Raw genomic sequence first — 445865 nt, forward strand, 5'->3', positions numbered from 1 at the left:
GCCGAAGCCGACGTAGCCCCGCTCCTCCAGCGTCGTCACGAGCTGGTCGGCGTACCGGCGGGTCAGGTCGCCCGGCCAGTGGAAGGGTGCCCGGTGGAGGTTCGGCACCGGCGCGAGCACGTAGTAGGTGTGTCTGCCGGCCGGGGCCACCGACGGGTCGGTCCGGCTCGGGTTGGTCACCAGCAGCGACGGGTCGGTCATCAGCTCGCCGCGCCGGATCACCTCGTCGAACGTGCCCTTCCAGGACCGCCCGAAGTGGATGTTGTGGTGGGCGATCCGGCGGTAGCCCTGCGTCGAACCGACGTGCAGCACCACGCAGGAGGGCGAGTAGGTGAGCTTGCGCTGCCGGCCGGCGGGCAGCAGGTCCCGGTAGGCGACCGGCAGGTCCGGGTTGAGCACCACGACGTCCGCGGGGACGAACTCGCCGTCGGCGGTGACCACGCCGGTGGCCCGGCCGTGCGCCGTCTCGACCCGGGTCACCGTGGTGCCGTAGCGGATCTGGACGCCGTGCTTCTCCGCCGCGCCGGCCATCCCCCGGGAGACCGCGTGGATGCCGCCGCGCGGGAAGCACACCCCGGCCACCGAGTCGAGGTACGCGATGACCGCGTAGATGGCCAGCGCGTCGTGCGGCGCGAGGCCCGCGTACATGGCCTGGAAGGAGAAGATCCGCTGGGTACGCGGGTCGCGGAAGAACTGGCTGATCTTCGTCTGGAGCCGCCGGAAGGCGCCGTTCGCCAGCAGCCTGAGCAGGTTGCCGGTGAGCAGGTCGGTCGGCGCGTCCAGGTTGCGCTCGATGAAGTCCGCCCGCTCCCAGCGCCACAGGTCGCGCGCGTAGTCGACGAAGCGCAGGTAGCCGTCCGCCTCCCGGGGCCCGCAGACCCGGGCGATCTCGGCGGCCATCCGGGTGGTGTCGGTGATGACGTCCAGCGTCGACCCGTCCGGGTAGTACGCCCGGTAGGCCGGGTCGAGCGGGGTCAGGTCGAGCCAGTCGCCCAGCTCCTCCCCGACCGCGCCGAGCGCCTCGGCGATCAGGTCGGGCATGGTGAGCACCGTCGGTCCGGTGTCGAACTCGTACCCGTCGACGCCGAGCCGGCCGGCGCGCCCGCCGGGCACCGGCTCCCGTTCCAGCACGGTCACCTGCCGGCCGCTGCCGGCCAGGTGCAGCGCGCAGGCCAGTCCGCCCAGCCCCGCGCCGACGACCACCACCCGGTCGGTACGCCCGCTCACGGTGCGCATTCCGGCTCCCTTGTTCGTGAAGTTGCCCATCATGCCCGCCGCGTGGTGGCGGCGGTGGCGAGGCCGGTCAACGCGGTCCGCGCGGTGCCGTCGATCGGCGCGCCGTCGAGCACCACCTGCGCCTCGGTCACCCGGTCGGCGATCATCCGTTCCACCCGGGCCACCGCCCCGGTGTCGCGCACCAGGTCGGCCAGCCGGGCCACCTCGCCCGTCCCGGTGACCGTGCCGGCCCGCTCCAGCGCGCGGCGCTGGGCCGGTGTGGCGAGCTGCCGGGCGAGCATCAGCAGCACGGTCGGCTTGCCGGTCCGCAGGTCGTCCCCGGCCGGCTTGCCGGTGGCGGCCGGATCGCCGTAGACCCCGAGCAGGTCGTCGCGGAGTTGGAACGCCTCCCCGACGGCCAGCCCGTAGCGGGTGTAGGCGGCGATCAGCCGGGGGTCGGCCTCGGTGCCGGCCAGGGCGGCGCCGAAGAGCAGCGGTCGCTGGACGGTGTAGCCGGCGGTCTTGTAGCGGGCCACCCGCAGCGCCCGGTCGACCGACCAGTTCGCCGCGTCGTGCTCGCCGAGCACGTCGAGGAACTGCCCGGCGACGGTTTCCACCCGCATCTGGTCGTAGCAGCGGCGCACGTCGAGCAGTTGGGCCGGCGGCACGGCGGCCTGTGTCATGAGCCGGTCGGCCCAGACCAGGCAGAGGTCGCCGATGAGCACGGCGACGGCCTCGCCGTAGCGCTCCGGGTCACCGGTGTGCCCGGCGGCCCGATGCCGCAGGGCGGCGGCCCGGTGCGCGGTGGGCCGGCCGCGTCGGGTGTCGGAGGCGTCCATCACGTCGTCGTGCACCAGCGCGAAGGTGTGCAGCAGTTCGAGCGCGGCGAGCGCCGGCAGCACCGAGGGCAGCGGCGCGTCGCCGCCCACCACGCCGCGCCAGCCCCAGTACGCGAAGGTCGGCCGGACCCGCTTGCCGGCGGCCAGCACGCAGTCGCGGGCCGTCGCAGCGAACCCGCCCATCGCCACGTCGATGTCGGCGAGCGCGTCGACCTCGGCGGACAGGAACGCCGTGAGGGTCTCGTCGACGGCCGTCACCAGGTCCTGTGTGAACGCGGCCAGGACGCCGCGGACCGGATCGTCGGTCGCGCCGGACTGTGCCGGCGCGACGAAGCGGGGCGGAGTGCCGGCAACTGCGTCGTTGGCCATGTGGGGGAGCGTACCCTAGGGTTACGAGTTGCGTCGATTGCTGCGTCGAATCTGAGGAGGGCCGGTGGACACGGATCTCACCGCTGCCTACGAACGCTGCCGCGAGCTGCACCGGCGTCACGGCCGTACCTACTATCTCGCCACCCGGCTGCTGCCCGCCTGGAAACGGCGGCATGTGCACGCCTTGTACGGCTTCACGCGCTACGCCGACGAGATCGTCGACCGCACCGAGGACCTTCCGCCGGCCGAGCGCGCGGCCCGGCTCGCGGAGTGGTCCGCCCGGTTCGTCGCCGGCCTGCACGGCGAGCCGGTCGACGACCCGCTGCTCCCCGCCGTGCTGCACACCATCGCCGTCTTCGACCTGGACCGCGACGACTTCGCGTCGTTCCTGCGCAGCATGACGATGGACCTCACGGTCCTGTCGTACCCGACCTACGACGACGTGCTCGACTACATGGAGGGGTCGGCGGCGGTCATCGGCACCATGATGCTGCCGATCCTGGGCAGCTCCGACCCGGCCGCCGCCCGGGAGCCGGCCCGCCAGCTCGGCTTCGCCTTCCAACTCACCAACTTCATCCGGGACGTCGCCGAGGACCTGGACCGGGGGCGCACCTACCTGCCCGACGAGGACCTGGCCGCGTTCGACGTCACCCGGGCGGACCTGCTCGCCGCCCGGGCCGCGGGCCGCAGCACCCCGCGACTGCGGGAGCTGATCGCGTACGAGGTGACCCGCGCCCAGGCCCACTACGAGGCCGCCGCGCCCGGCATCCCGCTGCTCGCCCCGGCCTCGCAGGCCTGCATGCGCACCGCGTACGCGCTCTACGGCGGCATCCTCGACGAGGTGGCCGCGCAGGACTTCGACGTGTTCGCCCGGCGGGCCCGCGTACCCCGGCGCCGGCGGATGGCGGTGGCCGCGCAGGCGCTGGTCACCCCGGCCGGCGCCCCGGTGCGGATCCCCGGCCCGGCGCTCCGGCCGGCCCTGGTGGCGTGAGCGGAGCCGTGGCGGCTGCCCGAGCGGGCGCGCGCCGCCGACCCGGTGTGGCTGCGGTGCCGGCTCACTCCCGCCAGACGGTCAGTTTGATCACGGCGCCGCCGTCGCCCGCCTGGTTGACCACCTGCAACCAGCCGGGGTGCCCGTCCGACGTGGTGAAGCAGAACTGCTGGCCGCTGCCGACGTAGTGGTGCGGCGCGCTCGTCCGGCGCGCCTCGCGGTAGGTCGCGCAGCGGGTCTCGGCGCCCTCCTCCGGGCCGGCGTAGGTGTCGTCGTACATGGCGCTGTGCCGGGCGCTGGAATAGAGGATGTAGCCCCAGTCCAGGTAGAGGTCGACCGTCGCGTCCTGGGTGTGCCGCCGCACGGCGCGGCCCTCGTCCACGTCCACCCCGGTCTTCTGGTCGAGCTGCACCACGTCGCTGAAGACCACGACCGCGGTCCGGCCGGCGACCGTGCCGCCGCCGTCCGGGGCGCCGGTCGCGCCGGCCGGCGTGGCGGCGGCGCTCGTGGCCGGCGCGGGAAGCGTCGTCGTCGTGCCGGCCGGTGTGGTGGTGGCGGCGGTCGGCGGGGCCTCCCGCCCGTCCTGGTGGAGCCCCCAGCCCGCGGCGCCGAGTACCAGCAGCGCCACCGCGGCGAGCCCGGCCGTCCGCCAGCGCCGCCGCCAGATCTGGTACGCCACCAGCGCGGCCAGCGCGACCAGGCCCAGCACGATCCACAGGGGATCGGAGCGGATGGCCTGCACCAGGGCGACCAGCCCGGCCACGGCGGAGACCACGTTGGCCGCCACCCCGGAGTGCTCCGTCAGCCGGGTGGCCGGCACGGGTGCTTCGTTCTCCACGAGGACCGGAGCGTAGCGGCGCCCCACGCAGCGTGACAGGCCCATGACGCGTGTCGGTCAGTCCGCTTCCCGTCAGAGGCAGGAGTGCAACGCCTCGACCAGATCCTCCACCCGGTCGTGGTCGGCCAGCCGCCCGGTCGCGTACGCGAAGGTGTAGCCGCGCTCCGGGTCGGCCCAGGCGCTGCTGCCCCCGATCCCGCCCATGCCCCAGCTGCCGTCCGGCTCCCACTGCATGCCCAAGGTCCAGGACGCCGGCCGGTCCAGCACCAGGTCCGGCCCGTCGTACTGCACCCGGGTCGCCTCGGCGACCAGCTCCGGGCTGAACCGGCGTACCCCGTCGAGGGTGCCGCCGGCGAGCAGGCCGGCGTAGAGGCGGGCCAGGGCGGACGCGGTGGCGTGCAGGTTCACCGCGGGGAACTCGGTGCCGCGCCAGAGCGGGTCGTTCACCACCGCCACGTCCAGGCCGCCGGCCGGGTTGCCCACCGCGCGGGCGCGCAGCGACCCCGGCTCGCCCCGCATCCGCACCGGCCAGTCCGGGTCGGCGTACGACACGTCGGCGCAGCGCCGCTGGTCCGCCGCGTCCAGGCCGAAGGCCAGGTCGAGGCGCCACGGCCCGGCGATCTCCTCGGCCAGGAACCGCCCCACCGGCCGCCCGTCCACCCGGCGGACCAGCTCACCGACCAGGTGCCCGTACGTCCAGGCGTGCTCGCCCGCGACGCTGCCCGGCGCCCACTCCGGGTCGGCGGCGGCCAGGTCGGCGCAGAGCAGCCCCCAGTCGGTGATCGCCGCGGCGGGCCGGGGCACCGGGAACGCGGGCAGCCCGGCGGTGTGGGCGAGCACCTGCCGGACGGTGGCCGGTGCGCGGAACCCCGGCCAGTACGCCGACACCGGCGCGTCGAGGTCGACGCGGCCCCGGTCGACGAGGAGCAGGAGGCAGAGCGCGACCACCGGCTTGCCCACCGAGTAGACGTTCACCAGGGTGTCCGGCCGCCACGGCGCCTCGGCCCCGACGGCCGGTACGGCCACGCCGGGCGGGACGGCGGCGCGGGTGCCGCCGACCAGGTCGAGCACCGGCGCGCCGTCGTACCAGACGGCCAGCGCCGCGCCGGTCTCCCGGCCGGCGGCGAACAGGTCGTGGAAGCAGTCCCGGACCGGGGCGAAGCGTGCGTGCATCCCGCCACCGTAGGCCGTGGTGATGATCACCGGCGCGGCCATTCCGGCCCGACGCGGTGGCCGGTGGCCCGTCGGTGCGGAATGCTGGCGGGGTGGCGGAGTCGGAACTGGTGGATGTGGTCGTGGTCGGGCTGGGCGTCGGCGGCGAGGAGGTGGCCGGGCGGCTCGCCGAGGCCGGCCTCACCGTGGTCGGGATCGAGCGCGACCTGGTCGGCGGCGAGTGCCCCTACTGGGGCTGCATCCCGAGCAAGATGATGATCCGGGCGGCCAACGCCCTCGCCGAGGCGCGCCGGGTCAATGAGCTGGCCGGCAGCGCCGAGGTGCGGCCCGACTGGGCGCCGGTGGCGAAGCGGATCCGCGAGGAGGCCACCGACACCTGGGACGACCGGGTGGCCGTGGACCGGTTCACCGGCAAGGGCGGCCGGTTCGTCCGGGGCAGCGGCCGGCTCGACGGCCCGAACCGGGTCCGCGTCGGCGACCAGGTGTTCGAGGCCCGGTACGGCGTCGTCCTCGGCACCGGCACCCGCCCCTCGGTGCCGCCGATCGACGGCCTGGCCGACACCCCGTACTGGACGAACCACCAGGCCATCGAGGTCGAGGAGCTGCCGGAGTCGCTGCTGGTGCTGGGCGGTGGCGCGATCGGGCTGGAGCTGGCCCAGGTCTTCGCCCGGTTCGGGGTCCGGGTGACCGTGGTCGAGGCGGCCGACCGGGTGCTCGCCGTCGAGGAGCCGGAGGCCTCCGAGATCGTCGCCGGGGCGCTGCGCGCCGACGGGGTGGAGATCCACACCGGGGTCAAGGCCGAGAGGGTCGCCCACGACGGCACGAGCTTCACCGTCCACGCCGGCGACCGTGCGTTCAGCGGCGAGAAACTGCTGGTGGTGACCGGCCGCCGGGCGCACCTGGAGGAGCTGGGCCTGGATTCGGTCGGCATCGACTGCACCCAGCGCTACCTGCCGGTGAACGAGCGGATGCACGCCGCCGACGGGATCTGGGCGGTCGGCGACCTCACCGGCGAGGGCGCCTTCACCCACATCGCCATGTACCAGGCGGGGATCGTCGTCGCCGACGTGCTCGACCGCATGCGGCGTACGAAGGGCGGGCCGGACGCCAGTGGCACGGCGAGCGTGGTGGGCGGCGCGGCCGGCGTGGTCAGCGCGGTCGGCGGGGCGATGACCACGGGCGGCTCGACCGTCGCGCCGGGCAGCGTGCCGGTCGCCGACTACCGCGCGCTGCCCCGGGTCACCTTCACCGATCCGGAGGTCGGCGCGGTCGGCCTCACCGAGCAGCAGGCCCGCGCCCGCGGCATCAACGTCCAGGTCGGCCGCACCGACCTCACCTCGTCCACCCGCGGGTGGATCCACAAGGCCGGCAACGCCGGCCTGATCAAGCTGGTCGCCGACGCCGACCAGGGCGTGCTGATCGGCGCCACCTCGGTCGGCCCGGCCGGCGGTGAGGTGCTGTCCGCGCTGGTCGTGGCCGTGCACGCGGCCGTTCCGGTCAGCCAGCTCCGGCACATGATCTACGCGTACCCGACCTTCCACCGCGCCATCGAGGACGCCCTGCGCAACCTGAGGTAGCCGTCAGTCCACCGGCGTGCCGTGCCGGCCGGCACCGGCGGTGAACCGGTTCGCGCCGTGCATCCCGTCGGTGACCAGGGACTCCATCCCGAAGGCGAGCTCGGTGGCCAGCGCCTCCGGCTCGGGCAGGCCGGCGCCCGACAGCACCGCGGCCCGGTCGTTCCGCAGGCAGGTCTGCGGGTGCGCGGCGATCTCGGCGGCCAGCCGCTCGGCCTCCGCCCGGGCCGCACCCGGCGCGACCAGCCGGTTCACCAGGCCCATCGCGTACGCCTCGTCGGCGGGCACCGGACGGCCGGTGAGGATCAGGTCCATGGCCCGGCTCTCGCCGATGAGCCGGGGCAGCCGCACCGTCCCGCCGTCGATCAGCGGCACGCCCCAGCGCCGGCAGAACACCCCGAGCGTGGCGTCCGACTCGGCGATCCGCAGGTCGCACCAGAGCGCAAGCTCCAGGCCGCCGGCCACCGCGTAGCCGGAGATCGCGGCGAGCACCGGCTTGGACAGCCGCATCCGGGTCGGGCCCATCGGGCCGTCGCCCTCGGGTTCGACCCGGTTGCCGCGCGGCGTCCCGATGGCCTTCAGGTCGGCGCCGGCGCAGAACGTGCCGCCCGCACCCCAGAGCACGGCGACCGACGCGTCCGGGTCCGCCTCGAAGGCGCGGAAGGCGTCGGCCAGGGCCCGGGCGGTCGGGCCGTCGACGGCGTTGCGGGCCTCCGGCCGGTCCAGGATCACCGTGGTCACCGGTCCGGCGTGCTCGACGCGTACCCCCATCGGGTCAGCATGCCCTCGACGGCGCCCGCCGCGCCAGCTCCCCGCTATTCCGCCCGGCGGCGGGCCAGGGTGGCGCCGAGGGCCGCGCCCACCACGCACGCCACGCCGGCCAGCTGCGGCCAGGCCAGCAGCTCACCGAGGAGCAGCGCGCCGACCAGCGCGGCCACCGCCGGCTCCAGGCTGAGCAGCACCGCGAAGACCCGCGCCGGCATCCGGCGCAGCGCGGCCAGCTCCGCCGAGTACGGCAGCACCGACGACAGCAGCGCCACCCCCAGCCCGAGCGCCACGATGCGCGGGTCGAGCAGCTCGGCGCCACCCGACGCCATCCCGAAGGGGAGTACGCAGACCGCGCCGACCGCCATCCCCAGGGCGAGCCCCCGGGTGCCCGGCAGATGGCCGCTCATCGCCTTGCCGAGCAGCACGTAACCGGCCCAGCCGACCGCGATGAGTCCGCAGAGCAGCACTCCGAGCGGGTCGACGCCGGTGCCGCCGAGCCCGGCCAGGAGCAGCACCCCGGTGCCGGCCAGCAGCGCCCAGAGCACGTCGACCACCCGGCGGCTGCCCAGCAGCGAGACGACGAGCGGGCCGGCGAAGCCGACGGTGACGGCCACCCCGAGCGGCACCCGCTGGAGCGCGGCGTAGAAGGCGAGGTTCATGACGGCCATGGCCATCCCGAACGCCACAACCACGCCGGCCGCCCGCCAGCCCGGCCAGCGGGTCGGGCGGGTGACCGCCAGCAGCACCAGCGCGCCGAGGCCGAGCCGGAGGGTGGTCGTACCCCCGGCGCTGGTGGCGACGAAGAGCTGCTTGGCCACCGCCGCGCCGACCTGCGTGGAGACCATGCCGAGCAGCATCAGCAGCGGCGGGGGCACGGCCTCGGGCCGGCCCAGCGCCGCGACGAGCCGGGCCGCCGGTACGCCCGAGGGGGTGCGGGAGGTGTGCGCGTACATCCGAAACACGATGAGCGGCGACGGCACCCACCGCCAGGCATTTTCGGACGTGCCGCAGGGCCGGTCAGGCGAAGTCGGCCGCGTGGTCGGCGGCCCAGTCGGCGAACGTCCGGGCGGGGCGGCCCAGCACCGCCGCCACGTCGCCGGTCACCGGCTCCGGAGTCTCCGCCATGGCGGCCCAGCCGGTCAGCGCCGCGTCCGCGAACGCGGCGCTGCCCATCGCCGCGACCAGCATCGGGCGTACCGCCTCGGCGGGCACGTCCTGCCATCGCACGTCGCGGCCGATCGCCGCGCCGATGATGCGCACCTGCTCGGCCTGGGTGACCGCCTCCGGTCCGGTGAGCACGTAGGTGCGCCGGTCGTGCCGGTCGGTGGTCAGCGCCTCGACCGCCACCGCCGCGATGTCGTCCTCGTGGACCATCGAGCGGGCCGCCGCGCCGTACGGCCAGCGCACCACTCCCTCGGCGCGGATCGCCTCGGCCCAGCCCAGCGTGTTGGTGGCGATTCCGGTGGGGCGCAGCATCGTCCAGGGCAGGCCGGCCGCGACGACGGCGCGTTCCACCACGGCCCAGAACGAGCCGGGGTCGGCCTCGGCGGTGGCGGCCGACACGTACACGACCCGGGGTGACCCGGCGCTCGCGAGCACGGCGGCGACGCGCGGAGCGAGCCGCGCCGTCGGTGCCGAATCGACGAACGGCCAGATCAGGAACACGGCCTCGACGTCGGCCAGGTGCGGGCGCAGCGTCTCCGGGTCGGCCAGGTCGGCGGCCACCACCTCCACACCGGCCGGCAGCCTCACCCGGCCCGGGTCGCGGGTGACGGCCCGTACGCCGTGGCCCGCGGCAGCCAGCCGCTCGACCACGCGCCGCCCGACGTTGCCGGTCGCACCGGTCACCAGGATCATCGTCTCCTCCAGGGAATTCTCGTGAACTCGATGGAGCCGACCGTAGAACCTCAACAATTGTTGAGGTCAATGCTCGGTGGGCATACTCGGGGCGTGAAGCAGGACACGTCCTTCGACTGGCACGAGCCCGGCCTGACGATCGGTCAGGTCGCGCGGCGCAGCGGGGTCTCCGCGTCGGCGATCCGGTTCTACGAGGCGCAGGGCCTGATCAGCAGCGACCGCACGGCCGGCAACCAGCGCCGCTACCACGGCGACGTGATGTGCCGCCTGGCGATGATCGAGGCGTGCCAGCGGGTCGGCCTCACCCTGGCCGAGGTGGGCCGGGCGCTCGCGGCGCTGCCACCGGGGCAGCCGCCGACCTCCCAGGACTGGGACGCGCTCGCCGAGCGGCTGCGCACCGAGGCCCAGTCCCGCATCGACCGGCTCAGCGAGGTGCTGCGCGAGCTCGCCCCACCCGCCTGACCTCGGCGCGGAGCCACGCTCACGGCGACGGCGCTGGCGTCGGTAGCATCGGCGGCGGCAATGATCATGCGAGGTGTCCCGCGTGCGCGGGGAGACCCGGGAAGCCGGCCGAGCGCAGCGGGAGCCTGCCTGTGGACCTGTACGACGCCATCCACCGCCGCCGCGACGTGCGCGCCGAGTTCACCGGTGAGCCGGTGCCGGACGAGGTCCTGGACCGGATCCTCAACGCCGCGCACGCCGCGCCGAGCGTCGGGAACTCGCAGCCCTGGGACTTCGTCCTGGTGCGCGACCCGGAGACCCGGCGCCGGTTCCACGCGCACGTCCAGGTCGAGCGGGACACCTTCGCCGTCACGCTGGACGGTGCCGCGGCCGACCGGTTCGCCCGCATCAAGATCGACGGTGTGCTGGAGTCGACGCTGTCGGTCGTGGTCACGTACGACCCGCGGCGGGGTGGACCGGCCGTGCTCGGCCGGCACGCCATCGCCGACGCCGGCCTCTACTCGGTCTGCCTGGCCATCCAGAACCTCTGGCTGGCCGCCACCGCCGAGGGGCTCGGCGTCGGCTGGGTCTCCTTCTACCGGGAGCCGTTCCTGGCCGACCTGCTCGGCATCCCGCCCGGCATCCGGCCGGTGGCGTGGCTCTGCGTGGGCCCGGTGAGCCACCTCCAGACCGTCCCCGACCTGGTCCGGCACGGCTGGCGTACGCCCCGGCCGCTCGCCGCCGCCGTGCACACCGACCGCTGGCGGGCGGACGAGTACCACCCGATGGGGTGATCCGTCGTCGCCGCCCGGTTTGGGACCTCTCCTGCCGGGAAGTCGGACCACGTGCGCGAACTATTGACGAAGATCGAGCAGAACACCCGACTCGACCGGGTGGGTGACCGGTTGCAGCGCGCCGTCCAAGGCACCCTGCGGCCGCAGCGGGTCCGGGACTTCCTGCACGGCGTCTGGCTGGGGCATCCGCTGCACCCGGCGATGGTGCAGGTGCCGGTCGGCGCCTGGATCTCGGCAGCCGTCGTGGACCTGATGCCCGGCCAGCGCCGTGCCGCGACCGCGCTGATCGGGGTCGGTACGGTCAGCGCGCTGCCCGCCGCGGTGGCCGGGCTCAACGACTGGGCCGCCCTCTCCCGCGACCAGCGCCGGATCGGCCTCGTGCACGCCGCCGCGAACAGCGTCGCGCTGTCGCTCTACGCCGGCTCGCTGGCGGCCCGGCTGAACGGGCGGCACAACATGGGCCGGGCGCTGGCCTACCTGGGGCTGTCGGCGGCGAGCGCCGGGGCGTACCTGGGTGGGCACCTCGCGTACAAGCAGGGCGCGCAGGTCAGCCAGAGCATCTCGGAGCTGCACCTGGTGAGCGAGGGCTGGCACGCGCTCGGCGACATGTCGAGCCTGCCGCAGCGGCAGCTCCTCACCCGGGAGATCGACAACGTCTCGGTGATCCTCTACCGGCACGGCGACGACGTCACCGTGATGCTGGAGCGCTGCCCGCACCAGAGCGGCCCGCTCGGCGAGGGCGAGGTGCAGGAGATCGACGGCCACGCCTGCGTGGTCTGCCCCTGGCACGGCAGCACCTTCCGCCTCAACGGGGGTGAGGTCGTGCACGGCCCGTCCGGCAACGACCAGGTGGTCCTCCCCACCCGCGTGGTCAACGGCCGCCTGGAGGCCCGCCTCCCCTGACCACCGGTGGAATCTTCGACGGCAGCGGCCCCACCCGGGGCCGCTGCCGTCCACGATGGACCCGCGGGTCAGTCCCTGCGGTGGCGGCCGCTCACGAGGGTTCGCACGCCGGAGACCGGCCGGCGCCGCAGGCCGAGGACCGCGCCGATCTGCGCGCCCACGATGGCCGCCACGGCCAGCACCGCCGAGATGGCGAGCGGGCGGTTGATCCCGTCCTCGGGGGTGGCCCGGGAGGCCCCCGCCGACATCGCCGGCTGCTGTCCGGCCGGCGCCTCCACCGTGGGCGTGGTGTCGCGGCCGGCCGGATGCGGGGAGGGCTTGCCCTTCGGCGTGGCCGACGAGCCCCCGCCGCCCGGCGTCGCCGCCGCGCCGGGCGCCGTCCGGGACGGGCCCGTCGAGGGGACCACGAGCCGTCCGGTCGCGTGCCGGCGGGCCCCCGCGTCCACCGAGCCCTCGGGCAGTCTGAGCAGCTGCCCCGGGCGGATCCGGTCCGGGTCGGCGAGCCGGTTCAGCCGGGCCACCTCGCGATAGCGGTCGAAGTCGTCCAGGTACCGCTCGGCCACCTCGCCCAGGTAGTCGCCCTTCGCCACCCGGTACACCGCCGGGTCGGTGGTCACCGAGGCAGCGCGGACGGGCGAATCGGCGAGCGCGGAGCCGGCCTGCGGCGTGACGACCGCCGGCGCGGCGGCGACCGGCTGCGGCGCGGCCAGGGCGGCGGCGCTCGCCGCGGCCGGGCTGGCCGCCAGGATCAGCGCCACCGAGCCGACCAGCGCGGCGGCGGCCCGCTGCTGGCGGCGCATCCCGGGCAACCGGGGCGCCGGCCGGCGCAGCGTCGCCGCGAAGAGTTCCACGAGTACGGAGAAGGCGAACGTGGCCCAGCCGAACCACCCCACCACGGCCAGCGCCCGCAGGAACAACTGCCCGTCGTCGCGGCTGGTCAACGCCGTGCCCACCTCGGCCAGGGTGGGCAGGTGGTCGGGGAGGGGGTTGCCGGCGAAGGCCAGCAGGGCGACCGGCCCACCGGCCAGCACCGCGCAGAGGACGACGAGGGCGCCGAACCCGGTGAGGACCTGGCCGGTCCGCCGGACGGCCGAGCGTTGCGAGGCACCCATGGCTGCCTTCCCTTCCCTAGGGGGCTCCGGTGAGCGCCCGCGCGGTCGCCTCACCGGTGACGGTGGCGGTGTTCGGGAAACCGAAGAGACCGAGCAGGTCCCGCCGGTAGGTGATGCGGACGCGTACCTGGATCTGCCGCTCGCCGGCGACCTCCGGGAAGCTGACGTCGTGGTCGCGGACCCCGCCGGCGGCACTCAGGTAGGCCGCGACGGCCTGCCGGGCGGCCACCTCGTCGATCTGCTTGGGGCCGCCCTCGATGGCGCTGGCCCGGTCGATCATCTGGCCGCCGCTGCGGGCCGCCTCGGCGGCCAGGTTGTCCGCCCGCTGCAACGAGCGGAGCTGCCCGGCGCCGTCGTACGCCAGGCTGATGATCACGAGTACGCCGATCATCGCCACGGCCAGGAAGAGGCTCACCCGGCCGCTCTCCGCCGCGCGCCGCCCGGTCATCCGCGGCTCCGGTAGGTGTCCAGGGGCGAGGTGAAGCTCGCAGAGACGGTCTTGCCGTCCAGCGCCAGGGGCAGCCCGGGTGCCCGCAGGTCGTCGAAGGAGACCGTGCAGGTCACGGTGACCGTGACCGTCGCCGGCACCCCCGGCGCGCCGCGGTACGCGGCCGCGAAGCTGGTTCTGGTGCCGCCCACCGAGCCCCGGAAGTCCAGTGCCGGTGGTGCCGTGCAGCGCAGCCCCGCCCAGTCGAGCTGGCGCCGCGCGGCGTCCGTGGCGTCGGATTCGCCGGTGCGCGCGTCCCGGGCGATCGAGGCGGCGCGGGCCGCGTCGTGCGCGGCCGACTCCACCGCCTCGTCGGCGACGGCCGTCCGGCCGGCCACCCCGGCCAGCACCATCAACCCGATGAAGGCGGGGGCGAGCACCGCCACCTCGATCGAGACGGCACCCCGGTCCCGCGCCACCGGCCTCACCCCGTCGTCCAGCGTTCGGCGGTGCCGTGCGCGGTCTGCCGGACCGGGAAGTCCACCCCCGGGATCACCGACAGGGAGCGTCCGCCGACCGTGCAGGTGACCTCGGTGGGTGTGCCCCCGGCGGCGACGACCTCGCAGGTGGGGCCCGGGTCCTGCCAGTCGACGAGCCAGTCGCCGGCGGCCCGCAGGAAGGTGGTGGCCCGGTCCCGGCCCGCGCCCGGCGGGGCCTCGAGCCCCCGCTGGGCGTTCACGCCGGTCTGCGCCGCGTTGAGGGCGGTGGAGCGGGCGACGAACCAGACGGCGAGCTGGATCGAGGCGAAGAGCAGCACCAGGATCGCCGGCATCACCACCGCCAGCTCGACCGGGTTGGCGCCCCGCTCGGACCCGCCCGCGGCGAGGCGTCCCCGCAGGACCGTGGTGATGCGCCCCGGGCCGCACCGGCCGGTGGGCCGGCCGGCGGGTGCCGGCCGGCTCCGGTCCGTACGGGCGGGGCGAGGCATCACGGGGCCTGCGGCGCCGTGTTGTTCGGGATGGCGTTCATCCAGTTGTTGGCCTTGGCCAGGGCGAGCGCGGTGACCGCCATGGCCACCGCGACCAGCCCGAAGATGATCACCGCGGTCGGCACCGGGCTGTCGCCCCGCTCGCCGTCCCGCCGCAGCTCCGCCAGGCGGCTGCTCACCGCGGCGTAGAGGTAGGTGTAGAGGTGCATGGGCTTCTCCTTCTCGGGGTGGGTTCACAGGCGGGCGAGGAACGGATAGACGGCGAAGCCGAGCAGGACGAAGACCAGCAGCGAGCCGGGGATGTCGAGCTTGCTGGTCACCCCCTCGGCCCGGGCCAGGTTGTCGGTCCGGATCTGGTCGCGCAGCGAGTCGGCGCGGCTGCGCAGGGTCTCGTGGACCTGGGCGCCCTCGCTGCCCGAGGAGCGCATGATGGCCCCCACGTCGCCCAGCTCCGGGATGCCGATCCGCTCGGCCAGCTCCTGGAGCTCGTCCCACGGGGAGTGCATCTGGAGCTGGGCGATCCGCAGCGCCTCCCGGATGCGCTCGAAGACCCAGCCGTCGCAGACCGCCGCCGCGCGCTCCAGCGACTGCACTGGCCCGTGCGCGGCGGAGAGCTGCAGGGCCACCAGGTCCAGGTAGGTGCAGACGGCCTGGCGGAACTCGTCCCGCGCGGCGTCCGCCTTGGCCAGCACCGCGCGGTGCGCGAGCAGGCCGGCGACCAGCGCCAGCCCCAGGCTCCCGAGCACCGGTACGGCAAGCGGCAGCGCCACCCCGCCCAGGAAGAGCACGGCCGAGGCGACCGCCGGGGTGGCGAACCCGACCAGCGCGGAGAGCACCACGGACAGGGCGTACTGCTCCGGGGTCCGGTCGAGCAGGGCGAGCTGCCGGTGCGGGGGCCGCAGCCAGCGGGAGACGCCGCCGAGCCAGTCCGGCCCGCGCCCGGCCACCGGGGCCTGGCCGGGCGGCTGGTGCAGCCGGCGCAGCGCCGGGCCGAGCGCCGGGGTCGCCGGCAGCGCCTCGCGGACCACCAGGAACAGGCCGAGCCCGACGGCCGCCCCGCCCAGCACCGCCACGGCCAGCTGCCAGTTGAGGATCACCGTGCACGCCTTCCGTTCGCGACTGCGGGGCTCGCAAGCTCACTCCTCGCGCTCACGCGATCGCCTCCTCCGGGTCGGGCGCCGGCAGGAAGCGCGCCGGGCGGGGCGGCTGGCTCATCGACCGCACCCAGACCAGCAGCCCCACGAAGGCCGCACCGAGCACCGCCATGACGAGCTGACCGAAGACCGTCCCGTACGGCCGGACGTAGTCGCTGTTGACCAGCCCGTACGCCAGCGTCGCCAGGGTCATCCCGGTGAGGAAGCGGACCGCGAACCGGGGCTGCGTCCGCTTGGCCTCGACCTCCCGCCGGGTGGCCACCTCGGCCGAGGCGGCGGTGGCGATCGAGCCGAGCACGTCGCCGAGGCGTTCACCCCGGTCGGTGAGGTGCAGGATCAGCGCCGCCACCACCTGGTCGCAGACCGGGTCGGCGATCTCGTCGGCGAAGGCGAGCAGGGCGGACCTCGCCAGCCAGCCGGCCTGGAGGCGGGCCGCCAGGGTGCGTACCTCCTCCTGGATCTCCTCCGGCGCGGTGGCGATGGTGCCGATGATGGCCTGCTGGAGGCCCTGCCCGGTGCCGGAGATGTCCTTGAGCCGCCGGGTCCACTCGCCGACCGCCTCGATCCGGGCGATGGCCCGCTGCTCGGCCCGGCCCACCGCGAACAGCCACGGCACCCCGGGCACCGCCAGCGCCACCAGGAGGCCGACCACCGGCAGCCCGGTGAGCAGGAAGGCCAGCGCGCCGACCACCACCGCCGCGCCGAGCAGCAACTGGTAGCGGTGCTGCTCCCGGCGGCTGGCCCCGGAGCCGGTCCAGAGCCGGCTCAGCCCGCGCCCGGCGCCCGGCGTCGACCCGGGCGGCCGGCGGGTGCCGACCAGCGCGACCACCGCGAGCACCAGCCCGGCCACGCACGCCGCCCCGGAGACCAGTGCGATCAGCTCGATCGTCGCCATGGGCTCACCGCCGCCCGAGCCGGGTGTGCCGGGGACGCCGCCAGGCGCCCGTGCCGGCCTCGATGAACCGGGTGAGCAGCCGGGCGTCGTAGCCGACCCGCAGCAGCTGGTCGCGGATCCGTTCGGGGAGGTGGCGGGGCACCGCCCGGCCGTCCGGCCCGGGGCCGAAGACGCTGGTGGTGGTGATCCGGTTGCCCTCGCCGACGCCGATGACCTCCTCGACGTGCGACACGAAGCGGTGCTTGCGGCCGCCGATGGCGGTCTCGTCCTCGACGGTGACGTAGACGATCAGGTCCAGCGCGTTGCCGGCCATCCGCCGGGCCTGGTCGACAGTCATCTCCCGGCCGTGGGCCAGCGCCAGCTCGATGATCCGCTCGCCCACCCCGGCCGGGGTGCGCGCGTGGATCGTGCACATCGACCCGCGGCTGGTCGTCATCGCCTGGAGCATCGGCACGATCTCCCGGGACCGCACCTCGCCGACGATGATCCGCAGCACGCCCATCCGCAGGGACACCGGGATCAGGTCGGCGATGCTGACCTCACCGGCCGGCCGGCCGTCCAGCCCGCGTTCGCCGTGCCCCTCCCGGGACTCGAAGCTCATCACCGCCCGGTGCTTGTGCCCCTGGCGGGCCGGCAGCAGCTCCCGGCTCTCCTCCAGCAGCACGTACGGCTCGTCCGCCGGGATCTCGTCCATGAGCGCCCGGATGACCGTGGTCTTCCCGGCCCCGGCGAGCCCGGCCACCATGATGTTCAGCCCGGCCCGCATGGCGGCGCGGAGGAAGTCGCGCAGCAGCGGGTCGATCATCTCGTCCAGGTCGGGCCGGCCGCCGGCGATGTCCTCCAGGCTCACCGCGAGGGTGTTGTGCTTGCGGATCACCGCGTACGGGCGGTGGCTGACCAGGAAGACCGCGGCGAGTCGGCTGCCGTCGGGCAGTTGCAGGTCGAGCGTCGGCTTCGAGGTGGACAGCGAGCGTTCGGTCGCCCCGGCCCGCCGGGCCGCCGCCTGGAGGATCTCCACCAGCTCGTCGTCGCTGTCGGCGATCGGCTCGGCCCAGTCGACGCCGCCGCCGTGCCGGGTGATGCGCACCTGGTCGCAGCCGAGGATGTGCACCTCCTCGATGGTGTCGTCGACCAGCAGCGTCTGGAGCCGGCCCAGGCCGACCAGCTCGGCGGTCACCTGGTCGAGCAGCAGCCGCTCCTCGTCGGCGGCCATCGGTGTGCCGGCCCGGCGCACCGAGTCCGCGTACGCGGAGACCACCGCGACGGCCAGCCGGGCCCGCTCGACCTCCTCGGCGTCCGCGTCGAACTCCCGGCCGCGCTGCCAGAGGGTGAGCCGCTCGCTGAGTTCCCGGCGCAGCTCGCGGACCACCGCGAAGTCGACCCGTGGGCGGGGCGGCGGGGTCGCCGGCGCGACCGGGGCGGCGGGCGGCGGGGGCACGTGGTGCCGCCCGTTCGGCGGGACCAGCGGCGGCACCGTCGACGTGGCGCCGGGCTGCGGCACCCGGGGGTCGTGCGAGACCGGCTCAAACCGCACCGGACACCCCCGGCGTGCTCGGCGCGGTCACCGCGCGCGGGGCCGGGACGCCCGGCCAGGCCAGCCGGGCCCGTCGCCGGTCCAGCAGCGCCCGCACCGGCACCTCCAACTGGCCGGCCGCGCGCAGGAGGGGCCGGTTGGCGCGTACGGTGCCGCCGTGCGCGAGCACCGCGGCGGACCGCGGGTCGTGCGGCAGCCGGGCGATCACCGGCAGCCGCAGCGCCTTGCTGATCTCGCTGCTGCCGTGCCCGTCGCCGACCACCAGCAGGCGCAGGGTGCCCGGGGGGACCCGGTGGTCGGCGAAATCCCGCTCGATCGCCTTGATCGTGGCCCGGGTGGCGGACAGGTCGGGCAGGTGCGCCCGGGTGACCAGCAGCACCACGGCCGCGGCCCGCAGCACCGGCCACGGTGGACCGCCGACCTGCAACCGGCCACAGTCGACAAGCACGTCGTACGGCGGGACACCCTTCTCCAGGCTGGTGAAGAAGTCGGCGAAGCGCTGCCAGAGCGGGGTGACGCTGCCGGCCTGGGCCGGGTCGACGACGCCGGGCAGCAGCAGCCGTTCCCGTTTCGGCGCGTCCAGGTCGACGAGCTGGGACCAGAATGCGCTCTCCAGGTTGCCGTCGCGCAGCTCCCCGACGGCCAGCTCGCCGAGGCCGCGCGGGCCGTCGAGCGCCCCGCCCAGGTAGCCGGCCAGGACCGAGCCGCCCGCCGGGTCGCACTCGGCCAGCACGAGCCGCCGGTGCCAGCTCAGCGCGGCGGCCAGCGCGGCCGTGGTGACGCCCGGCGAACCCTTCGCCGAGACCAGGGCGATGACCGCCATCAGGCCGCCCCGGTGAGCACGAGCGCGATCCGGTCGTCGGCGGCCAGCGCCACCACGGCCGGCACGTCCCGGACGGCCAGCGCCAGGTAGACCACCACGTCGTTGCTCTCCGGCGCGGCGGTGTCGATCACCGTGGCCTCGAACCGGGTGCCGCCGCCGCGCGTGCCGCCGCCGCTGCCGGCGCTGTTGTCCGGCGTGCTGACCAGGAGCACCCGGTCGCCGGGGTGCAGTTTGCGGGCGGGCACCTGGCTCGGCTCCAGCCCCAGCGCGATCTGCTGCTGCCCGGGGCCGAGCAGCGGCGCGTCGGTGAGCTGGGCCGGCGTCAGCAGCGTGCCCGGGGTGAGCCGGACGGCGGCCCGCAGGCCCAGCACCTCCCGGATCCGGTCGGCCCGCACCGGCTGGAGTTCCCGCCCGCCCGACACCCGCACCGACACCAGGTCGTCGCCGGTGAGCTGCCGGCCGACCTCGACCGGCCGGGCCACCGCCAGGTAGCTGCCGGTGGAGCGGACCGAGGTGACCGCGAACGCCGCACCCAGGCCGCCGAGGGCGATGAGCAGCACGGCCAGGCCGAGCAGGCCGGGCCGGATCCGCCGCTGCCGGACCACCTTGGGCGGCGCCACCGGCGCGTCCACCGGAGTGCCGTTCCGGGTCGCCACACTCACCGCGTCACCACCTGAAGTTCGTTGATCTGGACCGGAACAGTCCCGCTGACCCGGCTCTGGGCGATCTCGCCGCTCTCGCCGCCGCCGGACCACTCGACGGTCCAGAACGTCGTGGCACTGACCTGGTAGGTGCCGGCCTTCGCGTAGCCGAGGTCGTCGCCGCAGTCGGGGGAGGTCAGCCCGGCCCGCGGGCCGGCGGCGGTGTAGGGCGTGCCGGGTCCCGTGCAGGTGACCTCGGTGCCGTCGCCCATGTCCCAGACGATCCGGGTCACCCGGGCGGTGATCTCGACGGTCACCCCGCGGTCCGAGGCGGAGGCGTGCAGCGGCCCGAAGTAGGACGCCCCGTCGCTCGCCCACATCCAGACGGGCAGCCCCACCAGACCGGGACCCTTGCTGCGCCGGGGCGCCACCGCGACGCGGGGCGGCAACAGCGAGATGGACGCGAGCGCGCGGCGGGCCAGTTCCTCCGGGTCGGGCGGCGCGCCGTAGCCGGGTGGCGGCTCGTCGCGCAGCACCACGGTCTGCGCGCCCAGGTCGCCGCCGTTGCAGGTCTGCACGTACCACTGCTGGCCCTCGGGCGCTTCGGGCTGGGGCTCGGCCAGCTTGTAGTAGCAGCCGTCGCCGTTGTTGAACCAGCCGAGCACGTTGTCGTAGCAGGGGATGGCCCGGCCGTTCCACTGGCACTTCGCGGCGGCGCCGCCCCCGTCCCCGCCGCCACCGCCGGGGTTGCCGCCGCCGCCCGGCCCGCCCGGGGTGCCGGGCTCGTCGTCCCAGACGTTGCAGTCGTTCTGCCCGGGAGGGCACTCGCCGCCGGGTTCGCCGGCCCGGGCCGGCGCGCCGGTGAACAGCAGGGCGGGCGCGCCGGTCAGCGCGAGCAGCAGCGCCAGGCCGGCGGTGAGCAGCAGCCGCCGGGGCGTCCCGGCCCGGGTCGGACGGGCCGGGACACCCCTTCCTCCCCAGGTCAACACGGCTGGTCCTGGTGTCCGGCGCCGGCGCTGATCAGCCAGCGGCCGTCGGGGTAGCGGGTGGCGGTGGCGGTCGCCAGGTAGCGCCCGCCGCGCGTGCCGGGGACGACCCGGCGGTCCTTGGCGTAGACGAGGCGGTAGCCGGTGGCGTCCAGGCAGTCCTGGATCTCCACGGTGGGCGGTTCGGCCGCCAGGTCGACCGACACCACGGTGGGGTCGGACACGAGTTTCCCGGTACGCATCGCGCCGTGCTCCTTCGCGTCACGAATTGCGACCCGCACCCGAGTAAGCAGCGGATCCGCTACGAATCGGGCGAGTGCGGGATGCCCGGGATCGCTGCGTGCGCTCGCCGCCCGGGACGCGTCGAGATAGCCGGAATAGGCGGTGAGGGCGGCCTTTCCGGCCGCCTCCTCCTCAGCGGTGGAATGCGCCGCGGGTGCCGCCGCGCCCGCGGTCAGCGGGCGCGCCGCCGCCTCGGGCTCGCCGCCGCAACCGGCGGTCGCGGCCAGCAGAGCAAGGCTGAGCAGGCAGATTTCCCATCGGCGGGATTGCCGTGTGCGCAACGCCGGGCCCTCCTCGGTGGCGGCCCGGAGTGGTCGCGTCAACGCACTCCGGGCATGCGGAAGCGCGCCCGGATGTGTGCGACCGGGCCGCAACTGCTGCCGCTGCATTTACCTGTACTGATCTTTAACGAATTCGAATCCCTATGTCTCCGGTCGGCCTCCGACGCCAATTGCTCGGGGGTTGCGTCGTACCCAAGGGGCGAGCATAGGCTGACGTCCGCCGATGCAACAGAGGCAATTCATTCGAACACCGTGAGTGATGACAGGTGGTGGCGGCCGGTGGGTGTCCGGACGACGACGAACGGCCCGCGGGCGGGTCGGCCGGTGGCAGGAGTGCGGGCACCCGCACGCGACAACCGGTGTCCCGGGCGCGGGTCACCGGGCGGTGGAATGGGGGGCAAGCGTCCCTCTGGTCCGATCCGTCCCGCCGGCCTCCGGAGCGCCCGCCGGCCGCCGCTCGTCGCCCGCCCCGACCCGCCCGCCCCTGCGCGCGACGCCGTTTTCCGCGCCATCCGTGACACGGCGAGCGGGCCGGATTCACTCTGCGTGCTCCAGAGTGGAAGCCGGCGTGACCGATCGGGGGAGCCGGCGTGACCGCCGAACGGGTCCGTGGGTCCGCACCGGCGGCCCTCGACCGCCGTCCGGCCGCCCGGCTGCTGGCCACCCTGGCGGTCGTGCCGCTGCTGCGGCTGGCGGTCGCGCGGTACGCCGTACCCCTCGGAGTGCCCGACCGGACGGGGTGTGACCGGTGCGGCGCACCCATCGGCCTGGACCGGCCGCTGCCGGCGCTCGGCCCGGTGGCCCGCTGCGGATCCTGCCGGGCGCGGGTCGGCGCGGCACCGCTCGTGGTGGAGGTGGCCCTGGTCGCGGCGGTGGCGGCCGTCGCGCTCACCGGCGGGCCGGCCGGCACGCGGGCGGCGGTCGCCTGGTGGCTCGCCTGGGCGGTGCCGATGGCCCTGGTCGACGCGGCGGCGCACCGGCTCCCGGACCGGCTCACCTGGCCGGCGGCGGCCGGGGTGTGGGCGCTGCTCGGGGTGGCGGCGCTGGCCGGGCCCGGCCCGGCGCCCTGGCTGCGGGCCACCGCGGCCGGGCTCGCCCTCGGCGCGGGATTCGCGGCGACCACCCTGCTGCTCGGCCAACGCGGGTTCGGCTTCGGCGACGCCAAGCTGGCGCTCGGCGCCGGGACGCTGCTCGGCTGGTACGGCTGGCCGGTCCTGGTGGCGGGCCTGGTGCTCGCGGTCACGCTCTCCGCGGTGGCCGGTCTCGCACTGCTGGCGGCCCGCCGGGTCCGCTGGTCCAGTCACCTGCCCTTCGGCCCGTTCCTCATCCTCGGCACCGCCGCCATCCTCGTCCTGACGACGTGAGCCCCGGCGGCGGCGAGCGGGTCAGCGGCGGGCGGGTCGGACGGCCGGCCGGGCCGCGGCCCGGCGGACCCGCCGGCGCAGGACGTCGGCCACCGGGCGGGCCAGCACCGGGGTGAGCACGGTGCCGACCAGCGCGCCGAGCAGCAGGCCGGCGGCCACGTCGTGCGGGTAGTGCACGCCCACGAAGGTGCGGGAGAACGCGGCCAGCACGGCGAGCGGGACGGCGACCAGGCCGATCCGGCGGTGCAGCAGCAGCGCGGTGGCGGCCAGCGCGCCCGCGATGGTGGCGTGGTTGCTCGGGAACGACCAGTCGCCGGCCGGCGGGCAGTGCCCGGCCACGATGACCAGGCCGGCCGGGCTGCGGCAGGGCCGGTCCTCGGCGATGAGGGTCTTCAACCCCTCGCTGGAGGCGTACGCGCAGACCACCGCGACCGGGGCGGCCAGGGCCAGCGCCCGGCCCCGGAGGTCGCCGCCGACCAGCCGGGTCAGCGCGGCCAGCACCAGCAGGATCCCGAGCAGGACGATCGCCCCCTCGGTGAAGTGCAGCGCGAACCAGTGCACCGGTTCCGGTGTGCCGTCGGCGAACTCGACGATGTCGTGGTACCAGTCGGTACTGACATCCGGGACGTCTGTCACCAGGGCGTCGGTCATGAATCACCTCACCAACTGTTCATACTCCGTTCACCTTGAGGGTGGTGGGGGAATGACTGTCGGGGCACCGAAGTCTCAGGCGCCTCTCAGCCGGGTCTGATTCGGTGGCCGCCGACGTACCGACCTCGGGAGGACCCGTGCCGCACAGCCCTCAGGGCGACGAGAGTTGGCGGATCCGCCGCACCGGGGCGGACCTGCACCGGCTCGGCGAGACCGAGTCGATCTTCGCGCTGGGCAACGGCTGGGTGGGCTGGCGCGGCACCCTCGACGAGGGCGAGCCGTACGAGATGCCGGGCACCTACCTCAACGGGTTCCACGAGCAGCGCGAGGTGCGCTACCCGGAGCGCGGGTACGCCTTTCCCGAGCACAGCGACACCGTGATCAGCGCGCCGAACGCCGCGGTGGTCCGGCTCTGGGTCGGCGGCGAGCCGCTGGACCTGCGCACCGGGACCCTCCGGCGGCACGAGCGGGTCCTCGACCTGCGCGCCGGGGTGCTCCGCCGGGAGACCGAGTGGATCTCACCGGGCGGGCGGGGCGTGCGGGTACGCAGCACCCGGCTCGTCTCGCTGCCCCGCCGGCCGGTCGCCGCGGTCGACTGGTCGGTCGAGCCGCTGGACGGCCCGGTCGAGGTGCGGGTCTGCGCCGACCTGCTCGCCAACGAGCGGGTGCCGGAGCGCGCCGACGACCCGCGCGCCGCCTCGGTGATCCACGACCCGCTCATCGCCGAGACCGGCCGGCACGACGGCACCGACGGCGTCCTGGTGCACCGGACCGGGCGCAGCGCCCAGCGGGTCGCCGTCGCGGTCGCCCACCGGGTCGACGCGCCGGGCACCGCCGCCACCGACACCGAGCTGACCCCCGACCGGTTCCGGCTGGCGGTCACCGGCCCGCTGCACCCCGGCGAGCGGATCCGGGTCACGAAGTTCGCCGCGTACGAGTGCGCGCACGTCGACGGCACCCCGGCCGGCGAGCTGGCCGACCTGGTCGTCGCGGAGGCGGACGTCGCCCGGGCCGAGGGCTTCCCGGCCCTGCTCGACGCGCAGCGGGCCACCCTCGACGCCGCCTGGGCCACCGCCGACGTCGAGCTGGACGGCGACCCGGACCTCCAGCAGGCCGTCCGGTTCGCGGTGTTCCACCTGCTCCAGTCCGGCCGGTCCGACGGCGACCGGACCATCCCCGCCAAGGGGCTGACCGGCAACGGCTACGACGGCCACGTGCTCTGGGACACCGAGGGCTACGTGCTGCCGGTGCTGACGTACCTGGCACCGGGGCTGGCCCGGTCGGCGCTGCGCTGGCGGCACGCCCACCTGCCCGAGGCCCGGGACCGCGCCGCCGAGCTGCGTCTGGTCGGCGCCACCTTCCCGTGGCGGACCCTCGGCGGCCGGGAGTGCTCCGGCTACTGGCCGGCCGGCACGGCCGGGCTGCACGTCAACGCCGACATCGCCGACGCGGTGCTGCGCTACGTGGCGGCCACCGGCGACACCGGGTTCCTCGGCGAGTGCGGCGTCGAGCTGCTGGTGGAGACCGCGCGGCTCTGGCACCGGTACGGCAACTGGTCCGACACCGGCGTGTTCCACCTGACCGGGCTCACCGGCCCCGACGAGTACTCCGCGCTGGTCGACGACAACCTCTTCACCAACCTGATGGCCCGGCGCAACCTGCGCGGCGCGGCCGACGCCGCCGAGCGCTTCCCGCAGGCGGCCGCCCGGCTCGGCGTCGACCCGGCCGAGGTCGCCGGCTGGCGGGCCGCCGCCGACGCGGTGCACGTGCCCTACGACGGCAAGCGCGGCGTGCACCAGCAGTCGGCCGGCTTCACCGAGCAGCCCGAGTGGGACTTCGCGAACACCCGGGCGGACGACTACCCGCTGCTGCTGCACTTCCCCTACCTGGAGCTGTACCGCCGGCAGGTAATCAAGCAGGCCGACCTCGTGCTGGCCATGCTGCGCTGCCCCGGCGAGTTCACCGCCGAGGAGAAGGCCCGGAACTTCGCCTACTACGAGGCCCGGACCGTCCGGGACTCGTCGCTGTCGGCGTCCGTGCAGGCGATCCTCGCCGCCGAGGTCGGCCACCTGGACCTGGCGTACGACCTGTTCGCCGAGACGGCGTTGCAGGACCTGGAGGACCTCGGCGACAAAACGGCCGACGGCCTGCACCTGGCCTCGCTGGCCGGCGCCTGGCTGGTTGTGGCGCAGGGCTTCGGCGGCCTGCGCGACGACCGGGGCGTGCTCTCCTTCGACCCGCGGCTGCCCCGCCGGATCACCCGGCTCGCCTTCCACCTGCGCTGGCACGGGCACCGGCTGCGGGTCACGCTGACCCCGGACACGGCCCGCTACGAGCTGCCCGACACCGGCCCGGCCGACGCGGTCGAGCTGTGGCACCACGGCGAACGGCTCCGGGTGACCGGTGCGGCGCCGGTCACCCGGCCCATGCCGCCGGTGCCGGACCCGGGGCCTGAGCCGCCGTCACCACCCGGCCGCCGGCCGGCCCGGCGCGCTCAGGCGGAGGCGGGCGGCGCCGGCTGACTCGGCACGCCCGACATCCGCCCGACGATCTCCTCCAGTTCCTCGAAGGCGTACGCCCAGTTGTGGCACTTGAAGCTGCGCAGCCCCTCGATCGGCGTGCGGCAGTCGGCGCAGTGCACGCCGGGGATGGCGTCCGGCACCTCGGTGTTGACGTACTTGCGCTCGCCCAGGATCACCCGCGCGATCATCCCCCGGTCGTGCACCCCGTGCAGGGCGGAGGAGACGATGTCGTACCAGTTCACCCGGCGACCGCACTTCGGACAGTCCGGCTCGTCGCCGCTCACCCACAGCGGTGCGCCGATGCTCCGCGCCGGCATGTTCAGCAGCTTCTCCAACCGGCGCACGTCCGACTCCGGCGTGGTCCAGCGGTGCCGGCCCGGCAGCGAGGCGGGCGAGTCGTAGACGGCGCGGAACACCACCGGGTCGACCTCCACGGTCTCCCGTCCACCGGTCATCGGTACCTCCTCGGCTCGGCTGGTCCCACCGTCGTACCAGGTGAACGGCCTCGCGTCAGCTCACCGCGCCCCGGCGGACCGCCTCGGCGGCCAGTCGCGACCGGCGGCGGTCGTCGTTGCTGACCAGGCCGAACTTGTCGTACAGCCGGGTCAGGTGCTTCTTGACCGCGCTCTCGCTCACGCCCAGCGTGCCGGCCAGCGCCCGCACGGCCGGCGGCTCCGGGAAGGTGTCGCCCCCGGCCAGGTACGGGCGGCACAGCGCGTCGAGCAGCTCACCCTCCCGGCGGGTCAGCGCCGGCGGGGCGGGCGGCGCCTCGACCCCGACGGTCCGCGTGCCGGTGTGCTGCCCGGGGGCCCGGAACACCAGCCGCGCCGGCCCGACCTCCACCCGGTCGCCGTCGTGCAGGGTGCGGGCCTCGCGCAACGGCGCGCCGTTGACCGTGGTGCCGTTGGTGCTGCCCAGGTCGCGGATGATCCAGCCGGACGGGAAGCGCTCCACCAGCGCGTGCAGCCGGGAGACCAGCCGGCTGTCGATGGGCAGCTCGTTGCCGGGGGCCCGGCCGATGGTCACGGTGTTCACGCTGAGCGGGACGAGGCGCACCGGCCCGGTGCCGTGCACCTCGAACCAGCCGCCGGTCACCTGTCGCACCACGGCTCGGTGGTCGCCGAGGTCACCGCGCCGGAGCGGGTGACGGTCACCGCCGCCGTGGCGGTGACGCACCGCCCCGCCGACGGCCACGGCTCGGTCCACAGCTCGTACGGCTGGCCGGTGGCGCGCTGCCGCGCCCGCGGTCCGTCCGCCCGCACCGCCAGGTCGACGGTCCAGGTCCCGCCGCCCGCCGACACGTTGTCCCGGTACTGCTTCCACACCCAGACGTACGCCATCGCCGCCCGGCAGCTCGGCGACCAGTACTGCTTCACCGAGATGGCGCGCAGCCCGCCCGCGTAGCCGTAGGCGGACGCGCCGACCTGGTAGGCGTCGGCGTAGCACCGGCCGGGCGGCGCGTCGTCCTGGGCCGCCCGGCGGGGTCCCGCCGTGCCGGCCAGCGTCGTGCTCACCGGCCGGCCGGCCACGGTCAACTCCAGCACCGCCCGGACCGGCCCGGCCACCCGGGGCACCACGACAAGCCCCACGTCGCAGCCGGCCCCCGGGGCGAGCCGCCGCGACCCGCACCCGTCCTCGACGATCCGCAGCTCACCCCGGGACGGGCCGCCCACCGTCACCTCGCCGAGGGTCACCGGGTGGTCGGCGCGGTTGCGCACCCGCACCAGCCGCTCCGCCGACTCGGCGTGCAGGGTCAGCTCGCCCAGCTCCACCCGCTCGGGCAGCGTCACCGGGGCGGGCGGGGGCGGCGCCTGCGCGTACCCGGTCACCAGCACGGCCGCCACCGCCACCACCAGGCCGACGGTGCGGCGCAGCGCGTGCCGGCGTACCCCGGAAGGTCGCGCCACCGTGGCGGAGAGGGCGAGGGCCGCGCGGCGGCGGGCCGACAGCGACGGCGCCGGGCCGGCCGGCCGGGCCGGCCGCACCCCGGCGTCCGCGGCCACCTCGCCCGGGACGAACGGGGTCACCGGCAGCCCGGCCGCGGCCTGGGCGGCCCGCAGCTCGGCCGCGAACTCCGCGACCGACGCCGGCCGCCGCGCCGGATCCTTGGCCAGCGCGCGCTCCAGCGCCGCGCACACCCCGTCGGGTACGCCGACCGGGCGCAGGTCCGGCACCGGGTCGGCGGCGATCCGGCGCAGCAGGGCGTCGGTGGACTCCCCGGCGGCGGGCGCGAAGGCGGGCGTGCCCCGGATCCAGTGCAGCACGGTCGAGGCCAGCGCGTAGACGTCGGCGGCCACCGAGGCCGGCTCGCCGCGCAGCACCTCCGGGGCGGCGTGCAGCACGCTCGCGGTGACCGTGCCCCGCGTGCCGGGACGTTCCGCGCCGGCCCGGGCCTGGCCGAAGTCGGCAAGCTTCGGCTCCCCGTACCCGGAGATCAGGATGTTCTCCGGCTTCACGTCGCGGTGCAGGACCCCGGCCCGGTGCGCGGTCTCCAGCGCGCCGGCCACCGCGATCCCGCCGGCGACGGCCGCCCGCCAGTCACCCGCCGTGCCGAGGCGCAGCCGGTCGCCCAGCGAGCCGCCCTCCTCGTACGCCATGAGCAGGTACGGGTTTCCGGCGGCGGTCCGGCCGGCCTGGTGCAGGGTGACGATGTGCGGATGGTCGGACAGCCGGCCCAGGGCGCGCAGTTCGCGCTCGAAGCGGGCCCGCGACGGCCCGGCCCAGTCGGCGGCGAGCACCTTCACCGCCACCCAGCGGGAGTAGTCGGCCTGCCAGGCCCGGTAGACCACGCCGAAGCCGCCCCGCCCGACCTCGACGGCGTCCGTGCACCCGGCGATCCCCAGGTCGACGCCGGCGCCCGGCGCGGGGCCGTGCGTCACCGCCTGCTCGCTGTGGACCATCGCCGCTGAATGCTACCGACGGGTCGGAACGGCCTCGGACGCTCGGGTGCGCCCGCCGGCACCGACGCCGACGGTCCGTGCCCCGAGCAGGGCACGGACCGTCGAGTGTCGCCATCGGGGCCGGACGGGTGACCGGCCGGCCCCGCCCCCCTTCGGCGGATCGGTGGTCGTGGTGGAACCGGGGGTGTCCCGGGCCGCCCCCAGGCGCGGCCCGGGACGCGGGCGGCGGTCAGCAGACGGTGCTGGTCGAACCGCCCGTCGAGTTCAGGTAGCCGGTGACGTGGGTGCAGTGCGCCGCCGTGTTCGCCGGCTTGCCCCACAGCTCCGCCCGGGTGGTGTTGGTCAGCTCGCCCACCCCGTAGTCGGTGCCGCTGTCCGACTCGTCGACGACGTGGACGTACAGGTCCCAGTTCGAGTGGGTGGCCCGGTACTGCTCCCACACGTAGATGTAGGCGTAGTTGTAGCCACAGCCGTAGTACTGCTTCACCGACGCGGCCTGCACACCGCCGACGGTGAGCACGCGGGTGGTGCCGATCTGGCGGACGCTGGAGCAGCTCGCCGGCGTGCTGGCCAGCGCCGGGGAGGCGTCGACCACGGCGACGGCGCCGGCGGCGAGGGCCACGGCCGCGGTGGCGAGGGTACGGCGGAGCAACGACATGGAGACCCTGCTTTCTCTCGAGATCCCGTCGGCAGAGAGACAACCAGGGACGGTGCCGGGGCGACAGGTGACGAAGCGGGGAGGGTTTGCTCCCCATCGCGCGGCCCCCCTGGTTGCCGGTCCTGATTGCTAGGCTGCGCGCCATGTTTTCGGGCGACGCGGATGCAGACCTGCGGCAGATGGCTGACGACGCCACCTTCCCGCACCGGGCCGCGGCGCGGCACGCGGTGCGGTTCCGGGACTCCGGCGACGTGGGGGACCTGGTCGCCGTCCACGACGATCCGCATCCGTGCGGGATGACCGATGTGGTGTTCGCCATGGCGGGATCGAAGCGGCCCTGGCTCAACTGGGTGCCGATGCCGAGCGAGGCGATCAGCAACGTTGCCAACGAGATCGGTGGCCGCCGGGCGCGCGGCGAGCAGGTTGAGGTCTCCGGCCTCGGACTGTCCGCGGCGGAGCCGGCCAGCGCCATGACCGCCTGCCGCCGGATCGCCGGCCCGGTCGACATCGGTATCGCCGAGTTCCCGCCCCCCGACATCCGGACGCCCGTACGGCCCGGCCGGTACGCGGTGTGGCGGTACGACGGCACCGAGCCGCTGCCCGCCGGGCCGGAGCCGTCGGCCGCCGCGGTCGGACTGGTGCAGGAGGTCGCCGGGGAGCCGTGGCAGTCGCCGCTCTCGGGGTACGTGAAGGCCGGCCCGCTCGGCGAGCTGCCGCTGAACGACCTGCTCGGGCTGCTCGCGCACCTGCCCGGTCCGCCGGACACCGCGCGCTGGCAGCACCTCGCCAGGTCGACGCCGACGTACTGGTATCGGCTCATGCAGCCGTGGGTGTGCCTCGGCATCCTGCATCATGCCAAGGACGAGCCGTGGCCGACCTCGACCCGACGCGAGGTGCTGGTGGACCTCGCCTTCGGCGTCGAGGACTGGGTCGCCGACGCCGCAATGTTCGCACTCGTTACCGCCGCCTACCGGGAGCCGGACCTACGGCCGGAGGTACGCCAGCTCGTCCGGGCCCGGCTCGACGCGGCGGTGGCGGCGAACCGGCTGGTCACCATCGAGGAATCACTGGCCCAGCTGATGCTCGTCACGCCGGGGTGCCGTCCCGACGACCGGGCACTGGCAACGGCCGTGCTGGCTCGTGCGGAGCAGGACGACGAAGGGGACGAGGAGCCGGCGGCAGCGCCGGTGGTAAAACGACGCTGGTGGCAGCCGGGCGCTGGTCGTCGGTGAACCGCGCCGCGTCCTGACCTGGCCTGGCGTCGGCGGAAAGCCGTGTCAGTGGTCGTGTCAGGGGCGCGTCAGGCACGTGACAGGCCGGGCGCTGATCGTGGCTGCATGACAAGTTCAGCGATTGAGGTTTCAGGCCTGCGAAAAGCCTTCGGGGACAAGATCGTGCTCGATGGCATCGATCTGGGTGTGCAAGCCGGCACCATCTTCTCCCTGCTCGGTCCGAACGGGGCGGGCAAGACGACGACGGTGAACGTGCTGACCACGTTGATGGAGGCCGACGGCGGGACGGTCCGCGTCGCCGGGCACGATGTCGCCACCGAGCCGAAGGCGGTGCGCGCGGCGATCGGGGTCACCGGTCAGTTCGCGGCGGTGGACGACCTGCTGACGGGGCAGGAGAACCTGCAGCTGATGGTGGATTTGAACCGGGCCACCTCCGGGGACGGCAAGCGGATCGTCACCGAACTGCTGGAGCGCTTCGATCTGGTGGAATCGGCGCAGAAGCCGGTGTCGACCTATTCCGGGGGCATGCGCCGGAAGCTCGACCTGGCGATGACCCTCGTCGGCAACCCGCGGATCATCTTCCTGGACGAGCCGACGACGGGACTCGACCCGCGCAGCCGTCGGACGATGTGGTCGATCACCCGTGATCTGGTGGCCGATGGGGTGACGATCTTCCTCACCACCCAGTACCTCGAGGAAGCCGACCAGCTCGCCGACCGGATCGCGGTACTCGACCAGGGCCGCCTGGTCGCCCAGGGCACTCCCGACGAGCTGAAGCGCCAGATCCCCGGGACCCACGTCCGGCTCCGGTTCACCAGCGTCTGCGAACTCGACGCGGCCGCGCGGGTCCTCACCGGCTCCACGCAGGACGCCGAGGCGCTGACCCTGCGGGTTCCCGGTGATGGCGACACGAAGTCGCTGCGGGTGCTGCTGGACCGGCTCGACGAGTACTCACTCAGTGCCGAGGAGTGCTCCGTGCACAGACCCGACCTCGACGACGTTTTCCTCGCCCTGACGGGCCACACCACGGAGGTGGACGCGAAATGAGCACCAAGTCCCACTCGATGGTCATGTTGCGTCGCAACTTCCAACACATCGCCCGGAATCCGACTTCGGTGTTCAACGCGGTCCTGATGCCGCTCATACTCATGCTGATGTTCGTGTACGTGTTCGGAGACGCCTTCAACGTGGGTGTCGACTACATCGACTACGCGACGCCGGGACTGATGCTGTTGGCCGTCTGTTACGGGCTGGGGTCCACCGCGACGGCGGTGAACTCCGACATGACGAAGGGCATCATCAACCGCTTCAAAGTCATGGACGTCTCCCGCGGTGCGGTGTTGACCGGTCACGTCGTCGCCAGTGTGCTGACCAACCTGGTCGCCTCCGGGGCTCTCGTCGGGGTGGCCTTCCTGCTGGGCTTCAGCCCATCGGCGGGTGTCCGAGGTTGGCTCGGCGTGGTCGGCGTCGTCGTGCTGCTCGGCTTCGCGGCCGGCTGGCTCACGGTCGCCCTGGGCCTGTCGGCGAAGTCTCCGGAAACGGCGGGTATGGCCGCCGTGCCGCTGGTCATGCTGCCGTTCTTCAGCAGCGCGATCGTTCCGGCGGAGAAGATGGGGCCGGGCGTCCGGCAGTTCGCGGAGTACCAGCCCTTCACGCCGATCATCGAAACCCTGCGCGGGTTCCTCAACGGCTCACCGGAGACCGGCGACGTGATCGCCGCCCTCGCCTGGTGCGTCGGGATCGCTCTTGTCGGGTACCTGTGGGCGTCCTCCACGTTCACGAAGCGAGCGTGACGGCGGCCACCTGACTCCAGCTCGTCCCGGTGCCTTCCAGCGCCGCCTCGGCGAACGTCGCTTCGCCGAGGCGGCGCCGCACCGTCTGCTCGATCCGGGCCACGTCCGGGTGGGAACGATCCGGCAGCCCGCGCACGCCGGTGCTCGCCCCGAGCAGCCGTGCGGCCTGCTCGGGCTGGTCGCGGCGCAGTGCGAGGTCCGCGACCCCGACGAGCACCTGGGCGATCAGGGGAGCATGCCCCGTCTCGGTCGCCGTCAGGAAGGCTGCGGCCCGGTGTTCGCGAGCCTCGTCGAGATCCTCGGCAAGGTAGCCGAGCAGGTCATGTGCCACCGCGCGGACATACGCCCGCTTGGCGTGGCCGCCCAGCATCGCTGTGGCGACGTCGAGCTGCCGGTGTGCCTGCTCGGCGTCGCCGCTCCAGCGCGCGAGCTCCGCCTTCGCCAGCGCCAGCTCGGCCAGCGCATTCGGCCAGGAGACTCGCTCCGCGTACCGCTGTGCCTCCGCCATGGCGGCCGCGCTCGCCTCCGCATCGCCCGACAGCCAGTACAACTGGGCCTGCCGCGACCGCATCGGCACGACATCCTCGTTGGCGCCGAACTCGGTGACGACCCCGATCGCCTGGTCGTAGTACTCGCAGGCATGGGCGAACTCGCCGCGCATCGCGATCCGATTCGCCAGCTCGGTCAAGGCGAACGACGTCCCCCACCGGTCGCCGAGCGCGCGAAACTCGGCGAGCGCCGTCTCGAGATACGCGTCCGCATCCCAGCTGTCGTGGCCCAGCACGATCCGCAACCTGCCGAGGTGCAGCCGGGCAAGGGCGCGTAGCCAGGGGTCCTCGTCGGTGAGCAGCTGTTCGAACGCGGGCGCGGCCGCGTCCGGCGCGCGCAACAGGCGTTCCAGTGCGGCGACGAACCTCAGCGCCCGGTGATGCCGGGGAACACGCTGGCTGATCTCGTAGGCCTTGCGGATCCACTCCTCCGCCTGGTGCTGATCACCCGGCCCCCAGATCCCGAGATCACGAACCGAACGACCAGCGTGCACGCCGGCGTGTACCGCACGCGCGTACACCACGGCCCGGCTCTCGTCGGCCACCTCGCCGGGCAGGGCGGTGGCCGCCATGATCAGCTCGTTGCCCTCGGCTTTGTACCCACCGAGCCACCAGTACCAGCCGGCGGCAGCGGCGAGTCGCATCGCCCCGTCCGCTTCGCCGGCCGCGATTGCACCGCGCATCGCAGCACCGATGTTGTCATGCTCGACCTCGAGCCTGGCCAGCCATTCCAACTGCTCAGCGCGATAGAGATGCGGCTCCGCGGTCTCGACGAGTTCGGTGAAATACGCGAGGTGCGCCCGGCGGGCAAGCACCGATTCCCCCGCCTCCGCGAGACGCTGCTCGGCGTACTCCTTGATCGTGCCCAGCATCCGGTAGCGCGGCGCCCGCTCGCCCTCGGCGAGCACCAGCGACTTCTCGGTCAGCGCGGTCAGCAGTTCGAACACGTGACCCGTCTCGACCGTGTCGCCCACGCAGACCCGCTCGGCCGCTTCCAGGCTCGCGCCACCGGAGAACACCGAGAGCCTGTGCAGGACCACCCGTTCGGCGTCGGTGAGCAGCTCCCAGCTCCAGTCGATCACCGCACGCAGCGTCCGGTGCCGCGGCAGCGCGGTACGGCTACCGCCGGTCAGCAGGCGGAACCGGTCATCGAGCCGATTGGCGAGCTGATCGAGCGACATGGTGCGCAACCTGGCCGCGGCGAGTTCGATCGCCAGTGGCATCCCGTCCAGCGCCCGGCAGACCCGCGCCATGGCCGCCAACCCGTCGGCGTCGATCGCGAGGTCCTTGCGCACTGCGCCGGCTCGGTCCCGCAGCAGCCGGACGGCCGGAGCCGACTCGATCTCGCCGGGGTCCGCGCCCTCCACGGGCAGGTCCAACGGTGCGACCGGCCACAGTGACTCACCGGTGATGCCGAGTGGTTCCCTGCTTGTCGCGAGGATCCGCAGCCGCTGGCACTCTCCGAGCACCCGGTGGGCGAAGGTCGCCGCCGACTCGATCACGTGCTCGCAGTTGTCCAGGATCAGCAGCATCGCCCGGTCACGGATCGCGGCGATGAGGCGGTCCGTCGGCTCCGCGCCCGATGCCTCGCCGAACAGGGCATCCCGGAGGCCGAGCGCGGTGAGCGTCGCCTGCGCCACGTCACCGTCCGCGCCGATGGCTGCGAGCTCCACCAGCCAGGCCCCGTCCGGCAGGTCCCCGAGCAGCGTGTGCGCGGTTTCCGTGGCCAGCCTCGTCTTCCCCGACCCGCCCGGTCCGATCAGGGTGGTGAGCCGATGTCCGCTGATGAGTTCGCCGACCGCGGCGACATCGACGTCCCTGCCGACGAAGCTGGTCAGCTCGGCACGCAGGTTGGTCTTCCGTTGCTCCTCCCGCCGTCCCACATCGCCTCGCAGCAGCGCGACGTGCAGCGCGGATAGCTCCGATGAGGGGTCGACGCCCAGCGCGTCGGCCAGGGCTTCTCTCGTGCGCTGGTACACGAGCAGCGCCTCGCTGTCGCGACCGGCCGCGACAAGGGCCCGCATCAGCGCGGCGACAAGCCGTTCCCGCACCGGGTGTGCGGCCACCAGGTCGGTCAGTTCGGTGACCAGCTCCGCACCACGGCCGAGGCTGATCTCCGCGTCGAACCGATCCTCCATGGCCGCCAGGCGTAACCGCTCGAGCCGGGTGACCGCCGCGTCGAACGCCGCGCTGTCCGGTAGATCGACATCCTGCATGGCGGCGCCGCGCCACAGGGCGAGGGCCTCGCGCAGCAGTCGTACGCGCTGTGGATCGTCGTCATTGCGGATCTGGCTCGCCGTGACGAGGCGTTCGAACCGCACGGCGTCTACGGCGTCGGGTTTCACCGCCAACCGGTAGCCGTCTGTGTGCCCCTCGACCGATCCCTCCGGCAGCGCCTTCCGGAGCCGGGAAACCAAGCGGTGCAGGGCATTCGTCGCGTCGGCGGGCGGGTTTTCACCCCAGATCCAGTCGACGAGCGTCGCCTTGGGGACCACGCGACCGGGTTCGAGCGCGAGGGCGATCAGAAGGCCGCGCAGGCGCGCCCCCGGCACGTCGGCGAAGGCTTCGTCGTCCGCACGAACTTCGAACGATCCGAGCATCCCGATCTGCACGGAGCTGATCTTGCCATGGAACGCGAGCATAATTTCAATTGCTGACGTCTGCACCGCAGCTAGGCGGCGCTGCCTGATTGGCACCGTGGCTTGGCCGGCGCGTGAGCCGGGTTGAGCGGGCTGGGCACCACGAGGTCGACGAGCAGGACGGGCTGTGTCTTCACGTCGCCGGTGACGGCCCGACCGGACGGCGGACCGTGGCGATCAACTTCCTTCGGCCATCCGGCGTCATCGATTCGCCTGACGTTGCAGGCGACAGCGGAAGGTGTTCGCGGGGCAGCGGGGAGTGGCCGGACCTGCGACCATCGACGCCGCTGCCCGCTGGAGTTCATGGAGGGTGAGGCGCGGATGTTCGACCTGTACTTTCGTGTCGGCGGACACGCCGGTCGGCGACCTGGGGCGGGCCGGCGTCGAGGTGAGCGCCGCGCGGTGGGGGGGTACCCGGACTCCGACCCGGCCGACAACGTCGCCACCTTCTCCATCACCACCACCGAGACCAATGCGCGTCAGAGTGGGTCGAGACGGGCCTTGAGCAGGCAGAACTCGTTGCCCTCGGGGTCGGCCAGGACATGCCACTGCTCCTGCCCCGTCTGGCCGATGTCGGCCCGGCGCGCACCGAGCTTGAGAAGGCGTTCGAGCTCGGCATCCTGATCGCGGTCGGTGGCGTTCACGTCGATGTGCAGCCGGGACTTCCCCTTCTCCGGCTCATCCCGACTCAGGATGATCGTCGGCTGCGGACCACCGAACCCCTCGCGCGGCCCGATCTCCAGCGTGCCGTCGTCCTCGCGATCGAGCACGACGAAGTCCAGGCCCGCCGGGCAAGGGTCGAGGCCCCAGCCAGGAACGCTGTCTTGAGAGTGCCCGCGAGCACGGCGGCCTGCAATCACCCGTCGAGAGAGTGGGCTCCCGGGCTGTTGCCCCTTGAAACGCTGGCCCGCGGCGATCTCGTCGCCGACCACCGACCAGACGGCTTCGCCGTCCTGGAAGGGAAGCCGGCGGCTCCGATACTGCCCCGCCCGCTGACCCGCGTCCTCAACCGGAGCGTCGCCAGGGGGCGGCAAGCGGGCTCAGGACGTGTGGCGCAGGAGTGCGTCCACCGCCACCGGCCAGGCCGCCCGCGGCAGGCCCTGGCCGATACCGCGCAACGGGAGCAGTGTCGCGCCGGGGATCTCCTCGGCCAGCGCCACGCCGTTCCCGTACGGGAAGAACCGATCCTCGTCGCCATGCATGACAAGCGTCGGCAGGGCAATGTCGCCCAACCGCTCACGCCACCGGGGCCGGCAGTCGATGGCGGCGAACATGGTGCCCAGGTGGCTGGCACGCTGCGCCTCCGGCGTCCGTGCCGCCCGGTCGAAGACGAGCCCGGCAGTGGTACGTGCGTCCGCCTCGTCGAATCCTCGCGTGCCGGACATCGCCCTTGCGGCCCCGACCATGTAATCGATGACGCTGTCACGATCGGTCCAGTCCGGCTGCGGCCGGCCGAACAGCTCCGCCATTAGCTCCGGCGCGTGGTCGGGCAGGTCCGGATCCACCGGGCCGGGAGCGACCGGCCGGGTGGAGATCAGCGTCAGCGACGCGACCCGGTCAGGATGGTCCAGCGCAAGCAACTGCGCGACGAAGCCGCCGACGCCGAGCCCGACCACGTGCGCACTCCGCAACTCCAGCGCCGCCAGCAGCTCGGCCGCATCGGTCACCAGATCACGCAGGTCGTACGCGGGAGCGTCCGGATCGACGAACGTCGACCGGCCGGCGTCTCGCAGGTCATAGCGCACCACGTAGCGCCCGGTCAGCTTCGTACACAGCTCGTCCGGCCAGCTCATCATGGTCACGCCGATGAGCAGCACCGGCGGGTCCCCCGGGTCACCGAAGGTCTCGACGCACAGCTCAACGCCGTTGACGTTGATCCGCATGGAGGCCGCTTTCGCGATCATCAGTTGAATCCTTCCGGTAGCGAGTTCGCCGATGGTGAGTGGCCGACGTCCGTCACGCCGCCTTCTCCTCGGCTCGCTGGAGACAGGAGGTAGACGGGCCAGACCGCGCGATCTCATCGGTCCCGGCCCCGCGCTCGACGGTCCCGCCTTGCTGTGGTGTGTTACTAGGTGGAGGCACATCCGTGACCTGGTGGTGATCGCGTGGGCGCTGGCGCACAACCTCGACCCCGACGTCAGTTGCGACGACGGGCGACCGCCGCACCCGAACCGGAAGCGGTTCCGATCCCCGGCACAGGCCAGGACGGCGATCTCGATTACTTCATACCGATCAGCGATGACGAGTTCGCCGACGATGGGCTGGACGTCGGCGATCCGCTGACCGCCGATGACGTCGCCGACGCGCTGGACGGACCGCCGTGGTGGATCGTCGCCGGCGAGCGGATCGAAGCGACTGCCGTGTCCAACCGCACGAGGCGGCGCGAAAAGGAGAGACGAGACGACTTTTTCGATCCGCTCTACGAGAACTTCTGGGCTCACGTCGACATCGACCCGGTGTCGGTGTTGCCCACGGTGCGGGCCGCCACCACCGCACGGGAATGGCGGGACTCCGAGCTGCGGCGATTCAGCATTCCACGACCACTGGCGCTCAAGGTCAACGTGGTGGTGGCCGCCGCGGCCGCACTCGTGATGGTCGACGGGCCGGTGACCCACCGGCTGGTGGCCATCGCCACCTGTCTGGTATTCGGCTTCTGGATCGGGGCGATGGTCTCCATCTTCGCCATCTCGTCCCGCCTGTCGGCCGCCTGCGCCGCAGCCGTCACCGTGGCGTGCGTCGTGCTGTCGGCCGTGCCCAGAATCGACGCAACACGGTGGCACGACATCCTGCTGGGGCTGGCGTTCGCCGCTGCTGGCCTGTTCGTCGCCGCGATGTGGCCGATCGTGATGTCCTGGCGCCTCGAGCGGATCCACTGGGCACGTCCTGACGTGGCAATGGTCGCTGCTCTCCTGGAGTTCAGCGACTATGTGGAGTCCGCGCCGCAGGTCCGGCGCCATGCCGTGACGGAGCTGGACCGCGCCGCTACACGATTCGAACTCGCGTGGCATCGCGTGCATCGGACCGGTATCGACGTCACCGATCGGCAGTTGCGCGGGTGGGCCGGCAGGATCCGCGCGGAGACGCGGGAGTTGCAGCGCTGGTGCGCGTTCGACGCCCCGTCGACCTTCGCCCTGCTCATGCACACCTACAAGCTGATACTGGCGATCGTCAACCGCGACCCCCTGGCCGAGCAGGAGGACGTCTGGGTCCGCCATGGCAGCTGGCGCAGGCCACCGACTTCGGCCCTTGGCCGGCTGTGGGCACGCAGCAAGCGGTCCGGCAGGTACATGCGTCAATGCCTGCTCGCCGGCTTCATAGCGATCACCGCGCTGCTCCTGCTCGCAGACACGGTATGGAGCGCGGTGCCGACCTTCATCGCCACGCATGTTTCCCGCGACCTCGGCTCGGCCCTGAACTTCGACCCCACGGTGCGCGTGTTCGTCGCCACGATCAGCCTGTCGTTGTTCGCGATCGCCGGACGCGCGTTCGCCCGCCGGCATTGAATCGGTGAGCTGTGTCGGTGGCAGATCAGTGCGCGGCGCGTACCGCCGAGACGAGTCCGCCCCCGCCCTCGTCCTGCTGCGGCGGGGTGAGCACCGGACGCCCGTAGGCCTCGGCGCGCTCACGCAGGGTAAAGGTCTCCGCCTCCCAGCCGAGGCCGTCCAGCCAACCGACCGGGTCCTCCGGCATCTCCCAGACCCACATCGACGCTGCCGATCCCGGAGCGGCATCCCCGCGGAAGCGTTCGACCACCCCGGGCGAGCCCAGGGTGAGGCCCATCCTGCTGCCTGCAGCGGACAGCGCGCCGACCCGTTCGAGCAGCGACTCCACTGCGTCCTCGGGCAGATAGATCAGCAGTCCCTCGGCGATCCACACCGTCGGCTGCGCCGGATCGTGCCCGGCCGCGGCAAGGGCGCCGGGCCAGTCCTCGCGTAGGTCGACCGGAACGGTGATCCGCTCGCAGCGCGGAATGGCGCGCTCCTGACGCAGCACCGAGGCCTTGAAGCCCAGCGGTTCGGCCGTGTCGACCTCGAACAGCCGCGTTCCCGCGGGCCAGTCCATCCGGAAGGCCCTGCTGTCCATCCCGGCTCCGAGCAGCACGACCTGCCGGACGCCGGACGCGACCGCCCGATCCAGCAGGTCGTCCAGGAACTTCGTCCGGATGACGATCGAGAAGGCCACACCGAGCCAGCGGCGCCGCGCCGCCTCGTCCGCGCGCGGGGGCGGCGGCGTCCCGGGGCCTCTCCCGCCGGCCGTGGCGAAGGCCAGCGCCAGCGGGTCCCGGAACAGCGGCTGCTCGCGTGCCGTCTCCATTGCCCTCACCCGGGCCACGCCCACGGCTGTGGCCCACACCCCGGACGGCTGGATCGGTCCCGCCGCATCAGTCATGCGTTCAGCCTAGTTAGGCGGCGTGTCACCCAACCTCGTGAACGTTCGTGGTCACAGCATGGTGGGCCGCCAGGGACTCGAACCCTGAACCTATGGATTAAAAGTCCACAGCTCTGCCATTGAGCTAGCGGCCCGTCCGACCAGGCTACCGGAACCCGCCCGCGCGGGGCTTCCGGCTTCCGCCACCTGTCGATCTTCAGACTCCGCGCCGGCGACCGCCGGGCATGAGGACGCCCCGGTGGGGAACCGGGATACGCATGAGGGTGAGCAGCACCGCCGCGGTGGCGGCGTCCAGCGAGGTGGCCGGGGATGACGGGGCGCGCCGTCCCGGCGGCGAGGTCCATGCCTGGCTGCCGGGCCAGAACCAGACGGTCTGCGGGCTCCAGCTCAGCCGTACCCGGCTGCGTCGCTTTCCCCACGTGCCCTTCGACTACTCGGACACCGACGTGCTCACCGAGGCCGACCCGGAGGGTTACGTCTGCCCGCGCTGCCTGGCCGCCACGCAGGGGCGGCGTGAGGGCGAGAAGAGCTGGGCGCGGACGAACCCCCGTCCGTGAGCGGTTGCTGTCCGCTTCAACGGGTACGGCACCGGTATGCGCATCGTGATCGTGGGGGCCACCGGCAACGTGGGGACGGCGCTGCTGCGCCGGCTGCGGCGGGAGCCCGGGGCGGAGCTGGTCGGGGTGGCGCGCCGGTTGCCCGGGCCGGACGCCGGTGAGCCGTACGACGGGGTGGAGTGGCACTCCTGCGACGTGGGGGCGCCGGACGCGGTGGAGAAACTGGCCGCGGCCTTCGCCGGGGCGCGGGCCGTGGTGCACCTGGCGTGGCAGATCCAGCCCAGCCACGACCAGCGCACCCTGCACCGGACCAACGTGGGCGGCAGCCGGGCGGTGGTCGAGGCGGCCGTCCGGGCCGGTGTTCCCGCCCTGGTGCACGCCTCGTCGGTCGGCACCTACGCGCCCGGCCCGAAGGACCACCCGGTGAGTGAGAACTGGCCGGCGACCGGGGTGGAGACGTCGTCGTACAGCCGGGACAAGGCCGAGGTGGAGGCGCTGCTGGACGGTGTGCAGCGGGAGCGCCCGGAGCTGCGGGTGGTCCGGCTGCGGCCGGGGCTGACCTTCCAGCGGGACGCGGGTACGGAGATCCGGCGTTACTTCATCGGGCCGCTGGCGCCGGTGCGGCTGCTCCGGTACGGCCGGATCCCGCTGGTCCCGACGAACCGGCGGCTGCGCATGCAGGCGGTGCACGCCGACGATGTGGCCGACGCGTACGCCCGGGCGGTGCTGGGTGACGCGCGCGGCGCCTTCAACGTGGCCGCGGATCCGGTGCTGACCCCGGAGCTGCTGGCCCGGCACTTCCACGGCTGGACGGTGCCGGTGGCCGTCCCGGTGCTCCGCGCGGCGGCGGCGCTGACCTGGCGGGCGCGGTTGCAGCCGGTCGACACCGGTTGGGTGGACCTGGCGTTGAACGTCCCGCTCATGTCGAGTGAGCGCGCCGAGCGCGAACTGGGCTGGACCCCGAAGGTCGACAGCGTCACGGCGCTCCGGGAGCTGTTCGAGGGCATGTCCGACCGCGCGGGCGCCACCTCCCCGCCGATGTCCCCGGACCCGACCCTCCCCGGCCGTCCGACGGCCCTCCTGAAGGCCCGGCTCCCCGGCCACAGCAACCCCTACTGAGGTTGCTGCCGCGACGCGCCGACGGCGGTCGCGACAGCCTCAGGATCACCGCGTGAGGCGGGAGCCGGACACCGTGGGTGGGCGGGCGCCCAGGAAGAAGATGCCGGGGTAGCCCTGCGTCTCGAAGCCCTTGCTGGGGTTGTGGCGGAGGGTGGAGGCTTCGATCTTCATGGTGCCGGTGCGGTTGTTGCTGACGAAGAAGACGGCGCCGCCGCCCTCGTTCGCCGTGTTGTCCTCGATGATCGTGCCGGCGATCCGGACGGTGAACTCGTTGCCGTCGCAGTAGATCGCGCCGCCGCTGCCGCCGCCGGGGGTGCCGGACCGGGACGGGTTCGCCCCGGTGCCGACCGCCCGGTTGTCGCGGATCACGCTGTTCAGCACGGTCCAGGAGACGCCGATGCTGCTGGTCGCCGCGCCGTTCGCGCAGACGCCGCCGGTGAAGGTGCTGTTCACGACGTACACCGGCTTGTTGTCGTGCTGGCTGAGCACGCGCAGCGCGGCGCCGCCGAGGTCCGGGCCGGTCCGGTCGCAACGGTTGTTCACGAAGCGCGTGTTGACCACCTTGAGCCGGCCACCGCGTACGAAGATCGCGCCGCCCCCGCCGCCCTCGGTCCGGTCGCCCGTGGAGTTGCCGTCGGCGAAGGTCAGGTTCTGCACGGTGAGCTGCGGGTGGTCCTGGTTCTGGCAGTGCGAGGTGGTCCAGCCCTGCGCCTGGTCGCAGGTGTTCTGGTAGAGGATGCGGCGCTGGCCGCCGCCGCTCAGCGTGACCTTGCCGCCGCCGTCCAGCACGACCCGCGGGCCGTGCGAGTTGACCACCTTCGCGGTCGCCTTCATCGTGATGGTCACCGGGGCCGGGCCGCAGTCGAAGGTGATGATCCCGCCGGCCGCCACGGCCTTCACCACCGCGGCCGAGGTGCAGCTCGCCGGGGTGCCGGTGCCGACCGTACGGGTGGGTCGCGACGTGTCCACGGCCCGCGCCTCGGCGGGGACGCTGGCGTGCCCGTCGGGGTTGCCGGCCCGGAACGCGACAGCTGCGGGGGTCGCGCTGGGCCTGGCGGTGCCCAGACCGGCCCGGGCGCTCGGCGCGCCGGTCGGGGGCGGCGTCGCACCGGCGGCGGCGCCGGTGGTGGTGGCGACCGGCGCGGGCGAGCCTGCCGGCTGGTCGCCTCCGCAGGCGGGCAGCGTCGCGGTGGCGAGACCGAGGACGAGGAGGGTGGCAGCGGACTTCACACGCACCGCCCGATGCTAGGAGGACCGCCCGCCGCCGCACGACTCCGGACCGGATCCTTAACCCGCCGCTAAGCCAACCGGCGGCCACCGGGCCGGGGCCGGGCCGGCGTCAGGCGTGGGACAGCGCGAACGCGACCAGGAAGCCGAGGACGGTGATCAGGCCGACGAGCAGGTGGGCGTCCTCGTACGCCTCCGGAACCATGGTGTCGGTGATCATCGCGAGGATCGCACCGGCCGCCAGCGCGGTGATGCCGGCCAGCAGCGCGGGCGGGGCGCCGCCGAGCAGCGCGTACCCGGCCAGGGACGACACGCCGGAGAGCACGGCGATGCCCGTCCAGAGCAGGAAGACGTAGCGGCGGGTCCGGCCCGCCCGGCGCATGCCGGCGGCGCTGGACAGGCCCTCGGGCACGTTGCTGAGGAAGACCGCGAGCACCGTGACCAGGCTGACCGGGCCGCCGGCCAGCAGGCTCGCGCCGATCACCACCGATTCGGGTACGCCGTCCAGCAGCGCGCCGACCGCGATGGCCGTGCCCGAGCCGGGCTGCTCCTGCTCGGAGGGCTGCACGTCACCGGAGCGCTTGCGGTGCCGCGCCCCGCGCCGGGCCAGCAGGATGTTCGCCCCCGTGTAGGCGAGCGCCCCGAACGTCGACCCGATCACCACCGGCTTCAGCCCGCCCTGCTCGTGGGCCTCGGCGATCAGCTCGAACGAGACCGCGGAGAGCAGCACGCCCGCGCCGAACGCCATGACGGAGGCGATGGCTCGGCGCGGCACCCGCGCGAAGAACCCGACGGCCGCCCCGATCAGCAGGGCCGATCCGGCCAGCAGCCCCCAGAATCCCGCTTCCCACCACTCCGGCACCCGCAGGACCCTACCCCCGGCCCGGAACCGGAAACGGGCTCAGAAGTCGGCGAACAGGTACGGCAGCTCCCGCGGGAAGATCCGGCGCAGCTCGGCGGCCGCGTCGACGGGCACCTCGCCGAGACCGCGCACGGCCACCTCGGCCGGGTCGAGCACCCCGTACGCCAGGGCGGAGAGCCCCGCGGCGGTGAGCCGCGCGGCCGGCACGGTGCCCGCCGCGGCGACGTCCGCCGGAAGCACCTCCAGCGTGCCGGTGGTGCCGTCGAGCAGGTGGGTGCCGGCCAGCCAGCGGTCGCCGACCAGTTCGACGGTGACCCGGCCGGTCCCGACCGGCTGGTCGGCGAGGGCGTCCAGGCTGAGCAGCCGGGCCATCGGTGCGGGTGAGCCGGGCCGGGACACCCGCGCCTCGACGTGCACGGCGAGGTCGGTGAGCCACAGCTCGGGCAGCTCGTCGGCGGGAAGGTCGACGCTGATCCGCTCGACCTGGTCGACGTGGCGGGCGAAGAACTGGAGCAGCGACGCCCGGGCGTACGGGTCGCCGGCCAGCAGGTCGTCGGCGATCAGCGTGCCGCCGTGGTCATCGATCCGGTAGGTGACCGCGCCGACCGTCTCGCCGTCCCGGACGGCGGTGAGCAGCCAGCGGTCGTCCCGGTCGCGCAGCCCGACGGCCCGGAAGTCCGGGAAGCACGCGAACCCGTGCCGCTCGCGCAGGCAGCGTTCGGTGTACGCCCGCCACCGCTCGTAGCCGGCGCCGACCCGCTCCCACACCACCTCGCCGGGCAGCTCGGCCCGGAGCAGCGGGGCCAGGTCCGCGGGGGAGAAGACCGCGGTACGCCGCCGGGGAAGCCCGACGTAGCCGAAGCGCTCGTAGAAGGAGGCGCGGAACGGGTAGAGCGCGGTCAGCGGGTGCCCCTCGTCCCGCATCTCGTCGAGGAGTTGGTGCAGCAGCGTGCGGACGTGCCCGCGCCGGCGGGCCAGCGGGTGGGTGGCCACCCCGGCGACGCCGGCCATCGGCAGCACGGCCCCGCGCAGGTTCTGCCGCATGGGGACCGCCGAGACGGCGGCCGTGGTGATCCCGTCCTCCTCGACGATCAGTGTCCGGTTGCCCGCGTTGTACGGGAGGTACTGGCGGAACTCCTCGGTCCGCGACGTGGCCATCGGCGATGTCTCGAAGGCGTACGCCTGGAGCGGGAAGCTGGTGGTCAGGCGTTCCTCGGCGGCCAAGCGGCGAATGCGCATCCGCCCATCCCAACCCGACCCACGCGGCGGCGCAACCGGAATCGGGCGGGCTCAGGCCTCGGTGACGTCCGAGACCACCACTGTGACGTTGTCCGGCGCGCCGGCCTGGTGGGCGAGCTTCACGAGCTGCTCGCCGCACTGCTGGCGGTCACCGTAGGTGACCAGTGCCGAGGTGATGGCGGCGTCCTCCACGTAGTCGGAGAGGCCGTCGCTGCACAGCAGCAGCCGGTCGCCGGCGAACACGGTGAGCACCCCGACGGCCGGTGGCGCGTCCGAGCCCTGCACCGCCCGGGTGACGAGCGAGCGCTGCGGGTGGTGGCGGGCCTGGTCGGGGGAGAGCGCACCCTGGTCGACCAGGGCCTGCACGAACGTGTCGTCCCGGGTGAGCTGGGTCAGCTCGGTGTCCCGCAGCAGGTAGCAGCGGGAGTCGCCGACCTGGGCGAGGACCAGGGAGTCGCCGGCGAGCAGGGCGGCGGTCAGCGTCGTACCCATGCCGTCGCGCGCCGGGTCGACCGTGATGGCCGCGCGGATCCGCTGGTTGGCCGTGCTCACCACGGCGCGCAGGGCGTCGGCCGCCTCGTCGGGAGCGGTCGGCGGGGTCAGCTCGTCCAGGATGCGGATGACGATCTCGCTGGCCACCTCGCCGGCGGGGAGGCCGCCCATGCCGTCGGCCACCGCCACGAGGCGGTCACCGGCGAGGGCGGAGTCCTCGTTGTTGGTCCGGACGAGGCCGACGTCGTTGAGGATGGCCGAGCGGAGGATCAGCGTCATGGAGACAAGCTTGCCAAGAACATCGGCTCCGCGTCTCTACGCATTGCTGGGTCTGCTGGAAGAAATGTCGCCGGCTTGCACACGCGGTATGTATCAGTCATCCACTGTGGTCGTTCGCGGGTAGCGCAGCAGCAGGCTCGCCCGCACCTCCTCGTCGCCGACGGCGGCGTAGCTGTGCGGCACGTCGGAGGTCCAGCGCAGGTATTCCCCGGGGCCGGCGGTCCCCGGTGCGTCCACCGGGCCGGCGCGGAGCACGCCGGCGAAGACCGTGACGTGCTCGGTGACGCCGGCCTGGTGCGCGGGGGAGAGCTGCGCCGGGCCCGGGGTGACCCGCATCCGGTAGAGCTCGTAGGTCGCGTCGGTGTCGCGGAAGACCTCCAGCAGGGTGGCTCCCACGGCGGCGCCGCGGACGGTCGGCGTCTCCGCTGGGCCGGACAGCACGGCGGTGAGCGGCACGCCGAGCTGGGCGGTGATCGCGTACAGGGTCTCCAGGGTGGGGTTGCGGGTGCCGTTCTCCAGCCCGGAGAGGGTGGCCTTCCCGACGCCGGCCAGCCGGGCGAGCGTGGACAGGGACATCTGCCGCTCCTCCCGGAGGGCGCGGATGCGCCGGCCGACGGCTTCGGCGGTCCGGTCACCGGCTGGTGGGGCAGCTGCCATGGGGGCTATCGTGCTACATCGGTCCGTTCCGTAAACGGAACGGTGGTGAGGGGAGTGCAATGGCCGGTCGACTGCAACCCGTCCTGGCCGGCGTGGTGACCGCCCTGGTCGGCTTCGCCAGCTCGTTCACGGTCGTGCTGGCCGGGCTGCGCGCGGTGGGCGCGGACCGGGCGCAGGCCGCCTCCGGACTGCTCGCCCTCTGTGTCGCCTGCGGCTGCTGCGCGGTCTGGCTCGGCCTGCGGCACCGGCTGCCGCTGGCCATCGCCTGGTCCACCCCGGGCGCCGCGCTGCTCGTCGCCACCGGACCGGTGCCCGGCGGGTGGCCGGCGGCGGTCGGCGCCTTCCTGCTCACCGGCCTGCTGATCGTCGCGGCCGGGCTGGTTCCCGCGCTCGGCCGGGCCGTCGCCGCCATCCCCGCGCCGATCGCCAGCGCCATGCTCGCCGGGGTGCTGCTGCCGCTCTGCACCGCGCCGGTCCGGGCCCTGGTCGAGGTGCCCCGGCTGGCCGGGCCGGTGGTGCTCGCCTGGCTCCTGCTGCACCGGTTCGCCCGCCGCTGGGCGGTGCCCGGCGCGCTCGCCGTGGCGGTGGTGGCCATCGCGCTGACCGCGTCCGGGCCGGCCCGGATCGACGCCGCCCCGGCCGTCGTGCTGACCGCGCCCGCCTGGACCCTGCCCGCGATCGTCGGGCTGGCGCTGCCGCTGTTCCTGGTCACCATGGCCGCGCAGAACGTGCCGGGGACGGCCGTGCTGGCCGGCTACGGCTACCGCGCCCCGCTGGGCTCGGCGCTCCGCGTGACCGGGCTCGCCACCGCGCTCGGCGCGCCGGCCGGCGGGCACGCGGTGAACCTGGCCGCGATCACCGCCGCGCTGGCGGCCGGCCCGGACGCCCACCCCGACCCGGAGCGGCGCTGGATCGCCTCGGTCACCGCGGGGATCGGCCTGGCGCTGCTCGGCCTGGGCGCCGGGGTGGCCACCGCCCTGGTGCTGCTCTCCCCGCCGGTCCTGGTCGAGGCGGTGGCCGGGCTCGCGCTGCTCGGCGCGCTGGCCGGCGCGGTCGCGGCGGCGGTCGCCGAGCCGGACGCCCGGGAGGCCGCCGTGGTCACCCTCGTGGTCACCGCCTCCGGGGTGAGCCTGCTCGGCGTGGGCGGCGCGTTCTGGGGGCTGGTCGCCGGCTGGCTGATGCTCCTGCTGTTCCGCCGCCGGCGCCCGGCCGCGCCACCGGTGGCCGAGCCGGCACCGGAGCCGGCCGCCCCGGCCCGGGCCGGCTGATCAGGCGGGCCCCGTCCACGATCCACCGGCGCACACCGGCAACGGTCTCCTCGACCGTCCGCGGGCTCATTCCTCCGGGGGAAGCTCGCCGGCGGGGACGGTGAGGCGTACGCCGTCGTCGGTGACCGCCGCGATCCGGTCGGCCAGCACGTAGACCGCACCGGTGCGGGCCAGCTCGGTGGAGACCTTGAGGTAGCCCTCGCGCAGCAGCCGGGCGGCCAGGTCGGCGGGCACGTCCGGCTCCTCGGCGGCCGCCGACCCGATCAGCTCGTCCAGGCTGCTGCCGGGGTCCACCGGGGCGGATGCCTGCACGGTCACGGCGGCCGGGTCGCCGCGCTGGACGAGATCCACGGTGCCCACCTCCACGCCGGTGGAGTCGACCACCCGCATGCCTGTGGTGACCCGGGAGACGGTGTCCTGCTGCTGGCTCATACAGGCGCGGTTCCCGAGGCGCGCGGGCGCTAAACGGGCGGGGCCCAGCCGCTCGGCGGGCGGGGGGACAGCTCGCGCCACGTGTCCGGCCCCTCGAGCAGCGCCCGGACCGTCTCCTCGGCCTCGTCGACGCTGGCGTACTCGTAGAACTGGGAGACCCCCTCGGCGCCGCCGGCCCGCTGCTCGACGTGCCAGCGGTCGCCGTCGACCCGGAGGAAGACGTCCCGCCGGGCCAGCCGCCCCCATTTCCCGTTCCACCAGTGCCTGCGCTGCTCCATGCCCGGACTCTATCGAACATGTGTTCGACATGCGTCGGCCCCCGCGGGATTCCCACGGGGGCCGATCGGCTATGGGGTCAGCGCGCGGCCGGGGGCTCCTGCCGGCGGCCGAGCACGTCGTCCAGCGCGCCCCGCTGGGCCGGGGTGCCGTGGTTGCCGGCGAGCAGCGCGTCCCGGATCTCGGTGAGCAGCTTGACCTCTTCGCTGGGCGCCGAAGGCGGGGGCTCCTCGCCGCGCTTGCGCCGCTCGGCGAGCCGGTTCATCGGGTAGACGACCAGGAAGTACAGCGCCGCCGCGGTGAGCAGGAAGGTGATCGCGGCGTTCACGAAGGCCACCCAGTCGAACGGGATGCCCCGGAACTTCGGGGTGGACCCGCTGAGGCCGTTCTTGCTGCCGGTGATCAGCGCGATGAGCACCCGGACCAGCGGTTCCAGGAACGACTTGGTGAGCTGGGTGACCACCCCGGTGAAGGCGGCACCGATGACGACACCGACCGCCAGGTCGACGACGTTGCCGCGCATGATGAAGTCTTTGAAGCCCTTGAGCATCCGCACTCCCGTGCTGTCCGAATTTCCGTCCGGCACAACCTATGCCCGGGAGGGGGCCTCGAGGAAAGCACCGGCCTCGATCGCCGCCCGGGCCGGGTCGCCGTCCCGGATGGCCTCGACCAACCGGCCGTGGTCCACGTACCGCTCGGGCTCCAGGGTCTCGCCCATGGCCTGGGCGACGGTGCTGCGCAGCGCGGTGCCGACCGAGGCGTAGAGCTCGGCCAGCATGGCGTTGTGCGCGGCGGCCACCACGGCGGTGTGCAGCGCGGCGTCCGCCTCGACGAACTCGCCGACCCGGCCGGAGCGCCAGGCGGCCTCCCGGGCGGCGAGCGCGCCGTCGAGCGCCGCCAGGTCCTCGGGGGTACGCCGCAGCGCGGCGAGCCGGGCCGCCTCCACCTCGAAGGCGCGCCGAACCTCGATGACCTCGGCCATCCGGTCGTCGGTGAGCCGGCGGGCCACCACGGGGGCCAGCTCGTCGGTCGACACCACGTAGGTCCCGGAGCCCTGCCGGCACTCCAGCACCCCGGCGTGCACCAGCGCCCGGACCGCCTCGCGGACCGTGTTCCGCCCGACGCCCAGGGCGGCGACGAGCTGGGGCTCGGTGGGGATCTTCGCGCCCACCGGCCACTCGCCGCCGAGGATCCGGCCCCGGAGCTGCTCGATGGTCTGGCGCACCCGGTGGCCGCGCGGCGGCACGGCGACGGAATCGACGGCGGGTGTCAACGGTTACACCTCCTGCCGAAATTCATCCCATGATTGTAGGTTCGAGGTCATGACCCCGCCACCCCCGCCCACCGGAGCTCCCGTCACCGACGCGCCGACCACCGACGTGACCCCCGGGCCGGCCCCGGCCGCCGCCCCCGCGCCGGCGGTCACCCCGGCGCGCGGCGGCCTGCTGGTCCTGGTCGGCATGCTGCTGGTCGCGGTGAACCTGCGCGCCGCGGTGACCAGCCTGGGCGCCCTGCTCGACGAGATCCGCGACGGGCTGGGCCTCTCCGGCGCGACGGCCGGCCTGGTCACCACGCTGCCCACCATCGCCTTCGCCGGTCTCGGCGCGCTCACCCCGTGGCTGGTCCGCCGCTGGCCCGCCGCGCGGGTGCTGGTCGTGGCCATGGTCGCGCTGACCGTCGGGCAGGTGCTCCGCGTGGTCACCGACTCGGCGGCGGTCTTCGTGCTCACCAGCGCGCTCGCGCTGGCCGGCATCGCGGTCGCCAACATCCTGCTGCCGATGCTGGTCAAGCAGCACTTCCCGCACCGCACGGGGCTGGTCACCGGGGCGTACACGATGGCGCTGACCGTGGGCACGACGGTGGCCGCCGCCTCGGCGGTGCCGGTCGCCCACGCCTTCGGCTCGTGGCGGGCCGGTCTCGGCGTGTGGGCCGGGCTGGCCGCGGTGGCCGTACTCCCGTGGGTGCCGCTGGCGCTGCGGACCAGGGCCGCGCGCCGGACGGCGACCCCGGCGGTGGCCGCCGCCGCGCCGGCTCGGGTGCGGCCGGCGCGCACGCGGCTCGGCTGGGCCATGGCGGTGTACTTCGGGGCCCAGTCGCTCAGCGGGTACGCGATCATGGGCTGGCTGGCCCAGCTCTTCCGGGACGCCGGCTACGCGCCGGAGGCGGCCGGCCTGCTGCTCGCCGGGGTGACCGCGCTCGGCGTGCCGGTGGCCCTGGCGATGCCGGCCCTGGCCGGCCGGCTGCCCACGCTGCGCCCGCTGGTGCTGTCGCTGACCGTGTTCTCCACGGCCGCGTACGTCGGCCTGGCGCTCGCGCCGCACGGCCTCGCGCCGCTCTGGGTTCTGCTGCTGGCCTTCGGCCAGGGCGCGTTCCCGCTGATCCTGACCACGATCGGGCTGCGCGCCCGGACCGCCGAGGGCACGGTCGCCCTCTCCGCCTTCGCGCAGAGCACCGGCTACCTGATCGCCGCGCTCGGTCCGCTGCTGGTCGGCATCCTCTACGAGGCGACCGGGGGCTGGACCGCGCCGATCGGCTTCCTGCTGGTGGCGCTCGCCGTGCAGACGGCGGCAGGCATGGTGATCGCCCGCCCCCGGCACATCGAGGACGAGCGCTGAGGGGAGACGGTCAGGAGGAGGCCGGCGTCGGGTCGCCCGCCACGGCCTGCTCCACCGTCGGGTAGGTGTGCAGCACCTCGACCAGGCCGCTGACCTCGAGGATGCGGAGCACGCCGCGCTGCGGGGCGGCCAGCCGGACCACACCGCCGGCCTCGTCGCAGCTGTTCTTGGCGCGCACGAACACCGACAGCCCGGTGGAGTCGCAGAACGACACCTCGGCCAGGTCGAACACGAGGCGGTTGCGCCCCTTGTCCAGCAGGTCCGTGATCTGGTCCTGGAGCTGCGGTGCCGTCGCCATGTCCAGCTCGCCCGCGACCGACACGACGACCACGTCGTCGCGCTGTTCCGTGTGCACCGTCAGGGACATTCGCCGACCTCCTGTGTTCGGTGGAACGGTATCCCACGAAGCTGGCAGCGTGCAGAACGGGAGCCGAGAAGGGTGCCGTCGATCATGTCGTTGCTATGCGACAACTAGTGCCGCAGATGCCGGTGATAGAGTCCGCCAGTCCGGAGTCCAGGAGGTCAAGATGGCATTGAGCGCCGAACAGAGTGGCCGGCTCGCCCGCCTGCTGACCGAGCACGCCGACCGGTTGACCGAGCGCTGGACGGAGATCGTCGTCGGCTCGCTGCGCGGTCGCCTCAGCCAGGCCGAGCTGAGCCGGCAGGTGCGGGAGCTGCACCGGAGCCTGGCCGACGCGGCGGGGAACGGGCTCGCCGACCTGGCCGACGAGCACGGCGGCGAGCTGCGCGCGGTGCTGGCCGAGCTGTCCACGAGCCGGGCGCGGCAGGGCTTCAGCGCCACCGAGACCGCGATCAGCGTGTTCGCCATCAAGGACGTGCTGCTGGAGCTCATGGAGCGGGACCCGGGCGCGGACACCCTGCGCGACTTCGTCGCCTTCTCCGCCCTGATCGACCAGATGGGGCTGTTCACCTTCGAGAGCTTCGTCCGGACCCGCGAGGGCCTGATCGCCGACCAGGCGGAACAACTGCTGGAGCTCTCCACGCCGGTGGTGAAGCTCTGGGAGGGCGTGGTCGCCGTCCCGCTGGTCGGCACCCTCGACTCGGCCCGCGCCCAGGTGGTGATGGAGCGGCTGCTCCAGACCCTGGTCGACACCAGCTCGCCGTACGCGATCATCGACATCACCGGCGTGCCGGCCGTGGACACCCAGGTCGCCCAGCACATCCTCAAGACCGTGGTGGCCGCCCGGCTGATGGGCGCCGACTGCATCATCTCCGGCATCCGGCCGCAGATCGCCCAGACGATCGTCGCCCTCGGCATCGAGTTCGGCGACATCGCCACCAAGGCGAGCCTGGCCGACGCGCTGCGCCACGTGCTGCGCCTGACCGGCGTCGAGACCACCGCCCGCCGCGTACGCCGGGAGTCCTGATGGACCGGGTGCCGATCCTCAAGATCGGCGACATCCTGCTCGTCTCCATCCAGGTCGACATGTCCGACCAGACGGCGATCCAGCTCCAGGAGGACCTGGCCGAGCGGATCGTCGCCACCGGCTCCCACGGCGTGATCATCGACATCACGGCGCTGGACATCGTCGACTCCTTCGTCGGCCGGATGCTCTCCACCATCGCGTCGATCTCCAAGGTGCTCGACGCCGAGACGGTGGTGGTCGGTATGCGTCCCGCCGTCGCCATCACCCTGGTCGAGCTCGGGCTGTCGCTCAACGGCATCCGTACCGCGCTGAACGTCGAGCGGGGCATGGAGCTGATCGCGGCGAACCGCGGCGACGAGTGGGACGAGGCGGACGGCGACGAGGACGTCGAGACGACGGCCACGTCATGACCGCCGGCGTCGACCTGGGCGTGCCGGCGACCCAGGCGATCCGCAGCGACGAGGACGTGGTCCGGGTGCGGCAGCTGGTGCGTACCACCGCCGTCGCGGTCCGGCTGTCCCTGGTCGACCAGACCAAGCTGGTCACCGCCGCCAGCGAGCTGGCCCGCAACACGCTGATCTACGGCGGCGGGGGCACCGCCGAGGTGACCACCGTCGAGGACGGCCGCCGGCGCGGGGTCCGGATCGTCTTCGCCGACGAGGGGCCGGGCATCCCGGACCTCGACGCGGCCCTGACCGACGGCTTCACCACCGGCGGCGGGCTGGGCCTGGGGCTCAGTGGCGCCCGCCGGCTGGTCGACGACTTCGACATCTGGACCGCCGTGGACGAGGGCACCCGGATCACCGTCACCAAGTGGTCCCGATGAACGCCGACGTGGTCACCGACCACGGTCTCTGGTTCCGCATCGAGAGCGGCGCCACGGCGAGCAGCGTGCGGCGGGCCGCGGAGCGGCTCGGCCGGCAGCTGGAACTCGGCGAGCAGTGCGTCGCCGACCTGGCCATCGTCGCCGCCGAGATCACCAGCAACCTGGCCAAGCACGCCCAGCTGGGCACCCTGCTGCTCCGGCCGGTACGCCGGATGGGGCGGGCCGGGGTGGAGCTGGTGGCGATCGACTCCGGCCCCGGCATGGCCGACCTCGCCCTCTCCTCCGCGGACGGGCACTCCACCACCGGCACGCTCGGCATCGGCCTGGGCGCGATCGTCCGGCAGGCGAGCCGGTTCGACGGCTACTCCCTGCCCGGCCGGGGCACGGTGCTGGCCGTCCAGGTCTGGGACGGTCCGGCCCCCGAGCCGGACTGGGCCGGTGCGCTGGTCCGGCCGATCACCGGCGAGCAGGTCAGCGGCGACGGCTACGCGGTGCGGGTGGTCGACGGCCGGCGGCAGGTGCTGGTCTGCGACGGCCTGGGACACGGCCCGCTGGCGGCCGCGGCCACCGGGGCCGCGGTGGCCGCGTTCCGGGCCGCGCCGGCCGGGTCGCCGGGCACCGTGGTGCAGCACCTGCACCGGTCCATCGGGCACACCCGCGGCGCCGCGCTGGCGGTGGCCGAACCGGACCTCGTGTCGGGCTTGCTGCGGTACGCCGGGCTGGGCAACATCGCAGCCATGATCGTGGCGGCGGGTGAGCGGCGGCGGGGCCTCGTCTCGCTGCCCGGCATCGCCGGACACCAGCGCCCCTCGGTGCGCGAGTACGACTACCCGTTCCCGGCCGGCGCGACCCTGGTCATGCACAGCGACGGCGTGGTGGACCGCTGGGACCTGGCCGACTACCCCGGCCTGGCCGGCCGCCCGCCGCTGCTGGTCGCCGCCACCCTGCTCCGCGACGCCGGGATCCGCCGCGACGACGCCTGCGTCCTGGTCGCTCGGGCGGAGCCGTGACCCGAGCGGGCGCCGCGGAACCGCTGCTGCACATGGCGCTCCGGGTGGAGCACGACATCTTCCTGGTCCGGCAGCGCGGCCGGGAGGTGGCCGCCGCCGTCGGGTTGGAGCACCAGGACCAGGTACGCCTGGCCACCGCGCTCAGCGAGGTGGCCCGGGACCTGCTGCGTGCGGTCGGCGGCGCGGACGTCACCTTCGCGGTCGCCGGCGACGCCCACACCGGCCGGCCGATGCTCCGGCTCGACCTGGCGCCGGCCCGCCCCCTGCCCGGCGGCCGGTACGAGCCGCAGTCCGGTTCGGTGGCGCGTCTGGTGGACATGCTGGGCGTGGTGACCGACGGGGGCGATACGGTCGTGAGGATGTCCCGACGAGTCCCGCCCCACGCGCCGCCGCTGACGCCGGAGCGTCTCGACCAGCTCCGGACCGAGCTGGCCGCCAGCGCTCCGGGCACTGCCCTGGACGAGCTGGCCGCGCAGAACGCCCAGCTCATCGCCGCCCTCGACGAGGTGCGCAGCCAGCGCGACGAGCTGGAGGTGCTCAACTCCGAGCTCCAGGAGACCAACCGGGGTGTGATGGCGCTCTACAACCAGCTCACCGAGGAGCTGGAGGCGACCAACCGCGGCGTGGTGGCGCTCTACGCCGAGCTGGACGAGAAGTCCGCGCAGCTCCGGGCGGCCAGCGAGTCGAAGAGCCGGTTCCTGGCCAACGTGAGCCACGAGTTGCGCGCCCCGGTCACCGCGATCATCGGGCTGGGCCGCCTGCTCGCCGACTCCGCCTCCGACCCGCTCACCGCCGAACAGGCCCGGCAGGTGGGGCTGATCCGGTCCTCCGCGGCCGACCTGCTCGGCCTGGTCAACGAGCTGCTCGACCTGGCCAAGGCCGAGTCGGGCCGGCTCGAGCCGAACTGGGTCGAGGTGGACCTGCGGGCGATCTTCGGGCAGCTCCGCGGCACCCTGCGGGCGCTGGCCACCCGGCCGGCCGTGGAGCTGGTGGTGGAGGAGCCGCCCGCCCCGGCGACGCTCCGCTCGGACGAGGTGCTGCTCGCCCAGGTGCTGCGCAACCTGCTGCACAACGGCCTGAAGTTCACCGAGCGGGGTGAGGTGCGGCTGCGGGCGGAACGCCGGGACGACCGCTGGTCGCTGTCGGTCAGCGACACCGGCGTGGGAATCCCGCCGGAGCTGCACGAGCGGATCTTCGAGGAGTTCTACCAGGTGCCGGGCACGACCCGGGTCGGCGGCACCGGCCTCGGCCTGCCGTACGCGCGCCGGCTGGTCACGCTGCTCGGCGGGACGCTGGAGCTGGCCAGCGAACCCGGCCGGGGCAGCACCTTCACCGTGCACCTTCCCGCGGGCGGAGCCTGACGGTGGAGGGCGGCCCGGCGACCGTGCTGGTGGTCGACGACAGCAGTCCGAAGCGGTACCTGCTGGTGAGCTGGTTGACCCGGGCCGGCTTCGCGACCATCGAGGCGGAGAACGGCGCCGAGGCGCTGGACCGGGTCCGCAAGGACCGGGTCGACCTCGTGGTGCTCGACGTCCGGCTGCCGGACATGAGCGGCTTCGAGGTCTGCGAGCTGATCAAGGAATTCAGCACGTCGATCCCGGTCATCCACGTCTCCGCGCACGCGGTGGACGTGGTGGACCGGGCGCAGGGGCTGACCCGGGGCGCGGACGCCTACCTGGCCGAGCCGATCGAGCCGGAGGAACTGGTCGCCACCGCGCACGCGGTGCTCCGCTACTACCAGGCCCGGCAGCGGGCCGAGCTGCTGGCCGAGCGGCTGGCCGCGCTGGCCGACGCGACAGTGGAGATGCACGCCGCGTCGGGCTTCGTCCGGCTGCTGGAGGCGGCGGCCGCCGGAGCGGCACGGATCTTCAAGAGCCCCGCGGCGGTGATCGCGGAGACGTTCGACGGCGACTGCCTGGCCGGGGTGGCCGCCGGCCCGGGGGCGCCGGCGGTGATCCTGCCGTGGACGGTGGACGGCACCGGGCTCCCGATCGGCACCCGGGTGCGGATCGACGAACCGGGCGCCTGGGACCTGACCGCCTGGCCCGCCGGCGACACGGTGACCGTGGCCGCCGCCCGGCTGCGGGAGGACCGGGCTCCGCTCTACGTGGTGGTGCCGACCGCCACCCAGACCGTACGGACCCCGGTGCTGGTGCAGCTCGCCCAGGCAATCGCCTCGGCGGTCGAGGCCCAGCGCTCCTTCGACCAGGAGCACCGCATCGCGGTGACCCTCCAGCGCAGCCTGCTGCCGCGCCGGCTGCCCGAGATCGCCGGCCTCGACCTGGCCGTCCGCTACGAGCCGGCGAGCGCCCACACCGAGGTGGGCGGGGACTTCTACGAGCTGGTGATGCTCGACGGGCACCTGCTCATGGCGATCGGCGACGTGGCCGGGCACTCGCTGCACGCCGCCACGGTGATGGCCGAGCTGCGGCACGCGGTGCGCGCGTACGCGGTCGAGGGGCATCCGCCGGGCGTGATCCTGGACCGGGTCAACGAGCTGATGCGCACCCTGCTGCCGGCCGAGCTGGCCACCATCTGCGTGTTGCTGCTCGACCCGGGCAGCGGCCTGATCCGGCTGGCCAGCGCCGGGCACCTGCCGGCCCTGGTCAGCGGCGACGGGCGGACCGAGTTCGTGCAGCAGTCGGCACCGCTGCTCGGGGTGCGCGCGCCCCGCCCGCCGGACCTGGAGTTCGTGCTGCCGGCCGGATCCACGCTGGTCCTCTACACCGACGGGCTGATCGAGCGGCGGGACGCCACCATCGACGAGGGCATGGCCGCGCTCGCCGCGGTGGCCGCCCGGGTCGACGACGACCTCGACCAGTTCTGCCAGCGGCTGCTGGTCGAGCTGGCGCCGCCGGAGATCCACGACGACGTCGCGGTGGTCGCCGTCCGCCGCCGCTGAACCTTTCCGGGTCACCGGCCGCGCGAGGCCGCCAGCGAGCGGGCGTACGCGGCCGGCGACACCCCGGCCACGGCGGTGAACTCGCGGACCAGGTGGGCCTGGTCGGCGTACCCCAGGTCGGCGGCGACCCGCGACCAGTCCAGCGGCCCGGCGGCGGCCTGCTCGATGGCCTCCTGGAGCCGGTAGCGGCGGATCACCCACTTCGGACCGACGCCGACGTGGTCGAGGAACAGCCGCTGGAGCCGCCGGGTGGAGATGCCGTGCCGCCGGGCGAAGTCGTCCACGCGCAGGACGCTCCGGTCGGCGCGGATCTCCTCCACCAGGGCGGTGGCCTCGGCGGTGAGCGGGTCCGGCGCCGGCTGCCAGGCGGTGAGCAGGTCGTCCAGCCGGCGGCACCGCTGCGCGTCGGTGCCCGGGCAGACCGGCCCGGCGGCGAACGGCGCGGCGGGGGCCGGGCCGGCCGGCGGTGGACCGGCGGGCAGCGGGAGGCGCCGGCCGGTCAGCTCGGAGACCGGGCGGCGCCAGAAGGGGCGGAAGCCGCCCGGGCGGAACTGCACGCCGGTGACCCGGCCGGTGCCGTGCAGGGTGGCCGTGAACAGGCCGGTGTCCACGCCGGCGATCTCGCCGTGCTCCGCCTCGCCGGCCTGGGCCTGGAACACCACGTTGACGGCGGGGTGCGGGACGAGCCGCTGCTCGAACGGCGCGGTGAGGTCCCAGTCGATCAGCCAGTAGTGCTCGACCCACGGGCGCAGCGCCGGGGCGGGCAGCCGGCGCCGGAAGTGGACCCGCCGCCGCAGCCGGCCGGGGTCGAGGATGCCCCGGGTGTCCCGCCGCGGTTCGTGTCGCATTTCTTCAAGACCGCCCTCATACGCTGGTCCCTATGACCACGAAGACTAGTGAGCTGCTGGCCGCCGCCGCGCCCCGGACGGTGGCGGTGGTCCAGGGCATCTCCGACGACCAGCTCGGCCTGCCCACCCCGTGCCCGGACTACACGGTGCGTGACCTGCTCAACCACCTCTTCGACGTGGTGGTCAACTTCCAGGACCTGGCCCGCCGGCGGGAGGTCGACTGGGCGGCCAAGACCGACCACCTCACCGAGGGCTGGCGGGACCGGTTCGCGACCGAGGTCGAGCGACTGACGCGGGCGTGGTCGGATCCGGCGGCGCTGGAGGGCGTCTCGCAGGGCATGGGGCTGCCGCAGGAGACCGTCGGCGACATGGCCCTCATCGACCTCACCGTGCACGGTTGGGATCTCGCCCGGGCGACCGGCCAGCGGCTGGAGGTCGACCCGGCGGTCCTCGCGGCGGGGCACGGCTTCATGGACCGGATGGGCGACACCGGGCAGAAGATGGGCGCCTTCGGGGAGCCGGTCCCGACCAGCGCCGAGCCGACCACCCTGGACGCCCTGCTCGGGCGGACCGGCCGCGACCCCTCCTGGACCCCCTGACCCGACCGGCCCGTGCGGCGACCCGCCGTACGGGCCGCTCTTGACACCACTATTCGCTCAATGAATAGTGTGGGCGTGTCCACTCAGCACGTACTGCTCGGGCTGCTCGCGCGCGGCCCCCGCCACGGCTACGAGCTGAAGCACGCCCACGACGAGCGGCTGCCGCGGGCCCGGCCGCTCGCCTTCGGGCAGGTCTACGCCACCCTGGCCCGGCTTCAGCGGGACGGCCTGGTCGCCCCGGCCGGGCAGGCCCGCGAGGGCGGGCCCGACCGCACGTCCTACGCGCTCACCGTGGCGGGGCGCGCCGCCCTCGACCGGTGGCTGGCCACCGTCGAGCCGCCGATGCCGTATGTGGCGAGCACCCTCTTCGCCAAGGTGGTGGTCGCGCTCATGGTGGCCGACGTCGAGCGGGCCCGCGCCTACCTGATCGCCCAGCGCCGGGCGCACACCGAGCGGCTGCGCGAGCTGACCGCCGTGAAGACGGCCCCGGCGGCCGGCCTCGACGACGTGATCGCGGCCGACTTCGCCATCGCCCACCTCGACGCCGACCTGCGGTGGCTGCACACCACCCTCGAACGGGTCGCCGACTGGCACCGGGAGGTGCACTCGTGAGTTTCCTGGAGGCGCGCGGCGTGGTCCGGGCGTACGGGCCGACGCCGGCCCTGCGCGGCGTGACGCTCGACGTTGCGGAGGGCGAGATCGTCGCCGTCACCGGCCCGAGCGGCTGCGGCAAGTCCACCCTGCTGCACTGCCTCGCCGGCATCCTGCGTCCGGACGCCGGGCAGGTCACCTGGCACGGGGAGCGGATCGACGAGTGGTCCGAGTCGGCCCGGTCCCGGCTGCGGCGCACCGAGTTCGGGGTGCTCTTCCAGTTCGGCCAGCTCGTCGCCGAGCTGACCGCGGCGGAGAACGTCGCCCTTCCGCTGCTTCTCGCCGGCACGGGGCGGCGAGAGGCGCGGACGGCGGCGGTCACCTGGCTGGAGCGGCTCGGCGTGGCCGAGGTCGCCGACGCCCGGCCGGGCGAGATGTCCGGCGGCCAGCAGCAGCGGTGTGCCCTGGCCCGGGCCCTGGTCACCGAGCCGCGGGTGCTCTTCGCCGACGAGCCCACCGGCGCGCTGGACACGCTCAGCGGCGAGCAGGTGCTCACCCAGCTCGTCCGGCTCGCCCGGGAGCAGCGCACCGCCGTCGTGCTGGTCACCCACGAGCCGCGGATCGCCGCGTACGCCGACCGCGAGGTGACCCTGCGCGACGGGGTGGTCGACCCGTCGGGCCTCGGTCTCGACGCGCCGGTGTCCGGCGGGCACCGGTGAGCCCGGGCACCCTGTTCCGGCTCGCCCGGGCCGGCACCCGGACCGACACCGCCCGGGTCGCGCTGACCGCGCTGAGCGCCGCCCTGGCCACGCTGGTCGGGCTGGCCGCACTCACCGTGCTGGCCATACCCACCCCACCGGCCAGCGACGGCAACTCCGTCCGCTGGTCCCTCCAGTACACCAACGGGCTGCTCCGGGAGCCGGGCCTGCGCGGCGGCCTGGCCTTCGGCCTGCTGCTGCTCGTGGTGCCGGTGCTCGGGCTGGCCGGGCAGTGCGCCCGGCTCGGCGCGCCGGCCCGGGACCGCCGCCTGGCCGCGTTCCGGCTGGCCGGGGCCACGCCGCACCAGGTCACCCGGATCGCGGCCGCGGAGACCGGGCTGGCCAGCCTGCTGGGCACGGTCGGCGGCCTCGCCGCCTTCCTGGCCGGCCACCGGCTGCTGCACCGGCCCGGCGCCGACGGTCGGCTGCCGCTGCCCACCGACGTCCAACCGGCCCCGGCGGCCGTGCTGGCCGTGGTGCTCGGCCTGCCGCTGCTCACCGCCCTGGTCAGCGCGGTGCTGCTGCGCCGGGTCACCACCACCCCGTTCGGCGTGGTCCGCCGGGTCCGCACCCGGGCGCCCTGGCCCTGGCCCGGTCTGCTGATCCTGGTGGGGCTGGCCCTGTTCGCCGCCTTCCGGCCGGTCGGCCTCTGGTACGAGCGGCGGCACGCCCTGCCGCCGCCCTGGCTGCTGCCGACGCTGCTGATCCTCGGCGCGCTGGCCGCCATGGTCGGGGTGGTCGCCGGCACCGGCTGGCTCTCCCACGTCGCCGGCCGCCTGCTGCACCGCTACGGCCGCCGCCCGGCCGCGCTGCTCGCCGCCCGCCGGTTGACCGCCGACCCGTGGGCGGGCAGCCGCACCTTCGCGGCGTTGCTGGCGGCGCTGATCTTCGGCGCGGGCGCCGCGGGCGTCCGGGCCGACTTCCTGGCCACCATGGAGCTGAACCGCCGGACCGGGTCCGGGCTCGCCGGCTCGGACTCCTTCTATCTCGGCGCGATGGATCTCGTCGACCTGGCCGTCGCCGTCTCCGTGGCGATCGCGGGTGGCGGGCTGCTGGTGGCGGTCGTCGAGGGCATCGCCACCCGGCGCCGGGCGTTCGCGGCGCTGGTGGCGACCGGGGTGCCCCGCGCCACCATCGGCCGCTCACTGCTCTGGCAGTCGCTCGCCCCGGCGGTGCCCGCGATCGGTCTCGCGCTGGCCGTCGGCTACCTGCTGGTCCGGGGCGTCTTCCCCGCGCCGAGGGGCGGGGGCTACGCGCAGGAGGTCTGCGACGCGGGCGAGCGGCTCTGCGGGGACCCGGCCACCCGGGCCCGCTACACCCGCACCGAGTGGGTGCCCGAGGCGATCGTCCCGCCGCACGTGCCGTGGGAGCAGCTGACCTGGTTCGCGGCCGGCGGGCTGGCCGCGGTGCTGCTCACCGTCGGCGTCGGCCTGCTCTTCCTGCGTGCCAGCACGACGGTCGAGGAGCTGCGCACGACCTGACGTGACGCGACGGGTGCGCTGCGCGAGCCGGGCGCCGGCGGGAAGCTGGGCCGGCGCGGCCTGCCTACCTGGCCGTGTTCCTGGTCGGCGGGGCCCCGGTCCGCTGAGTCAGCGCGGGTCGAACAGCCCGGCGGACCAGGCGACGGCCACGCCGATCAGCGCCGAGCAGCAGCAGACCACCAGGGCGGAGGCGACCACACCGAGGATCAGCCAGACCGGTGCGCGCCGGGCCGGCCCCGGCCCGCCCTCCGCCCGCTGCTCGTCCTCGCCCACCCGGGCAGTCTAGGCGGCCGGCGCGGGGCGGCGCCCGGTCCCGCGGCGCGGCAGGATGGTGCGATGGAGCTGGTCTCGATCGCCGACGTCCGGGCCGCCGCCGAGGACGTCGCGGGCACCGTGGTGCGCACCCCCCTGCTGCCGACGCTCTGGGACGACGAGCTGTGGCTCAAGCCGGAGAGCCTGCAACCGGTCGGCTCGTTCAAGCTGCGGGGGGCGAGCCACGCGGTGGCCCGGCTGGACACGGCCGTCCGGTCCCGGGGCGTGGTGACCCACTCCTCGGGCAACCACGGGCAGGCCCTCGCGTACGCGGCCCGGGCGTTCGGCGTGCCGTGCACCGTGGTCGTGCCGGAGGGCGCGCCGCGGGTCAAGGTGGACCGGATGCGCGCGCTCGGCGCGGACGTGCGGCTCGTGCCGCCGGCCCACCGGGTCGCCGAGGCCGAGCGGATCGTCGCCGACACCGGGGCCGCGCTCGTGCCGCCGTTCGACCATCCGTGGATCATCGCCGGGCAGGGCACCGTCGGCCTGGAGATCGTCGCCGACCTGCCCGACGTGGACGTGGTGCTCGTGCCGGTGGGTGGCGGCGGGCTCTCCTCGGGCGTGGCCACCGCGGTCAAGGCGCTGCGCCCGTCGGCCGCCGTGATCGGGGTGGAGCCGCTGCTCGCCGCCGACGCCCGCGACTCCCTGGCGGCCGGGGAGGTGGTGGTCTGGGAGGTCGAACGCACCTACCGGACCTGCGCGGACGGGCTGCGCACCAACCTGTCCGAGCTGACCCTGGCCCACCTGCGGGACCGGCTCGACGGCATCGTCACGGTCACCGAGGACGAGATCCTCGCGGCGACCGGGCGGCTGCTCCGGGAGGCCCGGCTGGTGGCCGAGCCGAGCGGCGCGGTCGCGCTGGCCGCCCGGCTCTTCCACCGGGACGAGCTGCCGCCGGGGCGTACGGTCGCGGTGGTCACCGGCGGCAACGCCGACCCGCACGTGCTGGCCCCGCTGCTGGGCTGAGGGGCGGGCGCCGCCCCCCAGCCCGGCGGGTCAGGCGCGGCCCAGCCGGTCGAGGGTCCAGGCGTTGACGAACGCCTCCTCGCGCCAGGCGTCGTACCGGCCGCTGGGGCCGCCGTGGCCCGCGCCCATCTCGGTCTTCAGCAGGTAGTCGCCCTGCGGGGCGACCGCCCGCAGCCGCGCGATCCACTTGGCCGGCTCGTGGTAGAGCACGCGGGTGTCGTTGAGGCTCGTCACCGCGAGGATCGCCGGGTAGTCCACGGCGGCCACGTTCTCGTACGGCGTGTACGACTTCATGTACTCGTAGACCTCGGGGTCGTCGAGCGGGTTGCCCCACTCCTCCCACTCGGTGACCGTCAGCGGCAGCGACGGGTCGAGGATCGAGGTGAGCGCGTCCACGAACGGCACCTGCGCGACGATGCCGGCGAACGCGTCCGGGGCCAGGTTGGCCACCGCGCCCATGAGCAGGCCGCCGGCCGAGGCGCCCCGGGCGACCAGCCGGTCGCTGGCCGTCCAGCCGGCCTTGACCAGGTGCCGGGCGCAGGCCACGAAGTCGGTGAAGGTGTTCTTCTTGGCCAGCAGCTTGCCCTCGTCGTACCAGCGCCGGCCCAGCTCACCCCCGCCGCGGATGTGCGCCACCGCGAAGATCACGCCCCGGTCGAGCAGGCTGAGCCGGGCGATCGAGAACCAGGGATCCATGCTCGCCTCGTAGGACCCGTAGCCGTAGATGACGGCCGGGGCGGAACCGTCGCGCGGGGTGCCCGCGCGGCACACCAGCGAGATCGGCACCCGGGTGCCGTCGTCGGCGAGCGCCCAGTCCCGGTGCTGCTCGTAGTCGGCCGGGTCGTACTCGCGCCCGTCCGGGCCGGGCCGGACCGGCTTCCGCCGGCGCAGCACCATCTGCCGGGTGACCAGGTCGTAGTCGTAGACCGAGTCCGGGGTGACCAGCGAGGTGTAGCGCAGCCGCACCTCGGCCGTGCGGTATTCCGGGTTGGCGTCGAGGCCGACGCTGTAGATCGGCTCGGGGAAGTCGATGTCGAAGCTGTCGCCGCCGCCGACCGGCAGCACGCGCAGCCCGGTCAGCCCGTTGGTGCGCAGCGAGACGACCAGGTGGTTCTCGAACGCGTCGACGGCCTCCAGCCGGGTGCCGGGGGTGTGCGGGATCAGCGGCGTCCAGTCACCCGGCGCGTCCGCCGAGGTGTACGCCAGCGCGAAGTCCTCGGCGCCGTCGTTGTGCAGGATCAGGAAGCGGTGGCCGTGGTGCTCGACCGCGTACTCGACGCCCTGCCGTCGGGGCGCGACGACGGCCGGCTCGCCGGTGGGGTTGCCGGCCGGGATGACCCGTACCTCGCTGGTGATCTTGCTGTGGATGTCGATGAGCACGAAGCGCTCGGAGCGGGTCAGCTCGACACCCACCCAGAACCGCTCGTCGTCCTCCTGGTGCACCACCACGTCCTCGGTCGACGGGGTGCCCACAGTGTGCCGCCAGACCCGGTTCGGCCGCCAGGCGTCGTCGACGGTGACGTAGAACAGCGTCGAGGCGTCGCTGGACCAGGCCGTGCCGTAGAAGGTGTCCGGGATCTCGTCGGGACGCACCTCGCCGGTCTGCAGGTCCTTGATCCGCAGGGTGAAGCGCTCGTCGCCGGAGAAGTCGGTGGAGTAGGCCAGCCAGCGCCCGTCCGGGCTGACGTCGAACGCGCCGAGGGCGAAGAAGTCGTGCCCCTCGGCGAGCTGGTTGCCGTCGAGCAGCACCTCCTCGCCGTCGAGCGGGGCGCCGTCCGCGCTGACCGGCGGGGCGGTCTCGCCGTCGCGGACGGCCCGGCGGCAGTGCACGCCGTACTGCTGGCCCTCGACCGTGCGGGTGTAGTACCAGTAGCCGTCCTTGCGGGTGGGCACCGACAGGTCGGTCTCCTGGGTGCGCCGGCGGGTCTCCTCGAACAGCTCCGCGCGCAGCCCGGCCAGGTGGGCGGTGCGCGCCTCGGTGTACGCGTTCTCCGCGGTCAGGTAGGCGATCGTCTCCGGGTCGTCCTTGGCGGCGAGCCAGGCGTACTCGTCGACGACGGTGTCGCCGTGGTGGGTCCGCTCGGCCGGAACGCGCTTGGCGACGGGGGCAGGCGACGGCTCCAGGTCGCGGCGCGGCGATCGACGCGCCGAGCTGGAGTTGTCGAAAGTCTCGGTGGTCACGGGCGCCACGTTACCGGCGGTGGGCCGCCCTCAGGTCCGCGCGCCGCCGAAGTGCGGCGACTCGCCGGCACGGCGTTCGAACATGTGTACGATAACCGCCATGGCGGCTGCAGCGCGTTCCACCGACCGACCCGGAGCCCTCGAGATCACCCGGAAGCTGGTGGAGATCTGCGGCCCGCCGTTCGCCCGTTTCGCCGGCCCGGCCGACGAGGTGGCCGGCCGGACGGCCCGCTGGGTGGCGGTGCCGGGTGGCCCGCACGCCGCGGCCGAGGTGCTCCGGCTGGCCGCGGCGCACGAGCTGACCGTGGTGCCCCGCGGCGCCGGCACGAAGATCGACTGGGGTGCCGCCCCGGCGCAGGTCGACATCATGCTCGACACCGGCCGGCTGGCCGGGGTGTGGCACGAGCCGCAGGCCTCCGCGGTGGCCGAGATCGGCGCCGGCACGCCGCTGCGGGCCGTCCAGGCCACTCTGGAGCGCAGCGGCCGGCGCCTCCCGGTCGACGCGCCCTCCCCCGGGGCGACCCTCGGCGGGGTGCTGGCCGCCGACGAGTCCGGCCCGCTGCGCCACCGGCACGGCAGCCCGTGTGCCCAGCTCGTCGGGGTGCGCTACCTCGACGCCGACGGCGAGCTGGTGAGCGTGGGGGAGCCGGGCACCGCGCTGCTCGGCCGGGCCGGGCCCGCGCGGGGTGGCGCGGCGGCGCTGTTCGGGGCGGCCGAGGTGCCGGGGCTCGACGTGGCCCGGCTGCTCTGCGGCTCGCAGGGCGGCCTCGGGGTGCTGGTCTCGGCCACCATGCGGGTGCAGGCCGTGCCGGCCGGCCGGGTCTGGGTGTCCCGTCCCGTGTGGACCCCGCTGGAGGTGCACGACCTGGTCCGGGCGGTGCTCGCGGCCCGGCTCGACCCGGCGGCCGTCGAGCTGGACCTGCCGGTGCCGGTGTCGCTGCCGCGCCGGCGGATCCCCGCCTCCCACCCGTCCGTGGCCAGCCGGCCCGACCACCCGGCGGTGACCGGGCGTCCGGGGCGGCCGGCCGCCGCGGGCAGCCTCGTGGTGCTCCTGGAAGGCGGCCCGGCCGACGTGGCGGAACGCGCCGACCGGCTCGCCGCGCTGCTCGGCCCCGAGGCTGTGGTCAACCACGCTGCCCCCGAGTGGTGGGGCCGCTACCCGTTCGCCCCCGGCGACACCGCCCTGCGGATCGACGTGCCGATCAACGATCTGCACGCCGCCGTCTACGCGCTGCGGGACGCGGCCGGCACCCCGGTGCCGGTCCGCGGCTCGGCCGGGATCGGCGCCGTGCACGCCGCGCTGCCCGGCTCGCTGCCGCCCGAGCGGGTGGCCTCGATCCTCGCCGCCGTCCGGGGCGTGCTCCTCGCCCGCCAGGGCCGCTGCGTGGTGGTCTCCGCTCCCGCGCCGGTCCGCCGCGCCGTCGACCTCTGGGGCGAGCTGCCCACCCTGCCCCGCCTCCGCACGGCGAAGGCCCACCTGGACCCCCACCACCGCCTGTCCCCCGGCCGCCTCCCGGGCGGCCTGTAACCCGCCCCCGCGCGCAAGCCCTCCCTCCCCGCCCCAGCCCTCGCCGCGGCGATCATGAAGTTGGCGGCGCCAAAACGGGCACGAACTGCCGCCAACTTCATGATCAACGGGGTGCGGGAGAGGGGAGAGGGAGGGGACCGTCAGAGGGCGTCGTTGCGGAGGACCAGGACGGCTATGTCGTCGCGTGGGGGTTCCACCGAGAAGGCGATCGTGGTGGCGCGGAGGCGGGCGGCGACCACGTCGGCCGAGTAGCCGGCCAGGGGTGCGGCGGCCTCGCGCAGGCGGTCGGTGCCGAACAGTTCCCGGCCGCGCCGGCGCTCGGTGACCCCGTCGGTGTAGAAGATCAGCGCGTCGCCCGGCTTGAGGGCGATCTCGGCGGTCGGGGTGGCGATCGCGTCGAGCAGCCCGAGCGCCGTCCCACCGGTGCCGACGAAGCCCGCACCGCCACCGCCGTGCAGCAGGACCGGCCGGTCGTGCCCGGCCAGGTGCAGCGAGACGTCGAGCTGATCGCCGTCGCCGGGGCCGACCGCCGCCAGCGCCAGCGTGCAGTAGCGGCCGCCACCCCGCTCGACGAGCGTCTCGTTGAGCCGGCCGAGCACCTCCGGCAGCGGCTTGCCGTCGCCGACCAGCACCCGGATCACGTCCCGGACCAGCCCGGTCACGGCCGCCGCCTGGACGCCCTTCCCGGAGACGTCGCCGATCACCACGAGCCACCGGCCGTCCGGCAGCGGCACCACGTCGTAGAAGTCGCCGCCGACCTCGGCGTCGTCCCCGGTCGGGACGTACTCGGCGGCGAAGCCGATGCCCTCGACCACCGGGAGCACGGGTGGCAGCAGCGACTGCTGGAGGGTCTGCGCGACGCGCCGGCGCTCGGCGTGGATCCGGGCGTTCTCGATGGCCAGGGCGGCCCGCCGGGCCACGTCCTCCAGCACCGAGACCTCGTCGGGGTCGTGCCGGTGCCGCTGGTGGCGGCCCACGGCCAGGGTGCCGAGCCGCTGCCCGCGGGCGATCAGGGGTACGGCGAAACCCTCCATCGGCCCGCTCAGCGGCACCTGCGCGGCGCTGCGGGACGCCTCCCGCAGCCGGGCCTGGATCGAGTCGGGGCCGGTCTCCTGGAGCACCCGGTGCAGCTGCGGCAGCACCGACTCGTCGGCGTGGCTGGCCGCGGCGAGCCGCAGCCGCCCCCACTCGTCGCTGGTGTGCACCGCGCACCACTGGCCGAGCCGGGGCACCACGAGCTGGGGGACGAGCGCCATGGTCAGCTCGACGTCGAGCGACTGGGCGAGCAGCTCGCTCGCCTCGGCCAGGAAGGTCAGCCAGGCCGACCGGCGGACGTCGGCGCGGCGCAGCCGGTCGTTCTCCAGGTGCAGGGAGAGCCGTTCGGCGGCGAGCACCGCGAGGGGCCGGGCGTACGCCGACGGCGCCGCGTCCAGCTCCAGCTCCCCGGCGTACGGGCGGTGCACGGCGAGCGGGACGCGCAGCAGCTCGTTGCCCTCCCGGGGCTGCCGGCCGTAGCGGGCGAGCACCTGGCGGCCCTGCCCGTCGCCGCGGTCCAGCCGCACCACCCCACCGGCCGCGCCGACCATCTCGGCGACCCGGGTGAGCAGCCCGGCGGCGAATTCCGGCAGCGGGTCGTCCGCGTACGGGTCGGGGATGGTCTGCATCAGCTCGCTCATCGCGGCGGCGCTCGGGGTGCCCCCGTCGGCCGGCGCGGTGGCGGCGAGTGTGGCGCGGGTCTCGGCCGGCCGGCCGGCCGCCTCGAGGCCGGGCCGGTCGAGCCGGAACCAGACGCCCTTCCCGGTGGGCAGGTAGGTGGTGCCCCACCGGCTGGCGAAGTGGTCGACCAGCAGCAGCCCGCGCCCGCGCTCGGCCACCTCGGTGATGTCGGAGGTGGTGTTCCGGACGCCGATCATCAGCTCGTCGACCGGGCCGGAGGCGAAGTCGGTGACCGTGACGGTGAGCCCCGCTGGGTCGGCTTCGACCTCGATGTCCAGTTCGGTGCGCGCGTGCTCCACCGCGTTGGTGGTGAGTTCGGTGGTCAGCAGCAGCGCCTCGTTGAGCAGCTCGTGCAGGTCCGCCTCCCCGAGCACGGACCGCACCAGCGCCCGGGCCGCCGCGGGCGTGCGCCGGTCCGCGGGGAGGCGGACCCGACGGACGTGTTCGTCCGAGCCGCCGTTCGTCGCCGGCCCCGTCTCCGCTGGCACCTCCGTATCCTCCACCGCGGCCACCCCGGGTGCCAAGCCGGTCGGCCGATCCGGTCGGCGGGGGACAGATCGGGCGTGGCGGGCGGTCGGAGCCCGTGCCCTCGACGCGACACGCGGCAGAATGGTGGGATGGCCGCGTGTCGGCACGAGCCTGATGGCCCCCGAGCTGAGCGAGGAACTGATGACCACGGCGAAACAACCGGTGGCCGGGGACGACCACGAGGTGCTCCTCGGTGAGCTGGTGGAGGCGCTGCGACGGGTCCGTCGCGGTGACCTCCGGGTCCGGCTGCCGCGGCGGGCCGGTCTGGCCGGCGAGGTGGCGGACTCCTTCAACGACGTGGTGTCGATGCAGGAGCGGCAGCACCTGGACCTGCGTCGGATCAGTCGGGTGGTCGGTCGCGACGGCCGGCTCACCGAGCGGCTCGACGACGAGGGCCTGGACGGCTCGTGGGCGGAGGGGCAGCGGGCGGTCAACTCGCTGATCGACGACCTGGGCCGCCCGACCACGGAGATCGCCCGGGTGATCGTGGCGGTGGCCGACGGCGACCTGTCGCAGCACATGGCGCTGGAGATCGACGGCCGGCCGCTGCGCGGTGAGTACCTGCGCATCGGCCGGACCGTGAACACGATGGTGGACCAGCTCTCGTCGTTCGCCGACGAGGTGACCCGGGTGGCCCGCGAGGTGGGCACCGAGGGCAAGCTGGGCGGCCAGGCGGACGTCCGGGGCGTGGCCGGCACCTGGAAGGACCTCACCGACTCGGTGAACACCATGGCGTCGAACCTCACCGGTCAGGTGCGGTCGATCTCCCAGGTGGCCACGGCGGTGGCGAAGGGCGACCTGTCGCAGAAGATCACGGTGGGCGCGCGCGGCGAGGTGGCCGAGCTGGCCGACACGATGAACTACCTCACCGACACGCTGCGGCTCTTCGCCGAGCAGGTGACCCGGGTGGCCCGCGAGGTGGGCACCGAGGGCAAGCTCGGCGGCCAGGCGGACGTGCCCAACGTGGCCGGCACCTGGAAGGACCTGACCGACAGCGTCAACTCGATGGCGTCGAACCTGACCAGCCAGGTCCGCAACATCGCCCAGGTCTCCACGGCGGTGGCCCGCGGCGACCTCTCCCAGAAGATCACGGTGGCCGCACAGGGCGAGATCCTGGAGCTGAAGGACACCGTGAACACCATGGTGGACCAGCTGTCGTCGTTCGCCGACGAGGTGACCCGGGTGGCCCGCGAGGTGGGCATCGAGGGCAAGCTGGGCGGCCAGGCCCAGGTGCGCGGGGTCTCCGGCACCTGGCGCGACCTGACCGAGAACGTGAATCAGCTCGCCGGCAACCTGACCAGCCAGGTGCGGAACATCTCGCAGGTGTCCACGGCGGTGGCCAAGGGTGACCTGTCGCAGAAGATCACGGTGGACGCGCAGGGCGAGATCCTGGAGCTGAAGAACACCGTCAACACGATGGTCGACCAGCTCTCGTCGTTCGCTGACGAGGTGACCCGGGTGGCCCGCGAGGTGGGCACCGAGGGCAAGCTGGGCGGTCAGGCGCAGGTGAAGGGGGTCTCCGGCACCTGGCGGGACCTGACCGACAACGTGAACTCGATGGCGTCGAACCTGACCAGCCAGGTGCGGAACATCGCCTCGGTCACCACGGCCGTGGCCAAGGGCGACCTGAGCCAGAAGATCACCGTGGACGCCCGGGGCGAGATCCTGGAGCTGAAGTCGACGGTCAACACGATGGTCGACCAGCTGTCGTCGTTCGCCGACGAGGTGACCCGCGTGGCCCGCGAGGTGGGCACCGAGGGCAAGCTCGGCGGCCAGGCCCAGGTGCGCGGCGTGGCCGGCACCTGGCGGGACCTGACCGACAACGTGAACTCGATGGCGTCGAACCTCACCGCGCAGGTGCGGAACATCGCCCAGGTGTCGACGGCGGTGGCCAAGGGTGACCTGTCGCAGAAGATCACGGTGGACGCGCAGGGCGAGATCCTGGAGCTGAAGTCGACGGTCAACACGATGGTCGACCAGCTGTCGTCGTTCGCCGACGAGGTGACCCGGGTGGCCCGTGAGGTGGGCACCGAGGGCAAGCTCGGCGGCCAGGCCCAGGTGAAGGGCGTGAGCGGCACCTGGCGGGACCTGACCGACAACGTGAACTCGATGGCGTCGAACCTGACCAGCCAGGTGCGGAACATTGCCTCGGTCACCACGGCGGTGGCCAAGGGCGACCTGGGTCAGAAGATCACGGTGGACGCGCAGGGCGAGATCCTGGAGCTGAAGAACACCGTCAACACGATGGTCGACCAGCTCTCCTCGTTCGCCGACGAGGTCACGCGGGTGGCCCGCGAGGTCGGCATCGAGGGCAAGCTGGGCGGTCAGGCCCAGGTGAAGGGGGTCAGCGGCACCTGGCGCGACCTCACCGAGAACGTCAACCAGCTCGCCTCGACCCTGACCACCCAGCTCCGCGCGATCTCCCAGGTCTCCACCTCGGTGACCCGCGGCGACCTGACCCAGCGGATCAACGTGAAGGCGCAGGGCGAGGTCGCCGAGCTGAAGGACAACATCAACCAGATGATCGTCACCCTCCGGGAGACGACCAAGAAGAACGCCGAGCAGGGCTGGCTCGACTCGAACCTGGCCCGCATCGGCGGCCTGCTCCAGGGCCAGCGGGACCTGGGCGAGGTCTGCCGCATGATCATGATGGAGGTGACCCCGCTGGTCGACGCGCAGCTCGGCGCGTTCTTCCTGGCGGACAGCTCGGACGGCAGCGTGCGGCTGCGGCTCACCGCCTCCTACGGCTACGTCGCCCGCGGGCACGACGTGACCTTCGGGCCCGGCGAGGGCCTGGTCGGGCAGGCCGCCCTGTCCCGGCGGACCATCCGGGTCAACACCCAGCCCGACGGGCGCCTGGTGCTCCGGTCCGGTCTGGCCGAGACGCCGCCGGCCGACCTCGTGGTGCTGCCGGTCCTCTTCGAGGGCGAGCTGCTCGGCGTGATCGAGTTCGCCGGCGTGACCACCTTCTCCGAGCTGCACCTGGCGTTCCTGGAGCGGCTGGTGCTGACCATCGGCGTCGCGGTCAACACCATCCAGGCCAACCGGCGTACGGAGGAACTGCTCGCGCAGTCGCAGCGGCTGGCGCACGAGATGCAGGAGCAGTCGGCGGAGCTCCAGCGCACCAATGCCGAGCTGGAGGACAAGGCGAAGCTGCTCTCCGAGCAGAAGACCAACATCGAGACGCAGAACCGGGAGATCGAGCTGGCCCGCCTCGGCCTGGAGGAGAAGGCCCAGCAGCTCACCCGGGCGTCGGCGTACAAGTCGGAGTTCCTGGCCAACATGAGCCACGAGCTGCGTACGCCGCTGAACTCGCTGCTCCTGCTGGCCCGGCTGCTCGCCGAGAACCCGGAGCAGAACCTGAGCGCCAAGCAGATCGAGTTCGCGCGGACCATCCACAGCGCCGGGTCGGACCTGCTCTCGCTGATCGACGACATCCTCGACCTGTCCAAGATCGAGGCGGGCCGGATGGACGTGGAGCCGACCGAGATCCACTTCTCGGAGATCCGCGGCTACGTCGAGCAGGCGTTCGCGCCGCAGGCCGAGGAGAAGGGCCTCGACTTCCAGGTGCGGATCAGCAAGGACCTGTCGCCGGCGCTGGTCACCGACGCCCAGCGGCTGCAGCAGATCCTGCGCAACCTGCTCTCCAACGCCGTGAAGTTCACCGACAACGGCGCGGTCACCCTGCGCATCGCGCCGGCCGCCGACAACGCCGTCTTCGACGTGCCGGCGCTGACCAACGCCCGGCAGGTCATCGCGTTCACGGTGATCGACACCGGCATCGGCATCTCGGACGACAAGCTCTCGCTGATCTTCGAGGCGTTCCAGCAGGCCGACGGCACCACGAGCCGGCGCTACGGCGGCACCGGTCTGGGCCTGTCGATCAGCCGGGACCTGGCCCGCCTGCTCGGCGGCACGATCACCGTGTCCTCCGCGCCCGGGCAGGGGTCGACGTTCACTCTCTTCGTACCCGATGTGCTGGCGCCGGACGCGGTGGTGGCGCCGGCGCCACCCTCGCCGCAGCGCGCGGGCCTGCCGTCGTCCCTGCTCATGCCCATGGAGCTGCCGCAGCCGCAGGAGACTCCGGCCACCCGCCGGCTGGAGGGCGTGACCGTCCTGATCGTCGACGACGACGTCCGCAACGTGTTCGCGCTGACCTCCGCGTTGGAACTCCACGGCATGACCGTGTTGTACTCGGACAACGGGGCGGACGGCGTCCGCCAACTGGCCGAGCATCCGGAGGTGGACATCGTGCTGATGGACGCGATGATGCCGGACCAGGACGGCTACGAGACGACCGCGCAGATCCGGCGCAACCATCGTTTCGCGGACCTGCCGATCGTGTTCCTGACCGCGAAGGCGATGCCGGGTGACCGGGAGTCGGCGATCGCGGCCGGGGGCAGCGACTACATCACCAAGCCGGTGGACCTGGACGAGCTGATCGAGCTGATGGCGTCCTGGATCGGCCGGAGCCGAGGCGAGGAGACTCCGTGACCCAGATGGCCAAGGCGCTGCTGGTGGACGACCGGCGGGAGAACCTGATGGCCCTGGAGGCGATCCTCCAGGGGCTTCCGGTGCAGTCGGTCGCCGTGGAGAGCGGCGAGGCGGCGCTCAAGCAGCTTCTGGTGGACGACTTCGCGGTGATCCTGCTGGACGCGCAGATGCCGGACATGGACGGCTTCGAGACCGCCACCCACATCAAGCGGCGGGAGCGCACCCGGCACGTGCCGATCATCTTCCTCACCGCCGCGGACAAGGACGCCCAGCTCGCCCTGCGGGGCTACGCGGTCGGGGCGGTCGACTACCTCACCAAGCCCTTCGACCCGTGGGTGCTGCGGGCGAAGGTGTCGGTCTTCGTCGAGCTGTGGGTGAAGACCCGGCAGCTCGCCGCGCAGTCGGATCTGGTGCGGGAGCGCGACGCCCAGTGGCGGGTGCTCACCGACGCGGTGGACGAGGCGACCGCGCTGCTGCGCGCCGACGACGACGCGGAGTCCCGGGAGCGTGCGGTGGACCTGCTGGAGCAGGCCCGCTGGGGCAACAACGCCTGAGCGCTCAGGCGTCCGCCCGGTCGCCGTGTCCCGTCGCGGCACGCCGGGCCCGCCACCGTTCGCCGAGGGCGTCGATCTCCTCCTGGACGAAGAGGAAGAAGTCCCGCATCTCGGCCACGCGCTCGCCGGCCGGGGTGTCCCGCCCCAGCAGCGCGTCCACCCCGCCGTTGGCGATGTCGATGAAGTTCTTGTAGAGGCCGGTCTTGGTGATGGTGGCCTCGTACCAGGGGTTGGCCGGCATCCGGTAGCGGTCCCGGCGGGAGCCCTTGACGGGCTCGCGGACCAGCATGGCGAACTGGGTGAGGTAGCGGACGGCGCCGGACACGGCCGCCGCGCTCACCCCCAGCCGCTCGCCGATCTCGGCGGCGGTCAGCGGCTCGTCCGCGCTCATCACGGTGAAGAGGACCCGGCCGGCCATCCGGGGGAAGCCGACCTCCGCGAAGGCCATCGCCATCCGTTCGACGAAGAGGTGGACCTCTTCCTCGTCCCGGTGAGGCGGCTGGGTCATCGGTGTCGTCTCGTTCATCACACCTGATCGTCTCCCAGATCTCACTGTCTTCACAAGTTTGTGAAACGAGCGTAGCTTCCGAAGTATGGAAACTCCCATTGAGGTGTCCGGCCTGGTGAAGACCTTCGGCCGGACCCGAGCGCTCGACGGACTCGACCTGACCGTCCGCGCCGGCGAGGTGCACGGCTTCCTGGGCCCCAACGGCTCCGGCAAGTCGACCACCATCCGGGTGCTGCTCGGACTGCTGCGGGCGGACGCGGGGGCTGTTCGCCTGCTCGGCGGCGATCCCTGGCGGGACGCCGTCGCCCTGCACCGCCGGCTCGCGTACGTGCCCGGCGACGTCACCCTCTGGCCCAACCTGAGCGGCGGCGAGGTGATCGACCTGCTGGGCCGGCTGCGCGGCGGGCTCGACCCGAAGCGCCGCGCCGAGCTGCTGGAGTCCTTCGAGCTGGACCCGCGCAAGAAGGGCCGCGCCTACTCCAAGGGCAACCGGCAGAAGGTCGGCCTGGTGGCCGCGCTCGCCTCCGACGTCGAGCTGCTCATCCTCGACGAGCCCACCTCCGGGCTCGACCCCCTCATGGAGGAGGTCTTCCAGCACTGGGTGCGCCGGGCCAAGCAGGACGGCCGCACCGTGCTGCTCTCCAGCCACATCCTGGCCGAGGTGGAGGCGCTCTGCGACCGGGTGACGATCATCCGGAACGGCCGGGCCGTCGAGTCCGGCACCCTCACCGAGCTGCGCCACCTGCACCGCACCTCGATCGACGCCGAGGTGACCGCCCCGCTGAACGGGCTGGCCGACCTGCCGGGCGTGCACGACCTGCGGGTGGACGGCAACCGCGTCCGCTTCGACGTGGACACCGCCGCGCTGGACGTCGCACTGCGTCGCCTCACCGAGCTGGGCGTCCGCAGCCTGGTCAGCACGCCGCCGACGCTGGAGGAGCTGTTCCTGCGGCACTACGAGGCGGTCCCCGAGGAGCTGGCCCGATGAGCACCCTCACCGGAACCTGGCAGCTGGCCCGGCTCGTGCTGCGCCGGGACCGTCTCGTGCTCCCGCTCTGGGTGCTGTTCCTCGCCGTGCTGCCGACGACCTACGCGACCAGCTTCTTCGAGCTGTTCCCGACCGACGCCGACCGGGCCGCGTACGTCACCGGGACCGCCCGCAACCCGTCGATCATCGCGCTGCTCGGCCCGGTCTACGGGGACAGCGTCGGCGCGCTGACCGCCCAGCGGGGCGGCTTCCTGCTGGTCATCGTGGCGCTGGCCAGCCTGCTCACCGTCGTGCGGCACACCCGCGTCGAGGAGGAGGCCGGCCGGCGGGAGCTGCTCGGCGGCGGGGTGCTGGGCCGGCACGCCGGGCTGACCGCCGCGCTGCTCGTCACGTACGCGGCCGACGTGCTGCTGGGCCTGCTCACCGCGGCCGGGCTGGCGTCCACCGGGCTCTCCGCCACCGGCTCGTACGCGTACGGCCTCGGCACGGCGCTCACCGGCGTGGTCTTCGCCACCCTCGGCGGCCTGACCGCCCAGCTCACCGAGACGGCGGGTGGGGCCCGGGGCATCGGGATCGCCGTCCTCGGCGCCTCCTTCGCGCTGCGGATGGTGGGGGACACCGCCGCCAACGACTGGCCGAGCTGGCTCTCCCCGCTGGGCTGGGCGCCCCGGATCCGGCCGTTCGAGGGGGAACGCTGGTGGGTGCCGGTGCTGCCGCTGGTCGTGTCGGTGCTGCTCGCCGTGGTCGCGTACCCGGTCTCGGTGCGCCGCGACCTGGGCGCGGGGGTGCTGCCGCCCCGGCTCGGGCCGGCCACCGCCGGCCGGGGGCTCGCCGGCCCGTTCGGGCTGGCCTGGCGGCTGCACCGGGGTCAGATCCTCTGGTGGTCGGTCGGCTTCGGCCTCCTCGGGCTGATCCTCGGCGGCGCCGCAGAGGCGGCCGGCCGTTCGGTCGAGGGAAACCGGGAGCTGGAGCAGATCATGGCCCGGATCGGCGGGGCCTCCGGCCTGGCCGACGCCTACCTGGGTGCCACGCTCAGCCTGGCCGGTCTGGCTGCCGCGGGCTACGGCATCCAGGCCGCGCTGCGGATGCGCGCCGAGGAGTCCGCCGGGCACGCCGAACCGGTGCTCGCCACCGGCGCGCACCGCTCCACCTGGCTGCTGTCGCACGTGGTGTTCGCGCTGGTCGGCCCGGCCGTGGTGCTCGCCGTCACCGGCCTGGCCACCGGGCTGACGTACGGGTTGAGCGTGCACGACGTGCCGCGGGAGCTGCCGCGGATGCTCGGTGCCGCGCTGGCCCACGTGCCCGCCGCCTGGGTGCTGGCCGGGCTCGCCGTGCTGCTCTACGGCCTGCTGCCCCGGCTCGCTTCGGTGGCCTGGGCGGGTCTGGCGGTCTGCGTGCTGCTCGGCCAGCTCGGCGCGGTGCTCGAACTCGACCAGTGGCTGCTGGACCTGTCCCCGTTCACGCACACTCCCCAGGTCCTCCGCGACACCTGGAGCGCCACCCCGCTCTGGACGCTGGCCGCCGTGGCGCTGGCCCTGACGGCGGCCGGCCTGACCGCCTTCCGCCGCCGCGACGTACCGGTCATCTGACCCTCGACCTGTCGATCATGAGGTTGGCGGCACCTGTGGAGATCCACATCGCCGCCAACTTCATGATCGACGCGAGAGGTGGCGCCTCAGGGGGCGGTTTCGTTGCGGATCATCAGGGCCGAGCGGAGGCCGGTGATGTCCAGGACGCGGAGGAGGAAGTCGCCGACGTTGCTCAGGACCAGCAGGCTCTGGGCGTGGCTGGCCTTGCGGCTCAGCACCACGAGCGTCCCGAGGCCCTGCGAGTCGCAGAAGGTGACCCCGCCCAGGTCGAGCACGATGCGCGGCGGGGGGTCGGCCAGCACCTCGTTGACGACTGTCGACAGCTGGGCGGCCGTGAGCATGTCGATCTCACCGGCGAGGCGAAGCACCGCTTCGTCACCCGTCCGGTGTAGCGTGATGGACAGTTCGGCACGATCCACCCGGTCACCCTATCGCGATCTCGACCCACGGGCCCGTCGAGCGACCCGGCGGTCGCTGGCCCGCGCCGCAGCCGCAGGGCGTGAGCCCGGTAACCCTCGGTGCGGGGTGCCTGCCGATCAGCCGCCCGGCGCTGACACAATGGCGGCATCGTGACCGATACCTTTTCCGCCGGATCCGGCCGCTACCCGGCCGACGCACCGGCCTCCGAGGCCCTGTTCGACCGCGCCAAGGCCATCGTGCCCGGCGGGGTCAACTCCCCTGTGCGCGCGTTCCGTGCCGTCGGCGGCACCCCGCGCTTCATGGTCCGGGGGGAGGGTCCCTGGCTCTTCGACGCCGACGGTCGCCGCTACGTCGACCTGGTCTGCTCCTGGGGCCCGCTGATCCTCGGTCACGCCCACCCCGCCGTGGTCGAGGCGCTGCGCGAGGCCGCCGGGCTCGGCACCAGCTTCGGCACCCCCACCCCGGGCGAGGTCGAGCTGGCCGCGGAGATCGTCGCGCGGACCCCGGTGGAGCAGGTCCGCCTGGTCAACTCGGGCACCGAGGCGACCATGTCGGCGATCCGGCTGGCCCGCGGGTTCACCGGCCGGGCCAAGATCGTCAAGTTCTCCGGCTGCTACCACGGCCACTCCGACGCGCTGCTCGCCGCCGCCGGCTCCGGCGTGGCCACCCTCGGCCTGCCCGACTCGCCCGGCGTCACCGGGGCGGCCGCCGGCGACACCATCGTGCTGCCGTACAACGACCTGCGCGCGGTCGAGGAGGCCTTCGCCGCCGAAGGCCCGCACATCGCGGCGATCATCACCGAGGCGGCGGCCGGCAACATGGGTGTGGTCGCCCCGCGCGGCGACTTCAACCAGCAGCTCGCCCGGATCGCCCACGCACACGGCGCGCTGCTCATCGTCGACGAGGTGATGACCGGGTTCCGGGTCTCCCGCGGCGGCTGGCACGGCCTCGACCCGTCCGACGCCGACCTGTGGACGTACGGGAAGGTCATGGGGGGTGGCCTGCCCGCCGCGGCGTTCGGCGGGCGCACCGAGATCATGGCGAAGCTCGCCCCGGCCGGCCCGGTCTACCAGGCCGGCACCCTCTCCGGTAACCCCCTCGCGTGCGCCGCCGGCCTGGCCACGCTGCGGCTGGCCGACGACGCGCTCTACCGCCGCCTCGACGAGACGGCCGCCGCGGTGGGCAAGCTCGCCACCGAGGCGCTGGCCGCCGCCGGGGTCCCGCACCGCCTGTCGTACGCGGGCAACATGTTCTCGATCTTCTTCACCGACGCCGACGTGACCGACTACGACAGCGCCCGCACCCAGCAGGTGCCCGCGTTCAAGGCGTTCTTCCACGCCATGCTCGCCGCCGGCGTCTACCTGCCGCCGAGCGCGTTCGAGTCCTGGTTCGTGTCGGCGGCGATCGACGACGCCGCCCTGGAGCAGATCGCCGCGGCCCTGCCGACGGCGGCGAACGCGGCAGCGGCGGCAGGACACGGGGGGTAACGGTGAGCGCGAGGAGTGAGCCGGTTCTGCGAGCCCCGCAGTCGCGAACGAAGGGGGCTCAAGCGTGAGCGAGACGGTGGTCCACGTGCTGCGGCACGGCGAGGTGTACAACCCGGACGGCATCCTCTACGGCCGGCTGCCCGGGTTCCGCCTCTCCGAGCTGGGCGTCCAGATGGCCAAGGCGGCGGCCCAGGCGCTCGCCGAGCGCACCGTGGTGCACGTGGTGGCCAGCCCGCTCGAGCGTGCCCAGCAGACCGCCGAGCCGATCGCCGCCCAGTTCGGGCTGCCGGTCGGGGTGGATGAGCGGCTGATCGAGAGCGCGAACTGGTTCGAGGGCAAGAAGGTGTCCCCGGGCGACGGCTCCTTCCGCGACCCGCGCAACTGGTGGGTGCTGCGCGACCCGGTCACCCCGTCGTGGGGCGAGGCCTACCGGGTGATCGCCGAGCGGATGTTCGGCGCGCTGCACGCCGCCCGGATCGCCGCAGAGGGGCGGGAGGCGGTGCTCGTCTCGCACCAGCTGCCCATCTGGACCCTGCGCCGCTACGTCGAGCGGAAGCGGCTCTGGCACGACCCGCGCAAGCGGCAGTGCGGCCTGGCCAGCCTCACCTCGTTCCACTTCGACGGTGCCAAGATCGTCGGCATCGGCTACTCCGAGCCCGCGGCCCACCTGGTCTCGATCTCGCCGACCGCCCGGACGGCCAAGGGAGCCTGATGCCCAGCCGGAGGCTCGTCGCCGCCCTGCTCGCCGCCGTCACCGCCGGGACGGCGCTGGTCGGCTGCACCTCCGGCAGCGAGGAGAGCCGCTGCGCGAGCGACGGCGTCACCATCACCTGCGCCCCCGACCAGCGGTCGAAGACGCCGAAGGTGAGCGGTGAGCTGCTCACCGGCGGCAGCTACGACATCGCCGAGGCTCGCGGCCAGGTGGTCGTGGTCAACTTCTGGGGTTCCTGGTGCGCGCCCTGCCGGGCGGAGGCGGACGACCTGGAGGCCGTGCACCAGGCCACCAAGGCGTCCGGTGTCGCCTTCCTCGGCATCAACGTGCAGGACAGCAAGGACAAGGCGGTCGCCTTCGAGGAGGGCCGGGTCACCTATCCGAGCCTCTTCGACCCGGCCAGCCGGCAGGCGCTCAACTTCGACATCCCGCCCAACACCACCCCGGCGACCGTCGTCCTGGACCGCGACGGCCGGGTCGCCGTGGTGATCCGCCGGGCGATCACCCGGGACGAGCTCCAGCCCGTCGTCGAGCGGATCGCGGCCGAGCAGCCGGCGTCCGGATCCCGCTGATGGGCGAGACCTTCCGCCAGCTCGCCGAGTCCGGCCCGCTGCTGCTGGCCGTCGGTGCCGCGGCGCTCGCCGGGCTGGTCAGCTTCCTCTCCCCGTGCGTCCTGCCGCTGATGCCCGGCTACCTGTCGTACGTCACCGGGCTGGCCGGGGCGGACCTGGAGGGCCGGGCCCGGCCGGCGGCCCCCGCACCCGTCGCGGACGAGCCGGGCGGCGGCGTGGCGGTCGCGGCGCCTCCGGCGGCACGGCCGGCCGTCGCCGTGAAGGGGCGGGTGCTGGCCGGCACCATGCTCTTCATCGCCGGCTTCACCGCGGTGTTCACCGCCACCGCGATCCTCTTCTCCGGCGTCGGCAAGCTCCTCTTCCAGTACGAGCGCACGTTGGAGATCGGCATCGGCGCCCTCGTCGTGGTGCTCGGCCTCGGGTACCTGGGCGTGGTCCCCGGCATGCAGCGCGAGTTCCGCATCCGACGGCTCCCGGCCGCCGGCCTGCTCGGCGCCCCGGTCCTGGGCGCCGTCTTCGCGCTGAGCTGGCTGCCGTGCACCGGCCCGACCCTCGGCGCGGTGCTCGGCATGGCCACCGTCGACGGGCGGACCGACCGGGCCGTGCTGCTCGCCGTGGCGTACTGCCTCGGGCTGGGGGTACCGTTCGTCGTCTTCGGGCTGGGCTTCCACCGCCTCCTCGGGGTGTTCCGCGCCGTCCGGCGCAACAGCCGCTGGGTCACCCGGATCGGCGGCGCGCTGCTGATCCTGATCGGCGTGGCGCTGGTCACCGGCGGCTGGCAGGACTTCGTGATCTGGTTGCAGACGCACGTGGGCGTGGGCGAGGTGAGCATCTGATGACGACCGTGGACGACCGCCCGGACGCGCCGCCCGCCGGCGCCCCCCGGCGACGGGCCAACCCGGTGCTGGCCCTGCTGCGCAACTCGTGGCGGCAGCTCACCAGCATGCGCACCGCGCTGATCCTGCTCTTCCTGCTGGCGATCGCCGCCATCCCCGGCTCGGTGCTGCCACAGCGGGGGGTCAGCCCGGAGAAGGTCAACGAGTACTTCGTCGACCACCCCGACCTGGCGCCCCGGCTCGACCAGCTCGGCATGTTCGAGGTCTTCGGCTCGGTCTGGTTCTCCGCCGTCTACCTGCTGCTGTTCACCTCGCTCGTCGGCTGCATCCTGCCCCGCGCCCGCGACCACGTCCGCGCGCTGCGGATGCGGCCGCCCGCCGCGCCGAAGCGCCTGGAGCGGTTGCCCCAGCACGCCGTGCTGGAGGCCCCGGCCGCCGCCGACCCCGAGGCGATCGCGGCGGTGCTGCGCCGCCGCCGCTGGCGGGTCACCGTCCGCGGCAACGAGGTCTCCGCCGAGAAGGGCTACCTCAAGGAGACCGGCAACCTGCTCTTCCACGTCTCGCTGGTCGCCGTCCTGCTCGGGGTCGCGCTCGGCTCCTGGTACGGCTGGCACGGCAACCGGATCCTGGTCTCCGGAGCGGACAACGCCTTCTGCAACACCCGCCAGCAGTACGCCGAGGCGTCGCTCGGGCCGCGCGTCGACAGCGCCGACCTGCCGCCGTTCTGCCTCACTCTGGACCGGTTCGAGGCGGAGTACCTGGCGTCCGGGCAGGCCTCCCGTTACTGGGCCACGGTGACCGTGGACCACCGGGACGACGAGTCCACGCGGACCGCCGGCTTCTCGGTCAACTCGCCGCTGCGGCTCGGCCCGGCCAACGTCTACCTGCTCGGCAACGGGTACGCGCCGATCCTCAGGTACACCGACAAGTACGGCCGCACCCAGACCAGCACGGCGCCGTTCCTGCGCAGCGGCGACCAGAACGCCACCGAGGAGGGCGTGGCCGCCTTCCCGGACGCGAACGTCGACCCGAAGACCGGTAAGCGCGCCCCCGATCAGCAGGTCGCCTTCGACGGGCTCTACCTGCCCACCGCCCCCGACCGCGCGCCGTTCGTCGCGTCCCAGTTCCCCGCCGAGCGGAACCCCGCCGTGGTGCTGGCCGCGTACCGGGGCAACCTGGGGCTGGACGCCGGCATCCCCGGCTCGGTCTACAAGCTCGACCAGGAGCAGGTCGCCAACGGCAAGCTCAAGCAGATCGGCGAGAAGGTGCTGCGCCCCGGCGAGAAGTGGACGCTGGACGACGGCAGCACGCTGGAGTTCGTCGGCACGAAGCCGTACATCACCATCTCGGTCCGGCACGCCCCCGGCCAGACTCTGATGCTGGTCGCCTGCGCGACGCTGCTCCTCGGGCTGATGGGCTCGCTGTTCGCCCGGCGGCGCCGGGTCTGGTTCCGGGTGACGCCCCCGGCGGATGGATCTCCGACGAGCGGTAGTAGCTTGGTGGAGGCCGGTGGGCTGCCGCGCACCGAGCATCCAGGGTTCGCCGACGAGTTCGCACAGCTCGTCGCCGCGGTCAGCGACGACGGGCGGGACGACCCGCGGGCGCGAGAAGGAGACGAGTGATGTCCGCACTCTCCGACCAGCTGGTCACGTTCGCGATCCTGGCGTACCTGGTCGCGATGATCAGCCACGCCGTCGAGTACGCCCTGGGCAACGCCCGGAAGGTGCCGGCGGCGGCCCCGGCCCGGGAGCTGGTCGGCGCCGGCGTCGGCGGCCCCGGCGGGACGGTCGAGGAGCCGGCCCGTCCGGTCGCCCCGGACGCGGCCCGAGCCGGCCGCTCCGCCGCCCGGGCCGCGCTGGCCGGGCGGATCGCCGCCTGGATCACCGTGCTCGCCGCCGCGCTGCACCTGGGCGCGGTGGTCACCCGGGGCATCGCCGCCGAGCGGATGCCCTGGGGCAACATGTACGAGTTCGTGCTGACCGTCACCTGGATCGGGGCGGCCGCCTGGCTCGCGGTGCTCTGGAAGCAGCCGTCGCTGCGCCGGCTCGGGCTGTTCCTCACCCTGGTCATGGTGCTGCTGCTGGCGTTCGCCGAGCTGAAGCTCTATGTGCAGGTCGTGCCGCTGATGCCGGCGCTGCAGTCCTACTGGTTCGTCATCCACGTGTCGACGATCATCTTCGCCTCCGGCATCTTCCTGCTGGGCGTGGTGCCGGCCGTGGCCTACCTGATGCGGGCCGGCTGGGAGCAGGGGAAGCGGAGCTTCCCGTACACCCTGGCCCGGCGGCTGCCGGCGGCGGCCGGCCTGGAGCGGCTGACCTTCACGCTGCACGCCTTCGCCTTCCCGGTCTTCACCTTCGCGGTGATCGCTGGTGCGATCTGGGCCGAGGCGGCCTGGGGCCGCGCCTGGGGTTGGGACCCGAAGGAGACGTGGGCGTTCATCTCCTGGGTGGTCTACGCGGGCTACCTGCACGCCCGGGCCACCCCGAGCGTCAAGCGCAACGTGGCCACCTGGATCTCGGTCGTGGGCTTCCTGACCATGCTGATGAACCTGTTCGGGGTCAACTTCTTCTTCACCGGCCTGCACTCCTACGCCGGCGTCTGACCCGCGCGCTTCCGGCCGGTCAGCACCCCGTCGACGCGCAGGGTGACCTGGTAGGCCACCTCGGGGAGGTCGGCCAGGTCGAGGCGGTCGTCCATGCCCAGATCGTGGCGCCAGCGCAGGGCGGTGGGTCAAGGCGCGACGATGTTTGTCACGCGCCGAACCAGCCGGGGACGTCGAGGCGGAAGACGTCGGCCGGCACCATCCGGCGCAGGTCGTCCTCGATGGCGGCGACCCGGTCGGCGCCGAGGGCCGCCGCCCAGCGGTCGCGCAGTTCGTCGAAGACGACCGCCGAGCGGCGCAGCCCGTCGCGGCCCTTCGCCGTCATCCGGACCAGCTTGCGGCGGGCGTCGGCCGGGTCGTCGGCGCGTTCCAGGTAGCCGAGCGCGACCAGCCGGTCGACGGTCTTGCCGGCCGCCTGCTTCGAGACGCCGAGGCGTTGCCCGAGGTCGGACGCCGTGGTGCCGGCGGCGCCGACGGCCTGGAGCACGAAGCCGTGGGCCGGGCGCAGCTCGGGGTGCCCCTGCCGGGCCAGTTCGGCGTGCAGGTCGTCGATGAGCGTGCGGAAGCCGGCGAGCAGCAGCAGCGGGAGTACGAAGCCCGGGCGGTCAGGCGTTGCCATGTTCGACAACCTCGTTTACTATTCCGTCAACCACGTTGACTATCTTACGCGAGGGGTGCCCGTCATGTCCCGTCCGGTCTTCACCGCCCACACCCCCGACACCGCGCCCGCCGCCGCCCGTCCCACGATGACCACCATCCACCGCACGTTCGGCCACCTCCCCGGCGCGGTGGCTCTCATGGCCGAGTCGCCCGAGCTGCTCAAGGGCTTCCTCGCCGCCAACGCGGTCTTCGAGTCCACCGACCTCGACCCGGTCGCCCGCGAGGTGGTCGTGCTGACCGTGGCCACCCGCAACGAGTGCCACCTCTGCGTGGCCATGCACACCGCGACGCTCACCCGTCAGGGCGCGGCGCCCGCGCTGATCGAGGCGCTCCGGGCCGGCGCCGCGCTGCCCGACCCGCGTCTGGAGGCGCTGCGCCGGTTCACCGTCGCCGTGCTCGACCACCGGGGCGCCGTGCCGGACGGCGACCTCGACGCCTTTCTGGCCGCCGGCTGGCAGCCCCGGCACGCCCTCGACGTGGTGCTCGGCGTCGGCACGTACACGATCTCGACCTTCGCCAACCGGCTCACCGACGCGCCCCTCGACCCGCCCCTGGCCGCGTACGCCTGGCAGCCGGCCGCCTGAGCCGGCTCAGCCCCTCAGGAACGACAGCAGCAGGGCGGTCAGCTCGGCCGGCCGCTCCTCGAAGAGCCAGTGGCCGCAGTCCTCCACCACCTCGCCGGTGACCGTCTCGGCGTACCCGCGGACCTGGGCGGCGACCTGCTCGCCCAGGCTCGCCCGGGCACCCACGGCGAGGACCGGCATGGGCAGCTTCGTCTTGCGGTACGCCGCGTTGTCGGCCACGTCCCGGTCCAACGCCCGGAAGTACTCGAAGCTGGCCCGCAGATGGTCGGGATCGCGCAGGTGCCGGGCGTACTCCGCCACGTCGTCCGGGCCGATGCTGCCCTTGTTCACCATGATCGAATCGGTGAAACGGTCGACCCAGACCGCCTCCCGGCCGGTGACGAGCTGCTCGGGCAGGCCGTTGGTGAGGCTGAAGAAGCCGAAGTTCCACACGGCCGGGCCGGCGGCGGTCAGGGCCGGCAGGGCGTAGATGCTCTCGTCGGGGATGGGCGCCTCGGTGAGCACCAGCCGGGCGACCTGCTCTGGATGGGCGGCCGCGTACGCGTAGGCGACCATCGTGCCCAGGTCGTGGCCGACCAGCCGGATGTCGCCGGCCAGGCCGAGGCCGGTGAGCAGGCCGTGCACGTCGGCGGCGAGGGTCTTCTTGTCGTACCCGCCGGCCGGGGCGTCGCTGTCGCCGAAGCCGCGCAGGTCCGGCGCGACCACCTCGAACGTTCGACCCAGCTCCGGTAGGAGGTGCCGCCACATGTGCCAGCACTGGGGATAGCCGTGCAGCAGCACCAGCGGGGGACCGCTGCCGCCGCGGAGGACGTTCATCGTGATCTCGCCGACCCGCGTCCGCTGCTCCGCGAATCCCGCCGGAACCCGTCCGTCTCCCATGCGTCGCCCTCCGCCCCCGGTCGGCCGCCCGTCTACCCCACCGGCTCCCTTCCATGCCGCTGGCTGTCAAGAGGGGACCCCTGCACTACCGGAGGCGTTAACAGGGGGCCCCTCCTTACATCACAGCCCCCGGCGTGGGCGATGGGGGAGGGTGTGCGGGAGACTGGCGGGCATGGCGGCTCGTGGCTTCCCGTACACCGATCTCAAGGATTTCCTCGCGGCCCTGGAGGCCGCGGGCGAGCTGCGGCGGGTGAGCGTCCCGGTCGACCCCACGCTGGAGATCAGCGAGGTGGTCACGCGGACCGTCCGCGACGGCGGCCCGGCGCTGCTCTTCGAGCGGCCCACCCGGGGTGAGATGCCGGTGGCGATCAACCTGTTCGGCACCGAGAAGCGCATGGCCATGGCGCTCGGCGTCGACACGCTGGACGAGATCGGCGAGCGGATCGGCGCGATGATCAAGCCGGAGCTGCCCGTGGGCTGGTCCGGCATCCGCGAGGGCCTCGGCAAGGTCATGCAGCTCAAGTCGCTGCCGCCGCGGAAGGTCAAGACCGCCCCCTGCCAGCAGGTGGTCTACCGCGGTGACGACGTCGACCTAAACCGGCTGCCCGGCCTCCAGGTCTGGCCCGGCGACGGCGGGATCTTCCACAACTTCGGGCTGACCCACACCAAGCACCCGGAGACCGGCAAGCGCAACCTCGGCCTCTACCGGCTCCAGCAGCACGGCCGGAACACCCTCGGCATGCACTGGCAGATCCACAAGGACTCCACCGCCCACCACGCCGTCGCCGAGCGGCTCGGCCAGCGGCTCCCGGTCGCCATCGCGATCGGCTGCGACCCGGTCGTCTCGTACGCCGCCACCGCGCCGCTGCCCAGCGACATCGACGAGTACCTGTTCGCCGGCTTCCTGCGCGGTGAACGGGTCGAGATGGTCGACTGCCTGACCGTGCCGCTGCAGGTGCCGGCGAACGCGCAGATCGTGCTGGAGGGCTACCTGGAGCCCGGCGAGCGGCTGCCCGAGGGCCCCTTCGGCGACCACACCGGCTTCTACACGCCGGTCGAGCCGTTCCCGGTGCTGCACGTCGAGACGATGACCATGCAGCGCGACCCGGTCTACCACTCGATCATCACCTCGAAGCCGCCGCAGGAGGACCACGGCCTCGGCAAGGCCACCGAGCGGATCTTCCTGCCGCTGCTCAAGCTGATGATCCCGGACATCGTCGACTACGACCTGCCGGCCGCCGGCGTCTTCCACAACTGCGCGATCGTCTCCATCCGCAAGCGCTACCCGAAGCACGCGCAGAAGGTGATGAACGCGATCTGGGGCGCGCACCTCATGTCGCTGACCAAGCTCATCGTGATCGTGGACGAGGACTGCGACGTGCACGACTACAACGAGGTCGCCTTCCGCGCCTTCGGCAACGTCGACTACGCCCGGGACCTGCTCGTCACCGAGGGCCCGGTGGACCACCTGGACCACGCCTCGTACCAGCAGTTCTGGGGCGGCAAGGCGGGCCTCGACGCGACCCGCAAGCTGCCCACCGAGGGCTACACCCGGGGTTGGCCCGAGGAGATGACCATGTCGCCCGAGGTGGTCTCGCTGGTCGACAAGCGCTGGAAGGAGTACGGCATCTGATGGCCACCGTCACCGAGGTCCCCGTGGAGCGCCCGGGCCGGGTCAAGTCCTTCCTCAAGCTGGTCACGATCGAGCACTCGGTCTTCGCGCTGCCGTTCGCGTACCTGTCGGCGCTGACCGCCATGCAGGTCGACGGCGGGCGGGTGCGCTGGCTCGACCTGCTGCTGATCACCGTGGCGATGGTCGGCGCGCGGACGTTCGCCATGGCCGCCAACCGGATCCTCGACCGGCGGATCGACGCGCGGAACCCGCGTACCGCCAACCGGGAGCTGGTGACCGGGGCGGTGAGCGTGCGGACGGCCTGGACCGGCGCGGCCGTCGCGCTGGTGGTCTTCCTGGCCGCCGCCGCCCTGCTCAACCCGCTCTGCCTGGCGCTCGCCCCGCTCGCCGTGGTGCCGCTGGTCGTCTACCCCTACGGCAAGCGGTTCACCAACTGGCCGCACGCCATCCTGGCGATCGCCCAGGCGGTCGGCCCGGTCGGTGCCTGGCTCGCCGTCACCGGAACCCTCGCCGGCTCCGGGCCGGCCTGGCTGCTCGGCGCGGCCGTCGGCCTCTGGATCGGCGGCTTCGACCTCATCTACGCGTGCCAGGACTCCGAGATCGACCGGGAGATCGGGGTGCACAGCGTTCCCGCCCGCTACGGCCGGCGTTTCGCGCTGCACGCCTCCACCGTCGCGCACGTGGTCACCTTCGCGCTGTTCATCTGGTTCGGCGCGCTGGTCGGCTTCGGCTGGCTCTGGTGGATCGGGCTCGCGCTCACCGCGGTCGCCTTCGGCTACCAGCACCTGGTGGTCAGCCCGACCGACCTGAGCAAGGTCAACCGGGCGTTCTTCACCGCCAACGGCTTCGTCGGCATCGCGCTGTTCGTCTTCGCCCTGCTGGACCTGGTGGTCCGCCTGGACCTGCGCCCCTGACCGGGCGTCACCCGGCCACCGGGTAGCGGGCGCTCTCCATCGTCCAGTCGATCGTGCCGCGGACCGCGTTGGCGAGCCCGTCGAGGTGGGCGGTGACCGCCTCGTCCAGCGCCGGCCCGAACGACGGCACCGCGGCGCGCAGCGCCACGAAGCGGGCCATCTCCGCGCGCCAGCGCTCGGCGACCACGTCCACCGCGGCCGGCACCGGCACGCCCCGCTCGGCGGCCACCGCCAGCACCAGGTTGTGTCCGCCGGCGCCGGCCCGGTCGCGCTCCAGCGAGGCCAGGTCGTTGTACCAGGACAGCAGGTCGTTGGCCAGGTCGCCGAGCCGGCGCAACGCGGGATGGTAATAGGCCGCGTCGGGCAGCGGCCGCCCGGCGGCGAACTCGATCAGGGGGTACGACACGTACGCCGCCGAGGTGGCCCGGCGCAGCTGCACGTACTCGGCGACGCCCGGCGGTCGCCCGGCGACGGTGGCGACCGCCTCCCGCCAGGCCCCGTCGAGGTGGTCGGCCACCGCGTCGGCGAAGCGCAGCCGCCAGCGGGCCGGCATCCGGCGCCGCGGCTCCCGCCACGCCTGGACCAGCAGCCGGCGCAGCGGGCCGGAGAAGCCGGGATGGCGGGCCCGGGGACCCTCCCGGAGCAGGGCCAGCGCGCCGTCGCGCAGCGCCCGGATCTGCGCCGGAGCGAGCCGGTCCGGCCCCTCGCAGGCGTCGTCCACCAGGAAGAACCACGTGAACAGGGCGGCCAGTGCCCGCAGGTCGGGCTCGCTGGCCTCCGGGTAGAGGCGGCCGGCGTAGCGCGCGAAGCCGGCCCGGGCCAGCCGCTCCCGCATGGCCGGATCCAGCGGCAGGCCGAGCCGGTCGAGCTGGCCGACGAGCCACTCCTGCACCGCGTCGGCGTGCGGGGAGAGCCGGGGCGCGATCGGACAGTCGGAGCGCAACGCCCGCAGCACCGCCGCCGTCATCACCGGTCCCTTCCATGGACGTGGATCTCCGGGGAAGAATCCCACGTTCCCGGTGGGCCCGCCGACCCGCCGGACAACGCCGCTGGTCGCGGACAAGCGGGACACACCGCCGGGGTGGGCGCCCGCGCTCCGGGTCGACCAGGCAGGCTGGACGGCATGCGCGAACCATGGGTGGTCGGCGTCTCCGGCGCCTCCGGCACGCCGTACGCCGCCGCGGTCGTCCGCGGCCTGCTCGACGCCGGCCAGGCGGTGGACCTCATCGTCTCCCGGGCCGCCCGGCTGACCATCCTCGACGAGACCGGCCGGGCGTTCCGCGACGGTCACTGGGCCGAGGACCTGGCCGCCTGGCTGGGCCGCGATCTCGCCGACGCGGACCTGCGGCACTGGCCGGCCGGTGACCTGGCCGCCGGCCCGAGCAGCGGCTCCTACCGGGTACGCGGCATGGCTGTCGTCCCGGCCAGCACGGCGGCCTGCGCCGGCATCGCCATCGGGCTGTCCAAGGACCTGTTGCAGCGCGCCGCCGAGGTGAACCTCAAGGAGCGGAGGCCGGTGGTGGTGGTCCCCCGGGAGACGCCGGTGACCCGCAGCCACCTGGAACACCTCATCGCGCTGCACGACGCCGGGGCGGTGGTCCTGCCGGCGAGCCCCGGCTTCTACGGCGCCGGGGCGGCGGCCTCCGCACAGCAACTTGTCGACTTCGTGGCCGGGAAGGTGCTGGACGCGCTCGGCGTGCCGCACACGCTGTTCCGCCGCTGGTCCGGTGAGCTGGCCGCCGCCCGCCGGAACGTGGACCCGGCCTGACGGCGCGGATCGGGACGCGGACCGAGCCGGACCGCGCCCCGATCGGTGTCGCCTCAGTACATTCCGGCGTTCGCCGGCCCTGGGCCGGTCGAGGCGGTCGGACCCATGTTCCGTGCCTTGCCCATGTCCTCCGCCTCGTCCAGCATGCCCTCCCCCTCAAGCAGGGCCCGCACCTCGGATTCCCGAAACCGGCGATGCCCGCCTGGAGTCCGGATGCTGCCGATCCGGCCGGCCGCTGCCCATCTGGTGACGGTCTTCGGGTCAACCCGAAACAGCGCGGCGACCTCACCCGGTGTCAGCAGGCGATCTCCAGTGTCCACAGCCCCCTCCTCGCGTCGACGAAGCCCCCGGCTGAACACACTGCCCCCGGCCGGTGCGAGCCCAGAGCCGTCATGAGGGACGTATGGCAATTACAGCACCAGCGACCTGGCCTGTCCGCCAAACGCGAAAAACGCACACAGTGAGAAGTTAGTAAATGCTACCGGTGTAGAACCCCCGTGACTGCACGTTTGTGAACGGCAACGTGACGTCATGTTCAACTGATGCCCGGTGTCGGGCGTTACGCCCGAAAGGATAGGGTCACTCTCCGTGGACGCGATCGATCTGAGCCTCGTGGAGCTGTTGCGGGGCAACGCCCGCCTGTCGTACGCCGAGCTGGCCCGCCAGGTCGGCCTCTCCGCCCCGGCCGTGCACGAGCGGGTCGGGAAGCTGGAGTCGAGCGGCGTCATCCGCGCGTACCGGGCCGAGGTGGAGCCGGAGGCGATCGGGCTCGGCGTCACGGCGCTGATCGGCATCGTGGAGGACTCGAACGCGGACACCGACGACGTGCTGGAGGCGTTCCGCCAGATCCCGGAGATCGAGTCCTGCTACTTCATGGCGGGCGTCGAATCGTTCCTGCTGAAGGCCCGGGTGGGCACCATCGCCGAGCTGGAACAGCTGATCGTCCGCCTGAACCGGACCGCCGGGGTGGCCTCCACCCGCACCGGCATCGCCCTGTCGACCAAGTGGGAGAACCGGCCCCAGCCGCTCGAACCCGCCGCCTCCTGACCGCTCGCTCTGGTCCCGGCCGCCCCGGGGGCGCTACCGTGCGCCGATGACGACTCCGGAGCGGGGCGCCGCCGTGGTGACCGGGGCGGCCGGCGGCCTCGGCCGGGCCATCGCCGCCGCGCTGCACGCCGACGGCTGGCGGGTGCTGCTCACCGATCTGGACGCCGGAGCCGTGTCCACCGCGGCGGCACCCCTCGGTGGCTGGTCCCGCCCGCTCGACGTCCGCGACGAGGCGGCCTGCGCGACCGTGGCCGGCGAGGCGGCCGGGGCGCCGGGCGGGCTCGCGCTCTGGGTCAACAACGCCGGCATCCTGGCCACCGGGCCGTCCTGGACGCACGACGCGGCGACCCGGCGCCGGCTCGTCGAGGTGAACGCGCTGGGTGCGATGAACGGCACCCACGCGGCCCTGACGGTGATGCGGGCGCAGGGCCACGGCCACGTGCTCAACGTCGTCTCCCTGGCCGGGCTGGTCGCCGCACCCGGCGAGACCGTCTACGCGGCCAGCAAGCACGCCCTGCTGGCGTTCAGCCTCGGCACCCTCGCCGACCTGCGGATGGCCGGCGTCCGGCGCGTACACGTGTCGTGCCTCTGCCCGGACGGGATCTGGACGCCGATGCTCCACGACAAGCTCGACGACCCGGGGGCCCTGGCGTCGTTCACCGGGTCGCTGCTCACCCCGGAGCGGGTCGCCGCGCGGGCCGCGCGGCTGGCCCGGCGGCCCCGGCCGGTGGTCAGCCTGCCGCGCTGGCGCGGCGCCCAGGTGCGGCTCCTGGACGCCTTCCCCCGGCTCGCCCTGGCCCTCACCCCGGTGGTCCGGGCCGCCGGCCGGGCCGGCCAGCGCCGGCAGGCGCGCCGGGCGGGTCCGGAGGCGAGCGGGCCTCGCTTGTAACGTTGGCGGCGTGACTCATCTCGACCGGTGTGACGAGGCCAGCCGGAGCTGGGTGACCGAGGCCATCGCCGCGGTCGAGGCGGACGCCAACCGCTCCGCCGACACCCACCTCCTGCCCTTCCCGCTGCCCCGGGAGTGGGGCATCGACCTCTATCTCAAGGACGAGTCGGTGCACCCCACCGGCTCGCTCAAGCACCGGCTGGCCCGCTCGCTGTTCCTGTACGGGCTCTGCAACGGGTGGATCGGCCCGGAGACCACAGTCGTCGAGGCGTCGTCCGGGTCGACCGCGGTCTCCGAGGCGTACTTCGCGCGGATGCTCGGGCTGCCGTTCATCGCGGTCATGCCCGCCACCACCTCGCCCGAGAAGATCGCCCAGATCGAGTTCCAGGGCGGCCGCTGCCACCTGGTGCGGGACCCGGCCAAGGTGGTCATCGAGGCGCGCTGGCTCGCCGAGGACAGCGGCGGGCACTACATGGACCAGTTCACCTACGCCGAACGGGCCACCGACTGGCGGGGCAACAACAACATCGCCGAGTCGATCTACGCGCAGCTCGCCCTGGAACGGCACCCCGTGCCGGCCTGGATCGTGGTGGGCGCCGGCACCGGCGGCACCAGCGCGACCATCGGCCGGTACGCCCGCTACCGCCGGCTGCCCACCAAGCTCTGCGTGGTCGACCCGGAGAACTCCGCGTTCTACCCGGCGTGGCAGGCCGGCGACTGGTCGGTCCGCACCGACAAGGGCTCCCGGATCGAGGGCATCGGCCGGCCCTGCGTCGAGGCGTCCTTCCTGCCCAGCGTGGTGGACCGGATGATGCAGGTGCCGGACGCCGCCTCGCTGGCCGCCATGCGGGCCGGCTCGGCGGTGCTCGGCCGCCGGGTGGGCGGCTCCACCGGCACCAACCTCTGGGGGGCCTTCGCGCTGATCGCGGAGCTGCTGGCCGCCGGCCGGACCGGCTCGGTGGTCACCCTGATCTGCGACCCGGGCGACCGCTACGCGCACACCTACTACGACGACGGGTGGGTGGCCGCGCAGGGCCTCGACCTCGCCCCGCACCTGGCCACCATCGACCGTTTCCTGGCCACCGGCGCCTGGCCGGCCTGAGCCGTCAGCGCGGGTCGATCCGCTCCGCCAGCCCCGGGTAGCGCACCACGTAACCCTCCTGGTCCACGTCCAGGTCGGCGGTGAAGGAGTCGCTGGCGTAGCGGACCCGGCCCGGGCCGAGCGAGCTGTAGACCTGCTCGGCGGGAAGGACCGCCAGGCCGGGCAGCAGCACCCACGCGACGGTCACCGTGCGCGGCTGGTCGGCCGGGGCCCGACCCAGGTCGAGCCGGCGGACCGGCAGGGTGTTGGTCAGCGGCGAGCCGCCCAGATCGACGTCGAGCGCCTCGTCCAGCCGGCCCGGGTCGTCGGTGCCCGGCAACCCGGCCGGCGGATGCCCGGCCGCGCGCAACGCCGCGTCCAGGTCACCCTCCTCGCCGGTGCGCACCCGCCACCCGTCCCGGCTCCGTTCCAGGCGTACGCTCCGCGACCAACCGGCGCCCTCCGCGGTGACCTCCAGCCGGCTCGTCGACCAGTCCGCGCCCACGGTGAGCTGGTAGCGGCAGGTGTACGGGATGGGATCGACGGCCAGCGCCACGCCCTGCGCGGTCAGCCCCTGCCGGTCGTCGAGCAGCACGTGCTCCGAGCCGGCGGTGTCGGTCCGGGTCCAGAACAGCGACTTCGGCATGGTCGACATGAACCGGACGTTACGCGACCGGGCGGACACCGGCAGCGGATGCGCGAACGCCGCCGCCGAGCGGTGGCTCGACGGCGGCGGTCGCGTGAGTGGGGCGGTGGCCCCGGTCAGTGGGTGCGGGCCGGCGTACGGCCGCCGAAGCCGCGCCGGTCGTCGCGCGGCCGGTCGTCCCGGCCCCGGGCCTCCGGCCGGAAGCCGCCCCGGCGCTCGGCCGGGCGGAACTCGCCCCGCTCGCCGAAGCGCCGCTCGCCCTGCGGGCGGTCCTCGTAGCGGCGGCCGTGGTCGCCGTGCCCGCGCGCGCCGGTGGGCCGGTCGCCGTGGCTCCGCGCGCCGTCCCGGTCGCCGTAACCACTGCCCGTGGGCCGGTCGCCGTAACCGCCGCCGGTCGGCCGGTCGCCGTAGCGGCGTGCGCCGTCCCGGTCGCCGTAGCCGCCGCCGCTGGGCCGGTCGCCGTAGGCGCGCCCGCCGGTGGGTCGGTCGTCGTGCCGCCGGTCGCCGCGCGCGTCCCGGTCGTAGCCGCGACCGGCGCCGGTCGGCCGGTGCTGGTCGCGCCCGGCCCGCTCGGCGAAGTGGCGGTCGCCCGAGGGCCGGCCGGAGCCGCGCTCGTCGCGGTCGCCGAAGCGCCGGTCGCCGCGCGCGTCCCGGTCGAATCCGCCCCGGTCGGCCTGGCGCCGCTCGCCGAAGCCCCGGTCGTCGCGGTCGAATCGCCGCTCGCCGGAGGGCCGGTCGTAGCCGCGGCCGCCGGCCGGGCGGTCGTCGTGGCGGCGCTCGCCCCGGTCGAAACCGCGGCCGGTCGGCCGGTCGCCGAAGCGCCGGTCGCCGCGCCCGTCCCGGTCGCCGAAGCGGCGCGGGCCGCCCCGGCGGGGTTCCGGCTCCTCGCGGACCGGCACGCCGCTGGGCTCGCGGGCGCCCGTCAACTCGGCCAGCGCCGCATCACCGGCGCGGACCCGGGCTTCGGCCGGCTCGACGCCCGCCTTCTCCAGCATGGCGAGCGTGGTCCGGCGCTGCTTGGGCAGCACCAGCGTCGCCACCGCGCCGGACTCACCGGCCCGCGCGGTGCGACCCGCCCGGTGCAGGTAGTCCTTCGGGTCCTTGGGCGGGTCCACGTGCAGCACCAGCGTCACGCCGTCGACGTGGATGCCCCGGGCCGCCACGTCGGTGGCGACCAGCACGTTCATCCGCCCCTCGCGGAACTCGGCCAGCGTGCGGGTGCGCATCCGCTGGGTCTTGCCGCCGTGCAGGCCGCCGGCCCGCACGCCGACGGCGGCGAGCTGCTCGACCAGCCGGTCGACGCCGAGCTGGGTACGCGCGAAGAGCATGGTGCGACCCTCGCGGGCCGCGATGGACGCCGCCACGGCGAACTTGTCGTGCGGCGGGATCAGCAGCAGGTGGTGGTCCATGGTGGACACGGCCGCGGTCGCCGGCGCGGTCGAGTGGGTGACCGGATCGGTCATGAACCGCTTGACCAGGCTGTCGACGTCGTTGTCCAGGGTGGCCGAGAAGAGCAGCCGCTGGGCGTCCGCCGGGGTCTTCGCCAGCAGTTGGGTGACCTCGGGCAGGAAGCCCATGTCGGCCATCTGGTCGGCCTCGTCCAGCACGGTGATCTCGACGTCGTCGAGTTTGCAGACGCCCCGCTCGATCAGGTCGCCGAGCCGCCCGGGGGTGGCCACGACGATCTCCACGCCGCGGCGCAGCGCGTCGATCTGCCGGTCGTACGGGACGCCGCCGACGGCGGTCTTGAGGAAGATGCCGACCGCCTTGCCGAGCGGCACCAGCGCGTCGTTGACCTGCATGGCCAGCTCGCGGGTCGGCACCAGGACCAGGGCGCGCGGGTGCAGCGGCCGGGCCCGGTTCCGCTCCGCGAGGCGGGCGATCACCGGCAGGCCGAAGGCGAGGGTCTTGCCCGAGCCGGTCTGGCCGCGGCCGAGCACGTCACGCCCGGCGAGGGCGTCCGGCACGGTGGCCCGCTGGATCTCGAACGGGGTGGTGATGCCCTGCCGGGCGAGCGCCTCGACAAGCGGGCGGGGCAGGCCGAGGGCGGCGAAGTCAGGGGTGTCGACGGTGGGGTCGGCGGACGGGGACGTGCCGGTGGCAGCGAACGTGGTCAAGAAATGCCTTTCGAGCGGGGCGCATCTTCGCGATGGCCCGCCGCGGCTTCATGACGCCGCCGATTCGCCCGCAAGATCGCCCATGGGCGCGCAACAGGCGCGCCAGGTCAGTGATCTCCACAAGTGTACGGCGGTGTGGCGAACCCGCCACCGCACCGCGAGGACGTAGTGGGCGGGCTCACCCCGATCACCTGGTCAGCGCGGCGCCGGTGATCCCGCTGAGCGCGTCGTTGGCCAGGAAGACCACCACGAGGCTGATCGCGACCAGCAGCGCCAGCGCGCCGGCCATGACGATCACGACCTTGGTGTTGCTCGACCGGGTCGCCGGGGCGTCCTCGGTCCAGCCCTGGGCCAGGATGTGCCCGGTCAGCGAGCCGGAGTTCTCCAGCGGGTTGCCCTGCGGGAAGGACACCGTGGCGAAGCCGGGCCCCTCGGTGCCGCCGCCGTACACGCTGCCGGCGGGACCGCCCGACGGGGCGGCCGGCCCCGGGGTGTGGCCGGCGGACCCGTACCCGGTGGCTCTGGTCGACGGCGGCCAGGTCGGCAGGGCCGGGGCGGGCACCACCGGTGGCGCGCTGGGCGGCGGTGGCGCGGCGGACGGCCCGGCGGCCCACGGCGCGGCGGGCGCCTCCGACTGCCCGGCGCCCGCGAGCGGCGTCGACCCCGGTGCGCCGGCCATGGCGGGCGGCGGCGGGAACGGCGGCGCGGGCATCGGGCCGGGTGGCGACGGAGGCGACGGCACCGGCGGTCCCGGCGGCGGCACCGGTGGCCCCGGCACCGGGGGCACCGGTCCCGGCGGGGTCGGGCCCGGCGGCGGTGCGGGCACCGGCGGCGCCGGCCGGAACGGGGGCTCCGGCGCCGGCCCGGGCGGCGCCGGGGAGGGCGGGTTCGGACCCGGTACGGGCGTCGGCGCCGGCTCGGGCTCCGGCACGGGCGGTGTCGGTGGCTGGGCCGGCTCCGGTGGCTGGGCCGGCTCCGGCGGTTCGGGGTTGACCGGGCCGGCCCGGTAGACCTTGGCGCTGCCGGACGTCCCAGCGACCGCGGCGGCGACCTCGTCGGCCGAGGCCCGGGTCAGCCCGGGGACCGACGCGCTGGCCCGGGCCTGCGCCTGAGCGGGGACGGCAGCATTCGCGGCCTGCGGCTGGGCGGGCACGGACGCCTGCGCGCCGGGGCGTTCGGCGGCGGCGAAGGCGGACCAGCTCGACGGCGGCGGCACGGAGGCACCGGGCTGGCGCCGGTCGAGCGCCGGGACCGACTCCGCCGGGCCGCCCGCCCGGTACGTGGTGGCGCCGGCCGGCGCGCTCGGCCGCTCCTCGGCCTGCGGTGGCACCGCGGCGCCGGCGACGCTCACCCGGGCCCGGGCGACGGCGACCGGGGCGTCCTGGTTCGGCCGGTCCTCCACGGGGTCGGCCGGCCGGTCGTCGGTGGCCTGGGGCGCGGATCCGGGGTGGACCGTCTCCGCCGGAACGTCCTGCTCGCCCATCTCGCCCCTCCGCGCCCACGCTCGCCCCCGACCGTGGCGCCGGCCGGGCGTGCCTGGATCTCACCGTGCCACATTCCGGCCCGGGAGCACAGCCGGAGCGGACGGTTGGGTCAGTCGGTGGCGCTCGCGCTCGCCGAGGTGCTCCCGGCCGCGCTGCCGGTCGGGTCCGCGGCGCCGTCGGTCGGACCCGCGCTCCCGGTGCTGGTCGGCGACGGGCTGGACGTGTCGGACGGGCTCGGCGAGGGCGACGGCGAGGTGCTCGGCGAGGTCGACGGGGTGGGCGTCGGGCTCGACGTGCTCGGCGTCGGCTTTGGCGTGGCCGTCTTCGTCGGCTTGGGCGTCGTCGGCTTCGGCGTGGGCGTCCTGGTCGGCGTGGGCGTCGCGCTGGGTTTCGGTGGGGTCGTCGGCGGCGTCGGGACCGGCGCCGGGGTGGCCGGGGCGGGGACCGCGCCGATCACCCGGGTGGCCGCGTAGAGCCGGGACCACCGGACGACGGAGATCTTGACGACGTCGCCGGTCCGCGGCGCCTCGACCATCTTGCCGTTGCCGATGTACATGGTGACGTGATGGATGCTCGTCCAGCTGCTGCCCGAGGCGAAGAAGAGCAGGTCACCGGGGAGGAGCGCGTTGGGGTCGACCGTGCGGGACCGGGTGGCGTAGTACTGGTCCCGGGAGACGCGGGGCAGCCCGTGGTAACCGGCCGCCTGGTAGGAGGCGAGCACCAGCCCGGAGCAGTCGAACCGGTCCGGCCCCTCGGCCGCCCAGAGGTAGGGGTCGCCGAGCTGGGCGAGGGCGTAGCGCACCGCGGCCAGCGCCCGCGGGTCGGCGACCCGCCCGCTGACGCTCTGGTTGACGACGTACGAGCTGCCGATCTGCTGCTCGGCGGCGTCCTCGCGGCGCTCGATCTCCCGCAGCTTGGCGGCGTTGTCCCGGCGGAGCTTGAGCAGCGTGGCTTCCTGCCTGTGCAGGTCGGTCTCGACCCGGGCGTACTCCGCGGACTTCTCGGCGGCACGCCGCTCGGCCGAGGCGTGCGCCTGGCGGGCGACCTGTTCGGCGGTGGTGGCCCGGGTCAGCTCGCCGGTGACCGCGGTGGTGGCGCCCTCGGCCTTGTCGCCCCGGGTGATCCGCTGGAGGTTGGCGAGGTCGCGCAGGCTGGCCCCGAACTCGCCGGGCGGCAGCGCGGCGTCGGCCTTGACCGCGTCGGCGGCGGCGGTCTTCGCGTTCTCCTGGGCCCGGACGAGCGCTTCCTGGGCCTCCTTCAACCGGGCGGCGGCCAGCGCCAGGTCGGCCTGCGCGGTGTCCCGCTCGCCCTTGATGGTGAGCAGGGTGTCGCCGAGCTGGGCGACCTGCGCGTCGACCTGGTTGATCTGGGCGATCAACGGGCCGTCGGCGGGGCTGGTGACGCCGGCGGGGAAGCCCGGAGTGGTGCCGGGGCGGCCGGGCGCCGTGCCGGGCACGCCGGTCACCGTGCCGGGCAGGCCCGGGACGGCGCCGGGCACGGTGGGAAGTTGGAGGGTGCCGGCGGCCCGGGGACGGGAGCCGGTGTCGGGGACGGTGTCGGGCAGCGGGTCGGCCCAGGCCGGGGTGGCCAGCGCCGCGGCGGCGACCGCCCCGAGCAGGGCGGACCAGAGCGCCGGGCGCAGCACCGGCGAGATCACCGGAATCCGGTTTCGTCGGTATCGGCCCTGGGTGCTCTCGACCATTCCGCTCCCCGTCTTCTGGTGCCTTCCGCGCGAGGTGGGCGCGCTGGGCCAGGACGGTACCGGTGTGTGTGTTCCGCCCCATCCTGTCTTACCTCACCAACGCAGCTATGTCGATGTGCGGAGGGTGACGGCCAGCCGGGAGTCCGGTGAAGTCGGTCGCTGCGGTTGACCGGGTCGCCGGGTCGTCGGTCGCGCGACGTACGCTCGACCGGGACCGCAGGTGGAAGGGACGTGGCTTTCGATGGACGCCGGACTCAAGCGCGAGCTCGAAGCGAAGGTCTACGCGGGGGAGCGGCTCACCCGCGCGGACGGCATCGCCCTCTACGAGAGCGACGACCTCGCCTGGCTGGGGCGACTGGCCCACCACAAGCGCACCGAGATGAACGGTGACCGGGTGATGTTCAACGTCAACCGGCACCTCAACCTCACGAACGTCTGCTCCGCCTCGTGCGCGTACTGCTCGTTCCAGCGCAAGCCGGGCGAGAAGGACGCCTACACGATGCGCATCGACGAGGCGGTCCGCAAGGCCAAGGAGATGGAGGACGAGCAGCTCACCGAGCTGCACATCGTCAACGGCCTGCACCCGACCCTGCCCTGGCGCTACTACCCGAAGGTGCTGCGCGAGCTGAAGGCGGCGCTGCCGAACGTCAAGCTCAAGTGCTTCACCGCGACCGAGGTGCAGTGGTTCGAGAAGATCAGCGGCCTGAGCGCCGACGAGATCCTCGACGAGCTGATGGACGCCGGTCTGGAGTCGCTGACCGGCGGCGGCGCGGAGATCTTCGACTGGGAGGTCCGGCAGCACATCGTCGACCACGCCTGCCACTGGGAGGACTGGTCGCGGATCCACGCCCTGGCGCACCGCAAGGGCATGCAGACCCCGGCGACGATGCTGTACGGCCACATCGAGGAGCCCCGGCACCGGGTCGACCACGTGCTGCGGCTGCGCGAGCTGCAGGACGAGACCGGCGGCTTCGCGGTCTTCATCCCGCTGCGCTACCAGCACGACTTCGTGGACTCGGCGGACGGCAAGATCCGTAACAGGATCCAGGCACGCACCACGATGGCCTCCCCGGCCGAGTCGCTGAAGACGTTCGCCGTCTCCCGGCTGCTCTTCGACAACGTGCCGCACCTGAAGAACTTCTGGGTGATGCACGGCCTCTCGGTGGCGCAGCTCTCGCTGAACTTCGGTGTCGACGACCTGGACGGCTCCGTCGTGGAATACAAGATCACGCACGACGCCGACTCGTACGGCACGCCGAACACGATGCACCGCGAGGACCTGCTGAACCTGATCTGGGACGCGGGCTTCCGCCCGGTCGAGCGGAACACCCGCTACGAGGTCGTCCGTGAGTACGACCCGGCCCCGTCGCTGGCCGAGCGCCGCGCCGAGCCGCAGCAGGTCTGGGCCTGACCGCACGCCGATGAGCACCGAGGAGCAGCAGCGCACCTTCCCCCGGCGGGACGCCGAGGGGCGCATCCTCACCCTGGGTGACCTGCTCGGGGTGAGCCTCGCCGGGCTGGTCATCGGGGTGCTGGCGCTGGTGCTCTTCGAGTGGGCCTTCGCCACCATGGGCGCGGGCCGGTTCGGGCGGACCAACGGCTGGCTGGCGGTGATCCTGCCGCTGTGGCTGTTCTGGGACGACTTCCGGGCCTGGGAGTTCGGCGCGTCCCGGGTGCTCGCGGCGCTGGCCGGGATCGCGCTCGGCGTCTTCGCCGGGCTGCTGGCGGCCGGCCTCGCCGCCGGGCTGCCGGCGCTGTTCTCCGGCGCGCTGGCTGCGGCGGTGTTCACCGTGGTCTACGCGGTGGTCTGGTTTCATGGCGTGCACTGGCTGGCCCGGCGGACGGGTTGAGGCGTGAGAGAGAAGGAAGTACGGGCGTGAGCGCGAGGAGTGAGCCGGGTCTGCGAGCCCCGCAGTCGCGAACCGGGGCGTCGCGGTGAGCGCGGCGGTCAAGTACACGCTGGGCCGGATCGGGCTGTTCGTCGGCGTGCTGGCGGCCCTCTGGTTCGTCGAGATGAACATGTTCCTGCGGCTGATGCTGGCCCTGGTGTTCTCCGCCGCGCTGTCGTTCTTCCTGCTCCGCGGCTGGCGGGACGAGATGGCCGGCGAGATGTCCGAGGCGGCGGAGCGGCGCCGCGCCGAGAAGGAGCGGCTGCGCTCCGCACTGGCCGGCGACGACCAGGGCGAGCGCACCGACGAGCGCCGCGAGAGCTGACCTCGCGAGACGGGGCAGCGGGGGACGGCGCCGGCCGCTAGGGTCGGCGGCCGTGAGTTTCCTGAACACGATCAACGGGTGGCGGACGAAGGTCTTCGTCTGGATCGGCCTGCCGGTCATCGCCGCCATCGGACTGATGTTGAGCGTCACCGACCTCGCCCCGGCCTGGGAGGCGAAGAACGGTGGCGGAACGCCGGGCACCTTCACCGCGGTGAACGAGGAATGCGGCCGGCGCAACTGCGAGTGGCACGGGACCTTCGTCGCCACCGAGGGCGGCGCCCGGCGTGCCGATGTGATCCTCTACGACGCGCCGGACGAGCTGACCGCGGGCGCGACCGCCCCGGCGCTCGACTCCGGTGCCCGGAAGGGCGTCTTCTCCACCGCGGGCGGCTCGACCTACCTGCTGGTCACCGGGCTCACCCTGGCCGGCGTGGCCGCCCTGGTGGCCTGGGTCTGGATCATCGTGCGGGCGATCCGGAACCGCCGCCGGGCGAAGGAGCCCACCGCCCCGCCGGCCTCGTTCGCCCCGTCCGTCTGACCAGACCCGGGCCCGGCGCGCTCTCCAGAACGGGGAGCGCACCGGGCCCGGGGTGTTTCACCAGTTGGTCGAGCCCGGCACCACCGGCCAGGCCTGGTTGGTGGGCTTGATCAGGTACGCGACGCCGCCGGAGCCGGAGGCCACGGTGCCGTTCGCCCGGTAGCGCTTGGTACGCAGCCAGATCTGCTCGAACTGCTCCCGCTTGTAGACGTTGCGCACCACCTCGTCGGACGACGAGGCGGGGTCGTTGACGATCACGTCACCGTCGGCCGTGAAGCCGACGATCACGAACAGGTGCCCGGAGGTGCCGTAGTTCGCCCCGTCCAGTTCCTCGGCGAGGAAGGACTGCGATGTGATCACCGGGATGCCGGCCTTGATGAAGCGTTCCACCTCGTCCAGCGAGTGCATCCGGGTGACCCGGGCGTCGAGGCCGGGGAAGCTGGCCGCGTACGCGGTGTTGAACGGCCAGTTGCCGGCGCCCTCGTACTCGTAGTCGTAGGTCATCCGGGCGGCGTGGTCGACGGTCGGGTCGGCGTAGCTCGGGTCGACCCAGGCGATGTCCGCGGCCGAGGGCTTGCGGCCCCAGTACTCGACCACCATCTCGGTGGAGGTGGGGGAGCACCAGGCTTCCCCGCCGCCGTCGTACTCGGGGTACTCCCCGACGTGGATGTTCTGCGAGTAGCGCGGCACCGCCAGCTCCCGGCCCCAGGCGATCCCGCCCTTGCTCGGGGCGACGGTGAACCGGTCCGGCACGTTGGAGCTCATGGCGCCGAGCATCCAGACCCGCGGCGAGGCGGCCTGGCCCGGCGCGCGGTAGAGGGTCAGCCGGAGCTGGTAGGACCGCAGCAGCACGCCGGCCTTGGCGTCGTCGATGGAGAAGGTGTCGGTCCAGATGGTCGACCAGGGGTCGCCCTGGCCGTCCAGGGTGGACCGCTTGATGTCCTGGTCGCCGGAGGCCCAGCGGCCCATGACGTACCAGGGGGTCTGCTGCCCGGTGTTGTACGTGCCGTGCAGCTCGACCTGGATCCAGGTGCCGGCCGGTGTCGCGGCGTTCCACGAGGCGACCAGTTCGCTGGCGTCGAAGCCGACCTGCCGCTCCGGCGAGGTCCAGGTTGCGTACTCCCAGGTCCGGGTGGTGCCGGTGTGCTCGTCGGTGAACTCGGTGGTGCCGGCCGGGCGGCCGATGGTGATCCCGGTCCGGTGTCCCGGGATGGCGTGCGTGCCCTGGTGGGTGCCGCCGCGCCAGTCGGGGTACTTGGACCACTCCTGGAAGGTGATCTGCTCGTCGTGCGCGACGGCCGGCAGGTTGTTGTCGGCGTGGGCGGGCGCCGTCACACCGACGAGGGCGAGCGCCGCGGCGCCGACGAGGGCGACCGCGCGCAGGGCTGGTCTGACCATGTGCACTCCGTTGGGTGGGAAGGGATGGATCACCAGTTGGTGGAACCGGCCACGGAGGGCCAGGCCACCTCGGTCGGTTTGATCAGGTAGACGACGCCGCCGGAACCGCTGCCGGTGCCGCCGCCCGCGGTGGTGCGCCGGGTACGCAGCCAGATCTGCTCGAACTGGTCACGCCGGTAGACGTGCCGGACCGCGGCGTCGCTGGGCGAGGCCGGGTCGTTGGCGATGACGTCGCCGGTGGCGGTGAAGCCGACCACCACCATGAGGTGCCCCGCCGTGCCGTAGCCCGCCCCGTCCAGCTCGCTGGCGAGGAAGGACTGGCTGGTCACCACGGGGATGCCGGCGGCGATGAAGTGCTCCAGCTCGTCCAGCGAGTGCAGCCGGGTCACCTTGGCCTCCAGGCCGGGGAAGCCGGCCGCGTACGCGGTGTTGAACGGCCAGTTGCCGGTGCCGCCGTACTGCCAGTCGTAGGCCATCCGGGCGGCGTGGTCGACGGTCGGATCGGCGTAGCCGGGGTCCACCCAGGACGTGTCGGCCGGGGAGGGCTTGCGGCCCCAGTACTCGACCACCATCTCGGTGGAGGTGGGCGAGCACCACGCCTCGCCGCCGCCGCCGTACTCCGGGTACTGGCCGGCGTGGATGTTCTGGGAGTAGCGCGGCACGGCCAGCTCGGTGCCCCAGGCGATGTGCCCGGCGCTCGGCGTGACGGTGGACCGGTCGGGCACGTTCGAGCTCATGGCGCCGACGGACCGCAGCACCGGCGTGGCGGTCGACGCCGGGTCCCGGTAGAGGGTCACCCGCAGCTGGTACGCCCGCAGCAGCACCCCGGCAGCCGGATTGGTGACGCTGAACGTGTCGGTGAGGACGCTGGAGGTCTTGTCGCCCTGCCGGTCGACGCTGGTCCGCCGGATGTCACCGTCGCCGGAGGCCCAGCGGCCCATGACGTACCAGGGGGTGCGGGTGCCGCTCGTGTAGGTGCCCTGGAGTTCGACCTGGAGCCAGGTGCCGGCCGGCGTGTCGGCGTTCCACGAGGTCACCAGTTCGGTGGCGGAGAAGCCGACCTGGGTGAGCGGCGAGGTCCACGTCCCGTACGCCCAGGTGCGGCGGGTGCTGCTGTGCGGGTCCTTGTAGAGGATGGTGCCGACCGGGCTGGTCAGGGTCAGGCCGGCGGCGGTGCCGGTCGTGCCGGCCGCGGTCCCGGTCGACCAGGTCGGGCCGGCCCAGCCCTGCCAGGTGATCTGTTCGTCGTGTGCGGCGGTCGTGGTCGCGCCGGCCGGCGCGGTGGTGCCGAGGAGGGCGAGTGTGGTGGCGCCGGCCACGGCGGCCGTGCGCAGGGATGTCCGGTCCATGGCAGCTCCTCCAGGTGAACCGCATCGTTGCCGTTCACTGTCGCGCCTGGAGGGAAGTTTCGCCAGAGGTTGAGGGATGGAAAATCATTGCCGGCATGAGGATGCGGTCGGGATGGAAGCACATAGTGATGAATGTTGATATGACCATGTGACTCCTGGTGAAGTGTGCGGACAACGGGATCGCCCGTACCCCGAGGAGGTTGTCCATGGCCCTCCGCACGTCCCCGCTCCGCCGCCGGCTGGCCCTCGCCGCCGCCGTCGGCCTGACCCTCGTGGCCGCGGTCAGCGGCCCGGCCGCCGCCCGGCCCGCACCGGACGGCGAACCGGCCGCCGTCGCCTACCGGGTGCTCGGCCCGCGCACGCTCGCCGACCGGAGCGCCGTCGCCCGCACCGGCGCGGCGATCGACCACTCCGAACACGGGGTGCTGCACGTCACGGCCACCACCGCCGAGGCCGCCGCCATCACCCGGCTCGGCTTCCGGCTGGAGAAGGATGTCGCCCCGGCCCCGGCCGCCGGCGCCGTCGCGTACGCCTTCCCACCCGCCGACTCCAACTACCACGACTACGCCGAGTTGACCGCGGTGGTGAACACGGTGGTCGCCGACCACCCGGCCATCGCCCGCAAGCTCAGCATCGGGCGGTCCTACCAGGGCCGGGACCTCATGGCCGTGAAGATCTCCGACAACGTCGGCACCGACGAGAGCGAACCGGAGATCCTCTTCAACGCCCAGCAGCACGCCCGCGAGCACCTGACCGTCGAGATGGCGATCTACCTGCTCAACCTCTTCACCGACAACTACGGCAGCGACTCCCGGATCACCAACCTCGTCAACTCCCGCGAGATCTGGATCGTCCCCACGGTCAACCCGGACGGCAGCGAGTACGACATCGCCACCGGCTCGTACCGCTCCTGGCGGAAGAACCGGCAGCCGAACAGCGGCTCGACGGCCGTCGGCACGGACCTGAACCGGAACTGGTCCTACCAGTGGGGCTGCTGCGGCGGCTCGTCCGGCTCGACCTCGTCGGAGACCTACCGCGGCCCGTCCGCCTTCTCCGCCCCGGAGACCGCGGCGCTGCGGAACTTCGTCAACAGCCGGGTCGTCGGCGGGGTGCAGCAGATCGAAGCCAACATCGACTTCCACACCTACTCGCAGCTGGTGCTCTGGCCGTACGGCTACACGTACAGCAACACCGCCACCGGGATGAACGCCGACCAGTACAACACCTTCGCCACCATCGGGCGGCAGATGGCGTCCAGCAACGGCTACACCCCGGAACAGTCCAGCGACCTCTACATCGCCGACGGCACCAGCATCGACTGGATGTGGGGCACCCACAAGATCTGGGCGTACACCTTCGAGATGTATCCCGGGTCCGCCTCCGGGGGCGGCTTCTACCCGCCCGACGAGGTGATCCCCGCCCAGACGTCGCGCAACCGGGAGGCCGTGCTGCTGCTCTCCGAGTACGCCGACTGCCCGTACCGGGCGATCGGGAAGCAGAGCCAGTACTGCTGACCACGAGGCGTGGTGGGGCCCCGGTTGCCGGGGTCCCACCGCGCCTCCCGTCCGGACGATCTCCGCTGGTCATGCGCTACGGTGGCACCGACCACCCCGCAGCGAAGTCGGTGCGAAACCGGCGCTGTCCCGCAACTGTGATGCCCCGCACACGGCGTCGGCCCCGGCCGGCGCCGACACCTGTGGGGGGACGAGCCAGGTCGCCTGCGGCACGGTCGCGACACGCGCTCTCGAGGAAGGGCGCCTCGCGGACGGGCCCGCTCAGGTCCCTGTCGGCGAAGCACCACACTCCTCGACCGACAGGAGGACCGATGTCCAGACGTACCCCCCGGCTCTTCGCCGCCGCCCTCGCGGTCGGCGCGCTGCTCCTCGGCGGCTGCGCCGAGAAGACCTCGAACGACACCCCCGCGGCCGGCGGCGGCTCGGCGGCGGCCGCCTTCCCGGTCACCGTCGGCAAGCTGACCCTGGAGAAGCGTCCCGAGAAGATCGTCTCGCTGTCGCCCTCGGCGACCGAGATGCTGTTCGCCGTCGGCGCCGGCAAGCAGGTCACCGCCGTCGACGACCAGTCGAACTACCCGCCGGAGGCGCCGAAGAGCGACCTCTCCGGCTACCAGCCGAACGCCGAGGCGATCGCCGGCCGGAGCCCCGACCTGGTGGTGCTCGCCAACGACACCAACAAGATCGTCGACCAGCTCACCGCGCTGAAGATCCCGGTGCTGCTCACCCCGGCCGCGACCACCCTGGACGACAGCTACCAGCAGATCACCGACCTGGGGAAGCTCACCGGCCACCCGGCCGAGGCGGACGCCGTCACGAAGAAGATGAAGGACGACGTCGCCGCCATCACCAAGGACCTGCCGCAGCGGGCCAAGAAGCTCACCTACTACCACGAGCTGGGCCCGGAGCTGTACAGCGCGACCAGCAAGACCTTCATCGGTTCGATCTACGCCCTCGCCGGCCTGCAGAACATCGCCGACCCGGCGGACGCCGACGGGAAGAACGGCGGCTACCCGCAGCTCTCCCAGGAGGTCATCGTCAAGGCGAACCCCGACTTCGTCTTCCTGGCCGACACCAAGTGCTGCAAGCAGACCCCGGAGACCGTCAAGACCCGCAGCGGCTGGGCCGGCGTCACCGCGGTGAAGAACAACCAGGTCGTGGCGCTGGACGACGACATCGCCTCCCGGTGGGGCCCGCGCGTGGTCGACCTGCTCAAGGTGATCGTCGACGCCACCGCCAAGGTCCCGGCCTGACGGTGACCGTGCGACCGGCGGACAACGCTCCCCGGCCGGCCGGGACGCCCGACGCGTCCCGGCCCGCCGGGGCGCCTGGCACGGACGACCCGGGTACGCCCGTGACCCGTGACGGGAAGCGGGCGGCAGCGCCGGGTGCGACCGTCCGGCCGGCCGGGCTGCGCACCCGCTGGCTGCTCGTCGGCATCGGCGCGGTGCTGGTGGCGCTGGTGGCCGGCGTCTCGCTCGGCCCGGTCAGCCTGCCGCCGGGCAGCGTCGCCGCCGAACTGCTCAACCTGCTGCCCGGTGTGCACCTGGACAGCGGGCTCAGCGAGCGGGAGATCGCCATCATCACCGAGCTGCGGCTGCCGCGGGTCGTGCTCGGCCTGCTCGTCGGCGCCCTGCTCGCCCTGGCCGGCGGCTGCTACCAGGGCGTCTTCCGCAACCCCCTCGCGGACCCGTACCTGCTGGGCGTGGCGGCCGGCGCCGGGCTCGCGGTCACCGCGGTCATCACGCTGGGCGCCGGAGCGGGCGGGGCGATCACCGGGATGCCGGTCACCATCCCGCTCGCCGCGTTCGTCGGTTCGCTCGGCGCGGTCGCCATGACGTACGGGCTCGGCGCGGCCGGCGGCCGGTCCCGGTCACCGGCCACACTGATCCTGGCCGGGGTGGCGGTCTCGGCGTTCCTCTCCGCCGGGCAGACGTACCTGCTGCAACGGCACTCCGACAGCATCCAGCAGGTCTACTCCTGGCTGCTCGGCCGGCTGGCCACCGCCGGCTGGCACGACGTCCGGCTGGTCCTGCCCTACTTCGTGCTCACCGCCGTCGTGGTGCTGCTGCACCGCCGCGAGCTGGACGTGCTCTCCGTCGGCGACGACGAGGCCGCCAGCCTCGGTCTGCACCCGCAGCGCTCCCGCTACCTGCTGATCGCCGCCGCCTCGCTGGGCACCGCCGCCGCGGTGTCCGCCTCCGGCCTGATCGGCTTCGTCGGCATCATCGTGCCGCACACCGTACGGCTGCTCGCCGGGTCGAGCTACCGGGTGATCCTGCCCCTGTCGATGCTGTTCGGCGGGGCGTTCCTGGCGCTGACCGACGTGGTCGCCCGCACCGCGGCCGCCCCCGCCGAGGTCCCGATCGGCGTGGTCACCGCGCTGCTCGGCGGCCCGTTCTTCGTGCTCGTCCTGCGCACCGCCCGCCGGGTGCTGACGTGAGCGCGAGGAGTGAGCCGGGGTTGCGAGCCCCGCAGTCGCGAGCCAAGGGTGCTGACATGAGCGCGCCCGCCGTGGAGCTGCGCGACCTGCGGGTCGACCTGGGGGGTACGCCGATCCTGGCCGGCGTCGACCTCACGGTCGCGGTGGGCGAGTGGGTCACCGTGATCGGCCCGAACGGCGCCGGGAAGTCGACCCTGCTGCGCGCCGTCGGCGGCCTGCTGCCCGCGCCGGGCGCGGTCTCCCTCTTCGGTACGCCGATCAACTCCCTCCGCCGCCGCGACCGGGCCCGGGTGGTGGCCACCGTGGCGCAGTCCCCGGTGGTGCCGGCCGGCATGTCGGTGCTCGACTACGTGCTGCTGGGGCGCACCCCGTACATCCCGGCGCTGGGCCGGGAGTCCGCCGCCGACCTGGCGGCCGTGCACGACGTGCTGGACCGGCTCGACCTGGGCGCGTTCGGACGCCGCGAGCTGGCCACCCTCTCCGGCGGCGAGCGGCAGCGGGTCTTCCTGGCCCGGGCGCTGGCCCAGGGTGCCACCCTGCTGCTGCTCGACGAGCCGACCAGCGCCCTGGACATCGGCCACCAGCAGGAGGTGCTGGAACTGGTGGACCAGCTCCGCCGCGAGCACGACCTGACCGTGCTCGCCACCATGCACGACCTCTCCATCGCCGGCGAGTACGCCGACCGCCTGGTCCTGCTCGCCGACGGCCGGGTCGCCGCCGCGGGGCCGCCGCAGGAGGTCCTCACCGAGGCCCTGCTTGCCCGCCACTACCGCGCCAACATCCGGGTCATCCCCGGCGAGCACGGCCCCCTGGTGGTCCCGGTCCGCCCTCGCTGACCGGGCCGCTCAGCGGAGGGCCGTGACGGAGAACAGGGCGCCCTGGGGGTCGCGGAGCGCGGCGCCGCGACCGGCCGGATTGTCCCGGGGCGGGACCAGGATGGTGCCGCCCAGCTCGGCGGCGCGGGCCGCGGTGGCGTCCGCGTCCTCGACCGCGAAGTAGACCGTCCAGTACGCCGGCAGGTCCTCGGGCAGCGGCTCCAGCTGCGGCATCATGCCGGCGACGATCCGCGCGCCGCACCGCCACCCCGTGTAGGTGACCGGGCCGGACGCCTGCTCCTCGGGGTGCCAGCCGAAGACCAGCGCGTAGAAGTCCTTCGCCCGCTCGGGGTCGGGCGTGACCAGCTCGTTCCAGCACATCGAGCCGGGGGCGTTGAACAACTCCGCCCCGCGCATCGCCATGGGCTGCCAGACGCTGAACACCGCACCGGCGGGGTCGGCGAGAACCGCCATCCGGCCCTGCCCGAAGACGTCGAACGGGGAGACCACCACCTGGCCGCCGGCCGCCTCCACCCGGGTGGCGACCAGGTCCGCGTCGTCGGTGGCCACGTACGTCGACCAGACCGGCACCTGGTCCGGCGCGGCGGGCGGCCCGGCCCCGGCGACGGCCCGGCCGTCCTTGAGGAACGTGGTGTAGCCGCCGGCGCCCGGCTCGGTCGACACGCGGCCGGTCCAGCCGAACAGCTCCGGGTAGAACCGCTTCGCGTCGTCCAACCCGGGCGTGGCCAGGTCGGCCCAGCAGGGCGTCCCGGGCTCCACGCCGTCCACGCTGACCCCTCTCGCCGGGAGCGGCCCCGCTGGCACGCCCTGCCGGCATCGTGGCACCGTCCCACCGGCCACCGGGCCGGATTGGGACAAAAGGTCAGGTGAAGCGGCGTCCCTCGTCCCGCCGGTAGGCCCACCCGCCGACCGCCGCGAGCGCCACCACCCAGACGACGAGCATCACCAGGGCCCGGGTGTCGGGCCGCCAGTCGGTGACCGCCGCCCACATCAGCTCGACCGCACCCCGGGTCGGCAGGTAGGGGGCGATCGCCTGGATGAAGCCGGGCGCGTCGTCCGGGCCGGAGAGGAGACCGCCGCCGAAGGCCAGCGGGAAGAACACCACCTGGGCCACCACGACGGCCGCCTTGCTCGGCAGCGAGTAGCCGATGGCCATGCCGAGCAGGGTGAACGGCACCGAGATCACCGCCACGGCGGCGAGGCCGAGCAGGAACTGCGCCGGCGTCACCCGCGCCGCGGTGGCGACCGCGGCGATCACCACCACCGGGATCATCGACAGGTAGGTCAGCACCAGACCGGCCAGGATCCGCCCGGCCAGGCGCGGCCCGGGCCCGGCCGGCAGGGTCCGGGTGTACGGGTTCCAGGGCTGGTCGCGGTCCTCGGCCACGCCCACGCCGTACTGGAAGATGTTGGCGCTCATCACCGCGAAGGTGACCATGGCGGCGGTGGCGTAGGTGGCGCCGGCGGCGTCGTCACCGGCGAACGGCACCACGAAGAAGAGCATGGCGGCGGCGGGGAAGAAGGCGCTGCCGACCACCGCCACCGGAATCCGGATGATCTCCAGGAGCTGGTAGCGGGCGTGGACCAGGGCGAGCGGCACGGGGGTCTCCTAGGCGGGGGTGGGTGCGGGCCGGTCGTCGGCGGTCAGGGTGAGGAACGCCTCCTCCAGCGAGGTGGGCCGGACCTCCAGGTCGTGGAACGCCACGCCGGCGGTGACCAGGTCCCGGACGAGCTGGTCGGCGTCGGTGGTGAGCAGGTGGGTGCGCCCCTCGGCGTGCTCGCTGGCCACCACGCCGGGCAGCGGCGGCAGGTCGTCGGCGACCAGGCTGACCCGGCGTACGCCGACGATGTCGCGGATCGCCGCCACCGAGTCGTCGGCGAGGACGCGACCGTGCCCGATCACCACCACCCGCTCCGCCAGCGCCTCCACCTCCTCCAGGTAGTGGCTGCTCAGCAGGACCGTGCCGCCCTCGGCGTGGAAGGCCCGGACCGCCTCCCACAGGGTGCGCCGGGCCTCCACGTCCAGCCCGGTGGTGGGCTCGTCGAGGACCACGAGGCGGGGCCGGCCGACGAAGGCGAGCGCCACGGCCAGCCGGCGGCGCTGCCCGCCCGACAGGCCGCCGGTCTGCCGGCGCACCTGGTCGCTGAGGCCGAACCGGTCGAGCAGCTCGCCCCGGGGCACCGGGTCGGGGAAGTGCGCGGAGACGAAGTCGACCACCTCGCCGACCCGCAGCGTGCCGGGCAGGCCGGTCTCCTGCGGGGTCACCCCGAGCTGCCGCCGGCTCGCCGGGTCGCGCGGGTCGCCGCCGAGCAGCTCGACCCGACCGGAGGTGGGGCGGCGCAGCCCGGCCAGCAGGTTGAGCAGCGTGCTCTTGCCGGCCCCGTTCGGCCCGAGCAGGCCCACGAGCTCCCCGGCGCGGACGGTCAGGTCGACCCGGTCCAGTGCCAGCACGTCGCCGTAGCGGCGGCTGACCTGGTCGGCGCGGGCCAGGATCATGGGGGTGCTCCTTCGGGGGTTGCGGCCCCGGGCGGGGGCGTGCCTACTTCTGTGTACCGCGCCGGCGCGAATCGCACTGCCCCGCGCGGAGGGGCGCCGATCGCCTACTGTGGTAATCCCGTTGCGCGGCCGTGCCGGCGACGGGTGACTGTCGACTGGACACTGGGGAGGGTCCGTGACGAGTCCGAGCAGGAACCTCGAGGTCCAGCCGGAGGCGCTGACCGCCTTCGCCGCCGCGTCCCGGGACCGGGCCGGCCGCTTCCGCGAGCTGCGCCGGGTCTTCCACGACGGGCACGTGCCCCGCCACGCCTTCGGCATCATGCCCGCGTCGTTCGGCCTCGCCGCCGCGTACGCCGAGCAGTTCGAGGCGTGCCTGCAGGGTCTGGAGGACGGCGCCGAGGTGATGGCCGACATCGCCGAGGGGATCAGCGACACCGCCGACGCCTACACCGGCACCGACGTGGCGAACACCGACATGTTCACCCCGGGCGCGTGAGGGCCGACCGATGAGCACCGAGGCGTTGCAGCGCAACAAGACCTACTTCGAGCAGATCGTGTCGGGCACGCCCGACCCGTTCAAGCCGCTCTCCAACGCGGTGCTCTGGCCGTTCGAGCAGCTGCTGGAGCTGGTCGCCGGCGAACCCGACGACCTCATGAAGGCGGCCCAGCTCGCCCTCACCACCGGCGAGGCGGTGCGGCAGATCGCCGGTGACCAGATCGCCGACCGGGCCCGGTTGCGCGGCGCCTGGGACGGCGACGCGGCGGAGAAGTTCCACGCCTCGATGGAATCCGTCGAGGAGGCGATCGAGGAGCTGGCCAAGGGGCTGGACGGCACCAAGGAGGTGCTGGTCGACGCGGCGAACGCGGCGGTCGACGCGTTCAACCTGCTGGTCGAGCTGATCCTGGAGTTCCTGCTCTGGTTCCTGACCGAGGTGATCATCGCCGCGGTGGCCGCCGTGCTGAGCGCGGGCGTGACGCTGGCCGCCACGGTGGTCCGGGTGCTCGCCCGGCTGGCCACCACGGTCGGCCGCATGGTGAAGATCGTGGCCCGGTTCGCGGAGATCCTCACCAAGCTGGTCACCAAGCTGGAGAAGGTCGCCGAGCTGCTGACCCGCTACCGCAAGGTCGTGATGGAGCTGCGCAAGGCCAAGAAGGCGTACCGGGCGTGGAACAAGTCCGGCTACACCAAGGAGGCGTTCGCGTTCAAGATCCAGCGGGCCGCCATCCTGTTCCCCGGCAAGTTCGCCATCAACCACACGTCTCCGGTGAACATCCCCGGCATCGGCGGCGCCCTGCTCGACACCGGGGTCGGCCTGCACGACGTCTCCGACGGCCACAAGGACCGCAACTACCTGGTGGACGGCACCTACTCGGAGGACCTGGGGCCGTACACCAAGGGCGTGCAGAACGTCTTCGACTCGATCGTGAACTGAGAGGCAGCCATGACCTTCCCGGCCCTGGACCGGATCGAGGCGCTGGCCCGCAACCTGGACGGGTGGCAGCGCGAACTCGGCGCGCGGATGGCCGAGCTGGAGCAGAGCAGCGCCGCCGGGGTGAGCGACTCCGGCCTGGTCACCGTCACGGCGGCCGCCGACGGCAGGATCCTCTCCACCGAGATCAACGCCCGGGCCATGCGGTTCGACTCCTACACCCTCGCCGAGGAGTTCACCGCCGCGGCGAACCGGGCCCAGGAGGCCGCCGCCGCCCGGGTCCGGGAGATCGTCGGCGAGGTGATGGGCAACGCGCCGGCCGCGGAGCGCCGCACCGACGACGGCTACGGCCACGACCGATACTGAGCCGATGGACCAGACCGCATACCGGGACCGGATCGGCCAGCTCGTCGAGCCGGGCGAGCGGGTGCTGGCGTACGCGAAGGCCGAGGCGGCGAACGGGGCGACGCCACCTGCGCCGCCCGACGCGGCCGAGCCGGAGGCGCCCGCCGGCCGGGTGAGCGCCGGGGCCGTGCTGCTCAACCTGATCTCGCCGCTGGTCAGTTGGGCGTGGGGCGACCGGCTGGTGGACCGGGTGGTCTGGGGCGTCGCCGGGCGCGGCGCCCCCGGCTCCGCGGCCTCCCGCCTGCGCCACGCGCTGCACCCGCCCGGGCCGGACCTGGCGGTGCGGGACACCCTGCTGGTGGCCACCGACCGGCGGCTGCTGGTCTGTCTGAGTGGGCCGACGAAGGTGCTGTCCAGCCGGGCGGACGACGAGCGGTCCGTGGCGGAGACCGGGATCGCCTGGTCGGCCTCGCGGGCGGAGGTGGCGTCGGCCCGGGTGGGCTGGCACCGGCTCAACCCGAAGCGCCTGCGCCTCGACTTCGCCGACGGCTCCTGGCTCGCGTTCACCGTGCCGATCGCCGAGTCCGGCCGCTCGCTGCGGGACGTCGCCGCCGCCCTGTCCGCCTGAGCCGCCGCCGGTTGGTCGCCGGCGACATCGCACGAACGGCCGGCGGCCGCCGGTCAGCCGGCCAGCGGGGCGGGCAGCGGCTCGCGGTGCAGCACCGCCAGGCGGGACACCGCCCGGGTCAGCACCACGTAGAGGCGGTGCAGGCCGCGCGGCTCGGCGGCCACGATCGCGGCCGGCTCGACGACCACCACGTGGTCGTACTCCAGGCCCTTGACCAGGGTCGCCGGGACGACGGTGACCCGCGCCGCGGCCTCCACGTCGTCGGCGGTCGCGGTCTCGACGCCCGCGTCGGCGAGGGCCGCGCGGAGCCGGTCCACCGTGTCGTCGGCGGCGATCACGCCGACCGAGCCGTCGTGCGCCAGCGCCGCCCGCACCTCGGCCACCGTCGCGGCCGTGAGGTCCCCGACGGTACGCACGTCGAGCGACCCGTCGCGGCGCAGCGACTCCGCCGGGGGCACGTCGACGGCGAGCGCCGGCAGCAGCCGGTTGGCGAAGGCGACCACGGCGGCCGGCACCCGGAAACCGATGCTGAGCGGCACCACGGCCGCGTCCGGCTTGCCCAGGTGGGCCAGGGACTCCCGCCAGTCGGTGGCCGCCCAGGGCGCGGTGCCCTGGGCCAGATCGCCGAGGAGCGTGATGGAGCCGTGCTCGCTGCGCCGGGCGATGGCCCGGCACTGCATCGGAGAGAGGTCCTGCGCCTCGTCGACCACCACGTGCCCGAAGCCGGCGGGCCGTTCCAGCAGCCCGGCGGCCTCGTCGATGAGCACCGCGTCGGCGGCGGTCCACCGGGTCGCCTTCGGGGTGCGACCGACCGGGCCCGACCGGAACAGCTCCTGCTCCTCGGCCGTGAGCAGGCCGTCGGCGGCGGCGGCGAGCGCGTCGGGGTCGGTCCGCAGCCGGTGCAGCAGCCCGTCGGGGGTGAGCGCCGGCCAGACCGCGTCGAGGAACTCGGTGACCGGCTTCGCCCTGCTCATCCGACGCAGCCAGGCGTCGCTGGGCGACTCGGCCCGGCGGGCCTCGGACTGGCGTTGCAGCAGGCCCACCACGCGGGCGCGTACCCGGTCCCGGCCGGTCGCGTACGGCAGGCCCTCGCGGCGGGTCTCCTCGACCAGCCGGTGCAGCGGGTCGAGGCCGATGCGCCACCGGAACGAGCCGTCCGAGACCATGATCGGCTCGGTGGGCGTGCCGATGTGCGCGTCGACCGCGCGGCGCAGCACCTCCGCCATCCGGACGTCGTGCTTGAGGGCGGCCACGGCGGGGTCGTCGACCGCGCGGACCGGCACCCGGGCGACCAGGTCCTCCACCGTGGCCTGCTCGACCTCGACCTCGCCGAGCGCCGGCAGCACCGCCGCGATGTAGGACAGGAACGCCCGGTTCGGCCCGACGATCAGCACGCCCGACCGGCGCAGCCGTTCGCGGTGCAGGTAGAGCAGGTACGCGGCCCGGTGCAGCCCGACCGCCGTCTTACCGGTGCCCGGCGCGCCCTGGACGCAGATCGAGTCGGCGAGGTCGGCCCGGACCAGCTCGTCCTGCTCGGGCTGGATGGTGGCGACGATGTCGCGCATCGGGCCCACGCGGGGGCGCTCGATCTCGGCGGTGAGGATGCGGCTGGCGGTGCCCAGTTCCTCGCCGCGGTCGAGGCGCTCGTCCTCGAAGCTGGTCAGCACCCCGGAGCTGAACCCGAACCGGCGCCGGATCGCGACGCCCTGCGGGTCGCGGGCGCTGGCCCGGTAGAACGACCGGGAGACCGGCGCCCGCCAGTCGAGCACGAGCGGCTCGCCCAGCTCGTCGGTGACGTGCCGGCGCCCGACGTGGTATTCGCGGCCGGCATGGTCCGGATCGGCGTCACCGAAGTCGAGCCGGCCGAAGAAGAGCGGCGTCGTCGGGTCGTCGGCGAGTTCCTTGACCCGCCGGGCCATGTGCCGGCCGAGCTGCTCGGCGGTGTACGCGTCCCCGGCCACCTTGTCGCCGGTGGCGAAGAGGGACTCGGCGCGCTCGCGCATCCGGCGCAGCGCCGCGCGGGAGGTGTCCAGGTGGGCGCGCTCGGCGGCGAGCTCGGCGTCCAGGGTCTGTTCTTGGGCGTGCAGGGTCATCCACGTACTCCTCGTCACGGGGAACAACGCTGCCGCTCGCGTTTCCGACCTCGGGTCGGCGCGGGGACGTCCTGTGCGGTGCTACTCACCACGGCCGTCAGGCGGGACAGAACAGCCTACTCCGCCCGGATCGCCGGGCAACCGAATTTCCCGGGCACCGGCCGAGGCGGGATCATGGGTGGCATGACCGAGGCGCGTCCGGAGCAGCGCCGGGTGACGATCAGCGACCCGCAGGTGATGCGGGCGCTGGCCCACCCGGCCCGTATGGCGATCATGGAGCATCTCAGCACGGTCGAGGGCGGTGCGACCGCCACGGAGTGTGCCGAGATCGCCGGGCTGTCGCCGAGCGCGACGAGCTACCACCTCCGGGAGCTCGCGAAGTTCGGCCTGATCGAGGAGGCCCCGAGCCGGGGGGACGCCCGGGAGCGGGTCTGGCGGTCGTTCAGCCCCTCCTACCAGTTCGAGTCCGGGCAGGACGCCGACTCCGAGGCCCGCGCCGCCGAGCTGGCCCTGGTCGACGCGCACCTGGCCCGTGACAGCCAGCGCGCCCGGGACTGGATCCTGCGCGCGCCCGGCGAGCCGAGCGACTGGTACCGGGCGGCCTGGTTCAGTGACAGCCTGCTCCAGGTCACCGCCGAGGAACTGGTCGAGCTGAATCAGGCGATCCAGTCGCTTCTGGACCCCTACCGGCGCCGGCTGCGGAAGGAGCCGCCGGAGGGTTCCCGCACGGTCGCCGTGCAGTACCGGGCGCTGCCCATCGACTGACCGGAGGTTGCGCCGACAGGTGTGAAGGATTATTTTCGAAATATGTCCTTCGCATCTGGTCCCTCGCGCTGGCCCGACGTCTGGCTCGCCACCGCCGCCCGGGGCGTCTCCAGCTGCGGGGACTTCCTCGCCGCGAGCGCACTGACGCTGGCGCTCCAGTCCGCCGGGGCCGGCGGTCTCGCCGTCTCCGGGCTGCTGCTCGCCGCCACGGTGCCGCTTGTCGCGCTCGCCCCGCTGACCGGCCGGCTCGCCGATCGGGTGGACAGCCGGGTGCTGCTGGTGGTCGCCGGGCTGGCCCAGGCCGCGATCTGCCTGGCGCTCGCGTACGCCGGGCACCCGGCCCTGGTCATCGCGCTGGTGGCGCTGCTCGCGGCCGGGCTCGCGGTCACCCAGCCGGTGCTCTCCGCGCTGGTGCCGGTCATGGTCCGGGCCGAGGACCTGCCCCGGGCCGGCGCACTCAACCAGACGGCCGGCACGCTCGGCGCGCTGGCCGGGCCGGCGCTGGCCGGGCTGCTCGTCGGCCAGTTCGGCACCCGGGTACCGCTGCTCGTCGACGCCGCCAGCTACCTCGCGCTCGTGGCGGCCGGCCTGCTCATCCGTACCCGGCGGGGTGGCCGGCGGTCGACGGCACCGGCGGCCGGCGGCGCGACCCGGCCCACCGCGTGGCGGTTCCGGTCCGATCCCCTGCTGATGGTGATGGTGGGCAGCCTCGCCGCGGTGATCGCCGCGGTCGGTGCCATCAACGTCATCGAGGTCTTCTTCATCCGGGAGACCCTGCACAGCACCACCACGGTCTACGGCCTGGTCACCGGGGCCTGGCCGCTGGGCATCGTCCTCGGCGGCTGGCTGTTCGCCCGGCTCGCCCGCCGGCTCACCGACGACGGGGCGCTCCTCGGCGCCGGGCTGGTCCTGCTCGGCGGCTGCTGCCTGGCGGTGCTGGCGTCGGCCGCGGTGCCGTCGGCCTGGCTGCTCGTGCCGATCTGGCTGGTCGGCGGCGTGGGCAACGGCGGCGACAACGTCTTCAACAACCTGCTGCTGGCCCGGCGGGTGCCCGAGGCGGCCCGGGGCCGGGCCTACGCGGTCTTCGGCGCCGCGGCCCAGGGAGCCGGGATGGCCGGCTACCTGATCGGCGGCCTCCTGCTGGAGGTGGCCGCACCCCGGCCGCTGGTCGCCGGCTGCGGGGTGGCCGGGGTGCTGGTGGTCGTCGCGGCGGCCTGGCCGGTGTGGCGGGCGGTCCGCGCCGAGCGCGCAGCCGAGCCAGTCGCCGGGGCCGGGAGCGAGCCGCGTGCGGGGTTGGCCACTTCCTCCCCCACCCGCTGAGCCGGCCAGACCGGGCGGCGATACGGTCGGGTCATGGCCGACCGAATCGCCCGCCCCCGGGTGGGGCACATCCAGTTCCTGAACTGTCTGCCGATCTACTGGGGGCTCATGCGGTCCGGCGCGCTGATCGACGTCGACCTGCACAAGGACTCGCCGGACCGGTTGAACGCCGGGTTGGTCGCCGGTGACCTGGACATCGGCCCGATCTCGCTCGTGGAGTACCTGCGGCACGCCGACGAGCTGCTGCTCCTGCCGGATCTGGCGGTCGGCAGCGACGGCCCGGTGCTCTCGGTCAACGTGGTCTCCACCCGGCCCCTCACCGAGCTGGACGGCGCCCGGGTGGCGCTCGGTTCCACCTCGCGTACCGGGGTGCTCCTGGCCCAGCTGCTGCTCGGCGAGCGCTACGGGGTGCGCCCCGAGTACTTCCGCTGCCCGCCCGACCTGACCCAGATGCTGCTGGAGGCCGACGCCGGCGTGCTCATCGGCGACGTGGCGCTGCGCGCGCTCTACGAGGCGCCGCGCAAGGGCCTCGCGGTGACCGACCTCGGGCAGGCCTGGCGCGAGTGGACCGGCCTGCCGATGGTCTTCGCCGTCTGGGCGGTCCGCCGCGAGTTCGCCGCCGCCCACCCCGGCCTGGTCAAGGAGGTGCACGAGGCGTTCCTGCGCTCGCGCGACCTGAGCCTGGCCGAGCTGGACCAGGTGGCCGAGGCCGGGGCCCGCTGGGAGCCGTTCGACGCGGCGACCCTGGCGACCTACTTCCGGACCCTCGACTTCTCGCTGGGCGAGCGGCAGGTGGCCGGCCTGCGGGAGTTCGCGCGCCGCGCGGCCGCCGTCGGCGAGGCCCCGGCCCTGCCGGAGGGCGGCCCGGAGTTCTTCCAGGGCTGACGCCCTCCCGGAACGACGAAGCGGCGGTGCCCCGGCGGACCGGGACACCGCCGCTTCGCGCAGCGGGTGGGATCAGGTGGCGTCGCGGAGCAGCGCCTCGGTGATCTTCTCGCAGTTCTGCATGCCGTAGTCGTAGCCCATGCCGATCGGGTAGCGGACCATCACGCCCATCGTCCAGGTGTCGCCGATCGCCAGGCAGTTGATGTGCATCTCCTGCTCCCGGGTCCGGTCGATCCAGCCGTTCTTGATGGCGATGGTCTTCTGCACCTTGGCCGGGAACGCCTTGCGGATGCCGAAGTCACCGGCGCCGCGCACCAGCCGCATCTCGTTCAGCAGCCACTTGGTCCACTTCGGGCCGGCCGCGCGACCGTCGTCGATGCAGCGGCCGAGCCGGGCGGTGTCGCGGGGGGACAGCTCGGTCCGGCTCCAGCCGCCGTCGGTCGCCACCTTGCTGTCGGTGAGGTCGCACATCGAGATCAGGCGCTTGATCGAGGCCGACCGCCCGACGCCGTTGTAGAACTGCTCGGCCCGGGTGTTGTCGCTGTCCCGGATGATCTTCGTGGCGTCGGCCAGCTTGGCGTCACTCGGCGTCTGCCCGGCGTCGGCCGCGCGCCGCAGGTAGTCGGCGACGATCCAGGACTTGATCATCGAGGCGGTGGTGCTGGTCTCGCCCATGTTCTTCGAGCCGATGATCGCGCCGGTCCGCTTGTCCAGCACGCTCCAGGCGTACCAGCCCTTGATGTTCAGGTCGTCGAGGTTCTGTGCCTCGAACGGCAGCGGCGCGAGCGAGGGCGACGGGGACGGCTCGGGGCGCGCGTCGCGGTCGGTCGACGCGCCCGCGGACCGGCCGGCGCCGGTGGCGGCCGGGTGCGAGGCGGCCGTCGGGCGCAGCGGCGAGCCGGGGACCAGCCGGAGCGAGACGAGCACCAGGCCGACCAGGATCACGGCGATGGCGCTGTAGAGCAGGGGCCGCCGGTCACTGCCCGGCCGGCGCCGGCTGCCCGCCATCAGAGCTTCCCGACCGGCTGCTGCGGCACCTTGAGGGCGGCGCCCGGCTGCGGGGTCACCAGCTGGGTGGCGACGCTGGCGCAGACCTTCGCGCCGTACGAGGGGGTCTTCAGGTCGCCGGCGCCGGGGTAGCGCATCATCACGGCCAGGGTCCAGTCGTCGGCCACCGCGAGGCAGTTGACGTGCCACTGGCCGTCGGCCCAGAGCATGGTGAAGCCGTTCTTGATGCTGACCGGCCCCTGCGAGGTGATCGATTCGGGCAGGCCGTCGACGATGCCCCAGTGACCGCCCTGGACGGCCTCGGACTTCTGGTCCTTGACGCCGCCGCGCACGTGAGCCATCTCGTTCAACACCCACTTCGTCCACTTGGGCCCGGCGGCGGTGCCGTCGCCGATGCAGTCGCCCATGCGTACCGCGTCGCGCGGCGACATCTGGGTGTACGCCCACTTGGCCTTGGTGGGTTCAATCTTCGTGTCGGTCAGCTTGCACATCTTGATCAGCCGGGTCAGCACCTGCTTGCGGCCGCCGGCGTTGTAGAGCGCCTCGGCCGAGATGTCGTTGCTGTCCCGGATCGCGGTCTCGGCCTGCTTCTTGCGCGCCGCGCTGGGCGCCTTGTCGCCGAGCTGGCGCAGGTAGTCGGAGACGATCCACGCCTTGATCATCGACTCGGTCGAGTTGGTCGAGGTCATGTTCGGCGCACCGCTGATCTTGCCGGTCTTCCGGTCCATCAGCGCCCAGGAGAAGAACTTGCCCTTGAAGCTCACCGAGACCGGCCCGGCGGCCAGCGTCGGCTCCGGAGGCGTGGTCGGTGCGGGCGTGGGAACCTGCGCCACACCGCCGCCGATGCCGCCCAGGCTTTCGCCGCTGGAAAGCTTGGCGTACGCGGCGGGGACCAGCATGCCGCCGCCGATGAGGACCGCCACGATGGCGAGCACCATGGTCACGCGAGGTCGCATGAGTGGGTGAACTCCAGGTTGTCTGGCCGGGGGGACCGGCGCTTCCGAAGGTGTTTCGGCCTGATCGCCGAGGCCGGGGGAGAGGGCCTGGAGCCGTGGCGATCGTCAGCAGCCGATCGGTGTGCCGGGCGAAGTCTACTTCCGGACAGGCCGGATGCCAGATCCCCAGGCCCGGCAACTCGCCGTGAAGGCGGGATATTGGACCGCTATGCCGCTCTTGTGAGGATTCATCTTCGACAGGTGGTCGAGGTCACATCATTTGCGCAGGTCAGGCGCTGTCACGGGAAGCGGTCGGTCGGTGACGGAAGGTGGGCGGGGAAACCTGTTACACCCTCTGGTGTCATTGGGCGCGAGCTGTAACACTGGCCTCATGTATGGCAACGACTTCGCCCCGCCCGAGGACGGCCCGGGCGGCGGCCTGCTCGGCGAGGTGGAGGCGGCGGAGGCCGCGCTGCGCGAGGCGGCGGCACGCGCCCGGCGCGGTGGACCGGCGCCCGACGAGGACTTCGCGGCGTACTTCACGGACGTGATCGACGCGGACCAGAAGATCGAACCGCGCGACTGGATGCCGGAGGCGTACCGGAAGACGCTGATCCGGCAGATCGCCCAGCACGCGCACTCCGAGATCATCGGCATGCAGCCGGAGGGCAACTGGATCAGCCGGGCACCCTCGCTCAAGCGCAAGGCGATCCTGCTGGCCAAGGTGCAGGACGAGGCCGGCCACGGTCTCTACCTCTACGCCGCGGCGGAGACGCTCGGCGTCAGCCGGGACGAGCTGGTCGAGCTGCTGCTCGACGGCCGGCAGAAGTACAGCTCGATCTTCAACTACCCGACCCTGACCTGGGCCGACGTGGGCGCGATCGGCTGGCTCGTGGACGGCGCGGCGATCGTCAACCAGGTGCCGCTGTGCCGCTGCTCCTACGGCCCCTACGCCCGGGCGATGATCCGGGTCTGCAAGGAGGAGTCGTTCCACCAGCGCCAGGGCTACGAGATCCTGCACACCCTGGCCCACGGCACCCCCGAGCAGAAGGCCATGGCCCAGGACGCGGTGGACCGCTGGTGGTACCCGTCACTGGCCATGTTCGGCCCGCCGGACGGAGACTCGACGCACAGCGCCCAGTCGATGGCCTGGAAGATCAAGCGCTTCTCCAACGACGAGCTGCGCCAGCGCTTCGTCGACATGTGCGTGCAGCAGGCGGAGATCCTCGGTCTCGCCATCCCCGACCCGGACCTGCGCTGGAACGAGCAGCGGCAGTCCTACGACTACACCCAGCCCGACTACGACGAGCTGATGCAGGTGATCAAGGGCAACGGGCCGTGCAACCGGCAGCGGATGGAGCACCGGCGGCGGGCCCACTCCGACGGCGCCTGGGTGCGGGAGGCCGCCGCGGCGTACGCGGCGAAGCGGAACAGCAGGGAGAAGGTGGCGGCATGAGCGAACGCACCGAGCGAAGCGAGGGCCGTGAGGGCATGCCCGGCCAGCACGGCATGACCGAGCAGACCCCGTTGTGGGAGGTCTTCGTGCGCGCGCGGCGCGGGCTGTCGCACACCCACGTCGGCAGCCTGCACGCCCCCGACGCGGAGCTGGCCCTGCGCAACGCCCGCGACCTCTACACCCGGCGCCAGGAGGGCGTCTCGATCTGGGTGGTGCCGGCGAGCGCGATCACCGCGTCCAGCCCGGACGAGAAGGACGCCTTCTTCGACCCGGCGGCGGACAAGGTCTACCGCCACCCCACCTTCTACGAGGTGCCGGACGGGGTGGCGCACCTGTGAGCGAGCCGAGCGAGCTGTTCGACTTCACCCTCGGCCTCGGCGACGACGCGCTGATCGCGGCGCAGCGGCTCGGCGAGTGGACCTCCCGCGCACCGGAGATGGAGGAGGACGTCGCGCTGGCCAACATCGCCCTCGACCAGCTCGGCGCGGCCCGCCTCCTGCTCACCTACGCGGGCGAACTGGAGGGCGCCGGCCGGGACGAGGACGCGCTGGCCTACCTGCGCGGCGACCGGGAGTTCCGCAACCGCCTCCTGGTCGAGCTGCCCAACGGCGACTTCGGCGTGACCATGGCGAAGCTGTTCTTCCTGGCCGCCTACCAGCTCCCGCTCTACACCGCGCTGAGCGGGTGCGCCGACGAGCGGCTGGCCGCGATCGGGGCGAAGGCGCGCAAGGAGTCGGCGTACCACCTGGACCACGCCTCGCTCTGGGTGAAGCGGCTCGGCGACGGCACCGAGGAGTCGCACCGCCGCATGCAGGACGCGGTCGACCAGGTCTGGCCGTACACCCACGAGCTGTTCACCGCGGACCCGGCGGCGCCGGTCGACCCGGCCACCCTGCGGGCCGACTTCGACGCCGTCGTGTCCGCGGTGCTCGACGAGGCGACGCTGACCCGGCCCGCCGGCGGCTGGGCGCCGGGCGGCGGCCGGGACGGCGTCCACACCGAACACCTCTCCTACCTGCTGGCCGAGATGCAGGTGCTGCACCGCGCCCACCCGGGGGCCCGCTGGTGAGCAGCCCGAGGGAGGCCGTGGCGGCGGTGGTGGACCCGGAGATCCGGGTCGTCACCATCGACGAGCTGGGCATCCTGCGGTCGGTCGACGAGGATCCCGGCACCGGCCGAGTGGTCGTCACGATCACCCCCACCTACACCGGCTGCCCGGCCATGGACGTCATCCGGGCCGACATCCGCCGCGCGCTCGCCGCCGCCGGCCACCCGGACGCCGAGGTGCGCACCGTCTACGCCCCGGCGTGGAGCACTGACTGGATCTCCGAGGGCGGCCGGGCGAAGCTGGCCGCCGCCGGCATCGCCCCACCCGCTCCGGCCGCCCGGGGCGGTGGCGTCGTCCCGCTGACCCTGGCCGTCCGCTGCCCGCGCTGCGGCTCCCCGGAGACCGAGCAGGTCAGCCGGTTCGGGTCCACCGCGTGCAAGGCCCTGTGGCGCTGCCGCTCCTGCTCCGAACCCTTCGACCACCTGAAGGCGCTGTGACTGTCACGATCACCCGACCGGTCCGTCGCCGGCCGGCCTTCCACCCGCTGCCCGTCGCCGCCGTCGACCGGCTCACCGACGACGCCGTGGCGATCACCTTCGCCGTGCCCGAGGAGCTGCGGGAGACGTTCGCGTTCTCCGCCGGGCAGCACCTCACGGTCCGGCGGGTCGGGGCGGACGGCACGGAGGTGCGGCGGTCGTACTCGATCTGCTCGACCCCCGACGAGCTGGCCCGGCACGGCCGGCTGCGGATCGGGGTGCGGGAGGTTCCCGGCGGCGCCTTCTCCGCGTACGCCTGCGGCGCCCTGCGCGGCGGCGACACCGTCGAGGTGCTGCCCCCGCTCGGGCACTTCACCTCGGCGTTCGCCCCGGACCGGGCCCGCCACTACGGCGCGGTGGTCGCCGGTTCCGGCATCACCCCGGTGCTCTCGCTTGTCGCGACCGCGCTGTCCGTCGAGCCGGCCAGCACGTTCACCCTGGTGTACGGCAACCGCACGGCGAACACGGTGATGTTCGCCGAGGAGCTGGCCGACCTGAAGGACCGGTGGCCGACCCGGCTGCACCTCGTGCACGTGCTGTCCCGGGAGATGGGCGAGTCCGCGCTGCTCTCCGGCCGGATCGACGCCGACCGGCTGACCCGGCTGCTCGACACCGTCGTCCCCGGCGAGGTGATCGAGGAGTGGTTCCTCTGTGGCCCGTACGGGATGGTGGTGGACGCCAAGGCGGTGTTCGCCGACCGGGGCGTGCCCGACTCGGCCGTGCACGCCGAGCTGTTCCACGTCGACGCGCCGCCGGAGCCGATCCGCCGCCCGACCGACGAGCCGGGCGCCGGCGCCGAGGTGACGATCGTGCTGGACGGGCGTTCGTCGAGCTTCACGATGGGCCGCGACGAGCGGGTGCTGGACGCCGCGCTCAAGGTCCGCGGCGAACTCCCGTACGCCTGCAAGGGTGGGGTCTGCTCGACCTGCAAGGCCAAGGTGGTCGCCGGCGAGGTGACCATGGCCCGCAACTACGCCCTGGAGCCGGACGAGGTGGCCGCCGGCTACGTCCTGACCTGCCAGTCCAGCCCGGTCACCGACAAGCTCACGGTCGACTACGACGCCTGAGGGCGCCACGGGTGGTGCCGCGCCCACCGCCCGCCGGGCGCCCCGGGCTCGGGACGATCGGCGGACGGAAGGGACGGGGTCAGCGGTTGGGACCGAGGCAGAGCAGATACTCGTCCGACCTCTGCCGCTCGGTGTAGCTCGCGACGACGCCGGAGAACCGCCCGCACGGCGCGTCGGTGGTGGCACCGTCGATCCGGCCGACGATGACGTAGCCGGCGGCCGGATCGCCGCAGTCGACGACGCTGACGCTCGAGTGGGTGACCAGATCGGTCACCTTGACGCAGTCGCCGACGGCGGCGTACGCGGGATCGTCGGCGATCGACCAGCCGATGACGGCGACGAGGGCCACGGGTATGAGGAGACCGAGCGCGGCGGCCCGCCGGAACACGGGCTTGCCCGGCACCGCCGGCGTGCCCGGGGCCCCAGGTTGCGGTTCCGCCAGGCGGCCGAGGCGGACCCGGGTGACGAGGTTCCCGAGCAGAACCAGCGGAGTGAGGATCATCGAGGCGGCACCCCACCAGCCCTGATAGAGGGTGTCCGCGGTCATGTCACGGCAGACCGCGATGCCGCAGGACCGGCAGAACGGGCCACGCCGGCTCAGCATGCGCCAGAGGAGGACGAAACCCTGGTGCCCGCGCACGGTCGCCTTGATGGCGGGCACCGAGCCGCAGCAGCGGCAGGTGAGCTCGGTGCTGGTGGGCGGGAACACGGGCGCGGTGTGGGGTGGGTTCGCGGAGGGTGCGGTCATGGCCGTTCCTTGATCGAAGTCTGAGAGCACCGCACGATAAGCCAGGATCGGCAAATTCGTTGTCCCGTCGACGCGGCTCGTAGAACAAACCGTTCTACGCTCGGAGCATGGAGCAGATCGCGGTCCGGGAACTGAACCAGCACACGAGCCGGGTGCTGGCGCGGGTCCGTGCGGGTGAGACCGTCGAGGTGACCGATCGCGGAGAGCCGATCGCCCGTCTCGTCCCGGTGCTGGCCGGCGACGCGCTTCTCGGTCGCCTGGTTGCCGAGGGGCGGGCGACCGCACCGACCGCGGCAGGGCCGATCCCGATGCCTCCTGTGCTCGGCGACCCTGCCGTGGACGTCGCAGCGGTCCTGGCGGACGCGCGGGACGAGGAGCGTTGGTGATCTACCTCGACTCGGCGGCGGTCATCAAGATGCTCCGGCGTGAGGAGGAGACGCCTGATCTGATCGCCTGGCTCAACGACCACGCGGGGGCGCCGCTTGTCTCGTCGGCCCTGGTCGAGGTCGAGGTGCCGCGAGCGTTGCGTCGTGCCGCGCCACAGGCGCTGGTGGCTGTTCCGTCCGTCCTGGGACGGCTCTACCGGGTCGAGATCGACGCGGCGGTCCGGGCGGCGGCCGGTGCGTATGGCGAACCCCTGCTGCGCGGTCTCAACGCCATCCACCTCGCCACGGCGGAGAATCTGGCTCGCCAGGCCGGCGCCGACTTCGTCGCGTTCGTCACCTACGACCGGCGACTGTTAGGCGCCGCGAAGGCCGTCGGCCTCGTGGTGGCCAGCCCCGGGATGAACTGAGCCGGCGGAGGCGTCACATCGCGGAGCACCCCGCACGGCCTCGGCGTCACAGCGGCGTACCCTCGGGGACGTGACGGTGAGCCGGGAGATCGACGACATCCTGCAGCGCGGCGCGGACGGCGGGCGGATCACGCCCGAGGAGGCCCTGCTGCTCTACACCGAGGCGCCCTTCCACGGGCTGGGCGAGGCGGCGGACGCGGTGCGCCGGCGGCGCTACCCGGACAACATCGTCACCTACCTGATCGACCGCAACATCAACTACACGAACGTCTGCGTGACGGCGTGCAAGTTCTGCGCCTTCTACCGCGCCCCGAAGCACAAGGAGGGCTGGACCCACCCGACCGAGGAGATCCTGCGCCGGTGCGGCGAGGCGGTCGAGCTGGGCGCCACCCAGGTGATGCTCCAGGGTGGCCACCACCCGGACTACGGCGTGGAGTACTACGAGGAGCTGTTCTCCGCGGTCAAGCAGGCGTACCCGCAGCTCGCCATCCACTCGATCGGTCCCAGCGAGATCCTGCACATGGCGAAGGTCTCCGGGGTGAGCCTGGACGAGGCCATCGCCCGGATCAAGGCCGCCGGGCTGGACTCGATCGCCGGCGCCGGCGCCGAGATGCTGCCGGACCGGCCGCGGAAGGCGATCGCGCCGCTGAAGGAGTCGGGCGCGCGCTGGCTGGAGGTCATGGAGCTGGCGCACCGGCAGGGCCTGGAGTCGACCGCGACCATGATGATGGGCACCGGCGAGACCCACGCCGAGCGGATCGAGCACCTGCGGATGATCCGCGACGTGCAGGACCGCACCGGCGGCTTCCGCGCGTTCATCCCGTGGACCTACCAGCCGGAGAACAACCACCTGAAGGGCCGCACCCAGGCGACCACGCTGGAGTACCTGCGGCTGGTCGCGGTGGCCCGGCTCTTCTTCGAGACGGTGCCGCACCTGCAGGCGTCGTGGCTGACCACCGGCAAGGACGTCGGCCAGCTCGCCCTGCACATGGGGGTGGACGACCTCGGCTCGATCATGCTGGAGGAGAACGTCATCTCCTCGGCCGGCGCCCGGCACCGCTCGAACCTGCACGAGCTGATCTCGATGATCCGCACCGCGGACCGCATCCCCGCCCAGCGGGACACCCTCTACAACCGGCTCGCGGTGCACCGCACCCCGGCCGACGACCCGAGCGACGACCGGGTGGTCTCGCACTTCTCCTCCATCGCCCTGCCGGGCGGCGGCGTCGGGAAGTCCCTCCCGCTGGTCGAGGCCAACTGACGCCGGTTCCGTCGGCCGGACGACCGGGTCGCTGGCCGCGGAGATAACAGGACGGCGGCGACCAGCGCGACCTCGGCCCGCGCGACGGGGCTGCCGGTTACGCTGTCGTCGTCCGCCTGACGGCGTCCTCCATCGGCCCGCGAGGGTCGTTCACATAACGCACAGCAGCAGGGGCGGGATGGGTCACCATCCCGCCCCTGCTGTCTTCGTCTCCGCAGAGGACTGACGAATTCATCGACCATGTTCTGGCGTGTCCCGACGTCGCTCCGGTAGCGTCCGTTCGTTCCGCAACCATCGGTACGTCCCGTCCCCGGGGGATCCATGACTTTCCTGCACCGATCGGCGCTGGCCCGTGCCGGCGTCGTCACCCTTCTGGCGGCCGGCGGTCTCGGTGTCGTCGCCGGCCCCGCGCACGCCGCCGACCAGGCCGACCTCCAGCTCATCCCGCTCAGCTACCAGCTGGCCAAGGGCGTCGAGGAGGCCAAGGCCAAGCCGTTCAAGTTCCAGGTGGACAACACGACCGGCGCCGTCGACGCCAAGGGCGTCCGGGTCACCGTGGAGACCAAGGGTCTCAAGCCCCGGAAGGTCGGCGTGGTGCTCCCGGAGGGCTGCGAGGTCGACGGCACCCGGTTCTCCTGCCTGCTCGGTGACCTGGCCGCCGGCACCACCGAGGACTTCGGCATCCCGCTCTTCTCCACGGGCGGCAAGGGCGCCGCGGGCACGCTGGTGGTGACCATCAGCGCGGCCACCGCCGATCCCGACCGGAAGAACAACACCGTCAAGCACGACATCACCGTCACTGAGCCCGGCTACGACCTCACCACGTGGGTGCAGGACGTGTACGCGGACGTGCAGGTCGACGGCGACGAGGCCGGCGAGTCCGGCCTCAAGCCGGTGCGGCCGGGCGAGACGGCCCCGCTGGACTGGGCCGTCTTCAACGACGGCAGCCGGCGCGCCACGGGCGTCGCGTACGGCGTCACGCTGCCGGCCGGCGTCACCTTCGCCGAGCTGCCCGACGGCTGCGAGGAGCAGGATCTGGGCGGGCTGGCCACGGCGTACTGCGAGGACGGTGGCGCGGTGCTGGCGCCGGGCGAGTACTACACCGCCGGCGTCCGGGTGAAGGTCGGCGCGGACGTCACCGAGCCGGTGCTCCGCCCCGGCTTCGTGTTCGCCGCCGGGCTCGACGCCGCCTCCGGCGCGCCCGAGGAGGAGCCCCGGGTGGCCAGCTCGGCGCAGCGGCGCACCTTCACCGAGACCGACGACGGTGACAACACGGCCCAGTTCGACGTCTTCGTGGACCTGACCACGCAACCCACCCCGACCCCGACCCCGACCCCGACGGCCGAGCCGACGCCGACCGCCGGGCCGACCCCGACCGGCGGCGCGACGGCGAGCCCCGCGCCGACCGAGGGTGGCGGCGCGGGCGGTGGCCTGCCGGTGACCGGTGTGCAGGTCGGGCTCATCGGTGGGGTCGGCGCGGCCATCCTGCTGGCCGGCGGGGCGCTGCTGGTGCTCTCCCGCCGCCGGAAGGTGGTCCTCGTCACCCCGACCGACGAGCGGGCCGAGGACTGACCAACCCGGACACCGAGGGGCGGGGTGGGTGACCACCCCGCCCCTCCGCGTACCCGGGGGGAGCCGGGCGCGGGCCGGCTGGCAGAGTGGAGACGTGAGCCGTACCCCCCAGGGCCAGCGCGCCAGCCTGGACAAGCAGCCGCACGAGGTCGCCGCCATGTTCGACGGCGTGGCCGCCCGCTACGACCTGACCAACACGGTGCTCTCCTTCGGGCAGGACCGGTCCTGGCGGCGGGCCACCCGGGCGGCGCTGGGGCTGCGGCCCGGCGAGCGGGTGTTGGACGTGGGCGCCGGCACCGGCGTCTCGACCGAGGAGCTGGCCCACTCCGGGGCGTACGCGGTGGGCGCCGACCTGTCGCTCGGCATGCTGTACGCCGGCAAGCGCACCCGGCCGGGGGTGCCGCTGCTCGCCGGGGACGCCCTGCGGCTGCCCTTCGCCGACGCCAGCTTCGACGCGGTCACCATCTCCTTCGCGCTGCGCAACGTCAACGACACCGACGCGGCGCTGCGGGAGTTGGCCCGGGTCACCAGGCCCGGCGGCCGGCTGGTGGTCTGCGAGTTCAGCACCCCGGTCAACCCGGCGTTCCGCACCGTCTACCTGTCGTACCTGATGCGGTCGCTGCCGGCGGTGGCGCGCACGGTGTCCAGCAACCCCGACGCCTACGTCTACCTGGCCGAGTCCATCCGGGCGTGGCCGGACCAGGCGGCGCTGGCCGCGCGGATCGGCGCGGCCGGCTGGGGCCGGGTGGCCTGGCGCAACCTGACCGGCGGCGTCGTGGCGCTGCACCGCGCGACCCGGGAGTGACGCCCGGGTCGGTGACAAACCGGTCCTTTTCGTGAATATCCCTTTTTGGGTCTACATTGTTCCGTAAGCTCGCCCCCATGACGGGACCCGACCGAGCGACCACCGACGACGACGCGGCGGAACTCATCGCGCAGCTCCGGGAGCTGGCCGGCGCGGATCCCGCCGACGTCCGTCAGGTGGTCGCCGAGGTGCTGGCCGCACTCGACCGCGCGGCCGGCGGCGCGCTGCGCGATCACCTGCCGGAGGCGATCCGGCTCGACGCCGGCCTGGGGCCGGCCACCGCCGCCCGCTCCTGACCGCCGGACGCACCCGTGCCGACCTGTTTCCGCGAGTTAGGCCCCCCTCAGCGCATACAGGTGTAACGCCGGTCATAGACTCCAACCCGATCGGCTTGTGAAGCATTTCACGAGCATGCGGGAGGAGGCGCGGATGACCGCGGTGGAGAACGACGCCGACGTCATCGTCGTGGGCGCCGGTCCCGGAGGATCGGCGACGGCGTACCACCTGGCGCGGCACGGCGTACGCGTGCTGCTGCTGGAGAAGACCGAATTTCCCCGGGAGAAGGTCTGCGGCGACGGGCTCACGCCCCGGGCCGTGCGGCAGCTCATCCGGATGGGCGTGGACACCTCGCCCGAGGCCGGCTGGCTGCACAACAAGGGCCTGCGGGTGATCGGCGGCGGGGTACGCCTGGAACTGGACTGGCCCGACCTGGCCAGCTTCCCCAACTACGGCCTGGTCCGGACCCGGCTCGACTTCGACGACCTGCTCGCGCAGCGGGCCGTCGCCGCCGGGGCGAAGCTGCGCACCAGCGTCAACGTGCTGACCCCGGTGCTCGACGCGGACGACCGCGTGATCGGGGTGCAGGCCGAGGTGGGCCCGGACAAGGAGCCGGCCACCTTCCACGCGCCGCTGGTGGTCGCCGCCGACGGCGTCTCCGGCCGCTTCCCCCTCGCCCTCGGGCTGGCCAAGCGGGAGGACCGGCCGATCGGCGTGGCGGTCCGCCGCTACTACCGCTCGGCGGCGAAGCACGACGACGACTACCTGGAGTCCTGGCTGGAGCTGCGGGCCAAGGGGAACGACGCGCTGCTGCCCGGCTACGGCTGGATCTTCGGTCTCGGCGACGGCCGGGTGAACGTCGGCCTGGGCGTCCTCAACTCCTCCTCGGCGTTCGGCAAGACGAACTACCGGCGGCTGCTCACCGACTGGCTGGCCAACACCCCCGAGGACTGGGGGATGACCGACGAGGCCAACGCGGAGGGGCCGATCCTCGGCGCCGCGCTGCCCATGGGCTTCAACCGGGTCCCGCACTACACCCGCGGGGTCCTGCTGGTCGGCGACTCCGGCGGCATGGTCAACCCGTTCAACGGTGAGGGCATCGCGTACGCCATGGAGTCCGGCGAGCTGGCCGCCGAGGTGGCGGTGCAGGCGCTGGCCCGGCCGGCCGGCGCGGAGCGGGAGCGGGCGCTGCTGGCCTACCCGCAGGAGCTGAAGGCCCGCTTCGGCGGCTACTACCGGCTCGGCGGGATCTTCGTGAAGCTCATCGGTCGTCCCGAGGTCATGCGGATGGCCACCAAGCACGGCATGCCGCACCCGATGCTCATGCGCTTCGTGCTCAAGCTGCTGGCCAACCTCACCGATCCCCGGGGCGGCGACGCCATGGACCGGGTCATCAACGCGATGACGAGGGTGGCACCCGCCGTGTAGACCACCGGTCCCGGCCCCCGGGACCGACAAAGATCGACCCCCGCCGTCGAGGTCGTGAGGGACGTGAATAGTGTGATTTTCGCCAACCACCGAGGTCAGGGAAGGATGAGCAGGGGACAACGATGACGCTCTCTCCTTACGCACCGATCATCGGGCTGTTCGCCCTCGCCGCGGGGTTCGCGCTGTTCTCCGTGGCCGCCGCCCGATTCGCCGGCCCCCGGCGTCTGAACAAGGCCAAGCTCGAGGCGTACGAGTGCGGCATCGAACCGAGCCCGCAGCCGGTCGGCGGCGGCCGGTTCCCGATCAAGTTCTACCTGACGGCGATGCTCTTCATCGTCTTCGACATCGAGATCATCTTCCTCTACCCCTGGGCGGTCTCCTTCGACGCCCTGCCGATCTTCGGCTTCGTGGAGATGGTCCTGTTCATCGTCGCGGTCTTCGTCGCCTACGCCTACGTCTGGCGGCGCGGCGGCCTGGACTGGGACTGAGGGAGGTACGTCAGATGGGCATCGAGGAGAAGCTCCCGGCCGGCGTCCTGCTCACCTCCGTGGAGAAGCTGGTCAACTGGTCGCGGAAGTCGTCCGTCTGGGGCGCCACCTTCGGCCTGGCCTGCTGTGCCATCGAGATGATGGCCGCCGGTGGTCCGCACTACGACATGGGCCGCTGGGGCATGGAGGTCTTCCGGGCCTCGCCGCGGCAGGCGGACCTGATGATCGTGGCCGGCCGGGTGAGCCAGAAGATGGCCCCGGTGCTGCGGCAGATCTACGACCAGATGGCCGAGCCCCGCTGGGTCATCTCGATGGGTGTCTGCGCCAGCAGCGGCGGCATGTTCAACAACTACGCCATCGTGCAGGGCGTCGACCACATCGTGCCGGTCGACATGTACCTCCCGGGCTGCCCACCCCGGCCCGAGATGCTCATCGACGCGGTGCTCAAGCTCCGCGAGAAGATCATGTACGAGCCGCTGGGCGCGAACGGCCGCAAGATGCTGGAGGCCCGCAAGGAGCGCGGTGACGTGCCCGTCGTGCCCTACGGCTCGATGCCGTCGTCGTACCGCAACGACAAGGCCCGGCGCGCCGAGTGGACGAAGGCGGTCCGCGAGGGGCGCGAGGAGCAGTTGCGGATCGAGAACTGGATGAAGGCGCAGAACCACCTCCAGTCGCAGGGGGGTCCGAAATGACGGCACCGAACGACAAGAACAACGACGGCGGCGTGCCGGTCCCGACGACCCCGGCCGGCGCCAGCGGCACCGCCCCGGCCGAGTACCCGCCGGCCAGCCCGGCCGGGCGCGGCATGTTCGGCAACCAGGGCACCGGCGACGTCTCCGGCTACGGCGGCCTGGTCCGCCAGCGCAAGCCGATCGAGGAGGCCGCCCGCCCGTACGGGGGTTACTTCGACGAGGTCCGCGACGCGCTGGAGGAGGCGTACCCCCAGTTCGGCGACGCGATCGAGAAGGTCGTGGTCGACCGGGGCGAGCTGACCCTGCACGTCCGCCCGGAGCGGATCGCCGAGGTCTGCCAGGTGATGCGCGACGACCTGGCGCTCCGCTTCGAGCTCTGCTCCTCGGTGTCCGGCGTGGACTACCTGGGCGCGGACGGGCGCCGGCTGCACGTGGTCTACCAGCTCACCTCGATGACCTACCGGCGCCGGGTCCGGCTGGAGGCCGCGGTCTCCGCCGAGGACCCGCACCTGCCGAGCGTCACCGCCGTCTACCCGACCGCCGACTGGCAGGAGCGGGAGACGTACGACATGTTCGGCATCGTCTTCGACGGCCACCCCAACCTGACCCGGATCCTCATGCCGGACGACTGGGAGGGGTACCCGCAGCGCAAGGACTACCCCCTCGGCGGTGTGCCCGTCGAGTACAAGGGCGCGGAGATCCCGCCGCCGGACAAGCGGAGGTCGTACCAGTGACGACGTCGAACTACGCGACCGAGCGCGAGACCACCGAGGGCAAGGTCTTCACCGTCACCGGTGGGGACTGGGACCAGGTCGTCTCCGGCACCGACCCGATCAACGACGAGCGGATCGTCGTCAACATGGGTCCGCAGCACCCGTCCACGCACGGCGTGCTCCGGCTGATCCTGGAGCTGGAGGGTGAGACGGTCCGCGAGGCCCGCTCGGTCGTCGGCTACCTGCACACCGGCATCGAGAAGAACCTCGAATACCGCAACTGGGTCCAGGGCTCGACCTTCGTGACCCGGATGGACTACCTCTCCCCGCTGTTCAACGAGACGGCGTACGCGCTCGCGGTGGAGAAGCTGCTCGGCATCACCGACGAGGTGACCGAGCGGGCCACCACCATCCGGGTGCTGATGATGGAGCTCAACCGCATCTCGTCGCACCTGGTCTGGCTGGCCACCACCGGCATGGAGCTCGGCGCGATCAACATGATGTTGTACGGCTTCCGCGAGCGGGAGTACATCCTCGACATCTTCGAGACCATCACCGGCCTGCGCATGAACCACGCGTACGTGCGGCCGGGCGGGGTGGCGCAGGACGTGCCGGACGAGGCGATCGTCAAGATCCGGGACTTCCTCAAGCTGATGCCGAAGAAGCTCAAGGAGTACGAGGACCTCCTCTCCGGCCAGCCGATCTGGATCGAGCGGACGAAGAACGTCGCCGTGCTCGACGTGACCGGCTGCCTCGCGCTCGGCGTCACCGGCCCGGTGCTGCGCTCCGCCGGTCTCGCCTGGGACCTGCGCAAGACCATGCCGTACTGCGGCTACGAGACGTACGAGTTCGACGTGCCGACGCACACCGACGGCGACGTCTGGGGCCGCTACCTGGTCCGGCTGGCCGAGATCCGGGAGTCGCTGAAGCTGGTCGAGCAGGCCCTCGACCGGCTCAAGCCGGGCCCGGTCATGGTGGCCGACCGCAAGATCGCCTGGCCGGCGCAGCTCGCCATCGGCGTCGACGGCATGGGCAACTCGCTCGAGCACGTCGCCAAGATCATGGGTCAGTCGATGGAGTCGCTGATCCACCACTTCAAGCTCGTCACCGAGGGCTTCCGGGTCCCGCCGGGCCAGGTGTACGTCGCCGTCGAGTCGCCCCGCGGCGAGCTCGGCGTGCACGCGGTCTCGGACGGCGGCACCCGGCCCTACCGGGTGCACTACCGGGAGCCGAGCTTCGTGAACCTCCAGGCCCTCCCGGCGATGGCCGAGGGCGGCCTGATCGCCGACGTTATCGCCGGTGGCGCCTCGCTGGACCCCGTGATGGGCGGTTGTGACCGATGACGACTTTCACTGAAGAGACCCGGGAGCGGGCGCGGGAGATCATCGCCCGGTACCCGGCGGACCGGTCCCGCTCGGCGCTGCTGCCGCTGCTGCACCTGGTCCAGTCCGAGGAGGGGTACGTCTCCCCGGCCGGGGTCGAGTTCTGTGCCGAGGTGCTCGGCCTGAACAAGGCCCAGGTCGGCGCGGTCGCCACCTTCTACACGATGTACAAGCGCAAGCCGACCGGTGACTACCTGGTCAGCGTCTGCACCAACACCATGTGCAACGTGCTCGGCGGCCAGGAGGTCTACGACACCCTCGCCGAGCACCTGGGCGTCGGGCACGACGAGACCACCGCCGACGGCACGATCACGCTGGAGCACGCCGAGTGCCTGGCGGCGTGCGACTACGGCCCGGTCATGACCGTCAACTACGACTTCTTCGACAACGTCGACCCGCAGGGCGCGCTCGGCGTGGTGGAGGAGCTGCGGGCCGGCGGGCGGCCGATGCCGACCCGGGGTGCCCGGCTGTGCACCCTCAAGGAGATGGCCGTCCAGCTCGCCGGTTTCGCCGACGAGCGGGACGGCGCGGTGGCGGACGGCGGGCCGGGCGAGCCCACCCTGCGCGGCCTGCGCCTGGCCGAGCAGCACGGCATCTCGGTGCCGGGCTTCGACCCGAACACCCCGATCCGCAGCAAGGCCGAGGCCGACAAGGCCGCCGCCGAGGCGAAGGCGAAGGCGGAGGCCGCCAAGCCGGCCCCGGCCGAGGCCGCCGCCGCTCCGGTCAAGGGTGGCGACGGGGCGTCCGCCCCCACCGGCAGCACCGCGCCGGACGTCAAGGCGCCGGACGACAAGTCGCCGCAGGTGCGTACCGCCGAGACCCGGCAGCCGGACGCGAGCACCGCGGTGCCGGACGCCCCCGGCACCAGGGTCCCGACGGACACCACGGCGCCGGCGCCCCGCGACGCGCAGGCGGCGGAGGACGCCGGGGCGGCGGCCAACCCGCCGGCCGGTGACGGCAAGCCCGCCGGCGACGAGGCCGGGGCGCAGCAGCGCAACCTCAACGAAGCGTCCTCGGGCGGCAACGGCACGACCCCGGCGGACGCGAGCGGAACGGGGGTCCAGAAGTGACCGCTCCTCGGCCGGAGACGCTGGCCAAGCTGACGCCGGTGCTCACCAAGCGCTGGCTGTCGCCGGACGCCTGGCGGATCGGCACCTACGAGAAGCTGGACGGCTACGCCGCCCTGCGCAAGGCGCTCAAGGCGCACCCGGACGACCTGATCCAGCTGATCAAGGACTCCGGGCTGCGCGGCCGCGGTGGCGCCGGCTTCCCGACCGGTCTCAAGTGGGGCTTCATCCCGCAGGGCGACGGCAAGCCGCACTACCTGGTCGTGAACGCCGACGAGGGCGAGCCGGGCACCTGCAAGGACCTGCCGCTGATGACCCACGACCCGCACTCGCTGGTCGAGGGCGTCATCATCGCCTCGTACGCGATCCGCGCCAACCGGGCGTACATCTACATCCGCGGCGAGGCTGTGCACGCCGCCCGCCGGCTGCGCAACGCCGTGCGGGAGGCGTACGCCAAGGGCTACCTCGGCCGGAACATCCAGGGCAGCGGCTTCGACCTCGACCTGGTGGTGCACTCCGGCGCCGGGGCGTACATCTGCGGCGAGGAGACCGCGCTGCTGGACTCGCTGGAGGGCTTCCGGGGCCAGCCCCGGCTCCGCCCGCCGTTCCCGGCGACCCACGGCCTGTACGCCAGCCCGACCGTGGTGAACAACGTCGGCACCATCGCCAGCGTGCCGTACATCGTGCTGGGCGGCGCCGACTGGTGGAAGACCATGGGCACCGAGAAGTCGTCCGGCCCGATGATCTACTCGCTCTCCGGCCGCATCGCCAACCCGGGCCAGTTCGAGTGCTCGATGGGCATCACCCTGCGCGAGCTGATCGAGCTGGCCGGCGGCATGCAGCCCGGGCACAACCTGAAGTTCTGGACCCCGGGCGGCTCGTCGACGCCGCTGCTCACCGCCGAGCACCTGGACGTGCCGCTGGACTTCGAGGGGGTGGCGGCGGCCGGCTCGATCCTGGGCACCACGGCCACGCAGATCTTCTCCGACCAGGACTGCCCGGTGTACGCGACCTACCGGTGGCTGGAGTTCTACCACCACGAGTCGTGCGGCAAGTGCACCCCGTGCCGCGAGGGCAACTACTGGATGGTCCGGGTCTACCGGCGGATCCTCGCCGGCCAGGGCACCCACGAGGACCTGGACACCCTGCTCGACACCTGCGACAACATCCTCGGCCGTTCGTTCTGCGGCCTGGGTGACGGTGCGACCAGTCCGGTGACCTCGTCGCTGAAGTACTTCAAGCAGGACTACCTCGACTACATCGAGGGACGTACCGCGCCGAAGCTCTCCGAGAAGCAGCTGGTGGGAGCCCACTGATGACCGACGTAGCCAAGCAGACCGAGACCGTCACCCTGACCATCGACGGCGTCCAGGTCACCGCCCCGAAGGGGGCGCTGCTGATCCGGGTCGCCGAGCAGCTGGGCACCGAGATCCCGCGCTTCTGCGACCACCCGCTGCTGGCCCCGGCCGGCGCCTGCCGGCAGTGCCTGGTGGAGGTGGAGGGCCAGCGCAAGCCGGTCGCCTCCTGCACCCAGACCGTGGCCGACGGCATGGTGGTGCGGACCCAGCTCACCTCCCCGGTCGCCAAGAAGGCCCAGGAGGGGGTGATGGAGCTGCTGCTCCTCAACCACCCCCTCGACTGCCCGATGTGCGACAAGGGCGGCGAGTGCCCGCTGCAGAACCAGGCCATGTCCACCGGCCGCACCGACTCGCGGTTCCACGAGCACAAGCGGGAGTACCCGAAGCCGCTGCCGATCAGCACCCAGGTGCTGCTCGACCGCGAGCGCTGCGTGCTCTGCCAGCGCTGCACCCGGTTCTCCGAGGAGATCGCCGGCGACAAGTTCATCGACCTGATGGGCCGGTCGTCCGCCGAGGAGATCAACATCTACCGGGACGACGCTTATGGCGAGGACGGCGACGCGGGGGACGTTCCCTTCAACTCGTACTTCTCCGGCAACACCGTGCAGATCTGCCCGGTGGGCGCGCTGACCGGCGCGCAGTACCGGTTCCGGGCCCGCCCGTTCGACCTGGTCTCCACCCCCAGCGCCTGCGAGCACTGCGCGGCCGGCTGCGCCCAGCGCACCGACTGGCGGCGCGGCAAGGTGCTGCGCCGGCTGGCCGGTGACGACCCGGCGGTGAACGAGGAGTGGAACTGCGACAAGGGCCGCTGGGGCTTCCAGTACGCCCGCGCGTTCGACCGGCTCACCACCCCGCTGGTGCGGGACGAGAAGACCGGTGAGCTGCGCGAGGCGTCCTGGAGCGAGGCGCTGACCCGGGCCGCCGAAGGGCTGCGCGCCGCCCGGGACGGCGAGCGGGGCACGGCGGTGCTGACCGGCGGCCGGCTCACCGTCGAGGACGCCTACGCGTACGCGAAGTTCGCGCGGGTCGCGCTGCACACCAACGACATCGACTTCCGGGCCCGCCCGGTCTCCCGCGAGGAGGCCGACTTCCTGGCCAGCAGCGTCGCCGGGGTCACCGACGTGACCTACGCGGACGTGGAGAACGCGCCCGCCGTGGTGCTGGTCGGCCTGGAGCCGGAGGAGGAGTGCCCCATCCTCTTCCTGCGGCTGCGCAAGGCGTACCTGAAGAAGAAGCTCACCGTGTACGCGCTCGCGCCGTTCGCGACCCGCGGCCTGGAGAAGCTCGGGGCCAAGCTGGCCCGGGTGGTGCCGGGCGAGGAGGCCAGCGTGCTGGCCGAGCACGCCACGGTGGCCGAGGCGCTGAGCCAGCCGGGCGCCGTCCTGATCGTCGGCGAGCGGCTGGGCGCGGTGCCCGGCGGCCTCTCCGCCGCGGCGGACGTGGCCCGGCGTACCGGGGCCAAGCTGGCCTGGGTGCCGCGGCGCGCGGGTGACCGCGGCGCGGTCGACGCGGGCTGCCTGCCCAACCTGCTCCCCGGCGGCCGCGTGGTCACCGAGCCGGCCGCCCGCGCCGAGCTGGGCGAGGCGTGGGACATCCCGGCCGGGGTGATCCCGAGCCAGGCCGGCCGGGACACCGACGGCATCCTCACGGCCACGGCCAACGGCCAGATCGGCGCCCTCGTGGTGGCCGGCGTCGACCCGGCCGACCTGGCCGACCCGCGCCTGGCCGAGCAGGCCCTGGACGCGGTGCCGTTCCTGGTCAGCCTGGAGCTGCGGATGAGCGCGGTGGCCCGCCGGGCCGACGTGGTCCTGCCGGTCGCCCCGGTGGTCGAGAAGGCCGGCAGCTTCCTGGACTGGGAGGGCCGGCTGCGCCCCTTCGAGAGGGTGCTGGACACCGGGGCGATGACCGACGGCCGGGTGCTCGACGCGATCGCCGCGCAGCTCGACGTGCGGCTCGGCACCGGCGACGTGCAGAGCGTCCGCCGGGAGCTGGGCGCGCTGCCGCCGACCCGGGTGGACCGGCCGTCCGCCCCGTCCGTCGAGCCGGTCGCCGTGCCGCAGCCCGGCGTCGGCGAGGCCGTGCTGGCCACCTGGCACCAGCTGCTCGACCTGGGCAGCCTCACCGACGGCGACGAGCACCTCGCCGGCACGGCCCGCCCGCCGGTGGTCCGGCTGGGCAAGGGCACCGCCGAGGCGCTCGGCGTCGCGGACGGCGACCCGGTGACCGTCGGCACCGACCGCGGCGCGGTCACCCTGCCGGCGGCGATCACCGAGATGCCGGACGGCGTCGTCTGGCTGCCGACCAACTCACCCGGCTCGACCGTCCGGCGCAGCCTCGGCGCGACGTCCGGTGAGGTCGTCACGGTCTCGGCCGCGGCGGTCGCCGCCGACGTGGCCGGCCGCCCGGGTCCGCTCCTCAACACCGGGAGTGTCCAGTGAACCTCTACCTCGCGGCGCAGGACCCGACGCTTGCCGACTTCGGCAGGGACCCGTGGTGGCTGGTCCTCGGGAAGATCGTCTTCGCGTTCGTCTTCGGCCTGCTGGCCACGCTGCTCGGCGTCTGGTTCGAGCGGCGGGTGGTCGGCCGCATGGCGGTCCGGCCCGGCCCGAACCAGGTCGGCCCGTTCGGCCTGCTGCAGACCCTCGCCGACGGTCTGAAGATGGCCTTCAAGGAGGACATCCTCCCGCGGACGGCCGACAAGGTGGTGTTCTTCTTCGCGCCGACCATCTCGGTGATCTGCGCCGTCACCTCGCTGTCGGTGGTGCCGTTCGGCCCGGTGGTGAGCATCTTCGGTCACCACACGCCGCTGCAGGTCACCGACGTGTCGGTGGCGGTGCTGGTGATCCTCGCCTGCTCCTCGATGGGCATCTACGGCATCGTGCTCGGCGGCTGGGCCTCCGGCTCGACGTACCCGCTGCTCGGCGGTCTCCGGTCCAGCGCCCAGATGATCTCGTACGAGGTCGCCATGGGCCTGAGCATCGTGGCGGTGTTCATGACCGCCGGCACGATGTCGACGAGCGGGATCGTCGCCGCGCAGGGGGACGCCACCGAGCTGACCATCGCCGGCCAGCAGGTCCCGGCCCCGGGCTGGTACGCGATCCTGCTGCTGCCCAGCTTCATCATCTTCTTCATCGCCATGGTCGGTGAGACCAACCGGGCGCCGTTCGACCTGCCCGAGGCGGAGTCGGAGCTGGTCGCGGGCTTCATGACCGAGTACAGCTCGCTCAAGTTCGCGCTGTTCATGCTCTCCGAGTACGTCTCGATGGTGACCATGTCCGCGGTCACCACCACGCTCTTCCTCGGCGGCTGGCGGGCACCCTGGCCGATCACGCTCTGGGCGGGCGCCAACTCGGGTTGGTGGCCGATGCTCTGGTTCTTCGGCAAGGTCATCATCCTGGTCTTCGTCTTCGTCTGGCTGCGGGGCACCCTGCCCCGGCTCCGCTACGACCAGTTCATGCGCTTCGGCTGGAAGGTCCTGCTGCCGATCAACCTGGTCTGGATCCTGGTGCTGAGCGGCCTCCGCTCGATCGAGGACTGGCAGACCAAGGACCGGCTGCTCGCGACCGGCATCGGCGCGGGCGTGCTCCTTCTGGCCACCCTCTTCTGGCCGAGCCGGAAGAAGGCGCCGAAGCCGCCGCTCCAGGAGCAGGTGAACAGCCGTCCACACGGCAGCTTCCCGCTGCCGCCGATGGATCTTCAGGTTCCGCCGAGCCCGCGTATCAAGCGCGTGGTCGCCGAGCGGGAGCCGGCAAACGTCGTCGCCGGCTCCGAGTCAGGGGAGGTGTGACGTGGGCGCGATCACCGGAACGTTCAAGGGCTTCGGGGTCACCTTCTCGCACATGTTCAAGAAGGTCGTCACCACCGACTACCCGTTCAAGCCGCCGGTCTCGGCGCCGCGCTACCACGGGCGGCACATCCTCAACCGACACCCGGACGGGCTGGAGAAGTGCATCGGCTGCGAGCTGTGCGCCTGGGCCTGCCCGGCGGACGCGATCTACGTGGAGGGCGGCGACAACACCGAGGAGCAGCGCTTCTCCCCGGGTGAGCGGTACGCCAGCGTCTACCAGATCAACTACGCCCGGTGCATCTTCTGCGGGCTCTGCATCGAGGCCTGCCCGACCCGCTCGCTCACCATGAGCAACGAGTACGAGCTGGCGCGGGACAACCGGCAGGACCTGATCTTCACGAAGGAGCAGCTGCTCGCGCCGCTGCTGCCGGGCATGGAGCAGCCGCCGCACCCGATGCGGCTGGGCGACAGCGAGAAGGACTACTACGTCGGCGCGCTGACCAACCCGGGCACCTCGGCCGGCGCCGAGCACTCGCCGATGGGCCCGGGCCGGTACCAGGTGGAGGAGCACCCCGGCGTGACCTTCCCCGGCGCCGAGCAGGCCGCCCAGCGGGCCGAGGCGGGCAAGGGAGCAGGAGCATGACCAGTCAGACGGTGCTCGCCGCGGCGAGCCAGGTGTCCGGAGGTGAGCAGGTTACCTTCTGGATCCTCGCCCCGCTGGCCCTCCTCGGGGCCATCGGCATGGTCTGGGCGCGCAACGCGGTGCACTCGGCGCTCTGGCTGGTGCTGACCATGCTGTGCCTGGGCGTGTTCTACGTGCTCCAGGCCGGGCCGTTCATCGGCATGGTGCAGATCATCGTCTACACCGGCGCGATCATGATGCTGTTCCTGTTCGTGCTCATGCTGGTCGGCCGGGACGCCTCCGACTCGCTGATCGAGACGCTGCGCGGCCAGCGGGTCGCCGCGGTGGTGCTCGGGCTCGGCTTCGCCGGCCTGATCGGCTCCGGGCTCTACCGGGCGCTGGAGGGCGTGCGGGCCGTCGGCCTCGACCGGGCGAACGCCGAGGGCAACGTGCAGGGCATCGCCCGGCTGCTCTTCACCAGGTACGTCTTCGCCTTCGAGCTGACCTCCGCGCTGCTCATCACGGCGGCGGTCGGCGCGATGGTGCTGGCGCACGTGGAGCGGCGCAAGCAGGACCGGATGGACCAGGTCGCCACCATGAAGGCCCGGTTCCGGCCCGGCAACTACCCCGGCCCGAAACCCGGACCGGGCGTCTTCGCCACGTCGTCCTCGGTGGCCACCCCGGCCCGCCTGCCCGACGGCCGGCTGACCGACCGCAGCATCCCGGAGATCCTGCCGGTGCGGGAGCTGACCGCCGAGGAGACCACGCTGAAGGGGACCGACAAATGACCCCGGACTACTACCTGATCCTCGCGGCGGTGCTGTTCACCATCGGCGCCGTCGGCGTGCTGGTCCGGCGCAACGCGATCGTGCTGTTCATGTGTGTCGAGCTGATGCTCAACGCGGCCAACCTGACGCTTGTCACGTTCAGCCGCATCAACGGCGACCTGAACGGCCAGATCATGGCGTTCTTCGTGATGGTGGTGGCCGCGGCCGAGGTCGTGGTCGGGCTCGCCATCATCATGTCGATCTTCCGGACCCGGCGCTCGGCGAGCGTCGACGACGCCAACCTGCTGAAGTACTGAGGGGCTCCTGGTGGAAGAGACTGTGGAATTCGCCCAGGCCAGCGGGCTTCTGGGCAGTGTCTGGCTGCTGGTGGCCATCCCGCTGGTGAGCGCGGCGATCCTGCTGCTGCTCGGCAAGCGGGCGGACCGCTGGGGTCACTGGCTGGGCGTGGCGGCCATCGGCGCCGCCTTCGTGCTCGGCCTGACCTACTTCTTCCAGCTCCGTGGCCTGGAGAACAAGCAGGTCGAGCAGAGCCTCTGGCAGTTCATCACGGTCGGCGACCTCAAGGTGGACTTCGGTCTGCTCTTCGACCCGCTGGCCGCCGTCTTCGTCCTGCTGATCACCGGGGTGGGTTTCCTGATCCACCTCTACGCGGTCGAGTACATGGCGCACGACGAGGGCCGCCGTCGGTTCTTCGGGTACTTCAACCTGTTCGTCGCCGCCATGCTGCTGCTGGTGCTCGGCAACAACTACGTGATGCTCTACTTCGGCTGGGAGGGCGTCGGTCTGGCGTCGTACCTGCTGATCTCCTTCTGGTACGGCCGGCCGAGCGCGGCCACCGCCGGCAAGAAGGCGTTCCTCATGAACCGGGTCGGCGACGCCGGCCTGGCCATCGGCATCTTCGTCATGTTCGCCATGCTGGGCACCACCCAGTACGACGAGGTCTTCAACGGCGTCGGCGCGCTGAGCAGCACCACCGTGCTGGTGCTCGGCCTGCTGCTCCTGCTCGGCGCCACGGGCAAGTCCGGCCAGTTCCCGCTCCAGGCGTGGCTGCCGGACGCCATGGAGGGCCCGACCCCGGTCTCCGCGCTCATCCACGCGGCCACCATGGTCACCGCGGGCGTCTACCTGATCGCCCGCTCCAACCCGATCTTCTCGGCCGACCACACCCTCCAGCTCGTGGTGGTCAGCGTCGGCGCCGTCACCCTGCTGATGGGCTGCGTCATCGGCGCGGCCAAGGACGACATCAAGCGGGTGCTGGCCTGGTCCACGGTGAGCCAGATCGGCTACATGTTCCTCGGCGTCGGCCTGGGCGGCGCGGCGTACGCGCTGGCCATCGTGCACCTGCTGGCGCACGGATTCTTCAAGGCCAACATGTTCCTCGGCGCCGGCTCGGTCATGCACGGCATGAACGACCAGGTGGACATCCGGCGCTTCGGCAAGCTGTCGAAGTACATGAAGGTCACCTGGCTGACCTTCATGATGGGCTGGCTGGCCATCATCGGCATGTTCCCGTTCTCCGGCTTCTTCTCGAAGGAGCCGATCATCGTGGCCGCGTTCGAGCGGGAGGGCTGGACGGCCTGGCTCTTCGGCCTGGCCGCGCTGCTCGGCGCCGGGCTCACCGCGTTCTACATGACCCGGCTGTTCGTGCTCACCTTCCACGGCCCGGCACGCTGGACCGAGGACATCGAGCACCCGCACGAGTCGCCGAAGCTGATGACCGTCCCGCTGGTCCTGCTGGCCATCGGCTCGGTCGGGGCGGGCTTCCTGCTCGCCACGTCCGTGCCCGACTGGCTGGAGGCGACCGCCGGCCTGGGCGGCCAGGAGGAGGGCCACGAGGCCGTCCTCGCGCACTGGCTGATCACCACGCTCTCCCTGCTGGTGACCGTGCTCGGCGCCGGGCTGGCCTGGTTCCTGTTCCGCAACGGCACGGCCACCGAGCCGCAGCCGGCCGGCGTGCTGGTCACCGCCGCCCGCAAGAACCTCTACACGGACGCCGTCAACGAGGCGGTCTTCGAGAAGCCGGGCATCTTCCTCACCCGGGCGCTGGTGTTCCTCGACAACCGGGGCGTCGACGGGCTGGTCAACGGCCTCGCCGCCGCGGTGGGCGGGGGCTCGGGCCGGCTCCGGCGGCTGCAGACCGGTTTCGTGCGGTCGTACGCGACCTCGATCCTGACCGGCGCGCTGCTCGTGGTGGCGGCGTTCCTGGCGGTGCAGGCGGGGTGGCTGGCGTGATCGACCTCAACGCGGCCGCCCCCGCCGGCGGGCCACGCAGTCACGACGGAGGTAAGGCCGAATAATGTCCAACTTCCCGTTCCTCTCGGTGCTGACCGTGGCACCGCTGGTCGGTGCCCTGATCGTGGCGCTGCTGCCGCGGCGCAACCCGGACCTGGCCAAGGTGGTGGCGTTCGGCTGGTCGCTGCTGGTGCTGGTGCTGTCGGTGGCCATGTGGATCGCCTTCCAGGCCGACGGTGACCGGTTCCAGTTCCGCGAGTCGTACGCGTGGATCCCGAACTGGGGCGTCAACTTCACCTTCGAGGTAGACGGCATCGCGCTGGTCATGCTGATGCTCATCGCGATCCTGGTGCCGCTGGTGATCCTGGCGTCGTGGCACGACGCCGAGTCGTCCAAGCGCTCGGTGCCGGTCTACTTCGCGCTGCTGCTCGTCCTCGAGTGCACGATGATCGGCGTCTTCGCCGCCGCCGACGTCTTCCTGTTCTACGTGTTCTTCGAGGTCATGCTGGTGCCGATGTACTTCCTCATCGGCAGCTACGGCGGCCACCAGCGGCAGTACGCGGCGGTCAAGTTCTTCCTCTACTCCCTGGTCGGCGGCCTGTTCATGCTGGCCGCGGTGATCGGCCTCTGGGTGGTCGGCGGGAAGACCTTCGACTGGCAGGCGCTCAGCCAGGCCGAGTTCGCCACCGACACGGCCCGCTGGCTGTTCCTCGGCTTCTTCCTCGCGTTCGCGATCAAGGCGCCGTTCTTCCCGTTCCACACCTGGCTGCCGGACGCCGGTGGCGCGGCCCCGGCCGGCGCGGCCGCACTGCTCGTCGGCGTGCTGGACAAGGTCGGCACCTTCGGGATCCTGCGGTATTGCCTGCCGCTCTTCCCCGAGGCGTCGAGGTGGTTCGCCCCGTGGGCGCTGGCGCTCGGCGTGATCGGCATCATCTACGCCGCGCTGCTGGCGGTCGGCCAGAACGACCTCAAGCGGCTGGTGTCGTACACCTCGATCGCGCACTTCGGGTTCATCGGGGTCGGCATCTTCGCCTTCACCACCCAGGCCGGCACCGGGGCGGTGCTCTACATGCTCAACCACGGCCTGGCCACCGGCCTGCTCTTCCTCGTGGTGGGCATGCTGATCGCCCGCCGGGGCTCGGCGCTGATCAGCGACTTCGGCGGCGCCGGCAAGCTCGTGCCACTGCTCGCCGGGGTGCTCTTCTTCGCCGGTCTCGCCTCGCTGGCGCTGCCCGGCACCGCGCCGTTCGTCTCCGAGTTCCTGGTGCTGATCGGCACGTTCACCACGAACAAGCCGGTCGCGGTGATCGCCACGCTCGGCATCATCCTGGCCGCGGCCTACGTGCTGTGGATGGTGCAGCGCACCACCCAGGGCACCCTCAACCCGGCCCTGACCGAGGTCGACGGCATGCGCCGGGACCTCAGCCTGCGCGAGAAGGTCGTGGTCGCCCCGCTGATCGCGCTGATCGTGCTGCTCGGCTTCTACCCCAAGCCGGTCACCGATGTCATCAATCCCGCCGTCCAGGCGACCATGCAGGACGTCGGCAAGACCGATCCCGCCCCTGAGATCGGCAGCGTCCAGGAGGCCGCGAAGTGAGTGAACTGAAGCTTCCGTCGATCGACTACGCGGCGCTCGCTCCCATCCTGATCATGCTGGGCGCCGCCCTGGTCGGCGTCCTGGTCGAGGCGTTCGTGCCGCGCCGCCTGCGCAACGCGGTGCAGCTCACGCTCGCCCTGCTGGCGGTGCTCGCCGCGCTGACCATGGTGATCCTGAACGCCGACGACCGGCTGATCACCGCCGGCCAGGCCATCGCCGTGGACGGGCCGACGCTCTTCCTCCAGGGCGCCATCCTGATCCTGGCGGCCATGGCGCTGCTGCTCGTCGGCGAGCGCACCGTGGAGCGGGGCGGGGCCTTCGTGGCCCAGGCCGCGGTCACCGCCGAGTCCGACGACGACCGGCGGCAGGCCGACGGGATGGGTGGCACCACCGAGGTGTACCCGCTCGTCACCTTCGCGATCGGCGGCATGCTGATCTTCGTGGCGGCGAACGACCTGCTGACCATGTTCATCGCGCTCGAGGTCTTCTCGCTGCCGCTGTACCTGCTCTGCGCGCTGGCCCGCCGCCGGCGGCTGCTGAGCCAGGAGGCCGCGCTGAAGTACTTTATGCTCGGCGCGTACGCCTCGGCGTTCTTCCTCTTCGGCGTGGCCCTGATCTACGGTTTCACCTCCGGGATCCCGAACCGCGGTGCCGGCGTCGACTTCGCCACCGTGCACGCCGCGGTGGCCGAGTCCTCGTCCAGCCCGGTGCTGCTCTTCGCCGGCATGGCGCTGCTCGCCATCGGCCTGCTCTTCAAGGCCGCCGCCGCCCCGTTCCACGTCTGGACCCCGGACGTCTACCAGGGCGCCCCGACGCCGGTGACCGGCTTCATGGCCGCCTGCACCAAGGTCGCCGCGTTCGGCGCCCTGCTGCGGGTCTTCCACGTGGCCTTCGCCGGTGCCTCCTGGGACTTCACCCCGGTGCTCGGCGCGGTGGCCGTGCTGACCATGCTGGTCGGCGCGGTGCTGGCGGTCACCCAGACGGACATCAAGCGGCTGCTGGCGTACTCGTCGATCGCGAACGCCGGCTACCTGCTGGTGGGCGTGCTGGCGCCCAGCAAGGACGGGCTCTCCGGCACGATGTTCTACCTGGTCGCGTACGGCTTCTCGGTGCTCGCCGCGTTCGCCGTGGTGACCCTGGTCCGGGACGCCGACGGGGAGGCCACCCACCTGTCCCGCTGGGCCGGGCTGGGCCGCCGGTCGCCGTTCTTCGCGGCCATCTTCACGTTCATCCTGCTGGCCTTCGCCGGTATCCCGCTCACCAGCGGGTTCACCAGCAAGTTCGCCGTCTTCGCCCCGGCGCTGGACGCGAACCAGGCCTGGCTGGTCATCGCCGGCGTGCTGACCAGCATGGTGCTGGCCTTCCCGTACCTGCGGGTCGTGGTGATGATGTGGCTCTCCGAGCCGGGCGACGCCACCCCGACGGTCACCGTGCCGGGGGCGCTCACCTCGGCCGCCCTGGTCATCGGCGTGCTCGCCACGCTGGTCCTGGGTGTCGCCCCGGCGCCCCTGCTCGACCTGGCCAACGGCGCCGCCGAATTCGTGCGATGACCCAGGTTCCCCCCGGGGGCCGGTACGCCGTGGCGTACCGGCCCCCGGTCCGTATCCCCCTCGCTGGGCAGGTCGAACGGGTGTGGCATGGTTGATGGCGTGGTGATTCCGGCTGGCGAGCGTTCAGGTGCCACCGGGCCGGGCGGTCGTCCGGGCCCGGAGAGCACGGGTCAGTTCGGCGCGCTCGGACTGCACCTCGCCGATCCACGCGTCGAGGCGTCCGTGCTGGGCCTCCTGGATCGGGTCGAGACCGAGCTGCGCGCCAGCGTGGCCAGCGCCGACCCGCTCGTCACCGAGGCGGCCCGGCACCTGGTCGAGGCCGGCGGCAAGCGGTTCCGCCCGCTGCTCGTGGCGCTCGGCGCCCAGTTCGGCGACCCGGACGCCGCGAACGTCGTCCCCGCCGCCGTGGTGATGGAGCTCACCCACCTGGCGACGCTCTACCACGACGACGTCATGGACGAGGCGGCCGTGCGCCGGGGCGCCCCGAGCGCCAACTCCCGCTGGACCAACTCGGTCGCCATCCTGGTGGGCGACTACCTCTTCGCCCGGGCCGCGGACATCGCGGCCGACCTGGGCCCGGAGGCCGTCCGCCTCCAGGCGCGCACCTTCGCCCGGCTGGTGCACGGGCAGATCGCCGAGACGGTCGGCCCGCGCGGCACCGACCCGGTCGCGCACTACCTGCACGTGATCGCCGAGAAGACCGGCTCGCTGATCGCCACCTCGGCCCGCTTCGGCGGCATGTTCGGCGGGGCGTCCGCCGAGCACGTCGAAGCGCTGGCCGGCTACGGCGAGGTCATCGGGGTGGCCTTCCAGCTCTCCGACGACCTGCTGGACATCGCCAGCGAGTCGGTGCAGTCGGGCAAGACGCCCGGCACCGACCTGCGCGAGGGCGTGCCGACCCTGCCGGTGCTCTACGCGCTCGCCTCCGACGACTCCGACGCGGCCAGCGTCCGCCTGCGGGAGATCCTGGCCACCGGGCCGCTTGTCGACGACGCGCTGCACGCCGAGGCCCTCGGCCTGCTCCGCGAGTCCCCGGCCCTCAAGCGCGCCCGGGAGACCGTCCGCAGCTACGCCGAGGAGGCCCGGGCCCACCTCGCCCCGCTCCCCGAGGGCCCGGCCCGCCGCGCCCTCGAATCCCTCTGCGACTACATCGCCGACCGCACCAGCTGACCCCTTACCGGCCCCAGGACCACCCCCCGGCGTCCGCCCGCCCCGAGGCGTCGATCATGAAGTTATCGCCACGACACGCCGTGCCCGATGGCAATAACTTCATGATCAACGGGAGGTGGCCGCCGGAGAGGTGGCCGGGGAGCGGGACAGGAGGCGGGCACCCGCCAGCATGAAGGCGGCGGCCAGGAGCATGGCGGCCGCCGCGGTGCCCCACATCGCCTGGTAGCCGAGGGTGTCGGCGATCGTGCCGAGGCCCAACGGGCCGAGGCAGCCGCCCGCGTACACGCCGGTCTGGGTGATCGACGTGGCGGCGGCCGGGGCCTGCGGGTGGAGCCGGACCACCGCGAAGTTCATCAGCCCGGGCCAGGCCCAGCCGAGGCCGAAGCCGAGCACCACGCCGGCGACCAGCGGCACCGGGCCGGCCACCGCGAGCAGGACCAGCCCCACGGCGCCCACCACCAGCATCCCGGCGATCAGCGCGACGTGCCCGCTCTCCCGGCGGTCGGCCAGCCAGCCGGCGCCCACCCGGGCCGCCACGCAGACCGCGCTGCCCAGGGTGAGGGTGAGCCCGGCGAGCGCCGGGGACAGCCCCCGGTTGGCCGCCGAGTCGACCACGAAGGTGCCCAGCGCGTTCGCCGCGGCGGCCGCCAGGGTCGCCGCCACGCCGACCACCACGAGCGCCGTCGTGGCCCGGCCCGCCCGGCCGGCGGCGGCGGGCCGGACCCGGTCCCGCTCGGCCGGAGGTACGGCCGGCAGCGCGGCCAGCGCCGCGACGGCGGCGGCCACGAACGCCCAGCGCCAACCGGCGGTCAACGCGACGGTCGGCACCGCCGCGCCGGCCAGCAGGGTGGAGACCGGGATGGCGGCCTGCTTCACCCCGAAGGAGAGCCCCTGCCGGTGGGCGGGCACGTGGCGGGCCAGCGCGGCGTTGCTGGCGAGCTGGCCGAGGGCGTTGGCGGCGGCGCTGAGCGCGAGCAGCGCCACCAGCACCGGGTACGAGCGGGCCAGCCCCGCCACGGCCAGCAGTGAGCCGGCCGAGAGCAGGATGCCGGCGCGGGCCACCACGGCCGGCCCGTACCGCTCGACCAGGGCCCCGGAGGGCACCGAGGCGAGGGCGCTGACGCCGAAGTAGACCGAGACGGCCAGGCCGAGCCCGGCCGGGGTGAAACCGAGGTCGTCGCCCATCTGCACGGCGAGGCCGCCGACCAGGAAGACGGGCAGGACGCAGGCGATCGTGGTGACGATCGCGCCCGCGTTGACCCGGAGGGTACGCCGGGACGCGGGCGGAGCGGGGTGCAGCGTTGTTTCGGTCATGGTCCGGCAAACCTACGCCGGCCACGTTTCGGCAGCTGATCGTGTCTGTCGGTGCACTGTCTGTGCCCGGTGATCTGGCATCCTCGATCCGAACAGGCATTTCGCACTCGGCCTGTTTTTCATATGGTGTAAGTCCCCGGCGGCGGAGGTGGTTGTGCGTGACCCCTTGGCGGAACCTTCGGACCTGATCCGAAGTGTCTCCCGCGCGCTACGAGTGCTCGAGTCGGTCGGCCGTGCGCCGAAGGGGCTCACCGTCAAGCAGATCGCCCGCCGCTGCGAGCTGACCGTCGCCACCACCTACCACCTGGTGCGCACGCTGGCGTACGAGGGTTACGTGATCCGCCGGGAGGACGGCACGTACATCGTCGGGCTGGAGGTCGCCGACCGCTACCGGGAGCTGGTCACCGCGTTCCGCGGGCCGCCGCCGGTCGGGGAGGCGCTGCGGCGGGCCGCCGCGGACACCGGCTGGAGTCACTACCTGGGCCGGTTCGTGGGTGGCCAGGTGGCGATCACGGCGGTGTCCGAGGGGCCGCGCTCGCCGTACCTGGAGGACCTGGTGCCGGGCTTCGACGAGGGGGCCCACGCCACGGCGCTCGGCAAGAGCCTGCTCGCCACCCTCACGGCCGAGCAGCGCTTCCGCTACCTGCGCGAGTACGGCATGCGCCCGTTCACCAGTGCCACCCTCACCACCGTCGAGGCGTTCGAGGCCGACCTGGCCGCCGGCGACCGCCGCGGCATGCAGCTGGAGCTGGGGCAGTTCCGGCAGGGAGTGGCCTGCGCGGCGGTGCTGGTCACCCCCGACAAGGACATCGAGCGCCGGGTCGTCCTGGCCTGCGCGCTGCCGGCCAGCGAGATGATGACCTCCGCCCGGGTGGTCCGGGCCAAGCTGCTCACGGTCGCCCGCGCGGTCGCCGACGGGATCGCCGCGGACACCTGAGATCCGGCACGGCGTGCGGGTCCCTTCCGGACAGGGTGGGCAGGCCCGCGGCCGCACGTGCACACCTGCGGTGTGAGCTGGGGCTGAACCGTTCGGCGTCACGGCACGTATCAACGGGCGAACGCATCGCCGGTCTCCCCGCCGCCGGAAGCGAGGTACCGCCATCAGTGACCACGACGCCCAACTGCTGCGCGCGCTGCACGACGAGCATGCCGACGCGCTCTTCGCGCATGCCCTCCGGCTGGTCAACGGCGACCGGTCGCGCGCCGAGGACCTGGTGCAGGAGACGCTGCTCCGGGCCTGGCGGCACCCCGAGTCGCTGGATCCGCGGCGTGGCTCCGTCCGCGCCTGGCTCTTCACCACCGCCCGGAATCTGGCCATCGACGCCTGGCGCCGGCGGTCCACCCGGGTCGGCGAGGTCTACACCGACGAGCTGCCCGAACCCGCCGAGACGGTCGACGAGACGGAGCGCGCGGTGGAGGCGTGGACCGTGGCCGAGGCGCTGAACCGGCTGAGCACCACCCATCGGGAGGTGCTGGTCGAGTGCTTCTACCAGGGGCGGTCGGTGGCGGAGGCGGCCGCCCGGCTCGGGGTGCCGCCGGGCACGGTGAAGTCGCGGACCCACTACGCGCTGCGCTCACTACGGTTGGTGCTGGCCGAAATGGGGGTGACCGGATGACCCGCTGCGAGTTCGAGCACGACGACGGCGCGTACGTCCTGGGCGCCCTCGCCCCCGCCGACCGGGCAGCCTACGAGCGGCACCTCGGCGGCTGCGCGTCCTGCCGGGAGGCGGTGGCCGAGATCGCGGTGCTGCCCGGCCTGCTCGGCCGGCTCGACCCGGCGGGGCTGGAGCAGTTCCTGCCGTCCGCCACCGAGACGTCCCGGGTGCCCGCGCTGCTCGACGCCGCGCGGGACCGCCGGCGCCGCGAGCGGTCCCGGTCCCGCCGCCGATACGCGCTGACCGCCCTCGCCGCGGCCGCGCTCGCGGTGCTGGCCGGCGTCGGGGTGTCCCTGGTCCGCCCGCCGGCCGCCCCGCCGCCGACGGCCACGGCCACGACCACCGCCCCGGCGCCGGTGACCATGACGGCCATGCGGCCGGTCGCCGGTGCGGTGCCGCTGCACGCCGAGGTCGGCCTGACCGACAAGAGGTGGGGCACCGAGGTCACCATGCGCTGCGGGTACGACCAGCGCGCCGGTCACCGGGAGGCGTACACCTTCCGGCTGGTGGCGCACGGCCCGGACGGCGCGACGGAGCAGGTCGGCACCTGGCTGGCCGCGCCCGGTGACAACGTCCGCGTGGTGGGCGCGACCCACTTCACCCACGGAGAGCTGGTGCGGCTCGAACTGGTGCGCGCCGACGGCACCCCGGTCCTCGCCTTCGACGCCCGCTGAGGCGCGGTCAGCGGGCCTCGGCGGGCACCAGGGTGGCGGCCCGCGCCTGCGCGCGGGTGCGGCGGGTGTGGCGGACGGCGTCCACGGTGAACACCACGAGGGCGACCCAGACCAGGCCGAACCCCGCCAGCCGGGCCGGCGGCATGGGCTCGTGGAAGACCAGCACGCCGCAGCCGAGCTGGAGGATCGGCGCCAGGTACTGCAACATGCCCAACCCGGTGAGCGGCAGGCGGTTGGCCGCCCCGGCGAAGAGCAGCAGCGGGATCGCGGTGGCCGCGCCGGCCAGCACCAGCAGCGCCGTGTGCCCGGCCGAGCCGTGCCCGAAGGTCGCCTCGCCCTGCCGGCCCAGCCAACCGAGGTACGCCAGGGCGGGCAGGGCCAGCACCGCCGACTCGACGAACAGCCCCTCCGCGGCGGGCAGCCCGAGCCGCTTCTTGACCAGCCCGTACCCGGCGAAGCTGAAGGCCAGCACGAGGGCGAGCCAGGGCAGCCGGCCGTAGTCGACGGTCAGCACCGCCACCGCGAGGCCACCCACGCCGAGCGCCGCCCACTGTGCCGGGCGCAGCCGCTCGCGCAGCACGAAGACCCCGATGAGCACCACGACCAGGGGGTTGATGAAGTAGCCGAGGGCCGTCTCCACCACCCGGTCGGAGTTCACCCCGTAGATGTAGGTGCCCCAGTTGACCGCGATGAGCGCGGCGGCGGCCGCGATGGCGGCCAGCGCGCGGGGTCGCCGGGCCAGTGCCCGCAGGAAGCCGATGTTGCGCATCGCGGCCAGCAGCAGCGCCACGAAGACCACCGACCAGACGATCCGGTGCGCGAGGATCTCCACCGGGCCGGCCGGGCGGAGCAGCTTCAGGTAGATCGGGAAGAAACCCCAGATCAGGTACGCGCCAAAGCCGTAGAGGTAGCCGAGACGGGTCTGGTTCACGCCTCCACCGTAAGTGGTGAAGCGGCGCTTTGCTCCTTTCCAGTGAGCTGGGTCACGCGCTGGTCGTACTCCATCCAGCGGTCCGGCTCGACCGGCGTGAAGCCGACCTTCGCGTAGACGCCGTGCGCGTCGGCGGTGGCCAGCACGATCCGGCGTACGCCCCACTCGGCCAGGTGGTCGCGCGCCGCTCCGGCCAGCCAGGTGCCCAGCCCCCGGCCGCGCTCGGCCCGGTCGACGTAGACGTCGCAGAGCCAGGCGAAGGTCGCCCGGTCGGTGACCACCCGGGCCACCGCGACCTGGCGCCCGTCCCCCGGGCGGTAGACGCCGAAGCCGATCGACCCGGCGAAGGCCCGCGCGACGGTGTCCCGGTCCCGCCCGAGCGCCCAGTACGCGTCGGTGGAGAGCCAGTGGTGCACCCGGTCCAGGTCGAGCCGGTCCGGATCGGTGCTGAGCAGGTAGCCGTCGGGGTGGGTCAGAGTGAACACCCCTCCGACCCTAGTTGCGGCCCCGGCGGCCCTCACCGGCCAATTCCCGCCCACTGGACCGGGCCGGCGGGCGGGAATCGGCGGGTGGTCCGCGCTCAGTCGCGGTCGAGGACGGCGCCCAGGATCCAGGTCACGATGCCGACGAAGAGCGCGCCCAGCACCGCGGCCGGCCAGAAACCGTCCACGTGGAAGGGCAGCCCGGCCTCACCGGCGATCCAGCTGGTGAGCAGGAACAGCAGTCCGTTGACCACCAACGCGATCAGGCCGAGGGTCAGCAGGTAGAAACCGCAGCCGACGGTCTTGATGATCGGCTGGAGCACCGCGTTGACGACACCGAAGATCACCGCGACGAGCACCAGCGTGGTCACCGTCTCGGTGGCCGAATCCGAGTCCAGCGTGATGCCCGGAATGAGCAGCGTGGCCAACCAGAACGCCACGGCCGTCGTGCCCAGCCGGATCAGAAGACCCTTCAGAAAATCCATGGCCGGGATCGTGCCACGCCGCGTCGACTCGCGGAACCCGTGCCGGCTCAGTGGCGGGCCGGGCGACCGACCAGTTGAGACTCGATCGGCGTCGGCGAGAGCAGCGCCCAGCGCAGCGCCCGCCGGTTCACCACCGCCACCATGTCGTCCCGGATCCGGGTCAACCACTCCGCCGAGCCGCCTAGGCCGAGCGTCGCGCCGGCCAGCGCCGCCTCGCCGACGTCGAGCGGTTGCAGGATCGCCAGGTCCGCGCGGGCCAGCGCGGCCGTGTCGGCCGGGGTCAGCTCGTCGCGGACCACGAGGACGGACTGCCAGGGCACCGCCGGACCGGCCTCCGGCGGCACCGGGCCGGCGTCGACCACCAGCAGCAGGGGGCGCAGCGGGGAGCCGGGTGGGCCGCCGACCGGCCGCCCCGGCGGGACCAGCGGCACCGCGCCGCCGGGCACGCCGACCCCCCGGACGAAGGGCTCCCAAACCCGGGGCCGCGCCGTCTGCACCGCGACCCGCGCGCCGAGCGCCAGCGCCCGCAGGGTCAGCAGCTGGGCGGCGCGTACCCCACCTACCAGCAACAACCGGGTCGTCGTGGGGCGGAACAGGCGTACGGTCACCGCGCCGCCGTGCCGGTTGGCCCCCACCATCAACCCGGCCTCGCCGAGGGCGAACTCCAGGGCGGCCAGTTCGGGCCCGACCGGGGGTGCGTCCGGCCGGGCCACCGCCAGCGGCAGGGTGGCGGCCAGCCCGCTCAGGTGCTCGCCGTCCAGCCGGCGCAGCTCGGCACCGAGGTCCCCGGCGAGCCGGCGCAGCGCCCGCTCGGCCACCGCCAGCTCCGCGGTGGTGCGGGCGGCCAGGCGTACGGTCAGCTCGGCCGGTGTGGGAGCCGGGTCGGCGCCGGACCGCGGGCCCGCGCAGAGCGAGACGGTGGTGGCGGTCGCCGGCAGCGCCAGCAGCCGGGGCACCAGCCGCCGTGCCGCGTCGGTGCGCGGGTCCGGCCAGCGGCGCAGCCGCCAGGTGGTCTGCGGCAGCCCGCCCACTGTCACGGCCGGCCAGCTCTCCCGGACCGGCGCCCCGGCGTCGTGGTGTGCCAGTTCGGCCACCACGCGCAGCGCCGCGGGACCACCGAGGGGACGACCGGTGAGCGGGCCGAGCCGGCGCACGACCCGCCGGACCGTGCCGGAGAGCGCCCGGCGCAACTCGTCGTCGGACCAACCGTCGGCCCGGAGCGCCCGGACGGCCAGCACCACCCGGGCCCGCGCCGCCAGCCGCCCGCCGGTGAGCTGCCGGTACGAGGTGCCGGCCGTGCCCGCTGCGGCGGCGGGCGCCGGCGCGCGCGACGCGGAGAACAGCAGCTGGATCCGGACCGGCGGACTCTCCGGCCCCGCCGGGGGCAGCAGGCCGAGCGGCGGCGGCAGCTCCCGCGCGCCGTCGCCGAGCAGGTCGTCCGGGTCGCCGATCTCCAGCAGCGCGGTCATCCCGGCGGCGTCCTCCAGCACCGCCGCCGGGCCGCCGGCCAGCTCGGCCGCGTGCACCACCGCCCCGGGGCGGGCCAGCTCCAGCAGCGCCGCCGGCCCGGCGGTTGCCGGGAGGGCGCGCCGCCGGGTCAGGTGGGCCGCGCCGACGGCGAACCACTCGAACAGCCAGCGGCCCCGGAGCCGCACCCAGGCGGCGGGCAGCAGCACCGCCGCCAGCAGCAGGGCGGCCGCGGTCACCAGCACGCCCCGGCCCACGGCTGCGACGAGCGCGGCCACGGCCACCTGCGCCGTCACCACCTGCCCGGCCCGGACGGTCGACACCGGGCGGCGCGTCCGGTGTGGAGGGCGGACGGACGCCGGCCGGATCCTGGTGGTCGCGGTCACCGCACCTCCTCCGCCCGTTCGCCGAGTGACGCCGCCGTGGCTCATCGTAGAGCTTCGCCGTCCACAGGGGAGCCCGAAGGGGTAGCAGAACCGGAGTCGGACGGCTACCGTCAGCGACGAGTTCCGTCGAGCGCGCCCGCCGTCCCCTTCCCCCCTTCTCCGGTGGCGCGCTCCGGCGAGTCCACGGTGGTCGTTCCGGCGGCCAGCCACGACCGAGGAGACGAGGTGACGTCCGGGGTGTCCCAGACTCAGGCAGAAGCCGCGGTGATGCAGCACACCGCCGCGAAGTTCGAGCAGGTAGACCAGTCGTTGCAGACCATGCTCAGCGGCCTCATGGCCGAGCTGGAGGTGTTGCAACAGGCCTGGCGGGGCGCCGGCGGGCGCTCCTTCGAGCAGGTCAAGCAGCAGTGGGCGCAGGACCAGAAGGCCCTGCAGCGGGCGCTGCGGGAGACCGCGACGGCGATCCGCACCGCCGGCCGGCACTACGACGTGTCCGACACCGAGGCCGCCGGCCGCGTGGCGGGCACCAACCGCGGCATCCAGCTGCCCCTCTGACGGGAAGGACCGATCGATGGACCACGGTGTGCTGGTCGTCAACTTCGCCGCTCTGCAACAGGCCGGCGCCGACATCCAGAGGGCGCTGACCACCCTCGAGAGCCAGCTCGGGCAGCTCGAACGCGACGCCGCCCCGCTTGTCGGGAGCTGGTCCGGCGAGGCGCGCGAGGCGTACGAGCACCGGCAGGCCCGCTGGCGGGCCGCGTCGCAGGACCTCCAGGCGATGCTGCGCGACATCAAGCTGGCCGTGGAGGACTCCGCGGCCGACTACCTCGACACCGAGAAGCGCAACGTCAACCTGTTCCAGTGACCCCCGCGGGGCGGCACGGGCTCCGGCCCGTGCCGCCCCGTCGCTGTCCGCCGGCAGCTGGCGCGGCGGTGCGGGTCAGGCCGGGCCGGCCGGGCGCCAGCGGCGGCGCACCCCCCGGGGCAGCACCACGGCGAGCAGCACCACCGCCAGGGCCGTGGCACCGGTCGCGGCGGCCACCAGCAGCGCCCGGTGCCGGGCCGACGTGCGGCGGGCCTGCCGGGCCAGCTCCGCCGGGTCCGGCCGGTCGACCGGCAACGCGGCCCCGGCCCGGGGGCGAGCCGCCGTGACGACCGGTGACTCGGTCACCGCGCGGTACGGGTTCAGCACCCCGGCGCCGTAGCCGTCCTCCCGCCCCGGGGCCGGGTCGGCGCTGGCCACGATCCGCCGGGCGATCTCCGCCGCGCCCAGCCCGGGGTGATACTGCCGGAGCAGCGCCGCCGTGCCGGCCACGAAGGGCGCCGCGTAGCTCGTCCCCTCCGCCCGGTGGTGGCCCTGCCGGGGCGCCGCCATCAGCACGTCGCTGCCCGGGGCGACCAGGTCGACGTACGGGCCGGTCTGGGAGAAGGCGGCGCGGGTGCCGTCCGCCCCGATCGCACCCACCCCGAGCACCCCGTCGTACGCGGCCGGGTACGGCCGGGGGTCGCCGTTGTCGTGCAGGTTGCCGGCGGCGGCAACCACCACCACGTCCCGCCGCACGGCGTAGGCGACCGCCGCGCGGACGGCGGGGTTGTCCGCGTACAGGACGACGGAGAGGTTGACCACGTCGGCGTCGTGGTCCACCGCCCACCGGATGGCCCGGGCGAAGTCGGCCGCCCCGACCGTACGCCCCGACTCCCGCCCGTCGACGACCTGCTGTTCGCTGACGCGTACGGGAAGGATGCGGGCGCCCGGGGCGAGCCCCCGGAAGGCCACGCCCGGCCGGGGCGCGGCGGCGATCAGGCTCGCCACGCCGGTGCCGTGCCCGGCGCAGTCGCGGGTGCCGTCGCCGCCCGGGTCGAGGAAGTCGGCGCCGTCGAGGACCCGGCCGGTGAGCTGCGGGTGGGACCGGTCCACCCCCGAGTCGACCACCGCGACCACCACGCCGGCGCCGGTGGCGAGCGGGGCCAGCCGGTCCGGCGCGTACCGTTGCTGCGGCCACGGCTGCTCCGCGACGGGACGAGCCGGCGCGGTCGGTGCGGCGCAGGCCGAGGGCGCGCGGGCCGAGGCCGGGGCGGCCGGCAACCCGGCGACGAGGAGGGCCGCCAGGACGGCCAGGGAGGGGCGCGCGGTGGGCCGGGACATCGACGGCCTCCGTATCGTGTCGACTCCGGAACGGGATGTTAGCGCCTCGCCGGCGACCCGGCCGACCGCCGCCAACCAGGCATTTGTGATCTTGTTACCACCTTGTAGGTTGTAGGCGATGCCTGTGGCCTGTTCACGGAAGGAGAGGTGGCCGTGACCGGATGGGAACCGGCCACCGAGGCCGAGGTGGCGATGCGCGATGCGTTGCGCGCACAGGACCAGCAGCTCTACTTCCGCATCCTGACCCGCCTGGAACTGCTCCTGCCGGTCGCCGCGGAGACGCATCCCGGGCAGGGCCCGGCGGGCTGGGGCACCTGGACCACCGGGGGCCGCACGCACGTGCTGGCCTTCACGTCCGCCGCCGCCCTGCGCGCCTGCCTGGGCGAGAACGCCGGCGCCACCCGCCGCCTCCCCTACGCCGACCTGGCCGCCGACTGGCCCAACCACGAGTGGTGGCTCGCGGTCAACCCCGGCCTGCCGGTCGAGGGCTACCTGCCGGCCTGGTTCGTGGCGCAACTCGCCCGGGGTGACGTCCGGCTTCCGGGCCGGACCATGGGCGCCCGGGCCCGCCTGGAGCGGGTGGAGAGCGCCACCCGGGCCGCCCGGGGTGGCCCGTCCGCGCCCGGCCGGGACGTCCCGCCGCCGGTGCCCGGCGGGCGGATCCCGCCCGAGCCGGTCCGCACCGGACACGGCCCGGCCGTCCCCGAGCCGTCGACCGTCCCGATCCCCACCGTTCCCGCCCCGAGCACCCGGCCCGCCGTCCCCGACGCGGCCGCCCCGCCGCCGTCCCTCCGCCCCGATCCGGCGAACGGCCGGTCGACCCGCCCGCTCGGCCGTCGTACGCCCGAGGACGCGCGGCCCGCGGGTCCGGCCGGTGCCGATCCGGGCCTGGACAACCTCGCCGGCTGGCTCACCGACCTGCGCCGGCGCCCCGACGAGTCGGACCCGTTCGCCGACACCCGCAGCTCCGGGCCGGCCAACGGTGGGCCGGCCGAGCCCGCTCCGCCGCCCGCCCGGTCCTTCTTCGAGCCCACCTCGGGAAGTTCGCCCCGACGGCCCACGCCGCTCGACACGCCGCGCCGCGGTGGCGACCGGGCGGTGCCGCCCTCCCGGTTCGCCGGCGGCGGCCAGCCGTTCCCCCGCCGGCGGCCGCTGAACGAGCCGGTTCCGGGAGAGCCGACGCAGGCGTTCCGGGTGGACTCCGCCGACCCGGCGCCCGCGGATCGGCCGGCGGAACCGGGCCGGCCGTTCCGCCCCGCCGCCCCGCCCGCCGAGACCACCCAGGCGCTGCCCCGCCGGCACGCGGGCGCCGGGGGCGGGCCGGGCCCCGACGAGCGCACCCGACCGATCCCCGCCCCGGGCGACCTCGCGGAGGCCGAGGAGCTTCCGCCGTCCGTCGCCGAACCGGTGTCCAGCCCGCCCGCGCCGCGCCGGGGCTTCACCCCGATCGTCATCGAGGGCACCGTCATCGAGTCCCGCGACCTGACCGAGCCGCCCCCGCCCTCCACCGTCGGCGCGCCGGCCGAGCCGTACGGGGTGCCGACGGTGCCGGCGGCGTCCGCGATGGCGGCGGCGGCCGCCTCCGGGGCCGACGGTGACCCGACGGTGCCCTGGGCCGGGCCCACCGACCCCACCCTGCCGCTGAGGGGCGATCCGCCCGCCTCGCCCGCCCCCGGCCGTGTCGCCACCGCGCCCTCCGACCCGGGGGAGCGGCCCTCCGGGGCGCCGGGCGAGCCGACCGTGCCGATGTTCGGCCCGGCGGACGACCCGCGTCCGTCTCTGTTCACTTCCGCCGGCCCGGGCGACGACGCCGGCGGGCCGCCGGACGAGCCGACCGTGCCGCTGGGGCCGCCGATCGCCCCGGCGGTGTCCACACCGGACCGGTTCGCGCCGGCCGACGAGGCGACCACGTCGCTGTTCGCACCGACCTCCCCGGCGCCCGAGCCGACCACCACGCTGTTCCCGCCGACCCCGCCGCCGGCTGAGCCGACCACCTCCCTGTTCGCGCCGACCTCACCCACGGCTGAGCCGACCACCTCGGTGTTCCCGCCGGCCGAGCCGGCCGTGCCGCTGTTCGCGCCGACGGCCGCCGACGAGCCGACCACGTCGGTGTTCGCGCCGACCGCCGCCGACGAGCCGACCACGTCGGTGTTCGCGCCGACGGCTGCCGCCGCGCCCGCGCCGACGGGGGAGGGGGCCACCGGCATCCCGTCCCCGGCAAGCGCCACGGGCAGCACCGCGGAGGCCGACTTCGTGCCGGCGAACGAGGTGGAGGAGGAGCTGCTCACCGCGGCCGGCAGCGGCAGCACCGACGGCTTCCTCACCACGCTCCTGCTGGCCCGGGTGCTGCTGCCGGTCGCACCCGAGTCGGCGGCGGGCAGCCGTCCGGGGGACGCCGGCTTCGTCTGGCGTACCGAGCAGATCGACGGCGGGACCTATGTGGTCGTCCACACCTCCGCCGAGCGCCTGGCGGATCGGGCCGGCGGTCCGGTCGAGACGGTACGGGTCAAGTTCGTCCAGCTCATCCGCCGCTGGCCGGACGTGAGCTGGTCGTTCGCCGTGAACCCGGGCACGCCGGTCGGGGCGACGTACCCGGGGGAGCAGGTTCTCGCGCTCGCCAACTGGGCCGCCGAGGTGGGGTTGGGCGACGACCCCGAGACCGAGCCGGAGCCGCCCGCCGCCGCACCGGCGCCGGCGGCCGAACCCCGGCCGGCCCCGCCGCCGGTGGACCCGACGCGGCCGGTGGCCATGCAGAAGGCGATCGCACCGAGCCAGCTGGCCTACTACCTGGAGCGGGGCTACGACCGGGTCTCCGGCTTCGTGCACCGGGCCAGCGAGCTGGCGCACCTCGGCACCCCGGCGGAGCTGTACGACGCGCTCGGCCTCGGCCATCCCGGCTCGCCGTTCTCCCGGGACGCCGAGGAGATCTACGTGCTCCGCTGGCCGGCCTACCGGCCGAGCCTCTACCGCATCCCGTACGGCGGGCAGAACGAGGCCGCGATGCGGGCCATGGAGGGCTGGGTCATCGAGCGGCCGCCGTTCCGCGGCAACGGCTTCGCGCCGGGGGAGAGCAGCGACGTGGTCGCCGAGTTCAAGGTGGACAGCGCCCGGCTGCCGCACGGCACCGAGCTGTGGCGGATCGGCGCCGATCGCAGCGAGCGGGTGGTCGCCGTGCTGGACACCGACGCGCTGCTCTGGGTCAGGGCGGACGACGCGTGACCCGCGACGGCTACGTGGCCCGCTGGCGCGGCCGGGAGTACCAGGCCAGCCCGGACGGCGGCGACGTCCGCCTGTACCAGCCGGAACCGGGCGAGGGCTTCACCGAGGTACGCCCCGGCCGGCACGTCCGGGTGGTGCCGGCGGCCGAGGTCGAGGACCTGGCGTACGTGCGGACCACCTGCACCTGGCAGGGGCAGCCGTTCATCGTGCTCGCCGAGCACGACGGGTGGCTGCGGGTGGAGTACACGGGCGGCCGCTGGCCGGTGGCCCAGAAGATGGGGCTGGAGGCCTTCGACTTCGGTGTCTACCAGGGCTGGGCGCCCGCCAACGAGGTGACCGACCTGCGCGAGCAGCGGGTCTGAGTCAGGATTTCGTCCAGCGCAGGATCTCGCCGAGCACCAGGTCCCGGGCCTCCACATGGGGGAAGTGGCCGACGCCGTCGAGGAGCCGCCACTCGTAGGGGGCGGTGACGTAGCGGCCGGAGCCCTGGGCGGTGCGGGGCAGCGAGGCCCGGTCGAGCGCGCCGTGCAGCTGCAGGGTCGGGGTGACGAGCGGTTTCTGCATGAGCCGGACGAACCGGTAGCCGTGCAGGCGCAGCACCGACCGGAACGCCCAGCGGTAGCCCTCCATGGCGCAGAACGCCGCCTGCGGAATCTGCATGGCCACCCGGCAGCACCGGGCGTACGCGTCGAAGTCGGGCCCGTTCACCCAGCGCGGCCCGCCCCAGCGGCGCAGCATCGCCTCCACCTCGGCGGCGTCGTCGCGGGTCAGCACGTGCTCGTAGCGGGGGAGTTGGAACTTCAGCGTGGGGGTGGACGCGGCGAACTGGCCGCGCGGGTCGGCGAAGAGGGCGGCCCGCAGCCGGAGCGGGTGCGGTGCCGCGAGCACCACGAGCCGCCGGACCAGGCTGGGGTGGAAGGAGGCGGCGGTCCAGGCGACGAGGCCGCCGGCGCCGCTGCCGACCAGGGTGGCCGACCGTTCGCCCAGGGCGCGGATCAGCCCGGCCACGTCGGCGGCGAGGGTGTAGCCGTCGTACCCCCGGGGTGGCTTGTCGCTCGCGCCGTAGCCGCGCAGGTCGACCGCGACCGCGCGGAAGCCGGCGTCGGCGACGGCCGGCAGCATCTCGCGCCAGGCGTACCAGTATTCGGGGAAGCCGTGCAGGAAGAGCACCATGGGGCCGGTGCCGGCCTCGACGACGTGGAACCGGCTGCCGTTGGCGCCGACGAACCGGTGGGTCCACGGCCCCTCGGGGAGCACGCAGGACTCGTCGGCGGGTCCGCCACGCTGGTCGGTCATGGGGCACAGCCTAGGGCCGGCACCGCGCGGGCGGCCCCACAGGTGCGCAGGATCAGGGGATTCTCCGGGACGTCGCCGGACCGGCGGTGGGCGGCCCGGGTGCCGGAAAGGGCGATGCCCGGGCAGGTGACCTGCCCGGGCATCGCGGGGTGTAGCGGTGATCAGCGGCTCAGGAGAAGCGGACCTTCATCGAGGTGCCGTTCTGCTTGAGGACCTTGATCTTGACGCCGGTGGCCGGGAGCTTGACGCCGTGGTTCGGCAGCTCCGGGTACCAGTACTGGTCGGTGTCGTCGAACAGCGGCTGCGCGGCCTGGCCACGGATGTACTGCGGCTGGCTGTTGATGTGCAGCGTGAACGAGTCGGCCTTCTTGAGGCTGAACGGCGCGTCGTAGACCTGGACGCGGGCCCGCCACGGGTCGCCGGTCAGGTTGTAGATCGGCCGCGGGTGCGCGTCGATGTAGAGGTTACGACCCTCACCCGGGTGCTCGAAGGTGTCGTTGTCCGCGTACCGGAGGTTCCAGTACGAGATCAGCAGACCCTCCTGGTACGCGTAGTGGTCTACCCAGTCCGGGCGGGTGTTCGCGTAGCCGAAGTAGTACGGGCCGGTCTTCAGGTACTTGTCGTACGAGACGTACGACCGGTTGCCCGCGATGTAGTAGTTGTCGAAGAGCCGGGTGTAGCTCTCGCCGGTGATGCTCCAGCCGGCGAGCGCCCAGTCGCCGGCACCGGTCTCGGCGCCGTCGCTGAGCAGGGTCTGGCCGTCGGCAGTCACCGTGATGGCGTCACCGAAGAAGCCGCCCGAGGCCACGCCACCGTCGGTGACGTAGTGGAAGCGGAACTGGGCGACCTTGCCGGCCAGCGCGTCCATCGGGATGTTGATGTCCACCCACTTGCCCGCGCTGCTGCCGGTCAGGCCCGGCGTCGGGTCGGTGTTGGACACCGGCGGGATCGGCTTGCCGTTGACCGTGCCGTTCAGCGCGGCCCAGGTCTTGCCGCCGTCCGTCGACGCCTCGAAGAAGAGGTAGTCGTAGCCGGTCTCGATGTTGAAGCGGCCCTTCATGGACAGCGACGCCGAGGTCTTCCCGGTGAGGTCCAACGTCCTGGTCATGGTGTTGTTCAGGTCGTCGTCGTTACCGGAGAAGTACTGCTTGGTGCCCTCGAACGGAGCGCCGTACTGGAAGGTGTACTCCCGCTGTGGCAGCACCACGACCGCGGCCTGCGCCTTCTTGGAGTTGTACTCCTCCGGGCCCAGGTCCAGGTCGCGCTTCTGCCCGGCCTTGATCACCTCGTAGTCGAGCCAGCCGAGCTGGAGCTTGTTCCAGGCGCCGAGGTCGCCACCGCGCTCGCCGATGCCCTGGTCGTTCTTGTCACCGAGCCGGCTCTGGGCCATCAGGGTCCAGTGCTCGTTGTTGTTGTCGCCGCCGTTGATGTTGTTGTAGTCGTCCGGCAGGCCCAGGTCGTGGCCGTACTCGTGGTAGAAGACGCTACGGCCACCGTTCTCCGGCTGGATCGTGTAGTCGCGGATCCAGACGCCGGTGTTGCCGATCTGGGTGCCGCCGATCGGGAAGTTCGCCGGACCCACGCGGGACGTGTTGTACGCCGCCCAGCGGTGGCTCCAGATGGCGTCCTCACCCTGGTGCGGGTCGCCGTCGGCCTGGTCGCCGCCGGAGTGGACGATCTGGAAGTGGTCGATGTAGCCGTCCGGCTCGTTGAAGTTGCCGTCGCCGTCGTAGTCGAACCGGTCCCACTGGTCGAACGACTGCATGTCGGCCTTGATCTGGGCGTCGGTGCGGCCCTTGGCCTTCTGGTCGGCGACCCACTGGTTGGCGGCGTCGCGGATCAGGTCCCAGGTGTTCGGGCAGACGTTGTCCGCGCAGACCGCCGGGTCGCCCGTCGGGTCGTCGTCGGCCTTCGGGTCGTCCGAGCGGCCGTACCGGGCGGCGTTGTACTTGACCTTCACCCAGTCGGTGACCGTGCCGTCGACGGTGTAGCGGCCGGACGACTGGGCCTCGTAGTACTGCTTGAGCGACTCGTCGCCCGGGTTGGTGCCGAAGTACAGCTGCCGGAAGTGCTCGGCGCTGTAGTCGGCCTGCCAGACGGTGGAGTTGTCCACGGCCCGGTTGGGCTGCGGGATCTGGTTGTGCTGCGGACCGTTGTACCCGGTCGGACCCGCGATGTCCGGGTTGATGTCCTTGTCCGGGTAGGCCGGGTCGCGCTCGTCGCCGAACTCGGCGAGGATCACGAAGATCTTGTCGGTCCGCTCCCGGGCCAGCTCGACGTACTGGTCCTTCTTGCCCGCCTTGGCGGTCCGGGCGCCGGCCGCCGACGCCGCGCCGCCGGCGGTCTCGCCGACCTTGACGACGGTGCTGCCGTTGATCTTCTGGGCCTTGGCCCGGCCGGACAGGACCTCGCTGAGACCCTCCTGGCGGAGCGCCCGCCGCTTGTCCTCGAGCTTGTCCGGCAGATCGTGGGGGGCCTGCGGCTCGGCGGCCGCCGGAGCGGCAGTCGGCAGCTTCGGCGTCGGCGCGGCGCTGGCGGCAGTGCCGGCCACCAATCCCGTCGCCGTCAGCGAAAGCCCGAGCAGACCCACTGCGACTTTGCGCACGTGGTACCTCCGGTGTGAGGGAACCGGCCCAACGGGGGTAGGGGCCGGTGGAACGTCCCACAAGTGGGACCACTGGTGAAGATAAACACTCCCGTGACCCGTGGGAAGACAGACGCGTCGATTTGTAGCAACTTTTTGACGGGAACGCTCCTCACCGTCACATCAGAATCGGTCGATCGGCTGTCATGAGCTGGGGCGAAAGGCTTCGGGGTACGCGAAGGGGCCGCCGGCGTCGCCGCCGACGGCCCCTCCCGTGTGGTGCTACCCGATCAGTTGGTGACCTTGACGACCATGTCGCTGGTCGGGGTGGTGCCCTGCTTGAGGACCTCGATCTTGGTGCCGGTGCCGGCGACCTTCACCGAGTTCCACGGGTTGTTGGTGTTCCAGTATTTGTTGACCCCGTTGTCGGTGAACACCGGCGTCGGGTCGAGCTTCGGCACGGTGACCCCCACGCCGTTCAGGTGGAAGGTCTGCGCCGGCTTGGCGTACAGGCTGAAGGTGGCGTCGTAGCCGTTGCGCCGGTTGGTGATGGTGCCCTGGCCGCCGACCTGGATCTTGCCCGGGCGGACGTCGACCGGCAGGTTCAAGCCGTAGCCCGGGTGCTCCGACGTGTTGTTGTCGCCGTACGCGTAGTTCACGTACCAGACCAGCATGCCGGGCTGGCTCGAGTAGCGCTCCACGAAGTTCGGCCGGGTGTTGAGGAATCCGAAGTTGTACCCACCGGTCCGCAGCGTGTCGTCGTAACCGAAGTAGGTCCGGTTCTCGGCGATGTAGAAGCGGGGGTAGGAGTCGGTCACGGAGCCGCCCATCCGGGTCCAGCCCTTCGCGGTCCACTCCGCGGCCAGGGTCTCCGCGTCGTCGGTCCACGCGACCGAGCCGTTCTTGGTCAGCGAGACGTTGTCCAGGAACGGGCCGGCGAAGTGCGTGCCGCCGTCGGTGGCGTAGCGGTAGCGGAACGTCACGGTCTTGCCGGCGTACGCCGACAGGTCGTAGGTCGAGTCGACCCACGCGCCGTTGCTGGAGCCGTCGATGCCGCTGTCACCGGCGTCGACCAGGTTGTTCTTGACATCGGCCCAGGTGGCGCCACCATCGGTGGACACCTCGGCGTAGAGGTAGTCGTAGTCCTCTTCGGTGTCGTACTGCATCTTGGACGTGATCGACGCGGAGCTCGCGCCGGTCAGGTCCAGGGTGCGGGTCAGCGTGCTGTTCAAGTCGTCCGCACTGCCGCCCCACCACTCGTACGACCCGCCGAACGGCGTGTTGTAGTTCGTGGTCTGGGTCTGCGCGGGCAGGTTCACCACGACCGCCTGGGCCTTCGGCCCGTCACTGTCGCCCGCCGGGCCGAGGGTCACCTGAGTGGTGCCCGAGCCGTAGTCGACGGTCGAGTGGTTCAGCCAGCCGAGGAAGAGCTTCGACCACGGGTCCATGTAACCCGGGGTCGTACCGATGTCGTCGGTGCCGTGGTTCAGCCACGACCCGGAGGCCATGACGCTCCAGAAACCGACGCCGTTGTCGCCGCCCGCGGTGTCGTACAGGTCCGGCAGGCCGAGGTCGTGACCGTACTCGTGGGCGAAGACGCCGAGACCGCCGTTCTCCGCCTCCGTGGTGTAGTCACGGATCCACAGCCCGGTGTCACCGATCGGCACACCACCGGCCAGGTTGCCCGCCGGTCCGGCCTTGCCCTCGAGGTTGGGGAACGCCGCCCAGCGGTGCGACCAGATGGCGTCCTCGCCCTGGGCGCCGCCGCCGGCGTCCTCGCCCTCGCCCGCGTGCACCGCCTGGAAGTGGTCGATGTAGCCGTCGGGCTCGTTGAAGTTGCCGTCGCCGTCGAAGTCGTACCGGTCCCAGACGTCGAACTGCTTCAGGTAGTCCTTGATCTGCTGCGGCGTCTTGCCGGCCTTGACCTGGGTGTCGTACCAGGACGTGGCGCTGTCCTTGACGAAGTTCCAGTAGCCGTCGGACTCGGGGATCTTGTTGCTGCCGTACCGCGCCTCGTTGTACGGGACGGTGATCCAGTCGCTGACGTCGCCGCCGACGGTGTACCGGCCACCCGACTGCTTGAGGTAGAAGTCCCGGAACGACTCGCCCTCACCGTAGAACAGGTCCATGTAGTGCTCCCGGTGGAAGTCCGGGCGCCACATGGTGCTGTTGTCGTCGGTGGAACTGCCGTCCCAGTTGCGGTCCGGCTCGGGGATCTGGTTGACCACCGGGCCGGCAGCTCCACCGGTACGGGGGTCGGTCTTGTCGCCGAAGTTGACCAGCATCGTGAAGATCGGGTCGGTCTTCGGGGCCTGCTGGTACTCGACGAAGAGGTCGTCCTTGACCTGGATGACCTTCGAGCCGTTGCGCGTCTGAAGCTTGGCCTTGCCGGTCAGCAGGTCGGCGATCGCCTGCTTCTTGATCTCCCGCTTCTGGTCCGCCTTCGCGTCCGGGAGGTTGTCCTTGCCGTGCTTCGCCTTCTCGACGCCGGGGGTGCGCTCCGCCGCCGGGGCGGCGGACGCCGGCGTCGTGACGACACCGGCTGCCAGCAGCGCGGCCGCGGCCGAGGCCAGGCCCACTGTGACTCGTCTCCTCAAAGGTCCTCCTCCTTTGTGGATCTGTTACATGACAGAGGCAGCCAAAGCCATCACTGTCATGTCATGCGTCACTCACAATGGCAGGTGTTTGCATCGTTGTCACCGGTCAATAACCCGGTGATTCGGCTTTTTTTCCTGCTCAAATCGGGGCGAAAGCGTCCAGCGATCGGGTGCCGGCTCACATTACGTTTCGGCCACGATCACGTTGTGTGACGGCGATTATGAGGTCCCCAAAGGGGAGCGCAACGGCACTGGAAAATGTCACACGGCCGCAGCGGAAAACTGTCCGCGCGTAAGAAGGGCGGGGCCCGTCCGGAGCAGTGTGCTCCAGACGGGCCCCGCCGTTCGGGTTCCGACGCGCCTCGGCGTGTCAGATCACGGTTTCGGTGGGGTCACCCACACCAGGGCGTACGCGTTGTCGCGGGCCGCCCACTTGATGGTGATCGAGACGCCGTACGCGACGCCCGAGTCACGCGGGTTGCCGGTGCCCAGCACGATGGCCCCGCCGCCGAGCGTCGAACCGTAGTAGTCCGTCGCCGGCGTCCCGTCCGGGTTGACCACCCGGGTCGTGTACTGCGCGTTGCCCTTCGACGGGACGACCACCGAGGCGTCGTTGTCCCGGGCGTACGCGGCGCCGTCCCGGATCTCGATGCCCGGGTACCAGCCCTTGGCGTCGGTGAATCCCTTCACCGGTGCCTGCGCGGGGAACTTCGTGCAGTACTCGCTGTACGGCTCGTCCGCCGCCTCCAGGCACTCCCGGAACGGGTACGTCGGCTTCAGGGTGAAGGCCGCGTTGGACGACTGCGGGCGGCTGGGCAGGTTGTCCAGCACCGACGGGTCCTTGACGGCCGCCTCGCCCTTGCGGCGCAGCGGGTCGTTGTGCGAGTCGACGATCAGCAGACCGCCCTTGGCCCCGTAGCTGGGCAGCGAGGTCATCTGCGCGGTGACGTGGTTGACGTCGCCCAGCTCCGTGTCCCGGTACCAGACCAGCATGCCCGGGGCGTTGTACGCGATCCGGTCGACCTTCCACGCCTCGTGCGAGTAGATCGTGTCGTACGCGTACTTCAGGCCCTTGTCGAAGCCGTCGAAGTTGCGCCACTCGGCCAGGTAGTAGTGCGCCTTGACCTGGGTGCCCGAGTCGACGTGCCAGCCCGCGCCGGTGGTGTCGGTGAAGGTGCCGACGGTCTGGGTCCAGCCGTTGGCGCCGCCCTCGACGTCGTCGCTCCACGTGGTGGCGCCGCCGCCGGTGACCGAGAGGTCGTCGGCGAACCAGCCGCGCTCCTGGAACGCCTCGTCGGTGGCGTACCGCAGCCGGACCTGGACGGTCTGGCCGGCGTACGACGACAGGTCGACGTAGTCGTGCCGCCAGCCGCCGGTGGTGCCGGTCAGGCCGTACTTCTTGTTGCCGAAGTCGACCATCCGCCCGTTCGGGTCGGCGTAGCCGTCGTCGGTGGTCACGAGCTTGCCGGTGTCGTCGTACACCTTCCGCTCGGTCCAGGTGTTACCGCCGTCGGTGGACACCTCGACGAAGCCGTAGTCCCAGTCGGCCTCGATGACGTAGTTGTTCCACATCCAGAACTTCGCGTCCGCGGCGTTCGGGACGGTCACCGTCCGGCTCAGCTTGACGTCCGCCCAGGCCTGGTCGGCGCCGGAGTACCACATGTTGGCGCCGCTGTGCGGCTGCGCGAGCGTGATCACCTTGTCCGGCAGGTCGATCTTGATGCCGTCCTCGGTGCCGACCGGCGTCCGCGACGTCTGGCCGAGCTTGACCAGCCGCGAGCGGTCACCCGCGCTGACCTCCAGCGGGTCGGCCCAGCCGAGCACCCACTTGTCCCAGAGGCCCATGTGGGTCGGCAGCGCCTGGAAGATCTCGCCGGTGTGCGAGCCCGAGGCCATCAGGTCCCAGAAGTCGACGTCCGAGTCGGCGTTGCCGGAGGTGTCGTAGAGGTCCGGCAGGCCGAGGTCGTGGCCGAACTCGTGGGCGAACACGCCGACGCCCGCGTCCTCCGGCTGCACGATGTAGTTCGACACCTTCAGGTTGGTGCCGGGGATCGTGTAGCCGCCGGCCACGGTCGAGGAGTGCGCCCACACCGAGTAGACGCCCACGTCGCCGCCGCCGCGGGACTTGCCCTGGTTGGCGTGCACCAGCACCAGGTGGTCGATCACGCCGTCCGGCTCGTTGACGTTGCCGTCACCGTCGCGGTCGCTCTGGTCCTCGATGTCGTAGTCGGCCCACGGGAAGTTCGGGTCCTTGGCCGCCAACGCGTCGATGGCGTCGGTGGCCAGCCGGCCCGCGCCCTGCGGGTTGTCCGGGTGGCCGTTCATCGACTGTTCACGACCGGCGACCCAGTTGCCGTTCTCGTCCTGGAAGCAGCGGGAGGCCGCGTACCAGCCCTCCGAGTGCGGCACCGTGATCCACGGGCTCGCCTGCCCGTCCACGGTGTACGCGCCCTTGGACATCTCCAGGTACATGTTGTGCATGGTCCGCCCGGCGAGGCTGATGCCCGGCTTGCCGTCCGGCCCCTTGAGGTCCTTCCGGACGCGCTCGGTGATGCCCGTCTTCGTGTAGAGCATCTTGTCGTAGTGGGCCGGCGAGAAGTCCGGCACCCACATCGAGTTGTTGTCCTTGTGCGGCAGCGTGGCCGGGTTGGGGATGGTGTTGTGCCGCGGCCCGTTCTGGACCGTGCCCGGCACGCACGTCCGGTCCTCGAAGACGGTCTTCGGGACCATCACGTTGGTGAAGTCGTCGTTCGCCTTGTCGTTGAACTCCACCAGCAGGGTCAGCAGCTTGGCGGTCTGGGTGCTCTTGGCCTTCTTGAACCGGCGCGGGCTCTGGCCCGTCCGGATCGCCTTGGCCTCCACCCGGGCCAGTTCCCGCGCCGCGACGGGGTTGCCCCCGGCGTATTTGCGGTCGTAGGCCCGGGCCTCGTCCGCCGCCGCGGTGAGGACGCCGTCCCGGCCCTTGACCTCCTTGCCGCCGGTGTCCGGCTGCACCTCCGGCTCGGCGTAGTTGATGTAGTACTCGTCCGCCCCGATGGCGACCGGCGCGGGGCCGGACGTCTGGGCGGCCGCGCTGCCCGTCACGGTCAGCGACGTGGCGGCGAGGGCGATGGCGGGCAGCGCGACGAGTAGGCGTCGGCGTGACCCGTTCCGTGGAAATGTGTGCATGCCACTCCGTTCGTGGGGCATGAGGGGAGAGAGCCGGCCGACCGGCCGTCACAGTGACGTCCGTCTAATCCGACCGATGCGGCTGAACCTAGATGAGAACGGTCCCTCACCGACAGGGGGGCACTGCCCCTCTGGCCGTTCAGCCCGCCGCCCCTCCACCGAACTTCCGACGCGTGGCCGGAAAACGACGATGGGTGACGGCCCGTCCGGACCGTCACCCATCTCGCGATACGCCTGCCGTCAGTCCTCGTCGGACTTGCCGCCACCCATGCCGGAGGAGATCAGGTCCATCACCGAGGAGTCCTGGAGCGTGGTGACGTCGCCGAGCGAACGGTTCTCCGCGACGTCGCGCAGCAGCCGGCGCATAATCTTGCCGGAACGGGTCTTCGGCAGCTCGGGCACCAGCATGATCTGCCGCGGCTTGGCGATCGGGCCGAGCGTCTTCGCCACGTGGTTGCGCAGGTCGGCGATGAGCTGCTCCCCGGCCTCGCCGGAGATGTCGGTGCTGCCGCGCGGGATGGCGAACGCCACGATCGCCTGGCCGGTGGTCGGGTCGGTGGCGCCGACCACCGCCGCCTCGGCCACCGACGGGTGGCTGACCAGCGCCGACTCCACCTCGGTGGTGGAGATGTTGTGGCCGGACACCAGCATGACGTCGTCGACCCGGCCGAGCAGCCAGATGTGCCCGTCGTCGTCCTTCTTCGCGCCGTCACCGGCGAAGTAGACCCAGTCGTCGCCGTTGTTGGCGCCGGCGCCGAAACGCGACCAGTAGGTCTCGATGAAGCGGTTGTCGTCGCCCCAGATGGTGCGCAGCATCGACGGCCACGGCTCCCGGAGCACCAGGTAGCCGCCACCGCCGTTGGGCACCGATTGGCCCTGGTCGTCCACCACGTCGGCCACGATGCCGGGCAGCGCCGTCATCGCCGAGCCGGGCTTGGCCTCGGTGACGCCCGGCAACGGGCTGATCATGATCGCGCCGGTCTCGGTCTGCCACCAGGTGTCTACGATGGGCAGCTCGCCCCGGCCGACGTGCTGCCGGTACCAGATCCACGCCTCCGGGTTGATCGGCTCCCCGACGCTGCCGAGCAGGCGCAGCGAGGACAGGTCGTAACCGGCGGGGATGTCCTCGCCCCACTTCATCATGGTGCGGATCAGGGTGGGCGCGGTGTACAGGAGGGTCACCTTGTACTTGTCGACGATCTCCCAGAACCGGCCCTTGTGCGGGGTGTCCGGGGTGCCCTCGTACATGACCTGGGTGGCGCCGTTGGAGAGCGGGCCGTAGACGATGTACGAGTGCCCGGTGACCCAGCCGATGTCGGCGGTGCACCAGTAGACGTCGGTCTCCGGCTTGAGGTCGAAGACCGCGTGCGTGGTGTACGACGCCTGGGTGAGGTAGCCGCCGGTGGTGTGCAGGATGCCCTTCGGCCGGGCCGTGGTGCCGCTGGTGTAGAGGATGTACAGCGGGTGCTCGGCGTCGAACGGCTGCGCGGTGTGCTCCGGCGACGCCGTCTCCACCGTCTCGTGCCACCAGTGGTCCTTCGCCGACCAGGCGACCTCCTCACCGGTGCGGCGGACCACCAGCACGTGCTCCACCGACGGGCGGTTCGCCACGGCCTCGTCGACGGTCGGCTTGAGCGCCGACGGCTTGCCCCGCCGGAAGCCGCCGTCCGCGGTGATCACCACCTTGGCGCTGGCGTCCTGGATCCGGTTGGTCAGCGCGTCGGCCGAGAAACCGCCGAAGACCACGCTGTGCGTGGCGCCGATCCGCGCGCAGGCGAGCATCGCCACCGCGGCCTCGGGGATCATCGGCAGGTAGATCGCGACCCGGTCGCCGGCCGCCACGCCCAGCTCGGTCAGCGCGTTCGCCGCCTGGCAGGTGAGCTTGTGCAGGTCCGCGTAGGTGACGGTGCGGGTGTCACCCGGCTCGCCCTCCCAGTGGATCGCCACCTTGTCGCCGCGGCCGGCCTCCACGTGCCGGTCCAGGCAGTTGTACGCCACGTTGAGCTGACCGCCCACGAACCACTTCGCGAACGGCGCGTTGGACCAGTCGAGCACCTGGTCCCACTGCCGGGTCCAGTGCAGCCGCCCGGCCTGGCGCTCCCAGAAGGCGAGCCGGTCGTCGGCCGCCTCGGCGTACGCGTCCGCGGTCACGTTGGCGTTCGCGGCGAGTTCGGCCGGCGGCGGGAACTGGCGCGTCTCGTTCAGCAAGTTGGCCAATGCCTCGCTCATGCGGTGACTCCTTCATCGCGTGACCTGCGTCTCCTACCCGGGAGAGGTTAGTCCGGGCACGCCCCCGGCCGCGACCGCCCGTCCACCGGCCACGCGCCCAGTAGCCCTCCGCGCGCGCCGAGCTGTCCGGAAGGGCCCCGGGGCCATCCCACGCGCGGTGTGGCCGGCGGGCGGTGGGCGTGGTGCCGGTCGCGTTCCGGCCGCCTCGCGCTCCGGCGGGGTGCGGGGATCGCTAGCGTGGCGGGGTGACCACCGACCCGCTCGCCCCGCTGCTCGCGCTCGCCGACATCGCGCCCGCCGTCGAACGCGCCCGCGACCGGGTCGACGAGGCCCACCGGCACCGCGCGCTGCGCCGCCAGGGCGGCCAGGTCGCCGCCGAGGTCAGCCTCCGCTCGGCAGTGGCCAGCGCCGCGCTGGAGGGCCGGGTGCACGACCGCGAGGAGGTACGCGCCGGCACGGTCACCGATCCGCTGCTCCAGGGCGCGCTGCGGGTGGCCGGGGCCTTGCCCGGGCTGAGCGAACTCTGGCCGAAGGCGCCGCGCCAGGCCCTGGCCCGGCTGCACGTCCTCGCGGCCCGCGACGTCGTGGCCGAGGCGGAACTGGGCCGCCCGGTGGCCGACCCGGTGGTGGCGGCCCGCCTCGACGGGCTGGCCGGGCTGGTGGCCGGAGGCACGAAGGTGCCGCCGCTGGTGCTGGCCGCCGTGGTGCACGGCGAACTGCTCAACCTGCGCCCGTTCGCCGGGCCCTCCGGGGTGGTGGCCCGCGCCGCCGCCCGGCTCGTGCTGATCTCCACCGGGTTCGACCCGCGGGGGCTGGTCGCCGTCGACGTCGGCCACCGCGAGCGGGAGCCCGAGTACGTCGGCGCGGCCGGCGCCTTCGCCACCGGCACCCCCGACGGGCTGCGCTCCTGGCTGCGCCACTACATGGCGGCCGTGGAGGTCGGCGCGGACCAGATCACGCTCATCGGCGACGAGATCCTCGCCGCGTCCTGATCCTTTTCGGCTTCGCCCGGGCCGCCACGGTCGCGCGACGGGTGGTTCACCCGGAACGGTCAGGCGGTCGGGGTGGCGGCACGGGTGCGGCGGTGCCGCCCGTACCAGGCGATGCCGATGGCGACGCCGACGCCCACGCCGAGGGCCGCCGCGGCGACCGGCACGGCCGGGCGCTCCCGCAGCCGCCGGCCCAGCGGGACGGGGTGCCGGAACTCCAGCACCGGCCAGGAGTTCTCCACGGCCAGCTTGCGCAACGCCCGGTCCGGGTTGACCACGGTCGGGTGCCCCACGCACTCCAGCAGCGGCCGGTCGCTGTACGAGTCCGAGTAGGCGTACGAGTCGGCGAGGTCGTAGCCGCGTGCCAGGGCCAGCTCGCCGACCGCGTCGACCTTGCGCGGGCCGGCCGCGTAGAACTCGACCTCGCCGCTGTACCGGCCGTCCGCGACCGCCATCCGGGTGGCGATCACGTCGGTCACCCCGAGCAGCTCCCCGATGGGACGGACCATCTCCTCGCCGGAGGCGGAGACCAGCACCACGTCCCGGCCGGCGGCCTGGTGCTCCTCGATGAGGGCGGCGGCCTCGGCGTACACGTAGGGGTTGATCAGCTCGTGCAGCGTCTCCGCGACGATCTGGCGGACCTGCTCCACCGGCCAGCCCTTGCAGAGCGTGGCGAGGTAGTCCCGGGTGCGGGCCATGGTCTGCTCGTCGGTGCCGCCCAGCCGGAACATCAGCTGCGCGTACGCCGACTTGACCACGTCACGGCGCGTGATCAGCCCATCCCGGTAGAACGGCCGACCGAACGCGAGTGCGCTCGACTTGGCGATGACGGTCTTGTCGAGATCGAAGAAAGCGGCACTTCGGCCCACGGCGCGAAAGTCTAGCCGGAGGGGGCACGCTCGTCGGGTCCCCGGGGCCTCCGGAACGGATCGATCGGGGTGCACCACTCCTCAGAGTGACGGCCATCACACACTCGTACCATGAATTAGCGGTGCGTGGAGTGGACACCACTCGACGTATAAGGGTCCATTGCGGCATGCTTGTCCTCGCGACGAGAGTTCACGTCCCGTCGAACATGAAGGCTCTCGGCGGTTGCACCCCCCGTGACCGCTGAGTGGGTTCGGCTCGACCCCCCCGGAGCCGAACCACACGACGACCCCCGTCTCCCCCCGACGGGGGTCGTCCCTATTTGGGTGATCCGGACCGGACACCGGGCAACGGCTCAGAAGCCGGCGGCCACCGCGAAGCCGACGAAGATGACGACGGCGAGGGGCACGGCCACGGCCAACGCGAGCGCCCGCCGGCGGTTCGACCTGCCCACCAGCACGGCGGCCAGGATGCCGAGCCCGACGTCGATCGCCACGTTCCATCCCGCGCCGGCTGGCTGCCCGCGGTCGCCGACCCGTCCGGCGAACCGCGCCGCCTCCTCGAAGAAGACGGCGGCCGGCAGCGCGGTCCCGAGGATCTGGCGCACGCCGTCCCGGCGCGCCCAGTCGCCGCCCACGCCGAAGACCACCCCGGCGAGGACGCCGAAGGCCATCCACAGCAGCGACGTCGGCGCCCACACCACGGCCAGGTCGTCGCCCTGGAGCAGCGTCGCCGTGACGTAGTAGCTGGGCACCGCGACGACGAGCAGGACGGCGGCTCCGAGCGCCGCCCACACCGGGCCGGAGCGGACCAGGTAGCCGAAGGCGAAGGCCGCGACGGCCCAGGTGGCGGTGGAGTTGCCGAGTTCGGCGAAGGGGTACGGGACCCACTTGATCCACACGAAGTCGAGGGAGCCGAGCAGGAGGCCGGCCGGCACGGCGGTGAGCGCCGCCGTCCGATGATCACGATGCACGGCGGGAAGCATACTCAGTATGCCCTGCGGTGGTTCCGCGCGGGCATGGCCGGACTTCCGTCGCGCGAACACGCACGCCGCCATCGGCGAAGTAGGGGTGAGCCCTCGGCTGTGCAGGAGGGATGCGGCACCAGAAGGAGAATTCATGGGTGTGGTGACACGAGACGTGTGCACCGCCGCCGAGGAGACCGACGCGGAGATCATCAGCCGGATGCACGGGGATCCGGCCCTGTTCGACGCCATCTTCGACCGCTACTACCCGGCGATCCACGGTTATGCCACGCGGCGACTGGGCCGGGACCTGGCCGACGACGTGGCGGCGGAGACGTTCCTTGTCGCGTTCGACCACTGGCGGCGGTACGACACCACGCGACCGAGCGCCCGGCCCTGGCTGTTCGGCATCGCGTCCAACCTCATCGCCGGGCACCAGCGGGCCGAAGCGCGGCGGTACCGGGCGCTGGCCCGGGCCGAGCACACCGCCACGGCCGACCGGGACAGCCACGACTTGCCGGCCGAACAGGTGGCCGTACGGCTGGACGCCCAGGCCCTGCGCGGACGGCTCGCGGCGGCGCTGGAGGAGATCGCACCGGCCGACCGCGAGGTGGTGCTGCTGGTCGCCTGGGCCGACCTGACCTGCGAAGAGGTGGCCCGCGCGCTGGAGATCCCCGCCGGCACCGTCCGGTCCCGGCTGCACCGGGCGCGCACCAGACTGCGGGCGGCGCTGGGTGGCGCCGACCCCACGGCAATCGGAGAGGATTTCGCGTGATCGACGACATCACCGCGCTGCGGGAGAGCTGGAGCGAGGTCGAGCCGCCCTCGCCGGAGGCCCGGGACCGGGCCCGGACGGCGCTGCTGGCCCGGATCGCCGAACGCGAGGCCGCCGTGCCGGGCCGGCCGGAACGGCACGGCCGGCGCCTGCCGGGCTGGGCCTGGCGGTCCGGGCTCGCCGCTCTCGGGGCGGCCGCCCTGGTCGCCGGGGTGGTCGCGGCCGGCGGCCTCGGCCCGGAGACCCCGCCGGCACGGCCGGCGCCGTACGTGGCGAGCGGGTCGGTGGCGCAGACCTTCGAACTGGCCGCCGTGCACGCCGAGACCGAACCGTTCACGCCACCGCGCCCCGACCAGTGGACCTACGTCGAGCTGCGGATCGTCCGCGGCAAGATCGCCCAGGACAAGGGTCAGGCCACCCGCGAGACCACGCGGTCGTGGCAACGCGCCGACGGCCGGCAGAGCGCCGTCATGCTCGACGGCAAGCTCGAGGTCAGCACGGAGAGCTCGGACCTGCCGCAGGTCACGCCGCCGCAGGACTACCCGACGCTGGCCGGGCTCCCCACTGATCCGCGGGCGCTGCTCGACTGGCTCCGCGACCGGAGCCCGTCCGGCCGGGACGGCGACGAGGTCGCGTACAACCTGATCGACTCGATGCTGCGGGACAACGTGCTGCCACCCGGCGTGAAGGCGACCCTGCTGCGGGCACTGGCCCTGATCCCCGGTGTCACCCGGTCCAGCGAGCCGGTCGACTTCGACGGGCGCCCGGCGATCGCGCTCGGGATGGTGCAGGACGGCTGGCGGCAGGAGGACATCCTGCTCGACCCGACCACCCACGAGTTCCTCGGCGGCCGGACCGTCGTGGTCGAGGACCACACGACCCCGGAGGGGGTCAGCCTGAAGAAGGGCGACGTCGAGGTCGAGCTGATCCGCGTCGCCGGCCGGATCGTGGACGCGCCGGGCCAGACCGGCTGACCCATCGGGTACGGGGGCCACGGTTCCGCCCTGGTCAGGTCGCCTGCCACCGCTCCGAGCGGGGTTGATCCTCGCCGCGGTGGCCGGCGATCGCTCCGGCGGAACACCGCGTACCGGCTGGGCCATAGCAGATCGATCCGGTGGCCGGGGTCTGTCCACAACCGGCATGGCTGTCCACAGGGGAGACGGAACCGGGCGAGGGCCCGCCGCATTCGGCGGCAGGCTGCTTCGCGGCACGTCCGAGTCCGACCCGCTGGAGGCCGCCATGCCGCCCCGTACCCCGCTGCCGCCGTACCGCCGGCTGCCCCTGCTCGTCACCGCCGACGGCGACCTCCTCGACGAGCTGCTGCGGCTCGCCGCGGCCGGCGGCACCGAGGTCGAGCTGGCCGCCGATCCCGCCGCCGCGCGGGCCCGCTGGACGCCGGCCCCGCTGGTGCTCGTCGGCGCCGACCAGGCGCAGGCCTGCCTGCGGGCCCGGCTGCCGCGCCGGCCCCGGACGGTGCTGGTCGGCCGCTCCGGCCAGCTCGATCCGGATACGCGGATCGCTGAGCTGGTCGGCGCCGAGCACGTCGCCACCCTGCCCGCGGCCGAACCGTGGCTGGTCGACCGGTTCGCCGAATGCGCGGGTGAGCCCCCGGGCGGCGGCCCGTCGCGGGTCGTGGCGGTGCTCGGCGGGCGGGGCGGTGCCGGGGCGAGCGTGCTGGCCGGTGGACTCGCCGTCACCGCGGCCCGGGCCCGGCTGCGCACCCTCCTGGTGGACGCCGACCCGCTCGGCGGCGGCCTCGACCTCGTGCTCGGCTGGGAGCAGCTCGAAGGGCTGCGCTGGCCCGGGCTCACCGGCACCGATGGCCGGGTGGACCCGCCGTCGCTGGTCCGGGCCCTGCCCAGCCGCGGCGACCTGGTCGTGCTCTCGTGGGACCGGGGCGCGCTGCGGCACCTGCCCGCCGAGGCGATGGCCGCGACCGTCGACGCCGGCCGCCGGGGCCGCGACATGGTCGTCCTCGACCTGCCCCGGCACCTGGACGACGCGGCCGTGGTCGCCCTCCAGGCGGCCGACCGGGCGCTGATCGTCGTGCCGGCCGAGCTGCGGGCCACGGCCGCGGCCGCCCGGGTGGTCGCCGTGGCCGCCCCGCACTGCGCCGACCTGGCGGTGATCGTGCGAGGGCCCGCGCCCGGGCGGCTCAAGGCCGGCGAGGTGGCCCGCGCGCTCGGGTTGCCGCTCGCCGGCACGCTCCGGCCCGAGCCGGGACTGTGCCGCGGGCTGGAACGGGGCGAGGCGCCGGCCGCCGGCGGGAAGGGCCCGCTCGCCGCGCTCTGCCAGCGACTCCTCGACGAGCTGACCGACGTGTCCGCCGCGGGTGCGGCGTGAGCGGCCCGGCCGACTCCGGGGACCTGGCCGTCCGCGTCCGGCACCGGTTCGCCGCCGAGGCCACGCCGGTCACACCCGCGGCCATCGTCTCCGCCGTACGCGCCGAGCCGGACGCCGCCGTGCTCGGCGACACCGCCCTGCTCCGCATCGCCGACCGGGTCCACGACGACCTCGTCGGCGCCGGTCCACTCGCACCGCTGCTCGCCGACCCGCACGTCACCGACGTGCTGGTGAACGGCACCCGGGTCTGGGTCGACCGCGGTCGGGGGCTGCACCAGGTGGCCGTGCCGCTCGGCACCGTCGACGACGTGCGCCGGCTGGCCCAGCGCCTCACCGCGGCCGCGGGGCGCCGGCTGGACGACGCCTCCCCGTACGCCGACGCCCGGCTGCCCGACGGCACCCGCCTGCACGCGGTGCTGCCGCCGGTGGCGACCGACGGGCCGTACCTGTCCCTGCGCACCTTCCGGCAACGGCCGTTCACCCTCGACGAGCTGGTCCGGCAGGGCACCGTGCCCCGGCCCGTCGCCCCGCTGCTCGCCGCCGTGGTGGCCGCCCGCCTGGCGTACCTGGTGACCGGCGGCACCGGCTCCGGCAAGACCACCCTGCTCAACACGCTGCTCGGACTGGTGCCGGGGACCGAGCGGATCGTGCTGGTGGAGGACGCGGCCGAGCTGCGGCCCGTGCACCCGCACGTGATCGGCCTCCAGGCGCGGACGTCGAACGTGGAGGGTGCCGGGGCGGTCGGGCTGAGCGACCTGGTCCGGGAGGCGCTGCGGATGCGGCCGGACCGGCTGGTGGTGGGCGAGTGCCGGGGCGCCGAGGTGGTCGACCTGCTCGCCGCGTTGAACACCGGCCACGACGGCGGGGCCGGCACCCTGCACGCCAACGCCCCGACCGACGTGCCGGCCCGGCTGGAGGCCCTCGGGATGCTCGGTGGCCTCCCCCGGGCCGCCCTGCACGCCCAGGTCGCCGCCGCGCTCCAGGTCCTCCTGCAGGTCCGCCGGACCCCGGAGGGCCGCGTGCTGGAGTCGATCGGTCTGCTCCTGCCCGAGGGGCCCGAGCGGGTGGTCACCGTGGTCCCCGCCTGGATACGCGGGCGCGGGCTCGGGCTGGCCGCCCGGCCGCTCGGCGCCCTGCTCCGCGAGCGGGGCGTGACCGTGCCGCCGATCCTCTGCGCGGCGTGGCCCGGCTCGGCGGGCCCGTCGTGACCGGTCAGGTGTGGCTGGTGGGTGTGCTGCTGGCCGCCGCCGCGGTCACGGTCGCCTGGCCGGTACGCGCCAACCGCGTCCGGCAGCACGCCGTCCTCGACCTGGGCGGTCACACCGGTCGGGGCGGCCCGCGGCCGAGGTGCGCCGGCGCGGGACCGGGTCCGGTGGTCCGGCCGTCCGGCCCTCAGCTGCCCGGCACGCTGCTCGGACATCCCGCTGACCGCGCCCTTGCGGGGCGGCCGCCCGGGCGGCGCGACCCGACGCGCCCGACCACCGGACCGGTCCCGACCGGTCGGGCGCACCGGCCAGGGCTGGGCGCCGCTGCGATCCCCACCGGTCGCGCACACCGCTTCCGGCTGGCCGCCACGCTCCCCTTCCGGCGATCGGATGGCGCCTCGACGGCGATCGGCCCTGCCGCCCGTGCCGCGCTGTCCGAGCGAGCGGCCCTGCCGGCGGCGGCCGTGCTGTCCGGGCGAGCCGCCCTGCCGGCGGCGGCCGTGCTCGGCGCCGGCGCCGGCGCGCTGCTCGGCGGCCCGGTGGCCGCGCTGGTCCTGGCCGCCTACGGCACGCTCGCCGCCCGGGCGGTCCTGCGCCGGCGGGCCCGCCAGGCGGCCGACCTGAGCCACCGCCGCGACCTGGACCAGATCGGCGCGCTCGCCGCCGACCTGCGGGCCGGGCTGCCGGCCGGCGGCGCGATCGCCGACGGGCCGCGGCGTACCGCCCGGCTGGCGCGCGCCGCCGTGCGGCTGGCCGACCGTACCGGAGCGCCGCTGGCCGAGCTGCTGGAACGGGTCGAGGCCGACGCCCGGACGGCGGACCGGGGCATGGCCGCGGCCGCGGCGCAGGCGGCCGGCGCCCGGGCGACCGCCTGGCTGCTCGCCGCGCTACCCCTCGGCGGGATCGCGTTGGGGTACGCCATCGGCGTCGACCCGGTGGCCGTGCTCCTGCACACCCCGGTCGGCGGCGGCTGCGCCCTGGCGGCGGTGGCACTGCAGATCGGCGGGCTGCTCTGGGCGGAGCGCCTCGGCGCGGCACCCGGGCGGGCCTCGTGATGTCGCGGCAGGTGGTGGCCGCGGCCTGCCTGGGCGCGGCGGCGTTGCTCGTGGTCGCGTCCCGCACCGCTGTCCGTCCGGCCCGGCGGCTGCGCGGTCTCACGCTCATCCGGCGGGCGGAGCGGAGCCGCCCGGCCTGGTGGCCGGACCGGATCAGGCTCGGCGCCGGCCTGGCGGGCGTGGCGGCGCTGGTCGTGGTGGGCGGGTGGCCAGGTCTGTTCGCCGGAGCGCTGGCCGGGACGGCCGCCGATCGCCTGCTGCGCCGGGTCGAGCCGCGGGCCGTCCGGGACCGCCGGCTCCGGGAGACCGCCGACCTGCCGCTGGCCGCCGATCTGCTGGCCGCCGCGCTCCGGGCCGGCGCACCGGTGGACCGCTCGGTGCTGGCGGTGGCCGAGGCGCTCGGTGGGCCGCTCGCCGACCGGCTCGGCCGGGTCGGGCGGACGCTCGAACTCGGCGGCACGGCGGCGGAGGCGTGGGAGCACCTGCGACCCGTGCCCGGGGCGGACCGCCTGGTCACCGGCGCCATCCGCTCGTCGCGCAGCGGCGCCGCACTGGCCGGTGCGCTCACCCGCCTCGCCGACGACCTGCGGTCCGACCGCTCGACCGCGGCCGAGGCGGCCGCCCGACGGGCCGGCGTGCTCATCGTGCTGCCGCTCGGGCTCTGTTTCCTGCCCGCCTTCATTCTCGCCGGCCTGGTGCCGGTGATCGTCGCCGTCCTCGGCGACGTGCTGTGACCCTTCGAGAAAGGAAGCACGACATGCGCAAACTCCTCACCCGCCTGCGCGGCGACGCCGGGATGAACACGGCCGAGTACGCCGTCGGCACCCTCGCGGCGGTCGCCTTCGCCGGGATCCTGCTGAAGGTGCTCACCTCCGGCAACGTGCAGTCCGCGCTCACCGCCGTCATCGACCGGGCCCTGAAGTGACCGGTCGCCGGTGGGCCGGCCGCCAACCCGGTCCGGACCGGGGTTCACCGTCCTGCAGCCGTGGCCGCGGCCGTGGCCGTGGCCGTAGCCGTGGCCGTGGCCGTGGCCTTGGCCTTGGCCTTGGCTTGAGCCACGGCCCTGGCTCGGGCCCCCGCCTGGAAAGCGGGACCGGGACCGGGCGGTCGGGGCGGGCCGGTGGGCAGCGACCGTGGGGCGCGCGGGAGCGGGGCTCGTTCACGGCCGAGTTGGCGGCCGGCCTGCCGGCGCTGATGCTGCTCCTCCTCGCCGGCCTCACCGCGGTCGGCGCGGTCACCACGCGGGCCGGCTGCCTCGACGCGGCCCGGGAGGCGGCACTGGCCGCCGCCCGGGGCGAACCCGGGTCGACGGCCGGCTCCCGGTACGCCCCGGCCGGAGCGGACATCTCGGTGACCGTGGCCGGCGACCGGGTCACCGTGACCGTCCGGGCGCCGGTCCGGAGCTTCGGCGCCCGGCTGCCCCGCCTCACCGTGGCCGGCACGGCGGTGACGGCGGTCGAACCGGGTGCCCCCGGACCACGACCATGACCGCGCGGGACGGGACTGGCCCGGCGGGCCCGGGATGCCGGCGGGCACGCCGGGCCGCGACGGCGGCCGGCGGGCGGCCGCACCGCGACGCCGAGCGGGGTGGGGCGACCGTGTGCCTGCTCGCCGTGGGGTTGGTGCTCGTGCTGGTCGGGCTCTTCGGCGCCGGGCTCGGCGCGGCCCGGTGCGCCCGCCACCAGGCCCGGAACGCCGCCGACTTCGGGGCGCTCGCCGGTGCCGGCCGGGCCCTCGAAGGCGCCGAGGTGGCGTGTGGGCGAGCCGCCGACCTGGCCGTGGCCAACGGCGGCCGGCTGACGGCCTGCCGGCTCGACGGTCTCGACATCGTCGTCACGACGCAGGTGGGCGTCGCCCCGCTGCCCTGGCTCGCCCGCGCGGCGACCGCCAGCTCCCGGGCGGGCCCGGCCCGCGGCTGACGACCGTGGCCGGTGCCGGAGCGGAGAAACAGACCGCCCGGCACCGGCCACGTCGAGCCGTCGACGTCAGCGGGACTGGAGGGCGTCCAGACCGACCGCCATGGCGATCACGAGTCGCCGGTCGATCTGCGGGTGGTGGATGTCGACCACGTAGCGGTCGCGCAGGCCCCACTTCTTGTCGACCGAGAACACCGGCTGGCCGTTCGCCACGAAGTCGAAGTGGTAGGGCAGCCAGGAGAGCGAGTCGACGAAGCGGCGCAGCAGGGCCACCGGCAGGCTCCGCTCCTGCCCGGTGATCTGCGGCAGGCCGGCCTGCTCGACGTGCCAGGTGGAGCGCAGCAGCGACTGGGCGAAGTCCTTGCGGAACAGGCCGATCGGGGTGCCGGCGTGGTCGGTCACGTCGTACGTGGCGCCGAGGTCGAGGCGCTGCCGGGCCTTGAAGCCGAGCAGGGGGTACTGCTTGGAGTCGTCGGTGTAGATGGTCACCTGCTCCTTGAACGCGAGCCGCTTCTGCTGCGCGAACGCGAGCAGCCCACCCTCCGAGCCGTCCGGCGCCGCCGAGTGGACCTCGTACTGGTTGACCATCATCCGGATCCGCTGCCGGACGATGAACCGCTGCTGGGCCTGCAAGCTGTCGAGCTGCATCAAATTCTCCTTGAAGAGGTGAACGCCGGAGTCTCGCACAACCCCACCGTCACCGTCCGCCCGCGGCCGGCCCGTTCCGGACGCTGATCCGGTCGCCGCCGGCCGATCAGCCCATCAACGTCCGTCGACCGCCGCCTTCATGGCCCAGGCGTTGAGCACCTGGTGGATGCCGCGCAGGCGCTCGTTGATCTGCTCCAGGCGCTCCGCCTGGGCCAGGTTGGCCAGCGCGACGCCCAGCGCGATCTGCTGGTCGGGGGTGAGGTTCTCCTGGTCGATCGTGTAGAGCAGGTCGACGGTCTCGGCGATCGTGTCGGCCACGGCGGTACCTCCGGCGCGAAGAATCTCGGGGACATGGAAGCGCTCCCATGCATCAATGCCCCGATGCCGACCCACTCATGCGCCCGTCCCACGAACCAGGAGGTCAGTCCGCGGCCCGCCCCTCCTGCCGGGGCAGCCCCGCCCCGCGCCCGCCCTCGACCGCCGCCAGGTTGGCGAGGACCACATCGAGGACCTTGACCGCGTCCGGCTTCGAGAGCGGGTTGTTGCCGTTGCCGCACTTCGGGGACTGCACGCAGGACGGGCACCCCGACTCGCAGCCGCACTCGGCGATCGCGTCCCGGGTGGCGCGCAGCCAGGCGGCGGCCGTCCCGTACGCCCGCTCGGCGAAACCCGCCCCGCCCGGGTGGCCGTCGTAGACGAAGACGGTGGGCGCCTCGGTGTCCGGGTGCAGCGCGGTGGAGAGCCCGCCGATGTCCCACCGGTCGCAGGTCGCCATGAGCGGCAGCAGGCCGATCGCGGCGTGCTCGGCGGCGTGCAGCGCCCCCGGGATGTCCGCCGCCTCGACGCCGGCCAGGGCCAGCGACTCCGGCGAGAGGGTGAACCAGACCGCGACGGTGCGCAGTTCCCGCGCCGGCAGGTCGAGTGGCCGGGTGTCGATGACCTCGCCGGTGGCGATCCGCCGCCGCTGGTACGACACGACCTGGCTGGTCACGTCCACCTCGCCGAGGAAGAGCCCGACCGGCCCGGCGTCCACGTACGACCGGACGGACACCACGGACAGCGAGGTGACGTCCCGGGCGTGGGTGGACCAGTCCGGCTCCTCGGCGTGCACCAGCGCGCACCCGTCGGCCAGGTCGAGCGAGTCGACCACGTACGAGACGCCCTGGTGCAGGTAGACCGCGCCGGAGTGCAGCAGGAAGTGCGAGGAGCCGCCGTCGACGGTGCCGAGCAGCCGGCCGGTGGACTCCTCCACCACGCAGACCGGGGCCCCGCCCTCGCCGCGCAGGTCGACCTCGGGGCGTTCCCGGTGCCGCCAGTACCAGCCGGTGGGCCGCTGCCGCAGCGCACCCGCCTCGACCAGCGAGTCGACCGCCTCCTTCGCGCCCGCACCGAAGAGTTCCAGGTCGGCCGGGGTGAGCGGGGCCTCGTGCGCGGCGCAGGCGAGCTGCGGCGCGAGCACGTAGGGGTTGGCCGGGTCGAGCACTGTCGTCTCGACGGGCCGCCCGAACAGCGCCTCGGGGTGGTGCACCAGGTAGGTGTCGAGCGGGTCGTCCCGGGCCACCAGCACGGCGAGCGCCTCGTCGCCGGAGCGGCCGGCCCGGCCGGCCTGCTGCCAGAGCGACGCCCGGGTGCCCGGCCAGCCGCAGATCAGCACGGCGTCCAGCCCGACCAGGTCGACGCCGAGTTCCAGGGCGTTGGTGGAGGCGAGCCCGAGCAGGTCGCCGGTGAGCAGGGCGCGTTCCAGCTCGCGGCGCTCCTCGCGCAGGTAGCCGGCCCGGTAGGCGGCCACCCGGTCGCCGAGCCCGGGCACCGCCTCGTCGAGCGACCGCCGGGCGTTCGCGGCGACCACCTCGGCGCCGCGCCGGGACCGCACGAAGGCGAGCGTGCGTACCCCCTCGATCACGCTGTCGGTCAGCAGGTCGGCGGTCTCCCGCAGCGCCGACCGCCGGACGGACACCAGGTCGGCGACCTCCTCGTCACCGGACGGAGGAGGCAGCAGCGGCGGTTCCCAGAGCGCGAAGGTCACCCCGCCGCGCGGCGAGGTGTCCTCGGTGACGGCCGTGACGGGCAGGCCGGTGAGGCGCCCGGCCGCCGTCGCCGGGTCGCCCGACGTGGCCGAGGCCAGCACGAAGACCGGGGTACGCCCGTAGCGGGCGCACTGCCGGCGCAGCCGCCGCAGCACGTGTGCCACGTGCGAGCCGAACACGCCCCGGTAGGTGTGGCACTCGTCGACCACCACGTACGCGAGCCGGCGCAGGAAGCCCGACCAGTGCGCGTGCCCGGGCAGGATGCCGTGGTGCAGCATGTCGGGGTTGGTCAGCACGAACCGGGAGTGCCGGCGGATCCACTCCCGCTCGGTGCGCGGGGTGTCCCCGTCGTAGGTGGCGGGGCGTACCCCCTCCAGCTCCAGGCCGGCGACGGCGCGGAGCTGGTCGGCGGCGAGCGCCTTGGTGGGAGCCAGGTAGAGCACCGTGGCGCGCGGGTCGGCGAGCAGGGTGCCCAACGCCGGCAACTGGTAGGCCAGCGACTTGCCGGACGCCGTCCCGGTGGCCACCACGACGTGCTTCCCCGCGTACGCCAGCTCGGCGGCCTCGGCCTGGTGCCGCCACGGGGCGACCACGCCGCGCCGCGCGAACGCCGCCCGCAGCTCGTCGGGCGCCCAGTCCGGCCACGGCGCCGGCTCGCCGGCCCGGGCCGGCACCCGCTCGACGTGGGTGACCGGGTCGGTGGCGTGCCGCAGGCGGAGCCGGCGCAGCAGTTCGCCCGGCGCCCGGCCGGGACCGCCGCCCGCCGATACGGTGGCCGCTGACGACTGCTCCAGGTCGCGGCGCGGGGCCAGGCGCGCCGCGCTGAAGCTGTCAGAGGTCACGTCCTGCACTCTCGCACTGGTGTTCGGAATTGAAAACCCGGGGGCCTGGGTACGGGGAAGCCTTCGCCGGTGACCTGGAAGGGGCCGCGCGGGGGGATGGTTAGATGCCCAGAAGAGTTTACCGAGGAGGGACCGATGGAGCTGTCGCTGGCGACCCGCACCGTGGGGGAGCACACGGTGCTCGAGGTCGGCGGTGAGGTGGACGTCTACACCGCGCCGCGCCTGCGGGAACGGCTCCTGGAGCTGATCGACGGCGGTGCGCGCCGCGTCGTGGTGGACCTGGGCCGGGTGGACTTCCTCGACTCGACCGGCCTCGGCGTGCTGGTGGGCGCGCTCAAGCGGCTCCGCTCGGCCGGCGGTTCGTTCGCGCTGGTCTGCGACAAGGAGCCGCTGCTCAAGATCTTCCGGATCACGGCCCTGGACCAGGTCTTCCCGTTGCATCCCACGGTCGACGCGGCTATCAACGCCGATCCGACCGGCGCCGGCGCGTGATGGCGACCGTCAAGCTCTCCTTCTCCCCGGCTCCGGTGCACGTCCGCACCGCCCGCCTGGTCGGCGTCGCGGTGGCGCGCCGCGCCGGGGTCCGCGAGGACCTGCTCGACGAGGTGCGCCTGGCCATCGGCGAGGCGTGCACCCGGGCGGTCGCGCTGCACCGGCAGTACGGGCTGCCCGATCCGGTCTACGTGGAGATGTCCGACAGCGGGTGGTACACGGTGCGGGTGGTCGACCGCGCCCCGATCGAGGCGAGCATCGGTCTCGCCGCGCTGCCCCCGGACGAGCTGGCCAAGGAGTCGCTCAGCGAGGACGCGCTGACCACCGGCGTGGGGTTCGCCCTGCTCGCCGGCTTCGTCGAGGACCTCCAGGTCCGCCCGGTCGACGAGGGCGTCGGCACCGAGGTCCGGATGGTCTGGCCGGTCGGCCGCGCCTGACCCTGTCCTTCCGCAGGCCGCGTTCCCCTCGGGGAGCGCGGCCTCGTCGTGCTGCCCGGCGCTTATATCAGATTTCTTCACATAGCACAGTTACGAAGATCATCGAGACACCCTGGCCCCTCGGTGTGACCCTCACCACGCCGGAGGGCTACAGTACCCGGGTTGTCAGCAAGTGACCCGACTCGCAGCCAGCGGGAATGGGTGTTCATCGCTGGTCCGCCGGGGTGGGTTGGCGCGCGCTTGCGAGTCCGCAATCCAGGCGTCGGTCCGTGCGTCTCCACTGGCCGGCGCGAGTGTTCGGTACAGGAGGACATAGATGTCCGGGACCTTGGCCGCCGACGGCGGCGCACTGTCCCTTACCGGAGCCAACGTGACGTACGTCGTCATCGCCGCGGTCATCGCGCTGGTGGCGCTCGTCTTCGCGGCCGCCCTCACCAGGGCGGTCCTGGCAGCCGGTACGGGAACCACCAACATGCAGGAGATCTCCGGGGCGGTGCAGGAGGGCGCGTCCGCGTACCTGCTGCGGCAGTTCCGCACCCTGGCGATCTTCGTGGTGATCGCCGTCGTGCTGCTGTTCCTGCTGCCGGTGCACGACACCGACGGCAGCGAGATCCTCGTGAAGATCGGCCGGTCGGCGTTCTTCGTGGTGGGCGCGCTGTTCAGCGCGTTCATCGGCGGGGCCGGCATGTGGCTGGCCACCCGCGCCAACCTGCGGGTCGCCGCGGCCGCCCGGGAGCGGGAAGGCGGGCGCGAGGGCGCCATGAAGATCGCCTTCCGTACGGGTGGCGTGGTCGGCTTCCTCACCGTCGGTCTCGGCCTGTTCGGTGCGGCGCTGGTCGTCATCCTGTTCAAGGGTGACGCCCCGACCGTGCTGGAGGGCTTCGGCTTCGGCGCCGCGCTGCTCGCCATGTTCATGCGGGTCGGCGGCGGCATCTTCACCAAGGCCGCCGACGTGGGCGCCGACCTGGTCGGCAAGGTCGAGCAGGGCATCCCGGAGGACGACCCGCGCAACGCCGCCACCATCGCCGACAACGTGGGCGACAACGTGGGTGACTGCGCCGGCATGGCCGCCGACCTCTTCGAGTCGTACGCGGTCACCCTGGTCGCCGCGCTGATCCTCGGTCGCGCCGCGTTCGGCGAGGACGGCCTGGTCTTCCCGCTGATCATCTCCACCATCGGCGTGCTGGTCGCCATCGTCGGCGTCTTCATCACCCGGCTGCGCACGAGCGACCGCAACGGCCTGACCGCGATCAACCGGGCCTTCTACCTCTCCGCCGTGATCTCCGCCGTGCTGGTGGCGATCGCCGCGTTCGCCTACCTGCCGGCCACCTTCGGCGAGCTGGAGGGCGGGCTGACCGACGTGGACCGCAACCCGCGTCTCGTCGCCATCGGCGCGGTGGTCATCGGCATCGTGCTGGCCGCCGCGATCCAGGCGCTCACCGGCTACTTCACCGAGACCAACCGGCGCCCGGTGCAGGACATCGGCAAGAGCTCGCAGACCGGCGCGGCCACCGTCATCCTCGCCGGCATCAGCGTCGGCCTGGAGTCGGCGGTCTACTCGGCGCTGCTGATCGGCGCCGGCGTCTTCGGCGCGTTCCTGCTCGGCGGCAGCTCCATCACGCTGTCGCTGTTCGCGGTGGCGCTGGCCGGCACCGGCTTGCTCACCACCGTCGGCGTCATCGTCGCGATGGACACCTTCGGCCCGATCTCCGACAACGCCCAGGGCGTCGCCGAGATGTCCGGCGACATCGACGAGCACGGCGCGCGGACGCTGACCGAGCTGGACGCGGTCGGCAACACCACCAAGGCGATCACCAAGGGCATCGCGATCGCCACCGCGGTGCTGGCGGCGACCGCGCTGTTCGGCTCCTACACCGACACGCTGCGCTCCTCGTACGAGGACGCGGGCGTGGGCGACGTCGGCACCGAGATCCTCAACTCGCTGAACGTGGCCAACCCGCGCAACCTGGTCGGCCTCATCATCGGCGCCGCGGTGGTCTTCCTCTTCTCCGGCCTGGCCATCAACGCGGTCTCCCGCTCGGCCGGCGCCGTGGTGATGGAGGTCCGCCGGCAGTTCCGCGAGCTGCCCGGCATCATGGACCGCACCCAGCGCCCGGAGTACGGCAAGGTCGTCGACATCTGCACCCGGGACGCGCAGCGCGAGCTGATGACCCCCGGCCTGCTGGCCATCCTGGCCCCGATCGCCGTGGGCTTCGGCCTCGGCCCGGGCGCGCTGGCCTCCTACCTGGCCGGTGCGATCGGCGCGGGCACCCTGATGGCCGTCTTCCTGGCCAACTCCGGTGGCGCCTGGGACAACGCCAAGAAGCTGGTGGAGGACGGCGCGTACGGCGGCAAGGGCTCCGAGTCGCACGCCGCGACCGTCATCGGCGACACCGTCGGCGACCCGTTCAAGGACACCGCCGGTCCGGCGATCAACCCGCTGATCAAGGTGATGAACCTGGTCTCGCTGCTGATCGCCCCGGCCGTGGTGGCCTGGAGCGTGGGCGACGACAAGAACCCGGCACTGCGCATCACGGTCGCCGTGGTGGCCGCGCTGATCATCGTGGCCGCGGTGGTGTTCAGCAAGCGCAAGGGCATCGCGATGGACGACTCCGACAGCGGTGCCGGCACGCCGGACCAGCAGGTGGAGGCGGTCAACGCCTGACCCGGACGACGCGACGGTTCCCGGTCGGCCTCGGCCGGCCGGGAACCGTGCCGTCCGGCGGTCCCGTGCACGAAACCTGACCGGTGGCACTTCCACCGCAAGGTCGTACGCTGCTTCGCATGCGTACGCGCCGGGCGGCAACCGCCGGAAAGCTCACGGTGGTCCTGGCCACGCTGGTCCTCGTCGTCGCCGGCTGCGGCGGCCCCAGCCCGCAGGCGTGGGCCGCGTCGGTCTGCCAGGCGCTCAGCCCGTGGCGCGCCGAGATCAACAAGCTGACCAGCAGTACCCAGCAGCAGATGACCGCGCGGACCACCCCGGCGCAGGCGAAGGAGAACCTGGTCCGGCTCTTCGCCGGGGCCGAGGAGGCCAGCGAGACGGCCCGGCGCAAGGTCGAGGAGGCGGGCGTGCCGGAGACCGACCACGGCGACGAGATCTCCGCCGGGTTCCGCGCCTCGCTCAGCAAGGTGCGCGACGCGTACGGGCGGGCCCGGGACACCATCGACCGGCTGGACACCGCCCAGGCCGGCCCGTTCTACGACGGCGTGCGGGCCGCCGTGGACACGCTCAACACGGAGTACGACGCGAGCGCGCTGGACACGAGCCGGCTCAACTCGCCCGAGCTGAAAAAGGCCTTCGACGAGGTCCCGGAGTGTCGCTGACCCCATCCGCGGAGAACCCGGCCCGCCAGCCCTCGCTGTTCTCCACCGAGGCGGCCGATCCGTCGCTGGCGGACCTCGCCGGCCTGCTCGCCGGGCCCGGGGAGGTGGTCCGGATGGGCGGGACGGCCCGGGTCTCGGTGGTGGTGGACGCCGCCTGGCGGGTGCACGTGCTGGTGGCCGAGCTGGGCGCCCGGGGGATCCCGGCGAGCTGGGAGCCGACCGGGGACGGGCGGCACCTGGTGCGCACCGCGTACGCCACCACGCTGTCCCCCCTCGCCCTGGCCTGGCTGCGCGGCACGGTGAAGCGGCCCCCGGCCGCGTTCCACCTCAACGGGCGGCGGCTGCGGCTCTGGCTCGCCGCCGCCGGGGCGGCCGACCCGGCCGGGTTCCGGCTCCGGCTCGGCCCCGCCGACGAGGAGTGCTGGCCGCCGGTGCGCGCCGCGCTGGCCGCCGTGGGGCTGCCGGCCGCGTTCGTGGAGGCCGACGAGGGCGGGCCGGCGTACCGGATCACCGGTCGACGGCGCGTGAACCGGCTGGCGGAGCTGGTGGGGGACCGGCCGCGGGCCGTGCCGGCGGCCGAATGGCCGGAGACGCACGGCTGACCCTCCGGCGCAAGCCCGCCGCGTGTCCGATCCCGGACACACCGTGCGGGGGTTTGCGCAGGAAAACGACCGGTGTCCCCTCCGCCATGGATGCGTGATCGTCACAGTGACCCGCTCGGCGCCCTACCCACGGTGTACGGTGGCGCCGTCCGGCGGGGTGCCGGCCGATGGTCGACGCCACCTGATCATTTGCCGCCCACGAAACCCGGAACGCGGACGGCGCGTTACGTTGGACATCCGGACCGCTGGTGGTCCGGCAGGGTGCAACACGCCCCGAAGCGGGCATTGCGTAGGAGTGAGGTCGGGGAGAGACGTGCCGAGCAAAGCTGGAACCACCCGTCTGGTCATCGTCGAGTCACCGGCGAAGGCCAAGACGATCTCGGGCTACCTCGGCCCGGGGTACGTCGTGGAGGCCAGCTTCGGCCATGTCCGGGACCTGCCCCGCAACGCCGCCGAGATCCCGGCCGCCTACGAGGACAAGCCCTGGGCCCGGCTCGGCGTGGACGTGGACAACGGCTTCGCCGCGCTCTACGTGGTCTCCGCCGACCGGCGCAAGCAGATCACCAAGCTGAAGTCGCTGGCCAAGGAAGTCGACGAGATCTTCCTCGCCACGGACGAGGACCGCGAGGGCGAGGCGATCGCCTGGCACCTCGTGGAGACGTTGAAGCCCAAGGTGCCGGTCAAGCGGATGGTCTTCCACGAGATCACCAAGCCGGCCATCCAGGCCGCCGTCGCCAACCCCCGGGAGATCGACCGGGACCTGGTCGACGCCCAGGAGGCCCGGCGCATCCTCGACCGGCTCTACGGCTACGAGGTCTCCCCGGTGCTGTGGCGCAAGGTCCGCAGCGGCCTCTCCGCCGGCCGGGTGCAGTCCGTGGCGACCCGCATCGTGGTCGAGCGCGAGCGGCAGCGGATGGCGTTCCGCACCGCCGAGTACTGGGACATCCTGGCCACCCTGGCGGTGGCCAACCCCGGCGAGGGGCCGCGCACCTTCAACGCCACCCTCATCGCGCTGGGCGGCGACCGGATCGCCACCGGCAAGGACTTCGAGCCCACCACGGGCCGGGTCCGGGCCGGCGCCGGCGTGGTCCACCTGGACGAGAGCGGTGCCCGGGGGCTGGCCGCGCGGCTGGACGGGCGTCCGTTCACGGTCACCCGGGTCGAGGAGAAGCCCTACCGCCGCCGCCCGTACGCGCCGTTCATCACCTCCACCCTCCAGCAGGAGGCGGCCCGCAAGCTGCGGCTCTCGTCCCAGCAGACGATGCGCACCGCGCAGCGGCTGTACGAGAACGGCTACATCACCTACATGCGTACCGACTCGGTGAACCTGTCGGAAACCGCCATCGCGGCGGCCCGCCGGCAGATCGGCGAGCTCTACGGCGAGCGCAGCGTGCCGCCGGAGCCGCGCCGCTACACCGGCAAGGTGAAGAACGCGCAGGAGGCGCACGAGGCGATCCGCCCGGCGGGCGACAACTTCCGCACCCCGGGCGAGGTGGCCAAGGAGCTGTCCGCCGAGGAGTTCAAGCTCTACGAGCTGATCTGGCGGCGCACCATCGCCTCGCAGATGACCGACGCGGTCGGCTCCAGCGTCTCGGTGCGCATCCGGGCGCTCTCCTCCGCCGGCGAGGAGGCCGACTTCGGCGCCACCGGCAAGACCATCACCGACCCCGGCTTCCTGCGCGCCTACGTCGAGTCCAGCGACGACGAGAACGCCGAGGCCGAGGACGCCGAGCGGCGGCTGCCCACCCTGACCAAGGACCAGCCGCTCACCGCCGACGAGCTGGCCCCCCAGGGCCACCACACCCAGCCGCCCGCCCGCTACACCGAGGCGTCGCTGGTCAAGGCACTGGAGGAGCTGGGCATCGGCCGCCCGTCGACCTACGCGTCGATCATGCAGACGATCCAGGACCGCGGGTACGTCTTCAAGCGCGGCCAGGCCATGATCCCGTCGTTCCTGGCGTTCGCGGTGATCGGGCTGCTGGAGCGGCACTACCCGCGGCTCATCGACTACGACTTCACGGCCAGCATGGAGAACGAGCTGGACGAGATCGCCGGCGGCGACCACGCGGCCGTCGACTTCCTCACCTCCTTCTACTTCGGCAGCGCCAACGGCACCGGCGACCAGGCCATCGCCCACGCGGGCGGCCTGAAGAAGCTGGTCACCGAGAACCTCAGCGACATCGACGCGCGCAGCGTCAACTCGATCCCGCTCTTCACCGAGGACGACGGGCGCGAGGTCGTCGTCCGGGTCGGCCGTTACGGGCCGTACCTCCAGCGGGCGCTGCCGGGCGAGCAGCCCACGCCGGCCGCGGAGGGCGAGGAGGGCGGCAGCCAGGGCGACCGGGCGCCGATCCCCGAGGGGCTGGCCCCCGACGAGCTGACCCCGGAGAAGGTGCACGAGCTGTTCCTCGGCGGCGGGGGCGAGCGCAAGCTCGGCGACGACCCGGCCACCGGCGAACCGATCCTGCTCAAGTCCGGCCGGTTCGGCCCGTACGTGGCCAGCGGCGAGCGGAAGTCCTCGCTGCTGCGCTCGCAGTCGCCGGACAGCCTCACCCTCGAGCAGGCGTTGCAGCTGCTCAGCCTGCCCCGGGTGATCGGTACCGACCCCGAGGGCGCCGAGGTGGTGGCCAACAACGGCCGCTACGGGCCGTACGTCAAGCGCGGTGACGAGTTCCGCTCGCTGGACTCGGAAGACAAGATGTTCACCGTCACGCTGGACGAGGCGCTCGCCCTGCTGGCCGCCCCGAAGACCCGGCAGCGCCGGGCCGCGGCGCCGCCGCTGCGGGAGATGGGCAACGACCCGGCGACCGAGAAGCCGCTGGTCATCAAGGATGGCCGGTTCGGCCCGTACGTCACGGACGGGGAGACCAACGCCTCGCTGCGGCGCGGCCAGACCCCGGAGGCGCTGACCCTCGAGGAGGCCTCCGAGATGCTCGCCGAGAAGCGGGCGAAGGGTCCGGCGCCGAAGAAGAAGGCGGCGAAGAAGGCCGCCCCGGCCAAAAAGACAACGGCAGCGAAGAAGACCGCCGCCGCGAAGTCCACGGTCGCCAAGAAGACCACGACGGCAAAAACCACCACCGCCAAGAAGGCCCCGGCCAAAAAGGCAACCCCGCGGAAGGCGACCACCTCCCCGGAGTAAAGGCACCCGTCGAGATCTTGGAAGGAAACGGCCCTCATGGGGGCCGCTTTCTTCCAAGATCTTTTCTCTGTCCACAGGGGCGGCGCGGAGACGTGCGCTCGGGCAGGGTCGGTCCGGTGAGGGCTTCCTGGGCGGGATTGCGGCGGGCTCTGCCAGGTGACGCCGCGGACGAGCTGAGCTGGTTGCTCTTCCGGCAGGACGACGTGATCAGCCTGGGACAGGCGCGGGAGCACCTGACCAGCAAGGCGATCCGGCACCGGGTGGCGACCGGTCGGTGGCGTCAGGCGCACCGCGCGGTCCTCGTCGCGCACAACGGCCCGGTCGGCGCGGCCCAGCTGCGGTGGATCGCCGTGCTGGCCGCCGGTCCCACCGCGCTGCTCGGCGGGCTCACCGCCGCCCAGGCGGGCGGGTTGCGCGGGTTCCCCGACCGGGTCGTGCACCTGCTGCTACCGGCGGCCCGTCGTCGTGCCCCGCTGCCAGCGGGTGTTCGGGCACACCGGACCAGTCGCCTACCCGACCGGGACGTGCTCCCGCTGGGCCAGCCGCCCCGGACGGCGACCGCCCGGTCGATCGTCGACGCGGCCCAGTGGGCGCTCAACGACGGGCAGGCTCGGGCCGTCGTGGCGGCGGCATTCCAGCAGCGGTTGGTGGGCGGCGACGACCTGCACGAGGTCATCGACCGGATGCCGCGCCTTCGCCGGCGCCAACTGATCCTGACCACCGCGACGGACGCCGCCGGTGGCGCGCATTCGCTGGGCGAGCTGGACCTGTTGGGCCTGGTCCGCCGCGCCGGACTGCCGGAACCGACACGCCAGCAGGTCCGGCGGGACGCGGCTGGCCGACGCCGCTACCTGGACGCGTACTTCGAGGAGTGGCGGGTGCACGTCGAGGTGGACGGTGGCAGCATCTCGACCCGGCCCACGCCTGGGCGGACATGCGCCGGCAGAACGACCTCTGGATGGAGGGCGACCGGGTCCTCCGGTTCCCCTCGTGGGCCCTGCGGGCAGACCCCGAGGCGGTCGTCACCCAACTCCGCGCCGCCCTCCAGGCCGGCGGCTGGTGCGGCTGACGGCTCCCCGAGATCTTGGAAGGAACCGGCCCCCATGAGGGCTCTTTCCCTCCAAGATCTTCGGGGTCAGGCGCCCAGCACCTGCTGGAGGTAGGGGTTCGTGAAGCGGTGGTCGGGGTCTAGGCGCTTGCGGACCGTTAGGAAGTTGGTGAACTTTGGGTAGGCGGTGGCCAGGGACTCCGCAGTCCGCCAGTGCAGCTTGCCCCAGTGGGGGCGGCCGCCCAGGTCGGTGGCGACCTTCTCGAAGGCTCGGAAGTACGGCTCGTACGGCATCCCCACGTACTGGTGGATGGCGACGTACGCGGAGTCCCGCCCGTACCCGTGGGAGAGCCAGATGTCGTCGGCCGCGGTGAACCGCACCTCGACCGGGAACAGCACCTTGAACGGCAGCCCGTCCACGATCCGCTGCAGTTCCGCCAGCGCGGTGGGCAGTGCGGCGCGCGGGAGGCCGTACTCCATCTCGACGAAGCGGACCCGGCGCGGGGTGCAGAAGACCCGGTCGGAGCGGCCGGTGTAGGTGCGTTCGGTGAGCGCCCGGGCGGAGATCGCGCTGATCCCGGGGGCGAGCGAGGGCACGGCACGGCCCAGCCGGCAGGCGCCGGAGAAGACGGTGTTGGAGAGGAACTCGTCGTCCAGCCAGCCGCGCCAGCGGGGCAGCGGCCGGTCGTCGGCGGGTACCCGGTCGTTGGTCTTGACCTGCACCCGGTCGGTGTAGGGGAACCAGTAGAACTCGGCGTGGTCGTGCTGTTCGACGAGGCCGGGCAGGTCGTCGAGCACGGCGGCGAGCGCCGCCGGGCGCTCGTGCGCGCGGAGCACGAACGCGTCGACGCAGCGGAGCGTGAGCTCGACCAGCACGCCGACGGCGCCGAGCCCGACCCGGGCGGCGGCGAACACGTCGCGGTGCTCGTCGGCGGAGCAGCGCAGCACCTCGCCGGTGCCGGTTACCAGGGTCAGCGCCGTGACGAAGGTGGACAGGCAGCCGAGTTTCGCGCCGGTGCCGTGGGTGCCGGTGGAGAGCGCCCCGGCGACCGTCTGCGCGTCGATGTCGCCGAGGTTGGGCAGTGCCAGGCCGTGGGCGGCGAGCAGGTCGTTGAGCGTGTGCAGGGTCATTCCGGCCGGTACGGTGACCAGGCGGCGAGCGGTGTCGACGGTGACCCCGGTGGCCAGGTCGGCGAGGTCGAGCCGGTGCCCGTCGGCGACGGCGGTGCCGGTGAAGGAGTGTCCGCTGCCCACCGCCCGGATCGTCCGGCCGGTGTCGGCGGCGTGGCGCACCGCCTCGGCGACCTCCTCGACGGTGCGCGGGCGCACCGTCAGGGCGGCGGTGCTGCGCTGGTTGCCGGCCCAGTTGGACCAGGCGGCTGCCGTGCCGGCCATGGGACGCTCCTCGACGTGAATATGAACTGACTTCATATCAGGAACGTTGTACCTGGTAAATACCGCAATCGAGCCCGGCTCGTTGTACCGGTAGTCACAGACTCGTGACGTGCAGATATGTTCATCCGTCGAAGGGGGGTGGCGCCGAGTGTCCACACCAGCCGCCACGACCGGGCCGCTGCGTCGGGTACCGGTGCAGGGTCGAAGTGTCGCGCGGGTCCAGCGGATGCTGGACGCCTGCGCCGAGCTCGTCGACGAGGTGGGGTACGAGGGTTTGACCACGACCCTTCTCGCCGAGCGTGCCGAGGTGGCGATCGGGTCGGTCTACCAGTTCTTTCCGGACAAGCGGGCCATCGTGCAGGCGTTGACACTGCGCACGATGGAGTCCTACCTCCAGCGGCTCGACGAGAGGTTCTCCTCCGCCGACCTGACCCACTGGTGGGACGGCGTCGACGCGGCCATCGACGAGTACATCTCGATGCACCGCACGGTCCCGGGCTTTCGTACCCTGCACTTCGGCGACGTGGTCGACCTGCACCTGCTCGACGAGCAGCGGGACAACAACGGGGTGATCGCGGATCAGCTCGCCCGGGTGCTCACGGAACGGTTCGGTCTGGCCGGTGTGCCCGACCTCCGCTTCCACCTGGAGGTCGCGGTGGAGGCCGCGGACTCGCTGATCAAGCTGGCGTTCCGGCGGAAGACCGAGGGCGACGAGCGGGTGCTGGTCGAGGCGAAGGCGCTCATCCGGGAGTACCTGCACCGGCAGGTCGACGCCCGGACCGAGGCCGTCCAGCAGGGTTGAGCAGGACGTCACCGCCTGGTGCCGGCGGTGACGATTGAAGGTGCGACGCCCGGGTGCGACCGGGCAGGAGACGAGCGGCGGGTTCCCGAGGTGCGCCGGGGCCCGCCGTCACCATCTAGAGGAACGCGTGGCCCTCGCCGCGGTAGGTCGGCACGGTGGCCACCACGCTGTCGCCGTCGACCAGATGCACCTCGTTGACGTGCTCGCACAGCTCACCGGCCTTGGCGTGGCGGAACCACACCCGGTCGCCGATCCGCAGGGTCGTGGCGACATCGCCGGCCAGCGGGGTCTGCACCTCGCCCGCGCCCTCCGCGCCCAGCAGCTTCAGCCCGGCCGGCAGCCACGGTCGGGGCAGCCGGCTGTCCCCGGCCGCGCCCGAGGCGATCCAGCCGCCGCCGAGCACGGTGGCCAGCCCGGGCCCCGGGCGGCGGACCACCGCGCAGGCGAAGAACGCCGCCGGGGTGGGGCGCCAGGCACGGTACGCGTCGAAGAGCGTCGGCCCGTACAGGCCGGAGCCGGCGGTGACCTCGGTGACCGCGGGGTCGGCGCTGGTGGCGGCCACGCTGCCGGTGCCGCCGCCGTTGACGAACTCCAGGTCGGCGTGTTCGCGTACCGCGGCGACCGCGGCCGCCCGGCGGGCCAGCAGCTCCCGGTACGACCCGCGCTGGGTGACCCGGATGGCCGTGCCGAGCACCGCCTTCCCGGGCGGGGCGTCCCCGAGGCCGGCGATCTGCGCCTCGTACGACATGAGCCCGACCAGTCGGAAGCCCGGCCGACCGGCGACGGCGGCGGCGAGCGTGCCGGCCGCCCCGGCGCTGTGCACGGGCGAGCGCCGCACGCCGACGTGCACCCGGCCGCCGAGCGGCCGCCAGGAGGCGTCCAGTTCGAGGCAGATCCGCAGCGCCGGCCGGCGGCCGGGCGGGCAGACCTGGTCGATCAGGTCGAGCTGCCCGGCGTCGTCGACCATCAGGGTCACCGCCTCGGCGAGCGCCGGGTCGGCGGCCAGTTCGGCGAGCGCCCGGCGGTCGGCGGTCGGATAGGCGACCAGCACGTCGTCGCTGACGCCGCTGCGGGCGAGCCAGAGCGCCTCGGGGAGGGTGAACGCCATCACGCCGCGCCAGCCGGGCCGGGCCAGGGCCCGGGTCAGCAGCTCCCGGACCCGGACCGACTTGCTGGCGATCCGGACCGGCTTGCCGGCCGCCCGGTCGACCAGCGCGCCGGCGTTCGCGTCGAAGGCGGAGAGGTCGACCACCGCGTACGGCGGGTCGAGGTGGGCGGTCGCCCGATCGAGGCGATCGCGAAGTTTGTCACGGTCGATGGCCACGTGTGCACGCTAACTGTCTGGACGCCAATGCGAAATACCCTCGCGTCTGTCCGGGCTGCGGGCGGTGGTCCCGGCGGCCTAGGCTCGGCGAGCAGGCGAATGTCGCGGAGGGGGTCGCATCTCGCCGCGACTAGAGTGTTCCACCGGGGATGCCCAGCTCTGGGCCGGCACGTGGAGGTACGGCCATCGAAAGCCAGAACAACGGCGAGTCGCCCGGCGTGTCGTCGCCCGCCGACCGCTCCGGCGCGGCCGCCATCCGGTCGGTGCTGCGCATCCGGCCGTTCCGCCGGCTGTGGATCGTGCTCGGCGTCGCCTCCTTCGGCGACTGGCTCGGCCTGCTCGCCACCGCCCTGTTCGCCGCCGCCCAGGTCTCCGGCAGCACCGCCCAGGGTGCCGCCTTCGGCGGCGTGACCGCGATCCGGCTGCTCCCGGCGCTGGTGCTCGGTCCGGTGGCGGGCGTCTTCGCCGACCGGTTCGACCGGCGGTGGACGATGGTCATCTGCGACCTGCTGCGCTTCGTGCTCTTCGCCTCGATCCCGCTCTACGCGCTCTCCGGCGCCGCCGGAGGGCTGGTGGTCGGCTGGGCGTTGATCGCCACGTTCCTAATCGAGTCGGTCACCCTGCTGTGGATCCCGGCCAAGGAGGCCGCGGTCCCCAACCTGATCCCGCGCACCCGGCTGGAGACGGCCAACCAGCTCACCCTGATCACCACGTACGGCCTGACCCCGGTGGCCGCGGCCATCGCCCTGGCCGTGCTCGACCGCGGGGTCCGCGGGGCGGTCGGCGGCGAACTGCCCGACTGGGCCGAACCGGCCCAGCTCGCCCTCTGGTTCAACGCCTTCTCCCGGCTGGCCACCGCGCTCGTGGTGGCCTTCGGGATCAAGGAGATCAGCGAGGCCCAGCGCGGCGAGACGGAGCGCGTCGAGCAGAGCATGTTCCGCCAGTTCGCCGACGGCTGGAAGTACATCGGCCAGACCCCGCTGGTACGCGGCCTCGTGCTGGGCATCTTCGGCGCCTTCGCCGGCGGCGGCATCGTGGTCGGCACCGCGAAGTTCTTCGCCAGCTCGCTCGGCGCCGGTGACGCCGCCTTCTCACTGCTCTTCGGCGCGATCTTCGTCGGCCTGGCGCTGGGCATCGGGCTCGGGCCGATGATCGTCCGGGACATGTCCCGGCGCCGCTGGTTCGGCATGAGCATCGTGCTGGCCAGCGCCTCGGTGCTGGTGCTCGCCTTCGCCATCCACCTGTCCATGGCGATGCTCGGCGCGATCCTGGTCGGCGCGGGCGCCGGCATGGCCTTCCTCGCCGGCACCACGCTGCTCGGCGGCGAGGTCGCCGACGAGGTGCGCGGCCGGGTCTTCGCGGTGGTGCAGATCGGCACCCGGCTGGTGCTGATCCTGGCCATCGCGCTGAGCAGCCTCCTGGTCGGCGTCGGCGGCTCCCGCCAGCTGACCATCGCCGACCTGGGCATCTCGGTCTCCTCGACCCGCCTGCTGCTGCTCGCCGCGGGCGCTGCCGGCATCTTCGCCGGGATCAGCGCCTTCGGCCAGATGGACGACAAGAAGGGCGTACCGGTCCTGGCCGACCTCTGGGGCTCGATCCGGGGCCGCCCGCTGATGCCGTCCGAGCCCTTCGTCTCCAGCGGCCTCTTCGTGGTCTTCGAGGGCGGCGAGGGCGCCGGCAAGTCCACCCAGCTCGCCGCGCTCGCCGACCGGCTGCGCGAGCAGGGCCGGGACGTCGTGGTCACCCGCGAGCCCGGGGCCACTGGCATCGGGGAGCGGATCCGCTCGCTGGTCCTGGAGACCTCCGGCGACGGGGCCCCGTCGCCCCGCGCCGAGGCGCTGCTCTACGCCGCCGACCGGGCGCACCACGTGGCCACCGTGGTCCGGCCGGCGCTGATCCGCGGCGCGGTCGTGATCAGCGACCGGTACGTCGACTCGTCGCTGGCGTACCAGGGGGCCGGGCGGACCCTGCCGGTCCAGGAGGTCTCCTGGCTCTCCTCGTGGGCCACCGGGGGGCTCAAGCCGGACCTCGTGGTGCTCCTCGACGTCGACCCGCACACCGGCCGCTCCCGCGTCGACTCCCGCAGCCAGGGCACCGACCGGCTGGAGGCCGAGTCGCTCCCGTTCCACGAGCGGGTCCGGTACGCCTTCCTCGACCTGGCCGCGGCCGATCCCAAGCGCTACCTGGTGCTCGACGCATCCCGCCCGGTCGAGGAGATCGCCGCGGCGGTCGCCCGGCGGGTGGACGAGTTCCTCGTCGACCCGGCCGGCATCGTGCACCCGCGCCCCGCCCAGGGCCCCGACACCACGGTTCAGCCCGAGTTATCCGACGCGGAGCTGGTGACGATGGAGCGCCCCCGACGATGACGGACGTCTTCGCCGACCTGGTCGGGCAGGACGAGGCGGTGGCGACGCTCCGGCGGGCCGCCGCCTCGGCCGCCGCCCTGCTGCGCGCCAACGCCCCGGCGCCGGCGCGGGCGGGCGGCGGAGCGGGCCCGACCGGCGACGACGACCTCGACGCGCTCGCCGAGGAGTTCGACGAGCCCGCCGGCGCCACCCCCGACGGCGCGGACGGCCTCGCCCCCGGCGCCGGGATGACCCACGCCTGGATCTTCACGGGGCCGCCCGGCTCGGGCCGGTCGGTGGCCGCGCGCGCCTTCGCCGCCGCCCTGCAGTGCGTGCACGGCACCGGCTGCGGCCACTGCCCCGGCTGCCACACCACCCTCACCGGCACCCACGCCGACGTGCGGCTGGTGGTGCCCGAGGGGCTCTCCATCGGCGTGAACGAGATGCGCGCGCTGGTGCTGCGCGCGGCCAGCACGCCGTCCGGCGGCCGCTGGCAGGTCGTCATCATCGAGGACGCCGACCGCCTCACCGAGGCCGCCGGCAACGCGCTGCTCAAGGCCATCGAGGAGCCGCCGCCGCGTACCGTCTTCCTGCTCTGCGCCCCCTCCACCCACCCGGACGACATCTCGGTGACGATCCGGTCGCGGTGCCGGGTCGTGCCGCTGCGGCAGCCACCGGCCGGCGCGGTGGCCGAGGTGCTCGTACGCCGGGACGGCATCGCCCCCGACGTGGCCGGGTGGGCCGCCGCGGCGGCGCAGGGACACGTGGGCCGGGCCCGGCGGCTGGCCCGCGACCCGGAGGCCCGGCAGCGCCGTGACGCCGTGCTCGCCGTGCCGCGCCGGCTGACCGGGGTCGGTGCCGCGTTCGACGCCGCCTCCGCGCTGATCGAGGCCGCCGAGGCGGAGGCCGCCGCGGCGGTCGCCGAGACGGACGAGTCGGAGCGGGCCGCGCTCCAGACCGCGCTCGGCGCGGGCGGCACCGGCCGGGGTGCGGCCGGGGCCATGCGGGGCGCCGCCGGGCAGCTCAAGGACCTGGAGCGGCGGCAGAAGTCGCGGGCCACCCGCGCCCAGCGGGACGCGCTCGACCGGGCGCTTGTCGACCTGGCCGGCTTCTACCGGGACGCGCTCACCATGGCGCTGCGGGCGCCGGTCGCCCCCGTGCACACCGACACGGCGGCGCTGGCCGCGGCCGGCGCGCAGAAGTGGGACGCCGAGGGGGCGCTGCGCCGGCTGGAGGCCGTGCTGGAGTGCCGGGCGGCGATCGAGGCGAACGTCAAGCCGCGGATCGCGGTGGAGGCCATGATGCTCGCCCTGTGGAAGGGCTGAGACCACCGGTCGAGGTTGTCCACAGGGCATCGACAGGCTTTGTTGACTGCGGTACGGTCCGGTGTGGCCACGCGGTGACGGTGGCGGCACGCTCAGTGACGGGGTCAGCCGGGAGGAGTCCGCCGATGTCACGGGGGGAGATCGACGAGGCCTGGATCGAGGAGGCGGTGCGGCGCTACCGGCGCATCGAGACCCTCCAGGCCGAGTTCGACCAGGCGGTGGCGACGGTCGAGGTCACCGTCCGCTCGCCGGACGGCCTCGTCGAGGTGGTGGTGACCGCCGGCGGCCGGATCACCGACGTGCGTTTCCTCGGTCCGCTGCACCAGCGCAACCCTCGGGACGTCGCCGGCTCGGTGCAGGCCGCCGTGACCGCCGCCGCCGACGCGGCGCAGTGGGCCCGGGAGAAGCTGCACAACGAGACCTTCGCGGCCTACCGGCCGCTGGCGGGAGCCTGACATGGAGACGTTGCGCGCGCTGGCCGCCCGCCTGGACGAGGCCGGCGCGACCCTCGCCACGCTGGCCCACACGGTCACCGCCACCGATCCGCCGCACCCCGCGTTCGGCGCCCACGCCACCGGCCGGCCCGGCGAGGTCGGCCGCGCCCTGCACCGGCAGTGGACCGAGGCCACCGGCGACCGGGCCCGCGAGGCGCAGGCCGCCGCCAACCGGCTGTCCGCCGCCGCGGCCGCCCTGCGCAGCGCCGCCGACCGCTACCCGGCCACCGACGAGTCCGTCGCACGGCGGCTGGCCCGGGAGGCGTGATGGACGGGCTCGACCGCCTCGCCGAGCCGGGTCTCGACCTGCTCGTCCGGGTCGACGCGCTGCTCGCCGCCGGCGCGCCCGAGGGGCACCGGCTCTGGCCGCTGCTGCGCCGGATGCGGGTGCTCCCCGGCGCGGCGGTGCGCGAGTTCCTCGACCTGCACCCGGCGCCGCTGACCGGCGCCGGCCACGCCGTGCGCCGGCTCGTCCGGGGGTACGACGACACCGGCACGGTCCTCGCCGACCCGGTCGCCTGGTCCGGGCCGGCCGCCGCGGCCTACGACGAGGCCCGCACCGCCCTGCTCCGGCACCTCGACGAGGGGCCGGAGAGCCTGGTCGGGCGGCTGGAGTCGACCGCCGGCTACGCCGACGCCCTGGCCGACTGGGTGGAGGGGAGCCGGGCCGCGCTGGCCCGGGCGCTGGCCGACGCGCTGCGCTCGGCCGAGGCGGTCACGGTGCACGCCGCCACCCGTCCGGGGGCCGAGCCCGGCCGGTCCGGGGCCCTCGCGGCCGCCGAGATCGCCACCCGGGTGCTGGGCGTGCTCGGCGTGGCCTACGACGGCGCGGAGACGCTGCTGCGGCAGTGGGCGCCGAGCCTCGCCGAGACGACCTGGCGGGACCGGCCCACGAGCGTGCCCCGCTACGGGGCCACCACCCGGATCGGGCACTGACCGGGCCCCCGCAAGCCCACGGCGTCGCACGCCGAACCGGCCGTGGCCGGGCTCCGGCGGCGACGCCGTGGCTTCCCCTGCACCCCCCGCAGGTATGGCTTCACTCAACGCGGTCGGCCGCCGTTTGTCCCGTAGCTGACTCATGTTTCAGCCGTCCGGGCGAGGACCAACGACACGAGGGGTCGGGGTCGGTTCGGTCGAGTCGACAATCATGGATCGCTGCGGCGGGTGACCGGACGGCGACGGGCGGCCGACCCGGATCCGTCCGGAGGTCGTAGGGTGGTGGACATGGGCATGCTCTGCGCGGTCAGTTTCAACCGGTACGGGCGCCTCTTCTACCTCGACCCCGGTGAGCTGCGCCCCCAGGTGGGTGACAAGGTGCTGGTGCCCACCGACGACGGGCCTGAGGTGGCCGAGTGCGTCTGGGCCGCGCAGTGGGTCAGCGAGGACACCGAGGGCTTCCCCCGGCTCGCCGGCCTGGCCGGCGAGGACGACCTGCGCCGCGACGAGCTGCTGCGCCGCCGGAAGGCCGACGCCAAGGTGGCCGCCAAGCGGCTGATCCGGGAGCACGGGCTGCCCATGAAGGTGGTGGCGATCGACCACGTCTTCGCCACCCCGGAGACCGGCAGCGACCGCACGACCGTCTACTTCACCGCGCCGCACCGGGTCGACTTCCGCTCCCTCGTCCGCGACCTCGGTGCGACCCTGCACTGCCGGGTCGAGCTGCGGCAGCTCTCCGCCCGGGACTCGGCGCGCGTGCAGGGCGGGATCGGCTCCTGCGGGCGGGACCTGTGCTGCGCCACCTTCCTCACCGACTTCGAGCCGGTGACCATCCGGATGGCCAAGGACCAGGACCTGCCGCTGAACCCGCTGCGGATCTCCGGCGCGTGCGGCCGGCTCATGTGCTGCCTCAAGTACGAGCACCCGCTCTACCAGCGGTTCCAGGAGTCCGCGCCGGCCATCGGCAGCCGCGTGGCCACGCCGGAGGGCGAGGGCAAGGTCGTCGGCCACAGCGTGCCCCGCGACTCGGTCACGGTGCGCCTCGACGCCGACGGCTCCCGCTGCTCGTGCAGCCGCGCGTCCGTGTGCGCCCCCCGCCAGGCCCACGACCAGCACTACTCCTGACCGCCCCACCCCACCCGCCCGCGGCGCCTGCCCGCGGCGCCGGCCCGCGTGCCTGCCCGCGTGCCTGCCCGCGGCGCCTGCCCGCGGTGCCTGCCCGCGGTGATCATGAGGTTAGCGGCAAATTTGATCTCTTTTCATGCCGCTAACCTCATGATCAACGCTGCTTGACGGCTCGGTGCGGTCAGCGGAGGACGATCGGGGGTTCGGCCAGGCGGGGGGCCAGGGGGTTCTTCGGGAGGATCCAGCTTGCGGTGGGGGACTGGTCGGGGTTCAGCTGCCAGGAGTGGGAGACCCTGTCGACGGCGATCGGATAGATCGTCAGTGTGCCGTCCGGGTCGATGCGGAGGCGGAGGAACGACTTCGAGTCCTCGATGCCCTGGCCGGCGAAGAGCTCGTTGACGTTCACCCCGAACGATCCCGCCACCAGCAGGTAGAGCGCCACCAGCTGGCTGGCGACCAGCCCGGCCACCGGCCCGTACAGGACGGCGGCGGCGACCGCCGGCAGCGGCCACGGCCAGTCGTAGAACGGCAGCTGCAGCCAGAGCCAGGTGCCGCCGGCGGCCAGCGCCACGTGGGCCACCCCGTGCGTCACGCCGAGGATCCAGTGCCGGGCGTGCCGCTTCCCGCCGGCGCTGGGCGGCTTGGCGAAGAACGCCGCGCCCAGCAGAGTCACCGCCAGCATGATCACCAGCGGCACGCTGAACAGCCGCTGCTCCGTGGTGCCGACGTGGTTGCCCGCCACCCCGGCCATGGCCAGCATCAGCAGCGTGTGCAGGGTGCCCAGCAGGGTGGCGAAACCGGGGTTGCGGAACGGCAGCCGGGCGAAGATTCCCCAGCCGTACCGCCGGGAGCGGGCCTTGTCGGGATAGCGGGCGGCCAGCTCGTACTCGCGGGTGCGGCTGGACCGGCGGGCCAGGGTGTCCCGCGGCGGCACCTCCAGCCGCTCGGGCAGCTGGTGCGTCGGGTAGAGGTAGGCGCCGCCGCCCCCGCAGGTGATGAGCTGCCGCTCCGGGCCGGTGTAGCGGGCGTAGTGGTGCAGGTCGCCGGAGACCAGCAGCCGCACCTGCGCGCCGGTGGGCGCGACGATCGTACGGATGAAGTAGTCGATCGAGTCGTAGGCCGTGGGATGGTCGTGGGCCTTGACCCAGGTCGGCGCCGGCACCGCCAGGATCACCTTCGACCTTGGGGTCAGCTTCCGGGCCACCTCGTCGAAGTAGGTGAGCTGCGGGTCGTCCAGGTACGACCCGGACTGGTCGTCGAGGCCGAGCAGCCACCAGTCGGCGGGCAACTCCACGGCGAAGTACGAGCGCGACTGGCCGGTGCCCCAGCCCGCGAAGTGCCGGTCCCGGGAGCGCACGAACAGCCGCAGGAACGCGGTCAGACCGTCGTACCAGTCATGGTTGCCCGGCACCGCGAAGAGCGTCGGGCGCTGCGGCGGTGCGATCGGCAGCGCGGCCTGGTACGGCCCCTTGCACCGGTCCTCGTACGCCTCGTACGCCGCCGACGGATAGACCTGATCGCCTCCCATCACCAGGGTCTGCGCCCGGGGCAGCCGGTGCCCGTCCACCTCCAGCTCCGGCCGGGCCAGCAGGTACGCCACCGAGTACGTGGCGTCGAAGCCGTCACCCAGGTCGGCCACGTAGTCCAGCCAGAGCCCGCCGTCCGGCCCCACCTGCCGGAACGTGTCGTCGCCGAACGCGTTCTGCAACTCACGCTTGTCCAGGTACGCCCCGAACAGCATCGCCAGCAGCGTCCGCAGGCCGGTGCTGATGAGCAGCAGCGGCGCGAGCCACGGCACCGGCTTGCGCGGGGTGAAACCCAGCTCCAGCGGGTCGAGGCTGCGCGGGCGCCGGCTGGCCCGCTCGCCCGGGTGCGCCTCGGGGGTCGGCTGCTGCGGCGGCACGTGATCGTCACTCACCCGCCGCAGGGTAGTCCCGACCGGCCGCGAAGTCTCTCCCGCGCAGGTGCCGAAACTCCCGGATGTCCGGTTCGAAGGGCGGGGGGATCCCGTTCGGCGTCCGGCGGGGTGTGCCGTACACTTGACGATCGTTGCCGCCTTAGCTCAGTCGGCTAGAGCGACGCACTCGTAATGCGTAGGTCGACGGTTCGATTCCGTCAGGCGGCTCGGTGAAGAAGCCCAGGTCAACGACCTGGGCTTCGCCGTTTCCCAAGGTCGATAACCTCGCCGCTGGCCATGCCAGTCCGCAAATAGTCCGCATCCCGCGCCGCGACCGCCTCGTCCAGCCGGTTGGCGACCGCGTCCAGGTCGTCACCGAAGAGCCCCGCGTACGTCCAAGGTCATCGACGCCGAGGCGTGCCCGAGCATCCGCTGCACCGCCTTGACGTTGGCACCCGCCGCCACGGCCAGACTCGCCGCCGTGTGCCGCAGGTCGTGCGGAGTTAGCCCAGCCAGCCCGACCGACGCCGCGGCCGGCGCGAAGACCCGCGACCGGAAGTTGGTGTTACGCAGCGGCCCGCCGTTCGGAGCGGTGAACACCAGCTCGTCCCGACGCTTGCCAGCGACGTGCGCGGCCAGCTCGTCGACGAGGAACCGCGGAATCGGCACCGACCGGCGCTGATGGTTCTTCGGTGTGCCCTCGACCAGTTCCCCGCCGACCTCCGCGAACGCCACCGCCACCGTCACCCGCCGCCGCAGCAGATCCAGCCGCGACACCCGCAACGCCGACGCCTCACCCCACCGCAGCCCGGTGTAAGCCAGGAACCGCACCAGCAGCCCGTACCGCCCGCACGCCTCCGCGAGCCTCGCCATCTGGTCGTGGTCAAGGAACACCGGTTCCTCCCGTACGACCCGAGGCAGCCGGACGCCATCTGCCGGATTCCGGGACATCGGCCGTCAAGGCGGCCCGCAAAGCGGGCCGCGCCGGCCCGGCCCCGGCCTGCTGGCGACCTCCGGCCGGCATCGGCCGGGCCGGCCGGCCAAGCTTGGGATGACCAAGCCCTTGAAGACCTCGGGGCTCCGCCCCGAACCCCGGCCCTCCTCAGAGACCGGCTGGGCGGATCACCTCGCCGGGCACCACAAGGGCTACCAGCCTCCCCGGACGGGGACAAGGTGGAGCGCCCTACCGGACGAACGACCTTGTCCCCGTCCGGGGAGGCTGGACGGTCTACGACTGCCCGACGAGGAGATCCGCCGACCCTGCGGCTAGTGACTATGGCTATGCCAAGCGGCATGGGGATCGCGGACAGCACCCAGGGACCGGAGCAGACGGCGTGGTTGGAGGTCAGGTGAAGTCGGAGTACGCGAGGTGGACGCCGCAGTGCAGGCACCTGAAGAGGTAGGCGGTCGGCTGCCCGTTCTTGTCGAGCGCGGCAAGGTATCGCTCGACCTGGTCGGCGGGCCAGCCGTCGAGGCGCCCCTCCCTCCGCAGCGATTCAAGCGCGTCAGAGAGGCCGGCCAACTCGGCGACCCCGGCCGCGCCAAGGAAGGCGGCGGCGTCGCCGCAGTGGTGTAGCCATCGCTCCTGCTGCCATCCGCTGAATCCCGGCGTTCGGTGAACCACTTCGTCGGTTGCCGCCTCGGATACATCATCGGGCACGGACCAGGTGATGTCGGTGAACTCGGCGTCGAACTGGGCCGCAGCGCTGCCATTCGCGATGCACCACGGGCACAACACGTCCACCAGTTCCTCCACCGCGTACACGGGCCCGGTGTACGTGTATGGCCGTAGCTGCTCGCAGCTCACGCATGCCACCTCGGCGGCGATCACGGACCCGGTGCCGAGCGGGTCGGGGTGATAGCGGAAGGAGGATAGTGGCGGTGAGTCACAGTCGTCCTTGTCCACGGGGTCCACACGACGATTCTGCCGTGCTCAACAGGCGAACCAGGCCGGCAGCGGCAGGAAAGATCGCATGGGCCAGCCGCGGGCCAGTAACCGGCTCCTCGGACGGTCGCCAACGGGCACGAGCGGTCACGGACACCGGCCGGGTGACCTGGCGATCCGGACATGCCAGGACAGTGATCCACGGACTTCCAAACTGCGGCTACGACCCAGCGGCGGGCCAGAACTCGTCGTCCTCCTCGTGCGGCGACGAAGGGGCGTACTGCCGCAGAGTGCCGTTGCGAATCATCCAGACGCGGAAGAAGGACTCCTCCTGGTCCATCACGAACAGCTGCACTGCATTGGGGTTGTGCCAGGCCAGGGAACCGAAGTGCTCCACAACAGCAGCGAGGTCGGCTTGGTTGAGCGCCCCGGCGTACACCTCACATTCGGGGTTCTTGTGTCCGCCCCACTGGTTGTCCACAGCGGTGATCAGGCGCAGGTTGCCGCAGCCGCCCGGCCTCATGCCTCGCTCGCGACGGGGGCACTCGTTGTCGAGCCATCCGCTGAACGCCTCAGCGTTGAGGCCGTCCTCCGGGGCCACCGACAGCATCACGTTGGCAACCCAGCTCACCGCAGCCCCCTATCCACGACCCGGGACCGTACAGCCATTCGTACAAGACCATCCGCTTACGCCGACAACGCTGGACGGTCACGGACGGGCCGACCAACGCCGAGCACAGTCGACCAGCCAGTCTGGAGCTTCTTCTAATCCCAAGGCCCTGCGGTGCCTGGTAGAACGGGCGACGTGGAGATCAGCCAGTTGGACCGGGCCTTGGACGAAGTCTTCGACCAGGCGGTGGTGTACCACGCCTACACCGACTACATGCGCGACTACGAGGTCGTCCTCTACGCGACCGCCGACCCGAGGACGGGCATCCAGTCGGCGCACCTCCGTTACCTCTTCAAGTGCTGCGTCGTGGCCGAGGCGACCACGGCCTTGAGCCCGGATACCTGGCGCGATTCGTTGGACGAAGGGCTGACGGACCCGGAGGGCGGGCCGGATCTCGATGGCTACGTGTGGGCGGTGAGATGGCAGGCCCTCTACCCCGGAGCGCAGCGGATTGCCGACTCGCGGCGCGCCCAGGAGTGGGCCGAGCGGGTCGGGATCGACTTCCATGAGGTCCGCTTCGAGATGAACGGGCACAACCTCACCTTGATCTTCAGCGACCTGGAAGTGACCGGGCTTCCCATCGGCTACGCGCCCTTCCGGGTGACCGAGGGGAAATAGCTGGATCGTGGGGCGGGCTGTCGGCCGGGTGATTCGCGCTTGACCCCCTCAGCGCAGGCGGTCCGCATCTGGTCCGCAAGAGGTCGACGGACGGCGGGGGAGTGGTGCGAGACGTCGAGAGGTGTTTCCGCTGCTAGGAGCCCATCCGCGCAGCTCGCCGGGTCGCCCATCTTGATCTCGTAATGCGTAGGTCGACGGTTCGATTCCGTCAGGCGGCTCGGTGAAGAAGCCCAGGTCAACGACCTGGGCTTCGCCGTTTCCCAAGGTTGATCACGTGGGCGCTCGCGGGCCGAGTCCTTGAATCCACAGGCCGACTCTGCGCTCGGACGTTCCGTTACAGGGAGACGGGGACCGTTCTCGATCCTGCCAGGCTCTCGGACCTGGTAGCGGTCTTCTCTGCGAAGCGCGGGTGCGGCCGGCGAACATGCAAGGTGCTGCCGTCCATGGACAGATACCCCGACGCGATCGTGGTCCATCCAGTCCTTCCGGCGGACACCAAGCCTGTGAAGAGCATGAGAAGGCAGAAGATGACAACAACTGCGGTCGCGCTGCTTTCCGGTGGCAGCACGGCCGAGAAACCGATCACACCGACGAAACCGAGCAGCATCAGCCCGATACCGCTGAGCCGGCGGCGCACCCGAAGCCGTCCACACTTTGCACAAAACGGCCAGTTTGGCACTCTTACCCGCTTCTGCAGAATCGATGCGACGATCGCGAAGGGCAGCACGCCGACGAGGATCAGAAGGTACGACCAGGCAGGAGGGAGCGACCGAAACAACACGGGGCGGCGGCGCGTGGCCGGGTCGCCGTGTTTGGCGCAAATCGGTGGAACGCCTCCTCCGTTGGCAACGGTCGAAGCAGGCAGACGGGCGGTCATGAGGAGCCTCCAGCTAAGCGGAGCGGCCGTACGTGGCAGGGAGTATGCCCTACTCGATCTTGGCCAGGAGGGGGCCGGCCTCCGAGTGGGACGACAGGCCCGAGGGACGTGAACAGGTCGATTCCGAGATGTTGGCTGAAGCATCGGCGCTCCTGGCCGAACGACGACGGGGCAATGGGGCTAGAGACGTCACTCGGAGCCGGACGAGCCCGGACCGATCCAGTTGCCGAGCGCGCGGCGACCAGGGCGACGCGGACGTTGCCGAACGGCTGCGGAGTGGTCTCGGAATCTACGGATCAGATGGCGGCACCGCGCTGCATCAGTCCTCGCAGGTAGACCGAGGTGGGCAACTTGATCTCGTAATGCGTAGGTCGACGGTTCGATTCCGTCAGGCGGCTCGGTGAAGAAGCCCAGGTCATTGGCCTGGGCTTCGCCGTTTCCAAGGCGCTGGCGGGTCGAGTCCTTGAATAGTCCTTGTCCCGTGCGGCGACTGCCTCGTCCAGCCGGTTGGCGACCGCGTCCAGGCCATCACCGAACAGGGCCCGGGGGTCGGCGGTGGCGTGGTCATCCCGAACAGGTCGGGGACCAGACCGCTTCCAGGATGTGCGGCCTCACGACGGAGATGGGCTTCGGGCAGAGGAGCGCTTGACCGGCAGCGCCGAGGGATACCGACAAGGACAGCGGCGACGGCAGGGCCAGCGATGAGAGCCGAGCACGGACTAACCTAACGCGGTGTCAGTCGACAGCAGCGAGTGCGAGGCGTGGCGGCGGCTTTTCACCTACCGTGCGGGCATCTGGCTCTACCGTTTGGCGATCCTCTTGGCTGTTCTTCCGTGGCCGTTCCGGGCGGCAGGTGTACGGCTGATGCCCCCACAGGCGGCTGCGCCGATGGCCGCCGTTGGCGTCATCCTGATATTCGCTGGCCATCGTCTTGTTCTCCGCTCTTATCAGCGAGCGGAGTACGTCCGCGACGGCTACGACCCGTCCCGGCCGCCGGGCGGCCTGGTTGCCCGAGACGTCGTCCGCCTGACGTACTGGTAGCCGCATCGGTGCGACCAGCCTGCGGTGGTTGTGCCGGGCCGATCAGCAGAGCGGAACGACCTGGAACCGGTCCGGGTGCCCGTTGCGTGCCGCTTGAGACGGACGACGGTCAACTACGGTCAGATCCCATCGCGGTGGGGGTTGATCGAGCGCGACCAACGGCGACGAACGGTGACAACGTCTGCCCAGGTGAGAAGGCATCGTTGGGACCATAACCAGGCCGGCCAGGACCGCCTGGCCTGTAGTTGGTGAACCGCAGTGCGAGGACTGAAGCACCGGAACCGTGTGTGGTTTCCACATTACTGATGTCGACTGGATCGGCGGGTCAGGCTCCGATGAAGCTCACCGTTTCCGTCATGTCCGCCCGCCCGGTACGCAGCCGTGGCACGCCTTCCTTCTCAAATCCCACCGCGACCCCGCAGAACAGTACGAACCCGTTATCGGCTCCGACTATCTCCCTGACGGTCTCGCGATACATCGTCCACATCACCTGCGGGCAGCTGTGCAACCCTTCCGCCCTGAGCAGCAGCATGACCGTCTGCAAGTACATCCCCGCGTCCCCCCACTGCCCCGGCCCCATCGTCCCGTCGAGGTAGCAGAACAGTACGACCGGCGCGCCGAACGCTTCCGAGTTCAGGGCGGCGATCTTCTTGGGCCTGTCGACGTCGTCGCGCTCGATTCCCAGCGCTGCGTATCGTTGGGCGGCCGCGGCAGAAAAACGGTCCAGGTACGGTGAGGTCAGTTCGGCCGGGTACATCGGATACTGCCGCTCGTCACCCGGGTCTCCCGCCAGAGCCCTGGTCGTCGCACGCCTCTTCAGCTCTAGCAAGGGCTCGCCGGTTACGACATACACATGCCACGGCTGGAGGTTCCCACTCGATGGGGCCCGCGTCGCTGCTGCCAGCACTCGTTCGAGTACCTCTCTGGGCACCGGCTCATCGCTGAAGGCCCGCACGGCCCGGCGACTGTCCACGGCTTCATACACATCCATGCCTTCTCGTCCTCCTACTCCATGGCTGGCAGCGAAGACACGAGGATGATCATGGCAGCCGGCAAGCGGGTCAAGCGTCTGCGGGGGGAGGAGGCGGGTGCGGCCTGGGCTGAGAAGGCGGGACGCTCACCGCTGCTACTCCCGCAGGTACCCGGTGGCGGGGTCGATGTCGCGTAGGAAGTTGCGGATGGCCTCCTCCATCTCAGGCAGGGTCATCGCGGAGCCGGAACTGGTGAAGCCGTAGTCGTGCGGCCCGCTGAGCCAGTCGAAGTCGTAGGCGACGGGCCTCTCAGCACGTTCACGAATGCGGAAAACCTGCCCGTCGACCGTCACCATGATCGGCTCGTCCTCGGTATGGCGAGGCCCCATGTGCTCGGGCGCGAGGCCCGGTTCCGGTTCGGTTGACATGCATGGTCCTTACCACGGCTACCCGTTGGGCGCGCCACGGTCGGTGGTCACGATGCCGGGTTCTCCGCCTCACGCAGGTCGACGGCCGGTCCCGCAAAGCCTGACACGGTGGACCAGGGAGTAGAGCCCAGAGGGCGATGGTCGGATCAGAGCCGGCCGTACTGATCCCGGACCAGCGACTCGACGGCGGTGACGGCGTCCGGTGGCCCGCCGGCCACGTTGACCAGCACGACGATGTCGTCCCGGCGCGCGATCCCGCGTACCTCGGTCTTGGCCTCGCCGGTGACGGTCAGCGCCCCCGGCACGTCGGGGATCTCCACCAGGTTGCCGAGGCCGCGGGCCGGGGGCTGGAGATCGACGTAGGTCCGCTGGAACTGGTCGGCCGCCGACACCGAGTCGAACTGGAGCAGGGTGACCGTCACCGAGGTGGAGTCCGGTCGGGTCCAGGCCGCGCCGGCGGCGTGTTGCACGGTGTTGCGTGCCGCCGCGACGAGCATCAGGGACCGGAAGTCCTCGCCGAGCGGCAGGAGCCGGCTGATGTCGACCTGATCGTCGACCGCGGCCGGCGTGGTGGGCGTCGAGTCGGCGGGGCCCGCCACCACCAGCGCGCCGAGGTCGCGGTCCTGACCGGCGCGCGCGTGGACGGCGTACCAGACCACCGTTCCGACGATGGCCGCCGCGGCGACGGAAGCCGCCACGCCGATCACCGGCCCGGGCCGCCGCCACCAGGGAGCCGGCGCGGGGCGGGCGGGGGTCCGATATGGACCGGGTGCGAAGGACGCGGCCGGGAGCGGCGGATCAACCGCGGCGGTCTCGCTGAGCGGGGCCGGCTCGGCCGGGATCGAGCGGGCGGCCACCGGAGGCTTCGGCGCCGCCGTCGGCGCCGGGACGGCGGCGGCCAGCAACAGCGTGCCGGCCACCGCGAGCCAGATGCCGGCGAGGAACTCGCTGTGGGGATGGTCGGCTCGCGGGAAGCCGCTGGCGTCCACGGCGTCGCCGCCGGACAGGAAGGCGAGAAGCGTCAGCGCCACGCCGAGCACCCCGGCGCCCCACCGTGCGCCGGGTCGCCACCGGGGCTTCACCCAGGCTGCGGCCAGCATCGCCAGCAGCAGCACCCACCCGACGTACAGCGACGCCCGGGAGCCGGGGAAGTCGGTCAACGCGTAGGTCCGTACCTCGCCGGAGGGCGGCCGGCCCAGCAGCAGGTCGTCGGTGCTCTGCCCGGGTCGTACCGCCACCCACGGCACGGAATGGGCGGCCGCCAGGACGATCAGGCCGACGATCGCCGTCGCCGCGGCCCGGGCATGACGTCGGCCGTGCCCGGCCGGAGCCGGCTGGCCGGATCGCGTCCGCCCCGACCCGGAAATGATCTTCACGGCGCACATCATGGCACCGCCGGGGCAGGCCGTCGACCCCGTGTGTCTACGCCGCACGACCTGCGCTTTCGGTCCCCTGAAGCGGTCTGATCACCAGCCGGATGCTCGCGTACGATCCGCCCTGGCAGACAACGTGAGGGTGACTGATGGAATCCAATCCCGGACGGCCTGAGTTGACGGTCAGCGCCGAGACACCGGCGGCCGGCCGGGCAGCCCGTAACCGGCGGGTCACCCTCGTGGTCGCGGCGGCCGCCATCGGCGTGGCGCTCGCCGGCAGCTTCTTCGTCAGGCAGCAACGCGCGACCGATCAGGTGGCGCCCCGGCCGTCGGCACCGACGGACGTGCCGTCGGCCCTGCCGTGGCTGTCGGCGATGGTCGCCCGGGACGGCACGTCCGTGACCGTGTACGCCGGCACGGGTGTGCAGTGTAAGGAGCTGTTGCAGCCTCGGGCGGAGGTCACCGGGCGGGACGGCGCCCAGGTGGTCGTGGCCGTGCGGGCCCGTCTCCTGAGTGCGGCCGACTGCGCCACGAGCGGCGTGGCCGTTCCCGTCGCGCTGTCGCTGCCGGAGCCACTCGGCGACCGGGTGCTCCGTGACGGTGCCTCCGGGGAACTGCCGCCGACCTACTTCGCACGTGACCTGCCGGACCTGGGCCAGCGGTGGACCCCGCACCCGGGGCAGTGGGACGCCACGGACGAGGGCTGGTACCAGGGCTACAACGGCCCGGAAGGCTTGCATCTCGTCGTGACCGCGGGCCGCACCGCCGAGGTGCGGCGACCCACCGGCGGCACGCCCGTCACGATCGGCGCGCGCGACGGCGTCGTCACCGGCGCGGCGGAACGTTCGTGGACCGTGTGGTGGGCGGCGGGGGAGGTCACCTATTCGCTGCGGTTGACACCGGCCGAGGGGACCACCCTCACCCGCAGGGAGTTCCAGCGGGAGATCAGCCGGTTGACCTGGCGTTGACCGCGGTTCAGCTCGGCAGTCGCATGATCCAGGTCGGCAGCGGTTCGGCGACCTGGCGGACCACCTGCCAGCCGGCCCGGCGGTAGACCTCGACGTTGGCGGGATTGCTGGTCTCCAGCACCGCCGGCAGCCCGTCCGCCGCGGCCCGGCGCAGGCCGGCCCGCATGACGGCGTGGCCCCAGCGCCGGCCGGTGCTGTCGGGGTGGGTGCCGAGCACGCCGAGATACCAGAAGGGGCCGGCGGGCAGCGCGGCGTGGATGGCCTCGTCGTAGGCGCGCACCCGGGCCAGCGCGTCGGCCGGCAGGTGGGTGGCGAGCGGATCGGCCGGCTCCGGTTCCGACCGGGTTGGCGGCTCCCAGATCGCCACCGAGGCGCCCCCGCCGATCGTCCAGACGGTGTTCTGCCCGACGCGCTTGTCGAAGAGGTGCCCGAAGAAGGCGGCGGCGTGCCGGGGATAGCTGGCCGGGTCGGGGAAGAGATGGGTCAACACGGCGTCGGCGGCGAAGGCGGCGACCAGCGAGTCGACCACCCGCCCGCGGTCCGCCGGGGTGGCGACGGTGATCTCCGGCTGGCGTGGTCCGAGGTCGGTCACGGCAGCAACGATACTCGCCACACGAAGCGAGCCCGGCGAACGTCCCGCCCTGCGGACGGGGCCTCGGCATCTGCGAAGAACTGTTTACACTGCTGCGAAATCGCAGCTCAGGCAGTGAGTCAGGCCCGGCCGGACGGAGGGAGCAGGATGCTGGAGGCCGTCGGCGTCGAGCCCGCCGAGGAACGGGTCTACCTGGCGCTCGCCGCCAGGTCTGCGCTGGATGCGGACGAATTGTCTGAACGGACGGGGTTGTCCGGGCCGGAGATCCATCGGGCGATCGAGGGCCTGCAGGCCAAGGGGCTGGTGGAGATCCGGGCCGACCCGACCGGTGCGATCCGGGCGGCGCCACCCGACCCCACCCTCAAGCTCCTGGCGTTGCGCCGGATGGACGAGCTGCGCAAAGCGCAGACCGTCATCGCGGAGCTGACGGAGCGGTTCCACACGAGTGGGGCGTGGCGCGACGCCGAGGCCGTCGAGGTCGTCCGGGGCGCGCGGGCCATCGCCGAGCGTTACGCGATGTTGCAGCGCGAAGCGGTGCGGGAGATCTGCTCGTTGAGCAGGCGGCCGGCCGTCGCCGTGCCGGCCGCCGAGAACGCCGCTCAGCGGGAGGTGCTGCGGGCCGGCGTCCGCTACCGGGTCGTGTACGACCGTGACCTGCTCGACCCGGAAAGCATGCAGATCCCGTTGCTCCTGGAGCAGTGGGCCGCGCTCGGCGAGGAGATGCGGGTGGCCGCCGTCCCGTTCAAGTTGATGGTCATTGACGGGAGGCAGGCGGCGCTCGTGCCGTCGGATCTGCCTCCCGAGGAGCCCGTGCTCCTGGTGCTGCGCGCCCGTCCGGTGGTCGACTGCCTCGCCTGGATCGTGGACCGGATCTGGGAGTCGGCGCTACCGGTGCCGGTCGCACTGTCCGACGTCTCCGACGGTCCGCTGGCCGCCGACGACCGCCGCCTGCTGGCCCTGCTCCTGGCCGGCTACACCGACCAGGCGATCGCCTCGCAGGTCGGGGTGAGCATGCGGACGGTCCAGCGGCGGGTGCAGCGACTCCTCACTGTCGCCGGGGTGCAGAGCAGGATCCAACTGGGATGGCAGGCCGCGCGCCGCAACTGGATCTAGCCGGCGCGACGCCGGCCGGACCGCTGACGGTTTTACGTCATGGCGTTGAAGTGCCAGCTCAGAGCCCTGATGACCGGGCGGCAACCGATGGCAGGGTGTGCGCGTCAGCCCATCCCTGCCACGAAGGATGCCGAGTGACTTCCCCTGTCAAACGCACCCGCCGCGCTGTCGCCGCACTGGCCACCACACTCGTTGTGGGCGGACTGTCCCTGTCCTCCATCCCTGCCCACGCCGACCCGTCCGCTGCGCCGGGTGGCATCGCCGACAAGCTGGGCAGCCACGACCGGGCTCTGATCGCCGGATACTCCGCCCAGTTCCGGACCCGCGCCGTCCCGGCCGATGCCAACCGGGCGGTACCCGACTTCGTCACCCTGATGTTTGCGGTGACGTCGGGCAGCACCGACGAGGCGGCCCGGCAGCTGACCGACCTGGGCGCCGAGGTCACCCGGACCGACCCGGAGGTCGGCTACGTCAAGGCGAACGTGCCGTTCGCCCTCGTGGACCGGGCGGTCGCGCTCGACACCGTACTCCGTGTCGACGCCGACGAGCTCCTCCAGCTGGAGGAGACCACCGCGGGCTCCGCGGGAGTCACCGTTGCCAGCGGGGACGCCGGCAGCCTGCCGTCCGCGCCGACCGCGGCGACCCCGGACGACAACCCGTACATGCCGACCCGGGAGACCCGTTCGGTGGCGTTCAAAACCGACCACCCCTCCTACGACGGCCGCGGCGTGACCATCGGGATCATGGACTCCGGTGTCGACCCGACCCACCCGGCGCTGGCCGCCACCACCACCGGCGAGCGCAAGCTGGTGGACACCGTCGTCGGCAGCAACCCGCGGAACCTGATCGACCTGCTCTTCGACCGCACCTGGATGGTGATGACCGCCGGCAACAAGGTCACCGGACCGACGGCCGTCAAGTACGACATCACCTGGACGATGCCCGGCGGTGGCGGCGACGACATGTACCTGACGGGCAAGAACCTCGCCCTCGCCGGCTACGCCGACCCCACCCTGACCGGCTACCTGGGCGTCGCCTACCGCGAATCCGACAACGCGGTCTGGATCGACCTCAACCAGGACCACGTGTTCACCGAAGACGAGCTGCACCGGCCGTACCGGGAAAACCACCAGATCGGCTACATCGGCACCGACAATCCGGCCACCGACCTCAACGAGCGCCAGCCCTTCACGGTGGAGGCTCGGCGGCTCAGCCCGGCGCTGATCGGCGTCAACATCAACACCCTCGACGAGGCGCACGGCACTCACGTGGCCGGCATCACCGCCGCCAACGGGATCCTCGGCGGGCGGATGAACGGGCAGGCGCCCGGCGCGAAGCTGGTCTCCATGCGGGCCTGTACCCACAGCGGTTGCTCCAGCGCCGCCCTCACCGACGGCATGGTGGACCTGGTCACCAACTACCACGTGGACGTCGTGAACCTGTCCATCGGCTCCAGCCCCGCGCTGAACGACGGGCAGAGCTCCATGGCGCTGTTGTACGACCGCCTGATCGACACCACCGGCGTGCAGATCTTCTCCTCGGCCGGCAACTCCGGGGCCGGCACCAACAGCGTCGGCGATCCGTCCTCCGCCGACACGGTCGTCAGCGTGGGCGCCTCGGTATCCAAGGAGACCTGGTGGGTCAACTACGGGTCCCCGGTGCGGCAGGCGAAGTCCGTCTTCCCGTTCTCCTCGCGCGGCCCGCGCGAGGACGGCGGCTTCAAACCGGACGTGACCGCACCCGGCGCGGCGATCTCCCCGACGCCGAGCTGGATCGCCAACAGCGTCGTAGCCGACGCCGGTTACACGCTGCCCGCCGGGTACTCGATGCTGCAGGGCACCTCGATGGCCTCCCCGCAGGCCACCGGCGCTGCCGCGCTGCTGCTGTCCGCCGCCCGGCAGAACGGCCTCGACCCCACCCCGGCGGAGCTGCGCCGGGCGATCTTCTCCACGGCGGACTTCAACGTTGACGAGCCGGCCATCGCCCAGGGCCGCGGCCAGTTCGACGTACCGGGCGCCTGGAAGGCGCTGTCCAAGGGCGTGGCCGATACCGATGAGGTCGCGGTCTCGGCGCCGGTCTGCACCGTCCTCTCCGACAAGCTGGTCGTCCCGAACACCGGAAGCGGCCTGTACAACAGCTGTGCTCCGGCCAGCGGCGGCCAGGCGGTCGGTGAGTCCCGTACCTACGACGTCACCCTGACCCGCACGACGGGCACGGACGGAGCCCGGCCCTACAAGCTGGACATCCAGGGTGACGACGGCACCTTCACCGCGCCCCGGCTGGTCAAGCTCGAAAAGAACGTCCCGACCGTCGTCCAGGTGACCGCCGCACCGGCCACCCAGGGCATCCACAGCGCGGTGCTGACCATCGACAACGCCTCGACGCCGGCGGTCGAGCAGTACGCCATGCTGGCCGTCGAGGCCGCCGCTCCGCTGACCCCGGGGTCCACCTGGTCGGTGGACGGCACCGTCGACCGTAACGACACGGTCGTCTACAGCGTCGCCCTTCCGGCCGGTGCCACCAACCTGACCGTGAACCTCTCCGGCCTGGCCGCTGGCAGCCAGACCCGCTGGTGGGCGTACGGGCCGGACGGGCTCAGCGCGGAGAAGTCCTCCGCCGGCACCATCTACTGCTACGGCAACTACCAGGACGGCAACGGCTGCGACCCGGCCACCCGCACGTACGCCAAGCCGAAGCCGGGCGTGTGGGAGTTCGTGGTCGAGGCCCGCCGCACCAGCCCGACGCTCGAGAACCCCTTCCACCTGACGGCGGCCGTCACCCAGTGACCCCCTGATCTGCGGGAGGCCCGGGTCGACATGTCGACCCGGGCCTCCCGCAGATCAGGGGGTCAGCCGTCCTCGCGGTCCGGGCTCTCCAGCCGGAAGAAGTTGCTCTGCTTCCCGTCGGAGCGTTCCTCCTGGTAGATGAAGTTGAGCCGCCGCTCGTCGAAGGCGCGGAACCACTCCTCCCAGCTGAGTTCGCGCAGCCGCTGATCGCGCCCGTTGCTCGGGAAGTCGAAGCGCAGCACCCCGGCGTGCCCGTCGTGCTCGGTGCCGTCCACCGTGCACGGCACGCCCTTGCGGGCCTCCGCCCACTGCCGGATCACCTCGTGGTCGGTGGTTACGAGGCTGCGGCCAGGCCGCTCCGGCTCGTCGTCGACGGAGGTGACCTCCTGCGAGTACTTGATCGACTTGGAGGTCTGCGAGCCTGTGCGGACGCCCCCGCCGGAGGAGCCGGAGCCCGGCCCCGGGGCGGAGGCGTCGCGCAGGCTCTTCACCAGGGCCTTGACCAGGTCCGGCTTGTGCATGTCGGAGGTGCCGGCGACGCCCCGGGCGCGGAGCCGGCTGCGCAGCTCGTCGACCTTCAGCCGGGCGATCTCGCTCTCGTCGATGTCGGGGGTGTTCGGGGTCTGGTTGCCCGGCGGGTTGGCCGACGACGAGGTGCTCTTCTTCGCCGACGACCTCGCCGACGACCTCGCCGACGACGAGCCGCCGGCCCCGGCGGACGTGGTCTTCTTAGCGCCGTCCCGCATGCTCTTCACCAGGGCCTTGACCAGGTCGTCCTTGCGCATGTCGGCGGTGCCGGTCACGCCGCGCCGGCGCAGCCGGTCGCGGAGCTGGTCGACCTTGAGCCGGGCGATCTCGCTCTCGTCGATGTCGGGGGTGTTCGGGGTCTGGTTGCCCGGCGGGTTCGTCGCGGTCGAGCCGCTGCCGCGGCCCGAGCTGCTCGTCGTCGGCATCGCACATCATCCTTCCTCGACCCGGTTCCAGGGGGTTTCCAGCGCCGCGTGCGCGGTGGGCCGTCGGAAGATCTGTACCCTCAGCCGACGGCCGAAACGTCCGACGAGCGGTGCGGCGTGCACCGGGCGGGGGCGAACGGGCACCTTTCGGGGTGTGGCTGACCTGCGCCGTCACGATTGCCCGCCGCCGGAGCGGCCGCTATTGTTCCGGGCGGCGCCCCCGAGCTTGAGGATCGTGATGACTTCCCCGGAGTTGACGACAGTTCCCGCCCGGGGAAGAGCAGACATCGGGAAGGGGTTCGTCCCGGCCCAGCCCGGCACCTCGCCGGGGACGGCCCCCGAGGACGGGCCGCGCCCGGCGCCCTCGCCGAGTCGCTTCCGAGCCGACGTCGCCGGGCTCCGCGCCGTGGCCGTCGGGCTGGTGCTGCTCTACCACGCCGGGCTGCCGTTCCTGCCGGGAGGGTTCGTCGGGGTCGACGTCTTCTTCGTGATCTCCGGCTTCCTCATCACCGGGCAGCTCATCGGTGAGATCGACCGCACCGGCCGCATCTCGCTGGTGGGGTTCTACGCCCGGCGGGCGAAGCGGATCCTGCCCGCCGCGACGGTGGTGCTGGCGGCCACCGCCGTGGCGGTCCGGTTGTTCGTCCCCCGGGGCCAGTGGCAGGAGATCGGCGGCGACATCGCCGCCGCGGCGATCTACGTGGTGAACTGGCGTTTCGCCGACCGCGCGGTCGACTACCTCGCCGCCGACAATGCCGCCACCTCACCGGTCCAGCACTTCTGGTCGCTCGCCGTCGAGGAGCAGTTCTACCTGCTCTGGCCGCTGCTGATCATCCTCGCGATCCTCGCGGCGAGGCGGCTCCGTCGGACGAACGTGCGGCCGGTCCTGTGGGTCGGTCTCGCGGTCCTGGCGGTGCCGTCGTTCGCCTGGTCGATCGTCGAGACGGCGACCTCGCCGGAGCGTGCGTTCTTCGTCTCCACGACGCGGTTGTGGGAGCTCGCGGTCGGTGCGGGCATCGCACTGGCCGCGACCGGTGCCGCCCGCATGCCGCGGGCGCTGGCCGTCGTCCTGGGGTGGCTCGGTCTCGCCGCGATCGTGGCGGCGGCGCTGCTGGTCACGAAGAAGACGGCGTGGCCCGGGTACGCTGCGGCGCTGCCCACGCTCGGCGCCGCCGCGGTGATCGCGGCCGGCGCGGCGGCGGGCTCCCGCGGGCCGGTCCTGGTGCTCGGCACGCGCCCGTTCCGGTGGGTCGGTGACCTGTCGTACTCCCTGTACCTGTGGCACTGGCCGATGCTCATCGTCGCCGGCGCGTACTGGGACGGCCTCTCCGTGAAGCGCGGCCTGGTGGTGGCGCTCGCCTCGGTGGTTCCGGCCTGGATCACCTTCCGGCTCGTGGAGAACCCGCTGCGGTACTCGCGCTCGGTCTCGAAGTCGCCGCGTCTCGCGCTCAGCCTCGGCGGCAACTTCACGATGGCCGGGATCTGCGCCGGCCTCGCCCTGGTCCTGATGGCCGCGTGGGCGGCCAACGCCCAGCCGACCCGGCAGCACTACGCACCCGGCGCGGCCCTGCTGTCGACCACGCCCGGCACCGCCCCGATCGGCCCGGTCCCGGAGCGGTTCGACGTCATCACGCCGGACCCCCTGCAGATCCGGCAGGGCTTCATGGATGTGCCCGTCACCAACCGGGACAAGTGCTTCCAGCAGGTCGTGGGGTCGGAGCTCCTGTGGTGCACCTACGGCAATCCCACCGGGGCCACCACCGTCGCCCTGGTGGGGGACTCCAAGATGGACCAGTGGCTGCCGGCGTTCCAGGTGCTCGCCGCGCAGAACGACTGGAAGCTGGTCATCGCCGCCAAGGCGTCGTGCCCGTTCACCAGCGCCCCCGCGCTCCGGGCCGATGATCCCACCAAGCTCTACACCGACTGCATCGAGTGGAACAAGGCGCTGCTGCGCAGGCTGACCGAGGAGCGTCCCGACTACGTCGTCACCTCGCAGGGGGCGTCGCGCGCCCTGGACGCCAAGTCCGGCAAGGGGACGGTCGAGGCGATGATCGCGGGCGTGCGCTCGTCGTGGAAGGCGCTCGACGCCGTGGGGTCGAAGGTCGTCGTCCTCGCCAACAACCCCGGTCCCGGCCCGGCCGTGACGTGCGCCGACAAGAACCGGAACCACCTGTCGGCCTGCGCGTTCGACCGGAAGCGCCACGACCAGGACGCCGCCTACGTGATGCAGCGCAAGGCGGTGGCCGGGGTGCCCGAGGTCAAGATGATCGACCTGTTCGACGCCATCTGCCCGACCGAGAAGTGTCCGGTGGTGTTCGGCAACGTCCTCATCTACCGCGGGGGTTCGCACATCGGCGCGGCCTACGTCAAGACCACGGCCCCCCACCTCGCTCGGGCGCTGTCCGACATCGGTGTGCCGGCGCGCTTCTCCCCGTCGAACTGATCGCCGCCGCGCCCGGCCGGCCCGTGGCGGCGGGCGCGGTCAGGCGTAGATGGTGGTGACGTAGTCCGGGCCGTAGTGGCGTTCGAGGTCGGCGAGGTTCTCGCTCGGCGCCTCGACCTCCTTGACCAGCCGGGCGCGGGTGGGCAGCGCGTCGGGCTGCCAGGTCTCCGGCCGCCACAGCTCGGAGCGGAGGAACGCCTTCGCGCAGTGGTAGAAGATCTGCTCGATGGCCACCTCGACGGCGAGCACCGGCCGGTGTCCCTTGACCACCATGTCGGCGAAGTACGGCGCGTCGGTCACCAGCCGGGCCCGGCCGTTGATCCGCAGCGTGTCGGTGCGGCCGGGGATCAGGAAGATGAGCCCGACGTGGGGGTTGGCCAGGATGTTGCGGTAGCCGTCGGCCCGCCGGTTGCCCGGCCGCTCGGGGATGGCGATGGTGGTCTCGTCCAGCACCAGGGTGAAGCCGGCCGGGTCGCCCTTCGGGGAGACGTCGCAGCTGCCGTCCGCGCCGGCCGTGGCGACCAGGCAGAACGGTGAGGCGGCCAGCCACTCCCGGTCCCGCTGGTGCAGCACCGTGCGCTCCTTGTCCCGCGCCCGCGGTGTCGGCGCGCCCAGCAGGTCCGCCAGTTCCTCCGGGCTGGTGATCTCCCGTGTCGTCACGTCTGCCTCCCCCGTCCGTTGACCTTGACGGCGGTTCCGGCGCGTCGACGGCCGGTTTCCGCCATCGTCAGCCTAGGAGAGCGCGTCGACGGCGAGGTTTGCCACCCGGGCCCGCGGGTACGGACTGAGCCGCAGCGCGCCGCGAGCGATGGAGGCGGAGATGGAGAGCCGACTGAAGGTGCTCGGCCATCCCGTGCACCCGATGCTGGTGATGTTCCCGGTGGGCCTCCTGGTGACCGCGTTGATCTTCGACGTGATCGACACCGTGGGCGGGCCGGACTTCCTCGGCGAGGTCGCGTACTGGAACATCACGGTCGGCCTGGTCGGCGGCCTGCTGGCCGCGGCGGCCGGCGCCTTCGACCTGCTCGCCCTGCCCACCGGCACCCGCGCCAAGCGGGTCGGGCTCACCCACGCCGCCGCCAACGTCGCGGTGATCCTGCTCTTCGCCGCGGTCTGGGTGGTCCGGCTCAACGCCGACTCCCGGGGCGCCGGCGGCGCGCTGATCGCCATCGAGGTGGTCGCCGTGGCCATCCTCGGCGTGAGCGCCTGGCTCGGCGGGGAGCTCGTGGACCGGCTGGGTGTGGGCGTCGACCCGGAGCACGACCTGAACGCCCCCAGCTCGCTGCGACCCCCTTCGGCGACCCAGCGGATCGGAGACGTGCGATGACGGAACAGAGTGGCGGCGGCGGCCGGGGCTGGCGGGGCCGCCAGCAGGGCTGGGACCCGATGGGTGAGCTGCAGTCGCTGCGCGCCGAGCTGAGCCGCCTGGTCGGTGGCCGCGCCGGCAGCCCGGACGTGGAACTGAGCGAGGTCGCCGACGGCTGGGAGGTGGTCGTCCGGCTGCCCGGTGTGGCGCCCGAGGAGGTCGCCGTCGAACTGGACGACCGGGAGCTGTGCGTGCGGGCCCGGTCGGAGGCCGAGGTCAACGCCGACCAGGGCATCCCGGGCGGCTTCACCACCCGGGGCTTCGAATACCGGGTTGACCTGCCGTCCCGGGTGGACCCGGACGGGATCGACGCGGTGATGGACCACGGCCTGCTCCGGGTGCGGCTGCCCCGGGCGGCCCGGCCGGCGCCGCGCACCATCACGGTCGGCCGCACCGGCCCGAGGGCGACCTCCGGGGGTACGCGGGGCTTCGTCGACCCGGCCGCCGACCGGGAGCTGCACCACCCGGACACCACGGCCGACGAGATCGACCGGCCGTAGGGGTCGCGTGACCACCCTGTCCGACGACTCCAGCTCGGCGCGTCTGCCGCCGCGCCGCGACCTGGAGCCGTCGTCCGACAACACCAGCTCGGCGCGTCTGTCACTGCGCGGCGACCTGGAGCCGTCGTCCGACAACACCAGCTCGGCGCGTCTGTCGCCGCGCCGCGACCTGGAGTCGTCGTCGGTGCTCGGCCCGGTCGGCGAGCGGGTCCCCGACGTCGAGCGGATCGCCGTGCTGCGGGCGAACGCGCTCGGCGACTTCATCTTCGTGCTGCCGGCGCTGGAGGCGCTGCGCGCCGCGTACCCGTCGGCGGAGATCGTGCTGCTCGGTGCGCCGTGGCACGCGAAGCTCTGCCGCGACCGCCCCGGCCCGGTGGACCGGGTCCTGGTGGTCCCGCCGGCGCCCGGCATCCGGGAGCCCGGCCCGGACGAGGCGCCCGCCGAGCTGGCGGACTTCCTGGCGTCGGCCCGCAAGGAGCAGTTCGACCTGGCCCTGCAACTGCACGGCGGGGGCGCGAACTCCAACCCGGTCGTCGCCGGGCTGGGGGCGCGGGTCACCGCCGGCCTGCGGGCCGAGGACGCACCCCCGCTGGACCGCTGGATCCGCTACGTCTACTACCAGCACGAGGTGATCCGCTATCTGGAGGCGGTGGCCCTGGTCGGCGCGGGGGCCGTGACGATCACCCCGGCGTTGGCGGTGACCGACGCCGACCGGGCCGAGGCCCGCGAGGTGCTCGGCGCGCCGGCCCGGCCCCGGGTGGCGCTGCACCCGGGTGCCACCGACAGCCGCCGGCGCTGGCCGCCGGAGCGCTTCGGCGAGGTGGCCCGGGCGCTGGCCGGCGAGGGCTACGAGGTGCTGGTCACCGGCACTCCCGCCGAACGGGAGACGGTGGACGAGGTGGTCGCGGCGGCGGGCGTGCCAGTCCGCCCGCAGGTCGGCACGCTGAGCCTGGGCGGGCTGGCCGCGGCGTACTCCGGCTGCGCGCTGGTGGTCTCCAACGACACCGGCCCGCTGCACCTGGCCGCGGCGGTGGGCGCACCGACGGTCGGCATCTACTGGATCGGCAACCTGATCAACGGGGCGACGCCGCTGCGCGTCCGGCACCGGCCGATCGCCTCGTGGACCACCCACTGCCCGGTCTGCGGCATCGACTGCACGCGGGACATCTATCCGCACCGGCCGGGCGGCGGGGAGTGCCCGCACCGCGACTCGTTCGTGGCCGACGTGCCGGTGGCCGAGGTGGTCGAGGCGGCCCGCGAGCTGCTGGCCGGGTAACGAGGGGCTCAGGCCGGCTGCGGGGTGTCGGACACGGCCACCACGACCTCCCACGCCTCCACCTCACGCTCGGTCACCGTGGTCGGCGACTCCAGGTGGTAGGCCCCGCTGGGCAGCACGCCGGCGCCGCCGTGCCGCTCCAGCACCGCGAGCTGCGCGGCCACGTCCTCGCCCTGGTGCCGCTCGGGCAGCCGGCGCCAGAAGTCGAAGCCGCCGGAGTCGACCAGCTTGGCCCGGTCGTAGAGCACGCACCCACCGATCCACGAGACCTTGTACGCACGCCACGCCCCGGCCGGCAGCCGCAGCTTCTCGGTGACGTGCAGCAGGTTCGCCGCCGGGTGGATGGACGCCCGCTGCCACTCCGGGCTGCCGGGGCGGATCCGCTCGGGCACCGGCCGGCCCTGCCACTCCTCGTAGTGCCCGTGCGTCTCCGGGCGCACGTCGTCCGTGTAGGAGAGGCCGTGCACGGCGTTGCCGACGAACCCACAGCCCAGCTCCCGGATGGCGGTGACCAGCCGGGACAGCGTGCCGGGCTCCAGCCAGACGTCGTCGTCGAGGCAGAGCACGTACCGGGCCGCCGACCGGTCCAGCAGGTAAGCCCGGTGCTCGGCCAGCCCGCGCCGGGGCAGCCGGCGGGTCAGCAGCACCGGGTGGCCCCGGTGGCGCAGCGCCCGGACCATGGTGGCCGCCGCCGGGTGCGCGTACGCGGGGTCGCCGTCGGACTGGTCGCTCACCACCACCCCGAAGTCCGGTACGCCCTCCTGCGCGGCCAGGCCGGAGAGGGTGACGGCCAGTTCGGCGGGGCGGTTGCGGGTGGGGACCAGCACGTCGAGCTGCCGGGGGCGGCGGAACCCGTCGGGCGTGCCGGGGTCGAGCGGTCGGTTCACGCCGGCCTGCCCTCGCCGACCGGCGGGACCACCGGGTGGGCCCGGATCCGGTCGATGATCGCCGACGTGGAGCGGTCCGGCACGTACCCGAGGGTGCGCACCTGGCCGCCCAGCCGGCGGACCAGCGGCGCCTCCGGGACCATCTCGGGCGGGTAGTCGCCGCCCTTGACGTAGACGTCCGGGCGGACCGCCTCGATCAGCTTCGCCGGGGAGTCCTCCTCGAAGACCACCACGTGGTCGACGCACTCCAGCGCGGCGAGCAGGGCCGTGCGGTCCTCGACCGGGTTGACCGGCCGGTCCGGGCCCTTGAGCCGCCGTACGCTGCCGTCCGAGTTGACGGCCACGATCAGCAGGTCGCCGAGCGCGCGGGCCTGGGTCAGGTAGCGGACGTGCCCGGGGTGCAGCACGTCGAAGCAGCCGTTGGTGAAGACGATCGACCGGCCGGCCCGGCGGTGCTCCGCGACGATCGCGGTCAGCTCCTCGGCGCCCACCTGGGTCGGTCGCCCGACCTCCTCCGGCCCGGTGCCCAGCGCGTCGAGCAGGTCCTCCCGGCGGCACACGCAGGTGCCGGTGTCGGAGACGGTGATGGTCGCGGCGAGCTGGGCGAGCTGCGCGGCGGTCGGCAGGCTCGCCTCCGCCGCCAGCGCCAGGGTCATGGCCGCCAGGTACGCGTCCCCGGCCCCCACGGCGTGACTGGCCGGGACCGGCGTGCTGTGGCTGCGGCGGGGTTCGCCGTCGGCCCCGCCGACCACGGCGCCCTCGGTGTCCAGGGTCACCGCCACGACGTCCGCGCCGGTGTGCTCGCGCAGCTCGTCCAGGCGGGACTCGGCCAGCACGGCCCGGTCCACGCCGGCGCCGGCCGCCGCGTTCACGGTCACGCCGGTGCCGGTGACGGTCAGCCCGTCCCCGGTCAGCGCGACCCGTTCCTCGCCGGGCGTCGGCTCGCCGGTCGGGCCGGCGATCCCGCCGCCGTGCTCGGCCGTGGGCGCGCCGGAGGTCGGGTGCGGGCTGCCCGGGGCTCGTTCACCGGCCCCGCCCGGCGCCGCGCCGACGACCAGCTCGGAGGGGCCGTCGGCCGGGTCGGCCAGGTGGTCCAGGTGCAGGTCGGCGGCGGTCGCGCCGCGCGGGGCGCTCCGGTGCCCGCTGCCGAAGCCGGCGGCCGCCCGGGCCAGCAGCCGGGTCGCCTCGGCGAAGCTCGGGGTCACCACGGTCGGGTTGAGCCCGCGCCAGTCGGCCAGGTCGTGCGCGTCGAGCGCCACGGTGGCGTACCGGTCCCGGTTGGCGACCAGCCAGGCGCGCACCCCGGAGGGCAGCGCGCCCAGGCCGTAGTCGCAGACGACCAGGGTGAGCGGCTGCCCGGCGGCCGCGGCGCGCAGCTCCTCGGTCGCGCAGTGCAGCGCGGTCAGCAGGCGGGCCACCCCGTCGTCGTCGAGCGCGTCGTCCGGGTCGCCGGAGTCCTCGCGGAGCAGGATCTGGTTGCCGGCGAGCATCCGCCGCTTCACCGGCGTGGGACGGCCGGGCTGGTTGACCGTGCGGTCCCAGACGCCGGCCCGGTCGAGGCAGTCGTGCAGCTCGTCGCCGGCCACGTCGGCGCCGACCGGGGCGACCAGGGCGGCCCGGCCGCCGAGCGCGGCCACGTTGACCGCGGTGTTCGCCGCCCCGCCGGCGGCGGAGATCCGCCGGCGCAGGGTGAGGACCGGCGCGGGCGCCTCGCGGCAGAGACGCTCCGACTCCGCGAACCGCCACTCGTCCAGCATGGCGTCGCCGACGACCAGCACGGGACGCCCCTGCCAACCGGCCACGACGGTGGCGAGCCGGCGCTCTTCCGCTGCTGCTGCCATGCCCCTTCGGGTCCCCCGAGCGGGACCGGCCAAACCTGCGGTGCGGGCCACCCACGGCGTCCGGTTTCGGCCGGTCACTCCCGGGAACGGGTGCAGACACACCCCCGGAGAGGAGAACCACCATGGCAGCGACACTGCAGGGCAAGCGGATCGCGTTCCTGGCCGCCGACGGCGTCGAGGAGGTCGAGTACGTGAAGCCCCGCGAGGCGGTGGAGAACGCCGGCGCCCGGGTGGAGCTGGTCTCGATCGAGTCCGGTTCGATCCAGGCCTTCAACCACCTCGACCACGGCAAGCAGTACCCGGTCGACGTGACGACCAAGGAGGCGGACGCGGGGGCGTACGACGCGCTGGTGCTGCCCGGCGGCGTGGCGAACCCGGACTTCCTGCGGACCGACCCGAACGCGGTGCGGTTCGTGAAGTCGTTCTTCGAGGCCGGCAAGCCGGTCGGCGTGATCTGCCACGGCCCGTGGACGCTGGTCGAGGCGGACGTGCTGCGTGGCCGCACGATCACCTCCTGGCCGAGCCTGCGCACCGACCTGACCAACGCCGGCGCGAACTGGGTCGACCAGGAGGTCGTCACCGACAACGGCCTGGTGAGCAGCCGCAAGCCGGACGACCTCCCGGCCTTCTGCGACAAGATCGTCGAGGAGTTCGCCGAGGGAAAGCACTGACTTCTTCTCCCACCGGGGGCATGATCCGCCCCCGGTGGGAAAGGAAGCGGGATGACAGCCCAGGCCGCTCGTCCCGTGCTGCACGCCCGCCAGATCCGCCTGCTGATGCTCGGCCTGATGACCGGCATGCTGCTGGCGGCGCTCGACCAGACCATCGTCGGCACCGCGTTGCCCACCATCGTCGGGGAGCTGGGCGGGATCAACCACTACTCGTGGGTGGTCACCGCGTACCTGCTCGCCTCCACGGCCTCGACGCCGCTGTACGGCAAGATGGCCGACCTGTACGGGCGCCGCCCGGTCTTCCTCTTCTCGATCGGCACGTTCCTGCTCGGTTCGCTGCTGGCCGGCCTCTCGCAGAACATGACCCAGCTGATCATCACCCGCGGTGTGCAGGGTATCGGCGCGGGCGGCCTGCTGACGTTGGCGTTCACCATCATCTCGGATGTGGTCCCACCCCGGGAGCGGGGCCGCTACCAGGGCCTGTTCGGCGCGGTCTTCGGCATCTCCTCGGTCGCCGGCCCGCTGGTCGGCGGCTACTTCGCGGAGACCAACTGGCGGTGGATCTTCTACATCAACGTGCCGCTGGCCATCCTCGCCATCGTGGTCTGCTACCACGTCATGCGGCTGGTCCCGTTCCAGCGCCGGGAGCACACGGTCGACTGGATCGGCGCCGGGCTGCTGGTGGCCGGGGTGAGCTGCCTGCTGCTCGCGCTGAGCTGGGGCGGCAACGAGTACGCCTGGGGTTCCGGCGTGATCATCGGTCTGTTCGTGGCCGGGGCGGTGCTCGGCGTGCTGTTCGTGCTCCAGGAGGCCCGGGTACGCGAGCCGATCCTGCCGCTGCGGCTGTTCCGCAGCCCCACCTTCGCGCTGGCCAACTCGGCGGGCTTCGTGCTCGGTCTGGTGATGTTCGGGTCGATCATCTTCATCCCGCTCTACCTCCAGATCGTCAAGGGCGCCTCGCCGACCCGCAGCGGCCTGCTCATGCTGCCGATGATGGCCGGCATCATCGTCACCTCGATCATCACCGGGCGGGCGATGAGCCGGATCGGCCGGTACAAGTGGTTCCCGGTGGCCGGCGCGACCGTGCTGGTCGCCGGCATGCTGCTGTTCCGGCAGCTCCAGGTGGCCACCTCGCTCTGGGCGGCCTTCGGCTACATGGTGGTGATCGGCGTCGGGCTGGGCCTGTGCATGCAGTCGCTGATCCTGGGCGTGCAGAACTCGGTCGACCCGCGCGACCTGGGCGCGGGCACCTCCTCGGCGACGTTCTTCCGCTCGCTGGGCGGTTCGTTCGGCGTGGCCATCCTGGGCGCGGTGCTGTCGTCGCGGCTCAGCAGCGAACTGGCCGGCCGGCTCCCGGCGGCCATCGCCCAGCTCCCGCCGGACCAGCGGGCGGCCGTGGCGGCGAGTGGCGGCGCCAACGTCTCGATCAACGACCCGGCGACCGTCCTGGCGCTGCCCGGGCCGGTGCGGGCCGCCATCCAGGCCTCGTTCGTCGAGTCGCTGCACCTGGTCTTCCTGACCACCGGGCTGATCGCCATCCTGGCCGTGCTGGTCACCCTGCTGATGCCGAACGAGCAGCTGCGCGGCGCCGGCCCGCAGGGCTCGACGGGCGGCGCCGACCCGCTCGGCGGCCCGGCGGCCGCTCCCGGCGGCAAGCCCCTCACGAAGGAGTCGAAGGACGAGGCCGCCGCGGACATGGAGTCCAAGTCGCAGACGATGCTCTGACCGGCGGCCCGCGGGCGCGTCGGTGGCTCAGCCGGCGCCCCGCGGCGGGGCGGTGAGCAGGTCGAGGATCAGTGCCAGCGGTGGCCAGGCCGCCCGGCCGCGGCGGGTCACCGCGTGGGCGCGCAGCAGGGCCTGCGGTCCGGTCAGCGGCAGCAGCCGTACGCCGGGCGCGGTGGGTTGGTCGCCGGGAAGCAGACCGACGCCGAGCCCCGCGACGACGAGGTCCTGGACCAGGTCGAGGCTGTCCGCCCGGTGCGTGATCCGGGGCTCGAAACCCGCCATCGAGGCGATGGTCCGCACCACGACCTCGTCGGCCGTGTTGCGCGAGTTGACGATCCAGTCGGCGTCGCGGAACCGGTCGAAGACGGCCGGGGCGTCGGCCCCCGGGCCGGGTGGCGCGCCGGCCGGCACCCCGAGGTGCCAGGCCGCCGACCACAGCGGCGTGACGTCCAGCGCCGGGTCCGGCGAGAGCGGGGCCAGGTTGTAGTCGTAGGTCAGCGCGAGGTCGACGTCGTCGGCCGCGAGCGCCGCGTACGCCTCGGCCGGCTCGTGCTCGTGGATGCGGAGGCGCACCCCGGGGTGGTCCGCCGCCAGCCGGGCGGTGAGCGGCAGCAGCGAGCGCCGGACGGCGGTGGCGAAGCCGGCGACGCGTACGGTGCCGGCCGGCTCGGCCCGCGGGTCCAGGTCGAGCCGGGCCGCGTCGACCGCGGCGAGGATCGTCACGGCGTGTTCGGCCAGCCGGCGCCCGGCCGGGGTGAGCCGGACCCGGCGGCCGTGCGGCTCGATCAGCTCGGTGCCCACCTCCCGGGCCAGCACGGCGAGCTGCTGCGACACCGTCGACGTGGTGACGTGCAGCTCGTCGGCGACCTGGCGCATCGAGCCGAGCCGGGCCAGTTCCCGCAGCAGGCGCAGGCGACGCAGGTCCATGGCGCAGATTGTTCATGATTGCCGAATGGTTCGTCCAGGAATGGCACGTGGACGTGAGCGGTCCGGACCGGTTCTACTGTCGGCATGAGCACCGCGACTCCGGCCCGCGCCGGCACCGCCATGGCCGTCGCCTCCATGACCTGCGTCCAGCTCGGGTTGGCCGCCTCGGTGGGGCTCTTCGACCGGGTCGGACCGGAGGGCGCCGCCTGGCTGCGCCTGGCCTGGGCCGGGGTGCTGCTGGCGGTCGTGGTCCGGCCCCGCCCGTCGGCGTTCACCCGCTCCGCCCTCTGGGCCTGCGTGGCGCTCGGTGTGGTGACGGCCGGCGTCACCATGCTGTTCATGGCTGCGGTGGCCCGGCTGCCGCTGGGCACGGCCAGTGCCCTGGAGTTCCTCGGGCCGCTGGGCGTGGCCGTGGCGCGTGGTCGGGGCGGCACCAAGGTCTGGCCGGCGCTCGCGGCGGTCGGGGTGCTGCTGCTCACCGAGCCGTGGCACGGCGGCGCGGACCCGGTCGGGGTGGCGTACGCGCTCGGAGCGGGGGCCTGCTGGGCCGCGTACATCCTGCTCACCCAGCGGGTGGGCGACGCGGTCTCGGGCATCCGCGGCCTGGCGGTCTCCATGCCGGTGGCCGCCCTGGTCGCCACCGTGGTGGTCGGTCCGTCGGTGTTCGGCGACCTGACCTGGCCGGTGCTGCTGGCCGGCCTGGGGCTGGCCGTGCTGCTGCCCGTCGTCCCGTTCGTGCTGGAGCTGCTGGCGCTGCGCCGGCTCACCACCGCCGCGTTCGGCACGCTGATGAGCCTGGAGCCCGCCATCGCCCTGGTGGTCGGCCTGGTCGCGCTGGGTCAGGTGCCCGGCCTCGGCGCGGTGGCCGGCATCGCCTTCGTGGTGGTGGCCGGGATCGGTGCGGAACGGTCCGGCGCCCGGACCGGCCCGGCCGGGACGGCCCCCGACGGGCGACCCGTGGCGGCCGGTGCCGTCACTTGAGGATGAGGCGGTTCGTCTGCTCGAAGACGTCCAGGTCGGCGAGGGTCTCCACGACGCTGCCGGACAGCGGGGTGGGCAGCTCCTGCGGGGGGAAGAATCCCGCGTCGGTCGTCTCGTCGGTCACCCGGGCCAGCTCGCCGTCCCACTCCTCGACCCGAAACGCCGTGGTGAAGACCTGGTAGGTGTGCCCGTACATGTTGGTGCTGGTGAAGTCGGGGCCGGTGTAGAGGGCGAACGCGCACACCCGCAGGGCGCGCAGGCCGGTCTCCTCGCGGACCTCGCGGACGGCGCAGTCGGCGATTGACTCGCCCAGCTCCATGGCGCCGGCCGGCAGCGCCCACTGGCCGTTGTCGGAGCGGCGGATCAGCAGCACCCGGGCGGCGTTGTCGCGCACCACGGCGCGGGCGCCGACGAACATCAGGGTGCGGTCACCGGCCAGGGCCCGGAGCTGCCCCACGTACGAGTCGGCCCACGAGATGCTCACCCGGACAATCTACGCAGCTTCCCCGGCCGGCTCGGCCGTTCCGGGGGTTCCGCTGGTGTGACCGGCGACACTACCTTGTTACCCATGCGTAGCACGATGATGGACGCCCCCCTCCAGGTCGCCCGGATCCTCGAACACGGCACCACCGTGCACGGCACGGCCGAGGTCGTCACCTGGACCGGCGCCGAGCCCCGCCGGATGACGTACGCCGAGGTCGGCAGGACGGCCGCCCGGCTGGCCCACGCGCTGCGCGACGAGTGCGGGGTGACCGGCGACGAGCGGGTCGCCACCTTCATGTGGAACAACAACGAGCACCTGGTGGCCTACTTCGCCGTGCCGAGCATGGGCGCGGTGCTGCACACGCTCAACATCCGGCTCTTCCCGGACCAGGTCGCCTACATCGCCAACCACGCCGAGGACCGGGTGGTGCTCGTCGACACCACGCTCATCCCGCTGCTGGCCCGGGTGATCGGCGAGATGACCACGGTGCGGCACGTCGTGGTGGTCGGCGGCGGCGACCCGGCCCCGCTGGTGGCCGCGGCCGGCGACCGGATCGCCGTCCACCACTGGGACGCCCTGCTGGCCGACCGGCCGGACACCTACGCGTGGCCCGAGGTGAACGAGCGCGACGCCGCCGCGCTCTGCTACACGTCCGGGACCACCGGCAACCCCAAGGGGGTCGCCTACTCGCACCGCTCGATCTACCTGCACTCGCTCCAGGTCTGCATGCCGGAGGGCTTCGGCCTCGGCCCGAAGGACCGCGAGCTGGCCATCGTGCCGATGTTCCACGCGATGTCCTGGGGGCTGCCCTTCGCGGCGTTCCTCTCCGGCGCGTCGCTGATCATGCCGGACCGGTTCCTCCAGGCCGAACCGATCGCCGCCATGATCGCCGCCGAGCGTCCCACCCTGGCCGGCGCGGTGCCGACCATCTGGACCGACCTGCTGGCCTACCTGGACAGCCACGACGTGGACACCTCCTCGCTGACGGAGGTGATCGTGGGCGGCTCGGCCTGCCCGCCGTCGCTCATGCACGCCTTCCAGGAGCGGCACGGCATCGAGGTCATCCACGCCTGGGGCATGACCGAGATGTCGCCGCTGGGCTCGGTCTCCCGGCCGCCGGCCGGCGCGACCGGCGAGACGGCGTGGCGCTACCGCTACACCCAGGGCCGGGTGCCGGCCGGCGTGGCCGCGCGCATCGTCGGCCCGCTCGGCGAGCCGCTGCCCGCCGACGGCACGTCCGTGGGCGAGCTGGAGGTCCGCGGGCCGTGGGTGACCGCCCGGTACGTGGGCGACGAGACCCCGGACGAGGAGAAGTTCCGCGACGGCTGGCTGCGGACCGGGGACGTCGGCACGCTCTCGCCGGACGGCTACATCACGCTCACCGACCGCGCCAAGGACGTGATCAAGTCGGGCGGGGAGTGGATCTCCTCGGTCGAGCTGGAGAACGCGCTGATGGCGCACCCCGCGGTGCTGGAGGCGTGCGTGGTGGGCGTGCCGGACGAGCGCTGGGACGAGCGTCCCCTGGCGACAGTGGTGGTCCGGGAGGGCGCCTCGGTCACCGCCGAGGAGCTGCGGGAGTTCCTGGCGAAGTCGGTGGCGCGCTGGCAGTTGCCGGAGCGGTGGGCGTTCATCGATTCGGTGCCGAAGACGAGCGTGGGCAAGTTCGACAAGAAGGTGGTGCGTTCCCGGTACGCCGACGGTGGTCTGGACGTGCGTGAACTGACCGCGCCGTAACACTTTCCGGCGTACCGTCGCCAGCACGGGTAGGAGCATTCCTCCCCAGAGGGCGGCCCCGGCGTTCGCACCGCGCCGGGGCCGCCCGCCCATGCGGGGTGACCCGCAATGTCATTCTCGCGAAACTTGTTCGTCTCTGTCCCGATGATGGCGAAATACGTTTCGCGTTCTCACGTGTCGCTGGTCGTGATCAGCACCTTGCCGACGACCGAGTTCTCCACCGCCTCGTGGGCCGCCCGGGCCGCCTCCAGCGTGTGGTGGTGCAGCGGCAGGCCCGCCTCCTCGCCCACCCGCACCGCGCCCTGGGCCACCGCCGCCGCGATGTCCGTCACCGCCTGCGCCTTGGCCGCCTTCGGTGCCGTGTAGATCAGCACGAACTGCCACCGGGCGTTCGGCATCATGAGCTGCCGGATCGGCAGCGTCACCTGCTCACCGCCGTCGTCCGCGTAGACGCAGACCGCGCCCCCGGTGCGCAGCACCTGCACGTCGGCGGCGGCGTTGCGGGCGGCGGAGACCTCCACGATCGTGTGCACCCCCTCGGGCGCGATCTTGCGGACCTCCTCGACCACGTCCTGCTCGCGGTAGTTGATGACGAAGCTGGCCCCGGCCGCCGCCGCGAGCTGCGCCTTCTCCGGGCTGCTCACCGTGGCGATCACGCAGGCGTCGGCCCAGCGGGCCAGCTGGATCGCCGCGTTCCCCACCGCGCCCGCCCCGCCCTGCACCAGCACCACGTGGTCGCTCAACGCGCCGGCGTGCAGCTTGTCCGGCATGAACTCGCCGGCCGTCAGGCAGCGGTGCGCGGTCATGAAGGGGATGCCCAGCGCCGCGCCCAGGTCGAACGAGGCCGAGCCGAGGCTCACGGCGTGCCGGACCGGCACCAGCGTGTACTCGCTCGCGGTGCCCCAGGGCCGCTGCCAGGCGGCCTCCCACAGCCACACCCGCTCGCCGACGAGGATCTGGTCGACGCCCTCACCGACCGCCTCGATCACCCCGGCGCCGTCCTGCCCCGGGATCTGCCAGCCCTGCGGCAGCGGCCAGGCGCGGCGGGCCTTCCAGTCGGTCGGGTTCACCCCGGCCACCGCCATCCGCACCAGCACCTCGCCGGGGCCCGGCTCCGGCACCGGCCGGTCCACCACCTGGAGCACCGAGGCGTCCCCGTTGCTCTCGTACACGATCGCCCTCATCGCCGTCCCTCCGCCGTCCTGCCGGCTGCGCTACCCGGACGCCTCGCGATCATTCCGATCGGGAGCGCCCCGGAAACCGTACAACCGGGCGGTCGGCGGACAACGGCCCTGTTGGTGGAACGCCATGGGTGCCGACCGCCGACACCCATGGCGTTCCCGTCAGCCGGCGGCCGCCGCGCGCTTCACGTACTCGATCAGCTCGGGGGAGGGACCGCCGTGCTGCTGGGCGATCTCCGCGCTGTTCTCCGCCTGCATCCGGTAGAGCGAGTCGCGCAGCCCCGGGTCCCCGCCGTGGAACGCTTCCAGCAGCTCCATCCAGCGCGCCGCCAGCGCCCGCACCCGCGGGTCCGCCGGGTCCGTCCCGGCGTCCAGTTCGGCCCGGACCCGGGCGATCAGCTCGGGCCACTCCGCCTCCACGCCGCGGATCGCGTCCTCGCCGAGCCGCTCCCGGCGCTGCGCCAACGCGGCCAACTGCTCCTCGGTGAAGTAGTTCCGCACGGTGTCGTCCACCCTGGTCACCTCCTCGATCAGCGCGAGCAGGTCGACGGACGGGGCGTCCCCGGCGGCGCGGACGGCAGGCACCAGCGCGCTCAGCCGGTCCCGCAGGCCGCCCAGCACCGCGAGCTGCCGTTCCACGTGCGCCAGGTGCTCGCCGAGCAGCTCGGCCAGCTCCGGCCCGCCGTTCCCACCACCGTCCAGCACCGTGCCGATGGTCTCCAGCGGCAGGCCCAGCTCGCGCAGCGCGACGATCCGGTACAGCCGGCCCACGTCCCGCTCGTCGTAGAGCCGGTGCCCCGACGAGGTCCGGCCGGACGGCCGCAGCAGCCCCACGTGGTCCCAGTGGTGCAGGGTCCGGACCGTCAGCCCGGTACGCCGGCACAGCTCACCGATCCGCCAGGTGGACGCCACGTCCCACTCCCTCTCGCGTCACCGCGCCCTGCGGCGACCTGGGCGACGCTATGACCTGACGTCGCGTCAGGTGCAAGCCGCGCGTTCCACCACCTCGGGGGTCAGCGCGTCGATCGAGGGCAGCAGCACCGCCGCCAGGGCTTCCGCGTCCGGATCGAGGGGGTAGGAGCCGTGCGGCACGGCCACCACCCGGCACCCGGCGGCGGCCGCCGAGCGGACCCCGTTCGAGGAGTCCTCCACCGCCACGCACCGGGACGGGTCGACGCCCAGCCGCGCCGCCACCGCCAGCCACACGTCCGGCGCGGGCTTGCCCCGGGCGGTCTCCTCGGTCGACAGGGTCGCGCCGAACGCGCCGGCCAGGCCGGTCGCGTCCAGCGCCGCCGCGATCAGCCGGGTGGGGGAGGAACTGGCCAGCCCGAGCGGCCACCGCGCGGCCGTGCGCCGCACCACCGCGTCGGCGTCGTCGATCAGGGGTACGCGCTGCGCGTACCGCCGGGTCATCTCCGCCACCACCTCGGTGGCGACCTGCTCGGGGCTGCGGTCGACGCCCAGCTCACCGCTGAGGTACGCGGCCCACTCGCCGGTGCTCATCCCCATGAGCCGGCGCTGGGTGTCCGGCTGCCAGGTGCCCCCGTGCGCGGCCACGTACGCCCGCCGGACCTCCTCCCAGACGGGCTCCGAGTCCACGATCACGCCGTCCAGGTCGAAGAGCACCGCGTCCACCACGTACCCATCCTGCCGGACGGCCCGGCGTCAGGTCAGGAACGGCGCCCACTCCCGGACCCGGGTGACCTCCACACCGGGGGTGGTGAAGTAGGCGTCGGCCGCGAGCAGGCGGTCCAGCTCCGGCCGGTCCGGCACGTCGAAGACGATCACGGCGCCGGAGTCGCCGGCCAGCGGGCCGGCCATCCGGACGATGCCCTTCTCGTGCAGCTCGGTGAGGAGCGCGCGGTGGGCGGGGCGGGCGGCGAGCCGCTCCGGAGCCTCGGTGAACGTAAGTTCCACGATCCACATGTCTGGCAGGCTACGCCGCCCGCGCTCAGCGGGCGGGGCTCGTCGCGTCCGTGCGGAGGCTGCGCTGCGCCGGCAGGCCGATCGGGGCCTGCGGCGGGATGATCGTGCGGCACCGGGTGGCGATCGGTTCGAGCAGCTCGCGCAGCCGGGCGGTGCGCTCCGCGCCCAGCGCCCGCCACGGCCCCAGGGCCGCCCGGTCGGTGGCCTCCTCGACGGCCCGGAAGGTCGCCGTGCCGTGCTCGGTCGGCCCCCGGTCAGCCGTCAGCCAGCCCGCCTCGACCAGCCGCTCCTCGGCGGCGGCCCACTCCTCGTCGGTCCAGCCCCGGGCCGGCTGGTGGAACTCGCGGGACTGGTCGACCCGGCACCGCCAGGCCACCACCTCCACCGGCGCCAGGCCGGTGCCGACCAGCGCCGCCACGTGCCCGTCGCCCCGGTGCTCGCGCAGCGTGGTGGCGGCCTGCCAGAGCCGGGCCAGCGGGTACTCGCCGCGCGGCAGCGCCGCGTTGACCGCGCCGAGCACCCGGCCGGCCGTCTCCACCCGCGAAGCCGCCTCCTCCAGCAGGTCGGCCGCCTCGACCAGGTGTGACTCGGGCAGCTCGTAGGTGAACTCGGCGAGCGCCTGCACGGCGCCGGTGAGCCGGGCGCGCAGCGCCTCCTCCGGGGTGGCCAGCCGCCACACCGAGGGCAGCGCCCGGGCCACCATCGACGGCGCGAAGCTGAAGAACGCGGCCACCACGGTCGGTGCGCCGACCGGCCCGAGCGGGGCGGCCCGCCCCGCGAAGTAGCCCCGCCAGTAGCCGCGCAACCCGACCGCCTCGTACGCCGAGCGGGCCCGGGGGTGGAAGTAGGTCACCGCGTGGACCGGCTCGAAGTGCGTCCACATCAGCCGGGCCAGCCCGGTGTCGTCCAGCGCCGCCACGTGCACCTCCGCGTCGTCGGGCGGGTCGCCGCGGGCGGGTGGACCGCCCGCGGTGACCATGAACCTACTGCCGCTGGGTGACCGGGCGGAAGCCTTCTGTGAGCTACTGCGCGGCGAGCACGTCCACGACGAAGCGCAGCGGCCCGGCCGGACGGCCACCCGATGCGTTCTTGCCGTAGGCCAGCTCGGCCGGGATGTCCAGCTGCACCCGGCTGCCGACCGGGACGCCCACCAGGCCCTGGTCCCAGCCCGGGATGACCTGCCCGACGCCGATCGGGAAGGTGGCCGGCTGGCCGTTGTTCCAGGAGGCGTCGAACTCCTTGCCGTCCTTGTAGAACACGCCCACGTAGTTCGTGGTGATCTGCTGGCCGGCCTTGACCGCCGGGCCCTTGCCCTTGATCAGGGTGGTGACGCCGAGCTTGGTCAGCTCGCCCTTGCCCGCCTCGACGGTCGGCTTGGTCTTCAGCGCCGGGTCGAGGTCGGCGGGAAGCTGCTGCTCCGGGGCGGCGGTGGGCTCGGCCGGAACCGTCGCGCTGGGCGTGGCGGACGTGCTCGCCGTCTTGTCGTCGTCGCCGTTGTTGAGCCAGACGATGCCGGCGATCAGGGCCGCGACGGCGATGACACCGGCGGCGGCGCCCAGCATCGACTGCCGGCGGCGCCTCGCCTCGGCGGCCTTCTTCGCCGCCAGCTGGGCGGCCAGTCGCCGCTCCGCCTTGGTGCCCGGGCTCTGGCCCGCCGACCGGTTCTCCACGCGCTCGCTCACGTCGACTCCCTGCTGGGTGGGTGGGTGCGCCTCCGACGGGCCGCCGCCGAGGCCAGCGCACACGGTACCCGCCCGGACGCCCGCGGTGCTCCCTCGGCCGGGTGGATCCCGGCACGCCGACCCGCAGGGAACAAGGGTGACGACCGGGACGGACCCGGAGGGGCCCTTCCTGGCCGGGGTCAGGCGGTCTTGCGGGGGGCGGCCTTCTTCTCGGCCGTCTTCTTGGCGGGTGCCTTCTTCGCCGGGGTCTTCTTGGCGGCGGTCTTCTTGGCCGGCTCGGCCTTCTTCTCCGCCGCCTTCTTGGCGGGCGCCTTCTTCGCCGTGGCCTTCTTCTCGGCCGCCTTCTTCGCCGGCGCCTTCGTGGCCTTGGCCGCCTTCTGCGCCGAGCGGGCCGCCGAGATCGGCGTCGGCTCGCCCGCGCCGCCCTCCGGCGCCTCGCCCCGGGCCGCCCGGGCCCGCTCGACCGACGCCTTCAGGGCGGCCATCAGGTCCACGGCGGCGGCCGGCGCGGCCTCTTCCTCCTCCGGTTGGACCACCTCGCGGCCCTCCACCTTCGCGTCGATGACCTCCTGCAACGCCGCCCGGTAGTCGTCGGTGAAGGCGTCCGGCTCGAACTCGCCGGCCATCGAGTCGATCAGCGAACTGGCCATCGCCAGCTCCGGCGGCCGTACCTTGAGGTCCTCGTCGAGGAAGCCGAAGTCGGGCTGGCGCACCTCGTCCGGCCACAGCATGGTGTTGAGCAGCAGCACGCCCTCGCGGACCCGCAGGGTGGCGAGCTGCTCGCGCTGGCGCAGCGCCACCTTCACGATCGCCACCCGCTCCGAGTCGGCGAGCGCGTCGCGCAGCAGCACGTACGGCTTGGTGGCCGAGCCCTCGGGCTCCAGGAAGTACGCCTTGTTGTAGAGGATCGGGTCGACCTGCTCGGCCGGCACGAACTCCAGCACGTCGATGGCGTGCGAGGTGGTCAGCGGCAGTTCGGCGAAGTCCTCGTCGGTGAGGATGACCATCTCGCCGCCGCCGATGTCGTAGCCCTTGGCGATGTCGTCGTAGGTCACCTCCTCGCCGCAGACCGAGCAGGTGCGCTTGTACCGGATGCGGCCGCCGTCCTCGCGGTGCACCTGATGGAAGCGGATGTCCTTCTCCTCGGTGGCCGAGTAGACCTTCACCCCGATCGACACCAGGCCGAACGACACCGCTCCCTTCCAGATCGCCCGCATGACGCGCTCCTCTCCCCGGTTCTGACCAGAATCGCAAATGATCGAACGGGACGCACGCGCTTCCGCACGCAACTACAGTCATGAGGTGCCCGGCGCGCCGTTGAAGCCGATGCTCGCGATGACCGGGCAGCTCCCGGCCGGTGACGGCTGGGCGTACGAGTTCAAGTGGGACGGGGTCCGCGCGCTCGCCGACATCAGCCGCGGCCACCAGCACCTGTACGCCCGCTCCGGCGTCGAGATCACCACCGCGTACCCCGAGCTGATCCCCCTGGCCGAGCAGGTCGACGACGCCCTGCTGGACGGCGAGGTGGTGCTGTTCACCGACGGCCAGCCCTCGTTCACCGCGCTCGCCGAGCGGATGCACGTCCGCAACGCGGCCAAGGCCGCCCGGCTCGCGGCAACCGTCCCCGTCACGTACATGATTTTCGACGTGCTCCGGCTGCGCGGCGCGGACCTGACCGGCCGGCCCTACCGGGAGCGGCGCGCCGCGCTGGAGTCCCTGGGGCTCGGTGCCGCCCGGTGGGCGGTGCCGCCGGTCTTCGCCGACGGGCCGGCCACCTACGCGGCGGCCGGCGAGCACGGCCTGGAGGGGGTGATGGCCAAGCGGGTCGACGCGGTCTACCGGCCGGGGGTGCGCTCGCCGGACTGGGTGAAGGTCAAGCTGGAGGTCACCGGCGACTTCGTGGTCGGCGGCTGGCGGCCCGGCGCGCGGAAGATCGGCGGCCTGCTGGTCGGGGTGCCCGGCCCGGACGGGCGGCTCGTCTACCGGGGCCGGGTGGGGGGCGGGATCGGCGCGGCGATCGAGCGTGAGCTGCTGCGCGAGCTGGAACCGCTGCGCGCCGCCGGGTCGCCGTTCCGCGGGGACGTGCCCCGGGAGGATGCCCGCGGCGCGATCTGGGTAAGTCCCCAGGTCGTGGTGGAGGTCAAGTACGGCCAGCGCACGCCGGACGGCCGGCTGCGCTTCCCCCGGATCCTGCGCCTGCGCCCGGACAAGCCTGCCGAGGAGGTCGACGATGCCAGCTGACCGCTTCAAGGTGGACGTGGAGGGCCGCTCGCTGGAGCTGTCCAACCTGGACAAGGTGCTCTACCCGAAGGCCGGCTTCACCAAGGGCGAGGTGATCGACTACTACACCCGGATCGCCCCGGTGCTGCTGCCGCACCTGCGCGACCGGGCGCTGACCCGGATCCGCTACCCCAACGGCGTCGACGGCGGCTCGTTCTTCGAGAAGAACGCGCCCGCCGCCACCCCCGACTGGGTACGCACCGAGAACCTGCCCGCCCCCGGGTCGAGCAAGGGGCGGGAGACCATCGACTACGTGGTCGCCGACGACCTGCCCACGCTGGTCTGGCTGGCCAACCTCGCCGCGCTGGAGCTGCACACGCCGCAGTGGAAGGTGGGCGAGCACCCGGACATGATGGTGGTCGACCTGGACCCGGGCGCCCCCGCGGCGCTGCGGCAGTGCTGCCAGGTGGCCCTGCTCATGCGGGACCGGCTCGCCGAGGACGGCATCGACTCGTACCCGAAGACGTCGGGGAAGAAGGGCATGCAGCTCTGCTGCCCGATCGCCGGGACGCAGGACGCCGACGACGTGTCCGCCTACGCGAAGCGGATCGCGCAGGAGCTGGAGAAGGCGCAGCCGAAGCAGGTCGTCTCGAAGATGGCGAAGAACCTGCGCCCCGGGAAGGTCTTCATCGACTGGAGCCAGAACAACGCGGCCAAGACGACGGTGGCGCCGTACTCGCTGCGCGCCCAGGACGTGCCGTCGGCGTCCACCCCGCTGACCTGGGACGAGGTCGAGGCGGGCGCGGCCGGCAAGCGGCCGTCGACGAAGCCGTACACGGCCACCGAGGTGCTGAAGCGGGTGGAGAAGCAGGGCGACCTGCTGGCCCCCCTCCTGGAGGGCGGCCCCGAGCTGCCGCTGCGCTGACCCGGCGCCCACCCCGGGCGGAGTGGACGCCGGGCCGCGCGGGTCAGCGGCGGCCGAAGACCTGCCGGCCGGTGCCGAGCCGCAGGAGCACCGTCTCGCCGGTGGCGTCCTGGACCGCGTCGTTGTCGGTGATCGCGTACACCTGGCCGTCGCCGGCCACGGTCAGGCCCTCCAGCTTCTCCTGGGTCCAGCCGTGCGTGGCGCGCAGCGCCGGCAGCACGTCGACCGCGAGGGTCTTCGGCAGCACGGGGAGCGTGCCGGGCGCGGCGGCCGCGTCGGGCAGCGGCACCGTGTAGACCCGCTTCAGGGCGGCGGCCGGGCCGTTCAGCTTGTCCCGCTCGATCACGGCGAGCCGGTCGCCGACCACGGTGATCTCGGAGAGCCCGATCCAGTCACCCGGAACGGTGGTGCCGTTCAGCCGGTAGCCGAACCAGCTCCAGGTGCCCGCCGCGACGTCGTACCGGCCCAGCCGGACGGTCCCGGCCGGGTCGGTGGACAGCTCACGCTGCACGGCCACCCAGACGATCTCCCGGCCGTGCCGGTCGGTGCTGGCCGTGACGCCTTCCAGGCCCTGCTTGCCCAGGCCGGCGGCCACCTCGGCGGGCAGCGGCACGACCTGCCGGGTCACCCCGGCCGCGTCCAGCCGGACCAGCTTGTTCTCCGGCCCCTTGGCGCCCTCGACGGCGAGCCAGAAGCCGCCCTGCGGGCGGGCGAAGATGCCCTCGGCGTCGTAGCCGACCGGCTGGCCGGCGGCGTCCCGGACCGGCAGCGCGGCGGTGACCACGGCCGGTGAGCGCTGGGCGTCGACGGTCAGGATCCGGGTCTGCGCGTACGCCGCGTCGGTGACGCTGTAGAGCTGGTGCGGCCTGCCGGGCACCGCGCTCAGCGCGCCGAGCGCGCCCCAGCCGATCGGCGCGCCATCCGCCCCGGTGGCGGAGACGACGCTCGGGAAGCCGGGTGTGCCCCGGCCCAGCCGGAAGAGCGAGACCGAGGCGCGCACGCCCACCGAGGCGTCGTCCTCCTCGCTGGAGACCGCGAGCAGCCCGCGGGACGGGATGGGCAGCAGCCCCTCCGGCCCGTTGGTGGTGGGCAGCACCTGCCGGAACACCGGCTTCGTGGGGTTGCTCAGGTCGTAGACGGCGACGAAGTTGCTCCGCTCCGACCCGACGAACGCGTAGCGGACACCGTCGTACTCGGCGACGGCCACGCCCTCCGGCTCGGTGCCCTTCTTGGCGGCCCGGTCCTCGTTGTGCAGCCCGTAGGTGACGGCGAGCCGCTCGAAGGTGTTGCCGGCGTCCCAGGCGACCGCGCCCGTGCGGCTGTCGAAGACCGACCAGCCGCGGGTGCCGCCCCGCCAGTCGCCCTCGTTGGCCGTCGCCAGGTAGCGGTCGTCGGTCCAGGCCACCGCGTCCGGCTCGCGCGGCACGTCGGTGATGCCGCCGGTCAGGTCGATGGTGCCGTCCTTGACCGTGTCGATCCCGCGCACCGTCGCGGTGCCCGCCGAGAAGACCTTGGTGATCCGCCCGGTGGGCAGGTCGACGAGGGCGACGCCGTTGTTCTCCTGGAGGGTCACGGCCAGCTGGTTGCGGCCGTTGATCGAGACGTACTCCGGCTCGGGGTCGGTGGGCGCGGCGAGCCCCGCCTGGACCAGGGCGGGCAACGCGGTGCCGCCCGGGCCGGTCAGCGGCACGGGCCGCAGCCGCCAGCCGGCCGGCGCCGCGCCGGTCAGGTCGACGATCTGCACGAAGCCGCCGGGAGCCTGGGGCAGGTCGCCCTCCTCGCCGCCGGGCGGGGTGGCCTCCTCGTCGCGCTCGTTCTCGATGGCGATCGCGGCGTAGCGGCGGTCCTTGCTGATGGCGATCGAGTCGGGCTGGCCGCCGAGGTCGAGGCTGCGGACCCGGGTACGGGTGGCCAGCTCGATCACGTCCAGCCGGCCGGACGGCTCGGTGTAGCTGCGGCTGGTGTTGACCACGACCAGCACGTACCGGCCGACCACGGCCACCGAGGTGGGCTCGTCCTCGGCGTCGCCGAGCTGGGCCAGGGAGAGGGTGCCGAGGCCGCGCGGCTGGTCGGCGCGGGAGATGTCGAGGAAGCCGATCCGGCGCGCCAGCGCGTCGGTGTAGATCAGGGTGCGGCCGTCCGGGCTGACCGCCGAGATCTCGGCGACGGTCGGTGCCGCGGGGTCCTCGCCGGCCGGGCGGTTCTGGAAGACCGGGTACGTGGCGACCCGGTCGAAGGCGACCGGCCCGCCCGGGTGGTGCCCGCCGGCCGACGCCGGGGTGCCGACGGCCAGGCCGGCGACCGCCACACCGGCGGCGATGAGTGCTCTTCTCACTGTCAAGGACTTCCTCCGTAGGTCGTGCCCCGACGGAGGCTGGCACCCGTGGAGGAGCATCAGCTTGCGGGCGCGTGAACACTGGACGAAGGCGCGCGCAGCCGCCACCGGGCGCCGCCGACCAGGGCAAGGACGATCACGCTGATCGCCACGTCACCCACCAGGGCCGCCGCCGGTGTCGCCGGGGCGTAGGTGGGCACGCCGTACGCGTACGCGGCCGCGACGAGCAGGCTGGCCGAGCCGGCGGCGAGCACGTGCCGCTGTCCCCAGCCGCGTCGGCGGGACCAGCGCACGAGCAGCACGGCGGCGGTGGCCGCCAGGGCCAGCGCGAGCGCGATGCCCGGCCAGCCCGGCAGCAGCCCCGCGCCGGCGTACGCGACGGCCACGACGAGCCCGACCCAGGCCGGACGCGGCGCGGGCGAGGTGGCCGGGCGGACGGGTTGCGGCCGGTGTCGCAGGGCGGCGGCGATCAGTGCCAGTGCGACCGCGGCGGCGAACGCCAGCTGTTCCGGGGCGGCCAGGAAGTTCTTCCGGCCGCCGTCGTCGGCGAAGACCAGCAGGCTGCCGCCCAGCCAGAGCAGCGCGACCACGGCCAGCCCCGGCCGGCCGAGCCACGGGCGCAGCCGGCGGTCCGCACCCAGGCAGGACTCGACGAGCGCGATCGGCCCGCAGATGCTCAACGCCACGTGGTTGCCCACGTAGTCGACCGCCTGTCGGGCGCTGAACCCGAGGCCGGGCACCATCGTCGCCTCGGCGGCACGCTGGGTGTCGGCGAACTCGGTGTCGTTCAGGAACTCCGGATTGAACAGCGACTGGTCGACCAGACCGGCCTGCACCACGCCGAACGCGGCGGCGAGCGCCACGATCCCGGGCCAGCCGAGGCCGAGCCGCCGGGCCGTCTCGCGGATCAGCAGGGCGGCGCCCCCGTACATCGGGGCGAGCACGAGGACCACGAACGGCATGCCGGCGAGCGTGAAGCCGCCCCAGGAGCACTCGGCGGCCCACGGGGCGAGCAGCAGGAGCGCGATGGCGGGCGCAAGGCGGCGGCGCTTGGCTGTCATGGCCGTACCGTGCCTGGTCGGCCCGGACCACCGAAACGGCCATCGGCCGACGGACCCGCGACCAAAGTCGACGGTCGCGGGTCCGGTCGTCGGTGTCAGCGGCGGGCGGCGTCCCAGGCGTCACTGCTCCGGAAGTACGTGTCGTAGAGCTCCTGCACCTCCAGCAGGCTCTCCGGCGGCACCTTGCCGTAGGCGATCCGCTCCAGGTGCCGGAAGTACTCGAACCGCTCGACGCCGGGGGTGATGACGATGAGGATGTCGGCGTTCTCGCCCGGGGCGGCGGCGAAGGCGTGCGCCACGCCGGGCGGCACGATCACCAGATCGCCACGCTCGGCGGTGACGACCTGCTCGCCGGAGAGCAGTTGCGCGGTGCCGTCGAGCAGGTAGAACAGCTCGGCCGAGTTGCCGTGGTGGTGGGGCCGGGCGCCGTCCGCGCCGTTGGTCAGGGTGACCCGCTGGGTGGAGAGCGCCCCGCCGGTGGCGCTGCTGTCGGCGAGCAGCCGGATCGTGGTGGGGGCGCGGCCCACCACCTCGGCGTCGGCGTCGCGGACGATGACGGACCGGTCGAAGTCGGGCGTGATCAGGGACATCGCGCTACTCCTGTCGTGGTGGTGTCGGTCAGAGGGCGAACAGCAGGACGGCGTTGAGCAGGACGACCACGGCGGTGGCGAAGTGGACGCCGAAGGCGACGGCCTTCCTGCCGTGGCGCAGCACGATGAGGGTGTCGCCCAGCGGGTTGATCGCGACGATCAGCATGTACCAGGCGACCGCCTCGGCGCTGGTGAAGGCGATCAGCGCGAGGCCGAGCAGGCCGTAGCTGAGGTCGCGCAGGCCCTTGATCGTGAGGTACGCGGGGTCCTCGTCCGGCTTGACCGGAACGCCGTAGCCGGCGGCCGAGGCGTGCGGCGCCAGGAGGAACCGGGCGCCGATGAGGACGCAGAAGAGGCTGAGGACGACGGCGAGCCCGTAGGCGATGGCGCTGAGCATGTCTGACTCCGATTGCTAGCAGTGCTAGATGTGAGAGCGACGCTAACAGAGCGCCGGCAGATTGGCTAGCGATGCTAGAGTTCCGTCATGTCGATTCAGGCGCGACGCGAGCGGGAGCGGGCGGAGCGGGAACGGGCGATCATCGCCGCCGCCCGGGAGCTGGCCGAGGCGGAGGGCTGGGACGCGGTCACCACCCGCCGGCTCGCCGCCGAGATCGAATACAGCCAGCCCGTCCTCTACAGCCACTTCAAGGGCAAGGACGCCATCATGGCGGCGGTCGCCGTGGAGGGCAGCGGCGAGCTGGCCGTCGAACTCGCCGCCGCCCGGGCCGCCGCCACCGACCCGCGGCAGGCGGTGGCCGGCATCGCCACGGCGTACGCCGAGTTCGCCGAACGCCGGCCCGCGCTCTACGACGCGATCTTCATCCTTCCCACCAGCCTGCCCTTCGCCAGCCAGGACGTGCCGGTCGAGCTGGCCCGGGCCTTCGCCGAGCTGGCCGAGACGCTGCGTCCCTTCGCCGGTGACGACGACCTGGAGGCGTTCACCGAGACCTTCTGGAGCGGGATGCACGGGCTGGTCACGCTGATGCGCACCGGCCGGCTGCGGCGGGAGCAGCACGAGCGGCGGCTGGCCCTCCTGGTCGACCGGTTCACCCGGCTAGGGTGAGCTGACCGCCAGGGAGGAGTGCATCCGATGGCCGACCACGCACCCGTCGCCGTCGCGACCGACGAGCCGCTGCTCAGCTACCTCGACGGCGCCACCGGCGAGCGCACCGACTTCACGGCGCAGCAGTTGGGCGCGTGGGCGGCCCGCAGCGCCGGGTTGCTCCGGGACGGCTGCGGGCTGCGCCCCGGTGACCGGGTCGCCGTGCTGCTGCCGCCGCACTGGCGTACCGCGGCCGTGCTCATCGGGGCCTGGTCGGTCGGGCTGGCGGTCTCGTTCCGGCCCCGGGCCCTGGCCGGGCTGGCGGTTCTCGAACCCGGCGCCGACCTGCCGTACGACGCCGTGTTCGTCACCCCGGAGCGCCTCGACGACTGGCTGGAGGACGTGCCCGAGGGGACGCACCGCTACCTCGTCGGCACCGGCCCCGGCCCGCTGTCCTCGGTGCCCCTCGGGTGGTTGGACTGGTCCGTCGAGGTGCTCCGGCACCCCGAGATCGCTCCCGACCTGGGCGCCCTTCGCCCGTCCGACCCGGCCAGCCCGGACGGCACCAGCTACGGCGAGTGGGGCGCGGTGGCCCGGGAGTACGCCCAGCAGCTCGACCTGCGCGCCGGCGACCGGCTTGTGGTCGACGTGGCCGAGCACGAGCAGCCGCTGAAGTGGCTGCTCGCTCCGCTCGCCGCCGGGGCGTCGGTGGTGCTCTGCGCCAACCTCGACCCGGCCGACCGGGACGCCCGCCTCAGCGGGGAGCGGGTCACCCGGGTGCTGTGACCTCGGCCGGATCCCGCAGGCGAGCGTCCGGCGGAGCGCGTCGCGTCGTCGCTGACCAGCGGGGAGGCCGATCCTAGCCATCCCGGGTCGCCGGGGCTCGCCTTCTCCCGGACCGCCTCCGGTGCCCTTCGCCGGGCCCTACCGTGCAGACGTCGGCGGGACGAGCACGAGGAGCGGCCGGGATGAACGCCAGCGGATCGTCAACGTTGTTCACCGACCTGCGGCAGGTCGACGCCGGCGTGCTGGACGTCGGGTACGTCGACGCCGGGCCGCCGGACGGTCCGGTCGTGCTCCTGCTGCACGGATGGCCGTACGACATCCACAGCTTCGCCGAGGTCGTCCCCCGGTTGACGGCGGCCGGCCACCGGGTGCTCGTGCCGCACCTGCGGGGGTACGGCACGACACGGTTCCGGTCGGCCGACACCATGCGCAACGGCCAGCCGGCGGCCCTGGCCCTCGACGCCGTGGCGTTCCTGGACGCCCTCGGGGTGCCCAAGGCGACCCTCGCCGGGTTCGACTGGGGCGCCCGCACGGCCGACATCATCGCGGCGCTGTGGCCGGAACGCTGCCAGGGCCTCGTCTCGGTGAGCGGCTACCTGATCGCCGGCCAGGAATCGGGGCGCGCGCCGCTCCCGCCCCAGGCCGAACTCTCCTGGTGGTACCAGTTCTACTTCGCCACCGACCGGGGCCGGGACGGGTACGCGAAGAACCTGGACAGCTTCGCCAGGCTGATCTGGCGGACGGCCTCCCCGAAGTGGACCTTCGACGACGAGACGTTCCACCGGAGCGCCGCCTCGCTGCACAACCCCGACCACGTCGACGTCGTCATCCACAACTACCGCTGGCGCCTGGGCCTGGCTGCCGGTGAGCCGCAGTACGACGAGGTGGAGGAGAAGCTGGCCGCCAACCCGAGCATCGGGGTCCCCACCATCACCCTCGAAGGCGACGCCAACGGCGCACCCCACCTCGACCCGTCCGTGTACGCCGGGCGCTTCTCCGGCCGGTACGAGCACCGGACGGTGAGTGGCGGCATCGGGCACAACCTGCCGCAGGAGGCCCCGCAGGCGTTCGCCGACGCGGTGCTGCAGGTCGCGACCTGACCCTCGCCCCGGTCAGCGTTGGCTGGCCCGGCCTTGTCCACCGGACCGTGCGTCGACCAGGCCCCCTCGATTCCCTGAGGCGTCCGTCACGGATCACGGGGATCCACCGTGCCCGCGCGCTGTGCAAGGCTGGTGATCATGACGAACGCGCTCGTACTCGCCGGTGGTGGCGTGGCCGGGATCGCCTGGGAGCTGGGCGTCCTCCGCGGCCTCGCCGACGCCGGCCCCGCCCTCGCCGACCGGATCCTCGCCGCCGACCTGGTCGTGGGCACCTCCGCCGGCTCCGCGGTCGCCGCCCAGATCACCAGCGGCGTTCCGCTCGACGACCTGTACGCGGCCCAGCTGCGCCCGGAGACCGCCGAGATCGAGGTCGACGTCGACACGGAGAAGCTCTTCGCGGACTACGCCGCCGTGCTCACCGGCGTGTCCGGGCCGCAGGAGGCCCGCCGCCGGTTCGGCGAGATCGCCCTCGCCGCGCGGACCGTCGACCCGGCCCTCCGGCTCGCCGCGATCGACGCCCGGCTCCCCGTGAAGCAGTGGCCCCACCGGCGCCTGCTGCTGCCCGCGGTCGACGCCGAGACCGGCGACGAGGTGATCTTCACCCGCGAGTCCGGCGTGTCCCTGCGCGACGCCGTGGCCGCGAGCTGCGCGGTGCCCGGCATCTGGCCGCCGGTCGCGATCGGCGGCCGCCGCTACGTCGACGGCGGAGTGCGCTCCATGACCAACGCCGACCTGGCCGCCGGCGCCGACCGCGTGCTGATCATCCAGCCGACCCTCGCGGGCGCGCCGCAGCCGTGGGGCGACCTCGACGCCGAGATCGCCGCGCTCGCCCCGGCCACCGTCCACGTGATCAGCGCCGACCAGGCGTCCGTCGACGCGTTCGGCACCAACGCGCTGTCACCGGCGACCCGCGCGGCGTCCGCCCGCGCCGGGCGGGCCGTCGGTGCCGTGCACGGCGCAACCGTCGCGGCGATCTGGAACTGAGGCGCTTGTTGCCGGAGGCGGGCACCACCTGTCGCAGGCGTTCGCCGACGCGCTGTGGCAGACCTGTTCCCGCCTCCGGTCAGCGTTGGCTGGCCCGGTCGACGCCCTTGTGCACCCGGACCGTGCGGTCGACCAGCTCGCGCAGGGCGCTCTCGTCGACGTCGTCGAGCCGCTTCAGGTAGAGGCAGCCCTTGCCGGTCTTGTGCGGGCCGAGCCGGGCCAGCACCGACGGGTAGCGCTCCTCGAACCCACCCACCAGGTAGACGACGAGCTGCTGCTTGCGCGGCGAGAAGCCGACCAGCGGCCAGTCGCCCGTGCGCCCGTTCTCGTAGGTGTAGCGGTAGCTGCCGAAGCCCACGATGCTCGGGCCCCACATGACCGGCGGCTCGCCGGTGACCTCGCGCAGCAGCGCGCAGAGGCGCTCGGCGTCGGCCCGGCGGCGGTCGTCGGGGACGGCCGCCAGGAAATCGTCGACGCTGGCGCCGGTCGGCACGGTCACCGGCTGCCTCGAGGTCGCCATGGGCTGATGCTCCCAGGCAGGTACGACAGCGCGCCGGATTGAATCTGGTTGACACCCGTCGCGGGTGCGGTGCCTACTGCCTGGCGGGCTTTGTCCCGCCGGCCGGGCGCTCCACCGACAGGGGCCCGCCGGTCGGTGGGCAGTTGACGACAGGGGTGGGAATGAACGGCACGGACGCGCTGACCTGGGAAGAGTTCGGCGAGGAACACCTCCCGGAGCTGACCCGGCTGGCCGAGGCGTGCCTGGCCGTCGACGGTGGGCTGCCGCTGTTCGCCCGTACCCCGTTGGTGCGGGCGCGGCTGCTCCAGACCCGTACCCTCGGTGCCTGGCACGACGGCGGCCTGGTCGCGGCCGTGGGTGTCGGTCTCGGCGGGCGGCCGGCCACCAGCACCGGGCTCGTGCATCCGAACTGGCGGGCGCGGGGCCTCGGCGGGCGGCTGCTGAGCTGGGCGGAGGAGCAGGCGGGCGACGCCGACCTGCTGGTGACCACCGAGTCGTGGAGCCCGGACGCGGACGCCCTGTTCACGGCGCGCGGCTACGCGCGGACGTTCACCGAGTGGGTGCAGCGGCACGACCTCGGCACGCTCCCGGAGGTCGCCCGGCCCGTCGACGTGACCACCGGGCCGGTGACGCTCGGGCCCGAGCTGTTCGAGACCTATCGGGCGTCGTTCGCCGACCGGCCCGGCTTCGCCTCGCCCACCGCCGAGGAGTGGCTGGGTGAGCTGGGGGAGGACGACGAGTACCGGCCGGACCTGTCGCTCATCGCGCGTGGTCCCGACGGTGCCGCCGTGGGCTTCGTCAACGTCATCGACAACTGGGTCGACCAGGTCGGTGTGGTCCCCGAGTGGCGGGGACGGCGGGTCGGGGCGTATCTGGTGGCCTGTGCGCTGCGGGGCCTGGCGTCCGATGGGGCGCGGGAGGTGTGGCTCTGCGTCAACGACAACAACCCGGCGGCCGGGCTGTACCGGCAGCTCGGGTTCCAGGACTTTGGCCGGCGGGCCCGCTACCTGCGCCGCCGTTCGTAGCCTGCCGTGAAGCCGACGCGCTCGGCCCTCGTGGAGGCCGAGCGCGCTGGCAGTGCCTGTCTTCACCGGACGGGTCGGTCCGGTGTGCCGGGCCTACTGGAAAAGGCGGCCGGGCCGGGTGGCCTTCGCCTTGGTGATCAGGGCGTCTCCCCGTTTACGGCGTACCTGGATGGTCTTTGTCGCCCTTTTGATCGGGGTGAGAATTCTGTCCTTCATCGCGTGCCTCTCTTCTCTCGTGCTCAGATCGGAGATGGCGCTCTCGCCGGCATGGCGCCTACCCGCCCTGCCTCCAGTCCGCGTACCCGCTGGGACCGTCGCCATTCGGTGCGCTGGCCGCGGCGTCGGGCGTGTTCAGCAGCGGGTGAGCCAGGGTGCGCGGCGCGCGCAGGGCGACGTGTGGTCGACCGGCAGGGCGCACCGGCCGCCGCCGGGCAGTGGACGGTCGCAGAAAACCCAGTGGCGTACGCACTGCTGGTCCTCGGGCGAGACGGTTACGCCGCCGGGCTCTACGCGGGCGCTGAGCTGGGCGAGCAGGCGGGCTGCGGTGCGGGCGAAGATCCGGGCGCGGTGCAGGTCGGGGGCGGTGACGGGGAGGTGGATCACCCAGCGGTCGGTCATCGGTAGAGGCGGTTCGCGGATTGGGTGCTCTGCCAGGAGCGCAGGGCGTTCTTGATGCGAACGTTCTCCTCCTGCACCGCGACCAGGGCGGTCTGGGCGACGGTGAGTTCGTCGGCGACCTGGTGGAGGAAGGTGCGGATCTCGACGGGGTCGAGGCCGCGTCGGCGGACGTTGAAGCAGCGTTCGCGGATCTGCCAGGGGCGGAGCGGCTGGCTCCGGTTGGCTTGTGCGACTGGTTGTCTCTCGTCGCGTCGGCCCGCCAGCCGACGGATCAGGTTGCGCATGGGGGACCGCCCTTCGTCGGGTCGCGTCGAAGTGTGGTGGGGCGGCCTCCGCCGGTTGCGGTCGGCGGAGGCCGCCCTGCCCTGCGGCCTGTTTCGGGTACGGCAGCAGGCGCCTTGCGTTCAGCGTTGGGGTGCTGGCACAGCCGACGAGCGAAGGCAGCCGTGCCAGCGAAGGTGGATGCCCAACCGGGAGGGCCGGTTGCCTACCAGGCGATCCAGTGCCGGGCTTCCGAGGAACAACATACAATGCAAAGCATGCAAAGAACAAGAGCCGAACATGCTAAGCACGCGAAGTCTTGGCTGCCGAGGTGGCGGCGTGGGAGGATCTTGGGGCCTACCAGGAGTTGCCATGCCCCGAATCCCAGACCGTCAGCGCATCGCTCAGGACATCCGCGACAAGATCAGCTCGGGCGAGTACGGCCCGGGGTTCAAGCTGCCTTCTCTGCGCGAGATGTCCGCGCAATACGGCGTCTCCGCCGAGCCGGTCCGATCTGCCCTTCTAATCCTTCAGGCAGAAGGGCTGATCGAAGGTCATCAAGGTAAGGGCGTATACGTAGCTGGGGATCAACCAGGATCCGACTAGGAGTATGCCGTCGGGTACGGCGGGACGTTGCTGCCTGCAGGGCCCAGCCGTCGCGCTCCACCCACGGTTCTCACACCGGCCGCCCGGTCACCAGCCAACGCCGACACCAATCGTGGCTGGGAGCTGGTCACCACACTCAGACCCGAGTGCGGCGGCCATGTGGTGGGAAGTCTGGCCAAAGGGCCGGCAGTTGATGGTCCTTCGGTCCTGGCCGCGGTGGGCGCACCGGCCGCCACGGCGCCGACACGTCGACCTGACCTGGACGACTGGTTGAGCAGGGTCTTGAGCGCCGGACTTACGGTCGGCAGGTGGGGTTCTCCATCAAGCTGGCACCCGGGGTCCGTGTCCGCGCCTCGTCGCGCGGGATCCGCACGAGTCTGGGACCGCGAGCTGCCAGGGTTCATCTCGGGGGCGGCCGCACCGGATTCTCCACCGGTGTCGGCCCGGTCGGCTTCTACACCTCCCTCGGCGGAGGCCGCGGCCGTAGCCGATCCGGCGGCCGCGCTACTTCAGCGGCGGCCTATCAGCGGCAGCTCGCGGTGCAGCAGCGCCATGCCGCCCAGATGCAGCGGGCGGAGGAGGCCCAGCACCTGGCGCAGGCGTTCCTGCGCATTCTCGACCTGCACCGGGTGGATTTCTCTGCCGCCACCCGACCGGTCGCGCCGGAGCCCGCGGCGCCAGACAGAGCCAGCATCTACCGGCACTACGAACAGCACGCCCTGGCCGGAGTCGGGTTCTTCGAGCGGACCAAACGGGCGCAGGCCAAACAGCGCGCCGCGCAGTGGACCGACGCCGAGGTGCAACGGCAATGGAGGGCCCTGCTTGAGCAGAAGGCCAGCTGGCAGCGATACCTCGACCAGCGGTGGCAGCAGCTGTGCAGCAACGACCCGGATGTCGTCCTGGAAACGCTCGAAGAAGCGTTCGAAGACAACGAGGCAGCCAGTGCCGCCGTCGGCGTCACCGACCACGAGGTTGCCCTCGTGGTGCTCGTCCCCACGATCGACCAGGTCGTGCCCGAGCGCATGCCCACCACCACCCAGGCCGGCAACCTGTCGCTACGCAAGCTGCCCCAGCGCGACCGCGCCGCCTACTACAAGCAGTTCGTCTGCGGCCAGGTCCTTGTCACCCTGCGGGAAGCCTTCGCCGTCGCACCCGGCATCGGCTCAGCGCGAGTGGCCGTGCTGCGCCACGAAGGCCCGGACAGCTATGGCAGACCCCTGGTGTCGTGCATTCTCGCCACCGAGATCCATCGTGCATCGCTGGCCGGCGTGCGATGGGCGGAAGCCGACGCTGCCTCCATCATCAACGACACCAGCAGCGAACTGCTGCTCAACCCGCGAGCGCGAACCGGCGAACTGCTACCCCTGAACCTCGCCAGTGAGGCCGCAATCAGGGACCTCATCAACGCCGTTGACCTAGCCGAACTGACTGATCGCTGAGCAAGATGCTGCCCTTCGCCCGTCGGGTTGGAACCCCGACAGCGGAAGCGGATCAGTCGAACGAAGGCAGCGACGGCCCGAGGACGTCGTCGGCGTCCACGATGGTGTACGCGTACCCCTGCTCGGCGAGGAACCGCTGCCGGTGTGCCGCGTACTCCGTATCGATCGTGTCCCGGGACACCACCGTGTAGAAGTGCGCCTGCCGTCCGTCCGCCTTGGGCCGCAGCACCCGCCCCAACCGCTGCGCCTCCTCCTGCCGCGACCCGAAGGTCCCCGACACCTGGATGGCGACGGCGGCCTCCGGCAGGTCGATGGAGAAGTTCCCGACCTTGGAGATGACAAGCGTCTTCACCTCACCGGACCGGAACGCGTCGAACAATCGCTCCCGCTCCTTGTTGGTGGTCGACCCCTGCACGATGGGCGCGTCCAGGTACTCCCCGAGCTGGTGCAACTGGTCGATGTAGCCCCCGATGACGAGCACCTGCTCGTCCGGGTGCCGGTCCACGAGCGCCCGCACCACCGGCAACTTCGTCCGGGCGGTGGCCGCCATCCGGTAGCGCTCCTCGGCCTCGGCCGTCGCGTACGCCATCCGCTCGGCGTCGGTCAGGGTCACCCGGACCTCGGTGCACTCGGCCGGGGCGATCCAGCCCTGCTGCTCGATGTCCTTCCACGGCGCGTCGTACCGCTTCGGGCCGATCAGGCTGAACACGTCGCCCTCGCGGCCGTCCTCGCGTACCAATGTCGCCGTGAGACCGAGCCGGCGGCGGGCCTGGAGGTCCGCGGTGAAGCGGAAGATCGGCGCGGGCAGCAGGTGCACCTCGTCGTAGACGACCAGGCCCCAGTCGCGGGCGCCGAACAGGTCGAGGTGGGTGAACGCGCCGCCGCGCCGCGAGGTGAGCACCTGGTACGTGGCGATGGTGACCGGGCGGATCTCCTTGCGCTCGCCCGAGTACTCGCCGATCTCGTCCTCGGTGAGCGACGTGCGGGCGATCAGCTCGCGCTTCCACTGCCGGCCGGCCACCGTGTTGGTGACCAGGATCAGCGTGGTGGCCTTCGCCTCGGCCATGGCCGCCGCGCCGACGAGGGTCTTGCCGGCGCCGCAGGGGAGCACCACCACGCCGGAGCCGCCGGCCCAGAACGCCTCGACGGCCTCCCGCTGGTACGACCGCAGGGTCCACGGCTTGCCCCCGTCCTTGCCGGCCTCGGCCAGCTCGATCGGGTGCGCCTCGCCGTCCACGTAGCCGGCCAGGTCCTCGGCGGGCCAGCCGAGCTTGAGCAGCGCCTGCTTGAGCCGGCCGCGCTCGGAGGGGTGCACCTGGATGGTGTCGTCGTCCAGCTTCGGGCCCAGCATGCCGGCGAGCTTCTTGCTCTTGGCCACCTCGATGAGCACCAGCCGGTCCAGCGCGCGGAGCACCAGGCCGTGGGCCGGGTCGTTGGCGAGCTGGAGCCGGCCGTAGCGGTCCATCGTCTCGGCCACGTCGACCAGCAGCGCGTGCGGCACCGGGTAGCGGGAGTACTTGATCAGCGCGTCCACCACGGCCTCGGCGTCGTGGCCGGCGGCGCGGGCGTTCCACAGCCCCAGCGGGGTGAGCCGGTAGGTGTGCACGTGCTCGGGGGAGCGCTCCAGTTCGGCGAAGGGCGCGATGGCCATCCGGCACGCCTGGGCGTCGGGGTGGTCGATCTCCAGCAGCAGGGTCTTGTCCGACTGCACGATCAGTGGTCCACCGCTCACGCCAGCGTCCTCTCCTTGAGCCGGAAATTCTCGCCCGCACGGCGGCTGACCTGCCGAAGGCGGACCATCCAGTGTTGCACGCCGACCGGTGTCCGGAAAAAGTCTCGCCGGACAGGCAACGGGACACCCCTCCCGCACGTCTAGCAAGCGGGACAACTGTCCAGGGGAGGGCCCATGAAGCGTGTCCGTTTCGCCGCCCGGGCCGTCGGCCTGGCAGCGGTCGTGCTGGTCGGCGTCGGTGCGTGCGCGCACGATCCGCAGGGCGACGGGTCCGGGGCCGCCGCTCCGCAGCCCGTCGGCGTGACGGAGGAGGCATCGGGGGCGAGCGCGCCGCCCGCGCCGGAGCAGCCGACCGCGTCCCCGTCGGCGCCGCCGAGCCGGACGGCCACGCCGAAGCCCAGCCGCACCACGCCGAAGCCGACCACCCCGAAGCCGGCGAAGCCCGCCGGGTGCCCGCAGGGGGAGCAGCAGAAGGCCGTGGAGACGTACCTGAGCCGGCTGGGCGGTTTCGGGACGCTGAGCGTGGACGGTAAGCAGTCGGCCGCCGACTGCGCCGCGATCAAGAAGTTCCAGACCCGGTACGGGATCAGCCCCGCCTCCGGTCGCGCCGGCCCCACCACGTACGACGTGGCGAAGCGGCTGGCCAGCACCGACACGGGGCGCTGCCGCGCCGGCTCCGGCACCACCTTCTGCGTCGACCTCACCCGGCAGACCGTCTGGGCGATGCGCGGCGGCAAGGTGGTCATGGGCCCGACGGTGACCCGCACCGGCATGGCCGGCTACGCCACCCCGTCCGGCACCTACTCCGTCGGCGGGAAGAACATGCGCGAGTGGTCCAACCCGTACGAGGTGTGGCTGCCCTACTGGCAGCGGTTCAACGGCGGGATCGGGTTCCACGAGACCACGACCTACCTGCACAACTCCTCGATCGGCTCGCACGGCTGCGTGAACCTGCTGCACCGCGACGCCGTGCGGCTCTGGGAGCTGGGCTCGGTCGGCACCCGGGTGGTCGTCTTCGGCCGCCGGCCCGGCACCTGATACCCGACCGGGCGTGACCTCCCGCCCGGATCAGGGTTTTATCCCCTGTCCGGGTGACCCCCTCCGGTGCCACGCTGGAGGTCAGGTCCACCACGGTGCGGGGGAGGGGCTGGAGATGACCGTCGACCACGACGTGCTTCCCGACGACGACCGGGCACACCAGCAGGAGGTCTCACCGGCGGCCCTGGTCGGCTACGCGGCCGCCGCCACCGGCATCTTCGGCTGGTTCCTGTTCGGGCTGCTGGTGCAGCGGCAGGGCTTCGTCGACTCCGTCGGCGAGTCGGCCGGCGCCGCGTTCGCCCTGCTGCTCGCCGTGTCGGTGGTCGGCACCCTGCGTCGCAACGGGGACTAGTCCTCGAGCACCGCCGCGGTGATCCGGTGCAGCGCGAAGGTGTGCAGCATCTCGGTGCGGTCGTCCTCGGCGCGCAGGTAGCCGGCCCCGATCGAGACCGGCCGGACCAGCCGGGACGCGGTCGCCCCGTGCGCGTCGACGTAGCCGACCCAGACCAGCGCCTTGTCCCGCACCGCCTGCTGGAGCACGGCGAGCGCGTCGCTGTGGGTGTGCGCCGGCCCCGGGCCGGTACGCGCCGTCGCGCCGCGGACCACCGCCGGGGCCCGCCGCGCCGCCCGGGCCGCCGCGTCGCCCCGGCGGATCTGCTCGACCACCCCGAGCAGCCGGGGCATCGGCAGCCGCGGCGCCGCCAGCGGGTCGAGGCTGCGGCTGGCCGCCGGCACCCGGGCCGGCGCCCGCCGGGTCTTCGGCCGGGCCAGCACGGCCGCGCCGCCGGCGTCCTCGGCCACCGGCGCGTAACCGGCGTCGCGCAGCGCGGTCAGCATCCGGTTCACCTGGTACGGGGTGACGAGCACCGTCGGGGCCAGCCGGCGCAACGCCAGCGACTCCAGCCGCTTGTCGGACAGCACCTCGGTGAGCAGCGCCTCGTCGTCGCTGCGCACGTAGCCGCCCGCCGACCCGAGCCGCAGCCCGCCGTGCTTGCGCGCCACGTCGTCCACCAGGTAGCTCATGCCCTGCGGCACCGGGGTACGCGACCGGCGGCGGAACAGCGCGTGCAGGTCGTCGGCCGAGTAGCCGGCGTCCAGGGCCCGCCGCACGCTGGCCGTGGTGACCCGGTAGACGCTCGCCCCGCCGGCCGACTCGTGCTCCGCCACCACGTCCAGCTCGGCGGCGAGCGCCGGGTCGGGCGGGCCGGGCACCACGACGGTCAGGTCGGCCTGCACGAGGAAGTGGTCGACCGGGGCGGGGAGCAGCGCGTCCAGCGCCCGGACGGCGGTGGACGGCTCGCCCGACTCGCTCTCCGAGTACAGCCCGAGCGGGTCGTCGGCCCGCTCGTCGGCGTCGTTCAGCTCGGCCAGCAGCAGCCGCCCGTACGAGGTCAGCGCCCCCAGCCCGGTCACCCCGAGCTGGGCCGCCTCGGCCAGCACCTCGCGGTGCGCCCCCTCCCGGCCCCGGGCGCGGCGCGGCGCCCGCCAGTCCAGCAGCTCCAGCACCTCGTCGGGGGTCGGGGCGGTCGCCGGGGGCAGGTCGGCCAGCACGGCGAGCACCGAACGCCGGGCGGCCGGCGCGCCGGCCCGTTCCGCCTCGGCGGAGAGCACCGCGATCGGCCGGTCCCGGTCGTCGCGCTGGCCGACCAGGCCCACCTGGCGGGTCAGGGTCAGCCAGGCCCGGGCCAGCTGCTCCCACCGCTGGGCCAGCGAGGCGGCCCGCCACACCTCGTACCCGCCGGTGGGCAGGATCTGCTGGTCGCCCCCGTACCGGCTGGTGGCCGACCCGGTCAGGTCCAGCTCGCCGACCAGCCCGGCCGCGTACGCCACCTCGAAGATCAGCGCAGTGGTCGGGTCGTCCAGCCCGAGGCCGCGGGCCAGCCGGCGCAGGTCGCGGACGCCCACGCCACCGGAGCGCAGCACCGGGGCCGGCTCGGCGGCCAGGGCCTCCAGGAGCCCCTCGGTGTGCCGGACCACCTCCATGGTCTGCCCGGCGCCGGCCGAGTCGACGGACTTGGCCTCCCGCGGCGGGCTCGACACCTCGGGCGGGCTGGTGCGCAGCGGGCCGAGCGGGCCGGTGTCCCGGCGCAGCAGCAGCCCCACCTCGCGGGGCAGCTCCACGGTGCCGCCGCCCTTGACGGCCGACATGCGGACGAGCAGCCGGTGCTCCACCAGCCAGCGGATCGGGGAGCCGGTGGCCGCCCCGCCGTTCACCAGGTCCGGGGGAAGGATGTCCTCCTCGCCGGTGGCGGGGGCCTCCAGCGCGCCCGCCGGCACGGTGCCGACCGGCGGGCCGGCGGCGAGCCGGTCCAGGATCGCCCGGGCCGAGGGCGGCGCGGCCAGCAGCGTCCGCCGCAGCTTCGCCGGGTCCGTGCATACGGCCGCCGCCCGCGGGTCCAGCTCCGCGGCCGGCCGGCCCAGGCCCGCCAGGTACGGGGACACCTCGTCGACGCCGCCCACCACGTGCAGGTCGTGCTCCGGCCCGTACAGCAGGAAGAGCGCGCGGAGCCGGTCCACCGCGCCGCGGACCGCGGTCGGGGCGGGCGGGTGCGGGCCGGAGGTGGCCAGGGCCAGGATGGCCTCGGTGGCGGTGCCGCCGCCCTCCGGGTCCCGGGTGAGCCGGGCGGCGTCCAGGATCTGGAGGGTGAACTGGTCCAGCCCGTCGAGCGCCCGCGCCACGGAGACCCGTGACTGGGCGCGGATGGCGAGGGCGGAGACGTCTGCCGGCACGGGCACGACGAGGTCCGGCCGCAGCTGGAGGAGGGCGGCCAGGGACTCGTCGGGAAGGGTCCGCAGGTGGTCGGCGAATGAGGTGGTCATCGTCGTTCCACGCTAGCCCGGCCGGGGGCTGTCGCGCCCCTCGGACGGGTACGTTCTCGACATGCCCCCGCTCATGGTCGGATTCGACCTCGACATGACCCTGGTCGACTCGCGTCCCGGCATCGCGGCCGCCTACCGGGCGCTGACCGCGCAGACCGGCGTGCCCGTCGACGCCGATCTGGCGGTTTCCCGCCTCGGGCCGCCGCTGCGCACCGAGATCGCGCACTGGTTCCCGCCCGAGCAGGTCGACGAGGCGGTGCTCGCGTACCGGGAGCTCTACCCGGCGTACGCGATCACCCCGACCCTGCCGATGCCCGGTGCGGAGGCCGCGATCGAGGCGGTGCACGGGCGCGGCGGCCGGGTCATGGTGGTGACCTCCAAGATCGGCCGGCTGGCGAAGCTGCACCTCGACCACCTGGGCCTGGCCGTCGACGAGCTGGCCGGCGACCTGTTCGCCGAGCAGAAGGCGACCGCGCTACGGGAGCACGGCGCCACCCTCTACGTCGGCGATCACGTGGCCGACATGGCCGCCGCAGAAGCGGCGGGAATCCCAGGCGTGGGAGTGGCGACCGGCCCGTGCACGAGGGAGGAGCTGAGCGCGGCCGGGGCCCACGTGGTGCTGGATGATCTCGCCGGATTCCCGGCGGCGCTCGACCGGATCATCCGGCTAGCCTTGGAGGGGTAGAGGTTCCGAGCGAAGCAGGGGTTTTCAGGTGCCGACGGGTCGAGTGAAGTGGTATGACGCGGCCAAGGGATACGGGTTCGTCACCAGTGACGAGGGTGGCGACGTGTTCCTGCCGAAGGGCGCGCTACCGGCGGGTGTCACCGACCTGAAGGGCGGCCAGCGGGTCGATTTCAGCGTGGTGGACAGCCGGCGGGGCGCTCAGGCGATGGGGGTCAAGCTGCTGGAGGCGCCGCCGTCGGTGGCGGAGCTGCGCCGGCGGCCGGCCGAGGAGCTGCACGGCCTGGTCGAAGACATGATCAAGGTGCTGGAGGCGAAGGTCCAGCCGGACCTGCGCCGGGGCCGCTTCCCGGACCGGAAGACCGCGCAGAAGATCGCTCAGCTGGTCCACGCGGTGGCGCGCGAGCTGGAGGTCTGAGGGACGAGCCCGGCGTCGGCGGCCCGGCCCAGCAGTGCCTCCACGGCGGCGAAGCCGGCCTCTCCGAGGTCGGCGGTGAACTCGTTGACGTAGAGGCCGATGTGCCGGTCCACCACGTCGGGCTCCATCTCCTGCGCGTGCGCCAGCACGTACTCCCGGCTGGCCTCCGGGTCGGCCCACGCCTGCCGGACCGACTCGCGGATCCAGGCGGCCGCCTCGACCGGGTCGACCGCGCCCTTGCGGGCCAGGATCGCGCCGAGCGGGATCGGCAGGCCCGTGTCGCCCTCCCACCACTCGCCCAGGTCGACCAGGGCGGTCAGCCCGTGCCGCGGGTAGGTGAAGCGCGCCTCGTGGATCACGAGCCCGGCGTCGTACCGCCCGGCCGCCACCCCCGGCATGATCTCGTGGAACGGCACCACCTCGATCCGCGCCGGCGCCTGATCCGCCGCCCAGAGCCGGAACAGCAGGTACGCCGTGGTCCGCTCGCCCGGCACCGCCACCGTCGCGCCGGACAGGTCGGTCCGGTCGCCCCGGGTGAGCACCAGCGGGCCGCAGCCCCGGCCCAGCGCGCCCCCGCAGGGCAGCAGGTGGTAGTCGTCGAGCAGCCAGGGCAGCGCCGCGTAGCTCACCTTCACCAGGTCGAACGCCCCGCGCTCGGCCGCGGTGTTGGTGACGTCGACGTCGGCGTAGGTCACCTCGACCGCCGGTGCGCCGGGGACCCGGCCGTGCACGAGGGCGTCGAAGACGAATGTGTCGTTGGGGCAGGGCGAGATCGCGAGGGAGAGCGCCACACCCCCACCGTAACCCCGCCCGTTCCGGTGCCCACCACCCCGGCCCGTCGCTGTGACGGGCGACCTGTCGCGCGCGCCAGTGAGCCCCCGGCGCCCCCTGTCCAGCCGCTACGAACTTGATGACGTAGACGGATCGCGACGGCCGGTTGACGACGCGCGCCGGACGCCGCATGCCGTGCGCCGGTGCAGGGTGCGGGGGTGCTGGCGGCGTGCTGGGCGTTCGGGGTGGAGCTCGCCGGTGCGCCTCGGCGACTGTTGTTCAGTGGCTAGGAACTTGATGACGTGGGCGGATCGCGGCAATCCGTTGACAACCTGCGCCGGGTGCGGGGCAATTCGCGTTGAGGTCCGGCTCACCGGTGTCGCCGCTCGACCGTCACGCGGCGGCCTATGGCGCCGGGACCGATCCATGGCCTCCGTAGCAGCCAAGCATGAGGACCTGACTCGCCCACATCATCACGTTCGTAGGCCTCCGCGGGGACCAGCGGGATCGCCTCGGTCCGAGGTCCTGACTCCACCACGCCATCAAGTTTGTAGTCGCTCGCGACCTCATCCGTCCCCAGGCGTCGGGGTTTTCCACATGGTTGTCCACAGGTGGAAAGCGCGGGTTGAGAGCGGCGCGGCACCGCACGAACATGGCTCGGGTGAGCGATGGAGAGTCCGGGACCGACCTGGCCGCGACCCTGCGGTCGCTGCGCCGCGCGGCTGATCTGAGCCAGCGGGAGCTGGCCGGGAAGTCCGGGGTGCCGCAGGCCACGATCGCCCGCATCGAGTCGGGGCGGTCGGCGGATCCCAGCTTCCGCACCGTCGAACGCCTCGTCGGCGCCGTGGCCGGCCGGATCGTGCTCCACGGGCCGGTGCTCGGTGAGCTGGCGCCGGTGCCGCACGAAGGGTTGCGGGACGCGGCGGGCCGGCACTGCCCGGCGCACCTGGACGCCCGCGAGGTGCGGGAGCCGAAGGACTGGCCCGGGGCCTGGTGGGCGCACTGGTTCGCGGTGCCACCCCACCGCTCGCCGCCGTTGCCCGCCGTGACGTTCCGGCTCGATCGCACCGTGCGGGACCGGGAGCGGCTGCGCGAGGCGGTGCGCCGCGACCATCGGGTGCGCCGCTACCTCGATCCGGCGCTGCCGTCGACCTCCTGGCGGTTCGTCGCCGAGTTGCCTGACGGTGATCTCGTCGGTGAGCTGCGCGCGCACGAACGCAGCAGCGACCTCCTCATCGGGCATCCCGAGCCGGGCCGGCGGCAGATGGTGCTGGACGGGGTGCTCGTCGCGCCGGCGTACCGGTTGCTGGGCATCGGACGGCGGCTGGTCGCCGCGCTCCTGGCCGAGATGGACGGGGCCGGCGTGCGGTCGGCGCATGCGATCGCGGAGAGCGGTGGCGCCGGTTTCCTCCTCGCGTGCGGCTTCGAGCTGGAGGCGAGGCGACCGGCGGCGTTGCGGTTCGACCGGCCGGTCAGCGGAGGGCGGCTGCCGCCGCGGTGAGCGCGGTGAAGGCCTCGCGCATGCGCCACGAGCCGCGGTCGCGGGGGCCGATCGGGTTGGACACCGTGCGCAGCTCGGCGAAGGGGAGGCCGGCCTGGGTGGCGGCGACGGCGACGCCGTACCCCTCCATGGCCTCGGCCACGGCGTCGGGGTGCCGGTCCGCGAGGGCCGCCGTGCTGGCAGCGGTTCCGGTCACCGTGCTGACCGTGAGCACGGCGCCGACGGTGGCCGCCGGGAGGGCGGTGCGCAGGGCGGCCAGCAGGCCCACGTCGGCGGGTACGGCGCTGCCGCCGCCGAGCAGCTCCGGGGGCATGCCCAGCTCCTCCAGCGGGATGAAGCCGGTGGGGGACTCGGCGCCCAGGTCCGCTGCCACGCTGCGGTTCGCCAGGACCGTGCCGCCGACCGGGGCCCGGCCGACGAAGCCGCCGGCGATGCCCGCGCTGACCACCGCCCGGTACGGGTTCCCGGCCGCCTCGGCGAGCGCCAGCAGCCGTGCGGTGGCGGCGCCGGCCACGGCGGGGCCGACCCCGACCGGCGCGACGGTGACCGTGGGATCGGTGAGACCGGCCCGGACCGCGTCGGCCTCGGCGGGGACCGCCGTCACCACCAGCAACCCGGTCACGCCACCGGTCCCCGGGGTTCCCGCCGGTTCTCCTCCTCGCTGCCGCCCGGCCCGCCCACGGAGGACGAGGGGCGGTAGATGTGGAACCCGGGCGGTGACAGCTCGTCGTCGTCGGTGGGGAGCGGCGGGTCGGCCCGGGGTGGTGCCGGCGAGGTGGGGGCGGGGTCGTCGAACTCCGTGCCCGCCTCGGTGGCCAGTTCGTCGTCGCCGAGCGGGCGGCCGACCAGGTGCTCCCCGCGCAGCCGGGTGGCGACGAGCACCCCGCGGGCGGCCACCAGGGCGGCTACGCAGGCGGCGATCGCCACGCCGACCGGGCCGGTGAACGGGACCAGGCCGAGCCCGCCGCCGGCCACGAAGGCCAGCATCAGCGCGGTCTCCGAGTGGGCGAACGAGCTGGCCCGGAGCCGCTCCGGGATGCGCTCCTGGATCGAGGCGTCCACCGCGAGCTTGGCGATCCCGCTCATCAGCGAGGTGACCACGCAGAGCAGCGCCACCATGGGCAGCGAGAACTTCAAGGCGGCGAGCACCGCCACCCCGGCCACGACGATCGTGCCGCTGGACTGGATCGCCGCCGGCCGGTGGATGCGCAGCCGGGTGCCGATGGCGGTGGCCAGGAAGGTGCCCACCGCGAGCGCCCCGCCCGCCAGGCCCAGCGCGCCCTGGGCGCCCAGGTCCCGCCCGAAGAAGTCGGTGGTCAGGTCGCCGGCCTTGATCGCGAAGGCCAGGAAGAGCAGCAGGAAGCCGTAGAGCCCGCGCAGCGCCGCCGCGCCGATCAGGGTGGCGATCACCAGCCGGCCGGCGGGCCGGCCCCGGCCCAGCGGGCGTTCCCCGTCCCGGCGGCGCAGCGCGCGCAGCGGCCTGGGCACCCGCTCCGGCGGCTCCGAGTCGGCCCGCGGCGGCAGGCGCAGCGAGATGATCATGCCGATCAGGAAGATGAGCGAGGCGACCCGGAGCGGCCACTGCGGTCCGAACCAGAACGCGGCCAGCCCGATCGGGGCGACCAGCGCGCCGGCCACCGTGCCGTAGACGCTGGCCCGGGCCCCCACCTGCGACAGCCCGAGCCCCTCGGGCAGCAGCCGGGGCACCGCGGCCGAGCGGGCCACCCCGTACGCGCGGGAGAGGGCGAGGACACCGAACGCGGCGGGATAGAGCCCGAAGCCGCCGATGTAGTCGGAGATCAGCCAGGCCAGGAAGGCCCGGCCCAGCATGGTGGCGGCCAGCGCGTAGCGGCGGCCGTGCCGGAAGTGGTCCAGCAGCGGGCCCACCACGGGGGCGAGCATGGCGAACGGGACCATGGTCACCAGCAGGTAGAGCGCCACCTTGTTGCGCGCCTCGCCGAGCGGGACGTCGAAGAAGATCGTGCCGGCCAGGCCGATGGCGATCAGCGTGTCCCCGGCGCAGGAGAGGGCGTGCAGGTCGAAGAGGCGGACCATGCCGACCTCGTTGCCGGCGCTGCGGGCCCGGGCCGTACCGGCCCGGCGGGTCATCCACCGCCCGCCGTGCAGCGAGCCCCGGAGCAGGAGGCGGGTGGCGCGGATGCCGGTGCCGACGGTCCGCCCGAGGACGGACCGGCCGGAGCGGGAGGACAGCGGCATGTGTCCCATCCTCGCCCATCTGATCCACGCGCGCCGCATCACCCGGAGAGAACGACTCCGGGGAGTGCCTGTCACCCGACGGCAGGCATGGGGAACAATGGTCCGGTGACCAGGCCCGCCTCCGCCCGCGCTCCCCGGCTCGACCAGGTGTGCGCCGCCGCCGTCGATGTGGCCCGCGCCGCCATCACGGAGGTGGACCCCGCCGACGTCGGCGATCACCTCCAGGCCGTCGCCGAGGGCGACCGGCTCGTCACCCACTACTTCGAGTGCCGGCTGGCCGGCTACCGGGGCTGGCGCTGGGCCGTCACGGTGACCCGGGTGCCGCGCAGCCGCACGGTCACCATCTGCGAGACGGTGCTGCTGCCGGGCGCCGACGCGTTGCTCGCGCCGGGCTGGCTGCCCTGGCAGGAGCGGCTCAAGCCGGGCGACCTCGGCCCCGGTGACCTGCTGCCCACCCCGGCGGACGACGAGCGGCTCGCTCCCGGCTACCTGCTCTCCGACGACCCGGCCGTGGAGGAGACCGCCTGGGAGCTGGGCCTCGGCCGGGCCCGGGTGCTGTCCCGCGAGGGCCGCACCGACGCGGCCCAGCGCTGGTACGACGGCGACCACGGCCCCAACGCCGCGATCTCGGTGGCCGCGCCGGCCGCCGCCCGCTGTGGCACCTGCGGCTTCTACCTGCCGCTCGCCGGGGCGCTGCGGCAGTCCTTCGGCGCCTGTGGCAACTTCTACGCCCCCGACGACGGCCGGGTGGTCAGCGCCGACCACGGCTGCGGCGCCCACTCGGAGACGCTGATCGAGGCGGCGGAGAGCCCGGTGGACGAGCTGCCCACGGTTTACGACGACAGCGCGGTCGAGGCGATGTCGGTGAGCCGGGCCCCGGGTTCGGTGGAGGCGGCCGAGCCGGCGGAGCCGTACGGCCACCCCTGACGGTCAGCCCTGACGGGCGGTGGCTTCCCGGCGGCGGCGCCGGTTGGCGTCGTGCCGCAGCATCACGGCCAGCCCGGGGAAGCCCCACAGGAATCCGGCCAGGCAGGTCCAGAGCCAGTTCTCGTGACCGTGCGCGGTGAGCCAGTCGCGGAAGAAGAGCAGCAGCACCAGCCCGACCACCGCCCAGGCGGCCAGCCCGGCGAGGGCGAACGGCACCATCGGCGGGTCGAGCGGCTCGGGCCGCGGCGGTTGCTCCTGGGGCACCCGCCCAGGGTACGCGATCGTCCTTCCCTGCCCGCGAGTGATCTGGGACGATGCGCGCGACAACCGGCCGATCGATATGTGAGGACCCGATGGCCATCGCGCCGCCGCCGGACCACGGCACCCCACCCGATCCCGCGCACCCGCGCAACGCCTTCGACCGCTTCTTCGAGATCTCCGCCCGCCGGTCGACGCCGGGGCGGGAGGTCCGGGGCGGGCTGGCCACGTTCTTCACGATGGCGTACATCGTGGTGTTGAACCCGCTGATCCTGGGCGGCGCGGTCGACGGGGACGGGCGCAAGCTCGCCATCCCGGCGCTGGCGGCGGCCACGGCGCTGGTCGCCGGCGTGATGACGATCCTGATGGGCGTCGTGGCCCGGTTCCCGATCGCGCTGGCCGCCGGGCTGGGCGTGAACGCGCTTGTCGCCTTCGAGATCGCGCCGCAGATGACCTGGGCGGACGCCATGGGCCTCGTGGTGATCGAGGGTGTGCTGATCGGCATCCTCGTGCTCACCGGGCTGCGTACGGCGGTGTTCCGTTCGGTGCCGACCCAGCTCAAGACGGCGATCGGCGTCGGCATCGGCCTCTTCCTCACGATCATCGGCCTGGTCGACGCCGGGTTCGTCCGGCGGGTGCCGGACGCGGCGAACACCACGGTCCCGGTCGGGCTGGGCATCAGCGGCCGGATCGTCAGCTGGCCCCTGCTGGTGTTCGTGGTGGGTCTGCTGCTCACCCTGGTGCTGGTGGTACGCCGGGTGCGCGGCGCCATCCTGATCGGCATCCTGGCCTCCACCGTGCTGGCGATCGTGGTGGAGGCGATCGGCAACATCGGGCCGTCGTTCGTCGACGGGAAGCCGAACCCGAAGGGCTGGGCGTTGAACGTGCCCGAGCTGCCGGCGAAGGTGGTGGACGTCCCGGATCTCTCGCTGCTCGGCAACTTCAACGTGCTGGACTCATGGACCCGGGTCGGCTGGCTGGTCCCGCTGATGTTCGTCTTCACCCTGCTGATCACGGACTTCTTCGACACCATGGGCACGATGGTCGCCATCGGCCAGGAGGGCGACATGCTGGACGAGCGGGGCACCCCGCCCCGGGCCCGGGAGATCCTGCTGGTCGACTCTATCGCCGCCGCGGCGGGTGGCGCGGCCTCGGTGTCGAGCAACACGTCGTACATCGAGAGTGCCGCCGGTGTCGCGGAGGGCGCCCGGACCGGGGTGGCCAACCTGGTCACCGGCAGCCTGTTCCTGCTGGCCATGTTCCTGGCGCCGCTGGCGGTGGTGGTGCCCTTCGAGGCCGCGTCGACGGCGCTCGTGGTGGTCGGCTTCCTGATGATGACGGCGGTCCGCACGATCGACTGGACCGACTACGAGATCGCCATCCCGGCGTTCCTCACGATCGTGCTGATGCCCTTCACCTACTCGATCTCGAACGGCATCGGCGCCGGGGTGATCACCTTCGTGCTGCTGAAGCTGGCGAAGGGGCGGTTCCGGGAGGTCCACCCCCTGCTGTACGGGGTGGCCGCGCTGTTCGTCCTCTACTTCCTGCGCGGGCCGATCGAGTCCGTGGTCCTCTGACCCCTGGTGAGCCTGGTCATATCGCATGTCGTTAGCCAGGCTCATTAGTTAAGCTAACTAACGTGACGGAGCGGACGGTGACGGCGAAACGCGTGCCACCGGCGCAGCTGGCCCCTCAGCTGCGTGATGCGATCACCCGACTCAACCGGCGGGTCCGACAGGCCCGACCGGTCGGCGACCTCACGGTCACCCAGCTCTCGGCGCTCACCAGCCTCAACCTGGCGGGCGCCCTGACACCCCGGGAGCTGGCCGATGTCGAGCGGGTGCAGCCGCCCACGATGACCAAGATCGTCGCGAAGCTGGAGGACCGAGGCCTCGTGCAGCGGACCCCCCACCCGACCGACGGGCGGCAGGTCATCCTGGCGGCAACCGAAGGAGGACGGGCCGTGCTCGAGCAGTTCGAGCGGGCCCGCAACGAGTGGCTGGCCAGCCGGCTGGCCGCCCTGACCGAGGAGGAACGCGACACGCTGCGGCGCGCCGCCGACATCCTCCAGGGCATCGCTCGCGCCTGAGCGGGTACCCGCGTCCTGCGGTCCGCTTCGTCCGTTGTGGATGAGGCGTACATGATCGCGAGGAGGCGCACCAAGAGTGCAGGCCAAGTTGAGCACGATGTTCCAGTCCCTGCGGGTCCGCAACTACCGACTCTTCGCCACCGGACAGCTGATCAAGTTGATCGGCGTCTGGATGATGTACATCGCCCAGGACTGGCTCGTCCTCGACCTCAGCGGCAACTCGGCGACCGCGCTCGGCGTGGTCACCGCGCTCCAGTTCACCCCCGTCCTGCTGCTGACGCTGATCTCCGGTCGCCTCGCCGACCGCTACGACAAGCGGATGCTGCTCTTCATCGCCAACATCTTCTGGACCGTGCTGGCGCTGGCGATGAGCCTCCTGGTGGTCACCGGGCTGGTGCAGCTCTGGCACGTCTTCGCGTTCGCCGCCCTGCTCGGGGTGTTCAACGCGGTGGAGACCCCGGTGCGGCAGGCGTTCGTCTCCGAGCTGGTCGGCATGCCGCTGCTCCCGAACGCGCTCTCGCTCAACGCGGCCACCTTCAACTCGGCCCGGATCCTCGGCCCGGCCGTCGCCGGCCTGGCCATCGCCGCCTTCGACGTCGGCCCGGTCTTCCTGATCACCGCGTTCAGCTCGATCGCCCCGCTGATCAACGTGGTCCGGATGCGCACCGACGAGCTGTACCGCAACGACCTGCCGCCGGCCGGGCAGCGCGATCAGGCCAAGGTGGTCGACGGCCTGCGGTACGTCGCGCGGCGCCCCGACATCCTGCTGCCGATGGCGCTCATGTCGGTGGTCGGGATGACCCTGTTCAACTTCCAGCTCACCCTCGCCGCGCTGGCCAAGACCGTGTTCCACACCGGCGCCGCCTCGTTCGGGCTGTTCACCACCGCGCTGGCGGTCGGCGCGCTGACCGGCGCCCTGGCCGGCACCGGGCGGCGCAGCCGGCCCACCGTGTGGCTGGTGCTCGGCGCGGCGGTCGGCTGCGCCAGCTTCGGCACGCTGGTCGGGCTCGCCGGGTCGTACTGGCTGGTGGTGGCGCTGCTGCTGCCCACCGGGTTCTTCATGGTCTTCTTCGCCCAGGCCGCCAACCAGCGGGTCCAGCTCGGCGTCGACGCCGCCTTCCGGGGCCGGGTGATGGCGCTGTGGGTGCTCGTCTTCCTGGGCACCAACCCCGTCGGCGCGCCGATCATCGGCTGGGTGGCCGAGACCTTCGGGGCCGGCGCGAGCATCTGGACCGGTGGCCTGATCTCCCTGGCCGCCGCGCTGCTGGCGCTCACCTGGCAGCTGCGCCGCTCCGGCGCCCGGCTGCGGATGCGGGTGCTGCCCATGCCGCGCTTCTACGTGGTGTCGCCCGGGGCGGAGTGACCCGTCGACCGCCCGAAGGACCGGTTCCCGACCGAGGGGACCGGTCCTTCCTCATTCATTCGCGTCCGGATGTCGCCAAACGGGTGGCGGGCGGCGACGACGCGGCTTAGCGTCGATATGTGGGAGTGGGACGGGGTCTGCTGCTGGTGCTGGCGATCCTTGCCGTCTGCTCCCTACCGGCCCTCTTCGCGCTGGTCTTCTGCGCCGACGAGATCATCGACCGGGTGGCCTGCGGATGGGCCGAGTGGCGCGAGCAGCGGCGGGAGCGCCGCACCATCGCCCGGCTGGACCGGGCCATCGAGGCCGAGTCGCTCACCCGGGACATCGACCTGACCGAGTTCGACCGGGAGGGCCGCCGCCCGCTGGAACAGCTCGCCGTCGACCTGCGCCGCCTCGGCGGCCACCGGCTCGCCGCCGCCGACCGCTCGGTGGTCTGGCACGGCGCGGTCATCGACGCGTACGACGAGCGGCTGCGAGCCGCCTGCGGCGCGCTGGGCATCGCCGAGCACCTGGCCGAGCTGGAGGGCGTCGACCGGGAGATCGAACGGGTCCGCGTCGAGGGCCTCCTGCACGCCGCCGGGCTCACCCTGCCCGCCGCCCGACCCGGCCACCACCAGCGGCACCGCTGACCGGTGCGGCTCTTCGTCGCGGTCTACCCGCCGAAGCCGGCGGTCGACGACCTGAGCGCCCAGGTGGCCCGGCTGCGCACCGGCGCCGCCGCGGCCGCCGGCACCAACGTCCGGCTGGCCGATCCCACCAACGCGCACCTCACCCTGGCCTTCCTCGGCGACACTCCCGACGACCGGCTGGTCGACGTGGAGAGCGCGCTCGGCCTCGCCGCGCAGACGTTCCGCGACTCCCGGGGCAGCTCCCCGAGGCTGCGGCTCGGTGGCGGGGGCAGCTTCGGGCGCGGCCGGTTCACGGTGCTCTGGGTGGACGTACGCGGCGAGGTCGACGGGCTGACCGTGCTCGCCCGGCTCATCCGGTCGGGGCTGCGCCGGGCCCGGCTGCCGCACGACGAGAAGCCGTTCCGGGCCCACCTCACCATCGCCCGCCCCGGCGACCGGATCGACCGCGCGGACGTGCTCGCCGACCGGGAGACCCTGCACGACTACCTCGGCCCGGAGTGGAGCGCCGACGAGCTGGTCCTGGTGCGCAGCCATCCGGGCCCGCGCCCCACCTACGACCGCCTCGCGGCCTGGCCCGTCTGACCCGCGAGGGCACCCGGCTCCGCCGGGGCAGGCGCGGGGCCCGCCCCGGCGAGGAGCCGGCGGGCAGGCGCCCGGCCTACCCCGGTGCGGGCGCTACCAGGCCCAGGCCTCGGGGCCCGGGCCGCCGTTGCCGACCGGCGGGAAGAGCTCGTCGAGCTTCTCCAGCGTGGCCTCGTCGAGCCGTACGGCCAGCGCGCCCAGGTTGCGGTCGAGCTGGTCCATGGTGCGCGGGCCGACGATCGGGGCGGTCACGCCCGGCCGGGAGAGCAGCCAGGCCAGCGCCACGTCCGCCGGGTCGTGGCCGAGGTCCGCGCAGAGCTTCTCGTACGCCTCGATGGTGGACCGGTGCTCGGCGAGCGCGTCGGCCGACCGGCCGCTGGCGCCGCGCGCCGCGCCGCCCTCGGCCATCTTGCGGATGACCCCGGCGAGCAGCCCGCCGTGCAGCGGCGACCAGGGAATGATGCCCAGCCCGTAGTGCTGCGCGGCCGGGACCACCTCCAACTCGACGTGCCGGGTCATGAGGTTGTAGATGCACTGCTCGGAGACGAGGCCGAGGAAGTTGCGGCGGCCGGCCGCGGCCTGCGCCTGCGCGATGTGCCAGCCGGCGAAGTTGGACGAGCCGACGTAGAGGACCTTGCCCTGGGCGACCAGGGTCTCCATGGCCTGCCAGATCTCCTCCCACGGGGTGGTCCGGGAGATGTGGTGCATCTGGTAGAGGTCGATGGTGTCGGTCTGCAGCCGGCGCAGCGAATCCTCGCAGGCCCGGATGATGTGCCGGGCGCTCAGGCCCTGCTCGTTGGGCCACTCGCCCATCTTGCCGTAGACCTTGGTGGCCAGGACGACCTTGTCCCGGCGCCCGCCGCCCTGGGCGAACCAGCGGCCGATGATCTGCTCGGTGACGCCCTCGCCGGTCTTCCAGCCGTAGACGTTGGCGGTGTCGAAGAAGTTGATCCCGTGTTCGAGCGCCCGGTCCATGATGGCGAAGCTGTCCGGCTCGTCGGTCTGCGGCCCGAAGTTCATGGTGCCGAGGCAGAGCCGGCTCACCGACAGACCGGTGCGTCCCAGGTTCGTGTACTCCATGGGTCCACCCTGGCACGCGGGCACTTAGAGTGCCTCACCTTGCCAGGGTGGACCGTCGGTCAGGAGGACTCGCGGGCCGCCGGGCCGGTGCCGAAGAGGACGTCGTCCCAACTCGGCAGGCGCTTGCGCGGCTTGCCACCGGCCTCGGTGGACTCGCCGCCGGTGCCGCCGGTCGCCGCCGCGGGACCGGTGCGGCGGGGCCGCAGCACGGCCAGCGACGGCACGGCGGGGATCTCCTTCGGCGCGTCCGAGTCGTCGTCGAACGCGGAGCCCTGGCCGCCGCCGAGCAGCGCGGCCGCGCCCCCGGTGACCGCCCGCTGGCGGGGAGCGTCGGACCCGGCCAGCGCGGCCGGGGAACGGGTGTCCAGACCGCGACCGGACGTGCCGCCGAGCGGCCGGTCCAGCGAGGCGAGCAGCGCGTCCCGGCCGGCGCGGATCGGGTCCCGCCCCGGACGGGCGTGCTCGGAGGGCGACGGCAGGCCGTGCCCGCCGCGGCTCGGCTCGCCGCGCGACGGGCCGGGCAGCGCGTGGCCGCCCCGCTCGGGCGCCGGCTCCTGGCCGAGGATCGGCGTGGGACGCTCGGCGCACAGGTACTGCGCCATGTCGTCGTGCGGTGCGACGTTCTGCCGGGTCTTGTCGAGATCCCAGACCGCCTGGGCGGTGGCCTTGCCGGACGGCCAGGTGGCGATGATCCGCCAGGTGCCGTCGTCGCGGCGGTAGGCGTCCCAGGAGATCTTCTCGGTGTCGATCCCGTGCTGGGCCAGCCGGCCGTTGACCACCTCGGCCAGCGGGGTCGGCTTCTCGGCGCCCTTGAGCCGGGTGCGCCGGGCGTGCTGGGCGAGCATGGCCCGCTCCTGGAGCACCGGGCCCGCGTAGCGCAGGACGCGGTCGACCGGGACGCCGGCAATCCGGGCGACGTCCTCGGCGGACTCGCCGGAGCGGATCCGGGCCTGGATGTCCCGCGGGGAGAGCGACGGGGTCGGGTCGGCGGCGCTCGGCACGACCGCGAGCGGGGCCGCGCCCGGCTCGGCGTGCAGCGCCGAGGCGATGCGCTCGTCGATGGGCAGGGCGAGCAGGCGCCCGACCTCGTCGGCGAGCACCAGTGCCTGGCCGTCCTCCGAGAGGGCGACGAAGCGTACTGGGCGCATGGGCTTGCCTCCGTCCCGCTTCGCTGGCCGTCACGCCACGAGCCGGCCACCCGGGCGTCTCGAACCACCGTACGCTCATCTACCCGAAGGTGGGGGATGCGACACCCCGGCATGTTGCGACTGAGCTGCGGCGATGATCACGGTGGGTGGTCGCCGGAGCCCCGACGACCACCCACCGTCACCGGACGATCAGAGTCGCTCGACCACGTAGTCGATGGACGCGGTGAGCGCCTCCACGTCGGCCGGCTCGACGGCCGGGAAGAGCGCGACGCGGAGCTGGTTGCGGCCGAGCTTTCGGTAGGGCTCGGTGTCCACGATGCCGTTGGCGCGCAGGACCTTGGCGATCGCCGAGGCGTCCACCCCGTCGGCGAAGTCGACGGTGGCGACCACGTTGGAGCGCAGCGCGGGGTCGGTCACGAACGGGGTGGCGAACGACGAGCGCTCGGCCCAGCCGTAGACGATGCCGGCGCTCTCGGCGGTGCGCTTGGCCGCCCAGGCCAGCCCACCCTGCGAGTTCATCCAGTCGGTCTGCTCGGCGGCCAGGAAGATGGTGGCCAGCGCGGGCGTGTTGTAGGTCTGCTCCAGCCGCGAGTTGTCGATCGCGGTGACCAGGTCGAGGAAGGCCGGGACGTAGCGACCCGACTCCTTGATCTCGGTGGCCCGGGCGAGCGCGGCCGGCGACATGAGGGCCAGCCAGAGGCCGCCGTCGGAGCCGAAGCACTTCTGCGGGGCGAAGTAGTAGACGTCGGTCTCGCCGACGTTGACCTCCAGGCCCCCGGCGCCGGAGGTGGCGTCGACCAGCAGCAGCGAGCCCTCGTCGGCGCCCGGCACCCGGCTGATCGGCACCGCCACGCCGGTGGAGGTCTCGTTGTGCGGCGTCGCGTAGACGTCCACGCCCGCCTCGGCGACCAGGGTCGGCGCGCTGCCCGCCTCGGACTTGCGCACGGTCGGCTCGCCCAGGAACGGCGCGTCCCTGACCGACTTGGCGAACTTGGCGCCGAACTCGCCGAAGCTGGCGAACTGGGCCCGGTCGCGGACCAGGCCGAAGGTGGCGACCTCCCAGAAGGCCGTGGTGCCGCCGTTGCCGAGCACCACCTCGTAGCCCTCCGGGACGGAGAAGAACTCGGCGATGCCACGACGCAGCCGGGCCACCTGGTCACGGACCGTCTTCTGTCGGTGGGAGGTGCCCAGGTAGCTGGTGGCGACATCGGCGAGTGCGGAGACCGCCGCGGGACGGACCTTGGACGGGCCGCAGCCGAAGCGGCCGTCGGCGGGCCTGATGTCGTCGGGAATCCGGATGGTCGGTGCGTCAGCCACGGTCTTCTCGATCCTTCCGCGTGGGCGAGGGCGGGCCCTTCAGCGGGCGCGGAGCGACGGCGGCCACGCGCGGGCGCGCGGCGGGGCCGGGTCCGAGCCCGGTCCGGCGGCACTGCCGGCCTTCATCCTCGCACCCGCGCCGCCCGTCCCGACGGCTGGTCCCACTCCCGGGACTGAGGGATGCGCCACACGCAGCAGGGCCCGGTCCGTCGCGGACCGGGCCCTGGTGCGGGGTACGCGGGAAGGGATCAGACGCCGTGCGGGATGGCGTCCCAGCCCTCGACCTGCTGCGGCTTGCGGCTGCCCGGCCCGACGTAGCGGGCCGACGGGCGGACCAGCCGCTGGAGCTTCTTCTGCTCCAGGATGTGCGCGGACCAACCGCCCATCCGGGCACAGGTGAACATCGAGGTGAACATGTGCGCCGGCACCTCGGCGAAGTCCAGCACCACGGCCGACCAGAACTCGACGTTGGTGGCGAGCACCCGGTCCGGGCGGCGGGCCTGGAGCTCGGCCAGGGCGGCCTTCTCCAGCGCCTCGGCGATCTCGAAGCGCGGCGCGCCCAGCTCCTTGGCGGTGCGGCGGAGCACGCGGGCGCGCGGGTCCTCGGCCCGGTAGACCCGGTGGCCGAAGCCCATGAGCCGCTCGCCCCGGTCGAGGACGCCCTTGACGTAGCCCTCGGCGTCGCCGCTGCGCTCGACGGCCTCCAGCATGCTGAGCACCCGCGACGGCGCGCCGCCGTGCAGCGGGCCGGAGAGCGCGCCGATGCCCGACGAGATGCAGGCGGCGGCGTCGGCGCCGGTGGAGGCGACGATCCGGGCCGTGAAGGTGGAGGCGTTCAGGCCGTGCTCGGCGGCCGAGATGAAGTAGGCGTCGACGGCCTTGACGTGCCGCGGGTCGGGCTCACCCCGCCAGCGCTTCATGAACCGCTCGACGATGGTCTCCGCCTTGTCGATCTCCTTCTGCGGCACGGCCGGCAGGCCGAGGCCGCGGGCGGACTGGGCGACGAAGGACAGGGCGGTCACCGACACCCGGGCCAGGTCCTCGCGGGCCTGCTCGTCGGAGATGTCGAGGAGCTGGTTGAGCCCCCAGTAGGGGGCGAGCATGGCGACCGCGGACTGCACGTCGACGCGGATGTCGCCGGAGTGCACCGGCACCGGGAACGGCTCGGCCGGCGGCAGGCCCGGACCGAAGCGCCCGTCGACCAGCAGCGCCCAGACGTTGCCGAAGGAGACCTGACCGATCAGATCCTCGATGTCCACGCCCCGGTAGCGCAGCGCGCCACCCTCGCGGTCCGGTTCGGCGATCTGGGTCTCGAAGGCTACGACGCCCTCCAGGCCCGGTTTGAAGTCGGCCATGTCGTCTCCTGGCTTCCGGCGGTGATGGTGGCCGCGCGGGCTGACGGGCCCGCGGCGTGGGCGACCCTCAGGGGTGTGTTCGGAACATCTTGCCTGCTCGGCAACCGGCTCCGCGACCCGCGGCGGGTGTGCGCCACATGACATCCCCGCCGGTGGACAAGCTCACGGGCTGGAGAAGACTGGACGCTGGGGCCTGGCCAGCGTCGGGGGACGCCGGCATCCCCGGGAGAGGGACGACGAGAGTGACGGGCGACACACCTGCCCCGGCCGGTATGCGTAACGAGTACGCCGCCGACCTGGGCCTTTCCGAATCGGATCTCGCGCCGGACTGGCACACCCAGTTCGCCCGCTGGTTCGCCGACGCGGTGGCGTATCCGCTGCCCGAACCGAACGCCATGGTCGTCGGCACCGCCGACGCCGAGGGGCGGCCGAGCGGCCGCACCGTGCTGCTCAAGGGGTACGACCCGGACGGGTTCGTCTTCTACACCAACTACGGCTCCCGCAAGGGCGGCGAGGCGACCGCGAACCCGTGGGCCAGCCTGGTCTTCCCGTGGTTTCCGATGCACCGGCAGGTGACGGTCACCGGTCGGGTGAGCCGGGTCGACCGGGCCGAGACCGAGGCGTACTTCGCCGCCCGGCCGCGCGGTTCCCAACTCGGCGCCTGGGCCAGCGCCCAGTCGCGGGTGGTGCCGGACCGGGCGGCGCTGGACGCGGCGTACCGGGCGGCAGCCGAGCGCTTCGCCGGCGTGGCCGAGATCCCCGCACCGCCGCACTGGGGCGGCTTCCGGGTGCGGCCGGAGACGGTCGAGTTCTGGCAGGGCCGGGCCAGCCGGCTGCACGACCGGCTGCGGTTCCGGCGTACCGGGGACGGCGCCTGGGTCACCGAGCGGCTCGCCCCGTGACGGGGGTGCGGGAGGCCCGGCCGCGCGGAGCGCGCCGCTGGGCGATCGACCTGCGTCCGCTGGGCGTGCCCGCGTACCGCCGGGTGTGGCTCGGCAACGCCGTGGCGATGTTCGGCTTCCAGTTCACCGCCGTGGCGGTGCCGGTGGAGATGTTCGACCTGACCGGGGGCTCGTTCTGGGTCGGCCTGCTCGGGATCGCCGGCTTCCTGCCGCTGCTGGTCTTCGGGCTGTGGGGCGGGGCGGTCGCCGACGCCCGGGACCGGCGGCGGGTGCTGCTGGGCGGTGGCGCCCTGCTCTGGGCGTCGACGCTGGCGCTGCTGGTCCAGTCGCTGCTGCGGGTGGGCAGCCCGCTGCTGCTGCTGGCCCTGGTCGCGGTGCAGTCGATCGCGTTCGCGATCACGTCGCCGACCCGGAGCGCGATCCTGCCCCGTCTGGTGCCGGCCGAGCTGGTGCCGGCGGCCAGCACGCTGAACTTCACCACGTTCACCGCGACCTCGGTCTTCGGGCCGCTCGCCGCCGGTCTGATCTTCGCCACGTGGCGCACCGACGTGGGGCTGCCGATCGCGTACGGGGTCGACGGGCTGCTGTTCACCGTGTCGCTCTGGGCCACCCTGCGGCTGCCGGCCATGCCCCCCGAGCCGGACCCGGACGGCGACGGGGCGCCGCGCAGGGCGGGGCTGGCCAGCATCGTCGACGGGCTCCGCTACCTGGCGACCACGCCGGTGCTGCTGCTCTCCTTCGCCATCGACCTGATCGCCATGATCCTGGCCATGCCCCGGGCGCTCTTTCCGGAGCTGGCGCACGAGCGCTTCGGCGGCGGGGCGGCGGTCGGCTGGCTCTACAGCGCCATTGCCATCGGCGCGATGCTGGGCGGCCTCACCTCGGGCTGGATCGGCCGGGTCCGCCGGCAGGGCGTCGTGCTGGTGGTGGCCGTGGTCGGCTGGGGCGTGGCGATCGCCGCCGCCGGGCTGGCCCGCCAGCTCTGGCTGGTGGTGGCGCTGCTCGGCCTGGCCGGCGCCGCCGACCTGGTGAGCGCCACCCTGCGCCAGTCGATGCTGCTGATCTATGCGCCGGACCGGATGCGCGGCCGGCTCCAGGGCGTCAACACGGTGGTGGTCGCCGGTGGCCCGCGCCTGGGTGACCTGCGGGCGGGCGCGATGGCCGCCGCGTCCGGCACGACCATCGCCATGGTGGGCGGCGGTCTCGCGTCGGCCGTGCTCGCGGTGCTGCTCGTGGCGGTCTTCCCGGCCCTGCTCCGCTACCGGGCCGCCGAGGCCGGCGAGCGGAGCACCGAGCGGACCTGACCGACGGCCCGGGGCGGACCGCCGCCCCGGGCCGGACCGGCCGCACGCTGGGACGCCGCCGGCCGCGCCGGGCGGCGGGCGGGGGAGACGGACTAAGGTCGCCGGCATGGAGACCGACGCGCGCCCGTCCCCGTCCGGAGCACAGTGGACCATTGCGGCCGGCGGCCACGAGGCCGTCGTGGTCGAGGTCGGCGGGGGCCTGCGGACCTACCGCCACGACGGCATCGACTACCTCGACGGGTACGAGGCGGACGAGCTGGCCCCCGGGTCGGCCGGCCACGTGCTGGCGCCCTGGCCGAACCGGATCCGCGACGGCGCCTACACCTTCGGCGACCGGTCGTTCCAGCTCGACCTGACCGAGCCGGCCCGGCACAACGCCATCCACGGGCTGGTCAACTGGGTGCGGTGGCAGCTCGTCGAGCAGTCCCCGGAGAGCGTGACGATCGGCTACGAGCTGCCGCCCAGCCCCGGCTACCCGTGGGCGCTGCGGCTGCGGAGCCGGTGGAGCGTCGGCGCGGACGGGTTGCGCGCCGACCACGAGGTGACGAACCTGTCCGGCGAGCCGGCCCCGTTCGGCTTCTCCGTGCACCCCTACCTGCAACTGCCGAAGGTGGGCGTGGACGAGCTGACCCTGCGGGTGCCGGGGCGGACCCGGGTGCTGCTGGACAACCGGCTGCTGCCGGTGGCCGCGACGGAGGTGGCCGGCTCGGAGTACGACTACACCGAGCCCCGGGCCATCGGCGACGCGGTGCTCGACCTGGCCTTCGGCGACGTGGCGCGGGACGCCGACGGCGGCTCGTCGGTGACCCTGGCCGCCCCGGACGGCTCGGCCGCGGTGCACATCTGGGCCGACGGCGAGTTCGGCTGGTGGCAGGTCTTCACCGGGGACACCCTCACCGGGGAGCGGCACCGGCGCTCGGTGGCGGTCGAGCCGATGACCTGCCCGGCCGACGCGTTCCGCTCCGGCAAGGACCTGATCACCCTGGCCCCCGGGCAGACCTGGCGGGGCACCTGGGGCATCCGGCCCGGGGCCTGAGCGTGGAGTTCGCCGAGGTTGTCCGGCGCCGCCGGATGGTGCGCAACTACGACCCGGACCGCCCGGTCCCGCCCGACGTGGTGGACCGGCTGCTCGACCACGCCGTGCGGGCCCCGTCGGCCGGTTTCGCCCAGGGCTGGGGCTTCCTGGTGCTGGAGGAGCCGGCGGACCGGGAGCGGTTCTGGGCGGCGGCCACCCCGGGCGGCGGCGGCCGGGAGCGCTGGCTGGCCGGGATGCGCAAGGCCCCGCTGATCGTGGTGCCGCACGCCAACCGTTCCGCGTACCTTGACCGGTACGCCGAGCCGGACAAGGGCTGGGCGGACCGTTCGGAGGACCGCTGGCCGGTGCCCTACTGGTATGTGGACACCGGTTTCGCCGCCCTGCTGATGCTGCTCACCGCCGTGGACGAGGGGTTGGGCGCCTGTTTCTTCGGCATCCCGCCGCAGCGCATCGGGGCGTACCGGGAGGCGTTCGGCGTGCCGGCGGAGTACCACCCGATCGGCGCGGTCACGGTGGGTTACCGGATGCCCGACCATCGGTCACCGTCGTTGCGGCGCGGTCGCCGGCCGGTGGACGAGGTGGTCCGGCGGGGCCGCTGGACCTGAGGGTGGTTCGGCGCGTCCGGCCCGGGTAACGGCGGTAGCGAAACCGACATGAGGGAGTAAAACGCGGTGTGGCGGGTGCGGCTAGGCTGGCACCGACATCATCAGCCCGGCCGGGGGGAGGGGAGCGTGCCGTGATCTTCAGGGCGGTCCGGGACGGGCGTCCCTACCCGGAGCACAACCTCACGCTCAAGCAGTGGGCCGAGATCCCGCCGCGCCCGCTGCGGCTGGACCAGCTCATCACGACCAAGCGGGAGCTGGCGCTCGACAAGCTCCTCGCGGAGGACTCCACCTTCTACGGCGACCTCTTCCCGCACGTGGTGCAGTGGAACGGCGGTCTCTACCTGGAGGACGGGCTGCACCGGGCGCTGCGCGCGGCGCTCCAGCAGCGCAACCAGATCCACGCCCGGGTGCTGGTGCTCAGCGGTCAGCCCGAGTGACCCGCCCCTGAGTCTTCGTTAAGGTGACGCCATGACCCCTCTCGACCTGCTGGACATCGACGCGTCGCTGGGCGAGGAGGAGCGGCAGATCCGTGCCGTCGTGCGCCAGCTCGTCGACGACCGGGTCCGCCCGCACGTCGCCGGCTGGTACGAGGACGGTCGCGTCCCGGCCCGGGAGCTGGCCCGCGAGTTCGGCAAGCTCGGCCTGCTCGGCATGCACCTCACCGGCTACGGCTGCGCCGGGGCGTCGGCCGTCGCGTACGGGCTGGCCTGCCTGGAGCTGGAGGCGGGCGACTCGGGCCTCCGCTCGCTGGTGTCGGTGCAGGGTTCGCTGGCCATGTACGCCATCTGGCGCTACGGCAGCGAGGAGCAGAAGCAGCGCTGGCTGCCCGCCATGGCGGCCGGCGAGGCGATCGGCTGCTTCGGGCTGACCGAGCCGGACCACGGCTCCGACCCGGCCTCGATGGCCACCCGCGCCCGCCGCGACGGCGACGACTGGATCCTCAACGGCAGCAAGCTGTGGATCACCAACGCGCCGATCGCCGACGTCGGGGTGGTCTGGGCGCGCACCGACGAGGGTGTGCGTGGCTTCGCCGTACCCATGGACACGCCCGGCGTGACGGCGCGGGAGATCCGGCACAAGATGTCGCTGCGCGCGTCGCTGACCGGCGAGATCGCCCTCGACGACGTGCGGCTGCCGGCGGACGCCCGGCTGCCCGAGGCCATCGGGCTCAAGGCGCCGTTGAGCTGCCTCACCGAGGCCCGGCACGGCATCGTCTGGGGCGCGCTCGGCGCGGCCCGCGACTGCCTGGAGACCGCGCTGTCCTACGCGACCACCCGGACCCAGTTCGGCCGGCCGCTGGCCGGCTTCCAGCTCACCCAGGCCAAGCTCGCCGACATGGCCGTCGAGTGGAACAAGGGGCTGCTGCTGGCCCTGCACCTGGGCCGGCTGGCCGATGCCGGGAAGCTGCGTCCCGACCAGGTCAGCGTGGGCAAGCTGAACAACGTGCGGGAGGCCCTGGCCATCGCCCGGGAGTGCCGGACCATCCTGGGCGCGAACGGGGTGTCCGGCGAGTACCCGGTGATGCGGCACGCCAACAACCTGGAGAGCGTGCTGACCTACGAGGGCACCTCGGAGATCCACCAGCTGGTCATCGGGCAGCGGCTGACCGGGCTCTCCGCGTTCGCCTGACCTGCTGATTCACCCGATCGGGTCGCTCGGCGAGCGACTGTCGCACGGTGGCCGTACCGTCATTCCCAGTCGATGTGTCTGACGAGGACGGTGAGGGGCGATGGCCCGCGACGGTGACAGCAACGAGCCCACCAGGGAGTTCCCGGAATACCCGACCGGCGAGTCCCTCCGGGCCCGGTCCGACGGTCCGTCCGAGGCCCGGCCCGGCGCCCCGGTGTCGTCCGGCGGCCCGGTGCGCGGCCTGCTCTGGGTGCTCGGCGCGGCCGCGCTGGCCGTGGTGGTGCTGCTCGGCGTGCAGGCGACCGGCCTGCTGCCGGAGTTCCGCAACCCGTTCGCCAAGGAGCAGACCGACCGCAGCCAGCCGCCGCTGCTCAAGTCGATCCGCGACCTGAGCCGCTACGTGGCCGCCGAGGGCAACTTCCAGGTGGTCGTCGACGTGCAGAAGGACCGGCGCAACGTGCCGGACTTCCTGCTCAACGAGCGCACGCTGTTCGTCGGGGCGGGGCGGATCGAGGCGTACGTCGACTTCGGGAAGATCGCCGACGGGGCCGTGGTGGTCTCCGACGACGGCAAGTCCGTGGAGATCAAGCTGCCCGCGCCGCAGCTCGGCGAGACCGACCTGGACATGGACAAGAGCTACGTCTTCGCCGAGCAGCGCGGTCTGATCAACCGGCTGAACGACCTGGTCGGCGGCGACCCCAACCGGCAGCAGCAGGTCTACCAGCTCGCCGAGGACCGGATCACCGCGGCGGCCCGCGACAGCGGGCTCACCGCCCGGGCCCAGGAGAACACCCGCAAGATGCTGGAGGGGCTCCTCCGCTCCCTCGGCTACCAGAAGGTGACCGTCACCTACACGGCGCCCTGACGCCGGCGCGCCCGCCCCGGGTGGTCCCGGGGCGGGCGCCGCGGGTCAGTGACGGCCGGCGGCCAGGTAGCGGTCCTCGTTCGGCATGAGGACCCAGAGGATCAGGTAGACGATCACCTGTGTGCCGGGCAGCAGCAGCGACAGCAGGAACAGCAGCCGGACCATGCCGGCCGACATGCCGAACCGCTGGGCCAGGCCGGCGCAGACGCCGGCGAACATGCGCCCCTGGCGGGGCCGGACCAATTTGCGACTCATCGTCGAACTCCCACTTCTGCGGCGATCCGCCGCGCTGATTCCACGGTAGGAATGGACGCGCCTCCCGCCCTCGGTCCCGAGGAGGATCGGCGACCCGGGAACCCGTAGGTGCTTTACCCCGGCGGCCCCCGCCCGACCCTCGTCCGGGTCCGCCGGCCCGTCCGGCTCCGCCGGTCCCGGCGTGGGCGGTGGCGGCGGCACGCGCCGGTGACGGCGGCGCGCGGCGGTGACGGCGGCGAGCGGCGGTGACGGCGGCGCGCGGCGGTGACGGCGGGGAGACGGGCGGAGGCGCAGGCTGGGGGCGTGCCGGGGCGCGGGCGGGAGGTGGCGGGGGCGGGTAGGCTCGCCGGTCGGGCGCCCACACCCCGGGTGCCGCCCGCCGCCCCCCGCACCGGGAGGCGGCACACACTGGGCCGAACCCGCACGACGGGGACGCGACGGCGAGGAAAGTGCAGCCATGATCAGTGTTTTCGACCTCTTCAGCGTCGGCATCGGGCCGTCCAGCTCGCACACCGTGGGGCCGATGCGGGCCGCGCGGACGTTCGTGGCCGGGCTCAAGGCCGACGGCCAGCTCGCCGACGTCGTACGCGTGCAGGCCGAGCTGTTCGGCTCGCTGGGCGCCACCGGCCACGGGCACGGCAGCGACCGCGCCGTGCTGCTCGGGCTGGAGGGGGAGGTCCCCGAAACCGTCGACACCGACTCGGTCGGACCGCGGGTGGAGTGGATCCGCGCGCAGCGGCGGCTCAGCCTCATGGGCAGCCAGGAGATCGACTTCGACCCGGACCGGGACCTGGTGCTGCACCGCCGCCGCTCCCTGCCGTACCACCCGAACGGCATGACCTTCGCGGCCTTCGACGCGGCCGGGCAGCAGGTCCGGTCCCGCACCTACTACTCCGTGGGCGGCGGGTTCGTGGTCGACGAGGCCGCCGCCGGCGCGGACCGGATCAAGCCGGACAGCACCCGGGTCCGCCACCCCTTCCTCACCGGCGCGGAGCTGCTGTCGATCACCACCGCCACCGGCCTGTCGATCAGCGAGGTGATGCTCGCCAACGAGCTGTCCTGGCGCAGCGAGGCGGACGTCCGGGCCGGGCTGCTGGAGATCTGGCGGGTCATGCAGGAGTGCGTCGAGAGCGGCTGCGCCCGCGACGGCGTGCTGCCGGGCGGGCTGAAGGTGCGCCGCCGGGCGGCCGAGCTGCGCCGCAGCCTGGAGGCGGAGGGCGACGCCGCCGACCCGCTGCACGCCATGGACTGGGTCACCCTCTTCGCGCTCGCGGTCAACGAGGAGAACGCGGCCGGCGGCCGGGTGGTGACCGCGCCGACGAACGGCGCCGCCGGGATCATCCCGGCCGTGCTGCACTACTACACCCGGTTCGTGCCGGGCGCCTCCGAGGAGGGCGTGATCCGTTTCCTGCTGGCGGCCGGCGCCATCGGGGTGCTGTTCAAGGAGAACGCCTCGATCTCCGGGGCCGAGGTGGGCTGCCAGGGCGAGGTCGGCTCGGCCTGCTCGATGGCGGCCGCGGGGCTGGCCGAGGCGCTGGGTGGCACGCCCGAGCAGGTGGAGAACGCGGCCGAGATCGGCATGGAGCACAACCTCGGGCTCACCTGCGACCCGGTCGGCGGCCTGGTGCAGATCCCGTGCATCGAGCGGAACGCGGTGGCCAGCATCAAGGCGATCACCGCGGCCCGGCTGGCGTTGCGCGGCGACGGGGTGCACGCCGTGTCGCTCGACAAGGTCATCAAGACCATGCGGGAGACCGGCGCCGACATGAAGATCAAGTACAAGGAGACGGCGCGGGGCGGCCTCGCGGTCAACGTCATCGAGTGTTGACCCCGAAGGGGTGACCGGGCGCCTCCGTACGGCGGGCCGGGACGCTCCGGGGCCAGGATGGGACGGTGACGTCCGGCGTCGCCGCGCTCTGGTCCGCCCGCACCTCGCTGCGCATCCTGGTCCGGCGTGATCTCGCGGTGAAATACCAGCAGTCCGTGCTGGGCTACCTCTGGTCGCTCATCGAGCCCCTCGGCATGGGCCTCATCTACTGGTTCGTCTTCGGCGTCCTCTACTCCGGCGCCACCCGGCGGCACCTGGGCGACGCGGCCGGGTCGTACCCGCTGTTCCTGATCACCGGGATCTTCGCCTGGATGTGGGCCAGCTCGGCGCTGACCGAGGCGGCCAACGCCCTGACCGGGCAGGCGCGGCTGATCACCACGATGAACCTGCCCCGGCAGGTCTTCCCGATCGGCCGGGTCACCGGCCGGTTCGCCGAGTACCTCGCCGGCCTGCCCATCCTGGCCGCCATCGCGATCCTCTACGTCGCGCACGGCCGGATCCACCTCGGCTGGACCCTGCTCGCCCTGCCGCTGGCCGTGGCGGTGCAGTTCGTCCTGCTGATGGGGCTCGCGCTGCTGCTGTCGGCGGGCAACGTGCTGATGCGCGACATCGAACGCATCATGCGGCTGATCATCCGGGTGCTCTTCTACGCCACCCCGATCATCTATCCGCTGAACCTGGTGCGGGACTCGGGCATGCCGGGCTGGCTGAAGATCGCGTACGAGTTGAACCCGCTGGTCGGGATCTTCCAGCTGCACCACGCCATCTGGTACCCGGACGAGTTCCCCGACGCCCGGCTGCTCACCGTCACCGTGGCGGGCAGCCTGCTGGTGTTCGCGCTCGGCTGGTGGGCGTTCCGCCGCCTCGAACCCGCCGTGCTCAAGGAACTGTGAATGGCGGCGATCATCGAGGCGGACGGGCTCGGCATCCGGTTCGTCCGCAACCGCCGCCGGCAGCTCCGGCTGCGGGAACTGCTCATCCACCGGGGCTCCCGGGACCCGGACGCCGGCCGGTTCTGGCCGCTGCGGGACGTGTCGTTCCGGATCGAGCCGGGCGAGACGGTCGGCGTGGTGGGGCGCAACGGCACCGGCAAGAGCACGCTGCTACGGCTGATCGCCGGCGTGCTGATCCCCGACGAGGGCGCGATCCGCGTGCACGGCCGGGTGGCGCCGCTGCTCGAACTCTCCGCGGGCTTCTCCGGCGACCTGACCGGCCGGGAGAACCTCTACCTGGTGGGCGGGCTGCACGGGCTGTCGTCGGCGTACCTGCGCCGGCACTTCGACGAGATCGTCTCGTTCGCCGGTGAGCAGGTGGAACGGGCCATCGACACCTCGGTCCGGCACTACTCGTCGGGCATGAAGGTGCGGCTGGGATTCGCGGTGATCGCCCACCTGCCGCACCCCGTGCTGCTGGTGGACGAGGTGACCGCGGTCGGGGACGCCGAGTTCCGCGCGAAGTGCTATGCGACCATCGAGCGACTTCTCGCGGAAGGGCGCACGCTGGTGCTGGTGTCACACAACGAAAAGGACCTCACCCGGTTCTGTCGTCGGGGGCTCTACCTCGACGCCGGGCGGCTGACCGTCGACGGGACGATCGACGAGGCGCTGCGGGCGTACGCCGGCGCGACGCAGCGGTGACGCTCGCCATCGTGCTCGCCGCCGGGCCGGCGGCGGGCCTGACCACCGACGCCGGGGAGCGCCTGGCCGACCGGCTGGCCGGGCAGTGGCGCCGGGCCGGGGCGGACGAGGTGCGGGTGGCCGGCGACCTGTCCGAGCTGGCCGACCTGCTGGCCGCCGCCACGGGGCCGGTGCTGGTCAGCGGGGCCGACCTGGTGGCGCACACCGCCGTACTGAAGCACCTGGCGACCAGCCCGGTGGGGCCGACGGTGGCCCTGGTGCTCACCGATCCGCCGGCCGCCGGGCAGGTGACCGTCCGCGAGGAGCGCGGCCAGGTGGTCGCCGTGGACGACCCGGCGGGCCTCACCGGCGTGTTCGGGGGCGCGCTGCGGGTCGGCCCCGCCGACCTTCCGGCCCTCGCCGCCGCCGCCCGCGCCGTGGGCGGGCCCGCAACCGGCCCGGCGCCGGCCCTGGACGGCCCGGGGTCCGCCCTGGACCGGGTCGTCGCCGGCCTCGTCGGCTGCGGCACCCTGGTCTTCGCCCACCGGGTACGCCTGCTCGTGGCGCACCGGGTCGGCGACCCGGCGGAGCTGGCCGTGGCGCAGGCGGCCGTGGCCGCGGTCGACGAGGACCGGGCCGAGCTGAAGCTGTCGGTGAAGGAGCGGGACGACTTCTTCACCACGTTCTTCGTCAGCACCTGGTCCCCGTACGTCACGAAGGCCGCCGCCCGGATCGGCCTGGGCCCGACCGCGGTCACCATGATCTCGGTGGCGTTCGCGGTGGCCGCGGCCGTGCTCTTCGGTGCCGGCGGGCGGCCCGCGCTGGTGGCCGGTGGGATCCTGCTCTACCTGGGCTTCGTGCTGGACTGCGTGGACGGCCAGCTGGCCCGCTACACGCGGCACTTCAGCGCCTGGGGCGGCTGGCTCGACACGATGGCCGACCGGGCCAAGGAGTACGTGGTCTACGCCGGTCTCGGTTACGGCGCCACGCACGCCGGCTTCCGCTACGGCTGGGCCCTGGCGATCGCCGCCATGACCCTGCAGACCGTGCGCCACATGACCGACACCTGGTACGGGGTGCTGCACGACGAGGCGGCCCGCCGCCCGCGCGCGGCGACCGGGGACGCGGGCGGCATCGGCGGGAAGCTGAACGCCGCCTCGACGAAGGTGCAGGCGGACACCGGCTCGGTCTCCTACTGGCTGAAGCGGACCGTGGTCTTCCCGATCGGCGAGCGGTGGGCGCTCATGGCGGTGGCCGCCGCGCTGTTCGGGCCGCTGGTGGCGCTCTGCGCGGTGCTGGTGTGGGGGGTGCTGGCGTTCGCGTACACGGGGGCGCTGCGCACCCTGCGGGCGCGGTGGATGCGGGTGCCGGTGATGGGCGCGGTCGACACCGGCCTGCACCGCGACGACGGGCCGCTGGCCCGGACGCTGCCGGCCGCCCGGCAGCCGCTGGCGCTGGCGGCGCTCGGCGCGCTGGGCGCGGCGGCGGTGCTGGTCGCGGCGCTGCGGGTGGTGCACGCGGGCGCCGACCTGAGCGCCTGGGTCGTCCCCCTCGGCCTGCTGGTGCTGCTGGGTGGCGCGCTGGGCGCACGGGCGGCGCACGGCGGGCCGCTGGACTGGCTGGTCCCGGCCGCGTTGCGCGCCGGGGAGTACCTGTTCGCGATCGCCGTCGGGGTGGCCGGGCGGGTGCCGCCGTGGCTCATCTTCGGGTACGTCTTCGTGCTGACCCTGCACCACTACGACCTGACCGCCCGGCTGGAGAAGCGGCAGGCCGCGCCACCGCTGCATCCCGCCTCGCTGGGCTGGGAGGGGCGGTCGGCGCTGCTGACCATCGGGTCAATCGCCGGAATCGCGAGCATCGCTCTAGCTACACTCGGTGCGTACCTTCTCGTGGTTTTTGTCGCGAGCGTGGTCCTCGCCTGGGTGGTCCTGCCGGCCCGCGTCCGTGGGGGTGACCGCTCGCCGGGCTGACGGAGGGCCGGCCGGGATGACCCTGATCAGCTTCGTCGTACCGGCCTTCAAGGTGCAGGGCTACCTCCGGGAGTGTCTCGACTCGATCCTCGACCAGCCGTTCGAGGACGTCGAGGTGATCGGGATCGACGACGCCTCCCCGGACGACAGCGGCGAGATCCTGGACGAGTACGGGGCCCGCGACCCCCGGGTCCACCCGGTCCGGCTCACCGAGAACGTCGGGCTCGGTCCGGCCCGCAACATCGGGCTGGACCGGGCCGTCGGCGACTACGTCTGGTTCGTCGACGGCGACGACTGGCTGGTCCCCGGCTGCCTGCCGCACGTGGCCGACCGGCTCCGCGCCACCCGCCCGGACGTGCTGATCGTCGACCACGTCCGGGCGCACTGGAACAACGTCGGCACGCGCAGCGCCATGCGGGACGTGTTCCCCGAGTCGCCCGGCGAGGCGACCTTCCGGCTGCGGGAGCGGCCGGAGACCCTCAAGCTGCTGCACACCGCCTGGAACCGGCTGGTCCGCCGGGAGTTCCTGGTCGAGCAGGGGCTGCGCTTCGCGCCCGGCTGGTACGAGGACGTCTCGTTCAGCTATCCGGTGCTGATGGCCGCCGAGCGGATCGGCGTGCTGGACCGGGTCTGCCTCAACTACCGGCAGCGCCGCACCGGGGCGATCACCCGGACCCGGGGCGACCGGCACTTCGAGGTCTTCGCCCAGTGGCACCGGGTGTTCCGGCTCCTGGACCAGTGGGGGCCGGCGGTCGTGAACGGGCTGCGGCCGGCCGTCTTCGAGCGGATGATCTGGCACTACCTGACCGTGCTCGGCAACGGAGAGCGGATCGCCGCCGAGCTGCGCCCGCCGTTCTTCGCGCAGATTCACGCCGACTACGCCCGCTTCCTGCCGCCCGAGGGCTACCCGGTCCCGTCCGGGCTGGAGGGGGTGAAGCACCGGCTCGTGGCGGCCGGGCGGTGGCGGACGTTCAGCGCGCTCCGGGCCGCCCGCCAGGCCGAGGAGCGGGCTCGCCGCTCGGCCCGGCGGGTCAAGCGGCGGGTGCTGCCGGTCGCCCGGCGCAACGCCCGCCGGGCCCGGGACGCGGTGCTGCACGAGTACTACCGGGCCGAGCTGCTCCGCCCGCTCGACCCGACGCTCGCCGTCTACGCCTCGTACTGGTACCGGGGCTACTCCTGCAACCCGGCCGCCATCTACGCGGCCGCCCGCCGGCTTGCCCCGCAGGTGCGCGGCGTCTGGATCGTCCGGCGGGACCGGGTGGCCGGCCTGCCGCCGGGCGTCGAGTACGTGGTGGCCGGCACCCCGGACTACTACCGGGTGCTGGCCCGGGCCCGGTGGCTGGTCAACAACGTCAACTTCCCGGACTTCGTCCGCAAGCGACCGGGCTCGGTGCACGTCCAGACCCACCACGGCACCCCGGTCAAGGTGATGGGGCTGGACCAGCAGCGCTATCCGGTCGGCGCGGCGGGCATGAACTTCGCGAACCTGCTGCGCCGGGTGGACCGCTGGGACTACAGCGTCAGCTCGAACAGCTTCTCCACCCAGATGTGGGAGCGGGCCTACCCGGCCGACTACACCACTCTGGAGGTCGGCTACCCCCGCAACGACCGGCTGGCGCTGGCCACCGCCGAGGAGTGCCGCCAGGCCCGCGCGGGGCTGGGCATCGGCCCGGACGAGTACGTGGTGCTCTACGCGCCGACCCACCGGGAGCACCTGCCGGGCTGGCGGCCGCCGTTCGACCCGGACCGGCTGCGCGAGGTGCTGGGCCCGTCCGCGCGGCTGCTGATGCGCAGCCACTACTTCCACGACCGGGAGCGCCGGCCGCAGGGGCCCTCGGCCGACGGGGTGCTGGACGTGAGCGCGTACGACCGGGTCGAGGATCTCTACCTGGCCGCGGACGTGCTGGTCACCGACTATTCCTCGGCGATGTTCGACTACGGGGTGCTCGACCGCCCGATCGTGGTCTACGCGCCGGACTGGGACGCGTACCGGGTGGCCCGGGGCGTCTACTTCGACCTGCTGGCCGAGCCGCCGGGCGCGGTCGCCGTCGACTTTCCCGGGCTGCTCGACGTCTTCCGCAGCGGCGCGGTGCGCGGGGCGGCCGCGGAGCAGGCCCGGCAGCGGTTCCGGGCCCGGTTCTGCGCGCTGGACGACGGGCACGCCGCCGAGCGGGTGGTCCGCCGGGTCTTTCTGGGCGAATCGGCCGAAAAACCGGTTACTGAGCGGTCGCTTTACTGATGGAAGGCCGCCAATCTCGTTAATGGTTCTTTCACGAGCCGAACATGGCACGTTTACCCGATGTGCGGAGGCCATGATCCTGGTCACAGTCATTCCCGGGTTCGGCCGAGAGCTGGGGAGGCAGACGGTGACCACCGTCGCGCTCAAGGATGTCACCAAGGTGTTCCAGGACGGGACAGTCGCGGTCGACACCATCAATCTGGACGTCAACGACGGCGAGTTCATGGTGCTGCTCGGCCCCTCGGGCTGCGGCAAGTCCACTGTGCTGCGGATGGTCGCCGGGCTGGAGGATCCCACCTCGGGCGCGGTGATGCTCGGGGGCGAGGTCGCCAACGACCTGCCGCCGCGGGACCGGAAGATCGCCATGGTCTTCCAGGACTTCGCGCTCTACCCGCACATGACCGTCGGCGACAACATCGGCTTCCCGCTCCGGCTCTCCGGCATCGAGCCCGGACCGCGCGGCGAGCGGATCCAGGACGTGGCGAGCGCCCTGGGCATCGGCGACGTGCTCGCCCGCAAGCCCAGCCAGCTCTCCGGCGGCCAGCGGCAGCGGGTGGCGATGGGCCGCGCCATAGTGCGCCGGCCCGGCCTGTTCCTCATGGACGAGCCGCTGTCCAACCTGGACAGCGGCCTCCGCGCCGAGCTGCGCGCCGAGATCTCCGGGCTGACCCGCGAGCTGGGCGTCACCACCATCTACGTCACGCACGACCAGGCCGAGGCGCTGACCATGGCCGACCGGGTCGCCATCATGCGCAAGGGCGTGCTCCAGGACGTGGGCACACCCACCCAGGTGTACGGGCGCCCCGCCACCCTCTACGTCGCCGCGTTCCTCGGCAGCCCGCGGATGAACCTGCTGGAGGCGTCGGTCTACGTCCACCTCGACCGGTACGTCACGCTGAACCTCGGCGAGCAGTCGCTGTACCTGCCGTGGGACGACATCCGCAGCCGGGCCGTGGCCCACTACCACGGCGAGCGGATCGTGGTGGGCATGCGGGCCGAGGCGCTCACCCCGGTCGCCCCCGACACCGCCGGCGACGTGCTGCACGGCCGGATCCGCTACCTCGAGCACCACGGCCACGAGTCGCTGGCCTTCCTCGACATCGGTGCCACGGCCATCGTGGTGGACGAGATGGGCAGCCGGCCGGAGAACAGCGACCCCGGCCAGCGCGGCCTGCGCCGGTTCGGTCAGGTCATGCAGCGGCTCGCCGGGCGACCGGCGGACGCGCCCGTCTCCGCCGCGCCGAGCGGCGGCGGAAACCGGACCAGCGTGCTCCCCGATCCGGGCCGGCACCACCGCCGCCCGGCGGAGCTGGCCGTGCGGCTGGCCCCGTACCCGCAGGTGTCGGCGGGGCACCCGCTCGCCGTCCAGGTGCGGATGGACGCCCTGCACTTCTTCGACGAGCGCGGCGACCGGATCGACGTCGGCTGGCGCTGAGGAGCCTCCCCGGCGGCATTCTCCTGCCGGCGGCCGCTGCCGATCTTCCGCGCTGGTTGTCCCGCGCCGGAACACGCTGTGTCACGGACCGCGCTGACCCGGGAGGAGCCCTTCCGCGCCTTTGCTCTGCAGCCATGGACGCAGCGGTTGCTCTGGGTGAGCGCGTTGGTTCAGCGACGCGGCGGACGCGGGTGGGGGACAGCAGCTCAACCGCGTGATGCCTGGATGGCTGCAGAGCAAAGGCGCGCGGGACCTTTCGCGGTGGTCCGTCGCGGCGTCACTCGCAGTGAGCCCGGCGGTCCCGCACTCTCGGTGAGGGAGGCCGGTCAATTGGGGCGGGTCCACAACGGGCCGGCGGTAGGGGCGCCACGCCACGAAGCGCCGGAACAGGTCGGCGGGGAACGGGCCCGCGTCCGGGTTCAGGCGGTAGAGGTCCCGCGCCGCCTCGTGCAGTAGCCCGCACAGGTGGAGCGAGAGCCCGATCTGGTCGTCCGCGTACTCGGCCTTGAGCAACAGGCGGGCCTGCGCACAGGGCCACGGCAGCCCACAGGCCCGGCAGCACCACATGGGCCGGAGCGCCGTGTGCGCCGAACAGTCCCTCCACCGCTCCGCTGTGGTCGCTCCCGGCGAGATCTTGGTACGGCGTGGCCCCTCCACGGGCACCTTCCTACCAAGATCTGCTCGATCGTCCATGCGGCCTCCTTCGGGGGACCCGCCCCGCTTCGAGGGCTGGGTGGGGCGGGGCGCGGAGTGGTCCTTGACGGGCCGATCGGCCTTGCCGGGCAAGTTACTGACGAGTAGCGTCTGGGCATGTCCATCGACTCTCGCCAGGTGGCGGCCGGCCTGCTGGAGGCCGTGCCGTTCGCCCGCACGCTCGGTATCGAATTCGTCGAGGTCGCCCCCGAGGCCGAGGGCGGCGTCCGGGCCGTGGTCCGGCTCCCCGACATCCCGGAGCACCACAACCACGTCGGCGGCCCGCACGCCGGGGCCATGTTCACCCTCGGCGAGACCGCCTCCGGGGCGGTGGTGCTGGCGGCGTTCGGGCAGGTGCTCGACCGGGCCGTACCGCTGGCCGTGACCGCCACCATCCGCTACCAGAAGGTCGCCATGGGGCCGGTGCTGGCCACCGCGCGGCTCGGTCGTCCCCCGGCCGAGGTGCTCGCCGAGCTGGACGCCGGGCAGCGACCGGAGTTCCCGGTCGAGGTGGAGATCGGCACCGAGGACGGCACCGGGACGTCGGCGCTCACCGTGATCTGGACACTCCGCCCGAAGCGCTGAGGTCCGAATGGGGTTTGCCCGGCCGGTGCCATGGATAGATTCAGGCAATGCTGGGCCTACCCGCGCAGGTGACCGCCTGTCTCTTCGATCTGGACGGTGTGCTGACGCAGACCGCCAAGGTGCACAACGCCGCCTGGACCGAGACGTTCAACGCGTTCCTCTCGGCCCGGTCGGCGGCCACCGGCGAGCCGTTCCGTCCGTTCGACCCCGGTCCGGACTACAACCGGTACGTGGACGGTAAGCCGCGGGCCGACGGGGTGCGCTCCTTCCTGGCCTCGCGCGGCATCACCCTGCCCGAGGGCTCGCCGGACGACCCGCCCGAGGCGGACACCGTCAACGGGGTGGGCAACCGGAAGAACGTCATCCTGCTCAAGCGGATCCACACCGACGGCGTCGAGGTCTACGAGGGCTCGGTGCACTACCTGGAGGCGGCGGCGAAGGCCGGGCTGCGGCGCGCCGTGGTCTCGGCCAGCGCCAACTGCCGGGACGTGGTCGCCGCCGCGGGGCTGGACCCGCTGCTGGAGGCCCGGGTGGACGGGCTGGTCGCCCGCGAGCGCGGGCTGCGCGGCAAGCCGCACCCGGACACCTTCCTCGCCGGCGCGCAGCTGCTCGGCGTGGACCCGGCGAACGCGGCCGTCTTCGAGGACGCGCTGGCCGGCGTCGCCGCCGGGAAGGCCGGCGGCTTCGGATACGTGGTCGGCGTCGACCGGGTCGGCCAGGCCGACGACCTTCGCGCGCACGGCGCCGACGTGGTGGTCACCGACCTGTCGGAGCTGCTTACCGGGGCGCACGCGTGATCCGCGAACGGGCGTACCCGGTCGAGCCGTGGCACGTCCGGGAGACCCGGCTCGACATGGACGTGCTGGCCCAGTCCGAGTCGGTCTTCGCCCTCTCCAACGGCCACGTCGGGCTGCGCGGCAACCTCGACGAGGGTGAGCCGCACGGCCTGCCCGGCACCTACCTGAACTCCTTCTACGAGCTGCGCCCCCTGCCCTACGCGGAGGCCGGCTTCGGCTTCCCCGAGTCCGGGCAGACCGTCGTCAACGTCACCAACGGCAAGCTGCTCCGGCTGCTGGTCGACGACGAGCCCCTCGACGTCCGGTACGGCGAACTGATCTCCCACGAGCGGGTCCTCGACCTGCGCGCCGGCACCCTGCACCGCGAGCTGCACTGGCGCTCGCCCGCCGACCGGGACGTGAAGGTCCGCAGCACCCGGCTGGTGTCGTTCACCCAGCGGGCGGTGGCCGCCATCCTCTACGAGGTCGAGGCGCTGGAGGGGCCGCTGCGGCTCATCGTCCAGTCCGAGCTGGTCGCCAACGAGACCCTGCCGCCGCAGAGCAAGGATCCCCGCGTCGCCGCCGTACTCGAATCGCCGTTGCAGGCGGAGGAACAGCTGACCACCGACGACGGCGGCCTGCTCATCCACCGCACGAAGGTCAGCGGGCTGCGGGTCGCCGCCGCCATGGCGCACGACGTGGACGCCCCGGAGCGCGTCACCATCGAGTCCGAGGGCTACGAGGACTGGGTCCGCACCACCATCGGCTGCGTGCTCAAGCCCGGCCAGAAGCTGCGGGTGGTCAAGTACCTGACGTACGGCTGGTCCAGCCGGCGGTCGCTGCCCGCGCTGCGCGACCAGGTCGGCGCGGCGCTGGCCGCGGCCCGGCTGGACGGCTGGGACGGGCTGCGCCGGGAGCAGCGCGAATACCTCGACGAGTTCTGGGACGCCGCCGACGTGCGGGTGGAGGGCGACCCGGAGGTGCAGCAGGCGGTCCGGTTCGGCCTCTTCCACGTGCTCCAGGCCGGCGCCCGCGCGGAACGCCGCCCCATCGCCGCCAAGGGCCTCACCGGGCCGGGATACGACGGGCACGCCTTCTGGGACACCGAGATGTTCGTGCTGCCGGTGCTCACCTACACCCAGCCGGCCGCGGTGCGGGACGCGCTGCACTGGCGCTACTCGACCCTCGCTCAGGCGCAGGAGCGGGCCCGGACGTTGAACCTGGCCGGGGCCGCCTTCCCCTGGCGGACCATCGAGGGGCCGGAGTCGTCGGCGTACTGGCCGGCCGGGACGGCCGCGTTCCACATCGCCGCCGACATCGCCGACGCGCTGCGCCGCTACGTGCTGGTCACCGGCGACCGGGCGCTGGAAAGGGAGATCGGGCTGGAACTGCTGGTCGAGACGGCCCGGCTGTGGCGCTCGCTCGGCCACCACGACCGCACCGGCAGGTTCCACATCGACGGGGTGACCGGCCCCGACGAGTACACCGCCGTGAAGAACGACAACGTCTACACCAACCTGATGGCGCAGCGGAACCTGCTCACCGCCGCCGACTGCGCGATGCGCCACCGGGACCAGGCCCAGGACCTCGGCGTCACCGAGGAGGAGGCGGCCGCCTGGCGGGACGCGGCGAACGCCATGCACGTCCCGTACGACGCGGAGTTCGAAGTGCACGGGCAGGTGGAGGGCTTCACCCGGTTGCAGGAGTGGGACTTCGAGCACACGCCGCCGGAGAAGTACCCGCTGCTGCTGCACTACCCGTACTTCGACCTGTACCGGAAGCAGGTCGTCAAGCAGGCGGACCTGGTGCTCGCCATGCACTGGCGGGGCGACGCGTTCAGCGACGCGGAGAAGGTGCGGAACTTCAGCTACTACGAGCGGCGCACCGTCCGGGACTCCTCGCTGAGCGCCTGCACCCAGGCGGTGATGGCGGCCGAGGTGGGTCACCCCGAGCTGGCCCACCGCTATCTGCGCGAGGCCGCGCTGATGGACCTGCACGACCTGAACGAGAACACCCGGGACGGCGTGCACATGGCCTCGCTCGCCGGGGCCTGGATCGCCCTCGTGGCCGGCTTCGGCGGCCTGCGCGACCACGACGGGACGCTCTCGTTCTCGCCGCGACTCTCCAGCCGGCTCAGCCGACTGGAGTTCTCCCTCCAGTGGCGTTCCATGCGGCTGCGGGTCGACGTCCGGCCGCACCAGACGACGTACTCGCTGCGCAACGGGGGGCCGGACACCGTGCTGGAGCTGCGGCACCACGGCGAGCCGCTGCGCGTCACCGCCGCCCAGCCGGTCACCGTGCCGGTGCCGCCGGCGCACCCGTCCGGGCCGCAGCTGGAGCAGCCGCCGGGGCGGGCGCCCCTGCTGCACCTGCCCGAGAACATGAGCTGAGCGAAGCCCCGGCCCGCGTGCGGGCCGGGGCTTCGTCGGCGTACCTCAGAACTGGCGGCCGTTGGACGGCCGGCCGCCGGCGTCGCGCGGAGCCGTCGCCCGCGCGTCGTCGGCGGTGCGTGCCACGGAGGCGCGGTCCGCCCAGTCCGGCGAGCCCTTCAGCTCCTGTTTGCGGTTTTCCTGATCGGTGAGCTCCTGCTCTCGGGACCTGTCCTGCTTCGCCATGACGAGCCTCGCGATCCGTCGGGGTCCGTGGTCACCCCGCGCCTTCCCGATCCCGGCGGGCTCAACCGTCCAGGTGCCGAGCGAAGCTCAGCCGCAGGTGGTTCTTCGGCCGTGCGCCGACGATCGAGCCGACCACCTGGCCGTCCCGGAACACCAGCATCGTCGGCATCGACATGATCTGGTACGCCCGCGTGGTCTGCGGGTTCTCGTCCGAATTGACGGTGACGAAGCGCAGCGCGTCGCCGAACTCCTCGGCCAGCTCCGCCAGGTGGCGGGAGACCGGGCGGCAGGGCGGGCACCACTCCGCCCAGAAGTCGACCACCACCGGCCGGTCGGCCGCCAGCACGGTGGCCGCGAAGGTCTCGTCGGTGACCGGGGTCAGTCGGCCCTGTTGCGTGTCCTGAGGCATGTTTCCTCCCGATGGGCGATCGCGCGGGCGAGCTGGTCGTGCAGCTGGTGGCGGACCGTGCCGAGCCGGTCCAGGTAGTCGTCCACCTCGGCGAGCTTGCGCCGCAGCACCGCCACCGAGTCGGGGCAGACGTCGCCGGAGCTGTTGCCGGCCCGCAGGCAGGCCACGAACGGCCGGATGTCGTCCAGCCCGAAGCCGACCGCCAGCAGCGCCCGGATCTCGTGCACGACGCGCAGTTCCGCCTCGTCGTAGACCCGGTAGCCGTTCGCCGACCGGCGTGGGCACACCAGCCCCTGGGACTCGTAGTAGCGCAGGGTCCGGGTGCTGGTCCCGGCCCGCTCGGCCAACTCACCGATCCGCATCCCACCCGCCCCCACCTGGCGCTCGCCCCCTGACCGCCCAAACGCTAAACCTTGCCGCCGACGTCAAGGCAACCCTCAACCGCCCCCTGCCGCCCCCCGCCCCCCGCCCCCCTGCCCCCGCCGTTCGCCCCGGTGATCATGAAGTTAGCGGTGGTGGAAACCGCTCTCCTTGCCGCCAACTTCATGATCACGCCGGTGTTGGGTATGCCCCGGGGGAGGAGGTGTGGGGTATGGGGGATGGGCGTGAGGTGAGTGTTCCTGTTGTGGAAGGTGGGCTGGTTGCCGATGTGATGGTGCCGTCGGGGGCCGTGGGGGTGGTGTTGTTCGCGCACGGGAGTGGCAGTTCGCGGCACAGCCCGCGCAACGTCGCGGTGGCGCACGAGTTCAACGGGCGGGCGCTGGGCACCGTGCTGGTCGACCTGCTGACCCCGGAGGAGGACGAGCGGGACGCGGTCACCGCCGAGCTGCGCTTCGACATCGGGATGCTCGCCGAGCGGCTGGCCGCGATCGTGGACTGGATGGCCGGCGAGCCGACCCTGGGCCGGCTGCCGATCGGGCTCTTCGGCGCGAGCACCGGCGCGGCCGCCGCACTGGTCGCCGCGGCCGCCCGGCCCGACCAGGTGGGGGCGGTGGTCTCCCGTGGTGGCCGTCCGGACCTGGCCGGCAGCTCGCTCTCGGCGGTACGCGCACCGACGCTGCTGATCGTCGGTGGGCTGGACGAGGAGGTGATCGTGCTCAACGAGCAGGCCCGGGCGGAGCTGGGCGACATCGCCGAGCTGCGGATCGTGCCCGGCGCCACGCACCTCTTCGAGGAGCCGGGCACCCTGGAACAGGTGGCCGACCAGGCCGGGACCTGGTTCACCACCCACCTGCGCCAGCCCCACCCGGCCTGACCGGGCCGGATCGGGCGGGCAGCGCACCCGCCTCTGCCGCCGCGACCGGGATGGGTCAGTCCGGAAGGGCGGCGCGGTGGCGTTGCACGGTGTCCAGCACCCGCCAGGTGACGGCGGCGATCGGCACCGAGACGAACGCACCCGCGATGCCGGCGATCAGCGTGCCGGCGGTGACCACCACGAGGATGACCGCCGGGTGGAGCTGGACCTGCCGCTTCATCACCAGCGGCTCCAGCAGGTTGCCCTCGATCTGCTGCACGGCGATCACCGCGGCGAGGGTGAGCAGGGCGGTGGTGGGGCCGTTGGCGGCCAGGGCGACCAGCACGGCGATCGCGCCGGCCACGGTGGCGCCGATGATCGGCACGAACCCGCCGAGGAAGGTGATCAGCGCGAGGGGGAGGGCCAGCGGGACGCGCAGCACCACCAGCGCCAGCCCGATGCCGATCGCGTCGATCGCCGCGATGATCATCGTGCCGCGGCTGTACGCGCCCAGCGTCCGCCAGCCGGCCCGGCCCGCCTCGGCGGTCACGTCCCGGCGCGGCCCGGTCATCCGGCGCAGCACCCAGTGCCACATCGACCGGCCGTCCTTGAGCAGGAAGAAGAGCAGCACCAGTCCGAGCAGGATCGAGCCGGCAACCTCGGCGGCCGTCCGCGCCCCGGCGACCGGATCGGGGGCGCTGCCGCTGAGCCCCTGCCGGATCTGCTCGACCTGGCGGTCGAGCTGTTCGTCGGTCACCGGCAGGCTGGAGGTGACGAAGTCCCGGCTGCGTTGCAGGCCCTGGTCGAGTTGCTGGCTCAGCTCGCCGAACTGGCTCGCCGTCAGGTTCCACACCAGCGCGCCGACGCCCACCAGGACGCCGAGCAGCAGCAGGACGCTGAGCAGGGCGGCCAGCGCCGGCGGCACCCGGAGCCGGCGCAGTCCGAGCAGCACCGGGTCGAGCAGTGCGGTGAGGAACAGCGTGCCGGCCAGCGCCACGGCCAGCGGGGCCAGCAGCACCGCGATCTTCCCGAGCAGCCAGAGCGCGACGATCACCACCACGAGACAGGCGCTCCAGGTGACCGCCGTCCGTACCGGCCAGGGCAGCCCGGCCCAGGCCTGTCGTGGGCCCGCGGCCCGGTTTCGTGCCGCCGGTTCCGGCGTTCCCGCGTCCTCGTCCACGTCGCCTCCTCGATCGTGGCCGTTGGTACCCGACGCACGTGAATCCGACACCCGGGCGACCTCCGGACAGGCAGCGTTTGTGCCGCCGGCCCCAGGGAAGGCATTCACGGTATCGAAGGGAGCACGGACATGAGCGACTTCATGGACAAGGCCAAGGACTTCGCCGACAAGCACGACAAGCAGGTCGACCAGGGGATCGAAAAGGGCGGCGACATGGCCGACAAACGGACCCAGGGCAAGTACGACGACAAGATCGACAAGGGTGTCGACATGGCGCAGCAGCGGACCGGCGAGGGCGACACCGGCCGCTGACCGGCTTCCGATCCCGGGTCCTCCCGCGCGGGCGGCCCGGGATCGTCGTGTCGGAACCGGAACAACCCTCTGGTCCCCATCGACCGATCTCGCTACCATCCGCAGTCGGGGCATGACTCGGCGTCGAGTCGTGCGGAGTCGACCCGCACCGCCCGCGGTGCCGTGGACGAGAGCGAGCCAGCCGGTGACCGACACTTCCCAGGCGACCATCCCGCAGCGCTACCCGTTCAACGCCCCTGTCCGGCTCGACCTGGACGACCGCTACGCCGAGCTGCGCGAGCAGCCGCTGGTCCGGGTCCAACTGCCCTACGGCGAGCCCGCCTGGCTGGCGACCCGGCACGCCGACGTGAAGACGGTACTCGGCGACCCCCGGTTCAGCCGGGCCGCGTCGATCGGGCGCGACGAACCCCGGAACACCCCGCTCCGACAGGAGACCGGGATCCTCTCGATGGACCCGCCGGAGCACACCCGGCTGCGCCGGCTCGTGGCGAAGGCGTTCACCGCGCGCCGGGTCGAGGAGCTGCGGCCGCGTACCCGGGCGGTGGCCGACGAGCTGGTCGACGGGCTGCTGGCCGCCGGGCCACCCGCCGACCTGGTGGCGCACCTGGCCACGCCGCTGCCCATCCGGGTGATCTGCGACCTGCTCGGTGTGCCGGTGTCCGACCAGGACCGGTTCCACACCTGGTCCGAGGCGATCGTCTCGACCACCTCGCTGGAGCCGGAGCGGGCCCGGCACTATTTCGACAGCCTGCTCGCCTACATGGGCGAGCTGGTCGCCCGGCGCCGGGTCGAACCCGCCGACGACCTGCTCAGCGCCATGGTGCGGGCGCGCGACGAGAACGCCGACCGGCTCACCGAGCAGGAGATGGTCACCCTCGCCGCCGGCCTGCTCGCCGCCGGCCACGAGACCACCGTGACCCAGATCCCCAACATGGTGTACGTCCTGCTCACCACCCCCGGCGCCTGGGACACCCTGGGGGACCGGCCGGACCTGGTGCCGGTCGCCGTCGAGGAGCTGATGCGGTTCATCCCGCTCGGCGCCACGGCGGCCTTCCCCCGCTACGCCACCGAGGACGTCGAGCTGGGCGGGGTGCTGGTCCGGGCCGGCGAGCCGGTGGTGGTCAACATCGCGGCGGCCAACCGGGACGACAGCGTCTTCGCCGACGCCGACCGGCTCGACCTGACCCGTGCGGTCAATCCGCACCTCGGCTTCGGGCACGGCGTACACCACTGCGTCGGCGCGCAGCTGGCCCGGATGGAGCTGCGGGTGGTCCTGGAGACCCTGCTCGACCGGACCCCGGGACTCCGGCTGGCCGTGCCCGTGGAGGAGCTGACCTGGAAGAGCGGCCTGCTGGTGCGGGGCCTGGTGGCCATGCCGGTGGCCTGGTGAGCCGGGCCGGGGTGGAGGAGGGCGCGTGAGCGGAGCGAGCGAGTGGCGGCTGCACGTCGACCCGACCCGGTGCATCGGGTCGGGGATCTGCGCCGGGGTGGCGCCGGGGCACTTCGTGCTGGTCGACGGGCTGTCCCGGCCGGTGGCCGAGCGGATCCCCGCCGACGAGTCGGTGCTGGACGCGGCCGAGTCCTGCCCGCTGGAGGCGATCATCGTGTCCGAGGTGGACAGCCTCCGGCGGATCGCTCCGGAGGCCTGACCGGTCACCAGCCCGGGTAGCGCGCGCCGTTGACGTTGACCCGGAGGCTGAACAGGGAGCTGGAGGCGCAGATGTAGAGCTGGTTGCGCTTCGGGCCGCCGAAGGTGAAGTTGGCGACCACCTCCGGCAGGTGCAGCTTGCCGAGCAGCGTGCCGTCCGGGTCGAAGCAGTGCAGCCCGTCGTGCGCCGCCGCCCAGACCCGGCCGGCGTCGTCGAGGCGCACGCCGTCGAAGGAGCCGGCGTCGCAGGTGGCGAAGACCTCGCCGCCACGTAGCGTGCCGCGCTCGGTCACCGTGAACCGGCGCAGGTGCTTCGCCCGGGTGTCGACCACGTAGAGCAGGGACTCGTCGAGGTTGAACGCCAGCCCGTTGGGCTGCCCGAAGTCGTCGGCGACCAGCCGCACCTCACCGTCGTGCGGGTCGACCCGGTAGACGTGGTTGCCGCCGATTTCACTCTCGGCCCGGTGGCCCTCGTAGTCGCTGTCGATGCCGTAGCTCGGGTCGGTGAACCAGATCGATCCGTCGGAGTGCTCGACCACGTCGTTGGGGCTGTTCAGCCGCTTGCCGCGCCAGCGCTCGGCGAGCACCGTGTCGGTGCCGTCGGCCTCGGTCCGGGTGACCCGCCGGTTGCCCTGCTCGCAGCTCACCAGCCGTCCCCGCCGGTCGACGGTGTGCCCGTTGGCGTAGCCGGCCGGCTGGCGGAACACCCCGACCGCGCCGGTGGTCTCGTCCCAGCGCAGCAGCCGGTCGTTCGGGATGTCGCTGAAGACCAGGTGACGCCCGGCGGGGAACCAGGCCGGACCCTCCAGCCAGCGGCCCCCGGTCCAGAGGCACTCCGTCCACTCGTCGCCGTTGATCCGGCGGAACCGCTCGTCCCGTACCTCGAAACGCGTCCTGAACCGATCCACGCCGACCCGCCTCCGCCCGTGATGATGTCCGGCCTGACGCTAACAAGCGGCGCGGGTCGGGGTGGCGCTGCCGGCACACGGCGGCGGCCACGCCCCCCGTGCCGGGAGCGTGGCCGCCTCGGCCGGTGGTCAGGACTTCTCGCGCAGCTCCGCCATGGATGTGGGCCGGCCGCTGAGCGCGTCACGCATCCGGTCGACCAGGCCGGTGCCCGGGGCGAGCAGCCGGTTCGCCGGCGGGTGGTCCGGCGCGGCCGGGTGCGGCCGGGTCGGCGCCGACTTCTTCGCCGCCTCCACCTTGCCGGCCAGCTCGACCAGCTCCTCGTGCGCGCAGGCCGCGCGCAGCCGGGGGAAGAGGTCGCTCTCCTCGTCCTGCACGTGATGCCTGATGGTCGCCGTGAGGTGGGTCAGCAGCTCGTCGAAGCGGGGGTCGGAGGGGTCCACCGACTCCAGCTCCTTCATGGTCCGCTCAGCGTCGGCGTGCTCGGAGATCTCGTGTTCGGCGAGCTGGTCGCCGTCGGGCAGCGCCTTGCGGGCGGCCGGGTAGACATAGGCCTCCTCGGCCACGGCGTGCCGGACCAGCTCCGCGATCATCACGTCGGCGAGCTGCCGGCGGTGCTCCGGGCTGCCCTGCCGGCTCTCCAGCTCGACGAAGATCGCCTCGACCTCGTGGTGGTCCGTCGTCAGGACGTCGACGACGTCCCGCTCCTTCCGTACGTCGTTCATCTCGAAGCCCCTTACCGGTGGGTTGCGGAACGGCTTGGTCTCGCCACTACCCCCGGGCGAACGCTCCAATCCGGCGACTCCGTTGCCCGGGGCGACAAGAGTCCCGGCAACCGCCGCCCCCCGTTAATCTGACGGCCAACTGCCCGGCCGGTGGCTGCGGTTGCGTGGTGGCTGCCCAGCGATCCATCCGCCAGGAGGACACCCGTGAATTTCCGTTCCAGCCGCTGGCTGCTCGCCCCCGTCGTCGCGGGGGTGGTGGCCGCCGCCGGACTGAGCCTGGCCAACCCGATCACCGACGCCGACGCCGGCGCGGCGAAGGGCAAGGCCCGCAACGTCATCTTCATCAACGGCGACGGCATGTCCGCCGCCCAGCGCGAGGCGGCCCGCCTCTACCTGGCCGGCCTCGACGGCCAGCTCACCATGGACAAGCTGCCGTACTCCGGCCAGCTCACCACCAGCCCGCACGACCCGAAGACGCCGATCACCGACTCGGCCGCGGCGGCCACCGCCTGGGCCACCGGCGAGAAGACCTACAACGGCGCGATCAGCGTCGACGTGGACGGCAACCCGCTGCCCACCCTCGGCGCCCAGGCCAAGGCGGCCGGCAAGTCCACCGGCCTGGTCACCACGGCCCAGGTCACCGACGCCAGCCCGGCCGCGTTCTTCGCCAACGCCGCCGACCGCGGCGCGCAGGACGAGATCGCCCGGCAGTACCTGGACGTCACCCGCCCCGACGTGATCCTGGGCGGTGGCGAGGACTGGTGGCTGCCCGCCGGCAACGCCGGCGCGTACCCGGACAAGCCGGCCGAGGACACGTCCGAGGCCAGCCGGGGCACCAAGGGCGACCTGATCGCCAAGGCGAAGGCCAAGGGCTACCGCTACGTCTCCACCGCCGCGCAGCTCCGGGCCGCCAAGGGCGACAAGCTTCTCGGCCTCTTCGGCAACGAGGAGCTGTTCCAGCAGCGCCCCGAGGGCCAGGGTGACGTCTACGCCCCGCCGGCCAGCCTGGCCACGATGACCGAGAAGGCGCTCTCGACGTTGTCGACGAACAAGAAGGGCTTCTTCCTCCTCGTCGAGGAGGAGGGCATCGACGAGTTCGCCCACAACAACAACGGCACCCGGATGCTCCAGGCGCTCGGCGAGCTGGAGAAGGCCGTGGCGGTCGCCCGCAACTTCGCGGCCACCCACCCGGACACCCTGGTCGTGGTGACCGGTGACCACGAGTGCGGCGGCCTGACCGTCGAGGACACCGCCACCTCGGACGAGTCCGGTGACGACATCTCGGCCGAGGACGGCCCGTTCCCGATCAAGGGCAGCAGCCAGAGCTTCAACCTGGACTGGACGACCAGCGGCCACACCGGCGCCGACGTGCCGGTGACCGCGTACGGGCCGCTGGCCGAGCAGTTCACCGGCAAGCACCCGAACACCCACGTGCACGACGTGCTGTCGCAGATCCTCACCCACTGATCCGCCGGCTCCCGGCGCCCTCCCGTCCCCGTGGCGGGAGGGCGTCGCCGGGTCAGCGCCCCCGGGCCGGCTCGCGCAGCAGGTCGGGCAGCTCGCCGAGCGCGGTGAGGGCCCGGCCGGTCCAGCTCGGGTCGCTGTCGTTGTGCTCGGTGGTCCGGACCACCCTCATGCCGACCGCCGCCGCTCCGGCCAGCTCGCCGTCGGCGCCGTCACCGACGAAGACGCAGTCGGCCGGCCCGACACCGAGGCGTTCGGCCGCCAACCGGTAGATCGCCGGGTCGGGCTTCGCCACGCCCACGTCGCACGAGAAGACCGCCACGTCGAACCGGCGGGCCACCTCGGTCGACGGCCACGCCTCGGCGTTCTCCGCGGTGGCGTTGCTGACCAGCCCGATCGGGTGGCCGTCGGCGCGCAGCGCGTCCAGCACCGCGACGGTCGACGGCGGGACGCCGGCCAGCAGCCGCCGGGCCAGTGCGCGGCGGTGCGCCGCGGCCCGCGCCACCTGCTCCTCGGTGGGTGCGCCGCCGAGGCGCCGGGCCAGGACACGTACGGTCTCCGCGGCGTCCCAACCGGTCATCCGGTCCCGCCAGGTGGCGTGGTACGCCTCGACCAGCGCGGCCGGCTCCACCCCCACCATCAGCGCCATCTCACCGACCACCCGGTCCCGCTCGGGGTCACCGCCGGGCACCAGGGTGTGGAACAGGTCGAAGATCACCGGTCGCGGCACGGTCAGACTCTAGCGGGGCCGTCCGGGGTTCGGGGACGCAAAGGGCCGGCCTCCCGCTCGGGGAGACCGGCCCTCGGCTCGGTTCGGTCAGGAGCTGTAACCGCGGCCGGCGATCCAGTTGGCCAGCTCGGTCACGTCCATCCAGTACGTCGGCTCGTTCGGGCTGGCCGGGTCGGCGATCAGCACCGTGTTGCCGTCGTCCTTGTACTCCACCACGGTCAGGTAGTGGCCGGGGTAGCTGTGCTCCACGCCGTCGATGTCCAGCGCGCCGCCCAGGATGTTCGCGACGACCGGCCGGTCCTGGTCGACGGCGGCCTTCACGTCGGCCCGCAGGCGCTCGACCTGCTCCCTGGTGGCCACGTCGTCCCGGATCTCGGTGGTCTTGTACTTGCCGCCGGTGTACTCGTTGAGCACCCGGGTGATGTCGATGGCCGAGTCGGTGCCGTTCTCGGTGGTGCCCAGCTTGGCGGCCAGCTCGTCCTGGCTGACCTCCTTGCCCTCGGCCGACAGCGCGATCCGGGTCGAGGCCGGGCCGCAGTAGAAGAAGTTCGGCTGCGCCTCGTACTCGTAGCCGGCGCTGCGCTCGCCCTTGCCCTTGAGGGCGCTCGACGGGGTGGCCTGCGCCGCGACGGCCGGACCGACGACGGTCCCGCCGCACACCATCAGGCCGGCGACCGACAGCATGCTCTTACGGAAGATCGAGTTCATGTCGAAGCTCCATTCGGGGGTTGACGTCTCCGGGTTGCGGAGACGCGGCACCGGGAGTGGCGCTCGGCGTGCTCTCGGGGGGTCTCGGTGCGCGCTCCAGGGCGCGGCCCCGCTCGCTCACCGGGGGCGGACGGGCCTGCCGCCCGCTCGCTCGTACCGCTCGTACGGGAGGTGCAACGGCCCGGTGCGTGCCCCGATTTCCGCGGGTGGCCCCCGTCACGGGAGAACCGGACACCGGGCGCGAACGGGCGGCCGGCGCCGTGACGACCGGGTCAGACGGTGCCGGTGGGGAGGCTGCCCAGGAGGCGGGTCACAGCGATCTCGATGACCACCCGCTGCGGATTCGGACGCGGGGTGCGGTAGCGGGCGGCGTACCGTCGCTCGGCCTCCGCCACCGCCTCCGGGTCGCGGCGCAGCACCGCCCGGCCCTCCACGGTGAGCCACCAGCGGCCGTCGAGATGGCAGACCGCCACGGGGGTGCCCGCCGCGCCCGCCGCGGCGACGTGCCGGGCCTTGGCCGAGGCACCCGAGGTGATCACGCGGGCCAGGCCGGCGTCCGCGTCGAAGGTGACCCCCACGGGTACGACGTGCGGGGTGCCGTCCGCGCGCAGAGTGGTCAGCGTGGCGAGATGCCGGTCCCGGAAGAACCGGGCGACCCGCTCGTCGTGGGGGTCCAGCCGGTGGTCGCCCGCCATGTGCCGTCCTCGCTGCCCTGGTGCGGGACCGGCCGCCGGCCCCGCGCCGATCATGGCACGGGACGGTGCTGCCGGCCCGTGCCCGGCGGGGATTCCGACCGGTCGGGCAGCGCGCGCTGCGCGGCCCGGTGCTTCGCGGCCAGCCGGCCCAGGTAGATGAGCGCCCCGGCCAGCACGCCCATGTCGTCCAGGTAGATCGGGTCGGGGAGCACATCCACCGGCAGGATCGTGTAGATCAGCGCGCCGTAGAAGGCGACCTTGCCGCCGACCCCGAGCGCGCCCAGCATGCGGCGGGTGCGGACCACCCGGACGGCGAGCAGCACCGCCCCGACCAGCGTCGCCAGCGCGGCGACGGCGGCGAGCACGACGAGTACCCAGGCTTCACGGGACACGAGGTCACGCTAACCGAGCCGGGCCAGCTCCGCCCGGCGCGTCAGTACGCGGGCACGGCCGCCCGGCCCCGGGCCACCGGGGTCAGCTCGCGGGTGGTCTCGGCCGCCCGGGCTGCGGTCGGCAGCTCACGAGTGGCCTCCGGCCCGGTCAGGTCCACGATGGACAACGCCGGCCGCGGCTCGGTGACCGGCCGGGTGGCCGCGTACGCCTCGTCGCGCAGGCTCCGCGCGGCGGCGGCGGCCAGCTCGGCGGCCCGCCAGGCGGCCTGCTCCCGCTCCCGCGCGGCCTCCTGCCGGGCCCGGAGGTTGTCCCGGACCAGCCGGCGCAGCAGCAGCTCCTGCTCGACCGGGTGCCGGCTCGGATCCCACCCCCGGTGGCCGAGGATGTCGCTGAGCTGCTGCACGGTGATCTCCTTGCGCCACTGGGCGTCCAGGGCGGCCCGGTGCAGCCAGCGCTCCCGATCCACGTACTCGGCGGGGGTCCGGGCGGTCCGGGGCAGGGGCAGCGCCGCGGCGGCGGCCAGCCGGCGGACGTCCACCTCCGCCGCCTCGTACGCCCGCCACGCCTCCTCGACCTCCTCCTGCGCGGCCAGCCACTCGGTCCGGCGCCGCTCGGCGGTCGCCGCCGCCCGCGACGCGGCAACCGCCACCTCCTGCGCGTACCGGGACTGCTCCCGGGCGTGCTCGCGGGCCTGCTCGGCCAGCTCGATGCTGCTCGGCCGGGCGGCCTCGCTGATCCGGTCGCCGAACACCGACCGGAACCGGTCCGGGCGGACGATCAGTGCGGCGACCACGAGCGCCGCCACGGCGAGCAGGGCCAGCCAGATCACGGCGGCTCGGGGAACGTCGGGCAGGACGGTGGAGAAGACGGTCTGCATCACCAGCACCTCATGGGTGGAACGGTCGGAGTCAACGGTCGGGGCCCGGTCGGCGGGCGGGGGTCGCGGCGGCACGCGACGGGGGAACGGCGGGGCGCGGTCGAGGGGCGCCCGGGCGTTACCGGGGCGGCGCGATCAGGCGCGCGGCGGGCCGCGGCGGGCGATGGCGGCCCGGCCGGGGTCGGCGGCGACCACGACGCCGGGACCCGCCACCGGTGCGGGGGCGTCGGCGACGGCCCGGTGCGGCGGTCCCGCCGGGGCCGGAGCGGCGAGCGGGTGCCGGAAGGATGAGTCGGCGGCGGGCCGGACGCCGGACGCCGCCGGAGCCGGACGGACGGCCGGGCCCACGTCGACGGGAACGGCGACCGGGGCGTCGACCCGGAGGTCGGCGGCCGGACGGGCCACCGCGGCCGGGTGGAGGTGGCCGGCGGCCGGCATGACGGCCGGGCCGGTGAGGCCGGCGATGAGCGCGAGCGCGGTCACCGCCGTGCGGGTGATCCTGCGCAGCGTGGCCGTCCAGAGGGACGAGGCGAACGCTACGGGCAGCACCGTTTCAACCTATCGGTCAGCTCCGCCTCGTGCAGCTCAACGATCTTCCCGGTCGACGTGACCCGTCCCACCATTCGCTGTGGACGAACCGGGTCCCGCCTCCCCCGCCGGACGCGAAACGGCGCGGCGCCCCGGTGGGGGACGCCGCGCCGTCGTGAGCCTGCGGTCAGTTGCCGCCGAGCACCGGCGGCGGAGCCGCCTCGCCGTCGGACCAGACCATCTCGTCCTCGGTCAGCCAGGTCAGCCGGCCCTCGGACTCGTCGTCCTCCCCGCCACGCGCGCCCAGCACACCGTTGCGGCCGGCCATGGCGGGACGCCCGGCCGTGCCGCTCTTGCCGGTCGACCGGCCCTCCGTCTCGACCGTCACGCCGCGCCCGGAGGCCAGGCGGCCGGTGCCGGCGGCCGACCGGCTCTCGGCGCCGATCCCGCCGACCCGGCCGGAGGTCGCCGAGCCGCCGCCCGAGCCGGCCAGCGACCCGGTGCCGCCCAGCACGCCCGGCATGCCGTAGAGCGAGCCGCCCCCGGCGGTCGGCAGGGTCGCGTTGGTGCCGCCGAGCCCGGGGCCCGCCGCCAGGCCGGTGGTCAGGCCGGTCGCGGTCAGCGGGGCCGCACCGGCGAGCGAGGTGCCGGTCGGCTCGACCGTGCTGCCCGCGCCGATGGTGCCCGGCGTGCCCGCGCCGGGCACGCCGGCCGTCGTGTCACCGCCGCCCGTCGTGCCGCCGACCGTGCCGCTGCCCGGGGCGGTGTGGTGCACGCCCGAGGTGGTCGCGGTGCCGTTCGCGGCGGGACCGAAGCTGCCCACGCCCGGCCCGGCCGACGGCGTGCCGACCGAGGGGCCACTCTTCAGCGTCGGGTCCGTCGGATCGCCGTGACCCGGGAGCCCCGAGTCCGGCGGCTCCGGCACGACGATCCGGCCGTAGGCCGAGAAGTCGTAGCCCTCGGCCAGCTTGGCGACGACCTGCACCATCCGCTGGTGCGCCTTCTCCTGCTCGGCCTTGTCCTGCTCGTGGCCGACGATGCCGCCGACCAGCGCGCCCGGCACACCGCCGACCAGGAAGCCCTTGCCGGCTCCGGAGAGCAGCTTGTCGTTGTCGTCGGTCTCCTCGGGGCTCTCCGCCTTCGCCTGGGCGGTGCGCAGCTCGCTGGCCATCATGTCGAGCCCTTGTCGGATGCCCGTCATGCCCTCGGCCAGGTTGCCGGAGTAGTCGGCGACCAGGTTGAGCCGGCGGTGGAACTCCCGGGCGGCGTCGCCCGTCCAGGTCTTCAGCAGCGCGTCCAGGTCGGCGGTCAGATCCCGGCTGAGGTCGTCGAGGGTGCCCTTCATCGACGTCCACTGGGCGCTGAGCCCGTCGATCTGCTTCGGGTCACCGGCGTTGACGCCCTGGTAGAGCTCCTTGTGGCTGACGTGCTCGTAGCGCTGGGTGTATTCAGACACGCGGATCCTCTCCCTTCGGCTTCATCGCCTCGGTCAGCCCGGAGAGAGCGGCGACGATGTCGGCCGCGGCGGCGGCGTTGCGTGCCTCGGCCGTCTTGTAGTTGGTCATGATGGTCTTGGTGGCCTTCTGGGCGGCCACGATCGCCCGTCGCAACCGCTCGACGTGGTTGACGTAGCTCTGGTGCGTCTCGGAGTAGCGACGGGAGTTGTCGGTGGCGTCGGTGAACGTGCCGAGTGCCGGTGGCCGGCACTGCATCTCGGTGTTGAGCTTCTTCAACACCGACTCCGCCTCGCTCAGCCGGCGCTCGAGCCGCTGGTGGAAGTCCTCCAAGGACAGTACGTCCACTGTCGTGCGCCCGGTCATGGCTGCATCCCCGTAGTCATCGTCGAGAACCGTTGGCCACGTTCAGGTTAGTCGACCCGGGCCAGCCAGGGCGACCCGTCAACCGGTCCTATCCACATCGGACCGTGTCCGTCGCGGTCATCCGCCCTGCGCAGGGGCCGCGTCGTCGCCCGGCCCGGAGGTCGCGCCGCCGCTCGCCGCCGCACCCGGATCGAACTGGTTCATCGCGTCCTGGCGCTCCAGGGTCGGCCCGGTCGGCACCAGCGCCAGCAGCGACGCGGGCACCGCGAGCGGCGTCACGTCGCCGTACCCCAGGGCGCTCTTCGCGTCGCCGGAGGCGGTGCCGAGCGGGTAACGGACGCCCTGCGCGGTGATCAGGTAGACCGTCGCGCCGGCCGCGGCCTTGCCGGTCTCCCCGGCGGTGGCCTGCACCAGCACGCCCTTGCCGCCGGGCAGCAGCACGCTCTCGGCGGTCCGGACCGCGTCCCGGTCGCTCTGCCGCGCCGCCACCCCGGTCGACGCGGTCAGCTCGGCCGGCGGCTGGTCGAAGACCTCCAGGCTGGTGGTCGGCTGGCCGCCCGGCCCGGAGCGGTACGTGGCGCAGAGCACCGTCCGCCCGGCGCGGACCTCGTGCAGGGTGGGCAGCCGGTCCGGCAGGCCCTCGGCCTCCAGCCGCTGGTCGGTGAGCAGCTGGCCGGCCTGGTCCGGGGTGATGTCGGTGACCTGGCCGCCGCCGCCGAGCAGCAGCAGGGCCGTCACCTCGCGGATCGCCACCAGGCCCTGCTTGGCCAGTACGTAGTACTGGCCGGCGGCCCGGTAGACCTGGCCGACCCGGGCCGGACGGTCGCCGACGGTCAGCCCGCTGGGGTTGCCCTCCCCGTCGATGGTCGGCTTGCGCAGCGCCGGGCCGACCGGCACGGCATTGAGCAACTGCTGCCCGACCGTGAGGGTGGTCGCCCCGGCCATCTTCAACGCCACCAGCGCCTGCTCGTCGCCGACCACCCGCAGCCGCGCGCCGCCGGTCAGCAGGTAGCGCGCGTCGTTCAGCTTGACCAGGACGGCCCGGTCGGTGAGCGGGGTGCCGCCGGGCAGCGGCCGGTCGATCACCAGCCGGGTGGTGGAGCGCTCCGGGTCGTTCGCGTCGGGCACGTCGCACACCGACCAGGGGAGGCCGACCAGCGACTTCCGGTCCGGCACGGCGTCCGGGGCGCCCACGATGCCGACCGCCCGGCCCCGCGGCCGATCCTTGATCGAGGCCTGGGACATGGTGCGGACCGGCGCGCCGGCGTCGTTGAGGATGAGCCGGGCCGAGGCGTAGTTGAGCGTCGGGTGCAGCACCTTGTCGTCGGTGAAGACGTAGGTCGCCCCGGTCTCCCGCTCGATCACCAGCGTGTTCGGCTCCAGCGGGGCGGAGTTGCTGGTGAACTGCCCGTACGCCCCCGCGCCGCCCAGCACGACGGCGGCCGCGATGACGCTGCCGAACACCGCCATGCCGAGCCGCCGCATCGGCAGGTCGTTGGTCTCCGGGTCGCCGGAGAGCAGCGCCGAGACGATCCGGCGGGTGACGAAGCGGTACGCCTGCACCTGATCGCGGCGGGTCCGCATGACTAACCTCCGGCAGGGGTGGGTCCGCGCGGCGATCAGGTCCGAACTCCGCCGCGGGCTTCCCTACGATAAGGGGCCGTCGACGGTTCACCGGGACCCCGCCCGCCACCCGGCGACGCACCGCACCGGCGGATGCCCAGGATGTCCAGAAGGGACCCTCACCGATGACCCAGGTCCAGGCGCCACCCGGTCGTACGGCCACCGCCCCCGCCGTGCCGGCGGACCGACCGGTCACCCCGGCCGACCGGCGCCGGCGCGGCCGGCTCGGTCCGGTCGTCGTCGGCCAGCTCGTGGTGCTGGAGTGCGCCGCGCTCGCCGTCTGGTTCGCCACCGGCGGCCCGACCTGGCTGCTCGCCACCGTCGGCGCGCTGGCGCTGCTGGCCGTGGTGGCCGCCTTCGCCCGGCGGGGCGGCCGCTGGTGGTACGAGGACCTCATGCTCCGCCGCCGGCTGCGCCGCCGCCGGGACCGGGCCCGGGGCGTCGCGCCGGCCGGTGACGCGCGGCTGGCCGCGCTCGCCCCGGACCTGTCCGTCGTCGAGCTGACCGAGCGCGGCACCCGGCTCGGCATCGGGCAGGACGACCGGGGCTGGTTCGCCGCCGTCGCGCTGACCGGCCGGCCCGGCTCCCCGGCCGGGTCGATCGAGGCGGCGGTGGTGGACCGGGCGCTCGCGGTGCTCGCCGACTTCTCCGGGCCGGTCACCCAGACCCAGGTCGTCTCGCACACCCTGGTCTGGTACCCGGCGCCGGGCGCGCCCCCGGCGGCGCACCGCACGGTCTGGGTGGCGCTGCGCCTGTCGGTCGCCGACGCGCGTGCCGAGACGGTGAGCCGGGGCGGCGGCATGCGCGGCGTGCACCGCACGGTCGCGGCCGGCATCGGCCGGCTCGGCAAGGCGCTCAACGCCGCCGGCCTCGGTCACCGGGTGCTCGGCCGGGACGAGCTGCACGCGGCGGTGGTCTCCGGCGCCGGCCTCGATCTGGCCCCCGAGTCCCCGGTGGAGAGCTGGGAGAGCCTGCGCGGCGGCGGCTGGACCCAGCGCTGCCTGGCGCTGCGGGTCCGCCCCAACGGGTCGCTGGGCGCGCTGGTGGACGCGGTGACCGCCACCTCCGCCCCCTCGCACACCGTCGCGGCCGTGGTGCTCCCCGGCGGCCGGCAGCTCCCGCCGCTGCTGCGGGTGGCGGCCATGGACGGTCACGCCGAGGCGCTCGTGAAGGCGGTCCGGGAGGTGGCCCGCCGCTCGGGCGTGCCGGCCCGCCCGCTGGACGGTCAGCACGGCCCCGCCGTCTACGCGACCGCGCCGGTGGGCACCGCGATGGGCACGGTCACGGTCGAAGGTTGACGATCCAGCCGTAGAGGCCGCACACCCACACGGCCAGCGGCACCAGGGCGACGATCAGCAGGATCTCGACGATGTCGAGGGTGCGGCCCCAGACCGGCGAGATCCGCTTGCCCGCCACGGTGAGCCCGTAGATCAGGCTGATCACGGCGACCACCAGCAGGCCGCCGAGGATCAGCCCCAGCCGGACCGGCAGCGGGTTGGCGCCGAACGTGGCCGCGGCGGCCAGCCCCAGGCCGAGCGTGCCGGCGAGGAGCACCGGGGTGCGCTGGCCGCGGCCCAGGAACGGGCGGGCCCGCAGCAACGCCAGCAGGGCCAGCACCAGGCAGAGCAGCACGGCCGGCAGCCGGCCGTTGTCGGCGAGCACCACCTCGCCGCCGAGCACCAGCACCGACACCGTCCAGAGCAGGCCGGTGAGGAACGCGTCGGCGCGCTCGCTGTTGCGCAGCACCTGCGGGCCGTCCACCGACTCGGTGTCGCTCTTCAGGTCGTCGGGGCCGGTCGGGATCGACGGCACCGGCAGCCGGGCCAGCCGGTAGGAGATCATGGGCAGCGCCGGCAGGGCGCCGAACGCCACCGTCGCCACCACCGCGGCGGCCGCCGCGGCCCCGATGCCGAAGGCCAGGCAGAGCGCCGCGCCGAAGCCGACCGCCACGCCCACCCCGACCGCGCCCAGGAAGAGCGGCAGCCGGTCCCCGACGGCCAGCGCGGCGACCGCGCCGAAGAGCACGACCGCGGTCGCGGCGAGCAGCACGTGCGGGCTGGCCAGCTCGGAGAGCCGCCGGTCACCGGCGAGGACCAGCAGGCCGCCGATCGCGGCGTAGCCGAGACCGCCCATGGCCAGCACGGCGCCGGTCCGGCTGTCGCCGGCCGCCCGGGACAGCACCGCGGCGCTGATCAGCAGCGCGACCGCGACCACCAGCGCGGCGAGCGCGCCGGGCAGCTGGGGCGGCCCCGCGAACAGCGTGAACGCCGCGCCGGCCGCCAGCGCCGCACCGGCGAGGAGCACCGAGAACGCGCGGGTGGTGCCGACCTGCCAGGCGCCGGCCCGCTGGTTGGTCGCCGTGGCGACCGCGTCGACCACGTCGTCGAAGACGATCTCGGGCGCGGCGGCGGCGCGCGGGTTGAAGTAGAGCACCTCGCCGTCGCGGACGCCGAGCTGCGCGGCGGTGCGGCCGCCGTCGAGCGGCTGACCGCCGAGCCGGGACAGGCTCCAGCCGCCGTGCCGCACGCCCTCGTCGGCCAGATCCTCGCCGGCGTAACGCAGCAGCGTCGGCAGCAGGTCGGCCAGCGGCACGTCGGACGGCAACGCCAGATCCATCCTGGTCCGCGGCGCCACGATGGTGATCCGGCTCAGTCCGCCGGTCGCCGTTTTCGTCGCCACAGTGGCCTCCTCGTGCTCGCCTACGATCCACCTCGGCCGCCCGCGCCGCCCCCGTGGGTCCACGGCGCCTCCGGGAGATTACCTACGATGGCGGTCGCACAGGTTGCCCACCCGACGACTCGGGTGCGTCGGCCGACGACGAGCAGGGCCGCTTCTGGGGAGGAGACAGCCGTGAGCACGGTGGTGTTCCGCCGGCTTCCGCGTCAACCGGGGCCCGCGCTGCCGCGCGGGGAGGTGCTGCTGGAGTCCCCGCCCGAGCTGCCGGAGCCGCAGGCCAAGGGCATGGGTCAGGTGCTGATGATCCTGCCGATGCTCTGCGGCGTCGGCGCGATGGCCTTCCTCTACGCCGGTCGCGGCGGCGGCATGATGACGTACGTGGCGGGCGGCCTGTTCGGCGTGTCGATGCTGGGCATGGCGGTCGGCACGCTCGGCAACGGCGGCAACGACAAGGCCGAGCTGAACGCCCAGCGGCGCGACTACATGCGCTACCTGGCCCAGATGCGCAAGCGCACCCGGCGCGCCGCCGAGCAGCAGCGCGCCGCGATGACCTGGCGGCACCCGGAGCCGGACGCGCTCTGGTCGGTCGCCGCCTCGCGCCGGCTGTGGGAACGGCGGATCACCGAGGACGACTTCGGCGAGGTGCGGATCGCGCTCGGCCCGCAGCGGCTGGCCGTGGAGATCGTGCCGCCGGAGACCAAGCCGGTGGAGGACCTGGAGCCGATGAGCGCGATCGCGCTGCGCCGGTTCGTCCGGGCCCATTCCAGCGTGCCGGACCTGCCCACCGCGCTGTCGCTGCGCGCGTTCAGCCGGATCGCGTTGCGCGGCGACCGGGAGCCGGTGCTGGATCTGACCCGGGCCGCGCTGGCCCAGCTGGTCACCTTCCACGCTCCGGACGACCTCCTGGTGGCCGTGGTGGCCGCGCCGGACCGGCAGCCGGCGTGGGACTGGGTGAAGTGGCTGCCGCACGCCCAGCACCCGGGGCGTACGGACGCGGCCGGCGCGCGGCGGATGGTCTTCGCCAGCCTGGCCGAGGCGGAGGCGGCGCTCGCCAACGAGCTGGGTGGCCGGCCCCGGTTCGCCCCGGAGGCGAAGCCGCTCACCACGGCGCCGCACCTCGTGGTGGTGCTCGACGGCGGCGAGGTCTCGCCGACCTGCGCGCTGATGGGGCCGGGCCTGCTCGGCGCCACGGTGATCGACCTCTCCGGCACGGTGCCGCGTGACGCGGGCCGCTGGCTGCTCTGCCTGGACACCGGCAACGGCAGCGGGCTGGACCTGGTCCGTGGCACAGCCACCTCCCGGCTGGGCCGGCCGGACCGGCTCACCATGGCGGCCGCCGAGGGGCTGGCCCGGCAGATCGCCCCCTACCGGCTCTCCCAGCAGCAGGGCGCCAGCACCGAGGAGCCGCTGGCCCGCAGCATGGAGCTGCCGGACCTGCTCGGCGTGGGCGACGCGGCCACCGTGGACACCCAGCAGACCTGGCGGCCGCGCAGCCACCGGGACCGGCTGCGCATCCCGCTCGGCGTCGGGCCGGACGGCAACGTGGTCGAGCTGGACTTCAAGGAGTCCGCGCACGAGGGCATGGGCCCGCACGGCCTGGTGATCGGCGCGACCGGTTCCGGTAAGAGCGAACTCCTGCGTACGGTCGTCGCGGCGCTGGCCGTGACCCACTCGTCCGAGGAGCTCAACTTCGTCCTTGTCGACTTCAAGGGTGGCGCCACCTTCGCCTCGCTGGACGCGCTGCCGCACACCAGCGCGGTCATCACCAACCTGTCCGACGAGCTGCCGCTGGTCGACCGGATGCGGGACGCGCTGGCCGGTGAGATGAACCGCCGGCAGGAGGTGCTGCGCGCGGCCGGCAACTACGTCTCGCGCTACGACTACGAGAAGGCCCGGGCCGCGGGCGAGCCGCTGGAGCCGATGCCCAGCCTGCTCATCATCTGTGACGAGTTCTCCGAGCTGCTCGCCGCGAAGCCGGACTTCATCGACCTCTTCGTGATGATCGGCCGGCTCGGCCGGTCGCTCGGCGTCCACCTGCTGCTGGCGAGCCAGCGGTTGGAAGAGGGAAAACTCCGGGGCCTCGACACCCACCTGTCGTACCGGATCGGCCTGCGGACGTTCTCGGCGGTGGAGAGCCGGATCGTGCTGGGTGTGCCGGACGCGTACGAGCTGCCCAACGCGCCGGGCCACGGCTACCTGAAGACCGACACCACCACGATGCTCCGGTTCCGGGCCGCCTACGTGTCCGGCCCGTACCGGGCGCCGGGGCAGGTGCAGCGGTCCACCCGGGCGCAGGTGCAGCGCCGGATCGTCCCGTACGGCATCGACTACGTGCCGGCGCCGGCCCTGCCGAGCCCGGCCGAGACCGCGCCCGAGCCGGAGCAGACCGGCGACGGCAAGGCCGTGGCCATGCTCGACGTGCTGATCGACCGGCTCCAGGGGCGGGGCCGCCCGGCGCACCAGGTCTGGCTGCCGCCGCTGGCCGAGCCGCCGAGCCTGGCGGAGCTGCTGCCCCCGCTGGCCGTGCACCCGACGTTCGGGTTGACCACCGCGAACTGGCCGGGGCGGGGCCGGCTCACCGTGCCGGTCGGCATCGTCGACCGCCCGTACGAGCAGCGCCGCGACCCGATGATGGTGGACCTGGCCGGCGCCGGCGGCAACGTGGTGATCGTCGGCGCCTCGCTGAGCGGCAAGAGCACCATGCTGCGCACGATGCTGGCCTCGCTGGCGCTCACCCACACCCCGCGCGAGGTGCAGTTCTTCTGCCTCGACTTCGGCGGAGGCGCGCTGCGCAGCCTGGACGGGCTGCCGCACATGTCCGGGGTCGCCGGGCGGCGCGACGTCGAGGCGGTCCGCCGGACCGTGGCCGAGGTGGTCGCCGTCATCGACGAGCGGGAGAACCGGTTCACCCAGCACGGCATCGACTCGGTGGCCAGCTACCGCCGGCGCCGCGCGGCCGGGGAGTTCGCCGACGACCCGTTCGGCGACGTCTTCCTCGTGGTGGACGGCTGGAACACGCTGCGCCAGGAGTACGAGGAGCTGGAGCAGACCATCACCAACCTGGCCAACCGGGGGCTCGGTTTCGGCATCCACGTGGTGATCACCGCCGTGCGGTGGGCGGAGATCCGGATCAACATGCGGGACCTGCTCGGCACCAAGCTGGAGCTGCGGCTCGGCGACCCGGCGGAGTCGGAGATCGACCGGCGGGCCGCGCAGAACGTGCCGGGCGGGACGCCCGGTCGCGGTCTGACCCGCGACAAGCTGCACTTCCTCACCGGCGTCTCGCGGATCGACGGCAAGCGCGACATCGAGGACCTGACCGAGGCCTCGGTGGCCCTGGCCGGGCACGTCGCGGCCAACTGGCCGGGCCGGCCGGCGCCGAAGGTGCGGCTGCTGCCGCGGAAGCTGGCCGTCACCGAGCTGGCGAAGGTGGTCGACCGGTCGGCGCCGGGCATCCCGATCGGTGTCAACGAGTCGGCGCTCGCCCCGGTCTACCTGGACCTGACGACCGAGCCGCACCTGACCGTGTTCGGCGACGCCGAGTGCGGCAAGACCAACCTGCTGCGGCTGATCGCCCGGGGCATCGCCGAGCGGTACACCCCGGCGCAGGCCCGGCTGGTCATCGCCGACTACCGGCGTGGCCTGCTGGGTGCGGTGGAGGGTGACCACCTGCTGGACTACGCGCCGTCCAACCAGGTGTTCAGCCAGGGCCTCGGCTCGATCCGCAGCGCGCTGCAAAACCGCCTGCCCGGGCCGGACGTGACCACCGCGCAACTGCGCGACCGGAGCTGGTGGAAGGGCCCGGAGCTCTACATCCTGGTGGACGACTACGACCTGGTCGCCTCCGGCGGCAACAACCCGCTCAGCGCCCTGCACGAGTTGCTGCCGCAGGCGCGGGACATCGGCCTGCACCTGATCATCACCCGCCGGGTGGGCGGTGTGGCCCGCGCCCTCTACGAGCCGGTGCTGCAACGCCTGCGCGAGCTGGACTCGCCGGGCCTGCTGATGTCCGGCAGCCGCGAGGAGGGTGCCGTGTTCGGCAACCTGCGGCCGAGCCCGCAGCCGCCGGGCCGGGGCACCCTGGTCCGCCGCCGGGACGGCCAGCAGCTCATCCAGACCGCGTGGACGGAGCCCGCCTGACGGGGCGGACGTCGGAGGAGCGGGTCCGGTAGCGTCGGCCCGACCGTCGAGCTGAGGAGAGAACAGTCGTGAGCAGCCCGTGGGGTTACGGCGGCGCCGGTGGCGCGGTGGAGAACCTGCTGCGCCAGGCGCAGGAGCAGCAGCGCCGGCTGGCGGAGTTCCAGCAGCAGCGCGCCGAGCTGCGGGTGACCGGGGAAAGCCCGGACGGCCTGGTCCGCGTGACGGTCGACGGCGACATGAAGGTCGGCGGCATCGACGTCAACGCCCGGGCCATGCGGCTGGACAGCTTCACCCTGGCCGAGTCGCTCCAGGCCGCGATCGACGCGGCGTACGCGGCCTTCGCCGAGCGGCAGCAGGAGCTGATGACCGAGGTGCTGGGCGGCTCGGAGCTGGTCCGCCGGGCGCAGACGGGCAACCTCACCCCGGAGGACTGGTTCCGGGAGTTCGGCGTGGACCTGACCGACCCGACCCGCGGCCTGCGCCGCTGACCAGGGAGGAGACGCGGTGGCGAACAAGGTCGACGTCGACGCGATCCGCAAGGCGAGCAAGAAGCTCGACGCTCCGGACGGCCCGATCCAGTACCTGCGCAACGTGCAGGCGCTGCTGGAGAGCGTGAAGCTGCCGGACGGCGCGCTGACCCTCTTCGGCGGCGGCACCGTGCAGGCGCACAACGCCTCGGTGGACGGGCACCTCAAGAACGTCAGGACCGGCATCGAGCACCTGCACAAGGCGGCCGAGCAGTTGGAGCAGACCGCCAAGAACTGGGAGAAGTCCGACCAGCCCTGGGTGGTCAAGTGACCGGCCGGGCGGGTGACGGGGGGAGCTGCTGATGTCGGAGATCCTGATCGCCAACGCGGCCGGCACGGTGACCGGCACGCACACGGTCGCCGCCGCGACCGCGCCGGTGCGCGGCCTGCTGCCGGCCGCCCGGGCCAACTGGATGTGGCTGGTCTTCGCCGGGGCGCTGGGTGCCGCCATCGCCTATCTGGAGACGTTCGACAACGACGAGGTCAACAAGTCCATCAAGGAGTGGGGCGACGCGGCGCGGCTGCTCGGCGGCGACCAGTTCGGGGCGGCCCTGGAGCAGGTCCCGCCGTCGGACGCCGAGTGGGACTTCGACGACCGGGACGCGTTCGACCTCTTCCTCCGCAAGCTCGGAGCTGAGATCAACTCGCTGGCGGAGGCGTTCAACGCCAACCGGGACACCCTCACCGCCGCCCGGGACGCCTTCAACGACGCGGTCAACGCGCTGGTCGACGCGCTCATCCCGATCCTCATCGCGGTGATCGCCTCGGTCGCCCTCCAGGCGTTCCCACCGACCGCGCCCATCGCCGAGGCGATCGGCGTGGCCGGGATGGCGGCGAGCGCGGCGATCCTGGCGCTGGTCTTCGGCGACATCAGCGCGCTGTTCTCCGCGGTCGTCGGCGGCTTCCAGGGCAACGACCGGTTCGCCTTCGTGTCGGATTCCCGTCCCGGCTGGGCGGCCACGGGCCAGGACCCGGACATCAAGGACATCAAGATCGACTGGGTGCAGGACTCCAAGTTCTACCAGTGACGGCGGAAGGGGTCCGCGGTGACCTTGGTGCTCTTCGTGTACTTCCTGGTGACCGTGCCGGTCTTCCTCGGGCTGGCGCTGGTCGCCCAGTTGTCGCGCGCCGCGTGGGCGAAGCGGGCCGGCGAAGTGGTGTTGCTCACCGGGGTCGCGGCGTTGATCCCGGTGGTGCTCGACCGGGTGGTCGACAAGCCGGTCCTGTGGCTGTTCGTGGCGCTGCTGGCGGTGGTGCTGGTCTTCGGCGTGGTGATGCACGTGCGGTCGTATCGACGGCCGTCCTGACCGTCCGCTGGCGGCCGCGACCGTCCACGTCGTACGGTCTGTCCACCGGACGGCGTTGTGCGCCATGGGGAAGCAGGGCTGCGCGAGTTGGACGTTGTCCGCTACGGTTCGATTGAAGTGTCCGTCGGTGGGGTGTGTACGCCTTGCCGCGGGGGAGGGGCGCGGCGGATCCGCCGCCACAGAGATGACGGAAGGGTGTGAAGCATGGCGTTCGAGGTCAGTGCAGCGAGCCTGCACACCGCCGCGAGTGACGTGCGGTCCACGCGCAGCGACGTCGACGGTGAGCTGAAGAAACTGTGGAACGTCGTCGACGACCTGGCCATGGCCTGGAAGGGCGGGGCGTCCACGGGTTTCCAGAACCTGATGCAGCGCTGGAACGAGGACACGAGCAAGCTGCTGACGGCGATGGACAACATCGCCGACCTGCTTGACAAGTCCGGCACGACGCACCAGGTCAACGACGAAGAGCAGCAGCAGATGCTGGACAAGTTCCACTCTGCTCTCAACCCGTGATCCGCGAAGACAGGCAGAGGAGGAATCGATGAGCATCAAGGTTGACTACGCTGTCCTCGAGAGCAGCAACCAGCAGATGCAGGCCATCTCGCGGACCATCGACGAGAAGCTGGACACGCTGCGCTCGATGCTGACGAAGCTCGAGTGGGAGGGCCAGGACCGCGTGGCCTACGAGCAGCACCAGGCTCAGTGGGACGCCGCCGTGCGGGACATCAACAAGGTCCTGAACGACATCGGTGGCGCGGTGGGCATCGCGCGCGAGAACTACATGACCACCGAGATGAGCAACTCGAAGGTCTGGGGCTGACCCGACCGACCCGCTGCGGCCCCGCTCCGGCTCACGCCGGGGTCGGGGCCGTGGTGCTTTCCCGGCCCGGGTCCGGCGTGAGCCGGCCCCGGGGCGGTCAGGCGTCCTGCGGCGCGCCGCGCCGGCCGGGGCGCCAGCCGCGCCGGCGGCCCCGCACCAGGATCGGCCGCAGCGCCAGCAGGGCCCCGGCCAGCACCGCGCCGATCACGGCCGCCCAGATCGCCACGGTGCGCTGCCAGGCCAGCGGGTCGTCGTGCGGCGCGGGTGCCGGCATCGCGCCCAGCGGCGGGTCGCTGCGGGTGCCCAGCAGGCTGGTCACGGCCCGGTACGGGTTGACCACCCCGTAGCCGACCAGGGCGTTGTGCCCGTCGGGCGGGTTGTCGGCGGTGCGGGTGAGCCGGAACGCCACGTCCTTCGGGCCGAGGTCCGGGTGCGCGGCCCGCACCAGCGCCGCTACGCCGGAGACGTACCCGGTGGCGTAGCTGGTGCCGCCCTGCGGTTCGGCGCGGTAGCCGGTGCCGTCCGGGGCCGGGCCGACGATGTTCAGCCCGGGCGCGGCGATGTCCACATAGTTGCCGGTGACCGAACTGCCGACGTGCCCGCCGCTCTCGTCCACGCCGGCGACCGCGATGACCCCCGGGTACGACGCGGGGTAGGCCGGCTGGTCCTGCTGGTTCTCCTGCCGGTTGCCGGCGGCGGCCACCAGGATCACGTTCTTGCCGAGCGCGTAGTCGACGGCCTGCCGCAGCGCCGGGTCGTCGAGCGTCACCAGGGACAGGTTGATCACCTCGGCGCCGTGGTCGACCGCCCAGCGGATGGCCTTGCCGATCTCGGCCGGGATGGACTCGTCGTAGGCCTTCTGGCTGTCGGCCAGCACCCGGACCGGCAGGATCTTCGCCTCCGGCGCGATCCCGGTGTACGGCGCGCCGGTGCCCTCCCGGCCGGCGATTATGCCCGCGATCAGGGTGCCGTGGCCGACCAGGTCGCACTGGCCGTCGAACTTGGCGAGCTGGTTGAAGTCCTCACCGGAGAGCACCCGGCCGCGCAGCAGCGGGTGGGTGGGGGAGACGCCGGAGTCGATGACCGCGACGGTGACCCCCTGCCCCTTGGTGACCCGCCAGGCCGCGGCGGGGTCGAGCCGGTTGAGCGCCCAGGGCGGCTCGGTCGGGGCGGGGCCGCCGGGCGGGCCGCACCTCGGGGCCGCCAGGGCGGGCGCGGGCACCGCCAGCACGCCGCCGAGCAGGGCGACGACCGCCGCTCCGGAGAGGACGGATCGGATCCGGTGTCCGGTCCGGACGCGCTTCGTCGTCCCGTCCGGCCGCAAGCTGTCGCGCACGCGGTGAGATTACCGTCGCCGCGCCCGCCGCGCGGTGACGGGCGTACGCGGAACGCTCAGCTCCCGGACGCCGGCTCCGGGAGCGGCTCGGCGGTGAAGAGGGCGAGCAGGGCACCCACCTGCTGGTCCGCCTCGGCCGGGTGCCGGAAGTGCCCGTTCGGATTGACCGTGTACTCGTTGCGCCGGCCCACCCGGGTGCGGCGGAGGTAGCCGCCGGCCTCCAGGTCGGCGACGATCGCCTGGGCGGCCCGCTCGGTGACCCCCACCTCGTCGGCCACGTCCCGCAGCCGGGCGGTGGGGTTACGGGCGATGGCCAGGAGCACGTGCCCGTGGTTGGTGAGGAAAGTCCAGTTCCGGCCGCTGCCTTTCTCACCTGGTGTCGTCGCCATGATGGTCATGGTATGGCTCCCGGATGTCCCGGTCCTGTCGAGGCGGCTGCCGGGGCCGCCGTCAAGATCGCGCCGACGTATGAAATCCGTATCACGTAAATCTTGACGTACCTTGGACTGCGTGTGACCGTGGGTGCCGAGGCCGCCTCCGTCGCCGGCCGGCTGACCAGGGCGTTTTCGCGCGAGGACGAGGTGAGGATCAGTGTCGCCGACCACTCCCGAGCAGGCGCTCGCCGAGCTCTACGCCGGTAACCACCGGTTCGTCACCGGCGCCCCGCGCCATCCCAACCAGGACGCCGGACACCGGGCGGCCGTCGCCGACGGCCAGCACCCGTTCGCCGTGATCGTCGGCTGCTCCGACTCGCGGCTCGCCGCCGAGATCATCTTCGACCGGGGCCTCGGTGATCTCTTCGTGGTCCGCACCGCCGGCCACACCGCCGGCCCCGAGGTGCTCGGCAGCGTGGAATACGCGGTGACCGTGCTGGGCACCCCGCTCGTGGTGGTGCTAGGCCACGACTCGTGCGGCGCGGTCCAGGCCGCCCGCGATTCGGTCCGCACCGGCACGTCGCCGTCCGGGCACCTCGGCGCGGTGGTGGACGCCGTCGCGCCCAGCCTGCTCCGGGCCGGCCGGGAGGGCGTCGAGGACCTCGACGGGATCGTCGACATCCACATCGCCCAGACCGTGGAGACGATGCTCGCCCGGTCTGTCGTCCTCGCGGACGCGGTTGCCGCCGGGCGGTGCACGGTGGTCGGCCTGTCGTACCGGCTCAGCGCCGGCGAGGTGCGCACCGTGGCACAGGCCCCGACCGGCGCGCCCGCCATCCCGGTGCCCGCCCCGGCCGCGCCCGCGGACCCGGCGCTCGCCACCTGACGGCCGTCAGGAGACGTCGAAGGGGCCGGCCCGCGCGTCGCGGGCCGGCCCCTTTCGGCGTACGTCGTCAGAGCAGCGACATGTGCACGTGGTCGGTGTGGTCGGAGGGCCCGCTGTAGGACTTCCAGCCGGTGGCCGGGAACCAGATCTGCCGGTTCCAGATCACGTAGTAGATGCCCAGCCGGTCCGCGTTGCGGATGAGGAAGGCGGCGACGTTGTTGCCGTACATCCGCTGGTCCTTCGTGCGCCACGAGGAGAAGCCGCTCTTCTGCAACGACCAGTCGCAGGCCCGGCCCTTCGGGTGCTCGAACGGCCCGCCGTTGCGGTGGCAGCCCACGAAGCGGTTGAAGCCGGCCCGCTTGACCTCCTTGTACGCGTGCAGCGTGCGCGGGGTGACGCAGCCCGAGGTGGTCGGGTCGTTCTCGCTGCACGACTCCGGCTTCCAGTCGCCGTCCGAGGTGCGGCCCGGGCCGACGCGGGCCACCGGCGAGGTGGCCGAGACCAGGCCGCCGGTGAAGCCGATCCCGCCGACCAGCTTCAGCGCCTTCTCCGTCTCGGCCTTCTCGCGGGCCATCGCGTTCTTCTGCTTCTCCTGCTCGCGGACCTCGATGTCGAGCGCGATCTTGGCCTGCTCGGCGCGGGTCTTCGCGGCGTTGATGGCGGCGAGCTTCTGCGAGTTCAGCAGGTTCAGCTCGTCGAGGGCGGCCGCCCGCCGGACGAACGAGTCGGGCGTGTTGCTCTCCATCAGCATGGCCATGGCGCCCATCCGGCCGGTGCGGTAGGACTGCGCCGCGATCTGGGCCACCTGCGGGCTCAGCGCGTCGAGCTCGCTCTGCGCCGCCTTGACCTCGAGGGCGAGCTGGAGCTGACGCTTGCGCGACGTGTCGAGCTTCGCCTTGGCCTGGAGGTACGCCCGGTTGGCGGCGTCGATGGCCTCGGTGATGAGGGGGTCGTCCTCCTCCTCGGAGTGCCCCGAGGGGGTGGGGGTGCTCGGAGCGGCCGTCGCCGGGGTCGGCCCCGCCAGCACGGTGATCGCGGCCAGCACGGCCACCACGGGGGTCAGCCAGCGGCGCAGGGGTGCCGTCACAGTGTTCCCTTCCGTCGGCCGCCGACCGGGTTAGCTGACGGGTTCGGGACGGAAGTGGCCCCTACCGCTCGCGCGGATTCACCCCATGTACCTGGTTCCCCGGCTCGCCCGCGGGCGATTGGGCGGCGGCACCGCTGGCGCCGGTGCGCGCCTTCGGCGGTGACCGGCAGCGAGGTTACCCGAGAGTCCTCCCGGTGTTCTACGTCCGGAAGCCGACCAATAGCGAGAATTCGTCCTCGCCCTGCGTGACCAGGATCGCGTTTGAGATCCGCCGTCACGCTGCGGAGTGTCACCATGCGGCCTGCGTGCTCCCGGTGCCGCCCGGGGAGATCCGCCGGGCCGGTCAGCCCCGCTTCATGAGGCGGCCGACGGCGGCCATCATCTCGGTGGCCATCTCGTCGGCGCGGCCCTCGGCGGCGCCCTCGTGCATGCAGTGCCGGGCGTGCCCGTCGAGCAGGCCGAGGCCGACCTTGTCGAGCGCGGCCTGGATGGCGGAGATCTGCGTCAGCACGTCGATGCAGTAACGGTCGTCCTCGACCATCTTCTCGATGCCGCGAACCTGGCCCTCGATGCGGCGGAGCCGCGCGAGGAGCTGGTCCTTGCTGGCGGTGTAGCCCCGGGTCGGGGTCGTCGGTGCGGTCATGACGCCAAGGATAGCGTACCCCTCGGGGGTATGGTACGGTCGTCTCGTGGCCGATACCCCCACCGGGTAACGGTAACGGGAGCGGCGGAAAGGGAGGATGCGCGATGGTCACCACCACGTACCAGGTGCAGGGCATGACCTGCGGGCACTGCGTCAACTCGGTGAGCGCCGAGGTGAGCGCGCTGCCGGGCGTCACCGACGTCCAGGTCGACCTGGCCTCCGGCCGGGTCACCGTCACCAGCCGGAGCCCGCTGGACACGGACACCGTCCGCGCCGCCGTCGACGAGGCCGGTTACGACCTCGTCGGGGCGTGACGGTTCCGCGGACCCGAAGGAACCGAGGTGCCCCGATGAACACGGCGACGAAGCTGAGCGGCTTCGCCCTCGGGCTCGCGGCGGTGTTCGGCACGGCGTACGGGGTCGGCCACCTGGCCGGCCCCGTCACCCCGGCCGCCGAGACCCGCCACGACGCCACCGACGCCGGACACGACTCCGGCGCGTCCGACCACGGCGACGGAGGCCACGCGGCCATCGCCACCGCCCACCTGCCCGGCGGGCTGCTCGTCTCCGACCGCGGCTACACGCTCCAGCCGGTGACCGCCCCCGCGAGCGAGTTCGCCTTCCGGATCACCGGCCCGGACGGCCGGCCCGTCACCCGCTACGACGTGGCCCACGACAAGCGCATGCACCTGATCGTGGCCCGCCGCGACCTCTCCGGATTCCGGCACGTCCACCCCGAGCTGGCCGCCGACGGTACCTGGCGGGTCGCCTCGCCGCTCGCCGGACCCGGCGTCTGGCGGGCGTTCGCCGACTTCACCCCGACCGGCGGCGAGCCGCTCACCCTCGGGGTCGACGTCACCGTCCCCGGCGCGCTGGAGCACCGGCCGCTGCCCGCGCCGGTGACCCGCACCACGGTCGACGGCTACACGGTCACCCTCACCGGCGCCCCGCAGCCCGGACGGACCAGCCGGCTCACCCTGACCGTCAGCCGTGACGGCCGGCCCGTCACCGACCTTCAGCCCTACCTCGGGGCGTACGGGCACCTGGTGGCGCTGCGCCAGGGCGACCTGGCGTACCTGCACGTGCACCCGGAGGGCGCGCCCGGCGACGGGCGGACCCCGGCCGGGCCGGCGGTCACCTTCGCCGCCGAGGTGCCCTCGTCCGGCGCGTACCGTCTCTACCTGGACTTCCGGCACGGCGACGCGGTGCACACCGCCGAGTTCACCGTGCTGGCCGGGGACCAGGCCACGCCGGCGCCCGCCGCGCCGGCCCCCACGACCGCACCGACTCCGGACGCCGGCCACGGCACCCCGGGGCACGGGCACAACTGACCGGAGGTGACGCGATGACATCCGCGAAGTCCCTGCCGGTCGCGCCGCACCTGATCGAACTCGCGATCGGCGGCATGACCTGCGCCTCCTGCGCCGCCCGGATCGAGAAGAAGCTCAACCGGATGGACGGCGTGGAGGCCACGGTCAACTACGCCACCGAGAAGGCCACCGTCCGGTACGCCGACGAGGTCAGCCCGGCCGAGCTGATCGCCACCGTGGAGAAGACCGGCTACACGGCCGTCGTCCCGCCGCCGCCCGCGCAGGTCGCCGCCGGGGCGCCGGCCGAGCCGGTGGACGAGCTGCGCGGGCTGCGTACCCGGTTGTGGGTGTCGGCCGTGCTGACCGTGCCGGTGATCGTGCTGGCCATGGTGCCGGCCTGGCAGTTCGACTACTGGCAGTGGCTGTCGCTGACCCTGGCCGCCCCGGTCGTGGTCTACGGCGGGCTGCCGTTCCACCGCGCCGCCTGGATCAACCTGCGGCACGGCGCGGCGACCATGGACACGCTGGTCTCGCTCGGCACCCTCGCCGCGTTCGGCTGGTCGCTCTGGGCCCTCTTCCTCGGCGACGCCGGGATGCCCGGCATGACCCACGCGTTCCGTTTCGACATCACCCGCACCGACGGGGCGGGCAACATCTACCTGGAGGCGGCCGCCGGGGTGACGGTGTTCATCCTGGCCGGCAGGTACTTCGAGGCGCGCTCGAAGCGGACCGCCGGCGCCGCCCTGCGCGCCCTGCTCGAGCTGGGCGCCAAGGACGTCGCGGTGCTGCGCGGCGGGCAGGAGACCCGGATCCCGGCGGAGCAGCTCGTGGTCGGCGACCGGTTCGTGGTCCGCCCCGGTGAGAAGGTCGCCACGGACGGCGTGGTCGAGGAGGGCACCTCGGCCGTCGACGCCAGCATGCTCACCGGCGAGTCCGTGCCGGTCGAGGTCGCGCCGGGCGACACCGTGGTCGGCGCCACCGTCAACGCCGGCGGCCGGCTGGTCGTCCGCGCCACCCGGGTGGGCGGCGACACCCAGCTCGCGCAGATGGCGAGGCTGGTGGAGCAGGCGCAGACCGGCAAGGCGGCCGTGCAGCGGCTCGCCGACCGCATCTCCGGTGTGTTCGTGCCGATCGTGATCGCCTTGGCCGCCGGCACGCTGGGCTGGTGGCTGGGCACCGGGGGCGGCGCCACCGCCGCGTTCACCGCCGCGGTGGCGGTGCTGATCATCGCCTGCCCGTGCGCGCTGGGGCTCGCCACGCCGACCGCGCTGCTGGTCGGCACCGGGCGGGGCGCCCAGCTCGGCATCCTGATCAAGGGCCCGGAGGTGCTGGAGTCCACCCGCCAGGTCGACACCGTGGTGCTGGACAAGACCGGCACCGTCACCACCGGGAAGATGACGCTTGTCGACGTGCTGCCCGCCGGGGGCGAGGACGCCGCCGAACTGCTCCGGCTCGCGGGCGCGCTGGAGGGGGGCTCCGAGCACCCGATCGCCCGCGCCGTGGCCGACGGCGCCGCCGAGGCGGGGCCGCTGCCCGCCGTGACCGGCTTCGCCAACGCCGAGGGCCTCGGCGTGACCGGCACGGTCGACGGCCGGGAGGTGGTGGTCGGGCGGCTCCGGCTGCTGCGCGAGCGCGGTCTCGACGTACCCGAGGAGGTCGTGCGGGCGGTGACCGGCGCGGAGGCCGCCGGCCGGACGGCGGTCCTGGCCGGCTGGGACGGGCGGGCGCGCGGCGTCCTCGCCGTGGCGGACGTGGTGAAGCCGACCAGCCGGGCGGCCGTCGCCCGGCTGCGCGAGCTGGGGCTCACCCCGGTGCTGCTCACCGGCGACAACGCCACCGTGGCGAAGGCGGTGGCCGCCGAGGTCGGCATCGACGAGGTGATCGCCGAGGTGCTGCCGGCCGACAAGGTGGCGGTGGTCGAGCGGCTCCAGGGCGAGGGGCGGACCGTGGCCATGGTCGGCGACGGGATCAACGACGCCGCCGCGCTCGCCCGGGCCGACCTGGGGCTGGCCATGGGCACCGGCACCGACGTGGCCATCGAGGCGTCCGACCTGACCCTGGTGCGGGGCGACCTGACGGCCGCCGTCGACGCCATCCGGCTCTCCCGGCGCACCCTCGCGATCATCAGGGGCAACCTGTTCTGGGCCTTCGCCTACAACGTGGCCGCCCTGCCGCTGGCTGCCGCGGGCCTGCTCAACCCGATGATCGCCGGCGCCGCGATGGCCTTCTCGTCGGTCTTCGTGGTGGCGAACAGCCTCCGGCTGCGGCGCTTCCGCCCGGTCGGCTGAGGGCCGGGGATTCGGACGGTGGGCGCCGGGGTACTCCACTGACGTCAGGGAAACCGCTGAGTGGAGGTTCTTATGGGCATCGACGACAAGATCGACAACGCGACCGAGAACACCGCCGGCAAGGTCAAGGAGGGCGTCGGCCGGGTCACGGACGACGAGCGCCTCGAGGCCGAGGGCCGCAACGACCAGGCGGCCGCCAACCTCAAGCAGGCCGGCGAGAAGATCAAGGACGCCTTCAAGAGCTGAGCAATCCGTCCTCGTGGGCCGGGCCGGCAACCGCCGGCCGGGCCCACGACGGCTTTCTGCTCCACATCGGACAGTCCACAGTCGCTCACCGGGGGTCACCCCGGTTGGCGCGAACTGCGTAGCATGCGGGGGGACCTCGACCCCGGAGGAGCTACGCCCATGGCCCAACCCGTCGATCCATCCGGCCTCGGCCGCGTGCTGTCCGAGACCATGTCCGCGCTGGGGCGGTTCACCGCCGGCGCCGACGGCGAGACGCCCCCGCCGCCCGAGGGCGTCGGCGAGGCGGCCGACGGCCTGGTCCGGGTGACCGCCGGTCCGCCCGGGCGGATCACCGCGTTGACCCTCGACCCCCGGGCGATGCGGCTGCCGAGCGAGTCCCTGGCCGAGGAGATCGCCGCGGCGGTCAACGCCGCGCTCGCCGACCTCCAGGAGAAGGCGACCGCGGCCGTCCCCGGCCAGGTCGACCTGGGCTCCCTCGGCGAGCAACTGCGCCGGATCCAGGAGGACGCCGGCCGGCAGCTCACCACCTTCACCGACGCGCTGGTCCAGGCCCAGGACCGGCTGTCCGGCCAGGGCGGCCGCTGATGGCGATCGAGGTCGACCCGGACGGGCTGGATGGCTCCGGGCGCGCGCTGGGCGACGTGGCCACCCGCTTCAGCGAGGCCCTGACGGCGTTCCAGGCTGAGCTGGCCGCCTTCGGCCGGCCCTGGGGCTCCGACGACATCGGTTCGCTGATCGGTGCCGCCCACGACGAGGTCTCCGCGTTCGCCTTCGAGTGCTTCGACACCGCGCTCCAGGAGATCGCCGCCGCCGGCACCGACCTCACCGGCATGGCCGCCCGCTACGCCGAGATCGAAGCCTCCATCACGCAGGGCTTCGACGGGCTGCGACAGGCGCTGGGAGGCTGACGGTGGGTCTGGAACTGCCCGGCGAGCTGCGCTCGCTGCTCGGCATCCTCGGCTACACCTGGCCCGAGGCGGACGAGGTCAAGCTCTTCGAGATGGGCAACGCCTGGATCGGCTTCTCCGGCACCCTGGCCGGCGTCGTGGCCGAGGCGAACACGGGGGCCACCGCCGTCTGGTCCAACCACACGGGCCAGGACATCACGGCCTTCCAGTCCTGGTGGAACCGCGAGGACAGCCCCGCCGACAGCCTCCGCGACGGGGTGACCGCGGCCGTGCTCACCGGCACCGGGCTGATCATCTGCGGGGCCATCGTGCTCGCCCTGAAGATCGCCGTGATCGTGCAGCTGGTCATCCTCGCCATCCAGATCGCCCAGGCGATCGCCACGGCGGCGGTCACCTTCGGCGCCTCGCTCCTGGAGATCCCGATCTTCCAGCAGTTGGCCCGGACCATCGTCGGCAACCTCGTCCAAGAGGTGCTGTGGAAACTCCTCGACGGGTGACGTGGCATGAGCGGAGGCAAGGCCGGCGGCCGGTTGATGCGGGCCGCGTTGCGTTTTCTCAAGCGCACCAGGACGCGCAACCGGCCCGACCGGATGAACCCGCACTTCACCGAACACGTCTTCGGTGGTCATGTGAAGCCGGGCATGCCCAAGGGGTCCGGCTACCACTACCGGCCCGGCGGCGAGGACTTCCCGGGCCGCAGGCTGCAGCCGGGCACCGTCGTCCGGGATCCGAAGACCGGGGCGTACCGGGCCAAGCCCGAGTTCTTCGACCCGACGATGAACCCGCCGCACGGCGCCTGGAAGCCGAAGAAGGGCAACGGCGGGGAGAGTTCCTTCTTCCCGGACGACTGGACGCCCGCTCAGGTGGACAACGCCATCAGCGGCGCCTTCCAGGGCGCGAGGCCGGTGCCGGGCACCCAGATGTGGCGTGGTAAGTACAAGGACCTCGTGATCGAGGGTTTCTACAATGGCTCGGGCGGCTTCACCCACGGATGGCCGGTCGTCCCCTGATCCGAAGGACCTCTGTTGGCGTTCATCACCTTCTCGCTCGACGAGTTCCGCCTGCCGTTGTTCGAGGTGACCGATCAGCGCTACCGGGCGCTCGGCGCCTGGCTGATCACCGACATCTCGGTCTACCAGTCGGTCTGCCTCGACGCCCTCGCGATGGTCGACGACGTGGCGCACGGCCGGCCGCTCGAGGACGAGTGGGACAGCGACAAGTACGAGGTCCGCTTCACCGCCGGCGGCGTCGAGTTCCGGAACGAGTGGGTCCCGGGCGAGGGCGGCCGGTACTCGCTCGACGAGGTGCGCGAGGCGGTCGAGGCGTACTGGCGGTTCCTGGTGAGCCGCCCGGAGAACCCCGACCTCATCCGTGAGTACCGGCCCGACCTGCCCGGCTGGCAGGCCGAGCTGGTGCAGTGGGAGGAGCGGTGGGGGCGGCCGCACCCGTACCGCGGGCGGCTGTTCTGAGCGTCACCGGTCGTCGGCGAGCCGGGCGGCGCGTACCTCCAGGTAGTGCCGCTCGGGCAGGCTGATGGTGGCGCGGGCGGCGGCCAGGTAGGCGGCCCGCGCGGCGTCCCGGTCGCCGGCCAGTTCGAGGAGGTGGGCGCGGACGGCGGCGAGCCGGTGGTGGCCGGCGGTCCGCTCGTCGGCGTCCAACGGCGCCAGCAGGGCGAGCCCGGCCCGGGGGCCGTCGACCATGGCCACCGCGGCGGCCTGGTTCAGGGTGACCATCGGGTTCGGCGCGAGCCGGGCCAGCACCCGGTAGAGCGCGACGATCTGCGGCCAGTCGGTGTCGGCCGCGGTGGGCGCCTCGGCGTGCACCGCCGCGATGGCGGCCTGCACCTGGTAGGGGCCCGGGGCCGACCAGGTGAGCGCCTCGGTCACCAGGGCGACGCCCTCGGAGATCCCGGCCCGGTCCCAGCGGCTGCGGTCCTGCTCGGCCAGCGGCACCAGCTCACCGCCCGGGCCGGTACGCGCCCCCCGGTGCGCGTCGGTGAGCAGCATGAGGGCCAGCAGGCCGGCCACCTCCCCGTCGTCGGGGAGCAGCCGGCGCAGCTCCCGGGCCAGCCGGATCGCCTCGCCGGTCAGCTCGGCCCGGTGCAGCTCGGCGCCGCTGGAGGCGGTGTATCCCTCGTTGAAGATCAGGTAGAGCACGTGCAGCACGGCGCCCAGCCGGGCGTCGCGGTCGGCCGCCGAGGGCATGGCGAACCGGGCTCCGGCCGCCTCGATCCGCTGCTTGGCCCGGCGGATCCGCTGGCTCATCGTGGCCTCGGGCACCAGGTACGCCCGGGCGATCTCGGCGGTGCTCAACCCGCCGACCGCCCGCAGCGTGAGCGCCACCTGGGCGCTGACCGTGAGCGCCGGATGGCAGCAGAGGAAGAGCAGCTTCAGCGTGTCGTCCCCGCTCGGCGGCTCCTCGTCGGCGGCCGGGGCGACCGTCGCGTACGCCGGTTCCCGGACCGCCACGGCGACCTCGCGGTCCCGGCGGGCGCGTTCGCTGCGCCACTCGTCGGTGAGCCGGCGGCTCGCCACGGTGACCAGCCACGAGCGGGGATGGTCCGGCACGCCCTGCGCCGGCCACTGGGTCGCGGCGGCGAGCAGCGCCTCCTGGACGGCGTCCTCGCAGGCGTAGAACTGGCCGTGCCGGCGGACGAGCACGCCGAGGACCTGCGGCGCGAGGGCGCGCAGCAGGTCCTCGACCGCCCGGTCGGTCACATCTCCGTCCCGGACTGCTCCATCACCGGCCGCACCTCCAGCACGCCGACGCCGTGCGCGACGTCCGGCCAGCGCGCGGCGATCTCGGCGGCCCGTTCCGGGGTCTCGCAGTCGACCGTGAGGTAGCCGGCGAACTGCTCCTTGCTCTCCAGGAACGGCCCGTCGGTGACCTCGGTGCCGCCCCCGGCGGCGGACCGGACGGTACGGGTCTGCGCCGGGTGGGCCAGCGCCTCACCGCCGACCAGCTCGCCGGACTCGGTCAGCTCCTTCAAAATCACGTCGACCTCGCCGAAGATCGCGTTCCGCTCCTCCTCGGACAGCTCCTCGACGAAGCCGGGCCGGTTCCAGATCAGCAGCATGTACTTCACGGTGTACTCCTCGGGTCGGGGCCACCGGCGGTGGCGCCTCTCGCAGACGGGTCGGAGCCGGCTCGCCTGATCCGACATCTTCCCCGAGGAAATGTCAGCGGCCGCCGCGCAACGGGCGGCGCGTCGGGGCGCCGGCGTCGAGGGAGGCGCGGTCGGCGGCCGTGGTGCCCGAGGTCCAGCCCTCCGCGTCGCGGACCTGGAGCCGGTGCCGCGTGACGCCGGGGAAGAGCTGGTCGACCCGCTCCCGGACGGCGTCCGAGCGGGCGGCGAGCACCGGGAGCAGCCGGTCGTCGGCCCGTTCCTCCGCCGCGGTCGCGGTGGCCGCCCGCAGGCGCTCCCCGATCCGCAGCGCGAACGCGTTGAGGAACGACTCGTCGTAGCCCCTGGTGCGCCGGCCGCTGCCCGTGCGGCGCTCGCCCCGGCCGCGCAGCATCGCGGCGGTGGCCTGCACCAGCAGCGAGGTGTGCAGCAGTTCGACGGCGGCCAGGTCGGCCGGGAAGCCGAGCACGGTGGCGAAGCCGAGGTCGTCGGACCAGATCGACTCGCAGCGGTTGGCGGCCGCCACCTCCTGGATGAGCAGCGCCTTCGCCGCGGCGTACGGGGCGTCGGTGCCGATCCGCACGCCACCGGGCCGGTCGGGGTGCTCGGCGGCGGCGTCGAGCAGGGCGGCGTCGATGCTGTGCCGGGCCATCAGCTCCTGCGCCTTGCCGGTGAGCGCCTCCGCCTCGGCGGGGAAGGTGGTCGACTCGGCCTTGGCCAGCAGCGCGCGTACCCGGTCCAGCATCCGCGAGCCGGCGGCCGGGGCGGTGGGGCGCGCGGTGGCGGCCGGTCCGCCGGGCGGCGGGCGGAGCACCGCGATCGGTGGCAGCCCCGCCACCAGGGCGAGCGCGTCGACGGCGTCCCGCAGCGCGCTGATCCGGTCGCCCTCGGCACGCCGGTCCAGCCAGCCCGGGTCGCCGTCCCACCGCGCGCCCAGCTCGGCGAGCTGGTCGTCGAACCAGGAGGGCACCGGGTCGGGCATCGCGCGCCGGTGGGCGGCCAGCACGTCCCGGAGCAGCCGGGCGCCCCGCGGGGTCAGCCGGCGGGTGGCGATCCGCTCCAGGTCCACGGGCTGCCAGCCGCGCGGCCAGAGCCGCGCCACGCCGCGGGTCAGCCGGGTGAGCAGCGCCGCGTCCACGGCCGGCGGGTCGCCGACGACCAGCCGGTCCAGGGCCCGTTCGGCCGCGCGCACGTCGGTACCGCGGGCCGCCGCGAGGGCGTCGGCGAGCACCTGGTCGGCATCCGGCACGGGTGGCTCCCTCTCTGGCGGCAGGTGGCGGGTCGCGCACCCGGGAACGAACGGTACCGGCGCGGGCACCACGCCGACCGGTGACCGCGCTCACCGTTCATCCGTCCGGGCCCGGCGTCCGTACTCCTGACCGGATCGGGGCGGGCGCGACGGACGGAGAGCGACGTGAGCGGGCGGGGCGGGCGGGACCGGGGTCTGCACCGCCGGCGGCGGGCGTCCCGCGCCGGCGTCTCGACGCTGGTGGTGCTGCTGGTCGCGGCCGGCCTCGCCGGGTACGCGGCCCGGCGCCACCCGGACCTGCTGGTCGCGGCCGGCGTGCGGCCCGCCGCGCCGGCCGCCGGGCCGGCCCGCCCGGCGGTGACCACGCCTGCCGCGCCGCCGGTGCCGGCCGCCGGCCGGGTGCCGCCGGGCATCGGCTATCCGGACCGGGGTACGGGCCGGTTCCGCACCGCCACCGGCGTCGGCGCGGTGGCCGGCCGCGGCGGCGAGCTGCTCCGCTACCGGGTCGCCGTGGAGGGCGGCATCGAGAACGTGGACGTGGAGCGGTTCGCCCGGGAAGTGGCGGTCACTCTTGCCGATCCGCGCGGCTGGACCGGTGGCGGCCGGTGGCGGCTGCAACGGGTGGGGCGCGACGATGCCGCCGACTTCACGGTGCTGCTGACCACGCCGGTGACCCGGGGTCGGCTCTGCGCCGACACCACCGACCACTACACCTCCTGCCGCAACGGCGACCAGGTGGTGATCAACGTGGCCCGCTGGGTGCACGGCGTGCCGCAGTTCCCCGACCTGGGCGTCTACCGGCAGTACCTGCTCAACCACGAGGTGGGGCACCGGCTCGGTCGGGGCCACGAACTGTGCCCCCGGACTGGCGGCCCGGCGCCGGTGATGCAACAGCAGACGCTCGGCCTGCACGGGTGCCTTCCGAACGCCTGGCCCCGCGTCGGCGGCGCCGTGCACAGCGGCCCCTCCGGCCAGTACGACGACCCGATCCCGGCGGAGGACTGACCCGGCCGGCGACGACCGTCGGATGGCGGGTGGTACGGCCCGGCCGCAAATTGCAGATAGTGCCTCTGACCTGGGGTTTTGCGCACATGGGTGCCTACGGTTGGAGTGCGCCCGACGCAGTGCGTCGCCTGGGGACAGTCCCTTTCGCCGGCTGGACCCGGTGGAAGCGGACGGCGTCGGGCGTACCGGCTTCGGTGAGCCTGCTGGCACCTCGCCCCCTGTCCGACCGACGGGCGACCGACAGCGGTGGCGACGGAGGGGTTAGGGCTGTGGACGATGAAAACAGAGCGAGCCATGAGGATCCTCCTCGATGGCGGCTGCATCTTCGTGGGTCTCGGCGGGATCGTCCACCAGACGACAATCGTGCCGCCCGGTCAGGCCAACGCCGTCCTCCTGGGGACGTACGTGACCATCCTGGGGATTCCGGCGGGCGTGGGGCTGCTCTCGCTGCGGCACAATGGCGCCGGCGATATGACCAGCTCGTCGTCTGCGTCTCCCTTGCCGGACTCACGGCCGCCGCCGTCGCCATCGCCGCCGCCCTGCGGAAGGGGTGAGTGACATGACGGCCCCGCAGTGGCACCCGGCCTCCCGCACCACCCGACTCATGATCGCATCGTTCCTGTTCGCCGTGGTCGCGACCATCTCGTCCATGGTGTACGCCAACGCCGTCGCCCGACACTCCGTGCAGAACCTCTGCGCCCTGGTGGTGACGCTCGACGACACCTACCGCGCCACCCCGCCGCAGACTCCGACCGGCCGGCAGATCGCCGACCAGTTGAGCGAACTGCGCGTCCAGCTCGACTGCCCGGCGCGGGGCTCGGCGCGCGCCTGAGGCCCCGCCCCGGCGGGCCGTTCCGCACCTGCCGCGGTGCGCAACGGCCCCCGGCGGGGACTCAGCTTTGCGACGGCGGGACGTGGACGTCGCAGCGATCGCCCTGCTCGGCCTGGGTCACCGTCCGCCCGGCGCAGAGCCGCAGGCGCGGCGGGAAGCCACCACGCAGGTAGTCGGCGCGGGCCTGGAAGTTGGTCCTGCCCCGCCCGCACAGGCGGGTCAGCGTGCGCCATTCGAGGCCGTCCGCCGGACCGTTGTGGGCGATCTGGACCACGGCGCAGCGGTGCCGCTGGTTGACCGCGAGGGTCCCGTCGAGCGCGATCGGCGGGACGGGGTTCTCGGGAATGCTCATCACGAGCCGGTAGGTGCCGTCGGCGGTGGCGCCGCCTGCGGCCAGGTGAAAGGTGTCGTCCGCGGCGGCGGCGGGTGGAGCCGCCGCCGCCACGGCGAGGCCGGCGCCCACGAGGGCGCCGAGGGTGCGGGAGACGAGGCGTTTCATCGGCTACTCCTGATGGCGCCACCGGAAGTGTGGTGGCGATACGAAAAGCGTCGCCCGCGGGTGTGCCGGCGGCTTTTCGGAATGGGTTCCGGCGCAATTAGCCGGGGCCGGCGGAATGCCGGAAGGAAATCGACGCCCGCGGCGTCAGCGCACGAACAGCGTGTAGCTGGGGGCGAAGCCGGTCCGGCAGCGGAACGACACCCAGACCCGGCGCGCGACACCTTCGGCACCGACCTGCCGGCACTCGGCCTGGGCGTCGGGCACCTCGTTGAAGACGGCGGTGTAGACCTGCTTCTCCGCCGGGTACGCCTCGGTGCGGGGCCGGTAGGTGACCATCAGGTCGTCGCCGGCGAAGCCCGAGCGCACCGAGAACGCCTCCCACGCGCCGGCGGTCCGGCCGGCCTCACCGATGACGGAGGCGCGGCCGAAGCCGTACGTGCCCAGCAGCGCGGTGGCCGGCTCCGGGGGTGCGGCGTGGGCGGTGGACGGGGCGAGCACGACGCCGGCGACGCCGGCCAGGACGAGGGGTAGCTTGCGCATCTGTTCAGGTCCTTTGCGAATAGTCGCGGGGATCTCCCGCGTTTTCGGGACGACCGGCGGGAGGGTTTCTCCCGGGCGGTTCGCAAAGGACCCTACGAGCCGTTCACTGCGGACGGTGTAAAGCAGATCACATTAAGTGGAGAACAATTTGTTAAGCAATTCGTGACAGGTCAGCGGGGGAACGAGGCCCAGATGTTCTTGGTCTCGTCGGTGGCGTACCACCCGACCGCGAGCGAGACCGACTCGGCCAGCATCAGCCCGCGGCCGCCCGAGTCGAGCGGGTGGACGTCACCCTGGCCGGGGACGGTGCCGAGATCGTGGTCCGCCACGTCGAGCAGGAAGCAGTCGTCGGCCGCGAGCAGCGTGACGATCGTCGGCGGCCGGCCGTGCCGCAGCGCGTTGGTCGCCAGCTCGGTGGCGACGAGCACCACCAGGTGGGGCACCTCGTCGAGGTCCTCGCCCTGCACCAGGCCGTGCCGGGTCAGCGCCTCGCGCAGCGACGCCCGCAGGCCACGCAGCTCCTCCGCCGTGTCGAGCACCCACTGCTCCAGCTCGGTGGCTCGCGGCGGCGGTGGCGACGTGCGCAGCTGTCCCATGAACAGCGCTTTACCCTGCGTAGCCGGCCGTTAAGCCGGTGCGGGCCGGCTCCCGGTCGACGCCGGGAGCCGGCCCGGCCGCTCAGCGGCGAAGCAGGGCGAAGACGCCCCAGCCCAGGTATTCGCGCCGGTAGCGGACGTGGCGCAGCGGGCCCTCGGTCAGCTCCCGGCGCAGCTCGCCGGCCAGCTCGTCGTCGGGGTTCGCGTCCAGCCAGCGCCGCAGGCTGAGCCAGGTCGCGGCGGCGTACCGGTCCCAGCTGTCCTGGTCGGCGAGGACCATCTCGACCAGGTCCCAGCCGCACTCGCCGAAGAGCCCGACCAGGCCGGGCAGGTCCCGGAACTCGTCCCGGGAGCGGACGTGGCACCCGGCCACGGTTTCCTCGTCGGGCGGGTCGAGCCGCCAGTACGGCTCGCCCACCAGGACCATCCCGCCGGGGCGCAGGGCGCGCTCCAGGATCTCCAGGGTGCCGGGCACACCCCCGCCGATCCAGGTCGCCCCGATGCAGGCGGCCAGGTCGACGCGCTGCTCGGGTACGTGGGTCGCGGCGTCGCCGTGCACGAACCGGACCCTGTCGGCGACGCCCAGTTCGGCGGCGCGTTCCCGGGCGGCGGCGGTGAAAACGGTGCTGATGTCCACCCCGGTGCCGGTGACGCCGTGGTCCCGGGCCCAGGTGCAGAGCAGCTCGCCCTTGCCGCTGCACAGGTCGAGGATCGACGCGCCGGGCCGGAGCCTGATGGCCCGGCCGAGGGTGGCGAGCTTGGCGTCGTCGAACGGGTTGAGGATCCGGAGGTCGCCCTCGCGGATGGTGAAGCTACGTGGCAGATCCAATGCGGTCACTCCAGGGAAAGGGTGCGGACGTCGGAACGAGGCGGGAAACGCTCGGCACGGGCACCAAAACACCCTCTTCAGGCAGTCGGAGTGACGTTGGCGGCGACGCTAGCCAGCGGCGCGCCGGCCGCCAACCGAATTAACCGACCGGCTGGTCCACCGGGCAGGCGTACGCGGTCCGGCCGCCCACCTGCCAGGTCCGCACCGGGCTGCCGCAGCGGCGGCAGTGCTCCCGCTTGTAGACCCACCGCTCGTCCGGCGCGGTCGGGTCGCTGACCACCTGGCCCAGGTCCCGGCCGAGCGCGAGGTGGGCGACGGCGAGGCGCCACAGCCGCTCCGCCGCCGGGACGCCGACCGACCGGGCGTCCGGATCCAACCCGGCCAGGAAGAGCAGCTCCGCCCGCCACGCGTTGCCGATGCCGGCCCAGACGGCCTGGTCGAGCAGCGCCGCGCCCACGGGCGCGCCGCTTGCGGTGAGCCGGCGGACCGCCTCGACCGGATCGGCGTCGGCGCGCAGCGGGTCCGGCCCGAGCGAGGCCCGCAGGGCGCGCTCCGCGTCCGCCGGCAGCGGCTCGCAGCGGATGGGCGCGATGAGGTCGTACGCCACCGTCGGGCCGGCCAGCCGCAGCCGGGTGCCGGGGCGCGGCGGCACGGCCGGGTCGTCGTAGCGCAGGAACAGCCCGCGCATGCCGAGGTGGACGTGCAGGACGGGCGCGTCGGGGAAGTGGTAGAGCAGGTGCTTGCCGTCCGCCTCCACGGCTCGCAGCGGCCGACCCAGGTACGGGGCCGGGTCGAACCGGCCCTGCGGGCTGGAAAGGCTGACGTCACGCCCGGCGAGCGCATCGTGCTGCTCCCGCGCGTACCGGTGGATGAGGTGGCCCTCGGGCATGGTCGGCGCGTACCCCGCGCACCGGGACGGAAACGACCGGGGCCGCCGAGCCGGGGATCGGGCCGTACCGGCAGGTGCGGGCCGGTCGGGTGCTGAGATACCGTCACCACGTGATGGTCGAGGAGCACTGGTGGAACGGGGTGAGCGCCCCTCGTGGGCGCCGCGACGTCTACATCCGCACCGACGGGCAGCGCTGGGAGGTGCAGGCCCAGATCGGCGGTGCCGCCGGCCGGTCGAAGATCCAGGAGTGCCCGAGCCGGGGCTCGGCGAGCATCCTGGCCGGGGCGTGGCGCGGCAGCGGCGCCGGCTGGCGCGAGGTACCGCGCTGACCCTGGCGGGCCGGTCAGTCCCGTGGCCAGTTCACCGCGCGGTCGACCAGCGACTCGGCGACCTCGCGTAACTTCCGGTTGGAGTCCTGCGACACCTGCGCCAGGATGGCGAACGCCTCCTCCGCCGAGCCAGGCTTACGTTCCGCCGCCGCCGCCGCCGCCGCCGCCGCCGCCGCCGCTGGCGAAACGGCGTGCCCTCACCGAGCCCCCGTTGCCGGCTGCCGCGCGGACGGGGTGCACCGACTGACGATGTCTTGACCCGTCAGGAAGACTCCGCCGACCCGCCGGACGTCGCACGGATGGCATCTCCCCGGCCCGAGGGCGGCCCACCGTGGCACGGGCCGCCGAGCTGCGCCGGGTGACCCGCATCACCCCGCGGGCCGCCCCGTGTGAAAGGCGCGTCAAGAAACCGGCCGCGGCCGTCACTGTCGCGTTATAGCCCCTGTCCGCGCGCCCGATCCGGCGTTGTGATGGCTCGGCGCGACCGGAAGGCGGTCGCCCGACAACGTCCGGTAAGAGGAGTCAGCCGTGTCTGACCTGGTGTTCGTGCTGGTGACGGTGGCGCTGTTCGCGGCGCTCGCCCTCGTGGTCAGGGGTCTGGAGCGGTGAGCGCGGTGAATGCCGTCGGCCTGGTGTTGGCGATCGGCCTGGGCCTGTTCCTGGTCGTCGCCCTGCTGTTCCCGGAGCGCTTCTGATGACCACGACCACAGCCGGGATCGTCTTCCTGCTGTCCCTGGTGGCGGCGCTGGTCGCCGTGCACCGGCCGTTCGGCGACCACATGTACCGGGTGGTGTCGGGCAGCCGGCAGTCCCGGGTCGAGCGGGCGATCTTCCGACTGGTCGGGGTCAACCCGGCCGCCGAGCAGACCTCGGGTGTGTACGCCCGCAGCGTGCTGGCCTTCTCGGCCGTCTCGATCCTGTTCCTCTACCTGTTCCAGCGGGTCCAGGACCGGCTCTGGCTCTCGCTGGGCTTCGACCCCGTGGTGCCGCACGGCGCCTGGAACACGGCGGTCTCGTTCGTGACCAACACGAACTGGCAGTCGTACTCGGGTGAGTCGACGATGGGGCATCTCGTGCAGATGGCCGGCCTGGCCGTGCAGAACTTCGTCTCCGCCGCGGTCGGCATCGCCGTGGCGGTGGCCCTGATCCGCGGGTTCGCCCGCAGCCGCACGGGCGAGCTGGGCAACTTCTGGGTCGACCTGACCCGGATCACCGTGCGGATCCTGCTGCCCGTCGCCGTGTTCGGCGCGCTCGCGCTGATGGTCGGCGGCGCGGTGCAGAACCTCTCCGGTGGCACCGACGTCACCACCCTGACCGGTGGCACGCAGCACCTCACCGGTGGGCCGGTGGCCAGCCAGGAAGTGATCAAGGAGCTGGGCACCAACGGTGGCGGCTTCTACAACGTCAACAGCGCCCACCCGTTCGAGAACCCGACGGCCTGGACGAACTGGCTGCAGATCTTCCTGATCCTGCTCATCCCGTTCAGCCTGCCCCGGGTCTTCGGGCGGATGGTCGGCCAGAACCGGCAGGGCTACGCGATCGCCGCGGTCATGGCCGTCCTCGCGCTGGCCAGTGTCACCCTGACCACCGTCGTCGAGCTGGCCGGGCACGGCACCGTCCCGCAGGCCGTCGGCGCGGCGCTGGAGGGCAAGGAGGTCCGGTTCGACGTGTCGAACTCGGCGACCTTCGCCGCGGTCACCACCCTCACCTCGACCGGCGCGGTGAACTCCTTCCACGACTCGTACACGGCGCTGGGCGGGATCATGACGCTGGGCAACATGATGCTCGGCGAGGTCGCGCCCGGTGGCGTCGGCTCGGGGCTCTACGGCCTGCTGATCCTGGCGGTGGTCACGGTGTTCGTGGCCGGCCTGATGGTCGGCCGGACGCCGGAGTACATCGGCAAGAAGATCGGTGCCCGCGAGATCAAGCTGGCGTCGCTGTACTTCCTGATCACCCCTGCGCTGGTGCTGGGCGGCACGGCGGCGGCGTTCGCCACGGGCAACAACGACACGGCGCTCAACGCCGGCCCGCACGGCCTCTCCGAGGTGCTGTACGCCTTCACCTCGGCCGCCAACAACAACGGATCCGCCTTCGCCGGCATCACCGTCAACACCACCTGGTGGGACACGGCGCTCGGGCTGTGCATGCTGCTCGGCCGGTTCCTGCCGATCATCTTCGTGCTCGCCCTGGCCGGTTCGCTCGCCCGGCAGCAGCCCACCCCCGCGTCCGAGGGCACCCTGCCGACCCACCGACCGCTCTTCGTCGGGATGGTCGTCGGCGTCACGGTGGTCCTCGTGGCGCTCACCTACCTTCCCGCGCTCGCGCTCGGCCCCCTCGCGGAGGGGCTGTGACCACCATGAGGAACGAGGACATGTCCGTCACGCCCGTGACATCCGGCACCGGCGAGGAGCCGGTGGCCGGCACGCCCGCCACCCGCGGCAACCGGGTCGGCGGGGGTCTGCTGGACCCGAAGCAGCTCATCCGGTCACTGCCGGATGCGCTGCGCAAGCTCGACCCGCGCACGCTCTGGCGCAACCCGGTCATGCTCATCGTGGAGATCGGGGCCGTCTTCACCACGGTCCTGGCGGTGGCCGACCCGTCGGTCTTCGCCTGGGCGATCACCGTCTGGCTGTGGCTCACGGTGGTCTTCGCGAACCTGGCCGAGGCGGTCGCCGAGGGCCGGGGCAAGGCCCAGGCCGCCGCCCTGCGGCAGGCGAGACAGGACACGGTCGCCACCCGCCTGGTCGGCTGGACGCCCGGCGCGGCGGCGAACGCGTACCGCGACGAGGCGGTCCCCGCCCCGCAGCTCCGGCAGGGCGACATCGTCCTGGTCGAGGCCGGCGACATCATCCCCGGCGACGGGGACGTGGTCGAGGGCATCGCGAGCGTCGACGAGTCGGCGATCACCGGCGAGTCCGCGCCCGTCATCCGGGAGTCCGGTGGCGACCGCAGCGCGGTCACCGGTGGCACCCGGGTGCTCTCCGACCGGATCGTCGTGCGGATCACCCAGAAGCCGGGCGAGAGCTTCATCGACCGGATGATCGCCCTGGTCGAGGGCGCCAACCGGCAGAAGACCCCGAACGAGATCGCCCTGAACATCCTGCTCGCCGCGCTCACGATCATCTTCCTGCTGGCCGTGGTGACCCTCCAGCCGCTGGCGATCTTCGCCAAGGGCTACCAGGCGGCCGCACCGGACACCGGCGCGATCACCGACGCCGGCGTCAGCGGCGTGGTCCTGGTGTCGCTGCTGGTCTGCCTGATCCCCACCACCATCGGGGCGTTGCTGTCGGCCATCGGCATCGCCGGCATGGACCGCCTCGTGCAGCGCAACGTCCTGGCCATGAGCGGCCGGGCCGTCGAGGCGGCCGGCGACGTGAACACGCTGCTGCTGGACAAGACGGGCACGATCACGCTGGGCAACCGGCAGGCGGCCGAGTTCCTCCCGGTCGAGGGGGTGACCGCCGCCGAGGTCGCCGACGCCGCGCAACTGTCCAGCCTCGCCGACGAGACCCCCGAGGGCCGTTCCGTCGTGGTGCTCGCCAAGAACGAGTTCGGCCTGCGCGAGCGCGAACCGGGACTCATCCCGCACGCCACCTTCGTGCCGTTCACCGCGCAGACCCGGATGAGCGGCGTCGACCTCGGCGCGGAGAGCGTCGACGGCGGCGTCCGCCGGATCCGCAAGGGCGCCGCCGCCGCGGTCATGAAGTGGGTACGCGAGAACGGCGGCCACCCGACCGAGCAGGTGGGCGATCTGGTCGACGCGATCAGCGGCACCGGCGGCACCCCGCTGGTGGTCGCCGAGCACGTCGACGGCGAGCCGGCGCGCGCCCTCGGCGTCATCCACCTGAAGGACGTGGTCAAGGCCGGCATGCGCGCGCGCTTCGACGAGATGCGGCGGATGGGCATCCGGACCGTGATGATCACGGGTGACAACCCGCGTACCGCGAAGGCGATCGCGGACGAGGCCGGTGTGGACGACTTCCTCGCCGAGGCCACCCCCGAGGACAAGCTCGCCCTGATCAGGAAGGAACAGGAGGGCGGCCGGCTGGTCGCGATGACCGGCGACGGCACCAACGACGCGCCGGCCCTCGCCCAGGCCGACGTCGGCGTGGCCATGAACACCGGCACGTCGGCCGCCAAGGAGGCCGGCAACATGGTCGACCTCGACTCCGACCCCACGAAGCTCATCGAGATCGTGGAGATCGGCAAGCAGTTGCTGATCACCCGCGGCGCGCTGACCACCTTCTCGATCGCCAACGACATCGCCAAGTACTTCGCGATCATCCCGGCGATGTTCGCCGGCATCTACCCGGCACTGGACACGCTGAACGTCATGCGGCTGGCCAGCCCGGAATCGGCGATCCTCGCCGCGGTCGTCTTCAACGCGATCGTCATCGTCGCGCTCATCCCGCTGGCCCTGCGCGGCGTGCGCTACCGGCCGGCCAGCGCGTCGAAGCTGCTCAGCCGCAACCTGTGGGTCTACGGCCTCGGCGGCGTCATCGTGCCGTTCATCGGCATCAAGCTCATCGACCTGCTCATCCAGCTCATTCCGGGGATCTCGTGATGCGCCTCCCTACCTGGCTCGCCCACCATCTCGCCGCACTGCGTGCGCTGCTCGTGTTCACCGTCCTGCTCGGCCTCGCGTACCCGCTGGCCCTGGTCGCCGTCGGCCGGCTCCCCGGCCTCGACAGCCGGGCCGACGGCTCGCTGGTGAGCGTGAGCGGCCGGACCGTGGGCAGCTCGCTCATCGGCCAGTTCTTCACCGACGCGGACGGCAACCCGGTGCCGCGCTACTTCCAGTCCCGGCCGTCGGCGGCCGGCGACGGCTACGACCCGACCGCCACCTCGGCCAGCAACCTGGGCCCGGAGAGCGTGGTCGACACCATCGGCGCCGACCCCGACGACTCCACCCGGAGCCTGCTCACCCAGGTCTGCTCCCGCAGCCGGGACATCGGTGAGCGGGACGGCGTGGACGGGCGGCGGCCCTACTGCACGCGGGACGGTGTCGGGGCGGTGCTGGCCGTGTTCCGCGCCGGCGGGCTGACCGGCCCGATCACCCGGGTGGTCAGCGTCAACCAGGTCGCGCCGGCGACGCCCTTCGTCGGCAGCTGGCAGGGCGTCCCGGTCGAGCTGGCCCGGCCGGACCACGACTACGTGGCCGAGGGCGGGATCGTCACCCCGGTCCGGGGCGACGCGCCGGCCGAGCCGGCCGTGCCGGCCGACGCGGTCACCGCGAGCGGCAGCGGCCTCGACCCGCACATCTCCCCCGCGTACGCGGAGATCCAGGTGGCCCGGGTGGCGCGCGAGCGCGGGGCGGACCCGGCGGCGGTGCGGAGGCTGGTCGCGGAGCACACCAGCGGCCGAGCGCTCGGCTTCATGGGCGAGCCCGCCGTCAACGCCCTGGAACTGAACCTCGCGCTCGACCGGAGGTTCCCGGCGCGCTGACCGTTCGTCGGTGTTCGCGGAGGGATCCCGCCACGTCGCCCGGCGACCGGCGGGGTTCCCTCCTCCGGTCAGGGAGGATGGGTGCGTGGCCAGGGGTGAACTGCGGATCTATCTCGGGGCCGCCCCGGGGGTCGGCAAGACGTACGCCATGCTCGAGGAGGCCCAGCGCCGCGCCGAGCGCGGCACCGACGTGGTGATCGGTCTCGTGGAGACGCACGGCCGGCCGCACACCGCCGCCATGATCGGCGATCTCGAGCTGGTGCCCCGCCGGTCGATCAGCTACCGGGGTGTCGACCTCACCGAGATGGACCTCGACGGGGTGCTGGCCCGCCGGCCCGAGCTGGCCGTGGTCGACGAGCTGGCGCACACCAACGTCCCCGGCTCCCGGCACGACAAGCGCTGGCAGGACGTCCAGGAGCTGCTCGACGCCGGGATCAGCGTGCTGACCACGGTGAACATCCAGCACCTGGAGTCGCTCAACGACGTCGTCGCGCAGATCACCGGCACCACCCAGCGGGAGACGCTGCCGGACCAGGTGGTCCGGGCCGCCGAGCAGGTCGAGCTTGTCGACATGACGCCGGAGGCGCTGCGTCGCCGGATGGCGCACGGCAACATCTACCGGCCCGACCGGATCGACGCCGCGCTCGGCAACTACTTCCGGGTCGGCAACCTCACCGCGCTGCGCGAGCTGGCACTGCTCTGGTTGGCCGACAAGGTCGACGAGCAGCTCGACGCCTACCGCTCCCAGCAGGGCATCTCCGCCACCTGGGAGGCACGGGAACGGGTGGTCGTCGCGTTGACCGGCGGCCCGGAGGGCGAGACGCTGGTGCGCCGGGCGGCGCGGGTCGCCGCCCGGAGCAAGGGCGCCGACCTGCTGGCCGTGCACGTGGCCCGCAGCGACGGGCTGGCCGGCGCCGACCCGGCCCAGCTGGCCCGGCAGCGGGTCCTCGTGGAGAGCCTCGGCGGCACGTACCACCAGGTGCTCGGCACCGACATCCCGGCGGCGCTGCTCGACTTCGCGCGCGGCGTCAACGCCACCCAGCTGGTGCTCGGGGCCAGCCGGCGGGGGCGGTTCGCGCAGCTGCTCTCGCGCGGGGTCGGCGTCACCACGACCGCGCTCTCCGGCGCCATCGACGTGCACCTCGTGACCCACGCCCAGGCGGGTCGGGGCCGCCGGGCAGCCGTGCCCGCGGCGCTGTCCCGGCGCCGCAGGCTGCTCGGCTTCGCTCTCGCCGGGATCGGGATGCCGCTGCTCAGCCTGCTGCTCGGGGCGCTGCCCGACCTCACCCTGACCAACGACATCCTGCTCTTCCTCGCCGGGGTGGTGGGGGTCGCCCTGGTCGGCGGGCTCTGGCCGGCGCTGGCCGCCGCGCTCGGCAGCTCGCTGCTGCTCAACTGGTTCTTCACCCCGCCCGTCCACACCCTGGACATCGCCGAGGCGGACAACCTCCTCGCCCTCGGCGTGTTCATCGGGGTCGCCATCGCGGTCAGCTGGGTGGTCGACGTGGCGGCCCGGCGGACCCGCGAGGCCGCCCGGGCCTCCGCCGACGCGCAGACCCTGGCCACCGTCGCGGGCAGCGTGCTGCGCGGCGAGCGGCCGCTGCCCGCGCTGCTGGACCGGCTCCGGGAGACCTTCGCGGTGCGCGCGGTCAGCGTGCTGGAGCTGGCCGCCGAGGCGGAGGGCCGCCCGGCCCGGGACCGGGAGGCGGCGGCCTGGCGGGTGGTGGCCAGCGTCGGCGACGCCCCGCCGGGCAGCCCGAGCGCCGGGGAGACCGTGGTGCCGGTCGACGACCGGCTCAGCGTGGTGCTCGCCGGCCGGCGGCTGGAGGCCGCGGACCGCCGGGTCGTCGAGGCGTTCGCCGCCCAGGCCGCCGTCGCGCTGCGGCAGGAGCGGCTCGCCGAGGAGGCCGCCACCGCCCGGCCGCTCGCCGCCGCGGACCGGATGCGCACCGCGCTGCTCGCCGCGGTCAGCCACGACCTGCGTACGCCGCTGGCGTCGGCGAAGGCGGCCGTGAGCAGCCTGCGCAGCCACGACGTCGAGTTCGACGCCGACGACCGCGAGGAGTTGCTGGCCACCGCCGACGAGTCGCTGGACCGGTTGGGGCGGCTGGTGGCGAACCTGCTGGACATGAGCCGGCTCCAGGCGGGCGCGCTCGGCGTCAGCGCCACCGCGATCGGGCTGGAGGACGCCGTACCCCGCGCCCTGGACGAGCTGGGCCCGGCGGCGGCCGAGGTGACCACCGACATCCCGCCCGACCTTCCCGCGGCCCTCGCCGACCCCGGCCTGCTGGAGCGGGTGCTTGTCAACATCGTGGCCAACGCGCTGCGCCACAGCCCGCCCGGACGCCCGCCGACGATCACGGCCAGCGCGCACGCCGGTCAGGTGGAGCTGCGGGTGATCGACACCGGCCCGGGCATCCCGGAGGACCAGTGGGAGCACGTCTTCCTGCCGTTCCAGCGCCTCGGTGACCGGGACAACCAGACCGGGGTCGGGCTGGGGCTGGCGCTGTCCCGGGGGCTCGCGGAGGCGATGGGTGGCAGCATCACCCCGGAGACCACGCCCGGCGGCGGTCTCACCATGGTGCTGCGGCTGCCGGCCGGCACCGGCGGAATCGACCCGGAGGGGCCGCAGGAATGACCCGCATCCTGGTCGTCGACGACGAGCCGCAGATCCTTCGCGCCCTCCGGATCAACCTGCGGGCCCGCGGCTACGACGTCGCGGTGGCCGACAGCGGGGCGGCCGCGTTGAAGGCCGCCGCCGGCCATCCTCCGGACCTCGTGGTGCTGGACCTCGGCCTGCCCGACCTGGACGGCACCGAGGTGATCCGGGGCCTACGTGGCTGGACCGGCGTGCCGATCATCGTGCTCTCCGGCCGGGCCGGCAGCGAGGACAAGGTGGCCGCCCTCGACGCGGGCGCGGACGACTACGTCACCAAGCCGTTCGGGGTGGACGAGCTGCTCGCCCGGATCCGGGCGGTGACCCGGAGGCTCGCCGGCTCCCCGGCCGATGCGGCCGGCCCGGGGTCCGCCGCCACGCAGCGGATCGGCCGGCACACCGTCGACCTCGCCGACCGGGTGGTGACCCGCGACGACGGCGTCGAGGTCAAGCTCACCCCGACCCAGTGGGCGATGCTGGAGAAGCTGCTGCGGCACCCGGGCAAGCTGGTCAGCCAACGCCAGCTCCTGCACGAGGTGTGGGGCCCGGAGTACCACAACGAGACCAACTACCTGCGCCAGTACATGGCCCAGTTGCGGCGCAAGCTGGAGGACGACCCGGCGCGGCCCCGGCACCTGATCACCGAACCCGGCATGGGCTACCGCTACCGCCCGTGAACCGGCCGGGTTTGCCCCGGTCGTCGCGGGGGACTCGGCGGGCCGGCCGAGGAGCGGGGGAGGGCATGTCGGACAACCGGTTCCCGGCGCCGTCGGAGGGGTTCGGCCGCCGCCTCGACGAGCACGCCGCCGACGGGGGCGCGGCGGAGCCGGAGCGGCCCGCCGGGTTGGTCGACAGCGGGGTCTACGTCGACGGGGTGCGCCGCGCCTCACCGGTCAGTCTCGCCGACACGTTCTCCTGCCTGCAGGAACTCGACCGGGCCATGGCCTGGATCGGTTTGCTCCGGCCGAGCCCGGAGCAGATCGACTCGTTGGCCGCCGAGTTCCAGCTCCCGGAGCTGGCCGTCGAGGACGCCATCAACGCCCACCAGCGGCCGAAGCTGGAGCGGTACGGCGACACCCTGTTCGTGGTGCTGCGCGCCGCCCGCTACCTCGACGAGCGCGAGGAGGTCGAGTTCGCCGAGGTGCACCTGTTCCTCGGGCCGGGATTCGTGATCACCGTCCGGCACGGCGGCGCGCCTGACCTGGCCGGCGTCCGGCGGCGGATGGAGGCGGAACCGGCCGTCCTCGCACTCGGCCCCGAGGCCGTCCTGTACGCGGTGCTCGATCGGGTGGTCGACGGCTACGCCCCGGTGGTCGCCGGGCTGGAGAACGACATCGACGAGATCGAGACCGAGGTGTTCGGCGGCGACCCCAACGCCAGCCGCCGGATCTACGAGCTGAGCCGGGAGGTCATCCAGTTCCAGCGGGCGGCCCGCCCGCTGCTGAAGGTCGTCGACGCGCTCATCGTCGGCTTCGACAGGTACGGCACCGGCGAGGAGCTGCGCCGCCGGCTGCGCGACGTGGCGGACCACCTTACCCAGGTCGTCGAGCGGGTGGACGGCTTCCGGCACCTGCTGCAGAACATCCTCACCGTCAACGCGACCCTCGTCTCGCAGGCGCAGAACGAGGAGATGCGCAGCCTGACCGCCGCCAGCTTCGAGCAGAACGAGGAGATCAAGCGGGTGTCGGCCTGGGCGGCGATCCTGTTCGCGCCGACCCTGATCGGCACGGTCTACGGAATGAACTTCGCGCACATGCCGGAACTCGGCTGGCGGTACGGCTACCTGTTCGCCATCGCGCTGATGGCCGCCGTCTGCGGTGCCCTCTACCTGCTGTTCAAGCGCCGCGGCTGGCTGTGAGGCCGGTCCGACGGCCGCCGGTCGAGCAGCAGCATGACGACAAGCATCAGCACCACCGCGACGAGCTGCACCCGGGCGTTCAGCCGGGTGCCGACCGGGACGGTGGCGAGCACGGCCACGCCGGTGACCAGGCGGCTGAGCACCGGGGCTGAGTGCAGCGTGCGGCGCAGTCCCACGATCCCGACCAGGTACAGCGCCACGCCGCCGGCCAGCGCCAGGCCCGAGCGCCAGCCGGCCGGTTCTCCCGGATGCGCCACGGTGGCGTGGATGCCGGCCGCCGCCACCACGATGCCCAGCAGCAGCGGGATGTGGGCGAAGCCCACCCGGAGGGACAGCCGGGCCCGCTCCGGGCCGGTCGCCGCCAGCCGTTGCTCCGCCGCCGACGTGTCGGTGTAGTACGTCCACCACAGTGCCGCCGGCAGCGCCAGCGCCAGCGCGATGACGGCCACCGTGCCGATCCCGAGCTGGTCGGTGTCCACGCCCATCCCGATCGCCACCACGGACTCGCCCAGCGCGATGATCACCAGGAGGCCGTGCCGCTCGACGAAGTGCCCCGGCTGGAGCCGGAACATGGGCAGCACGCGCACCCAGGAGAAGCGGGGCACCAGGTACGGCACGACCGACTGGAGCGCGAGCGCCGCGAGCCACCACATGTACCGGGCCGTGCCGCCGACGAGACCGCCCACGACCACCAGCAGGGCCGACCCCAGGTTGTACGCGGCGAGCCGGGTCAGTGCCGGATTGACGCCGGCCTGCCTGAACAGCGACAGGTGCACGGCGATCACCACGAGGTAGCCCACGCCGAACAGCGGCCCGGCGTGGTCGAAGGCCTCGGGCACCGCGACCGCGGCCAGCAGGAAGCCGACCATCCCCACGAAGAGCAGCAGCTTCTGGCTGGGCAGCCGCGGCGGGACGGCGTTGGCCAGCCACACGTAGCCGTCGAACATCCACCACAGGATGCCGAAGAGCAGCAGCACCCGGGCCAGCCCGGCCGGCGTCAGCTCCTCCTGGAGCACCTGGGTGAGCTGGGTCAACGTGAAGACGAAGACGAGGTCGAAGAAGACCTCCACGGCGGTCACCCGGTCGGCCGGCGCCGGGTTGCCGGACCCCGGACGCGCGGGTGTCATGAGGACCGAGCGTAGACCTCCGCCCCGGGCTCGGGCCCCTTCTCGGGCCGCCGCCACTCCCCGCGCGAGGCGGCCTTGAGCATGGCCGTGCCGAGCAGCGCGGCGGCCGGGGCGACCGACAGGCCGTACCGGAGGTCGGTCGACACGAGCGGGCCGGCGAGCGCGGAGCCGGCGGCGCTGCCGACCACGAACGCCGTGCTCACCCAGGCGAACGCCTCGGCCACCGTGCCCGGCTCGGCGAGCCGCTCGGCGGCGAGGAAGATGGCGGTCAGCACCGGCGGCAGCGCGAGCCCGCTGACCACCAGCAGGCCGGCCATCGGGACCGGACCGGGGGCGAGCAGCAGTGGCAGGTAGCCGACCGTGAGCGCGGTGGCCAGCAGCGGCAGTCGCCCCGGCCCGCCCGGCCGGGCCCGGGTGTAGAGCAGGCCGCCGGCCAGGGCGCCGGCCGCCTGCGCCGCGAGCAGCCAGCCGCTGAGCCGGCGGTCGCCGGCCGCCTCGGCGTAGCCGGTCACGGCCACCGCGATGCTGCCGACCGCCGCGCCGACGCCGACCACGCCGGCCATCAGCACGCTGAACCGGGGTACGCGCAGCGGGCCGGCCCAGTGCCGCGCCGCCGGCACGCCGCGCCAGGCGCGGACGGCGGGGCTGAGCGCGTACGCCGCGGTGCCGGCGAGCTGCAGCACCCCGGCGGCGACCAGGCCGGCGGGCGGGCCGGCCAGGGTCACCGCGAGGAGGGTGGCCAGCGGGCCGACCACGAAGATCACCTCCTGCACGGCGATGTCCAGCGTGTACGCCGTGGGCACCGTGCCGGGCGGGAGCAGGGCGGGCCAGAGGGTACGCAGGCATGCCTCGAGCGGCGGCGTGCCGAGCCCGGCCACCGCCGCGCCGACCACGGCGCCGCTGAGGTGCCCGCCGGTCAGCGCCACCGCGCCGAACCCGAGGCCGGAGAGGACCGCGGCGGCCCACAGCACGGGCGGCTGCCGCCAGCGGTCCACCGCGCGCGCGAGCAGCGGCGTGCCCACGGCCATCCCGGCGGTGTACGCGGCCACCAGCAGGCCGGCGGCGGCCAGGCTCAGCGACTGGCGGGCGAAGAGGAGCAGGGCCAGCGGCCCGCTGGCGGTGGGCAGCCGGCCGACCTGGCTGCTGAGGAGGACCCGGAGGACCTGGGGTGCGCGCAGCACCGCCCGGATCCCGGAACTGTCGACGGACATGGGGCATCGCTCCCGGTGCGACGTGAGAGGGAAGGGGGCGTCCGGTGCCGGGGCGCCTCAGGGAGCGAAGTCGGCGCGCTCGTGGTCGTTGCCGTAGAGCGGCAGGGCAGGGGTGAGCCACTGGGCGTACGCGGCCGCCGTGGCCTCCACCGGGATCACCCGCCGACGGTAACCCACCGGGCGGCCCGGCGGAAAGTTGTTGTTCGGAGCCTTTGCGCCGTTATGCCCGGATAGGCTCGGATCTGCCGTGCCCAGCCGCTGACCCGGGAGACAGCCATGTCGCACCACCTCGACACCCCGCTCGCCGCCCAGAGCGGCCAGCTCTACCTCGACGACCTCTTCGTCTTCGACGGCGAGCGCGGAACCGTCCTGGTGATGGACGTCAACAGCTCGGTGACCCGCGCCGACATCAAGCCCGGCTTCCACCACGAGGCGCGGTACGAGTTCAAGCTGCACGTCGACGGCAGCGAGATGGAGGCGCTGACCTACCGGGTGGCCTTCGGCGAACTCGACGGCCAGGGCCGGCAGGAGCTCACCGTGCACGCCCTCACCGGGGCCGAGGCCTACGACGACGGCGCCACCGGCACGGTGGTCGCCCAGGGCCGCACCGGGGAGGAGGTGACCGGCCGCAACCTGCGGGTCTGGGCCGGGCGGATCACCGATCCCTTCTACATCGACCTGGACCAGCTCGCCACGGTCAACGACGCCTTCAAGAACGGCGCCCGGCTGGACCGCTCCGCCTGGCGGCCGGAGAACGCGAAGAACAGCTTCGCCGGCACCACCGTCGACTCGATCGTGCTGGAGGTGTCCCGGGACGAGCGGATGCTCGCCGTCGGCACCCACATCGGCGTCTGGGCGGCCACCAAGCTCGCCACCGACGCCGGCGGGTGGCGCCAGATCAACCGCGCCGGCCACCCCATGATGTGGCCGGTCTTCTGGCCCACCGACACCGACTTCTCGAACCCCGCCAACACGCGCCACCCCTGCGAGGACCTGCGGGCCGACGGCGAGGAGATCGCATCGACGATCGCCCGGGTGGTGGCGGCCAACGGCACCGCGCCGGACCCGGGTGCGTACGGCTGGAGCGTGGCCCGGGAGCTCTACCCGGACGTGCTGTCCTACCAGGTCGGCACCCCGGCGAACTACGGATTCGCGGCCCGCAACGGGCGGACCATGGCCGACAACGCGCCCGAGGTGATGTTCTCCCTGGTGTTGAACACCGGCATGACCTCCGGCCTCACCCCCGATGTCGCGAAGGACGCCCGCGCCGCCTCCTTCCCGTACGTGGTGCCCGCCGGCACGTGACCCGCTGAGCGGTTCCCGCCTGTAGGAAATCTTCGCCCTCCCTGTTGACGTGGATGGTTTCTGTCATAACAATCGCCATCTATATCGACATCCATCGTTGTCGATCAACGATCGGGAAGGAGGTATCCATGGCGGCCATCCAAGGCGAGGTGTCCTGGTTCTGCTGCGGCACCGCCTGGGGACCGTGCGGCACCGCCGGAGGCGGTGCCTGCGGCACCTGCAGGTCGGGCAACTACCAGCACGCCTGGCCGAACACCTCGGACGCGTGCTGGGCCATCACCCACCCGGACACCTGCGGCCTCAGCATGAGCCGGCGGACCTGCGGCTTCCGCCACTACACCACCAACCGTTGCAACGGCGCCCGGGTCGGCACCACCATCGCCGACTGCGGTCCGCAGACGGACCTGTTCTGCGGCGAGCGCACCTGCTGCGGCTCGGCCTGCGGCAGCAACCGGATCATCGACCTGACGCCCGCGGCGTTCAGTGCGATCGGCAGTCTCTCCGTGGGGCTGCGGCCCTGCTCGGTCGACACCGTCTGAACGGGAGGGAACCGTCATGCCGCAGACCCTGGACCGCCGCCGCCTCCTCGCCACCGCCGCGCTCGGCGGCGTGGTGGGCGCCACCGGACTCGGCTCGCTCGCCCCCGAGGCGGCCTTCGCCGCCGAACCGGCGACCGTCGAGCCCGGCGCGCCCGATCCCAACTTCGTCGAGGGCCGGATCAGCAAGATCTCCGGCCACCTGCTGCTGGTCACCGGATCCGACACCGTGCTGCACTCGATCCGGATCACCGACGGCACGAGCATCTGGAAACTGCACCCGACCACGTTCGACCGGGTGGCCATCGGCGACGGGCTCTACGCCCGCGGCGTCCGCCTGCCCGACGGCACACTCGCCGCCGACTCGGTGTGGGTCAACATCGTCAACCTGCACGCGCACATCGCCGCCGTCGGCCGCAACCTGCTCCACCTCGACCACAAGGGCCAGCGCATCGTCGCCCACGTCGTGCCCGGCCGCTCCGCCGCGGTCTACAACGGCACGCCGGCCATCAGCGACCTGTCCCTGCTCCGCGTGGGCCGGCACGTCCAGGTGCTCGGCGCCTGGCACCCGGACACCAACGAGATCGACATCGCCACCGTCTACGCCGCCGCCTGACCGGTACGCCCGGCGGCTCCAGCTCGCGGCGCCGCGCCGGACGCGGCGAACTGGAGCCGTCGCAGGGCGGCCCGGCCCCAACCGGCCGTCCGGGCGTCACCCGTCGGCCCACCCGAGGGGAGAACCCATGATCGACATGATCGCGGCGCTGCAACCGCTGGTCGTCGGCGCGGTGCTGATCTGGTCCGCCCGCGTGAAGCTCCTCGACCGGCACGCCGCCACGGTCGCCCGGCGGTCCGCGCTCGCCCGGCTGGTCGGGGAACACCGCGCGCTGCCCGCGTACCGGCTGCTCGGGGCCGTCGAGCTGATCCTCGGCGTGCTCCTCCTGCTGCCGCCGGCCCTGCGGCTGGAGACCGCCGCCGCGACCGCCGTGGCCGTCGGCTTCCTCGGCTACCTGGCGTACGCCCGCCGGGCCGCCCCGACCTCCTCGTGCGGCTGCCTGAGCAGCCGCCCGACCCCGGTCTCCGGTCGCAGCCTCGGCCGGGCCGCGCTGCTCGTCGCGGCGGCCGGGCTGGCCACCGCGGCCCCCGGCGCGTGGCCGTCCGCGCTCACCGAGCGTCCCCTGGCCGGCGGCGTGGTGCTGCTGGCCGAGGCGGCGGCCGTGGTGGCGCTGTCCCCCGAACTGGACGCCGGCTGGCTGCTGCCGCTGCGCCGGCTGCGCGCCCGGCTGACCGACCCGCTGCGCGGCGGCACCGGGCTGCCGCTGCTCGCCACCGTGCAGCAGGTCCAGCTCAGCGACGCCTACCGGCGGGTCGTGCCGCTGCTCCGTTCCGACGTTCGCGAGCACTGGGACGACGGCGAGTGGCGCTTCGTCGGCCACGCCGCGCGCTACCAGGGCCGGCCGGCCACCGCGGTCTTCGCCGTCCCGCTGGCCGACGGCGGGCCCGACGCGGTACGGGTCGCCGTCGTCGACGACGCCACCGGGCAGACGCTGCTGGCCCTGGCCGGCGCCGGGCGGCCCGCGGGGCCGCGGCTCGACGTGGTGCCAGCCTGACGGGCGGACGGGACCACCGGCCCCGGTGGTCCCGTCACGCCGGGCTGCGGACGAAGGTCTCCTCGCCCCACGACCCGTCGTCCCCGTCGAACCGGATCACCAGCTCGGCCGGTCCGCACCGGTAGGTGCTGGCCGAGTCGTCCACCACCGTGGTGACATCGGCCTCCCGCCCGTCCACCCGCAGCAGCGCGAGGTCACCGGTGGTCACCACGTTCCGCTGGGTGTACCGGCCGGCGCGGGCTGTCCACCGGTAGGTCTGGGTGCCCCGGCGCACCCGCCGGACGGTGTGCCCGTTCACCGTCCCCTCGGCCACCGTGAGGTCGTAGAGGTCGGTCGCCGTGCCGTCGGCCCGGTACGCGGTGGCGAACCCGGTGGCCGCCCCGCTGCTGAGGTCGACGGTCGTGGCAGCGGTCAGCCCGGCCAGCCGTCCCAGGGTAGAGTCCGTGGCGACCGGCGCGTGGTAGCGGCCGGTGGCGAGCCGCCACACCCCGACCAGGCAGCGGTCCCGGTCCACCGGCACGCCGGGGCTGCCCGGCCCGTCCGCCGTGACGACCGCGGCGGCCAGGCCGAGCAGCACGGCCGTCGCCGCCGCCGGGGCCGGCCAGCGCGCGGAGCCCACCCGGGCCAGCACGGCCGTCGCGGCGGCGCCGAGCGCCGCGGCGAGCGTGGCGAACACCGGGGCGACGAGCAGGGCATGTCCCAGCGCGCGGGCCACCGCGGCCCGGTCGGGCCCGGCGCAGCCGGCGCCCGGCGGGCCCGTGTCGCAGGAGAGCAGCACGCCGGAGGCCAGCACCGCCGGCGCCAGCAGAACCCCGGCGGTGAGCGCCGCGAGCGTGCCGTGCCAGACGGACAGGCGCCGGCCGGCAACGACCACCACCGCGGCGGTGGCCTCGACAAGCGTCACGGGCAGCAGGGTGTGCCCGTCGACCAGACCGCGCAACGTCGCCGGCCCGAGGCCCGGGTCGCGGGCGGCCACCGCCGCACCGGCCACCACCACCGGGAGCGCGACGGCGGCCACGATCCCCGCGACCGCGCCGACCCGCAGCGCCCGCCGTGCGGTGGCGCCGGTCGCGGCGAGCGGGAAGAGGGCGGCGGCGAGCGGCGCGGCCAGCAGGTAGGGCGCCTGGTCGGCGAGGACCCGCACGTGCAGGGCGAGGGTGTCGACAAGCGTCACGACGGTGACCCGGTCCGGGTGCCCCTCCCGGGCGGCGAGCAGCATCAGCATGCTCAGGTCACCGTCGGCGGACCAGGCGTCCAGCACGAACACCGCGCCGAGGAGACCTGCGGTCAGCAGGGTCGTCGCCAGCGCGGCCGAGGCCCAGACGCGCCCCACCGCGCGGCCCTCGGCGTGCCGGGGGAGCCGGCGCAGCCAGGCATCGGCGCCCAGCGCCACCCAGCGCCCGAGCAGGGCGCCGCCGGCCACGGCGCACAGCGACAGCGCCAGCTCCACCCACCACGCCGGACGGTCGTCGGCGTAGCCGGCCGACCAGGCCAACCGCCGGCCGACCAGCAGCCCCACCACCAGCGCCGCCCCGAACACCGCACCCCGGACGGGCCGGTCACCGTGCCGCCGGGCCCACCAGGCCGACCGCCAGAGCGTCCCGGTCAGCACCAGCGCCAGCGGGGCGCCGAGCAGCAACCCCGCGGCCTGCGAGCCGCCGCCGACCGGGTCGAGCCCCGCCAGCGGGCGCGGCAGGTGGGACAGCAGGTCCACCAGCGGAGGCGCGGCGATGCCGGCCGCCAGCCCCGCGCCGAGCGCCTCGACCGGCCGGGCGGACACCAGCCGCCGCGGCCGGTCCAGCTCGTCGGCGCGGGCCCGGGCCAGCGGGTGGAACCGGAACAGCGCGGCCAGCCGGTCCCGCCACCCGGTGGGCCGCCGGCCGGCGTCGAGCAGCGCCCGGGCGGTCGCCGCGTCGTCGCCGCCCAACCGGGCGTCCGCGGCGAACTCGCGGGCGCGCAGCACCGACCAGGCGGACACCTGCACCACCACGGCGAACAGCGCCAGCCGCCACACGTCCCGAACCAGGTCCGGCGCCCGGAGCGCGCTGAGGAAGGTGACGGCGGCCGGGGCCACCACGCCCAGCGGGAACGCCCACGCCAGCGCGACGGTCAGCCGGGTCAGGTCCACGTCCGCGTTGCGCAGGTGGGCGAGTTCGTGCAGCACGACGGCCCGGAACCGCGCCGGGGCCGTCCGGTGGGCGTGCACCAGCCCCAGGTCCAGCCGGACGTACCGGGTGGCGACGGTGCCGAACGTGTTCCCGCTGACCCGGGCCGACCGGGACACCAGGAAGGTGGGCGCCCGCCGCAGGCCGGCCTCCCGCACCAGCGTCGCCAGGTCGGCCCGCAGCGCCTCCGTGCCCGGCACCCGGTCCAGCCGGCGCAGGCCGCGCAGCCGCCGCTCGACCCACGGCGCGGCCAGGTAGACCAGCGCGGTCACCGCCACGAGCACCGCCAGGCCGACGAGCATCTGGCGCAGCACGTCCGCGCCGAGGGTGCCGAGGCACCGCTGCACCGCGTCGGCCGACGCGGCGTCGACCGTGCCGGCCCGTACGTCGACCGGCGGCGGCAGGCCGGCCAACCCGGCGAGGCAGACGGCCCGCTCCCGGGTGACCACCGGATCGATCAGGACGACCTGCCAGCCGAACATGCTGGTCCCGGCCACCGCCGTCACCACGGCGACGAACCGGCCCAGGGTGGCCGACGGAAGTGGCGGGTGCGGTGTCCCCGGCCGGGGCTCACCCACCGTCGGCGTCCGTGCCGAACCGGGACGCGAACGCCTCGCGCACGGCGTCCCGCAGGACGGCGACCTGGTCCTCGGTGAGCTGCCAGCGCGGCTCGCGGGCCGCCGCCGTGACGGCCTCCTCGATCCGCAGCAACTGGCCCGGCCGCAGCCGCACCGGCAGTTCCGGGGAGCGGCGGGACGGCCGGCGCCGGCCGAGCGCCCGCAGGCCACCCCGGACCGCGTCGGTGGTCTCGGCCTGCACGGCGTCCCGCAGCGCCGCGAGGCCGACGCCGCACAGCACCATGACGTACGGCAGCACCGGTTCGACGACCTCGGTGAACCCGCCGCCGCCGGCCTCCCCGCCGCCCACCCGGACCAGCGCACCGGGGTCCCGCCGCCACCGGCCCGGACGGCGCCGGTAGGCGGGGGCGAGGAGGGGCAGCAGGTGCTCCTCCTGTGGGGCGACCGCGCGGATCGCCACGCGGACGAGGTCGTCCTCGGTGCTCGTGTCCGGAGCGGGCCTGGTCGTGCTCATGCCGTCGCGCCTCCTGGCCGGATGGTCGGGAAGCGGCAGCTTCCGGCGTCAGGGTAGGGACTGGGCACCATGCGTGACGATCAGCAATCGGACAGTAGTTCCGCACGCACACCGTGGTCGTGGGGCAGCTTCCAGCTACATGGCGGGCGCTGGTGGCTCGGGTGGATTCCCGAAGGCCCGGACGGCGTCGGCGACGGCGACCCCGGCCAGGACGAGGGTGGCGGCGAGGCCGGCCGCCAGCGCGGGCGCATGCAGGAGGACCGCCGCCGCGACGGCCAGCACGAAGAGGGCGACCAGCCGGGACGGCGACACCCGGCTGAACACCTCGTACTCGAACCGGGCGCGGCCGGTCAGGAACAACGCGGGCCCGCCGAAGATGACGCCGGCCAGCCAGGGCGTGGTGGGCTCGGCGGGATGGGCGATGGCCACCTCGAAACCGGCGGAGGCGGCGACCACGCCGGCCACCATCACCAGGTGGGTGTTGGGCGCGGACCGGACGAATCCCCCCGGGTCCCGGGCCGACTCGATGGTGGCCTGCAGCAGCGATCCGGCGCGGTGGACGTAGATCTGCCACAGCAGCACGGTGGCGGCGAACGCGACCAGGAGCGCCGCCGTCCGGCCGGCTGTCACGTCGTGGTCGGCGTAGGTCAGGGTGGTGACGAGGATGAGGTCACCGAGAGCCAGAGTGAAGAACTGCTGGTAGCGCTCCGCCAGATGGTCGGCCGCCACCCGGTACTGGGACGCGGGCACCTTCCCGATTCGTGGGGTGGGGTAACGCAGCCAGGCCGACCCGTAGTCGACGGCGAGCGCGGCCGTCCACAGCACGCCCCGCGCCCAGCCGGCCACGAGACCGCCGGCGAGCCACGGTACGGCGGACAGGACGAACCAGAAGATGAACCGGCTCGCGTGCATCCGTGCCGTCCCGCCGTGCAGCGCGGCGACCAGGAAGATGCCACGGCCCAGGTGAATCGCCACGTAGGCGCCCGCGAAGGTCAGGGCGTGGTCGGAAAAGGCCTCGGGCACCGTGCCGGCCATCAGGATGGTCCCGAGCATGACCCAGAGCGTCATGGCGAAGATGGGCGGCCGCTGCCTGTGGTAGAGGTCGGTGGTCAGCGCGGTGACGGACCAGACCCACCAGATCGCCATGAGCAGCAGGACGGTCTGGAAGACCCCGACCGCGTCGAGACGCTGAGCCAACGATCGGGACGTCAGGGCGAGCGCGGCGACGAACACCAGATCGAGGAACAGCTCCAGCAGGGTCGCCCGCTGCGGTCCACCGCCTGCGCGGGTCAACCCCACCGCTCGGTCGATCGTCATCAGGGGCCCGTCTGCTGACTCCGGCGTCGTACGGGACCCGGCACCGCCGCCCGACCGGCCGAAACCGGGCGCGTCGGACGCGGCCGGATGCCCCGCTCGACACTAGGCGAGCGTCGGCCTCAGCGGGCGGGAACGCGGGCCGTGCACCCTCGGCCCGCACCGGTCAGTCCCGTCCCGGGCCGCCCCGTGACCCGCCGCCCCTCGCGGCGACCCCGCCGCCGCCCTCGTTCTCCCACACCGCGCGCGGATCGGCGCCGGTGCTGGCCCTCGGGGCCGGTGACACCCGCAGGGCGGCCAGGATCTCCGGCGCGCGCCTGACGTTTGTCGGGTCGGCGGCGGCCGCCATCGCCTGCTCGGCTGCGGCCGCCGCGGTGGCGGGCGGCACGATGAGCAGGTCGACCTGGATGTCCCCGCCGGTGGTGGCAACCAGCACGGCGGGGTCGAGGGTGTCGAACCAGCCGAGCCGGACCAGATCCGGTCCGACGGCCAACCGGCGGATCCGGCTGTCCCAGGCGTCGATGTTGAGCATGATGTGCCGGATCCGGCCGTGGCGTTCCGCCAGGGCGAGAACGAGACCCGGCAGTTCGGCGACCGGGTCCCAGGACCGGGGCCACCACGCGCCGTCGAGGACCGACCGCGCGCGGTTGGTGGGAAGGACGAGCCGGGGCGCGGTGGGCGCGGACGGGGGGCGCACGGTGCCCCGTTGCCGGGTGACGGACATGGGTCAGCCCTCCCGGTGGGTGGCGGCGCCGGTCGTCGGCGATGCGGTCGGTCCGGGTGCGGGCGACCCGGGGGCCGCCGTGGCGCGCCGTCGTTGCCGCATCCTCAGCTGCACGATCCGGGCGGTGCCGGGAAGGGCGACGAGCAGGACCCCGATGATCGCGGCCAACAGCAGCGCCACACCGACCGGCAGGGCGGCGTGTGCGCCGAGGAACGTCACCTCGGCGCGCTGCCCGTTCTGCAGCACGAAGATCATGAGCAGCAGGAGCACGATCGCGAACACCACGGCGACGACCCACAGCTCCCCGATCCGCGATCGCTTCGCCCGGGGACGACGGAAGGTCGGACGAGCAGCCGTCGGGCCGTCGTGGCCGTTGAGGGTGGAGAGTGGGACGGGCCTGTTCCGAGGTGCGGTCATCACGAACCGCCGCCTTCCGATGGGTGCCCGACGCACCCGCTGCCGGGGTGGGCCGGCGCGGGCGGTCGGGTGAGGGGCGGGCCTGCGACGGACTGTCGCTGCCCGGGCGTGCCGGTGCGGGAAGCTGCCGGCCGGGGACGCGACGTGGAGTCGGCGACCGGGCTGCTGAATGGGCGGCGGTGGGGGGACGCGGTGGCCCGATCGGTGGGGGAGGTCCGCCCTCAGCGGACCGTCACTAACCGGAGCCCCGAGCGACACCCTCAGCGTACGCCTCTCCCGGCGGTACCGCCCCGCGAAAGCCGCTGGGCAGCCGCCCTCGACCAGGTGCGGATGCCCTCCCCGGAGGCGTACGGTGAATATGTCGCCCGGGTCTCCGGTGGCTGCCAGTGCCGCCACCGCCGTTGATGAGCATGACTCTTCCGGGCGGCGCTACCAGGGAGCACCCGATGCGGATCGCCCGGCACAGGATCGTCAGCCTTCTTCGTCAACGCGGCCAGCAGGTCAGGGCCGACTGGGTCGAGCGTGAGCTACCGGAGCGGGTGAACTCCGACGAGCACACCGGATTGTTCGCCATCCTGCGGCTCGACCCGGCCGACCTGGCCGACACCCCGAGCCCGTGACGGTCTCCCCGCCCGGACCGGTGGCCCGGCCGGCGCCTGCCGCGGCACGACCACGAGACCCGCAACGGGGAAGCGACTACGCCGACCTGTCCCGGCAGATCCGGGCGGCGGGCCTCCTCGAACGGCGGCGCGGCCACTACGCGCTACGGATCGGCCTCGTCGTCGGCTGCTCCGCCGGACTGTGGGCCCTGTTCGTCAGGTCGGGCGAGTCATGGTGGCAGCTCGTGCTCGCGGTGGCCCTCGCCGTGGTCTTCGCGCAGGCCGCGTTCATCGGCCACGACGCCGGTCACCGGCAGATCGCGCGCTCGCGACGGGCCAACGACCTGATCGGCCTCCTGCACGGCACCCTGTTGACCGGAATCAGCTACGGCTGGTGGGTGGACAAGCACAACCGGCACCACGCCCACCCGAACACCGAGGGCAGGGACCCCGACATCGGGGTGGCGCCCCTGTCCTTCACGGCCGACCAGGCCCGGCGTCGGCGCGGCCTCGGCGCACTGGTCGTGCGTCACCAGGCGTACCTGTTCTTCCCGCTGCTCCTCCTGGAGGGCCTGCACCTGCACGGCAACAGCGTGCGGGCGGTCCTCCGGCGGCGCCCGCTCGCGCGCCGGCCCGTCGAGGCCGGGCTGCTGGCCCTGCACCTGGGCGGCTACCTCACCGCCGTGTTCCTCGTCCTGAGTCCGGCGCAGGCCGTCGTGTTCATCCTGGTCAACCAGGGTGTGCTCGGCCTCTACCTCGGTTGCTCGTTCGCTCCCAACCACAAGGGCATGCCGATCCTCGGTGCCGACGACGACCTCGGCTACCTGCGGCGGCAGGTGCTCACCTCCCGCAACGTGCGGGGCGGGAGGTTCGTCGACATCGCGCTCGGCGGGCTGAACTACCAGATCGAGCACCACCTCTTCCCCAGCATGCCGTGTCCCAACCTGCGTCACGCCCAGCCGTTGATCCGGCGGTTCTGCGCCCAGCACGGCCTCGACTACCACGAGACCACCCTCGGCCGCTCCTGGGCGGAGGCGCTGCGCCACCTGGACGACGTCGGCTCCCGCGAGCGGCTCGCCGGGCACCGACCCGCCCGCCGCCGGTGACCGGCGGCCGGCCGGACCCTTGTGGAGGGTTGCCATCATCGACGCGTGACGTGGAATGACCTGGCCCGTCCGAGAGGTGCTCCACCGGGCGACGAAGCGACAGCTGTCCGCGTCGACAACCGCACCAACCTGGTCGTCGCGGAGTACACCGCGATCCGGGCCGTCATGGCGCAGAAATCCGCCGCGTCGCACGCCCTGGTCGGCGCGTACCTGACCGTGGTCGCCGTGATCCTCGGGTTCGTGGTGGCGAACCGGGCCGATCCGCGCCTGCTGCTCGCGGTTCCCGTGCTGGCGGCAACCTCGGGGATCACCATCCTGCGGCGCCGCCGCGACCGCGAGGCGGCGAACCGGTACACCCGGGAGGTGCTCCGGCCCATCGCCGTGGAGTGCTCCGGGGACGACCGGGTCTTCCGGTGGGACGAGTTCTACGCGCAGCAGCGGGACGCCCGGTCCCTCCTGTACGAGTTCGGTTTGCAGCTGGTCTTCCCGCTGTCCGGGTTCGTCTGCCTGTTCGTGACCCTGCCGCTGCTGGCCTCGGTCGGGGAGTGGCTCGCCTGGCTCACGGGACTGAGCTTCCTCGTCGCGTTGATCTCGGCGTACGTCCACGAGAACAGGCGTCATCTCGCCCGTACCGTGTCCGGCGCCCGGGCCGTCGGGTCCCGGGTGGCGCGCAGACTGCGACGGCGCGGCGGGGGTGGCGGTCCCGCCTGACCGGCCGCCGCTTCCTCGATCTCCGTCCCGGGACGTCGCCGAGGCGCTCGAACGGAGGGCCTGACCGGCGTCACCTGCACCCCGCGGCCGCCGGGCCGGGCCGGTCAGGGCGTGCCGACCGCCGGCAGCAGCAGGTCGGCGAGCTCACGCCACGAGGTGACCACGGCGACGACGCCGGCCCGGCGCAGCGCCTCGATCCGTCCGGCGCGTTCCGCCTCGGGCACGAACATCACGTTGCCGACGGTGGGGAAGCCGGCGGCCACGGCGGACCGCACGCCGGGCACCGAGTCCTCCACGGCCAGACCCTCGGCGCCGGCGCAGCCCAGCTTCCGCCCGGCGTGCAGGTAGATCGCCGGGTCCGGCTTGCCGATGGGTACGGGCAGCGAGTCCTCGGCGCTGTAGCGCAGCTCCACCGGGATGAGCCCGGCCAGCCCGGTGGCGCGGAAGCAGGCCGTCAACCGGCTGCCCGCGCTGCTGCTCACCGCGGCGAGCGTGACATGCGGGGCGAGGGTGCCGAGCACGTCCCGCACCTGCGGGTCCGGCCGCAGCACGTCGCCGAGGTGGGCGGTGACCCGGGCCTTCTCCTCGGCCACCCAGTGCTCCAGTGCGGCGGCGGTCAGCACCGGGCGGCCGGCCAGGGTCGGTCCCGGCGCGACGACCGCCTCCGGACGCCCCCCGGCGACGGTGGCCTCGACGGGTACGCCGGCGGCGACGCAGAGGTCCACAGCCGTGGTGCGGAAGTTCCTGCCGGTGGAGCCGGCGCGCAACTGCTCGGCGGTGAGGGTGCCGGGCACCTTGTACGCGGCCAGGAACGCGTTGGCCACCTCGACCGAGGCGGTGAAGGCGGGCTCCTCGGACGGGAAGAGGTTGCCGTCGGCGTCGCACAGCAGCACCCGTATCGCGGACAGGTCGACCTCGGAGAACTGGATCAGGGCGGACTCCTCGGGAGCGGGGACGGGTCCCGGCCGGCGGACGCGGTGCCCGCCGGGGGAAGGAGCTGGGCGGGCGGGCCGTCGCCGCTGGTGCCGGCGGGTCCGTCCCATGATGCTCCGGGCCACACCCTGCCCGTGGTGCGTCCCCGGGTCCCGCCGTCCGCCTATGCCGACATGGCCGCGTACGGGCAGATCGCCGGCCTGGCGGGGTTGCGCCCGGGTTGCCGCAGCCCGGGACTCCGCCACATCGGGTAGGTGGTGGTGCCGTCGGGAAGCGTGAAGGGCTGGTGGGCGACGTAGCCGTGGCGGGCGTACCGGTCCCGCTCCGCCGGGGTGTTCGCCTCGGTGTACGTGGGGAGCCGGGCCTGGCCCATCCGGGCGTTGCTCGCGGCCAGCAGGGCGCTGGCGCGTCTGATCCGGTGCGGCTGCGCGGTGACCGCGAAGAACGCCAGGTGGTTGTGGGGCTCGGTGGGCCGGTGCGCGCGCAGGACGTCGTCAAGCTGAAGGAAGCGGTCCAGGTGGTCGGCGCACGCGACGGCGAGGCGCTCGCCGTACCCGGTGGGCGCGGGGGTGGGCCCGTACTCGTGGAGCCAGACCGCGGCGGCGGAATGGTCCTGCAGGAGGTACGCCTCGCCGGAGAGGAGTGCGTGTTCGGTCCAGACGCGGACGACGGCGGTGAGCACGTCCCGGCGGCGGCGGTCGTCGGGCACCAGCCAGGCGCCGGTGGGGCTGTCGGCGAAGGGACCGGCGACAAGATCGACGATGTCGTGGACGTCGCGCCATCTCGCGCGGCAGACGGGCACTGTGTGGTTCACGGAGTTCTCCCGGTGACGGATGCGGTGGGTTCGTGGCGGCGGTTGCCGCGGTGCGCCAGGCGGGGCCGTCCCGGGGTTCCGGGTCGGGCGGACCCTGGCGGTGGGCGGTGACGCCGGCCGAGGGCGGGCGTCGTCACGGATGGGTCGCGGAGTCAGGCGGACGGCGGCGACGACCGGTCAGCCGGCCGGCTGGGCTCAGCCGACCGCCGGCGCCGGGGCCGCGCTGCCGGACGGCCCGCCGTTGCGGGCGTGGTCCGGGTCGTTCACCGGCAGGTGCCTCAGGCCGGTCTGGGGTCCGGCTGACTCGCCCGGTTGACGAGTGCGTCGCAGCGACCGCTGTCGTATCCCAGCAACCGCAGCTCGGGTTCCCACGCCCGAGGGGAGCCCTCGGCGGGGACGCCGGGCCCGCCGGCGCCGGCACCCGAGCCGGCCGTGGTGGCCGGCGGGGTGGGTGCGGCGGGGGTGGGGGGCGTCTCGCCGGGGGCGGAAGCCGGCTTCCCGGGCGACGGCGCCCGCACCTCCGCGGGCCCGGGCGACAGCTCGCGGCGACCCGCGGACCGGGACGCCGGTCGAGGTGACGCCGCCCTCGCCGGGCGCACGGCGGCCGGCGTGGCGGGGCGAGGCGACACTGCGGGCGCGCCCGCCTCCGGCGTCTCACCGGCCGGAGCGGGCGTGCGGACGATCGGATCCTCGGGAGGATCGGCAGGATCGGGAGGAGCGGACGGCGCACCGGGTGGCCCGAGGATCGGCTCGGTCAGGTCGAGCACCGGGGCCAGGACGGGCGGCACCAGGTCGGAGATCGGCTCGGTCACGGGCCGGACGACCTCGGCGACCGGCTCCAGCAGCCGTGCCGGTACGACCTTCTCCACGACGGGAGACGCCAGGTCCACGACCGACCGGGTCACCGGCGTGAGCACCTCGGCGACGCCCGCCCGCTCCCCCGGGGGCGGCGCGACAGTCGCCGGACGCACCCGCCGGCCGTCCGCCGTCGGCCGGCCCGCGTCCGCCGCCGCCGGGCCGCTCCCCGTGTCGACTTGACCGCTCCCGGTGTCGGCTTCACCGCTCCCGGTGTCGGATTGACCGCTCCCGGCCGACAGCGTCGGCAGGCGCAGCGGAGCGATCACGGACTGGCCGACGAGCGTCCGGGTGTCGTCGAGCAGGTCCGCCAGGGCGCAGGGCCGAGCCGGCTCGGCCGCCTGAGCCGCGTCGGGCGCCACAGCGTCGTGCAGGGCCCACGCACCGACGAAGCCGCCGCACAGGAGGGCGCCCCGCAGCATCCACCGAGCCAGCCGGCCTGGACACCGCGTCAACGGGCACCTCCGCAGGAGCACCTCTTCACGTCGATGCCTGTGATTGTGCCCGGCGGGACCGGTCCGGCGCCGCCAACACACCGGAGCGGACGCCGACCGGACGGCACCCCGTCCGACGCCCGACGCGGTCACTGCCGGCCGGCGCGGGCACCCGTCGGTGGGTGGACCGGCGACTCAGCGGTTGAGGTAGGCGGCCAGGCCGCCGAGCTCCTCGCTGGCGATGAACACCGACCGCACGTTGAGGATGGCTTCCTCGACGTGGGCCTCACAGCCCCACGCCGCGTCGCCCCACGAGTCGGCGACCTTGATCCTGGCCGGTGCGGTGCACCCCTGGGCGCCGCCGAGCTGGCAGTGCTCGGGGTGCGGTCTGGCGGCCTGAGCGGCCGCGGCGGCGCGCATCCGGTCCGCGAGATCCGCGGCGGCGGCGGCGCGCTGCTCGGCCTCGGCGCGCAGTTGCCGCTCCGCGCGTACCGCCTTGGCCAACTCCTCGTGGGCTGTCCTGGCCCGGGCTTCCGCGGCCGCCTTCGCCTGCTCGACGTGGTGGCGTTCGATGGCCAGGGCCGCGGTGCCGGCGAAGACCCGGGCCAGAGCCAGGTCGGTGTCCTGCGGGACGCGGGGGGTGCGGTGATACATGGCGAAGGTGCCCAGCAGGCCGCCGTCGCGGGCCAGGATCGGTGTCGACCAGCAGGCGGCGAGCCCGGCCCGGTCGGCCAGGTCCCGGAAGTCGTCCCAGAACGGGTCCGTGGCGATGTCGGTGACGACGACCGGTTCCCGCCGGTGCGCGGCGGTGCCGCACGAGCCGACACCCTCACCGGTGGCGATACCGTCGATCGCCTCGTTGTAGAAGTCGGGCAGGCTCGGTGCGGCGCCGTGGCGCAGGTGCCGGCCGTCGGGATCGGCGAGCAGCACGGAGACGAGCATCTGCTGCGGTGCCAGGTTCTCGATGCAGCGCGCCATCCCGTCGAGCACCTCGGTCAGGGGCGCCTGACGGGCGATCTGCTCCAGCATGGCGCGGTGTTCGACCATCAGCCGTTGGGCGTGCTTGACCTGGGTCGTCTCCACGCCGATCACGAGGATGCCCGTCACCGTGCCGCTGGCGTCGCGGCGCGGCTCGTAGGTGAAGTCGAAGAACGCCTCCCGCGCGTGCGGGCCGGCGCCCAGCACGATCCGGGCGTCGCGGCCGGTGTAGGGCTCACCCGTGCGGTAGACCTCGTCCAGCAGAGCGATGAAGCCCTGACCCGCCAGTTCGGGCATCAACTCGGCGATCGCGACACCGGTGCGCGCCCGCTCGTCCCCGATGGCGGCGAAGAACGCCGGGTTCGCCGACTCCACGACGTGCGTCGGCCCCGCGAGCGACGCGAAAACGGCGATGGACTGCCCGAACAGCGCTCGCAGATCCTCCTCCGCCGCCTGCCCGGCAACCGGCGAACTCACCGCCGTGGACCGCTGGCCCGGTACCGCCGTCATGCTTTGTCCCCCTCTCCCGCACGGCCTCGCCGGGTGACTGATCGTTCGCCGCCCGGTGACGGTCGCCAGAGTACGGGGAAGCTCGCCGGGCCGCCGCGCGGCGTACCGGCAGGACGACCCGGGCAGCCGGGAGCCGACGGCAGCGACGGGCACCCTTCACCGGCCGCGTCAGGCGGGCCCTCGACCCGGGCGCGCCGGCCGGTCAGGCGACCACTCGGGCTCGGACCGGGGGCGGCGTCCGGCCCAGCCGGCGAGCAGGTTCAACCCCAGGGCGTACGCCCCGGCGCTCACCAGCAGGGCGGCACTGGCGCTGCGCCCCCAGTCGCCCACCAGCACGGCCGGCCCGACCCAGACATCCATCGACAGCCCGGCCAGTGCGACCGCCGTGCCGGCCGCGATCGGTGGGACGGCCCACAGCAGCCCGGGTGGCGCGTCGAACCGGTCGTCCTGCAGCAGCCCGGCCATGGTGGCGACGAACCAGCCCAGCAGGAGCAGGACCACGAGCGGCCAGCGCGTCGCGCGTCGCCGCAGGCGTCCGAGCAGCGCGCCGAGGCCGACGCCGGCGGCGGCGTAGAGCGGGTAGGCGGCCAGCTCACACAGGAGGACCCGGACCAGGACCGGGTCGTCGAGCGGCGGTGTCGTCAGGAAGGAACCCGTGCGGGCCAGGGCGAGCGGGTACGCGACCGCGAAGCTCACACCTGCCAGGAGCACCGCGAGTGGAACCGCCACCGCGAGCGCCCTGGCCTGCGGATTCCGGCGGGCGAGGGCGGCGCCGACCAGCAGCGCCAACGCCTGTCCGCAGAGGAATCCCGAGGTGTGCCGGAAGATCCGCGTGGTGTGGAGCCGCTCGTACTGCTGCGCGTCGCCCTGCGCGTCGTAGTTGACCCAGAAGTCGTAGAAGCCGTCGTTGAGCGGCATGGCCACGAGCACCAGCAGCGCCATGGCCGGCAACGACCAGACGGCCGGGTGCGTCACGGTGCGCCGCAGCGCCGGCAGACCGATGTCCGCCATCCCCCGAAGCATCGGACAAGCCTCTCCCGCCCCGGTCACGGTTCGGCAACGCGAGGGCCACCGATCAGGGCGAGCCTCCGAACGGGCAATTGCGGTGCGTCAGGCGAAGAAGCGGGTGAGGTGCTGGACGACGGTCTCGGGTTGTTCTTCGGGGATGTAGTGGCCGCTGCCCGCCACGGCGGCGACCTCGGCGTGGCTGCTGACGAAGCCGCCCTTCAGGGAGCGCGCCGGTTCGGCGTCCGACGGGGTCTTCGACATCTGTCCTCCGGTATGTCTAGCTGCCGGCGGGACGTCTGGCCGCGCTGTTCAGGAGGGCGAGCGCCGCCTCGCGGGCGTCGTCCGCGGCGCCGGGGCCGTCGAGATGGTCGGCGACCACTGTCGCGCCTTCCAGGAGCAGGAGAAGCTGCCGTCCCAGCACGGCGGGATGCGCGGCGCCGGCCCGGTCGGCGATCGCGGTGAAGAGGTCCAGGTAGCGGCCGAGATGGTCGGCGGCGATGGTGCTGGCCGGAGCCGCATGGTGCTGGGTGGCGGCGTTGACGATGGCGCAGCCGCGAAAGCCCGGCTCGCTGAACCAGACGCCGAGAGCGTCGAAGACCGCGGCGAGTTGGGCCGCCGGCTCGTCGCCCGCGTCGGCGGCAGCCTGCGCCAGCCAGCGCGTGACGCGGTCACTGCGGGCTTCGAGGACGGAGCGGATGAGCCCATCCTTGGATCCGAAGTGGCGGTACAGCGTCTCCTTGGAGATGCCCGCCTCGGCGCACAGCTCCGCGATGCCCACGCCGTCGAGCCCGTGCTCGTAGAGCATGCCTTCCGCCGAGCGGAGGATCGCCGCCCGAGTGCGGCCAGGGTCGAGGCTGCTGCCTTTGGGAACGGGCACGGGAGAGATGGTACCAGTCGGTGCGATGTGCTGCTAGCGTCTTATCGAACCGACCGGAACCATCTAGGGAGCAGTCGTGTCAGATCCCCTCGTGACCGATCCCATCGACGCCCAGGGACCCGCCGCGCGAACCGTGCCCGTCACCTTCCCGAGCGCGGGCGCCACGCTGCTGGGCGTCCTGCACCTGCCGGCCGGGGTGGGTCCGCACCCCGTCGTGGTCCTGCTGCACGGCTTCCCGGGGCATGAGCGGAACTTCGACCTCGCGCAGGCGTTGCGGCGAGCCGGATACGCGGCGCTGGTGTTTCACTACCGCGGCTCATGGGGGATGGACGGCTCCTGGTCGTGGACCCACGTGCTGGAGGACTCCGCTCGCGTGGTCGCCCGCCTGCGTGAGCCCGAGGTCGCCACGGCTTACGCTCTCGACCCGGGCCGGCTGGCCGTCATCGGCCACAGCCTTGGCGGCTTCGCCGCGCTGATGACCGCGGCCGCCGATCCCGGCGTGGCCGCAGTCGGGTCGGTGGCCGGGTTCGATTTCGGAGCGGCCGCCGCCGCCTGCCGGAGCGACCCGGCCGCGCGAGCCGCCTACCTCGCCGACTGGGCGGGTGAACTACTGCCCCTGCAGGGCACGAGCGCGCCAGCGCTGGTCGCGGAGATGGAGGAGGCAGCGGACGCGTGGAACCTGGCGCGCCTCGCGTCACGGCTGGCCACCCGCCCGGTGCTGCTGATCGGCACCGACCGCGACGCCGTCACGCCCGCCGGTGTCCACCACGGACCGCTGGTGGACGCCTACCTGGCCCACCCCGTTTCCGGGCTCGAGCACCACGTCTTCCCCACCGACCACGCCCTGTCCGACCATCGGGTCGCGCTCGCCCGTACGGTGATCGACTTCCTCGACCGGCACCTGAAGGACGCCACGCGGTGAACCCGATCCGCGCCGCTGCCGAGGCCAGGAGCTCCCGCTCACACCGGACGCCGGGGCTGTACTGGACCGCCGGGCGACTCGCCCTGGGCACCGCGTCGGCCCTGGGGCTCTCCCGATTCGCCTACGGCCTGATCCTGCCGGCGATGCGGACCGATCTGCGGTGGAGCCTTGCCCAAGCCGGTGCCCTGACCACCGCCAACAGCATCGGATACCTGCTGGGCGCCGCGTTTGCCGGTGTCGCGGCACGGCGCTGGGGGTCCACAGTGACCTTCCGGCTGGGCATGCTGACCACGGCCGTCGCCCTGGCCGCCACCGCGGTGAGCAGCGCGTACCCGGCGCTGCTCGCCGCACGCACGGCGGCGGGTGCCGGCGGCGCCCTGGTCTTCGTCGCCGGGGGCGTGATCGCCTCGCGCAGCGCCGCCGCCGCGCGTTCGCCCGCCCCCATCACGATCTACTTCTCCGGGGCCGGGCTGGGCATCGCCGTCAGCGCGGCCTGGCTCCCGAGCCTGGCGGCGCGCGCCCCGCACGACTGGCCGCTGGCCTGGACCGGGCTGGCCGTCTGCGCCCTCGTGGCCACCGCCGTGAGCTGGGCCGCCGCTCGTGTCGACGAACCGGAGCCGCAGCCTGCGACAGGTCGACGCGAGATCCGGCGCCTGTGGCGCACCGCCGTCGCCTACCTGCTCTTCGCCGGCGGATACATCGCCTACGTCACCTTCCTGTCCGCCGCCCTGACCCAGGAAGCCGTGCCCACCTGGCAGGTCAGCACGCTGTGGGCCCTCCTGGGGATCAGTGCCATGGTGGCGCCGCCCGTGTGGAGCCCTCTCATCGGCGCATGGCCGCCGGCGCGTGTCCTCACCACCGTGCTGGCCCTCCTCGCCGGCGCGAGCGCGTTGCCCCTCGTCAGTTCGTCATTCGTCGTCCTCGCCGTCTCGGTCGTGTTCTACGGCGGCACGTTCATGACCGTTCCGGCCGCTGTCACCGCGACGATCCGTGGCGCGACCCGCCCCGAAGACTGGGCTTCCACCCTCGCCGCCTTCACCACGGTCTTCGCCGCCGGCCAGACCGTCGGCCCGTGGGCGGCCGGAACCATCGCCGATCACACCTCGGCCGAGGCCACGCTCGTCTGGGCGGCCGCGCTGTGCGCCGCAGCCACACTCGTCGCCGCAACCCGGAGACCTCAGGTGAACGGTCGAGGGTCAGCAGGTGCCGGACGGCGTCCCCTCGGAAAGCGTGCGCGGGTGGACCTGGATGCAGGGTGATTCGGCAGTCAGGTGCAATGGCAGCGGCCACGCCCGCCGGCATCGTGGTGGTGTTCCCACCCCATCCGAGGAAGCGAGGCGACGTGCGCCGACCCAGCCAGATACCTGTGATGCACCGTGGCGGGCCACGGCAGCCGATCGGGGCCGCCCCGTCGACCACGCCGCAGCGCGCAGCGCCGGCGAAACCGGTCGTCCCGCGACGCCGGGTGGCGCCGGTGGCGACCGTGTTCTTCGTGGTCGCGTTCGTGGCCGCCGGCCTGTTCGGCGCGGCGCAACCGGCCACGGGAATCCCGACCGAGGTCATCCAGCTGACCCAGTTCGGGCCGGCGCTGGCCGTGGCCGTCGTCGCGCTGTGCTGGCCGAGGCGGATCCGGGTCCTGCTCGCCGGCACGTTCGGCACCCGGGGCGGCGGGGACCGTGGCCTGCTCATGGTCGCCACCGCACCGCTCATCATCGGGTTGTGCGTGACCGTGTACGGCGCGGTGACCGGTGACGCCCGGTTCACCCGGCCGGACGCGCTGGACAACCCGTTCCTGGTGATCGTGGTGGCCCAACTGATCGGGGCGTGCGCCGAGGAGATCGGCTGGCGCTGCCTCTTGCAGCCGTTGCTGCGGACCCGGTTCGGCCCGCTCGTGTCCTCGGTCGTGGTCGGCGTGCTGTGGGGCGCCTGGCACCTCCCGGTGTTCGCCGAAGGCCCCGCGTACGCGGGCGGCTTCCTGCTCGCGGCGGTGTCCATGTCGGTGGTGATGGGGCTGGCCCTCGACCGGGTACGCGCCAACCGGCTGCTGCTGGCCGGCGGCTTCCACGCCCTGATCAACCTTGGCATGCTGCTGTTCATGGACGAGGAGGCGGGCGCGGTCATGCCGATGGTGATGTTCGGAGTGTCATGCCTGGCAGCGGCTCTGTTGTGGGTTCGGGCGACGGCCACCCTCCGCCGGGTGCCGGGTCCCGCGCGATGAGGCAACCCGCAACCGGGGCCCGGCCCTGGGTGGCGCTCGGGCGGTGCCACCTGCTGAGCTGGCTCGCTGTTGCCGAGACGGCCGTCTGGTTGGTTGCGGCGCTGGCGGTGTTGGGGCTGCCCATCGGCCTCGGGTTCGTCCTGCTACCACCCGCCGCGGCCGCGCTGCGCGCCCTGTCCGACCGGTCGCGCCGGTGGGCCGGCGCCTGGGCGGGGACACCGGTCAGCGGGCGTGACCGGTTGCCGGACCGCGCAGCGAGCCGCCCCCGCCGGGTCTTCGCGATCCTCGCCGACGAGGGATTCTGGCGCGACGTGCTGTGGGCCGCGGCGGATCCCGTCGTCGGGGGTCTGCTGGTCGCGATTCCGATCTGCCTCGTCTGGTTCGGGGTGTTCGGCGCGCTCGTGCAGCCCCTGATCTGGCAACACCTCGGCCCGAACAACTGGTACGCGTTCGTGCCGGTACGCAGCACCTCGACCGCGCTGGTCGCCGCGGCACTCGGGATGGCCTTCGTGATCGTCGGCGTGCTCGTCGCGCCGCCGATCCTGCGGCTGCACGAGCGGTGGAGCCGGTTGATGCTGTCCCCGCCTCGGCACACGGAACTCGCCCGGCAGGTCGCGCGGCTCACCGACACGCGGGCGGACGCCCTGGACACCCAGGCCGCCGAGCTGCGGCGCATCGAGCGCGACCTGCACGACGGCGCGCAGGCCCGGCTCGTCGCCATGGGCATGACCCTGGACAACGCGGCCCGGCTGCTGGACCGTTCTCCCGAGGCCGCCCGGCAGCTGCTGCTCGAGGCCCGGGACACCTCCACGCGGGCCCTGGGCGACCTGCGCGGCCTGGTCCGTGGCATTCACCCACCGGTGCTGGCCGACCGCGGCCTCGGTGACGCCGTCCGGTCGCTGGCGCTCGACAGCGTCCTCGACGTCGACGTCGACGTCCAGCTGAGCGGCCGGCTCCCGTTGCCGGTCGAGTCGGCCGCGTACTTCGCCGTCAACGAGGCACTGACCAACGCGGCGAAGCACGCCGGTGCTCGTACCGTCCGGGTGGTCCTGACCCACGACGGCCGCACCTTCCGGGCGGTCGTCAGCGACGACGGCCACGGCGGCGCCGACCCCGCGCGCGGCACCGGCCTGCGCGGCATCCGACGCCGCCTGGGTACGTTCGACGGCACGCTCGAAGTGCACAGCCCGCCAGGCGGTCCGACCACCGTGACGATGGAGATCCCGTGCGCGTTGTCCTCGCCGAAGACCTCTTCCTCCTTCGGGACGGATTGAGCCGCACCCTGCGCGAACACGGCTGCGACGTCGTCGCGGTGGACAACGGGCCGGCGCTGCTGCGGGCGCTCCTCGACGAGCAGCCGGACGTCGCGGTGGTCGACATCCGCCTGCCGCCCACCTTCACCGACGAGGGCCTGCAAGCCGCGCTGCAGGCCCGCCGCCAGCGATCCGGCCTGCCCGTTCTCGTGCTGTCCCAGTACGTCGAGCAGCTCTACGCCCACGAGTTGCTCGCCGGTGGGCAGGGCGCCATCGGCTACCTGCTCAAGGACCGGGTCACCAACACGGAGCAGTTCATCGACGCCGTGCGCCGGGTCGCCGCCGGCGGCACGGTCATGGACCCGCACGTCATCGTGAAGCTGTTGTCCCGCAGCGAAGCGCGCGGCACGATCAGCACCCTCACCCCGCGCGAACGAGAGGTACTCGAACTCATGGCCGAGGGCCGGTCCAACGCCGCCATCGCGTCGGCCCTGCACATCAGTGAGAGCGCCATCGCGAAGCACACAGCCGCCATCTTCGCGAAACTGCGGATCGCCCCGTCCGACGACGCGAACCGCCGGGTACTCGCCGTGCTGGCGTACCTGAAGCGCTGACCCGTCAGCCGCCGCGGAACGATCAGCCTCCGCTCGGGCCGGCGCCCTTCTCTCCGCTGTTCCTGCCGTCCAGCCAGCGCTCGAATTCGACGGCGACGATCCGCTCGTCATGCACGCCGGCTGCGGCGTCGGACGCCAACCAGACGATGGGCGGGCCCATCACCGCCGGCTCCAGGAACTGTCGTCCCTCGGGTACGGCCCCGGGCGGCACCATGCCCGTGACGGTCGGGCCCCCGGGCAGCAACAGGTTGACGGTGACGCCCGTGTCCCGCAGGTCGGCAGCCATGATTCGGGAGAGCGACTCGCTGCCGGCGCGTGAGGGCCCGTAGGGGACGAAGCCCGCCCGCCGCATGGTCGATTCACTCACGGAGATGTTGACGATGCGTCCGCCACCGGCGGCCAGCATCCGCGGCGTGACCTCCCGGGCCACGAGGAAGTAGCCGGTCAGGTTCGTCTCGACGACCGCGCGGAAGCCATCGGCGGGAACCTCCCAGAACGCCTGCCGGTGCGTCATGAACCGCGGGTTGACCGTCCGCATGCCGATCCCGGCGTTGTTCACCAGCATGTCGATGCCGCCGAGCCGCGACCACGCCTCGTCGACCGCCCGCGTCACCGACGACTCGTCCCGTACGTCCAGCTCGATGCCGATCGCCCGGGAAGTTCAGCGGCGGCCGCGCGCGCACGCTCGGCGGACCGGCCGGTCAGCGCGACAGTCGCTCCCGCGGTGGCCAGGGCGGAGGCCATGGCGAGTCCCAGTCCGCTCGTCCCGCCGGTCACCAACACCCTCATCGGGATGCTCCCGTCCCACAAACCGCCGGCCTGTGGCCGGCACCCGCGATCTCCAGCAGAGTCACAGCACTCATCAGCGAGACGCTAGGAGCTAGAGCATGCTCCAAGTCAAGCGGCGGTATCCGGATTCGCGCTGCCCCCCAGCCCAGGTGAATCGATATCGACGCCGGGTGCCGGGATCACCGTGCACCACCTCGTGGCCGCACGCCTCGCTGATCGGGATTCCCCGGCCGCCGCCGACTGAGGCGCGAGCCACAGTTGTTGACGGTTCAGTTCCTAACGGGTTAGCGTTCGGCACATGGGCAGGCCACGGACCTTCGACATCGACACGGCGGTGGACCGTGCGATGGAGTTGTTCTGGCGCCGAGGCTTCGAGGCGACGTCGACCGAGGACCTCGTGGAAGGTCTCGGCATCGCCCGGGGAAGCCTGTACAAGGCGTTCGGGTCGAAGGAGGCGTTGTACGCGTTGGCGCTGCGGCGGTACTGCCAGCGGCACGCCGTCGGATTGACCGACGTGTTGGACCGGGCCCCGCAGGTGCGACCGGCGCTGCGGATGGTGCTGACCGAGTTGGTGGAGGCTGATCTCGCCGATCCCGAGCGAGGTTGCCTGCTGGTCAACGCCGCGACCGAGCGCTCCGCGCACGCGGACACCGTCGCGCAGGTCGGCAGCACGATGAGTCGGGTCGAGTCGGCCCTGGCGGGGGCGCTGGAGCGGGCTCAGGTCAACGGGGAAATAAGCGGCGACAAGGATCCCCGTGAGCTGGCGCGGTTCTTCACGACCTTCGTGCAGGGCCTGCGGGTGATGGGCAAAGCCCGCGCGGATCGTGCCTTTCTCACCAGCGCCGTGGAGGTCGCGCTGCGGACGCTCGATTGACTTTTTGCTGCCCGAATTTGGAACTGTTCAGTCAACAACGGAAGAGGATCATGGAACTCGAACTGCAGGACAAGGTCGCCGTCGTCACCGGGGCGAGCAAGGGCATCGGCCTCGCCATCGCCGCAGCACTGCTCGACGAGGGCGCGTACGTCGTGGCGAGCAGTCGCACGCGTACCGCCGAGCTGGACGAGTTGGCCGTCCGCGGGGCGACCGTCGTGCTCGGTGACATCACCGCCGCCGAGACGCCACAGCGTCTCGTCGACGCTGCCGTCGAGAAGTACGGGCGCCTCGACGTGCTGGTCAACAACGTGGGCGCCAGCCCCGCCCGGGCAGGGTTCCTCGACGTCGAGGACAGCGACTGGCGGCAGGTGTTCGACGTGACGTTCTTCAGCGCCGTGCGCACGAGCCGGGCCGCCCTGCCCGCCCTGCTGGAGCGCGGCGGGACGATCGTCAACATCGGCAGCATCAATGCTCGCCTACCGTTTCCCATGGTGGTCGACTACTCCGCGGCGAAGGCGGCGGTGAGCAACCTGACCAAGGCCCTGTCGGAGGAGTTCGCGCCGCGCGGGGTGCGGGTCAACGCCGTGTCGCCCGGTCCGGTGCGTACCCCGTTCTGGACCGACCCGGGCGGTTTCGCCGACGTGATCGCCGCGAGCGCGGGCACGACCGCGCAGCAGGCGCTCGACGAGGTCGTACCGCAGAGCATGGGCATCAGCAGCGGCCGGATCAGCGAAGCGGCGGAGGTCGCCGACCTCGTCCTGTTCCTCGCCTCGGCCCGGTCCGCGAACACCACCGGCGCCGAATTCACCCTCGACGGCGGCCAGGTCAAGACCCTCTAGTGCCGTGACCACGGAGGATCGCGGCGCACGCCGCCTGGCCTGTGGGCCAGGCGGCGTCGCGGCGGGCAGGCCGCGCGGTGGCGTCCCAGACCGTTGGTGAGGTCGGCATCCTGCCGTCGTCGCCCACGCCGGCCGGAGCAACGGCGGATGACAGCGGTGGGCGCGGCAGGGCCCTCCTGGGCACTCATGGCTGACCGCCGGCAGGTACCCTGGGGCGTCGCGCCCTCGTAGCTCAGGGGATAGAGCATCGGTTTCCTAAACCGTGTGTCGCAGGTTCGAATCCTGCCGGGGGCACCAGGTCACACCCTTGATCAACGATCACTGTTCCGCCGTCCGGGACTTCCGTGCCCGCTGCGTGCCCGACCGCCTCGCCACCTTCGCCCTGCTCGCGTCCAGGTGCTGAGCGACCTCCCCGACCGTCGACCGCGCGGGCGTAGTGGCGGGTCGTCGCGCTGGCATTGGTGTGGGCGAGCCGACGGGCGGCCACCAGGACGCCATGCGAGTCCGCGACACAGCTCGCGGGTGGCCCGCAGATCGTGAGGTGTCACGTCAGCCAGCCCGGCCGACCGCACCGCGAGATTGAATCGACGCCGGAAGCCGTGGTAGCTCTGCTGCCGCTGGTAGGTACGGTCACCCGACCCGCCCGGATATCGACGTGACGGCGGCGCAGCGCGAGCGCTTCCCCAATCCGCAACCCACCATGGGCCAGCAGCAGCACCAGCACCCGATCCGGCACGTCACACACGGCGGCGAGCTTGTCGACCCGGGCGACGGTCAGGATGGCCGGATCCGACTCCGGCAGCCGAGGGAGCCGCACCAAAGGGCACGGGCTCGACCCAATGATGTCGCTGTCGACGGCGGCCCGCATGATCTGCGATGGCCCGACCTCTATGGCCACGACGCCCAGCTCTACCCCCTGTCGAACGGGCTCATCGATGAGGCGTCCGGCCCGATGGTCTACTTCACGATCCCGTTCCACCGGGCCGACGAGGTTCAGCGGCAGCAGCACAAATGGCCGCCGACCACGGCCTTGTTTGCTACGACCCGCAGTGGGAGCACCTCCGTCCCGCTACCGGTCACGATCACTGATCCCGCGCTTGATGTTTCTGATCCACCCCAATGCACGCGAGGACTGATGCCGCGTCGGCCGTCAGGAAGAGCTGGAAGTAGTACGGAGGGTCGAGCTGCGTCACCCCGCCAAGTCGCACAGGCTGTTCACCGAGCGCATGGAGCGTCTCGACGGCCGCCGCGAAACCGAGCGTCGGGATGCCTCGATCCCTGGTTATCGCCTCCCGCGCCCGGTACGTGGACGCAAGGTTGTTGGCGGGGACCAATCCGTGCGCACCGTCCCAGACGCGGAAGGACGCTCCCCGCTCAAGGGCCTGACGGCATGCCTTGTTAGCTGGGCTCTCGCCGGCAAGCAGAGAGATCAACTCCTCGCGATTCACGCAGCGACGGTACAGCCATCGGTACAGCCAAGCCGTCCCGCTGAGGCCGACGCTGCCCGACAAAGACGGACGGGCTAACCAGGCAGGCGGACACCTAAGCAGCCACCCCTGATCTTCTTCTAACCCCCAGGCCCATAGCTCAGTCGAGCAGTCCCGGAACCTGCTCCCGGAGCTTGGCCATCACCCGCGACAGCCCGGCATCCAAGTCGTCGCCGTCCCACCGCACGAGTTCCCCGCCCAGCGGTTTGCCCGACACCAGCACCGTCCAGCGACCCCGTTCGCGTTCGCCGTCCATCTTGACGATGGCGACCAGGCCGTGGTCCCCGAGCTGGGCCAGCAACTCCGTCAGGCACTCATCCAACCCCATGGCCGCGTATTCGATCACGACCGCTCAGGGACGCGCGGCGTGCCATCCACGTGCCAGTAGCGGTACTCCGGGCGGTCATCACCGGGCACGAATGGTCACGAGTTGCGTGCGTTGACCTGGCCCACCAGGCCCTTCGTACCCATGATCTTCGTCCTTCCAAACTGATGCTCAGGTGCGCGTGGATACAGTGACGCGATGCGGCGGGAGCTTGCGCGGAACCAGCTATCGCGGTTTGTCGTGTGGACTGGCGACGACGGGCCGGTGGCGGCTGCGGCGGGTGTTGTTGGCGTGGAGTATCGGGGCCGGCTAGGCCACCCCTCCTCGTACGGCTTGCTCATGGCGCGTGCCACGGACTCACTCGGTGTCCAGTTCGACATCCGGCCCACGTCGCTTGCCCTGTCGGTGCCGTGCGATGAGGTTGCGCTTGGGCTGACCGAACCCGAGTACCGGGCGGCGCTGTTTGCCGCTGGTCTTGTTCTTGGCAGGGGGTTGGTGATCACAGGCGTAGGCGAAGGCCAGGTCGGCTCATCCGTTGTGGTGTTCACCCGGCTTGCCGCGGTTCTCTCCGTACTGCTGGCTGTCGGTCCCGGATCCGTTGACGACGCGGAACTGTGGGCGACCTGGGACGAGCCTTGGCGTGCCCGTCGCGTGCCCGATACGGCGGCCAACGGCGGGTGACCGCGGTCAGGGGTGAGAGTGACGGCCAGGGCGTGACCTGCAAGGGGAGCAGGTAGGCGGACTAACGCAGGCCGCTGATCGACAGTGCCTAAAACCGTGTGTCGCAGGTTCGAATCCTGCCGGGGGCACCAGCTCAAAGCCTTGATCACCGATCAACGTGCTCGTCACCTGGTGACGGCACGCACAGGGCGGACGCCTCGCCGTCTCGGAACGATCCCGTGGGACAGGATTGAGCCCGTGAGCCACGATCCAGTCTCGGTGGTCCGGGAGTTTCTTGAGGTCGTCCGCTCGGGAGCCGATCCCGGTCAGGCCGACCGGCTGATGGCGACCGCGGTGACCGCCCACCAGGTGCAGGCCGAGAACCCGGCGACGATCACGCGCACTCCGGGGGAGTACGCCGAGCATGTCGAGGAGATGCTCGCGGCCTACGGGCCGTTCCGGCTGGAGATCGACGAGTTGTTCGGCTCCGGCGACAAGGTGTACGCGCGGTGGACCCAGGCCGGGGTCCACGTCGGGACCGTGGACGGGCTGGCGCCCACCGGCCGGCCGGTCGTCCAGGTGACCAGCTGTGTGTACCGGGTCGCCGACGGCAGGATCGCGGAGTACTGGATCCAGATCGACCGGTGGGGGCTGCGCGCGCAACTCGCTGCCTGACGCGGCGGGCCACAGATCGTGACGGCGACCCTGGTCCTCGGCCGCGGGCGTTCAGCGGGCTGGCTCGGCTGCGCTCTGCTGGCCCGCGGTCTCCTCGTGGTGCTGTACTCGTTGCCGGAGGCCTCGTGGATCAGAGGCGGGGAGGGAGTCGCTCGATGGCCGACATCATGATCCGACCGATGACGGCGGAGGACGCCGACGCGGTGCTGGCGATCTACCAGGCCGGGCTCGACGCCGGCGACGCCAGCTTCGAGATCACGGCGCCCACCTGGCCGGAGTTCGACGCCGCCCGGCTGCCCGACCACCGGTTCGTCGCCGTCGACGGCGACGGCGCAGTCATCGGTTGGGTCGCCGTCTCGCCGACCTCGACCCGTGCCGTGTACGCGGGCGTGGTGGAGCACTCGGTGTACGTGAGCCCCGCCGCCCAGGGGCGGGGCGTCGGCCGGCTGCTGCTGGACGCGCTGATCGCCGCCACCGAGGCGGCCGGCGTGTGGACCGTGCAGTCCGGTGTCTTCCCCGAGAACACGGCCAGCCTCGCCCTGCACCGCCGGGCGGGCTTCCGGGTCGTCGGCACGCGGGAGCGGGTCGGCCGGCAGCACGGCCGGTGGCGGGACGTCGTCCTCCTGGAACGGCGCAGCCCGGCGGTCGACTGACCGCGCGGGCGGCGCCGCCGGTCAGCCGGGCAGGCGATAGACGGAGACGTGGGACCGGGACTCCGCCGTGAACTCGGCTCCGGACCAGTCCGCGTGCCTCGACTCCAGCTCGAACCCGGCCAGCTGGCCCATCAGGTCCAGCTCGGCGGGCCAGATGTAGCGGTGCGGGCTGCGGGACAACCGCGCCTCGCGGCCCTCGCCGAACCGGAAGTGGTGCGACACGACCTGCTGGCGCAGCACGTCGTAGGTGTCCAGGCCGATGTATCCGGGATCGGCGTGCCACACCGTCGCCCCCACGCCCGGGGGCAGCTTGCGCAGCTCGGGCACCCACAGCTCGATGACGAACCGCCCGCCCGGGCCGAGGTGGCGGGCCGCGTTGCGGAAGCAGGCAACCTGCTCCGCCTGGTCGAGCAGGTTGGAGATGGTGTTGTAGACCAGGTAGACGAGGGTGAAGTCGCCGGGTGCCGTGGCCGTCGCCATGTCGCCGACGACCACCGGGATCGTGGCCTCGTCGGCCTTCGTCCGGAGCTGCTCGACCATCGGTACGGACAGCTCGATCCCGGTGACCGGCACGCCGCGTTCCGCCAGCGGGACGGCCACCCGGCCGGTGCCGATGGCGAACTCGAGGGCGCGTCCGCCACCGGCGAGCGCGGCGAGGCGGTCCACCGTGGGTCCGAGGACCTCCGGCGCGAACATCTCGGTGCCCGGCGTGTCGTAGTGCTGGGCGGTCTCGGCGTCCCAGATCTCGTCCTGTCGCACGGTGTCACGATCTCCGTCGATGCCGGCCCGGTGCAACGCGTTTTCGGGTGCGTACCGGGCGGCGGCCGCGGCTGACGGGCCTCCGGAACCGGCCGAATTCCCCCGGTCCGCGCTGTTAACCTGCGTGCGAGGGGCTGCGCTGTGTGGTCGGCGGGCCCCGACCGGGCGCCAGCCCCGGGCCATCGGGGTGGCAGTGGGTCAGTCGGTACCCTGCTAGTCCTGGCCTGCCCGCGACGACATGGTGGTACTTCGTGAACGATCTTCGAGTGGTGGCGTTCGACCTGGACGACACGCTGGCGGTTTCCAAGTCCCAGATCGATCGTCGGATGGCGCAGCTCCTCGGCCACCTGCTCACCGAGGTGGATGTGCTGGTCATCTCCGGTGGCCGGTTCGAGCAGTTCCAGACCCAGATGCTCGCGCATCTCGACCTGACCGAGGAGCAGCGCGGCCGGCTGCACCTGATGCCGACGTGCGGCACCCGCTACTACCGATGGCTGGACGGGGACTGGCGGCAGGTCTACGCCGAGGACCTGAGCGAGGCCGACAAGGTCCGGGTCGTCGCGGCGCTCACGGAGTCGGCGCAGGCACTCGACCTCTGGGAGCCGAAGACCTGGGGCGACATCATCGAGGACCGGGGCAGCCAGATCACCTTCTCGGCACTGGGCCAGTCCGCGCCGCCGGCGGAGAAGTACGGCTGGGACCCGGACGGCAGCAAGAAGAAGCGGTTGCGGGACGCGGTCGCCGCGAAGCTGCCCGACCTGGAGGTCCGGGGTGGCGGCTCGACCTCGATCGACGTCACCCGTAAGGGCGTGGACAAGGCGTACGGCATGCGGAAGCTGCTGGAGTGCCTGGACCTGAAGATCGACAACGTGCTCTTCGTCGGTGACCGGCTCGACGTGGGCGGCAACGACTATCCGGTGAAGGCCATGGGCATCCGGTGCGTCGCCGTCACCCGCTGGGAGGAGACGGCCGACTACGTGGAGAGCCTCGTCGACGACCTGGTGAAGCTGCGGACCGAGCCGGCCTGACCGCCGGCCCGGATCGAGGGACGGCGGCCGGGGCCGGGCGGTCAGAGGGCGGCGCGGATCGCCTCGGCGAGCGTGGTGGGGGTGCGGCCGAGCAGCCGGGCCAGGTCGTCGCCGACCTCCAGCTCGCCCTGGGCGATGCCCCGGTCGGCGTCGGCGAGCAGGGCCGCGTACCCCTCGGGCACGCCGGCCTCGACCAGCAGCTCGGTGTACTTGTCCACCGGCAGGTCGAGGTAGGAGACCGTGGCGCCGGCCTGCCGGGAGACCTCGGCGGCCAGCTCGGTCATGGTGAACGGGGTGCCGCCCAGCTCGTACACCGCTCCGGCCTGGTCCGCGGCGGTGAGCACCGTCGCGGCGGCCGCGGCGTAGTCGGCGCGGGTGGCGGCGCTGACCCGCCCGTCACCGGCCGCGCCCGCGACCCCGTGGCGGAGGTACGTGGGGAGCTGGCCGGTGTAGTTCTCCAGGTACCAGCTGTTGCGCAGGAACACGTGCGGCAGGCCTGAGTCGCGGATCAACTGCTCGGTCGCCTGGTGTTCGGCGGCGAGCGCCAGCGTGGAGGTGTCCGCGTTCGCGATGCTGGTGTAGACGATCAGCCCGGCGCCGGCCTCCCGGGCGGCGGTGACCACGTTGCCGTGCTGCACCACCCGCCGGCCGACCTCGCTGCCGGAGACGAACATCAGCTTCTCGGCGCCCGCGAAGGCGGCCCGCAGCGATCCGGGGTCGTCGTAGTCGGCCCGCCGGGTCGCCACGCCCCGCTCGGCGAGGCCGGCGAGCCGGTCGGTGTCCCGGCCGAGCGCCACGATCCGGTCGGCGGGTACGCCCCGGTCGAGCAACGACTCGACGATCAGGCGGCCGAGGGGGCCGGTGGCGCCGGTGACGACGATGGACATGAGTACTCCCTGGTGTGGCGACGTCAGCTGTCTTCCCTGGCCAACGGGAACAACTCCCCATTACTTCCCGTTGGAGAGTAGGCACCTTCAAGTTCGATACGCACTGAAAGCGAGTGGCCACGTGCAGGCGGACCCGTTCAACCGGAACTGCGGCAGCCGGAAGGTCCTGGACCGGATCGGCGACCGCTGGAGCGTGCTGGTCGTGCTCACCCTCGCCGGCGGCGACAGGCGCTACGGCGAGTTGGCCGAGCGCATCGACGGGATCAGCCAGAAGATGCTCACCCAGACCCTGCGCGGCCTGGAGCGCGACGGCATCGTCACCCGCACCGTGCACGCCAGCGTGCCGCCACGGGTCGACTACGCGCTCACCGACCTGGGCCGCAGCCTGCTCGACCTGGTCGCCGGCCTGGAGGCGTGGGCCACCACCCACCTGGCCGAGGTGGAGGCCGCCCGGGCCCGCTACGACGCCCGGGGCTAGTTCCGGAACCGGGGCGGAGTCTGGCGGGATCGATGTCGATGCGGTAGGAACGCGCAGAGAGCGCTCTCCGTCCCCATCACCGAACAGGCAGGCAGATGAGACCAGTAGACCCCTCCCGCCGCCGCTTCCTCGCCCTCACCGCCGCCTCGGCGGCGTCGGTCACCGCCCTCGGGCTCCCGGCTGCATCCGCCGCCGCGTCGCCGGCCGGCCACGGCCACGAGGACGGCGCCGAGCCCGATTTCGGCCCCAACGTCTTCGTGTACGACCCGGCCACCCCGGTGGAGGAGATCCAGTCCACCCTGGACCGGCTCTTCGCCGCCCAGGAGCACAACGAGATGGGCTTCGACCGGTACGCCGTCCTGTTCAAGCCCGGCCGGTACGAGGTGAACGCCCGGCTCGGCTACTACACGACCGTGGCGGGCCTCGGCGCGCACCCCGATGACGTGGAGATCCACGGTGCGGTGCGGGTCATCGGGCAGCCCGACCCGAACTCGCAGGCCGGCATCTCCGCGCTGACCAACTTCTGGCGCTCGGTGGAGAATCTCGCCGTCAGCCCCACCGACTGGTCGAACCAGTGGGCGGTCTCCCAGGCGTCCCCGATGCGCCGGGTGCACATCAAGGGCATCCTCTGGCTGGAGCCCGGCAACGGCGGCTTCTCCAGCGGCGGCTACATCGCCGACTCCAAGGTGGACGGAATCACCATCAACGGGTCCCAGCAGCAGTGGCTGACCCGGGACAGCGAACTCGGCGGCGACTGGACCAACGGGGTCTGGAACCAGGTCTTCTCCGGCGTCGTCGGCGCGCCCGCGCAGGGCTTCCCGGACCCGCCGTACACGACGCTGCCGACCAGCCCGGTGACCCGGGAGAAGCCGTACCTCTTCGTGGACGGCGCGGGCCGCTGGCGGGTGGCCGTTCCCCGGCTCCGCCGCGACACCGCGGGCACCACCTGGGCCGCCGGCGCCCCGCCGGTGCCGTCGCTGCCGCTGTCCGACTTCTTCATCGCCAAGCCCACCGACTCGGCCAGGCGGATCAACCAGGAACTCGCGCGGGGACGGCACCTGCTGCTCACCCCGGGTGTCTACCGGCTGGAGCGGGCGTTGCGGGTCAAGCGTCCGGACACCGTCGTGCTCGGCCTCGGCATGCCGAGCCTCGCCCCGACCACCGGCGACGCCGCCCTGCGCGTCGAGGACGTGGACGGCGTCCGGATCGCCGGCGTGCTGGTCGACGCCGGGCCGGTCGAGTCGGACGTGCTCGTCGAGGTCGGCAACCGGCACAGCCACCGGTCGCACGCCGGCAACCCGATCTCGCTCCAGGACGTCTTCTTCCGCATCGGCGGCCCGTACGCGGGCCGGGCGGTGACCAGCCTCGTGGTGAACAGCCGGCACACCCTGATCGACAACATCTGGGCCTGGCGCGGCGACCACGGCAAGCCCGGCACCATCGGATGGACCGTGAACACGGCCGACACCGGAGTGGTGGTCAACGGCGACGACGTGACCGCGTACGGGCTGTTCGTCGAGCACTACCAGCGCTGGCAGACCATCTGGAACGGCGAGCGCGGCCGGACCGTCTTCTACCAGAGCGAGCTGCCCTACGACCCGCCGAGCCAGGCGGCCTGGCGCAGCCCGACCGGCAACGGCTGGGCCTCCTACAAGGTCGCCGACCACGTGCGCGAGCACGAGGCGTGGGGGCTGGGCGTCTACTCGTACTTCAACCAGCAGGTGGACATCCGCTGCGACCGGGCCATCGAGGCCCCGCGGCGGGCCGGCGTGCGGTTCCACGACGCGATCACCGTGTTCCTGGACGGCAGCGGCGGCATCGAGCGCACCGTCAACGAGGCCGGCACCCCGGTCGTCGGCTCGTACGGCACCAGCCCGGTGGTCAGCTACCCCTGAGCCGCCCGGCAGGACCCCCGGCCGGCTCCACCCACGGCCGGCCGGGGGCGACCGGGCGATGTAACGAGAATTGGTCGGAACACGCTGCGGCCCGCACCCCGTGCGGGCGCGCGGTGCCGGTCATAGGCTCGCGTACATCGAGGACCGGCGCTCGCGGCCACCCCGGACGGGGTGTCGGACGCGATCTGAGGGGGCGTGTCCGCCGCCGGCCGCCGTCGCCGGCCCGGACACCAGCTCGCACCGGAGGACTCTTTGCGTCGTTCCGCACTTCTCACCTGCCTGGGCGCCGCCACGCTGGCGGCGGTCCTGGCCGGCGCCGGCCCCGCGTCGGCCATCAACACCTACCACGCCCAACCCGCGCCGGAGCGCACCGAGGTCGGCGCCATGCTGGCCCTCTGGGACCGCGACGGCGACGGTGTCTCGGAGACCATCGACTGGTACTGCTCCGGCACCATGGTCGACCGGAACACCTTCCTCACCGCCGCGCACTGCACCACCGACTGGTCGCCCGGCGTGCGCTTCTTCGTCTCGCTGGCCCAGGACGTGCAGGGCGCGCTCGACGCGGCCAGGGCCGCCGGCCTCAGCCCGGCGCAGACGGCCGCCCAGGTCGGGGTCGAGGGCACCGAGCACACCAGCCCGGACTACCCCGGCAACTCCGCCGACGCACACGACATCGCGGTCATCGAGTTCTCTGACGGTCAGGCCGCCGAGCTGGCGAAGCGGTGGCCGTTCACCCCGGCGACGCTGCCCGCCGCGGGCCAGCTCGACGCGCTGGGCTCCCGCGCGCTGGACGCCGCGACCTGGGTGGTCGCCGGCTACGGCACCGAGGAGGCCGCCCGCGGGCCGGGCGGGCAGACCCACCCCGGCGGCGGCGTCCGGAACAAGGCCGAGGTCGGCTTCAACGCGTTGAACAAGACCTGGGTGCGGCTCGCGATGAACGAGAGCCGCGGCTACGGCGGCGCCTGCTACGGCGACTCCGGCGGCCCGAACTTCGTCACCATCGGCGGTCAGCGGGTGCTCGCCGCCACCACCATCACCGGCGACGGCCCCTGCTACGCGACGAACGTGGCGTACCGGCTGGACGCGCCGACCGCGCGGGCCTTCCTCGACGAGTTCGTCGACCTGCCCTGAGCTGACGCACGACCGGCGGCCGGCGGGAGCACCCCGCCGGCCGCCCCCGTCCGTCGGCCGTCCCGCTCAGGCGGGAAGCTGCTCGGCGCGGGTGACCACCTGGTCGATCAGCCCGTACTCGCGGGCCTCCTCGGCCGTGAACCAGCGGTCCCGGTCCCAGTCGCGCTGGATCTCGTCCAGCGTGTGCCCACTGTGCTGGGCGATGAGCTCCTGCATGGTCCGCTTCACGTGCAGCATGTTCTCCGCCTGGATGGTGATGTCGGCGGCCGTACCGCCCATCCCGCCGGACGGCTGGTGCATCATCACCCGCGAGTGGGGCAGCGCGAACCGCTTCCCGGCCGCGCCGGCGCAGAGCAGGAACTGCCCCATCGAACCGGCCATCCCGAGGGCCAGCGTGGCCACGTCGTTCTTGACGTAGCGCATGGTGTCGTAGACGGCCATCCCGGCGCTGACCGAGCCGCCCGGGGAGTTGATGTAGAGGAAGATGTCCCGCTCCGGGTCCTCGGCGGCCAGCAGCAGGATCTGCGCGCAGATCTGGTTGGCCGAGGCGTCGGTGACCTCGGTGCCGAGGAAGATGATCCGCTCCTTGAGCAGCTTCTCGAAGACCCGGTCGCCGAGGGTCGGTTGCCCCTCGTCCAGCATCCAGATGCCGTATCCCATGACCTGACCACCCTCCGTGCCGCCGGTGGGCGAGGGACCGCCCGGCAACCGGCGGTCTCCAGCCTCCGGCGGCCGGCGGCCCGCGGCCCAGCGTTTCTGCCCGGGGCAGATCCGCCGTGGGCAGAACCGGCCGGGCCTAGGCGGCGGCCAGCCGCCGCCGGCCCGCCCGGGCCCGCCGCCGGGCCAGCGTGACGGAGGTACGCGGACGGTGGCGGGCGGCCGGCGCGGAGGGAATCAGCCAGATCCGGGTGCCGGTGCCGAACACGGTGGGGGAGGCGTACCCGAGGTCCGGGCCGACCGGCGCGGGCCCGGTGCCCGCCGGCCCCAGCCCGCCCCCGAGCAGCGGGGTCGGCGTGGCCGGCCGCCGGGTGGCGTGCAGCCGCGGCCCGCCGACCCGCAGGTGCGGCCCGGTCCGGGTGGCCGGCACCCGGTCGAGCCGGGCCAGCGTCACCCCGGGGGCCACCGGCGCCCGCCGCTCGACCCGGCGCAGCTCGTCGCGGGCCTCCTCCAGCAGGTCGGAGAGGTGGATGCCGAGGGCGCGGCAGATCGCCGCGAGCACCTCGGAGGAGGCCTCCTTGCGGCCCCGTTCGACCTCGGAGAGGTAGGGCAGGGAGACGCCGGCCGCCAGCGCCACCTCGCGCAGGGTGCGGCCCTGACGCAGGCGCACCCGGCGGAGCACCCCACCGATCACCCGTCGCAGCAACGACATGCGGGCCTCCTCGCGGTCGTCGTCTCCCGGACCTCCCCATCATGCCCCGTCCCGGCGACGGAGACCGGCCCGGGCGGGCCCGCACCTCGCCCCGGCAGGCCGGAGACGGGCGTACCCGCTATGTTGTGGGCGTGCAGGCGACGGTGGCGGAGCAGGGCCGACGGTGATCCATTTTCCCGCGCAACGGCGGGGGCCGCTGAGCGCGCTGAGTCTGCGCCTGCTCGCCGCCCTGGGCCTGGTCCTCGCCGTGGTGGCGGCGGTCTGGATCGACCGCGACGGCTACCGCGACGTCAACGAGGACGGCCTCACCCTCCTCGACTGCTTCTACTACGCGGTGGTCTCGCTCTCCACCACGGGCTACGGCGACATCACCCCGGCCGCCTCCTCGGCGCGCCTGGTGAACGTCCTGTTCGTCACCCCCGCCCGGGTGCTCTTCCTGATCATCCTGGTCGGCACCACCCTGGAAGTCCTGACCGAGCAGTACCGGACCGGCCGTCGCCTGACGCGGTGGAGGAGAGTCGTGAAGGACCACGTGATCATCTGCGGCTACGGCACCAAGGGCCGTAGCGCCGTCTCCGCGCTGCTCGAGAACGGTCTGGACAAGTCCAAGATCGTGGTGGTCGAGCGGAGCGGCGCCGCGCTGCGGCAGGCCACCTCGGCCGGGCTGGTCGCCATCGAGGGCTCGGCCACCCGCTCGTCGGTGCTGGAGGAGGCGCACGTCCGCACCGCCAAGGCGGTCATCATCGCGACCGACAGCGACGACGCCTCGGTGCTGGTGGCGCTGACCGTCCGGCAGCTCACCGCCGGCCAGGTGCGGATCATCGCGGCGGTCCGGGAGGCGGAGAACGCGCCGCTGCTCAAGCAGAGCGGGGCGCACCACGTGATCGTCTCCTCGGCGACGGCCGGCCGCCTGCTCGGCCTGTCCACCACCGCTCCGCCGCTGATCGACGTGGTGGAGGACCTGCTCACCCCCGGCCAGGGCATGGCGCTGGCCATGCGCTCGGCCGAGCGCAGCGAGGTGGGCCGGTCGCCTCGTGAGCTGGAGTCGCTCGTCATCGCCCTGGTCCGGCGGGGCAAGGTGGTCGCGCTGAACGACAAGGCCGGCGCGGTCATCGAGACCGGCGACATGCTGGTCCACGTCCGGGACGACCGGCCGCAGTCCGCCGCGACGGTCTGACCCTCTCCCCACGCGCCCGCCGGCTCGGCGGTCAGCAGATGGCGTCCGGCTCGTCCCCGGACGCCTCGACACAACTGAGCGGGCGCCCGCTGGTCGCCCGGCGGAGCAGTTCGTAGAGGGTGTCCCGCTCGGCCGGCTGCAGCGCGCCGAGCACCTCGTCCTCGACCCCGGCCAGGGCACACTCGGCCTCCCGCAGCCGCTTCGTGCCCGCCGCGGTCAGGCTCACCACGTGGCGCCGGCGGTCCTCGGGTGACCGCCGCCGCTCGACCAGGCCCTCCGCCTCCAGGTCGTTGAGCAGCCCGACCACGTTCGTGCCGTCGATCTGCAGCGTGCCGGCCAGCGCCTGCTGACCGATGCCGCCCGACTCCCGCAGCACGGTGAGCGCGACCAGGTGCCGGGGGCGCAGGCCGAGGGGCGCCAGCACCGACTCGGAGCGCAGCCGCATCCGCCGGGCCAGGTGGTCGAGCAGCGGCCCGGAGCGGTGCTCCGACTCCTCCTCGACCGGCACGCCTGGCATGTGACCCAGTTTACGCACGGCGTGGAACATCGGCCTGCTATAAATGGTTGGCGCTACACAAACGATCTGTGGAGGGTTAACCGCACATGGCACACCTGTTGTACATCGACTCCAGCATCCGGGGCGAGCACTCGGTCAGCCGGCGGCTCACCGCGCGGGCCGCCGCCGCATGGCGTGCCGCCCACCCGGGCGGCACGGTCACCCACCGCGACCTCGGCCGGGAGCCGCTGCCGCACCTCGACGAGGCCGGTGGCCTGGCGCGGATGGTGCCGGCGGAGCAGCACACCCCGGCGCAGAGCGCGTCCTGGCAGCTGAGCGAGCAGCTGGTGGACGAGGTGAAGCGGGCCGACACGATCCTGCTCGGACTGCCGCTCTACAACTACGGCGCGCCGAGCAGCGTGAAGACCTGGGTCGACCACCTCATCGCGCCCGGCATCGCGTACGACCCGGCCACCGGTGCCGGCCTGCTCGGCGGGCGCGAGTTCATCGTGCTGGGCACCCGGGGTGGCGGCTACGGCCCGGGCACCCCGCGCGAGGGCTGGGACCACGCCGAGCCCTGGCTGCCGCACGGCCTGTCGATGACCGGCCTGGAGCCGCGCTTCATCTCGGCCGAGCTGACCCTGGCGCCGGTCACCCCGGCCATGGCCGAGCTGATCCCGCTGCACGAGCAGAGCCTCGCCGCGGCCGAGCGGGCCATCGACGAGCTGTGGGTGCCGGCCGCCGCGGTGGCCTGACCCGACGACGACAGGGCGGGCCGTCCCCTCGGGGGAACGGCCCGCCCTTCTCGGTCGTCAGGGACGCGTCAGAGGATCGTCCAGGTGTCGCCCGCGGACAGCAGCCCGGCGAGCTGCTGCTCCGGGGTCTGGTCGACGCCGGCCTTCGCCGCCGCGACCTGCTCCTGCACCACCCGGTCGTAGGAGGAGCGGGTCACCGAACGGAACACGCCGATCGGGGTGTTCCGCAGGTCCAGACCGGGCAGCCGGGACAGCGCGAACGCGTACGCCGGGTCGGCGACCCCCGCGTCGTGCACCACGATGTCCTCGGCCGGGGTGGCCGCGGTCTCCCGGACCTCCAGCCCGAAGCCGCCCGGCGGGTGGACGACGCAGAACTGGCCGTCCTTGCCGAAGGTGATCGGCTGCCCGTGCTCCAGCCGGATGAGGAAGTCGTCCCGGGTGGCCGGCTCCTTGAGCGTGTCGAACGCGCCGTCGTTGAAGATGTTGCAGTTCTGGTAGATCTCCACGAACGCGGAGCCCTCGTGCTCGGCGGCGGCACGCAGCACCGACTGGAGGTGCTTGCGGTCCGAGTCGATGGTCCGGGCCACGAAGGTCGCCTCCGCGCCGAGCGCCAGCGACAGCGGGTTGAACGGTGCGTCCGCCGAGCCGACGGGCGTCGACTTGGTGATCTTGCCGATCTCGGAGGTCGGCGAGTACTGCCCCTTGGTCAGGCCGTAGATCCGGTTGTTGAACAGCAGGATCTTCATGTTGACGTTGCGGCGCAGCGCGTGGATCAGGTGGTTGCCGCCGATGGAGAGGGCGTCGCCGTCACCGGTGACCACCCAGACCGACAGGTCCGGCCGGCTCACCGACAGGCCGGTGGCGATCGCCGGGGCGCGGCCGTGGATGGAGTGCATCCCGTAGGTGTTCATGTAGTACGGGAAGCGGGACGAGCAGCCGATGCCCGAGATGAAGACGACGTTCTCCCGCGGGATGTTCAGCTCCGGCATGAAGCCCTGCACGGCCGCCAGGATGGCGTAGTCACCGCAGCCGGGGCACCAGCGCACCTCCTGGTCGGACTTGAAGTCCTTCGCGGTGAGCTTGAGGGCGACGGGCTCAGACATTCTTCAGGACCTCTTCCAGCATCGTCTCCAGCTCGGCGGCGGTGAACGGCAGGCCGCGGACCTGGTTGTAGCCGATCGCGTCGACCAGGTACTTCGCCCGGATCACGTGGGCGAGCTGGCCGAGGTTCATCTCGGGGATGACCACCCGGTCGTAGGCGCGCAGCACCTCGCCGAGGTTGGCCGGCATCGGGGCCAGGTGGCGCAGGTGGGCCTGGGCGATGGAGAGCCCGCGCTGCCGCAGGCCCCGGCATGCCGCCCCGATCGGCCCGTACGTCGAGCCCCAGCCGAGCACCAGCACCCGGGCGTCGCCGTCCGGGTCCTCCACCTCGACGTCCGGCACCGGGATGGTCTCGATCCGGGCCGCCCGGGTGCGCACCATGAAGTCGTGGTTCGCCGGGTCGTACGAGATGTCGCCGGTCTTGTCGGCCTTCTCCAGACCGCCGATCCGGTGCTCCAGACCCGGGGTGCCCGGGATGGCCCACGGCCGGGCGAGGGTCTCCGGGTCCCGCAGGTACGGCAGGAAGGTGGTGCCGTCCTCGCCGTTGGGCCGGCTGGCGAACTCGACCCGCAGGTCGGGCAGGCTGTCCACGTCCGGCAGCAGCCACGGCTCGGAGCCGTTGGCCACGTAGTTGTCGGACAGCAGGAGCACCGGGGTGCGGTAGGTCAGCGCGATCCGGGCCGCCTCCAGGGCGGCGTGGAAGCAGTCCGCGGGCGACTTGGGCGCGATCACCGCGACCGGGGCCTCGCCGTGCCGCCCGTACAGGGCCATGTTGAGGTCGGCCTGCTCGGTCTTGGTGGGCATGCCGGTGGACGGCCCGGCGCGCTGCACGTCGACGATGACCAGCGGCAGCTCCAGCGCCACGGCCAGCGAGATCGTCTCGCTCTTCAACGCGACGCCCGGGCCGCTCGTGGTGGTGACCCCGAGCGAGCCGCCGTACGAGGCGCCCAGCGCCGCGCCGACCGCCGCGATCTCGTCCTCGGCCTGCATGGTGACCACGCCGAGCTTCTTGTGCTTGCTCAGCTCGTGCAGGATGTCCGAGGCCGGGGTGATCGGGTACGCACCCAGGAAGACCGGCAGCCCGGAGCGGACGCCGGCGGCCACCAGGCCGAGCGACAGCGCCGCGTTGCCGGTGATGTTCCGGTAGGTGCCCGGCAGCATCTTCGCCGGCTTGACCTCGTAGCGGACGGAGAAGTCCTCGGTGGTCTCGCCGAAGTTCCAGCCGGCCCGGAAGGCGGCCACGTTCGCCGCGACCAGCTCGGGACGGGCCGCGAACTTGCGCTCCAGGAAGCGCAGCGTCGACTCGTACGGGCGCGAGTACATCCAGCTCAGCAGGCCGAGCGCGAACATGTTCTTGGCCCGCTCGGCGTCCTTCTTGGACACCTCGTGCGCGGCCAGCGCGCCGATCGTCATCGAGGTCAGGGCGACCGGGTGCACCACGTAGCCGGCGAGGGAGTCGTCGTCGAGAGGGCTTGTCGCGTAGCCCACCTTGGCCAGGTTGCGCCGGGTGAACTCGTCGGTGTTGACGATGATGTCCGCCCCGCGCGGCAGGTCGGCCAGGTTGGCCTTGAGCGCGGCCGGGTTCATCGCCACCAGCACGTTGGGCGCGTCACCGGGGGTGAGGATGTCGTAGTCCGCGAAGTGCACCTGGAAGCTCGACACGCCCGGCAGGGTGCCGGCGGGAGCCCGGATCTCGGCCGGGAAGTTGGGCAGCGTGGAGATGTCGTTGCCCAACTGCGCCGTCTCCGAGGTGAACCGGTCACCCGTGAGCTGCATGCCGTCGCCCGAGTCGCCGGCGAACCGGATGACCACCCGGTCCAGTTGACGGATCTGCTTGGTCACGCCCGCACCTCGCTTCGCTGAGCGCCGTCGCACGGGCGGCTGAACGTGATGGTGACTCCGCCTTGCCCGGCCACGTGCCCTCCTAGACGCGCTGCTGCCGCCGGCCGTCCATCGATGGGTTCGGCCCGCTTCATCTCTCACGTCAGAGCCTACGTCGGTCCCTTAGGGCCACCTTGGTGGAGGTCCGACGTATGGGACCTGATCGGGCCGTTGTATGCCCGGCTTTGCGGCCTTTAGTACCGCAGCCCGTAATTCAGATCACCGCAACCGGCCGGACACACCCGTCACTCACTCCTCGACGGGGCGGGCGACTGGCTCCGCGGCCGCGGCTCCCGTGCGGCGGCGCAGCGAGGTGGTCGCCAGGGCCAGCGCGAGCACCACCAGCAGGCCGGAGACCGCGATCAGGGTCACCGCGGTCCGGTGCACCGAGGTGACGCCGTCGTCGGTGGCCGGCCCGGCGGCGGCCACCACGCCCTGCGACCCGGTCGGGGTGGGCGCCCCGACGGGTGGGGTGGCCAGCGCGGCCGCCGCGGTGATCCGGAAGCTCATCTGCACCTGCCGGTCGCGCCCGCTGCGCGGGTCCAGCCGCGCGACGACGGCGCCGGCCAGCGGGGCCCGACGCTGGGCCTCCGCCGAGGCGGTCACCGGCAGGCTCAGGCTGACGGTGCGGCCGGCCGGGACGGTGCCCAGCTCGCACCGGGTCCGGTCGGGGCCCGCCGGGGCGCAGCCGGCCGGCGGATCGGTGACGCTCACCCCCGCGGGAAGGACCACGTCGACCCGGCCGGCGGCGTCGACCTCGCCGGTGTTGCCGAGGCGCACGCCCAGGGTGCTCGGGGCGCCGCTGATGTCGAAGCGGACCTCGTCGGCGCGGAGCGAGATCCCGGGCACCGGCGGCCCGGGCGGGAAGAGGACCGCGAAGCCCTCGTCGTCGCCGGCCGGGCCGGCGACACCGGGCGCGGTGGCGGTGACCTGGACCGACCCGCTCAGCGGCATGGACCGCCAGGCGGTGCCGCCGACCCGCACGCGGATCGAGGCGCGGAACTGGGCGCCCGGGGCCGTGGTCCACCCGCCGCAGTGGTAGCTGCTCCCGCCGGCGGCGGCGCAGCCCGGTGTGCCGGCGTCGGTCAGGCCGGGCGGCAGGGTGTAGCCGAGGCGGATCAGCTCCGGCCGGCCGCCGGTGTTGGTCACTGTCACCCGCAGGGTGGTCACCGTGCTGTCCGCGTTCCAGTAGGCGGGGGTGAGCACGACGTCATCGGTGGTGACCCGCACGCCGAGCGGCCCGCCCGCCGGCTGGCCCGGCCGCGGCGGGGACACCACGGGCGGCGGCCCGGCCGAAGGGGGAGGCGGCGCGGTGGTGGGCGCCGTGGTGGTGGGCACCGGTTCGGCGGCCGTGGTCGTCGGCGCCGGCGGGGTGCTGGTCGGCGTCGCCGGCGTGGTCGGCGGCACCTCCTCGGTCGGCGGCGGGCTGGTGGGCTCCGGCTCCGTCGCCGTGGGGTCCACGGTCGGTGTCGCCTCGGTCGGGTCGGTGCCGGGTTCGCCGCCGGGCTCGCCCGGGTCACCCGGATCGGCCGCCCGGACCACGGCGGTCACGGTCGGCGAGGCCGCCGCCCAGGCCGGCCCCACCGCGACGGCCGCCGCGATCCCGGCGAGCAGCGCGGGCACGAGCAGCGCGGGGGCGCCGCGGAGCGCGGCGCGCCGGGCGGGCCGTACGCGGGGGCGGGCCATCTGTCCTCCGTGACGCTCAGTGAGGCCTCATTATTTGGCAACACTTGCCTTCGTGCACTAGTCCCGCGAGGAAACAAATCCGTAACGTGTTCGGGGCGGCCCGACGGCCCGACCGGTAGGCTGCCGACCGTGACCGGTTACCTCGGCTCGTACGCCACGCTCGGTCTCCTGCTCCTCGCCGCCGTGCTCTTCTTCGTTACGGCGTTCTCCGCCAACCGGGTGTTACGTCCCGGTCGCCCGGCCGATCCCTGGGGCAAACGGGCCACCTACGAGTGCGGTCTCGATCCGGTCGGCGGCGACTGGGCGCAGATGCAGATCCGCTACTACGTCTACGCCTACCTCTACGTGCTCTTCGCCGTGGAGGCGGTCTTCCTCTTCCCCTGGGCGCTGGTCTTCGACCGGCCCGGGTTCGGCGTGACCACCGTGGTGGAGATGGGCGTGTTCGTCGCCGTGGTGGCGCTCGGCATCCTCTACGCCTGGCGCCGGAACATCCTCCGCTGGACCTGACCCGGCTCAGGCCAGTCCGCGGCGGGTCACGGCCGGCGGCCGGTCCCCCCGGATCGACGCCACCATGTCCAGCACCCGGCGGGTCTCGCGGACCTGGTGGGCGCGGAACACCCGGGCGCCGAGCCAGGCCGAGACGGCGGTGGCCGCCAGGGTGCCCTCGAGCCGCTCGGGCACCGGCAGGTCCAGCGTCTCGCCGATGAAGTCCTTGTTCGACAGCGCCACCAGCAGCGGCCAGCCGGTGCCGGCCAGCTCGCCCAGCCGGCGGGTGATCTCCAACGAGTGCCGGGTGTTCTTGCCGAAGTCGTGCGCCGGGTCGATCAGGACGCCGTCCGGCCGGACGCCGAGGCCGACCGCGCGCTCGGCGAGGCCGGTGACCGTCGCGACCACGTCGGCCACCACGTCGTCGAACGCGGCCCGGTGCGGCCGGGTGCGCGGGGCGAGCCCGCCGGCGTGCGAGCAGACCAGCCCGGCGCCGGTCGCCGCGGCGACCCGGGCCAGCGCCGGATCCGCTCCCGACCAGGTGTCGTTGAGCAGGTCGGCGCCGGCCGCCACCGCCTCCACGGCCACCTCCGCGCGCCAGGTGTCGATCGAGATGACCACGTCCGGGAAGGCGGCCCGGACCGCGGCGATGGTGTCCACCGTGCGGCGGATCTCCTCGGCCACGTCGACCTCGTCGCCCGGCCCGGCCTTCACCCCGCCGATGTCGATGATCTCCGCGCCCTCGGTCACCGCCCGCTCGACGGCGCGCAGCGCGCTGTCCTGCGCGAACGTGGCGCCCCGGTCGAAGAACGAGTCCGGCGTGCGGTTGACGATCGCCATCACGACGAGGTCGCCGGGGGAGAAGGTCCGCCCGCCGAGCCGCAGCGCCCCGGTCATGCCCGCCTCCTCCGCGCCGATCTTCCCCGGTCGACCCCGACGCTATCCGGTTCCGCCCGGCCCGGGCCGCGCGGCGTCGCCGTGCCCCGCCCGCCCCGACAGCCGGCGGCGGCGATTCCGATCGGAGGCGGCGGAGGGCTCGCCCGATCCCCGCCCGCATGCCACGATCTCCCCATGGGTGAGGTTCTGCTCCTCTTGGTCGTCGCGCTGACCGTGGCGGCGGTGGTGTTCGGGGTGACGGTGCTGGTGTCCGGGCGGGATCCGGGCCTGGCGCCGGTCGAGCCGGACGGCCGGGCCGTGCCGCTGCCGGGCAGCCGCCCCCTGGACGAGTCCGACGTCGCCGAGGTGCGCTTCGACACCGCGCTGCGCGGCTACCGGATGGCGCAGGTCGACGCGGCGATGCGCCGCGCCGCCTACGACATCGGCTACAAGACCGAGCTGATCGGTGTGCTGGAGGCCGAGAACGCCGCCCTCCGCGAGGGCCGGACCGAGGAGGCCGACGCGCTGCGCCGGGCCCGCGCGGAGGCCGCCGCGACCGGTTCGGAGGTCGAGGCCGCCCCGTCGCCGGCCCCCGCTCCGCCCGCCGCCGGGGTCGAGCCGCCGAGCGCCGAGGCCGGCGTGGCCGAGGCCCCGGCCGCCGCCGCCGTCGAGGACGTGGCCACCCTGCCGTCCGCCGCCCCGGCCACCGGCGGGCCCGCCCCCGTCGCCCCGGTGGCGGCCCCCGTCGACCGGACACCGCCCGAGGTGGGCCTCCGGCCGCCCACCGACCCGACCGACCGCGACCCCGGTGCGGCCACCCGCGACGACGACCCGACCGCCGACTCCGACTCCGACTCCGAGCGCGGGCCCGTGGTCCGCTCGGAGTCCGCGTGACCGGCGCCGACGGTGGTGCCGGCTTCGCCGAGGCGGCGCAGCCCGGGGCCGCCGAGGTCACCGCGTCGGTGATCGTCGAGGCGCCGGCCGAACGCGTGTTCGCCGCGTTGACCGCCTGGGAGCGGCAGTCCGACTGGATCCCGCTCACCACGGTCCGGGTGGTCGAGGGGGACGGCGGCGAGGGGAGCCTGGTCGAGGCGGTCACCACGATCGGCCCGGCCGTGCTCCGCGACGAGATGCGGGTGGTCCGGGTGGACGCGCCGTACGAGGTCGGCGTGGTGCACTGCGGCAAGCTGCTGCGCGGGCCCGGCGTGCTGCGCTGCACCCCCATGGAGCGGAACCGCACCCAGGTGGTCTGGCACGAGTGGTTCCACCTGCCGGGCGGTGCGGCCGGCCGGGTGGCCTGGCCGGTGCTCTGGCCCGGCTCGAAGTTCAGCCTGACGCAGGCGTTGAAGAAGTTCGCCCGGCTGGTCGAGCAGGGCCGGCTGCCCTGACCACCGGTCGCCGCCCGTTGTCGGTGGGCTGACCTACCGTGTACGGCGTGACTGACCTGGTGACCGGCGCCGACGGGCTGCCCCGCTGCGCCTGGGGGGCGAGCACCCCGGACTACGCCGTCTACCACGACGAGGAGTGGGGCCGGCCGCTGCGCGGCGACGACGCGCTCTACGAGCGGCTGACGCTGGAGGCGTTCCAGTCCGGCCTGTCCTGGCTGACCATCCTGCGCAAGCGGCCGGCGTTCCGGCTCGCGTTCGACGAGTTCCGCATCGACAAGGTCGCCGGCTACGGCGAGGCCGACGTGGCCCGGCTGCTGGCCGACGCGGGAATCGTCCGCAACCGGGCCAAGGTCGAGGCGGCCATCGCCAACGCCCGGGCGGCCCTGGCGCTGCCCGACGGGCTCTCCGCGCTGCTCTGGTCCTACGCGCCCCCGCCCCGGGCGGCCCGGCCGCGGTCGTTCGCCGAGGTGCCGGCGCTCACCCCGGAGTCGACCGCGATGGCCAAGGCGCTCAAGAAGAGCGGCTTCCGCTTCGTCGGCCCGACCACGGCCTACGCGCTGATGCAGGCCACCGGCATGGTCGACGACCACCTGGCCGGCTGCCACGTGGCCGGCGACCGACCGGGGGCGTGACCCGACGCCGGACGCGGCGGGACCGGGCCCGGTCCGACGTGATGGTATTGGGACATGACCGACACCCAGCCGCGGACGAGCGGGACGATCGAGGGCGGCACGGCCCCGGGCGCCTGGGCGGTGCTGCTGCCCGCCGAGCGCTACGAGGCCGAGCGGCTCGTGCACCACGACACGCTGGAGCTGACCGGGCTCGACGAGGCCGCCGGGCCCCGGCCCGGTGACCCGGTGGCGGTGCTGGTCGACGAGCCGCTGCGGCTGGTGGCGCTCGGCCGGGTCGCGGCGGCCACCGGGGAGACCCGGGAGGACCCGGACGACCCGCAGTCCGAGGCCGGTCCGGGGGTGCTCGCGGTGACGTACACCCGGCGGGTCCTGGACGAGCCGGTGCCGGTCGCCGGCCTGGCCCTCGACGGGCCGGTCACCGGGCTCGACCCGGGCCGTTTCCGGGAGCTGGCCGACCGGATCGGCCCGCCGCCGGCCCGCCGTTCCTGGCTGGTCAGCCTCGACCTGCCGATCGAGGCGGCCTCACCCGCCGAGGCCGTCCGGCTCTTCTGGGCCTACGTGCAGGAGCTGGGCCCCCGCGAACTCCCGGCCTTCGTCTCGCCGGCCGGTGACGAGCTGGCCATGCAGGCGTTCGTGCTCGGCGCCGAGGCCAACCAGGATCCCGAGGAGGACGACTGACCGCGACGGGTCAGCGGCCCTCGAAGACCGGCTTCTGCTTGTTCACGAACGCCATGGTGGCGGCCCGGTGGTCGGCGGTGGCGCCGCAGATCGACTGGGCCTGGGCCTCGGCGGCCAGCGCGTCGGCCAGGGTGCCGGCGTCGGCGATGGAGAGCTGGCGCTTGATCGCCCCGTACGCGACGGTCGGGCCGGCGGCGAGCCGGGCGGCCAGCTCCTGCGCGGCCGGGAGCACCTGCTCGTCGTCGTCGACGAGCCGGGTGAGCAGGCCCAGCCGGCAGGCGTCCTCGGCGCCCACCGGCTCGGCGAGCATCAGCAGCTCGACGGCCTTGGCGTGGCCGACCAGCCGGGGCAGCGTCCAGGAGGCGCCGGTGTCGGCGGCCAGCCCGACGCCGGCGAAGGCCATCAGGAACCGGGTCTTCGGGCCGCCGATGCGGAAGTCGGCGAGGAACGCCAGCGAGGCACCGGCGCCGGCGGCCATGCCCCGGACCGCGGCGACCACCGGCTTGGGCAGGTTGGCCAGCCGGGCGGCGATCGGGTTGTAGTGGGCCCGCACGGTGCCGAGCGGGTCGGCGTCCGCGGCCTCCAGCGTCTGCACGTGCTCCCGCAGGTCCTGCCCGGCGCTGAACGAGCCGCCCGCGCCGGCCAGCACGACCGCCCGGCAGGACCGGTCGGCCTCCAGCTCCGCCAGGGTGTCCCGGAGCGCCTCCTTGAGCGCCACGTCGAGCGAGTTCATCGCCGTCGGGCGGTTCAACGTCAGGGTGACGACGGCGTCGGTGCGGTCGACGAGCAGCGGCTCGGTCACGTTCTAACGACCCTTCTGTCGGGCGAGGCGGTTGCTGGCGTCGAGGCACTGCTCGACGTACCGGTCGGCGGCCGGCCGGAGCCGGGCCGCGTGCCGGTCGAAGAAACTGGCGGCGCTGCTGCCGGGCCAGCGCTCGGGGAGCAGCGCCGGCGGCAGCTGCGGGTCCCGGAACAGGAAGGTACGCCACGCGTGCACGAGTCGGAACCGGGCCGCGTACGCCTCCTCGTCGCTGCTGCGCACGGTGACGCCGCTGAGCAACGGCTTCTGCTCGGCGACGAACCGCTCGTACGCGCGGCCGATCTCGGCCAGGTCCCAGGCGCGCCGGACCACGCCCATGGCGCCGGGGGTGCCGGAGGTGTGCGCGGCGGTGAACCGCTCGAAACGCACCCCGGCCTCGGCCAGCAGGACGTCGACGTCCTCGCCCGGGCGGGTCGCCACCCAGGTGCAGTCGTCCAGCGTGCCGTAGCCGAGGAAGGACAGGTTGGCGGCGAGCCGCTGCCGGTCCCGGCGGGACGCGGGCGCGTCCAGCACCAGGAGGTCGAACCGTCCGTCCCAGGCGTGCCGCCCCGTGCGGTAGATCCGGGCGCCCGCCTCGTCGAGTCTGCGGGCCGCCTTCGGTGTGATCGAATATCCGGGCCCGGAGGCGAGCCGGAGCGGTTCGAGCCAGCCCTGTCGGACCATCCGGGAGACCGCGGTGCGGACCGCCGGCGGGGCGATCCCGAGCGGTGCCAGCAGCTTGACCAGGGCGGCGACCGGTGCGCGGCCACCCCTCGCCCGGAGGTGGTCGCCGTACAGGTCGAAGAGTGCCGACCGTGCCTGCATGACCGCACATTGTGACAGGCCTATCCAAGATAAGCTAGATGCTGTTACATCAATGCTGCTTCGGTTTGGGTCCGGCGGTGTTCATCAGGGAAAATCGTTGGTCGACGCCCCCGCGACGGTTGCGGGTGGTCATGACGAAGTGGCTGTGGGGCAACCCACCGACCCTGGTGTAGGTCTGAGGGGAGACAACATGGCGGCGATGAAGCCGCGGACGGGCGACGGTCCGCTGGAGGTCACCAAGGAGGGCCGGGGCATCGTCATGCGGGTCCCGCTGGAGGGTGGTGGCCGGCTCGTCGTCGAGATGACTCCCGACGAGGCCACCGCGCTGGGTGACGCGCTGAAGGCGGCTGCCGGCTGATGCGGGGAACGGTTCGCGCGACGTCCGTCGTGCGAACGGTTCGCCATACCCTGAGCCACCGGCCATGCCGGTGGCTCAGGGCCTTCCTCGCCCAGTGAGCGGCAAAGTGTCCCGCTTCGAGCAGTTTCGGAGGTACGGTCCAGCGTGCTGGCCATTCGTCTGGTGAGCGGGCCCGAGCGGCCCGACAACCTCGTCCTGCCCGTTCGTCCCGAAGGGCCGGACGCCCCGGCCACGCTGGTTCCCACCGCCGTCCCGCCCGGCGACGACGTCCGGGCCGAGGCGACGGCGCTGCTGCCGGCCGCCCGGCTCACCGGCGCCGCCGGCGAGGTGCGCGAGCACCTGCGTCCCGGCGGCACCCCGGAACGGCTCTGGCTGCTCGGCGTCGGCGACGGCGACGAGCACGGCTGGCGGGTCGCCGGCGCGGCGCTGGCCCGGGCCGCCAAGGATGAGACGCACATCACGATCACGGTGCCGGACGAGGCGCCGGACGCGTTGCGTGGCCTGGCCGAGGGGTTGCTGCTCGGCTCCTACCGCTACCGGCTGACCGAGGCCGGCGGCACGCCCGCGCTGGCCGAGGTGGACGTCGTGGTCGGCGACCCGGAGGCGCTCGCCCCGACTCTGGCTGCCGCGCGGACCACCGCCGACATGACCCGGCTGGCCCGGGACCTGACCAACACCCCCTCGTCCACCAAGAACCCGGAGTGGTTCGCCGCCCAGGTGGCCTCCGCCGTGTCCGGCCGTGCCGACCTGCACCTGCGGGTGCGCGGGCCGGAGGAGCTGGACGCCGAGGGCTTCGGCGGCATCCTGGCCGTCGGCGGCGGCTCGGCCAGCGGCCCCCGCCTGGTCGAGCTGGACTGGCGGCCGGCCGGCGCGCGTACCCACGTGGTGCTGGTGGGCAAGGGGATCACCTTCGACACCGGCGGCATCTCGATCAAGCCGGTGCCGGCCATGAAGCTGATGCGCAAGGACATGGCCGGCGCCGCCGCGGTGGTCGCCGCCACCCTGGGCGCCGCCGCGCTGGGCCTGCCGGTGCGGGTCACCACGCTGGCCCCGCTCGCCGAGAACGCGGTCAGCGGCTCGGCGTTCCGGCCCGGTGACGTCATCCGCCACTACGGCGGCCTGACCAGCGAGAGCACCAACTCCGACGCCGAGGGCCGGCTGGTGCTCGCCGACGCCATGGCGTACGCCGTCCGGGAGCTGAAGCCCGACCTGATGGTCGACCTGGCCACCCTGACCGGTGCGAACGCGGTGGCGCTGGGCAAGCGGCACGCCGCCCTCTACAGCGAGAACGACGACCTCGCCGCCGACCTGCTGGCCGCCATCACGGCGGCCGGCGAGCGGGCCTGGCGGATGCCACTGGCCGACGACTACGTCGAGTACCTGGGCAGCGACATCGCGGACCTGCACAGCTCCCCGGCCCGGGGCGCCGGCTCGGTGGTGGCCGCGCTTTTCCTCCGCGAGTTCACCGGAGACCTGCGCGACCGCTGGGTGCACGTGGACATGTCCGCGCCGTCCTGGTCGGACGACGTGCACGGCGAGCTGGTCAAGGGCGCCACCGGCTGGGGCGTCCGCGGGCTGCTGCGCTGGCTGGCCACGCTGGGCTGACGGGCGGGGCGGTCACCCCTTCACGGCGGCGAGCAGGCCGTGCCCGACGGGCAGCAGCGCCGGCACCCAGTGCTCCGACTCGCGGATCGCCTTGATGGTCTCCCGCACGGTCACGGTCTCCATGTCGCGGGCGGCCGGATCACCGATCCGGCCGCCCGCCAGGGCGCCGTTGAGCGCGAGCACCCCGCCGGGGCGCAGCAGCCGCAGGGCGGCGTCCACGCAGGCGGCGAAACCGGTCGCCTCGGCGTCGACGAAGACCAGGTCGTAGGCGCCGTCCGCGAGCCGCGGCAGCACGTCGAGGGCGCGGCCGGTGATGATCCGGGTACGCCCCGACGCGAAACCCGCCTCCTGGAACAGGCGCCGGGCGATGCGCTGGTGCTCGACCTCCACGTCGATGGTGGTGAGCACCCCGTCGGGGCGCATGCCGCGGAGCAGCCAGACACCGCTCACCCCGGTGCCGGTGCCGATCTCCACCACCGCCCGGGCGTTCCCGGCGGCGGCGAGCAGGCGCAGCGCGGCCCCGGCGCCCGGCGTCACCGCGTCCACACCCACCTCGTGGGCGAGGGCGCGGGCGGTCCGCAGCACGAGATCCTCGGTGACGTACGACTCGGCGAACTGGAGCACCTGGGCGGTCGAGTTGCCGGAGCCGGCGACCGTGGCGATGGGACACCTCCGGGCGGACTGGTGCGAGGGGTCGGTTGGCACTGAGAGCCTAGAGGCGCGCCTCGACACGCGCAGCCGCGAGTCGGCCCTGAGACGATCACGCGCCGCAACCCCTGACTCCACTCGGGGCATCCGTGCAATCCTGGACGGAGTCCCGCGCGGCACGGTCGGCTCCACCGACCGCCCGGCGCGGGGCGTGGGGGACGGACTGGGAGGCACCGACGTGACCGACGGCTGGGACTGGCGCCAGCCCGGCGGGGGCCCGGCGCCGGCGGGAGGGCCGGCACCCGGGCAGCCGCCGCAGGGCGCCGGGGGCGGCACCTCGCCCTGGTGGTCCGACGCGCTCGCCGACCCCTGGCGCGACCCGTACGCGCCCGCTGCCGTGGTGGTACCGGCCGGCCCGGTCGCCGGGAGCGGCGAGCCGGAACCGGTGACCGACCCGGACGCGCCGAGGCGGCCGGGCCTGCGCCAGGTGGTGCTGGTCTCGCTGGTCACCGCCCTGCTCGCCGGCTCGCTCGGCAGCGCCCTGACCTACGCGTTCCTGCGCACCGGCGGGGCCGTCCCGACGCTGGGGGCGCAGGCCGGGCAGGCCCCGGCGCTCGCCCAGCGCAAGCCCGAGTCACTGGCCGGGGTCGCCGAGAAGGTGCTGCCCAGCGTGGTCACCGTCCGGGTGGCCAGCCTCGGCGGCACCAGCGAGGGCTCGGGCTTCGTGGTGAGCGCCGACGGCCACATCATCACCAACGACCACGTGGTCGCGGGCGGGCCGGGCAAGGCCACGGTGGTCTTCAACGACGGCAGCACCGCACCGGGCACCGTGGTCGGGCAGGACCCGGAGTCGGACATCGCCGTGATCAAGGTGACGCGGACCGGGCTGAAGCCGGTGGAGTTCGGTGACTCGGACGCGCTCGCCGTCGGCGACCCGGTGCTCGCCATCGGCTCGCCGCTGTCCCTGGCCAACACGGTCACCGCCGGCATCGTGAGCGCGCTGGACCGCACGATGATGGCCGGCGAGCCGGGCGGGCCGACCCGGTACTACGCGGCGATCCAGACCGACGCGGCGGTCAACCACGGCAACTCCGGCGGCCCGCTCGTCGACGGCGCCGGCCGGGTGGTCGGTGTGAACTCGACGATCAAGTCGCTGGTCGCCGACGGGCAGGAGGCCGGCAACATCGGGCTCGCCTTCGCCATCCCGATCAACCAGGCGAAGCGGGTCACCGAGGACATCATCGGCACCGGGAAGGCCCGGCGCACGGTGATCGGCGCCCAGGTCGGCGGCACCGCCGTGAGCGGCGGCGGCGTACGCCTCAACAACGTCGAGCCGGCCGGGCCGGCGGCGGCCGCCGGGCTGCGCACCGGTGACGTGGTGCTGCGGCTCGACCGGCACCCGATGAACGATCCGACCGACCTGGTGGCGCTGGTCCGCAAGTACGCACCCGGTTCGGTGGTGACGGTGGAGTACCGGCGCGGGTCCAACCGGCAGAACGCGTCGGTGACCCTCGCCGCAGACGCCAAGTGAGGCACCCTCACCCCCTCCCGGCCGGCCACCTGACGTGCGTAGTCTTGCCTTGACACGCCACGAGGAGGCCGAGTGTTCGAGAACCTGAACTGGTGGGAGATCGGCGCCCTGCTGCTCCTGGCACTGTTGATCTTCGGGGACCGGCTGCCCACGGTGATCAACGACGGCCTCCGGATGGTCCGCAACCTGCGCAACATGGCGCGGAACGCCACCGGTGACCTGAGCCGCGAGCTGGGCACGGACATCCAGCTGGAGGACCTGCACCCGAAGGCGTTCATCCGGAAGCACCTGCTCAGCGAGGAGGACGAGCAGGCCCTCCGGAAGCCGCTGCAGAGTATGTACGACAACCTCCGCTCGGACGTCACCGGCGTGCACGACGAGCTGAAGGACGTCGCCAAGGCGGCCGACCTGCGCACCAACGGCACCCGCCCGACCACCGCCACCGGCGGGCCGCCGGCGCCGGCGCCGCGCCCCTCGTACGACGACGCCACCTGACCCCCACCCCCACCCCCCCCGGGCCCCCGACCCAGCCCGTTGACCATGAAGTTGTTGTCATGACACGCCGAGGCGAGTGACAACAACTTCATGATCAACGGAACCGACCCCCCTCGGCGGGGCCGGGGAGGGTCGGTGAGGGGACGGTCGGTGGCGGGAGGTGCGGTCAGCGGCCGGCGGGCTTGAGGCCCAGGGGCTTGCCCAGCAGCGACTCGCGGCGCACCGCGAGGCGGTCGGCGACCTGGACGAGCGCCCGGGCGGCCGGGGCGTCCGGCTGGGCCAGCACGATCGGGTTGCCGGCGTCGCCGCCCTCGCGCACCCGGGTGTCCATTGGGATCTGCCCCAGCACCGGCACCTGCGCGCCGATGGTCCGGGTCAGCGACTCGGCGACGGCCGCGCCGCCACCGGCCCCGAAGACCTCCATCCGGGAGCCGTCCGGCAGCTCCAGCCAGGACATGTTCTCGATCACGCCGACCACCCGCTGGTGGGTCTGCAGCGCGATGGCGCCGGCCCGCTCGGCCACCTCGGCGGCGGCCGCCTGCGGGGTGGTGACGACCAGGATCTCGGCGTTCGGCAGGAGCTGGGCCACGGAGATCGCGATGTCGCCGGTGCCCGGGGGCAGGTCGAGCAGGAGGACGTCCAGGTCACCCCAGTAGACGTCGGCGAGGAACTGCTGCAGCGCCCGGTGCAGCATCGGGCCGCGCCAGACCACGGCCGCGTTGCCCGGGGTGAACATGCCGATCGAGATGACCTTCACGCCGTGCGACTGCGGCGGCATGATCATGTCCTCGACCCGGGTGGGCGCGCCGTCGGCGCCGAGCATCCGGGGCACCGAGTGGCCGTAGATGTCGGCGTCCACCACGCCGACCGAGAGGCCGCGGGCGGCCAGCGCGGCGGCCAGGTTGACCGTGACGCTGGACTTGCCGACGCCGCCCTTGCCGCTGGCGACCGCGTAGACGCGGGTGCGGGAGCCGGGCTGGGCGAACGGGATGACCGGCTCGGCGGTGGCCCCGCCGCCGCGCAGCTTGGACTGGAGCTCCTGGCGCTGCTCCTGGCTCATCACGCCGAACTCGATCTGGACGCCGGCCACGCCGGGCACCGCCCCGACGGCGGCCGTGATGTCGGTGCGCAGCTTGTCCTTCAGCGGGCAGCCGGCCACGGTGAGCAGCAGCTCCACCCGGACCACGCCGTCGTCGCCGATCTCGGCGGAACGGACCATGCCCAGCTCGGTGATCGGCCGACGGATCTCCGGGTCGTTGACGGTGGCCAGGGCGGCCTGGATCGCGTCGGAGACGGTGCTGACGGGTGCTGACATGTCCGCAATGCTACGTCGGTGGTCATCGGCGTCCGCCGCTGGCGGGGGGCGGTGTGAGCGAATCGATGGCCGCCCGAGGGGTGGACGGGCCGTGCCGCGAAGTGGGACGATCGCACCGAACGCCGCTCGCCTGGCCCCTTGAGGCGCGCGGCGTTCAATACGTTCCGGGGTCAGCCCTCGAAACGCCCGTCGCGGGCGAAGTCGCCGTCGAGGTCGTCGCGGGGCTCGTCGAGCGGCTCCCCGCCGGCCTGCCGCCGGGCCTCCCGCTCCTGCTGCCGGCGCTCCAGCTTCCGCCGCCGCTCGGCCGCCTCGTCCAGCTCCTCGGCCAGCCGGGTCAGCTCCGAGCGGAGGAAGTCGCGGGTCGCCACCTCGCCCAGGGCGATGCGCAGCGCGGCGATCTCCCGGGCCAGGTATTCCGTGTCGGCCTTCTGCATGGTGGCCCGCCGCCGGTCCTCCTCCAGGGCGATCCGGTCCCGGTCGGCCTGCCGGTTCTGCGCGAGCAGGATCAGCGGGGCCGCGTACGAGGCCTGGAGGGAGAGCACCAGGGTCAGGAAGGTGAAGGTGTACGGGTCGAAGCGCAGGTTCTCCGGTGCCAGGGTGTTCCAGGCGAACCAGGCGGCGATCACCAGCGTCATGTAGACGATGAAGTTCGCGGTGCCCATGCCCCGCGCGATCCCCTCCGACCAGCGGCCGAAGGTTTCCGCGTCGATCCGGGGCAGCTGCAGGCCCCGGGGCGACCGGGGCTGGTCCAGCCGCTCTCGTCGCTGGTCAGCCATTGTCGCCGTCCTGGGGCGCCTCGTCGGCGGCGGACGCGGCCGACAGGGCGTCCCGGTCCCGCCAGTCCCGCGGCAGCGAGTGGTCCAGCACGTCGTCCACGGTCACCGCGCCGACCAGGCGCATGGTCCGGTCCACCACGGGCATGGCGACCAGGTCGTACGTGGCCATCCGGCGGGTGATCTCGGGCAGCGGGGTGGTCGGCCGCAGCGGGTCGATGTCGTTGACGACGACCCCGCCGAGCAGGTCGGCCGGTGGCTCCCGGAGCAGCGCCTGGAAGTGGACCATGCCCAGGTAGCGCCCGGTGGGCGTGGTGAGCGGGGCGCGGGTCACGAAGACCTGCGCGGCCACGGCGGGGGAGAGCTGCGGCTCGCGGATCCGGGCCAGCGCCTCGGCCACCGTGGCGTCCGGCGGCAGGATCACCGGCTCGGAGGTCATCACGCTGCCGGCGGTGCCGGAGGCGTAGCGCAGGAGCTGGCGGACCGGCGTGGCCTCGTCCGGCTCCATGAGGTCGAGCAGCACGTCCTGCTCCGGCGGGGGCAGCTCGTTGAGCAGGTCGGCGGCGTCGTCCGGGTCCATCTCCTCCAGCACGTCCGCGGCGCGTTCCCGGTCCAGCGCGGCCAGGATCTCCACCTGGTCGTGCTCGGGCAGTTCCCCGAGCACGTCCGCGAGGCGCTCGTCGTCCAGCGCGGCGGCGACCTCGTTGCGCCGGGCGTCGGGCAGGTCCTGGAGGGCGTTGGCCAGGTCGGCCGGGCGCATGTCCTCCAGCACGGCGAGCAGGTTGGCCGTACCGCGGTTCTCGCCGAGGGTGCCGAGGCCGCGCACCCGGTCCCACTCCACCTGGTGCAGGTGGCCGCGGCGGGCGAGCCGGCTGGTCTGCTCGCGGACGGCGACGCGGGTGAGCGCCCACTCGCCGCCCCGGCTGCACTCCATGGCCACGTCGACCACCGAGCCGGCCTGCCCGGTGTCCAGCTGGACCCGCCGGTCCAGCAGCTCCTGGAGCACGAGCAGCTCGTTCGGGCGCTTCTCGAACCGGCGCAGGTTGAGGGTGCCGCTGCCGAGCACCACGGCGTCCGCGTCGATGGAGGTGATCCGGTTGATGGAGAGGAAGATGCGCCGCCGCATCGGCATCTCGGCGACCAGCCCCACCACCTCGGGCGGGCGCTGGGTCGGTCGCATCCGGGCGACGGCGTCCCGGATCCGACCCACCTGGTCACCGTTCGGGTCGAAGACGGCGACTCCGGCGAGTCGAGCGATGTAGACCCGGTTCGGCGTGCTCACGGGCACCAGCCTAAGGGCCTAGTGTTTATCAACATGTCGACCTTGGCCTACGAGATCGTGGACGTCTTCACCGATCGCCCGTTCGCCGGCAACCCGCTGGCCGTGGTGTTCGGCGCGGAAGGGCTCGCCACCGAGCAGATGCAGGCGCTCGCGCTGGAGTTCAACCTGTCGGAAACGGTGTTCGTGCTGCCGCCCACGCAGGTCGGTGCGACGTACCGGGCGCGGATCTTCACACCGGCCGAGGAGCTGCCGTTCGCCGGTCACCCCAGCGTGGGCGCCGCGGTGACCGCGAGCCGCCGCGGCATGTTCGACGTGGGCAGGATCACCCAGGAGTGCGGCGCCGGGGTGCTGCCCATCGAGGTCACGCCCACCGGCGCGACCCTCACCGGTGGCACCCCGACCCTCGGGCCGGAACTCGACCCGGAGCCGCTGCTGGAGATGGCCGGCCTCACGGCCGCCGACCACGCCGGCCCGGCGCCCCGGGTCGCCGGCTGCGGGCTCGAGTTCCCCTACCTTCCGGTACGCCCGGACGCGGTGGCCCGCGCCAGGGTGAACGCGGCGGCGGCGGAGCGGTACGGCGTGGAGCACGTCAGCGTCTTCTCCTGGGACGCCGACTCGCAAACCGCGCACGCCCGCGTCTTCGTGCCGGGCCTCGGCGTGCCGGAGGACCCGGCGACCGGCTCGGCCGCCCTGGGCCTGGGCGTCTGGCTGGTGGCCAGCGGGCTGCTGCCCGGCGAGGGCCGTTCCGAGTACGCGGTCCGCCAGGGCATCGAGATCAACCGGCCGTCCGCGCTGGCCTGCACGGTGACCGCGGCCGGCGGGGTGGCGGTGGGCGCGACGGTCGCCGGCCACGTCATGCCGGTGGCCCGTGGCGAGATCGCCGTTCCGCCCTTCGTGGGCTGAGCCGGGCCGGATGCGGGAGGATGCCGGAGTGAGCGACGAGGTCGGCGAACGGACCACCACACCGCTGGTGGACGAGGCCATGAAGAAGGCGGCCGTCTGCTGGGTCAGCGTCGGCGGCGGTCCGGCGTACGGCCTCTGGTGCCTTCCGCTCGACGGCGCGCTGCTTGTCGTGACCGGCCCGGGCGAGCAGTCCGCCCCCGGGCTGGCCGACGCGGACGCGGCCGAGGTGACCCTGCGCGGTGACCACGGCGGCCGGATCGTGACCTGGCCGGCCCGGGTGACCCGGCTGCGGCCGGGCAGCGAGGAGTGGGAGACCGCCGCGCCGCTGGTCGCCGCCAAGCGGCTGAACGCCCCGGGCCCCTCCGCCGACCTGGTGGCCCGCTGGGCGGCCGAGGGTTGTGCGGTGAACCGGCTGAGCCCGGCGGGCGCCGCCGTCGCGGGCGCGGACCTGCCGGCCGGCTCGCTCGCGGAGCAGCCCCGGGAGACCACGGCGGTGCGGGCCACCCGCAAGCCCTTCCGGCTGCACAAGGTCCGCCGGCGCTGAGCCGCCGTCAGGCGACGGTGACCGGGTCCAGCAGGTCGAGCACCTCGGTGAGCGAGGTCAGCACCCGGCCGTCCCAGCCGTGGTCGGCGTTGAACACCATGTGGCCGGTCAGATCCGGGGCGGCCAGCCGGACGGCGGTCAGGCCGGCCCGCTCGGCGCCGGTGAGTTCCTGGCTGCCGCCGTCGCCCACGTAGAGGCAGTCGGCCGGTGCGAGGTCGAGCCGGTGGCAGGCGTCCAGGTAGAGCGCCGCGTCGGGCTTGCAGCGCCCGACCTGCACCGAGAAGACCCGCACGTCGAGCAGCGGGGCGACCGCCAGTTGGGGCAGGAACGCCGGCAGCTCGTGCGTGCAGTCGCTGATCAGGCCGGTGCGGACGCCCCGTTCCCGCAGCGCGGCGAGCACCGGCACCGCCTCGGCGCGCAGCCGGGTGTCGGCGCGCACGGCCCGGTGCCGGGAGGCGACGGCGGCGCGCACCGCCTCGTCGGAGGGATCCACGCCGGCCTGCCCGCAGACCCAGCGCAGGGTCGCCTCGGCGTTGCCGAACCGGCCGCTGGCGCGCTGGTAGTAGCTGCGGTCGAGGACCTCGACGAGGGTGTCGGCCGAGCAGCCGAGCAGCTCGGCGATGGTCCGGTGGGCGGACCCGCGCTGGACGCAGCGGGTCAGCGTGCCGAAGAAGTCGAACAGCACCGCCTGGTACGTGGGCATGGGGGAGGCTCCGGACGTCGAGGGGGATCGCCGGGACGCGCATGATCGTAACGGAGTGCTGACCGTCCGTGGTGCCGGGCGGCGTGTGAGTATTGCTCTCCGTGTCCCCCGCTCCGCACCGCCCGCCGCTCGACGCGCTGACCGTCGGCGCGCTCGCGCTGGCCGTCACCGCCGTCTCGTCCTCCGCGCCGCTTGTCGCGTTCGCCGCCGCGCCGGCCCTCGCCATCGCCTTCTGGCGCAACCTGCTGTCGCTGGCCGTGCTCGGCCCGGTCTCGGTGACCCGGCGGCGGGCCGAGTTCCGGGCGCTGACCACCGGCGCTGGCCGGCGGGAGGGGCTCTACTGCGTACTGTCCGGGGTGGCGCTGGCCGCCCACTTCGCCACCTGGATGCCGAGCGCGCAGCTCACCTCCGTGGCCGCGGCCACCGCGCTGGGCGCCACCCAGCCGGTCTGGCAGGGACTGATCGCCCGCTGGCAGGGGCGGCGGCTGCCCGCGGCGGTCTGGGCCGGCATCGCGGTGGCCGTGCTCGGCGCGGTGCTGGCCACCGGGGCCGACTTCGGTGCCTCCGGGCGGGCCTTCGCCGGCGACCTCCTGGCCGTCGCGGGCGGCATGTTCGCCGCGGTCTACACCGCCTTCGGCGAGCGGGCCCGGGCCAGCATCAGCACCACCACCTACACGACCATCTGCTACGGGGTCTGCGCGGCGATCCTGCTCGTGGTCTGCCTCGTCGGCGGGGTGCGCCTGCACGGCTACGACGGCGGCACCTGGCTGGCGATCCTCGGCCTGGTGGCCGGCGCCCAGCTCCTCGGCCACTCGATGTTCAACTACGCCCTGCACCGGGTCTCCGCCACCACGATCAGCGTGCTGATCCTGCTGGAGGCGCCGGGCGCGGCGCTGATCGCCGGAGTCTGGCTGGGCCAGCTGCCCCGCCCGCTCGCCCTGCCGGGGCTGGCCCTGCTGCTGGCCGGCGTGGCCGTGGTCATCCTCGGCGGGGCCCGGGCCGGCCGCCGCGCCGTGCCGGTCGCGGTGCCCGCCGACCCCGCGCCGCTGGCCGACTGAGGCGGTCGTCCCGGCCGCCGATCGTGGCCATTCCGCCTCGCGCGGCCGGCTCGTCAAGCAGAGTGCGGAACGTGGAGGCGGGACGCGAACGGCACGACGACGTCGAGCACGGGAGCCTCGTCACGCCCTCCGCCGAGTTCCCGCCGCTCGGCCCGCCCGAGCGGGCGGCGCTCGGCCGGATCGGGGAGCGGTGGCGCGCGCCACGCGACGGTGACCTGCCCGTCGACCCGACGCTGGTCCGCAGCGACCGCCGGCCGGTCCCGACCCGGTTCGGCCGGCTGGCGCCGTTCGAGATGTTCACCGTGGAGGAGCCCGACGAGCTGGTCGCCACCGAGCGGGCCAACCTGCCGGGCTCGCGGCTCGGCCGGGCGTCGACCCGGCTGCGCCGGGCCCTGTTCGGGCCGCCGCTGTCCAGCGCTGCCGTGCTCTACGAGCGGATGCGCAAGCTGGTCGCCCTGCCCGTGCTCTCCTCCGACCTGCTCAGCTCGGTGGCGTACGGGCCGGAGGCGATGCTCACCGTGCTGGTGCTGGCCGGCACCGGGGCGCTGGGGGTCTCGCTGCCCCTGGCCGCCGTGCTGGTGGTGCTGATGGTCGCGGTCGGTGTGTCGTACCGGCAGACGATCCAGGCGTACCCGCACGGCGCCGGCTCGTACGTGGTGGCGGGCGACAACCTCGGCAGCCTCGCGGGACTCGCGGCGGCGGCCGGGCTGATGGTCGACTACGTGCTCACCGTGTCGGTGTCGGTGGCGGCCGGTGTGAACGCGGTGACCTCGGCGCTGCCCGGGTTCGCCCCGGTCACGGTGCCGCTCGGGGTGCTGGTGATCGCCGTGCTGCTGGCGGCCAACCTGCGCGGCGTACGCACCGCCGGGAACATCTTCGTGCTGCCCACGTACGCCTTCGTGGTGGCCGTGCTGGCGTTGCTGGTGGTCGGCTACCTGCGGGCGGCGGGCCGGGGCTTCGCGCCGGTGCCGCCGCCGGAGCTGCCGGCCGCCGAAGGGCTGGGGCTGCTCCTGGTGCTTCGCGCGTTCTCCTCCGGAGCGGTGTCGATGACCGGCATCGAGGCGGTGTCGAACGCCGTGCCGGCGTTCCGGCCGCCGGAGTGGCGCAACGCCCGGGCGACGCTCGGCTGGATGGTGTTCCTGCTGGTGCTGCTCTTCGCCGGGCTGACCGGGCTGATCCGGCTGGAGGGCCTGGTCCCGGTGCCCGGCGAGACGATGCTCTCCCAGCTGGGCCGGGTCACCTTCCCGACCGGACCCTGGTACCCGCTGCTCCAGGTGGCGACCACGCTGATCCTGCTGCTGGCCGCGAACACCGCGTTCAACGGCTTCCCCCGGCTGCTGTTCTTCATGGCCCGGGCCGGCCACGCGCCGCGCCGGTTCCTGCACATGGGCGACCGGCTGGCGTTCAGCAACGGGATGGCCGCCCTGGCGGTGGCGGCGGGGGTGGTCTTCGTCGCGTTCGGCGGGCACACCCAGTCGCTGATCCCGCTCTACGCCGTCGGCGTCTTCCTCGCCTTCACCCTGTCCCAGGCCGGCATGGTCGTGCACTGGCGGCGCCGGCGGGGACGGGGCTGGCGCCGGCGCCTCGCCGTCAACGCGGTCGGCGCCACCCTCTCCGGGCTGGTGCTGCTGACCGCCGCCGTGTCGAAGTTCACCGAGGGCGCCTGGGTGGTCGTGGTCGCGGTGCCGCTGCTGGTGCTGCTGTTCCTGCGGATCCACCGCCACTACGCCACGCTGCACCGGGCGCTGGCGCTGCACCCGCCCGCGACCGCGCCGCCCGGCCCCGCCGGGTCCGCCGAGGGCGAGGAGCTGCCCCAGGAGGTACGCCACCTGGTCGTCGTGCCGGTGGCCCGGCTGAACCGGGCGTCGCTGCGCGCTCTGGCGTACGCCGCGTCGCTGGGCCAGCCGACGCTGGCCGTGCACATCGCTCCCGAGGAGAGCGAGGCGGACCGGTTCCGGGAGCAGTGGCGGGCCTGGGGCGACCACCTGCGACTGGAGACGATCGTGTCGCCGTACCGGGCGGTGATCGGGCCGCTCGCGCACTATCTGGAGGCGCTGCACACCACCCGGCCCGAGCTGACGCTGACCGTGATCGTGCCGGAGGTGGTGCTCCGCCGCCGCTGGCACCGCCCGCTGCACAGCCGCGCCGAGCAGCGGCTCCGCGCCGCCCTGCGCGCGCTGCCCGGCGTGGTGGTCACCAGCGTCCCGGTCCACCTCGCCGAGTGACGCTCACAGGTACGCCACCCGCCGGTCCTCGGGCCCGCGGGCGTCGTGCCGGTCGTAGAGGTACGCGGTCAGGCCGGGGCGCAGCGCCAGGGTGACGGCGAGGGTGGTCCTGCCGGCCCACTGGGCGCCGCCGATCCAGAGGGCCCGCCGGTCGACCGCCGTGATGAAGTGGGAAGGTCAGACGTCGTGGACGTCGAGGACCCGGGTGGTGGGGGCGGCGTCGCCCAGCGCGGCCCGCAGCGCCAGCCGCTCCGGGTCCACCATGAAGGCCTCGTAGCCGGCCCGCGCGGCGAACCGGATCACGTGCACCTCGGTCGTCCCGTCCCCGCTGCGCAGCCGCCGCTCCAACCGCCCGCCGTGCCGTCCGAGCAGGGCGAGCACGGCGTCCTCGTACCGCCGACCGGCCTCGGGGTCGGCGCTCAGGTCGACCAGGGCGACCAGCAGGGGCACGTCCGTCGGTTCGGTCATGCGGCGGAGTATCGCAGCGTCGGGCCGGATCGGGCGGCCCGGAACGGCTCAGGCGTCGATCCCGACGGCTTTGGCGCTGGCCGTCCAGAGCCGGGCGGCCAGGGCCGGGTCGCTGGCCTTGGGCAGCGGCCGGCGGAGCCGCCGGTCGGCGTAGTAGCCGCCGTCGACCAGCCGGGCCGGGTCCTGGTTGGCCAGCCAGACCAGGGTCTCCGCACCCCGCTCCGGGCTGCGGAACGGCAACAGCCGCATGCCGAGGGCGACCAGCCGGCTCTCGTTGCCGAACCGGGTCCGCACGACGCCCGGGTGGAACGAGTGCGCCGGCATCCCGGGCCAGCGCCGGGCCGCCTCGGCGGCGAACAGGATGTTCGCCTGCTTGCTGGTCCCGTACGCGCGCATGGGCCGGTAGCGGCGCAGCGCGGCGTTGAGGTCGTCGGGGTCGAGCACGCCGCTGCGGTGCGCGCCCGAGGCGGTCACCACCATCCGTCCGACCCGGTCCCGCAACAGGTTGCTGAGCAGGAATGGCGCCAGGTGGTTGGCCTGCATGCTCAGCTCGAAGCCGTCGACCGTGGTGACCGGCTGGAGCACGATCGCCCCGGCGTTGTTGACCAGCACGTCGATCCGGTCGTACGCGGCGCGCAGCCGCTCGGCGAGCCCGCGTACGTCGTCCAGCACGGCGAAGTCGGCGCGGAACAGCTCGGGTTGCTCGCCGCAGCACTCGCGGAGCCGTTCCCCGGCGGCGCGCAGCCGGGCCGGATCCCGGCCGACAAGTACCACGCGGTCTCCGCGTCGCGCCAGGTCGACCGCGGCGGCGAGGCCGATGCCCGAGCTGGCGCCGGTCACCACGACGGTCCGACGCTCAGTGAGATCTTCCACAGGTCCATTCACCCCGGTCACGGCACGAGGTTACCGTGGCGTCACAACGCCCTTTGGGATCGTTAAGTTTCTCGTCTTCCACCTGGTGGCGTCGGCGTGCCCGCGGACGCTGGAAGGAGCGCACCCATGGCCGCAGTCGGTCGCCCCCGCCGGTCCTGCCTCGCGGTACCCGGTTCCAGCGTCAAGATGCTCGGCAAGGCCCAGGGCCTCCCCGCCGACCAGGTCTTCCTCGACCTGGAGGACGCGGTCGCCCCGCTGGCCAAGCCGGACGCCCGCAAGAACATCGTCGCCGCGCTGAACGAGGGCGACTGGGCGGGCAAGACCCGGGTGGTGCGGGTGAACGACCTGACCACGCCGTGGACCTACCGGGACGTCATCGAGGTGGTCGAGGGCGCCGGGGCCAACCTGGACTGCATCATGCTGCCGAAGGTGCAGAACGCCGAGCAGGTGCACTGGCTGGACCTGCTGCTCACCCAGATCGAGAAGACGCTCGGCCTGGAGGTCGGCCGGATCGGCATCGAGGCGCAGATCGAGAACGCGGCCGGCCTGGTCAACGTCGACGCGATCGCGGCCGCCTCGCCCCGGGTCGAGACGATCATCTTCGGCCCGGCCGACTTCATGGCCTCGATCAACATGAAGTCGCTGGTGGTCGGCGCGCTGATCCCGGACTACCCGGGCGACCCCTACCACTACATCCTCATGCGGATCCTGATGGCCGCCCGGATGCACGACAAGCAGGCCATCGACGGCCCGTTCCTGCAGATCCGGGACGTGGACGCGTTCCGCGAGGTGGCGAAGCGCTCGGCCGCGCTGGGCTTCGACGGGAAGTGGGTGCTGCACCCGGGCCAGATCGACGCGGCCAACGAGGTCTACTCGCCGGCCCAGGCCGACTACGACCACGCCGAGCTGATCCTCGACGCGTACGACTGGTACACCTCGGAGGCGGGCGGGAAGCTCGGCGCCGTGATGCTCGGCGACGAGATGATCGACGAGGCGTCCCGCAAGATGGCGCTGGTCGTCGCCGCCAAGGGGCGGGCCGCCGGGATGAGCCGCACCTCGTCGTTCACCCCGCCGGTGGAGTGACCGCGAGCCGTTGACCGCGACGGGCCGCCCCGGCCGACCGGGGCGGCCCGTCCGCGTCAGTAGCTGCTGGAGCTGTCCGAGTTGATGGCGATGACGATCATCACGACGTAGAAGATGATCAGCAGCACCAGCAGGGCGGTGAGGATCCAGCCCACGATGATGGCGGCCTTCGCCATGCCCTCGCCCTGCTCGCCGGTCTGCCGGATCTGCTTCCGGGCGACGTGGCCCATGATCGCGCCGACCGGGGCGGTGATGCAGGAGGTGAAGCCGACCAGCGAGAGCACCAGCGCCACGATGGCCAGGGTGTTCGTCTTGCTGGACGGGGGCGCGTAGCCGGGGTACGCCGCCGGCGGGTAGCCGGCCGCGGCGTACGGGTCGCCGGCCGGCGGGTAGCCCGGCGGGGCGTACGGGTTGCCGGGCGGCGCGTAGCCGGGCGCGGCGTACGGGTCGGGGGACTTCGCGACGGCGTAGGGGTCGGCGGGCGCGTACGGGTCCGCCGAGGTCGGCTGGGTCGGGATGGGGTTGCCGGCCATCGGCAGCGTCGGGTCGACCGGCGGGCTCGACTGTGGCCCGGCCGCCGACGGGTCGTGCCAACCACCGGGCGGTGGGGAATAGGTCATCAGATCATCTCCATGGACGTGGTGCGGTCAGGGTAGCCACCGGCGGGCAAGTCGCAGGGACCCCTTTCCGGGTGCCGCGTTGCCCGGAACGTCCACAGCGGGCAGGATCGCGGCATGGCACTTGACGCGCGCGGTGGTCGGTCTCGACGGGACGTCAGCCGGCCGGGCCTGGTGCGCCGGCCCCGCGGCGGCGCCCCGGCGGGCTCCGCCGACCAGGACCAACCGGCACCGCTGGAGGAGCCGGCCACCATGCGCCTGGACGGCCGCGTCGCCCTGGTCACCGGCGCGGGCAGTCCGGACGGCATCGGGTACGCGACGGCGCGGCGCCTCGCCGACCTCGGCGCCCGGGTGGCGATCGTCTCCACCACGCGGAGGATCCACGAGCGGGCCGGCGAGCTGGGCGTCACCGGCTTCGTCGCGGACCTCACCGACGAGTCCGAGGTGGGCGCGCTCGCCGACGCGGTGGCCGAGCAGCTCGGCGACGTCGAGGTGCTGGTCAACAACGCCGGCCTGGCCAGCCGGGCCAGCCCGGAGGTACTGCGGCCGGTGGCCCAGCTGACCTACGACGAGTGGCGCGGCGAGATCGACCGCAACCTGACCACGGCGTTCCTGTGCAGCCGCGCGTTCATCAGCGGGATGGCCGAGCGGGGCTGGGGGCGGATCGTCAACCTGGCGGCCACCGCCGGGCCGGTCAACGCGCTGCCCACCGAGGCCGCCTACGCGGCGGCGAAGGCCGGCGTGGTCGGGCTGACCCGCGCGCTGGCGATGGAGATGATCGCCGACGGGGTGACCGTGAACGCCGTGGCGCCGGGCATCATCCACACCGCGGCGTCCACCATGGTCGAGATCAAGCAGGGCCTCGGCACCCCGGTCGGCCGCCCCGGCACGCCGGACGAGGTGGCGGCGGCCATCGCCTTCCTCTGCTCGCCGGCCGCCTCCTACATCACGGGGCAGATGCTGGTGGTCGACGGCGGCAACAGCGTCCGGGAGGCCGAGTTCCGCTGACCGTCCGCGGCTGCCGACGGTCAGTAGGTGTTGCCGTTGTCCGAGTTGGCCCAGATGGCCAGGCCGATCCAGCCGCAGCAGACCAGCAGGCCGATCGCGGTGAAGATGTAGCTGAGGATCAGCCCCCAGGTGGCGAGCTGATCACCCTCCTCGCCGGTCCGCCGGATCTGCCGCTTGGCCAGGTGGCCGCAGACGATGCCGGCCGGGGCGAAGACGAAGGCGAAGACCAGCGACAGGATGGCGAGCACGTTCGGCCCGCCGCCGCGCGGCTGCGGGCCGGGGCCGGGCGGGCCGTACTGGCCGTACGGGGGTTGGGGAGCGTAGGGCGGCTGGCCGCCACCGGGCGGCTGGTGCCCCCAGTGCGGCTGCTGCTGCGGGTCCCCGTACGGCTGGCCGTAGGCCGGCGGCTCGTACGGCGACGGTGGCTGGTCGGGCTCACCGGGTGGTTGGCTCACGTCCCTCCTCGCCCTTCGTCGCAGGTCGACGGCCTTCTCTCTTGCGGACGCTACCCGCAGCGGTGAACCTTTTCACAGCGGTTGTGTGGACTGGTCACCTTGGCTCCGCCGGTCCCGGGGCCGATACTGACCCAGCGTTCAGTTACCCACGAGTAATGCGCCGATCCCCCGGAGGCTGAGATGGCCCGACTCGCCCAGACGCCCGGCCTGACCGACGTGCAGCGGTCGATCCTGGAAACCGTCCGGGAGTTCGCCGACAAGGAGATCATCCCGCACGCCCAGCGGCTGGAGCACGCCGACGAGTACCCCACCGACATCCTCGACGGGATGCGCGAGATGGGGCTGTTCGGCCTGACCATCGCCGAGGAGTACGGGGGCCTCGGCGAGTCCCTGCTGACCTACGCCCTCGTGGTCGAGGAGCTGTCCCGGGGCTGGATGTCGATCTCCGGCATCGTCAACACCCACTTCATCGTGGCGTACCTGATCTCCCAGCACGGCTCGGCCGACCAGAAGGCCCGGCTGCTGCCGCGGATGGCCACCGGCGAGGTGCGCGGCGCCTTCTCGATGTCGGAGCCCGAGTGCGGCTCCGACGTCTCGGCGATCAAGTCGAAGGCGGTCCGCGACGGCGACACCTACGTGCTCAACGGCCAGAAGATGTGGCTGACCAACGGGGCGTACTCCTCGGTGGTCGCCACCCTGGTCAAGACCGACACCGGGGCCGACTCGGTCTACGGCAACATGAGCACCTTCCTGCTGGAGAAGGAGCCCGGCTTCGGCGAGACCGCCCCCGGCCTGACCATCCCCGGCAAGATCGACAAGATGGGCTACAAGGGCGTCGAGACCACCGAGATGGTGCTCGACGGCGTCACCGTCCCCGCCTCGGCGGTGCTCGGCGGCGAGGAGAAGGTCGGTCGCGGCTTCTACCAGATGATGGACGGCATCGAGGTCGGCCGGGTCAACGTGGCGGCCCGCGCCTGCGGCATCTCCATCCGCGCGTTCGAGCTGGCCGTCGCGTACGCCCAGCAGCGCCGCACCTTCGGCCAGCCCCTCGCCAAGCACCAGGCCGTCGCGTTCAAGCTCGCCGAGATGGGCACGAAGATCGAGGCCGCCCACGCCCTCATGGTCAACGCGGCCCGGCTCAAGGACGCCGGCCAGCGCAACGACGTCGAGGCCGGGATGGCCAAGCTGCTCGCCTCGGAGTACTGCGCCGAGGTCGTCCAGGAGGCGTTCCGCATCCACGGCGGCTACGGCTACTCCAAGGAGTACGAGATCGAGAGGCTCATGCGGGAGGCGCCCTTCCTGCTGATCGGCGAGGGCACCTCGGAGATCCAGAAGACGATCATCTCCCGCGGCCTGCTCAAGGAGTACAAGCTCTGAGCCGGTGCTGACGGCCCCTCCCGGACGCCCGGCGTAGCGGGAGGGGCCGCGCTCAGCGCCGGCGATGCGAGCCGGTGCTCCCGGGGGAGTCGCCGGCCGTCGTGCCCGCCGGGAGGAGGTGCCGGCGAGCCGCGGCCACCAGGGCCTTCGGGTCGTCGGCGTACAGCCGGATCTCCCGGACCGGCTCGCTCGGTCCCTTCGGCAGGCGCACCGACAGCGGCTCCCGCAGCACCACGTCGATCGCGGTCTGGCTGCCGACGCCGAGGTTCAGCACCGCCGGGTCGTCCGGGTCGTACTGCACCCCGCGGCTGGACGGCAGCGACCGGTAGCGCGCCTCCACCCGGGCGACGGCGGCCCACGGGACCAGCACGTCGAGGGAGATGCCGTTGCGGATCCGCAGACCGGCGTCGTCGACCACGTGCGGGTGGATCCGGAGGCTGGCGAGCAGGCCGACCATCCACAGCACGCCCCAGATGCCGAGCACGATGAACGCGTGCCGGACCGTCGGCCAGCCGACGGTGTGCCGGAGGATCAGGTCGAGGACCGGGATCTCGAGGGCCGACAGCGCGATGAACACGCCGAGGATCGGCTGCACCACGCCGACGTAGGCGAACGTCTCGCCGCCCGGCACCACCGGGTGGGGACGCCGGAAGACCCACCGGGCCAGGCTGCGCCACATGCCCCACTCGTAGACGACCGCCCGGCGGGCCAGCCGGACCACGTCGATCTGTGCCATCCCCCGCCACCTTCCTTTTGCATTGCAGTTGCAACGTAAACGATCGCGGACGGCGTGTCAATGCAGTCGTATTGTGAAAGCATGGGGGCATGCCGAAGCGGGTCGACCACCGGGAGCGCCGGGCGCTGATCGCGGACGCGCTGATGCGGGTCGCGGCCGAACAGGGTCTGGAGGCGGTCAGCCTCCGGCACGTGGCCGCCGCGGCCGGGGTCAGCGCCGGGATGGTGCAGCACTACTTCCGCACCCGGGACGAGATGATGACCTTCGCGCTCGCCGTGGTCCGGGAGCGCAACGAGACCCGGGTGACCCGGGCGATCGGGGCACTCGGCGGGACGCCCGCACCCCGGACCCTGCTGCGGACCATGCTGGCCGAGCTGCTCCCCCTCGACGAGGAGCGCCGCGCCGACGGCCGGGTCGCGCTCGCGTTCCTGGCCTACACCGCCGTACGCCCCGCCGTCGCCGCCGCGCTGCACGACGAGACGGCCGCGCTGCTCGGGTTCGTCGCCGGCCAGATCCGGGCCGGAGCCCACCCCGGGGTGGATCCGGAGCGGGCCGCGGTCGGGTTGCTCGCCGTGCTGGAGGGCCTCGGCATCTACCTGCTCGGCGGGCACTACCCGCCGGAGACCGCGCTGGCCGCCCTCGACACCCAGCTCGACCTGCTCTTCGGCCCCGAAACTGATCGTCCCCCGGCCGGGGCCGGCGTCAGCCGCGCCGCGACAGGCCCCCGGCGGCCCGCTCGATGATGAGGCAGCGGTCCTCGACGTAGTCGATCCCCGCCTCCTCGGCGATCCGCCGCGCCTCGGCCGAGAAGATCCCGAGCTGCAACCAGACCGCCGGCGCGCCGATCGCCACGGCCTGCCGCACCACCTCGACGGCGTCGCGGGCCGGGCGGAACACGTCGACCAGGTCGACCGGGTGGGGAATGTCGGCCAGCGACGGGTACGCCTTCTCGCCGAACAGCTCGTCCACCGTCGGGTTCACCGGGATGATCCGCCAGCCGTGCCGCTGCATCTCCAGCGGCACGCGGTGCGCGGCCTTGCCCGGGTCGCGGGACGCGCCCACGACGGCGATCACGGCGGAGTCGGCGAGGATCTGCTGGGCGGAACGCATCCGTCGAGCCTAACCCCGCCGGCGGCGGACGGCCGCGCTCCCGGTCACAGCAGGGACAGCTGCTCGGCCGCCGGGGCGGGCGGCTCGGGCAGCCGCCGGTTGTCGCCGACCTCGCCCCGGTGCAGCCCGTGCCGGCGGGCCGCCATCCGCACCCGCGCGGTCACCTCCCGCTGGTAGGCCTGCGGCGCGTACGCCCCGGCCTGGTAGAGCTGCCGGTAGCGGGGGACCAGGTGCGGGAACTCACGGGCCAGCCAGCGCGCGTACCACTCGCGGGCGCCGGGGCGCAGGTGCAGCGGCAGCGGGGTGACGCTGGTGGCCCCGGACGCGGCGACCGCGGCGACCGTCGCGTCGATCGACTCGTCGTCGTCGCTGAGCCCCGGCAGGATCGGCGCCATGAGCACCCCGACGGAGAAGCCGGCGTCGGTGAGCCGGCGGACGGCGTCGAGGCGGCGACGCGGGCTCGGCGTGCCCGGCTCGACGGCCCGCCACAGCGCCTCGTCCACGAACCCCACCGAGTAGGACAACCCGACGCGGGTCACCTCGGCGGCCTGGCGCAGCAGCGGCAGGTCCCGCAGCAGCAGGGTGCCCTTGGTCAGGATCGAGAACGGGTTGGCGAAGTCACGCAGCGCCGCGAGGATCTGCGGCATGAGCGCGTAGCGCCCCTCGGCCCGCTGATAGCAGTCCACGTTGGTGCCCATGGCGATGTGCGCGCCGCGCCACCTCGGCGCGGCCAGCTCACGGCGGACCAGCTCGCCGGCGTTGACCTTGACGATCACCTTCCGGTCGAAGTCCGCGCCGGCGTCGAGGTCGAGGTAGGTGTGCGTGTTGCGGGCGAAGCAGTTGTGGCTGACCACCCCGTTGGCGATGAAGTCACCGGTGCCGGTGGTGATGTCCCAGAGCGGCAGCTCCAGCCCGAGATCCTCGATGCTCGCCACCCGCAGCCGGGCCCGGCACTTGAGCGCCATGCCCTCGATCGAACGCTTGCCGGTGACCGCCGGGTCGGTCAGGTGGAAGAAGCGCAGCCGCTCCGGCAGGCCGCCGGTCAGCCGGAGCTGGCGGGCCCGGTTGAGGTTGCCCGGATCGTCGAGCGCCCACCGGAAGCCGAACCGGTCCAGGGCGGTGGCCGCCCGGCGCAGGCTCCCGTCGTCGCCCACGGTGATCCGGAACACGCCCCGCCGGCAACTGCCGGCCGCGTCGAAGGTGCCGGCCAGGAAGCCCAGCCACCAGTCGTCGGTCGGCTCGTCGTCGGGACGGATCAGCCCGGCGACCGCCTCGGCGTCGCCGGGGTGGGCGGTGCGGATCGGGGTCGTCGCCCGGCGGGGGGCGCGGACCGGCGGGCCGGCCAGCCGCTCCGCGCCGATCCCGGCGTCGGCGAGGAACCGCTCCGCGCGCTCCAGCGCCTCCTCGTCGGCCGTGGCCAGCCGGAAGCGGCTGCCCGGGTGGTCGGCGTCGCGCACCAGCGCGCAGAGGTAGCCCCGCCGGTAGTCGGCCGAGCGCTTCGGTGCGGAGGCGAACCCGCCCGTGCCGAGCAGGCGGTTGCGGGTGGTCAGGTAGGGCCGCCGGCCGCCACCCCGCATGCTGCCGGTCACGTGCTTCCAGCCGCGTTCGGTGAGGAACCGGTGGTCGCCGCTGGCGACGAGCGTGGTGCCGTCCTCCAGGGTCACCCGGTGGGCCCGCTTCACCGTCGACCACTTGGCCCGCACGGTGGTGACCACGTAGTGCCGGTAGGCACCCCGCCGCTCGGTGCCGTAGATCCGGTCGCCGACCTCCAGCTCGCTGATCGGCCTGGTGCGGCCGTCGGCCATCAGGATCGGCGTGTCGCCCGCCAGGCAGTACACACACGCGTGGGAGCAGCCGCGGTAGGGGTTGATCGTCCACTCGAACGGGACGCGGGACTGGCCCGGCACGCGATTGATGATCGACTTGGCCCGCACCTCGTAGAAGGTCATGCCGGCGAAGCCGGGGGTGTCGAACGTGCGGGCGACCGCGCCGGGGAGCGCCAGCGGCAGGGGTGGAGCCGCCGGCGCTGCCCCGTCGGGAGTCCCCTCGTCCGGGGGAGCGGAGAGGTTGTCCCAGCGCATGTGCTTCATTCGAACACGCGTACGAACGAAGCGCAAGTGACCCGCCGGACACCGGCCACCGGAGTGGGTGCGGCGGGGTGCAGGATGGGGACATGGAGACGTCGACCTTCGTCTACGACGGCGACTGCGCGTTCTGCACCAAGTGCGCGCGGATCATCGAGCGGTGGATCCCCACCAGCGCCCGGGTGCTGCCCTGGCAGTTCGCCGACCTCGACGCGCTCGGCCTGAGCGTCGCCGAGTGCGACGAGGCGGTGCAGTGGGTCGGCGCGGACGGCGTACGCGCCGCCGGCCCGGACGCCATCGCCCGGCTGCTCGGCGACAGCAACCCGCTCTGGCGGACCGCCGGGGCCGGTCTCCGGTTCCCCCCGGTCCGCGCCGCCGCCTGGCCGGCGTACCGCTGGGTGGCCCGCAACCGCCACCGCCTGCCCGGCGGCACCGCGGCCTGCGCGGTCCCGTCCGCCGCGCGCGACTGACGCGCCGACCCGCCGGTCAGTCCGGCAGGCCCGTGCAGGCGGCGCCGTCGATGGTGCACGCCGTGGGCGTGGCGCTGATCGCCGCGCCACTCACCCGGAACGTGACCCGCACCGTGCCGCCGCCCGGCACCCGGCCGGTGTCCCCCTCCGGCACGAACGTCCACGTCGCGCCGTCCCGGCTGGCCCGGGCCCCGGTGACCGAGGTGACCCGGAGCGAGTCGCGGGGCAGCACGACCACCAGGGTCCAGGTCGGTGCCGGCACGCTGCCCGGGTTGTCGATCGTCACCGCGGCGCCGTAGCTGAGCAGGGCGTTGTCCTCGACGGCGAAGGCGGCCCCCAGCGGGACGGGCGGCGGTGACGCCGGGGTGGTCGCCGCCGGCGCCCCGGTCGAGGGCCGCGCGGCGGGCGGGACCGGGGCTCCGGGCGCGGCCGTGGTCACCGGCGGTATGGCCGTCCGCCGGGTGGCGTCGCTCGGCTCGGGCCGCTCCTCCGGCGTCCCGGTCGCCTCCGGGCCGGTCGCCGGCACGCTGCCGGCCGGGCCCACGGCCACCGGGCTCAGCCGCTCCGGCGTGCGCAGCACCGTGACGATCGAGTACGCCGTCGCCAGCAGCACCCCCAGCGAGGCGGCGATCGCCACGAACGCGAGCCGCGAGCCGTCACGCCGGCCGACGAGGGCGCGACGCACGGCCCCGACCGCGGCGACGAGCCCGTCCAACAGGATGAGCGGCAGGGTCCGCCGTGGCGGGGACGGTGGTGCCGGCACTGGGCCTTCCCCCTTCAGGTCGTCCATCGGGCCGGAGGCCGCGGTCTCCCGGGCCCGGCGGTCTCCGCCGTCACAGCGTGCGGAGGCCGTCGAGCAGCGCCTCGAGCAGTTCCCTGGACGGCGCCCCGGACAGCGACGGCGGCTCGTGCGTCTCGATCAGGCCCGCCTCCAGCAGATCGCCGAGCAGTACCCGGACGGTACCCAACGGCAGCTCCAGTTCGGCAGCGACCTCCGCCACCGACAGTGGACGGTGGCACCGCTCGATTATGCGGGCCTGCTCGGGAAACAGCTGTGCGGAGGCAGGGGCGGTCCGCCGGGCCACCACGAGGGAGATCAGGTCGAGCCGGCCGTGGTCGGACGTGAGACGTCCGCGCGTCACCGTGTACGGCCGGGCCACCGGCCCGGCATCCTCGTCGTACCAGGCCTCGTCATGGTCTCCAGTGGTGTGCACCGCTGATCCCGCCTGCCACCGTGGGGGCCGGTTCGAGGTAGACGGGCAGGGCCCGCTCGGCCTGCGCCGCGAACAGCGCCACCTCGTACGCCATGTCGCCGACGTCGGCGTCACCGCCCATCCGGACGGTGAGGATCGCGCCGCCCCGGGTGGTGGCGACGAACACGAACGAGCGCGCCATCTGCACGACGACCTGCCGCAGCCCGCCGGCCACGCACACCCGGCCGGCGGCCTGGCCCAACGCGTACAGCCCGCTGACCAGGCTGGCGACCTGCTCGGCGAGCTGGTCCTCGACGTGCCGGGACCGGCCGAGCAGCAGCCCGTCGGGGGAGAGCACCACGGCGACCTCGGCCCCCGGAACCCGGTCGACCAGGCCGTCCAGGGCCGCGGCCAGACTGTCGGTGGCGACCGCTGAATGCGTCATCTAGGTCCTCTCCCGCTGTTGCGGAGCGTTGTCTCGGAGGGTGTCGGGGTCGGTGGGTGCGGGTCGGACCGCCCCGGACCGGCGGATCCGGGTGGGCAGCGCGCCGCCGGGGACCGTCGCGGCCGGCGGGTGCGGCGCCGGGGCCGGCGCCGGCCCGGCCGCGCCGGCCACCGGGCCGCCGGAGGGCGGGGTCGCGGCGACCAGGCCGGGCGGCAGCAGGACCACGGCGGCGGTTCCGCCGCGCGGGCCGGGCCGCAGCGACACCCGGGCGCCGCACCGGGCGGCGAGGAGGGCGGCGACGTGCAGCCCGGTGCGTTCGGCGGGCGGGCCGTCCGGCGGTGGCGCGCCCAGGATCCGGTTCGCCTCGGCCAGCGCGGCGGCGTCCAGGCCGGGTCCGTCGTCGAGGATCACCACGGCGCAGCCCTGCGGTCCGGGCTCGCCGGCGACCCGTACGGTGGTGTGCTCAGGGGAGCAGGCCAACCCGTTCTCGATCAGCTCGGCCAGCAGGTGGACGACGTCGGTGACGCCGGGACCGGCGAGCGTCCACGGCCAGTGCGGCGCGACGAGGACCCGGTGGTAGTCCGGCACCTCGGCGACCGCCCCGCGTACCACGTCGAGCAGTGGCACCGGCCGCCGCCAGCGGCGGGCCGGCGTCGCGCCGGCGAGGATCACCAGCTTCTCCACGTTGCGCCGGATCCGGGTGGCGAGATGGTCGAGCCGGAACAGGTCGGCCGTCTCCTCCGCCGTCCGGTCCCGCCGTTCCATCGCGCCCAGCAGGTCGAGCTGCTCGCGCAGGAGTGCCTGGTTGCGCCGGGTCAGCCGCAGGAACAGCTCGCCCGTGGCGGTCCCCGCCGGCGCGGAACCGGCCTCGCCCGGGGTGCCCGCCGGGGAGACGGTCGCCGGGCGGTCCGGCCCGTCGGCCGGGCGGCGGACGGTGCGGGCCGAGCCGACAAGCACGACGAGCACGGCGATGAGCCCGAGCCCCACCACCAGGCCGGTCCGGGTGACCACCAGCGCGGCGCCCGGCGCGGCCCGCTCGACGCTGCCCCGGGCCGTGGTGGTGAGCAGGTCCCGCAGCCCGCTCAGGGCCGGGTCGGCGGCCTCCCGCCAGCTCCGCGTGCTGATCCCGGCCGTGCCGCCGGCCTCCCCGGCCCGGAGCAGCCGGTCCTCCAGCCTCAGCAGGCCGGCGAACCGGGGGCCCTCCACCAGCCGCCGGTGCTGGTCCTGCCCGCCGGCCGGCAACGCGGCGGCGGCCGTCGTCCGGGCGTACCGCTGAACGGTCACCAGCTCGGCCAGGCGGCGCCGGTCGTCCTCGCCGACCCCGCCGCCGGCCAGGGCGGCGGTCACCAGGGTGTCCTCGCGGGCGAGCAGCTCGCGGGCCCGGGCCAGCGCGACGACGGCCCGGCTCTCGGCGGCCAGCTCGTCCTCGCGGCCGCCCCACTCCGGGCCGTACACCGCGAAGGCGGTGTCGACCAGCCGGTCGTACGCGGCGACCGCGCTGGGCCGGTCGAGCCGCCCGCCGTCCACCTCGGCCCGCAGGGTGGCCAGCCCGGTCAGCTGCCGGACCAGCTCGGCGGCCCGGTCCCGCACCGCGCCCGCCGTGAGCAGGCGCGGGTCGTGGCCCTCGGTGAACGCGCGCACCGGGGCGACCGCGCCGTCCGTCCGGTCCCGCGCCTCGGCGAGCGCGGCCCGGGTGCGCCCGGCGCCCGCGATCGTCTCGGCGGTCAGCCGGCGTTCGAGCTGGAGGTCGAGGATCAGCAGGTCGGTGGGCTGGCCGAGAGTGTCCGCCAGGGCCCGGACCCGCACGAGGCCGGCGGCGTCGCGGCCGGTCAGCACGGCCGCGTACGCCCACAGGGTCAGCAGCACGGCGGCCAGCGCGCCGAGCTTCAGGCGGGTCCGCCGGTCACCGGTCCGGCGCGGCCCGGCCGGCCGGCTCACCGGGCCTCCCGTTCCGGCCAGGGCTGCCGGCCGGCGCTCGACCGGTCCGCCACGACGGTGCGCAGGAGGGCCAGCAGCTCCGCGCGGCTGGCGCAGTTCAGCCGGGACCGCATCCGTGCCACGTGGTGCTCCACCGTCTTCGCCGAGATGAAGAGCCGGTCGCCGATTTCCCGGTAGGTCAGGCCGGCCAGCACCAACTCGGCCACCTCGCGCTCCCGGTCGCTGAGCCGGTACCGGGTGGGGCCGGCGTCGGCCACCGGCGCCGCGCCGTCGCCAGCGCCGTCCGCTCGGGCGGGCGACCGGGCCTGGAGCACCCGGGCGCACTCCAGGAGGGTGGTCATGGCGCGCCGGTCCGAGGTGCGGATCGCGGCCTGCCCGGCGAGGCGGGCGGCGTCCCAGCACAGCCCGGCGTCGTGCAGCCCGCGGGCGGCGGCCTCCACCCGGACCGGGTCCACGACGCCGCGCAGCACCTCGACCCAGACCGTGGCGGCCCCGGCGGCCACGGCGGCGTACCGGCTGTGCTCGGCGGCGGCGAGCAGGGCGGCGACGTGCGCGTCGGCGACCGCCGGCTCCTCGGTGAGGATGGCGGCGTGCAGCCCGGTCCAGTGCAGCGGCGCGCTCCACAGCGCCGGGCCGCCGAGCCGGTCCAGCAGCAGCCACCCCTCGCGCAGGTAGGGCGCCAACCGGGCCAGGTCGCCGAGCCGGGCGCCGGCGACCGCCAGCTCGCCCAGCGGCAGCAGCGTGAACAGGTCCACCGGGTGCCGGACCACGGCCTCCAGCGCCGGGCCCCACCCGCGTTGCAGCCCCGCGACGTCGCTGTTGCGGCGCGCGATGCCGAGCCGGAGCGCAGTGGCCAGGAGCAGGTCGCGCGACTCCAGCGGCCGGTCGCCGGCGGTCACCGCGGCGAGGCGGTCGGCGGCCGCGGCCGTCTGGCCGCGCACCATCAGGATCCAGGCCTGCAGCAACCGGTGCCGGTGGGCCATCAGCGGCCCGCCGATGCCGGTCGTCACGGCCCGCTCCAGCACACCCTCGGCGATGTCCAACTCGGCACAGTGGATCGCGGTCAGCGCGGCGAGCGCGGCCGGACTGTCCGGCAGGAGCACCCGGCGCCCGTCCGGCTCGAGCAGCGCGGTGGCCTGCACCAGCCGGGACAGGGCGCTGGTCGGCGGGGCGGTGATGCTCTCGCGTACCCCCTCGGCCATCAACCGCGCGGCGCTGGCGTGCAGGGTCGGCGGCCCGCCGGTCGGGTCCTCGGGCAGGTCCACGCCCGCGGCCGGGCGGCCGAGAGCGAGCGCTCCGACGGTGGCGAACGCCGCGGACGGTGCGAGGCCGGACCACCGGTACAGCTCGACGCTGCGCTCCACCTGGCCCCGGTGCGCCAGCGCGGTCGCGGCCACCGTGGCCGCCTCCGCCCGCACGGCCGGCGGTGCCGTCGCGAGCAGCCGGTTCGCCAGCCGCAGCGCGGCCTCCAGGTCGCCGGCGAGCGCCGCGGCGACGGCCTGGCGGGCGCCGGCCGGCAGACCTCCGGCGGTGGCCGCCGCGAACAGCTCGGCGGAGAGTGCCGGCTCACCGCCGAGCGCCTCCTCGGCCGCGGCCTCCAGCGCCCCGGCCGGGCAGTCGTCGAGGGCACCGGCCGCCCGCAGCGACCGGATCAGCGGGAGCACCGCCGCACCACGACCGAGCTGCACCTCCGTGAGGCGGCGCCAGATCGCGGTGCGTTCGGTGGCCGGGCTGAGCGCGACCACCGCCCGCCGCACGATCGGTGCGAGCCGGCCGTCCGCGCCGAGCAGGCCCGCCGCCCTGGTGTACGCCACCAGCTCGTCCACCGAGGCCGGCTCCCGGTCGAGCAGCGGGCCGAGGAGGTCCACGGGCAGCGGGACGCCCGCGGCGACGGCCAGCAGCAGCCGCCGGACGTCCCGCGGAAGCTCCTCCAGGTCCGGCCCGAACGCGAGGACGGCCGCCCGTGGCGGCTCGGCCGGAAGGCCGGGGGGGCTCTCCGACCCGCGCAACCCACCGGCCAGCCGCTCGACGTCCCGCGGCACCCCACCGGTCTGCGCGTGCACGAACGCGGCCAGCTCGCCGTCCCGGCCGAGGTCGGGTACGCGGGCGAGGTAGTCGCGGGTCTGTTCGACGGTGAACGGGTCGAGCACGACCTGCTGCCCGTCCCGTTTCAGCGCCTCGGCCAGCCCGGCCAGTCCCGCCGGCCGGGGCCACGGGCGGTAACCGACCAGCAGCCGGTGCCGGCCGCCGACCACGAGCCGGCGCAGCGTCTCGAGGCGGGCGTCGTCCAGCAGGTGCGCGTCGTCGACGAGCAGCACGGCCTCGGGGTCGGCCGGGCGGTCCGGGCCCGGAGCGCCTTCCCGGACCGTGCCGCCCGCGTCGAGGTGGGCCCGCGCCAGTGCCCGGAGCAGCGCGGTCTTGCCGTGGCCGCCGGGACCCGTCACGCCGACCGCGAGCGGGCGCCCGGGATCCGCCGCGACCGCTCCGAGCAGCGCGGTCGGCGCGGAGCCCAGCACGAGCCGGGCGTCGGAGACGGTACTCATGATCATGTCGGTCATCCTTCGCGGTCCCGGACCCGGCCGCGGGCCAGCGCCAGGCGGGACGCCTTCGGCAGGTTCAGCGGCGTGATCCGGACCGGGGGGCGGGCCGGGGGCTCGCCGCGGCGGGGGTGGTCGGGTTCGGCCTGCCGCCACTCCCGAACGGCCGGCGCGGCCGCACCGACCGGGGCGGTGGCGGTGGCGGGGGCCGGCGCCGGCCGGCGCGGGCGCGGTGACACCACCTGGCAGGCGGCCAGCGCCGCCCCGGTGGCGGCGGTCAGCTGCGGGTCCGGCTCCACCTCGACGGGGACGGGAAACGCCGCGGCGAGCAGCTCGGTGACCAGCGGGATCCGGGCCGAGCCGCCGGTCAGGAGGACACCGTCGAGCTGCGCGGGTGTCAGGCCGGCGGAGTGCACGGTCTGCGCCAGCAGGTCGACGGTGGCGCGCACCGCGGGGCGGATCAGGTCCTCGAACCGCGCCCGGGTCACCGGCACCCGGACCGGTCCGCTCGGCAGGGTGAGCAGGACGTCGGTCTCCGTGGCGATGGTCAGCTCCCGCTTGACGCGGTCGCACTCCGCCAGCAACCCGTGCAAAGCCGGGTGCGCTTCCCCGCCGGCGAGTTCACGGCCGAGCGTGGCGCGTACGTGCTCGGCGAGCGCCTCGTCGAAGTCGGTGCCGCCGAGCCACTCCAGACCCTGCGGCAGGCCGAACGTCTCGTACCTGCCCCGCGCGTTGCGGCGGACCAGCGCCGCCTCGAACGTGTTGCCGCCCAGGGCGTAGACCGCGGCCGTGGTGCCCGGGAAGCCCCGCGCCGCATGGCTCTCGGCGACCGTGACCGTGTGCGGGAGCAGGGTGACGTTCCGCAGGTCGAGGGCCCACAGCGCGCGGTGCAGCAGGTCCCGCCGGTGCGGGCCCCACCCGGCCGGATGGCTCAGCACGACGGCCTCGGCGAACGCTCCCTCGTGGGCGGCGACCCGGTGCGCCACCCACGCCGCCAGCTCGGCGACCAGCGTCTCCGGTGGGCACGGCTCGCCGCCGAGCAGGAGGGGCACGTCGTCACCGACCCGGCGGACGAAGTCGCGGGTGGTGCCGCCGCGGTCGCCGGTCGCCGGCTCGCCCACCCGCAGCGACCCGTCGGGCGCCAGGTGCAGCACCGACGGTACGACGGCCGACCGGCCACCCAGCGTGACGACCTCGGGGCGGGCCCAGGCGTCGCCCCGCCGCCTCGCGACGGTGGCGGCCGTGCCGGTGTTCCCGATGTCCAACCCCAGGACGTACGGCATCAGTTCTTCCTCCACGGCGAGTGGCCTGGGGACGGTGTCGGCACCGTGGCGACCCACCCCCGGCGAACCCCGTGGGCTCCTACGTTCGTACCAGAGATCGCCTCCGACCCGGTACCCTAACTCCGGCCGGCCCGGCTCCCCCTGTCCCCCTAACGCACGAGGGGGCGAGGGCCCTAATCGGCGGGGGCGGGTTGCGGGTCGCGCCCCGATGACCACCGGCGACCCCCGGCCCTAGCGTCACTGTCGCGGCACGACGGTGCTGACGCTACGTTCGAGGAGAAGCCCCCATGGATTCGCACCAGACCCTGCACGACTTCGTGCTCAACCTGCTCACCGACCCTGACGCGCGGTCGGCCTTCGACCTCGACCCGGAGGGCGCGCTGCAGGCCGCGGGGCTCACCGACGTCACCGCCGCCGACGTGCAGGACGTCGTGCCGCTGGTGGTCGACTACGCCCCCGGCGCGGCGGGGCTCGCCCCGGTGGCCCCGGTGGTCGGGCAGCTCGGGCTCGACCCGCTCACGAGCGACGTCACCGACGTGGTCGGCCAGGTGCAGGCGGTGCCGCACCAGATCGGCGTGAGCAGCTCCCACAGCGGGGTGGACGTGTCCGCCGGCGCGCTGGGCGCCATCGCGGTCGACCCGGCCGGCCTGTACGCCGGCGCGTCCCTCGTGCCGGGCATCGGCCTGGGCGTCGGGCCGGGCGGGCTCGGCACCGACCTGACCGCGGTGCACGACGTGGCGGACACCCTCGACTCGGACGTGGTGGGCACGGTGGACACCGCCGTCGACCCGGTCGTCGGGGACGTCACCGGGGCGGTCGGCGACCCGCTCGGCACCACGGCGGGCACCGACCTGCTGCACGACGGCGGGGTGCTCGGCGGCGACCTGGGGGTCCTCTCCGGCACGCAGGCCCAGGTCCACGGCATTGTCGGCTCGCTCGGCGTCGACCAGACCCTCGGTGGGCTCGGCCTGGGTGGCGACGGCGCCGGCGCGGTCCCGCCGGTGCACATCCCGTCCACGGTGGACGGCGTGACGCACCAGGTGGACAGCACGCTCTCCGGCGTGACCGGCACGGTCAGCGGCGTGACGGGCACCGTCGGCGGCCTGACCGGCGGGCTCACCGGCGACACCGGGTCGCACGACGCGGCGGTCCACGGCGACGTGCACGCCTCGTCCGACGGCGGCCTGCTGGGCGGGCTGCTCTGACGGAGGGATCAGGCAGGAGCGGGAGGCACGATCCGGTCTCCCGCTCCTCTTCCGTTCACCACCCTCTTGATAATTGAGCCGAAATGCGCACACTTGGTCCGTGATCGCGGGGATCTGGCTGGATGTGCTCGATGAGATCGCCCGTACGTGCGGCGCACACGGGCGGGGCGACCTGCTCCAGACGGTGCGGCAGAAGCGGGTGCAACTGCTGGACCCCCGGCTGCGCGTGCTGGTCATCGGTGAGTCGCAGCAGGGCAAGAGCCAACTGATCAACGCCATCGTCAACGCGCCGGCCTGCCCGGTCGGCGACGGCCGCACCACCGTGCTGCCGACCGTGGTGCAGCACGCGGCGGCCCCGTCGGCCGCCGTGGTCCAGGCGCCGCCTCCCACCCCGGGCCGGCCCGCCGGCGCGGTGCTCCCGGTGACCGGCGAGCGGACCCCGGTGCCGCTGGACCAGGTCGCGGCCGGTGTCGCCGGCACGTTCGGCCGCCGGCCGGGCGGCGGCCCCGCGTACGTCGAGATCGGACTTCCACGCGCGCTGCTCGGCTCCGGGCTGGTGCTGGTGGACACCCCGGGCACGGAGGAGGCGGCGGCACTGGGCGCCGCCGGTCCGGCCGCCGCGCCCGCGTGGGCGGACACCGTGCTGCTGGTCTCCGACTCCACCCGGGAACTCTCGGCCGGCGAGCTGACCATGCTGCTGCACGTCGCGCGGTCGCACCCGAACGTGGTGCTGGTGCAGACCAAGACGGATCTCGTGCCGGACTGGCGCGGGGTCGCCGAGCGGAACCGGCAGCACCTCGCCGAGGCCGGCGTGCCGGCGCCGGTCATCCCGGTCTCGGCGGCCCTGCGGCTGCGCGCGGCCGTCGGCGACGACCGGGAGCTGAACGCCGAGTCCGGCTTCCCCGTGCTGATCGGCCGGCTGCAGCGGGACCTCGCCGGCAAGTCCGACCGCCTGGCCCGGGCCGCGGTCGGGGTGATCGCCCGGACCGTGGTGGAACAGCTGGCCGCGCCGCTGCGTGCCGAGCTGGAGAGTCAGGAGGTCGAGGAGCAGTCCGGCCCCATCTCCCGGCTGCACGCGGCGCAGCGCGAGGTCGACGAGCTGCGGCGCTGCTCCACGAGGTGGCAGAACTCGCTCGCCGACGAGATGGCCGACCTGCTCTCCGACATCGAGTACGACCTGCGCGACCGGACGCGGCAGATCCTGCGCGAGGTCGACGACGCGTTCGACAGCGCCGACCCGCTGGTCAGCTGGGACGCGTTCCAGGAATGGCTGGAGCGCAGCCTGTCCGAGGCGGCGGAGGCCAACCACGAGTGGCTGGTCCGGCGCTGCGACTGGGCCGCGCGGCGGGTGGCCGACAACTTCGCCCGGTACGGCGGCGACGTGCTGCCGCACTGGTCGATGACGACGCCCCCGGACCTCGGCGACGGCCTGCCCGAGCTGGAACGGCCCGCGGTCGACCGGTTCACCACGAGCCAGAAGTTGATCAGCGGCATGCGGGGCTCGTACGGGGGACTGTTGATGGTCGGCCTGGCGACGACGCTGGCCGGCATGCCCATGATCAATCCGCTGTCGGTCGGGGTTGGCGCGCTGTTCGGCGGAAAGAGCATCCGCGACGAGAGCAAGCAGCTGCTCCGCCGCCGCCAGGCGGTGGTCAAGACGGCGATCCAGCGGCACGTCGACGACTTCTTCGTCCGGGTCACCAAGGAGCGCCGGGACGCCGTCCGGCAGGTGCAGCGGATGCTGCGGGACCACTTCACGGGTCTGACCGAGGAACTCCAGGAGGCCATCGTCCGGTCGTTCCGCAGCGCCAAGCAGGCCGCCGACACCGACGCGGCCGTCCGCGAGCAGCGGCAGCGGGAGATCCGGGTGAAGATGACCCGGCTGGCCGGGCTCTTCGAGCAGGCCCAGCAGTTGACCGGCGCCCGCACCGCCCCGGCGCCGCTGGAGCCCCGGCCGTGACGGTCGGGCTGCGGCTGGACGAGGCGGTCTGGGGGCTGCTGCACCAGGCGCTCCAGCACTACCGCGACAATCCCCGCGCGACGGACCACCTGCGGCACCAGTTGGCCCGGCTGGAACAGCCGCTGCGGGTCGCGATCGCCGGCCCGTGGCGGTCCGGCAAGTCGACACTGCTGAACGCGATCATGGGCGAGGAGGTCGCGCCGGTCGACGGGGTGGACGGCAGCACGGTCTTCACCTGGTACGAGGACGGGCCCCAGCCGAGCGCCACCGCGTACGCGAACGGTCAGCCGCCGCAGGAGCTGGCGATCGCCAAGTCGGCGACCGGGATGCGGGTGGACCTCGTCGGCTGGCGGGCGGGCGAGCTGCGCGACATCGTGGTGCAGTGGCCGACCCGGACGCTGCGTCAGGTCACCCTCATCGACACCCCGGCCACCGGCCGCGACGAGCAGGGCCGGGCGCCGGTGATGGAGCGGGTGCTGCGGGACGCGGACGCGGTGCTCTACCTGACCCGGGACGGCCGCGACAGCGACCTGCGGGTGCTGGAGACCAGCCGGGAGAGCGCGGTCGGGCAGGCCGCCGCGGTGCACGTGATCATGGTGCTGTCCCGGGTGGACGAGACGGGCGGTGGACGGATCGACGGCCTGTTGACCGCTCGCCGGCTCGCCCGGCGCCAGCACCGGGACCCCCGGGTGAACGAGCTCAGCGTGCACGTCGTCCCGTGCAGCGGCCTGCTCGGCCTGGGCGGCCGGATCCTCAGCGAGTCGGACTACGCCGACCTCGCGGCGCTGGCCCGGGTGCCCCGACCGGAGCTGGAGACGCACCTGCTGTCGGCCGACCGGTTCCTCCGCGGCGACCTGCCCGTCCGGCTCGACACCGGCGTACGCGCCGGTCTGTTGGACCGGCTCGGGCTCTTCGGGATCCGGCTGGCGACCACGCTGGTCCGCACCGGCTGCGACAGCCGGGCGAAACTGTCCGCCGAGCTGATCCGGCGCAGCGGCCTGACCGAGCTGCGCGAGTCGATGGCCCGCTTCCTCGTCGACCGGCGGGACACGCTCAAGGCGCGCTCGGCCCTGGCGGCCGTCGAGGCGCTCGTGCGGGCCGAGCCGGGCCCGGGGACGGACGAGCTGCTGGGCCGGGTCGAGCAGATCCTCGTCGGGGCGCACGAGTTCCGCGAGCTGCGCCTGCTCGCCGCGCTGCGGACCAGCCGGCTCGGCTTCGACGCCGAGGTGGCCGAGGAGGCGGCGCGGCTGGTCGGCGGCGACGGGGTCGGCCTGGCGGCCCGGCTCGGCGTGGAGCACGACGCGACCGTGCACCGGCTCTGGGACGTCGCCTCGGAGGCCCAGTGGCGGTGGCGGAACCGCGCGGAGGATCCGCTGCTACGCCTGGCCCAGCGGCGCGGCGCCCAGGTCGTCGTGCGCAGTTGTGAGGGGATGCTCGCCGAGCTGGCCGAGGGGGGTCGGTGACCGGCGCCGGCGGAGCCAGGCGATCGGGCGCACCTTCTCCAGGGGCAGGAAGCTGGTCATGGCCACCAGGTGCGGCGCGAACGAGATCGTGATCGTCGCGATGGTCACCACGTGGAACGAGTAGAAGAAGCCGACCATCGCCAGCCGCCACCGCTCGGGCAGCAGGAAGACCAGCGGGCTGAGCAGCTCGAAGGCCAGGATGCCGAACTGGGCGACGATCAGCAGGTGCGGCACCTGGGCGATCACGTCGGCCAGGTCGGTGCCGCGCCGGATGATCGCGCGGGCCAGCACCGAGCCGGTGGCCCAGTCCAGGCCGCCGAAGCGGAACTTGGCCCAGGCGGCCAGGAAGTAGGTGCAGATGACCGCGATCTGCGTGACCCGCAGCGCCCAGCCGCCCGCCTCGGTGCGGGTGGGGTCGCCGTGCCGGGCCCGCCCGGCGGTGGGCAGCACGGCCAGCGCGACGAGCAGACCGACCCGGTCGTGGTCGACCTTGCCGTAGCTCATCGCGACGATCATCCACTCGAAGTAGAGGGCGAAGACCGTCCAGCCGAGCAGCCGGGGCGCGCGGCCGGTGGCGGCGAGCAGGGAGACCGCCAGCAGCACCCAGAAGACCACGCCGACCAGGGCCGGGGTGGGGGTGGGCAGCGGGAGCAGCCGGCCGATGAGCAGCGGCTGGTAGAGGTCGCCGGGCACGTCGACCCGGGTGCGTACCCAGGGGGTGAAGATCACCAGGTCGGCGGCGACGAAGAGGTAGACGAGGGTGCGGAAGGCGGCCACCCGGCCACGCGGGACCGCCTCGGTCAGCCAGCCGGTCACGGGGTGGTCTCCCAGCGTACGGCGGTGCGGTCGGTCCAGCGGCCGGTCGGCCGGCCGCCCTGGATGTCGTACCAGCGGACCACGATGCGGACCTCGACCAGCGCGGGGGCGCCCGGGTGGCGCTCGGCGTACGCCTCGGCGACCTGGCGGAGCAGGCCGGGGTCGGCGGCGTACCGGTCCTGCTGGCCCTCGATCTCGGCCCGCCGGATGCCGGTGGCGTCCTGGCCGAGCGGCACCACGGCCCCACCGCTGTCGACGCCCTCGACGCGGGTGTCGGGGGCGGGCGCGTCGGGCGGGTCGGAGGTCGAGTACATCCGGAACGGCCCGAACGGGAAGTCGTCGTCGGTGCCGCGCACGGTGCCGAGGAGGAGCAGCGCCAGCCCGAGCAGGGTGGCGCCCAGCCGGACGGCACGCCCGCGGGTGGTCAAGGTCTCCATCGGCTGGTGACGATACGGGATGAACACGGCCGGAAGGCGTCGGTCCGTCGTCCATTCCTGGCTGCCCGTGTCGGCCTTTCCGGTCGGCCCGGACGACACCGGCCGGGCCCCCGCGTGGGGGCCCGGCCGGTGGTGTCGGAGCCGGTCGGCTCGGTGTTCGGCGAGTCGGCTCAGTGCTGGTGGCCGTGCTCGGCGAGCTTCTTGCGGACGTCCTCCATGTCGAGCTGCTGGACCTGTTCGATCAGGTTCTCCAGGGCCGACTCGGGCAGGGCGCCCGGCTGGGCGTAGACGATGACGCCGTCGCGGATCGCCATCACGGTGGGGATGGAGCTGATGTTGAACTTGGCGCCCAGCTCCTGCTCCGCCTCGGTGTCGACCTTGCCGAAGACGATGTCCGGGTGCTTCTCGGACGAGCGCTCGTAGACCGGGGCGAAGCGCTTGCACGGGCCGCACCAGTCCGCCCAGAAGTCGAGCAGCACGATGCCGTCGCGTTCGGTCACCTCGTCGAAGTTGGCCGTGGTCAGCTCAACCGTTGCCATTGCACTCTCCGATCAGCGCGGATTACCTACGTCCGGTGGAACCAGGGTGGATGGCTTGGCATTCCCGTGACGTGCGCGACGAAACACTGCGCAGCGCTCCGGTGACGGAGGGACGCATCGAGCGGAGTCTGTCTCCCCTCGCCCTGCGGAACGCAAGTGCACGACGCATTTGCGTGACGGGACGTGATGGGAGCGTTTCCACGGCGATTACGGCCGCTCCGCGCTACGAATCGGTAACTTGACGCTTGACAAGCGGGGATCCGGGCCGCGGAGATCGCTTGTGGAGTGATCACCTGTCACTCACCGTAGTGTTACGAAAAGATAAATGTGAGGTCCGTCTCTATCATCACCGTACCGGCGTACGGCAGAATCTGTCGCATCAGAGCGTGGGCGGCGGGTGCCGGGGAGGGCCCCGCCGCTCATTGCGTCTCCCCCCGGGTCGGTCCGGGTGTGACTTTTCCGCACCGCCCGCGCCCCGCCCACCGCCTTAACAAGCGGTAAGGCATGCTGTGCCGAACTCCATCGCCGCCCGTCGAAGGGGACAAGGATGCAGTTCGGCCGCTACTACGAGGAGTTCGAGGTCGGCGCCGTCTACCGGCACTGGCCGGGCAAGACGGTCACCGAGTACGACGACCACCTCTTCTGCCTGCTCACCATGAACCACCACCCGCTCCACATGGACGCCCACTACGCCGAGTCGGCGAGCCAGTTCAAGCGCAACGTGGTGGTCGGCAACTACATCTACTCGCTGCTGCTCGGCATGTCGGTGCCCGACGTCAGCGGCAAGGCGATCGCCAACCTGGAGATCGAGTCGCTGCGGCACGTCGCACCGACCTTCCACGGCGACACCATCTACGGCGAGACCACGGTGCTGGACAAGCGGGAGTCCTCCTCCAAGCCGGACCGCGGCGTGGTCGCGGTGGAGACCCGCGGCTACAACCAGGACGGCACGCTGGTCTGCGTGTTCCGCCGCAAGGTCATGGTCCCCAAGAAGGAGTACGCGGCCGCCGCCCTGCCCGAGGGCGTCGACCCCGAGCGGCCCAGCTTCCCCGAGCCGCGCTGACCGCTCCCCCTACGCCCGGAAGGGCCCCTTCGCCGATCCGCGGGGAAGGGGCCCTTTTCCCGTTCCGGGGCATATGCTGACGCCGGAGGTCACCATGAGCCACTCCGTCGCCGGAGAGCCGCCCTCTGCCGGCCGCCGTGCCGCACCGCTGACCACCGCCGTCTACTCCGCGGCCGAGTGGGACCTGCTGACCGACCTGCCGGGCCGGGTCCTCGTCGCCGCCGCCGCGCCCGGTCCGGGCCGTCCGCCGCGCGGTGTCGCCGCCGGGCTCGCCGGGCTGGACGCGGTGGCCGCCGGCCGGGCCTTCGACAGCGACCTGATCCGGGCCGTGGTCGCCGCGATCTACGCCCGCCACGACGGCGCCGCCGACCGGGACGAGCGCCTCACCGACCTGGTCGACCTGCTCGCCGCCTCCCGGGCCGCAGTGCGGGTGCTGCGCCGGCGCGCCGACCCCGCCGACTCGGCCGCGTACCGGCAGTGGGTGGAGTCGGTGGCGGCCCGCGTGTGCCGGGCCGGCGAGGCCGTCCCCAGCCCCGCCGACCGGCGCTTCCTCGACCGGCTCGCCGGGGCGCTGGACCTGCGCTGACCCGCCGGCCCGCGGCGGCCGTTCCGCCGGTCGCGCCGTACCCTCTGCAGACCGTGACCGACGACCAGCTCGACGTGGGCGTGGGGCCGTGGCCCGGCGACCCGCCGGACGACCCGCGCTACGACCCGGAGCTGCTCGCCCAGGGCGACCGGCGCAACGTCGTGGACCGGTACCGCTACTGGCGGCGCGAGGCCGTGGTGGCCGACCTGGACCGCCGCCGGCACGACTTCCATGTGGCCGTCGAGAACTGGCAGCACGACTTCAACATCGGCACGGTGGTCCGCAACGCCAACGCCTTCCTCGCCGCCGAGGTGCACATCGTCGGCCGGCGGCGGTGGAACCGGCGGGGCGCCATGGTGACCGACCGCTACCAGCACGTCCGGCACCACCCGACGATCGAGGAGTTCGTGGCCTGGGCGGCGGGAGAGCGGCTGCCGGTGGTCGGCATCGACAACCTGCCCGGCTCGAAGCCGCTGGAGAGCGGCACGCTTCCGCGCCGCTGCGTGCTGCTCTTCGGCCAGGAGGGCCCGGGGCTCTCCGAGGTGGCCCGGGCGGCCTGCGACCAGCTCTTCTCGATCGCCCAGTACGGTTCGACCCGCTCCATCAACGCCGGGGTGGCCAGCGGGATCGCCATGCACTCCTGGATCCGGGCGTACGCCGGGCCGCCACCGGAGTGACCGATCCGGCCGCTCCGCTTGACGCCTCGCCGGCCGGGGACGACGGTGAAGGCGTGAGTGTCGCGGTGAGCTGCCCCAGGTGCGCGGGCCCGGTCCGGGAGCCGGACCTGATGCACGGTGAATACCGGTGCCTGCGCTGCGGTCCCGTGCCGCCGCTGCACGTCCCGGAACACATCGGTGCCGAGATCATGGCCAGCGTGGTCGAGCGGGTGGCCGCCGGCACCGGCCCGGCCGAGCGGCCGGGGATGCCGCTGTGGTGCCCGTGGCCGCTGCCCACCGGGTGGACGCTGACCGGGGTGGCCTGGGCGGGGGACGAGCGGTCCGGGATCCGCGCCACGGCGGTGGCCTGCGCCGGCCCGGCCCCGCTCGACGGTGGACCGGCGGACCTTCTCTTCGTCGCCGAGGAGCCGGGCGTCGGCCTGGGCTCCCGCCTCGCCGGCCTGCCCGGTCCCGACCCGGGGCCCGAGATGGCGGAGGCGTTGACCGATCCCGGCCCTGGTCACCCCGAGCGGGTGCCGCACGCCAAGATCCGGGTGGGCGGTCACCCCACTCCACTGTGGCTCGTGAATTCACCGACCGATCGAAGCGCGTACGCCGGCGAGGCTCGGGGAATGTGGCTCCATGCGATAGCCTGGCCGGCGAGTGCGGGTCACCTCCTCGCGGAAGAAGTCGTGCTGCACGACCTCACCGAGTGGACACCGCCCGAACTCGTGTAC

At 73.5% G+C, this 445865-nt stretch carries 442 protein-coding genes, 3 tRNA genes, 4 pseudogenes and 1 riboswitch (2 of these 450 running past the window's edge); of the genes and pseudogenes, 249 read left to right on the forward strand and 200 right to left on the reverse strand.

Features of this window, described 5'->3' with window-relative positions; translation table 11 throughout:
- Positions 1 to 1236, reverse strand: the 5' portion of a protein-coding gene (crtI, locus tag ACZ6PY_RS01135; RefSeq protein ID WP_466068128.1) for a phytoene desaturase family protein. 246 nt of this gene lie to the left of the window's left edge; only the first 1236 of its 1482 coding nucleotides appear in the window; its start codon is at positions 1234 to 1236; its stop codon lies off the left edge, out of view.
- Positions 1237 to 1265: 29 nt separating this feature from the next.
- Positions 1266 to 2423, reverse strand: coding sequence for a polyprenyl synthetase family protein (locus ACZ6PY_RS01140; RefSeq protein WP_466068130.1), 1158 nt, complete (start codon positions 2421 to 2423; stop codon positions 1266 to 1268).
- 64 nt (positions 2424 to 2487) lie between these two features.
- Here ACZ6PY_RS01140 and ACZ6PY_RS01145 point away from each other — a divergent pair, with 64 nt between their 5' ends.
- On the forward strand, positions 2488 to 3414 hold the full coding sequence (locus ACZ6PY_RS01145; protein WP_466068131.1) for a phytoene/squalene synthase family protein: 927 nt from the start codon (positions 2488 to 2490) through the stop codon (positions 3412 to 3414).
- A gap of 64 nt (positions 3415 to 3478) precedes the next feature.
- Here ACZ6PY_RS01145 and ACZ6PY_RS01150 read toward each other — a convergent pair whose 3' ends face one another.
- Positions 3479 to 4252 carry a hypothetical protein gene (locus tag ACZ6PY_RS01150; RefSeq protein ID WP_466068133.1) on the reverse strand — a complete coding sequence of 258 codons (774 nt, stop codon included), beginning with the start codon at positions 4250 to 4252 and terminating at the stop codon, positions 3479 to 3481.
- A 72-nt stretch (positions 4253 to 4324) separates the two neighbouring features.
- Positions 4325 to 5425: a serine hydrolase domain-containing protein gene (locus ACZ6PY_RS01155; protein WP_466068135.1), complete on the reverse strand. Its 1101-nt coding sequence runs from the start codon at positions 5423 to 5425 to the stop codon at positions 4325 to 4327.
- Positions 5426 to 5517: 92 nt separating this feature from the next.
- Here ACZ6PY_RS01155 and ACZ6PY_RS01160 point away from each other — a divergent pair, with 92 nt between their 5' ends.
- Positions 5518 to 7002, forward strand: coding sequence for a dihydrolipoyl dehydrogenase family protein (locus tag ACZ6PY_RS01160; RefSeq protein ID WP_466068136.1), 1485 nt, complete (start codon positions 5518 to 5520; stop codon positions 7000 to 7002).
- Positions 7003 to 7005: 3 nt separating this feature from the next.
- Here the strand turns inward: ACZ6PY_RS01160 and ACZ6PY_RS01165 are convergent, their stop codons facing one another.
- The 3 genes from ACZ6PY_RS01165 to ACZ6PY_RS01175 all read right to left on the reverse strand — a co-directional run bounded on the left by ACZ6PY_RS01165 (position 7006) and on the right by ACZ6PY_RS01175 (position 9624).
- Positions 7006 to 7770, reverse strand: a complete 765-nt coding sequence (locus ACZ6PY_RS01165) for a crotonase/enoyl-CoA hydratase family protein (RefSeq protein ID WP_466068138.1) — start codon at positions 7768 to 7770, stop codon at positions 7006 to 7008.
- 44 nt (positions 7771 to 7814) lie between these two features.
- Positions 7815 to 8720 carry an EamA family transporter gene (locus tag ACZ6PY_RS01170; protein WP_466068140.1) on the reverse strand — a complete coding sequence of 302 codons (906 nt, stop codon included), beginning with the start codon at positions 8718 to 8720 and terminating at the stop codon, positions 7815 to 7817.
- A gap of 64 nt (positions 8721 to 8784) precedes the next feature.
- Positions 8785 to 9624, reverse strand: coding sequence for an SDR family oxidoreductase (locus ACZ6PY_RS01175; RefSeq protein ID WP_466068142.1), 840 nt, complete (start codon positions 9622 to 9624; stop codon positions 8785 to 8787).
- A gap of 93 nt (positions 9625 to 9717) precedes the next feature.
- Here ACZ6PY_RS01175 and soxR point away from each other — a divergent pair, with 93 nt between their 5' ends.
- From soxR to ACZ6PY_RS01190, 3 genes are all read left to right on the forward strand, one after another.
- Positions 9718 to 10086, forward strand: coding sequence for a redox-sensitive transcriptional activator SoxR (gene soxR, locus ACZ6PY_RS01180; protein ID WP_466068144.1), 369 nt, complete (start codon positions 9718 to 9720; stop codon positions 10084 to 10086).
- Positions 10087 to 10217: 131 nt separating this feature from the next.
- Entirely contained in the window at positions 10218 to 10859 is a 642-nt protein-coding gene (gene bluB / locus ACZ6PY_RS01185; protein ID WP_466068146.1) for a 5,6-dimethylbenzimidazole synthase, read from the forward strand.
- 51 nt (positions 10860 to 10910) lie between these two features.
- Positions 10911 to 11762 (forward strand): Rieske (2Fe-2S) protein, encoded by an 852-nt coding sequence (locus ACZ6PY_RS01190; RefSeq protein ID WP_466068147.1) that lies wholly within the window; start codon positions 10911 to 10913, stop codon positions 11760 to 11762.
- Between the two features lie 68 nt (positions 11763 to 11830).
- On the opposite strand, the gene ACZ6PY_RS01195 is transcribed toward ACZ6PY_RS01190, so the two are convergent.
- The 12 genes from ACZ6PY_RS01195 to ACZ6PY_RS01250 are packed head-to-tail and all read right to left on the reverse strand — an operon-like array spanning position 11831 to position 20885.
- Complete coding sequence (locus ACZ6PY_RS01195; protein ID WP_466068149.1) at positions 11831 to 12874, reverse strand: LysM peptidoglycan-binding domain-containing protein; 1044 nt, start codon at positions 12872 to 12874, stop codon at positions 11831 to 11833.
- Positions 12875 to 12890: 16 nt separating this feature from the next.
- Complete coding sequence (locus ACZ6PY_RS01200; protein WP_466068151.1) at positions 12891 to 13322, reverse strand: hypothetical protein; 432 nt, start codon at positions 13320 to 13322, stop codon at positions 12891 to 12893.
- Positions 13319 to 13780 (reverse strand): TadE/TadG family type IV pilus assembly protein, encoded by a 462-nt coding sequence (locus tag ACZ6PY_RS01205; RefSeq protein WP_466068152.1) that lies wholly within the window; start codon positions 13778 to 13780, stop codon positions 13319 to 13321. The genes ACZ6PY_RS01200 and ACZ6PY_RS01205 overlap by 4 nt, the downstream gene beginning before the upstream one ends.
- Positions 13781 to 13785: 5 nt before the next feature.
- Complete coding sequence (locus ACZ6PY_RS01210; RefSeq protein WP_466068153.1) at positions 13786 to 14289, reverse strand: TadE/TadG family type IV pilus assembly protein; 504 nt, start codon at positions 14287 to 14289, stop codon at positions 13786 to 13788.
- Positions 14289 to 14498 (reverse strand): hypothetical protein, encoded by a 210-nt coding sequence (locus ACZ6PY_RS01215; protein WP_154229470.1) that lies wholly within the window; start codon positions 14496 to 14498, stop codon positions 14289 to 14291. Before ACZ6PY_RS01215 ends, ACZ6PY_RS01210 begins: the two co-directional genes overlap by 1 nt.
- Before the next feature lie 24 nt (positions 14499 to 14522).
- Complete coding sequence (locus ACZ6PY_RS01220; RefSeq protein WP_466069358.1) at positions 14523 to 15383, reverse strand: type II secretion system F family protein; 861 nt, start codon at positions 15381 to 15383, stop codon at positions 14523 to 14525.
- Between the two features lie 55 nt (positions 15384 to 15438).
- The gene (locus tag ACZ6PY_RS01225; protein ID WP_466068156.1) at positions 15439 to 16338 is read right to left on the reverse strand and encodes a type II secretion system F family protein; all 900 of its coding nucleotides are present in this window, start codon (positions 16336 to 16338) and stop codon (positions 15439 to 15441) included.
- A gap of 4 nt (positions 16339 to 16342) precedes the next feature.
- Positions 16343 to 17872 carry a CpaF family protein gene (locus ACZ6PY_RS01230; RefSeq protein WP_466068158.1) on the reverse strand — a complete coding sequence of 510 codons (1530 nt, stop codon included), beginning with the start codon at positions 17870 to 17872 and terminating at the stop codon, positions 16343 to 16345.
- Positions 17862 to 18695 (reverse strand): P-loop NTPase family protein, encoded by an 834-nt coding sequence (locus tag ACZ6PY_RS01235; RefSeq protein ID WP_466068159.1) that lies wholly within the window; start codon positions 18693 to 18695, stop codon positions 17862 to 17864. The genes ACZ6PY_RS01230 and ACZ6PY_RS01235 overlap by 11 nt, the downstream gene beginning before the upstream one ends.
- The gene (locus tag ACZ6PY_RS01240; protein WP_466068160.1) at positions 18695 to 19357 is read right to left on the reverse strand and encodes an SAF domain-containing protein; all 663 of its coding nucleotides are present in this window, start codon (positions 19355 to 19357) and stop codon (positions 18695 to 18697) included. The genes ACZ6PY_RS01235 and ACZ6PY_RS01240 overlap by 1 nt, the downstream gene beginning before the upstream one ends.
- Positions 19354 to 20325, reverse strand: coding sequence for a hypothetical protein (locus ACZ6PY_RS01245; protein ID WP_466068162.1), 972 nt, complete (start codon positions 20323 to 20325; stop codon positions 19354 to 19356). Before ACZ6PY_RS01245 ends, ACZ6PY_RS01240 begins: the two co-directional genes overlap by 4 nt.
- On the reverse strand, positions 20319 to 20885 hold the full coding sequence (locus ACZ6PY_RS01250; RefSeq protein ID WP_466068164.1) for a hypothetical protein: 567 nt from the start codon (positions 20883 to 20885) through the stop codon (positions 20319 to 20321). Before ACZ6PY_RS01250 ends, ACZ6PY_RS01245 begins: the two co-directional genes overlap by 7 nt.
- A 590-nt stretch (positions 20886 to 21475) precedes the next feature.
- Here ACZ6PY_RS01250 and ACZ6PY_RS01255 point away from each other — a divergent pair.
- On the forward strand, positions 21476 to 22249 hold the full coding sequence (locus tag ACZ6PY_RS01255) for a prepilin peptidase (protein ID WP_466068165.1): 774 nt from the start codon (positions 21476 to 21478) through the stop codon (positions 22247 to 22249).
- 21 nt (positions 22250 to 22270) lie between these two features.
- Here the strand turns inward: ACZ6PY_RS01255 and ACZ6PY_RS01260 are convergent, their stop codons facing one another.
- Complete coding sequence (locus tag ACZ6PY_RS01260; RefSeq protein ID WP_466068167.1) at positions 22271 to 22900, reverse strand: phosphatase PAP2 family protein; 630 nt, start codon at positions 22898 to 22900, stop codon at positions 22271 to 22273.
- Between the two features lie 137 nt (positions 22901 to 23037).
- On the opposite strand from ACZ6PY_RS01260, the gene ACZ6PY_RS01265 reads away from it, so the two are divergent.
- On the forward strand, positions 23038 to 25422 hold the full coding sequence (locus ACZ6PY_RS01265; protein WP_466068169.1) for a glycoside hydrolase family 65 protein: 2385 nt from the start codon (positions 23038 to 23040) through the stop codon (positions 25420 to 25422).
- On the opposite strand, the gene ACZ6PY_RS01270 is transcribed toward ACZ6PY_RS01265, so the two are convergent.
- The 4 genes from ACZ6PY_RS01270 to ACZ6PY_RS01285 form a co-directional block, all read right to left on the reverse strand.
- A complete protein-coding gene (locus ACZ6PY_RS01270; RefSeq protein WP_466068170.1) occupies positions 25395 to 25877 on the reverse strand; it encodes a hypothetical protein in 483 nt (160 codons plus the stop codon). The two genes, ACZ6PY_RS01265 and ACZ6PY_RS01270, sit on opposite strands and share 28 nt — an antisense overlap.
- Before the next feature lie 55 nt (positions 25878 to 25932).
- The gene (locus ACZ6PY_RS01275) at positions 25933 to 26526 is read right to left on the reverse strand and encodes an FHA domain-containing protein (RefSeq protein ID WP_466068171.1); all 594 of its coding nucleotides are present in this window, start codon (positions 26524 to 26526) and stop codon (positions 25933 to 25935) included.
- Positions 26514 to 28322, reverse strand: coding sequence for a serine/threonine-protein kinase (locus ACZ6PY_RS01280; protein WP_466068172.1), 1809 nt, complete (start codon positions 28320 to 28322; stop codon positions 26514 to 26516). The genes ACZ6PY_RS01275 and ACZ6PY_RS01280 overlap by 13 nt, the downstream gene beginning before the upstream one ends.
- 229 nt (positions 28323 to 28551) lie before the next feature.
- Positions 28552 to 28980, reverse strand: a complete 429-nt coding sequence (locus ACZ6PY_RS01285) for a hypothetical protein (RefSeq protein ID WP_466068173.1) — start codon at positions 28978 to 28980, stop codon at positions 28552 to 28554.
- 179 nt (positions 28981 to 29159) lie between these two features.
- Between ACZ6PY_RS01285 and ACZ6PY_RS01290 the strand changes: the two genes are divergently transcribed.
- The 3 genes from ACZ6PY_RS01290 (at position 29160) to ACZ6PY_RS01300 (ending at position 32005) form a co-directional block, all read left to right on the forward strand.
- Positions 29160 to 30212 (forward strand): hypothetical protein, encoded by a 1053-nt coding sequence (locus ACZ6PY_RS01290; RefSeq protein WP_466068174.1) that lies wholly within the window; start codon positions 29160 to 29162, stop codon positions 30210 to 30212.
- A gap of 105 nt (positions 30213 to 30317) precedes the next feature.
- Entirely contained in the window at positions 30318 to 31259 is a 942-nt protein-coding gene (locus tag ACZ6PY_RS01295) for an ATP-binding cassette domain-containing protein (protein ID WP_466068175.1), read from the forward strand.
- Positions 31256 to 32005 carry an ABC transporter permease gene (locus ACZ6PY_RS01300; protein WP_466068177.1) on the forward strand — a complete coding sequence of 250 codons (750 nt, stop codon included), beginning with the start codon at positions 31256 to 31258 and terminating at the stop codon, positions 32003 to 32005. Before ACZ6PY_RS01295 ends, ACZ6PY_RS01300 begins: the two co-directional genes overlap by 4 nt.
- Here ACZ6PY_RS01300 and ACZ6PY_RS01305 read toward each other — a convergent pair.
- The 3 genes from ACZ6PY_RS01305 to ACZ6PY_RS01315 all read right to left on the reverse strand — a co-directional run bounded on the left by ACZ6PY_RS01305 (position 31989) and on the right by ACZ6PY_RS01315 (position 37096).
- Positions 31989 to 35165, reverse strand: a complete 3177-nt coding sequence (locus tag ACZ6PY_RS01305) for an AfsR/SARP family transcriptional regulator (RefSeq protein WP_466069360.1) — start codon at positions 35163 to 35165, stop codon at positions 31989 to 31991. The genes ACZ6PY_RS01300 and ACZ6PY_RS01305 overlap by 17 nt on opposite strands.
- A gap of 506 nt (positions 35166 to 35671) precedes the next feature.
- On the reverse strand, positions 35672 to 36124 hold the full coding sequence (locus ACZ6PY_RS01310) for a VOC family protein (protein ID WP_466068178.1): 453 nt from the start codon (positions 36122 to 36124) through the stop codon (positions 35672 to 35674).
- Positions 36125 to 36232: 108 nt separating this feature from the next.
- Positions 36233 to 37096, reverse strand: coding sequence for an alpha/beta fold hydrolase (locus ACZ6PY_RS01315; RefSeq protein WP_466068179.1), 864 nt, complete (start codon positions 37094 to 37096; stop codon positions 36233 to 36235).
- A gap of 201 nt (positions 37097 to 37297) precedes the next feature.
- Here ACZ6PY_RS01315 and ACZ6PY_RS01320 point away from each other — a divergent pair, with 201 nt between their 5' ends.
- Entirely contained in the window at positions 37298 to 38695 is a 1398-nt protein-coding gene (locus ACZ6PY_RS01320; protein WP_466068180.1) for a hypothetical protein, read from the forward strand.
- 25 nt (positions 38696 to 38720) lie between these two features.
- Here the strand turns inward: ACZ6PY_RS01320 and ACZ6PY_RS01325 are convergent, their stop codons facing one another.
- Positions 38721 to 39581: a class I SAM-dependent methyltransferase gene (locus ACZ6PY_RS01325; RefSeq protein WP_466068182.1), complete on the reverse strand. Its 861-nt coding sequence runs from the start codon at positions 39579 to 39581 to the stop codon at positions 38721 to 38723.
- A gap of 59 nt (positions 39582 to 39640) precedes the next feature.
- Positions 39641 to 39715: transfer RNA gene (locus ACZ6PY_RS01330), tRNA-Lys, on the reverse strand.
- A gap of 123 nt (positions 39716 to 39838) precedes the next feature.
- On the opposite strand from ACZ6PY_RS01330, the gene ACZ6PY_RS01335 reads away from it, so the two are divergent.
- Together ACZ6PY_RS01335 and ACZ6PY_RS01340 are read left to right on the forward strand one after the other, a co-directional pair.
- On the forward strand, positions 39839 to 40138 hold the full coding sequence (locus tag ACZ6PY_RS01335; RefSeq protein ID WP_466068184.1) for a hypothetical protein: 300 nt from the start codon (positions 39839 to 39841) through the stop codon (positions 40136 to 40138).
- Positions 40139 to 40174: 36 nt separating this feature from the next.
- Positions 40175 to 41257 carry an NAD-dependent epimerase/dehydratase family protein gene (locus ACZ6PY_RS01340; protein WP_466068186.1) on the forward strand — a complete coding sequence of 361 codons (1083 nt, stop codon included), beginning with the start codon at positions 40175 to 40177 and terminating at the stop codon, positions 41255 to 41257.
- Between the two features lie 45 nt (positions 41258 to 41302).
- On the opposite strand, the gene ACZ6PY_RS01345 is transcribed toward ACZ6PY_RS01340, so the two are convergent.
- From ACZ6PY_RS01345 to ACZ6PY_RS01365, 5 genes are all read right to left on the reverse strand, one after another.
- Positions 41303 to 42493 carry a hypothetical protein gene (locus ACZ6PY_RS01345; RefSeq protein ID WP_466068188.1) on the reverse strand — a complete coding sequence of 397 codons (1191 nt, stop codon included), beginning with the start codon at positions 42491 to 42493 and terminating at the stop codon, positions 41303 to 41305.
- Positions 42494 to 42596: 103 nt separating this feature from the next.
- On the reverse strand, positions 42597 to 43346 hold the full coding sequence (locus ACZ6PY_RS01350) for a ZIP family metal transporter (RefSeq protein ID WP_466068190.1): 750 nt from the start codon (positions 43344 to 43346) through the stop codon (positions 42597 to 42599).
- A 39-nt stretch (positions 43347 to 43385) separates the two neighbouring features.
- Complete coding sequence (locus ACZ6PY_RS01355) at positions 43386 to 44585, reverse strand: GNAT family N-acetyltransferase (protein WP_466068192.1); 1200 nt, start codon at positions 44583 to 44585, stop codon at positions 43386 to 43388.
- Positions 44586 to 44636: 51 nt separating this feature from the next.
- Complete coding sequence (locus ACZ6PY_RS01360; protein ID WP_262283429.1) at positions 44637 to 45356, reverse strand: PP2C family protein-serine/threonine phosphatase; 720 nt, start codon at positions 45354 to 45356, stop codon at positions 44637 to 44639.
- 93 nt (positions 45357 to 45449) lie between these two features.
- Positions 45450 to 46013 carry a helix-turn-helix domain-containing protein gene (locus ACZ6PY_RS01365; protein ID WP_466068194.1) on the reverse strand — a complete coding sequence of 188 codons (564 nt, stop codon included), beginning with the start codon at positions 46011 to 46013 and terminating at the stop codon, positions 45450 to 45452.
- A gap of 59 nt (positions 46014 to 46072) precedes the next feature.
- Here ACZ6PY_RS01365 and ACZ6PY_RS01370 point away from each other — a divergent pair, with 59 nt between their 5' ends.
- Positions 46073 to 47281, forward strand: a complete 1209-nt coding sequence (locus ACZ6PY_RS01370; RefSeq protein WP_466068195.1) for a benzoate/H(+) symporter BenE family transporter — start codon at positions 46073 to 46075, stop codon at positions 47279 to 47281.
- A gap of 66 nt (positions 47282 to 47347) precedes the next feature.
- Here ACZ6PY_RS01370 and ACZ6PY_RS01375 read toward each other — a convergent pair whose 3' ends face one another.
- The 4 genes from ACZ6PY_RS01375 to ACZ6PY_RS01390 all read right to left on the reverse strand — a co-directional run bounded on the left by ACZ6PY_RS01375 (position 47348) and on the right by ACZ6PY_RS01390 (position 49262).
- Entirely contained in the window at positions 47348 to 47713 is a 366-nt protein-coding gene (locus tag ACZ6PY_RS01375) for a hypothetical protein (RefSeq protein ID WP_466068196.1), read from the reverse strand.
- Positions 47714 to 47742: 29 nt separating this feature from the next.
- Positions 47743 to 47991 (reverse strand): hypothetical protein, encoded by a 249-nt coding sequence (locus ACZ6PY_RS01380; protein WP_091264120.1) that lies wholly within the window; start codon positions 47989 to 47991, stop codon positions 47743 to 47745.
- A gap of 77 nt (positions 47992 to 48068) precedes the next feature.
- The gene (gene mscL, locus ACZ6PY_RS01385) at positions 48069 to 48539 is read right to left on the reverse strand and encodes a large conductance mechanosensitive channel protein MscL (RefSeq protein ID WP_466068199.1); all 471 of its coding nucleotides are present in this window, start codon (positions 48537 to 48539) and stop codon (positions 48069 to 48071) included.
- Between the two features lie 39 nt (positions 48540 to 48578).
- A complete protein-coding gene (locus tag ACZ6PY_RS01390) occupies positions 48579 to 49262 on the reverse strand; it encodes a FadR/GntR family transcriptional regulator (protein ID WP_466068200.1) in 684 nt (227 codons plus the stop codon).
- A gap of 49 nt (positions 49263 to 49311) precedes the next feature.
- Between ACZ6PY_RS01390 and ACZ6PY_RS01395 the strand changes: the two genes are divergently transcribed.
- Positions 49312 to 50604, forward strand: coding sequence for an MFS transporter (locus ACZ6PY_RS01395; protein WP_466068202.1), 1293 nt, complete (start codon positions 49312 to 49314; stop codon positions 50602 to 50604).
- A 10-nt stretch (positions 50605 to 50614) separates the two neighbouring features.
- Here ACZ6PY_RS01395 and ACZ6PY_RS01400 read toward each other — a convergent pair whose 3' ends face one another.
- Complete coding sequence (locus tag ACZ6PY_RS01400; RefSeq protein ID WP_466068204.1) at positions 50615 to 50971, reverse strand: STAS domain-containing protein; 357 nt, start codon at positions 50969 to 50971, stop codon at positions 50615 to 50617.
- A gap of 160 nt (positions 50972 to 51131) precedes the next feature.
- On the opposite strand from ACZ6PY_RS01400, the gene ACZ6PY_RS01405 reads away from it, so the two are divergent.
- The 6 genes from ACZ6PY_RS01405 to ACZ6PY_RS01430 are packed head-to-tail and all read left to right on the forward strand — an operon-like array spanning position 51132 to position 56730.
- Positions 51132 to 51992: an STAS domain-containing protein gene (locus ACZ6PY_RS01405; RefSeq protein WP_466068206.1), complete on the forward strand. Its 861-nt coding sequence runs from the start codon at positions 51132 to 51134 to the stop codon at positions 51990 to 51992.
- Positions 51992 to 52402 carry an STAS domain-containing protein gene (locus ACZ6PY_RS01410; protein ID WP_313723572.1) on the forward strand — a complete coding sequence of 137 codons (411 nt, stop codon included), beginning with the start codon at positions 51992 to 51994 and terminating at the stop codon, positions 52400 to 52402. Before ACZ6PY_RS01405 ends, ACZ6PY_RS01410 begins: the two co-directional genes overlap by 1 nt.
- A complete protein-coding gene (locus tag ACZ6PY_RS01415) occupies positions 52399 to 52818 on the forward strand; it encodes an ATP-binding protein (RefSeq protein ID WP_466068208.1) in 420 nt (139 codons plus the stop codon). The genes ACZ6PY_RS01410 and ACZ6PY_RS01415 overlap by 4 nt, the downstream gene beginning before the upstream one ends.
- Positions 52815 to 53828: a SpoIIE family protein phosphatase gene (locus tag ACZ6PY_RS01420; protein WP_466069362.1), complete on the forward strand. Its 1014-nt coding sequence runs from the start codon at positions 52815 to 52817 to the stop codon at positions 53826 to 53828. The genes ACZ6PY_RS01415 and ACZ6PY_RS01420 overlap by 4 nt, the downstream gene beginning before the upstream one ends.
- 32 nt (positions 53829 to 53860) lie before the next feature.
- Positions 53861 to 55189: an ATP-binding protein gene (locus ACZ6PY_RS01425; RefSeq protein WP_466069364.1), complete on the forward strand. Its 1329-nt coding sequence runs from the start codon at positions 53861 to 53863 to the stop codon at positions 55187 to 55189.
- Positions 55190 to 55191: 2 nt separating this feature from the next.
- Positions 55192 to 56730 carry a SpoIIE family protein phosphatase gene (locus tag ACZ6PY_RS01430; RefSeq protein WP_466068210.1) on the forward strand — a complete coding sequence of 513 codons (1539 nt, stop codon included), beginning with the start codon at positions 55192 to 55194 and terminating at the stop codon, positions 56728 to 56730.
- 11 nt (positions 56731 to 56741) lie between these two features.
- Here the strand turns inward: ACZ6PY_RS01430 and ACZ6PY_RS01435 are convergent, their stop codons facing one another.
- A complete protein-coding gene (locus ACZ6PY_RS01435) occupies positions 56742 to 57578 on the reverse strand; it encodes a DUF6597 domain-containing transcriptional factor (protein WP_466068212.1) in 837 nt (278 codons plus the stop codon).
- Between the two features lie 32 nt (positions 57579 to 57610).
- Here ACZ6PY_RS01435 and ACZ6PY_RS01440 point away from each other — a divergent pair, with 32 nt between their 5' ends.
- From ACZ6PY_RS01440 to ACZ6PY_RS01455, 4 genes are all read left to right on the forward strand, one after another.
- Positions 57611 to 58177 carry a TIGR03086 family metal-binding protein gene (locus ACZ6PY_RS01440; RefSeq protein ID WP_466068213.1) on the forward strand — a complete coding sequence of 189 codons (567 nt, stop codon included), beginning with the start codon at positions 57611 to 57613 and terminating at the stop codon, positions 58175 to 58177.
- A 75-nt stretch (positions 58178 to 58252) separates the two neighbouring features.
- Positions 58253 to 58789 carry a PadR family transcriptional regulator gene (locus ACZ6PY_RS01445; protein ID WP_466068215.1) on the forward strand — a complete coding sequence of 179 codons (537 nt, stop codon included), beginning with the start codon at positions 58253 to 58255 and terminating at the stop codon, positions 58787 to 58789.
- Positions 58786 to 59487, forward strand: coding sequence for an ABC transporter ATP-binding protein (locus ACZ6PY_RS01450; protein WP_466068217.1), 702 nt, complete (start codon positions 58786 to 58788; stop codon positions 59485 to 59487). Before ACZ6PY_RS01445 ends, ACZ6PY_RS01450 begins: the two co-directional genes overlap by 4 nt.
- The gene (locus ACZ6PY_RS01455) at positions 59484 to 61007 is read left to right on the forward strand and encodes an FtsX-like permease family protein (RefSeq protein ID WP_466068219.1); all 1524 of its coding nucleotides are present in this window, start codon (positions 59484 to 59486) and stop codon (positions 61005 to 61007) included. Before ACZ6PY_RS01450 ends, ACZ6PY_RS01455 begins: the two co-directional genes overlap by 4 nt.
- A 108-nt stretch (positions 61008 to 61115) precedes the next feature.
- Here ACZ6PY_RS01455 and ACZ6PY_RS01460 read toward each other — a convergent pair whose 3' ends face one another.
- Entirely contained in the window at positions 61116 to 61280 is a 165-nt protein-coding gene (locus ACZ6PY_RS01460) for a hypothetical protein (protein ID WP_466068221.1), read from the reverse strand.
- Between the two features lie 63 nt (positions 61281 to 61343).
- Between ACZ6PY_RS01460 and ACZ6PY_RS01465 the strand changes: the two genes are divergently transcribed.
- Positions 61344 to 62285, forward strand: coding sequence for a threonine ammonia-lyase (locus ACZ6PY_RS01465; RefSeq protein ID WP_466068223.1), 942 nt, complete (start codon positions 61344 to 61346; stop codon positions 62283 to 62285).
- Positions 62286 to 62315: 30 nt separating this feature from the next.
- Here ACZ6PY_RS01465 and ACZ6PY_RS01470 read toward each other — a convergent pair whose 3' ends face one another.
- Positions 62316 to 64409, reverse strand: a complete 2094-nt coding sequence (locus ACZ6PY_RS01470; protein WP_466069366.1) for a S9 family peptidase — start codon at positions 64407 to 64409, stop codon at positions 62316 to 62318.
- Between the two features lie 157 nt (positions 64410 to 64566).
- On the opposite strand from ACZ6PY_RS01470, the gene ACZ6PY_RS01475 reads away from it, so the two are divergent.
- The gene (locus ACZ6PY_RS01475; RefSeq protein ID WP_466068225.1) at positions 64567 to 65994 is read left to right on the forward strand and encodes an FAD-binding oxidoreductase; all 1428 of its coding nucleotides are present in this window, start codon (positions 64567 to 64569) and stop codon (positions 65992 to 65994) included.
- A 140-nt stretch (positions 65995 to 66134) separates the two neighbouring features.
- Here the strand turns inward: ACZ6PY_RS01475 and ACZ6PY_RS01480 are convergent, their stop codons facing one another.
- Positions 66135 to 68198, reverse strand: a complete 2064-nt coding sequence (locus ACZ6PY_RS01480; protein ID WP_466068226.1) for a SpoIIE family protein phosphatase — start codon at positions 68196 to 68198, stop codon at positions 66135 to 66137.
- Between the two features lie 181 nt (positions 68199 to 68379).
- On the opposite strand from ACZ6PY_RS01480, the gene ACZ6PY_RS01485 reads away from it, so the two are divergent.
- Together ACZ6PY_RS01485 and ACZ6PY_RS01490 are read left to right on the forward strand one after the other, a co-directional pair.
- A complete protein-coding gene (locus tag ACZ6PY_RS01485; protein ID WP_466069368.1) occupies positions 68380 to 72732 on the forward strand; it encodes a HAMP domain-containing protein in 4353 nt (1450 codons plus the stop codon).
- Entirely contained in the window at positions 72729 to 73286 is a 558-nt protein-coding gene (locus ACZ6PY_RS01490; RefSeq protein WP_151463283.1) for a response regulator, read from the forward strand. Before ACZ6PY_RS01485 ends, ACZ6PY_RS01490 begins: the two co-directional genes overlap by 4 nt.
- A 4-nt stretch (positions 73287 to 73290) precedes the next feature.
- Here ACZ6PY_RS01490 and ACZ6PY_RS01495 read toward each other — a convergent pair whose 3' ends face one another.
- A complete protein-coding gene (locus tag ACZ6PY_RS01495; protein WP_466068227.1) occupies positions 73291 to 73794 on the reverse strand; it encodes a GbsR/MarR family transcriptional regulator in 504 nt (167 codons plus the stop codon).
- A gap of 85 nt (positions 73795 to 73879) precedes the next feature.
- Between ACZ6PY_RS01495 and ACZ6PY_RS01500 the strand changes: the two genes are divergently transcribed.
- Together ACZ6PY_RS01500 and ACZ6PY_RS01505 are read left to right on the forward strand one after the other, a co-directional pair.
- Positions 73880 to 74782, forward strand: coding sequence for an ABC transporter ATP-binding protein (locus ACZ6PY_RS01500; RefSeq protein WP_466068229.1), 903 nt, complete (start codon positions 73880 to 73882; stop codon positions 74780 to 74782).
- Positions 74779 to 76371 carry an ABC transporter permease gene (locus tag ACZ6PY_RS01505; protein ID WP_466068231.1) on the forward strand — a complete coding sequence of 531 codons (1593 nt, stop codon included), beginning with the start codon at positions 74779 to 74781 and terminating at the stop codon, positions 76369 to 76371. The genes ACZ6PY_RS01500 and ACZ6PY_RS01505 overlap by 4 nt, the downstream gene beginning before the upstream one ends.
- A gap of 86 nt (positions 76372 to 76457) precedes the next feature.
- Here ACZ6PY_RS01505 and ACZ6PY_RS01510 read toward each other — a convergent pair whose 3' ends face one another.
- The gene (locus ACZ6PY_RS01510; RefSeq protein ID WP_091261368.1) at positions 76458 to 76790 is read right to left on the reverse strand and encodes an STAS domain-containing protein; all 333 of its coding nucleotides are present in this window, start codon (positions 76788 to 76790) and stop codon (positions 76458 to 76460) included.
- 150 nt (positions 76791 to 76940) lie between these two features.
- Between ACZ6PY_RS01510 and hemL the strand changes: the two genes are divergently transcribed.
- The 6 genes from hemL (at position 76941) to ccsB (ending at position 83000) form a co-directional block, all read left to right on the forward strand.
- The gene (gene hemL / locus ACZ6PY_RS01515) at positions 76941 to 78278 is read left to right on the forward strand and encodes a glutamate-1-semialdehyde 2,1-aminomutase (protein ID WP_466068232.1); all 1338 of its coding nucleotides are present in this window, start codon (positions 76941 to 76943) and stop codon (positions 78276 to 78278) included.
- Between the two features lie 64 nt (positions 78279 to 78342).
- Positions 78343 to 78990 carry a histidine phosphatase family protein gene (locus ACZ6PY_RS01520; RefSeq protein WP_313723553.1) on the forward strand — a complete coding sequence of 216 codons (648 nt, stop codon included), beginning with the start codon at positions 78343 to 78345 and terminating at the stop codon, positions 78988 to 78990.
- On the forward strand, positions 78990 to 79562 hold the full coding sequence (locus tag ACZ6PY_RS01525; protein WP_466068233.1) for a TlpA family protein disulfide reductase: 573 nt from the start codon (positions 78990 to 78992) through the stop codon (positions 79560 to 79562). Before ACZ6PY_RS01520 ends, ACZ6PY_RS01525 begins: the two co-directional genes overlap by 1 nt.
- Positions 79562 to 80398, forward strand: a complete 837-nt coding sequence (locus ACZ6PY_RS01530) for a cytochrome c biogenesis CcdA family protein (RefSeq protein WP_466068235.1) — start codon at positions 79562 to 79564, stop codon at positions 80396 to 80398. The genes ACZ6PY_RS01525 and ACZ6PY_RS01530 overlap by 1 nt, the downstream gene beginning before the upstream one ends.
- Positions 80398 to 82020, forward strand: a complete 1623-nt coding sequence (gene resB, locus ACZ6PY_RS01535; RefSeq protein WP_466068236.1) for a cytochrome c biogenesis protein ResB — start codon at positions 80398 to 80400, stop codon at positions 82018 to 82020. Before ACZ6PY_RS01530 ends, resB begins: the two co-directional genes overlap by 1 nt.
- Positions 82020 to 83000 (forward strand): c-type cytochrome biogenesis protein CcsB, encoded by a 981-nt coding sequence (gene ccsB, locus ACZ6PY_RS01540; protein ID WP_466068238.1) that lies wholly within the window; start codon positions 82020 to 82022, stop codon positions 82998 to 83000. Before resB ends, ccsB begins: the two co-directional genes overlap by 1 nt.
- Before the next feature lie 148 nt (positions 83001 to 83148).
- Here ccsB and ACZ6PY_RS01545 read toward each other — a convergent pair whose 3' ends face one another.
- Positions 83149 to 83619 (reverse strand): MarR family winged helix-turn-helix transcriptional regulator, encoded by a 471-nt coding sequence (locus tag ACZ6PY_RS01545; protein ID WP_466068240.1) that lies wholly within the window; start codon positions 83617 to 83619, stop codon positions 83149 to 83151.
- Between the two features lie 64 nt (positions 83620 to 83683).
- Between ACZ6PY_RS01545 and ACZ6PY_RS01550 the strand changes: the two genes are divergently transcribed.
- A complete protein-coding gene (locus ACZ6PY_RS01550) occupies positions 83684 to 84244 on the forward strand; it encodes a carboxymuconolactone decarboxylase family protein (protein WP_466068242.1) in 561 nt (186 codons plus the stop codon).
- A 6-nt stretch (positions 84245 to 84250) separates the two neighbouring features.
- Here ACZ6PY_RS01550 and ACZ6PY_RS01555 read toward each other — a convergent pair whose 3' ends face one another.
- On the reverse strand, positions 84251 to 85123 hold the full coding sequence (locus ACZ6PY_RS01555; RefSeq protein ID WP_466068244.1) for an alpha/beta fold hydrolase: 873 nt from the start codon (positions 85121 to 85123) through the stop codon (positions 84251 to 84253).
- Positions 85124 to 85295: 172 nt separating this feature from the next.
- Here ACZ6PY_RS01555 and ACZ6PY_RS01560 point away from each other — a divergent pair, with 172 nt between their 5' ends.
- Complete coding sequence (locus ACZ6PY_RS01560) at positions 85296 to 86756, forward strand: menaquinone biosynthesis decarboxylase (RefSeq protein ID WP_262283390.1); 1461 nt, start codon at positions 85296 to 85298, stop codon at positions 86754 to 86756.
- Complete coding sequence (mqnP, locus tag ACZ6PY_RS01565) at positions 86756 to 87670, forward strand: menaquinone biosynthesis prenyltransferase MqnP (protein WP_466068245.1); 915 nt, start codon at positions 86756 to 86758, stop codon at positions 87668 to 87670. Before ACZ6PY_RS01560 ends, mqnP begins: the two co-directional genes overlap by 1 nt.
- A gap of 7 nt (positions 87671 to 87677) precedes the next feature.
- On the opposite strand, the gene ACZ6PY_RS01570 is transcribed toward mqnP, so the two are convergent.
- Entirely contained in the window at positions 87678 to 88637 is a 960-nt protein-coding gene (locus ACZ6PY_RS01570; RefSeq protein WP_466068246.1) for a terpene synthase family protein, read from the reverse strand.
- Between the two features lie 156 nt (positions 88638 to 88793).
- Between ACZ6PY_RS01570 and ACZ6PY_RS01575 the strand changes: the two genes are divergently transcribed.
- The gene (locus tag ACZ6PY_RS01575; RefSeq protein WP_466068248.1) at positions 88794 to 89438 is read left to right on the forward strand and encodes a UbiX family flavin prenyltransferase; all 645 of its coding nucleotides are present in this window, start codon (positions 88794 to 88796) and stop codon (positions 89436 to 89438) included.
- A 53-nt stretch (positions 89439 to 89491) separates the two neighbouring features.
- Here the strand turns inward: ACZ6PY_RS01575 and ACZ6PY_RS01580 are convergent, their stop codons facing one another.
- The gene (locus tag ACZ6PY_RS01580) at positions 89492 to 89758 is read right to left on the reverse strand and encodes a BldC family transcriptional regulator (RefSeq protein WP_013473529.1); all 267 of its coding nucleotides are present in this window, start codon (positions 89756 to 89758) and stop codon (positions 89492 to 89494) included.
- 268 nt (positions 89759 to 90026) lie between these two features.
- Between ACZ6PY_RS01580 and ACZ6PY_RS01585 the strand changes: the two genes are divergently transcribed.
- The 3 genes from ACZ6PY_RS01585 to cds1 are packed head-to-tail and all read left to right on the forward strand — an operon-like array spanning position 90027 to position 92476.
- The gene (locus tag ACZ6PY_RS01585) at positions 90027 to 90485 is read left to right on the forward strand and encodes an Lrp/AsnC family transcriptional regulator (protein ID WP_466068249.1); all 459 of its coding nucleotides are present in this window, start codon (positions 90027 to 90029) and stop codon (positions 90483 to 90485) included.
- A gap of 46 nt (positions 90486 to 90531) precedes the next feature.
- Entirely contained in the window at positions 90532 to 91374 is an 843-nt protein-coding gene (locus ACZ6PY_RS01590) for an SDR family NAD(P)-dependent oxidoreductase (RefSeq protein WP_466068251.1), read from the forward strand.
- A gap of 10 nt (positions 91375 to 91384) precedes the next feature.
- Positions 91385 to 92476 carry an L-cysteine desulfhydrase Cds1 gene (gene cds1 / locus ACZ6PY_RS01595; protein ID WP_466068253.1) on the forward strand — a complete coding sequence of 364 codons (1092 nt, stop codon included), beginning with the start codon at positions 91385 to 91387 and terminating at the stop codon, positions 92474 to 92476.
- Positions 92477 to 92480: 4 nt separating this feature from the next.
- Here the strand turns inward: cds1 and ACZ6PY_RS01600 are convergent, their stop codons facing one another.
- The 4 genes from ACZ6PY_RS01600 to ACZ6PY_RS01615 all read right to left on the reverse strand — a co-directional run bounded on the left by ACZ6PY_RS01600 (position 92481) and on the right by ACZ6PY_RS01615 (position 98404).
- Complete coding sequence (locus ACZ6PY_RS01600) at positions 92481 to 93101, reverse strand: putative glycolipid-binding domain-containing protein (protein ID WP_466069370.1); 621 nt, start codon at positions 93099 to 93101, stop codon at positions 92481 to 92483.
- Between the two features lie 116 nt (positions 93102 to 93217).
- Positions 93218 to 95218: a DEAD/DEAH box helicase gene (locus ACZ6PY_RS01605; RefSeq protein WP_466068255.1), complete on the reverse strand. Its 2001-nt coding sequence runs from the start codon at positions 95216 to 95218 to the stop codon at positions 93218 to 93220.
- A gap of 187 nt (positions 95219 to 95405) precedes the next feature.
- The gene (locus ACZ6PY_RS01610) at positions 95406 to 96701 is read right to left on the reverse strand and encodes a hypothetical protein (protein ID WP_466068257.1); all 1296 of its coding nucleotides are present in this window, start codon (positions 96699 to 96701) and stop codon (positions 95406 to 95408) included.
- A 110-nt stretch (positions 96702 to 96811) separates the two neighbouring features.
- Entirely contained in the window at positions 96812 to 98404 is a 1593-nt protein-coding gene (locus tag ACZ6PY_RS01615; protein WP_466068258.1) for a C40 family peptidase, read from the reverse strand.
- 241 nt (positions 98405 to 98645) lie between these two features.
- On the opposite strand from ACZ6PY_RS01615, the gene mqnE reads away from it, so the two are divergent.
- The 4 genes from mqnE (at position 98646) to ACZ6PY_RS01635 (ending at position 101156) form a co-directional block, all read left to right on the forward strand.
- Positions 98646 to 99815 carry an aminofutalosine synthase MqnE gene (gene mqnE / locus ACZ6PY_RS01620; RefSeq protein WP_466068260.1) on the forward strand — a complete coding sequence of 390 codons (1170 nt, stop codon included), beginning with the start codon at positions 98646 to 98648 and terminating at the stop codon, positions 99813 to 99815.
- A 10-nt stretch (positions 99816 to 99825) separates the two neighbouring features.
- Positions 99826 to 100254, forward strand: coding sequence for a hypothetical protein (locus tag ACZ6PY_RS01625; protein ID WP_313723535.1), 429 nt, complete (start codon positions 99826 to 99828; stop codon positions 100252 to 100254).
- Between the two features lie 85 nt (positions 100255 to 100339).
- Positions 100340 to 100618 (forward strand): DUF4229 domain-containing protein, encoded by a 279-nt coding sequence (locus ACZ6PY_RS01630; protein WP_466068262.1) that lies wholly within the window; start codon positions 100340 to 100342, stop codon positions 100616 to 100618.
- Between the two features lie 52 nt (positions 100619 to 100670).
- Positions 100671 to 101156: a hypothetical protein gene (locus ACZ6PY_RS01635; RefSeq protein ID WP_466068263.1), complete on the forward strand. Its 486-nt coding sequence runs from the start codon at positions 100671 to 100673 to the stop codon at positions 101154 to 101156.
- Positions 101157 to 101213: 57 nt separating this feature from the next.
- Here ACZ6PY_RS01635 and ACZ6PY_RS01640 read toward each other — a convergent pair whose 3' ends face one another.
- Both ACZ6PY_RS01640 and ACZ6PY_RS01645 read right to left on the reverse strand, forming a co-directional pair.
- The gene (locus ACZ6PY_RS01640; protein ID WP_466068265.1) at positions 101214 to 102554 is read right to left on the reverse strand and encodes a C39 family peptidase; all 1341 of its coding nucleotides are present in this window, start codon (positions 102552 to 102554) and stop codon (positions 101214 to 101216) included.
- Positions 102555 to 102583: 29 nt separating this feature from the next.
- A complete protein-coding gene (locus ACZ6PY_RS01645; RefSeq protein ID WP_466068267.1) occupies positions 102584 to 103903 on the reverse strand; it encodes a C39 family peptidase in 1320 nt (439 codons plus the stop codon).
- Positions 103904 to 104109: 206 nt separating this feature from the next.
- Here ACZ6PY_RS01645 and ACZ6PY_RS01650 point away from each other — a divergent pair.
- The 4 genes and pseudogenes from ACZ6PY_RS01650 to ACZ6PY_RS01665 form a co-directional block, all read left to right on the forward strand.
- Positions 104110 to 105414 (forward strand): annotated as a pseudogene (locus ACZ6PY_RS01650) (M14 family metallopeptidase); the annotation flags it as partial.
- A 314-nt stretch (positions 105415 to 105728) separates the two neighbouring features.
- Positions 105729 to 106667, forward strand: a complete 939-nt coding sequence (locus ACZ6PY_RS01655; protein WP_466068268.1) for an ABC transporter substrate-binding protein — start codon at positions 105729 to 105731, stop codon at positions 106665 to 106667.
- 101 nt (positions 106668 to 106768) lie between these two features.
- Positions 106769 to 107857: a FecCD family ABC transporter permease gene (locus ACZ6PY_RS01660; protein WP_466068269.1), complete on the forward strand. Its 1089-nt coding sequence runs from the start codon at positions 106769 to 106771 to the stop codon at positions 107855 to 107857.
- Positions 107858 to 107913: 56 nt separating this feature from the next.
- Entirely contained in the window at positions 107914 to 108693 is a 780-nt protein-coding gene (locus ACZ6PY_RS01665; RefSeq protein ID WP_466068270.1) for an ABC transporter ATP-binding protein, read from the forward strand.
- A gap of 9 nt (positions 108694 to 108702) precedes the next feature.
- Here the strand turns inward: ACZ6PY_RS01665 and ACZ6PY_RS01670 are convergent, their stop codons facing one another.
- The 3 genes from ACZ6PY_RS01670 to ACZ6PY_RS01680 all read right to left on the reverse strand — a co-directional run bounded on the left by ACZ6PY_RS01670 (position 108703) and on the right by ACZ6PY_RS01680 (position 111190).
- Positions 108703 to 109461 carry a VOC family protein gene (locus ACZ6PY_RS01670; protein WP_466068272.1) on the reverse strand — a complete coding sequence of 253 codons (759 nt, stop codon included), beginning with the start codon at positions 109459 to 109461 and terminating at the stop codon, positions 108703 to 108705.
- Positions 109462 to 109555: 94 nt separating this feature from the next.
- Positions 109556 to 110293, reverse strand: coding sequence for an ABC transporter permease (locus ACZ6PY_RS01675; RefSeq protein WP_466068274.1), 738 nt, complete (start codon positions 110291 to 110293; stop codon positions 109556 to 109558).
- A gap of 9 nt (positions 110294 to 110302) precedes the next feature.
- Positions 110303 to 111190 (reverse strand): ABC transporter ATP-binding protein, encoded by an 888-nt coding sequence (locus tag ACZ6PY_RS01680; protein ID WP_466068276.1) that lies wholly within the window; start codon positions 111188 to 111190, stop codon positions 110303 to 110305.
- A 175-nt stretch (positions 111191 to 111365) separates the two neighbouring features.
- On the opposite strand from ACZ6PY_RS01680, the gene ACZ6PY_RS01685 reads away from it, so the two are divergent.
- The 4 genes from ACZ6PY_RS01685 to ACZ6PY_RS01700 are packed head-to-tail and all read left to right on the forward strand — an operon-like array spanning position 111366 to position 113593.
- Positions 111366 to 111686, forward strand: coding sequence for a type VII secretion target (locus ACZ6PY_RS01685; RefSeq protein ID WP_466068278.1), 321 nt, complete (start codon positions 111366 to 111368; stop codon positions 111684 to 111686).
- Positions 111687 to 111696: 10 nt separating this feature from the next.
- Positions 111697 to 112623, forward strand: coding sequence for a WXG100 family type VII secretion target (locus ACZ6PY_RS01690; RefSeq protein WP_466068280.1), 927 nt, complete (start codon positions 111697 to 111699; stop codon positions 112621 to 112623).
- 9 nt (positions 112624 to 112632) lie between these two features.
- Positions 112633 to 112986 (forward strand): YbaB/EbfC family nucleoid-associated protein, encoded by a 354-nt coding sequence (locus ACZ6PY_RS01695; RefSeq protein WP_466068281.1) that lies wholly within the window; start codon positions 112633 to 112635, stop codon positions 112984 to 112986.
- A 4-nt stretch (positions 112987 to 112990) separates the two neighbouring features.
- On the forward strand, positions 112991 to 113593 hold the full coding sequence (locus ACZ6PY_RS01700) for a hypothetical protein (protein ID WP_466068282.1): 603 nt from the start codon (positions 112991 to 112993) through the stop codon (positions 113591 to 113593).
- Positions 113594 to 113646: 53 nt separating this feature from the next.
- On the opposite strand, the gene ACZ6PY_RS01705 is transcribed toward ACZ6PY_RS01700, so the two are convergent.
- Positions 113647 to 115686 (reverse strand): HelD family protein, encoded by a 2040-nt coding sequence (locus ACZ6PY_RS01705; RefSeq protein ID WP_466068283.1) that lies wholly within the window; start codon positions 115684 to 115686, stop codon positions 113647 to 113649.
- Between the two features lie 183 nt (positions 115687 to 115869).
- Between ACZ6PY_RS01705 and ACZ6PY_RS01710 the strand changes: the two genes are divergently transcribed.
- From ACZ6PY_RS01710 to ACZ6PY_RS01720, 3 genes are read left to right on the forward strand one after another with little or no spacing between them, the layout of a single operon-like run.
- The gene (locus ACZ6PY_RS01710) at positions 115870 to 116451 is read left to right on the forward strand and encodes a helix-turn-helix domain-containing protein (protein ID WP_466068285.1); all 582 of its coding nucleotides are present in this window, start codon (positions 115870 to 115872) and stop codon (positions 116449 to 116451) included.
- 42 nt (positions 116452 to 116493) lie between these two features.
- Positions 116494 to 117771: an MFS transporter gene (locus ACZ6PY_RS01715; RefSeq protein ID WP_466068286.1), complete on the forward strand. Its 1278-nt coding sequence runs from the start codon at positions 116494 to 116496 to the stop codon at positions 117769 to 117771.
- 33 nt (positions 117772 to 117804) lie between these two features.
- Positions 117805 to 118656 carry a menaquinone biosynthetic enzyme MqnA/MqnD family protein gene (locus ACZ6PY_RS01720; RefSeq protein ID WP_466068288.1) on the forward strand — a complete coding sequence of 284 codons (852 nt, stop codon included), beginning with the start codon at positions 117805 to 117807 and terminating at the stop codon, positions 118654 to 118656.
- A 72-nt stretch (positions 118657 to 118728) separates the two neighbouring features.
- Here ACZ6PY_RS01720 and ACZ6PY_RS01725 read toward each other — a convergent pair whose 3' ends face one another.
- Positions 118729 to 119664 carry a serine hydrolase gene (locus ACZ6PY_RS01725; RefSeq protein ID WP_466068290.1) on the reverse strand — a complete coding sequence of 312 codons (936 nt, stop codon included), beginning with the start codon at positions 119662 to 119664 and terminating at the stop codon, positions 118729 to 118731.
- Positions 119664 to 120620 (reverse strand): hypothetical protein, encoded by a 957-nt coding sequence (locus ACZ6PY_RS01730; RefSeq protein WP_466068292.1) that lies wholly within the window; start codon positions 120618 to 120620, stop codon positions 119664 to 119666. The genes ACZ6PY_RS01725 and ACZ6PY_RS01730 overlap by 1 nt, the downstream gene beginning before the upstream one ends.
- A 370-nt stretch (positions 120621 to 120990) precedes the next feature.
- On the opposite strand from ACZ6PY_RS01730, the gene paaA reads away from it, so the two are divergent.
- The 5 genes from paaA to paaE are packed head-to-tail and all read left to right on the forward strand — an operon-like array spanning position 120991 to position 124706.
- Positions 120991 to 122055, forward strand: coding sequence for a 1,2-phenylacetyl-CoA epoxidase subunit PaaA (gene paaA / locus ACZ6PY_RS01735; RefSeq protein WP_466068294.1), 1065 nt, complete (start codon positions 120991 to 120993; stop codon positions 122053 to 122055).
- Positions 122052 to 122393 (forward strand): 1,2-phenylacetyl-CoA epoxidase subunit PaaB, encoded by a 342-nt coding sequence (gene paaB / locus ACZ6PY_RS01740; protein ID WP_466068296.1) that lies wholly within the window; start codon positions 122052 to 122054, stop codon positions 122391 to 122393. The genes paaA and paaB overlap by 4 nt, the downstream gene beginning before the upstream one ends.
- Positions 122390 to 123124 (forward strand): 1,2-phenylacetyl-CoA epoxidase subunit PaaC, encoded by a 735-nt coding sequence (paaC, locus tag ACZ6PY_RS01745; RefSeq protein ID WP_262283357.1) that lies wholly within the window; start codon positions 122390 to 122392, stop codon positions 123122 to 123124. The genes paaB and paaC overlap by 4 nt, the downstream gene beginning before the upstream one ends.
- Entirely contained in the window at positions 123121 to 123600 is a 480-nt protein-coding gene (gene paaD, locus ACZ6PY_RS01750; protein WP_466068298.1) for a 1,2-phenylacetyl-CoA epoxidase subunit PaaD, read from the forward strand. The genes paaC and paaD overlap by 4 nt, the downstream gene beginning before the upstream one ends.
- Positions 123597 to 124706 (forward strand): 1,2-phenylacetyl-CoA epoxidase subunit PaaE, encoded by a 1110-nt coding sequence (gene paaE, locus ACZ6PY_RS01755; RefSeq protein ID WP_466068300.1) that lies wholly within the window; start codon positions 123597 to 123599, stop codon positions 124704 to 124706. The genes paaD and paaE overlap by 4 nt, the downstream gene beginning before the upstream one ends.
- 79 nt (positions 124707 to 124785) lie before the next feature.
- Here the strand turns inward: paaE and ACZ6PY_RS01760 are convergent, their stop codons facing one another.
- The gene (locus ACZ6PY_RS01760) at positions 124786 to 125454 is read right to left on the reverse strand and encodes an LppU/SCO3897 family protein (RefSeq protein WP_466068301.1); all 669 of its coding nucleotides are present in this window, start codon (positions 125452 to 125454) and stop codon (positions 124786 to 124788) included.
- Between the two features lie 107 nt (positions 125455 to 125561).
- Here ACZ6PY_RS01760 and ACZ6PY_RS01765 point away from each other — a divergent pair, with 107 nt between their 5' ends.
- The 22 genes from ACZ6PY_RS01765 to ACZ6PY_RS01870 all read left to right on the forward strand — a co-directional run bounded on the left by ACZ6PY_RS01765 (position 125562) and on the right by ACZ6PY_RS01870 (position 149035).
- Positions 125562 to 125840: a type II toxin-antitoxin system Phd/YefM family antitoxin gene (locus ACZ6PY_RS01765; protein WP_091261257.1), complete on the forward strand. Its 279-nt coding sequence runs from the start codon at positions 125562 to 125564 to the stop codon at positions 125838 to 125840.
- Complete coding sequence (locus ACZ6PY_RS01770) at positions 125837 to 126247, forward strand: type II toxin-antitoxin system VapC family toxin (protein WP_466068303.1); 411 nt, start codon at positions 125837 to 125839, stop codon at positions 126245 to 126247. Before ACZ6PY_RS01765 ends, ACZ6PY_RS01770 begins: the two co-directional genes overlap by 4 nt.
- Before the next feature lie 70 nt (positions 126248 to 126317).
- Positions 126318 to 127508 carry a cyclic dehypoxanthinyl futalosine synthase gene (mqnC, locus tag ACZ6PY_RS01775; protein WP_466068305.1) on the forward strand — a complete coding sequence of 397 codons (1191 nt, stop codon included), beginning with the start codon at positions 126318 to 126320 and terminating at the stop codon, positions 127506 to 127508.
- 321 nt (positions 127509 to 127829) lie between these two features.
- A complete protein-coding gene (locus ACZ6PY_RS01780; protein ID WP_466068306.1) occupies positions 127830 to 129080 on the forward strand; it encodes a cell wall anchor protein in 1251 nt (416 codons plus the stop codon).
- A gap of 94 nt (positions 129081 to 129174) precedes the next feature.
- A complete protein-coding gene (locus ACZ6PY_RS01785) occupies positions 129175 to 129885 on the forward strand; it encodes a demethylmenaquinone methyltransferase (protein WP_466068308.1) in 711 nt (236 codons plus the stop codon).
- Between the two features lie 77 nt (positions 129886 to 129962).
- A complete protein-coding gene (locus tag ACZ6PY_RS01790) occupies positions 129963 to 130181 on the forward strand; it encodes a hypothetical protein (protein WP_313723505.1) in 219 nt (72 codons plus the stop codon).
- Between the two features lie 133 nt (positions 130182 to 130314).
- Positions 130315 to 131589, forward strand: a complete 1275-nt coding sequence (locus ACZ6PY_RS01795; RefSeq protein ID WP_262283349.1) for a geranylgeranyl reductase family protein — start codon at positions 130315 to 130317, stop codon at positions 131587 to 131589.
- 122 nt (positions 131590 to 131711) lie between these two features.
- A complete protein-coding gene (locus ACZ6PY_RS01800) occupies positions 131712 to 132077 on the forward strand; it encodes an NADH-quinone oxidoreductase subunit A (RefSeq protein ID WP_073834101.1) in 366 nt (121 codons plus the stop codon).
- A 14-nt stretch (positions 132078 to 132091) separates the two neighbouring features.
- Positions 132092 to 132769 (forward strand): NuoB/complex I 20 kDa subunit family protein, encoded by a 678-nt coding sequence (locus tag ACZ6PY_RS01805; protein ID WP_091261240.1) that lies wholly within the window; start codon positions 132092 to 132094, stop codon positions 132767 to 132769.
- Positions 132766 to 133503, forward strand: coding sequence for an NADH-quinone oxidoreductase subunit C (locus ACZ6PY_RS01810; RefSeq protein WP_466068310.1), 738 nt, complete (start codon positions 132766 to 132768; stop codon positions 133501 to 133503). Before ACZ6PY_RS01805 ends, ACZ6PY_RS01810 begins: the two co-directional genes overlap by 4 nt.
- Entirely contained in the window at positions 133500 to 134825 is a 1326-nt protein-coding gene (locus ACZ6PY_RS01815) for an NADH-quinone oxidoreductase subunit D (protein ID WP_466068312.1), read from the forward strand. Before ACZ6PY_RS01810 ends, ACZ6PY_RS01815 begins: the two co-directional genes overlap by 4 nt.
- On the forward strand, positions 134822 to 135934 hold the full coding sequence (gene nuoE, locus ACZ6PY_RS01820; RefSeq protein ID WP_466068314.1) for an NADH-quinone oxidoreductase subunit NuoE: 1113 nt from the start codon (positions 134822 to 134824) through the stop codon (positions 135932 to 135934). The genes ACZ6PY_RS01815 and nuoE overlap by 4 nt, the downstream gene beginning before the upstream one ends.
- A complete protein-coding gene (gene nuoF / locus ACZ6PY_RS01825) occupies positions 135931 to 137247 on the forward strand; it encodes an NADH-quinone oxidoreductase subunit NuoF (protein WP_262283345.1) in 1317 nt (438 codons plus the stop codon). The genes nuoE and nuoF overlap by 4 nt, the downstream gene beginning before the upstream one ends.
- On the forward strand, positions 137247 to 139727 hold the full coding sequence (locus ACZ6PY_RS01830) for an NADH-quinone oxidoreductase subunit G (protein WP_466068316.1): 2481 nt from the start codon (positions 137247 to 137249) through the stop codon (positions 139725 to 139727). The genes nuoF and ACZ6PY_RS01830 overlap by 1 nt, the downstream gene beginning before the upstream one ends.
- Positions 139724 to 141076, forward strand: coding sequence for an NADH-quinone oxidoreductase subunit NuoH (gene nuoH, locus ACZ6PY_RS01835; protein ID WP_466068317.1), 1353 nt, complete (start codon positions 139724 to 139726; stop codon positions 141074 to 141076). Before ACZ6PY_RS01830 ends, nuoH begins: the two co-directional genes overlap by 4 nt.
- A 1-nt stretch (position 141077) precedes the next feature.
- On the forward strand, positions 141078 to 141719 hold the full coding sequence (gene nuoI, locus ACZ6PY_RS01840; protein ID WP_466068319.1) for an NADH-quinone oxidoreductase subunit NuoI: 642 nt from the start codon (positions 141078 to 141080) through the stop codon (positions 141717 to 141719).
- Positions 141716 to 142486 carry an NADH-quinone oxidoreductase subunit J gene (locus tag ACZ6PY_RS01845; protein WP_466068321.1) on the forward strand — a complete coding sequence of 257 codons (771 nt, stop codon included), beginning with the start codon at positions 141716 to 141718 and terminating at the stop codon, positions 142484 to 142486. Before nuoI ends, ACZ6PY_RS01845 begins: the two co-directional genes overlap by 4 nt.
- Positions 142483 to 142782 (forward strand): NADH-quinone oxidoreductase subunit NuoK, encoded by a 300-nt coding sequence (gene nuoK, locus ACZ6PY_RS01850; RefSeq protein WP_088959269.1) that lies wholly within the window; start codon positions 142483 to 142485, stop codon positions 142780 to 142782. The genes ACZ6PY_RS01845 and nuoK overlap by 4 nt, the downstream gene beginning before the upstream one ends.
- 10 nt (positions 142783 to 142792) lie before the next feature.
- The gene (nuoL, locus tag ACZ6PY_RS01855; protein WP_466068323.1) at positions 142793 to 144718 is read left to right on the forward strand and encodes an NADH-quinone oxidoreductase subunit L; all 1926 of its coding nucleotides are present in this window, start codon (positions 142793 to 142795) and stop codon (positions 144716 to 144718) included.
- A gap of 64 nt (positions 144719 to 144782) precedes the next feature.
- Positions 144783 to 146315, forward strand: a complete 1533-nt coding sequence (locus tag ACZ6PY_RS01860) for an NADH-quinone oxidoreductase subunit M (RefSeq protein WP_466068325.1) — start codon at positions 144783 to 144785, stop codon at positions 146313 to 146315.
- Complete coding sequence (nuoN, locus tag ACZ6PY_RS01865; RefSeq protein WP_151461339.1) at positions 146312 to 147865, forward strand: NADH-quinone oxidoreductase subunit NuoN; 1554 nt, start codon at positions 146312 to 146314, stop codon at positions 147863 to 147865. Before ACZ6PY_RS01860 ends, nuoN begins: the two co-directional genes overlap by 4 nt.
- A gap of 87 nt (positions 147866 to 147952) precedes the next feature.
- Complete coding sequence (locus ACZ6PY_RS01870) at positions 147953 to 149035, forward strand: polyprenyl synthetase family protein (protein WP_466068327.1); 1083 nt, start codon at positions 147953 to 147955, stop codon at positions 149033 to 149035.
- A gap of 105 nt (positions 149036 to 149140) precedes the next feature.
- Here ACZ6PY_RS01870 and ACZ6PY_RS01875 read toward each other — a convergent pair whose 3' ends face one another.
- The gene (locus ACZ6PY_RS01875) at positions 149141 to 150349 is read right to left on the reverse strand and encodes an MFS transporter (RefSeq protein WP_466068328.1); all 1209 of its coding nucleotides are present in this window, start codon (positions 150347 to 150349) and stop codon (positions 149141 to 149143) included.
- A 154-nt stretch (positions 150350 to 150503) separates the two neighbouring features.
- Between ACZ6PY_RS01875 and ACZ6PY_RS01880 the strand changes: the two genes are divergently transcribed.
- From ACZ6PY_RS01880 to ACZ6PY_RS01890, 3 genes are all read left to right on the forward strand, one after another.
- Entirely contained in the window at positions 150504 to 151286 is a 783-nt protein-coding gene (locus ACZ6PY_RS01880; protein ID WP_262283336.1) for an IclR family transcriptional regulator, read from the forward strand.
- 163 nt (positions 151287 to 151449) lie between these two features.
- Complete coding sequence (locus ACZ6PY_RS01885) at positions 151450 to 151965, forward strand: sigma-70 family RNA polymerase sigma factor (RefSeq protein WP_151461344.1); 516 nt, start codon at positions 151450 to 151452, stop codon at positions 151963 to 151965.
- Positions 151962 to 152678: an anti-sigma factor family protein gene (locus tag ACZ6PY_RS01890; protein ID WP_466068330.1), complete on the forward strand. Its 717-nt coding sequence runs from the start codon at positions 151962 to 151964 to the stop codon at positions 152676 to 152678. The genes ACZ6PY_RS01885 and ACZ6PY_RS01890 overlap by 4 nt, the downstream gene beginning before the upstream one ends.
- A 7-nt stretch (positions 152679 to 152685) precedes the next feature.
- On the opposite strand, the gene rarD is transcribed toward ACZ6PY_RS01890, so the two are convergent.
- The 4 genes from rarD to eccE all read right to left on the reverse strand — a co-directional run bounded on the left by rarD (position 152686) and on the right by eccE (position 156429).
- Positions 152686 to 153609: an EamA family transporter RarD gene (gene rarD, locus ACZ6PY_RS01895; protein WP_466068332.1), complete on the reverse strand. Its 924-nt coding sequence runs from the start codon at positions 153607 to 153609 to the stop codon at positions 152686 to 152688.
- A complete protein-coding gene (locus ACZ6PY_RS01900; protein ID WP_466068334.1) occupies positions 153606 to 154094 on the reverse strand; it encodes a GNAT family N-acetyltransferase in 489 nt (162 codons plus the stop codon). The genes rarD and ACZ6PY_RS01900 overlap by 4 nt, the downstream gene beginning before the upstream one ends.
- A 95-nt stretch (positions 154095 to 154189) precedes the next feature.
- Positions 154190 to 154576, reverse strand: coding sequence for a phage holin family protein (locus ACZ6PY_RS01905; RefSeq protein WP_151461348.1), 387 nt, complete (start codon positions 154574 to 154576; stop codon positions 154190 to 154192).
- A 47-nt stretch (positions 154577 to 154623) separates the two neighbouring features.
- Complete coding sequence (eccE, locus tag ACZ6PY_RS01910) at positions 154624 to 156429, reverse strand: type VII secretion protein EccE (RefSeq protein WP_466068336.1); 1806 nt, start codon at positions 156427 to 156429, stop codon at positions 154624 to 154626.
- A gap of 237 nt (positions 156430 to 156666) precedes the next feature.
- Here eccE and ACZ6PY_RS01915 point away from each other — a divergent pair, with 237 nt between their 5' ends.
- Entirely contained in the window at positions 156667 to 156984 is a 318-nt protein-coding gene (locus tag ACZ6PY_RS01915; RefSeq protein ID WP_262283332.1) for a WXG100 family type VII secretion target, read from the forward strand.
- Between the two features lie 16 nt (positions 156985 to 157000).
- A complete protein-coding gene (locus ACZ6PY_RS01920) occupies positions 157001 to 157294 on the forward strand; it encodes a WXG100 family type VII secretion target (protein WP_466068338.1) in 294 nt (97 codons plus the stop codon).
- 75 nt (positions 157295 to 157369) lie between these two features.
- Here ACZ6PY_RS01920 and mycP (ACZ6PY_RS01925) read toward each other — a convergent pair whose 3' ends face one another.
- Positions 157370 to 158575, reverse strand: coding sequence for a type VII secretion-associated serine protease mycosin (gene mycP, locus ACZ6PY_RS01925; protein WP_466068340.1), 1206 nt, complete (start codon positions 158573 to 158575; stop codon positions 157370 to 157372).
- Positions 158576 to 158728: 153 nt separating this feature from the next.
- On the opposite strand from mycP (ACZ6PY_RS01925), the gene ACZ6PY_RS01930 reads away from it, so the two are divergent.
- Together ACZ6PY_RS01930 and ACZ6PY_RS01935 are read left to right on the forward strand one after the other, a co-directional pair.
- Positions 158729 to 161794 carry an SseB family protein gene (locus ACZ6PY_RS01930; protein WP_466068342.1) on the forward strand — a complete coding sequence of 1022 codons (3066 nt, stop codon included), beginning with the start codon at positions 158729 to 158731 and terminating at the stop codon, positions 161792 to 161794.
- The gene (locus ACZ6PY_RS01935) at positions 161791 to 162156 is read left to right on the forward strand and encodes a hypothetical protein (protein ID WP_107077365.1); all 366 of its coding nucleotides are present in this window, start codon (positions 161791 to 161793) and stop codon (positions 162154 to 162156) included. Before ACZ6PY_RS01930 ends, ACZ6PY_RS01935 begins: the two co-directional genes overlap by 4 nt.
- Before the next feature lies 1 nt (position 162157).
- Here the strand turns inward: ACZ6PY_RS01935 and ACZ6PY_RS01940 are convergent, their stop codons facing one another.
- From ACZ6PY_RS01940 to acs, 5 genes are all read right to left on the reverse strand, one after another.
- On the reverse strand, positions 162158 to 163090 hold the full coding sequence (locus ACZ6PY_RS01940; protein ID WP_466068344.1) for an alpha/beta fold hydrolase: 933 nt from the start codon (positions 163088 to 163090) through the stop codon (positions 162158 to 162160).
- A 169-nt stretch (positions 163091 to 163259) separates the two neighbouring features.
- Positions 163260 to 165680: an immune inhibitor A domain-containing protein gene (locus ACZ6PY_RS01945; protein WP_466069372.1), complete on the reverse strand. Its 2421-nt coding sequence runs from the start codon at positions 165678 to 165680 to the stop codon at positions 163260 to 163262.
- 284 nt (positions 165681 to 165964) lie between these two features.
- The gene (locus tag ACZ6PY_RS01950; RefSeq protein ID WP_466068345.1) at positions 165965 to 168271 is read right to left on the reverse strand and encodes an immune inhibitor A domain-containing protein; all 2307 of its coding nucleotides are present in this window, start codon (positions 168269 to 168271) and stop codon (positions 165965 to 165967) included.
- A gap of 375 nt (positions 168272 to 168646) precedes the next feature.
- Positions 168647 to 171439: an immune inhibitor A domain-containing protein gene (locus ACZ6PY_RS01955; RefSeq protein WP_466068347.1), complete on the reverse strand. Its 2793-nt coding sequence runs from the start codon at positions 171437 to 171439 to the stop codon at positions 168647 to 168649.
- Positions 171440 to 171679: 240 nt separating this feature from the next.
- The gene (acs, locus tag ACZ6PY_RS01960; RefSeq protein ID WP_466068348.1) at positions 171680 to 173668 is read right to left on the reverse strand and encodes an acetate--CoA ligase; all 1989 of its coding nucleotides are present in this window, start codon (positions 173666 to 173668) and stop codon (positions 171680 to 171682) included.
- Between the two features lie 245 nt (positions 173669 to 173913).
- On the opposite strand from acs, the gene ACZ6PY_RS01965 reads away from it, so the two are divergent.
- Positions 173914 to 174660: a Fic family protein gene (locus ACZ6PY_RS01965; RefSeq protein WP_466068350.1), complete on the forward strand. Its 747-nt coding sequence runs from the start codon at positions 173914 to 173916 to the stop codon at positions 174658 to 174660.
- A gap of 59 nt (positions 174661 to 174719) precedes the next feature.
- Here the strand turns inward: ACZ6PY_RS01965 and ACZ6PY_RS01970 are convergent, their stop codons facing one another.
- The gene (locus ACZ6PY_RS01970) at positions 174720 to 175526 is read right to left on the reverse strand and encodes an HAD family hydrolase (protein ID WP_262283322.1); all 807 of its coding nucleotides are present in this window, start codon (positions 175524 to 175526) and stop codon (positions 174720 to 174722) included.
- Between the two features lie 353 nt (positions 175527 to 175879).
- Positions 175880 to 176497 (reverse strand): DUF6518 family protein, encoded by a 618-nt coding sequence (locus ACZ6PY_RS01975; RefSeq protein WP_466068352.1) that lies wholly within the window; start codon positions 176495 to 176497, stop codon positions 175880 to 175882.
- A 145-nt stretch (positions 176498 to 176642) separates the two neighbouring features.
- On the opposite strand from ACZ6PY_RS01975, the gene ACZ6PY_RS01980 reads away from it, so the two are divergent.
- The 9 genes from ACZ6PY_RS01980 (at position 176643) to ACZ6PY_RS02020 (ending at position 183785) form a co-directional block, all read left to right on the forward strand.
- Entirely contained in the window at positions 176643 to 177263 is a 621-nt protein-coding gene (locus ACZ6PY_RS01980; RefSeq protein WP_466068354.1) for an RNA polymerase sigma factor, read from the forward strand.
- Positions 177260 to 178237: a CU044_5270 family protein gene (locus tag ACZ6PY_RS01985; protein WP_466068356.1), complete on the forward strand. Its 978-nt coding sequence runs from the start codon at positions 177260 to 177262 to the stop codon at positions 178235 to 178237. Before ACZ6PY_RS01980 ends, ACZ6PY_RS01985 begins: the two co-directional genes overlap by 4 nt.
- A 265-nt stretch (positions 178238 to 178502) precedes the next feature.
- The gene (gene ssd, locus ACZ6PY_RS01990; RefSeq protein WP_466068358.1) at positions 178503 to 179606 is read left to right on the forward strand and encodes a septum site-determining protein Ssd; all 1104 of its coding nucleotides are present in this window, start codon (positions 178503 to 178505) and stop codon (positions 179604 to 179606) included.
- A complete protein-coding gene (locus ACZ6PY_RS01995) occupies positions 179603 to 180814 on the forward strand; it encodes a TadA family conjugal transfer-associated ATPase (protein WP_466068360.1) in 1212 nt (403 codons plus the stop codon). The genes ssd and ACZ6PY_RS01995 overlap by 4 nt, the downstream gene beginning before the upstream one ends.
- Positions 180811 to 181866 (forward strand): type II secretion system F family protein, encoded by a 1056-nt coding sequence (locus ACZ6PY_RS02000; RefSeq protein WP_466068361.1) that lies wholly within the window; start codon positions 180811 to 180813, stop codon positions 181864 to 181866. Before ACZ6PY_RS01995 ends, ACZ6PY_RS02000 begins: the two co-directional genes overlap by 4 nt.
- The gene (locus ACZ6PY_RS02005; RefSeq protein WP_466068363.1) at positions 181866 to 182600 is read left to right on the forward strand and encodes a type II secretion system F family protein; all 735 of its coding nucleotides are present in this window, start codon (positions 181866 to 181868) and stop codon (positions 182598 to 182600) included. Before ACZ6PY_RS02000 ends, ACZ6PY_RS02005 begins: the two co-directional genes overlap by 1 nt.
- 23 nt (positions 182601 to 182623) lie before the next feature.
- Positions 182624 to 182791, forward strand: coding sequence for a DUF4244 domain-containing protein (locus tag ACZ6PY_RS02010; protein ID WP_013283643.1), 168 nt, complete (start codon positions 182624 to 182626; stop codon positions 182789 to 182791).
- A 155-nt stretch (positions 182792 to 182946) separates the two neighbouring features.
- Entirely contained in the window at positions 182947 to 183354 is a 408-nt protein-coding gene (locus tag ACZ6PY_RS02015) for a TadE family type IV pilus minor pilin (RefSeq protein ID WP_466069374.1), read from the forward strand.
- Positions 183351 to 183785: an Rv3654c family TadE-like protein gene (locus tag ACZ6PY_RS02020; protein WP_466068365.1), complete on the forward strand. Its 435-nt coding sequence runs from the start codon at positions 183351 to 183353 to the stop codon at positions 183783 to 183785. The genes ACZ6PY_RS02015 and ACZ6PY_RS02020 overlap by 4 nt, the downstream gene beginning before the upstream one ends.
- A gap of 66 nt (positions 183786 to 183851) precedes the next feature.
- Here ACZ6PY_RS02020 and ACZ6PY_RS02025 read toward each other — a convergent pair whose 3' ends face one another.
- The 3 genes from ACZ6PY_RS02025 to ACZ6PY_RS02035 form a co-directional block, all read right to left on the reverse strand.
- Positions 183852 to 184430, reverse strand: coding sequence for an LURP-one-related family protein (locus tag ACZ6PY_RS02025; protein WP_254333493.1), 579 nt, complete (start codon positions 184428 to 184430; stop codon positions 183852 to 183854).
- Positions 184431 to 184544: 114 nt separating this feature from the next.
- Positions 184545 to 184748, reverse strand: coding sequence for a hypothetical protein (locus tag ACZ6PY_RS02030; protein WP_466068366.1), 204 nt, complete (start codon positions 184746 to 184748; stop codon positions 184545 to 184547).
- A 103-nt stretch (positions 184749 to 184851) separates the two neighbouring features.
- Entirely contained in the window at positions 184852 to 187299 is a 2448-nt protein-coding gene (locus ACZ6PY_RS02035; RefSeq protein ID WP_466068367.1) for a DEAD/DEAH box helicase, read from the reverse strand.
- Between the two features lie 135 nt (positions 187300 to 187434).
- Between ACZ6PY_RS02035 and ACZ6PY_RS02040 the strand changes: the two genes are divergently transcribed.
- From ACZ6PY_RS02040 to ACZ6PY_RS02070, 7 genes are all read left to right on the forward strand, one after another.
- Complete coding sequence (locus ACZ6PY_RS02040) at positions 187435 to 187791, forward strand: STAS domain-containing protein (protein WP_151462042.1); 357 nt, start codon at positions 187435 to 187437, stop codon at positions 187789 to 187791.
- Positions 187791 to 188228, forward strand: a complete 438-nt coding sequence (locus ACZ6PY_RS02045; protein WP_466068369.1) for an ATP-binding protein — start codon at positions 187791 to 187793, stop codon at positions 188226 to 188228. The genes ACZ6PY_RS02040 and ACZ6PY_RS02045 overlap by 1 nt, the downstream gene beginning before the upstream one ends.
- 316 nt (positions 188229 to 188544) lie before the next feature.
- On the forward strand, positions 188545 to 190893 hold the full coding sequence (locus tag ACZ6PY_RS02050; protein ID WP_466068370.1) for a sodium-translocating pyrophosphatase: 2349 nt from the start codon (positions 188545 to 188547) through the stop codon (positions 190891 to 190893).
- Between the two features lie 119 nt (positions 190894 to 191012).
- The gene (locus ACZ6PY_RS02055; RefSeq protein WP_466068371.1) at positions 191013 to 191552 is read left to right on the forward strand and encodes a hypothetical protein; all 540 of its coding nucleotides are present in this window, start codon (positions 191013 to 191015) and stop codon (positions 191550 to 191552) included.
- Positions 191543 to 192154: a hypothetical protein gene (locus ACZ6PY_RS02060; protein ID WP_466068373.1), complete on the forward strand. Its 612-nt coding sequence runs from the start codon at positions 191543 to 191545 to the stop codon at positions 192152 to 192154. Before ACZ6PY_RS02055 ends, ACZ6PY_RS02060 begins: the two co-directional genes overlap by 10 nt.
- A 313-nt stretch (positions 192155 to 192467) precedes the next feature.
- Entirely contained in the window at positions 192468 to 195293 is a 2826-nt protein-coding gene (gene topA / locus ACZ6PY_RS02065) for a type I DNA topoisomerase (RefSeq protein WP_466068375.1), read from the forward strand.
- Positions 195294 to 195409: 116 nt separating this feature from the next.
- A complete protein-coding gene (locus ACZ6PY_RS02070; protein WP_466068377.1) occupies positions 195410 to 196456 on the forward strand; it encodes a DUF559 domain-containing protein in 1047 nt (348 codons plus the stop codon).
- Here the strand turns inward: ACZ6PY_RS02070 and ACZ6PY_RS02075 are convergent.
- Entirely contained in the window at positions 196429 to 197736 is a 1308-nt protein-coding gene (locus ACZ6PY_RS02075) for a D-arabinono-1,4-lactone oxidase (protein WP_466068379.1), read from the reverse strand. The two genes, ACZ6PY_RS02070 and ACZ6PY_RS02075, sit on opposite strands and share 28 nt — an antisense overlap.
- A 226-nt stretch (positions 197737 to 197962) precedes the next feature.
- Between ACZ6PY_RS02075 and ACZ6PY_RS02080 the strand changes: the two genes are divergently transcribed.
- On the forward strand, positions 197963 to 198538 hold the full coding sequence (locus ACZ6PY_RS02080; RefSeq protein WP_357940240.1) for a TetR/AcrR family transcriptional regulator: 576 nt from the start codon (positions 197963 to 197965) through the stop codon (positions 198536 to 198538).
- Between the two features lie 115 nt (positions 198539 to 198653).
- On the opposite strand, the gene ACZ6PY_RS02085 is transcribed toward ACZ6PY_RS02080, so the two are convergent.
- The gene (locus ACZ6PY_RS02085) at positions 198654 to 199862 is read right to left on the reverse strand and encodes an amino acid deaminase/aldolase (RefSeq protein WP_466068381.1); all 1209 of its coding nucleotides are present in this window, start codon (positions 199860 to 199862) and stop codon (positions 198654 to 198656) included.
- Positions 199863 to 200080: 218 nt separating this feature from the next.
- On the opposite strand from ACZ6PY_RS02085, the gene tmk reads away from it, so the two are divergent.
- From tmk to ACZ6PY_RS02115, 6 genes are all read left to right on the forward strand, one after another.
- Positions 200081 to 202228 carry a dTMP kinase gene (gene tmk, locus ACZ6PY_RS02090; protein WP_466068383.1) on the forward strand — a complete coding sequence of 716 codons (2148 nt, stop codon included), beginning with the start codon at positions 200081 to 200083 and terminating at the stop codon, positions 202226 to 202228.
- The gene (locus tag ACZ6PY_RS02095; protein ID WP_466068385.1) at positions 202225 to 203532 is read left to right on the forward strand and encodes a DNA polymerase III subunit delta'; all 1308 of its coding nucleotides are present in this window, start codon (positions 202225 to 202227) and stop codon (positions 203530 to 203532) included. The genes tmk and ACZ6PY_RS02095 overlap by 4 nt, the downstream gene beginning before the upstream one ends.
- 125 nt (positions 203533 to 203657) lie before the next feature.
- Positions 203658 to 203987, forward strand: a complete 330-nt coding sequence (locus tag ACZ6PY_RS02100) for a YbaB/EbfC family nucleoid-associated protein (protein ID WP_262283299.1) — start codon at positions 203658 to 203660, stop codon at positions 203985 to 203987.
- A 1-nt stretch (position 203988) separates the two neighbouring features.
- Positions 203989 to 204294 (forward strand): hypothetical protein, encoded by a 306-nt coding sequence (locus ACZ6PY_RS02105; RefSeq protein WP_466068387.1) that lies wholly within the window; start codon positions 203989 to 203991, stop codon positions 204292 to 204294.
- Positions 204294 to 204962, forward strand: coding sequence for a hypothetical protein (locus ACZ6PY_RS02110; RefSeq protein WP_466068389.1), 669 nt, complete (start codon positions 204294 to 204296; stop codon positions 204960 to 204962). Before ACZ6PY_RS02105 ends, ACZ6PY_RS02110 begins: the two co-directional genes overlap by 1 nt.
- 288 nt (positions 204963 to 205250) lie before the next feature.
- Positions 205251 to 206087 carry a PSP1 domain-containing protein gene (locus ACZ6PY_RS02115; protein WP_466068390.1) on the forward strand — a complete coding sequence of 279 codons (837 nt, stop codon included), beginning with the start codon at positions 205251 to 205253 and terminating at the stop codon, positions 206085 to 206087.
- A 181-nt stretch (positions 206088 to 206268) separates the two neighbouring features.
- Here ACZ6PY_RS02115 and ACZ6PY_RS02120 read toward each other — a convergent pair whose 3' ends face one another.
- Positions 206269 to 208005, reverse strand: coding sequence for a metallophosphoesterase family protein (locus ACZ6PY_RS02120; RefSeq protein ID WP_466068392.1), 1737 nt, complete (start codon positions 208003 to 208005; stop codon positions 206269 to 206271).
- Between the two features lie 133 nt (positions 208006 to 208138).
- On the opposite strand from ACZ6PY_RS02120, the gene ACZ6PY_RS02125 reads away from it, so the two are divergent.
- A tRNA-Thr gene (locus tag ACZ6PY_RS02125) sits at positions 208139 to 208212 on the forward strand.
- Between the two features lie 144 nt (positions 208213 to 208356).
- Here ACZ6PY_RS02125 and ACZ6PY_RS02130 read toward each other — a convergent pair.
- The 3 genes from ACZ6PY_RS02130 to ACZ6PY_RS02140 form a co-directional block, all read right to left on the reverse strand.
- Entirely contained in the window at positions 208357 to 208878 is a 522-nt protein-coding gene (locus ACZ6PY_RS02130; RefSeq protein WP_466068394.1) for a tyrosine-type recombinase/integrase, read from the reverse strand.
- A 451-nt stretch (positions 208879 to 209329) separates the two neighbouring features.
- Positions 209330 to 209899 carry a CbrC family protein gene (locus tag ACZ6PY_RS02135; RefSeq protein ID WP_466068396.1) on the reverse strand — a complete coding sequence of 190 codons (570 nt, stop codon included), beginning with the start codon at positions 209897 to 209899 and terminating at the stop codon, positions 209330 to 209332.
- A 190-nt stretch (positions 209900 to 210089) separates the two neighbouring features.
- Positions 210090 to 210500 carry a squamosa promoter-binding protein 15 gene (locus ACZ6PY_RS02140; protein WP_466068397.1) on the reverse strand — a complete coding sequence of 137 codons (411 nt, stop codon included), beginning with the start codon at positions 210498 to 210500 and terminating at the stop codon, positions 210090 to 210092.
- Between the two features lie 174 nt (positions 210501 to 210674).
- On the opposite strand from ACZ6PY_RS02140, the gene ACZ6PY_RS02145 reads away from it, so the two are divergent.
- Positions 210675 to 211157, forward strand: coding sequence for a YxiG-like protein (locus tag ACZ6PY_RS02145; RefSeq protein ID WP_466068399.1), 483 nt, complete (start codon positions 210675 to 210677; stop codon positions 211155 to 211157).
- A 334-nt stretch (positions 211158 to 211491) separates the two neighbouring features.
- On the opposite strand, the gene ACZ6PY_RS02150 is transcribed toward ACZ6PY_RS02145, so the two are convergent.
- On the reverse strand, positions 211492 to 212034 hold the full coding sequence (locus ACZ6PY_RS02150; protein ID WP_466068401.1) for a hypothetical protein: 543 nt from the start codon (positions 212032 to 212034) through the stop codon (positions 211492 to 211494).
- A gap of 732 nt (positions 212035 to 212766) precedes the next feature.
- On the opposite strand from ACZ6PY_RS02150, the gene ACZ6PY_RS02155 reads away from it, so the two are divergent.
- Positions 212767 to 213075, forward strand: coding sequence for a hypothetical protein (locus tag ACZ6PY_RS02155; RefSeq protein WP_466068403.1), 309 nt, complete (start codon positions 212767 to 212769; stop codon positions 213073 to 213075).
- A 325-nt stretch (positions 213076 to 213400) separates the two neighbouring features.
- Here ACZ6PY_RS02155 and ACZ6PY_RS02160 read toward each other — a convergent pair whose 3' ends face one another.
- The 3 genes from ACZ6PY_RS02160 to ACZ6PY_RS02170 all read right to left on the reverse strand — a co-directional run bounded on the left by ACZ6PY_RS02160 (position 213401) and on the right by ACZ6PY_RS02170 (position 215850).
- Complete coding sequence (locus tag ACZ6PY_RS02160) at positions 213401 to 214066, reverse strand: nitroreductase (RefSeq protein ID WP_466068405.1); 666 nt, start codon at positions 214064 to 214066, stop codon at positions 213401 to 213403.
- A 135-nt stretch (positions 214067 to 214201) separates the two neighbouring features.
- Entirely contained in the window at positions 214202 to 214474 is a 273-nt protein-coding gene (locus ACZ6PY_RS02165) for a hypothetical protein (RefSeq protein ID WP_466068407.1), read from the reverse strand.
- Positions 214475 to 214620: 146 nt separating this feature from the next.
- Entirely contained in the window at positions 214621 to 215850 is a 1230-nt protein-coding gene (locus ACZ6PY_RS02170; RefSeq protein ID WP_466068408.1) for a hypothetical protein, read from the reverse strand.
- Positions 215851 to 215996: 146 nt separating this feature from the next.
- On the opposite strand from ACZ6PY_RS02170, the gene ACZ6PY_RS02175 reads away from it, so the two are divergent.
- A complete protein-coding gene (locus ACZ6PY_RS02175) occupies positions 215997 to 216815 on the forward strand; it encodes a hypothetical protein (protein ID WP_466068410.1) in 819 nt (272 codons plus the stop codon).
- A 7-nt stretch (positions 216816 to 216822) separates the two neighbouring features.
- Here ACZ6PY_RS02175 and ACZ6PY_RS02180 read toward each other — a convergent pair whose 3' ends face one another.
- Positions 216823 to 217407 (reverse strand): GNAT family N-acetyltransferase, encoded by a 585-nt coding sequence (locus ACZ6PY_RS02180; protein WP_466068412.1) that lies wholly within the window; start codon positions 217405 to 217407, stop codon positions 216823 to 216825.
- Between the two features lie 147 nt (positions 217408 to 217554).
- Between ACZ6PY_RS02180 and ACZ6PY_RS02185 the strand changes: the two genes are divergently transcribed.
- Complete coding sequence (locus tag ACZ6PY_RS02185) at positions 217555 to 218520, forward strand: helix-turn-helix domain-containing protein (protein WP_466068414.1); 966 nt, start codon at positions 217555 to 217557, stop codon at positions 218518 to 218520.
- 134 nt (positions 218521 to 218654) lie between these two features.
- Positions 218655 to 221306 carry a S8 family serine peptidase gene (locus ACZ6PY_RS02190; RefSeq protein WP_466068416.1) on the forward strand — a complete coding sequence of 884 codons (2652 nt, stop codon included), beginning with the start codon at positions 218655 to 218657 and terminating at the stop codon, positions 221304 to 221306.
- 62 nt (positions 221307 to 221368) lie between these two features.
- Here ACZ6PY_RS02190 and ACZ6PY_RS02195 read toward each other — a convergent pair whose 3' ends face one another.
- Positions 221369 to 222259, reverse strand: coding sequence for an SAP domain-containing protein (locus ACZ6PY_RS02195; protein WP_466068418.1), 891 nt, complete (start codon positions 222257 to 222259; stop codon positions 221369 to 221371).
- Positions 222260 to 222497: 238 nt separating this feature from the next.
- On the opposite strand from ACZ6PY_RS02195, the gene ACZ6PY_RS02200 reads away from it, so the two are divergent.
- Complete coding sequence (locus ACZ6PY_RS02200) at positions 222498 to 224702, forward strand: acyltransferase family protein (protein ID WP_466068420.1); 2205 nt, start codon at positions 222498 to 222500, stop codon at positions 224700 to 224702.
- A 39-nt stretch (positions 224703 to 224741) separates the two neighbouring features.
- Here ACZ6PY_RS02200 and ACZ6PY_RS02205 read toward each other — a convergent pair whose 3' ends face one another.
- Positions 224742 to 225362, reverse strand: a complete 621-nt coding sequence (locus ACZ6PY_RS02205; RefSeq protein WP_466068421.1) for a pyridoxamine 5'-phosphate oxidase family protein — start codon at positions 225360 to 225362, stop codon at positions 224742 to 224744.
- Positions 225363 to 225522: 160 nt separating this feature from the next.
- On the opposite strand from ACZ6PY_RS02205, the gene ACZ6PY_RS02210 reads away from it, so the two are divergent.
- The 3 genes from ACZ6PY_RS02210 (at position 225523) to ACZ6PY_RS02220 (ending at position 227844) form a co-directional block, all read left to right on the forward strand.
- Positions 225523 to 226029 carry a DUF2231 domain-containing protein gene (locus ACZ6PY_RS02210; protein WP_466068423.1) on the forward strand — a complete coding sequence of 169 codons (507 nt, stop codon included), beginning with the start codon at positions 225523 to 225525 and terminating at the stop codon, positions 226027 to 226029.
- Complete coding sequence (locus ACZ6PY_RS02215) at positions 226026 to 226568, forward strand: Hsp20/alpha crystallin family protein (RefSeq protein ID WP_466068425.1); 543 nt, start codon at positions 226026 to 226028, stop codon at positions 226566 to 226568. The genes ACZ6PY_RS02210 and ACZ6PY_RS02215 overlap by 4 nt, the downstream gene beginning before the upstream one ends.
- 169 nt (positions 226569 to 226737) lie before the next feature.
- Positions 226738 to 227844 (forward strand): glycosyltransferase family 9 protein, encoded by a 1107-nt coding sequence (locus ACZ6PY_RS02220; protein WP_466069376.1) that lies wholly within the window; start codon positions 226738 to 226740, stop codon positions 227842 to 227844.
- 8 nt (positions 227845 to 227852) lie between these two features.
- On the opposite strand, the gene ACZ6PY_RS02225 is transcribed toward ACZ6PY_RS02220, so the two are convergent.
- Both ACZ6PY_RS02225 and rfaE2 read right to left on the reverse strand, forming a co-directional pair.
- Complete coding sequence (locus ACZ6PY_RS02225) at positions 227853 to 228731, reverse strand: glycosyltransferase family A protein (RefSeq protein WP_466068427.1); 879 nt, start codon at positions 228729 to 228731, stop codon at positions 227853 to 227855.
- Complete coding sequence (gene rfaE2, locus ACZ6PY_RS02230) at positions 228728 to 230572, reverse strand: D-glycero-beta-D-manno-heptose 1-phosphate adenylyltransferase (RefSeq protein WP_466068429.1); 1845 nt, start codon at positions 230570 to 230572, stop codon at positions 228728 to 228730. Before rfaE2 ends, ACZ6PY_RS02225 begins: the two co-directional genes overlap by 4 nt.
- Positions 230573 to 230694: 122 nt before the next feature.
- On the opposite strand from rfaE2, the gene ACZ6PY_RS02235 reads away from it, so the two are divergent.
- Positions 230695 to 231243 carry a type 1 glutamine amidotransferase domain-containing protein gene (locus ACZ6PY_RS02235; RefSeq protein ID WP_466068431.1) on the forward strand — a complete coding sequence of 183 codons (549 nt, stop codon included), beginning with the start codon at positions 230695 to 230697 and terminating at the stop codon, positions 231241 to 231243.
- Between the two features lie 51 nt (positions 231244 to 231294).
- Positions 231295 to 232968, forward strand: a complete 1674-nt coding sequence (locus tag ACZ6PY_RS02240) for an MDR family MFS transporter (protein WP_466068433.1) — start codon at positions 231295 to 231297, stop codon at positions 232966 to 232968.
- 27 nt (positions 232969 to 232995) lie between these two features.
- On the opposite strand, the gene ACZ6PY_RS02245 is transcribed toward ACZ6PY_RS02240, so the two are convergent.
- Positions 232996 to 233895: a LysR family transcriptional regulator gene (locus tag ACZ6PY_RS02245; protein ID WP_466068435.1), complete on the reverse strand. Its 900-nt coding sequence runs from the start codon at positions 233893 to 233895 to the stop codon at positions 232996 to 232998.
- A gap of 84 nt (positions 233896 to 233979) precedes the next feature.
- Between ACZ6PY_RS02245 and ACZ6PY_RS02250 the strand changes: the two genes are divergently transcribed.
- Entirely contained in the window at positions 233980 to 234876 is an 897-nt protein-coding gene (locus ACZ6PY_RS02250) for an EamA family transporter (RefSeq protein WP_466068437.1), read from the forward strand.
- Here ACZ6PY_RS02250 and ACZ6PY_RS02255 read toward each other — a convergent pair.
- Entirely contained in the window at positions 234869 to 235360 is a 492-nt protein-coding gene (locus tag ACZ6PY_RS02255) for an NUDIX domain-containing protein (protein ID WP_466068439.1), read from the reverse strand. The two genes, ACZ6PY_RS02250 and ACZ6PY_RS02255, sit on opposite strands and share 8 nt — an antisense overlap.
- A gap of 84 nt (positions 235361 to 235444) precedes the next feature.
- Between ACZ6PY_RS02255 and ACZ6PY_RS02260 the strand changes: the two genes are divergently transcribed.
- Positions 235445 to 237094 carry a fatty acid--CoA ligase gene (locus ACZ6PY_RS02260; protein ID WP_466068441.1) on the forward strand — a complete coding sequence of 550 codons (1650 nt, stop codon included), beginning with the start codon at positions 235445 to 235447 and terminating at the stop codon, positions 237092 to 237094.
- 170 nt (positions 237095 to 237264) lie between these two features.
- Here the strand turns inward: ACZ6PY_RS02260 and ACZ6PY_RS02265 are convergent, their stop codons facing one another.
- The 7 genes from ACZ6PY_RS02265 to ku form a co-directional block, all read right to left on the reverse strand.
- The gene (locus ACZ6PY_RS02265; protein ID WP_466068443.1) at positions 237265 to 238278 is read right to left on the reverse strand and encodes an NADPH:quinone reductase; all 1014 of its coding nucleotides are present in this window, start codon (positions 238276 to 238278) and stop codon (positions 237265 to 237267) included.
- 159 nt (positions 238279 to 238437) lie between these two features.
- Positions 238438 to 239187 carry a MerR family transcriptional regulator gene (locus ACZ6PY_RS02270; protein WP_466068445.1) on the reverse strand — a complete coding sequence of 250 codons (750 nt, stop codon included), beginning with the start codon at positions 239185 to 239187 and terminating at the stop codon, positions 238438 to 238440.
- A gap of 66 nt (positions 239188 to 239253) precedes the next feature.
- On the reverse strand, positions 239254 to 239913 hold the full coding sequence (locus tag ACZ6PY_RS02275; RefSeq protein WP_466068447.1) for an HAD family hydrolase: 660 nt from the start codon (positions 239911 to 239913) through the stop codon (positions 239254 to 239256).
- A 27-nt stretch (positions 239914 to 239940) separates the two neighbouring features.
- Positions 239941 to 240201: a YciI family protein gene (locus ACZ6PY_RS02280; protein WP_466068449.1), complete on the reverse strand. Its 261-nt coding sequence runs from the start codon at positions 240199 to 240201 to the stop codon at positions 239941 to 239943.
- 25 nt (positions 240202 to 240226) lie between these two features.
- Positions 240227 to 241084, reverse strand: a complete 858-nt coding sequence (locus ACZ6PY_RS02285; protein ID WP_466069378.1) for an SCO6745 family protein — start codon at positions 241082 to 241084, stop codon at positions 240227 to 240229.
- A 139-nt stretch (positions 241085 to 241223) separates the two neighbouring features.
- A complete protein-coding gene (locus ACZ6PY_RS02290) occupies positions 241224 to 241883 on the reverse strand; it encodes an FKBP-type peptidyl-prolyl cis-trans isomerase (RefSeq protein WP_466068451.1) in 660 nt (219 codons plus the stop codon).
- A 179-nt stretch (positions 241884 to 242062) separates the two neighbouring features.
- Positions 242063 to 243100, reverse strand: coding sequence for a non-homologous end joining protein Ku (gene ku / locus ACZ6PY_RS02295; protein ID WP_466068453.1), 1038 nt, complete (start codon positions 243098 to 243100; stop codon positions 242063 to 242065).
- A gap of 85 nt (positions 243101 to 243185) precedes the next feature.
- Here ku and ligD (ACZ6PY_RS02300) point away from each other — a divergent pair, with 85 nt between their 5' ends.
- Positions 243186 to 244124: a non-homologous end-joining DNA ligase gene (ligD, locus tag ACZ6PY_RS02300; RefSeq protein ID WP_466068455.1), complete on the forward strand. Its 939-nt coding sequence runs from the start codon at positions 243186 to 243188 to the stop codon at positions 244122 to 244124.
- Positions 244114 to 245028, forward strand: a complete 915-nt coding sequence (ligD, locus tag ACZ6PY_RS02305; protein ID WP_466068457.1) for a non-homologous end-joining DNA ligase — start codon at positions 244114 to 244116, stop codon at positions 245026 to 245028. Before ligD (ACZ6PY_RS02300) ends, ligD (ACZ6PY_RS02305) begins: the two co-directional genes overlap by 11 nt.
- A gap of 43 nt (positions 245029 to 245071) precedes the next feature.
- Here the strand turns inward: ligD (ACZ6PY_RS02305) and ACZ6PY_RS02310 are convergent, their stop codons facing one another.
- The 4 genes from ACZ6PY_RS02310 to ACZ6PY_RS02325 form a co-directional block, all read right to left on the reverse strand.
- A complete protein-coding gene (locus tag ACZ6PY_RS02310) occupies positions 245072 to 247363 on the reverse strand; it encodes an esterase-like activity of phytase family protein (protein WP_466068459.1) in 2292 nt (763 codons plus the stop codon).
- A 59-nt stretch (positions 247364 to 247422) separates the two neighbouring features.
- Positions 247423 to 248424, reverse strand: coding sequence for a hypothetical protein (locus tag ACZ6PY_RS02315; protein WP_466068461.1), 1002 nt, complete (start codon positions 248422 to 248424; stop codon positions 247423 to 247425).
- A gap of 95 nt (positions 248425 to 248519) precedes the next feature.
- Complete coding sequence (locus ACZ6PY_RS02320) at positions 248520 to 249014, reverse strand: cupin domain-containing protein (protein ID WP_466068463.1); 495 nt, start codon at positions 249012 to 249014, stop codon at positions 248520 to 248522.
- 28 nt (positions 249015 to 249042) lie between these two features.
- Positions 249043 to 249411, reverse strand: a complete 369-nt coding sequence (locus tag ACZ6PY_RS02325) for a DUF4267 domain-containing protein (protein ID WP_466068465.1) — start codon at positions 249409 to 249411, stop codon at positions 249043 to 249045.
- Between the two features lie 87 nt (positions 249412 to 249498).
- Between ACZ6PY_RS02325 and ACZ6PY_RS02330 the strand changes: the two genes are divergently transcribed.
- The 4 genes from ACZ6PY_RS02330 to ACZ6PY_RS02345 all read left to right on the forward strand — a co-directional run bounded on the left by ACZ6PY_RS02330 (position 249499) and on the right by ACZ6PY_RS02345 (position 252926).
- On the forward strand, positions 249499 to 250077 hold the full coding sequence (locus tag ACZ6PY_RS02330) for a TetR/AcrR family transcriptional regulator (RefSeq protein ID WP_466068467.1): 579 nt from the start codon (positions 249499 to 249501) through the stop codon (positions 250075 to 250077).
- A gap of 27 nt (positions 250078 to 250104) precedes the next feature.
- Positions 250105 to 250842: a TIGR03089 family protein gene (locus ACZ6PY_RS02335; protein ID WP_466068470.1), complete on the forward strand. Its 738-nt coding sequence runs from the start codon at positions 250105 to 250107 to the stop codon at positions 250840 to 250842.
- Positions 250843 to 251024: 182 nt separating this feature from the next.
- Positions 251025 to 251942 (forward strand): alpha/beta fold hydrolase, encoded by a 918-nt coding sequence (locus ACZ6PY_RS02340; protein ID WP_466068472.1) that lies wholly within the window; start codon positions 251025 to 251027, stop codon positions 251940 to 251942.
- A gap of 138 nt (positions 251943 to 252080) precedes the next feature.
- Positions 252081 to 252926 carry a patatin-like phospholipase family protein gene (locus tag ACZ6PY_RS02345; protein ID WP_466068474.1) on the forward strand — a complete coding sequence of 282 codons (846 nt, stop codon included), beginning with the start codon at positions 252081 to 252083 and terminating at the stop codon, positions 252924 to 252926.
- 79 nt (positions 252927 to 253005) lie between these two features.
- On the opposite strand, the gene ACZ6PY_RS02350 is transcribed toward ACZ6PY_RS02345, so the two are convergent.
- Positions 253006 to 253446: a DUF1801 domain-containing protein gene (locus ACZ6PY_RS02350; RefSeq protein WP_466068476.1), complete on the reverse strand. Its 441-nt coding sequence runs from the start codon at positions 253444 to 253446 to the stop codon at positions 253006 to 253008.
- Between the two features lie 161 nt (positions 253447 to 253607).
- Between ACZ6PY_RS02350 and ACZ6PY_RS02355 the strand changes: the two genes are divergently transcribed.
- On the forward strand, positions 253608 to 254471 hold the full coding sequence (locus tag ACZ6PY_RS02355; RefSeq protein ID WP_466068478.1) for a GNAT family N-acetyltransferase: 864 nt from the start codon (positions 253608 to 253610) through the stop codon (positions 254469 to 254471).
- Positions 254472 to 254822: 351 nt separating this feature from the next.
- On the opposite strand, the gene ACZ6PY_RS02360 is transcribed toward ACZ6PY_RS02355, so the two are convergent.
- Both ACZ6PY_RS02360 and ACZ6PY_RS02365 read right to left on the reverse strand, forming a co-directional pair.
- The gene (locus ACZ6PY_RS02360; protein ID WP_466068480.1) at positions 254823 to 255089 is read right to left on the reverse strand and encodes a hypothetical protein; all 267 of its coding nucleotides are present in this window, start codon (positions 255087 to 255089) and stop codon (positions 254823 to 254825) included.
- Positions 255086 to 255373 carry a DivIVA domain-containing protein gene (locus ACZ6PY_RS02365; RefSeq protein WP_466068482.1) on the reverse strand — a complete coding sequence of 96 codons (288 nt, stop codon included), beginning with the start codon at positions 255371 to 255373 and terminating at the stop codon, positions 255086 to 255088. The genes ACZ6PY_RS02360 and ACZ6PY_RS02365 overlap by 4 nt, the downstream gene beginning before the upstream one ends.
- Positions 255374 to 255722: 349 nt before the next feature.
- Here ACZ6PY_RS02365 and ACZ6PY_RS02370 point away from each other — a divergent pair, with 349 nt between their 5' ends.
- Positions 255723 to 255956 (forward strand): winged helix-turn-helix domain-containing protein, encoded by a 234-nt coding sequence (locus ACZ6PY_RS02370; RefSeq protein ID WP_466068484.1) that lies wholly within the window; start codon positions 255723 to 255725, stop codon positions 255954 to 255956.
- Positions 255957 to 256264: 308 nt separating this feature from the next.
- Positions 256265 to 257395 (forward strand): DUF4236 domain-containing protein, encoded by a 1131-nt coding sequence (locus ACZ6PY_RS02375; protein ID WP_466068486.1) that lies wholly within the window; start codon positions 256265 to 256267, stop codon positions 257393 to 257395.
- A 52-nt stretch (positions 257396 to 257447) separates the two neighbouring features.
- Here ACZ6PY_RS02375 and ACZ6PY_RS02380 read toward each other — a convergent pair whose 3' ends face one another.
- A complete protein-coding gene (locus ACZ6PY_RS02380) occupies positions 257448 to 259127 on the reverse strand; it encodes a DNA repair helicase XPB (protein WP_466068488.1) in 1680 nt (559 codons plus the stop codon).
- Positions 259128 to 259301: 174 nt separating this feature from the next.
- On the opposite strand from ACZ6PY_RS02380, the gene ACZ6PY_RS02385 reads away from it, so the two are divergent.
- Together ACZ6PY_RS02385 and ACZ6PY_RS02390 are read left to right on the forward strand one after the other, a co-directional pair.
- Entirely contained in the window at positions 259302 to 260165 is an 864-nt protein-coding gene (locus ACZ6PY_RS02385; RefSeq protein WP_466068490.1) for a L,D-transpeptidase family protein, read from the forward strand.
- Positions 260166 to 260280: 115 nt separating this feature from the next.
- Positions 260281 to 260517, forward strand: coding sequence for a hypothetical protein (locus ACZ6PY_RS02390; protein WP_466068492.1), 237 nt, complete (start codon positions 260281 to 260283; stop codon positions 260515 to 260517).
- On the opposite strand, the gene ACZ6PY_RS02395 is transcribed toward ACZ6PY_RS02390, so the two are convergent.
- Complete coding sequence (locus tag ACZ6PY_RS02395; RefSeq protein ID WP_466068494.1) at positions 260514 to 262985, reverse strand: helicase-associated domain-containing protein; 2472 nt, start codon at positions 262983 to 262985, stop codon at positions 260514 to 260516. The genes ACZ6PY_RS02390 and ACZ6PY_RS02395 overlap by 4 nt on opposite strands.
- 61 nt (positions 262986 to 263046) lie before the next feature.
- Here ACZ6PY_RS02395 and ACZ6PY_RS02400 point away from each other — a divergent pair, with 61 nt between their 5' ends.
- Positions 263047 to 263670, forward strand: a complete 624-nt coding sequence (locus ACZ6PY_RS02400; protein WP_466068496.1) for an HAD family hydrolase — start codon at positions 263047 to 263049, stop codon at positions 263668 to 263670.
- A gap of 28 nt (positions 263671 to 263698) precedes the next feature.
- On the forward strand, positions 263699 to 264085 hold the full coding sequence (locus ACZ6PY_RS02405; protein ID WP_088997128.1) for a cold-shock protein: 387 nt from the start codon (positions 263699 to 263701) through the stop codon (positions 264083 to 264085).
- Here ACZ6PY_RS02405 and ACZ6PY_RS02410 read toward each other — a convergent pair.
- Positions 264046 to 264876 carry a 1,4-dihydroxy-6-naphthoate synthase gene (locus ACZ6PY_RS02410; protein WP_091261034.1) on the reverse strand — a complete coding sequence of 277 codons (831 nt, stop codon included), beginning with the start codon at positions 264874 to 264876 and terminating at the stop codon, positions 264046 to 264048. The genes ACZ6PY_RS02405 and ACZ6PY_RS02410 overlap by 40 nt on opposite strands.
- A 641-nt stretch (positions 264877 to 265517) precedes the next feature.
- Here ACZ6PY_RS02410 and ACZ6PY_RS02415 point away from each other — a divergent pair.
- The gene (locus ACZ6PY_RS02415; protein ID WP_466068499.1) at positions 265518 to 266357 is read left to right on the forward strand and encodes a GNAT family N-acetyltransferase; all 840 of its coding nucleotides are present in this window, start codon (positions 265518 to 265520) and stop codon (positions 266355 to 266357) included.
- Here the strand turns inward: ACZ6PY_RS02415 and ACZ6PY_RS02420 are convergent.
- Both ACZ6PY_RS02420 and ACZ6PY_RS02425 read right to left on the reverse strand, forming a co-directional pair.
- The gene (locus tag ACZ6PY_RS02420) at positions 266329 to 266979 is read right to left on the reverse strand and encodes a futalosine hydrolase (RefSeq protein ID WP_466068501.1); all 651 of its coding nucleotides are present in this window, start codon (positions 266977 to 266979) and stop codon (positions 266329 to 266331) included. The genes ACZ6PY_RS02415 and ACZ6PY_RS02420 overlap by 29 nt on opposite strands.
- Positions 266976 to 268574, reverse strand: a complete 1599-nt coding sequence (locus ACZ6PY_RS02425) for an MFS transporter (protein ID WP_466068503.1) — start codon at positions 268572 to 268574, stop codon at positions 266976 to 266978. Before ACZ6PY_RS02425 ends, ACZ6PY_RS02420 begins: the two co-directional genes overlap by 4 nt.
- A gap of 87 nt (positions 268575 to 268661) precedes the next feature.
- Between ACZ6PY_RS02425 and ACZ6PY_RS02430 the strand changes: the two genes are divergently transcribed.
- Complete coding sequence (locus tag ACZ6PY_RS02430) at positions 268662 to 269501, forward strand: DUF3027 domain-containing protein (protein WP_466068505.1); 840 nt, start codon at positions 268662 to 268664, stop codon at positions 269499 to 269501.
- A gap of 3 nt (positions 269502 to 269504) precedes the next feature.
- Here the strand turns inward: ACZ6PY_RS02430 and ACZ6PY_RS02435 are convergent, their stop codons facing one another.
- Complete coding sequence (locus tag ACZ6PY_RS02435) at positions 269505 to 269765, reverse strand: DUF2530 domain-containing protein (protein WP_466068507.1); 261 nt, start codon at positions 269763 to 269765, stop codon at positions 269505 to 269507.
- A gap of 89 nt (positions 269766 to 269854) precedes the next feature.
- Between ACZ6PY_RS02435 and ACZ6PY_RS02440 the strand changes: the two genes are divergently transcribed.
- The 5 genes from ACZ6PY_RS02440 (at position 269855) to thpR (ending at position 274422) form a co-directional block, all read left to right on the forward strand.
- Positions 269855 to 271336, forward strand: a complete 1482-nt coding sequence (locus ACZ6PY_RS02440) for an NCS2 family permease (protein WP_466068509.1) — start codon at positions 269855 to 269857, stop codon at positions 271334 to 271336.
- A 62-nt stretch (positions 271337 to 271398) separates the two neighbouring features.
- On the forward strand, positions 271399 to 271848 hold the full coding sequence (locus tag ACZ6PY_RS02445) for a MarR family transcriptional regulator (RefSeq protein WP_262283240.1): 450 nt from the start codon (positions 271399 to 271401) through the stop codon (positions 271846 to 271848).
- A gap of 76 nt (positions 271849 to 271924) precedes the next feature.
- Positions 271925 to 273211, forward strand: a complete 1287-nt coding sequence (locus ACZ6PY_RS02450; protein WP_466068511.1) for an MFS transporter — start codon at positions 271925 to 271927, stop codon at positions 273209 to 273211.
- A gap of 119 nt (positions 273212 to 273330) precedes the next feature.
- Complete coding sequence (locus ACZ6PY_RS02455) at positions 273331 to 273840, forward strand: hypothetical protein (RefSeq protein ID WP_466068513.1); 510 nt, start codon at positions 273331 to 273333, stop codon at positions 273838 to 273840.
- A gap of 3 nt (positions 273841 to 273843) precedes the next feature.
- Positions 273844 to 274422 (forward strand): RNA 2',3'-cyclic phosphodiesterase, encoded by a 579-nt coding sequence (gene thpR / locus ACZ6PY_RS02460; protein WP_466068515.1) that lies wholly within the window; start codon positions 273844 to 273846, stop codon positions 274420 to 274422.
- 93 nt (positions 274423 to 274515) lie between these two features.
- On the opposite strand, the gene ACZ6PY_RS02465 is transcribed toward thpR, so the two are convergent.
- From ACZ6PY_RS02465 to ACZ6PY_RS02480, 4 genes are all read right to left on the reverse strand, one after another.
- Positions 274516 to 275502, reverse strand: a complete 987-nt coding sequence (locus tag ACZ6PY_RS02465) for an aldo/keto reductase (RefSeq protein WP_466068517.1) — start codon at positions 275500 to 275502, stop codon at positions 274516 to 274518.
- Positions 275503 to 275561: 59 nt separating this feature from the next.
- Positions 275562 to 276650 carry a septation protein SepH gene (gene sepH / locus ACZ6PY_RS02470; RefSeq protein WP_466068519.1) on the reverse strand — a complete coding sequence of 363 codons (1089 nt, stop codon included), beginning with the start codon at positions 276648 to 276650 and terminating at the stop codon, positions 275562 to 275564.
- Between the two features lie 189 nt (positions 276651 to 276839).
- Entirely contained in the window at positions 276840 to 277967 is a 1128-nt protein-coding gene (serC, locus tag ACZ6PY_RS02475; protein ID WP_466068521.1) for a phosphoserine transaminase, read from the reverse strand.
- A 248-nt stretch (positions 277968 to 278215) separates the two neighbouring features.
- A complete protein-coding gene (locus ACZ6PY_RS02480) occupies positions 278216 to 279322 on the reverse strand; it encodes a citrate synthase 2 (protein ID WP_466068523.1) in 1107 nt (368 codons plus the stop codon).
- Positions 279323 to 279594: 272 nt separating this feature from the next.
- Here ACZ6PY_RS02480 and pdxH point away from each other — a divergent pair, with 272 nt between their 5' ends.
- The 7 genes from pdxH (at position 279595) to ACZ6PY_RS02515 (ending at position 285663) form a co-directional block, all read left to right on the forward strand.
- A complete protein-coding gene (gene pdxH, locus ACZ6PY_RS02485; protein WP_466068525.1) occupies positions 279595 to 280224 on the forward strand; it encodes a pyridoxamine 5'-phosphate oxidase in 630 nt (209 codons plus the stop codon).
- The gene (locus ACZ6PY_RS02490; RefSeq protein WP_466068526.1) at positions 280221 to 281528 is read left to right on the forward strand and encodes an MFS transporter; all 1308 of its coding nucleotides are present in this window, start codon (positions 280221 to 280223) and stop codon (positions 281526 to 281528) included. The genes pdxH and ACZ6PY_RS02490 overlap by 4 nt, the downstream gene beginning before the upstream one ends.
- Positions 281529 to 281634: 106 nt before the next feature.
- Positions 281635 to 282564, forward strand: a complete 930-nt coding sequence (locus ACZ6PY_RS02495) for an aldose 1-epimerase family protein (RefSeq protein WP_466068527.1) — start codon at positions 281635 to 281637, stop codon at positions 282562 to 282564.
- Positions 282565 to 282566: 2 nt separating this feature from the next.
- Entirely contained in the window at positions 282567 to 283169 is a 603-nt protein-coding gene (locus tag ACZ6PY_RS02500; RefSeq protein ID WP_466068529.1) for a nitroreductase family protein, read from the forward strand.
- Positions 283170 to 283300: 131 nt separating this feature from the next.
- Entirely contained in the window at positions 283301 to 283606 is a 306-nt protein-coding gene (locus ACZ6PY_RS02505; RefSeq protein ID WP_073839113.1) for a type II toxin-antitoxin system VapB family antitoxin, read from the forward strand.
- Positions 283607 to 283637: 31 nt separating this feature from the next.
- Positions 283638 to 284798 (forward strand): acyl-CoA dehydrogenase family protein, encoded by a 1161-nt coding sequence (locus ACZ6PY_RS02510; protein ID WP_466068531.1) that lies wholly within the window; start codon positions 283638 to 283640, stop codon positions 284796 to 284798.
- Between the two features lie 100 nt (positions 284799 to 284898).
- Entirely contained in the window at positions 284899 to 285663 is a 765-nt protein-coding gene (locus tag ACZ6PY_RS02515) for a DUF4230 domain-containing protein (RefSeq protein WP_466068533.1), read from the forward strand.
- Between the two features lie 45 nt (positions 285664 to 285708).
- Here ACZ6PY_RS02515 and ACZ6PY_RS02520 read toward each other — a convergent pair whose 3' ends face one another.
- Positions 285709 to 285918, reverse strand: a complete 210-nt coding sequence (locus ACZ6PY_RS02520) for a PspC domain-containing protein (RefSeq protein WP_466068535.1) — start codon at positions 285916 to 285918, stop codon at positions 285709 to 285711.
- A gap of 457 nt (positions 285919 to 286375) precedes the next feature.
- On the opposite strand from ACZ6PY_RS02520, the gene ACZ6PY_RS02525 reads away from it, so the two are divergent.
- From ACZ6PY_RS02525 to ACZ6PY_RS02550, 6 genes are all read left to right on the forward strand, one after another.
- On the forward strand, positions 286376 to 287746 hold the full coding sequence (locus ACZ6PY_RS02525; RefSeq protein WP_466068537.1) for an L-serine ammonia-lyase: 1371 nt from the start codon (positions 286376 to 286378) through the stop codon (positions 287744 to 287746).
- A gap of 65 nt (positions 287747 to 287811) precedes the next feature.
- A complete protein-coding gene (locus tag ACZ6PY_RS02530) occupies positions 287812 to 288639 on the forward strand; it encodes an ABC transporter permease (protein WP_466068538.1) in 828 nt (275 codons plus the stop codon).
- On the forward strand, positions 288640 to 289383 hold the full coding sequence (locus ACZ6PY_RS02535; protein WP_151464683.1) for an ABC transporter ATP-binding protein: 744 nt from the start codon (positions 288640 to 288642) through the stop codon (positions 289381 to 289383). It begins immediately after the preceding gene.
- Positions 289380 to 291332, forward strand: coding sequence for a DUF5941 domain-containing protein (locus ACZ6PY_RS02540; RefSeq protein WP_466068540.1), 1953 nt, complete (start codon positions 289380 to 289382; stop codon positions 291330 to 291332). The genes ACZ6PY_RS02535 and ACZ6PY_RS02540 overlap by 4 nt, the downstream gene beginning before the upstream one ends.
- A 16-nt stretch (positions 291333 to 291348) precedes the next feature.
- Positions 291349 to 293571, forward strand: a complete 2223-nt coding sequence (locus tag ACZ6PY_RS02545; RefSeq protein ID WP_466068542.1) for a bifunctional glycosyltransferase/CDP-glycerol:glycerophosphate glycerophosphotransferase — start codon at positions 291349 to 291351, stop codon at positions 293569 to 293571.
- Positions 293572 to 293698: 127 nt separating this feature from the next.
- Positions 293699 to 295006, forward strand: a complete 1308-nt coding sequence (locus ACZ6PY_RS02550; protein ID WP_466068544.1) for an ABC transporter ATP-binding protein — start codon at positions 293699 to 293701, stop codon at positions 295004 to 295006.
- Positions 295007 to 295345: 339 nt separating this feature from the next.
- Here ACZ6PY_RS02550 and ACZ6PY_RS02555 read toward each other — a convergent pair.
- Positions 295346 to 295639: pseudogene (locus ACZ6PY_RS02555) on the reverse strand (hypothetical protein); the annotation flags it as partial.
- A 177-nt stretch (positions 295640 to 295816) separates the two neighbouring features.
- On the opposite strand from ACZ6PY_RS02555, the gene ACZ6PY_RS02560 reads away from it, so the two are divergent.
- Genes ACZ6PY_RS02560 through ACZ6PY_RS02570 form a run of 3 tightly spaced genes read left to right on the forward strand, consistent with a single transcriptional unit; the run spans position 295817 to position 299450 of the window.
- On the forward strand, positions 295817 to 296284 hold the full coding sequence (locus tag ACZ6PY_RS02560; RefSeq protein ID WP_466068546.1) for a DUF4442 domain-containing protein: 468 nt from the start codon (positions 295817 to 295819) through the stop codon (positions 296282 to 296284).
- Positions 296285 to 296331: 47 nt separating this feature from the next.
- Positions 296332 to 297081, forward strand: coding sequence for a beta-phosphoglucomutase family hydrolase (locus ACZ6PY_RS02565; protein WP_466068548.1), 750 nt, complete (start codon positions 296332 to 296334; stop codon positions 297079 to 297081).
- Positions 297078 to 299450: a glycoside hydrolase family 65 protein gene (locus ACZ6PY_RS02570; RefSeq protein ID WP_466068550.1), complete on the forward strand. Its 2373-nt coding sequence runs from the start codon at positions 297078 to 297080 to the stop codon at positions 299448 to 299450. The genes ACZ6PY_RS02565 and ACZ6PY_RS02570 overlap by 4 nt, the downstream gene beginning before the upstream one ends.
- Before the next feature lie 45 nt (positions 299451 to 299495).
- On the opposite strand, the gene ACZ6PY_RS02575 is transcribed toward ACZ6PY_RS02570, so the two are convergent.
- The 3 genes from ACZ6PY_RS02575 to ACZ6PY_RS02585 all read right to left on the reverse strand — a co-directional run bounded on the left by ACZ6PY_RS02575 (position 299496) and on the right by ACZ6PY_RS02585 (position 300446).
- Positions 299496 to 299675 (reverse strand): hypothetical protein, encoded by a 180-nt coding sequence (locus ACZ6PY_RS02575; protein WP_262283215.1) that lies wholly within the window; start codon positions 299673 to 299675, stop codon positions 299496 to 299498.
- A gap of 61 nt (positions 299676 to 299736) precedes the next feature.
- The gene (gene trxA, locus ACZ6PY_RS02580; protein WP_466068552.1) at positions 299737 to 300084 is read right to left on the reverse strand and encodes a thioredoxin; all 348 of its coding nucleotides are present in this window, start codon (positions 300082 to 300084) and stop codon (positions 299737 to 299739) included.
- Positions 300054 to 300446, reverse strand: a complete 393-nt coding sequence (locus ACZ6PY_RS02585) for a MerR family transcriptional regulator (protein WP_466068554.1) — start codon at positions 300444 to 300446, stop codon at positions 300054 to 300056. The genes trxA (ACZ6PY_RS02580) and ACZ6PY_RS02585 overlap by 31 nt, the downstream gene beginning before the upstream one ends.
- A 230-nt stretch (positions 300447 to 300676) precedes the next feature.
- On the opposite strand from ACZ6PY_RS02585, the gene ACZ6PY_RS02590 reads away from it, so the two are divergent.
- The gene (locus ACZ6PY_RS02590) at positions 300677 to 301339 is read left to right on the forward strand and encodes a dienelactone hydrolase family protein (protein ID WP_466068555.1); all 663 of its coding nucleotides are present in this window, start codon (positions 300677 to 300679) and stop codon (positions 301337 to 301339) included.
- A gap of 55 nt (positions 301340 to 301394) precedes the next feature.
- On the opposite strand, the gene ACZ6PY_RS02595 is transcribed toward ACZ6PY_RS02590, so the two are convergent.
- Positions 301395 to 302498 carry an AI-2E family transporter gene (locus tag ACZ6PY_RS02595; protein WP_466068557.1) on the reverse strand — a complete coding sequence of 368 codons (1104 nt, stop codon included), beginning with the start codon at positions 302496 to 302498 and terminating at the stop codon, positions 301395 to 301397.
- Between the two features lie 129 nt (positions 302499 to 302627).
- Between ACZ6PY_RS02595 and ACZ6PY_RS02600 the strand changes: the two genes are divergently transcribed.
- The 3 genes from ACZ6PY_RS02600 to ACZ6PY_RS02610 all read left to right on the forward strand — a co-directional run bounded on the left by ACZ6PY_RS02600 (position 302628) and on the right by ACZ6PY_RS02610 (position 304459).
- Complete coding sequence (locus tag ACZ6PY_RS02600) at positions 302628 to 302810, forward strand: antitoxin (protein ID WP_466068559.1); 183 nt, start codon at positions 302628 to 302630, stop codon at positions 302808 to 302810.
- Positions 302811 to 302994: 184 nt separating this feature from the next.
- Positions 302995 to 304200: a cytochrome P450 gene (locus tag ACZ6PY_RS02605; protein ID WP_466068561.1), complete on the forward strand. Its 1206-nt coding sequence runs from the start codon at positions 302995 to 302997 to the stop codon at positions 304198 to 304200.
- A 25-nt stretch (positions 304201 to 304225) separates the two neighbouring features.
- Positions 304226 to 304459, forward strand: a complete 234-nt coding sequence (locus ACZ6PY_RS02610; protein ID WP_466068562.1) for a ferredoxin — start codon at positions 304226 to 304228, stop codon at positions 304457 to 304459.
- 4 nt (positions 304460 to 304463) lie between these two features.
- Here the strand turns inward: ACZ6PY_RS02610 and ACZ6PY_RS02615 are convergent, their stop codons facing one another.
- Entirely contained in the window at positions 304464 to 305366 is a 903-nt protein-coding gene (locus tag ACZ6PY_RS02615) for an SMP-30/gluconolactonase/LRE family protein (RefSeq protein WP_466068564.1), read from the reverse strand.
- Between the two features lie 129 nt (positions 305367 to 305495).
- Positions 305496 to 306089 carry a hemerythrin domain-containing protein gene (locus tag ACZ6PY_RS02620; RefSeq protein ID WP_466068566.1) on the reverse strand — a complete coding sequence of 198 codons (594 nt, stop codon included), beginning with the start codon at positions 306087 to 306089 and terminating at the stop codon, positions 305496 to 305498.
- A gap of 204 nt (positions 306090 to 306293) precedes the next feature.
- Between ACZ6PY_RS02620 and ACZ6PY_RS02625 the strand changes: the two genes are divergently transcribed.
- Complete coding sequence (locus tag ACZ6PY_RS02625) at positions 306294 to 307556, forward strand: alkaline phosphatase (protein WP_466068568.1); 1263 nt, start codon at positions 306294 to 306296, stop codon at positions 307554 to 307556.
- 52 nt (positions 307557 to 307608) lie between these two features.
- Here ACZ6PY_RS02625 and ACZ6PY_RS02630 read toward each other — a convergent pair whose 3' ends face one another.
- The 9 genes from ACZ6PY_RS02630 to eccB all read right to left on the reverse strand — a co-directional run bounded on the left by ACZ6PY_RS02630 (position 307609) and on the right by eccB (position 314888).
- Positions 307609 to 308283 (reverse strand): HAD family hydrolase, encoded by a 675-nt coding sequence (locus ACZ6PY_RS02630; RefSeq protein ID WP_466068570.1) that lies wholly within the window; start codon positions 308281 to 308283, stop codon positions 307609 to 307611.
- Positions 308284 to 308370: 87 nt separating this feature from the next.
- Positions 308371 to 308991, reverse strand: coding sequence for a C39 family peptidase (locus ACZ6PY_RS02635; protein ID WP_466068572.1), 621 nt, complete (start codon positions 308989 to 308991; stop codon positions 308371 to 308373).
- 272 nt (positions 308992 to 309263) lie between these two features.
- On the reverse strand, positions 309264 to 309686 hold the full coding sequence (locus ACZ6PY_RS02640) for a pyridoxamine 5'-phosphate oxidase family protein (RefSeq protein WP_466068574.1): 423 nt from the start codon (positions 309684 to 309686) through the stop codon (positions 309264 to 309266).
- 50 nt (positions 309687 to 309736) lie between these two features.
- Positions 309737 to 310078 (reverse strand): YkvA family protein, encoded by a 342-nt coding sequence (locus ACZ6PY_RS02645; RefSeq protein ID WP_262283202.1) that lies wholly within the window; start codon positions 310076 to 310078, stop codon positions 309737 to 309739.
- 41 nt (positions 310079 to 310119) lie between these two features.
- Positions 310120 to 310956 (reverse strand): hypothetical protein, encoded by an 837-nt coding sequence (locus ACZ6PY_RS02650; RefSeq protein WP_466068576.1) that lies wholly within the window; start codon positions 310954 to 310956, stop codon positions 310120 to 310122.
- Positions 310957 to 311091: 135 nt separating this feature from the next.
- Positions 311092 to 311505: a hypothetical protein gene (locus tag ACZ6PY_RS02655; protein WP_466068578.1), complete on the reverse strand. Its 414-nt coding sequence runs from the start codon at positions 311503 to 311505 to the stop codon at positions 311092 to 311094.
- A 166-nt stretch (positions 311506 to 311671) separates the two neighbouring features.
- The gene (locus ACZ6PY_RS02660) at positions 311672 to 312940 is read right to left on the reverse strand and encodes a WXG100 family type VII secretion target (protein WP_466068580.1); all 1269 of its coding nucleotides are present in this window, start codon (positions 312938 to 312940) and stop codon (positions 311672 to 311674) included.
- The gene (locus ACZ6PY_RS02665; protein WP_466068581.1) at positions 312933 to 313304 is read right to left on the reverse strand and encodes a hypothetical protein; all 372 of its coding nucleotides are present in this window, start codon (positions 313302 to 313304) and stop codon (positions 312933 to 312935) included. Before ACZ6PY_RS02665 ends, ACZ6PY_RS02660 begins: the two co-directional genes overlap by 8 nt.
- Positions 313305 to 313421: 117 nt before the next feature.
- Positions 313422 to 314888: a type VII secretion protein EccB gene (eccB, locus tag ACZ6PY_RS02670; protein WP_466068583.1), complete on the reverse strand. Its 1467-nt coding sequence runs from the start codon at positions 314886 to 314888 to the stop codon at positions 313422 to 313424.
- Positions 314889 to 315052: 164 nt separating this feature from the next.
- Here eccB and ACZ6PY_RS02675 point away from each other — a divergent pair, with 164 nt between their 5' ends.
- Complete coding sequence (locus ACZ6PY_RS02675; protein WP_466068585.1) at positions 315053 to 316225, forward strand: type VII secretion protein EccE; 1173 nt, start codon at positions 315053 to 315055, stop codon at positions 316223 to 316225.
- On the opposite strand, the gene eccD is transcribed toward ACZ6PY_RS02675, so the two are convergent.
- Positions 316209 to 317606 (reverse strand): type VII secretion integral membrane protein EccD, encoded by a 1398-nt coding sequence (gene eccD, locus ACZ6PY_RS02680; protein ID WP_466068587.1) that lies wholly within the window; start codon positions 317604 to 317606, stop codon positions 316209 to 316211. The two genes, ACZ6PY_RS02675 and eccD, sit on opposite strands and share 17 nt — an antisense overlap.
- Before the next feature lie 171 nt (positions 317607 to 317777).
- Between eccD and eccCa the strand changes: the two genes are divergently transcribed.
- The 7 genes from eccCa to ACZ6PY_RS02715 all read left to right on the forward strand — a co-directional run bounded on the left by eccCa (position 317778) and on the right by ACZ6PY_RS02715 (position 324397).
- Positions 317778 to 321743: a type VII secretion protein EccCa gene (eccCa, locus tag ACZ6PY_RS02685; protein ID WP_466068589.1), complete on the forward strand. Its 3966-nt coding sequence runs from the start codon at positions 317778 to 317780 to the stop codon at positions 321741 to 321743.
- Between the two features lie 68 nt (positions 321744 to 321811).
- Positions 321812 to 322231, forward strand: coding sequence for a YbaB/EbfC family nucleoid-associated protein (locus ACZ6PY_RS02690; protein WP_466068591.1), 420 nt, complete (start codon positions 321812 to 321814; stop codon positions 322229 to 322231).
- Between the two features lie 16 nt (positions 322232 to 322247).
- A complete protein-coding gene (locus tag ACZ6PY_RS02695; protein WP_466068593.1) occupies positions 322248 to 322541 on the forward strand; it encodes a hypothetical protein in 294 nt (97 codons plus the stop codon).
- A 31-nt stretch (positions 322542 to 322572) separates the two neighbouring features.
- Positions 322573 to 323298, forward strand: a complete 726-nt coding sequence (locus ACZ6PY_RS02700; protein WP_262283190.1) for a hypothetical protein — start codon at positions 322573 to 322575, stop codon at positions 323296 to 323298.
- An 18-nt stretch (positions 323299 to 323316) separates the two neighbouring features.
- Positions 323317 to 323577, forward strand: a complete 261-nt coding sequence (locus ACZ6PY_RS02705; RefSeq protein WP_466068594.1) for a hypothetical protein — start codon at positions 323317 to 323319, stop codon at positions 323575 to 323577.
- Between the two features lie 204 nt (positions 323578 to 323781).
- Positions 323782 to 324090 carry a WXG100 family type VII secretion target gene (locus tag ACZ6PY_RS02710; protein ID WP_262283188.1) on the forward strand — a complete coding sequence of 103 codons (309 nt, stop codon included), beginning with the start codon at positions 323782 to 323784 and terminating at the stop codon, positions 324088 to 324090.
- A gap of 28 nt (positions 324091 to 324118) precedes the next feature.
- A complete protein-coding gene (locus ACZ6PY_RS02715; protein WP_313723330.1) occupies positions 324119 to 324397 on the forward strand; it encodes a WXG100 family type VII secretion target in 279 nt (92 codons plus the stop codon).
- A 97-nt stretch (positions 324398 to 324494) separates the two neighbouring features.
- Here ACZ6PY_RS02715 and mycP (ACZ6PY_RS02720) read toward each other — a convergent pair whose 3' ends face one another.
- Complete coding sequence (gene mycP, locus ACZ6PY_RS02720; protein WP_466068597.1) at positions 324495 to 325733, reverse strand: type VII secretion-associated serine protease mycosin; 1239 nt, start codon at positions 325731 to 325733, stop codon at positions 324495 to 324497.
- 56 nt (positions 325734 to 325789) lie between these two features.
- Positions 325790 to 326131 (reverse strand): helix-turn-helix transcriptional regulator, encoded by a 342-nt coding sequence (locus ACZ6PY_RS02725; RefSeq protein ID WP_466068598.1) that lies wholly within the window; start codon positions 326129 to 326131, stop codon positions 325790 to 325792.
- 193 nt (positions 326132 to 326324) lie between these two features.
- Between ACZ6PY_RS02725 and ACZ6PY_RS02730 the strand changes: the two genes are divergently transcribed.
- Entirely contained in the window at positions 326325 to 326993 is a 669-nt protein-coding gene (locus tag ACZ6PY_RS02730) for a carbonic anhydrase (RefSeq protein WP_466068600.1), read from the forward strand.
- 67 nt (positions 326994 to 327060) lie between these two features.
- Here ACZ6PY_RS02730 and ACZ6PY_RS02735 read toward each other — a convergent pair whose 3' ends face one another.
- The gene (locus ACZ6PY_RS02735) at positions 327061 to 328080 is read right to left on the reverse strand and encodes a coiled-coil domain-containing protein (RefSeq protein WP_466068601.1); all 1020 of its coding nucleotides are present in this window, start codon (positions 328078 to 328080) and stop codon (positions 327061 to 327063) included.
- Between the two features lie 4 nt (positions 328081 to 328084).
- Positions 328085 to 328215, reverse strand: a riboswitch (cyclic di-AMP (ydaO/yuaA leader).
- 208 nt (positions 328216 to 328423) lie between these two features.
- A complete protein-coding gene (locus tag ACZ6PY_RS02740; protein WP_046568942.1) occupies positions 328424 to 328723 on the reverse strand; it encodes a metal-sensitive transcriptional regulator in 300 nt (99 codons plus the stop codon).
- Between the two features lie 104 nt (positions 328724 to 328827).
- Between ACZ6PY_RS02740 and ACZ6PY_RS02745 the strand changes: the two genes are divergently transcribed.
- The 9 genes from ACZ6PY_RS02745 to ACZ6PY_RS02785 all read left to right on the forward strand — a co-directional run bounded on the left by ACZ6PY_RS02745 (position 328828) and on the right by ACZ6PY_RS02785 (position 334943).
- Positions 328828 to 329037 (forward strand): heavy-metal-associated domain-containing protein, encoded by a 210-nt coding sequence (locus ACZ6PY_RS02745; protein ID WP_466068602.1) that lies wholly within the window; start codon positions 328828 to 328830, stop codon positions 329035 to 329037.
- Positions 329038 to 329072: 35 nt separating this feature from the next.
- A complete protein-coding gene (locus ACZ6PY_RS02750; protein WP_466068603.1) occupies positions 329073 to 330053 on the forward strand; it encodes a hypothetical protein in 981 nt (326 codons plus the stop codon).
- 14 nt (positions 330054 to 330067) lie between these two features.
- Positions 330068 to 332320 (forward strand): heavy metal translocating P-type ATPase, encoded by a 2253-nt coding sequence (locus tag ACZ6PY_RS02755; RefSeq protein WP_466068605.1) that lies wholly within the window; start codon positions 330068 to 330070, stop codon positions 332318 to 332320.
- 72 nt (positions 332321 to 332392) lie between these two features.
- On the forward strand, positions 332393 to 332566 hold the full coding sequence (locus ACZ6PY_RS02760; RefSeq protein WP_466068607.1) for a CsbD family protein: 174 nt from the start codon (positions 332393 to 332395) through the stop codon (positions 332564 to 332566).
- Positions 332567 to 332725: 159 nt separating this feature from the next.
- The gene (locus ACZ6PY_RS02765; protein WP_466068609.1) at positions 332726 to 333151 is read left to right on the forward strand and encodes a YbaB/EbfC family nucleoid-associated protein; all 426 of its coding nucleotides are present in this window, start codon (positions 332726 to 332728) and stop codon (positions 333149 to 333151) included.
- Positions 333151 to 333474 (forward strand): hypothetical protein, encoded by a 324-nt coding sequence (locus tag ACZ6PY_RS02770; RefSeq protein ID WP_262287454.1) that lies wholly within the window; start codon positions 333151 to 333153, stop codon positions 333472 to 333474. The genes ACZ6PY_RS02765 and ACZ6PY_RS02770 overlap by 1 nt, the downstream gene beginning before the upstream one ends.
- 2 nt (positions 333475 to 333476) lie before the next feature.
- The gene (locus tag ACZ6PY_RS02775) at positions 333477 to 333971 is read left to right on the forward strand and encodes a WXG100-like domain-containing protein (protein WP_466068611.1); all 495 of its coding nucleotides are present in this window, start codon (positions 333477 to 333479) and stop codon (positions 333969 to 333971) included.
- A 6-nt stretch (positions 333972 to 333977) separates the two neighbouring features.
- Complete coding sequence (locus tag ACZ6PY_RS02780) at positions 333978 to 334484, forward strand: EndoU domain-containing protein (RefSeq protein WP_393356240.1); 507 nt, start codon at positions 333978 to 333980, stop codon at positions 334482 to 334484.
- A gap of 15 nt (positions 334485 to 334499) precedes the next feature.
- On the forward strand, positions 334500 to 334943 hold the full coding sequence (locus ACZ6PY_RS02785) for a hypothetical protein (protein ID WP_466068612.1): 444 nt from the start codon (positions 334500 to 334502) through the stop codon (positions 334941 to 334943).
- Between the two features lie 3 nt (positions 334944 to 334946).
- Here ACZ6PY_RS02785 and ACZ6PY_RS02790 read toward each other — a convergent pair whose 3' ends face one another.
- The 3 genes from ACZ6PY_RS02790 to ACZ6PY_RS02800 all read right to left on the reverse strand — a co-directional run bounded on the left by ACZ6PY_RS02790 (position 334947) and on the right by ACZ6PY_RS02800 (position 337847).
- Complete coding sequence (locus tag ACZ6PY_RS02790) at positions 334947 to 336191, reverse strand: RNA polymerase sigma factor (protein ID WP_466068614.1); 1245 nt, start codon at positions 336189 to 336191, stop codon at positions 334947 to 334949.
- A complete protein-coding gene (locus ACZ6PY_RS02795; RefSeq protein WP_466069380.1) occupies positions 336188 to 336550 on the reverse strand; it encodes a YciI family protein in 363 nt (120 codons plus the stop codon). Before ACZ6PY_RS02795 ends, ACZ6PY_RS02790 begins: the two co-directional genes overlap by 4 nt.
- Positions 336551 to 336653: 103 nt before the next feature.
- The gene (locus ACZ6PY_RS02800; RefSeq protein ID WP_466068616.1) at positions 336654 to 337847 is read right to left on the reverse strand and encodes a DUF2786 domain-containing protein; all 1194 of its coding nucleotides are present in this window, start codon (positions 337845 to 337847) and stop codon (positions 336654 to 336656) included.
- Positions 337848 to 338090: 243 nt separating this feature from the next.
- Here ACZ6PY_RS02800 and ACZ6PY_RS02805 point away from each other — a divergent pair, with 243 nt between their 5' ends.
- Positions 338091 to 338852 (forward strand): DUF3152 domain-containing protein, encoded by a 762-nt coding sequence (locus ACZ6PY_RS02805; protein WP_466069382.1) that lies wholly within the window; start codon positions 338091 to 338093, stop codon positions 338850 to 338852.
- A 559-nt stretch (positions 338853 to 339411) separates the two neighbouring features.
- Positions 339412 to 339684 carry a hypothetical protein gene (locus tag ACZ6PY_RS02810; RefSeq protein ID WP_466068618.1) on the forward strand — a complete coding sequence of 91 codons (273 nt, stop codon included), beginning with the start codon at positions 339412 to 339414 and terminating at the stop codon, positions 339682 to 339684.
- Positions 339685 to 339745: 61 nt separating this feature from the next.
- Here the strand turns inward: ACZ6PY_RS02810 and ACZ6PY_RS02815 are convergent, their stop codons facing one another.
- From ACZ6PY_RS02815 to ACZ6PY_RS02835, 5 genes are all read right to left on the reverse strand, one after another.
- Positions 339746 to 340183, reverse strand: a complete 438-nt coding sequence (locus ACZ6PY_RS02815; protein ID WP_466068620.1) for a hypothetical protein — start codon at positions 340181 to 340183, stop codon at positions 339746 to 339748.
- Between the two features lie 144 nt (positions 340184 to 340327).
- Entirely contained in the window at positions 340328 to 340723 is a 396-nt protein-coding gene (locus ACZ6PY_RS02820; protein ID WP_466068621.1) for a hypothetical protein, read from the reverse strand.
- Positions 340724 to 340893: 170 nt separating this feature from the next.
- On the reverse strand, positions 340894 to 341319 hold the full coding sequence (locus ACZ6PY_RS02825; RefSeq protein ID WP_466068623.1) for an ATP-binding protein: 426 nt from the start codon (positions 341317 to 341319) through the stop codon (positions 340894 to 340896).
- Positions 341320 to 341401: 82 nt separating this feature from the next.
- The gene (locus ACZ6PY_RS02830) at positions 341402 to 342157 is read right to left on the reverse strand and encodes an SAM-dependent methyltransferase (RefSeq protein WP_466068625.1); all 756 of its coding nucleotides are present in this window, start codon (positions 342155 to 342157) and stop codon (positions 341402 to 341404) included.
- 130 nt (positions 342158 to 342287) lie between these two features.
- Positions 342288 to 343037, reverse strand: coding sequence for an Fpg/Nei family DNA glycosylase (locus ACZ6PY_RS02835; protein ID WP_466068627.1), 750 nt, complete (start codon positions 343035 to 343037; stop codon positions 342288 to 342290).
- 113 nt (positions 343038 to 343150) lie between these two features.
- Here ACZ6PY_RS02835 and ACZ6PY_RS02840 point away from each other — a divergent pair, with 113 nt between their 5' ends.
- Positions 343151 to 343366: a hypothetical protein gene (locus ACZ6PY_RS02840; protein WP_262287456.1), complete on the forward strand. Its 216-nt coding sequence runs from the start codon at positions 343151 to 343153 to the stop codon at positions 343364 to 343366.
- A 14-nt stretch (positions 343367 to 343380) separates the two neighbouring features.
- Here ACZ6PY_RS02840 and ACZ6PY_RS02845 read toward each other — a convergent pair.
- Positions 343381 to 343497: pseudogene (locus ACZ6PY_RS02845) on the reverse strand (ANTAR domain-containing protein); the annotation flags it as partial.
- 474 nt (positions 343498 to 343971) lie between these two features.
- Here ACZ6PY_RS02845 and kdpF point away from each other — a divergent pair.
- From kdpF to ACZ6PY_RS02880, 7 genes are all read left to right on the forward strand, one after another.
- Positions 343972 to 344061: a K(+)-transporting ATPase subunit F gene (gene kdpF / locus ACZ6PY_RS02850; protein WP_262287437.1), complete on the forward strand. Its 90-nt coding sequence runs from the start codon at positions 343972 to 343974 to the stop codon at positions 344059 to 344061.
- On the forward strand, positions 344061 to 345716 hold the full coding sequence (gene kdpA, locus ACZ6PY_RS02855) for a potassium-transporting ATPase subunit KdpA (protein ID WP_466068629.1): 1656 nt from the start codon (positions 344061 to 344063) through the stop codon (positions 345714 to 345716). Before kdpF ends, kdpA begins: the two co-directional genes overlap by 1 nt.
- Before the next feature lie 20 nt (positions 345717 to 345736).
- Positions 345737 to 347929 carry a potassium-transporting ATPase subunit KdpB gene (gene kdpB, locus ACZ6PY_RS02860; RefSeq protein WP_466068631.1) on the forward strand — a complete coding sequence of 731 codons (2193 nt, stop codon included), beginning with the start codon at positions 345737 to 345739 and terminating at the stop codon, positions 347927 to 347929.
- A complete protein-coding gene (locus tag ACZ6PY_RS02865; RefSeq protein ID WP_466068633.1) occupies positions 347929 to 348810 on the forward strand; it encodes a potassium-transporting ATPase subunit C in 882 nt (293 codons plus the stop codon). Before kdpB ends, ACZ6PY_RS02865 begins: the two co-directional genes overlap by 1 nt.
- An 85-nt stretch (positions 348811 to 348895) precedes the next feature.
- Complete coding sequence (locus ACZ6PY_RS02870; RefSeq protein WP_466068635.1) at positions 348896 to 351448, forward strand: sensor histidine kinase; 2553 nt, start codon at positions 348896 to 348898, stop codon at positions 351446 to 351448.
- Positions 351445 to 352143 (forward strand): response regulator, encoded by a 699-nt coding sequence (locus ACZ6PY_RS02875; RefSeq protein WP_466068637.1) that lies wholly within the window; start codon positions 351445 to 351447, stop codon positions 352141 to 352143. The genes ACZ6PY_RS02870 and ACZ6PY_RS02875 overlap by 4 nt, the downstream gene beginning before the upstream one ends.
- 65 nt (positions 352144 to 352208) lie before the next feature.
- Complete coding sequence (locus ACZ6PY_RS02880) at positions 352209 to 353324, forward strand: magnesium and cobalt transport protein CorA (protein ID WP_466068639.1); 1116 nt, start codon at positions 352209 to 352211, stop codon at positions 353322 to 353324.
- Here the strand turns inward: ACZ6PY_RS02880 and ACZ6PY_RS02885 are convergent.
- Both ACZ6PY_RS02885 and ACZ6PY_RS02890 read right to left on the reverse strand, forming a co-directional pair.
- Complete coding sequence (locus ACZ6PY_RS02885) at positions 353291 to 354451, reverse strand: low temperature requirement protein A (RefSeq protein WP_466068641.1); 1161 nt, start codon at positions 354449 to 354451, stop codon at positions 353291 to 353293. The genes ACZ6PY_RS02880 and ACZ6PY_RS02885 overlap by 34 nt on opposite strands.
- Positions 354448 to 355662, reverse strand: coding sequence for an MFS transporter (locus ACZ6PY_RS02890; protein WP_466068643.1), 1215 nt, complete (start codon positions 355660 to 355662; stop codon positions 354448 to 354450). The genes ACZ6PY_RS02885 and ACZ6PY_RS02890 overlap by 4 nt, the downstream gene beginning before the upstream one ends.
- 276 nt (positions 355663 to 355938) lie before the next feature.
- Between ACZ6PY_RS02890 and ACZ6PY_RS02895 the strand changes: the two genes are divergently transcribed.
- From ACZ6PY_RS02895 to ACZ6PY_RS02910, 4 genes are all read left to right on the forward strand, one after another.
- Positions 355939 to 356967 carry a DUF4331 family protein gene (locus ACZ6PY_RS02895; protein WP_466068645.1) on the forward strand — a complete coding sequence of 343 codons (1029 nt, stop codon included), beginning with the start codon at positions 355939 to 355941 and terminating at the stop codon, positions 356965 to 356967.
- A gap of 128 nt (positions 356968 to 357095) precedes the next feature.
- Positions 357096 to 357506, forward strand: coding sequence for a septal ring lytic transglycosylase RlpA family protein (locus tag ACZ6PY_RS02900; RefSeq protein WP_262287428.1), 411 nt, complete (start codon positions 357096 to 357098; stop codon positions 357504 to 357506).
- A gap of 16 nt (positions 357507 to 357522) precedes the next feature.
- A complete protein-coding gene (locus ACZ6PY_RS02905) occupies positions 357523 to 358119 on the forward strand; it encodes a cell wall protein (protein ID WP_466068647.1) in 597 nt (198 codons plus the stop codon).
- Positions 358120 to 358246: 127 nt separating this feature from the next.
- Positions 358247 to 359113: a MauE/DoxX family redox-associated membrane protein gene (locus tag ACZ6PY_RS02910; protein ID WP_466068648.1), complete on the forward strand. Its 867-nt coding sequence runs from the start codon at positions 358247 to 358249 to the stop codon at positions 359111 to 359113.
- Between the two features lie 34 nt (positions 359114 to 359147).
- On the opposite strand, the gene ACZ6PY_RS02915 is transcribed toward ACZ6PY_RS02910, so the two are convergent.
- The 5 genes from ACZ6PY_RS02915 to ACZ6PY_RS02935 form a co-directional block, all read right to left on the reverse strand.
- Positions 359148 to 361856: a M48 family metalloprotease gene (locus tag ACZ6PY_RS02915; protein ID WP_466068649.1), complete on the reverse strand. Its 2709-nt coding sequence runs from the start codon at positions 361854 to 361856 to the stop codon at positions 359148 to 359150.
- Positions 361849 to 362370: a hypothetical protein gene (locus ACZ6PY_RS02920; protein WP_466068650.1), complete on the reverse strand. Its 522-nt coding sequence runs from the start codon at positions 362368 to 362370 to the stop codon at positions 361849 to 361851. Before ACZ6PY_RS02920 ends, ACZ6PY_RS02915 begins: the two co-directional genes overlap by 8 nt.
- Positions 362371 to 362505: 135 nt before the next feature.
- Positions 362506 to 363687, reverse strand: coding sequence for a low temperature requirement protein A (locus ACZ6PY_RS02925; RefSeq protein WP_466068652.1), 1182 nt, complete (start codon positions 363685 to 363687; stop codon positions 362506 to 362508).
- Between the two features lie 163 nt (positions 363688 to 363850).
- Positions 363851 to 364408, reverse strand: a complete 558-nt coding sequence (locus tag ACZ6PY_RS02930; protein ID WP_466068654.1) for a DUF5994 family protein — start codon at positions 364406 to 364408, stop codon at positions 363851 to 363853.
- 3 nt (positions 364409 to 364411) lie between these two features.
- On the reverse strand, positions 364412 to 364825 hold the full coding sequence (locus ACZ6PY_RS02935; protein ID WP_466068655.1) for a LapA family protein: 414 nt from the start codon (positions 364823 to 364825) through the stop codon (positions 364412 to 364414).
- 446 nt (positions 364826 to 365271) lie between these two features.
- Here ACZ6PY_RS02935 and ACZ6PY_RS02940 point away from each other — a divergent pair, with 446 nt between their 5' ends.
- Genes ACZ6PY_RS02940 through ACZ6PY_RS02950 form a run of 3 tightly spaced genes read left to right on the forward strand, consistent with a single transcriptional unit; the run spans position 365272 to position 367241 of the window.
- Positions 365272 to 365445, forward strand: coding sequence for a hypothetical protein (locus tag ACZ6PY_RS02940; protein ID WP_466068657.1), 174 nt, complete (start codon positions 365272 to 365274; stop codon positions 365443 to 365445).
- Entirely contained in the window at positions 365442 to 366530 is a 1089-nt protein-coding gene (locus ACZ6PY_RS02945; protein WP_466068659.1) for a fatty acid desaturase family protein, read from the forward strand. The genes ACZ6PY_RS02940 and ACZ6PY_RS02945 overlap by 4 nt, the downstream gene beginning before the upstream one ends.
- A 45-nt stretch (positions 366531 to 366575) precedes the next feature.
- Positions 366576 to 367241: a hypothetical protein gene (locus ACZ6PY_RS02950; protein WP_466068661.1), complete on the forward strand. Its 666-nt coding sequence runs from the start codon at positions 366576 to 366578 to the stop codon at positions 367239 to 367241.
- Positions 367242 to 367345: 104 nt separating this feature from the next.
- On the opposite strand, the gene ACZ6PY_RS02955 is transcribed toward ACZ6PY_RS02950, so the two are convergent.
- The 7 genes from ACZ6PY_RS02955 to ACZ6PY_RS02985 form a co-directional block, all read right to left on the reverse strand.
- Positions 367346 to 368284 carry an HAD family hydrolase gene (locus ACZ6PY_RS02955; protein WP_466068663.1) on the reverse strand — a complete coding sequence of 313 codons (939 nt, stop codon included), beginning with the start codon at positions 368282 to 368284 and terminating at the stop codon, positions 367346 to 367348.
- A gap of 53 nt (positions 368285 to 368337) precedes the next feature.
- The gene (locus tag ACZ6PY_RS02960; RefSeq protein ID WP_466068665.1) at positions 368338 to 368988 is read right to left on the reverse strand and encodes a hypothetical protein; all 651 of its coding nucleotides are present in this window, start codon (positions 368986 to 368988) and stop codon (positions 368338 to 368340) included.
- 278 nt (positions 368989 to 369266) lie between these two features.
- The gene (locus ACZ6PY_RS02965) at positions 369267 to 369959 is read right to left on the reverse strand and encodes a hypothetical protein (protein ID WP_466068667.1); all 693 of its coding nucleotides are present in this window, start codon (positions 369957 to 369959) and stop codon (positions 369267 to 369269) included.
- Between the two features lie 513 nt (positions 369960 to 370472).
- Positions 370473 to 371765, reverse strand: coding sequence for a GAF domain-containing protein (locus ACZ6PY_RS02970; protein WP_466068669.1), 1293 nt, complete (start codon positions 371763 to 371765; stop codon positions 370473 to 370475).
- Positions 371766 to 371933: 168 nt separating this feature from the next.
- On the reverse strand, positions 371934 to 372776 hold the full coding sequence (locus ACZ6PY_RS02975; protein ID WP_466068671.1) for a hypothetical protein: 843 nt from the start codon (positions 372774 to 372776) through the stop codon (positions 371934 to 371936).
- A gap of 99 nt (positions 372777 to 372875) precedes the next feature.
- Positions 372876 to 373034: an alpha/beta fold hydrolase gene (locus ACZ6PY_RS02980; protein WP_466068673.1), complete on the reverse strand. Its 159-nt coding sequence runs from the start codon at positions 373032 to 373034 to the stop codon at positions 372876 to 372878.
- Between the two features lie 16 nt (positions 373035 to 373050).
- Complete coding sequence (locus tag ACZ6PY_RS02985) at positions 373051 to 373650, reverse strand: TetR/AcrR family transcriptional regulator (protein WP_466068675.1); 600 nt, start codon at positions 373648 to 373650, stop codon at positions 373051 to 373053.
- A gap of 76 nt (positions 373651 to 373726) precedes the next feature.
- Between ACZ6PY_RS02985 and ACZ6PY_RS02990 the strand changes: the two genes are divergently transcribed.
- From ACZ6PY_RS02990 to ACZ6PY_RS03010, 5 genes are all read left to right on the forward strand, one after another.
- On the forward strand, positions 373727 to 374572 hold the full coding sequence (locus ACZ6PY_RS02990; RefSeq protein ID WP_466068677.1) for an alpha/beta hydrolase family protein: 846 nt from the start codon (positions 373727 to 373729) through the stop codon (positions 374570 to 374572).
- The gene (locus tag ACZ6PY_RS02995) at positions 374569 to 375831 is read left to right on the forward strand and encodes a YbfB/YjiJ family MFS transporter (RefSeq protein ID WP_466068679.1); all 1263 of its coding nucleotides are present in this window, start codon (positions 374569 to 374571) and stop codon (positions 375829 to 375831) included. The genes ACZ6PY_RS02990 and ACZ6PY_RS02995 overlap by 4 nt, the downstream gene beginning before the upstream one ends.
- Before the next feature lie 215 nt (positions 375832 to 376046).
- Positions 376047 to 376790, forward strand: coding sequence for a lysostaphin resistance A-like protein (locus tag ACZ6PY_RS03000; protein ID WP_466068681.1), 744 nt, complete (start codon positions 376047 to 376049; stop codon positions 376788 to 376790).
- On the forward strand, positions 376787 to 378064 hold the full coding sequence (locus ACZ6PY_RS03005) for a sensor histidine kinase (RefSeq protein WP_466068683.1): 1278 nt from the start codon (positions 376787 to 376789) through the stop codon (positions 378062 to 378064). Before ACZ6PY_RS03000 ends, ACZ6PY_RS03005 begins: the two co-directional genes overlap by 4 nt.
- Positions 378016 to 378657 carry a response regulator transcription factor gene (locus ACZ6PY_RS03010; RefSeq protein WP_466068685.1) on the forward strand — a complete coding sequence of 214 codons (642 nt, stop codon included), beginning with the start codon at positions 378016 to 378018 and terminating at the stop codon, positions 378655 to 378657. Before ACZ6PY_RS03005 ends, ACZ6PY_RS03010 begins: the two co-directional genes overlap by 49 nt.
- A 22-nt stretch (positions 378658 to 378679) precedes the next feature.
- On the opposite strand, the pseudogene ACZ6PY_RS03015 reads toward ACZ6PY_RS03010, so the two are convergent.
- Positions 378680 to 379489, reverse strand: a pseudogene (locus ACZ6PY_RS03015) (SDR family NAD(P)-dependent oxidoreductase); the annotation flags it as partial.
- A gap of 255 nt (positions 379490 to 379744) precedes the next feature.
- Here ACZ6PY_RS03015 and ACZ6PY_RS03020 point away from each other — a divergent pair.
- The 3 genes from ACZ6PY_RS03020 to ACZ6PY_RS03030 all read left to right on the forward strand — a co-directional run bounded on the left by ACZ6PY_RS03020 (position 379745) and on the right by ACZ6PY_RS03030 (position 381456).
- A complete protein-coding gene (locus tag ACZ6PY_RS03020) occupies positions 379745 to 380320 on the forward strand; it encodes a TetR/AcrR family transcriptional regulator (protein WP_466068687.1) in 576 nt (191 codons plus the stop codon).
- A gap of 50 nt (positions 380321 to 380370) precedes the next feature.
- On the forward strand, positions 380371 to 381159 hold the full coding sequence (locus ACZ6PY_RS03025; protein ID WP_466068689.1) for an SDR family NAD(P)-dependent oxidoreductase: 789 nt from the start codon (positions 380371 to 380373) through the stop codon (positions 381157 to 381159).
- 221 nt (positions 381160 to 381380) lie between these two features.
- Positions 381381 to 381456: transfer RNA gene (locus ACZ6PY_RS03030), tRNA-Arg, on the forward strand.
- A gap of 247 nt (positions 381457 to 381703) precedes the next feature.
- Here ACZ6PY_RS03030 and ACZ6PY_RS03035 read toward each other — a convergent pair.
- The 3 genes from ACZ6PY_RS03035 to ACZ6PY_RS03045 all read right to left on the reverse strand — a co-directional run bounded on the left by ACZ6PY_RS03035 (position 381704) and on the right by ACZ6PY_RS03045 (position 382992).
- Positions 381704 to 382168, reverse strand: a complete 465-nt coding sequence (locus ACZ6PY_RS03035; RefSeq protein ID WP_466068690.1) for a hypothetical protein — start codon at positions 382166 to 382168, stop codon at positions 381704 to 381706.
- A gap of 73 nt (positions 382169 to 382241) precedes the next feature.
- The gene (locus ACZ6PY_RS03040; protein ID WP_466068692.1) at positions 382242 to 382607 is read right to left on the reverse strand and encodes a hypothetical protein; all 366 of its coding nucleotides are present in this window, start codon (positions 382605 to 382607) and stop codon (positions 382242 to 382244) included.
- 139 nt (positions 382608 to 382746) lie between these two features.
- The gene (locus ACZ6PY_RS03045) at positions 382747 to 382992 is read right to left on the reverse strand and encodes a hypothetical protein (RefSeq protein ID WP_466068694.1); all 246 of its coding nucleotides are present in this window, start codon (positions 382990 to 382992) and stop codon (positions 382747 to 382749) included.
- A 177-nt stretch (positions 382993 to 383169) separates the two neighbouring features.
- Here ACZ6PY_RS03045 and ACZ6PY_RS03050 point away from each other — a divergent pair, with 177 nt between their 5' ends.
- The 3 genes from ACZ6PY_RS03050 (at position 383170) to ACZ6PY_RS03060 (ending at position 384959) form a co-directional block, all read left to right on the forward strand.
- On the forward strand, positions 383170 to 383652 hold the full coding sequence (locus tag ACZ6PY_RS03050) for a hypothetical protein (RefSeq protein ID WP_466068696.1): 483 nt from the start codon (positions 383170 to 383172) through the stop codon (positions 383650 to 383652).
- 237 nt (positions 383653 to 383889) lie between these two features.
- Positions 383890 to 384306: an ester cyclase gene (locus ACZ6PY_RS03055; protein WP_466068698.1), complete on the forward strand. Its 417-nt coding sequence runs from the start codon at positions 383890 to 383892 to the stop codon at positions 384304 to 384306.
- A 155-nt stretch (positions 384307 to 384461) separates the two neighbouring features.
- On the forward strand, positions 384462 to 384959 hold the full coding sequence (locus ACZ6PY_RS03060; RefSeq protein ID WP_466068700.1) for a GNAT family N-acetyltransferase: 498 nt from the start codon (positions 384462 to 384464) through the stop codon (positions 384957 to 384959).
- A gap of 21 nt (positions 384960 to 384980) precedes the next feature.
- On the opposite strand, the gene ACZ6PY_RS03065 is transcribed toward ACZ6PY_RS03060, so the two are convergent.
- A complete protein-coding gene (locus ACZ6PY_RS03065) occupies positions 384981 to 385718 on the reverse strand; it encodes a class I SAM-dependent methyltransferase (protein ID WP_466068702.1) in 738 nt (245 codons plus the stop codon).
- A gap of 251 nt (positions 385719 to 385969) precedes the next feature.
- Here ACZ6PY_RS03065 and ACZ6PY_RS03070 point away from each other — a divergent pair, with 251 nt between their 5' ends.
- On the forward strand, positions 385970 to 386746 hold the full coding sequence (locus tag ACZ6PY_RS03070) for an HAD-IIB family hydrolase (protein ID WP_466068704.1): 777 nt from the start codon (positions 385970 to 385972) through the stop codon (positions 386744 to 386746).
- Positions 386747 to 386787: 41 nt separating this feature from the next.
- Here ACZ6PY_RS03070 and ACZ6PY_RS03075 read toward each other — a convergent pair whose 3' ends face one another.
- The gene (locus tag ACZ6PY_RS03075) at positions 386788 to 387633 is read right to left on the reverse strand and encodes an SDR family oxidoreductase (RefSeq protein ID WP_466068706.1); all 846 of its coding nucleotides are present in this window, start codon (positions 387631 to 387633) and stop codon (positions 386788 to 386790) included.
- Between the two features lie 121 nt (positions 387634 to 387754).
- Between ACZ6PY_RS03075 and ACZ6PY_RS03080 the strand changes: the two genes are divergently transcribed.
- The 3 genes from ACZ6PY_RS03080 to ACZ6PY_RS03090 all read left to right on the forward strand — a co-directional run bounded on the left by ACZ6PY_RS03080 (position 387755) and on the right by ACZ6PY_RS03090 (position 391137).
- Positions 387755 to 388111, forward strand: coding sequence for a winged helix-turn-helix transcriptional regulator (locus ACZ6PY_RS03080; RefSeq protein WP_466068708.1), 357 nt, complete (start codon positions 387755 to 387757; stop codon positions 388109 to 388111).
- Positions 388112 to 388206: 95 nt separating this feature from the next.
- A complete protein-coding gene (locus ACZ6PY_RS03085) occupies positions 388207 to 390006 on the forward strand; it encodes an adenylyl cyclase (RefSeq protein WP_466068710.1) in 1800 nt (599 codons plus the stop codon).
- 252 nt (positions 390007 to 390258) lie between these two features.
- Positions 390259 to 391137: a trypsin-like serine protease gene (locus ACZ6PY_RS03090; protein WP_466068712.1), complete on the forward strand. Its 879-nt coding sequence runs from the start codon at positions 390259 to 390261 to the stop codon at positions 391135 to 391137.
- Between the two features lie 66 nt (positions 391138 to 391203).
- On the opposite strand, the gene ACZ6PY_RS03095 is transcribed toward ACZ6PY_RS03090, so the two are convergent.
- Complete coding sequence (locus tag ACZ6PY_RS03095; RefSeq protein ID WP_262287003.1) at positions 391204 to 391797, reverse strand: ClpP family protease; 594 nt, start codon at positions 391795 to 391797, stop codon at positions 391204 to 391206.
- Positions 391798 to 391933: 136 nt separating this feature from the next.
- Positions 391934 to 392506: a helix-turn-helix domain-containing protein gene (locus ACZ6PY_RS03100; protein ID WP_466068714.1), complete on the reverse strand. Its 573-nt coding sequence runs from the start codon at positions 392504 to 392506 to the stop codon at positions 391934 to 391936.
- Between the two features lie 163 nt (positions 392507 to 392669).
- On the opposite strand from ACZ6PY_RS03100, the gene ACZ6PY_RS03105 reads away from it, so the two are divergent.
- Positions 392670 to 393683, forward strand: coding sequence for a potassium channel family protein (locus ACZ6PY_RS03105; RefSeq protein WP_466068715.1), 1014 nt, complete (start codon positions 392670 to 392672; stop codon positions 393681 to 393683).
- A 31-nt stretch (positions 393684 to 393714) separates the two neighbouring features.
- Here ACZ6PY_RS03105 and ACZ6PY_RS03110 read toward each other — a convergent pair whose 3' ends face one another.
- The gene (locus ACZ6PY_RS03110) at positions 393715 to 394200 is read right to left on the reverse strand and encodes a MarR family winged helix-turn-helix transcriptional regulator (RefSeq protein ID WP_466068717.1); all 486 of its coding nucleotides are present in this window, start codon (positions 394198 to 394200) and stop codon (positions 393715 to 393717) included.
- Between the two features lie 86 nt (positions 394201 to 394286).
- Here ACZ6PY_RS03110 and ACZ6PY_RS03115 point away from each other — a divergent pair, with 86 nt between their 5' ends.
- Positions 394287 to 394934: an FMN-dependent NADH-azoreductase gene (locus ACZ6PY_RS03115; protein WP_466068718.1), complete on the forward strand. Its 648-nt coding sequence runs from the start codon at positions 394287 to 394289 to the stop codon at positions 394932 to 394934.
- A 68-nt stretch (positions 394935 to 395002) separates the two neighbouring features.
- Here the strand turns inward: ACZ6PY_RS03115 and ACZ6PY_RS03120 are convergent, their stop codons facing one another.
- The 3 genes from ACZ6PY_RS03120 to ACZ6PY_RS03130 form a co-directional block, all read right to left on the reverse strand.
- Positions 395003 to 396037 (reverse strand): 2-oxoacid:ferredoxin oxidoreductase subunit beta, encoded by a 1035-nt coding sequence (locus ACZ6PY_RS03120; RefSeq protein WP_466068720.1) that lies wholly within the window; start codon positions 396035 to 396037, stop codon positions 395003 to 395005.
- Positions 396030 to 397877, reverse strand: a complete 1848-nt coding sequence (locus ACZ6PY_RS03125) for a 2-oxoacid:acceptor oxidoreductase subunit alpha (protein WP_466068722.1) — start codon at positions 397875 to 397877, stop codon at positions 396030 to 396032. The genes ACZ6PY_RS03120 and ACZ6PY_RS03125 overlap by 8 nt, the downstream gene beginning before the upstream one ends.
- A gap of 288 nt (positions 397878 to 398165) precedes the next feature.
- Positions 398166 to 399602 (reverse strand): hypothetical protein, encoded by a 1437-nt coding sequence (locus tag ACZ6PY_RS03130; RefSeq protein WP_466068723.1) that lies wholly within the window; start codon positions 399600 to 399602, stop codon positions 398166 to 398168.
- 129 nt (positions 399603 to 399731) lie between these two features.
- Here ACZ6PY_RS03130 and ndhC point away from each other — a divergent pair, with 129 nt between their 5' ends.
- Entirely contained in the window at positions 399732 to 400109 is a 378-nt protein-coding gene (gene ndhC / locus ACZ6PY_RS03135; RefSeq protein ID WP_154229793.1) for an NADH-quinone oxidoreductase subunit A, read from the forward strand.
- Positions 400110 to 400115: 6 nt separating this feature from the next.
- Here the strand turns inward: ndhC and folP are convergent, their stop codons facing one another.
- Complete coding sequence (folP, locus tag ACZ6PY_RS03140; RefSeq protein WP_466068725.1) at positions 400116 to 400985, reverse strand: dihydropteroate synthase; 870 nt, start codon at positions 400983 to 400985, stop codon at positions 400116 to 400118.
- Positions 400986 to 401159: 174 nt separating this feature from the next.
- On the opposite strand from folP, the gene ACZ6PY_RS03145 reads away from it, so the two are divergent.
- From ACZ6PY_RS03145 to ACZ6PY_RS03160, 4 genes are read left to right on the forward strand one after another with little or no spacing between them, the layout of a single operon-like run.
- On the forward strand, positions 401160 to 401858 hold the full coding sequence (locus ACZ6PY_RS03145; RefSeq protein WP_466068727.1) for a DivIVA domain-containing protein: 699 nt from the start codon (positions 401160 to 401162) through the stop codon (positions 401856 to 401858).
- Positions 401855 to 402352 carry an SRPBCC family protein gene (locus tag ACZ6PY_RS03150; protein ID WP_466068729.1) on the forward strand — a complete coding sequence of 166 codons (498 nt, stop codon included), beginning with the start codon at positions 401855 to 401857 and terminating at the stop codon, positions 402350 to 402352. The genes ACZ6PY_RS03145 and ACZ6PY_RS03150 overlap by 4 nt, the downstream gene beginning before the upstream one ends.
- Before the next feature lie 47 nt (positions 402353 to 402399).
- On the forward strand, positions 402400 to 402984 hold the full coding sequence (locus ACZ6PY_RS03155; RefSeq protein WP_466068731.1) for a DNA-3-methyladenine glycosylase I: 585 nt from the start codon (positions 402400 to 402402) through the stop codon (positions 402982 to 402984).
- A 54-nt stretch (positions 402985 to 403038) separates the two neighbouring features.
- Positions 403039 to 403662, forward strand: a complete 624-nt coding sequence (locus ACZ6PY_RS03160; protein ID WP_466068733.1) for a hypothetical protein — start codon at positions 403039 to 403041, stop codon at positions 403660 to 403662.
- Between the two features lie 10 nt (positions 403663 to 403672).
- Here ACZ6PY_RS03160 and ACZ6PY_RS03165 read toward each other — a convergent pair whose 3' ends face one another.
- Positions 403673 to 404464, reverse strand: a complete 792-nt coding sequence (locus ACZ6PY_RS03165; RefSeq protein WP_466068735.1) for an enoyl-CoA hydratase/isomerase family protein — start codon at positions 404462 to 404464, stop codon at positions 403673 to 403675.
- Positions 404465 to 404467: 3 nt separating this feature from the next.
- Entirely contained in the window at positions 404468 to 405286 is an 819-nt protein-coding gene (locus ACZ6PY_RS03170) for a PaaX family transcriptional regulator (RefSeq protein WP_262286985.1), read from the reverse strand.
- 190 nt (positions 405287 to 405476) lie between these two features.
- Between ACZ6PY_RS03170 and ACZ6PY_RS03175 the strand changes: the two genes are divergently transcribed.
- Both ACZ6PY_RS03175 and ACZ6PY_RS03180 read left to right on the forward strand, forming a co-directional pair.
- Positions 405477 to 405644 carry a DUF3117 domain-containing protein gene (locus ACZ6PY_RS03175; RefSeq protein ID WP_013283866.1) on the forward strand — a complete coding sequence of 56 codons (168 nt, stop codon included), beginning with the start codon at positions 405477 to 405479 and terminating at the stop codon, positions 405642 to 405644.
- Positions 405645 to 405788: 144 nt separating this feature from the next.
- The gene (locus ACZ6PY_RS03180) at positions 405789 to 407249 is read left to right on the forward strand and encodes a leucyl aminopeptidase family protein (RefSeq protein ID WP_466068738.1); all 1461 of its coding nucleotides are present in this window, start codon (positions 405789 to 405791) and stop codon (positions 407247 to 407249) included.
- A 12-nt stretch (positions 407250 to 407261) separates the two neighbouring features.
- On the opposite strand, the gene ACZ6PY_RS03185 is transcribed toward ACZ6PY_RS03180, so the two are convergent.
- Positions 407262 to 407873: an O-methyltransferase gene (locus ACZ6PY_RS03185; protein ID WP_357941059.1), complete on the reverse strand. Its 612-nt coding sequence runs from the start codon at positions 407871 to 407873 to the stop codon at positions 407262 to 407264.
- Between the two features lie 247 nt (positions 407874 to 408120).
- Between ACZ6PY_RS03185 and ACZ6PY_RS03190 the strand changes: the two genes are divergently transcribed.
- Positions 408121 to 409428, forward strand: coding sequence for a S1C family serine protease (locus tag ACZ6PY_RS03190; protein WP_466069384.1), 1308 nt, complete (start codon positions 408121 to 408123; stop codon positions 409426 to 409428).
- Positions 409429 to 409500: 72 nt separating this feature from the next.
- Complete coding sequence (locus ACZ6PY_RS03195; protein ID WP_466068740.1) at positions 409501 to 409923, forward strand: twin-arginine translocase TatA/TatE family subunit; 423 nt, start codon at positions 409501 to 409503, stop codon at positions 409921 to 409923.
- 166 nt (positions 409924 to 410089) lie between these two features.
- On the opposite strand, the gene ACZ6PY_RS03200 is transcribed toward ACZ6PY_RS03195, so the two are convergent.
- The 3 genes from ACZ6PY_RS03200 to ACZ6PY_RS03210 all read right to left on the reverse strand — a co-directional run bounded on the left by ACZ6PY_RS03200 (position 410090) and on the right by ACZ6PY_RS03210 (position 413293).
- On the reverse strand, positions 410090 to 411238 hold the full coding sequence (locus ACZ6PY_RS03200; RefSeq protein WP_466068742.1) for a P-loop NTPase: 1149 nt from the start codon (positions 411236 to 411238) through the stop codon (positions 410090 to 410092).
- A 170-nt stretch (positions 411239 to 411408) separates the two neighbouring features.
- Positions 411409 to 412014: a DUF1003 domain-containing protein gene (locus ACZ6PY_RS03205; RefSeq protein WP_262286981.1), complete on the reverse strand. Its 606-nt coding sequence runs from the start codon at positions 412012 to 412014 to the stop codon at positions 411409 to 411411.
- Positions 412007 to 413293, reverse strand: a complete 1287-nt coding sequence (locus tag ACZ6PY_RS03210) for a magnesium transporter MgtE N-terminal domain-containing protein (RefSeq protein ID WP_466068744.1) — start codon at positions 413291 to 413293, stop codon at positions 412007 to 412009. Before ACZ6PY_RS03210 ends, ACZ6PY_RS03205 begins: the two co-directional genes overlap by 8 nt.
- Positions 413294 to 413326: 33 nt before the next feature.
- On the opposite strand from ACZ6PY_RS03210, the gene ACZ6PY_RS03215 reads away from it, so the two are divergent.
- Both ACZ6PY_RS03215 and ACZ6PY_RS03220 read left to right on the forward strand, forming a co-directional pair.
- Positions 413327 to 414196, forward strand: a complete 870-nt coding sequence (locus tag ACZ6PY_RS03215) for a PhzF family phenazine biosynthesis protein (RefSeq protein ID WP_262286979.1) — start codon at positions 413327 to 413329, stop codon at positions 414194 to 414196.
- A 10-nt stretch (positions 414197 to 414206) separates the two neighbouring features.
- The gene (locus tag ACZ6PY_RS03220; protein ID WP_466068746.1) at positions 414207 to 414740 is read left to right on the forward strand and encodes a hypothetical protein; all 534 of its coding nucleotides are present in this window, start codon (positions 414207 to 414209) and stop codon (positions 414738 to 414740) included.
- 7 nt (positions 414741 to 414747) lie between these two features.
- Here ACZ6PY_RS03220 and ACZ6PY_RS03225 read toward each other — a convergent pair whose 3' ends face one another.
- Positions 414748 to 415443: an HAD family hydrolase gene (locus tag ACZ6PY_RS03225; RefSeq protein WP_466068747.1), complete on the reverse strand. Its 696-nt coding sequence runs from the start codon at positions 415441 to 415443 to the stop codon at positions 414748 to 414750.
- A 101-nt stretch (positions 415444 to 415544) separates the two neighbouring features.
- Here ACZ6PY_RS03225 and ACZ6PY_RS03230 point away from each other — a divergent pair, with 101 nt between their 5' ends.
- Together ACZ6PY_RS03230 and ACZ6PY_RS03235 are read left to right on the forward strand one after the other, a co-directional pair.
- Entirely contained in the window at positions 415545 to 416501 is a 957-nt protein-coding gene (locus ACZ6PY_RS03230) for a DMT family transporter (RefSeq protein WP_466068749.1), read from the forward strand.
- 71 nt (positions 416502 to 416572) lie between these two features.
- On the forward strand, positions 416573 to 418726 hold the full coding sequence (locus ACZ6PY_RS03235; RefSeq protein ID WP_466068751.1) for an APC family permease: 2154 nt from the start codon (positions 416573 to 416575) through the stop codon (positions 418724 to 418726).
- Positions 418727 to 418903: 177 nt separating this feature from the next.
- Here ACZ6PY_RS03235 and ACZ6PY_RS03240 read toward each other — a convergent pair whose 3' ends face one another.
- Together ACZ6PY_RS03240 and ACZ6PY_RS03245 are read right to left on the reverse strand one after the other, a co-directional pair.
- Positions 418904 to 419194 (reverse strand): DUF1330 domain-containing protein, encoded by a 291-nt coding sequence (locus ACZ6PY_RS03240; RefSeq protein WP_466068752.1) that lies wholly within the window; start codon positions 419192 to 419194, stop codon positions 418904 to 418906.
- A 48-nt stretch (positions 419195 to 419242) separates the two neighbouring features.
- Positions 419243 to 420067, reverse strand: coding sequence for an SDR family NAD(P)-dependent oxidoreductase (locus ACZ6PY_RS03245; RefSeq protein WP_466068754.1), 825 nt, complete (start codon positions 420065 to 420067; stop codon positions 419243 to 419245).
- 126 nt (positions 420068 to 420193) lie between these two features.
- On the opposite strand from ACZ6PY_RS03245, the gene ACZ6PY_RS03250 reads away from it, so the two are divergent.
- Positions 420194 to 421150, forward strand: a complete 957-nt coding sequence (locus tag ACZ6PY_RS03250; RefSeq protein WP_313723237.1) for an HpcH/HpaI aldolase/citrate lyase family protein — start codon at positions 420194 to 420196, stop codon at positions 421148 to 421150.
- A 56-nt stretch (positions 421151 to 421206) separates the two neighbouring features.
- On the opposite strand, the gene ACZ6PY_RS03255 is transcribed toward ACZ6PY_RS03250, so the two are convergent.
- Positions 421207 to 421770 (reverse strand): DUF4190 domain-containing protein, encoded by a 564-nt coding sequence (locus ACZ6PY_RS03255; RefSeq protein WP_466068756.1) that lies wholly within the window; start codon positions 421768 to 421770, stop codon positions 421207 to 421209.
- A 114-nt stretch (positions 421771 to 421884) separates the two neighbouring features.
- On the opposite strand from ACZ6PY_RS03255, the gene ACZ6PY_RS03260 reads away from it, so the two are divergent.
- The gene (locus tag ACZ6PY_RS03260) at positions 421885 to 422775 is read left to right on the forward strand and encodes an SDR family NAD(P)-dependent oxidoreductase (RefSeq protein ID WP_466068758.1); all 891 of its coding nucleotides are present in this window, start codon (positions 421885 to 421887) and stop codon (positions 422773 to 422775) included.
- A 20-nt stretch (positions 422776 to 422795) separates the two neighbouring features.
- On the opposite strand, the gene ACZ6PY_RS03265 is transcribed toward ACZ6PY_RS03260, so the two are convergent.
- A complete protein-coding gene (locus ACZ6PY_RS03265; RefSeq protein WP_313723235.1) occupies positions 422796 to 423230 on the reverse strand; it encodes a DUF4190 domain-containing protein in 435 nt (144 codons plus the stop codon).
- A 180-nt stretch (positions 423231 to 423410) separates the two neighbouring features.
- Here ACZ6PY_RS03265 and ACZ6PY_RS03270 point away from each other — a divergent pair, with 180 nt between their 5' ends.
- Entirely contained in the window at positions 423411 to 424607 is a 1197-nt protein-coding gene (locus ACZ6PY_RS03270; RefSeq protein ID WP_466068760.1) for an acyl-CoA dehydrogenase family protein, read from the forward strand.
- Positions 424608 to 424659: 52 nt separating this feature from the next.
- Here the strand turns inward: ACZ6PY_RS03270 and ACZ6PY_RS03275 are convergent, their stop codons facing one another.
- Positions 424660 to 425343, reverse strand: a complete 684-nt coding sequence (locus ACZ6PY_RS03275; RefSeq protein WP_466068762.1) for a PH domain-containing protein — start codon at positions 425341 to 425343, stop codon at positions 424660 to 424662.
- Positions 425344 to 425432: 89 nt separating this feature from the next.
- Between ACZ6PY_RS03275 and ACZ6PY_RS03280 the strand changes: the two genes are divergently transcribed.
- A complete protein-coding gene (locus ACZ6PY_RS03280; RefSeq protein ID WP_466068764.1) occupies positions 425433 to 426086 on the forward strand; it encodes a TetR/AcrR family transcriptional regulator in 654 nt (217 codons plus the stop codon).
- Here the strand turns inward: ACZ6PY_RS03280 and ACZ6PY_RS03285 are convergent.
- Both ACZ6PY_RS03285 and ACZ6PY_RS03290 read right to left on the reverse strand, forming a co-directional pair.
- Positions 426046 to 426453: a CoA-binding protein gene (locus tag ACZ6PY_RS03285; RefSeq protein ID WP_313723231.1), complete on the reverse strand. Its 408-nt coding sequence runs from the start codon at positions 426451 to 426453 to the stop codon at positions 426046 to 426048. The two genes, ACZ6PY_RS03280 and ACZ6PY_RS03285, sit on opposite strands and share 41 nt — an antisense overlap.
- Positions 426454 to 426497: 44 nt before the next feature.
- A complete protein-coding gene (locus ACZ6PY_RS03290; protein WP_466068767.1) occupies positions 426498 to 428534 on the reverse strand; it encodes an intein-containing Rv2578c family radical SAM protein in 2037 nt (678 codons plus the stop codon).
- A gap of 92 nt (positions 428535 to 428626) precedes the next feature.
- Here ACZ6PY_RS03290 and ACZ6PY_RS03295 point away from each other — a divergent pair, with 92 nt between their 5' ends.
- Positions 428627 to 429007, forward strand: coding sequence for a thiol-disulfide oxidoreductase DCC family protein (locus ACZ6PY_RS03295; RefSeq protein WP_466068769.1), 381 nt, complete (start codon positions 428627 to 428629; stop codon positions 429005 to 429007).
- A gap of 16 nt (positions 429008 to 429023) precedes the next feature.
- Here ACZ6PY_RS03295 and ACZ6PY_RS03300 read toward each other — a convergent pair whose 3' ends face one another.
- From ACZ6PY_RS03300 to ACZ6PY_RS03325, 6 genes are all read right to left on the reverse strand, one after another.
- Positions 429024 to 429770, reverse strand: coding sequence for a cellulose binding domain-containing protein (locus ACZ6PY_RS03300; RefSeq protein ID WP_466068771.1), 747 nt, complete (start codon positions 429768 to 429770; stop codon positions 429024 to 429026).
- Between the two features lie 70 nt (positions 429771 to 429840).
- Entirely contained in the window at positions 429841 to 430221 is a 381-nt protein-coding gene (locus tag ACZ6PY_RS03305) for a DUF742 domain-containing protein (protein ID WP_466068773.1), read from the reverse strand.
- On the reverse strand, positions 430199 to 430645 hold the full coding sequence (locus ACZ6PY_RS03310; protein ID WP_466068775.1) for a roadblock/LC7 domain-containing protein: 447 nt from the start codon (positions 430643 to 430645) through the stop codon (positions 430199 to 430201). The genes ACZ6PY_RS03305 and ACZ6PY_RS03310 overlap by 23 nt, the downstream gene beginning before the upstream one ends.
- On the reverse strand, positions 430646 to 432583 hold the full coding sequence (locus tag ACZ6PY_RS03315; protein ID WP_466068777.1) for a sensor histidine kinase: 1938 nt from the start codon (positions 432581 to 432583) through the stop codon (positions 430646 to 430648).
- A complete protein-coding gene (locus tag ACZ6PY_RS03320) occupies positions 432580 to 435132 on the reverse strand; it encodes a helix-turn-helix transcriptional regulator (RefSeq protein WP_466068779.1) in 2553 nt (850 codons plus the stop codon). The genes ACZ6PY_RS03315 and ACZ6PY_RS03320 overlap by 4 nt, the downstream gene beginning before the upstream one ends.
- Before the next feature lie 5 nt (positions 435133 to 435137).
- Entirely contained in the window at positions 435138 to 436403 is a 1266-nt protein-coding gene (locus tag ACZ6PY_RS03325; RefSeq protein WP_466068781.1) for an Hsp70 family protein, read from the reverse strand.
- A 287-nt stretch (positions 436404 to 436690) separates the two neighbouring features.
- On the opposite strand from ACZ6PY_RS03325, the gene ACZ6PY_RS03330 reads away from it, so the two are divergent.
- From ACZ6PY_RS03330 to ACZ6PY_RS03340, 3 genes are all read left to right on the forward strand, one after another.
- Positions 436691 to 437608, forward strand: coding sequence for an IniB N-terminal domain-containing protein (locus tag ACZ6PY_RS03330; RefSeq protein WP_466068782.1), 918 nt, complete (start codon positions 436691 to 436693; stop codon positions 437606 to 437608).
- Positions 437609 to 437708: 100 nt separating this feature from the next.
- Entirely contained in the window at positions 437709 to 439568 is a 1860-nt protein-coding gene (locus tag ACZ6PY_RS03335; protein ID WP_466068784.1) for a dynamin family protein, read from the forward strand.
- Positions 439565 to 441031: a dynamin family protein gene (locus tag ACZ6PY_RS03340; protein WP_466068786.1), complete on the forward strand. Its 1467-nt coding sequence runs from the start codon at positions 439565 to 439567 to the stop codon at positions 441029 to 441031. Before ACZ6PY_RS03335 ends, ACZ6PY_RS03340 begins: the two co-directional genes overlap by 4 nt.
- Here the strand turns inward: ACZ6PY_RS03340 and ACZ6PY_RS03345 are convergent.
- From ACZ6PY_RS03345 to trxA (ACZ6PY_RS03355), 3 genes are all read right to left on the reverse strand, one after another.
- Positions 440945 to 441847 (reverse strand): MFS transporter permease, encoded by a 903-nt coding sequence (locus ACZ6PY_RS03345; RefSeq protein ID WP_466068788.1) that lies wholly within the window; start codon positions 441845 to 441847, stop codon positions 440945 to 440947. The genes ACZ6PY_RS03340 and ACZ6PY_RS03345 overlap by 87 nt on opposite strands.
- Entirely contained in the window at positions 441844 to 442284 is a 441-nt protein-coding gene (locus ACZ6PY_RS03350) for a hypothetical protein (RefSeq protein WP_466068789.1), read from the reverse strand. Before ACZ6PY_RS03350 ends, ACZ6PY_RS03345 begins: the two co-directional genes overlap by 4 nt.
- A 170-nt stretch (positions 442285 to 442454) precedes the next feature.
- Positions 442455 to 442823, reverse strand: coding sequence for a thioredoxin (trxA, locus tag ACZ6PY_RS03355; RefSeq protein WP_466068791.1), 369 nt, complete (start codon positions 442821 to 442823; stop codon positions 442455 to 442457).
- Positions 442824 to 443370: 547 nt separating this feature from the next.
- On the opposite strand from trxA (ACZ6PY_RS03355), the gene ACZ6PY_RS03360 reads away from it, so the two are divergent.
- The 4 genes from ACZ6PY_RS03360 to ACZ6PY_RS03375 all read left to right on the forward strand — a co-directional run.
- Positions 443371 to 443886 carry a MaoC family dehydratase gene (locus ACZ6PY_RS03360; protein WP_091314480.1) on the forward strand — a complete coding sequence of 172 codons (516 nt, stop codon included), beginning with the start codon at positions 443371 to 443373 and terminating at the stop codon, positions 443884 to 443886.
- A gap of 94 nt (positions 443887 to 443980) precedes the next feature.
- Positions 443981 to 444472 carry a hypothetical protein gene (locus tag ACZ6PY_RS03365; RefSeq protein WP_466068793.1) on the forward strand — a complete coding sequence of 164 codons (492 nt, stop codon included), beginning with the start codon at positions 443981 to 443983 and terminating at the stop codon, positions 444470 to 444472.
- Between the two features lie 53 nt (positions 444473 to 444525).
- Positions 444526 to 445149: a TrmH family RNA methyltransferase gene (locus ACZ6PY_RS03370; RefSeq protein WP_466068795.1), complete on the forward strand. Its 624-nt coding sequence runs from the start codon at positions 444526 to 444528 to the stop codon at positions 445147 to 445149.
- 65 nt (positions 445150 to 445214) lie between these two features.
- Positions 445215 to 445865, forward strand: the 5' portion of a protein-coding gene (locus ACZ6PY_RS03375; protein ID WP_466069386.1) for a DUF6758 family protein. 36 nt of this gene lie beyond the right edge of the window; the window shows 651 of its 687 coding nt (coding positions 1-651); it begins with the start codon at positions 445215 to 445217; its stop codon lies off the right edge, out of view.

The organism is Micromonospora sp. NPDC048907 (assembly GCF_055586885.1).

Bases quoted from the DNA above. Each gene is read 5' to 3' on its own strand.
- ACZ6PY_RS01140 (WP_466068130.1), bottom strand. From the start codon at position 2,423: ATGGCCAACGACGCAGTTGCCGGCACTCCGCCCCGCTTCGTCGCGCCG.
- ACZ6PY_RS01155 (WP_466068135.1), bottom strand. From the start codon at position 5,425: ATGCACGCACGCTTCGCCCCGGTCCGGGACTGCTTCCACGACCTGTTC.
- ACZ6PY_RS01165 (WP_466068138.1), bottom strand. From the start codon at position 7,770: ATGGGGGTACGCGTCGAGCACGCCGGACCGGTGACCACGGTGATCCTG.
- ACZ6PY_RS01170 (WP_466068140.1), bottom strand. From the start codon at position 8,720: ATGTACGCGCACACCTCCCGCACCCCCTCGGGCGTACCGGCGGCCCGG.
- ACZ6PY_RS01175 (WP_466068142.1), bottom strand. From the start codon at position 9,624: ATGATCCTGGTGACCGGTGCGACCGGCAACGTCGGGCGGCGCGTGGTC.
- ACZ6PY_RS01195 (WP_466068149.1), bottom strand. From the start codon at position 12,874: ATGGGTGCCTCGCAACGCTCGGCCGTCCGGCGGACCGGCCAGGTCCTC.
- ACZ6PY_RS01200 (WP_466068151.1), bottom strand. From the start codon at position 13,322: ATGACCGGGCGGCGCGCGGCGGAGAGCGGCCGGGTGAGCCTCTTCCTG.
- ACZ6PY_RS01210 (WP_466068153.1), bottom strand. From the start codon at position 14,289: ATGCCTCGCCCCGCCCGTACGGACCGGAGCCGGCCGGCACCCGCCGGC.
- ACZ6PY_RS01215 (WP_154229470.1), bottom strand. From the start codon at position 14,498: ATGCACCTCTACACCTACCTCTACGCCGCGGTGAGCAGCCGCCTGGCG.
- ACZ6PY_RS01225 (WP_466068156.1), bottom strand. From the start codon at position 16,338: ATGGCGACGATCGAGCTGATCGCACTGGTCTCCGGGGCGGCGTGCGTG.
- ACZ6PY_RS01235 (WP_466068159.1), bottom strand. From the start codon at position 18,695: ATGGCGGTCATCGCCCTGGTCTCGGCGAAGGGTTCGCCGGGCGTCACC.
- ACZ6PY_RS01260 (WP_466068167.1), bottom strand. From the start codon at position 22,900: ATGACCGACGCCCTGGTGACAGACGTCCCGGATGTCAGTACCGACTGG.
- ACZ6PY_RS01270 (WP_466068170.1), bottom strand. From the start codon at position 25,877: ATGACCGGTGGACGGGAGACCGTGGAGGTCGACCCGGTGGTGTTCCGC.
- ACZ6PY_RS01280 (WP_466068172.1), bottom strand. From the start codon at position 28,322: ATGGTCCACAGCGAGCAGGCGGTGACGCACGGCCCCGCGCCGGGCGCC.
- ACZ6PY_RS01285 (WP_466068173.1), bottom strand. From the start codon at position 28,980: ATGTCGTTGCTCCGCCGTACCCTCGCCACCGCGGCCGTGGCCCTCGCC.
- ACZ6PY_RS01290 (WP_466068174.1), top strand. From the start codon at position 29,160: ATGGCTGACGACGCCACCTTCCCGCACCGGGCCGCGGCGCGGCACGCG.
- ACZ6PY_RS01295 (WP_466068175.1), top strand. From the start codon at position 30,318: ATGACAAGTTCAGCGATTGAGGTTTCAGGCCTGCGAAAAGCCTTCGGG.
- ACZ6PY_RS01300 (WP_466068177.1), top strand. From the start codon at position 31,256: ATGAGCACCAAGTCCCACTCGATGGTCATGTTGCGTCGCAACTTCCAA.
- ACZ6PY_RS01315 (WP_466068179.1), bottom strand. From the start codon at position 37,096: ATGATCGCGAAAGCGGCCTCCATGCGGATCAACGTCAACGGCGTTGAG.
- ACZ6PY_RS01325 (WP_466068182.1), bottom strand. From the start codon at position 39,581: ATGACTGATGCGGCGGGACCGATCCAGCCGTCCGGGGTGTGGGCCACA.
- ACZ6PY_RS01335 (WP_466068184.1), top strand. From the start codon at position 39,839: ATGAGGGTGAGCAGCACCGCCGCGGTGGCGGCGTCCAGCGAGGTGGCC.
- ACZ6PY_RS01340 (WP_466068186.1), top strand. From the start codon at position 40,175: ATGCGCATCGTGATCGTGGGGGCCACCGGCAACGTGGGGACGGCGCTG.
- ACZ6PY_RS01355 (WP_466068192.1), bottom strand. From the start codon at position 44,585: ATGCGCATTCGCCGCTTGGCCGCCGAGGAACGCCTGACCACCAGCTTC.
- ACZ6PY_RS01360 (WP_262283429.1), bottom strand. From the start codon at position 45,356: ATGACGCTGATCCTCCGCTCGGCCATCCTCAACGACGTCGGCCTCGTC.
- ACZ6PY_RS01365 (WP_466068194.1), bottom strand. From the start codon at position 46,013: ATGGCAGCTGCCCCACCAGCCGGTGACCGGACCGCCGAAGCCGTCGGC.
- ACZ6PY_RS01370 (WP_466068195.1), top strand. From the start codon at position 46,073: ATGGCCGGTCGACTGCAACCCGTCCTGGCCGGCGTGGTGACCGCCCTG.
- ACZ6PY_RS01375 (WP_466068196.1), bottom strand. From the start codon at position 47,713: ATGAGCCAGCAGCAGGACACCGTCTCCCGGGTCACCACAGGCATGCGG.
- ACZ6PY_RS01380 (WP_091264120.1), bottom strand. From the start codon at position 47,991: ATGGAGCAGCGCAGGCACTGGTGGAACGGGAAATGGGGGCGGCTGGCC.
- mscL (WP_466068199.1), bottom strand. From the start codon at position 48,539: ATGCTCAAGGGCTTCAAAGACTTCATCATGCGCGGCAACGTCGTCGAC.
- ACZ6PY_RS01395 (WP_466068202.1), top strand. From the start codon at position 49,312: ATGACCCCGCCACCCCCGCCCACCGGAGCTCCCGTCACCGACGCGCCG.
- ACZ6PY_RS01400 (WP_466068204.1), bottom strand. From the start codon at position 50,971: ATGTCCCTGACGGTGCACACGGAACAGCGCGACGACGTGGTCGTCGTG.
- ACZ6PY_RS01405 (WP_466068206.1), top strand. From the start codon at position 51,132: ATGGCATTGAGCGCCGAACAGAGTGGCCGGCTCGCCCGCCTGCTGACC.
- ACZ6PY_RS01410 (WP_313723572.1), top strand. From the start codon at position 51,992: ATGGACCGGGTGCCGATCCTCAAGATCGGCGACATCCTGCTCGTCTCC.
- ACZ6PY_RS01415 (WP_466068208.1), top strand. From the start codon at position 52,399: ATGACCGCCGGCGTCGACCTGGGCGTGCCGGCGACCCAGGCGATCCGC.
- ACZ6PY_RS01420 (WP_466069362.1), top strand. From the start codon at position 52,815: ATGAACGCCGACGTGGTCACCGACCACGGTCTCTGGTTCCGCATCGAG.
- ACZ6PY_RS01425 (WP_466069364.1), top strand. From the start codon at position 53,861: ATGGCGCTCCGGGTGGAGCACGACATCTTCCTGGTCCGGCAGCGCGGC.
- ACZ6PY_RS01435 (WP_466068212.1), bottom strand. From the start codon at position 57,578: ATGCGACACGAACCGCGGCGGGACACCCGGGGCATCCTCGACCCCGGC.
- ACZ6PY_RS01440 (WP_466068213.1), top strand. From the start codon at position 57,611: ATGACCACGAAGACTAGTGAGCTGCTGGCCGCCGCCGCGCCCCGGACG.
- ACZ6PY_RS01465 (WP_466068223.1), top strand. From the start codon at position 61,344: ATGGAGCTGGTCTCGATCGCCGACGTCCGGGCCGCCGCCGAGGACGTC.
- ACZ6PY_RS01475 (WP_466068225.1), top strand. From the start codon at position 64,567: ATGGCGGCTGCAGCGCGTTCCACCGACCGACCCGGAGCCCTCGAGATC.
- ACZ6PY_RS01485 (WP_466069368.1), top strand. From the start codon at position 68,380: ATGACCACGGCGAAACAACCGGTGGCCGGGGACGACCACGAGGTGCTC.
- ACZ6PY_RS01495 (WP_466068227.1), bottom strand. From the start codon at position 73,794: ATGACCCAGCCGCCTCACCGGGACGAGGAAGAGGTCCACCTCTTCGTC.
- ACZ6PY_RS01500 (WP_466068229.1), top strand. From the start codon at position 73,880: ATGGAAACTCCCATTGAGGTGTCCGGCCTGGTGAAGACCTTCGGCCGG.
- ACZ6PY_RS01505 (WP_466068231.1), top strand. From the start codon at position 74,779: ATGAGCACCCTCACCGGAACCTGGCAGCTGGCCCGGCTCGTGCTGCGC.
- ACZ6PY_RS01525 (WP_466068233.1), top strand. From the start codon at position 78,990: ATGCCCAGCCGGAGGCTCGTCGCCGCCCTGCTCGCCGCCGTCACCGCC.
- ACZ6PY_RS01530 (WP_466068235.1), top strand. From the start codon at position 79,562: ATGGGCGAGACCTTCCGCCAGCTCGCCGAGTCCGGCCCGCTGCTGCTG.
- resB (WP_466068236.1), top strand. From the start codon at position 80,398: ATGACGACCGTGGACGACCGCCCGGACGCGCCGCCCGCCGGCGCCCCC.
- ccsB (WP_466068238.1), top strand. From the start codon at position 82,020: ATGTCCGCACTCTCCGACCAGCTGGTCACGTTCGCGATCCTGGCGTAC.
- ACZ6PY_RS01545 (WP_466068240.1), bottom strand. From the start codon at position 83,619: ATGGCAACGCCTGACCGCCCGGGCTTCGTACTCCCGCTGCTGCTGCTC.
- ACZ6PY_RS01550 (WP_466068242.1), top strand. From the start codon at position 83,684: ATGTCCCGTCCGGTCTTCACCGCCCACACCCCCGACACCGCGCCCGCC.
- ACZ6PY_RS01555 (WP_466068244.1), bottom strand. From the start codon at position 85,123: ATGGGAGACGGACGGGTTCCGGCGGGATTCGCGGAGCAGCGGACGCGG.
- ACZ6PY_RS01560 (WP_262283390.1), top strand. From the start codon at position 85,296: ATGGCGGCTCGTGGCTTCCCGTACACCGATCTCAAGGATTTCCTCGCG.
- mqnP (WP_466068245.1), top strand. From the start codon at position 86,756: ATGGCCACCGTCACCGAGGTCCCCGTGGAGCGCCCGGGCCGGGTCAAG.
- ACZ6PY_RS01570 (WP_466068246.1), bottom strand. From the start codon at position 88,637: ATGACGGCGGCGGTGCTGCGGGCGTTGCGCTCCGACTGTCCGATCGCG.
- ACZ6PY_RS01575 (WP_466068248.1), top strand. From the start codon at position 88,794: ATGCGCGAACCATGGGTGGTCGGCGTCTCCGGCGCCTCCGGCACGCCG.
- ACZ6PY_RS01590 (WP_466068251.1), top strand. From the start codon at position 90,532: ATGACGACTCCGGAGCGGGGCGCCGCCGTGGTGACCGGGGCGGCCGGC.
- ACZ6PY_RS01600 (WP_466069370.1), bottom strand. From the start codon at position 93,101: ATGCCGAAGTCGCTGTTCTGGACCCGGACCGACACCGCCGGCTCGGAG.
- ACZ6PY_RS01610 (WP_466068257.1), bottom strand. From the start codon at position 96,701: ATGGGCGAGCAGGACGTTCCGGCGGAGACGGTCCACCCCGGATCCGCG.
- ACZ6PY_RS01615 (WP_466068258.1), bottom strand. From the start codon at position 98,404: ATGGTCGAGAGCACCCAGGGCCGATACCGACGAAACCGGATTCCGGTG.
- mqnE (WP_466068260.1), top strand. From the start codon at position 98,646: ATGGACGCCGGACTCAAGCGCGAGCTCGAAGCGAAGGTCTACGCGGGG.
- ACZ6PY_RS01625 (WP_313723535.1), top strand. From the start codon at position 99,826: ATGAGCACCGAGGAGCAGCAGCGCACCTTCCCCCGGCGGGACGCCGAG.
- ACZ6PY_RS01640 (WP_466068265.1), bottom strand. From the start codon at position 102,554: ATGGTCAGACCAGCCCTGCGCGCGGTCGCCCTCGTCGGCGCCGCGGCG.
- ACZ6PY_RS01645 (WP_466068267.1), bottom strand. From the start codon at position 103,903: ATGGACCGGACATCCCTGCGCACGGCCGCCGTGGCCGGCGCCACCACA.
- ACZ6PY_RS01655 (WP_466068268.1), top strand. From the start codon at position 105,729: ATGTCCAGACGTACCCCCCGGCTCTTCGCCGCCGCCCTCGCGGTCGGC.
- ACZ6PY_RS01665 (WP_466068270.1), top strand. From the start codon at position 107,914: ATGAGCGCGCCCGCCGTGGAGCTGCGCGACCTGCGGGTCGACCTGGGG.
- ACZ6PY_RS01680 (WP_466068276.1), bottom strand. From the start codon at position 111,190: ATGATCCTGGCCCGCGCCGACCAGGTCAGCCGCCGCTACGGCGACGTG.
- ACZ6PY_RS01690 (WP_466068280.1), top strand. From the start codon at position 111,697: ATGAGCACCGAGGCGTTGCAGCGCAACAAGACCTACTTCGAGCAGATC.
- ACZ6PY_RS01695 (WP_466068281.1), top strand. From the start codon at position 112,633: ATGACCTTCCCGGCCCTGGACCGGATCGAGGCGCTGGCCCGCAACCTG.
- ACZ6PY_RS01700 (WP_466068282.1), top strand. From the start codon at position 112,991: ATGGACCAGACCGCATACCGGGACCGGATCGGCCAGCTCGTCGAGCCG.
- ACZ6PY_RS01705 (WP_466068283.1), bottom strand. From the start codon at position 115,686: ATGACCCTGCACGCCCAAGAACAGACCCTGGACGCCGAGCTCGCCGCC.
- ACZ6PY_RS01710 (WP_466068285.1), top strand. From the start codon at position 115,870: ATGACCGAGGCGCGTCCGGAGCAGCGCCGGGTGACGATCAGCGACCCG.
- ACZ6PY_RS01715 (WP_466068286.1), top strand. From the start codon at position 116,494: ATGTCCTTCGCATCTGGTCCCTCGCGCTGGCCCGACGTCTGGCTCGCC.
- ACZ6PY_RS01720 (WP_466068288.1), top strand. From the start codon at position 117,805: ATGGCCGACCGAATCGCCCGCCCCCGGGTGGGGCACATCCAGTTCCTG.
- ACZ6PY_RS01725 (WP_466068290.1), bottom strand. From the start codon at position 119,664: ATGGCGGGCAGCCGGCGCCGGCCGGGCAGTGACCGGCGGCCCCTGCTC.
- ACZ6PY_RS01730 (WP_466068292.1), bottom strand. From the start codon at position 120,620: ATGCGACCTCGCGTGACCATGGTGCTCGCCATCGTGGCGGTCCTCATC.
- paaA (WP_466068294.1), top strand. From the start codon at position 120,991: ATGTATGGCAACGACTTCGCCCCGCCCGAGGACGGCCCGGGCGGCGGC.
- paaB (WP_466068296.1), top strand. From the start codon at position 122,052: ATGAGCGAACGCACCGAGCGAAGCGAGGGCCGTGAGGGCATGCCCGGC.
- ACZ6PY_RS01760 (WP_466068301.1), bottom strand. From the start codon at position 125,454: ATGACCGCACCCTCCGCGAACCCACCCCACACCGCGCCCGTGTTCCCG.
- ACZ6PY_RS01765 (WP_091261257.1), top strand. From the start codon at position 125,562: ATGGAGCAGATCGCGGTCCGGGAACTGAACCAGCACACGAGCCGGGTG.
- ACZ6PY_RS01780 (WP_466068306.1), top strand. From the start codon at position 127,830: ATGACTTTCCTGCACCGATCGGCGCTGGCCCGTGCCGGCGTCGTCACC.
- ACZ6PY_RS01790 (WP_313723505.1), top strand. From the start codon at position 129,963: ATGACGGGACCCGACCGAGCGACCACCGACGACGACGCGGCGGAACTC.
- ACZ6PY_RS01795 (WP_262283349.1), top strand. From the start codon at position 130,315: ATGACCGCGGTGGAGAACGACGCCGACGTCATCGTCGTGGGCGCCGGT.
- ACZ6PY_RS01800 (WP_073834101.1), top strand. From the start codon at position 131,712: ATGACGCTCTCTCCTTACGCACCGATCATCGGGCTGTTCGCCCTCGCC.
- ACZ6PY_RS01805 (WP_091261240.1), top strand. From the start codon at position 132,092: ATGGGCATCGAGGAGAAGCTCCCGGCCGGCGTCCTGCTCACCTCCGTG.
- ACZ6PY_RS01810 (WP_466068310.1), top strand. From the start codon at position 132,766: ATGACGGCACCGAACGACAAGAACAACGACGGCGGCGTGCCGGTCCCG.
- nuoE (WP_466068314.1), top strand. From the start codon at position 134,822: ATGACGACTTTCACTGAAGAGACCCGGGAGCGGGCGCGGGAGATCATC.
- ACZ6PY_RS01830 (WP_466068316.1), top strand. From the start codon at position 137,247: ATGACCGACGTAGCCAAGCAGACCGAGACCGTCACCCTGACCATCGAC.
- ACZ6PY_RS01845 (WP_466068321.1), top strand. From the start codon at position 141,716: ATGACCAGTCAGACGGTGCTCGCCGCGGCGAGCCAGGTGTCCGGAGGT.
- nuoK (WP_088959269.1), top strand. From the start codon at position 142,483: ATGACCCCGGACTACTACCTGATCCTCGCGGCGGTGCTGTTCACCATC.
- ACZ6PY_RS01860 (WP_466068325.1), top strand. From the start codon at position 144,783: ATGTCCAACTTCCCGTTCCTCTCGGTGCTGACCGTGGCACCGCTGGTC.
- ACZ6PY_RS01870 (WP_466068327.1), top strand. From the start codon at position 147,953: ATGGTTGATGGCGTGGTGATTCCGGCTGGCGAGCGTTCAGGTGCCACC.
- ACZ6PY_RS01875 (WP_466068328.1), bottom strand. From the start codon at position 150,349: ATGACCGAAACAACGCTGCACCCCGCTCCGCCCGCGTCCCGGCGTACC.
- ACZ6PY_RS01890 (WP_466068330.1), top strand. From the start codon at position 151,962: ATGACCCGCTGCGAGTTCGAGCACGACGACGGCGCGTACGTCCTGGGC.
- ACZ6PY_RS01905 (WP_151461348.1), bottom strand. From the start codon at position 154,576: ATGGATTTTCTGAAGGGTCTTCTGATCCGGCTGGGCACGACGGCCGTG.
- ACZ6PY_RS01920 (WP_466068338.1), top strand. From the start codon at position 157,001: ATGGACCACGGTGTGCTGGTCGTCAACTTCGCCGCTCTGCAACAGGCC.
- mycP (WP_466068340.1), bottom strand. From the start codon at position 158,575: ATGTCCCGGCCCACCGCGCGCCCCTCCCTGGCCGTCCTGGCGGCCCTC.
- ACZ6PY_RS01940 (WP_466068344.1), bottom strand. From the start codon at position 163,090: ATGACCGACCAGCGTGGCGGACCCGCCGACGAGTCCTGCGTGCTCCCC.
- ACZ6PY_RS01955 (WP_466068347.1), bottom strand. From the start codon at position 171,439: ATGCACACATTTCCACGGAACGGGTCACGCCGACGCCTACTCGTCGCG.
- acs (WP_466068348.1), bottom strand. From the start codon at position 173,668: ATGAGCGAGGCATTGGCCAACTTGCTGAACGAGACGCGCCAGTTCCCG.
- ACZ6PY_RS01980 (WP_466068354.1), top strand. From the start codon at position 176,643: ATGGGTGTGGTGACACGAGACGTGTGCACCGCCGCCGAGGAGACCGAC.
- ssd (WP_466068358.1), top strand. From the start codon at position 178,503: ATGCCGCCCCGTACCCCGCTGCCGCCGTACCGCCGGCTGCCCCTGCTC.
- ACZ6PY_RS02005 (WP_466068363.1), top strand. From the start codon at position 181,866: ATGTCGCGGCAGGTGGTGGCCGCGGCCTGCCTGGGCGCGGCGGCGTTG.
- ACZ6PY_RS02010 (WP_013283643.1), top strand. From the start codon at position 182,624: ATGCGCAAACTCCTCACCCGCCTGCGCGGCGACGCCGGGATGAACACG.
- ACZ6PY_RS02020 (WP_466068365.1), top strand. From the start codon at position 183,351: ATGACCGCGCGGGACGGGACTGGCCCGGCGGGCCCGGGATGCCGGCGG.
- ACZ6PY_RS02025 (WP_254333493.1), bottom strand. From the start codon at position 184,430: ATGCAGCTCGACAGCTTGCAGGCCCAGCAGCGGTTCATCGTCCGGCAG.
- ACZ6PY_RS02040 (WP_151462042.1), top strand. From the start codon at position 187,435: ATGGAGCTGTCGCTGGCGACCCGCACCGTGGGGGAGCACACGGTGCTC.
- ACZ6PY_RS02045 (WP_466068369.1), top strand. From the start codon at position 187,791: ATGGCGACCGTCAAGCTCTCCTTCTCCCCGGCTCCGGTGCACGTCCGC.
- ACZ6PY_RS02050 (WP_466068370.1), top strand. From the start codon at position 188,545: ATGTCCGGGACCTTGGCCGCCGACGGCGGCGCACTGTCCCTTACCGGA.
- ACZ6PY_RS02055 (WP_466068371.1), top strand. From the start codon at position 191,013: ATGCGTACGCGCCGGGCGGCAACCGCCGGAAAGCTCACGGTGGTCCTG.
- ACZ6PY_RS02075 (WP_466068379.1), bottom strand. From the start codon at position 197,736: ATGGCCGGCACGGCAGCCGCCTGGTCCAACTGGGCCGGCAACCAGCGC.
- ACZ6PY_RS02080 (WP_357940240.1), top strand. From the start codon at position 197,963: ATGCTGGACGCCTGCGCCGAGCTCGTCGACGAGGTGGGGTACGAGGGT.
- ACZ6PY_RS02095 (WP_466068385.1), top strand. From the start codon at position 202,225: ATGACGGACGTCTTCGCCGACCTGGTCGGGCAGGACGAGGCGGTGGCG.
- ACZ6PY_RS02100 (WP_262283299.1), top strand. From the start codon at position 203,658: ATGTCACGGGGGGAGATCGACGAGGCCTGGATCGAGGAGGCGGTGCGG.
- ACZ6PY_RS02105 (WP_466068387.1), top strand. From the start codon at position 203,989: ATGGAGACGTTGCGCGCGCTGGCCGCCCGCCTGGACGAGGCCGGCGCG.
- ACZ6PY_RS02110 (WP_466068389.1), top strand. From the start codon at position 204,294: ATGGACGGGCTCGACCGCCTCGCCGAGCCGGGTCTCGACCTGCTCGTC.
- ACZ6PY_RS02115 (WP_466068390.1), top strand. From the start codon at position 205,251: ATGGGCATGCTCTGCGCGGTCAGTTTCAACCGGTACGGGCGCCTCTTC.
- ACZ6PY_RS02150 (WP_466068401.1), bottom strand. From the start codon at position 212,034: ATGACCGCCCGTCTGCCTGCTTCGACCGTTGCCAACGGAGGAGGCGTT.
- ACZ6PY_RS02160 (WP_466068405.1), bottom strand. From the start codon at position 214,066: ATGGATGTGTATGAAGCCGTGGACAGTCGCCGGGCCGTGCGGGCCTTC.
- ACZ6PY_RS02165 (WP_466068407.1), bottom strand. From the start codon at position 214,474: ATGTCAACCGAACCGGAACCGGGCCTCGCGCCCGAGCACATGGGGCCT.
- ACZ6PY_RS02175 (WP_466068410.1), top strand. From the start codon at position 215,997: ATGGAATCCAATCCCGGACGGCCTGAGTTGACGGTCAGCGCCGAGACA.
- ACZ6PY_RS02185 (WP_466068414.1), top strand. From the start codon at position 217,555: ATGCTGGAGGCCGTCGGCGTCGAGCCCGCCGAGGAACGGGTCTACCTG.
- ACZ6PY_RS02195 (WP_466068418.1), bottom strand. From the start codon at position 222,259: ATGCCGACGACGAGCAGCTCGGGCCGCGGCAGCGGCTCGACCGCGACG.
- ACZ6PY_RS02200 (WP_466068420.1), top strand. From the start codon at position 222,498: ATGACTTCCCCGGAGTTGACGACAGTTCCCGCCCGGGGAAGAGCAGAC.
- ACZ6PY_RS02210 (WP_466068423.1), top strand. From the start codon at position 225,523: ATGGAGAGCCGACTGAAGGTGCTCGGCCATCCCGTGCACCCGATGCTG.
- ACZ6PY_RS02215 (WP_466068425.1), top strand. From the start codon at position 226,026: ATGACGGAACAGAGTGGCGGCGGCGGCCGGGGCTGGCGGGGCCGCCAG.
- rfaE2 (WP_466068429.1), bottom strand. From the start codon at position 230,572: ATGGCAGCAGCAGCGGAAGAGCGCCGGCTCGCCACCGTCGTGGCCGGT.
- ACZ6PY_RS02235 (WP_466068431.1), top strand. From the start codon at position 230,695: ATGGCAGCGACACTGCAGGGCAAGCGGATCGCGTTCCTGGCCGCCGAC.
- ACZ6PY_RS02240 (WP_466068433.1), top strand. From the start codon at position 231,295: ATGACAGCCCAGGCCGCTCGTCCCGTGCTGCACGCCCGCCAGATCCGC.
- ACZ6PY_RS02245 (WP_466068435.1), bottom strand. From the start codon at position 233,895: ATGGACCTGCGTCGCCTGCGCCTGCTGCGGGAACTGGCCCGGCTCGGC.
- ACZ6PY_RS02250 (WP_466068437.1), top strand. From the start codon at position 233,980: ATGAGCACCGCGACTCCGGCCCGCGCCGGCACCGCCATGGCCGTCGCC.
- ACZ6PY_RS02260 (WP_466068441.1), top strand. From the start codon at position 235,445: ATGCGTAGCACGATGATGGACGCCCCCCTCCAGGTCGCCCGGATCCTC.
- ACZ6PY_RS02265 (WP_466068443.1), bottom strand. From the start codon at position 238,278: ATGAGGGCGATCGTGTACGAGAGCAACGGGGACGCCTCGGTGCTCCAG.
- ACZ6PY_RS02280 (WP_466068449.1), bottom strand. From the start codon at position 240,201: ATGTGGATCGTGGAACTTACGTTCACCGAGGCTCCGGAGCGGCTCGCC.
- ACZ6PY_RS02285 (WP_466069378.1), bottom strand. From the start codon at position 241,084: ATGTGGACGCACTTCGAGCCGGTCCACGCGGTGACCTACTTCCACCCC.
- ku (WP_466068453.1), bottom strand. From the start codon at position 243,100: ATGCGGGCGATCTGGAAGGGAGCGGTGTCGTTCGGCCTGGTGTCGATC.
- ligD (WP_466068457.1), top strand. From the start codon at position 244,114: ATGCCAGCTGACCGCTTCAAGGTGGACGTGGAGGGCCGCTCGCTGGAG.
- ACZ6PY_RS02315 (WP_466068461.1), bottom strand. From the start codon at position 248,424: ATGACAGCCAAGCGCCGCCGCCTTGCGCCCGCCATCGCGCTCCTGCTG.
- ACZ6PY_RS02320 (WP_466068463.1), bottom strand. From the start codon at position 249,014: ATGTCCCTGATCACGCCCGACTTCGACCGGTCCGTCATCGTCCGCGAC.
- ACZ6PY_RS02325 (WP_466068465.1), bottom strand. From the start codon at position 249,411: ATGCTCAGCGCCATCGCCTACGGGCTCGCCGTCGTCCTCAGCCTCTTC.
- ACZ6PY_RS02330 (WP_466068467.1), top strand. From the start codon at position 249,499: ATGTCGATTCAGGCGCGACGCGAGCGGGAGCGGGCGGAGCGGGAACGG.
- ACZ6PY_RS02335 (WP_466068470.1), top strand. From the start codon at position 250,105: ATGGCCGACCACGCACCCGTCGCCGTCGCGACCGACGAGCCGCTGCTC.
- ACZ6PY_RS02340 (WP_466068472.1), top strand. From the start codon at position 251,025: ATGAACGCCAGCGGATCGTCAACGTTGTTCACCGACCTGCGGCAGGTC.
- ACZ6PY_RS02345 (WP_466068474.1), top strand. From the start codon at position 252,081: ATGACGAACGCGCTCGTACTCGCCGGTGGTGGCGTGGCCGGGATCGCC.
- ACZ6PY_RS02350 (WP_466068476.1), bottom strand. From the start codon at position 253,446: ATGGCGACCTCGAGGCAGCCGGTGACCGTGCCGACCGGCGCCAGCGTC.
- ACZ6PY_RS02355 (WP_466068478.1), top strand. From the start codon at position 253,608: ATGAACGGCACGGACGCGCTGACCTGGGAAGAGTTCGGCGAGGAACAC.
- ACZ6PY_RS02360 (WP_466068480.1), bottom strand. From the start codon at position 255,089: ATGACCGACCGCTGGGTGATCCACCTCCCCGTCACCGCCCCCGACCTG.
- ACZ6PY_RS02365 (WP_466068482.1), bottom strand. From the start codon at position 255,373: ATGCGCAACCTGATCCGTCGGCTGGCGGGCCGACGCGACGAGAGACAA.
- ACZ6PY_RS02370 (WP_466068484.1), top strand. From the start codon at position 255,723: ATGCCCCGAATCCCAGACCGTCAGCGCATCGCTCAGGACATCCGCGAC.
- ACZ6PY_RS02385 (WP_466068490.1), top strand. From the start codon at position 259,302: ATGAAGCGTGTCCGTTTCGCCGCCCGGGCCGTCGGCCTGGCAGCGGTC.
- ACZ6PY_RS02390 (WP_466068492.1), top strand. From the start codon at position 260,281: ATGACCGTCGACCACGACGTGCTTCCCGACGACGACCGGGCACACCAG.
- ACZ6PY_RS02395 (WP_466068494.1), bottom strand. From the start codon at position 262,985: ATGACCACCTCATTCGCCGACCACCTGCGGACCCTTCCCGACGAGTCC.
- ACZ6PY_RS02400 (WP_466068496.1), top strand. From the start codon at position 263,047: ATGCCCCCGCTCATGGTCGGATTCGACCTCGACATGACCCTGGTCGAC.
- ACZ6PY_RS02425 (WP_466068503.1), bottom strand. From the start codon at position 268,574: ATGCCGCTGTCCTCCCGCTCCGGCCGGTCCGTCCTCGGGCGGACCGTC.
- ACZ6PY_RS02430 (WP_466068505.1), top strand. From the start codon at position 268,662: ATGGGGAACAATGGTCCGGTGACCAGGCCCGCCTCCGCCCGCGCTCCC.
- ACZ6PY_RS02440 (WP_466068509.1), top strand. From the start codon at position 269,855: ATGGCCATCGCGCCGCCGCCGGACCACGGCACCCCACCCGATCCCGCG.
- ACZ6PY_RS02465 (WP_466068517.1), bottom strand. From the start codon at position 275,502: ATGGAGTACACGAACCTGGGACGCACCGGTCTGTCGGTGAGCCGGCTC.
- sepH (WP_466068519.1), bottom strand. From the start codon at position 276,650: ATGCGCCCAGTACGCTTCGTCGCCCTCTCGGAGGACGGCCAGGCACTG.
- ACZ6PY_RS02480 (WP_466068523.1), bottom strand. From the start codon at position 279,322: ATGGCCGACTTCAAACCGGGCCTGGAGGGCGTCGTAGCCTTCGAGACC.
- pdxH (WP_466068525.1), top strand. From the start codon at position 279,595: ATGCGTAACGAGTACGCCGCCGACCTGGGCCTTTCCGAATCGGATCTC.
- ACZ6PY_RS02495 (WP_466068527.1), top strand. From the start codon at position 281,635: ATGGAGACCGACGCGCGCCCGTCCCCGTCCGGAGCACAGTGGACCATT.
- ACZ6PY_RS02510 (WP_466068531.1), top strand. From the start codon at position 283,638: ATGACCCCTCTCGACCTGCTGGACATCGACGCGTCGCTGGGCGAGGAG.
- ACZ6PY_RS02515 (WP_466068533.1), top strand. From the start codon at position 284,899: ATGGCCCGCGACGGTGACAGCAACGAGCCCACCAGGGAGTTCCCGGAA.
- ACZ6PY_RS02520 (WP_466068535.1), bottom strand. From the start codon at position 285,918: ATGAGTCGCAAATTGGTCCGGCCCCGCCAGGGGCGCATGTTCGCCGGC.
- ACZ6PY_RS02525 (WP_466068537.1), top strand. From the start codon at position 286,376: ATGATCAGTGTTTTCGACCTCTTCAGCGTCGGCATCGGGCCGTCCAGC.
- ACZ6PY_RS02535 (WP_151464683.1), top strand. From the start codon at position 288,640: ATGGCGGCGATCATCGAGGCGGACGGGCTCGGCATCCGGTTCGTCCGC.
- ACZ6PY_RS02545 (WP_466068542.1), top strand. From the start codon at position 291,349: ATGACCCTGATCAGCTTCGTCGTACCGGCCTTCAAGGTGCAGGGCTAC.
- ACZ6PY_RS02560 (WP_466068546.1), top strand. From the start codon at position 295,817: ATGTCCATCGACTCTCGCCAGGTGGCGGCCGGCCTGCTGGAGGCCGTG.
- ACZ6PY_RS02565 (WP_466068548.1), top strand. From the start codon at position 296,332: ATGCTGGGCCTACCCGCGCAGGTGACCGCCTGTCTCTTCGATCTGGAC.
- ACZ6PY_RS02575 (WP_262283215.1), bottom strand. From the start codon at position 299,675: ATGGCGAAGCAGGACAGGTCCCGAGAGCAGGAGCTCACCGATCAGGAA.
- trxA (WP_466068552.1), bottom strand. From the start codon at position 300,084: ATGCCTCAGGACACGCAACAGGGCCGACTGACCCCGGTCACCGACGAG.
- ACZ6PY_RS02585 (WP_466068554.1), bottom strand. From the start codon at position 300,446: ATGCGGATCGGTGAGTTGGCCGAGCGGGCCGGGACCAGCACCCGGACC.
- ACZ6PY_RS02590 (WP_466068555.1), top strand. From the start codon at position 300,677: ATGGGGGATGGGCGTGAGGTGAGTGTTCCTGTTGTGGAAGGTGGGCTG.
- ACZ6PY_RS02600 (WP_466068559.1), top strand. From the start codon at position 302,628: ATGAGCGACTTCATGGACAAGGCCAAGGACTTCGCCGACAAGCACGAC.
- ACZ6PY_RS02620 (WP_466068566.1), bottom strand. From the start codon at position 306,089: ATGAACGACGTACGGAAGGAGCGGGACGTCGTCGACGTCCTGACGACG.
- ACZ6PY_RS02635 (WP_466068572.1), bottom strand. From the start codon at position 308,991: ATGAACTCGATCTTCCGTAAGAGCATGCTGTCGGTCGCCGGCCTGATG.
- ACZ6PY_RS02640 (WP_466068574.1), bottom strand. From the start codon at position 309,686: ATGGCGGGCGACCACCGGCTGGACCCCCACGACGAGCGGGTCGCCCGG.
- ACZ6PY_RS02650 (WP_466068576.1), bottom strand. From the start codon at position 310,956: ATGCAGACCGTCTTCTCCACCGTCCTGCCCGACGTTCCCCGAGCCGCC.
- ACZ6PY_RS02665 (WP_466068581.1), bottom strand. From the start codon at position 313,304: ATGACCGGGCGCACGACAGTGGACGTACTGTCCTTGGAGGACTTCCAC.
- eccB (WP_466068583.1), bottom strand. From the start codon at position 314,888: ATGCGGACCCGCCGCGATCAGGTGCAGGCGTACCGCTTCGTCACCCGC.
- ACZ6PY_RS02675 (WP_466068585.1), top strand. From the start codon at position 315,053: ATGACCCAGGTCCAGGCGCCACCCGGTCGTACGGCCACCGCCCCCGCC.
- ACZ6PY_RS02700 (WP_262283190.1), top strand. From the start codon at position 322,573: ATGTCGGAGATCCTGATCGCCAACGCGGCCGGCACGGTGACCGGCACG.
- ACZ6PY_RS02710 (WP_262283188.1), top strand. From the start codon at position 323,782: ATGGCGTTCGAGGTCAGTGCAGCGAGCCTGCACACCGCCGCGAGTGAC.
- ACZ6PY_RS02715 (WP_313723330.1), top strand. From the start codon at position 324,119: ATGAGCATCAAGGTTGACTACGCTGTCCTCGAGAGCAGCAACCAGCAG.
- ACZ6PY_RS02725 (WP_466068598.1), bottom strand. From the start codon at position 326,131: ATGACCATCATGGCGACGACACCAGGTGAGAAAGGCAGCGGCCGGAAC.
- ACZ6PY_RS02740 (WP_046568942.1), bottom strand. From the start codon at position 328,723: ATGACCGCACCGACGACCCCGACCCGGGGCTACACCGCCAGCAAGGAC.
- ACZ6PY_RS02745 (WP_466068602.1), top strand. From the start codon at position 328,828: ATGGTCACCACCACGTACCAGGTGCAGGGCATGACCTGCGGGCACTGC.
- ACZ6PY_RS02750 (WP_466068603.1), top strand. From the start codon at position 329,073: ATGAACACGGCGACGAAGCTGAGCGGCTTCGCCCTCGGGCTCGCGGCG.
- ACZ6PY_RS02755 (WP_466068605.1), top strand. From the start codon at position 330,068: ATGACATCCGCGAAGTCCCTGCCGGTCGCGCCGCACCTGATCGAACTC.
- ACZ6PY_RS02760 (WP_466068607.1), top strand. From the start codon at position 332,393: ATGGGCATCGACGACAAGATCGACAACGCGACCGAGAACACCGCCGGC.
- ACZ6PY_RS02765 (WP_466068609.1), top strand. From the start codon at position 332,726: ATGGCCCAACCCGTCGATCCATCCGGCCTCGGCCGCGTGCTGTCCGAG.
- ACZ6PY_RS02770 (WP_262287454.1), top strand. From the start codon at position 333,151: ATGGCGATCGAGGTCGACCCGGACGGGCTGGATGGCTCCGGGCGCGCG.
- ACZ6PY_RS02780 (WP_393356240.1), top strand. From the start codon at position 333,978: ATGAGCGGAGGCAAGGCCGGCGGCCGGTTGATGCGGGCCGCGTTGCGT.
- ACZ6PY_RS02795 (WP_466069380.1), bottom strand. From the start codon at position 336,550: ATGCTGCTGATCTGGAACCGGCCCGGCTTCGTCGAGGAGCTGTCCGAG.
- ACZ6PY_RS02810 (WP_466068618.1), top strand. From the start codon at position 339,412: ATGACGGCCCCGCAGTGGCACCCGGCCTCCCGCACCACCCGACTCATG.
- ACZ6PY_RS02815 (WP_466068620.1), bottom strand. From the start codon at position 340,183: ATGAAACGCCTCGTCTCCCGCACCCTCGGCGCCCTCGTGGGCGCCGGC.
- ACZ6PY_RS02820 (WP_466068621.1), bottom strand. From the start codon at position 340,723: ATGCGCAAGCTACCCCTCGTCCTGGCCGGCGTCGCCGGCGTCGTGCTC.
- ACZ6PY_RS02825 (WP_466068623.1), bottom strand. From the start codon at position 341,319: ATGGGACAGCTGCGCACGTCGCCACCGCCGCCGCGAGCCACCGAGCTG.
- ACZ6PY_RS02835 (WP_466068627.1), bottom strand. From the start codon at position 343,037: ATGCCCGAGGGCCACCTCATCCACCGGTACGCGCGGGAGCAGCACGAT.
- ACZ6PY_RS02840 (WP_262287456.1), top strand. From the start codon at position 343,151: ATGGTCGAGGAGCACTGGTGGAACGGGGTGAGCGCCCCTCGTGGGCGC.
- kdpA (WP_466068629.1), top strand. From the start codon at position 344,061: ATGACCACGACCACAGCCGGGATCGTCTTCCTGCTGTCCCTGGTGGCG.
- kdpB (WP_466068631.1), top strand. From the start codon at position 345,737: ATGTCCGTCACGCCCGTGACATCCGGCACCGGCGAGGAGCCGGTGGCC.
- ACZ6PY_RS02865 (WP_466068633.1), top strand. From the start codon at position 347,929: ATGCGCCTCCCTACCTGGCTCGCCCACCATCTCGCCGCACTGCGTGCG.
- ACZ6PY_RS02875 (WP_466068637.1), top strand. From the start codon at position 351,445: ATGACCCGCATCCTGGTCGTCGACGACGAGCCGCAGATCCTTCGCGCC.
- ACZ6PY_RS02880 (WP_466068639.1), top strand. From the start codon at position 352,209: ATGTCGGACAACCGGTTCCCGGCGCCGTCGGAGGGGTTCGGCCGCCGC.
- ACZ6PY_RS02885 (WP_466068641.1), bottom strand. From the start codon at position 354,451: ATGACACCCGCGCGTCCGGGGTCCGGCAACCCGGCGCCGGCCGACCGG.
- ACZ6PY_RS02890 (WP_466068643.1), bottom strand. From the start codon at position 355,662: ATGTCCGTCGACAGTTCCGGGATCCGGGCGGTGCTGCGCGCACCCCAG.
- ACZ6PY_RS02895 (WP_466068645.1), top strand. From the start codon at position 355,939: ATGTCGCACCACCTCGACACCCCGCTCGCCGCCCAGAGCGGCCAGCTC.
- ACZ6PY_RS02900 (WP_262287428.1), top strand. From the start codon at position 357,096: ATGGCGGCCATCCAAGGCGAGGTGTCCTGGTTCTGCTGCGGCACCGCC.
- ACZ6PY_RS02905 (WP_466068647.1), top strand. From the start codon at position 357,523: ATGCCGCAGACCCTGGACCGCCGCCGCCTCCTCGCCACCGCCGCGCTC.
- ACZ6PY_RS02910 (WP_466068648.1), top strand. From the start codon at position 358,247: ATGATCGACATGATCGCGGCGCTGCAACCGCTGGTCGTCGGCGCGGTG.
- ACZ6PY_RS02920 (WP_466068650.1), bottom strand. From the start codon at position 362,370: ATGAGCACGACCAGGCCCGCTCCGGACACGAGCACCGAGGACGACCTC.
- ACZ6PY_RS02925 (WP_466068652.1), bottom strand. From the start codon at position 363,687: ATGACGATCGACCGAGCGGTGGGGTTGACCCGCGCAGGCGGTGGACCG.
- ACZ6PY_RS02930 (WP_466068654.1), bottom strand. From the start codon at position 364,408: ATGTCCGTCACCCGGCAACGGGGCACCGTGCGCCCCCCGTCCGCGCCC.
- ACZ6PY_RS02935 (WP_466068655.1), bottom strand. From the start codon at position 364,825: ATGACCGCACCTCGGAACAGGCCCGTCCCACTCTCCACCCTCAACGGC.
- ACZ6PY_RS02940 (WP_466068657.1), top strand. From the start codon at position 365,272: ATGCGGATCGCCCGGCACAGGATCGTCAGCCTTCTTCGTCAACGCGGC.
- ACZ6PY_RS02955 (WP_466068663.1), bottom strand. From the start codon at position 368,284: ATGGGACGGACCCGCCGGCACCAGCGGCGACGGCCCGCCCGCCCAGCT.
- ACZ6PY_RS02970 (WP_466068669.1), bottom strand. From the start codon at position 371,765: ATGACGGCGGTACCGGGCCAGCGGTCCACGGCGGTGAGTTCGCCGGTT.
- ACZ6PY_RS02975 (WP_466068671.1), bottom strand. From the start codon at position 372,776: ATGGCGGACATCGGTCTGCCGGCGCTGCGGCGCACCGTGACGCACCCG.
- ACZ6PY_RS02980 (WP_466068673.1), bottom strand. From the start codon at position 373,034: ATGTCGAAGACCCCGTCGGACGCCGAACCGGCGCGCTCCCTGAAGGGC.
- ACZ6PY_RS03005 (WP_466068683.1), top strand. From the start codon at position 376,787: ATGAGGCAACCCGCAACCGGGGCCCGGCCCTGGGTGGCGCTCGGGCGG.
- ACZ6PY_RS03020 (WP_466068687.1), top strand. From the start codon at position 379,745: ATGGGCAGGCCACGGACCTTCGACATCGACACGGCGGTGGACCGTGCG.
- ACZ6PY_RS03025 (WP_466068689.1), top strand. From the start codon at position 380,371: ATGGAACTCGAACTGCAGGACAAGGTCGCCGTCGTCACCGGGGCGAGC.
- ACZ6PY_RS03050 (WP_466068696.1), top strand. From the start codon at position 383,170: ATGCGGCGGGAGCTTGCGCGGAACCAGCTATCGCGGTTTGTCGTGTGG.
- ACZ6PY_RS03060 (WP_466068700.1), top strand. From the start codon at position 384,462: ATGGCCGACATCATGATCCGACCGATGACGGCGGAGGACGCCGACGCG.
- ACZ6PY_RS03075 (WP_466068706.1), bottom strand. From the start codon at position 387,633: ATGTCCATCGTCGTCACCGGCGCCACCGGCCCCCTCGGCCGCCTGATC.
- ACZ6PY_RS03085 (WP_466068710.1), top strand. From the start codon at position 388,207: ATGAGACCAGTAGACCCCTCCCGCCGCCGCTTCCTCGCCCTCACCGCC.
- ACZ6PY_RS03095 (WP_262287003.1), bottom strand. From the start codon at position 391,797: ATGGGATACGGCATCTGGATGCTGGACGAGGGGCAACCGACCCTCGGC.
- ACZ6PY_RS03100 (WP_466068714.1), bottom strand. From the start codon at position 392,506: ATGTCGTTGCTGCGACGGGTGATCGGTGGGGTGCTCCGCCGGGTGCGC.
- ACZ6PY_RS03110 (WP_466068717.1), bottom strand. From the start codon at position 394,200: ATGCCAGGCGTGCCGGTCGAGGAGGAGTCGGAGCACCGCTCCGGGCCG.
- ACZ6PY_RS03115 (WP_466068718.1), top strand. From the start codon at position 394,287: ATGGCACACCTGTTGTACATCGACTCCAGCATCCGGGGCGAGCACTCG.
- ACZ6PY_RS03120 (WP_466068720.1), bottom strand. From the start codon at position 396,037: ATGTCTGAGCCCGTCGCCCTCAAGCTCACCGCGAAGGACTTCAAGTCC.
- ACZ6PY_RS03130 (WP_466068723.1), bottom strand. From the start codon at position 399,602: ATGGCCCGCCCCCGCGTACGGCCCGCCCGGCGCGCCGCGCTCCGCGGC.
- folP (WP_466068725.1), bottom strand. From the start codon at position 400,985: ATGACCGGGGCGCTGCGGCTCGGCGGGCGGACCTTCTCCCCCGGCGAC.
- ACZ6PY_RS03145 (WP_466068727.1), top strand. From the start codon at position 401,160: ATGGGTGAGGTTCTGCTCCTCTTGGTCGTCGCGCTGACCGTGGCGGCG.
- ACZ6PY_RS03160 (WP_466068733.1), top strand. From the start codon at position 403,039: ATGACCGACACCCAGCCGCGGACGAGCGGGACGATCGAGGGCGGCACG.
- ACZ6PY_RS03170 (WP_262286985.1), bottom strand. From the start codon at position 405,286: ATGCAGGCACGGTCGGCACTCTTCGACCTGTACGGCGACCACCTCCGG.
- ACZ6PY_RS03175 (WP_013283866.1), top strand. From the start codon at position 405,477: ATGGCGGCGATGAAGCCGCGGACGGGCGACGGTCCGCTGGAGGTCACC.
- ACZ6PY_RS03200 (WP_466068742.1), bottom strand. From the start codon at position 411,238: ATGTCAGCACCCGTCAGCACCGTCTCCGACGCGATCCAGGCCGCCCTG.
- ACZ6PY_RS03205 (WP_262286981.1), bottom strand. From the start codon at position 412,014: ATGGCTGACCAGCGACGAGAGCGGCTGGACCAGCCCCGGTCGCCCCGG.
- ACZ6PY_RS03215 (WP_262286979.1), top strand. From the start codon at position 413,327: ATGTCGACCTTGGCCTACGAGATCGTGGACGTCTTCACCGATCGCCCG.
- ACZ6PY_RS03220 (WP_466068746.1), top strand. From the start codon at position 414,207: ATGCGGGAGGATGCCGGAGTGAGCGACGAGGTCGGCGAACGGACCACC.
- ACZ6PY_RS03225 (WP_466068747.1), bottom strand. From the start codon at position 415,443: ATGCCCACGTACCAGGCGGTGCTGTTCGACTTCTTCGGCACGCTGACC.
- ACZ6PY_RS03240 (WP_466068752.1), bottom strand. From the start codon at position 419,194: ATGACCGAACCGACGGACGTGCCCCTGCTGGTCGCCCTGGTCGACCTG.
- ACZ6PY_RS03250 (WP_313723237.1), top strand. From the start codon at position 420,194: ATGGCCGCAGTCGGTCGCCCCCGCCGGTCCTGCCTCGCGGTACCCGGT.
- ACZ6PY_RS03255 (WP_466068756.1), bottom strand. From the start codon at position 421,770: ATGACCTATTCCCCACCGCCCGGTGGTTGGCACGACCCGTCGGCGGCC.
- ACZ6PY_RS03260 (WP_466068758.1), top strand. From the start codon at position 421,885: ATGGCACTTGACGCGCGCGGTGGTCGGTCTCGACGGGACGTCAGCCGG.
- ACZ6PY_RS03270 (WP_466068760.1), top strand. From the start codon at position 423,411: ATGGCCCGACTCGCCCAGACGCCCGGCCTGACCGACGTGCAGCGGTCG.
- ACZ6PY_RS03275 (WP_466068762.1), bottom strand. From the start codon at position 425,343: ATGGCACAGATCGACGTGGTCCGGCTGGCCCGCCGGGCGGTCGTCTAC.
- ACZ6PY_RS03280 (WP_466068764.1), top strand. From the start codon at position 425,433: ATGCCGAAGCGGGTCGACCACCGGGAGCGCCGGGCGCTGATCGCGGAC.
- ACZ6PY_RS03285 (WP_313723231.1), bottom strand. From the start codon at position 426,453: ATGCGTTCCGCCCAGCAGATCCTCGCCGACTCCGCCGTGATCGCCGTC.
- ACZ6PY_RS03290 (WP_466068767.1), bottom strand. From the start codon at position 428,534: ATGCGCTGGGACAACCTCTCCGCTCCCCCGGACGAGGGGACTCCCGAC.
- ACZ6PY_RS03295 (WP_466068769.1), top strand. From the start codon at position 428,627: ATGGAGACGTCGACCTTCGTCTACGACGGCGACTGCGCGTTCTGCACC.
- ACZ6PY_RS03310 (WP_466068775.1), bottom strand. From the start codon at position 430,645: ATGACGCATTCAGCGGTCGCCACCGACAGTCTGGCCGCGGCCCTGGAC.
- ACZ6PY_RS03320 (WP_466068779.1), bottom strand. From the start codon at position 435,132: ATGATCATGAGTACCGTCTCCGACGCCCGGCTCGTGCTGGGCTCCGCG.
- ACZ6PY_RS03325 (WP_466068781.1), bottom strand. From the start codon at position 436,403: ATGCCGTACGTCCTGGGGTTGGACATCGGGAACACCGGCACGGCCGCC.
- ACZ6PY_RS03330 (WP_466068782.1), top strand. From the start codon at position 436,691: ATGGATTCGCACCAGACCCTGCACGACTTCGTGCTCAACCTGCTCACC.
- ACZ6PY_RS03350 (WP_466068789.1), bottom strand. From the start codon at position 442,284: ATGGAGACCTTGACCACCCGCGGGCGTGCCGTCCGGCTGGGCGCCACC.
- trxA (WP_466068791.1), bottom strand. From the start codon at position 442,823: ATGGCAACGGTTGAGCTGACCACGGCCAACTTCGACGAGGTGACCGAA.
- ACZ6PY_RS03360 (WP_091314480.1), top strand. From the start codon at position 443,371: ATGCAGTTCGGCCGCTACTACGAGGAGTTCGAGGTCGGCGCCGTCTAC.
- ACZ6PY_RS03365 (WP_466068793.1), top strand. From the start codon at position 443,981: ATGAGCCACTCCGTCGCCGGAGAGCCGCCCTCTGCCGGCCGCCGTGCC.